This is a genomic window from Phyllobacterium sp. LjRoot231 (assembly GCF_964253365.1).
Classification (GTDB): domain Bacteria; phylum Pseudomonadota; class Alphaproteobacteria; order Rhizobiales; family Rhizobiaceae; genus Phyllobacterium.
Genome location: NZ_CAXUQT020000001.1, coordinates 1134100 through 1487500, shown reverse-complemented (window position 1 = coordinate 1487500; position 353401 = coordinate 1134100). Strand labels below are relative to the sequence as shown.

Here is a 353401-nt window from a genome sequence, read left to right as displayed (position 1 = left end):
AGCGGTGTAACCCCTGGAGCGAAGGTGCGGCAGGGCCAAGTTATCGGTTACCTCGGATCAACCGGGCTTTCGACGGGTCCACACCTGCATTACGAAGTGATCGTCAACGGCTCGAAGGTCGATCCGATGCGTATCCGCCTGCCGAGCGGCGGTGAACTCGGCGGTGATGATCTGGTGGCATTCAGGCGCGAGCGTGAGCGTATAGACCAGCTCCTTAAAGAGGATGAGGCGAAAGGAACCAAGGTCGCCGCCAGCGGCTAATCCTATTCCTGGAATTCGACCGTCACGCCCTTCTGGACGAGCTTCGACAGTTCCGTCGCGTCCCAATTGGTCAGTCGCACACAACCATGACTGTTGGTCTTGCCGATCTTTGACGGTTCAGGTGTGCCGTGAATCCCATAGGTCGGCTTCGACAAGGCGATCCACACGGTCCCGACCGGGCCATTCGGTCCCGGCGGGATGGTCAGAACTGAATTGTTCTCGCCCTGCTTGAAGTTGATTTTTGGGTTGTAGGTATAATTCGGATTGAGAGCGACCCGCTCAACTTGCACCGTACCCGAGGGTGATGGCGTATCGGTCGATCCAATCGTCGCCGGATAGGCGACCACCAGCCTTCCTTCCGCATTGTAACCGCGTACCTGTTTGCGTCCCTTGTCGGCGATGATGCGCGTGACGGCGCCGCCTGCGTCCTGGCCTGTACTGGCAACCTGTATAGCGACACCCGGCGTGTTGAAATCCACGCCCGGATTGATTTCCTTCAGGTAGTTTTCGTCCATATGAAAACGCTCGGCCAGCATTTCCGTCACCGACGTGAAAGCCATCCGTTCGAGTTGCGCCTTGTGGCTGTAATCTTCGGGGATGGACGCAACAAATGGATAGGCGGCATCCTCGGATGTGATCGTATAGGACACGAACGCCGGACCGCCGGTCTGTTCCAGCGAGGCGTTAATGCCTTCTTCGTTGAGAGGATCGAACTTTTGCCCTGTCATTTCCTCGAAGGCGGCCACGGCCTTGTCGACGTTGCCGCCCTTATGGCCATCGATAACGCCCGGCGATACGCCAATCCGGTCGAGCAAAACCTGGATGGCAGCGATCTTGGCTTTCGCTCCCTGCCCTTTCGGTAATTCGATGGTCGGAGCCGGATTCGGGTGAACCGGAATCTGTTCCTGCTGCAGAGCGTCAGTCAGGCCATCGCTGGGTGATCCGGGCTCTATGAGATTCGGATCGGCCGGCTGCACGTTGGATTCGCCGTTGGCAGGTGGCAGAGCTTCGCGATCGATGCTGCCATAATCTCGTTCCGAAGGCAGCGCCGTACCGTAAGGATCATTCGAAATGGCGCCCGTGTCATAAGGATCCTGCGGCGCATCCGGAAAATAATCCGTTCCTTCGCTCGATTGACTGTTTTGCGGCTCCTCGACGGAAACGATGCGGCCACGCCGGTCTACGGTAATTTTCCGGCCATATTCGTCGAAATACGACCTATAGGCTTGTCGGCGCTCGCGTGGTTCGAACCATTGCGCAACGGTATATGAACTCTTGTCGTTGACGAGGGGCGCGACGATTTCATCTGCCTGCGCGGCGCGCGGAGCGACAGTGCCAACGGCAGCAAGGAGCAAAACCCCAAACAGTGAATAGTGATAAGACGCCATGCTCGTCGCTTCCGGTTTTTCGCTAGTAACTCGCCATTAAGCATAAATGACCGATTTTCCTGTCTTTATGGTTAATGCCGACAGGCTTTTATCGTTGCATTTATCCAATGAACGAGACGTGAAAATGGCCGCCATATGGCGGCCATTTCTTTTGTTTGATTTTTGCGGCCGAGGCAATTACGCCGCCTCGCTCTTTTCCCTTTCGGGAACGGACTTGACCGACTTGAAATTCAGCCTGTCCGACCCAGCGGTGATCTTGACCGTAGAGCCATCCAGTATCTCGCCAAGCAGGATTTTTTCCGCCAGCGGGTCTTGCACCTCCTTCTGGATCACGCGCTTCAACGGCCGCGCACCATAAGCAGGATCGTAACCTTTCGCGGCCAGCCAATTCGTTGCATCTTCATCGATCTTCAAAACGATCTTGCGATCGGTGAGGAGCGACTGCAGGTGCTGGAGCTGGATCGTCACGATCTTGCCCATCTCCTTGCGCTGCAACCGATGGAACAGGATGATTTCGTCCACACGGTTCAGGAATTCCGGCCGGAACGAGGCCTTGACCACATTCATCACCTCTTCACGAACCTCTTCGACATCCTGACCCTCTGCCAGTCCGACAAGATATTCGGCCCCGAGGTTTGAAGTCATGATGATCAGCGTGTTGCGGAAATCAATGGTGCGTCCCTGACCATCAGTCAAGCGTCCATCATCGAGAACCTGCAGAAGCACATTGAACACGTCCGGATGGGCCTTCTCGATCTCGTCGAAGAGAACCACCTGATAGGGCCGGCGCCGGACTGCTTCGGTCAGAGCACCACCCTCTTCATAACCGACATAGCCTGGAGGCGCGCCGATCAGACGCGAGACCGAATGCTTCTCCATATATTCAGACATGTCGAGCCGAACCATGGCCGTCTCATCGGAGAACAGGAAGGAAGCCAGCGTTTTCGTCAACTCCGTCTTGCCGACACCTGTTGGCCCGAGGAATATGAACGAGCCGATGGGCCGGTTCGGATCCTGCAATCCTGCACGCGCACGGCGAATCGCTTTCGATACAGCCTGAACCGCTTCGCCCTGTCCGACGACCCGCTTGGCGAGTTCATCTTCCATGCGCAGCAGCTTTTCACGCTCGCCTTCCAGCATCCGGTCCACCGGAATGCCAGTCCAGCGCGAAACCACCTGAGCGATATGATCCGGTGTGACGATTTCTTCGACCATCGAGGTCGAACCGTCATGCTGTTCGGCCTCAGCGAGCTGCTTTTCCAGCTGAGGGATCGTGCCATAGGCAAGCTCGCCCGCCTTCTGGAATTCGCCATTGCGCTGAGCAGAGGCAAGCGCATTGCGTGCATCGTCAAGCTGACGCTTCAGATCGGCCGCATGGCCGAGCTTCTGCTTTTCGGCCTGCCAGGTATTGGTTATTACCGTTGACTGCTCTTCCAGATCGGCGAGTTCCTTTTCCAGCCGTTCAAGACGATCGCGGGATGCGTCGTCTTTCTCGACCTTCAGCGCTTCACGCTCGATCTTCAGCTGCATGATGCGGCGATCGATTTCGTCGAGTTCTTCCGGCTTGGAATCCACCTGCATACGAAGGCGCGCTGCGCCTTCGTCAATCAGGTCAATCGCTTTGTCCGGCAGGAAGCGGTCGGTGATGTAGCGGTTGGACAATGTCGCTGCCGCAACAAGCGCCGAATCGGAGATACGGACCTTGTGGTGCTGCTCGTACTTTTCCTTCAAACCGCGCAGGATCGAGATCGTATCCTCGACCGTCGGTTCATCGACAAACACCGGTTGGAACCGACGGGCAAGCGCGGCGTCCTTTTCCACGTGCTTGCGGTATTCATCGAGCGTTGTGGCACCCACGCAATGCAGTTCGCCCCGGGCCAAAGCCGGCTTCAATAGGTTCGAAGCATCCATGGCACCTTCACCCTTGCCGGCGCCAACGAGCGTATGCATCTCGTCGATGAACAGAATAATATTGCCATTCGCCGAGGTGACTTCGGACAGCACAGCTTTCAGCCGCTCCTCGAATTCGCCGCGATATTTCGCACCGGCAATGAGAGCACCCATGTCGAGCGCCATCAACTGCTTGTCTTTCAGCGATTCTGGCACATCCCCATTGACGATGCGTAGCGCAAGGCCTTCGGCAATTGCGGTCTTGCCCACGCCCGGCTCGCCGATCAGCACCGGATTGTTCTTGGTGCGCCTCGACAGAACCTGGATGGTGCGGCGGATTTCATCATCGCGTCCGATAACAGGATCAAGCTTGCCCGACCGCGCATCGGCGGTGAGGTCACGCGCATATTTCTTCAAGGCATCGTAGCTGTTCTCGGCGGAAGCCGAGTCTGCCGTCCGGCCCTTGCGGATATCGTTGATGACCGCGTTGAGCCCGGCAGCGGTGACACCGGCGCGGCTCAAAATTTCGGAAGTCTTTGCTGATTTTTCGATCGCCAGGGCTGTCAGAAGACGCTCGACAGTGACGAAACTGTCACCCGCTTTCTGCGCCAGTTCCTCCGCAGTCGTGAAAACCTTGGCCAGGGGCTGGGCAAGATAAAGCTGGCCGTTACCGCCCGTCACTTTCGGTAAGGCGTCAAGCGCAGCCTGCAAGCCGAGGCGCACATCCGCTATGCGCCCACCTGCCCGCTCGATCAGGGACGCGGCAAGACCCTCCTCGTCATCAACGAGAACCTTGAGCAAATGCTCCGGTGCAAACTGCTGATGATTGGAGGAGAGGGCAAAAGTCTGTGCGGACTGGATGAAACCGCGAACGCGCTCGGTGTATTTTTCTATATTCATGTCTTGTCTCCTTTTACCGAGCAACCCTTGAAAGGCATTGCGCGGTGTGTTGGTGACGGGTCCCCTGCAAGAGGCAGACCCATTCGCTCGATGCAAATATGGGAATATTATCCGCAGCCTGCAAGATCGGAATTCTGACTTTTATGACGCCTCTCCCTGTCGAATTTTATCACGATAAGCCCCCTCTTTGCCACACCCGCTTTCGCGTCTGGCCATTGAATGGTGGTGGGAAAGACGGGCGGTCGTCGAAGCGCGTCTTGGTAGATAGATAATGCGATCCGAAGACCGCCCGTCCGGCGTTTTTTGATCCCGTCCGTTCCGCGTCGGAAACGCCAGCGGCCAGGACTGCGCCCAGCCAATCTGCCGCCCTCACAGTGCTCGTCCAGCACGCACCGGCCTTAGTACCGGCAGGGGAACCCTTGGACAGAACTTCCCCGGACGACGGGCCCGTTACCCGCCATCGGAGGCGCCGATCCTCTCCCCACTTCGAACGGCTCCGGAAGCAGTTCCCCATGGAAAGGACCAGATTAGAATAACCGAGGTTTGGAGGTGTTGGATAAACAGCCATGAATTATTTTTGATTTAAGGGTGCTGATTTGCCGGATGGCAATGCTGCTGTGCGTGGTTCGACAGGCTCACCATGAGGGAAATTGAGGATTGCATGGATAGTCGCCAACCTCGCAAATCTGGGATCGTTGTCGTAACTCTTGACTCTTTGCCATGCAAATCTTGGCTCCTTGCCATCAACCCACCTCCCTCATGGTGAGCTTGTCGAACCACCCACAGCAGCATTGCCATCCGGCAAATTTTGTACCTCAGCGGATCTTTGACACTTCTCAACAACCTATCGGAATCAAAACGCCATCCGCGGTTACCCACGGATGGCGCAAAGCTAGATCAAACTCGGATCAAACGTCGGATTCGACCGCTGCCCGACGCTTCTTCACCTCGGCGACAATACCAGCCGGCGAAAGATCGTTGGCGGTGTCCGGAGCACTTGCTTCAGCACTGCTTTCCTCCGCCACACGCGGTTCGCGCGGGCGAGCCGGCCTGCGGCCACGCGGTGCGCGGCGTGCTGGCTTTGCCTCAGCAACCTCTTCCTCAGGTGCCGCAGCGCCGTTTTCAACCGGCTGAATCTGTGGTTGAGGTTGCGGCTGGCGCTGGCTGACCGTGTCGTCGTCATAAACGACTTCGGCGGGGGTACCCTGAATGATCGGCTGTGGTCCGCTGCCGTTGATCGGCTGATGCATCACGCGTTCTTGCCGGTCTTGCCGGTCGCGGCGATCCTGACGTTCCGGACGGTCCTGACGTTCTTGACGCTCGGGCCGATCCCGATGGTCTTGCCGCTGCGGACGATCCTGGCGTTGCGAGAACTCCTGGCGTTCCGGAACCTCCTGACCATCGGTATCGTTGCCGTTACCGTTACCATTGGCATCATCGTCATAGCCGTTCTCATCGTCCTGATCCTGGTCCTGATCATCGCGCTGATACTGGACAGGTGCCTGAGCCTGAGCCGCAAGAATGATTCGATTGTAATGTTCGGCGTGCTGGAGATAGTTTTCAGCCATCACGCGGTCGCCGGCGCTCTGTGCATCCCGTGCAAGAGTGGTATATTTTTCGGCGACGTGCTGAGCGTTCCCCCGGATTTTGACATCGGGCCCGTTGCTCTCGTAGTTACGGGATAGTGGGTTGGGGCCTTTGCTGCGGTTATTGTTGTTACCGCGTCCGCGCATGCGCCTATTCTGCTGTACTGGCCTCATACTTATCTCTTTTCAGAAAATCAGGGGCGCTAATTTGCTCACCATTTGAGTCAAAAAGCTTCGCTTCTCAAGTGCCGACCTGAAGCGCGCCCCGCGCTTCAATCGCATCCAAAGTTCATAAAACTTTTGTGCTGCCGCAAAAACCATTTCTCCAGCTATTTCCGAAGAGAAATCAAACACCCGGAAATTTCCGTATCAATCTCTTGATAGGCAGAACCAGATTTGTTTCGGTTTAGAGCGGTAACCGGAAACTAGCCGTCTTCACGGCAAATTCCAAGCCTTTTTTCAATCTTTTTACATCGGTGCGAACAAAAGTGCCCTTTCGTGGCCACCAATATCCTTTTGAACGCCGCTCAGCGCGAAATTTTGTCGCGCAAAGATCGCTTCGATATCACGGCGTTGTCCAAAACCGATTTCCAATGCGACTGCACCGCCTTGCCTGAGATGTTGCCGGGAATGCCCGGCAATGATTCGGTAGGGGGTGAGCCCGTCCTGCCCGCCATCCAGAGCCTTGACCGGATCGTGCAGCGCTACCTCGCGTTGCAAGCCTTTTATATCGGCGGACGGTATATACGGCGGATTGGAAATAATCATGTCGAATGAGCCACTTACCTCGGAAAACCAGTCCGAATGGAGGCCTGCGAAACGATCTGATACTCCTGAGAGATGGGCATTGTCGCGCGCCGTATCAAGGGCCCCCTGAGAAATATCGACGCCGACCGCGCGCAATTGGTGGAATTGGTCGAGCAGCGCCAGGGCTATGGCGCCTGTCCCGGTTCCGAGGTCGATCAGGTCCGCAACACCCTGCGCCTCGATACGCTGGCGCAGGAAGGGCATCGCCAGTTCCACCAGTGCCTCGGTGTCGGGGCGGGGCTCGAGCGTGTCGGCGGAAAGCCCAAGTTCGATACCGAAGAAAGCACGCTTGCCGATGATGCGATGCACCGATTCGCCATTGATTCGCCGGTTAAGAACTGTGTGAAGCTGCGCAACGATCGTCTTGTCGATGGCGCGATTCGGATTGCGAATCGCCTCGAGCTGATCGCATCCGGTTATCCATTCGACCAGCAGCCGCGCATCGAGATCGGCGGTTTCGATTCCAGTTTTCGCAAGAAGAACGCGCGCCTCTCTGTGCATATCGGCGAGGCGCGTCCAGTGCTCTGCCATGGCGCTCAAAAGCTTTCGTTCATCTGGGCGAGCAACGCCGTCTGGTAGTCGGAAATTAGTGCGGTGATGAGTTCATCGAGATCGCCTTCCATGATGCGATCGAGCTTATACAGCGTCAGATTGATGCGATGATCGGTCACACGCCCCTGCGGGAAATTATAGGTGCGGATGCGCTCGGAGCGATCACCCGAACCCACCTGGCTGCGCCGGGCTTCGGAGCGCTCGCTATCGGCCTTCTGGCGCTGCATGTCGAACAAGCGCGAACGCAGAACCTGCATGGCGCGGGCGCGGTTCTGGTGCTGCGACTTCTCCGCCTGCACGACGACGATGCCTGAGGGAATATGGGTGATGCGCACGGCGGAGTCGGTGGTGTTGACGTGCTGGCCGCCCGAACCCGACGCACGCATCGTATCGATGCGAATATCGTCTGGCCGGATATCGATGTCGATTTCCTCAGCCTCTGGAAGGACGGCAACCGTCGCGGCGGACGTATGGATGCGGCCGCTCGCTTCGGTATCCGGAACGCGCTGCACCCGGTGCACTCCCGATTCAAACTTCAGCTTGGCGAAAACGCCCCTGCCCGAAACCATGGCGATCACTTCCTTGTAACCGCCGGCCTCGCCATCGCTGGCCGATATCAGCTCGACACGCCAGCCATTGGCCGCGGCATAGCGCTCATACATGCGGAACAGATCGCCGGCGAACAGCGCCGCTTCCGAACCGCCTGTGCCAGCGCGAATTTCAAGGATCGCGTTACGCTCATCGGCGACATCCTTCGGCAGCAGCAGGACCTGGATATCCTTCTCAAGTTCCTCGATGCGCTCATCGATCTCCGGCAGTTCAGCCTCGGCAAGTTCGTGCATATCCTTGTCGGTGGCGCTGTCGTCGAGCATGGCCTGCAATCCATCCGCTTCGCTGCGCGCAGCGAGCAGATCGCGGATCTTGGCGACGACAGGCTCAAGCTCGGAATATTCCGAGGCAAGCTTCACATAGGTCTCGGAATCAGGATTGCTCGCCATCTGCGTCTCCATCATGGAAAAACGCTTCAGCAGTTGATCCATACGATCCTGCGGAATAGACATTGTTTAAGCCTCTAGAGTGGGACGCCTGCTCGCTCTGCAAACTTGGTCAGGACATGGCGCAACGAACCCGTTTCGCCGTGATTGTCGATAGCATCCGCGAGTTGCGCGCTGAGCTCGGCCACATCAAGAGTACCAAGCATGGCCTTGATCGGGCCGATCGAAGCAGGTGACATCGAGATCGAGCGATATCCGAGACCGATAAGCGCCATGGCAGACAGCGGCTTTCCGGCCATTTCGCCGCAGAGCGTCACGTCCGTATTGTTGCGGTTTCCGGCATCGGCGATCTGGCGCAGCACGCGCAGGAACGGCACCGACAGATTGTCGAAGCGGTTGGCGATGATCGAATTGCCGCGATCGACGGCCATAACGAACTGGAACAGATCGTTCGAGCCGACCGAGACAAAGTCCACAACCGACATCAATTCGTCGAGCTGCCAAAGCAGCGACGGCACCTCGACCATCGCGCCGATCTTGACGCGTGTCGGCAGGTTATACGCGAAGCGCGACAGGTGCTGCACCTCGCGGTTGATCAGTTCGCTCGCCTTGCGCACTTCTGCAACTTCCGTGACCATCGGCAGCATCAACCGGAGTTCGCGCCCGCCGGCCGCTTTCAATAGGGCGCGGACCTGTGTGCGCAGCAATCCCGGACGGTCCAGAGTCAGGCGGATCGCCCGCCAGCCCATGGCCGGGTTCTCCTCATTGGCATCACTGCGGAAATAGGGCAGTACTTTGTCACCACCTATATCGAGCGTCCGGAATGTCACGGGCTTATCACCAGCAGCATCCAATACCGAACGATAGAGCCGCTCCTGCTGTTCGGCCCGCGGGAAAGTCGAAGCAACCATGAATTGCAATTCGGTGCGGAAGAGGCCTATACCTGCGGCGCCGGCTTCCGCCAATTGCGGCAGATCAACCAAAAGGCCAGCATTCATCAGCAGCGAAATGTGCAGGCCGTCCTTCGTGACCGAAGGCTTGTCACGCAATTCCCTGTAGAGCGCCTGCCGCTTGGCGCGGAACTTGACCTTTTCCGAGTAAGCAGCTTCCACGTCTGCCTGCGGACGCAAATGAACGCGGCCGTCATCGCCATCGACGATCACCGCATCGTTGTTTTCCGCCATGGAAACAACGCCCTTGACCTGACCGGCGACGGGAATACCCATCGCGCGGGCAACGATCACCACATGGCTCGTCGCAGCACCGTCTTCGAGTACCAGGCCGCGCAGGCGCTCGCGCGGATAATCCAGCAGCTCTGCAGCACCCATCGAACGCGCGATGATGATGGCGTCCTTGGCTAGCGAACCCGCCATGGTCTTGACGTCACGCCCCATCAGCTGGCGAAGCAAACGGTTCGCCAGATCGTCGAAATCGCTCAAGCGTTCGCGCATATAGGGATCAGACAGGTGCATCATGCGGGCGCGGGTGTCGCTCTGCACCTTTTCCACTGCGGCTTCTGCCGTCAATCCGTTGCGAATCGCCTCTTCGAGACGCCGCACCCATCCCGTATCGTGCGCGAACATCCGGTAGGCTTCGAGCACTTCGCGATGTTCGCCCTCGAATGCCACGTCCCGGCGCGACAGCATGTCGTCGATCGATATGCGCAACGAACCGAGCGAATTTTCGAGCCGGTCGATTTCCGTGTCGATGTTTTCGTTGAAGAGGTTGGTGACGACAATGCGCGGTTCATGCAGCACGACATGACCGAGACCAACGCCGTCATTGAAGGCGCTGCCGCTGAAACTCATGGGCTTGCCCATATCAAGCTCGACACCCGGCCGCGCAAGACGCGTAAGGCTGCCGGCAGCAACCATTTCGGCCAGCACCATGGCCGTCGTTTCCAGGGCCTCGACCTCATCCTCACGATAGACACGCTTGGTCCGGTTCTGCACGACGAGAACACCGAGCGTGCGCCCTGCCCTGAGGATGGGCACACCGAGGAACGAATTGTAGATCTCTTCGCCCGTCTCCGGCAGATAGGCGAAGGCCGGGTGCGTTTGTGCGTCCGTGAGATTGAGCGGACGCGCGCTCGCGGCGATGGTGCCGACAAGGCCTTGTCCGAGACGCAATTGCGCCAGATGCACGGCTGACGGGTTCAAACCTTCGGTCGCATAGAGCTCGAGAACGCCATCGGAGCGCAGCACATAAAACGAGCACACTTCCGCGACCATGTTCTGCGCGATCTCGCGAACAATCCGGTCAAGCCTCTCCTGTGGCTCAAGAGCCTCCGCCATCAATTCGCGAAGACGCTTCAGCATGACACGAGGCCCTGTTGTCTGCTCGCGCGTTGGCACTTGGAGCCTTTCTCCATAACGAACCAGGCAAGACTCAAATGGTCTCACCTGTAAGTAGGTTGATCATGTCAGCCGACAATGCGGCCGACAAACGGAATCTTGATTCTAATGCTTATCCAGACCGTACACAGAATGCAAAGTGCGCACGGCAAGTTCCGCATAGGGACCATCAATTAGAATGGAAATCTTGATCTCCGAGGTCGTAATGGCCCGGATGTTGATGCCTTTGTCCGCAAGCGCGCGGAACGCCGTCGCGGCAACACCCGCATGACTGCGCATGCCGATACCGATGACCGAAACTTTTACCATGCCGGCTTCCGACTGGATGATGTCGCAACCGATCTCCGCCTTGACCTTCTCCAGGACAACCAACGCCTTGTCGAGATCCCCGGAAGGCACGGTGAAAGTCATGTCGGTCTTCGTGCCATCTTCGGAAACGTTCTGGACGATCATATCGACGTTGATATGCGCTTCAGCGAGCGGACCGAAAATACCTGCCGATATTCCGGGACGGTCCGCAACGCGGCGCAGTGAAATCTGGGCTTCGTCCTTGGCGTAGGCAATTCCTGTGACAACCTGCTGTTCCACGATTTCTTCCTCGTCGCAAATAAGTGTTCCGGGCGGATTGATGAGGTCACCCATGCCCGGCGCATCGGGGTCTTCGAAACTGGACCTGACAAATGTGCGCACTTTGTGCACCATGGCAAGCTCAACGGACCGTACCTGTAGAACTTTGGCGCCAAGCGAGGCCATTTCAAGCATTTCTTCGAACGATATCCGCGACAGCCGGCGTGCCTTCGGTTCAACACGCGGATCAGTCGTATAGACGCCGTCAACGTCCGTATAAATATCGCATCGATCGGCTTTGACCGAAGCGGCAATTGCGACCGCACTGGTATCGGAACCGCCGCGTCCCAATGTGGAAATGCGATTGTCCGGCCCAATGCCCTGGAATCCGGAGATCACAGCCACCTGCCCCTCCTCGAACCGCTCGATAAGGAATGAACCGTCAATCTCCAGGATCCGCGCCGCGCCATGCGCATTGTCGGTCTTGATCGGGATTTGCCAGCCTTGCCACGAACGGGCATGTACACCCATCGCCTGCAGGGCGATGGCAAGCAGACCAGCAGTGACCTGCTCACCGGAGGCAACGATGGCATCATATTCCCGTGCGTCGTGCATCGGCGATGTTTGACGGGTCCAGGCCACGAGTTCATTGGTTTTCCCGGCCATGGCGGAAACAACAACGGCGACCTCATGTCCGGCATCAACCTCGCGTTTGACATGCCTGGCCACATTACGGATGCGGTCAATATCGGCCACCGAAGTGCCGCCGAATTTCATCACAATGCGTGCCATGGGAAGGTACCGTTCTGGGATGCCTGAAATAAATTGGTAAGGAGCTGCTTGAATCGAAACAGCCACCCGCCAAATGAATGCGGCCTCCCATATCGAAAATATGGCCAGACTGCAAGAACACCCGAGGACTGTTTGACCTTGAATTCCAATGGATGATAGAGTATATACTGATGCATATACTATTCATGGAGACTCAACGATGGGTGCGACTCGCGTTGCAAAACTCTTCAAAAACGGCGCCAGCCAAGCTGTGCGTCTCCCGGCCGATTTTCGTTTTGACGGAAATGAAGTCTATATCTCGCGCGATGAACGGACAGGAGACGTCATCTTGTCTGCTCGACCGGGAGCTAGTGCTTGGGCCGATTTTTTTGAATTCCGGAAAACAGTTGACGTTCCCGACGATTTTATGCGTGAACGTCCCATGAATACTCTGCCCGTCGAGCGTAATCTGTTCGACGAGCAAGACTGAACATGCTGCATATGCTTGATACCGATATTGCAAGTTATATTATTAATGGCCGCGCACCTGCAATCGACGAAAAGCTTTTGGCCGTGCCTCCATCGGACATATGTATATCCGCCATAACCAAGGCTGAACTATTCTACGGCTTGAAGAGAGTTCCGGCCAACCGCCGCCTACACGATGAAATTATGCAATTCCTCAAAATAGTGCGTGTTCTAGCTTGGGATGCAGAAGTGGCCGACCACTACGCCAATATCCGCCACCAACTTGTTTCGACTGGCCAGCCAATCGGCGAACTGGATATGATGATCGCCGCACACTCGATATCCACAGCTGCAACTCTTGTGACAAACAATACGCGCCACTATCAGCGCATCAATGGAGTAGTGCTTGCCAACTGGGCACTACCCGAAAGCTGAATGTACAGTATGCCTTGACATTTTTTGCCGGAAGGGGCCACTCGAAGGCAGCAATAAGGACAGAACCGATGGCGACAGCAGAGCGCACAACAATCGATGCCGCCGAAGTCGAGCGTTTCTCACGCATGGCAGCCGAGTGGTGGAACCCGCAGGGCAAGTTCAGGCCCCTGCACAAGTTCAATCCAACACGCCTGGCCTATATCAAGGAAAAGGTCTGCGCCCACTACGGCATCGATCCGAACGGCCCCGCGCCATTTGCCGGCCTGCGCATTCTCGACATCGGTTGCGGCGGCGGGCTGCTTTGCGAACCCATGGCGCGCCTCGGTGCGACGGTGGTTGGGGCAGACGCCGGCGAAACCAACATCGAAGTAGCGAAAATCCACGCTGCGCAGAGCGGCCTCTCCATAGACTATCGCGCCACGACAGCTGAGGCTTTGGCGGAAGCCGGTGAACAATTCGACATCGTCCTCAATATGGAGGTTGTCGAACACGTCGCCGACGTCGAGCTTTACATGTCGGCCTGCTCTCAAATGGTGAAACCCGGCGGCCTCACCTTCGTTGCGACAATCAACCGGACATTGAAGGCGCTCGGCCTTGCCATTTTCGGTGCCGAATACGTCCTGCGCTGGCTGCCGCGCGGCACGCATCAATATGAAAAGCTGGTCCGGCCCGAAGAACTCGAAACCGCCTTGTCGCGGGCGGGGCTGGAAGTCATGGAAAAAGTCGGAGTGACCTATAATCCATTGGCAGACAGCTGGAATCGTTCACGCGATACCAGTGTCAATTATATGGTCCTGGCTACGCGACCTTCGTAGCTTTCTGCTGCATCTGCTGGGCCTTTGTGGTCATCAGCACACCGATGGTGATGATTGCCGCTCCTAGCCAGGTTGCGAGCTGGTACACTTCGCCGAGAAACAACGTGCCTGCGAGCAATGCCACTGCTGCGCCCACATAGCCGATCTGGCTCAGATAGACCGGCCCGCCGACCGCCTGAAGCCGGAAATACAGCGCAAACATGCAGGCGGATGCCAGCACCTGCACGAATACCAGCCATGGAACATTGCCGAGTGGTGCAATCGGAAATGTACCCGTCATAACGAAAATGAACGGAACAAGCAGAATCGCAGTGGTCAAATGACTACCGGCCGCAAGCTCGGTCGGATCGGCGCCTATCGGCCAGTCGATGGTGCGGTAGACATTACCGAGCGCAAGCAATACGGGGATCAGGAGGCCAATCGCCACCCAAAGAGGTTCAGCCGGTTGACCGACCTGACCCCGTGTAAATCCAACGAGGACAGCCCCGGCAAAACCGACGAAAATGCCGAGAAGTCCAAGGAGATTGGGGCTGCGCATCTTGAAAAGGATGGAAAGCAAAAGGGTGAACACTGGCGATAGTGTGTACATGATCCCGGTAAAGCCGGACCCGAGGTGAGGAATGGCCGAGAGGGTCATGAGATTGGGAATGGCATAGGAGATCAGCGCGGCAACAATGTAGTAACGCGCCATATGCGCATCGATACGCGGACGTTTTCCCATGATGAGAAATGCCGTCAGAAGCACACTGCCCGCCCCGATCGAAATAACGAATGCCCATAGCGATGGCGCTATGCCTGCGGCGAATGCCAATTTGCCGAATGGAAGCGTCAACCCGAGAAAAGCGCCGGTCAGGACGAGCAGCGCGGGGGCAGAATTCAGAAATGACATGAAAATCATCCGGTGAGGCAGAATCGGCTACCGCACCATAGCCATCGGCGTTAGACGAGCAAGATCAATTGTGATCGTCGGGAAAGACCGGAAGCGGCATCACATCGACGCCGTCATCGACGAGTGCTTCGACTTCGTCGCGCGTTGCCTCGCCATAAATGCCGCGCTTTTCAGCCTCGCCAAAATGGATCTTGCGGGCTTCTTCCGCAAAATCACTGCCGACATAATCGGAATTTTCCCGGACCTTCTTGGCCATCTCACGCAATTCATTGGCCATCTTGCTCATGGCAATAGCAATCTTTTCCTTCTGACGGCCAGTCGCAACCGAAGGCGCCATCAGGGCTTTCTCGACTTTGTGCGAACCGCAGACCGGGCAGGAAACGAGGTGCTTCTTCGCCTGTGCATCGAAATCGTCATTGCTGCGAAACCATCCTTCGAAGTCATGGTCTTGGTCACAATGGAGGGAAAAACGGATCATGACGCGACGCCGAGCCTCGTCGTCTGGCCATCGTTTTCCACGATAACGCCAAACGGGCGGGCGTTCTTGAGATTGGGGACCTTGGATCGCGCGGCTGCGCTTAGTGCCACATCGATATCAGCGACAACGACCGCGGGTTCCGCATGATCGGCTTCCGCCAGGATTTCGCCCCACGGCGCGACGATCATGGAATGACCATAGGTTTCGCGGCCATCCTCATGCACACCGCCCTGAGCGGCCGAAATCATGAATGCGCCATTTTCGATGGCGCGCGCACGTTGGAGCACGTGCCAATGCGCTTCGCCGGTCTGGCGAGTGAAGGCGGCAGGTGCCGAGATCACCGATGCGCCAGCCAAAGCCTGGGCGCGGAACAATTGCGGGAAGCGCACATCGTAGCAGATGGCAAGCCCGAGCCGGGCAAAAGGCAGATCGATCACGACCGTATCGGCGCCCGGCGCATAGACGGCAGACTCGCGCCAGCTCTCGCCGTTGTCGAGGTCGACATCGAACATGTGGATCTTGTCATAGCGGGTGAGGATATCGCCATCGGGACCGAAGAGAAACGCGCGGTTGGCGATCTTGCCATCGTCGCGGGCAATCGCAGTTGAACCGATATGCAGATGAATTCCGTGCTTGGCCGCAAGTTCCGAAGCGGTGCGGACAATGATATCGTCGCTTTCGCTTTTCAAAACGCTCGCAAGTGCCTTGCGATCACGCTGCAGCGAACCGGTCATTTCCGGTGTCTGGACGTAGACCGCGCCTTTGCCGACTGCGTCGGCAACATAGCCTGCGAGATCCGCGGCATTGCGCTGCGGGTCTACGCCCGAACGCATCTGGATGGCAGCAGCGCGAAATGAACTCATATCATCGTCCTCAAGCGAGTTCGCCGGTCTTCAACAACGTGTCGAGACGGCCCTGATTTTCGAGCGCATACAGATCGTCGCAACCACCGACGTGGGTTTCGCCGATGAAGACTTGCGGAAATGTCGTCCGGCCATTGGCGCGCGCCAGCATTTCCTGGCGGGCGGCAGGCTGTGTCGACGCGTTATGCTCGACGAATTCCACGCCTTTTTCTGACAAAAGACCCTTGGCCGCCGTGCAATAGCCGCAGCCGTTACGCGTATAGATTGTTACACCAACCATTCGAAAGCTCCATTTAGACTTTCTATATAGGCATCAAAACTTCAGGCGAAAAGACCCGATTTTTGCGCAGAAGCATTGTTAAATAGACAATTCTTTCGTCAGGACCCGGCCAAAAGTCAGCACATCGACGCTTGCCGCTCCGCCTCGGAGCAAAGCCCGCGACGCGGCCCTCACAGTCGCACCGGTTGTATAGACATCATCGATCAGAAGCACATTGCGGCCGCGTACCTTGATTTCCTGCGTCACAGGCACTTTGAACGCACCGCGGACATTGACGACACGCTCATTCAAACCGAGCCCTACCTGTTGTTTGGTTTGCTTGACGCGTTTCAACGCGTCCGGATCAAATGGTTTGCCACTCGACCGCGCCAGATGGCGGGCGAGTTCGGCCGACTGGTTAAATCTTCGAAACCAGAAACGCCGCGCATGCAGCGGAACAGGTACGATAATATCGCAATCGCCAAGCAACTCGCTGCCGGCACGCAGCATCCAGCGGGCCATCCACGGGCCGAGATCGGTGCGATCATTATATTTGAGCCGGTGCACCATGTCGCGGATGACGCCCTCATGCACCGCCACCGACCGGGCACGCCGGAACGGCGGCGGGTCGGCAATCGCTTCTGCGGAGAGAATTTCAGCGCCGAGATCATGGCTGAACGGGATGCCGAGCACCGGGCAATACGGTTTCTCGATAAAACGCACCTTCGACCAGCACGCACCGCACAGTGAACCGGGCTCCGCGACGTGCTTGTCGCATCCAGCACAAACCGGCGGAAACAACAGTCCGAACAACGGCTGTGTCATGCTTCGTGTGAGAAGACGTGCAGTTTCCCCGACAGTTTTCATTGCAATTCGCTCCAAGGCGACGCATCTACGGCTCAACTATACAGGCATCAGAGAAATCCGGAATGGATCGTCATCAGGTCTTCGATCGAAATTTATTGCTGACAAGGCGTTTGCGCGCATTGCAACAGCATGGAAGTTCTGCGGATTTCCTGCTGGCCCGTGCCGCCGACGATCTTGAAGAGCGCCTGTCCGCCGTCGAGCGTAAATTCGACGTTGCGGTTGATCTGGCGAGCCATACCGGCCTCGCCGCGCGCGCGTTGCAACGCTCCGGCAAGGCCACGACGATCGTGCGCGTTGAACAGGACGCACGTTTTCTCGTTGGCGCTTTTCCTGCAGTCGTCGCGGACGAGGAAATCCTGCCGCTAAAGCCAGCAAGCATCGACCTCATAGTTTCACTGCTATCCTTGCACCTTACCAACGATACGCCGGGTACACTTTTGCAAATCCGCCGCGCGCTGAAACCCGATGGTCTGTTCCTCGGTGCGATGGCCGGCGACAATACATTGACGGAATTGCGCGAATGCCTGCTGGCGGCGGAGAGCGAGATTTATGGCGGCGCATCGCCGCGCGTCGCGCCCTTTGCCGATGTCCGCGATGTCGGCGGCCTGCTGCAGCGCGCCGGTTTTACCTTGCCCGTCACCGATATCGAGACCTATACGGTGCGCTATGATTCGGCCTTCGCCCTGATGCGGGACCTGCGCGCCATGGGCATGCAGAACGCTCTGCTGGGACGATCGCGCAAACCATTGTCGCGGCATTTCTTCATGCGGGTTGCTGAGATTTATGCGGAACGCTTCAGCGATCCCGATGGCCGGATCAGGGCGACTTTCTCGTTCATCTGGATGTCCGGCTGGGCCGCGCATGAATCGCAACAGAAGCCGCTGAAGCCCGGCTCGGCCAAAGCCTCCCTCGCCGATTTCCTCAAGGATGTGGAAGCTCTCGAAAAGAAGCAGACTTAGCAGTCGCCTATCTTTGAGCCGTCGCTATTCAAAATACAGACCGCCGTGGGTGACCGCTGCAGCACGCTGCGGCGAATGGTATAGGTGGACGTGGTTGTCGGGTCGGGCTTCTTGATCGAGCCGGTCTGGATTTCGTCGATCGAACGGCTGGTTGAATAGTCGACGACAGCTTGGGAACCGCGGTCCGCCAGCGGCGCGATGATCAGCGCCAGCGCGACGGCTGCCGATCCAAATAGCAATGTGATCCGCAAGACTCCCCCGGCTGCACCCGAGAGAGCACTCGGTTGCAACAGTTCATCATCGAGATAATCGTTCTTACGCCCCATGCCCCACCTGAAAATATGCGTCAAGATTAACTAAAAGTCGCTCAATCAGGTGAAGGATCAATTAAGCATCAGAGTTAATGCGGTGAGAATACAGTTTATGGTTGTAAAAACTTACAGAAGATCGATCAGAAACGGGATAAGCGGAATATCCGCAGGCGGCATCGGATAGTCGCGCATGTCTTTCGGTCGCACCCATTTGAGAACCTGTCCCTCCATCCCGCGCGGAATGCCTTCATAGCGCCGGCAGATGAACAGCGGCATCAGCAAATGGAAGGTTTCATAGGTGTGGCTGGCAAAAGTCAGCGGCGCAAGGCAGGCCGGTTTGACAATGATGCCAAGTTCTTCGTGCAATTCGCGGATCAGGCTCTCTTCCGGCGTTTCGCCTGGATCGACCTTGCCGCCCGGAAATTCCCAGAGTCCCGCGAGTGACTTGCCTTCCGGTCGCTGTGTCAGCAACACCCGCCCGTCAGCGTCGACCAGCGCGCATGCAGTCACCAACAGGATCGGATGCTCGCTCATTTGTCGGGCGCCTGTCTGTACGCATAGCGATAAGCTTCCTTGAAACCCATCTGCTCGTACAGAGCGATAGCACCGGTGTTCGCCACTTCGACCTGCAACCATGCTTTCTTCGCACCGTGCTGCAGGGCCCATTTCAATGCTGATTTGATGATCGTGCGGCCGAGCCCCACACGGCGCCGGCTTGCTGCCGTTCCGATATTGAACAGCCCTGCCAGAGTACCATCCTGCACGCAGATCGCCGTTGATACCGGGACCGCACCCTCCTCAATGACAAACAGACCCTTCGATGGCTGGATCGCATTGATAACCTCGAACAACCCCGGCTTCATAGCGGAATTCTCGTCCTGCACCTGCAAGGCGGCATCGATGAACCGGCCAATATCCTTGAGCGGGATCTGATCGATCGCATCCGAAAGATCGACATTGGCCAGATCGACGATCATGACCACGGATTCGTCGAAACGTGCCCATCCCAGCTCTTCCAGATATCTATCGAGCGCTTCAGGCGCGAGCGGTGACTGCCGGAAAATCGGCGGCCTGCCATAGGCGCGAAACCGCTGCGCAGCCCGTGCCACCCGCTGTTCCAGATTATCGGTGTCACCGGGATCGAGTGGATTGACCGAGTTCAGGCGCTTGGACGGGTGGCTCGCCGTCATCCGGATGGCCCAGCTTCCGTCATAATGGACGGACGATGCCGGCCACGACCGGAAGCCGACCGCCTCAAACTGCCTGATTTGGGCTAACTGCATGCGTGATCCTTATCAGCTGCGATAATCGCCGTTGATCGCCACATATTCCTTCGTCAGATCACAGGTCCAGACAGTCGCCTTGCCTTTGCCGAGACCGATATCGACGCGGATCTTGATGTCGTCATTCTTCATATAGGCTGACGTCGCCTCTTCGGAATAGTCCGGATCACGCTCTCCTTCGCGGGCGACGCGAATATCCCCGAACCAGATCGCCAGCCGGTCGCGGTCCGCGGGTTCGCCGGCCTTGCCGACGGCCATGACGATGCGGCCCCAGTTGGCGTCTTCGCCAGCGGCAGCGGTCTTGACCAGCGGCGAATTGGCAATCGACAACGCAATCCGCTTGGCGGACCGCGGCGACGTCGCACCGGTTACGCTGATTTCGAGCATCTTGCGCGCGCCCTCACCGTCACGCACCACCTGCAGCGCGAGATCCTTGAGAACACGGTCAAGTGCTTTGATGAAAGGCTTGAGACGTTTGTCCTTGACCTTCGTCACAGGTGCAGCACCACGTTCGGCAGCCGATCCCGTGGCAAAAAGCAGCAATGTGTCGGACGTCGATGTATCGCTATCGACGGTCACGGAATTGAAGCTCTTGCCGACGGATTTCGACAGAAGTTTTTGCAGGACATCTGCCGCGATCGGCGCGTCGGTGGCAACGAAAGACAGCATCGTCGCCATGTCCGGTGCGATCATGCCGGCGCCCTTGGCGATGCCATTGATCGTCACCGGCACGCCGCCCAGCAGCACGGTTTCGGTTGCGACCTTGGGAAACGTATCGGTCGTCATGATGGCGCTGGCGGCATCCTGCCAGCGCTCGGCAACGGCGTTATTCGTCATGTCTGTCAGAAGATGGCTGAACTTGCCGGCATCGAGCGGCTCGCCGATCACGCCCGTTGAAGCGAGAAAAATCTGGTGTGACTTGCAACCAACGGCCTTTGCTGCCGCCGCAGCGGTCAGTTTGGCCGACTCGCGGCCCTTTTTCCCGGTGAAGGCATTGGCATTACCGGAATTGACGACGACGGCCCGCGCCGTGCCACCTTCAAGGCTTGTCCGGCAAAAATCCACCGCTGCCGATGGGCATTTCGACCGAGTGAATACGCCAGCAACTGCTGCCGGTCTGTCGAATACGATGAGCAGCACATCCGTCCGGTCCTTGTATTTGATACCGGCTTCTGCGGTGGCGATCTTTACCCCGCGAATTTCCGGCATGGCGGGATAGTGTTTTGGTGCCAGGGGCGAGACAGATGTGGACATCGGCTACCTCGAAAAGCGCTTTTAACAGGTCACAAATTATCGAAGAAAGGCCCGGCGACTTGCACCGGGCCTCATATTGTTATTGCTGGGCTTCCGTTGCGGCCTTGATCGCCGCTTCCGTTGCCGGATCGGTATATTCGATCTTCAGGTCGCCGCGTTCCTTCTTCACCAGTTCCATGTAGCGCTCACGAATGAGGATGGACTTCACCTGGTCCTTGACCTGGTCGAACGCTGGCGGCTGCTGGACGCGCTTGTCTTCGAGCTTGATCACATGGAAGCCGAATTGGGTCTGGACCGGTTCCTTGGTGTACTGGCCGACTTCCAGCGCATTGGCTGCCTTGTCAAATTCCGGCACCATCTGGCCAGGTCCAAAGTAACCGAGATCGCCACCCTGCGCAGCCGAACCGTCCGTGGATTTCTCCTTGGCAACGTCCTCGAACTTCGCTCCGCCATCGAGCTGCTTGATGATGGCTTCGGCTTCTTCCTTGGTCTTCACCAGAATGTGACGGGCCCGGAACTCATTTTGTGGAGGCATCGCCGCGATTTCCTTATCGTAGCGGGCACGAATGTCAGCATCGGTGATCTTGTCGACAACCTGCTGTTTGAAGTAATCATTGTGCAGGGCGCGGTCCTTCAGGAATTCTATACGGGCCTTGAATTCCGGAGTCTGATCCAGCTTTTCGGCTTCAGCCTTGGCTGCGAGCGACTTGATATCGATGATCGCGGCCAGAGCGGCCAAACGCCGCTGGTCATCCGGCAGCTTGGCGAATTGCGGATCGAGGTCTGCAGAAATCTGGTCTACATCCTTGTTTGTGATCTTGCTGCCATTGATCGTTGCAAGCACTTTGTCGGGATCTGCCTTGGCCGTGGCCGCTTGGGCTGCATCTGGCTTGACAGGTTCCGCTTTACCGGCGTCTTGGGCTATTGCCACTGAGGTAATACCGGTCAAAAGTGCAGCGGCAGTCATTAATGAAAGGGTTTTACGCAATTGGTTCATGGGTCAATTTCTCCTTGGGAGGACCGGTACGGGCTATGAATACGGCAGAATTTTGCCATGAAGCTGTGATCGATCGCTTGTTGCTTCAACATTGACATAATTCGTGCCCCCTCTTATCTGTCCATCGGCTTTGCGTCCAGATAGCTTGGCAACAGATAGACTTATACCTTGGGCTTGGTGTCCGTATTGTATCAGGCGTTTTAAATGTCAGGCCTCTGACACCTCAAATGCCAGTAGAACCTGGTAGAACGTATTATAGAGAGGACCAGGGATGGTCAGTTTCGGCGGCCTCGCCCGCAAGATTTTCGGCTCTTCAAACGAACGCCGCGTCCGGAGTTTCAAGCCCCGCGTTGACGAAACCAACGCGCTTGAGGCGGAAATTTCATCACTCACCGACGAGCAGCTGAAGGCAAAGACGGCGGAATTCCGCGCAAGCCTTGCCAATGGAACGAAGCTCGACGATCTGCTTGTTCCGGCCTTTGCAGTGGTGCGTGAGGCAGCCAAGCGTGTTCTTGGCATGAGGCCTTTCGACGTCCAGCTGATCGGCGGCATGGTCCTGCACAATGGCGGCATTTCCGAAATGCGCACCGGTGAGGGCAAAACCCTCGTCGCGACCCTGCCGGTTTATCTGAATGCGCTTGAAAGCAAGGGCGTGCATGTCGTCACGGTGAATGACTACCTCGCCACCCGCGATGCGCACTGGATGGGCCAGATCTATAATTTCCTCGGCTTGACCTACGGCATCATCGTGCACGGCCTCGATGACGATGAACGCGCCAAGGCCTATAATGCCGACATCACCTACGCCACCAACAACGAACTCGGCTTCGACTACCTGCGCGACAATATGAAATATGAGCGCGCCCAGATGGTGCAGCGCCCGCATCATTACGCGATTGTCGATGAAGTGGATTCGATCCTCGTTGACGAAGCGCGGACTCCCCTGATCATTTCCGGCCCGCTGGATGATCGCTCCGACTTCTACAATCTCATCGATACGTTCATAAAGCCACTGAACCCCGAAGATTACGAGATTGATGAAAAGCAAAAGACTGCGATCTTCACGGAGGAAGGCACCGAGAAGCTCGAAAACCTCCTGAAGGAAGCCGGGCACCTCAAGGGCGAAGGCCTTTACGACATCGAGAACGTTGCTGTCGTGCACCACGTCAACAATGCTTTGCGCGCGCACAGGCTGTTCCAGAAGGACAAGGACTACATCGTTCGCAACGACGAAATCGTTATCATCGATGAGTTCACCGGCCGCATGATGCCGGGCCGCCGCTTCTCGGAAGGCCTGCACCAGGCGCTTGAAGCCAAGGAACATGTGACGATCCAGCCGGAAAACCAGACGCTGGCGTCGATCACTTTCCAGAACTATTTCCGCATGTACAAGAAGCTTGCCGGCATGACCGGTACGGCTTCGACCGAAGCGGAAGAATTCGGCAATATTTACGGTCTCGAAGTGACGGAGATCCCGACCAATCTTCCCGTTCAGCGTCTCGACGAGGACGATGAAGTCTACCGGACCGTCGAAGAAAAATACAAAGCCATCGTTCGCGATGTTCGTGAAGCCACGGCCAAGGGCCAGCCGATTCTCGTCGGCACCACCTCCATCGAAAAGTCCGAGCAGCTGGCTGAGCGCCTGCGCAAGGAAGGCTTTAAGGACTTCCAGGTCTTGAATGCCCGCTATCACGAGCAGGAAGCCTATATCGTCGCGCAGGCCGGGGTTCCAGGTGCCATCACCATCGCCACGAACATGGCTGGCCGCGGTACCGACATTCAGCTCGGCGGCAATCTCGAAATGCGCATCGCGCGCGAACTCGATGACATGCCCGAGGGCGAAGAGCGCAAGGCCAAGGAAGCCGCGATTCGCGCGGACATCGCCAAGCTCAAGGAAAAGGCGCTTGCGGCCGGCGGGCTTTACGTTCTTGCGACTGAACGCCATGAAAGCCGCCGCATCGACAACCAGTTGCGCGGCCGTTCAGGCCGTCAGGGCGATCCCGGCCGGTCGAAGTTCTTCCTGTCGCTGCAGGACGATCTGATGCGGATTTTCGGTTCCGAACGCATGGACGGCATGTTGCAGAAGCTCGGTCTCAAGGAAGACGAAGCCATCGTCCATCCCTGGATCAACAAGGCGCTGGAAAAGGCGCAGAAGAAGGTCGAGGCCCGTAACTTCGATATCCGCAAGAACCTTCTGAAATATGATGACGTCATGAATGATCAGCGCAAGGTGATCTTCGAGCAGCGCATCGAATTGATGGACAGCACTGATCTCAGCGAGACCACCAAGGAAATGCGCGAGGATGTGGTCGAGGATATGCTCGCGCGCCATACGCCCGAAGGGGCTTACGCCGAGCAGTGGAATATCAAGCAGCTCGACGAGGATGTGCGCAACATTCTCAATCTCAACCTGCCGATCACCGAATGGGCGCTCGAAGATGGCATAACGCCGGATGATATCAGGGAGCGCCTGATGGAGACCGTCGAGAAGGCAGCTGCTGATCGTGCCGAGCGGTTTGGCCCGGAAATCATGGCCTATGTCGAGAAGTCGGTTATTCTGCAGACACTCGATGCGCTGTGGCGTGAACATCTGGTCAATCTCGATCATCTTCGCTCCGTCGTCGGCTTCCGCGGTTACGCCCAGCGCGACCCGTTGAACGAGTACAAGAGCGAAGGTTTCGAACTCTTCCAGACGCTGCTGGCCAATCTGCGCCAGAACGTGACGAGCCAGTTGATGCGCGTGGAACTCGTGCGCGAAGCGGCAAGTGCCCCCGAACCGGCATTGCCGGTGATGGAAGCCCATCACGTCGATGGCTTCACCGGTGAGGACGACTTTGGCGGCGGTGTTCTGGCGGTACAGCAGGATCTGCGTGTCGTCGATCCCAAGGATCGCGATCCGAATAATCCGCAGACCTGGGGCAAGGTTGGCCGCAACGAGGCCTGCCCCTGCGGTTCCGGCAAGAAATACAAGCATTGTCACGGCGCTTTCGTCTGATAACAATCACCCAAAGGCCGCGTTCACAACGCGGCCTTTTCTCTTGTTCCCGCAACAGGACCCGTTGACTTTCCCAACCGTTTCTAAACGTTTACGGATTAATAGGTCGGGTGTTGGAAACGAGTGGAGCTGCCCTTGCGAATTTCTGCGGTCAAAGCTGCAGACCGGTACTTGCCGGAGAAACTGTCACAGCAGCTTGGTCCGTGGCTCTTGCGCCTCGATCAGCTGTTTGATGGGTCAATGGAGCACGCCGCCGCGCAGCGTGTATCGCTGATCGCCTTTTCCATCCGCATCATCAGCGCCGCGATCGCGCTCGTCTCGCAGGTCATTTTCGCGCGCTGGATGGGCCAGTTCGAATACGGCATTTTCGTCCTTGTCTGGGTGACGGTCGTTATTCTCGGCAATCTCTCCTGCCTCGGCTTCCAGACCAGCGTCATCCGCTTTGTACCGGAATATCTGGAACGCCGGGAGCTTGATCACCTGCGCGGTATTCTGTTCACCAGCAAGATATTCGCGCTTGGCCTGACGACCTGCATTGCCATCGTGGGCGCAGCCGGGGTCTATTATTTCCGCTATGCGATCGAATCCTATTACGCAGCGCCCTTCATCATCGGCTTCATCTGCCTGCCGATGATTGCGCTCGGCGATACGCTTGATGGAACCGCGCGATCGCGTTCCTGGGCGCTCGTCGCGCTCACGCCCACTTATATTGTCCGTCCAATTCTGACCCTTGTCGTTATGACCATCGCCCATATAACCGGCTTCGCGCCGACGGCAATGACGGCAGTGATATCGGCGATTATCGCAACGTATATGACCTCGCTGGTGCAATTGTCAGTCGTCAATCACAGGTTCAGTGAGGTTGTGGCGCCTGGGCCCAGGACAATCCGCTTTGGCGAATGGTTCGCCGTCTCGTTGCCAATCTTCCTCGTCGAAGGGTTCTTCTTCCTGTTGACCAATGCCGACGTTCTGATGGTCGGCCGTTTCCTGGAGCCTGACAAGGTCGCGACTTACTTCGCAACGGTCAAGCTGCTGGCGCTGGTGCATTTCGTCTATTTCTCGGTCAAGGCTGGCGCAGCCCAGCGCTATTCCGAACTGATGCACACCCATGACCACGCGCAGCTTTCGCAATTCGCCCGCGATACGGCGCGCTGGACTTTCTGGCCGTCATTGGCGATGGCGATCATCCTTCTCGTTCTCGGCAAGCCGCTGCTCCTGCTCTTCGGCGCGCAGTTTACCGACGGTTATCCGCTGTTGTTCATCCTGGTGGTCGGCGTCGTCGCCCGCGCTTCGGTCGGTCCGGCGGAGAGCCTCCTCAACATGGCCGGCAAGCAGAAAATCTGCGCCATGGTTTATGCGGTCACACTGATTGTTAATATCTGTCTCAGCATTGTACTGATACCGGTCTACGGTCTCGCTGGTGCCGCTTTTGCGACAGCATTCTCGATGGTGTTCGAAGCGGTGACGCTGGCGCTGACTGTTTACAATCGTCTGAACATTACGATGTTCGTTTTTGCGGGCAGAACAGACGCTGCCAAGGAAGAAGTCTGATGGCAGCAATACCGCTTCTCGAAGAACTCGCCGGAGGCGCGTCCTCGCAGATCCTGTCCCAGCTCTCGGGTTTCGAATCCCACGAGGCGACCAAGCAGCTCGAGGAAACCCTTGGCACGCGTGCGGTTCCGCGCAAGCTTTCCGTCTATTCGGCCTCCGCCGGTTTCGAATTGCTCGATGAACTCGAATATCTGACCTACCGCACGATCGAGCCGAACATCTTCTTCAATCCGCGCTTCCTCGCCCCGGCCATGCCACGCCTCGACGACCGGCAGGTTCGCTTCATGGTCATGCGCGACGAGAACGACGTGAAGAGCCGCCTGCGCTTTCTCATGCCCTATACGATCGAGCGGCCGGGCTTCAATGTGACGGCGTCCATCATCCGCGCCTGGGCCACCCCTTTCGGGCCGCAGGGCACGCCGCTGATCGACCGCGACGATCCCGTCGGCGTGCTCAACGACCTCTTCGACATGCTGGCGCGCAAGCACCTGAAATTCCCGGAAATTCTGGTCCTGCCCGACATGCTGCTGAACCGCGCTGTGGCACAGTTGATCCGCTCCGTCGCACTGGACCGCAATCTTCCGCTGCTGACCGTCAACCAGGTCGAGCGCCCTTTCCTCGAAAGCACCAAGGAAGGCGACGAATATCTGCGTGATGCAATCGGCGCCAAGCACGCCAAGGAATATCGTAGGCTGTGGCGCCGCCTCGCCGACAAGGGCAAGCTGACCTATACGGTCAGCCGCAGTGAGGAGGACATCCGCGTGCGGCTGGAGGATTTCCTCGTGCTCGAAGCAAGCGGCTGGAAGGGCCAGCGCGGCTCGGCCATGGCCGTTGACCGTTTCCGTGCCGCCTTTGCTCGCGAGGCGGTCAACAACCTTGCGACCCGCGACCTTGCACGCATCCATACGCTCGAGCTCGACGGCAAGACCATCGCCGTTCTCGTGGTCTTTGTCGAAGCCGGTGAAGCATGGACCTGGAAAACCGCCTATGACGAAAGCCTTGCGGCCTATTCGCCTGGCGTTCTCCTGATGATCGAGATGCTGAAGAACCATCTGGACGATCCAAACATCGATCGGACCGACTCCTGCGCCGTCCCGGACCACCCCGTCGCTTCCCGCCTGTTCATGGAACGCGAGCCAGTCGGCACACTTGTTATCGGGCTGACACCAGCCGCCGACCGTGCAGCACGGCAGGCCGCTTCACAGCTTCACCTCTACCGGCGCACACAGAATATCGCGCGTCTGGTCCGCGAGCGCCTGCGCGATCTGACTCGGCGGAAGTGAACGAGTGGGAATAGGTTGGAAGGTGGTGCCCCCTGCCGGAATCGAACCAGCACTCCTTTCGGAACCTGATTTTGAGTCAGGCGCGTCTACCAATTCCGCCAAGGGGGCCGCAAAAAGCGTCGGACATGGGTGAACCCGTGGCCGTGAAAAGCCAAATACATGCAGAGCCACCCTTCGGTCAACAGCAATAAGATGTTTTCTTAAATGTAACACAGTCGTGTGTTGCCCTGCCGGTGCGAGACAATTAGAGGCGAACTGGCCATGAGACAACGTTGGCAAAAATTGAGCGAAACGATTCCATTTGGCCGCGGTTTGCTCTAAAGATCACCCGACTTTTCCGAATAGCCTCCCCTACAGGAACCGGCCAATGCTGCGTAAACTATATGACTGGACGATGTCTCTGGCTGCGCGCAAATCGGCGGAAGTCTGGCTCGCCGTCATTGCATTCGTTGAAAGTTCGGTGTTCCTCGTCCCGGCCGATGTGCTGTTCCTGCCGATGGCGCTCGCACGCCCGCAGCGCGCCTATCGCTATGCGCTCGTAGCAACCGTAGCGTCTGTGCTCGGTGGCATCGCCGGCTGGCTACTCGGCTACTACGCCTATGAAACCCTGGCAAAACCGATCCTTGAAATGTACGGCAAGCTCGACGCCTTCGAACAATTGCGCGGTTCGACCAGCGCCGATGCGATCCTGCTCCTGCTCGTCACATCGGGTTTGGCCCACCTGCCGCCGATCAAGGTCGTGACGATTCTTTCCGGAGCGGCAGGGGTCAATATCTGGCTGTTCATCGTTTCGGCAGTCGTTGCGCGCGGGGCGCGCTTTTTCTTCCTTGCCTGGCTTCTGCGGCGCTACGGCGAACCGATTCGTCACTTTATCGAGAAGCGGCTTGGCCTGATTGCGGGCGCGGCGGCGGCCGTCCTGATTTTGCTCTATGCAGTGTTCCACTATTATCAGATGTAAACGATCGCCATGAACGAGGACGTCAATATATTATGACTGCAACGAATTCCCCCATCCATTTCAAGACGGCTGTATTTCTCCTCCTCGCCATGATCTTCACGGTCGGATCTGCGCTCGGTTTTCAATATATCGGCGGCTATCTCCCCTGCAAATTGTGCCTGGAACAGCGCTTTCCCTATTATGCAGGTATTCCATTGATGGTACTGGCTGTTGCCTCGTCCAGCCTGAAATGGCCCTCAGGTCTTACGCGTCTGCTGCTGGCACTTGGCGGGCTGCTGATGCTCATCGGCCTCGGCCTCGCCGTCTTCCATGCAGGGGTTGAATGGAAATTCTGGGCCGGGCCGACGGATTGTACAGCCGTTTCCATGTCGATCACCACCGATGCAGGTAATCTCCTGAAGGATATGAACGCCATTCACCCGCCTGCATGCGATACCGCAGCGCTGCGTGTGCTCGGCCTGTCCTTTGCCGGCTGGAACGCGATCGCAAGCTTTATTCTGATCATCGTGGCATTCTACGGCGCAAGAAAAGCTGCATAAACGCGCTGAATTGGCGCAAGGAAAGCCCAAACACTTCTTCCCTTGATCTAGGCCGCCACGCAAAAACCTTCTGAGAATTCAGCCTGATGAGTCAGCTGGTGTGATTTTCGAGAACCGTAGCGCAGCGAACTTTTGGGTTCGTGAGCAACGGAAGCGCAGAAAACCGCATCAGATTGCCATCGGGGTGGATTGGCAAAGGTTTTTATGGTTCGAGTTCGACATCCCAGTAGAGATAATCCATCCAGCTGTCGTGCAGGTGGTTTGGCGGGAACAGGCGGCCATTGTTGTGGAGGTCATGCACTGTCGGTTGGTAGGGCCTTTGCCGCGGCCACATTTTGGCGCGGTTGGGCATCAGCCCCCCTTTGCGAAGATTGCAGGGTGAACAGGCCGCCACGACATTTTCCCAGATCGTCTCGCCGCCAGCGCAACGGGGAATGACATGATCGAAAGTCAGATCTTCCTCTGAGCCGCAATACTGGCATTCGAACCGGTCGCGCAGGAACACGTTGAACCGCGTGAAGGCGGGGTTTCGTGATGGCTTGATGTAGGTTTTGAGCGACACCACGCTCGGCAGCCGCATGGCGAAGGAGGGCGACGAAACCTCGTGCTCATATTCGGCGACGATATTCACACGGTCGAGAAAAACCGCCTTGATCGCGTCCTGCCAGGACCAGAGCGACAAGGGATAATAACTGAGCGGACGGTAGTCCGCATTGAGTACCAGAGCCGGTAACCCGTCCGGCGAGACGGCTATTGTCAAGGAATCAACTCCCAATCCAACCATCAGGCCCCATTATTGTAAGCTGGACGTGACAGGAATGTGAAGCGAATTGCTGTGATTGCTGCGGAAAAACCCCGTTATTTCAACTTCATGTAATTGGTGTGCCATCGCGGCCACGCGTTGCGGCATAGTAAGCCCAGAAAAGTCGGGCGGCAACACCGCGCCACGGCGACCAGCGCTCGGCAAAAAGCCGCAGCGCCTTGGAGTCCGGCCGCACTGATTCGCCATAGGCATGGGCATAGGCATGCTGGAGCGCGACATCGCCCGATGGGAAGACATCCGCATGGCCTGCGGAAAACAGCAGATAGACTTCCGCGGTCCATGGGCCGATGCCTTTCACATTTGTCATCACCTGCATGGCTTCGTCGATCGGACGATCGCACAGGTCGAAGAGATCGAGTTCTCCGGCGATGATCGCTTCGCTGATTCGGGCAAGCGTAGCCTGCTTGGCACGAGACAGGCCGGCAAGGCGCCACGCCTCCTCGCCGGCTGCAAGATAATTTTCCGGAGTGAGCGGATCGATAATGCTGACAAGCCGCTTCCAGATCGAAGCGGCGCTGGCCTTCGAGACCTGCTGCGACACGATCACGGAAGCAAGGCTCTCGAACCCCGGTGCCGAACGGCGCAGCGGCAGCGGCCCTGCCCGCTCGGCGATCTCGCCAAGCTCAGGATGGGTTTGCAGCAGGGCATCCAGGCCTTCGGCAATATCGTCGAGCGTATCTATTCTGCGCATGTCATTTCAACCGTTGGCTTTGCATCATTTTGTAAACACCGTATCAATTGGTTCGATACCCACGCAAGAACGCCACTCATCACTCATGACAGTTCCGGTATTCCGTTTTGCTCCCAGTCCCAATGGCCATCTGCATCTCGGCCATGCCTATTCGGCGTTGCTGAACCGGCAGATGGCGAGCGAGACAGGCGGCAGATTGCTCCTGCGTATGGAAGATATCGACCGCGAGCGCTGCACGCCCGAACTGGAACGGTCCATGCTGGAGGATCTCTACTGGATCGGTTTCGAGTGGGAGCAACCGGTGCGACGCCAGTCCGAACACTTTGCTGTTTACCGGCAAGCACTTGATCGGCTGATCGGCATGGACCTTGTCTATCCGGCGTTTCTTAGCCGCGGCGGTATCAAGCACCAGATTGAAAAGCTTGGCGGAAACCAGAGCAGCTGGCCTCGCGATCCGGATGGCGCACTGCTCTATCCGCCGACGGACCGGCAGCTTTCAACGCGCGAGCGCGAACGGCGGATCGGCGAAGGTGAGCCATTTTCATGGCGCCTGAATATGGACCGCGTGCTTGAACAAATCGGCGAGGCGCTTTTCTGGAGCGAGACCGCACCTGAAAAACATATCGTTGAAGCGCGGCCGCGCGATTGGGGCGACGTGATCATCGCCCGGAAGGATATGCCGACGAGCTATCACCTCTCCGTTGTCATTGACGATGCCTTGCAGGGAATCACCCACGTCGTCCGCGGCAAGGACCTTTTTCACGCCACCAGTGTCCATCGCCTGCTGCAGCGGATCTTCGACATCGAGCCGCCGGTCTATCACCACCATGCACTTATCCTGGATTACGACGGCGAGAAACTCTCGAAAAGCCGCAAGGACACATCGTTGCGTTCACTGCGGCAAGAAGGTGTCACCCGTCAGGAGATACACGCGCTGGTCGGGTTGTGATCTATCGCTGATGCTCGTTCCGGTATAGATCAGCACCACGATCCATTCCTGATCCGGTCTCCCGACTATGCCCGTCCGCTATTTTCCCGCTCTGTTCGTCGTTCTTTGGGCCACCGGTTTCATCGGCGCGCGCTATGCCATGCCCTACATGGAGCCGTTCCTGTTTCTAACGGTGCGGTTCGCTATCGCCGGAGCGATACTTGGCCTGTGGGTCGTTATCGACGGCAATCACTGGCCGAGCAAACGCGGCGCGATGCATGCGATCATCGCGGGGTGCCTTATACACGGGGCCTATCTCGGAGCCGCTTTCTGGGCCATTCACAATGGATTGCCCGCAGGCATGTCGGCGCTCGTCGTCGGACTGCAGCCGTTGATCACAGCGCTGATCGCGGGAATCGTACTCGGCGAAACCATCCAGCCGCGCCATTGGGCCGGTCTGGCCGTCGGCTGCGTCGGTGTTGCCATGGTCCTGTGGCCAAAGCTCCTCATTTCCGCCGGCGGCATCACCCCGGCAACGGTTTCGGCAGCGATCTTTTCGGTTGTTGCCATCAGCATCGGCACCGTCTGGCAAAAGCGCTTTGTCGGCAACATCGATCTGAAGGCGGGCACGACGTTGCAGTATCTTGGCGCCGCCGTTCTCACCGGCATCTTCTCGCTGTTATTGGAGACGCACACCATAATCTGGTCGGGCGAATTGATATTCGCGATGTTCTGGCTGGTATTCGTCCTGTCGATCGGCGCCGTGCTCCTCCTCATGTTGCTCATCAATCAGGGCGCGGTGTCGAAAGTCGCATCGCTGTTCTATCTGGTCCCGGGCGTCACGGCGTTGATGGCCTATGCGCTGTTCGGCGAGACACTGACATCGTTTCAGCTTGTGGGCATGGTCATTGCGACGCTCGGCGTTGCCCTGTCCACCGGTCAGAGACGTGTCGCTTCCTCGCTTTCCCAATAGCGGATGATCGCGGCGTTGATTTCCGCGCCGATGATGAAGATCGCCGCCACGATATAGAGGAAAACGATGGCGGCCATGATTGACGCGAGGCCCGCATAGGTCGACACATAGGTTGCAAAGGTTTCGAGATAACTTGCAAAGATCGTCGCGCCAACGGTCCAGGCGAGCAGCGTCAACAGGACGCCTGGCAAGATCTCGACAAAACGGCGGTGACCGGCCGGGAGCCAGAGATGCGAGACCAGAAGGCCGATAATCAGCACCGCCGAAGCAATGCAGTAGCGCCAAAAACTGATCGTTCCTGACAAGAGAACAAGTTCCGGGATATAGATGGTCGCGATACGCATGGCGAGCGGTGCCAGGATCAGCAGGAAGCTGATAGCCATGATACCGATCGTGGCGACAATGACGTAACCGAGGCTTTGCAGGCGGCAATAGATGATCGAACGCGTATCGATCACGCGATAAGCACGGTTGAGCGCGACCCGTAGCGCCTCGATGCCATTGGAGGCGAAATAGGCGGCCGCGATCACGCTGATCGTCAAAAGGCCCCCACGCTGGATATTGAGAACGTTGCGCACTTCCTGCGCGATCGGCTTGGCGATCACCTCCGGCCATGTATCGAAAATGACGTGAACGGCCGTATCGGTGAAGGCGCTCGCCCCAAGAAAACTGGCCAGCGACGTCGCGAAGATCAGGAACGGGAAAAGCGCGAGAATTCCCGAAAGAGCAACGTGGCTCGCCAGCGCCCAGCCATCATCCGTGCTGAAATGCCGCCACGTATCAGCGACAACGCGCCGGAGAAAGACATATACCTTACGCATCAATGATTATTCGTCCCTTAGAGCGAGATGAGGTCATATGGAACCAGTTCTGTTTCTCGGATGGCGAGACAATCCACTAGGAAGGTGGCGAGGCCGATGTGGTTCCATCGGACGACGCCGCCTGACAAAGTGGTTGTCCGCCAGCCGGAAACCCGAAGGGCCGGGTGAATTGGGACCAAATCCATCGGGCTTTAGCATCGTCCAATGGAAAGGCATCGGCCTCGCCAAACCCCTTGACCTTGTCCACGAATTCCCTCCGGCAGAACGGTACCATATGATCTCATCTCGCTCTAACAGCAGATTGCAAGGCAACGGCGAATATGTGAAGTCTTTCAATCACTTTATTTGAAACATCCGGTAAACATGACCCGTTCCAGAACGATTTTGATCACAGGATGTTCCAGCGGGATAGGTGCCCATTGTTCCCGGGCGCTGAAGGCCGATGGCTGGACTGTGTTTGCCACAGCCCGGCAAGCGTCGGATATCGCAGCACTCAGGGCGGATGGGCTGTCGGCACATTATCTCGATTATCGCGAACCGGAATCGATTTCCGCCCTCGTCAGGACCGTGCTCGATGAAACCGGCGGCATGCTCGACGCGCTGTATAACAATGGCGCCTACTCCTTGCCCGGTGCCGTGGAGGACCTGCCAATCGGCGGATTACGGGAACAGTTCGACACCAATTTCTTCGGCTGGCATGAACTGACCCAGCATCTTGTACCGGTGATGCGCAAGCAAGGTCACGGCCGGATTGTCCATTGTTCGTCGATCCTTGGTCTTGTACCGATGAAATGGCGCGGCGCTTATGTTGCGTCCAAATTCGCGCTGGAAGGCCTGATGCTGGTGCAGCGCATGGAACTGGAAGGCTCGGGCATTCATGTGTCGCTGATCGAGCCGGGGCCGATCGCGACCCGGTTCACCTACAACGCCCTCAAGCAGTTCGAAAAGCACATCGATGTCGAGAATTCCGTGCATCGCGACGAATACCGCAGGCTGATAGCCCGGCTTTCGGGCGGCGGTACAAAGTCGAGATTCAAACTCGGTCCCGATGCGGTCTATGCGGTGCTCAAGGACGCATTGGAAAATCCCCGTCCGCGACCCCATTATCTGGTGACACGCCCGGCAAAAATTACAAATTTCGCCCGCAGATTTCTATCTGCACGTGCGCTATATCGCATGCTTGCGAGCCAATCATGATAAGATCGGTCCGGGAAGACGGCCTGATCGATAAGGAAGTACCATGGATATCATCTTCAAATTTCTGGCGCTTGTGGCGATTGCGGCTGTCACGATTGTGCTGATTATCGGGCTGCGCAACATGATGAAGGGCGGCGACGCCAACTTCTCCAACAAGATGATGCAATTGCGCATCTTCCTGCAGTTGATCGCCATCATCCTGATCGTCGGCGCGATCTACTTCCACCGCGCGGCAGGCTAGAAGGACCAATCGTATGGTCAAGCTCAACAAGATCTACACGCGCACGGGCGATGACGGCACGACCGGCCTTGGCAGCGGCGAACGGCGGCTGAAACATGATCTGCGCGTTGAAGCGTATGGGACCGTGGACGAAGCCAATTCTTTTGTCGGCCTTGCGCGGCTGCATACGGAAAAAGACTTTCCCGAACTCGACGCCATGCTCATGCGCATCCAGAACGATCTCTTCGATCTTGGCGCCGATCTTGCGACGCCCGATACGGGCCAAACGCTCCCCTACGAGCCCTTGCGCATCATCGACAGCCAGGTCCTGCGGATTGAAGCGGAGATTGACCAGCTGAACGCAAACCTTGCGCCACTGCGCTCGTTCGTTTTGCCGGGTGGCTCGCCTGCCTCCGCCGCGCTTCATCTCGCGCGCACGGTCGCCCGTCGTGCGGAACGGCAAATGGTCGAACTCGCACAAAAGCCGGATGAAGCGGTCACCCCTGCCGCGCTGAAATACATCAACCGCGTCTCGGATTTTCTGTTTGTCGCGGCCCGCGTCGTCAATGACAATGGCGCGAGGGACGTGTTATGGGTGCCCGGTCACAATCGCTAAATGTCATAATCGCTAAATGTCATAATCGCTGAGACAGGGAACGGCGCCGATGTTCATTCCATTGCATGACGCCAACAGTCTCAAATACATCAAGCTGCAATATGTGACTCTGTCACTGATCGCCATCAACGTGCTTGTCTTCGCACTAATGAGCGTCTCGGGCGACTCCGCACAAGCCGCCGCGATTGGCCTCGGTTACATACCCGCCGTCATTCATGACATGGCGGTTCTACCCAGCAATTATTATTTCGTCCCGTCCGATTTCACCTACATCACCTACGCGTTTCTCCACGCCGATATCTTCCATCTCGGCGGCAACATGCTGTTTCTCTGGGTTTTCGGCGACAATGTCGAAGATGCACTCGGCCACATCAAGTTTCTGATCTTCTATCTCCTGTGCGCCGCGGCCGGAGCGTTTCTGCATGGCGTGATCCTGCCCGATTCAGAAGCGCCGCTGATTGGCGCATCAGGCGCCATCGCCGGCATTGTCTCCGCCTATCTGCTGCTGCATCCGCGCGTAAAAGTCTGGGTGCTGGCGTTTGGCCGTATCCCCCTGCGCATCCCCGCCATCTATCCCCTGGTGCTGTGGGTTTTGACACAATTCGGAATGCTGTTTCTGGGCGGCCAGGAACAGGTTTCATGGCCGGCGCATGTCGGCGGTATAATCGCTGGTGCCCTGCTTATCGTTATCATGAAGCGCCGCAGCGTGCCCCTGTTCGACCGTGCCATCGTCTCGCCGCGGGCCGTTGTCGTGGAGAAGCAGCCCGAGCCTGTGGCTCCAGAAGCCGAGCCGATCAAGTGGGGGCGCTAGGCTGGCGCAATTCAATCGGTTGAACTGCCGTTAAGTCGCACGCCGAAGATTGACCTTTCCGTCACCCATAACTACGGTCCCGCGCAATTCCGGCACAGACGTGTCGTTTTTCTCACCTCCATGTCGGCATTCGGCAAGCAGGTGCCTCCACCGGACAGGTAAATCTGTCCTTCGTTTATTTGAGAGGGAATCCCCATGAAAGTCCTCGTACCGGTAAAGCGGGTAGTCGATTACAACGTTAAGATCAGGGTAAAAGGCGACGGCTCCGGCGTTGAACTCGCCAATGTGAAGATGTCGATGAACCCGTTCGACGAAATCGCGGTCGAGGAAGCCCTGCGTCTGAAGGAAGCCGGCAAGGTCGAGGAAGTGATCGTCGTGTCGATCGGCCCGGCGCAGTCGCAGGAAACCATCCGCACCGCCCTCGCCATGGGTGCCGACCGCGGCATTCTGGTCAAGGTCGATGATATCGTCGAGCCGCTGGCCGTTGCCAAGATCCTGAAAGGCGTCGTCGATGCCGAACAGCCGCAGCTTGTCATTCTCGGCAAGCAGGCGATCGATGACGATGCCAACCAGACCGGCCAGATGCTATCGGCCCTGCTTGGCTGGAGCCAGGGCACTTTCGCCTCGAAAGTCGAACTTGGGGAAGGCAATGCCAAGGTAACACGCGAAGTCGATGGCGGTCTCCAGACCATCGAGATCACGCTGCCGGCGATCGTCACCACCGATCTGCGCCTCAACCAGCCGCGCTATGCCTCGCTGCCGAACATCATGAAGGCCAAGAAGAAGCCGCTGGATGAAAAGTCCGCAGCCGATTACGGCGTTGACACCAAGCCGCGTCTCAAGGTTTTGAAGACCGAAGAGCCGGGTGGCCGCAAGGCAGGCGTCAAGGTCAAGGATGTCGCCGAACTCATCAGCAAATTGAAGAACGAAGCCGGCGTTCTCTGATACAAGGAAAGGAATTCACCATGGCTATTCTTCTTTTTGCCGAACATGACAACGAGACCCTTTCCGACCAGACCGCCAAGGCGCTGACGGCAGCGCTTGCCATCGGTTCCGACGTGCATGTTCTGGTGGCAGGTAAGGGCGCCAAGGGCGTTGCCGATCAGGCTGCAAAGCTTGCCGGTGTCAAAAAGGTTCTGCTCGCCGACAGTCCGGATCTGGAAAACCGTCTCGCCGAGGCAAGTGCAGCGCTGATCGTTTCGCTAGCCGGCAATTACGACACGATCATCGCCGCGGCCACCACCAACGGCAAGAACATCCTGCCGCGCGTTGCCGCATTGCTCGATGTCATGCAGGTTTCGGACATCATCGAGGTGATCTCGCCCGATACGTTCAAGCGTCCGATCTATGCCGGCAATGCATTGCAGACCGTGCAGGCAACCGACGCCAAGAAGGTCATCACCGTACGCACGGCAACCTTTGCGGCGGCGGGCGAAGGTGGTTCGGCACCGGTCGAGAACGTCTCCGCTGCTGCCAACCCCGGCCTCTCCAAATTCGTCGAGGCAAAACTTTCCGGCGGCGACCGTCCGGAGCTGACATCGGCCAGGATCATCATTTCTGGCGGCCGTGCACTCGGCTCGAACGAGAAGTTCAAGGAAGTGATCCTTCCGGTTGCCGACAAGCTCGGCGCTGCGGTCGGTGCCTCGCGCGCTGCGGTCGATGCCGGCTACGCACCGAACGACTGGCAGGTCGGCCAGACCGGCAAGGTGGTGGCACCCGACCTTTACATCGCTGTCGGTATTTCCGGCGCGATCCAGCATCTCGCAGGCATGAAGGACTCGAAGGTGATCGTCGCCATCAACAAGGACGAGGAAGCTCCGATCTTCCAGGTGGCCGACTATGGTCTCGTCGGCGACCTCTTCGTAATCCTGCCGGAGCTTGAAAAGGCGCTCTGATTATTTAATTCGAACTTTAAAATGAAATTGCTTGGCCGGGGTAGACGAACGCTACTCCGGCCATTTAGTTTATATGCTACAATAAGAAAACGGATGGAAACATGGCTGGCACGATCAAGACTGTAGGCATTATCGGCGCAGGGCAAATGGGCAGCGGCATTGCACACGTCTGCGCTTTGGCCGGATACGATGTTTTGATCCATGACCAGTCCGCCGAGCAGATCGAAAAGGCGCTCGCCACCGTCAATGGCAACATGGCCCGCCAGGTATCGCATGGCAAACTTGAGGAAGCGGATCGCGTCAAGGGAATGGCGCGTATCCGCCCTGCTATGCGAATGGAGGATCTCTCCGGCGTCGATCTTGCCATCGAAGCAGCCACGGAAGACGAAACGGTCAAGCGCAAGATTTTTGCGCAGCTTTGTCCAAATCTCAATCCGGAAGCGATTCTCGCAACCAATACCTCGTCCATATCGATCACGCGGCTTGCTGCGACCACCGACCGGCCGGAACGCTTCATCGGCATTCATTTCATGAATCCGGTTCCAGTGATGCATCTGGTTGAACTCATTCGAGGTATTGCAACCGAAAACGTCACGTTCGAGAGCGCCCGGAATTTTGTCGCCAGCCTCGACAAGACCATTACCGTATCCGAGGATTTTCCGGCATTCATCGTCAACCGCATTCTTTTGCCGATGATCAACGAAGCGATCTATGTGCTCTATGAAGGCGTGGGCTCGGTCGATGCCATCGACACCGCGATGAAGCTGGGCGCCAACCACCCTATGGGGCCATTGCAGCTGGCTGACTTCATCGGTCTCGACACCTGCCTGTCCATCATGCAGGTCCTTTACGACGGTTTGGCGGATTCCAAATATCGCCCGTGCCCGCTCCTTGTCAAATACGTCGAAGCCGGCTGGCTTGGACGCAAGGCGGGCCGTGGTTTCTATGATTATCGCGGCGAACATCCAGTTCCGACGCGCTGAGTACAAGCCCATGGAAATGTTCGATGAGCGGTGACGATAGCGCGCCGTACAACCCCGATACACGGCGCTTGTCCAGAGTTCTCGTTGAGATTGGTTCGGGCCCAGCCCAGAGAGTATCTTTGGACGACATCCTCTCTACCCTATCTGAACGCAGTTTCGGCGCGCTGATGATCCTTTTCGCCGCTCTCAATCTTGTGCCGCTGCCTCCAGGCACTTCCACAATATTCGGGATTCCGCTGGTCCTTCTCTCCATCCAGCTGCTGCTGGGTTTTGAAAAGCCGTGGTTTCCGGCGTTTATGCGACGAAAGTCAATGCGTGCCGAAACCTATCGCTCGTTCATTACCAGGCTCGAGCCCATGCTCATTCGTTTCGAAAAGCTGGCGCGCCCGCGCTACTGGTTCGTGCCGCAAATAATTGTCGAGCGTGTCGTCAGCATTGTCGCGCTGTCAATGTCCTTGATTGTCATCCTGCCAGTTCCGCTCATTAATCAGCTTCCGGCACTCAGTATTGTCCTGCTGGCCATCGGACTTGGCGAACAGGATGGCATCTGGCTTGGTACTGGTCTTCTGGTAGCCGCGCTGGCCGCAGGCATCGCCATCGGGCTCGGCGCCTCGGTTGGCCTTGCCGCCTTGCATATTTTCGGTTGAGTTGATGGAAGATAAGAAGATCACGATATACGTCGACGCCGATGCCTGCCCGGTGAAGGCCGAAATCTACCGCGTGGCCGAGCGCTACGGCGTCAAGGTCTTCGTCGTCTCCAATTCCATGATGGCGATCCCGCGCGATCCGATGATCGAGCGCGTCATAGTCAGCGATGGGTTCGATGCCGCCGATGACTGGATTGCCGAGCGCGTCTCACGCGGCGATGTCGTGGTGACGGCGGACATTCCGCTCGCCAGCCGCTGCGTCAAAGCCGGAGCCGATGCCATTTCACCGACGGGAAGAGCATTCACCGAAGCCTCCATCGGCAACACTCTGGCGACGCGCAATCTCATGGATGAGCTGCGTTCAGCCGGGCAAATCACTGGCGGTCCGCGGCCATTTTCACCAAAGGATCGCTCCGCCTTTCTTTCTGCGCTTGACCTCGCTATTGTGCGTTTGAAACGTGCGGGCTTCGCCTCCTAGAGGGAATGCGGATGGGAGCTATGCGTTTCTTGGCATTGACGGAACGCGTCGCAGGCTCTACGAGAGCGCAACAAAGCTACATGCGTGCCGCTCGTGCTCCCATTGACGCCGAGCCGAATACACGCCCAAACCAGCACTGAAAGTTCATTGATGACTATTTTCGATTCTATCGCTCCGGCGTTGTCCGGTGCATTGGCAGCCCGTGGCTACGAGACCCTGACGCCGGTGCAGACCGCTGTTCTGGCGCCGGAAGCCGAGGGCGCCGACCTTCTGGTCTCCGCCCAGACCGGTTCCGGCAAGACTGTTGCCTTCGGTATCGCCATTGCGCCGACGCTCCTCGATGGAGCTGACCGCTTCACCTCGATTGGCGCACCTTACGCACTGGTAATCGCCCCGACCCGCGAACTTGCGCTGCAGGTACGGCGCGAGCTTGAGTGGCTCTACGAGCCAACCGGAGCGCGCATTGCCTCCTGCGTTGGCGGCATGGACATGACCAAGGAGCGCCGTGCGCTGCAACAGGGCGCCCATATCGTCGTTGGCACCCCCGGCCGTTTGCGCGACCATATCACTCGCGGTTCGCTCGACATGAAGGAACTGCGCGCAGTCGTGCTCGATGAAGCCGACGAGATGCTTGATCTGGGTTTCCGCGAAGACCTCGAATTCATTCTCGGCGAAGCGCCGAAAGACCGCCGCACCCTGATGTTCTCGGCAACGGTACCAAAACCCATCGCCCTGCTCGCCAAGCAGTTCCAGAAAGATGCCTTGCGCATTTCCGCCACGAGCGACCGCGAGCAGCATAGCGACATCGAATATCACATCATGCCGGTCGCACCGCGTGAGCGTGAAAACGCCATCATCAATTCCCTGCTCTTCTACGACGCACAGAACACGATAGTGTTCGGCTCAACCCGTGAGGCCGTGAAACATCTGACGAGCCGGCTGTCCAATCGCGGCTTTTCCGTTGTTTCGCTTTCCGGCGAACTGAGCCAAGCCGAACGCACCAACGCCCTGCAGGCGATGCGCGATGGCCGGGCCCGCGTCTGCGTCGCGACCGACGTTGCCGCACGCGGCATCGACCTGCCAAATCTCGACCTCGTCATCCACGCCGACCTGCCGAACAATTCCGAGACGCTTCTGCACCGCAGCGGCCGTACCGGTCGCGCCGGCCGCAAGGGCATCTGCGTGCTGATCGTGCCGCCATCACGCCGCCGTACCGCCGAGCGCCTGCTGCAGGGCGCGAAGCTTGCAACGACCATGGTGCCGCCACCGGATGCCGATGCGATCAACAAGCGCAATCACGACCGGATCCTCAACGATCCTTCTTTGACCGAGGTCATGAGCGAGGAAGAGGCTGGCTATGTAACGGAGTTGCTCGGCCTGCATTCCGCCGAGCAGATCGCCGCCGCCTATCTGCGCCAGCAGATGGCTGCCCGCCCTGCACCGGAAGAACTCTCCAACACGCCGTCGCATGTGCTCGAGCCTATTCGCAAGGGCAGCTTCGAGGATCGTCCGGGCCGTGGTGAACGTGCACCACGTTCGGATCGTTTTGAACAGTTCGAGAGCGGCGCATGGTTTTCCTTGAGTGTTGGCCGCAAGCAGCGCGCTGAGCCACGCTGGCTCCTGCCGCTGATCTGCAAGGCCGGCGATATCACCAAGACCGATGTCGGCTCGATCAAGATCCTCGAGACGGAAACCCGTTTTGAAATCACCGCCAGCAAGGCCGACGCCTTCATGGCGCGGATCAAACAATACGGCTCCGGCGAAAAGGGCGTGAACATTACACGCAGCGAGGGCGCCGGTCCTTCGTCGCCGCGCCGCAGCGAGGGTGGTGATTTCAAGCCGAAGAAGAACTTCGGCGAGAAGCGCGAATATGATGACCGCAAGCCGCGCTCATATGATGACAAGCCGAAATCCGATTGGGCGGCCAAGCCGGCCAAGGCTAAGCCGGAAGGCTGGACCACGGAAAAGCCGAAGAAAGCACCAAAGGAACGCAAACCCGGCGAGCTGCATGGTTTTGACAAGTACAAAGCCAAGAAGGCGAAGAAAGCCGCCGCGGGTGGCACCGAGTAAGCCGCTGCGTTAATCGCTTACACCGAGCTCTTTCAAACGCTGGATCGCAGAAGGCGGCATAGGCGGCGGATTGTCCGACTTCGCCGCCTCGATCAGCAATTCGTCGCACGCCGCTTCGGTTACCTCTTCGAGCTTCTTCAGGAAGGCGTCATTGTCGAGCCCTGGCTGTATCGGCGGAAGAACCCGGCAGCGAATGACCCCGGGATAACGCATGAACTTGCGGCGCGGCCAATAGAGCCCGGCATTGTGTGCAATCGGAACGACGGGCACACCAAGTTCGCCATAGATGTGCGCGACGCCGTATTTGTAGTGAGGCGGCGCGCCCGGTGCCGTGCGTGTACCTTCGGGATAGATCATCAGCTGCCTGCCTTCGGCAACGGCTTCGCGCGCACCCCTGACCGCCATTTTCATCGCCGCAGAACGTTTACCGCGATCGATCGGCACCATTTTCATCTTCTGGATGTACCAGCCGAACAGCGGAATCCAGGTCAGTTCCCGCTTGAGGATATAGACCGGGTCGGCGATGTGCGGCAGGAACGCATAGGTGTCCCAGAAGGACTGATGCTTCGGCGCACAGATATACGGACCGTCCGGAATGTTCTCCAGCCCATCGATGTGGAGGTCGGCACCGGCGATCACCTTCTGCAGCCAGAGATTTGATCTCGCCCAGTTTTTCGGAACGCTCCACGCCTGCTTGCGTGGGCTCAGGAAATAATAGGGCGTGAAGATGACCATCTGGACGATCAAATTCATATAGAAGAGCGTGTTGAAGGCGAGTGATCGAATGATCGTCATCTGGGACTCGGATGGGGGTTGGCCTGCGGCCTTCGTATACTAATGCGGCGCTGCCGTGAACTCTCAAAAAGACTTTGCGCCAACCTTGAACCCGAACAGGCTATCGGGGAGATGCGAGCGGATTTCAGCTCCAAGATATTTGACATATTCGACCAGGAGCACCCGCACCACCAAGCCGCGGGAGATCCAGTCGCCGTCCCGCAGGTTGGTGTTGATAATCGGATAGGGGATGAATTCGATGTCCTGCGAGACGCGCCGGAGCTCTACCATCGTGCGAGGGATATGGTAGTTGTTCGTGACCACGATCACCCGCTTGTACTGGTTCGAATGAGCCCATTTGACGCTCTCGGCCGCATTGCCGACCGTATCCAGAGCCGAACGGTCGATATCGACGCAGCATTCGAACAAGGTGGCGTCGCCGCCTGTCACACGCTGCAATTCGCTGCGATTGGTCGTTGGATGCACGCCGCTGATGAACAGCCGTTCGCCGCGCTTGTTCTTGAGGAGATCGAGAGCGCCTTCGATGCGGGAATAGCCCCCGGTCAGCACGATGATTCCATCGGCAGGCTGGGAGAGATCGGGTGCCTCCAGAGTGGTGACGCGATCGGCGAAGACGATGAAACCACCAATGAACAGCACGAGCGCAAGGACGCAGAAGAGGAACAGCGGCAGCACGATCCGCCTGCGAACGAACGCGAGCAGCCGTCCGCCGCGGGTTATAGCGCCTGTATCCGGTTGGTTGCTATCGTCTGCGCCGCCCATGGTGGATTGAAAATTGCCTTGCTCGAGGTTCGTCTTTTTTGTTTTGGTTAAACAGCAGCTGTGCTGAGTTCTTTGTAAAATACAGATATTAAAATGAATGAAATGGCATCAAGATTCGTGGCTCTCGCCGCTGCGTCCGTCAACCCGTCTTAAATGCGCTATGACCGTCATTCTTGTTGTTATCATGGTCAGGACACTGACCGCCAATATGATAAGAACCACGCCGGTATAGCCGCCTGATCCAATGGAAAAATTGCCGAAGAGCGCCGTTGCCTGATCTGCCTCCGGCGTTGCCAGATTATGCGATGACCACCACCCGATTGCGAGGAAAATGATGATGGCAAGCGCGCCGCCGAAAGCTGCGCCCTTCAGTGCCGTCCAGAAGAAATGCCGCTCGAACTGTCGGGCGACGAAGTTCTGGTCGGCGCCGATAAAATGCAGCACCTCGATGATGTGTCCATTGCCGGCCATGGCCCCGCGCGTCGCGAAGATGACGGTCAGCACCGTCGCCGCGATGACAAGCGCCAAAACTGCCATACCGATGAGAACCGTCGAGCGCGCCATGGAGACCAGCCGGTCGACCCAGTTGCGGTGATCGTCGAAACTCGCGCCCGGAACGTCTTTGACCAGCGCAGCACGAATGGCGGCGAAATCCGGTGGGGAGGCTTCGTCGAGCGTGACGATCACCAGCCGCGGTACGGGCAGTTCGTCGATATCGAGGCCGGTTCCGAGCCATGGTTCCAGCAGACGCTCGGTGGCGGCACGGTCAATGATGCGCGTGGATTTCACCCCGGCAAAACCCTGCGCAATGGTGCTGGCCTGATTGAGCAGCGCCTCCATGTCCTGGCCCTCGACCGGGCGGATCTGGATGGTGGCTTCCGTCGAAATCTGGCTCTGCCACGTCGCTGCCGTCGATTGGACGAGACTGACGGCACCGATGGTGAGGCAGGCGAGGAAAGTCATGATGGCGATGACGATCATCAGAGCGTGGCCAACCACATTGCCGGCCGGGACGATCGGCGCCTGGCCGCTTTTGGCGCGAAACCGTTCCATGCCCCGGCCAAACAGGTCGAGCGCCAGATATTTGATACGGGTGGCATCAATCATAGATGTCGAGCCTCCCCTGATCGAGGATCATGCGCCGCGCATTGATCTGGTCCATCAACGTCAGATCGTGCGTTGCAATGACAACCGCCGTGCCGGAGCGGTTCAACTCGCCGAAAAGCCGGAGCAATCGCCTTGCCAGCGGCGGATCGACATTGCCGGTCGGCTCATCGGCAAGCAGAATTTCAGGCTGGTCGATCAGGGCCCGGGCGATGGCGGCACGCTGCTTTTCGCCGCCGGAGAGAACAGGCGGCAGTACATGCATGCGCTCGCCAAGGCCAACCCAGTCCAGCAGTTCCTCGACCTCGGCACGATAGGTCGCCTCCTCCTTGCCGCGCACGCGCAGAGGCAGCGCGACGTTCTGATAGGTGGTCATGTGGTCGAGCAGGCGGAAATCCTGGAAAACCACGCCAATACGACGGCGCAGCAGCGGCATCTCCTTCGATGAGATCGTGGCGATATCCTTGCCAAAGACGTTGATCAGACCGCGTGTCGGCTTCAGCGTCATGAATAGCAAGCGCAGCAGCGACGTCTTGCCGGCGCCCGACGGGCCAGTCAGGAACTGGAACGACCGCGGTGAAATATGGAGGCTGACATCACGCAGAACCTCCGGACCCATTCCATATCGCAAACCGACATTCTCAAAGCGAATCAAGCGTAACTTTCCAGAATTTACATCCACGGGTGTTTTATTCAGCGCGGACGGATTTGACCACCCATCAAACGCGGCTGGACACCAGCCGAAACATTAATTTTTGTGGGGTAGGTTTCACCATGATTCGGAAAAAAGTCTGCAAGAGGGCAGACGATCCCAAAACCGTATTTTGTAAAGATTGATACAATGGAATCCAAAGAAAATCTGAGTTCGAACGCTGTACCTTCCATCGACAAGGATGGTGCGGAAGATGTCAGTTTCGAGACCCTGACGCCTGACCCTGCCGGCAAGGAGGCCGGTGCCGATACATGGCAGCGGCTGTTGCCAAACGATGAAGCGATGACGATACTGCACGCGCCGGGAAGCGCAGACGGCAGGACACCGGGTTTCGGTTACTGGCTTGTGGTCGCACTGGTTGCTGGATCGGTGTTCTGGATAACCGGCGGCCATACACTGTTCACACGCGCATCGCCCGAAACCTCGCCCATTATCGATCCGATGCTGACCACAGGTTCGATTGCGCATAAGAACGATCTGCCGCGCTAGATTTGATAGTCGCGATCGGGCTATAGCAGTCTCACATCCTTATCGGTCAATCAGGAAGAACTGCATGCCAAAAGTCGGCGGAAAAAATATCGAGGTACTTTTCAGCGCCGAGACGATCGCGGAGCGGAACCTCGAACTTGCCAAGGCGATCGTCGCACGCAACTTCGAAAACCTGCTGGTGATCTCGATCCTCAAAGGGTCATTCATTTTCGCCGCTGATCTCATCCGCGCCATGCATGATGCGGGAGCGGAGCCGGACGTCGAATTCATCACGGTATCGAGCTATGGCAAGGGCACGGAGAGCACCGAGGTGCGCCTGCTCCGGGATATAGACAGCGATGTGCATGGGCGCGACGTACTGCTGATCGACGATATCCTTGAATCGGGAAAGACGTTGAAATTCACCCGCGAACTCATGCTGGAACGCGGCGCACGCAGCGTTTCCATTGCGGTGCTGCTCGACAAGAGCGTCAAACGCAAAACCGATATCGAAGCCGATTTCAAAGGTTTCGAATGCCCGGATTATTTTGTTGTGGGATACGGCATGGACGTCGGCCACTCGTTCCGGCAACTGCCTTACGTGGGTGTGGTGACGGATTAGCTCGACCTCTTACCCTCCCCCTTGTGGGGAGGGTCGCTGCAACGCAGCGGGGTGGGGGGGCAAATAAAGTTTATCTGCAAACGATGAGGATGTGACTGGATATTGAAAAGCATGAGGAGTGGGGTCCCCCCACCCCGGACCTGAGGTCCGACCCTCCCCACGTTGGGGGAGGGTAAGAACGGCATGTGCCGTTGATACCTTTCCGGACATGTATCCACAGCTCAATCGAACTTCAGCAATCTTTCGAGATAGTCCTTTTCCATCTGAGGGCTCAGCGCATTCCCCAAGCGCTTGCGGATTTGGTCAAGGATTTCCCGCGCCCGCTGGATATCGATCTCACCAGGCAGCATATCCTTCGGGTCCTGGAAAAAATCCCGGGTAGCGCGCTGGCGCCCAAGCGGATCCAGCCCGCCGTTTTGCTGCTGCTGTCCATTGGGCCCGCCTGTCTGGCCTTCCTGACCCATGGCCTGCTGCATCTGTTTCATCATGTCCTGGCCGCCACGGCGCAAGGCATCGAGCGCATTGCTCTGCTGATCAAGCGCCTGGCCGCCATCGGCTTCGCCCAATGCTTTCCCGGCCTTGCCCATTGACTTGTTTGCATCGCCGAAACCTTCGCCGGGATTGATGCCGAGCCCCTTCAGATCCTTCATCATCTGATCGAGATCCGACTGCAGCTTGCCCTGGCCTTCCTGCAGGCCGCGCAGAGCCTTGGCGATATCCTCTTCGGACATCTGGCCCTGCTGACCCTCCTGGCCATTCTGACCTTGTTCGCCCTGGTCCTGCTGCATGCCATTCTGACGCTGCTGCTCAAGCCGGTGTGTCTGGTTCATCATGTCCTGCTGGCGCCGCATCAATTCGCCCAGCTTGTCCATCTGCTGCCTCATCTGGCCTTGCTGGCCTTGCTGATTTTGCTGCTGGCCCATCTGCAGATTGTTCATCATGTTTTCGAGTTCGGAAAGCAGTTGCTGCGCCTGATCCTTCGACCCCTGCTTGGCCAGATCCTCGATGCGGTCAAGCATGCGATCTATGTCTTCCTGCCGCAGCTCCTTCATATTCGGATTTGGCATTTGAGCCATATTCGGGTTCTTCTGAGCTTTCTGGGCAAATTCACGCAGATACTCGTTCATGGCGCTGCGCAGTTCTTTCATGCGCTTTTCGATTTCCTCCGGGCTTGCGCCCTGTTCGATCGCTTGCTTCAAGGCTTCCTGTGCCTGACGCAAGCGCCGCTCGGCGTCCGAAAGAGCGCCGTCCTCGATGCCGCGGGCGACTTGCCACATATAGGCGACGACATCGCGTAGCTGGTCGTCGCTGCGCGCGAGATTAAGCCGCGAGCGCACGCTACGCAGAGCGAGGTAATGAGACGCGTTCTTGATGGTCTCTTCCGGCCAGATGGTGATCGCATCCAGCATGTCGAGCACTTGCGGCTTGGCATTGGCGTTGAGCGCCAGAATGCGCCGCTGTTCCACGACAGCCTTGGCCAGCGGGTTGGCGAAGGGGCGCTCAGGCATAACGAACGTCTTGGTCTCGCTTCTGGCCTCCTGTTTCGCATCGTCAGTCGCAATCAGGGTCATACGAATTTCGGAACCCGCCCACGGATGCTCGGTGAGGTCCTTGGTGGTCTTGGTTTCCTTGGGCTGATCACCACGCCGCGGCAGGGCCAGAGGCAGGTCGGGCGCTTTGTAGAGCGGGCGTGCATCCTCGTCGGCAGGCAATGCCTGCTCGATTTGCGCCACTGCGCTTGACGCGCCATAGTCATCCTTGATCTCGTAGGAAACCTCCATCGTGCCATTGGCGGCGCTGGAAGGGTCCTTGGTGAAACGGATGGAAGGCGGCTGGTCGGGCGTTACCGAAAACGCCCAGTCAGACAGGATGTTGCCATCATCTGAGAGACTGACCGTGCTATTGGCCTTGATTGCCACTTCAAAATTACGGGGTCTCGCCTTGGTTGTCGGCGGTTCCTCCGGCTTGCCTTGATCCTTTGCCGCTATATCGGTTGCATCGCCATCGATCGACGTCTGCGTGACCTTTTCTGATCCGCTGCCGCCAATGATGCGAATGACAAGTGTGCTGTCCTGCGGAATGGTGAACTGCTTTTCTTCGTTGTTGGCTGCAGAGGTCAGAAACAGCGGTGCGCGTCCGGTATAGCGCGGAGGCGTCACCCAGGCATCGATGCGGGGCGGAATGGCTTCGCTTTTGCTGTGGCTGCGGAACGCATCGTTGACGCGGCCGCCAAGCGGCCCGCCGGAAAAGGCAAAGGCGACAACGAGAAGCAGGCCGACAACGCCGCGCAATGCCCAAGGGTCGCGTTCCGGAATACGGGTTTGCGGCAAGCCGCTCCTCAAATCCCTGATGCGTTCTGCCATGCGCTTGCGGTGTTCATCCCACAGCGCCTGTGCAAACGGATCGTTGGTGGTGTTGACGAGTTCTTCCGTCTGGACACTGATCGGCTGGTGATCGAGCGCATTGACGCTTTCCAGACGCCGGCTGATTTCCGCGTGATCGGGCAAACGGAATTTCAACAGGAGATAGAGGCAGACGAGCAGCGAAAGAATGAAAAGTCCGAGCAGGCCTAGTCGCAACGCATCCGGGATCATCCGGAAAATACCAAACCAGGACAAGCACAGGAAAACTGACACGACGAGCAGCAGCGGCAGCACCAGCGGCCACAGGCGTTCGAATGAAACGGTCAACCAAGTGGACAAACGGAGGCGATCGATACTCCTGAAAATATCGAACCTGAACCTTTCAGCGTCCCGTTTGTCGGGGTGTTGATCGGTCATACGCGCTCCATCTCGCCGGCATCGACGGTGTCGACATCATAGAACAATACCATTCATCATGGCAAAGGCGAGGCCTTGGGGTAAAAATGCGATCATAGTTTTGTGTAGAGGTGCGCGCGGATCATATTAAGATAGACCCCTCCCTGCTGCTACGCGCAGCCTCCCTCCCCACAAGGGGGAGGGTCAGGCGCGAGATCTTATATCCTTGAGATTTGCATCTGCGTGCGTCAAAGGGTGCAACGGTCTTACCCTCCCCCTTGTGGGGAGGGAGGCTGCGCGTAGCAGCAGGGAGGGGACTCTTGTCACGCCTTCCCAATCGCCATAAACTCTAAAGCCACTCCGGAATGGAATCCAACCCGATCAACTCGTCATAGGTCGTACGCGGGCGCACCACATGGAACCGGTCGCCATTGACCAGCACCTCAGGCACGAGCAGGCGCGTGTTGTAGGTGCCGGCCTGCACGGCGCCGTAAGCGCCTGCTGTTCCGATAGCGATGAGCTCACCGGGAGCAAGGCGGGGCAGGTCGCGATCCAAGCCCAGATAATCGCCTGTTTCGCAAACAGGACCAACAACATCGCCGCGAATACGCGGATCGTTGGCCGTAGGCTCCTTGACCGGACGAATGATATGAAAGGCGTCGTAGAGCGTCGGCCGAATCAGATCGTTCATCGCCGCATCGACGATGATGAAATTGCGGGCGTCGCCTTCCTTGAGATAAATGACTTCGCTAACCAGAATTCCGGCATTGCCGACGATGAGACGGCCCGGCTCGAAAATGGTCTTCAGGCCCAAAGGCTTGATATGCTTTTGCACGATTTGCGCGTAGGCGTCGGGTAGCGGCGGTGGATTATTGTCGAAATGATAGGGAATGCCGAGCCCGCCGCCGAGATCCACATGCTTGATATCGTGGCCGTCAGCCTGCAGCTGCGCCACCAGCTCGGCCAGCAGCCTGAAGGCATTGTCGAACGGCTCGAGATCGGTGATCTGGCTGCCGATATGCATATCGATGCCAGTGACCTTGAGGCCGGGCAGCTTTGCGGCATGCGCATAGATCGTGCTGGCCTTCGCCAGCGGAATACCGAATTTGTTCTCGGATTTGCCGGTCGAAATCTTCTTGTGGGTCTTGGCGTCGACGTCCGGATTGATGCGCAGCGATACCGGCGCAATCTTCCCCGCAGCAGCCGCGCGCGCGGAGAGTATTTCAAGCTCAGGCTCGGACTCGACATTGAAACAATGAATGCCTGCGGCGAGCGCGTAGTCCATTTCACCAGGCTTCTTGCCGACGCCGGAAAAGACGATCTTGTTAGCGGGGATACCCGCTGCGAGAGCGCGGCGCATTTCACCCTCGGAGACCACGTCAGCACCGGAACCGAGACGAGCCAGCGTTTTCAGCACGGCCTGATTGGAATTGGCCTTGAGCGCGTAAGCGACGAGCGTCTCCATATCGGCGAAGGCTGCCGAGAAGACCTTGAAATGCCGCTCGATCGTCGCGGTCGAATAGCAATAGAAGGGTGTTCCGACCGCCTTGCCGATGTCGGGAATGCTCACGTCCTCAGCATGAAGGACGCCGTCTTTATAGTCGAAATGGTTCACGTACGTGCCTAGATCAACGGGTCAAGGATGAAACGCTTGTCCTGAACGGGCGGTTTTTGCGTTTTGGGTTCACCCGGCATTGTCGTTACCGAAGCCGGCGGCAATTCAGGATCGCCCTTCCGGCCACAAGCCGAAACAGCGCTTACAATTGCGATCGACATCAGAATTGTCGTTAAGAAGGAACGGCTTGTCATGCGGTAATCCTGTCGAAGAGGGTATCCATCTCTAGCGCATGCAAGGACAGTTTGCATCCCCCATTGCCAGTCAATGTTATTTTAGAGTTTGGCGATGCGCTTTTGCCAGAATTTGATCTGCCGGCGCACTTGTTCTGGTGCTGTGCCACCATAGGATTTGCGGCTGCGCACGGATTTGTCGACCGTGAGATAGCCGAACACGGCATCGGTGATCCCCGGATGTATCGCCTGCAGATCTTCGAGCGACAGCTTGCCGAGATCAACCTTCTTCTGCTCGGCCAGCGCCACCGCACGCCCGGTGACGTGATGTGCCTCGCGGAAGGGCAGGCCGAGTTCGCGCACAAGCCAGTCGGCAAGGTCGGTAGCGGTCGAGTACCCGGAACCTGCGGCCTTTTTCATCGCGGCGGTGTTGATGGTCATGTCGCCAACCATGCCGGTCATCGCTGCAATGGCGAGTTCCAGCGTTTCCGCCGCATCGAAGACCGCTTCCTTGTCTTCCTGCATATCCTTGGAATAGGTCAGCGGCAGGCCTTTCATCACGGTCAGTAGCCCCACCAGCGAGCCGGTTATGCGCCCGGTCTTGGCACGCACGAGTTCGGCGGCGTCGGGGTTCTTCTTCTGCGGCATGATGGATGAGCCGGTGGAGAAACTGTCGGACAGGCGCACGAAACCGAATTGCGGGGTCGACCAGATGACGATCTCTTCCGCAAGCCGCGACAGATGCGTCGCTGTGATCGCTGCGGTCGAGAGGAATTCAAGCGCATAATCGCGATCGGAGACGCTATCGAGCGAGTTGCGGGTCGGTTCGCGGAAGCCCAGCGCCTTGGCTGTCATGTGCCGGTCGATCGGAAAGCCCGTACCGGCAAGTGCTGCGGCACCAAGCGGCGATTCGTCCATGCGCTGAATAGCGTCTCTGACGCGGCTCAAATCCCGGCCGAACATCTCGACATAGGCCATGCAGTGGTGGCCGAAGGTAACGGGCTGCGCGGTTTGAAGATGCGTGAAGCCCGGCATCAGCGTCGCGGCATGCTCTTCGGCGCGCTTCAAAAAGGCTTCGATGAGCTTCTTCAACGCAATGGCGGTCTTCTCGAATTCCGCCTTTACCCAAAGACGGAAATCGACGGCGACCTGGTCGTTGCGCGAACGCGCCGTATGCAACCGGCCAGCAGACGCGCCGATCAGTTCGGCCAACCTTGACTCGATATTCATGTGAATGTCTTCGAGTTTGCGCGAAAACGTGAACTTTCCCGTCTCTATCTCTGACAATATCGTGTTCAGGCCCTTTGCGATCTTGTCGTGATCGTCCGCCGCTATTATGCCGGTTTTCGCAAGCATGGCTGCATGGGCAAGCGAACCCTGAATGTCCTGGGCGTAGAGTTTCTGGTCGAAGCCGATGGAAGCGTTGATTTCTTCCATGATCGCGGCGGGACCCGAAGCAAAACGGCCTCCCCACATTTCATTGCTGTTCTTCTTGTCGGACATGGATAGCGCCTTGGGTGAGAAGCGAGAAGAATAAAAAATGACGGACGGCAACGAAACGCAGAAAACGCCACGAAACAGCAGCACAAAGATCATCCTGTCTGCTGCGCTCGCGGGCATTGTTGCCGGTGCGGTTGCGGTATACGTGATGGAGCGGCCTTCTGGCAATATTGTTGGCCAGTCAAATCCGTCCGATCAATGCGCGTTGAAAGCCGATGCCGCCAAGAAGATCGACGGCGCAGCCGTTGGGGCCGTGGCGGCCATGCGCGGCGCCGATACGCCCCAATCCATGTCGGCGCTGTCGTTCACCGCGCCTGACGGTAAGCCTGCCCGGCTCAGCGATTTCAAGGGCAAGACTCTGCTAGTCAACTTGTGGGCAACATGGTGTGTGCCGTGCCGCGAGGAAATGCCGGCGCTGGACGCACTGGAGACGAAAAAGGGCGGCGACGATTTTAAGGTTGTGGCGATCAATATCGATACGGGTGACGACACAAAGCCCAAGGCGTTCCTGAGCGAGATCGGTGTCAAGTCCCTGGAACTTTACCGCGATCCGTCGATGGGTGTGTTCAATGATTTGAAACGCAAGAACCTCGCCTTCGGCCTGCCTGTCACAATGCTTGTCGACAAGGAAGGCTGCCAGATTGCGGCGATGAATGGTCCGGCGGACTGGTCGAGCGATGACGCCGCGCGTTTTGTCGATGCCGCGAGGGGTTTGTAAGCAACGCCTGCCTAGCCCCTGTCAACCGCCGCGACCACCGCTTCCATCCAGTGATCGCGGATATTCATCTTGTGCATGTGCTCCAGAGTGCTGTGCACGTAGTCTTCGTTGCGGCCCGATTGGCCCACTGAGCCACGTACAGCCGTTGCAGCCGCGCTCACTGAAAGCGCGCCCGCATATTGCACATGGCTGCGGTCGACGATGTAGGTAAGCGCCTCTACCTTTCGCCCATCCTCCAGCCGTATGCCTAGCCGCCGCTCGAGATAAACATGCGTGACCAGTTCGCGCGCCCGCAAATAGGCGACCACCTCGTCCTCGAAGTCACCTGGCACGCGAAACGCCATCCCGAGGCAGGATCCCCCACGATCGAGGCCAAGCACCAGACCGGGGCGTTCCGGCGTTCCGCGGTGCACATAAGAGCGGACACACAGCGCCCGTCGATAGCCATGCAGCCGGGCGTGCATGGTCTCCACATGTGCAAAGCCCGGCTTCCACATCAGAGAGCCGTAGCCAAAGACCCAAAAATCGCCCATATCCGTCCTGATAGATTTGCCTGAGAGACTGTATGAGAATTCAGCCTGGCTAGTCAGCTGATGTGGTTTTCGAGACCCGGAGCGCAGTGGACGTTTGGTCCATGAGCACCGGAAGCGCAGAAAATCACATCAGATGGCCGTCGGGGTGGATTGTCAACGGTCTCTCCCTGACCGATAGCGAGAGCCGGACCATGCCGTCAAGCACTGCCGAGAAAAGCCGCAAGCCTGCAAGACTTCCGATCATCATCGGCGTACTGGTTATCCTTGCCGGCGTGATCTACACCGGCGGCTGGTACTATCTGGCCAATCAGCTGGAAAGCCGGGTCGCGACGAATATCGCAGCGTTCAAGCAACAGGGTATCGATGCCACCTGCGAAAACGCCAAGGCGAGCGGCTACCCTTTGCGCGTTGGTCTCGACTGCACGAAGGTAGGCTGGGTCGATCAAGCCAAGAATATTTCGATCACCGCCGGCAGCTTTCGTTCTGCGGCACAGATCTACGACCCGCTGCAGATTGTCAGCAGTATCGAGGGTCCTGCCGCGGTCGACGTGCCCGGTGTCGCGCCGCTCGACGTGAAATGGCAGAATCTCGCAACAAGCGTGCGGCTCGACAAACCGCTTCCCAGACATCTCACGATCGAAGGCAGCAATGTCATGGTCGATGAGCGCGGGAACGTTGGCAATCCAGTTCCACTCGCGACCATGCAGGCTGGAAAACTGCAATTCAGTACCAGCGAACCGCAGATGGATGTCGCTCTCTCCTTCGACAAGCTGAAGATCGCGGACAATATTGTCTATGACAGACCATTGCCGGAATTGACCGGCGCTGCCGACGTGCAGCTTGCCAATGGGTTCGCGCTTCTGGGAAAACCCGAGCAAGATCTGTCAGTTCTTCGCGGCCAGACGGGAACGCTGCGAAAAGTCGAACTGGCCTTCGAGGATGGCAGTGGGATTGCGATTTCCGGCCCGTTTTCCGTCGCCGATGACGGGCGCATCAGCGGTGATTTCAAGGTAACGATGCGCAATCCGGAGGGTGTCGCCAAGGTCATGCAGGGCATTTTCCCTGAAGCAGGCAATACGATTTCGACAGTGGTTCAAGCCATGGCTTTCGTGCCAAAGGATGAGACCGGCGCACCGACACTGCCCATCACAGTCAAGAATGGCAAAATGTCGGTGGGATTTATCAATATCGGGCGGTTGCCTGCGTTATAATCGGCCTCGAAAGATACTTTAGCTGTCTCCAAACAGTATCCATTCATAATCCATGGAACTGTTGAGGACACGGAGGATTTCGATTGCTTCGGTTCCTACCATGTAGAAAATGCCATAGTTGCCGTACACCGCTCGCCTGATATTTGATTGTTCGTGATGAGGAAGGAGCGGGTTGGACCGTGGAAATTCTCCGATTGCCTTACAGCGCATTTCCAGTTCTTCCACAAAAGTGAGCGCCCTCCACGGATTGTCCGCGGCGATGTAATCGCCGATCAACAGCAGATCAGTGCGCGCTTCGTCCGTGAATGCTACTTTCACAAGCCACGATCTTTGGCCATGTTGGTGTAACGTGCTTTCAACTCATCAAAGACGTCTTTTGCCGGTCGCACGCGACCTGCTTCTACATCCGCAAGCCCGCGGGCCAAGGCGGCATCGAGCGCCTCCAGGCGTTTCTCACGTTCATCCAGGAGGCGAATGCCCTCGCGCAAAACCTCGCTCTTGGAATTATAGCGTCCGCTTTCAACCAAACGGGTGACAACAGATTCCAGATTACCAAGTTCGACGCTGTGAGCCATTTGCTTCACCTCCATACCGAATATGCGTGAACCGATAACAGTTATCAAGTCTGCTTGGGCAGCAATTTCTATCATATCGATATTATTGCGTTAGACTCTGTCCAGCCTTCTGCCGTCCGAAGTCCGGAGCGTCAACTTCCTGACCGGCATCGATGATACCGCGGCGTACCGCACGCGTCCGGGTGAACAGGTCGAAAAGTGCATCGCCATCGCCCCAGCGGACCGACCGCTGCAACGACGCGAGATCCTCGGAAAACCGCGACAGCATCTCAAGGATGGCATCCTTGTTGTGCAGGCAAACGTCACGCCACATGGTGGGGTCCGATGCCGCCAGGCGGGTGAAGTCGCGGAAACCGGAAGCCGAATATTTGATGACTTCCGAATTCGTAACCTCTTCCAGGTCACTGGCCGTGCCGACGATATTGTAGGCAATGAGATGCGGCAGGTGCGAGACAATGGCAAGCACGCGGTCGTGATGCACCGGGTCCATTGTGTCGAGCCGCGAACCGCAGGCTTCCCAGAATTTGGTCAGCTTCTTGATAGCGTCAGGGTCGGTGCCTTCCAGTGGCGTCAAAATGCACCAGCGGTTGATGAACAGATCGGCAAAACCTGCATCGGGACCGGAATATTCCGTACCGGCCAGCGGGTGCCCCGGAATGAAATGCACATTGGCAGGGAGTTCCGGTTGCATCTGCGCAATGACAGAGCCCTTGGTCGAACCGACATCGGTAACGATCGCCCCAGGCTTCAACGAACCGGCGATCTGCCGGGCCACGTCGCCCGATGACCCAACGGGCACCGAAACGATGACGAGATCGGCGTTCTTCACCGCCTCGGCGCTGTCGAGCGTATAGCCATCACCAAGGCCAAGCTCCTTCGCCCGCGCCAGCGTGCCTTCGCTGCGGGTGGATATGACGATCTTGTCGGCAAGGCCCTCGCGTTTGATGACGCGCGCCAGCGACGAACCGATAAGGCCGATGCCGATCAGTGCGATTGTATCAAAATGAACGTCGGACATGTTTCTATGACCTGTAACTGCGCTGAGATTCGCGCTATGAAGCGGCGAAAATGGCGGTTTTCGAGCACCGGAGCGCAGCGTACTTTAAGGTACGTGAGCACCGGAGCACAGGAAAACGCCATTTGCAGCCCGTCATGGTGTGAATCTACTTCAGGAATTCGGAGAGCGCAGCGACTACGCCCAGATTGGCTTCTTCGGATCCAATGGAAAGGCGCAACGCGTTCGGAAATCCGTATCCCGTAACGCGGCGCAAAATATAGCCCTTGCTCGTAAGGTACGCATCGGCCTTCTCGGCCGACTTCGCCGCATCTTCGGGGAAATGTACGAGCAGGAAATTTCCGACTGACGGCGTGACCCGAAGCCCGAGGCCCATCAATTGTTCCGTCATCCAGGGCAGCCACTTTTCATTGAAGGCAACTGCCTGATCCACATGCGCACGATCGCGTATGGCCTCAGCACCCGCAACGATGGCTGCAGAATTCAAATTGAACGGGCCACGGATACGGTTCGTCGCGTCGATGACATGGGCGGGCGCAAACATCCAGCCGATGCGCAAAGCGGCGAGGCCATAAATCTTCGAAAAGGTCCGGGTCATCACGACGTTTTCGGACGACGACACCAGTTCGACGCCTGACTCGTAATCATTGCGGCGGACATATTCCGCATAGGCGGCATCGAGCACCAGCAATACGTTCTTCGGCAGTTCGGCATGCAGGCGGCGAACCTCTTCGAATGGCAGATAGGTGCCGGTCGGATTGTTTGGATTTGCCAGAAAGACGATCTTGGTGCGCCGCGTGACGACACGCAAAATCGCATCGACGTCTGCCTGCTCGTTCTTTTCACTGGCAACGACCGGTGTGCCGCCCGCGGCCATGGTGGCGATCTTGTAAATGCCGAAACCATGCTCGGTGTAGACAGCCTCATCGCCGGCAGCGAGATAGGCTTGGCATAACAGGCCGAGCAGCTCGTCCGAACCATTACCGCACATGATATTATCGACGTTCAGACCGTGTATATCGGCGATCGCCCTCTTCAGCAGGGTCGCCTGACCGTCGGGATACATCTCCAGGTGCTCGACTGCAGCGCGGTAAGCCTCCATGGCATGCTTGCTCGCACCGAGCGGCGTTTCGTTCGACGACAGCTTATGCACCTTCTCAACGCCAGGAGCGCTGTGCTTGCCAGGCACATAGGCTGCAATATCGAGCACACCGGCTTTCGGAGTTGGGCGCATGTCTTGTCGTGTTGTTGTCATAATTGTTCGGGTCCGTAACGGGCAAAAAGCGACCTTGCGGACATAGCTGCCAATGGGGCCGATGTCGAGAACAACTTGGCGAGCTTCAATGGTGCGATGATGTAACTGTGAGCCTCAGTCCCAAGGCGGCTAGCATCTTCGTAACGGTTTCGAGTTGAGGCTTACCTTTCCTGGAAAGCGCGCGGTATAGGTTTTCTCTGTTTAAATCGGCTTGCTTGGCCACGGCGCGCACGCCGCCGTCCTGGGCTCTGGCAACATTGCGCAAAGCTTCTTGGAAAAGCTCAATATCTCCATCCTCCAGACATTCCGCCAGATAGATAGAAGCTTGTTCAGGGTCACGGAGAAGAAGATCTCGGCCCTGAAAATCAAATGGCTTGCTGGGTGCGGTCATGGTTTTGCCCTCCGTTTGTAATCGGCCAGATAGTGCGATGCCTTCGCGATCGCTCTATTCTGATCCTGCTTGCTGGAACCCGCCAATAACAACACAATAGTCTGCCCGACAATAGTGTAATATAAGCGGTATCCTTGGCCGTAGTGCTCACGCATCTCGAAGATTTCCTTGACATCCTTGAGCTTTTTCCAATCACCAAAATTCCCATAACTTGCGCGATCAAGGCGGGTGTAGATTTTGGTCTGAGCGGTCCTGTCCTTCAACTGTTCAAGCCGGAGCTGAATAGGCGCCTCGCCGTCCTCTGTCACATAACTCTCAACTTGGTACAGTTTCATCTATGTTGTGTAGCTTACAAGCAACACCTTTAACAAGGTGAAAATGTGACCACACTATTAATTGGAACCGAGGTATGGCGGGACCTGCCGCTGCCCCGCGAATCCAACGCAAAGAAAATATTGACTTTGTGCGAACTGCGACCATACCTACGCGCGATCACGCCCTCAATTGCGCAAAAATGACCAAAGCCAGCCGACCATCCGCTAAAAAAGCCCAGCAGAGCCAGGAAGCGACAAACCCCCACAGTCCGGTGGTGGATTTTGGCGCCGACAAGCCGTTGCCTATGGATAGCGGTGTTTCGCTCTCGCCGTTTCGTATCGCCTATCAATCCTATGGCGAACTCAATGCGGACAAGTCCAATGCAATCCTTGTCTGCCATGCGCTGACCGGCGACCAGCATGTTGCCAATGTCCATCCCGTAACTGGCAAGCCTGGCTGGTGGGAGCTGCTCATCGGTCCGGGAAAGCCCATCGATACCGATCGCTACTTCGTGCTCTGCTCGAACGTACTGGGTGGGTGTCTCGGCTCGACCGGCCCGGCCTCGATTAATCCGGAAACCGGCAAGGCCTATGCGCTGGACCTTCCGATCATCACGATTGCCGACATGGTGCGTGCCCAGGCGATGCTCGTGGAGCACCTCGGCATCAAACAGCTTTTTGCCGTGATCGGCGGTTCCATGGGCGGCATGCAGGTTCTGGAATGGGCGTCCAGCCATTCCGACAAGGTGTTTGCGGCCGTGGCGATCGCGACCGGTGCGCGCCACTCGTCGCAGAATATCGCCTTTCATGAAGTAGGGCGTCAGGCGGTCATGGCTGACCCGGAGTGGAAGGAAGGCCGCTATCTCGAGGCGGGCACTGTCCCGCGCAAAGGCCTTTCGGTGGCGCGCATGGCGGCGCATATCACCTATTTGTCCGAGACTGCCCTGCACAACAAGTTCGGGCGCAATCTGCAGGACCGGCAGAACGTGACGTTCGGTTTCGACGCGGACTTCCAGATTGAAAGTTATCTGCGCCATCAGGGCACGACCTTCGTCGAGCGCTTCGATCCCAATTCCTATCTCTACATGACCCGGGCGATGGACTATTTCGATCTGGCGGCAGAACATGGCGGCCGCCTTGCCGATGCCTTTGCTGGATCGAAAACCCGGTTCTGCATTGTGTCCTTCACCAGCGACTGGCTGTTCCCCACCAGCGAAAGCCGCATGGTCGCCCACGCTTTGAACGCTGCAGGTGCATCGGTTTCTTTCGTCGAGATCGAGTCGGATCGCGGCCACGACTCGTTCCTGCTCGACGAGCCGGAAATGTTCTCCACAATCACCGGTTTCATACGCTCGGCGGCACGAGCCAAGGGGCTCTTGCCGTCATGAGTGTGAACGTCCATCCCCGCGTCGATTTTGCCGTGATCGCCTCGCTGGTCGAGCCGGGCTCTCGCGTGCTTGATGTCGGTTGCGGCGACGGTGAACTGCTGGAGCTTTTGCAGACCACCAAGGATGTGGATGGACGCGGCGTCGAGCTCTCGCAGAAGGGTGTCAACGAATCGGTCGCACGGGGCCTGTCCGTCATTCAGGGCGATGCCGACAGCGATCTCAAATATTATCCGGATGGCGGTTTCGATTACGTGATCCTGTCCCAGACATTGCAGGCGACGCGCAACCCGAAAAACGTTTTGACCGAACTTCTGCGCATCGGCGAAAAGGCCATCGTGTCATTCCCGAATTTTGGCCACTGGCGGGTTCGCGCATCGCTCGCGATCAACGGGCGTATGCCCGTGACCAAGGACCTGCCCTATAGCTGGTACGACACGCCGAATATCCACTTCTGCACGATCAATGATTTTGTCGACATGACCAAGGAAGTCGGCGCGCAGGTGGAGTCGGCCGTCGCGCTGAATGCCTTGGGAGAGCGCCTCGGATTCAACATGCCATGGGGGTTCTGGAACCTCTTCGGCCAGCAGGCTGTGTTTTTACTCAAACGCTAGCGAAACCTGAACACGATTTGCGCAAGAATACTCGAATCTTGCGTGAAGAGTCGTGATTCTGGCGCAAGAATCGTCGATTCTGGCGCAAGAATTTAAACCAATACGGGTAATTTGGTTGTGCTAACGCGAACTGGCGCTCGCTGTACCTTGCGGTGACAGGACCGGCACAAACACACGCCGCGACGCACGCTTTGCCACCGGCAGGCCCTGGTAGATGCGTTTTTGCGCCTCAACGATCAGCACGCCCGAGAACATTGGCCAGAAACGCCGGCCTACACGTTCAAACAATGAAGCTGGCCGCATCATCCATTTTCGCGAGGATGGCGGGAAGAACAGCGCCTCGCTCCAGGGTCCGGGCGTGAAGTTTGCTTCCCTTAAAATACGCGTCAGCTGACCTCGGCTATAGGGCCGGCCGCTGCCAAAAGGCGTATGCTCGAACCGCGCCCATAGCCCGCGCCGGTTGGGGACGACGATGACAAGCCGACCATTGGGGGCCAGAACACGCCACATTTCCTTCAATGTTTCGCGCGGATCCTCCGCATGTTCCAGCGCGTGCACCATCAATATTCTGTCCACCGCAGAGTCGGGCAGAGGCAAATCCTCCTCAAATATCAACGCTGTAGAGGAAGGCTCGACGGGCGGCCAGCTGGCGGCGCCCTGCCCTGCCGGCATGAAAGCAAAGGTGCGCTCGGTATCGCCGCGAAACCGGTCGAGGTACGGAACGGCATAACCAAGACCAACGAGGCGCTCGCCTGGCAGCTTCGGCCAGATCGGCACCAATGCCATGGTGATCGAGCGCTCGGTCAGATGGCCGAGGGTGGAAGCGTAAAAAGCACGGAGATCGATGATGTCGAGATGCATGGCCGCAACGTAACATGGAAGATGAGAACATCAAGAAATGGCTGAGACATGGGTTGCGGGCCTATGTTTGGGAGGACTATTCTGCGCCCAGCAAGAATGAAGAGAACGACCATGCCCAATCTGCAGATAGAACAATTCACCGCCCGCAGCGATAATTTCTGCGTCCTGATCCATGATCCGGAAGCCAATCTGACCGCGTCCATCGATGCGCCGCAAGAGCAGCCGATTCTTGACGCGCTCAAGCGCCGCGGCTGGAAACTGACGCATATTTTCACCACGCACCACCACGGCGACCATGTTGAAGCCAATTTGGCGCTCAAAAAGCGCTTTGGCGTGGAAATTATCGGCCCAGAAGACGAAAAACCCAAAATACCGGGCATAGACCGCGGCGTCCGTCACGGCGAGCGGTTCAAGTTCGGTAATTTCGATGTAGACGTCATCTCGACGCCCGGGCACACGGCGGGTGAAATCTCGTTTCATATCCCGGCGGCGAAGGTCGCGTTCACCGGCGATACATTGTTTTCGCTTGGGTGCGGACGGCTTTTCGAAGGAACACCGGCGACTATGTTCAGATCGCTGCAGAGGCTGATCGCACTGCCGGGCGAAACGGAGATCTATTGCGGACACGAATATAGCGAGAGCAATGCACGTTTTGCCCTGACTATCGACCCGGAAAACTCGGCGCTCAAGGAACGCGCCAAGGAAATCAAGGTCTTGCGTGAAGCGGACTTGCCCACCTTGCCGACGACGCTGCTGCGCGAGATGGCGACCAACCCGTTTCTTCGCTGGCACGATCCGTCGATCCGCAAGAACCTCAAGATGGAAAGCGCGAGCGATGAGGCGGTTTTTGCCGAAATCCGCAAGCGCAAGGACAATTTCTGATGCCGCTGACTGCAGACGAGATTCGCCGGCATCTCGGGCTTGAACCGCACCCGGAAGGCGGCTCCTATGTCCAGACCTTCCGTGACAATCAAAGTGAGTGGCCAGAAGGGGGGCGTGGCCATTCCACGGCCATCTATTTTCTTCTCGAGGAGGGCCAAATCTCGGCGTGGCATCGCGTCAAGGATGCTGCCGAAGTCTGGCATTGGTATGGCGGTGCGCCACTTCTGTTGACAATCGCGTCTGAAGGCTCGCCGCATGAAACGCATAGGCTTGGTCTCGACCTTGCCGCGGGCGAGCGTCCCCAAGCCATTGTTCCCGCAGGACAATGGCAGATGGCGAAAAGCTTGGGCGAGTGGACGCTTGTCGGCTGCACAGTAGCGCCCGGATTTGATTTCGCTCAGTTCGAAATGGCCGAACCTGACTGGAAGCCCTAGCGGCGTTTGAGCAGCATTTCCTTGGCTGCAAGTACAGCACCGAGCGTGATCAACAGGCAGGCCAGCATCACGCGTGTGGTTGGTTCCGTCACGCCTGCTATGATCAACACAAGCGTCGATAGGAGCGGCGCAGCATAGCTCGATGCACCCAGTACCTGGATATTGCCGTGCTTGACGCCGTAGTCCCAGACATAGAAAGCCGCACCAACCGGGAAAAGCCCCAAGCCCAATACCGCGAGCCACTGGATGATTCCATCCGGCCAGACGGTCTGCTCCAGCAGCAGGTGCGAGATCAGCGAAAGGATCGAAGTTGCTATGCAAAAGCCTGTGACAGCATCCGTTGGCACATTGGCGAAACGCCGTGATAACAGCGAATACGCGGCCCACGTCAGCGCGCAGAGACCCGCCATTGCGTAACCAAAGCTGTACTGGGCATCAAAGCCCCCGCTGCCGCCCTTGGTAATGATCAGCACTGTTCCGGATAATCCCAACAGCGTGCCGAGAACGTGAAACCAGCGCAGCTTCTCGCCAGGCATCAGCGCCGAACCAACCACTATAAACAATGGCCACAGATAGGCGATCAGACTGGCGTCAACCGCTGGTGCGTTGCGTAGTGCCGTAAAATAGAGGAAGTGGTAGCCGAAGAGCCCGACAACGCCGAGCAGCCAGATCTTTGCAGGCTGGCGCAGATGCTGGGCGGCGCCCGGTCGCCATATCCACGAGATCAGTCCAAGGCTGGCGCCGATAGCGAATGTCATGGCTGTCAACTGAAATGGTGGAACCTTACCCGACACATCAGTGAAAAGCGCGAGCATCGCCCACATGATGATCGCAAGAAATCCGACAAACGTAGCCACGACGCCCCCAATATTCGAAAGCGGCCGCCCAGCCGCGCCTATTGTGTTTTTTCGAAACGGGTCGCGTAGACAGTTACCGTACCGATCTGCGTGCCGATCTTCGCCTGCACGGGCGAATAGATAGCGGACTTGCCCAGCGATGCAAAGGTGAGACTGATCTTGCTCGAGTTCTTCAGATATTCGATAGCTTTTCGCCCTGACTGATAGCCGGCGATCGGAACGAATTTGGCCGAACAGGTGATGGCGTCACCCTTGAAACCCTCGGTCGCAAAGGGCTGTGCCCTGCCCGATGGAGAAAGTTTCAGATCCACACGCGTCTGGCCGTCGTAGAGATGCAACGTCTGCGTACAGACCTGATCAAGGCTGCTTGCTGACACCATCACGCCGGAAATCGGATCCGCAACAGAGTGAAGGTCGGCCGGTTTCAGATCCACCCAGTTCTTCTTCTTGTTGATCGGCGGATCATTGGTGGTATTCGTTACATTGCCGTCGGTAAAGGCGATCGACGTGCTTTTGTCGCGGTTACCATGCCGGTATTTGACCAAATAGGAATTTGGTACGGGGCCGGTCTTGGCGAACTGGCCAGTGACGTCGAGTTTACCGTTGGTATCATCGAACAGGCTCCCCAGCCCTGAGCTGGCAAGAGTGCCGACGACCCTATAGGCACGATCATCCGTTACACTTGTCGAAAAGCTGGCCTTGGCAATCGACAGCCCAAAGAGTGAAACGCGGTAATCTACCTGATAGGACTGAGCCCCTTGCGCGGGGTGTGCGCCCATGAGCGCAAGTGCAGCGAGGGGCACCAGCATAACTGTTCGGCTGGCATATTGCCTGTTGGCTTTCATTTTCGTCATTCTCGTCCGACGCATCCCTGCGGTGATTGTTCGAGCGTATAAAGCAGGCGAAGTTGTGATAAACATTCCAAAGCTGGCCTGCATTATGTAAAAGCCGCGCTAAACATGGCACAAGTGCACTTGACGCGCGCGACCCATATCACTATAGAAACGCGACTTCCCAATAGGCCGCCTGTCCGATAAGCGAGCCGCTGCACGGCGACGTGCGATGGTAGCAGGAAATATTCGGACAAAGGCGAATGAAAAATTTGAAGGTGAGACCAGATGTCCCGCACATGTGAATTGACCGCTAAGTCGGTACAGTATGGTAACAATGTGAGCCACGCGAACAACAGAACGCGCCGCCGCTTCTTGCCGAATCTTTGCCACGTAACGCTGATCTCCGAGGCCCTCGGTCAGAGCTATCGTCTGCGCGTTTCGGCCCATGCCCTGCGCAGCGTCGAGCATCGCGGTGGCCTGGATGCATTCCTGGTCAAGGCCGACGAGAAGGAGTTGTCGCAGCGCGCGCGTCTTCTGAAGCGCCAGATTGCCAAGAAGCTTCTCGAAGCTCCGGTCGCTGCTTAATTAGCCATCGTTGCAATTTCTTAGTCGTAGAGGCCAGCAAATGCTGGCCTTATTGCTGGTTCCATTACCCAGGATAAAAAAATGCCGCTAAAACGCGCCTATACCCTTTCGGACTTTATCCTTCCCGTTTTTGCCATGTGCGCGATCGTTGCCGCGTCGAATATCCTGGTTCAGTATCCTTTCAATCACTTTGGATTGGGGGAAATACTCACTTACGGCGCTTTCACCTATCCGATAGCCTTCCTGGTCAATGATTTGGCCAATCGCAGTTTTGGCCCGGCATTTGCGCGCGGGGTCGTCTACGCCGGTTTCACCATTGCCGTTATCCTGTCTGTATGGCTTGCGACGCCGCGCATCGCGATTGCTTCCGGGACGGCATTCCTGACCGCCCAGCTTCTCGACATCACCGTATTCAACAGACTGCGCCAGCTAACCTGGTGGAAAGCCCCTTTTGCTTCCGCGATTTTTGGTTCTCTGCTCGACACACTGCTGTTCTTCTCGATCGCCTTTGCCGCCCGCTTTGCCCGGATCGATGCAATGACTGGCCACGCCGATTCGTCGCTTGCCATGCTTGTGCCGTACTTTGGCAGGGAAATCCCGCTGTGGATGTCTCTCGGCTTTGGTGACGTGATGGTCAAAATGTTCATGGCGGTTGTGATGTTGGTCCCATATGGGGCAATCCTCGCCATATTCGCTCCGACCATTTATTTGGCCAACCGGAATTCCAGATAAAGATTCCGCTGCACAATCGAGTGGTTGTCGTCTGAAATCAGTGAAAGGCGGGTAGAGCCGTCTTCTGCCTGCCAGACATCGAGCCCTTCCATATTGTCAATTTGGTTGCGCATGTCCGCCTGCAGAATGAATGCTCCATCGACCGTAGCATTGGGCTTGATACTGTCTGCAGGTATCTGCCGTATTCTCATTACTACGCCGCTGGCCATACTGAAGCGCCGCTCGAGTAGCAGCAAATCGCCATTTGGCAGGAAGTCGCCATCGCTGACGTCGAAGTCATCCAGCCGTTTAACATAGAAAATGCCCTTCCGGGGCCCCTCGAGCACGGCGGCGAACATGTCGCCAGCTCTGTTGATGCTCTTTTCAGTCACGGCAACGCGGGCGCCCTGCAGGGGACTTGAGGCGGGTGCATAGGCAATTGTCTCAATGCCACGATTGTTGCGCAGCTCTTCCCTCGGTATAGGCAGAGGAATGTCCTTCGGCGTCGATGCAAAGTTTTCAGGGTCCAGTGCATACTCTACAATCCGGTGTATCCGCTCGAATGAGACTGTGACCGTCTGGCCGGAAACGCTCATGCCTTCCGCATCGGAGTTCCATTTGCCCTCGACCGGCGTACCTTCTTCACTCTGAATCGGTGCCAAGCGAAAATCGCCGATCGATGCAGGTCTGCCGTCTTTGTCGCGCTGCATCCTGCCGGCGTACCAGAAGCCCGTATCGGTGACGCCGAGAAATTCTTTTCCTGAATCCAGATAGCGCAACGCGGAAAGGCCGCCGAAATCCACATTGGTAGAGGTCATTTCCAGACCGCCAACGAATTCCAGTTCTCCGAATCGCTTCTCCGACGAGCCGATGCGAAAATTCGAGATAATGCGGGAATTGATGACAGCAGGCGATACGCCGCCCTCCTCCGCTGAAACTGGCATTGCAAAAAGGATCGCAAGCCAAAGCGAAGCGCGCCGAAAAGTCAGCGCGGTTCGATTCATATTATCGCCGCGCAGACTTTTTTGCGCTCTGTCGTTCCGGCTCCTCGAATAGCGAAGCCAGCTGTTCGGTCATGGCGCCCGCAAGCTCCTCGGCATCAACGATGGTAACGGCGCGGCGATAGTAACGCGTCACATCATGACCGATCCCGATGGCGATCAGTTCAACCGGCGAACGCGTTTCAATCTCTTCGATCACAGCGCGCAGATGTCGTTCGAGATAATTGCCTGGGTTGACCGACAGGGTGGAATCATCGACTGGCGCACCATCCGAGATCATCATCAGGATCCGACGCTGCTCGGGACGGCCAAGCAGGCGCTGATGTGCCCATATCAGGGCCTCACCGTCGATGTTCTCCTTCAGGAGGCCTTCACGCATCATCAGGCCAAGATTGCGCCGTGAACGCCGCCATGGAGCGTCAGCGCGCTTGTAGACGATGTGGCGCAAATCGTTGAGACGGCCGGGATTGGCTGGCTTGCCACGCTCCAGCCAAGCCTCGCGCGCCTGACCGCCCTTCCACGCCTTGGTAGTAAACCCAAGGATTTCCACCTTTACGCCGCAGCGCTCCAATGTCCGCGCTAGAATATCGGCGCAGGTAGCGGCGACAGTGATCGGCCGTCCGCGCATAGAACCGGAATTATCGATCAATAGCGTCACGACTGTATCGCGGAAATCCGTATCCCGCTCCATCTTGTAGGAAAGCGGCTGCGTCGGGTCGATCACAATACGCACGAGACGGGCCGAATCAAGGTAGCCTTCTTCCAGGTCGAAGTCCCATGAGCGGTTCTGCTGCGCCATCAAACGGCGTTGCAGCCTGTTTGCCAGCCTGCCGACGACGCCGGAAAGATTAGCGAGCTGCTTGTCGAGGAAAGCGCGCAAGCGTTCCAGCTCCGCCTCGTCGCAAAGTTCTTCCGCGTCGGTCGTCTCGTCGAACTCCTGGGTGAAGATCTTGTAGCCACTTTCACTGCCGAGATTCGAGAAAGGCTGGTTCGGACGTCGCGCCTCTCCCGGAATCTCCGCATCGGCATCCGAATCCTCATCCATATCATCAGACGACGCGTCGGCAGCCTCGGTCTCGCCAGACTGGCTGTCATCGCTGGAGGTGTCGGAATCGTCATTCTCAGACGAATCGCTGCCCTCGTTCTCGTCCGAACCACCTTCGTTGTTCTCTTCGGGTTCAGGAGAGTCTTCGTTATTGTCCTGGCTGTCGTCTTCCTGGCTTTCCTGGGCAAGCTCTTCGGCCATCTCCATGGAAGCCAGCATTTCGCGTACCACGCGGGCGAAAGCATTCTGATCATTGATCTTGGCGCCGAGATGATCGAGATCTGCTGAGGCTTTTTCCTCGATCCAATCACGCCAGAGATCAAGCACATTGCCAGCCGATTCGGGTGCTTTGCGTCCCGTCAGCTTTTCACGAACCAACAGCGCTACCGCCTCCTCTAGCGGTGCCTCCGCCTTGTCGGTGATCGCCGGAAAATTGGCCCGGGCATATTTGTCCGAGAGCATCGAAGTCAGGTTCTCAGCAACGCCATCCATGCGTAGCGCGCCGATCGCCTCAACGCGTGCCTGTTCGACCGCATCGAATATAGCCCTTGCCTGTTTGCCGTCCGGGGCAAGCGTCGCGTGAATCCGGTCATTGTGGCATGCTTTGCGCAAGGCCATCGAATCACCAAGGCCGCGGGTGACGGCAACGTCATTGGCGGTCGGGCGTTTGGGCAGATCGGGAAGGCGGGCACGATGACCCGTTAATGCCGGCTTGTCATTGCCAAAGCCGACTTCCATTTCATGGTCGCCGGCGATCGCACGCATGCATCCCGTAAGCGCACGCTTGAAAGGTTCGGAATCAACCGGACCTTTCGGATTTGCACGTGAATTGTCTCCCGGACCTGCCATTTTACCCGTGACGCTCAGCCGATGACCACGTTGGCCGTGGACTCAGGCAGTTCCTTGCCAAAGGCCCGCTGATAGAACTCAGCAACGAGCGGACGTTCGAGTTCATCGCACTTGTTGAGGAAGGTCAGCCGGAAAGCAAAGCCCACATCTTTGAAGATATCAGCATTTTCAGCCCATGTGATCACAGTACGTGGGCTCATGACCGTGGACAGATCGCCATTCACGAAGGCAGCGCGGGTCATATCAGCAACACGCACCATCTTGGAGACGATCTCCTTGCCTTCCTTGTTCTGATAGTGCTTGGCCTTCGCCAAAACGATAGCCGCCTCATTGTCATGCGGCAGATAGTTGAGTGTTGTCACGATCGACCAGCGGTCCATCTGCGCCTGGTTGATCTGCTGCGTGCCATGATAGAGACCGGTCGTATCGCCGAGGCCAACTGTGTTCGCGGTTGCGAACAGGCGGAAAGCAGGGTGCGGACGAATGACACGGCTCTGATCAAGCAGCGTCAGGCGGCCGGAAGACTCGAGCACACGCTGGATGACAAACATAACGTCCGGACGACCGGCATCGTACTCGTCGAATACGAGCGCGACATTGTGCTGGTAGGCCCAAGGAAGAATACCGTCGCGGAATTCAGTGATTTGCATGCCTTCCTTGACGACAATCGCGTCCTTGCCGACGAGATCGATACGGCTGACGTGGCTGTCGAGATTGACGCGCACGCATGGCCAGTTGAGGCGCGCGGCCACTTGTTCGATGTGAGTCGATTTGCCCGTTCCGTGATAACCGGAAACCATAACGCGGCGGTTGAAGGCAAAACCTGCAAGGATGGCCAGCGTCGTCTGTTTGTCGAAAAGATAGTCCGTATCGATTTCCGGGACATAGGCGTCACCGGCCTTGTAGGCAGGAACCATCATATCTGTGTCAAAACCAAACAGCTTTGCAGCAGAAACCGTTGTATCCGGCAAATTCGCAATATCGCGATCAACCTTATTCATCATGCCTCCAGCGCGACTGCACGCGCAGACGCATAAAGATAGTTTGAAACCTCGCTGTGAGGTCCCCGAATTCGGCTCAATCGTGGGTTAGCAGAAACCAGCCGCTTTGAGCAATTGATAGGCCTGGATTACGTCACGGAAACGATCCTCGGAAGCCCTATCACCGCCATTAGCATCAGGGTGATGGATCTTCACAAGTTCTTTATAGCGCGACTTTATGTCTTCGCCAGTGGCTTTTGCGCCAAGCCCAAGCGTATCCAGTGCTTTCGACTCCAGTGGCTTGAGCTTGCGGATGTGCACCCGCGCCTCGTTGAAAACGCTGTTGGGGTCACGGAATCTGTTCTGATATGCCGCGCGCCCCGAACGCAACTTTGAAAAGTCAGGGGATGTCTTGGCACTGGCGCTCGCTTGGGCGCGCGTACTGGCGCTTGCGCCGGCTCCGCTTCCAGGCAGTCCGGCAACGGTCCAGGTGGGACGATCGCCGGTCAGCGCTTCCTTCTGATAGCGCGCCACTTCGGCGTCAGAGAGGCCGGAGAAATAATTATAGCCCTTGTTATACTCGCGCACATGGTCGATGCAGAAATGGAAGAACTCGCCTTCCTTCTCACGCCCCACCGGCGCACGATGCGGACCGGGCTTGTCGCAACCATCCCATTGGCAGATGGGCGTGCGCGATTTCTCCTCGTCCGCCTTTTTTGGGCGGATGCGGATGCTGTCAAAATATTTCGAACTTGAGGTCATCGAATCAGAATCATCAACGGATCGGTTAGCGGAACAAGAATTGACATTTACCCATGGATCGACCTAACGCCTGAAATGGCGGTAAATTTGTGATCATGAATGGATTTGCCAAGTGAAACTACCATATGGGCGCAGGAGAACGAAATGTCCACTCAGTCAGCGATCGAAAACAAACTGATGCAGGCTTTTCATCCCGTTTCGTTGGCAGTCATCAATGAAAGCCATCTGCACGCCGGCCACCATCATTCTAACAGCGAGCATCATGGCACATTTGACGGTTCAGGCGAAACGCATTTTCGTGTGCGGATTGTCGCGGAGGCATTCGCCGGCATGTCGCGCGTTGCGCGTCACCGTGCCATCAATGAGGTGCTTCAGGACGAACTGAAAGGCAGTGTCCACGCTCTGGCGCTTGAACCAGCAGCGCCGGGCGAAGCAACACCCCGATAGATCGTCTCAGCTAGATTTCGCCTTGTCGTCATCCTCGATCGGTCGAATGCGCAGTCGCGTGATCCGGTTTTTTTCCCGCTTGAGGATTGTGAAACGTTTACCATGGAAAGTGAACGCCTGCTTTTCTTTTGGAATGCTCTGGGTTTCATGGATCACAAGGCCGGCAATGGTCGTCGCTTCGGCGTCGGGCAAGTGCCAGTCGAGTGCGCGATTAAGATCGCGAATCGGCACCGAGCCATCCACCAGCACCGAACCGTCCGGTTGCGGACGGCAACCCTGAACATCGATGTCATGCTCATCGGCGATATCACCAACAATCTCTTCGAGAATGTCCTCCAGCGTGATCAGACCCTGTACGTCACCATATTCATCGACCACGATGGCGATATGCGCCTTGCGCCTCAGGAATGCATTGAGCTGGTCCTGAAGGGTTGTGGTGTCAGGCACGAACCACGGCTTCGTCGCCACTTTCATGATGTTGATCTTGGAAAAGTCCCGGTTCGCATCGCGAATCGCCCGCACCAGATCTTTGGCGTGGACAACGCCGACAATATTGTCATTCGCATCCTTCCAGACAGGAATGCGGGTATGATGGCTCGCCAGGATTTCTGTAATAATGGTTTCGATAGGATCATCCGCATTCACCGAATCCATATCGGTCCGGTGAATCATCACGTCGTAGACTTCCAGCTCGCGCAGATCGAGAAGTCCGCCGATCTGGTCGCGATCACCTTTAACGACTGAGCCTTCCTTGTGCAGCAGATCAACCGTGCCGCGCAGTTCTTCCTGGGCCGACAACATTGACGTGCCGGCCGCTAGATTGATCCCAAACAACCCCAAAATCTTGCGGACGATCCAATTGACGAGATCAGAAAGGGGGCCGAACAGAAAGACTACAATCTGGGCAAACCGAACAAGAGCGAGCGAATTTCGGTCGGGGCTTGAGATTGCCCAGGATTTGGGAAGCACCTCTGCGAAAATGACCAGTAGCACCGTCATTATCGCTGTCGCGTAGGCAACGCCGGCTTGGCCGAACAACGTTAACAGCATACTCGTCGTCAGCGACGACGCTAGAATATTAATGAGGTTATTGCCGATAAGCATGACACCAATAAGCCGGTCGCGCTTTTCTATCAGGTTTTCCACCACAGCCGCGCGTTCGTCGCCGCGTTTGGACAGGCGGTGCATACGGGCACGCGATACGGCAGTCAGAGCGGTTTCGGACCCTGAAAACAGGGCAGACATCAGGATCAAAAGGAATATGACTCCGCAAAAGATCCAGATTTCCAGCGTCATATCGGGTGTTTCTCCTGCAAAAAGCTCAGCACAGCAGATGACGGCACGTCTTTTGCTATAAATGATTGGCCAATGCCGCGAGTCAAAATGAATGTCAGCGCCCCACGCGCTACCTTCTTATCCTGCGCGATATAGTCCATTAGTTTTCCTGCGGGAGGTAAATCGCCGGGTATGTCGTCTATGGAAACCGGAAGCCCCACGTGGCGTAGATGCGCTTCAACCCGAGCCGCATCATCCGGGCTGGCCAGATTCATCTTTGCGGAAAACTGGTGGGCGAGAACCATCCCGATAGAGACGCCTTCGCCATGCACCAACCGCGCGGAATCGTAGTTCGTCGCGGTTTCCAGCGCATGGCCGAATGTGTGGCCTAGGTTGAGCAACGCTCGATCTCCCATTTCTCGTTCGTCCCGAGCGACCACATCGGCCTTGGATTGGCATGATATGGCAATGGCCTCACTCCGCTCGGGCCCGCCATCGAAAATCCCGCGCCAGTTCTTTTCCAGCCAGGCGAAAAAGTCGGGCCGGTCGATCAGTCCATATTTGGCGACTTCCGCATAGCCGGCACGAAATTCGCGCGGCGACAATGTGTCGAGCACATCCGTATCGGCCAGAACGAGTTGCGGCTGATAAAAAACGCCGACGAGATTCTTGCCATGCGCCGTGTTGATGCCGGTCTTGCCACCAACGGACGAATCGACCTGCGCCAGCAACGATGTCGGCATCTGGATGAATCCCATGCCGCGGCGGGCAATGCCGGCCGCGAAACCAGCGAGATCTCCGATGACGCCGCCGCCAAAGGCAATCACGATATCGCCGCGCTCCAGGCGCGCAGAAAGGATCGCATTGGATACGGTTTCGAGTGTCGCGAAACTTTTTGATTTTTCGCCGGGAGCAACCAAAATTGGGGTTGAATCAATGCCGGCAGCTGCAAGGCTTCGCGTGAGCCGATCGAGATGCAGGCGTGCGACCGTTTCGTCGCTGACAATGGCTACACGCACGGATTTAGCCCGGCTTGCGATCTCGTATCCAGCCCGGTCGATCAGTCCAGCCCCGATGAGAATATCATAAGAACGATCCCCAAGCTTGACGGGTACAGTGGTGATCGCGATCGCGTCGGTCATGAACCGGATTCCTCATTGCTCGGGGCATTACCGTTCAGAAGGCCGGCAATTGCCTGCATCGCTTCGAAGGCGATAATTTCCTTCTTTTCTTCGCGGGAGTTCACGGTCAGGTCAGCTAGCGAATAGACCGGGTCGCGCTCGGTCATAAGCCGTTCCATCACGCCTCGCGGATTGTCGTTTTTCAAAAGGGGCCGGTTCTGTTTACGCGCAACACGCGTCATCAACACATCAAGTTCGGCTTTCAGCCAGAGCGAGACACCCTCCGAAGCGATGGCTCTCCGCGTAAGCTCATTCATATAGGCGCCGCCGCCCGTCGCCAGTACGATCGGCCCATTCTCAAGCATGCGTACAATGACACGCCGCTCCAGATCACGAAATTCAGCTTCGCCATAGGCTTCGAAGAGTTCCGGAATGGTCATGGTCGAAACTTTTTCGATCTCGTTGTCGGCATCGAAGAATGGCAGTTCGACCAATGTCGCCAGCTTTTTGCCGACTGTGGATTTGCCTGCGCCCATCAACCCGACAAGCACGATGGACTTGTGTCCAAGGCGCTCTCGGATGGATTTGGCAAGTTCCGGTATCTGGGCTGCCCCAACTATGTCTTCAGTCATATTCATAATTGCGTTTCGACAGGAAAACCATGCTGTCGTCAAGCAAACTATAGCGTTAGAAGGGGCTAAGCCAGCTTCATCAAATCATAAGGGTTTTGACTGCAGGATTATGGAACCCAATGTCAAAGCCGACGAAGACGATTCGAATAGAAAATGCCGACGCTTACACGATTGATCATCATTCTCGCGATCCTCGCGGGGCTCGTCTATGCCGGCATGATTGCGCTGGTGACTTTCGTGCATCCCACGCAGACGGAAATGACCATTCGTATTCCCTCCGAAAAGCTCAATCCCAAACCAGATACGCCGAAATAAGCCAATGCGTGCCGCAGCAGCCATAGAGACTTTTCTCGAAATGATGAGCGCGGAACGCGGCGCGGCGCAAAACACATTGGACTCCTATCGGCGCGATCTGGAAGATGCGGCGGGCTTCAGCGCGGCAACTGGTGTGCAGCTGACGTTAGCAGAACCCGGAACGATCCGCTCCTATCTCGACGACATTGCCGGACGGGGCTATGCGGCAACGTCACAGGCACGGCGACTTTCCGCTTTGCGCCAGTTCTTCCGCTTTCTCTATATGGAAAACATTCGCACTGATGATCCCACCAGCACGCTGGACACCCCGAAAAAAGATCGCTCGTTGCCAAAAATCCTCAGCGAATCGGATGTAGAAAAGCTGCTTTCCCGCGCTGAGGAGGAAACCCACGACGCGAAAGTGTCGAACACGGTTTACCTTCAGGCCTTGCGGCTGCATGCGCTCCTTGAAATTCTTTACGCAACAGGCCTGCGCGTCTCCGAACTCGTTGGCCTCCCGGTGACGGTTGCACGCTCCGACAATCGATTTCTCATGGTGCGTGGCAAGGGGTCGAAAGACCGTGTGGTCCCTTTATCAGGCAAGGCGCGCGACGCGATGGCAAAATATTTGACGGCGCGCGACGCACTACCTAGTCTATCCGGCAGTGTCTGGCTGTTCCCTGCCATATCCGAAAGCGGCTTTCTGGCACGACAGGTGTTCGCACGGGAATTGAAAGGGCTTGCCGCGCGAGCGGGCCTCAAAACGTCGGCGATATCGCCCCATGTTTTGCGCCATGCCTTTGCCAGCCATCTCTTGCAAAACGGCGCGGATTTGCGTGCCGTGCAGCAATTACTCGGCCATTCGGACATTTCGACCACGCAAATTTACACACATGTGATGGAAGAGCGGCTGCATCAGCTTGTCACGGAGCATCACCCTCTGGCAGACTAAACGCTGGCGCACCGTTGGAGTGAGCCAGTAAACTGGCGGAACGGCCATGTGGCGGCTGTTGAAGAGATTATTTTCCGGGCCAGAGTCATCGTCTGTCGAACCTGACAGCGAAGTGATCCGCTTTGACGAAACGGGATTTAACCGCTCCAGCCATTTGATCCGCACGATGAATTGGCGGCAGAGCTGGCGCTGGGATGAAATCACCGCGTTCGGATTTGACTTCTCGCCTTCGATGTTTCCTGATCCCTGGTTCGGCGACATAATGGAAAGCCAGTGGTTCTTTACTGTAACCAGCGAAAGCGGTCCGCAGCATATCTACTTTGACAAGAATTGGCTCGACATCAATCATTTGCCGCCAGTTCTCCTGCAGAATATGCCTGGGCTCGATTTTGACGAGCTGCGGCAGGGCCTCAGCGCAGCAGCAGGCGGCTTTCACAATTATGCAGGTGAAGGCAGATGGATCGGCTGGCAGCGCACCAAGCTACCAAAGCGCGCGAGACGCTCAAATTCCCCGAAGCCCGCAAAACGCAAGAGTGCCGCCAAATAACCATCACACCTTTGCCGGAATTACCTTTATAACGTGCGCCGCCAACGCATGATCTCAGCCTTGCTTCCTTGACATGCGCCTCGGCAACAGCCAGTTAGGTCGTGAAAAATCCACCGTTTTGCAGGCAGACCCCTCGTCCATGTACAACTACCTTGACTTTGAAAAGCCGGTTGCTGATCTCGACGGCAAGATTCTCGAATTGAAAAAGCTCGCCGAAGAGGGCGACGCTCTCGACACCAATGACGAGATCGTACGGTTGGAGAAGAGGTCCGCCGAGGCGTTGCGCGATCTTTACCGCAAGCTGACCCCCTGGCAGAAGGCGCAGATCGCCCGCCATCCGGATCGCCCGCATTGCGTGGATTATATCTCCAAGCTCTTCACCGATTTCACGCCGCTTGCCGGTGACCGCAATTACGCTGACGATGATGCGGTCCAGGCCGGTCTCGCACGCTTCAATGGCCAGGCCGTTGCCGTTATCGGACAGGAAAAGGGCAACGACACCAAGACACGCCTCAAGCACAATTTCGGCATGGCCATGCCCGAGGGCTATCGCAAGGCCGTGCGCATCATGGATCTGGCCGACCGTTTCAACCTGCCGGTGATTACACTCGTCGATACAGCGGGCGCCTTTCCGGGGATTGCGGCCGAAGAGCGCGGGCAGGCAGAAGCCATTGCCCGCTCGACTGCCGCTTGTCTCAACGTGAAAGTGCCGATCGTCTCCGTTATCATCGGCGAAGGCGGCTCAGGCGGCGCCATTGCGATTGCCACGGCCAACCGCGTCTACATGCTCGAACATTCCATCTACTCGGTGATTTCACCGGAGGGCGCAGCCTCTATCCTCTGGCACGATTCCACCCGGGCCAGAGATGCCGCGACTTCGATGCGTATCACTGCGCAGGATCTTTACGAATTGAAGATCATCGATGGCATCATTCCTGAACCAATGGGCGGCGCGCACCGCGGCAAGGACGCAGCTATCGAGGCAACGGGCAACATCATCAATGTCGCGCTCAAATCCATGGGCAATATGGATCGCGATATGTTGAGACAGGACCGCCGCGATAAGTACCTCGCCATCGGCCGTAATCTTTAGCTATTCGACATTCAGCCCGTGAAAGCCGGGCCTTTGCCTTTCAGGTGCATGAGCGAAGTAGCAAATGCCAATTCAACATCTAAGCCGCCAAAGAACTCGCGGTCTGTGACCCGGAACAAAATAGTTGCTGTTTTTTCAACGAAGCTGCTTGCAATTCACGGCCCAACCCATTACGAACCGCGCTGCGCAGACTAACGCGCATGTGTGGCACGCGCCCGTAGCTCAGCTGGATAGAGCACCAGACTACGAATCTGGGGGTCAGAGGTTCGAATCCTTTCGGGCGCGCCATTTACTTTCAAGCACTTAGCTCCCTCTCTTCTCGCCACCAACTCCTTAGATTTTGCCTTTCGGTAACGTAGGAGGTAATAGCGGCTGAACCTCGTTATCGCTTTCCTATCCTTGAAATGCGTTCTTCCCGAATCTCATAGTCGGTTCGAATCATCATTTTTGCGCGGAACTCGGCGGTAGCCAGAGGTGAAGAGCATTGCTGTCTGTTCGAGGTCATTTCGTCTGGTTTGCTGTCGGAGTTGGCACGTCGACGCGGATGAGGCGGGCAAAGTCCGGTGACAATCCAGCTGCTTTTGCCCGCTCGTCGATATGAGCCCGTTCCCGCAAATCCGCGAGCGGCAGACTGGTATCTAGCGCGCCGCGGTCATACGCGTATTCGGGAAGGTAGCCATTGACGATCAGCCGCCAGTCGAAGGGGACCACATCACCGACAGCGCGCATCATCTTGACGATGGTCGTCGTGCAGTTCGTTGTAATGGAATTGTAGAATTCAGGTGACGTTGAAAGTGCGTTGGCATCGAGAACATATTCGAGCAGCAGCGCCCGGGCAGCTTCCGGCGAGGCCCTGAGGCGATAGATCTGGACATCCTCTCCGCGAAAATTCGATCTGACACCAACCACATCCCGTTCATCGGCTGCGATGATCACCAGAGGATCGCTCTTGAAGAGATCGGCAATCGGCGAGAACTGACCTCCGGCATGCCGCCGCACCTCGATCGACCAGGCGATATAGTCGCCGCCCTCAAAACCGAAGCTTAGAATGACGTGGGCGATGTGCGGATTTCCCCATTGGGATAAGAAGAGGTCAGCTGTCTGGAGCTTGCTGAGGTCATACGTGCGGATTGTCCAACGCTCGGTGACGTCGGTTTTGCTGCGCCATTCAAAGTCACGGACATTCGTCAGCGTCAACAGATCCCCGCCAATCGTCCCCGTGACCTGTCGTGCGACCTCTGGTGCCCAGTCGGCCTGTTCAAGCGGCCTTATCGTGCTCCACCAAGTCAGCAGCAATCCGAAGGACACCAGAAACACAACAAGGCCCCATGCCCGTAGGCGCGTGAAGAGGGCAACGACCGTTGCAAGGCCCAGCAAGCCAAAAAAACCGGCAGCCGTAATCCTCGCAGGCTGCGGCACGGGAAGCCGGTACCAAAGTGCCGTTACGGCCCATGCCGTCGCAATCATGACGACCAGTGCGAGAATGATGGCGAGCAGCAAACGCCCAATACGATACAATCAAATCTCCTCATCAGCTGCTGTTTTTACCGGGCCGGAACTAATTGGAATTCTGCCCGCAATAGCGAGCCGATGCGGTCCCGATTGTCTGATAACGTCCCTTGACAGTGACCGTGGTTGCGCAAATTGTTGTCTTGGGGTTCCACCAAAAAATGGTCTGGCCCTGTTCGACACCAATTCTATAGCCTCGAGCCTGCATTTGGCTTTTTCCGGCGGCAACAGGGACATTTACCAAATCAGCGATGTCGATCGGCGCGCCGTTCGAGGCTGTAGCCGTTGCATCCATACTCTGCGGAACGGCGGACGCCGGCACTGCATCGGAGTCGTCGCCAGTTGATTGGCAGCCGGCAAGCATCAGCACTAAAAAGATTGTCATTGCCACGGCAAAGCGCATTCGGATTACTCCCCCCTTCAGAACGTCGCTGCGATGGTCTGGGCGAACAGCAGGTGGCAACCAGAACAACCCGGGAACGCCCGGCCGATCTTTCGCTATAGATTTACCGCTTCAACCAATCGGTCGAGATCATTGTCATGCGTTCACATGAACCATCTTACCTGAGGCGCATGTGGGCAAAGAACAACAATAGTTCGACCTAACCGCTATCGAAGCAAGTACGTTACAGTTACAACAACCGCCGATCCGGCGTTACCATACGAATGACCAGCGCCAGGATCAGCCCATGCAGGGCGGAAATGCGGAAGATGACCGAACTCGCCAGATCTTTTTCATGAACGTCAGCCTCACTGCCGGTGAACCACCGCATCAGGAGATAGGATGCGAGCATCAGGGCGATCGTTCCGCCGACGAAAATGGCACCGGTAAGCAGCTCGAAAAGCAAGCGCATCTCCCCCCGACGATTTTGCCATCGCCCCAGACAAAAGAGACGCATCACGGAACTAACACGGCAAGTCGCTTTTCCACATCTTGATCAGTTGGCAAAGGTCTCCGCATATTCAGTTCGTTCAAGGCATTGACGCAAATATCAAAGATTTTTTGAGCGGATTCAGATAAATCACCTTTGCTATTTTCAATCACGGCTTTCGTTGGTGTAGTCAACCAACGTTCTTCCTTCTCGAAAACAGAAACGTGTTTGCTAACTTCGTTCTCGAGACGAAATATCCATAGGCGTAAGTTTTAATATGGAATGTCGCTGATATCCATATTTCGCGCGAACAGCTCGAAGCCTTCTTCAAGACGATCTATCTGTAGCATGAGTTGGTGAGCATAACTTTTAGGTTCTCCAATTTCCTCGCGGGAAGTGAGAGACACTAATAAATGGGCCTCGTCGCGTATGGCCCCTATAGATTCAGCTATCAGTTGCGTAAAAGCAGTTGCTCGTTGGTTGCTCTGATAGCGAGCAACCCAAACCGTGCCGCTTACTGTAATCGTTGCACCGAGTGCAGCGCCCATTAAACTTGCTATTTCCTTATTAAAGTTATCTCTGCCAAGCATCCCAAAAGATGCAACGCCAAAGAGGAAGGCGGTCAAACCAATGATTAAGAAACCAGCCCAGTTGAGCGCTTTCAATATATTCATAATTTGTACGACTCAGCAGCTAAGAAGAAGTCGAAGATATAAATACGCATGATCGTAAAGAAACACTCTTCACGGCAATAGTTTTCTAATTTTTGTGGCTATCCAGAAAAACAACATTATCGTTTTTATCCAGCGTCGACTCCGGTGGGAGTGGTCGATCGGTGAGTATTTCAAACATACTATAGGAGAGTGCCATATCGTTTGCTAGTTTACGGAGACCGTTGGGGGTATTTTGAGATAAAGCATTCATTGCCGCAGCAAGTAACTCTGGTTCATCGAGTCGCATTTGATCGTCGTAACGCTCGATCTTAGCTTGTCCTGTCTTGACCAATTGGATGTTAGCCGATCGATATTGAGCAGCATCAATAATACGGAGGTCAAATGCTCTCCGAACAATTGCACGTACAGATATTTTCCAACGTAATTTTAACTGGAAAAGGGCAGACCAATTCAATGAACGTCCACGGGGATACTCGCGGACAAAAGCGCTTCTCGGGAAAAGAAATGCGCCCGCAAAACGGTGTGCTTGATCTTCGGTTTCCTTATCGCCCGTTTCCACACCTCGATGCATAATCAAATGGCCGCATTCGTGGGCAAGATCAAAGCGTTGTCGACTGAGGCTGGCTTTGGCGTCGCTACGCACGATGATTGGCCTAGGGCGGTCCATAGAAAGCGCATCCACACGTTCCGATAAACCCGGGAAGTAAGTAACAATCGCTCCCGCGTTTTCGACCACTCTCGTCAAACGCCAAAAACGGGCAAATACATAAGAATGTCAACTGTGTTTGGAAAAGTAAGCCGTGGATTATTTTGTCAGCTCCCTTATCAGTGCAATAGACGTCAGCCCTTCGCTGGAATCTTCCGCAATCGTGACACAGTAGTTCCTAGGTTCCCACAACTCCACCCCGCACCAACTCCGCCATCGCCCGTGCTTCCGCTGTATCCCGCTCGGCTTCGAGCCCGTCCGCCACGCCCGTGCGGTCGTTTTCCGGGCGGTTCTGGTTGACCTTCCATTTGCCTGCGATCCCACCCATTTCGATGCCGACAATGCCCTTCAGCTGTGCGTCGATATGGGTTTCCGGGGCGTCATCCACCGCCCATGAGGCGGCGCGGGGCGCTTCGTTGCGGGCTGTGAGCTGCGGGACATGGTGTTTCAGCCAGTCGCGATCAGGGTCACCTTCCAAGGATCGTCGGCAATCGTCACGACTGCTGCAAATTAACAGTTACGTACTTGTTGTTTTCTCTCGACATGAGTTCACTGGAGCATTGTTGAAGGGTCAGGCACCTGGATTGTTATTTTTATTTCCGCATCCCAGTTGAACCGGTGAGGACAAGGGCGGTCACTTCGCGGCGTGGGAACAGCCTGAGCTTTTCAGCGCAGAGCTTCGAGCCGCGTTCCGGTCGCTGCGTCAAACACACGGCGCGGGGCGGCGCGCCACCCTTTCAACAGGTATCAAGGAGGACCATGCCATGACAACTGCAGAGACACCCAAAGCGCGAACGGCCGACATGAAGCTCGAGATCGTCGTTATCCCTGTTTCAGACGCCGACCGCTCGAAGGAATTCTACGCGAACCTCGGGTGGAGGCTGGATGCCGATTTCGCCAGCGCCGACTTCCGCGTGATGCAGTTTACGCCGCCCGGTTCCGGCTGCTCCATCATCTTCGGCAAGAATGTTACCGCCGCGGCCCCGGGCTCCGCTCAGGGACTTTACCTGATTGTCTCCGACATCGAGGCCGCCCGCAAGGAACTGATCGGACGGGGCGTCAAGGTCAGCGACGTGTTCCACCATACCGGTGATGATTATACAGGCCCGGACGAGCCCTATCTGTTTGGACGGATCCGGACCGGTGGTCTCGATCCCGAGCGCGGCACCTATCGCTCATTCGCGTCGTTCAGCGATCCCGATGGCAACGGCTGGCTGTTCCAGGAGGTTACGGCGCGATTGCCCGGACGGATCGATGCGAGCGAAACGACCTTCACCTCGTCGACAGCGCTCGCGGCCGCGCTACGCCGTGCAGGGGCTGCGCATGGCGAGCACGAGAAACGGACTGGTGGTCAGTACGATGAGAATTGGCCTGACTGGTACGCGGAGTACATGGTCAAGGAGCAGTCCGGCGAGCCTCTGCCAACATGAGCAGCGGCCAGGACATCATCGTCATTGGCGGCGGCTCACTGCGCATGGCTTTCCGCAAGACAAGCGAGCTGATTGCGGCGCTGTCTTCACCGTAAATCGCCAAAACGTCACAGCAAGTTTCTGCGATCGGGACGTTCGGTCTTGATCCTAACCCGCTGACGATCCGCTTCGGCACCAGCAGCAATCCGTCACGCGCCTCGAGGAGTTCGCTGCCCATTCTGCAAGCTTGCTCGATCTGGCCTGCCGTCACTTCAATGAATCAGCTTCCGCAGATAGCCGAGCGAACTCTGCACGCAGACGTGGGGCGGCAAAGTCTACGAAAGCGCGCACCTTCGGCACTGACATTCTGCCGTGCGGTGTTACGAGGTGAACCGGCAAAGGAGCGGACTCAGCATTGCGCAGTAAAATCTTGAGCGATCCGTCCTGCACACTCTCGGCCACATGGTAGGTATAGAGCCTAGTAACGCCGTGCCCGTCGATTGCTGACGCGAGAGCAGCTCGAACACTGTTGACGACGAGCCGGGGCTTGAAATGGACCGATCGCGCAATCGAGCTGCCAGCTGCAGGCGGGAAGACCCAGGCATCTTGGCCAAAGTGCGTGGTGGTAACAATCTGGTGTTTGGCCAGATCTCCCGGCTCGATGATGCGGGGATGTTTAGCCAGGTACCGCGGCGACGCAACGATAACCCGCCTTACATCGCCGCCAACCCGGACAGCGACCATCGAGGAATCTGGGAGTTGAGCGACACGAAGCGCAACATCGATCCCTTCATCGACAAGGTTGGCGTGGCGGTCGAGCAGCACCAGATTCACTGAGACAGCGGGGAAAGCGTCAAGATAGGCGTCTACAATTGGGCGCAGAATTTCTTCGCCGCTGATGGGTGGCGCTGTTAACGTTAGGGTTCCTCGCGGAGCCGTGCGCTCACCTGCCACGGCCATGTCGGCTTCCTCCAGATCGACCAAAACCCGTCGGCAGCCCGAAGCATACCGCTCGCCTGCCTCACTAAGCCTGATCGAGCGGGTGGTGCGATGCAGGAGTTCAGCTCCCACATGATGCTCCAAAAAGGCTATGGCTCGGCTAACGGCGGCTGGTGACCGCCCGAGCCGGCGTCCCGCACCAGCAAGGCTACCCTCGTCGATAGCCGCCACGAAGACCTTCATCGCATCGATACGATCCATACGTATTCTTTCGCAAACCGTTGCACTGAATGCTAATAGTCGAACATTGCGTTGATTTCAGCAAGAATTAGCCGTTGTGACGCAACGAAGTCAGCATCACCGAACTCGCCAATGCCTTTGCCCGGAAGCCCATTATTCCACTTATAGGAAGAATGCCTGCCGATAGAAAGGTATTCATTCGAAAGATGGAAGGTCATAGATAGCGCCTAGTCCCCAAATGGACCGCCGGCAGCAATTCCGTTCGCCGGATGCATCTATGGAGCCCGTCATGAGTATTCAACGGAAGGTAGCGATCATCACCGGCGGATCGCAAGGAATTGGTGCCGGATTGGTAAAAGCTTATCGCGACCGCAATTATCGGGTAGTGGCAACGTCCCGCTCGATTAAACAGAGTGAAGACCAGGATATTCTCGCTATAAGTGGCGATATTGGCGATCCCGACACCGCCGAGCGTGTGGTGAGGGAAACGCTCTCGCGCTTTGGCCGGATCGATACGCTTGTCAACAACGCCGGCATCTTCATTGCGAAGCCCTTCACCGAATACACAGCCGAGGACTTTACGTCAAAAATCGCGACGAATGTTGCAGGCTTCTTCCATATGACGCAGCGTGTTGTTGCAGAGATGTTGAAGCAGGGGTCCGGCCACATCGTCAGTATCACGACGAGTCTGACCGACAACCCGGTTGCTGGCGTTCCTTCGGTGCTCGCCAACCTTACCAAGGGCGGTATCAACTCAGCCACCAAGTCACTCGCCATTGAATATGCCACAAGGGGCATACGGGTGAATGCGGTCTCGCCTGGTATTGTTAGTACCCCGATGCATCCTGCCGAGACCCACGAGTTTCTCGCGGGTCTCCATCCAGTCAAACGCATGGGTGAAATTCGCGATATCGTCGAGGCCGTTCTCTATCTCGAGTCCGCCGGCTTCGTAACGGGCGAAATCCTCCATGTGGACGGCGGCCAGAGCGCTGGCCATTAGAGGAGGTTTCCATGCCAATCGTCACTATCCAAGTAACTCGGGAAGGGTCCGGTCCTGGCCGCGATTCTGTGACACCCGAGGAGAAAGCAACGCTCATCTCCGGCGTCAGCCAGCTCTTGCTCGACGTACTTCACAAGCCACTAGAGGCAACCTTCGTCGTCATCGAGGAGGTTGAAATGGAGAACTGGGGCTGGGGCGGCTTGCAGGTGCTCGAATACCGCAAGCGGCTTGCCGAGGGCGGCGACTAAGCCAGCACAGTCCGGCGCTGGTACGCGCCGACGTGACAGGCAGCCTCCGGATAATCCCTGAAGGTCACCGGAAATGCACCCACGACGGGTTGGGACGCCATGAGTATTCCTGCCCGTCCGATATCAGCCAGTCGTAGTATGTGTTCAACGTAATGTCCGCGCGCTTATAGGGGTCTGCCCGCAGATTGAACAATTTGGGGACACGCAGGGGCGTGAATGGCTCGGAACAAGTACGCCAGGACATCGCAAATGCGCGGTCGATAGCGTGGAGTGTCCTTCTGATCTTTAGGTACAGCGAATTCCTTTTTTTGTTGAAGCCTTTTCTTTCCTCAAGGGCCTCTTTCCTTTTCTCGACAATTCGCGTTTCAGACGCGCAAGTTCTGATGCGACCACTCTGGTTGCCGCGTTCGCTGGGCGAACCGTAGCTTTGCCGAGCCGCAATGGCATCGGCAGGTGACCTGCTGTAAGATATTAACGGGAGTGCATTGCACTCCAAGAGGGCCGGACATGGAGCGCCGTCTTGCAGCCGTCCTGATCGCCGATGTCGTCGGTTATAGCCGCTTAAGCCGGATCGACGAGGAGGGTACGCGTGCGCGTTTCCAGACCGACCTAAAGAATGTCTTTGAGCCGAAGATCAACAAACACCACGGTCGACTGATCAAGACCATGGGTGATGGCCTGTTGGTCGAGTTCCACAGCGTCGTGGATGCGTTGCGCTGTGCGATGGAGGTGCAACAGCTGAAGGCAAAACGGAAAGTGAAGCGGAAAGTGAAGCGGAACGCCGCTCCCCCTTCCGAACAGCGGCTCGACTTTCGCATTGGCGTCAATCTCGGCGACATCATTGTCGAGGATGAGGATATTCACGGCGACGGCGTCAATATCGCGCACCGGATACAGGCACTGGCCGAGCCCGGCGGCATCGCCATATCCGGGACGGCCTACGATCAAGTGATATCGAAGCTTGCGGTCGGCTATGCCTCGCTTGGCGAGCAGACGGTCAAGAATATCGCAGATCCAATTCGGGTCTACCGTGTCGTGCTCGGTCGCGCCGCGGCGGACAAGACGATCGTGACGGAGAGAACGCTCCGCCCCTGGCGCGTTCGGGCGGCGGTAGCGACAGTCGCTATCTTCCTGTTGGCAGGCGCGGGGGCGTGGTGGCAACCTTGGCGGAGAGCGGGTGAATCGTCTGATGCATGGAATGTTGTCGCATCCGAGACGAGGCCATCGCTGGTCGTGCTGCCGTTTGATAATCTGAGCGACGACAAGCAACAGGGCTACCTCGCCGATGGCCTCACCGAGGACCTGACGACGGAGCTGGCGCGCCTTCCCGGACTCTTTGTCATCTCCCGCAACGCTGCTGTCACCTACAAGGGCAAGGCAACCCAGCCGACTCAGGTCGCAGCTGAACTGGGCGTTCGCTACATCCTCGAAGGCAGCATTCGCCGGGCCGGTGATGTGATGCGCATCAACGCGCAGCTTGTCGACGCGACGACAGGTGGCCATATATGGGCCGAGCGTTTCGACGGGGCGTGGAGCGGGGTGTTCGAGCTTCAGGACAAGATGGTCGGCGAGATTGCTACGGCGCTGAAGCTGCGCCTGATCATGGGCCAGCGTGCTGCCCAGATCGCCGGCGGAACCAGCAACCCCACCGCCTACGAAGCCTATCTGCGCGGCCGCGAGCTCCTGCGCAGGGAGAAGCCCGAGGATTGGGGTGAAGCCATAAAGAACTATGAGCAAGCTCTGGCACTGGATCCGAAGTTCGGTAATGCAGCGGCGGAACTCGCTTGGATCTATAGGGAAGCCCAGTGGACCAAGTCACGATCGAACGAGTTAGGGCTTACGCCAGACGAGGCCCGCAGCAAGGCCGAAGCCTATTTTGAGGAAGCCGGCAGGCATCCCTCTCCGACTTACTACCCAATCCTCGCTGCAAGGCTGATCATGCAGCAAAGATCCGACGAGGCGATCGCCGCCTCGGAGCGGGCTATAGCGCTCGATTCCAGTGACCCCGCCGGCTACGAAGCCATGAGCACGGCTCTGATCTTCAACGGCAGGGCTGCGGACGGTCTAGGCTACCTAAACGGCGCGATGCGCGTTGATCCTGGATGGTCACGCTGGCGACAATTCGTGGTCGGGATGGCCTACTTCTCGATGGACCGTTTCGAGGAGGCCGCTGTCACCCTCGAAAAGATCGGCCCGCAGTCAAAGGAAACCACCTATTGGGACTTTTGGGCCACCTACAATGGGCTCAAGCTGATCATTTCCACTTACGGGCATCTTGGGCGCATTGCTGATGCTGTTACTGCCGGGGAGAGGATCAAGCCCTATCTCGCCAAGGCAGATGAGCGCGAAAACACGGGTCTGCTGGCAGCCACCGAATTTCCTTTCAAGAATTATGCCGATCTCGAAAGGGTGCTCGTGGGTTTGCGCAAAGCAGGCGTGCCTGAACTGCCTTTCGGTTTTGATCCCAACTCGAAAGACCGCCTTGGCGGAGCTGCGATAAAGACTCTGCTGTTCGGTCACGAAATCCAGGGACGCAATCTCGATACGGACGAAGCGTATCGGCGGGTGACGGCAGAAAGCGGCACAACCGTCGCCACAGTTGGCGAATGGTCCGACACGGGCAGCAGTCAGATCGAAGGAGATACGCTCTGTTTTTACTACCCGTCACGGTGGCGGTTCTGTGCTGCCGTTTTCCGCAATCCTGGCGGCAATTTCGACCAGAAGAACGAGTACCTGCTGTTTCACCAGTGGAACAGGTTTGAGTTCTCAGTCGTGAAGTAAGACGCAGTGGGTGCGATGCGTCTCCGGACCTGGGACGCTGCTTCGCGAGCAAAACCCTGTTGAGGAGCTCTACCTCACTGCAACTGTGGCTTCCTGAGAAAGCTGTCGCGATCGGCTGACTTCACTCGCAGCCATGCTTCGCGGCCGTTGCGCAAGACTCTTATGGGGATCTCCGCGCCAGCAGGACCGCTGGTCCACATCTTCCGGTAAAAGTCGGCCAACCCGTCAACCTCCTCACCCCGGATCTCCGAGATGATGTCGCCCTGACGCAAGCCCGCTTGAGCCGCCGGGCCCCCTTTGGTGACGCTCATAACCACGACCTTGCCGTCGCTCTCGGCGGAGAAAGCCCCGAGCCAGGGCCGCGGCGGCTTGTTGACCTTTCCGCGACTGAGAAGATCATCAAGGATCGGTGGCAACAAATTGATTGGCACGACCATATTTACGTCCGCAATCTCTCCATTTCTGCTCATTTGCAGGCGAAGCGAGCCAATGCCCAAGAGTTTGCCGTCCGAGCCAACCAATGCGGCGCCTCCCCAGGAAGGATGGGCAGGCGCAATGAAGATCGCCTCATCCAGTACGTACTCCCAATAGCCAGCAAATTCCTGCTTGGCGACAATGCTTGCGCGGACGGATTGACCGATCCCGTCGGCAAGCAAAACGATATCTCCTACCTTGGCGTCGGCCGCGTCGCCGAAGTCCATCGCAGGCGTGCCGAGCGGCCCAAGCGCCTGAACGAGGCCAAACCCGGTTTCTTGATCGTAGGCGAGTGCATGACCAGGAACGACTTGCCCGTCGTGGCGCGTCAACCAAACCTCTTGGGCTTCGGTAATCAGATATCCGATCGTGAGCACCAGCCCGTCTTCCCGAATGATCACGCCGCTGCCCTCCCTCAGGGTACCCAGCGTCGTCGCCGTGAAGGCGTCATCGGGAATTGAGGAGCGCACAGCTACAATTGACGGCAAAATCGTATTGATACTCATGGTTTCAATCCTGGCTAGTGCGGCACGGGCTGCGATGGCGAGCAGAGGGCAGAGCACTTCGTCCCATACAGGTATGAAGACGCATGGCCGGGCACAAGGCCTGGGTGGCTGGTTTGACGGGAGGCCGTTCCGTTTGGCGCTTTCAGGTTCCCATACAACATCAAGGACGTCGACCTGATAGGAGCCTTGAGCGCACAGGGAGGATGGTTACTTGTGTCGGGGGATCGCAGAATAACCCGTAACGGGGCTGAAACTGAGTTCTCCAATTACAAGTTCTCTTGACTCTCCTCATTCTCCGGAACAAAACTAGAACACGAAACTATTGGTGGCGGTTTCAAGTAGATTAAATAAGGGCGGAGGTCTTGCTGGGAGGCCCATATGAACGAAGCTCATGAACAACTGCCGGGCAGCGACACCGCGGCCAGATGGTCAGTCCCGCCGTTTCCAGCCACATCAACTGAGTACATCACGGTATTGGCGCATTATCATCGCGCCGAGATGGGCCGCATGGCAGGGTGGCGCGACAGGATCGACCGGACAACCAACTGGGCCATCACCGGCGTTGCAGCTATGCTGTCACTGTCGTTGTCATCGCCAACGTCGCATCACGGCGTGCTTTTGTTCGCCATGGTGCTGGTGCAATTGCTGCTGATCATCGAGGCGCGGCGCTATCGGTTCTTCGACGTTTATCGCGGACGGGTGCGCCGGCTGGAGAAAAACTATTTTGCTCAGGTCTTTGCGCCCCTGACGGAGTCAGACAGCGACTGGGCGCGCCTGCTCGGCCAAGATTTGCGCAAGCCGCAATTCTTGATCTCCATCCGAGCGGCGATGTCGCGGCGGCTGCGGCGTAACTACATGTGGATGTTCCTCATCCTGCTTTTGGCCTGGGTGTTGAAAATCTCGACGCCCAAATTGCAGGATGACAGGGTGGGGCTCGATGTTGTGCGATCTCTCCATGAAATCGTCGCAAACGCCGCATTCGGGCCGATACCTGGCTGGGCCATATTGCTCGGGGTAATCGCTTTCTACTGCTGGCTCGCCTACGCTGCTCTGCTGACCGGTGACTCTGACAAGAAGGAGAATGGCGAGGTTCATGTCTGATGGATGACGAAAGCCGGGCGCACTCGACGTTTGCGAAGACTGATCTCGCTTCAGTCGATCATCTTGCGCGCACCCGAGCAAACAGAAATGTGGATGAATGCGCCGGCTGAGGGAGCGTTACATTTTCAACGGTCCCTGCCCAACGCCATTTGCTTGTTTTGCTACAGCCGAAGGCAGGGATGAGAGCCGCTACTGCTCTATTGCGAGCCATGGTTCACCGAACGCTAAATTCACGTTTCATGTCGGCTTCGTGCCAGAAGCAGCCGCTTGTTAGACCCGGCAAGCATCACACACGGTAGCGAAGTGCATTCACCACCAGCGCGAATGCAGGTGAGGCCTGACGCCTACTCGGATAGTAGAGATGATAACCCGGAAACGGCGGACACCAGTCGGAGAGGACGCAGACCAGGCGTCCTTCCGCGATATGCGCCCGCACCAAATCTTCGGGCATAAACGCCAACCCCATCCCCGCTAACACCGCGTTCAGCCTGAGCGCGATGTTGTTGAATACCAGCTGGCCTTCCACCCGCACTTTCAATTCACGCCCGTCTCTCTCGAACTCCCAGGCGTAGATACCGCCATGGGTCGGTAGCCGCATGTTGATGCAGGTGTGATCAGTCAAATCCTGAGGGGTCAGTGGTTTCGGGCGGCGGGCGAAGTAGGCTGGAGCACCGACGACCGCCATACGCATGTCAGGGCCAATTCGCACGGCGATCATATCCTTTGCCACCTGCTCGCCGAGACGCACGCCAGCATCGTAGCGCTCGGCGACGATGTCGGTCAGGCCATAGTCAACGATCACTTCGACATGGATGTCGGGGTACTCGGGCAGAAGTTTCTCGAGCGCGGGCCAGAGGACGGCTTCGGCCGGGTGCTCCGCGGTGGTGATGCGAATGGTACCTGCCGGCCTGTCGCGGAACTCGCTGAGGGCCGCGAGTTCGCCCTCAATCTCGTCGAACCGAGGGCCGATCGAAACCAGCAATCGTTCCCCCGCTTCAGTCGGCGAGACACTACGCGTCGTGCGCGTCAGGAGTCGAAGTCCGAGACGCTCCTCCAGACCCCGTATGGTGTGGCTGAGCGCCGATTGCGAAACCCCGAGCTTGGCCGCCGCCTTAGTGAAGCTTTGCTCTCGCGCGACGGCCAGGAAAACGATCAGGTCGTTGACAGACTGGCGGGCCATTCATGAATCTTTCTCATAAGCTCTAGCGATTTATACCATCTAATCGGGGGCAATCGCACGCATTAATGTCATTCATCAAAATGGGCCACGAAAATACTGCCGTTCCGATACGAAAAAGGATGACATCCATGAACATCAAGCGATCCGGATCCGAGCCATCGGCCAAAGGTCCCGCCGATTACTTCACCGGCACCGTTCGCATCGACTCCCCCTTTCAGGGAAGCACACCAGCGCGGGTTGGCGGCGCGACCGTCACGTTCGAACCGGGAGCACGGACGGCCTGGCACACGCATCCCTTGGGGCAAATCCTCCTTGTCATTTCGGGATTGGGACGCGTCCAGCGAGAGGGCGGTTCGATTGAGGAGATACGGCCGGGCGACATGGTCCGGTTTGAACCGGGCGAGAAGCACTGGCATGGCGCGTCGCCGACAACGGCCGTGACGCACGTTGCTATCGCCGAATCCCTCGACGGCAAGGTCGTCGACTGGATGGAACACGTCACCGATGAGCAGTACCAGGCTTGATCGCTCGGCGAACCGAAAGAACCAACATGTCTGCTGCAACACCGACGACCGGAGCAAGCAAAACAGCGATCCTGGCGATCATCCTTGTTAGCTATGTGATGATCGTGCTCGACATCTCCATCGTCCTGACAGGACTTCCCAAGATTCACCAAGACCTCGGCTTCACCGCCTCCGGCCTGGCATGGGTGCAGAGCGCCTACACCCTGACCTTCGGCGGCTTCCTGCTCCTGGGTGCTCGAGCCGGCGATATCCTCGGCCGACGCCGCATGTTCATTGCCGGCTTGGCGGCGTTCACGTTGGCGTCGCTGGTGATCGGTCTCGCTCCATCACCTTCCTGGTTGTTGACGGCACGCGCGGTTCAGGGCCTCGGCGCGGCCATTCTTGCACCGTCTACCCTCGCCCTACTGCAGACCAACTTCGCTGAGGGCCATGAGCGCACACGGGCTGTCGCCTATTACAGCGCGGTCGCAGGCGTCGCCGCCAGCGTGGGTCTCGTCCTCGGCGGCGTGCTGGCTGACTGGCTCTCATGGCGGGTCGGATTTTTCATCAACCTGCCGATCGGGATCGCCATGATTTGGGCGGCGCGGCGGTACATCGCCGAGACAGAGCGTCACACAGGCAAGTTCGACCTCATAGGCGCGTTCACTTCTACAGTTGGCATGAGCACGCTCGTCTATGGGCTGATCCGTTCGGCAAGCGCAGGCTGGAGCGATGCCGTGACGATCGTTGCGCTTGTCGCCGCCGTAGTGCTGCTCGTCGTGTTCGTCCTGAACGAATGGCAGGCGGAACAACCGATCATGCCCCTGCGCCTCTTCGCCAACCGCGAGCGCGTAGGTGCTTATGCAGCTCGTTTGCTGTTTCTCGGAGCGATGATCGGATTTTTCTTCTTCACGACCCAGTTTCTGCAGAGCGTGCTTAACTACAGGCCGTCGCTTACGGGGGTTGCATTCCTTCCGGCAACCCTCGTCAACTTCGCGGTGGCTATGGCGGTTCCAAAGCTCTCGCGCCGCTACGGGAACCCGCGCCTTCTGGCTGTTGGTCTCACGTGCAGTGTTGTCGGCATGGCATGGCTTAGCCGCGCATCGATCGACACATCCTATCTGATCAGCATTGCCCTGCCGATGATACTGGTCGGCGCAGGTCAGGGCCTGGCGCTCAGCCCGTTGACGGCCTTCGGCGTGAGCGGTGTCACTCCCCGGGACGCGGGAGCCGCCTCCGGCGTCGTCAACGTCGCACACCAGATGGGCAACTCTTTGGGCCTCGCCGTGCTCATCGCGGTGGCCGAGATCGGCAGCGCCGGTCTTGGTGGCCGGGAGTTGCTGGCACATCGCGTTTCGATCTCGCTGACCGCTGGAACCGCCATGCTGGCGCTGGCACTTCTGCTTGTGCTCGCGCTGATCGTCCGGCCGCGCAAGATTGTTGAGGTCAGCGACAGCACCGAGGCAGAGGTTCTGCCGGGAGTAGTGCAACAATGCCGTGTGAGTGGTGAAGTGGCTCGCACGGCCTAACCTGATGGAGAACAACATGCAGAAACGTAAACTTGGAAAGAGCGGTCTGGAAGTCTCGGCTATCGGTCTCGGATGCATGGGACTGAGCTATGGCTATGGTCCGGCGACGGAAAACCAGGAGGCAATCAAGCTTATACGCGCTGCCTTCGACCGTGGCGTAACCTTCTTCGATACCGCTGAAGCCTATGGCCCTTACAAGAACGAAGAGCTCCTGGGCGAGGCTCTGGCACCTGTCCGTGACAAGGTCGTTATCGCGACGAAGTTCGGTTTCGAATTCAATGCCGAGGGCGGACAGAGTGGCATGAACAGTCGACCGGAACATATCCGGGAAGTCGCCGAGGCTGCCCTCAAGCGTCTCAAGACCGACGTCATCGACCTCTTCTATCAGCACCGCGTCGATCCAAACGTACCGATTGAAGACGTCGCAGGAACGGTTAAAAAGTTGATTCAGGAGGGTAAGGTCAAGCACTTCGGTTTGTCCGAAGCAGGGGCACAGACGATCCGTCGTGCTCACGCGGTCCAGCCGGTAACCGCACTCCAGAGCGAATATTCTCTATGGTGGCGCGAGCCAGAGGCGGAAATCATTCCGACGCTTGACGAACTTGGGATCGGCTTCGTTCCGTTCAGCCCGCTCGGCAAAGGCTTCCTCACAGGCGCGATCAGCGAGACCACGACCTTCGACAGCACGGACTTCCGCAACATCGTGCCACGTTTCACACGCGAGGCCCGCAAGGCCAACCAGGCTCTCGTTGATCTGCTTGGCAAGATCGCAGTTGAGAAGAACGCGACGCCGGCCCAGACCGCGCTCGCCTGGTTGCTTGCCCAGCGACCGTGGATCGTTCCCATTCCTGGAACCACCAAACTGCACCGACTGGAGGAGAACATCGGGGCGGCCGATGTTGAACTGACCTCCGACGATCTTCGTGACATCGAGAATGCCGTTTCGAAGATCACCGTGAAAGGCGATCGCTATCCCCCGCACCTGCAGGCCAGGGTCGACCGTTAGCGGTCGGGAGCCACTCAAACAACCGATAAGGACACGTAATGACAGAAGGTATCAAAGACAAAGTCGTCGTCATCACGGGCGCGAGCAGCGGGCTGGGAGAGGCAGCTGCCCGCCGCCTCGCCCGGGATGGAGCCAAGCTTGTCCTCGGAGCTCGCCGCCTTGAGCGGCTCCAGGCACTCGCCGAGGAACTGGCGCTCGGCGGCGACGCTGCCCTACAAACCGACGTAACGCAAATCGCACAGGTCAAGCATCTGGTGGACCATGCCGTGAAACTCCACGGCCGCGTCGACGTCATCATCAACAACGCGGGGCTGATGCCGCACTCACCCCTGGAACGAGGCAAGGTGGATGACTGGGACCGCACGATCGACGTGAACCTCAAGGGCGTGCTCTATGGCATCGCGGCTGTACTGCCTTACATGAAGGAACAGAAGAGCGGCCATGTCATCAATGTCTCGTCGGTCGCGGGGGCATAAGGTCGGTCCGGGCGGTGCCGTCTATTCCGCCACCAAACATGGAGTTCGGGTGATCTCCGAGGGACTTAGACAGGAGGTCAAGCCTTACAACATCCGCACCACCATCATCTCCCCGGGTGCGGTCGCGACCGAACTACCGGACAGCATCACTGAAGCCGACGTCGCCGAGAATGTTCGAGCGCTGTACGAACGTGTCGCCATTTCCCCGGATTCCTTCGCTAGCGCGGTCGCTTTCGCCATGAGCCAGCCCGAGGATGTGGATATCAACGAAATCCTGTTCAGGCCGACCAGCCAGGAATACTAAACACGAGGGCGGTCGGGCGCCGCCTTCGCCCTCCGCTCACCTCATCGCGGTGTGCGACGCGACTCTCATAGCAATCAGTCGAGCGGCTAGCACGCGATGTCCTTCATTGTATCGAGTGCTGTGGCCGCGGAACAGTCGCTTCGGGCCAAAAGCAGTCCTTCGTTGACGTTAGACTAAACCTTAGAAACCTCGATCTCGCCATGCCAGAACGCCGGGAGCCGAGTCATTCAAACAAGGGAGCTGCATTTCTCTGGAGGACCATAAAGTTACCAATAATTATGCAGAAACCGGTTAAGCTGCCTTTCGGCAAACAATGCAGTTCTGGTAGACAAGTGATGAGCGCCAACCAACCTCCAGAAGCGAGTACGCTGCCGTTGCAATACTTGATCCTTGCCGACCAACTTATGGCAGTGCGGCGCAGCATGCTTATTTCCATTCCGGTGAGTTTTATTCTCGGTTTAACCAGCCTGCTCGTCGCTTTTCACTACGGGTACGGACTGGCGGGATTGTTGTGGTTTTTCGCCTCAAGCCTTGTCAATGTGGCTCGGATAATTCTGTGCCGTTTTCCTATAGGACTTCTTCGTCCCGATGATCCGGTTGAGCCAAAGAATCTGGATCCGGCATCGGTAAGGCAGCATCTCTTCTTGCAGTCGGCCACGGCGGCGATATCTGGCGTCGTCTGGGCCTTTATTGCAGTGCTGTGCGAGGGTTACACCGCCCCGCAAACGGTATTCTACCTGATCGTCCTATGCGGAATTACAGCAGGCGCAATAACCGCCGGGTTTGCTTATGCACGCATGCCGATTTGCTACATTGTTCCGGTTCTTTTGTCAGTTTCCGGATGCCTCGTCTATGCGGGCGGGTTTGACCGCTACTGCCTGGCGGCAACGACAATACTTTACCTTGCAGCCTTGATACGTGGAGCGTGGGAAAGCGAAGCATTATTCCGGCAGTCCAGCAGGCTAAAGAATGAGGCTACCGCCATGGCGAAATCCCTTGAAGCAGCCAGGGATCAGGCAACGGAAGCCGCTGTTGAATTGGGACATCGCGCCGCCCATGACGAGTTGACCGGACTTCTCAACCGTAGTGGGTTCATGCAAGAAGTCGCATCTTTGCCATCCTCGAGCACAACGGGGTTCGCGCTAATGCTCCTCGATCTCGACGGCTTCAAATCGATCAACGACGCTTTCGGTCATAAAGCGGGCGACAGGGTGCTTGTTGAAGTCGGACGGAGGCTTCGTCAAAGTCTTCAAAGCGGCGTCCTTGTGGCACGTTTGGGGGGAGACGAGTTTGCTGTTTTGCTCGACTGCGCACTTTGTAAGGACAAACCTTCAATTGTGGCGACCAAGTTAATCGCAGCAATATCCATTCCGTTCGCCACCTTCGATGCCGGCCGCATTGGCGTCAGCATCGGCGTTTGTGGATCTGACGAACTCGATGTCGACGAGATGTTGGTTCGTGCAGACGCGGCTCTCTACAGGGCGAAATCGCAGGGTCGCAATCGATATTATGTGTTCGACGACGACTTGCGCGCTCACCTTGCGATGAGGCGCGACATAGAGCGGGACCTCGCGAAAGCGTTGAGCAATGATGCACTGGAGGTCTGGTTTCAGCCCATTTTTGGTGACGGCGGACGCACCCTTACTGACCTGGAAGCTCTCGTACGCTGGAACCATCCAGGACACGGCTGGATTCCCCCGACCGATTTGGTGGCGGTCGCATCGTTTGCCGGACTTGCAGAACCGCTTTTTCGATACATCCTGAAGGATGTCTGCGCCATGATGCAGACCTTGCGCGCCATGAATCTCGGTCACTTGAGGGTGGCGATGAACATGTCTCCGCGCGAAATGTCTCAACTCGCTGTGGACGACCTGATCATCGCAAAACTGCGTAAACTCGATCTGCCGGCTTCGATGCTGGAGATCGAAATCACCGAGGACACAGCTAAGGATATCCGATCGGTACAGGGCAAACTCGCCGTGTTGACCGGTAAGGGAGTGCGGATTGCCATCGACGATTTTGGTGTCGGTTATTCATCGATGTCATCACTTCGACAACTCCATGTCGATCGGATCAAAATTGACCGCTCATTTATCTATGGTATCGCCGCGTCGACGGACGATCGCAATGTAGTGCAATCAATCCTCAGCCTCGGCAAGTCACTCGGAATAGAGGTCGTAGCTGAGGGTGTTGAGACAGAGGCGGATCTACGCGTGTTGCGGCGACTCGGGTGCTCGACGATGCAAGGTCATTATTTTGCAAAACCAATGCCGCAACACGAAGCTATCGAATGGATCAACCAATCCAGATCGCTCGTGCAGTAGGATGGACGCTACGCGATCGGGTTTTTGGATACAACTATTTGTTATTCATCAATAGGCATTGTGGGTCGGAGACTGAAGTCCATCCTGTCGTGGATACCCTTGGCTGAGGTAATATTGTACTCATTCAGCGATTCAATAGTTGCGCCATCCAAATGCTTTCCAGCCTACGAAATGAGGGTTTCCGCCTTTTTCAAGAATTCCGATTGAACGCGATCGAAAGGCCAGGTCTTATCGCCTTTGATCCTTATGACGATCGGCATCTCATGGGTCGACATCTGCCGCATCAACGGGACACGCCCATCCGAAAACTGAAAAACCACCTCCCCGACAAACAGGTCATCTTCGACGAGGTGAGTTATCTCTCCAATTATACAATTTCTGACCGTCACTCGCGCCTCCGAGTGGAAAAAGGCCAGACGCTGTTCCGACTGCGTCGGATGCGGTGTCTGGTCGTTAGCACCGATCCTCCGAGCATAGTTCCCACAAGCCGCCCCTCAAATAACTAATCTGACCTAAGCAATAGAGATCTTGCCCACATCCACCCCACTGACAAACGCCGCCGCCCCGTGCTACGTTCGCACGTTACTCCGCAATTTCCTGGTTCAGGTCTTCGCCCGCCTGCAGATGAATAAATATCTAATTTGTTTCAATTGTACCTATTTGCTTAAATGCCCTGAAATTTATTTTGCAGTAAAACCCTAACATATCGAATACGGGGAGTTGCATAACATGAGAAATACTAATACAACTCTATATACTTACCTATTTAAAGAGCGCAGCGGCACTAAACATAGTGCAACACACGCATCGAATTTGACAAAGGTGATGTTAATGGCTGCTTTAGTTGCCGTCGTCTCTATGGCTACGCCAGTAAGAAGGGCTGAAGCACAATCAGCCTCGCTCGATCTGGGATATCCAAGCGACTTGAAGGCCGGTGGCACAAAAAAGAAAATCACTAAAGGCAGAAGCACGATTTCTACAAAAATTATTAAAGCGTCTTATCTCGGACGTGCGCCATATATTTGTACGCCAAGCGGATTTGGACGTACGTCGCGGTGCTTCGCGAGATGAATATCTTCGCGTGAAAATTCATTTGATCGGAGAAAGCCGAACAAAATATCTGTTCGGCTTTCAGAGAACCACGCCTGTGAATTGCCGGGATTACCAGCTCTTTGCACCCACGGCGTTACTTGATTTGCACTAATTTCGATTGCATCCGATTCAACCGTGCAGTGGCATAATCACCGGGTTGCACCTTGCGATATTCATCACTTGTGCTTGCCGGATTTGTTTTGAATGGATACCAATCGCCATCCGGTTCCCGCTTCTGGAATATGATACTGCCCTTCTTGCGATGACTAAAACAGGTCAATGCGGAGGCCTTTCCTGTTTTTGCGTACCAGACGGCCTTGAAGCAGAGCTTTCCGGGATCTGTAACAAACCAATGGCCTACACCATACGAGCCTGCTCCTTCCCCAGTCCACGCTTTGAACTCGCGTTGTTTCACTGCAAAATAGCCGGCACCGTCTTTCCAGATCCAAGAACGATTCCCATAAAGTTTAACGAGTTCCTCGCTGGTCAGCGGCTCTGACATTGCGGGAGGCTTCGCCATTTTGCTCTGCGCAGCATCAGCGTCAAAGGCACTTGCGCCCATAGCAGCAATGATCGTGCACAGAAGCGATAGTGTTCGAATTTTGCTCATTTCTTCCTCCTGAACGGGGTCATTGATAATCTGCCTAGTTTACGACGTCATCGCCAACGACCCGCCAATTGGGAAGTCCGTAAGGCCGAGGCCAAGGGTAAACTTCCTTATCGTTGAAGTAGACGACGGCCGTGAGTTGCGGAAATTCCGGATATTGTTTGGCGGCATTTTCAGCCCAGTTGCGAACATAGGCAGAATCTCCTTCGTAGCCAAGTTCAGCCACGACGACAGGCTTCCCGAAGCCTGCAACCAGGCGGTATCCAGGCGCGAGCGTCTCCGCGAAGGTTCTTTCCTTACCAAACTTATCCTTGTCGTATTGCTGCAGACCGAACACCGACAGGCCAATAATATCGACGACATCATTTCCGGGATAGAATGCAGCAAGACCCGGCTCCCCTTTGGGTGACCACATATATTTTGCCGACTTATTATGTTCTCGGCATACGGTCACCATGCGCCGATAGGCAGCTGCATATTCGGCGGGCTTCCAGTGCGACCAGGTGAACTGGTTGTCGGTAGCGTCCATTTCCTGTGCCCAGCGGATGGTCACATCACTCTTCAGTGTGGCTGCCGTCGAGCAAACCGCGGCCATATTGGCATCGTACGTGCCTGCTAGAATGCCGCTGAGGAGTTGATCCGGTGAGGATCGCCAGTCAATGGACCACGACCACGGCTCCACTGTTATAAAAAGCTTTCGTCCGCGCTTCTGGGCATAATCATCGGCTATCGACAGCGATGACAGATCGACGTCTTCCCATGGAAGGAAGAGGTGTTCGATCTTCGAGTTCGGATCAGTACTAAAGTCGCTATGCGGATCATACGCGCCGAAAGTAACAGAATCCGGCCCAATGATTGGCCGTTTATCGGAAACGTGACCCGTAGTGGGTTTCACGTTGGTTGGTATGCCTCGAGGAACGCTTGCCGCCAGGACCGTTCCAGTTAACAGCAAAGTTGCAAATGAAACTGCAATCGCTGTGCGTGTTTTGTTATTGTTCATTGGGTTTTCCTCCTGCTAGCATTCGTCAATGTATTGCCTGCTAGTCTTTTTTGATTTTGAAGATCGGATTTTATAGTGGCTATATCCGGGGAGACGAGATTTTCTGCGACGAGCTTCTTGAACTCGTCACTTTCGGCCGGCGATGCGTGTTTGAAGATATACCAGGACCCGGACGGTTCCTTCTTTTGATAGATAGTTTCACCGGCGCGCTTGTGACTGAAACAGCTCGTATTGGGATAGACGCCTGACACCGTGTGCCATTCTGCGTTGAGGCAGAGACGGCCATCGTCGGTCACGATCCAACGGCCTTGTGCCCATGCAGTTGTATCTCCGGCTCCGGTTCTTGCCGTGAACCGGCGCTCCGCGTCGTCAAAACGTCCTGCGCCATCGGACCAAATCCAGGATTTGTCGCGGTAAAGCAAATAGAGTTCCACAGCCGTCATTAACCGCGCATCTGCGGAGGGAGCGACAATCCCATCGGCATGGGCGATGTCCGCGAATGTGACAGCCGACAGACAACATGAAATGAGCATCGACCAGCGAAATGACCTGTTGGCACTGACCTCCTTTCGCTCAATCCTCGACCGTGTCATCGCTTCGCCCTGCCCAAGGTGTCGCATTAGAGTTCTTGTCAAATTCATTTTGTTTCGCCCTCCCTGAGCCCTTCTTCTTCCGAGAAGTTGTTATTCGGCGCTGCGGACAGCCACCGTGGCTTGAATGTCAACTTGCGGAGCTCACCGCCCCCAAGCCCGGCACCGGACACTGCGTACGTCGTTTCGTAAAGTCTCAACCGGCCGGCACCCCACGCAAGTGACGCCAGTCCTTCCTTACCGCGTTCAAAAGTCGCGAAGCCTGGAAGCACAATGAGCGTGAGGAGACTGGCGGCCATGGCAGGACGATACGTTCTTGTCCGAATCCTGACGGTATTTTCTCGGGCATGCTGGACGACGATCGTCAGAAACAGAAGCGTGTAGAGCACGGCATTGATAATTGCGAAGACATAGAACCCCCGCGTTTCGCCTGCGTCCTGCACCAAAAGAACGGGCAACACGGAAACGATCGAAAGAATACCGTAGGGCATGAGAACCCGTGAAGGCAGCGGATCTACTTCCGATGTACCTTTGGGGGTGATCCGAAAATCGACATACGAGCCGGTAATCCAGTCGCGGACAGCAGCAACGGTTCCCACCAAGGCCCATGGCCAACGTGCAAAGAGGAAAAACATCGTCTCCCAGCTTAAAATTTTTGCATCGAACGGCCGAAACGAGCCGCTTGCACGCCAACGATAGACCAACACCATCAACGTGATGTAGAGCGGCGTGAAGTGAGCAAGAAAATCTAGATAGGTTACAGCGACAAAGTTCTGTTGACTAACGAGAGCCAGAATCGGCATCGCGAACATCAAGGCCATGAAAAGGGCAAAAAGCGGGTACCACAGCTGAGCAAATAGAAACGAGAATTTCAGTTTCAACGACAAGCGCGGGACGTAGATTGGCGAATACTGCAGGAGCAGCATGACAAGACTGCGAGACCATTGAAATTCCTGTGTGACAAGATCTGCAAACGTGCTGGGGCCGTCGCCATGTGCGATGGCATCAAGCGCATGCACACCACGCCAGCCATGAGCGTTCATCATCAATGTTGTTGAATGATCTTCGGCAAGTTCCGGTCCGAGGCCGCCTATTTCCTGAAGCGCAAGAGTGCGTACGGCATAGTGCGATCCGATGCAAAGCGGGGCGAGACCACCGGTGTAGCCGGCCTGAAGCGAGCCGTGCATGTTCGCTTCTGCATAAAGCCGCCCACGTGCAGACCAGCTTTTCGAGGCATTTTGATCACAAATGCTCGGCGCTGATACATAACCAACAGTCGGGTCGGCAAACGGACGCAACATTTCAACGAGATAGCCGGGCTCGGGAACATGATCGGCATCAAGTTGCACGACGAAATCATAGCGGTCATAGCCGAAATGATCGTAGAAGAAGGCAAGATTACCTTCCTTGCAGCGTGTACGGCGCGGCCAAGTCGTGCGGTGGTAGTCCGGCCTGTTTTTTCGCGTTGACACGAAAACACCATGTTGCCTGCACCAGTTCAAAGCTTCGAGAGTTGGGTCTTCATCCGCAAGCCACGTGTCATGGGGGAACTCTTGGGCAAGCATGGCTTTCAGAGTCGTGGCCACTATCGAAACCGGCTCGGAGGGTGCTTTTGTTACAACCATGGCAACGCGGCTACCGGCAGGCAATCGAAGCGATCCATTCGGCTTCTGCGCCCGATAGAATATGGCCATGAAGTAGGCTGGCAAAAGGGTTACCCACGCCAGAATGGCACTGACTGAGAAGAAGCCCCAAAAGCCGATATAATGCTCTGGCTGCAACCACCAGCCCCAAAAATAGATAAGCAATGCCAACCAGATGGCTGCGCCAACAAGATATTCTCTCTTGCGATATCCTGTGAGGACCGGAACCAGGAACGGCTCGGCCAGGTCCACTGCAATTTTCCCCGCATCGGTCATGCCCGCGACTCCAGGCCAAAGAAAGGAGCCGCAGTCCGGACGATGGTCTCCAGATCGGAATATTTGGGGGAAAATCCGAGCGCGCTACGAGCGAAAGCCGGGTCCGCATAAAGAGCCGGCGGGTCGCCGGCGCGTCTTGGATGCATTTCGACCGGCACCTCCCGTTTGGTAATACGGCCGATGGTCTCGATAATTTCCCCTATCGACGAACCACGTCCGGTTCCAAGGTTGACAGAGAGGTTTTGGCCGCCTTCGATAAGATGATCAAGCGCCTGCACGTGAGCACGCGCCAGATCCGTCACATGGATATAGTCGCGAACACAGGTCCCATCTTCAGTCGCGTAATCGTCACCGTAGACGGCAAGGTGTGGAATTGCTCCTCCTGCCGCAAGCAGCGCTCTGGGAATTAAATGTGTCTCTGGATCATGCCACTCACCGAGTTCGCCGTCGGGATCGGCACCGCAAGCATTGAAATATCGCAGCGCCACATATCTCAACTCATAGGCAGCCGCATAGTCTTGCAAAATTTGCTCCGCAACGAGCTTTGTCCTGCCGTAGGGATTGATCGGCCGTTGCGGGGTTGTTTCAGTGATGGGAAGTACTTCTGGAATACCGTAGGTTGCGCAACTCGATGAAAAAATGACCTTGTCGATTTCCGCATGGCGGCAGGCGTCCAGAAGGGACAATGTCCCGACGACATTATTGCGATAATATTTGGAAGGATCTTCGACGGACTCTCCGACATAAGCGGATGCCGCGAAATGCACGACCGCATCCGGTTTATATTGCTTGAGGGTCCGAGTCAGGCTGCTTGTGTCGAGGATATCGCCGTGCACGAATTGCCCCCAGCGTACTGAAGAGCGATTTCCTGTGACGAGATTGTCAAACACAATCGGTTCGATATCATTCGAATGCAACAGCTTCGCTGTATGACTACCGATGTACCCGGCGCCGCCAGCTACCAGAACTCTTCGCGGGGACATTATGCGATCTCCGCAAGTTCGTGTGCTTCCTCGGCCAGGAGGCGATCGAAGTAGTGAACCGTCTTTTCCAGACCAACGGCGAGCGGCACCATTGGCTGCCATCCCAATTCACGCTGAGCCAGTGAGATATCGGGGCGACGCTGGCGCGGATCGTCTGTCGGGAGCGGGTTCTGAATAGTTTTCGAACGCGAGCCGGTCAGTTCAATCACCTTCTCGGCGAGCTCCCGAATGGTGAATTCAACAGGATTTCCCAGATTGACAGGACCGGTGAAGAACGATTCCGTTGCCATCAATTGCTGAAAGCCATCAATGAGATCATTGACGAAACAAAACGAACGAGTCTGGGACCCGTCACCATAGATTGTTATGTCCTGCCCCCTCAGTGCCTGCACGATGAAGTTCGATACGACACGGCCATCGTCGGGGCGCATATTTGGACCATACGTATTGAATATTCGCGCAACCTTGATCTCGACATGGTATTTCTTGTGAAAATCAAAGAAGAGCGTTTCGGCACTACGCTTGCCTTCGTCATAGCAGGATCGAGGGCCAAATGAATTGACGTTGCCCCAGTAACCTTCGACCTGCGGATGAACCAGCGGATCGCCATATATTTCCGAGGTGGAAGCCTGGAAAATGCGGGCTCCGGTGCGCGCAGCCAGCTCCAGCAGATTGAGCGCGCCAAGGACGCAGGTCTTCATCGTATGCACAGGATCAGCCTGATAGTGAGGCGGTGATGCCGGGCAGGCGAGATTGTAGATCTCATCGACCTCGATATCGATCGGATCAACAACGTCGTGCCGCAACACACTGAAACGCTCGAATTTCCGCAGATGGCGGATATTGCGTTCGAGCCCTGTCGAAAAATTGTCGACGCAGATGACAGTGTGTCCTGCCTTGAGCAAACGCTCGCAAAGATGCGACCCAAGGAAGCCAGCGCCGCCGGTGACAAGGATGTGCCGAGGCCGTTGCTTCGAGCGAACCACACGCACATCGCCGAAGAGAGCGTTGACATTTGGACGAGAGGATAGCGGACGCATTGTTTTCATTGTTCTGCCCCAAAAACTTGTTTTTCTTTTCTGATCAACGCCCCTTGTCTTTCTTCCTTCCAAGCGGTGGAAGGTACTTTGAGAGGCGTTGTCGTCTTGTTTTTGGTATAGTTTCTTCTCTCTGGACTGTCGTTAGATGCGAATCCGGGAACTTGCCGCTGCGTCCATATTTGCGACCCTACCCCGCATTTGCGGGATAAAAGGTAAGCCGGGAGACTATTGAAGGACGAGATGTGACGCTACGGGAGTAGGCTGGATTATCGCTGCCCGGAACATGTTCTCGATACGTGCCCTAATATCGATCAGGGCAGCGTTGGTATCAATGACCGAGGGATTTAAGCCATTCGTCAAATGAATGCGCGGTGTCAACAACTTCCGTCGGTGCAACGGCGTGGGCGAAATAGGGTGGAACAGCTACGTTCCGGGCTTCGCGCGGGCTATAGCCGAACTCCTTGCTGAACGCCCGGCTGAAATGGGCAGCTGAGGTGAACCCGACAGCGGCCGCAATCTCGATGATTTGCTGACGGTTGGCGGAGTTGCTCAGTGCAGCGTGCGCCGATAAGAGGCGTCGCTTCTGTATGTAGTGGAGAACGCCGCCGCTCGGTTCGAACAATTGATAGAGCCGGGTTCGCGAAATACCGAGTTCCCGGCATAATGTGTCCGGTGTGAGATCGGATGAATTCAAATTTCGCTGCACGAAGCGGCGCACACGCTCCATCAAGGCTAAATGACCTTGTGACTCTGTTGTACCAGAGTATTCTGCGGATGACGAAATGCACGTCACGATCATATCCCGGATCGTCTGCACCACCTGGGGAAGGTCCCTCACCGTCAAGCTGGCAAGTTTTGCCTCGATGCTATCAAGATATTCGATCAATAGATTGGTATAGTTACCGGACAACGTCGTGTTGTTCTTTATGTCGTTACCCGCAGCTGTGTCAGAGAATAATTCGCGAGGTAAGTAAAATGAGAGACTTTGTGAGCCGGTCGTTCGGCCCCGAAATGGATAACCCAACGATCTCAATTCCACTTTTCCCGGCTCGCCTTCGCAAACGTGCCCGTCAACTTCCGTCCACGTCCGGCCGGTGCGCAGTACCACGACATGCCAATGGTCGATCGTGTTTGATCGCAGCTTGGCCGGCGAGCGCAAGTAGCTGTGAGAAGGTGCGTGCTGCTGAACGACAAGCATACTGCCGAGATTCCACGCTGTGTGGTCGGCCGGGAAACCTGCCTCCTGCGATGAACCATCCGGCAATTTGACATCAACCAGAGGCGACAAGTACGCCTGCCAAGCAGCAAACTGATCATTCAAGCCTAGATCACGCGTGGAAAACTGTAGTGGCTCCAGGGCTGGCGGCGAAGGCGAACTGGCTTCCTGCGTGGTCTTTGACTGTCGCGGCCAGCGGCGGCGTTCAGCTTGTGCTGGCAAGCCATTGTTGCCTTGCACGTCATCTTGTCTTTCGACTGGACTCGGCGGCGGTTGTCCCATCCGTGGAGCGTCCGGCAATTTATCCTCCTGAAAACCGAAAATGGTCCCCCATCGCTCTATGAGTGCCCCCTAACTGAAACCATCGCACGGCAAGGTTAACGACCTCTTGAAAGCCTGAGATTGGTTCGAGCTGCCAGGTCGCTGATCTGCGAGAGTTTATAGATTATCACAAGCGAAATTGTTTATCTTGCGCCCTTCCCCCGCTGGTATCCCAAAACCCGAGATCGAATTTGGGCGAGGCGCCAAGAAGCATGCCCCGTCCCTCCGTTGGGTTTCAGCCCAGTAAAGATAAGACTTATGGCGATCCTCAATCAGACCAAAGTCTGATTACGGTGCGGTAAATGTTTGGTATGCAGGGATTTGGGTGGCGATGTTGACAGACGAGCACCTTGCTCTTTCTGCCACGTGCCAAATTCGAAGCAGCCTCGATTTTCTGCGCCGAACGAGGCGGCGCTACGCCCGCCGGTTGAATCTCAGCGAGGTGATCACGCGGTCTGAGAGACATGCTCAACCCCTATCGAAGGAGGCTACAACAGGCAACGTAGTTTCAATAAACTGCGCCAAGCCGCTGCCGGAAGGTCAATTGAATGGCAAGTGCATCCAAATTGAGCAAGCATCCTCGGCAAAAACCCGTGGCCGATTGGAGAATTGACGCAGTCCAGGAGCTTGCCGGCAAAGCTGAACGCTGAGGGGTCCCTATGTCGAATGTGCGTTATGGGCAGTTGGACGGTCTGAGAGCCGTTGCTGTCACAATGGTACTCTATGCGCATTTTTTTGCTACCGATGGCTCCCATTGGGGCCATATCGGAGTGCGCCTGTTCTTCGTGCTAAGCGGCTTCCTGATTACGCGACTCCTTCTGGATGCGCGCTCGGCAGCAGAATTCGAACCGATGGCGGCACTCAAATCGTTTTACATTCGCCGGGCATTACGCATTTTCCCAGCATATTTCGGTATGTTGGGTTTCGTCTGGCTGGCTAACCTGGAGCAATCCAAAAGGGTGCTGGCCTGGCACGCGCTTTACCTTGCGAACTTCTGGTATGCCCTTCGCGATGAGTGGACGCCGTGGATCTTGTGTCATACGTGGAGTCTGAGCATCGAAGAGCAATTCTACGTTATCTGGCCGTTGATTATTCTGTTGGCACCGCGTCGTTCGATCGAACGGATTTGCATCGGCGTCATCCTTTTTTCGATAGCATTTCGTTTCTGTTGGCCTGTTACGGGAACACCTTCTCTCGCTCGTGACCTGCTTCCTCCAGCATCGATGGACGCACTGGCATCCGGTGCGTTGCTCGCTGCGTGGCGATCGAGGACCGAGGTCTCGCCCCGGTGGATGAGGATAAGCTGGGCACCGCTCTCCGCCGCCTTCCTCACCCTGATGTGGCTCAGACCGATGCCGGTGCCAGTAACGCTGGATTGGGCACGCTGGATCGGGCTGGAGGTCCTTCCTCTCGTCCCGCTCGTGATGATTGTAGGCTACTGTTCGGCAGGATTGGGCGGTTATCTCGGTCGGCTTGCTGAATTCCCGCCACTAACTGCCTTGGGTCGCATCAGCTACGGCGTTTACCTTTTTCATGCGATCGTCCTTGCATTGGTCGTCAAGGCTCAGCCCTGGATACCTATCAATGTCTCGGAGCAAGGTCCCGGTCGGTTCCTCATCGCAGGTGCGGGCACACTGATGCTTGCTTCCATTTCGTGGCTGGTCCTGGAAAAGCGGATCAACGCGCTGAAAGATTTCTTCCCTTACGTCGTTCCAAAAGATCGCAGCACTGCTCAAGGGTTTCACGGGACAAAAGACCCGGGGATTCCCGCTTACCTGCGCGATACAATCGATGACAGCAATGCTCTCCCGAACCCTCAATCGTCAATGAACTGATCGAGCTGAACCATGTCCACTCCACTGGTTTCCGTCCTGCTGCCTGTCTACAACGGTGAACCGTATCTGGACGCAGCGTTGGCAAGCATTCTACGTCAAGACTATGAGCGTCTGGAGGTCATCGCGATCGATGACGGCTCGACCGACGGCTCCTTGCAGGTTCTTGAGCGATACCAGAAGGCTGACGGTCGTATATCCATTGTCTCACGAGAAAACCGCGGCCTCATCGCGACGTTGAACGAGGGCTTGGCCCTGGCCAAGGGCGAACTGGTCGCCAGAATGGATGCAGATGACGTCTGCTACACGGCTCGCCTGTCGCGCCAGGTCTCGGTATTTAAGCAGCAACCCCACCTCGCAATCTGCGGGACGGCTATCGATACACTCATCGGCGACCGTATTGTGCGGGGCTCGCTCGATCCGCTCTACCAGTGGGCAAGTTTAGGGATATTGTCGAAGTTCTTTACCATCTTCATGCACTCGACCGTGGTCTACAACAGGAAAGTCATCCCGGATGAGATGCTTTTCTATGACGCGCGCTATGTCCACGCAGAAGATTTCGATCTTTTCAGGCGGATTACCGATCGCTTTTCAGCGGCAATGATCGGTGAGAGTTTGGTCGCCTACCGTATCCACGACGAAAGCGTCACAAACAGGCACAAGCGACAAATGCGCAAGACGCATCTGAAGATCGTTGCTGAGAATCTCGAGCGAGAAGGTTTGGTCGACAATCCTGATGTCTTCGAGGACATCGCCGACGCCGTGACGACGGACAGTGTCCAGCGGGTTGCTGACTGTATCCTGACGCTCGAAAAGAATATCTCGGCACAGCCCGCGGCGATACGGCCGAGCTATGAAGAAGGCACCTTGAACCTCTTCTACTTTATCTACCAGCTCATCGGTGATGAACAGCGACCGGAGTTAACGCATGAGTTCTTAACTCGCACGCAAAAATGGGGGCTAATTCGGCGCCGCGAACGATATAGTCTTCTCCTCGGTGCTTACATGCCGTGGTTCAGTGGCATTTCAATTGCGGCCAATAGGCAGGTCGACGCACTGTCCCGGTACTTGCAATCCGTGCCCGCTGCGACCGTCCTTCCCCGTTATGATCTAATCGGCTGAGCCAGAATGGATACCGAACTCCACCAGACCGCCCAAAACAGTTTCAAAATGGCGTGTGCGCTGTCAACAATTGCTCCATCGGTGTCAGAAGAACCGGTGCATGCAAGTTTCATTGTGTGTACGCGAAACCGCGCCGCGGCTCTTGCGGCCTGCATTAGATCGATTGAGGCAGCCTGCCGGTTCCATACTTCCTTCACGAGCGAACTCGTAGTTGTCGACAATGGCTCGACGGATAGCACGCCAGAATACGTGACCAGCGTGGCTGCGGACTCGGATGTTGCGATTACACTGCTTGTGGAAGCACGTCCCGGCTTGGCCGCCGCACGCAATGCCGGGCTGGAGCGCGCGCGGGGCGGCATTGTCATTTTCATTGACGACGATTGCGAAGTTCATCGCGGCTATCTCCGTGATTTGGAGCGTCATTATGCGACCGGCGAGCGGTTAGTCATCCGCGGCGGCCGAGTTGACCTCGGCAATCCCAATGATTTGCCATTCACGGTCAAGCGGTCGACTGCGCGGGCGCAGCTTACACGCGACGTCCATCCCGGCGGCTTCGTACTGGGCTGTAACATGACGATGCATCGCGAGGTCGCGGCCCGCATCGGCCATTTCGACGAGCGGCTCGGTGCGGGCGCGCCGCTGCGAGCCGCGGAAGACACCGACTACCTGATACGCGCATTTCAGCTCAGCGTCCCGGTTGAGTATGTGCCCGACATGACTGTCTTCCACCACCACGGCCGAAGCTCTCGTCAGGATGTCGAGAGGCTTCACCGAAATTACAGCTTGGGTAATGGGGGGCTTTACGTGAAGCATATCCGATGCGCGCCGTGGCTGCTTCGCCATTTCTGTTGGACCGTGAGATCGGCTTGCAAGGAGCTTTTCGGCGGGCCCCGGTTCGATCCTGAGCTACATCTGTCGCATTGGCCTATTGTATTCATGAATTTACTGGGCGCTGTCGCGTTCGTGGGTCTTCTTTTAACAAAACGGCTGCGTCGCCGAGAGGTGCGTCAAGACAAACAGGCAACTCTTCAGCTAAGGTGACATCATGTTGCAATTCGTATTGCCAGGCACGCAGATGCTGCGAGACGCGCTGGGGCGGCAATTGCCCCTGCTTTCGGCTGTGGTCGTCCTCGGTCTGAGCAGCGCTGCGCTTGAAGGCGCCGGTATCGGTCTCGTCATCCCCATGCTGAGCATCATTGCCGGTCATGAGAATGACGCGGGAATGGGCGGCCTCTCTGCTGTCTTCCAACAAGTTGGATCGGGGTTGGATGATGGAGAACGACTCGTTATGATCGCGGTCATTGTCCTTGCCTTGATCACGCTGAAGAACGTTTTGGCATTTTCAAACACCGTGCTCACCACATACATCTATGGGAAAGCGAGCCACTCCATTCGAAGCGCGCTCTCACAGCAGCTCCTGAGCATAGGATACCCGTTCTTCCTGCAACAGAGTCCCGGCCGGCTGCTGAATATCATCTCCAACGAGTCGTGGCGGGCTTCGGATGCCATACAGACCGTCCTCGCATCGATTGTGAGCGCGTCGGCCGCGATCATTCTGCTGGGTTTCCTTCTGCTTCTGTCCTGGCCGATGACATTGTTCGTCGCGCTGGGTCTGGCGCTGGTCCAACTGGCGCACGCCATTCTCTCGGCCAGCCTGAAAGACCCGAGCCGTAGTGTCACAACGCTCAATGGCGAACTTGCATCCAGAATGCTCCATCTAGTGCATGCCGGACGGCTGATCCGTATCTTTGGGCAGGAGCAGCGTGAAAAGGTAGTTTTCGACAAAGCATCGGACGCCGTTCGCCGGGCTGGCTTCGTCCTCCAAACCCGGCAGGGGGCACTACCGCCGCTGACCGAGGTGCTGCATGCGATGCTTTTCTTGGCAGTGGTTGTGGGCGCATGGGTCGTGAACGTGAGTTTTCCGGTTATCGTCGCATTCATCGTTCTGCTCTACCGGCTGCAGCCGCATATGCGCGCCCTGCAATTGTCCTGGAGCCAGATCCAGGGTTGGAGCGGGTCACTGGAAGAAGTGAGATGGTTGCTGGATTCGTCGGACAAGCCGAAGCCTCCAGCGGGCACACAGCCGGCCCATGGCTTACATCAACGGATGCATTTCGACGGCGTGACCTTTAAATACCCTGGTTCAGGTTCCCGCGCCGCGGTGTTGCATTCCGCGACCTTCGAAATCCGCAGCGGTTGCTCGACAGCAATCATCGGTCGATCAGGTGCCGGCAAAACCACTGTGGTGAACCTTCTCTGCAGATTTGTGGATCCCGATGAGGGGCAGATCATCGTTGATGGCGTGCCCTTGAGCCAGATCGACCCCATCCAATGGCGAAGCCAGATCGCCCTGGCCAGCCAGGACCTGGAACTGGTGGATGGTACGATTCTGGAGAACATCACCTACGGGCAAGACCTGGCGACGGCCGCCGAAGCGGAGCGCGCGGCAAAATTAGCCGAGGCACACGAGTTTATAGAAAACCTGCCTTATGGGTATCAAACGATCGTTGGCTATAGGGGTGTCAATCTGTCGGCCGGACAGCGGCAGCGCATTGCACTGGCAAGAGCAATGGTGCGTGATCCCGACATTCTGATTCTGGACGAAGCCACAAACGCTGTAGACGGTCTCTCGGAAGCGGCGATCGTCGAGACGCTGAAAGCGAGGGCAGGACGGCGTACAACGATCGTGATCAGCCATCATCGGAGCACAATTGCATTCTGCGATGATGTTGTGGTCCTCAGTGGCGGTCGCGTGAAGAGCCAGGCTCCATTTGCCGAAGTAGCCTCACTGAGCATGGATCAACTCTATGAGCATGAAACGTCTGACGAGCATTTGGCCTCGGGCTGAAACGGTCTGAATTCCTCCAATGGCAATCTTTCCTCGTCGGCCAGCGGATCGCCAACCATAGCGGGCAGGTTGACGTCCTGGAAGGACGAGAGGACGGCGCTGCGACCTTCGTGTTCGACACGGTTTTGCAGATAGCACGTTTCGGCTTTCTGAGCCCCATCATGAGGCAGCATTGAAGGTCGAGTGAAGCCATTCTGGCAGAAACAGCAATCTTTACAAAGCGCCTGTGTGAGGCGCTTTGTAAGCCACCAAGCGGCCTGGTGATAGGCGGTGAACCGGGCAAGACTTGGTTTCGCAAAATCCAGACCTCGGATCAATATGTGTTGAGTTTCCTCTTCCCGGCAAATCGCAATACACTCTTTCGTCGTTTCCGGGTCCGCCTTGAAGGAAAGAAAGAGCTTGTATTTTCATCGCATCATTCCGTCTCTTGTCGTCGCCTTTGCACTTGTGGCCTCACCCGCCTTTGCGCAAGGTGAAGTACGGCAGGATACTGGCACGAACAAGCAAAATGCGACGGCCACGCAATCTCAGCCATCTTCCAGCGGTGACGAACAGGCAAACCCTCCCAGGACGGAAGGGGACACTTCCACGGACATTTTTAGCCTCCTGCCCACGGATTCGGTGACCGATCACGTCTTAAAGACCAGAACGCAGGAACTTACCTACACCGCGACCGCGGGCACACTCAGCCTCTTCGGCCAAGATGGGGCTCGGACCGCCAAGATTTTCTATACCGCCTACGTCGCGCGGAACAGACAACCCGGCCGCCCGCTCACCTTTGCCTTCAACGGCGGACCGGGAGCCGCCTCAGCCTATCTCCACCTTGGGCTGGTTGGGCCGCGCATTCTCGATTTCGGCCCAAACGGACAGGGTGGCACCAGCCCAACGCTCGTGGACAATCCGGATAGTTGGCTGGAGTTCACTGACCTTGTGCTGATCGATCCTGTCAGTACGGGTTGGAGCCGTGCGGCGAGCGTTAGCGTTGCTTCGAATTTCTATGGGGTTGGCCAAGATGCGGAGAGCATTGCCAAGACGATCGCACTCTACGTCAATCACAATGAGCGCATGGCCTCTCCGAAGTATCTGCTTGGCGAGAGTTATGGTGGTTTTCGCGCTGCAAAAGTCGCCTCTGCGCTCAAGGATGACCAGGGCATTCTTGTCTCGGGAATTATCATGCTGTCGCCGCTGATTGAGGGGCAGCTTTTGTTCGGGGCGAGCCAATATCCATTGGGGGCTGCCCTCCAACTTCCTTCGCTTGCGGCTGCGGAACTGGAACGCCGAAAAGCCTTCAGCCTGAACGAAATCCGGGAAGCGGAACAATTCGCCATGACGGACTACCTTGTGACACTTGCGGGACCTGAACCGTCGGGGAACAAGGCAAAAGCCTTCTATGCACGGGTTTCACAATTAACCGGCATACCCGAAGCGGTGGTGAGCCGGACGCGCGGCTTTCTCACGGACGCTTATGTCAAACACTCGAAGAGCGATGAATTTGAGGTTGTCAGTCCCTATGACGCATCCTTTGCCGTTTCAGACCCCTATCCCGAATCCGATGCCGACCGCAGCAACGATCCCGTCCTTGACGGATTCACACGTGCATACGGCGCGGCTTTCGCCAGCTACGCCCGTAATGAACTTGGTTTCCGCACGGAATTGACTTACACGCTGCTCGCGGAGAATGTGAACGATCGGTGGAAATGGAGCCGTCGCGGCGAGAACGGCGGTACGCGAGCTCAGGCTAGCGCGACCGACGATATTCGCGACTTGCTCTCGGTCATACCGTCTTTCCACTTGCTGGTAGCGCAGGGTTATAGCGATGCAATAACGCCGTATGGGATCAGCAAATATGTCATCGACCATCTGCCCTCGTCGCTTGCAGCGGGCCGGGTCGGCCTCAAGCTTTATCGTGGCGGCCATATGTTCTACACGCGGCCAAGCTCCCGGCATGACCTGAGTACGGATGCAAGGGGCTTCTTTTCCGGGCAGATGGGAAAGGCCCAAGGGGAATAATGGAGGACACGGTTTTCGGCGCTGGTTAGTCGTCGGAATGTTGAGAGGGCCCGATCGATCACTCCCACTCACCGCCAGACATGTGACGGTAGATATATATATATATATCTATTCGTCGAAGGGCCCTTAGCGGTCGCGCGATATCGCAGAGCGGCATTCCCGCCAGTTTTAGTGTGATCGGATGGATGGCTTTTCCAGATAGGCGACTATAGCAATGTGATCAGGCTCGAATATTGATTTAGAGAAACCCGATCCACCGACCGGCAATTATGGCGCTGACCCAAAGGGCCAAAGATAGGAATGCTGACGGCTGCACTCTCCTGTGCGGCCCACTGTTCATAAGTGCGAGCCGCCAATAGCGATTGTGATTGAGCAGCAAAGCGTTGGCGATACCTAAACCGACTAGCCCAACCTTGATGAGGAAAGCGGCATTGTGAATGTATGCGATGGGCCTCTAAGATCAAGCGTCATGATAGCGCCCAAGACAAGACCGACCGAAATGATGTGCGCAGCGTTGACAAGCAGATAGGCGATCTGGAACCGCCGGAGCATAACCGCTCCAGGCCATTCGGAAAGCACTTGCAAAAACTCCATCAGAGCGCTGATCAGTTCGTCTTTATGCGCTCGGGGTAGATATCAAATGTCTTTCCGCCCACCGCGATCCGCACTGCCTTCATCCGCTTTTCGCCTGGATCGGTGGACCGATTGCCGAGTGCGACGACTTCATCGCCGATCTTTGCCGAGTCGTGGACAAAACCTGAGCGTTCAGTCTGACGCGGGTTGCCGAGTTCCACACGCCAAAGACCATCATTCGCGGTTTCCACATCGAGCGTTGGATGCGGTGGGCCGATACAGAGTTCACGGATCACGCCCTTGAGCTCTGATCGGCCTCGGCCCGGGACCAGCCGTGATGCGCCCCAGCACCCGAGATAATCACCGTCGTCAGTATGACGCCGCCGAGAAACCTTCCGTACAAATTCGTCATCATATCTGCCTCCCTCCGGCTTCGCATGAGATACAGGGTTCCGAATGGGGAAAGTCTCGCACCAACTGCGTACCAGTTCAAATAATTCTGACATAATGCTAGTGGGAAAGCAGGCCCGGCTTGAGCGCGAGGACTGAGGCCCAGTGTTTCGAGTCCCGCTCGACATCGTAGCCGAGTGCCTCGAGGTCGGCGGCGGCTTGCGCAACCGTATAGGGTGAGTGGCATTCAACCTTGAGGCAGCCGACCTTGCCTGCCCATTCTGTATTCTGCTTGAGCACCAGCGCTTCTGCCCCCTCGATATCCATCTTGATGAAGTCGACACGCTCATCGTCCTTGAGCAGGGTATCGAGCGACCAAGCTGGCGCCGACCGTGTCTGAGAGCCAACAGGATCCCCGGTCACGTGCGCTCCGTGTTCCATGCCCTCGACGAGGACATACTGAATCGCACCATCCTCGACCCAGACAGCGCCGGTGATGACTTCGCAGCGCGAAGCGAAGGCGATGACATTGCGGCGGGCGAGATCGGCATTGGCCGCATCCAACTCCACCGCACTGATCCTGGCCCGCGGAAACGCTACGGCGTAGCGAGCCACGGTTAGGCCGATATTGGCGCCAAGATCCCAGATGCGTGTCGTGTTTTCCGGCGAAAGGACTTTTGGTGGCATATCGTAAGCGGCGCCGAACGTCTCATAGAGCACGACGAGATCGCTCGTGCCCGGCCGCACCCATATCGGTTGGCGGCCCAGCGATCGCAAGTAGAACGACATCTGCCGATCTTCGGACTTACCGTTGGCTAGGGCCCAAAGGAACCTCAGAGGCTGCATCCCAGGGCCAAACTCGCAGAACAGGCGGACCATGTCCCTAGTCCGATCAAAGACCGTCCGCTCCGGCATGGCTCACCTCCCCGCCCCCGTCTCCACTAGAGTAGCAGGGCATGAAAGTCTGTCCAGTTGACCGAAAGACTTACCGAATTCCACGGCTGTGGGAGCGTCGGCCTGCGGTGCTGGCATCTATTTCCGCTATCTAAGCTCAGAGGTGGAGCTGCGCTGGAGGATAGGCTGTGGCGGAAATGATGAATCTGGTTCCTGCATCATTCAGGACATATACCTATGTGGCGGCGATCCACTTACAAATGGAAAATCGTTATAGCAGCGGGCGCTATATCTAGGGCGACAGCACTTCATCACGCCCCAGTGCGGCAGCTCCGGGATCAATCGAACTCAATTCTCATATTAGAGCGCGACGAACTGGGAAATCGAACGATCACAGCATCTCAAGAGACGGTCGACCCAATATCAAAGAGATTAGGTGGTACCCACAATTGCCGACTCTCAATCCGCGTCAATGTTGATAAACTATTCTGTTGTTCATACTCGCTGGAATATCGGATGACGACCTTTCACCATCCTGAATTTGAGTGCGACCGTTGCAATCGCATCATTGTCGTATCGCCCCGGCTGCTAACGGCTGAGACCATCATTCGATGCCCGCAATGTCAAAATATCTTCGGAACATGGGGGAATTCGCTGCCGAGATTTGCTACTGAAAAAGATAATAAAGGCGTATTGCACCTGGCCAAACCGAAGTTGGCCCATGGAAGCAAAGTACGCTAGTACGAAAATGTGCCGCTTTCCGTGGAAACGGAAGCAATTTATGAGGAAGAAAGATGTCTGGGACTCCGTCTCAGCCACCCTGAGGCGTCTTCAATAGCAACGGGCGCTATCCTCGTGACAGGAGCTTCGGGTTTCATCGGTGTGGAACTTGTCGCGCAATTGAAGGCGAATGGATATTGGGTGATCGTCGCCACGCGAAACCCGGATAAATTTGGCCGCAATGGCATGGAATGGGTCCGTCTGCCGTCACCGGACGAACCTGTCGAGGCTTTCGAGCACATTCTCGGTCGAGTCAACCATATTGTGCATCTGGCGGCCATCCACACCCCGCAGTTTGCCGTGTCTGCTGACACTTACCATTCCGTGAATTGCGTCCTGACGGCCAAACTGGCAAGGGCTGCGCATAAAACCATATCGGGCAAATTCGTCTTCGTCTCAACGGTACGTGCCCAATGCGGAAGCCTCCATGAGGGTATCGCGCTGGAAAGCGATCCTCCGCAACCGACCGATGACTATGGACGCGCCAAGCTCGCTGCCGAGGCCGAAGTTGCCGCGGCGCTGATCCGTGGAAATTATACGATTCTACGACCGGTTCTCGTCTATGGCGCCGGTATGAAGAGCAACATGGCCATGCTCCTGAGGCTCGCAGCCTTGCCGTTGCCGCTGCCGCTGAATTCACTGACCGGTAAACGGTCCCTGCTTGATCGCGGGGCGCTTTGCCGGGCGATCATTCATTGCCTGAACGAGGCCAGCACAGATGGCGGCACGTTCATCGTTTCGGACAGGATTCCGGTAACCATACCGGAGATAGTCGCCGCCATGCGTCGCGGTCTGGGCCGGAATCACAGTTTGTTTTCCTGCCCGCCTTGGATATTGAACATTGCGGCACGAATGACAGGCCAGAACGATCGTCGGAGAAGACTGAATAGCGACCTCGTAGCAAGCTCGGCGAAGTTGCAATCGACGGGTTGGGACGCTGTTGAAAATCCCGCACGACGAATTGAAGAATTGTCCGACACACTCGCGGCAAGCGGGCGGCCACTGAACCGTTCCAAGCTCCTCGATATCCGAAAAGTGTGGTCTGCATCGACCACAAAGCTGCGTCAGGGGCTGGCTTCAATAAGCCGGCACGAGCGCCGACCATGATGATCATGTCGAACTCAACGACGCCCTGCCCACTCGGCCATGTCGGAAGCAGCGAGGCTCCTCGGATCGAGCATCGAACCCTGCCATAATTTCAAGAATCTATTTAGAACAAAAGGGGGCAAGGCGGACTTCTGGGCAACCGCTATTGAGTCCTTTCGCCGGTTGCTTCCCAAATCCGGCGTCATGACTGAGCAGGAGACGGATGTCTGGGCCGAAAGCCTCCGGAAAGATTCTGTGGAGGGCATCTTCTTCGGTGCCAGCAACTTCTACGGTTACGTCGCTCGGCGGCCATAGGCGAGCGCATGTATCGTTGCGTTCGTGGTCATCGAGAAGAGCGATCCGGATGCGGCACCGCCGCCTTCAGGCACGCATCTTCGTTTGGCGCAGTATCAGGGGCAGACCGCCGGGCTCGACGACGAGGAGGGGCGTTCAATTAATTACCTGCGGCGAGGACGCAACGACAATGCTCGTCGACGTAGGGATAAACTCGTGGCGCTACAATCGTTTGCGCTTCCAAACGATGTCGCCAAGTCACACTCGGGTCACATGGCCGAATTGGCGGAACTGCCACGGCCAACGGGATAACAGCGATCGGTGGTGGCCCACTGCATCAATTGGTTCTGTTATCCGTCATGGTTTCCAGCCTGGATGGCCGGTGCTGGCGCTTCTCGATATCGCTCTATGCGGCGCGCGGCCCTCTCACATGCGAAACATCATCACGCTCGAATATTTTGAACGTATTCCGGCCAGCGGCCTTAGCTGCGTAAAGAGCAGTGTCCGCTTTCTTGAAGAGCTCTGATTGTGCGCACCCATCGACAAGTGCAATTCCGACGGAGGCACCGAGCTTGATCTGTTGACCGCAATGAAGAACAGGCCTGCTTAGAGCTTCGACGATCTCATGGGCAAGGTTTGCAGTTGCAGTCGGACTAAAATGAAGTCCCAATAGAATTCCGAATTCATCGCCCCCGATTCTTGCGACAATCTCTGCCTCGCCGCAAACACTCTTGAGACGATCAGCAATCTCTTTCAAGCAATCGTCCCCAACAGCATGACCCAATGTGTCATTGACATTCTTGAAACCGTCGAGATCGACAAGGAGCAGCGCTCCGCAGGAATTCCCATCGCCGTCACGTTCGCAAATATCCGAAAGCTTTGACTGAAACTGGCTTCGATTTGCCAGCCCAGTCATGAGATCGTATTCTGCCAGGTACTTCGTCCGATCCAAAAGAATTTTTTGCTCGGTGATATCTTGTTTCATGCCAAAAATGCGGACAGGAACACCCTCTTCACACTCGACTGTTGCGGTCAACCGTATCCATCGATGATTGCCCTTCGTTGTGATGATCTCCGCATCCATACTGAAACCACTGCGATCCTCGATTGCTCTGGTTCGCCGTCTGTGAAGCTCTTTTGCCGTCTGTTCCGGGTAACATTTAACGATTTCAGTCCGATCAAGGATTGACCCACGTGGAAGATCAAAAATGTCGTAGACCACGTCGGTCCACTGCAATGTCTCGTCAGGAAGGCTGCATTCCCATACACCAATCCTGGCCGCTACAGACGCTCTCGCGAATATCTTACGAATGTGCGTGAGTGCGGCGGCTTGCTCGCGGATTAGAGACTCCTTTGCCCCTAGTTCCGCCGTCAAGCGAACGACGGTATCGGCATCGCTCAGTTCGGTACTTGGGATATCGGACATATTGAGCTCTGTTGTCTTTCATGGCGCGACGCACATATTGATGCTGAAGCAATTAACGCTTTCTGTACAGCGCTTCATCTCGCCAGGCGCGCCATTTCTCTATGGTCTTCTCCATTTTTCATATCCCTCGGCGGATCGCAGCCCCTCGTGGAACATTTCAAGCTGCGCCAAGTTATCTCTTCGCTGCTTGCTGCCGGGAGGACATCATGTTTGACAAATTGTTCACACAGATTGCGAATTAGGTTGCGCTGGTGGCAGGCAAACCCCTTACCTTCATACTTTGTTGCCTCATCATATTGGTATGGGGCGTGGGCGGCCCTATTTTCGGCTTCTCCGACACCTGGCAGCTCCTAATCAATACCGCACGACTATTATTACCTTCCTGATGGTCTTTCTTATCCAGAACACGCAAAACCGCGATGGCGTAGCGATCCAGGCAAAACTCGATGAGTTGCTGCGTGTAGGCAAAGCCAGAAATGCCTTCATCGGCATTGAGCATCTGCCGGAAGAAGAAGTCGAAAAATTTCGCAAGCAATGCGAAGCTGCTGCCAAAAGAGCCGACAAGGTGTTGGCGGAACGGGCGGCAGACAAGTCGACGGAACGCCGTTCATCGTTGAAAACGTCAAAGGCAAAAGCACAGACCTGATTTTTAAAGAGAAACCTCCCGGTTTTCAGGCGTCGAGTGCATCAGATCTCGCGGAACCGATCCCTCATTTCGTTGCAATGCAGCTATGCAAACTTGTCACTGCAAGTTCCAGAGGCTGTCTACTATATGAGCAGCATGATCGAAAAATGATCAAACAAACAAAAGATTATAAGGTGAGTGAAATGAACCTGATCCGCTCTTACAATAACTGGCGCCGCTATCGTGACACGGTCACAGAACTGAACCGCTTGTCCGCACGTGAACTGAATGACCTCGGCATTTCCCGCGGCGATATCTCCTTCGTCGCCAAGAAGGCCGCTTCGGCTCAGTAATAGAATTCGATTAACCTCCGGGGCACTCCTCCTCCCAAGCCGCGGATGGTCTGAAGACCGGGACTCTCCTCCCAGCCGGTCTTTACAAATAGCACCCACCGCTCCTCCCGCGGTGGGTGTTGTTTTTTGGAAATGCTCTTCTCAGCGTTGCGTCGCTGCTTCCTAGCCCGTAACAGTGGTGTATCGACAGGCGGGGATTCATGACGGGCGGTATCCATCACATCACCCTGATCACGCGTAATGTTCAGGCAAATGTCGACTTCTATGTCGGCTTTCTCGGTCTACGCCTCGTCAAGCGTACGGGCGGTTATGAAGACGCGACGCAGCTCCATCTCTTGTATGGAGATGCCTCGGCAACGCCGGGATCGCTCGTTACTTTTCTTGTGTGGGAAGATGGCTCCCCGGGTCGTGTCGGATACGGGCAACCGAGTGAAATCTCGCTCGCTATTGCCCCCGAAAGTATCGGCTTCTGGCTGACGCGTGCCCTGCAATTCAACATTGCAACATCAGGACCCGTACAGGAATTTGGCGAACCGGTTCTGCGCTTGCATGATCCCGACGGTGTGATTGTGAAGCTCGTCGGAACACAGGCTGTAAAGGCCGGCGATCTTTGGGTAAATGACGAAATTCCTCGAGCCGATGCGATACGCCGCATCCGCGGTGCAACGATTCTCACTGAAAACCCGCAAGAGACGCGCGCCTTCCTCGCCGATTATTTTTCATTCATTGCAAATGACCATACCGAAACGATCACAAGAATGGTTTCAACGTCCGGCGATTGTATCGACGTTCGCGACGCTACAGGTCTCTGGAGCTCTGCGCCCGGAACCGGAACAATTGATCATATCGCGTTTCGAGCTGCGGACATTTCCGAGATAGCTGCAACCTATGATCGCTTGACCGCGAGCGGAGCCGCCGCAACGGCGTTACACGATCGCAAATATTTCCATTCGATCTATGTGCGCGAGCCCGGTGGTAGCCTGTTCGAAATGGCAACTGACGGACCGGGGATGCTCGTAGACGAACACCCCAGACGCTTGGCACAGAACTGTTCATCCCACCACATTTCGCTGAGGAAGCCGAAAACCTGAAAGTAACGCTGCCGCAATTCGGCTTGCCGAAAGAGGAACGTTTCATCTATCGCGAGCTTCCGTTTATTCACCGGGTCTACACGCCGGACCATCCGAACGGACAAACGCTGATCCTCCTCCATGGCACTGGCGGTAGTGAAACCAGCCTCATGCCTCTCGCTGCAAAGGCCTCACCCAATACAACATTGATCGGTCTGCGTGGCCGCAGCAACGAAGAAGGCTCGTCCCGCTGGTTCCGGCGCTACGGACCGCTCAGCTTTGATCAGAAGGACATTCGGTCGGAGGCGGAAGCGCTCGCCGCCTTCATCGAAGGAGCGGTTGAAGCCTATGGGTTAGATCTGCAAAAGACCACCTTTCTAGGCTTTTCCAACGGCGCGAACATGCTTGCCGCAATGATGCAGCTGCATCCGGGCCTTGTCCGCAATGCGGTGTTGTTGCGCGCAACGAAAGTATTGGAGAATACACCGGAAGCCGATCTCAGCGGAGCAAGGATTCTCGCAGTTACCGGCGACCACGATCTGTTTGGATCACATGCGCCCGCGCTTGAAGCGGAATTGCAGCAGTCTGGCGCTGATATCGCCATCAAAGCTGTGTCCGCCGGTCACGAGACCGGCCCTCATGACATCGAAGCCATCCAGCAATGGCTGAGGTTGTAGAAAAGCAGGCCGGAGTTTATCAGGCCTGTTTCGTTAGTCTCACACCAAAGGCTTGAGTCCGGCTTCGATAGAAGCACGCTTGCCTTCGAGGAACGGCGGCAGCGACAGGCGCTCGCCAAGAGTTTCCAAAGGCTCGTCGACCGTGAAGCCCGGACCATCCGTGGCGATTTCGAACAGAATGCCGTTCGGCTCGCGGAAATACAGCGAGCGGAAGTAGTAACGCTCAACCTCGCCGCTGGACGGCATGCGGAAACCCTTCAGCCGTTCCGTCCATTCATGCAATTGCTGCACGTCCGGCGCGCGAAATGCGACGTGATGCACAGCACCAGCACCCTGCCTTGCAGCAGGTAGATCCGGTTGAACAGCCACGTGCAGTTCAGCAGAGGGACCGCCCTCGCCCATTGCAAACACATGAACATGGCCCGCACCATCCGGAGATGGGTAGGTATTGACCTGACGCATGTTCATTACATGAAGAAGGATCGCTTCCGTGTTGGTAATGTCGGGCACGCTGAGGGTGATTGGGCCGAGCCCGCGGATCTGATGCTCAGCGGGAACAGGGCTTTTGTCCCACGGGTGCGACGCTCCGGCGCCGCCATCATTGATCAGCCGGAACCGTTGTCCTTCGCCATCTTCGAAATCGAGCGAGCCGTAGCCACCGATTTCAGCGATATCACCGGATTTCACGCCGAGTTCGGTGAAGCGAGCTTTCCACCATTCCAGACTGGCTTTGCTGCCAACACGCAAACCTGTACGCGAAATGCTGTGCGTACCGCGACGTTCAGGACCGACTGGCCAGTCGAAGAAGGTCAGATCCGTGCCAGGGGTTGCCTCTCCATCTGCATAGAATAGATGGTAGGCGCTTGTATCGTCCTGGTTGACAGTCTTCTTGACCAGCCGCAGCCCAAGCGTTTGGGTGTAGAACCGCAGATTTTCCGGCGCGTTCGCCGTTACGGCAGTCAGATGGTGAATGCCTGTCAGTTGTAAGCTCATCGAAGCCTCCTGAAATTGGTTCGTTCGGGCACTATCGCCGTTGGAGTGAATATCTGCGTTGCCAGTCCACCAATAAAGAGCGAATATCTGCAACCTATGTTCGACCAAAACGAACAAAGCGCTCGCGCTAGTCTTTAAAACCGACCTAACGTCCACTATAACAAAACCATGAAGTGGCGCTTCGATGATCTTCTCACTTTTCTCGACGTAATGGAAACCGGCAGCGTCACGGCGACGGCCGCGCGCCTCAACCTTTCGAAATCTGTAGTAAGCAAGCGTATTTCCGATCTTGAGGGCGCACTGGGCATAGAACTGTTCCAGCGCTCACCACGTAAGTTGCTGGCATCCGACAACGCCCGCGACTTTGTCGAGCGCATCAGGCCCCTCATTCGAGAAATTATCGAGGCCGCCGACACAGTTGGCGAGAGGCACAGCGCTATTCGCGGTAGTTTACGGATTGCCGCTCCAATGTCATTCGGTACGCTTTATCTTGGACGAATGATCGCTGACTTCGCCCGGCAATATCCTGAGTTGGAGGTCGCCGTGGAATTCGAAGATCGGATGGTCGATCTGGTGCGAGGCGGTTACGATGTCGGCATACGCATCGGCATACTCAAGGATTCAAGCCTCATTGCTCGCAAGCTTTGCACCGATGCTCGCGTTATTTGCTGCAGCCCGGATTTCGCAGCGGCCAACGGTTTGCCAAGTAAACTCGAAGAACTGAGTTCTTTCGCGTGCATCGACTATTCGAACGTCAATACCAGCCAATTGTGGCAGTTCGAGAATCCGGCTTCTCCCGGTGAACCAATCGCAGTAGCCATGCATGGCCGCATCGTCGCCAACAATGGCGAGGCGATGCGCGATATGGCAATCGCCGGGCTCGGGCTGGTACTGCTCCCTATGTTCATCGCCGCCGACGCCCTGCGCGCGGGTACACTCATTCCAGTGCTGCCTGAGGCTGCGCCACTTCCCTACAGAATATATGCGGTGTATCCGCCGACACGGCAAGTCTCGGCCAAGGTCCGATCCTTCATAGACCATCTCGTACGTCATATTGGTGACCCGCCCATCTGGCAAATGACCGATGCGTTCCATGCTGAACGACCTTAATTTGGCCCTGCACCACCCGAATCACCTAATGCGGTTTGCAAGCCTCTTCAGAGCGCAATCTCGAATTTCATAGCCGGTTTTGAAAAAAACCCTGTAAACACTGGGTATAAACCCGCATTTTGGGCGTTCTTGCTGATGACAGGGCGGGAATCGCGTGCCATACAGACGCCTCCGATCAACGAATATACTGAGGAAACCGCCAAAATGAATACGTCCGATCTCATTGAAAAGCTCGTCGCTGATCAGGGTCTTACAAAGGTTCAGTCCAAGGCGATTGTTGATAGCGTTCTTAAGGGTATCACCGATTCCGTCGTCGCCGGCGATGAAGTTTCGCTGCCAGGCTTCGGCAAGTTCAAGGTACAGTCGCGCGCAGCTCGCGAAGGCCGCAACCCTGCTACGGGCGCAACGATCAAAATCGCAGCTTCCAAGAAGGTCGCCTTCCAGCCTGCAAAGGCCTTGAAAGATGCGCTGAACGGCTGATTCCGTTCGCTGTGAAATTCAAAAAGGGCGGTGCGGGTGCGCCGCCTTTTTTGTTGGTTCGGGCCAAAGGCGCCACCGCCGCATTAAGAAACAGAGGACTTTGCCATAAATCCGCCCTGTCTTCGTTGCAGGTGACGTTTGCGCGATTGAGCAATTTGCGTAATTGAAGTAAGGCTTTATCAACTATAACGGATGCATTTATGATGTGGCGGATCAGATATCCGCGCGTTTTGGGGCCCTTGCGAACACAATCGGCGAACTGGTAACAGCTGCAATAATGAAGACACTGGCACATATCCTTGCGGCACTGATGCTCACTCTGCTTGTGGCGAGTTGCCAAAACTCATCGGTCGATGATTTATCCCCGAATGGTGCAGGCACGCAGCTACCGGAGAAGCTCGTCCAGAGCATGAAGGCGAAGGGCATGAGCCTCACATCGCCTGTCATGTTTCGCATATTCAAGGAAGAAAGCGTCCTTGAAGTATGGAAACGCAAGGACAATGGCCGTTACGACATGGTCACCAACTACCAGATCTGCAAATGGTCCGGCAAGCTTGGCCCGAAGTTCATCGAGGGTGACCGCCAGGCACCTGAAGGGTTCTATGCAGTGCGCCCGGCGCAGATGAATCCGAAATCGAGCTATTACCTCTCGTTCAACACCGGCTTTCCCAATGCATTGGACCGCGCCCTTGGCCGTACCGGTGCCAATTTGATGGTACATGGCGCGTGCTCGTCCTCGGGCTGCTATTCGATGACTGATGCACAAGTTGCACAGATTTATGCCTTCGCCCGGGATGCTTTCAAGGGCGGCCAAGAATCGATCCAGCTCGAGGCGTTTCCATTCCGTATGACCGCGGCCAACATGGCGAGATATCGCGACGATCCGAACTATGGCTTTTGGAAGAACCTGAAGGAAGGCTACGATCATTTCGAGATCACCAAGGTGCCGCCGAAAGTGGACGTTTGCGAGAAGAAATATGTCTTCAACCACACTTCCGATCCAAATGCGCCAATTGCCGCCACCGCCACATGCCCGCCTTCGGATCAGCCTGAATCGCTGAAGATGGCCTATCAGTCGTATCAGACCAGCTATGAAACGGCATTCTCGTCCATGGTCGGCAAGGGTAAGATTACACCGCCTAGCCGCTCTATTCAGGGCATCGCAGAAGCGAAAATCATCGCTGACTGGAGCGCTCGTCGTGCTCGCGGTGAACGCGTGACACAGGAGCCGCCGTCCCTTTCACCGCAGGACAAGGACGCGGCAACGAAGCCGCAGGTCATGGTTCGCCTTGCCTCCGCGGTAGCAGCCGACAAAGCCAAGGAAGAGCGCGAAGCCTCCAAGAGAACACGCATGGGAAAGAGCATCGCCTCGGCTGCACCTGCGCCCATCACACTGGCACCGTCGCCGGTTCCATCAGCTACCGCGGTAACACAGCAGCCCGTAGCCGTGCCGCAAACCACTGCCGCGCTGACGCCGGAAGGCGCCGCACCTGCCGCTGAACAGCCGGCTCCGGCCAAGAAGCCCTGGTGGAAGATTATCGGCAACTAGCCAGCAGAGAGAACATTATGAACGCCGAGATATACGATCTTCGGGGTTTAAATTGCCCCTTGCCGGTGCTCAAGACACGCAGGAAACTTGCCGATATGGTTGCTGGCAACCGCATATGGGTTGAAACAAGTGACCCTCTGGCTGTCATCGACATGCCGAATTTTTGCCTGACCGAGGGTCACAGGCTGATCGAAACACTCAGCATCGACGGCGGCCACCGATTTCACATTGAATGCGGCTGATTCAGCCTAATTTAACACCGGAAATCGCCAATGGATTATCGAAGAGCGCAGCGCGATCCGGCATGTCGATCTGAGGTTGGCCCAGAAATGCATTAAACAGTTGGGTGACGTAGCTCTCCGGCAAATCCTTGACGATCATGACGAGACGCGTTTCGCGAACACCATTCGGCCACGACGCCAGCCGTGCCGGCGGATGAAAAATCTGCTGTACACCATGTATGACAAGAGGCCGCTCCGGATCATCTGCCAATTGTACGATGCCCTTCACGCGCAGCAATTTTTCGCCATGCGCCGAACGCAACAGATCAAGGAACATATCTAGGCTGGACAGCGGTATCGGTGTATCGTGTTTGAGCGAGAATGATCGGATCGCCGCGTCGTGCCTGTTGACGTCGTGATGATGGTGATGGTGCTCGTGGTGGCCATGATCGTGACTATGATCAATCCCACCGCGATCACGCTCACGATCACGATAAGCCTCCGTTTTCAGCCAGCGCTGCACATCGATCGTTTTGGTCTCGGGATTGTAGACACCGCACTCGAACAACGCGGCATATCCCGTGCGCTGGTCGCCTGCATCGATCAGGTCAGCGCCCGGATTTAACGCAGCAAGCCTTGCACGCAATGCCGGCAGGTTTTTTTCGGCGCCCGGCAAATCCGTCTTGGTTATGACGATGCGATCAGCGACAGCAGCCTGTTTCACGGCTTCCTCGTGCGCATCAAGTGTCGCCATGCCATTGATTGCGTCGACGGTGGTAATCACCCCATCGACACGGAAAGCCTGCAACAGGACCGGATGTCCCATGATAGCATGCAGAACCGGTGCGGGATCAGCAAGGCCGGTCGTCTCGATGATCACCCGCTTCAACCGCTGCAATTTTCCCGTCTGCAATCGGTCGATCAAATCCGAGAGCGTATCGACCAACTCGCCCCGTACAGTGCAGCACAGACAGCCGTCGGAAAGCTCTATGATCCCCTCACTAGCCTTCTCGACAAGCAGATGATCTATGCCGACATCGCCGAACTCGTTGATAATCACCGCCGTATCGGCAAGAGCCGGATCCTTCAACAGTCGGTTGAGCAACGTCGTCTTTCCCGACCCCAGAAAGCCGGTTAGTACCGAGACCGGTATGGGGGCGTCGGCCATTAATTCACTGCCTTCAAGGCGTCGCTTGCATCCGTCAGCGACGAGCGCTCAGGCCGCGGCATCGGAACCGGGATCCGGTTCAACTCCATCCCCATTGAATTGATTTTCGCCGGCAGCAGCGCAACCTTTTCCACGGCCGGTTCATGATCCATCCTGTTCATGTATGGCGATCCCTGAACGATGTGCCCTTCCAGGTCTTTGCCATCCCACGTATCGGATCCGGCTTCTTTCGAGCAAACACTCGGGCGCATGTTGACGGCCACGTCGCGAGTCGGCGCACCATAAGGCTGCAACGTCTCGATCGTCGTGCCACTGCCTTGGGTCTCGAAGCCCTTGGCAAGCAGTTCCGCTGCTTTCGTCGCCCGCGTTGTCAGTTTCAATTCGCCCAAGACGACGGTGATGATTGTCCGGCCGTTGCGAGTTGCAGAACCGATCAGATTATAACCGGAGGGGCAAACAAAGCCGGTCTTCATGCCATCGGCACCCTGAAACCGGCCAATAAGCGCATTCAGATTGGGCTGAAGCTTCTTGCCGCCATAGTCGATGGCTTCGATGTCGAAATAGTGCGCATATTGCGGAAATTCACGGCGCAGTTGCAGCGTCAGAATCGCGAGATCACGCGCGGTCGTATAATGGTCGTCCGAATGAAGCCCATTGGGATTGACGAAATGCGAGCCTGTCATGCCCAGACGTTTGGCCTCGTCATTCATGAGCACGGCAAACTTGTCTGAAGAACCGCCCAGCGTCTCGCCGACCGCCATGGCAATATCATTGGCGGACTTGACCATCATAATCTTGAGCGCATTGTCCAACGTCAGTTCGGAGCCGACCTTGTACCCCATCTTGCTTGGCGGCTGTTTTGCAGCAAGCGCCGTAATCCTGATTGGGGTATCCAAAGTAATCTGGCCGGACGCGACCATCCGGAATGCCACATAGACTGTCATCAATTTGGTCAGTGATGCCGGGTACCAGCGCTGGAAAGCATCTTCCTGGGAGAGGATTTCGCCATTACCGGCATCGACGGTAATGTTCGCACCAGCGAGCGCCGTGGATTCAGCGGCCATCCCGGCGATCATCACACAACCCGAGAGAAAGAGCGCTACAGTTTTCCGCATTCCTGAAATCCGACCTGTCTGTACTGAGTTCTAGGCATTAAGTCGTGCTTCACGCCGAGCGGCAATGGCCTTATCTATCTTATGTGGCAGGCTAAAGGCAAAGCACGTTTCTTCTGTGCACGAAATTGTCAACGCATAACCGCAAAAATCGCTTTTGATTTTTGGAAGGGATTATGCGCCATTAAAGTGTTACTGCGTCTTTTACCCGTCCGAAAGGACGCGCGGCACATTACGGTGAAGTTGGAGTTATTTATGCCATTGCTTAATCGCGCGATCGAAATGCAGGGTGAGGTTTCCGGGTGGCGCCGTCACCTGCATGAGAATCCGGAACTGATGTTCGATGTACACCAAACCGCGCAATTCGTCGCAGAAAAGCTACGCCAGTTCGGTTGCGACGAAGTGCAGACCGGCATTGGGCGCACCGGTGTTGTCGGCATCATTCGCGGGCGTCATGGCGAAGGTCCGACTGTGGGCTTGCGCTCAGATATGGATGCGCTGCCGCTCACTGAAATTACCGGCAAGCCCTGGGCATCCCATACGGACGGCAAGATGCACGCCTGCGGCCATGATGGCCACACCGCAATGCTTTTGGGTGCCGCGCAATATCTGGCCGAAACCCGCAACTTTAGCGGTTCAATCGCGGTTATCTTCCAGCCCGCGGAAGAAGGCGGTGGCGGTGGCCGTGAAATGGTCAAGGACGGCATGATGGAGCGCTTCTCCATATCGGAAGTCTATGGCATGCACAATATTCCCGGACTTCCCATCGGTCAGTTTGCCATTCGCAAAGGCCCGATCATGGCTGCAACGGACGAGTTCACCATCACCATCGAAGGTCGCGGCGGGCATGCCGCACAGCCACATCGGACCCTTGATCCGGTTGTCATCGGGGCGCAACTGGTCAATGCGCTGCAAACCATCGTCTCGCGCGGTACCGATCCGCTCGATTCGGTAGTCCTGTCGGTCACCAAGTTCCACGCCGGCGATGCCCATAACATTATTCCGCAAAGGGCCGAGCTCGCCGGCACGGTCCGCACGCTCCGTCCGGAAATGCGCGACTTTGCCGAAAAGCGCCTGATCGAGGTCGCTGAGGGCATTGCCGGTGCCTTGGGCGCAAGCGCAAGTGTCCATTATGCCCGCAACTATCCAGTAACGTTCAATCATGCTCGCGAGACGGATTTCGCGGCAAAGACTGCCCGGAATGTGGCCGGAGATGGCGCAGTCAACGAAGAAGTCGCGCCCATGATGGCGGGGGAGGATTTCTCTTATATGCTGGAAGCGCGGCCAGGCGCCTTTATTTTCATAGGCAATGGTGAAAGCGCCTCGCTGCACAATCCCTCCTATGATTTCAACGACGATGCGATCCCGCACGGTATCAGTTACTGGGTGCAACTGGCTGAAAGCGCTCTCCCGCCGTCATCCTGATTGTCATTAAAACGCAAAAATTTCTGCGTATCTTCAGACTTGGCGTCCGCGCCAAAAAACAGTATGTCAGGGCAAATGGTCCCGTAGCTCAGTAGGATAGAGCAGCTTTAAGAGCGCTAAACTTTACCACTATGATCTGAAACACTGATCAGGCGCGGCTTTGAGCTAGCGGTAATGTTACCGATCTGTGTTGGATGAAGGCTGTTGATCCCTGCTCAATGCTGCGCTAAGGAGGTTGGGCCAAAAGTGTCCACGTAGCTCAGTAGGATAGAGCACAAGATTCCTTTTGAAAATTGGGCGTTATGACGGGAAACCTCATAACGGATCTGCTCAAAGTCGGGGAAAGCTTCGCTGTCTGCAGCATGCCAATCCCGAGCCAAGCCCGAAAGAAATTCCGGGAAGGTGTAGAGACTGGACGGGCAGCGCCTAAGGGTTTCGACCTACGGTGGAGGGACAGTCCAGACCACGAACGTCCGATGGACGGCGACGAAAGTCGAAGTGGGATGAATCTTGGGGTCGGAGGTTCGAATCCTCTCGTGGACACCATAGCGCTTTGGCAAGCCGTAAGAAAAGTAACGTATCGCTCAGTCGCAGGCTCGGGTCCAAGAATGACTCGATTTCCTCCTAACTCGGACCAACTGCCAAAGCCAGTTCGGCGTCGGTTTGGTCATCGCGCAGGATCGGATGTATCTACTGAAGATCGACACCCAAGCAAACTGCTCTAACGGTGTCTTGAAAATCCACTCGGATACCGCGTCGCCATCGTCGGTAGTTGGAGATAGCCCTGTATCGCCGTTCCAGTTTTCGCCGTCACGAGCGAGGATTACTTTGCACCCGTTACCATTCAAGGATTGTCCGACAGTGCTGCCGGCGCAACATATTCTCTGGTGCCAGAGACTGGAACTATAGAAGCAGCTAAATTGAGCTTCCGATGTAGTTACAGTTACGTACTTCTCTTCGTGAGAGAGACGAGCAACAATCTGGGTGCCGGAACGCGCGGGGAGCACAAACTATCGCCAAACCAACTTGAAGCCGTTCAGAAAGAGCGCGGCCCTTATTCTGGACGGGATTCCTGTTTGCCTGATTGCGCCGTATCTTTGGCCGCGTGCAAGTGAGTTCGGACGAAATGGGCATGCACTTTTTAGCCGTGCCCGCCCACCAACGTACCCGTTGCGGGCCAACTGCGAAGGCGGCCGAACGACGGGCGCATGCCGTCAATGCTCAGTTCATCTCTCTGATCACATCCAATGATAACTGAGGAGGTGCAGACGATGTTCGGGGACTTGGCGCGGCTCCTTAGTTTCTAGATGACGGGAAAGTTCTGTCGATTTTAAACCCATAAGTACCATCAACAGGGGAACAATCATGACATCGATCCGAAGCAAGGTCTCATTGCTGGCAATCCTGATTGCGGCAGCCAATCTCAACAGCGGAAATATAGCATTTGCCCAATCCGGAGGCGAAATTCCAGCGATCCTCGTAACGCCCGACAAAGTCGAGTCCCGTATTGGCACGCTGGAATTCAAAGACGGTGCTCCAAGCGCGGCAACTGTCGAGAAAGTTCGCGACACGCTGGATTTCACCCGCGGCCTCGACGTCTTCCTCAACAGTTACGGCGGTGCATCCGCCTATGCGATCCGCAAAGGGCTCCTTAGCATCGGCGCGGAGGACAATGCCGTCACCATCTATCCCGAACTGATGGATGCCAAGTCGCTGTTTCTTACGGCAAACGCCGACACCATCTACTACTTCAGCGCCGTCGACCTGAGCAAGGGCCCCATGGTGGTCGAACAGCCTCCGAAGGGACTTGGGACCATCAACGACATGTGGTTCCAGTGGATCGTCGACGTCGGATTTCCGGGCCCCGACCGTGGCGAAGGCGGAAAATATCTTCTGCTTCCCCCAGGCTATGACGGTCCCGTTCCGGACGGTGGATTTTACGTAGCGCGGTCAAAGACGAACCGTGTGTTGTATGCCGCTCGCTCCTTCCTCACCGACAATGATCCGAAGCCAATGGTCGAGGTGATCAAGAAGACGATCAAGATTTATCCTTACACCCCCGGTGCAGTTGGCACGAGCATTGCAACGGCGCTTGAAGGCAAGCTAAAACTTGAAACCACTCCGCCAATTCCTGAGACCAAGATCATTGAGGCCAGCGGGAAATCATACAATACGATTCCGCCAAGCGATTATTCGTTTTTTGAGATGATCAACGCCAACATTCAGGATGAGCCAGCCGATTCCTATAATCCGGAACTTGCCGGCCAATTGGCGGCAATCGGCATCGTGAAGGGTAAGGAATTCAAGCCGGACGATCGGATGAAGAAGATACTCACCGATGCCGCCGCGGTCGGAAATGCTGCCGGACGAATGCTGAATTGGCGCTCTAGCGTGTCTCATCCTGATTGGGCGTACTACCCAAACTCAATGTGGGGCAACATGCTGTGGGAAGGTGGGGCCAATTTCGAAACGCCGCCGCCGATGATCACCAAGGAGGGGCTCTTCGAGCCGTTGCCGCCGACTGGTGCGCGGACACTCGATTCCAAGACGGCCTTTTATTACGGCTACACCCTCGACTCCCCGGGCATGATCATGCGGCTTCCCCGCGTTGGCTCGCAATATCTCATGGGCTTTATTGACGCGGACAAGAACGACCTCGACGGAGGCAAAACCTACAAGGTGACGCTTCCGCCGAATATTCCAGCGGCCGCGTTCTGGTCATTTACGCTTTACGACAACCAAACACGCTCGATGCTCGACACGCCGCAACGCTATCCGCGGGCTGGAAGCCAGTCCTATCCTTCGCCCGCTGCCGAAGCCGATGCGGACGGCTCCACGACAATCTTTTTCGGCCCGAAGCAACCGGAGGGCGTGAAGCGTGGCAACTGGATTCAGACCATGCCCGACAAAGGCTGGTTCACGCTGCTTCGTCTCTATAGCCCGCTTGAGCCTTTCTTCACCAAGGAATGGCGTTTGAGTGAAATTGAACTTGTCGAATAATCGGGCGAAAGGGGCTCTGCGGCCAATTTGGACAGAGTGGTCAGGAAACGATCTGTAGATCGCTAAAGGCGTTGAAGATTTCCATATTGTCTTCAACGCCTTAGAGCCAATCTGGTGGTTTTTGCTACATAATTCCGCATTTTAAGGAAACAACACTTAAGCCAGATGTAGAATGCAGGCGTCTTGCGTCGGGGGGATTTAGATGGCCAAACTAAAAAATTTCATCAGACGTTACACCTCAATTTCGGCAGTGATCGACATCCTACGTCGGGAGGAATTGCCGTTGTTGGACCCCCAAACGTGGGATGACCGTAACGACCGATACTTCATGAACCTCTATAAAAGTCAAAAAAATATATCGGGCCTATATGGGCTATGTGCTGCGCAGTGTTCGGAAACTTATCACCACTGGCGCGTTTTTACCGGAACTGCCGATGGCGCTTGTATTGAGATTAAACGCCGACCCCTTGAAGAAAGCCTCAAGGGGGAGCCAAACATACGTTTTGAAGAGGTTCGATTATCTTCGTTTAGAGCAGGTCGAGACGCTCAGCACAAAGGATGTGGAGCGATTACCGTTTATAAAGAGAGTGGGTTTTACGGCTGAAGAAGAGTACCGAATTATCGCACAGTCGGATGAACCCCAGCGCACAGCATTCTCCATCGACATGCCGCTCACTTGGATCAACAAAATCTATCTTAATCCATGGCTCCCCGATACAATTTCGGAAAGCGTAAAAGCAACGCTCAGATCATTTCCGGGTTGTAGCAAACTCCCGGTACAAAAATCGCGTCTCATTGACAGTGGGCGCTGGAAAAAGGCGGGTGATAAAGTTGTTGGAAGGTCGGTACCAAGCACGCCGTTGAGAAAAAAACAAATCTTTGACAAAGTCAAAATAAAAACTGGTGTGAAACGTGAAAAAAATACGAGCTCTCTATTTGCGCACTTACGAGTATTAGGTTTACTACTTAAAGCGACAAAGTCGGGGAGCGTGTGCATGTCTAGATCAGGAATTCTTCAAATGGTGGCCGTTGAGGATGTCGAACTCGACCGCTCAAACCCACGTATCCGAAAGTTTTTGGAAATGTATGGCGAAGAACCGACTGTTGATTTCCACTGAGAACTGACCCGGTATTTCCACCGAGATTTGACCCGCCTTTATGTATGTTTCGGATCGGGTGTTGTGGTCAAGTTCCTGTTTTTCTCCTTCGTGTTTTTCGGTTTATGGGCTGAACTGTTCTTGAAGCGGAAACTGTCGTTCCCCGTTTCGAGTATGTGGCAGTGATGTGTGAGCCGATCGAGCAGTGCCGTGGTCATCTTGGCATCGCCAAACACGCTGGCCCACTCGCTGAAGCTGAGATTGGTGGTAATGATGATGCTGGTGCGCTCATAGAGCTTGCTCAACAGATGGAAGAGTAAAGCCCCGCCTGATGCACTGAACGGCAGGTATCCAAGCTCATCGAGAATGACGAGATCGGAGTGGACGAGCCGATTGGCGATCTGCCCGGAACGCCCCTGTGCTTTCTCTTGCTCAAGCGCATTGACCAGCTCGACCGTTGAGAAGAAACGGACCCGCTTGTGATGATGCTCGATGGCCTGGATGCCGATCGCCGTTGCGATGTGCGTCTTGCCTGTGCCGGGTCCACCGATGAGGACAATATTGTTGGCCTCATTGAGGAATTCGCAGCGATGGAGCTGGCGCACGAGGGCTTCATTGATCTCGCTGCTTGAGAAGTCGAAGCCGTTCAGATCGCGATAGGCTGGAAAGCGTGCCGTCTTGAGCTGATAAGCTGTCGATCTAACCTCCCTTTCCGCCGTCTCGGCCTTGAGGAGTTGCGACAGGATCGGAATGGCGGTCTCGAAGGCCGGCGATCCCTGTTCGGTCAGTTCACCGACTGCTTGCGCCATGCCGTGCATCTTCAATTGCCTCAACATGATCACGATAGCACCGCTGGCAGGATTATGACGCATGGCGCACCTCCGTCTTCCTCAGGGCGTCGTAGCGTTCGACATTGGCCTTGGGCTCGTTGGTGAGCATCAGGGCCTGCGGCGCATCGATAGTTGGCGGCGTGAAGGATTTGCCATCGACCAAGCGATGAAGCAGGTTCAGCACATGCGTCTTCGTTGGAACGCTGGACTTCAATGCCATGTCGACGGCCGAGAGCACGGCTTGTTCATCGTGCTGAAGGACAAGCGCCAGGATGTCGACCATCTCGCGATCACCTCCCGGCTTCTTGAGCAGGTGTTGCTGCAGCGTCCTGAAGGCGTCTGGGAGTTCGGTGAACGGTGCACCGTTGCGAAGAGCGCCCGGTTTGCGCTGCACGACCGCCAGATAATGCCGCCAGTCGTAAACCGTCTGTCCCGGTCCATCATGCGAGCGGCTGATGATGCGGCGGTGTTCGCAGATGATCAGGCCCTCTGCAGCGACAACGATGCGATCCGGGTAAACCCGAACGCTGACGGGCCGATTGGCGAAGGATGCTGGAACGCTGTAGCGATTACGATCCAGGTGCACGAGGCAGGTCGGGGAAACCCGCTTGGTGTATTCAACAAAGCCGTCGAAGAGACGGGATGTTGGCATCAGAGCCTGTGCTTCCTCGGCCCAGAGATCGGCAATAGTCCCGCGCATCTTCCCATGCGAGGTCTGCTGCCAAAACTCCTTGCAGCGAAGCTCCAACCAATCGTTCAGGGCTTCCAGTGATGGAAAGCGCGGGATCGGTTGAAAGAAGCGATGACGCGCATCCTGAACATTCTTCTCGACCTGGCCCTTCTCCCAGCCAGATGCCGGATTGCAGAACTCGGGTTCATAGAGATAGTGGCTGGCCATCGCCATGAAGCGGACGTTGACGTCACGATCTTTTCCGCGGCCGACCTTGTCGATGGCAGTCCTCATGTTGTCGTAAATGCCGCGCCGGGGAACGCCGCCAAACACACGGAACGCATGGTTATGAGCATCGAACAGCATCTCGTGCGTCTGCAGCAGATAAGCCCGCACAATGAACGCGCGGCTATAGCTCAGCTTCGTATGCGCTACCTGCAGCTTGGTTCGCTCATTGCCGATGATCGCCCAGTCCTCGGACCAGTCGAACTGGAACGCCTCGCCAGGCTCGAATGTGAGCGGCACGAATGTCCCACGACCTGAGGTCTGCAACTCCCTTTGCAGGTCGGCTTTCCATTCCCGAGCAAATGCCGCCACACGATTGTAAGAGCCGCTATAGCCGAGGCTCAACAGATCGGCGTGCAACTGCTTGAGGGTGCGCTTTTGCTTGCGGTGTTTATTGGCCTCCGACCTCAGCCACGCTGACAACCGATCAGCGAAAGGATCAAGCTTGCTCGGCCGATCCGGCACCGCGAACGTCGGTTCCACGCCGTCTGATCGCAGATATTTGCGGATGGTGTTCCGGGATAAGCCAGTCCTGCGGCAAATCTCCCGGATCGATAAATGCTCTCGAAAATGCCAGCGTCGGATCACGCTCAGTAATGCCATGTCGATCACTCCGTAGCCCCCGCTGAAAACACGCAGGGCAAGGTTCAAACATGGGTCAATTCTCGATGGAAATATCCTTTGTTGCCGGGTCAGTTCTCAGTGGCAATCAACAACCACTGCCTCCAACGCCAGGAGTGATATCCTTCGAGCATGGCGTGATCTGGAGTTTCTAGGAAAAACCGTCGATGAGATAGCGGAACAAATGCATCTCACTGTGGATGAGCTTCGCGCTATTGCGACGCATACGGACACGATTTCTGATGACCGCATCGAGGCGGCTCGATCCGCGATAACGTCACAGTGAATTCATTCTTTCGGCGAGTTATCGCTAACGTAACAGACCGCCCCACAGTAGGCACTATCGGCCGTATTGATCATCCCGATATTGTCAGGGTGAAATCAACTTCGGTGCAAGGATTGGCACAGACGTCGTTCAATCCCATGTCGATGTAAGATATCAAACTCAAGACTTCTACTTCTTCCCCTGAGTCCTGCGAACGGCGACCGTTGGCAGCCATGCGAAAAGGCAAGGAACTGAAGGTTACGTGGTTGGACCCGTCCGGCTCAGAGGCCATGGATCACGTACACAGACTAAACTCAAATCGAAGAAAGACGCCGATTCGCTGTTGGTCCATCTTCATTTCGCTCACAGATTTCTTCAGCCGATCACATGCGAATAGTCACCTTGATCCCATTGTACAAGCCCACCTTCGGTGGGTCCAAGGGGCACGAAACCTTCAATCTCATGGCACCGAGAAGGGGTCGGCTACGGCCGCTTTTATAGAGCGCCGCCCCCTTCTCTACGGCACCGCTGCATAATTAATGGTAACCTATGGTAACAAACTGACCGCTCTTAAAAGAGCGACAGATTCCTAATCTGTAGGCCACTGGTTCGAATCCAGTCGGGATCACCACATTCACTGTATCGTAGAATTAGCCTTCAGCGTGTTCCGCACGCTCTTGTTAAGATCGACTTTGGCAGATTGAAAATCACTGACAGAGGTCCAGTAGCGCAATGTTATCGCTACGGTGCTGTCACCCAATTCAGCCACGAAAGCTGACGGGGCCGGGTCTTTCTTGACCCGCTTGTCGCCCTCCGCCAGCCCAAGCAGAGATTTCTGGACCCAATCGATATCATGCTCATTGGAAGCTGTAATCGTGATGTCATTACGTCGCACACCATTGCGCGTAAAATTCTTGACCGGTTGAGTCCAGAGCGTCGAATTGGGCGCGAGCACATAGACGCCATCGGCTGCCCGCAAACGAGTTGCAAAGAGCCCGATTTCCTCGACTGTCCCGCTAATACTGCCGACCTGCACATATTCTCCTATACGAAGAGGGCGCAGCGCCAAAAGCATAATCCCCGCTGCGATATTCTGCAGCGTTCCCTGAAGAGCCAATCCGATCGCCAGACCTACAGCACCGATGGCCGCAATAACCGAAGCCGTCTGGATGCCGAATTGACCTAGCACCATGACCACGACAAGGCCAAGCACGACATAGCGCGCGATCTTCGAAAAAAAACGACGTAATGTCAGGTCGAAACCGCCGACTTGCCCAAGCCCGGCATAGACCCACCGTTCGACAAGACCAGCGACGACAAACCCGATGATCAGCAGCAGAACTGCACCGACAACTGAGAACGAATAAGTAACGACGAGTGCGCTTGCTTGGCGAATACCCGTCTGGATTGCGGAAAACGCGTTCTGGGGATCAATCTCCATGAGATTCCTTTCCGGCAAGAAAAGACCAACCGTTAAACAGTGATGTTGGTTCCCCTATATTTCCTATGTGCTCACGGTCTGCACTTCGGGGTTGCGGCGGCGATAGATGATCGACGACCAGAGTGAAAAGAAAATCAACGCCGCGCCGATAAGTCCCGTTATCACTTCTGGAATATGGAACAACGTTTGGCAGAACATGATCACCGCCAGTACAAGTATGGCGTAAAAAGCGCCATGCTCGAGGTAACGATATTGGCCAAGGGTCTCCTTTTCCACCAACATGATTGTTAGCGAACGCACATAAAAGGCGCCGATACCGAGGCCGATAGCGATAACGAAGAGATTTGTTGAAAGCGCGAACGCACCGACGACACCGTCGAACGAAAAACTCGCGTCCAGCACTTCAAGATAAAGAAACGCGCCGAGACCACCTCTCTGCACCGCGTCCATTTGTTCCTGTGTAGCGTCCAGAATCTCGCCAAGCCCCTCGACGAACAGGAAGGTAAGGAGACCATAGACCGCAGAAGTCAGGAAAGTCACCGATTCTTCGCCTTCCAACTGTCGTGAGAAAAAGATGATCAGTACAAGCACAACGCCAACCTCGATGCCTTGAATAGAGGCAAAACGTGATGCGCGGCGTTCAATAACCTTGATCCAGTGCACATCCTTCTCGCGGTCAAAAAAGAATTTGAGTCCCACCATCATCAGGAAAGTTCCGCCGAACGCAGCAATCCCGATATGGGCGTCCTGCATGATCCGGGCGTACTCTATGGGATCTGATATGGCGAGCTTGAGAGCGGATAAAGGATCAATCCAGGCCGCAACCGCTACAATGGCCAATGGAAAAACGATCCGCATGCCAAATACTGCAATAACAATCCCCCACGTTAGAAACCGCCGCTGCCAAACCGGTGTCATGTCGCGCAATACCTTGGCGTTGACGATGGCGTTATCAAATGACAGGGATATTTCCAGAACACTGAGCACTGCACAAATAAACAATACGGCCAGTGCGCCTTCTATCGAGCCTGAATAGACAAATCCTATCCATGTGCCGAGGGCGAGCCCAATAATTGTAAAGGCAAACGGCCAGGTAAAATATTTATAAGTTGCCATACGTGCTTCCTACTCCCGATTCGAAATCGTTGTGCGGAATGCGGCCGCCTCCATTAGACGTCACATCCTGTCTCTATCGTTTCGCCTTATCGGGTGATCGGACGATCACGCCGGCTTGCGAACCGCGTAGATAGTGACTGGCAAGGCCGAACGCCAGGTATCGAAGCCACCCAAAGGTTGTGCGTGCGAAACAGCCAGCTTCGTAAGTTCGCCGCCATGAGCTGCTCGCCAACTTACGAGCGCCGTTTCACTCTGGATTGTCACGGCGTTGGCAACCAGTCGCCCACCGGGTTTGAGGCTTTTCCAGCAGGTTTCCATTACCCCCGCACTGGTTAAGCCGCCACCTATGAAAATCGCATCCGGTGTTGGGAGATCGCGAAGCGCGCCCGGCGCTTCGCCTCGTATCACCTGCAAATCAGGTACCCCGAGCGCGCGGCTGTTGCGCAGGATCAAATCTTGACGTTTTTCATTGGCTTCAATTGCCACGACCCGGCAGGAGGAATGTGTGCGCATCCATTCGATACCGATCGAGCCGCATCCCGCACCGACATCCCAGAGAAGTTCGCCCGGTAGTGGCGCCAGATGCGCCAGCGTAACAGCGCGGACGTCCCGCTTGGTCAATTGGCCGTCGTGCTCGAACGCTTCGTCGGGCAGTCCGGCTACGGTAGAATAGGCGCGAGAGGACGGTTCAGGTACGAGGCAATCGACGGCCACCACGTTCAGATCGGCACAGCGAGGATGATCCCACACATCTGCAGTGCCCTCGATCCGCCGCTCTGCCGCGCCACCCATATGCTCCAGCACAGTCAATTGCGCCGACGTGAACCCGGTCTTGCTCAGCATTCGCGCAACCTGTGCAGGCGTATCGCCATCATTGCTGAGAATTAGCAACTTTGCTCCAGGGGCGAACGCCTTGAACAGCGTCTCAACCGGCCTGCCATGAACACTCAGCAGCTGCGTTTCTTGTATAGGCCAGCCGATAGTCGCCGCCGCGAGTGAGAACGATGATGGCGCTGGAATTATCCGCATCTCATCGTGTTCGATAAATCGCGTCAGGGTCGCGCCCATGCCGAAATGCATCGGATCGCCACTGGCCAGCACAGCGACGGGCTGCCCACGAAGGGCAAGGAGCATGGGGTAAGCGTCCGAGAACGGGCTGGGCCAAGCAGTGCGTTTAGCCGTCAGCCCTTCCGGCAGCATATCCAGATGCCGCTTGCCGCCGAAAACGGTCCCGGCATGCGCCAGCACATCCCGGGCATTCTGACCGAGACCGCCATATCCATCCTCACCAATCCCGATAATTGTCAGCCATTGCGTCATTATACATTCCAATAAATTGCAGCCACCATGCATGCCCGAAACCATTTGATGGGTCAACGAAACGCGAGCTACGAGAAAGGTTGGCACGCCCCGAGGCATCCTGTAAAACCGTGAACGCCATGAGCCAGTTAACAACTAATACCCAACAATCAACGGTCGAGGAGCGGCGTTCGGCCTGTCCGGGGCTATTTCGCATGGCAAAAGCTCGCGACGGTGCTATCTGCCGTGTTAAGCTGACCTTTGGCGATCTGAGCGCGGATCAGGCGCGTCAGATCGCAGATGCGGCCCATCGCTTCGGCAACGGCGCAATCGAAATCACCAATCGCGCCAATCTGCAAGTTCGCGGTGTTCGTCCGGAAACTGAGAATGCGTTAATCGCGACATTGTTAAAAGCAGGGCTCGGGCCCTTAACGGACAGAGGCGACGATGTTCGCAATGTTATGGTCAGCCCAGTTGCCGGTGCGGATAGCGACAGAGTCGATGTGAGGCCACTAGCGACGCGTCTGCTGGAAGCCCTGCAGACCAATTTCCCATATCAGTCTTTATCGCCGAAATTCTCGATACTCATCGATGGCGGCGAGAGCGTTGCGACTGTCGATCATCCGCATGATCTGTGGCTCAGCCCCATCGATCCGCAAAACTCTGCACCGCGCTTTGCGTTCGGAATTGCGGGCGTCCCGCCGACAAGGGCCGACGATCAATCGGGCCTCGGGACCGTTACCCCCGGAGAGGCGCTTAATCTTATTACCGCCATTCTCGATGTCTTCATCGAATGGAACCAGCGACACCCAGAGGCTTCACGACTGCGTCACATGATAGCCGATACGGGGGCTGAGTATCTTGTAGAACAACTCGAACAGCGAATTGGATTTCCGGTTCGAAGCGACGGGCTTGTGAACTGGCGCAGGGCAATGCCGCGATCGAACGGCCATCTCGGCATTTCGCCGGAAGGAAATGGTTCAAATTGCTTCGTGGGCGCCATGCCTCCACTGGGCCGTCTTGATCCGGTCCTGTTGCGATTACTTGCTGAACTTGCCGACAAGCATAGCAACGGGAAATTTCGCTTGACGCCGTGGCAAAGCGTGCTTTTGCCGGAAGTCTCAATCGACAACGCCCCAAGCACCCTAGCCGATCTCGAAGCGCTGGGTCTCAGCGCCAATCCGCCGCACCCTCTTGCGACGATGATCAGCTGTGCGGGTTCGGCGGGATGCGGTTCGGCGCTTGCAGCTACTCAAGCAGACGGGTTGAAACTAGCGGCATTGTTGCACGGGAAGCCTATAGTTCCACAGATTCATATGAGCGGTTGCAGCAAATCCTGCGCCTCGCCATCGGCAAAGCCGGTAACACTGGTCGCAATTGCACCGGGGCATTATGACATCTTTCTGCAGGCGACCAATGGACCGTCGCGTTTTGGCAAGCTATTGGCTGCCAATGTCACTATCGAGGAAGCTGCCGAGTTGATTGGCTTGAAATCCGGCTCTGGGGGGCCACTGTATGCTTGACTATATTCGCGACGGTCAGGCGATCTATGATCGCTCCTTCGCTATCATCCGTTCCGAAGCCGATCTGAGCCGTATTCCGGCCGATCTCGAAAAGCTTGCCGTTCGCGTCGCTCACGCCTGCGGCATGGTCGATGTCATTCAGGATTTGGCTTTTTCTGAAGGTGCTGCAACGGCTGGTCGCAATGCATTATTATACGGTGCGCCGATCTTGTGTGACGCGCGCATGGTTGCAGAGGGCGTCACGCGTGCCCGCTTGCCTGCCAACAACCAAGTGATTTGCACGCTTGGTGATCCCTCAGTCGCCGCGTTAGCTCGCGGTATGGGCAACACCCGCTCCGCCGCAGCACTGGAACTGTGGCGCCCGCATTTGCAAGGCGCAGTGGTCGCGTTCGGCAATGCGCCCACTGCCCTCTTCCGTTTGCTTGAGATGATCGACGAGGGGGTTCCGAAACCGGCACTTATTCTCGGCTTTCCTGTGGGCTTTGTCGGCGCGATGGAATCCAAGGCGGCGCTCGCTGAAGACAGTCGCGGCATTCCCTATGTCGTCGTGCATGGACGGCGTGGCGGCAGCGCCATGGCCGCAGCTGCGATCAACGCCCTCGCTTCGGAGAAAGAATAATGCCACAGCCGGGCCGGCTTTTCGGGCTGGGCGTTGGCCCCGGCGACCCCGAACTCATTACATTGAAGGCACTTCGGCTGCTGCAGTCCGCACCTGTCGTTGCTTATCATGCAGCCAAGGGCAAGAAAGGCAATGCGTTGACTATTGTCGAGCGCTATCTGGATGAGAAGCAGCTTCTCGTCCCGCTGATCTATCCGGTGACCACTGAGACGCTACCCGCTCACATGAACTATGAGGCTATCGTTAGCGACTTCTACAGCGAGATAACCACGGTCCTGCGCGCCCACCTCGACGCAGGCAAGGATGTGGCGGTCATCGCCGAAGGCGACCCGTTGTTCTATGGCTCCTTCATGTATATTCATGACCGGTTGGCCGAACACTATGAAACCGAAGTCGTGCCCGGCGTCTGTTCCATACTTGGTGGGGCGGCCGTGCTCGGGGCCCCTCTGGTCTATCGTAACCAGACGCTTACGGTTTTGTCAGGAGTTCTTCCAGCACATGAATTAAAGGCGCGATTGGCTTACACCGAAGCCGCGGCGATCATGAAGCTTGGCAAAAACCTCGCGAAAGTTCGAGGGGTAATCGAGGAGCTTGGCCAGCTGGATCGGGCGCTTTACGTTGAGCGGGCGACGATGGATACGCAGCGGATCATTCCGCTCGCTGAGGTCGATCCCGATTCCTCTCCCTATTTCTCGCTCATTCTGATACCGGGCGAAAAATGGCAAGGCGGCAGCGAATGACCTCATCACCAGTCATTCTGGTGCTCTCGGCGCTCGGTATGGAAACAGCGCTTCGCATCAAGGCAGATTTACCGGACGCGACCATCCATGGACTCGAAACTCGCGTCGAAGGTGCTGACGTGAACTTCAACAATTTTGGCGAAACCATCCGCCAGCACTACCAAAGCGGGCACGCCGTCATTGCCCTTTGTGCTGCTGGTATTACCATTCGTTCGCTGGCTTCTGTGCTAGGCAACAAGGGCGCGGAACCGCCGGTTCTTGCCGTTGCCGATGACGGCAGCGCTGTCGTTCCGCTTCTGGGCGGCACGACAGGTGTCAATGTTCTGGCCCGGAGGATCGCTGCAATACTCGAAACCGTGCCCGCCATCACGACGTCGGGCGAACTCCGTTTCGGCACCTGCCTGCTCAATCCACCTCCGGAATTCCAATTGCAAAATCCCGAGGACGCCAAAACTTTCATTGCTGATCTGCTTGCGGGTAAGACTGTCAGAATCGAGGGAGAAGCGCCTTGGCTGGAGGAGGCGCGATTGCCTCTGGATGACAATGGTGAACTGCGAATCCTTGTAACATCTTCCAACGTCACGCCCCAAAAAGGAGAACTGGTTTTTCAGCTGAAGACAGCGGCAATCGAAATCACTGCCTCCCCGAAGCACAAACGTGGCCGGCTCGCTGTGGTTGGCCTCGGACCGGGTGATCCAGATTTCATGATCCCCGCTGTCAAACGGGAATTGCAGCGCGCTGAGGACATTCTCGGTTATGAAACATACGTGCGCATGGCGGGGCATTTCCGCCCTGACCAGACAGTGCACATGACCGACAACCGTGAGGAAATGCGCCGCGCCCGTCATGCCTTCGAGCTTGCCGCAACGGGCCGGTCCGTAGTGATGATTTCTTCCGGTGATCCAGGCGTTTTCGCTATGGCTGCTGCAGTGGTCGAGACATTGCATGAATCCGACAACCCCTCCTGGCATGCTGTGGAGCTTGAAATCTTGCCCGGCGTTTCCGCTGCATTCGCCGCAGCCAGCCGAAGCGGCGCGCTACTTGGCCATGATTTCTGCGTTCTTTCGCTTTCCGATAATCTGAAACCTTGGGACATCGTCGAAAAGCGCATTGCGTTGGCGGCCGAAGCGGACCTCGCCATGGCTTTCTACAATCCGATTTCGAAGCCTCGTCCGTGGCAATTGCCACGCGCCATCGAGATTCTGCGCAAATATCGCAACGCAGATACGCCGATCGTCCTTGGCCGCAATATAGGCCGCACAGCGGAAACCATACGCGTCATCACGCTTGCCGAACTGACCCCGGAACAGGTGGACATGCGAACGGTGATCCTCGTCGGCTCATCGCTCACGCGCAGTTTTGACCGGACCGACGGGGGCAAATGGGTCTATACGCCGCGCTGGTACGGGACAAAACCCGAGGGTTGACCCGAAAACTCATCGTTCATTGAAAAAAGATCATTTGACGCGACCTGCCTATGCCGGAAAAAGAACTGAGCGCTTCGTTTTTGTATCGACGCCTTTCGACACTGCTCACTATGATCTCGCAAAGATAGATCGACTGCATCCGGAGTTCCTATGCCAGACAAGAATTACGTTCTTACCCTTTCCTGCGAAGATCGGCCGGGTATCGTCGCCTCGGTGACGACCGAGCTTGCCGGCATGGATGCCAACATCGCCGAAAGCAATCAGTTCTGGGACAGGCAGACCAACCGCTTCTTCATGCGTATCGCATTCACCGCTGCGGAGGGCACCACCAAGGACGATGTCGAACGGGCGCTCAAGCCTGCCATCCAGCGTTTCGATATGAAGACGAGCTTGGTGGACCAATCGAAAAAGCCGAAGATCATCATCATGGTATCCAAGTTCGACCACGCGCTATTGCATCTGTTCTACCAGATCAAGGTCGGCTGGCTCGATGCCGATGTCGCGGCGATCGTCTCCAACCACGAGGACAGCCGTCGCTTTGCCGAGCATGAAGGCATTCCCTATCACGTCTTGCCGGTTTCCAAGGACAACAAGACGGAGCAGGAAGAAGCGCTGCTGCAGATCGTCAAGGAAACGGGCGCGGATCTCGTCGTTCTGGCCCGCTACATGCAAGTTCTATCCGACAACCTGTCAAAGCGGCTGTTTGGCAAGGTCATCAATATCCACCACTCCTTCCTCCCGAGCTTCAAGGGTGCAAAGCCGTATCACCAGGCCTTCGAGCGCGGGGTGAAGCTGATCGGCGCGACAGCACATTATGTGACACCTGATCTCGACGAAGGACCAATCATCGAGCAGGAGACGGAGCGCGTCACCCATACCATGAGCGCCGAGGATTTCGTTGCCACGGGTCGCGATATCGAGAGCCGCGTGCTGGCGCGGGCGGTAAAGAAACACCTCGAATCTCGTGTCATGCTTAATGGTCACAAGACCGTGGTATTTGGATAATCGCCAATCATTTCACTTAGCCGCGAAATAGTTCTCCAGATTGGAAACGACACGGTCGGCCATCGCTTTGCGAGTTTCGACCGTGGCGCTGCCCATATGCGGCTGTAGGACGACGTTTTCCAATGCAAATAAGGCCTCCGGCACATTCGGTTCGTCGACGAAAACGTCGAGTCCAGCACGCCCAAGCTCTCCCGATTGCAGAAGCTCGACCAATGCGGTCTCATCCACCACGGTGCCCCGCGCGACATTGACAAAAGTTCCTTCGGGACCAAGGGCTTGCAGCACTTCACGCGAAATGACGCCCCGCGTCGCATCACCGCCGGGCAAAATGGCAATGAGGACTGCGCAATCGCGGGCCATTTCGACCAGATTGTCATAATATTTATATGAGACATCCGGCTTTTTGTTCCGGGTGTGGTAGACGACGTCGCAGCCGAAAGCCAATAATTTTCCCGCAACGACGCTACCGATACGGCCCAGCCCGACCAGGCCGACCCTCTTACCTTCGATCCCCTGAGCCAAGGGTGGTGTCTCGCCCTTGGCCCACCGCCCTTTCCGCACGAAACGATCGTTGGCGACGATGTCGCGGGTAGCAGCCAACAGCAGTGTAATCGCCATATTTGCCGTATCTTCATTGAGAACGTCCGGCGTATTGGCAACCCTGATGCCCTTTTTTGCTGCATAGGTGACATCAAGCGAATCGGTGCCGACACCAAACGAAGAAACGATCTCGAGCGCGGGCAACAGATCGATCATATCTGCCTTGAGGCCGGTGAATGTGCTCGTTGCCGCTGCTTTGAACCGCAACGCGTGCTCCTTGAGGAAGCCGAGGGCGTCCTTCTCCTCATAAAGTTTCTCAACCGCATACCGCTTTTCCAACTCTTCAAGCAGGTAGGGCATGACTGGACCAAGCAGGAGAAGCGGTTGTTTTTGCATCGAATCGTATCCCGTTGAGTTCTGTTCGGATTGAGTTTGACCATAGCGAAACTCTACCGACAACGACAAACTATTTACTCGTGAAATATCCCCTCGCATGTGGTGGAATTTACCGACAGCACTTGCCTTTTCAAATGCATTAGTATGAAAACCGACAAACCAAATGCTGCGGGACGGAAATATGGCAAAGACAGTTGAAATCGCCGATCTGAAAAAAATCGCTAAGCGCCGCGTACCTAAAATGTTTTTCGACTACGCCGATTCCGGCGCATGGACCGAGAGCACCTACCGCGCCAACGAGGACGATTTTCGCAAGATTCAATTGCGCCAGCGTGTTGCGGTCGACATAAGCGACCGGACACTGGAAAGCACGATGGTCGGACAGAAAGTTTCGATGCCGGTCGCTCTTGCACCCACCGGCCTGACAGGTATGCAGCATGCGGACGGCGAGATGCTGGCGGCCCAAGCGGCTGAAGAATTCGGCGTACCTTTCACCCTGTCGACGATGAGCATTTGTTCTATCGAAGATGTCGCTTCGGTTACGACCAAGCCCTTCTGGTTCCAGCTTTATGTGATGCGCGATCGCGATTTCGTCTACAACTTGATTGACCGTGCCAAAGCTGCCAAGTGCTCGGCTCTGGTTCTGACACTTGACCTGCAAATTCTTGGTCAGCGCCATAAGGATATTCGCAACGGCCTTTCGGCTCCCCCAAAGTTCACACCAAAACACATCTGGCAGATGGCCACGCGCCCTCAATGGTGTATGGGCATGCTGAGGACCCAGCGACGTACATTCGGGAATATTGTTGGGCACGCCAAGGGTGTTGCCGATCTGTCGTCATTGTCAGTCTGGACAGCAGAGCAGTTCGATCCGCGACTGTCGTGGAATGATGTCGCCTGGATCAAGGAGCGTTGGGGCGGCAAGCTTATCATCAAGGGCATCCTTGACGTGGAGGACGCGAAAATGGCGGCGGCAACAGGTGCCGACGCGATCATCGTATCCAATCATGGCGGCCGCCAGCTTGACGGCGCCCCATCGTCCATTTCGGTTCTTGCCGACATTGTCGATGCCGTTGGTGACAAGATCGAAGTGCATTTTGATGGAGGCATACGGTCGGGACAGGACGTGTTGAAGGCGCTCGCCATGGGCGCCAAGGGAACATATATTGGTCGGGCGTTCCTTTACGGTCTGGGTGCAGGTGGTAAGGAGGGCGTCGCCGAGGCATTGGACATCATCCGCAAGGAACTCGATATTACAATGGCTCTGTGCGGCGAACGGGACGTCAAGAACCTCGATCGTAACAATCTCTACAAGAGCGGCCTCGAAACAAAGCCGCGAATGGCGGAAGTCAAGAAGAAACGTGGCCGATCCGCTGAGGTTTAATCGCAGAACGCGCTCTTGAAGAAGCCTAAATCCAATAACTGGTTGGAGTTTTCAAACTTTGCTGAGACGTCGGAGTTGAGATTGTCGAGTTTTCCGGCGACAATAGCTTCCAGCATCGTCTTATAAGCACGGGAACCTTTAAAGTATTGACCACCTTCTATTGCCTTTTTGACAAAATCTTCCGTTTCGCTGAAAAACTTGAAATGTAAAAGCGAACCATAAATTGGCGAAAAATTTCGATTAAAAGGCCATGGCTTATGAATGCTGATAGTAAAGGCAATGTCATACTCAACGTAAAGAAGCGGATACTTCATCAATTCGTCGTAATGCTCGGGGTAATCCAGCAATCTGTCTCTGGGTCCACCCATCATCGACATCGTTGAATTGGTCCGGAACAGGCGATAACCACGCATGTCGAATGTATTGGCGACCTGCCAGGGCATGATATCTGTTGAGCCGTCGAAAACCGCTGATTTGATGGAATCCGACGGGTAGCAGTCGATCATCGGCGCCGGGCAATGCAGAACACCCTTGGCCTCCAATCCTGCAATCAGCTCGGGTAATTTTCGCGTCTCATACTGGTCATAGATAAAATACTCGTCGCAATCGACATTCATGTACCAGCGTTTTGTTCCGAAAATCCGGACCAAAGCCTCGCGCCATAGGTTGCCACCATTTGCCTGACGGTATCGAACATCCGAACCAAAGATATCGACATCGTTCTCGTTGAGAAGTTTTTCTCGCGTGCCATCTGCCGACTGATCGTCGACGCATAAAAACCGTGTAATTCCGAGCTTGCGGTAATGCGCAAGAAACGACGGCAAGAACTGGATGCTGTTATGCGTAAGAAAAATGAGAGGGATGTCTGCCGGTATAAGTGGACGGATATCACCCATCCGAAGAGGGGATATCCGAACAGGCTCATGCCGCTTCTTGACGTTAACGTTACGCCAACGAGTGAGTAATGAATGGCTTTTGCTTTTGGGGAAAGCGTCTGGACTGTCAGAACGGTATGGAAACGGGATTTCCATTTTCGGGAACAAGAAAGATTTTTGTCGTTTCAATAGGTTGTCCCGCCTTGAGAGAGAGCCCGTTCTTGGTCAGCATGACCCCACGAAATCGACCGAATTAAACTTGCAGACACAGAACGTCAAGTGTCGCCCGATGGCCACTTCCACACCCTTTGCTGGGCAATTTGGCGGTAATGAGGGGTTTTTCTTTTCCGCATTTCGTTTAAAACCCTACCCTGACTCTCAGAATATGAAGCGAGGCATTATGCAGAATGATCTTGATATCTACGTCGGATGGGACTCACGCGAACCGATCGCTTATGAGGTCGCCAAGAACACCGTATTGAAACATGCGACCATCCCCGTGCGGGTAATTCCGATCAAGTTGGATGAACTTGTAGAAAAAGGCGCCTATACGCGTGATATCGATCCGCTGGCCTCGACCGAATTCACCTATTCACGTTTTTTCACGCCCTGGCTCGCCGGATATAAGGGTTGGGCGCTCTTTTGCGATTGCGATTTCCTGTTTTTCGGCGACGTGGCAAAGCTGCTCGAATATCGGGATGAATCGAAAGCTGTAATCTGCGTCAAGCACGATTACACGCCGAAGGAAGGCACGAAGATGGACGGCAAGGTCCAAACCAGTTACCCGCGCAAGAACTGGTCGTCTTTCATGCTGTTCAATTGCGATCACCCATCAACCCGCAAGCTCACACCGGAACTGATCAACCGGGAGACCGGGGCATTTCTTCACCGGATGCAATGGGCGCAAGACGACGAAATCGGCGAGGTTCCAGTTGAATGGAACTGGTTGGAAGGCTGGAACGAAAAACCGGCAAGCGGTTATCCAAATGCTGTGCACTTCACCAATGGTGGACCTTGGTTCAAGGACTGGCAGAATGTGGACTACGCCGACGAATGGCGCGCTGCGGCAAGCGCGGTCGATCCTGATTGGAAAACCATTTGATCGTCCAGTAGTCTGTATCTGAAATCATAGCCCCTTTGCGACTTCCAGGTTGCTAGGGGCCTTTGTTATCAACTCTGTTTGCTGGATACCGCGTTCGTGCTTTTTTCGGTAAATCCTTTGAAACTACCTTCCGTCCAGAGCGGCAGGCCGGAAGCTCGAGCGACTTCGATGTCTGCAGTGAAGAGCGGATAACCTCGATCGATGAGAGCCTGCAGGATCTGTTTGTCGGTCCCCGCATGCAGACGCTTCAGATTGGCATCGTTATAAACGTGTCCCGAAGAATCAGGATTGATCCCAGTGATGATCACAGCTTTGGCGCCGCTGAGGATGGCATAGAAGACTGCGGTAATGCCATTGGAGAATTTCATGTTGTCGTCGATTTCAACATTGAGACCTCCCATTACGGCCTCATACATCGCCATGCGTTTAAAGCGGCTGATCACTTTCACGTCGTCATAAGTATAGTTGAAAGCGGCGAGTCCTTTTTGCAGCAGAGCCAGACTTTTGGACCAGCGCACAACGTAGAGCAGCCCGGTGCGTTTTCCGCTCAGTACCTTGCGCACGTACAAAGCATTGGTGGTTTGCCCCTCGACCTGATTGAATTGCATGATGGTCGCATCTGGAGCGTCGACGCCCCATTTATCGAGGACGCTTTGCGATCCGTTGACGGTGATAACGTGGAAATGTTTGCTGAAACCGGCGGGTATTGTTGAAATCGGTGCTGACCCGACGACGACGACTGGTCCGGTGAATTCAAACGGATGCTGGGGCGCGCGCGGCCTCAAAATTCGATAAATAACGGAACGGCGAATTTTTGTTATAATTTCAAATCGAGGCAACCTCATAAAGCGCAGCCTTCCGAAACGTCGTTTTGAATATTTTGGCGCAGGGCGATTATCATGTGCGGGTAGATTGGTACGCCCAAGGGGAATCGAACCCCTGTTTGCGCCGTGAGAGGGCGCCGTCCTGACCGCTAGACGATGGGCGCGTCGCGGATAGCAATGGGGCGGGTATAATCAAGCAAATGACAAAGTGCAATGATGATTTGTCGCCGGTACCATAACAAATTCGACTCTTCATCGGCTTTAATTGCCGGCGGCTTCCGAAATTCGGGCCGTCACGCGCTTTGTAGCAACATCATAGATAAGGATTTGCCGTGTCCCATCGGCCAGTCTCGTCTCCAGAGAAAGCGTGTTATCTGAGAGATTATGCGAGAGAATGCGTGTGCCGGGATCAAGCGTTATGGATTCGCCTGCCAGGGCCGCGCCTAGTGGTTGCCCCGGGAGCTCAGAACGGATCGGCGTAGCCGCTTCCTGGACGGGTTGGTTAATCTTGTAGACAATGGCCGCCAGCACCGCCATAAGACCGATCACCATAATGCCGATGGAAACAGCCAAAAGCCGGATCATCTTGCGGCGAACCCGCTCCATTGCCGGATCTAGGGGCTGTTCTTCCCTGTCAAGGTCCGGATTGACATTGGCCATATATGGTACATCTCCGAGGTTTCGAACCAAGCCTCCTGTAACGAAGGGACTGAGGTTTTGAAAGAGCTAATTACCGATATCGATTCCATTGGCAAGAGGCTGGATGCTTGGCTTTCTGTGCATCTGGCACCAGAACTGTCACGGAATCGTATTCAGTCGCTCATTAGCGAAGGACAGGTGAGTTTAGATGGCAAGATCGTCCGCGAAACCAAACACAAACTGCGCGACGGGGTCAGCATCACCATCGAGATTCCCGAGCCTGAAGATGCGACGCCCAAGGGCGAAGACATCCCCCTCGATATTCTTTACGAGGACGCGGATCTTATCGTCATCAACAAGCCTGCTGGCTTGGTGGTGCATCCCGGAAACGGAAATTGGACCGGTACGCTCGTCAATGCGCTAATCTACCATTGCGGTGATACGCTGTCGGGCATAGGCGGTGTCAGGCGGCCTGGCATCGTCCATCGCCTCGATAAGGAGACGAGCGGCGTCATGGTTGTCGCCAAAAACGATCACGCCCATCGTCATCTGAGCGCACAGTTCGCTGATCATGGCCGCACAAATGATCTGGAGCGCGCATATCTCGCCGTCGTCTGGGGAACACCAGACCGGAAGGTTGGCACGATCGATGCGCCCCTCGGTCGATCGCATCGTGATCGCACAAAACAGGCCATAGTCCACGAAGAGCGCGAGGATGCCCGTCACGCGGTTACCCATTTCGAAGTTCAGGAACGATTTGGCGCGAAAGAAGATGCAACTGCCCTTGCCTCGTTGGTCGAATGCCGATTGGAAACCGGCAGAACGCATCAAATCCGCGTCCACATGGCTCACATCGGGCATCCACTGGTCGGTGATCTGGAATATGGCGGTGCTTACAAGACTAAGGCCAATAAACTTGACGAACCGCTGCAAAGCATCGTCAAAGGGTTCACCCGCCAGGCACTGCACGCGAAACTTCTCGCCTTCGAGCACCCGTCAACCGGTGAAATCGTGCGTTTCGAAGCCCCAGCTCCGGACGATATGGCAAAGTTGCTCGACGCGTTTCGTCAGAATAATATCCGCGACGTTCATAAACTCCGGAACCTCCCGTAGAGGTTTGACGGTTTTTGTAAAGAGAGAGCGTAAATCCTGAGTGGATTGTTCACATTTATGTGACAGATTGTATCCTTGCTTAATGCACCGTGTTTTTGACAAAATGATACCTATATATTGATAGCACCAGTCTGTTCGCGCCAAGCTATTGGGCGAGCAGTCGATGCGGGCCTGCCGATAATGGGGGCCTATTCCAAAATGAGGAGGGGTGCTCAGTGGCCCAAAATCTTCCAAGTATTCTCGGCGGTGACGGTGGGTTGACGCGTTACCTCGAAGAAATTCGTCGCTTTCCGATGCTCGAACCGCAGGAGGAGTATATGCTCGCCAAGCGGTACCTCGAGCATGCAGATCCGAAAGCGGCACACAAGCTCGTTACAAGCCATCTTCGTCTCGTTGCCAAGATTGCGATGGGTTATCGGGGATATGGCCTGCCGATCGGCGAAGTCATATCCGAAGGAAACGTCGGCCTGATGCAGGCTGTCAAACGCTTCGAGCCAGAGCGCGGCTTCCGCCTGGCCACCTACGCCATGTGGTGGATCAAGGCCTCAATCCAGGAATATGTCCTGCGCTCGTGGAGCCTTGTCAAGATGGGTACGACCGCCAATCAGAAACGCCTTTTCTTCAACCTGCGCAAGGTGAAGAGCAAGATTCAAGCGCTTGACGATGGTGATCTCAATCCTGAACAGGTTAAGGAGATCGCCACACGTCTCAGCGTTTCCGAAGAAGAAGTGGTTTCGATGAACCGCCGCCTATCGGGTGATGCTTCACTGAACGCACCGATCCGCTCTTCCGATGGCGAAGCCGGAGGAGACTGGCAGGATTGGCTAGTCGATGATCACGACAGCGCTGAAACAATGTTGATCGAGCAGGATGAACTGGAAAATCGCCGCGAGATGTTAACTGGAGCTATGTCTTCGTTGAATGATCGCGAACGTCGCATTTTTCAGGCGCGACGTCTTGCCGACGATCCCGTAACGCTGGAAGATCTTTCGACCGAGTTCGGCATCAGCCGCGAACGTGTTCGCCAGATTGAAGTCCGGGCGTTCGAAAAAGTGCAGGACGCTGTTAAAGCAGCAGCTGTCAGACAGCAAAAGGCACTTGTTTCGACGGGTTCCGACGCTCGCTGATTGAGTTATTATCTCGAAAGAAAAGGCCGCTAAGCGCGGCCTTTTTTGTGTTTCCGTTAGCCGCCAGTCTTGGCGGCCCAAGACTTCAGCACTTCGTCAAACGCCTTCTCGCCGGGCAGGCCTTTTTCAAGTGTAATCAGAGCCCGTCGGCCTGTCTTATAGGCGATCGGTATGTCGATCCATGATTGGCGCCGTATCAGGGACATATTGGTGTCGACAGCTGTCTTGGCGTCATTCATCGCAATGATGAAGAAGTTGTCGGCGATCTTCGCAGGAATGGCGACAAGCGGACTGCCCGGAGCCTGTTCGGTATCCTTGAACGTCATACGCGATACATTGTCGATCGAACCGCCTGGAAAGCCCTCCGGTACGGTAAAGATCATCTCGACCAGATGGCTGGCGGGAAGGGACTTGTCGCCGTTGCGGCGGATGATCATGCGCAGATTGATGCCCCGGTCGGGAATAGTGACCTCTGCCTTTATAGCAGGTTCGGGCGGAAGGTCGTTACCAGGTGATTCCTGCACGACCGACCAGACCACGCCACCGGCATCGGCAGTTCCTGCATCCTGTCCGGACCGTTCTTCATAGAAGAATGCCTTCTGGCCGATCGGCAAGGCTGCAGGTGGCTGTGTCTGCCCTGCGGCTTGCTGTTGACCTGGAGCTGCGGGCGGCTGTGCAGGCTGATCCGGCGTCGAGGTGGCTAACGAGGTGCCCTCTCCCAGGGAAGGTGTGTCATTGGCAGGACCTGGATTGACCTCCTGGCCATCGGGGAGAAGCCTCTGCGTCAGCTTCGGTTCAGGCTTTGGTTCTGAACTTTCAGGAGTTGCCGCAGGGGCAGGCGATGGCTGGGCCAGCTTCGTGGGTGCAGGCGGAGTAGCTGGCTGGTTCGTTGCCGTTTCAGCTGGCTTTGCCGCATCCTTGCTGGTCAGGCTGGCCAGATAGGTTTTTACCGCATTCGCCTCTTGGGCAATCCGGTCGCGATAGGTCCAGCCCGCGTAACCAGCACCTGCAATAACCAGGAGCAAGGCCAGAACGCTGAGCAAAGGTATCAATGAGCGTCTTTGTACAGGCTGCTTCAGCGGGCCTCGCGTATAGACCCCATAGTCGCTCGAACGGCGATCCTCGGTTGAGATGTCCAGATCATCATCTTGTTCCTCAGGACCCCGGCCTGACCTGACGGACGATCTGGATGTTGGCGGCGCGGCCTGAAAACCCTGATCCAGGGCTTCGATCGAAGTTGCGCCGCCTGCACTTTGGCTGGTCAGGAAATCTTCCAGTGCATCAGGTTGAGCATCGATCTTCGTGAAGGACGGCGCAGCAGATTTTGCTGCTGCGGGCACTGAAGATACGGGCGGCGCTACGGGTCTTGGTGTTGGTATGGGTGGAGGCGGTGGAACCGGCGCAGGCTCCGGTATGATGTCTTTAACTGCGGGCGTAAAATCGGACTCGACCTCTGCAATCGCATCTTCCAAGGCCTTTATCTGACGCGTGGCCACGGCTTCGGGCGCATTCAGCGTCGCAAGCTTCTGCTCGATCGTTGCGCGAGCTTTTGCATATACACGTTGACGGAGCGCAGGCGTTGGGTCCGCCAGCCCGTCAATTGTCTTTCTCAATACTGCAACGAAATCTGCCATTCACCCAAACCCATGGTTTTGTTGTGAGATTAACTCCAAGATGCGTTCGCGACTCTAATCATGAAACGGATCAGTAACAAGTATCGTATCGTCACGTTCGGGGCTGGTGGACAGAAGTGCGATCGGTGCTCCGATCAGCTCTTCCACATAACGGACATACTTGACCGCCTGTGCGGGAAGTTCGCTCCAACTGCGCGCACCCGCAGTTGTCCCCTTCCATCCCTCGAGGGTTTCGTAGATGGGCGTTACCCTCGCCTGTTGACCCTGACCGGCTGGTAGATAATCGATCACTTCACCATCGAGCTCGTAGCCGGTGCAGACCTTGATCTCATCGAGCCCATCCAGCACGTCAAGCTTGGTCAGCGCGATGCCGCTGATGCCATTATTGGCGACCGCCTGACGTACGAGAACCGCATCGAACCAGCCGCAGCGGCGCTTGCGCCCCGTAACAGTTCCAAATTCATGGCCACGCTCGCCGAGAAATTGTCCAACTTCATTCTGCTGTTCTGTCGGGAAAGGACCTTCGCCAACGCGCGTTGTATAAGCCTTGGTGATACCAAGAACATAGTGCAGCGATCCTGGGCCAATGCCAGAGCCGGCTGAGGCCTGTCCCGCAACCGTGTTCGATGAGGTCACGAATGGGTAGGTGCCGTGGTCGATGTCGAGGAGTGTTCCCTGCGCGCCTTCAAAAAGAATACGCTCACCGGCCCGTTTCTTCTGGTCGAGCACATACCAGACCCTATCCATGAACGGCAAGATGTGCGGTGCGGCATCGTTGAGTTCAGCAAGCAATCTTGCGCCATCGACTTCCTCGATGCCAAGACCGCGTCGCAGGGGATTGTGATGCGCCAGCAATCGTTCGATCTTTGCGGGCAGTGTATCCGGATCGGCAAGATCGAGGACGTGGATTGCGCGGCGGCCTACCTTGTCTTCATAGGCTGGGCCGATGCCACGTCCGGTCGTTCCTATCTTTGTACCCGAGTTGGAAGCTTCGCGTCTGCGATCCAGTTCTCCATGGATCGAAAGAATAAGTGTCGTGTTTTCGGCGATTTTCAGTGTTTCGGGGGTGATAACAACACCCTGGGCTTCAAGTTTCTTTTTTTCGGCGATGAATGCGTGTGGATCGAATACGACGCCATTTCCGATGATGGAAAGCTTGCCCTGGCGCACGACGCCCGATGGCAGCAGTGACAACTTGTAGGTCACGCCATCCACGACCAGAGTATGACCTGCATTATGACCGCCCTGAAAGCGAACGATGACATCAGCACGTTCTGAAAGCCAATCGACAATCTTACCCTTGCCCTCATCGCCCCACTGGGAACCGATCACAACAACATTTGCCATTCAAAACTCCTCAAGTCACAATCTCGTCGCGTATTTTGTTACTGCGCCGTGCCTCCTTTTGAGCGTGCAAAGGGCGTAGTAACACTCTAATGACGCGCATAACCTTTCCAAAAAACGATTCTAGTTTTCGAGGCTATGCGCTAAATGCGGTGCTTCTATACAGGCTGGTTCATAAAAGCGCGACAATTCTTTCGGCTATCGGCCGACCAATTTGGCTTTATCGCTCGAATAAACATAATCGTTGCCACCGCTGAGACTGTATGCCATGAACCGCACCGCTTATGTTTTTCTTTTGACCACCGCCGTGTTATGGGGCGGCAATGCAGCCGCGGGCAAATTTGCCGTGGGTCACATCTCACCCATGCTTCTAACGATGCTGCGCTGGCTTCTGGCTTTTCTTCTCAACGCCACCGTAAGCATCAAACGTGTCCGCCGGGATTGGAAAGAATTGCAGGCGCATCTGCCATTGCTGGCGGCGCTCGGCGCTTTCGGCTTTACGTTTTTCAATATGGCCCTCTACAGCGCGCTCAATTACACCTCGGCAATCAATGTCACGATCGAACAGGCGGGCATACCAATGGTGATTTTCCTGGCAAATTTGCTGCTTTTTGGAACACGTGTCCGGGCAGGACAGCTTTTTGGCTTCAGTCTTTCACTTCTGGGCGTCGCACTGACGGCCGGCCACGGCAGTTTGGGACAAATCGCCAGCCTCGATGTGAATTTTGGAGACATTCTGATGCTTCTCGCGGTGCTTCTCTATAGCGGCTATACCGTTGCCTTGCGCTTTCGCCCGACTATACACTGGCAAAGCCTTATGACCCTAATGACCTTTTTCGCATTCGTTACTGCCATTCCATTCACGATCTGGGAATGGCAAAGCGGGACAATCAACCCGCCCGACCTGACCGGAACGATGGTTGTTCTATACACCGCCGTATTTCCTTCACTCGCGGCACAAGTACTCTTCATCAAAGGCGTCGAATATATCGGTGCGAATCGCGCCGGTTTGTTCATCAACGCTGTGCCGATTTTCGGTACATTGCTTGCCGTGGCCTTACTGGGCGAGGATTTCCGACCCTATCATGCCGTAGCGCTTGTTCTCGTTCTGGGTGGAATCTGGATTGCGGAACTCAGCGGACGCAAACAGGCCAACGTTACCGAAGCTGGCGCAGCATGAAGCAGGCATCATCAGAATAGGTTTTAAGTTTGGTCCTCAACTCAGGCCGATCAGCAGTTTCAAATCCATGTTTTTGCCAGAAACCCGATGAGCCTTTGACCGCTACAAGTGAAATCGTTTTGCAGCCGAGCGCCATCGCATGGTCTGTCAGAACCGACACGATTTCACTCGCAGCACCACTGCCTCGCGCAGCATCCATCAAGGCTATGTCATGGATATAATAGTTACGCCGATCCGGCGAAGCCTCGAGAACAGTATTGAGAGCCGGGATGTCGAAGCTCTTCCAAGGATGGGTAATCGCATAACCAAGAATTGTTGTCCCGTTCTCAAGGACATACGCACCCTGCCCATGCATCGAAAGCCGGTTTAGAAAAACCGCATCGTCCTCGGGAAAGTCTGGATGAATCTCGGCGGCAACTGCGCTGACAGAAGCAAGGTCGCTTGCTTTCATCAAACGCCAGCGCAGTGCATTTTCAATTGGTTTCATCAGCAGACATCCATACGATCACCCGATGTCGAATTCCAGCGGTTTGGCCGAAACGATCGCCTTGTTGACACGCAGTTCTTCCAGGACGTGGTCCGGAATCTGCTCGTCTAGATAGAGCATGGCAATTGCATTCCCGCCCGGGTGATCCCGACCAAGGGAAAAATTCGCGATGTTGACGTTGTTCTTGCCGCAGATGGTACCAAGCATGCCGATCATGCCGGGGGTATCATTGTTGGTCGTGTAAAGCATGTGCTGACCGACTTCGGCATCGAGATTGATGCCCTTGATCTGAATGAACCGTGGCTTGCCATCCGAGAAACAGGTGCCGGCGATCGAACGCGTCAACGATGCAGTCTTCACGGTCAGCTTGATATAACCATCGAATACGCCCGATTTATCGCGCCTCACTTCGGAAAGAACAATCCCGCGTTCCTTCACCATGACCGGCGCCGAAACCATATTCACATCTGCTACCTGCGGACGGATAAGGCCTGCAAGAGCTGCACTGACGAGCGCACGCGTATTCATTGCAGCAGTGGAGCCATCGAACAGAACCTCCACTTCCTGGATGGGATCGTCAGTGACCTGCCCAACGAAAGCTCCAAGCACTTCCGCAAGCTTGACGAAGGGCTTCAGGCGCGGTGCTTCCTCTGCCGTAATGGACGGCATGTTGATCGCATTCGAAACAGCGCCCTTGATCAGATAATCCGACATCTGCTCGGCTACCTGCAACGCGACATTCTCCTGTGCTTCGCTCGTGGATGCACCGAGATGCGGCGTGCAGACGACGTTGGGAAGATGGAACAGTTCGTTGTCGGTGGCGGGCTCCACCTCGAACACATCAATCCCGGCACCCGCTACCTTGCCGGACTTCAGCGCTGCAACTAGGTCTTTTTCGATGATCAGACCGCCGCGCGCGCAATTGATAATACGCACGCCATCCTTCATTTTGGCGATGTTTTCTGCGTTGATGATACCACGCGTCTTGTCTGTCATCGGCGTGTGCAGGGTGATAAAGTCGGCGCGAGCCAACAGCTCGTCAAGTTCTACTTTTTCAACGCCAAGTTCTTCAGCGCGGCCTTCCGAAAGGAACGGATCGAAGGCGATCACGTGCATTTTAAGGCCCACACCACGCGTGGCGACGATCGAACCGATATTACCGCAGCCGATGATCCCGAGTGTCTTACCGGTGATCTCGATACCCATGAAACGGTTCTTCTCCCACTTGCCTGCGCGTGTGGAAGCGTCCGCCTCAGGCAGTTCGCGGGCGACCGCAAACATCAAGGCGACCGCGTGTTCAGCCGTGGTGATCGAATTGCCAAAAGGTGTGTTCATCACGATGATGCCGCGCCGCGAGGCGGCGGGAATGTCGACATTGTCGACGCCAATACCTGCGCGCCCGACCACCTTCAGGTTCTTTGCGGCATTGATCAGTTTCTCCGTGACCTTGGTCGCCGAGCGAATAGCAAGGCCATCGTACTGGCCGATCACCTCGAGGAGTTGTTCCTTGTCTGAGCCGAGGTCCGGCAGATAGTCGACTTCCACGCCGCGATCCTTGAAAATTTGAACGGCTGTTGGGGAAAGTTTGTCGGATACGAGTACGCGCGGTGCCATCATGGCCTCCATCTTTCAATAAGAATTGGCGTTGAATCGGAATAAATGCGATTGACGGTGGCCGCAACACTGCGGCCACGTTGGCCCGAAATCAGGCCGCCTGTTTCAGAGCTGCTTTTTGCGACTGGAAAGCCCAGTCGAGCCAGAGCGTCAACGCTTCGAGATCGGCTGTCTCGACGGTAGCGCCCGCCCAGATGCGCAGACCCGACGGTGCATCGCGATAAGCGCCAATATCGTAGGCGACGCCCTCCTTCTCCAGCACCGCGACAAGATTTTTGGCGAAATTCGCCTGGGCATCCGTGTCGAGAGCGATGATATCACGATCGACGATAGTCAGGCATACAGAGGTGTTGGATCGCGTTGCCGGAACCCTCGCGAGATTGGCAATCCATGGCGTGCGCTCGACAAAAGCATCGAGAACAGCAAAATTCTTGTCGGCACGGCCAACCAGTCCGTCAAGCCCGCCGATGGACTTCGCCCAGGTCAATGCATCAAGATAATCCTCGACGCAGAGCATCGATGGCGTATTGATTGTCTCGCCGGCGAAAATACCTTCGATCAGCTTGCCGCCTGATGTAAGGCGGAAAATCTTTGGCAAGGGCCAAGCAGGCTTGTAAGTGAGGAGCCGCTCTACGGCGCGCGGGCTGAGAATTAGCATGCCATGCGCACCCTCGCCGCCAAGCACTTTCTGCCAGGAGAAGGTCACGACATCGAGTTTGTCGAAATCCAGCCGCTGCGCAAAGGCCGCAGAGGTCGCATCGCAGATGGTGAGGCCCTTGCGATCAGCGGGGATGAAATCGCCATTTGGTACCCGCACGCCAGAAGTCGTGCCGTTCCATGTGAAGACAACGTCACGGTCGAAATCTACCTTGGAAAGGTCGGGCAGTTCGCCATAGCCTGCTTCGATAGTGCGGGCGTCGGCGAGTTTCAGTTGCTTGATGACATCTGTTACCCAGCCGGAGCCAAAGCTTTCCCATGCGACCATATCGACGCCGCGCTCGCCAAGAAGCGACCAGAGCGCCATTTCGACGGCGCCGGTGTCCGATGCTGGAACGATACCGATACGATAGTCGGCGGGGACCTGCAGAATTTCGCGGGTTAGATCGATCGCCTGTTTCAGCTTCGTCTTGCCGACCTTGGCGCGATGGGAGCGGCCAAGTGGCGCATCGGAAAGCGCGTCGAGCGACCATCCGGGACGTTTTGCACAGGGACCTGATGAAAAATTGGGGTTAGCCGGGCGCTGTGCCGGCTTCGAAAGCGTCGTCATGTTTTCTCCTATCCTTACAGATAGCTCGCCTCTCGTTGGGGAGAGGTGGCCCACTCCGGGAAGTAGGAGAAATGTCGTTGACAGTCAAGAAATATGTTCCTGCGCGACATCAAAATTGCGCACTACACAGGATGGGCATTGAACAGGGCACAAACGAAGACGGCAGGAGAAGCCTCCTGCCGTTCGAATTTCCGTTGGATAATCAATCAGAATGCGTAGCGCACACCAACCTTGAAGTCATGCGACGTAATGTCCTTGAATTTGAACGGTTCTGGATTGGGCCGCGTTTGGGATGGAATGAAATTGGATGCGTCAGCCGTCTGTCCATCCCCAAGATCCACGTAGCTGTAACCGATGTCGATCGTCATGCGGTCTGTCGCCTTGATGCCGACACCTGCATGCAACGCCCATGCGAGTTCCCACTGGGAGTCAGAACCCGCAAAGCCGCCGCCGCCGGTGATAGCGTTATTATCCGTAAAATTCGAAATCGTATTACGCGATGCACCGATACCAGCACCAACGTAAGGTGTAAGGCCGGCATAGGTACCAAGATCGGCATAGGCATTGGCCAAGAACAGCCATTCTGACTTCTTTGCGTGGTATTCGTTCGTCGCCTCGTCGCCGTTATCCGGAATGCCATCCGTATCATAAAAGTCCAAGGCGCTGAACTCGGTTTTACCACGGTACTGGCCGGTGACATCCGCGCGGAACCAATCGTTGAATTGATAGCCAACACCTATCTGGCCGGTTATGCCGGCGTCGAAATCTCCCTCATCATGCCAGCCGTGAACGGCGGGATCTGCGAAGCCAACATAATCCAGCCCGTCGAATTGCTGGTTGCTCATGCCGATATCACCGCGCAAATACCATCCGCCAAACTGTTGGACCTCCACTACTGGCGGATCCTGCATATCGGCCGAATATGCCGGGACAGCACCCAGGCACAGAAGTGCTGCGCTCATGGCAGCATGTTTGGTGAAAGTGCTCATTTTCGTTTCCCTCACGAAGCCCAAGGATTGAAGTGCAGCGAATGCTACTAAGGTGTTAGAAACCAATATGAGGGGGAAAAGTTAAATCTCGCTTAACCGTATTTCTTCACCATATCTATTAACCTTAATGAACTGGAAACAATGTTATTGGACGCAAATACAAATGGGCCCACGCGGGCCCATTTGTATTTGAACGAAATAGTTCTGTTCTACGCAGCTGAAGAGATCACCGAAATAATATCATTGACGACGGTCTCAACAAGCTTGCGATCGTCGCCTTCCGCCATGACACGGATCAAAGGCTCTGTACCAGACGGACGGATAACCAGCCGCCCGGTTGTGCCCAGACGACCTCGCGCCTCATCGATCGCACTCTTTACTTTCTTGTTCTCCAGCGGCTTTCCGCCGGTTGTACGGACATTCTTCAACAGTTGCGGCACCGGATCGAATTTACGGCAAACTTCGCTCACCGGCCTGTTCTGTTCCTGGACCACCGCAAGTATCTGCAAGGCCGAGACCAGACCATCGCCGGTCGTGGAGAAATCCGACAGAACGATATGACCGGACTGCTCACCACCGATATTGAACCCATGATTGCGCATGTGCTCGACCACGTAACGGTCGCCAACCTGCGTGCGCGCCAGCGTCAATCCACGATCGACAAGAAAGCGCTCAAAACCGAGATTGGACATGATGGTCGCAACGACTCCACCCCCGACCAGCCGGTTTGACTCTTGCCAGGATTGCGCAATGACGGCCATGAGCTGGTCGCCGTCGATGATCGCACCATTTTCATCCACGATCAGCACCCGGTCGGCGTCACCATCGAGTGCAATACCTATATCAGCACGGACCTCATGCACTTTTTTGATCAGACCCAAAGGATGGGTTGAGCCACAATCTTCGTTGATGTTGGTACCATTAGGCTCGTTGTTGATCGTGACAACTTCTGCTCCGAGCTCCCACAGTGCTGCGGGTGCAACCTTGTATGCTGCTCCGTTGGCGCAATCGACAACAATCCGCAAGCCGGCCAATGAGATGTTCTTGGGCATCGTCCTTTTGGCGAACTCGATATAGCGATAAATATCGCCATCAACGCGCTTCGCGCGGCCAAGTGCATCAAAACTTGACAGACGGTCTGTCAAATTCTCTTCCATCAATTGTTCGATTTCGTGCTCGATTTCATCCGATAGTTTGAAACCATCCGGACCAAATAGCTTGATACCATTGTCATGATAAGGGTTGTGCGATGCTGAAATCATTACGCCGATATCCGCGCGCAGCGACCTGCAAAGCATGGCGACAGCCGGGGTTGGAATCGGGCCGAGAAGGAACACATCCATCCCTGTCGATGTGAATCCGGCAACAAGCGCCGTCTCGATCATATAGCCGGAAAGCCGTGTGTCTTTGCCGATCACCACGCGATTGCGGTGTTGGCCGCGTTTGAAAGCGAGCCCGACGGCCATGCCAACCTTCATCGCGATATCGGGCGTCATTGGATAGGCGTTTGCCTGCCCGCGAATACCATCAGTACCAAAATATTTGCGAACCATATTGATTATCCAACCTTTGCGGCTGTCGGGGCTTTCGGTTAAGCCCAGAAGCAGCCTTGCTTGTTCATGCCGATCTTCGCTTATTGCAGAAGACCATCAATTTCGCATCTCACAATTTATGTGGGGATTATACTTGACGCAAATGCGTGAACAATTCGTACAAACGGCCGGTTTTCACCGGCCGTTTGTATAGGTTGGATACCACATTCAGGACTGTGGCTGCGGTTCAAAACCCTTATCAGGTTCATCGCCCTTGCGTGGTTTCTTGGCCGATCCAGCCTTTGGAACTGCCGAGCCGCGCGACGGCGGTGTGTCGTCGCCAAGATCGCGAGCAGGCTTGTTGCCAGCCATCAGCGCCTTGATTTCCTCGCCAGTCAGCGTCTCATATTCGAGCAGTCCTTCGGCAATGGCTATCCATTCCTTCTTCTTCTTGGTCAGAATAGTGCGGGCATGGGTATAGGCGTCGTCGATCAGTTTGCGCACTTCTGCGTCAATCAGTTGCGCAGTCTCTTCCGAAACGTTCTGCGTGCGTGCAACGGAGTGACCGAGGAAAACCTCTTCCTGGTTCTCGCCATAAGCAACCTGGCCGAGCTTGTCGGAGAAGCCCCAACGGGTCACCATTGCCCGCGCAAGCTTGGTTGCCTGCTCGATATCCGATGATGCGCCGGAGGTGATGTTCTCCTTGCCGAACTTCAGTTCCTCGGCAATACGGCCGCCCATCATGATAGCGAGACGCGAGATCATCCACTTGTAGCTCATCGAGTAGCGATCACCTTCGGGCAACTGCATAACCATGCCAAGCGCACGACCACGCGGAATGATGGTCGCCTTGTGCAGCGGATCAGCCACTTCGACGTTGAGGGCAACGATAGCGTGACCAGCTTCGTGATAGGCAGTCAGTTCCTTTTCCGCCTGGGTCATGGCAGTTGAGCGGCGCTCTGCACCCATCATAATCTTGTCTTTGGCGTCTTCGAACTCGAGCATAGTGACAAGGCGCTTGTTACGGCGCGCAGCCATCAAGGCTGCTTCGTTGACAAGATTCATAAGATCGGCACCGGAGAACCCGGGAGTACCACGAGCCAGAACCTTCAAATCGACATTCGGTGCCAGCGGGACATTGCGCGCATGCACTTTCAGGATCTTTTCACGACCCGTAACATCCGGATTTGGCACGACAACCTGACGGTCGAAACGGCCCGGACGTAGTAGTGCAGGATCGAGTACATCAGGCCGGTTGGTTGCCGCAATGAGGATCACGCCCTCATTGGCTTCAAAACCATCCATCTCCACCAGCAACTGGTTGAGGGTCTGTTCGCGCTCGTCATTGCCACCGCCAAGGCCAGCGCCACGATGACGGCCAACCGCGTCGATTTCGTCGATGAAGATAATGCAAGGTGCGTTCTTCTTCGCCTGTTCAAACATGTCGCGAACACGCGATGCACCAACACCGACGAACATTTCAACGAAATCAGAACCGGAAATGGTGAAAAACGGCACATTGGCCTCGCCGGCGATAGCACGCGCGAGCAACGTCTTGCCTGTACCGGGAGGGCCAACGAGGAGAACGCCGCGCGGGATACGACCGCCCAAACGCTGGAATTTCTGCGCATCACGCAGAAATTCGACGATTTCCTCAAGATCTTCCTTGGCTTCGTCAACGCCGGCAACATCCTGGAACGTTACGCGTCCATGCGCCTCGGTTAGCAGCTTGGCTTTGGACTTGCCAAAACCCATGGCGCCGCGTGAGCCTCCTTGCATCTGTCGCATGAAGAATATCCACACGCCGAGAATGAGGATCATCGGAAGCCAGGAAATCAGCATGCCAACGAGGGACGTCGACCCATCGGATTCAGGCCGAGCCGCAATCTGTACGTTCTTGCTTTCAAGACGGCCAACGAGACCGGCGTCGCCAGGTGAATAAGTCTGGAAGCTGGCGCCATTGTCGGAATAGGTGCCAGTAATACGGTTGCCCGCGATCGTCACCGATTTTACACGGCCGCTGTTCACATCGCTGATGAACTGCGAATAGGGAACATCGCTCGACGCCGAACGAGAGCTTGGACTTTGGAAAAGGTTGAACAACGCAATCAGAAGCAAGGCGATAATCGCCCACAGTGCGAAGTTCCTGTAGTTAGGATTCATATCGGGTCCCATCAATCATAACCGCAAGGACGCGGAATTCATACGTAACATAGGTTCGAAGCATGTCCTTGCCAAGGCTGGCGTTCAAACTCATGTCAATTCTTATTAATCTGGTTTACAGGGGAGCGCTTGTACCCCTGTAGTTGAAAGGTTTCTGCAACGGATTGAGCAAGGATTTCATCATAGCCCGAAAGAATATGATCGAACAGGGCAAGGTGCCGCGTCACAGAAATCCCATCAGGCAATTTCACGTGATCACTGACAGCCGGAACATCAACGATCTCGCCATCGAGAAATAAAGCAGGACTCGACAAAGTCGATGGCCGGTGAAAATCAGTCGGGCGGGCATCGCCTAGAAATTCCACCCCCCGAGCACCAGTCGCGGTGACCTTGATTGATCTGTTGGTATGATTGCTGATCCGGTAGCGCCCATCCCAGATAGCAATCGTGCCTGGATCGACGTTGACTTCCTGCAGCGAGCGCATTTCACGATAGATAAGCGCCTTGTCGTTCTTGAGTTGAAGAACACAACGGTTCATTGTGATACGCCCCGATGAATGTTGCGAACAAATATACTGCACGGCTTTGTCGCAATTCTCCGCGGGAGGCAGGAACGATTGCCCGCCGATCGTCGCCATGAGCACGGCAATGGCAAGGTGCTGGGCATCCTGCTCTTGCAGGACCCAGTTTTCACGACTGATTTCAGCGCGGATTCCATCGTAAATTGTCACACAATGCGGTAGAAACTGCGCAACCATGTTGCTCAGCAATCGTCTTTTGTTTGCTTTTTCAGCAATCTCGCACGCAATTTCTTGCCGGTCCGCATTCCGTAGCGCCTTGCGAATTCGGACGCGCTCGTATTTCGGATTATCATTGGAAGGATCGTCTCGCCAGACAATCCCTCTCCTACGCAGATAGTCGCGCAACTGTTCGCGCGAGACATCGAGCAAGGGTCGCACAAGCCAGATTTCGCGGTCAAGCAGAGTCGCCAGCGCCATGCCGGCCAATCCGCGTTCGCTCCCTCCTTCACCCGTTCGTGCCGAGCGCATGACAAAGGTCTCGATCTGGTCGTCAAGCGTATGACCTGTAAGAACCATTTCGGCGGCGGCATCGCGCGCAGCAAGACACAGCAGATTATAGCGAACATCGCGCGCCTTGGCAGATAGGCCTGTAACCGGTTTTGGTCCGTCCCAGCTCAATATCCGGTGCGCAATTCCAAGCTTTTCGCAAAGTCTCGCGACAAAATGCGCTTCATCCGCCGATTCCCGTCGAAGTCCATGATCAATCGTGACCGCGATTATCTCTGGAAAGGTGGTACGTCCCGCGCGATAATCGATCAAAAGATGCAACAGTGCCAAGGAGTCACTGCCACCGGATACCGCGACAACGACCGATTTCAGTCCCTTGAAATCAATCCCATTGAAAATGCCGGCAAGATCAAGACCCGGTTCAGCATTTGTTGGCGGCACGTTCATTCTTCACGCGCTCTTTGATCGCTGTAGAGATATTGGGATAGCGGGAGGTCACTGAGGCAAACGTCGCGCAGGCAACCTCATGATCCTGCATCCTGGCCAGCGTCATGCCGAGCTTCAAAAGGTTTTCGGGGCTCTTTTTGGCGTCAGGAAATTGCTTGTGATTGTCAAGGAAGACCGAGGCGGCCTCCTGGAAACGCCCCTGACTATAAAGCGATTCACCGAGCCAGTATCGCGCATCAGGATCCGCCGGGTCTTTCGGGAAACGATCCACATGGCTACGAAACGCCGCTTCTGCGCTTTTATAATCTCCCGACAGGAACAACTGATACGCCTGACTGTAAAGCACCTTCGGATCATCGGTATCCGGCAGCGATGCTACGGTTGTATTATCTGCCGACGGCACAGGAGGGGTATCATTTCTTGAACCACCAATTACGTTGCCATTGGCATCAAACTCGATTTGTCCAAGCGGGCGCGGCGGCTCGCCAAGCTGAGGTGAGCTGGAAGAATCGGTTTGTGGGTCAATAGCAACGGAATCAGTAGTGCCGGCTGACGAGTCCCGAGTGGAAGCCGTTGAACCGGGGGAGGCATCAGTCGATGCCTCCCCGGTTTTCCGCGACGGCGTTACAGAAGCGACGCTGCGGTCGCTCTTGCCGCCGGCATCCGAGCGCTTGCCCTTTTCCAGTTCCTGGAACCGGAATTCATTGTCTTCTTGCACCTTCCGCATCTGCTCCTGCATCTGAAGGATTTGGAAGTTCAGTTCCTCGATCTTGCCGGTAAGCTGCCTGATCTGTTCCTCCAGCTGGCTGACACGCGGATCGCCTGCCTGCGCCATCAAGACAGGCGCATCGCTCGTCGCGATGTCCGTCTTCGGCACTGGCGGGAAAAACCCGCCATCAATGTTGGAGGCATGGCCCACGCCGGTCGCCAGAAATGGCAGCACCGTCATCGCCAGTACCATTCTCTTTAGTCGTTTGTTCATTCCTTTTACCGCCCCTGATATGGGAATAGAAACACCGCTGGGATTTGCGGCAGCTTATCTAACACGAGCAACGTGACTTCGGCCAAATTTTGTTTTGACCGGAGTTGAAACAGAAAAAGCGGCCCGAAAGCCGCTTTTTCCTGGGTAGAATCAGGTCGGCTTAGCTGCCTGCGCCACCAAGAACGGTGATTGCACGGCGGTTTTGTGACCAGCAGGATTCGCTGTCGCAAACGGCGACCGGACGCTCATTACCGTAGGAAAGGGTCTTGATGCGTGCTGCGGGTACGCCCTGCGATGCAAGGTAATTGCGTGTCGCGGCTGCACGCCGTTGGCCAAGGGCAAGATTGTATTCACGCGTGCCGCGTTCGTCAGCATGACCTTCGACCGTGATTGCGTAGTTCGGATAGCGCTGGAGCCACTGAGCCTGCTTGGCCAATGTCTGCTGCGCATCGGCGCGAATAACGGACGAGTCAACGTCGAAGAAAATACGGTCACCGACATTGACCGTGAAATCCTGAGTGGAGCCAGGTTTTGCGCTGCCAGCAAGGCCGAGGTCACCGGCACTGTTAGGCAAGTTTTTCTTCGAAGCACAACCCGCAATAGCGAGAGACAGGAAGAGTGCAACGAAAACTGGACTGCGGGCGATCATTTCGAAGCGGCGCATAGCCTGGACTCCTTAAGAATTGAATTGTTTCGGTGAACAAGCAGTAACCATATCGAGGTTAAGGCCTGTTCAAGAAACAGGGTTAATCCACTCTTAACACCAGGATTAACGGCGAAATTGACAGTGTGTCGTGCACCCTTAAGGCACAAATTAAGGCGGAAAGACGACAATTCGCGGCGATGTTCTGCAACACCGCCGCGAATGTCCGTTATTACTGGTTTGTCCACCAAATCATTCAAGCAAGGGCGACCAGGCTGGGTCGGATGCCAAGTTCGGGGTCTGAATTTGGCGCAGATTCCGGCCGGTCAGATCGACGGTCGAAAGTTTGGGGCTGTTGGAGCCGGGCGGCAAGCGGAAGAACATCAGCACACGGCCGTTCGGTGCCCAGGTCGGACCCTCGTCGTGATAGCCGCTGGTCAGAATTCTCTCACCCGATCCATCGGTCTTCATCACGCCGATAGAGAATTCACCACCAGACTGCTTGGTGAAGGCGATAAGATCACCGCGCGGCGACCATACCGGCGTCGAATAGGATCCATCGCCGAAAGAGATGCGCTGTGGATTGGATCCGTCGGCGCCCATCTTGTAGATCTGTGGCCGGCCACCGCGATCCGACTCGAACACCACTTGAGTGCCATCGGGAGAATAGGATGCGCCTGTGTCGATGGCTGACGTACTCGTCAGACGCGTCGTGGTCCGGCTACGCAGATCCATCGTATAGACATTGGCGCTGCCGTCATCCTGCAAAAGGCTCATAACGACCTTCTGACCATCGGGCGAGAAGCGCGGCGCAATAGTCATACCCGGAAAATTTCCGACAAGCTCGCGCTGACCAGTTTCGAGCTGCAGAAGATAGATCTGCGGCTTTCCGCCCTCGAAAGACATGTAAGTGATTTCCTGACGGCTTGGCGAAAACCGCGGCGTCAGAACAAGGTCCTTGCCATTGGTCAGATAGCGCACATTGGCGCCGTCCTGATCCATGATAGCGAGGCGCTTGATGCGCTTTTCTTTCGTACCGGATTCGTCGACGAAGACAACACGGGTGTCGAAATAGCCTTTTTCACCCGTGAGCTTCTCATAAATCGCATCGGCGATAATGTGCGCGACGCGGCGCCAGCTTTCAGGTGAGGTAAAAAACTGTTGCCCATCGAGTTGTTGCCCGGCAAATGTATCCCAAAGGCGAAACTCAGCCTTCAACCGGCCGTCGCCTTGCTTGGTAACCCGGCCCGTTACGAGTGCCTGAGCATTGATGACCTTCCAATCCTCAAAGCGAGGAGCGGCGTCCGGATTGGATATCTTTTCGATGAAGGCGCCTTTATCGACGGGCGCAAACAATCCCGATCGCTCCAGATCTGCAGCAATCACATTGGAAATATTCGTGCCGAGTTGATCGCCCGAAAGAAAATCTGTGATCGCTATGGGCATCGGCTCGACAACACCCTTGGTGATATCAAGTTTCAATTGGGCTTTCGCTGGTAGCGTCGCCACGATCAATGTCACCACGACCATCGCGAAAGCTGCACATAAAGTCCGGAATATTTTTAGCATTAGTTCAGGGCCCTCTTTTGGCTGGCCTATTATCGACATCAGGTAGCACCGGGATGGAACGTCAATTCGACGCTCGACCAGGTGTCGTATTTATCTTGGGGTAGGTTAAACGGTGCTGACTTCATCACCGCCCGCAAGGCGCTACTCTTTACCGCATTCAACAACGCTGAATCGCCACCGCTGCCGGTAACCTCGGGTCGGCCGTCAATCTCTCCATTCTGCGTTAGCCTGAATTTCACAATGATGATCATTTCAGGGGTCTCTTCGGCTCCGACTGGCTTGTTCCAGTTCCCTTCGATGAGTCCTCGCAACGCATCCATCTCGCTCTGGCTAAGTTTGGATCCGCCGGTAGCCTTGTTCGCGCCAAGGGAGGCCTGATCACTCGATCGCTTGGCTCCTCCCGCCGATGGCTTCTGTTTGTTCAGAAGCTCTGCGACTTGATCAGCGATGCCGTCTTTATCCTTTGAAGGCGTCGACGCAGTTTGAGTGGGCTTTGGCTTTTCCGGTACTTCCTTGCGATCTGGCGTCTTCGCCGTCTGCGCTGGCGGTGTCGGTTTGGCTTCAGGCTTCGCTACCGTATCGGGCAGCTTGAACGCCTCCTCGGCGGGCTTATCTACCGGGGGTGTCGGCGTCGGCTTGGCTTCCTCTTTCGGCACCGGATCGGATTTAATCTCATTGATCGCTTCGGCTACAGGATCAGGCTTTACCTCTTCCTTCGGAGCAGGCTCTGGCTTTACTTCTGTAGCAGGTACTGGAACCGGTTTCGGTTCAGGCTTCACTTCCGGCTTGGGTTCCGGCTGCGGGTCAGGTTTGGCAACGGGCGTCTCCGAGGGCTTCGGTGCTTGAGCAGCTTCGACCGGTTTTGGTTTCGTCTCGGGAGTGGGTTTGGTTTCCACATCCGTTTCGCTGTCGCCTATATTCTGTGCGTCCGGAATCGTCTGGGGTTTTTGTGTCGGCTTGGGCGCTGGCTTTTCAGCCTTTGGCGCTTTCTTGTCACCCTTCTGCAATTGGCTCGTATCAGAAACGATATCTATCGGCATCGACTCCGAATTCGCCATATCCATTGGCGTCGGCGTGGAAAACGACAAGAGCCCCCAGCCGATGACCACAGCATGGATGATTGCGGAGGATGTGACGCTGGCCCGCATGGTTGATCAGTTAGCCTCCGGGAGACTGACGAGACCTATGTTCTTGAAACCCGAACCGGAAATCTGCGCCATGACCTTCATGATCGTTCCGTAGTCGGCGGATTTATCACCCTTGACGAAAATGCGTTCGCTGTAGCCAGTCTTGGCGATGGCTTGCAGTTTCGGCACGATTTCTTCGAGCGGAATTTCGGTTTCCTGCAGATAGATCTGCCCCTGCTGATTAATGGTAACGTAGATCGGGTCGGCTTCGCTGTTCAGGGTCTGCGCCGATGTTTCGGGCATATCGATTGGAACGCCCACCGTCATCATTGGTGCTGTGACCATGAAAATGATCAGCAGCACCAGCATCACGTCAACGAGGGGCGTGACGTTGATCTCGCTCATCAACGCTTTGCTGGCCCGTCCGCGACGCCGGCGTCCGCCTGAAGAACCGTTGTTACCTATCGACATGCCCATGGCATCAAATCCTGCAATTAACGTATCGGTTTCTCAAACGTGTCCTCAAGCCCGTGGCAGCTTCTCATCGATTTGCCGCGAGAGTATGGCGGAGAATTCATCGGCGAAGCCTTCCATGCGCGCAGTCAGTTTTCCCGCATCACTCGAAAGCTTGTTGTAGGCGATAACCGCCGGAATGGCGGCGACAAGGCCAATGGCTGTTGCCAGCAGTGCTTCAGCAATACCCGGTGCAACAACAGCAAGGCTGGTGGATTTTGAACCCGCAATGCCCATGAACGAGGTCATGATACCAATGACCGTGCCGAACAGACCGATGAACGGTCCGGCCGAGCCGATGGTTGCGAGGAAAGTCAGTCGCGCGGCGAGGTAGTCGCTCTCCCGTGCCAGCGCCACATCCATCGCCTTGTCGATACGCATTTGCAGTGCGATCGGCGAGCGGGCGCCTTTTTCGAACGATTTCTTCCATTCCCGCATCGCGGCAATGAAAATGGAGCCCATGCCGGTGGTGCGTTTGTCGCCGAGGTTGCGGTAGAGTTCTTCAAGGGATTGTCCCGACCAGAAGATTTGCTCGAAACGGTCGAAGGCGCGCTTGGCGCGGCCAAATCCGAGAACCTTGTCGATGATGATCGCCCAGGTCCAGATGGACGCGCCGAGCAGACCCACCATCACAAGTTTGACCACAAATCCGGCCTGCCAGAACAGGCCCCACAAGGACACGTCCGATGTCTGAACGGCAACCGCTAAATTTTCCATATCCACAATCCTCGAATCCGAAAACCCGGCATGTTGACCGGGTCGCAATCGTCTCAATCCAGATGAGCCACGCTTGAAACCGGAATTTTCCAGTAACCATACCGCGGCTTCTTGACGTTAAATTTGGTAAAACGAAGGCGTTAACGCAAAACGCCCCCGTTTGATCGTCCTATTCATGATTTGTTATGGTTAAGGATCAGTTATGATTCAGCGGAACTGGCTATTATAAACGCTTATTCCTGCGATTGTGGCTGAAAGAGCTTGATCCATTCGGCCGGAAACCGTCGCGGACGGCCGGCACCGTTAATCATCGCTGCTTCCACGGTCGCGGAGATAAGAAGATCGTCTCCCCGCTTAATGGCCTGCGCCATCCTCACCCTTGCGCCGGATATTTCTGCCGTTCGCGTCTCGATCGTCAATACGTCATCGATCCTTGCTGCCGATTTGAAGTCGATCTCCATGCGCCGTACCACCCAAACGATGCTTTCACCAAGTTTTCCGTCAACAAGCTCCGAATGATGCACGCCGAGCAGACGCAGATAATCCGTACGCCCACGTTCCAGAAATTCGAGGTAACGGGCGTGATAGACAAGTCCGGAAAAATCCGTATCGGCATAGTACACCCGCACCAGCAGACGGTGTCCGGCATCTGTCAATTCACCGGCCAACCCGGTGGCAATTGATGATGAAGAATTGTTTTCGATCATGGTCCTTCCCTTTTGCAGGCTTGGCGGGCATTTTGTCCAGAGCCCTCCTGAATAGGATGCGAAAGAATTGTTCCTGCCATTGCTACGCACCCTTCTTTGCCTCTCTTGCCTAGTTGCTGGCTCGGTGACCACTTCAGCCACGACATTCACCATGAAGCATGGTCTCAATCTCGATCTATGGACCACGTGGCCGCGACCTGAGCGCTGGGATGAGGAAGCCGTCCTCGCAAATTTTCCTGAGTGGCGACGAGGCATCAGCATCGGTACTCTGGAAGATATAAGGAAGGCGGGCTTTGATTTCGTCCGCATGCCGATCGATCCCGCCATCTTCCTGGAGGACGCGTCCGAGAAACGTGTGACGACGCTCATTGCCGAAACGCTCAAGACGGTAGACATGCTGCATAAGGCGGGGCTCAAGGTAATCGTCGATTTTCATTCCATCCCAAGCGATACGCGAAAGGTCGACACCAACCATGTGATCGCCGATGAAGCGCTATTCACGCGATACGTACAAATGGTCGGACGGCTTGGCAGAGCATTGTCCGACACGGACCCAGCTACCACTGCGTTTGAACCATTCAACGAGCCGGTGATCGATTGCGATCCCACACTTTTCCCTAAATGGCCGGCAATGTTGTTGCAGTTGCATAAGGCTGCTCGCGATGCAGCCCCGAACCATACATTGGTTTTGTCCGGGGGGTGTTGGTCTAGCGCCTATGGATTGGAGAAGGTTGACCCCACTCCCATCGCCGACGACAATGTCATCTGGACCTTTCATTCCTATGAACCCTACGTCTTGACCCATCAAGGTGCCGACTGGACAGGCGATTCCATGAGTTATGTCGAAGGCTTGCCCTATCCGCCGGATCTGATGGGCGAAAAAGCCTTCCAAGAACGTCTAGCCGCCATCCGGCAAACAATCGAGGCCAAAGCGCCCAAGGAGAGGCGTGAAGAGCTTCTGATCGGCTTCAACGAAATGGTGGGCGGCATAACAAATTATAAGGAGGTTCTTGCCGCATTGAACGAACCGTTCGACAAGGCGGAGGCGTGGGGAAAGAACAACAATATCCCCCCGGAGCGCATATTTCTGGGCGAATTTGGTATGATACGGAAGGAATATCAAAAGAAATTTCGCATGCCGTCAGACTGGCGCGCTTCTTATTTGAAGGACGTGACCGAAGCCGCACAGAAACGCGGGTTTCCCTGGTCGGTTTGGTCGTGGGGCGGCGCTTTCGGCATCACACTCGATGACAAACAGCGTGTGCTCGACCCGGTAATTCTGAAAGGTCTCGGGCTAAAAACCGAGTAATCAATTGTCTTCCTGGAAGAGGTTGATCTGTTGCTGGATGATATCGGCCGGTGCGTTCAAGCCAAGATGCTTCCACGCATTTGCGGTTAGAACCCGCCCGCGCGGGGTACGCTGGATAAAGCCCTGCTGTATCAAATAGGGTTCGATAATATCTTCGATCGCATCGCGAGGTTCCGAAAGTCCCGCAGCGATCGTTTCGATACCAACCGGCCCACCACCAAAATTATGAGCAATCATCGCAAGATAGCGCCGGTCGAGCTGGTCAAGACCGAGCGTATCAACTTCAAGGCGCAACAGCGCGGAATCCGCCGTCTCGCGGTCGATCTTGTCCTTGCCATCGACAATGGCGAAATCCCGCACGCGGCGCAGAAGACGTCCGGCTATACGCGGTGTACCCCGCGCACGACGAGCGACTTCCAACGCTCCGTCATCGGTAACGCCAATGCCCATGATCCGTGCCCCGCGCCGCACGATATGTTCCAGTTCCTCGACCGTGTAGAAATTGAGCCGGATAGGAATACCGAAGCGATCCCGCAACGGTGTGGTCAAAAGTCCCAGCCTTGTTGTCGCGGCAACCAGAGTAAACTTGGCGAGATCAATTTTGACCGAACGGGCCGCAGGTCCCTCTCCGATAATCAGGTCAAGCTGATAGTCTTCCATTGCCGGGTAGAGAATCTCTTCGATCGCTGGATTGAGGCGGTGGATTTCATCGATAAAGAGAACATCGTTCTCTTCGAGATTAGTCAGCAGCGCCGCAAGATCGCCGGCCTTGGCGATCACCGGTCCGGAGGTCGAGCGAAAATTGACACCGAGTTCCTTGGCCATGATCTGCGCCAGGGTGGTCTTGCCAAGACCGGGCGGCCCGACGAACAGGACATGGTCGAGTGCTTCGCCGCGCGACTTCGCCGCCTCGATGAACACTTTCAGATTAGCGCGCGCCGCCGCCTGACCGACAAAATCGGCAAGAGTCTGCGGGCGCAGAGAGGTATCGAGATCCTCACCACGCTTGTCGGGCGAAATCAGACGGCTTGCATCACTCATGCGCCTGTCCTCGCATAACCCGCGCGTTCAAACAACAGCATCAGCGCGACAGTTCCTTCAAGCCAAGCCGGATCAGCTTGGCTGAGTCGGCGTTCTCACCCGCATCCTTCATGGCAGCGGCGATAGCGTTAGCCGCCTGATCGCGCGAATAGCCGAGATTTGTCAGAGCCGACACTGCGTCGGTAACCGAAGCGGGTGCGACGCCCTCGCCCAACTCCTGCTTGAGCCCGATGGTACCTAGTGCCTCGCCAGCAAAGGCTGGCGCCTTGTTCTTCAGTTCCGTAACGATGCGCTCAGCCACACGCTTGCCGACCCCCGGCGCGCGACTGACCATGGCGATATCGCGCAGGGCTATGGCATTAGCGAGATCGGATGGTGTCAATGTCCCAAGCACGCTCAACGCAACCTTGGCGCCAATGCCCTGGACGCTTTGCAACAGGCGGAACCATTCACGCTCAAGCGCGGTGCCGAAACCGAACAAACGGAGCAAATCTTCACGCACATAAGTCTCTATGAGTAAGACAACCGCCTCGCCCGGGTCGGGCATGTTGGAAAGTGTCCGCGCCGAACAGAAGACAACGTAACCCACCCCATGCACATCGACGATGACGTGATCCTCGCCAATTTCATCGACTGTACCCTTGAGCTTTCCGATCATCCGAGTGACGCCAGTTTCTGCTCGATAGCGAAGCGCCCGATTGCGCTTTGGCGATGATGAGCGTGGCAAATAGCAATGGCCAGAGCATCGGCAGCGTCATCCGTGTCGAATACCGCCTTCGGCATCAGCACCTTAACCATCATGTGGATCTGTTTTTTTTCGCCGTGCCCGACACCGATCACCGCCTTCTTGACGGCGTTCGGTGCATACTCGGCAACGTGCAGCCCAGCAAGCGCGGGCACCAGCAAGGCGATACCCCGAGCCTGGCCAAGCTTGAGCGTCGCAGTGGCATCCTTGTTGACGAAGGTATGTTCGACAGCCGATTCGTGCGGCATCATCTCGTGGATCACCCTGGCGAGTCCATCATGCAATTGACAAAGGCGCGAGGCGAGATCGAGTTTGGCGTCTGAAAGAACGGTACCAGCCGCAATAAAGCGCAGTGAGTTACCAAGCGTTTCGATGATACCCCAGCCCGTCCGCCGAAGACCGGGATCAATGCCGATGATACGAATCGCTTCTTTCATGTCGAGACCTTATCCATGTGTCATCGATCTTGACAGCAAAAAGGTGAACAAAAGAGAAACAAACTTGTGAGTCGTCAGCGATGGCTGAATGCAGTTGCCAACAAACTGAGCTGATCGGAGACCGGATTGGTCGAGAGGAGCCGCTTTTGCTCAACGCCAGCGCCTTCATTGTAGATTTCATCATCCATCTGGCGGACGCGAGCCTGCAAGCGCAATGAGCGGTGCACGATATCGCAATAGGATAGCGGAATTTCATCCCAACCGACAACTGTTTCAGGCGCCGAGTCCGTATCGAGCCGAACCTTGGCTTTTTCGGAAAGCACCTGTTCAAGTGTCATTTCACCGCTGCGGGATGCACGCTGAAGAAGCAGCCAGGATGCGACCTGCATCAGGCGCGTTGTCAGCCGCATTGATTCGGCGGCATAAAGCGTCGCCGCTATGCGCGACAAGCGCTTGGCCTCCTCACGGCCTTCACCGTCGAGATAGAAAGCGGCTTCTTCCACAAGACTCATGCCCTCGTCATAGAGATGATTGAAGCTCTCCGAGCGAACCATACGCTCTGCTAGTCTTATTGTGTTGTCTACGTGGAATTCCTGTTCGGTCATCATATGCCCTGTTACCTAAAATGCGCTGCCACGATCCGCAATTTACCAAAGCAGTGCTCCCTTACTGGAACAGCAAGCGAGGTATCACAACGGTCGGCGAGCAGTAGTCCCCAGCAACCTGCCTGCATCCTCACAGGAGCGCAAGTTTATCCTTAATAAAGGGTTAACGGCAGGGTTAAACATTGGATATGAACATAAAAAAAGAGCCGCAAAAAACGAGGCGGCTCTCAGGAGTCTAACAGGGAGGCGTCAAACAAAGTGGCCAAACCACTTGGTAAGAATCCAGAAAACTGGATGATCAATTTATAGATTCTAATGCTTAACGACTGGTTAACGGTAACAAGAAAGTTGAGTTCATCGCGAGGCCACCGCTCTCGTTGCCGGCTTCATTGCCCCGTTCATCGGCTTGCCGGCAACCACGGTTTGGGGCTTGACCGGCTTTTGTACCGGACGCCCGCCCCAACCGATGCGCGGCAGCCATTCGAGATAGTAGGCCAGGGCAAATTGCGCCATGATCCCACTCGCGATAAGAAGCGTATCGTCGAGCAACCCACCTGGATTCAGAACCTTGACGACCTGCGCAACCATGGCAAGGATCGTACCGGCAACAAAAACCGGCAGCGAATGCTTGCCGAGAATGGCCAGCGGATGCTCTGGAGCCGTTCGAGCAAGATTGGAAACCGCCGGCACCGAAACAATCACGTAGGCAAGCGCCAGAACATGGGCCAGTCGGGTCAGCGACAGGAACGTTTTGTCGAAGCCCGTTACGACCGTCGGCAGGCCCAATGACGTATCGACACCCCATAATGGCCAACGCACCCAAGCTAGTGCAATCAGGATATAGGCTACGGAAAGGCCGAACAAATATTTGTTGAACGCAATGGTCCCGCCACGGCGCACATGCATAACCCCTGCTATCCCAATGACAAAGAGGAACTGCCACGACAGCGGGTTGAGAAACCAGACGCCATTGGTCGGATAGTTTGGCGGCGCGATTTGGTACACTCCTGCAACCAGCCATAGAAGGCCGGAAATTGCCAGCATGACCGTGAGGCTAATGCTTCCGATCATCAGGAATAATGGCAGCATCAGCAACAGCACGCCATACATCGACAGGATGTTGTTATAGCCAATCTGATGACCCATCGTCGCAAGGCCGATAAGTGCCTTTGCAGGCTGATCCATAAGCGGACCGATATTGATGAACGACATGAATTCCGGGCGCTTCAGGTAGATACCTGCAGCACAGAAAATCGCAAGTGTCGCGATCGTCGTGAGGATATGAGCGCAGTAGAGGGTTGTAGCCCGCCGCCAGGCCTTGAGCGTCACCAGAAGACGACTCCCGGGTTCGAACTTGGAACCGTAGGCGAGACCGACGGCAATGCCGGAGATCAATACGAACGCCTCGGCGGAGTCAGAAAATCCAAAGTTTTTATGGGTCAGGTTTTCATAGACCGTTCCCGGAATGTGATTGATGAAGATCGTGAGAAGAGCCAAAGCCCTGAATACGTCGATACGGGTGTCCCGCTGTTTGAGCTGGTTCTGTGTCATAGCGTTCACCAATATCCTGTCATGCGCGGTCAATTGCGCTTCCGGCCTCGATGGGAAGCGACTCGCTTGGGCGGGTGTGATTGATAATGTTGACATAGGGCAAAAGTTGCGATTGCGCCGATCAACTTTCGTTCAAAATTATGACAAGCTCGCAAGTCCGTCGTAGGTGAGCTTCAGACCCATCAGCAGAATCATCACATACATGAACGGGTAAAATACCTCGGGGCGCATCCGCTTGACGATCCACGCGCCGGCAAAAGTCGCGAGTGGCGCAAGCGGCATGAGCACGGCGGATGCTTTCAGATTCGTCGCGTCGAACTGACCGAGCGCAAAATATGGAATGACCTTGATCGCGTTGATGATCGCGAAGAAAATAACGCTGGTTCCGTTATAAACTTTTGGATCCTGCCGTAGCGGCAGAGTATAGACCTGATAGGGTGGACCGCCCGCGTGGGCGACGAAACTTGTAAACCCGGCGATCATCGACCAGAGCGTGGCCGACCCGGCATTGTGGGGTTGTGCGGCTGCACGCCTTTCTGCACTTGCAAAGATATAGCGCGCGAAAAAAATGATCGCGACCAATCCGACGATCAGCTTCACCATGTCATCGGTAACGATCGAGGCGGTTAGCCAGCCAATACCAACGCCAAGCAAACCACCAGGTAGCATCAGTTTCAGTGTCATGGGGTCGCGATAACCACGCCATGACCAAAGACTTGCAACATCCATGATGATCAGAGTGGGCAACATGATAGCTGCGGCCTGTACCGGCGGCATGACGAGCGCCATCAATGGCACACCGACCTGCCCCATCGCACCGCCAAGCCCCCCTTTGGAGAGGCCTATGAGAATGGTGGCCGGGACGGCGGCGGCATAGAACCATGGGTTCATCAGAAGATCTGGCATGGCGGGAAAATCCGGCAGGAGAGACCTCTCCCTTTAACCCTGCTCGACACAATTGAAAATGCTTTTTGGAAATATGCCCCGATTTGATACATAAGATATTGAATTCGCAAGAATTCGAGAGAGACCTATTGAGAACTCAGCCTGACGAGGCACGTGGTGCGGTTCTGGAGAACTGAAACGCGGTGGACTTTCGGGTCCTTGAGCACTGGAAGCACAGAAAATCGCATCAGATGCCTGTCAGACTGAAGTTATCAAAAGTTTGTCAGGACTGTTCAAAGCAACTCTCATCCTCTATGCCCGAATTCTATCACGATTGCCCGGTCTATGAAGAACGATTGTAAGGTCGCAACCCATGAACATCGAACCGACACCTCAACGCTGCCGTATCGTTTTGATTGCGCCTCCTGCTGCGAGCGCAGCTGAACTTGCCAAGCTGCTTGGCGATGCGCTTTCGGGCGGTGACGTCGCTTCGGTATTATTGCCCGCATATGAAGCGGACGAGACTCTGTTCCAGACCATCGCCGAAACAGCCGTTCCGATTATCCAGAATGCCGGTGCAGCAGCAATCATCGTCGGCAACACACAGATCGCTGGTCGCGTCAAAGCAGACGGTCTGCATATCGAGGGAGCGGTCGCTGATATTGCAGCCAATGTGGTACGCTTTTCGCCCAAAATGATCGTTGGTACCGGCAATATCAAGAACCGCCATACCGCACTGGAAATTGGCGAGGCCCAACCGGATTATGTGCTGTTTGGCAAGATTGGTGCCGATAACAAGCCGGAAGCCCATCCGCGCAACATTGATCTTGCGGATTGGTGGGCTTCCATGGTCGAGATTCCTTGCATCATTCAGGCAGGCAATACTCTCGAAAGCATCCCCGATGCCGTAGCAACGGGTGCTGAATTCGTCGCCCTTGGTTCGGCCATCTTTGATCGAGCAGATCCGGCAGGGGCTGTCCGGGAGGCCAACCGGCTTCTTGACGAGCACGCGCCTAGATTTGAGGAATAATTCTATGGGAGCAAGACTAGGAAAACTCGTCTGTTTTGTTGCGGTTGCACTAATGGCCATGCCGGTTTTCACAGTAGGAGGCCTTGCCCAGACCGCTCAAAAACCACCCGCGGCGGAACCGGCAACGACTCTTGCGCCCGCAACGCCCGCATCGCCGGAAACGACTCCCAAGCAGGATAAGCCCAAATCACCCAATGATCCCGCCCTTGAGACGGTCAACCCAACGCGGTTTGGCAAAGGTCCGGAAGACGACGCTTTCGGCGCCTATCAACGCGGTCTCTACAAAACGGCTTACAACCTGGCTTTGCCGCGTGCTGAGGGAGGTGATCCCGCCGCCCAGGTTTTGCTGGCTGAAATACTGGCGCGCGGGCTGGGTGTCCCCACGAATATGCAGGAATCGGCAAAATGGTACGGCAAGGCTGCAGAGCAGGGATTGCCTGAGGCACAATTCCGCTATGCAGTGATCCTACTTCAGGGCAAATATGCCCCGAAGGACCCCAAGAAAGCGAAGGAGTTGATGAAAGCTGCAGCAGACGCTGGAAATGCCCCGGCACAGTTCAATTTTGGTCAAATCCTGCTGCAAGAACGGCCCGGTGCCACAGGCATCGAGAACGCTTATCCCTGGTTCCAGAAGGCTGCGGACAAGGGTCTTCCCGATGGAGAATATGCGCTCAGCCAGGTTCTCGCCAACGGCACACTGACTATTCCGCGCGATGATGCCAAGGCACGGCAATATTTGGCGAAAGCCGCTGTCAAGGGATACGACACAGCTCAGCTCGATCTAGGGAGCTGGCTTGTTACGGGCCGTGGCGGGGCAAAAAACTATAAAGCCGGCTTCGGCTGGATGTTGCGCGCGGCAACGGGCGGCAACGTCGCAGCGCAGGCGCGTCTCGCCAAGCTCTACCGTGACGGCCTCGGCGTCGAGGGCGATTTCATCAAGGCGGCTGCGTGGTACATTGTCGCCAAGCGTGCAGGTTTGAATGATCCAGAACTCGAATCGTTCATGGATGGCCTCGACGATACCCAGAAACAGGCCGCAATCGCAGAAGCAAACAAGTTGCAGTGAGCCGCCTTCGATCTGATATGTTGACGCGCTGATCATCACAGCAATAGGTTCACGACGACCAGCACTTCAATTCAACTGATGGGAATAGAAAATGCCGTTGATCAACCGCGCTCATGATATGCAGCAACATGTCGCCGAATGGCGCCGGCATCTGCATGAGAATCCAGAGATCATGTATGACGTGCATGAAACATCGCGATTCGCTGCAGAAAAATTGCGAGAATTTGGCTGCGACAGTGTCGAGACCGGCATCGGCAGGACCGGCGTTGTCGGCATTATTCGTGGTCGTCATGGGGACGGACCGGTTATCGGTTTTCGCGCCGACATGGACGCATTGCCGATAGCTGAAACCAGCGGCAAACCCTGGGCTTCGAAAACACCAGGCAAGATGCATGCATGCGGCCACGACGGTCACACCGCGATGCTTCTTGGCGCAGCACAATATCTTGCGGAAACTCGCAACTTCAAAGGCACGATTGTTGTTATTTTCCAGCCTGCTGAAGAAGGTGGCGCCGGGGCTCTCGCAATGATCGACGACGGTTTGATGGACCGTTTCAGGATCAGCGAAGTCTATGGCATGCACAATGCGCCAGGCCTGCCCGTTGGTCAATTCGCCACCCGAAAGGGTTCGATCATGGCGGCGACTAACGAGTTCGAGATTACGGTTGCGGGACGTGGTGGCCATGCCGCAAAACCGCAAACGACCGTCGATCCGGTGGTGATTTCGGCCCACATCATTCTCGCCCTGCAGTCAATCGTCTCGCGCGAGACCGATCCTCTGAACGCTCTAGTTGTTTCGGTAACGCAGCTCAACGGTGGCGACGCGTCCAATGTCATTCCCGATGTCGTCAAGCTTGGCGGTACAGTTCGCACCCTCGTGCCGGAGGTGCGCGAATTCGCACAAAAGCGGCTCATTGAAATCGTCGAGTCGACTGCGGCCGTCTTTGGCGGCAAGGCGGAAGTCATCTATCATCAGGGCTATCCGGTGACATTCAATCATGAGCGTGAAACGGAGTTCGCTGTCAGCGTTGCCCAAACGATCGTTGGCAACACCGCTGTGACGACAGATATGCCGCCAGTGATGGGCGCCGAGGACTTCTCCTATATGCTGGAACAGCGGCCCGGCGCCTTCGTTTTTATCGGCAACGGCGATTCAGCAGGCCTCCACAATTCAGCTTATGATTTCAACGACGACGCCATTCCCTACGGCATCAGCTATTGGGTCTCACTAGCGGAAACAGCGTTAGCCGCCTGAGTCACTGATGGCGAACATCGAGAAGAGGCATTGAGGCTGTTTTTGCGCCCTCTCTTGCCTATTTCGTGAATTTGTGGTCTTGGAAGCGCCATTCTTGACCGCCGCCGTGAAGACTGGCGCGGGTATTCAACACAAATCCGAGTACACAAATGAAAATCAACGGTAATGAAATCCGCACCGGCAATGTGATCGAACATGATGGCGGCCTCTGGGTTGCTGTCAGGACCAATCATGTCAAACCCGGCAAGGGCGGTGCTTATAACCAGGTGGAATTGAAAAACCTCATCAATGGTACGAAGCTGAATGAGCGTTTCCGCTCTGCCGAGACTGTCGAGAAGGTCCGCCTCGAGCAGAAGGATTTCTCCTTCCTCTACGAACAGGGCGAAGCGCTGATTTTCATGGATACCGATAGTTATGAACAACTCGAGCTGCAAAAGGATTTCGTTGGCGATCGCGCCGCGTTCCTTCAGGACGGTATGATGGTCACGGTCGAACTCTATGACGAGCGTCCGATCGGCATTTCGCTTCCTGATTATGTAACGCTGGCAATCACCGAGGCAGATCCTGTCGTCAAGGGTCAGACGGCAGCGTCTTCCTACAAGCCCGCAGTTCTGGAAAACGGCATCCGCGTTCTCGTTCCGCCGTTCATTTCGTCAGGCGAGCGTATCGTCGTCGATACGAACGAACTGACATATGTCCGCCGCGCTGACTAAGCGGGTCCAAAGCGCCAGTTCCTCGCTTGGCGGAATTGGCGCTTTATAATTTTTGATTTGACGGAGAAATAACCCGAAATGGCGCGTTCAGCGATCCTCAATGTAATGGTGCAGGCTGCTATGAAAGCCGGCCGCTCGCTCGCTCGCGATTTTGGCGAAGTTCAGAACCTTCAGGTCTCGCTAAAAGGACCGGGTGATTATGTCAGCCAGGCGGACAAGAAGGCCGAAGAAATCATTTACGCGGAATTGCGCCGTGCCCGTCCCGATTACAGCTTCCTGATGGAAGAATCAGGTGTAGTCGAAGGCATAGACAGCCAGCACCGTTGGCTGGTCGATCCGCTGGATGGCACCACCAATTTCCTGCATGGCATCCCGATTTTCGCCGTCTCCATAGCACTGGAGCGCCAGGGGCAGATCGTGGCCGGCGTCATCTTCAATCCAGCCATGGATGAGCTCTACACAGCGGAACGCGGCGGTGGAGCATTTCTCAACGACCGCCGCCTGCGCGTTTCCGGACGGAGCAAGCTGGTGGATTCCGTTATCGGGACCGGTGTTCCCCATCTCGGTCGCGGCGATCACGGCAACTACCTCCTGCAAATGCGCAACGTCATGGCCGAAGTGTCCGGTATCCGCCGCATGGGCGCGGCGGCTCTCGATCTGGCCTATGTCGCAGCAGGCCGCCTCGACGGTTTCTGGGAGGATGGTCTTTCACCGTGGGATATCGGCGCGGGTATCATCATGATCCGTGAAGCCGGTGGCTTCGTCACCAATCTCGATGGAGGGCAGGACGTAATCGAAAGCAAGGCTATCATCGCTGGTAATGAGGCCATCCAGCGCGCCCTTCTGAAGACGTTGAAAAAGCCCATTTAAGTCGACGTAATTGTTGCATGTCCGGAACAACGACTGAGTTTTGCTCAAACGAGAGCAAATTCAGCCATCCGAGCACCTTTCAATTTCACCATAATTTCGGTTAGGGTCGCAGAAATCGATTTGACTTGCACGGAAAGCGTGCAGGCCAAGGGATTGTGTGTTCATTGTGCACCTGTAATGTGCACCGATTGCGATGCGGAGACGACACGATGGCTGATTTCAGTTCGACCCGCCAGGGTGTGGACGGCGATGATTTTGATCCTTACCGGCTCTCCAGCCCGCGGTTCGTGCTTCTATCGATGGCGATCTTTCTGGCAATCGTTGCTTTCCTTGCCGCCATTCTCTTTCGTCAGATCTCGGTCTTCTTCACCACCAATCCGGGCCTCAATGGCTTGATTATCGGCGTCCTGATTGTCGGTATCCTCCTTGGTTTCGGCCAGGTCATCCGGTTGTTTCCCGAGGTTCGCTGGGTCAATTCTTTCCGGCAGGGCAACAATGATCCGAATGCCAAACCAATCATGCTCGCGCCGATGCGTGCGCTGATTGGACGGCGTCAATCCATGGCGCTTTCAACCAGCGCGATGCGCTCCATGCTTGATTCCATTGCTGCGCGGCTTGATGAAACCCGTGATATCTCGCGCTATCTCATCGGCCTTCTGGTGTTTCTCGGCCTTCTGGGAACCTTTTGGGGACTTCTCGAAACGATCGGCTCCATCGGCCAGACAATCCAATCACTCGACCCTCGTGCTGGCGATGCCAATAGCGTCCTCGACTCGCTGAAAGCTGGTCTGCAATCACCGCTCCGCGGCATGGGCACGGCCTTCTCCTCTTCGCTCTTTGGCCTTTCCGGATCGCTCATATTGGGTTTTCTCGATTTGCAGGCGGGTCGGGCTCAAAACCGCTTCTATACCGAGTTGGAAAACTGGCTATCAAGCGTCACGGATCTTGGCTCCGACCTGCACGCGTTCGATGCCGCGAGCAGTGGTGCCTCCGACGAACTCCGCGCATTGTCGGAACGCCTGCAAAACATTCAGGAGACTGGCGGATCGAGCCAGCGCACAACGGCTGCTCTGGCAAGCCTTGCCGAAGGCATCCAGGGGCTTGTGAAGAACATGCGGTCCGAGCAGCAGATGATGCGGGACTGGGTCGAAAAACAGTCTGACGAACAAAAAGCCATTCGCCAAACGCTAGCCAAACTGGGCGATGCCATCGCCCGCGACAAGGCAAACTGATGGCTCTCGTTCGCAACCGCAAAGCCATTCGCCATGTTGATTACTGGCCGGGGTTTGTCGACGCGCTGTCGACGCTGCTCCTGTCGATCATGTTTCTGCTCTCGGTCTTCGTTCTGGCGCAGTTTCTCTTGAGCCAGGAAATTACCGGCAAGGACGCGGTGCTCAACAGGCTCAACTCCCAGATCAACGAACTCACACAACTATTGTCGCTCGAACAGGGCAACAAACAGGATCTGGAAGATACGATCGCCAATTTGCAGGCATCGCTCACCAGTGCGCAGAACGAGCAGTCACGGCTTCAGTCCCTGCTCTCTCAAGGTGCAGGTGCCGGCGCCGCAGCCGAAGGCAAGATCAACGAGCTCTCCACGGGTTTTGAGAATGAAAAACAAATCAGCGCACGTGCACTGTCGCAGGTCGAAATTCTCAACCAGCAGATCATGGCCCTGCGCAAACAGATCGGCGCCCTGGAAGACGCTCTCAATGCCTCTGAATCGCGTGACAAGGAATCGAACGCCAAGATTGCCGATCTCGGCAAGCGGCTCAACGTTGCTCTCGCACAACGCGTGCAGGAGCTTAACCGCTACCGCTCGGACTTCTTCGGCCGCCTGCGCGAAATTCTCTCCGACCGGGAGAACATCCGCATAGTCGGCGATCGTTTCGTCTTCCAGTCCGAAGTGCTGTTTCCATCAGGAACAGCAATCCTCAATCCGGCCGGTTCCGAGGAAATGAAAAAACTCGCCGCCGCCTTGATCGATCTGCAGAAGGAAATCCCTGACGACATCAACTGGGTTCTGCGTGTCGATGGCCACACGGACGATGTCGCTCTTTCCGGGACCGGTCAGTTCAAAGACAATTGGGAGCTCTCGTCGGCACGCGCCATTTCCGTGGTCAAATTCTTGATTGCCAATGGTGTTCCGGCAAACCGCCTTGTAGCAGCAGGGTTCGGCGAATTTCAACCGCTCGAACCCGGCGACGCGCCGGAAGTGCGTGCCCGAAACCGCCGTATTGAGCTGAAATTGACTGAACGCTAAGGGGAGCGCTCACTACGGGCACCTTCTTTCCCGTAAATCTGTGTCCATCATATCAAAGAACCGGGTATGCTTCCCCCTTGCCACGCCCGCTTTCGCGTCTGGTCATTGAATGGTGGTGGGAAGACGGGCGGTCGTCGAAGCGCGCCTTGGTAGATAGATAATGCGATCCGAAGACCGCCCGCTAACGTTGTCCCCCTGCCGGCCAGCTTCTGCCTGTTCCGCGGGGCGAGTGGATGAACGCCTGGAGTCCGGGCCCATCGTCGCCGTCGGTGCAGTGTCCGCACGATTGGCGTTTGGCGTCAACAATCGGAGGCAATATCTGCCTGTATGCACAGATTGACCTCCGAAGACGAACAGGTCGGCCAGCGCTTGGGTCCGTTGCCCGCCCACTGACACGCCGTCCTTCCCCACTTTCGAACGGCTCCGGAAGCAGCTCCCCGTGGAAAGGACGCCGTTAGAATAAGCGATGTTTGGAGGTCGTGGATAAACAGCCACGATTATTTTTTGAATAACCGGGATTTTTGTACCAAAACTTATCCCACTTACAGTACCCGTCAGGAGTTCTGAGTTATATTTATCCACGAAACGGCGTCACGCCGTTACTCCGCAGCGCCCTTGAAGGCATCCGCGCCCGCTTCGAACTGCAGCTTGGCGAGGCTGGCATAGATGCCGTTCTTCTTGACCAGCGTCTGATGCGTACCTTCCTCGACAATGCGTCCATTCTCCATGACCAGAATGCGGTCGGCCTTCAGCACAGTTGCGAGGCGATGAGCAATCACCAATGTTGTGCGGCCGTGCATCAAATGGTCGAGCGCCTTCTGCACCAGCATTTCGCTTTCAGCATCAAGGGCAGAGGTTGCCTCGTCTAGCAGAAGAATAGGCGCGGCGCGCAGGATGGCGCGCGCGATGGCAATGCGCTGACGCTGGCCGCCAGACAGTGTCACGCCGCGTTCGCCGACTTGCGTATCATAGCCATGGTCGAGCGCTCCGATAAAATCATGCGCCAATGCGGCCTTGGCTGCAGCTTCGATCTCGCCATTTGTAGCCCCAAGCCTGCCAAAGCGGATATTTTCACGTGCGGTCGTGGCAAAAATCGTCGTGTCCTGTGGAACGATGGCAAGGCGCGAACGGATGGCTGATGGGTCAGCCTTGCGGAGATCGACACCATCGATGCGGATGCTACCAGAGACAGGGTCATAATAACGCAGCAGCAGCGAAAACACGGTGCTCTTGCCGGCGCCGGACGGGCCAACGATGGCGACGGTCTCGCCCGATTGGATGTTGAAATCAAGGCCCTTCAGGGCCGGAGCATCCGGGCGCGATGGATAATTAAAGTGGACATCGTCGAAGCTTACAGAGCCGATCGGTGGCAGCGGCAATGCAACAGGATTGGTGGGTGTTTCGATTGCCGGCTTCTCCGCCAGGATTTCCATCAATCTTTCGGCAGCGCCGGATGCCTGCGACAGTTCACCCCAAACCTCGGAAAGCGCACCCAGCGCACCTGCCGCGAACACCGCATAAAGCAGGAACTGGCCAAGTGTTCCCGGCGTCATCGCACCTGAAAGGACATCGCGCGAGCCAAACCAAAGCACGGCGACAACGCTGGAAAAGATCATGAAAATAGCGAAGGCGGTCAAGATCGCCCTGGCCTTCACCGACGATCGCGCCGCAGCAAACGCATCTTCGACCGATGCGCCAAAGCGCGCTGTTGCCAGTTTTTCGTTCGTAAACGCCTGCAACGCACGCACGGAAATGATGGATTCGCTGGCATAGGCGGTGGCATTGGCCAACGTATCCTGGGCGGCACGCGAACGGCGGCGCACCGATCGCCCGAAAGCCACCAGCGGAATGATGATTAGAGGGATCGCCGCGATAACCAGCCCCGAAAGCTTGGCACTGGTGATCACCATCATGACGATAGCGCCCAAGGCAAGAATGAGGTTGCGCAGCGCAACCGAAGCAGTCGCGCCGACGGCTGATTTGATCTGTGTCGTATCCGCCGTAAGGCGCGACACGATCTCGCCCGATTGCGTGCTATCGAAAAATGCCGGGGAAAGCCTGGTCAGATGGTCGAACACATCGCGGCGCAAATCGGAAACAATGCGCTCGCCGAGCGTAATCACGAAATAGTAACGGCCGCCCGAAGCGAGGGCGAGAAGCGCGGCAAGCACCACCAGCATGCCGAAATAATTGTTCATGAAAGCGCCATTGGCGCCGGTAAATCCATGGTCGATCATGCGCCGGACAGCCAGCGGAAGCGTCAGCGTCGTCACCGCCGCGAGGACCAATGAAACCAGCGCACCAGCTATCATGCCCCGATAGCGTGACATATAAGGGAAGATACGTCTCAACGGTTTCAATGAGCGGCGCTTTCTTTCCGCTTCGTCAGAGCGAGATGGGGTCATATTGGAGCCGTTCTGTTTCTCGGATGGCAAGACAATCCACTAGGAAGGTGGCGAGGCCGATGCCTTTCCATCGGCCTCACCAAACCCCTCGACCTTGTCCCAAATTTCCTCCGGCAGAACGATTCAATATGATCCCATCTCGCTCTGCAAGCCATATCGGCCATGTCTTAGGTCTTCCTCACATCGCTTTGCGACTTTGCGGCCAGACGGCCTTGTTATTGCTTAAAGGCTGATGTATAGGCTCGCCAACAGTTTTGGAAGCCCACGCCCCTGTGACGTTTGGCTTCATCTCTACCAATCGGCTCCGACCGGAACCCCACTTAGGCAGTGGCTCTGGTTTTGTGCCCTCTAGTTTAGGACGATACAGATGCAAGCCAAGATTCACCCAGATTACCACACCATCAAGGTCGTCATGACCGATGGCACAGAATACCTGACCCGCTCCACCTGGGGCAAGGAAGGCGATACGATGAACCTCGATATCGATCCGTCCACGCATCCGGCGTGGACCGGCGGTTCGCAGCAGCTGACAGATCGTGGCGGTCGCGTATCGAAGTTCAAGAGCCGCTTCGCCAATCTCGGTATATAAGACCTTCCGGCATACCGGATTTGAAAACGGCTCCGTTTGTTCGGGGCCGTTTTTGTTTTTCGCACCACGTTGCTGGCATTCGCGGTGATCCTGTTCGTCGGCAAGGTTCCGGCGCTTGGCGGCACGACGGCGCTGTTACTCCTGTTCGTCTTCACCATCGTCAATATTGCAGTGCTCATTCTACGGCGCGAAAGCGTCGATCGTGAACATTTCCGCACACCGACATTCCTGCCGGTTCTGGGCACGATTTCCTGCGCCTTCTTTGCCGGGCCATGGACCGGACGCGATCCGGTGCAGTACAGGATTGCCGGTATCCTGATTGGTATCGGAATTGTCTTGTGGGGAATAACTGTTCTGGTCAACCGCGCCACCGGGGTAAAGCCAACTGACGCAGACATGGAAGCGCTTGGCGGCGACGGTCCGGTCAGCTGAGTTCAAACAAAAAACCCGCCAGACTTTTGTGTGGCGGGTTTAATTTCAAAGTGCGATGGATCAGGCCGCGCTGAGCTTGGCCAGAACCTCGTCACTTACTTCGAAGTTGGCATAGACGTTCTGGACGTCGTCATCATCGTCCAGCGTCGAAATCAATCGAAGCACTGACTGGGCCTTTTCTTCGTCGACCGGAGCCGTCGTAGCGGGCTTCCAGATTGCTTTGATGGATTCGGCTTCACCAAGTGCGCCTTCGAGAGCCTTCGAAACGTCGCCAATATCTTCGAAGGCACACAGGATCACATGACCGTCTTCATCAGTCGAAACATCATCGGCTCCAGCCTCGATCGCGGCTTCCATGACCTTGTCGGCACCGCCGGCTTCCGGTTTATAAGTAATCTCGCCAACGCGGTTGAACATGAAGCCAACAGAGCCGGTTTCCCCGAGGGCGCCACCAGCCTTGGTGAAAGCTGCGCGCACGTTGGAGGCGGTGCGGTTGCGGTTGTCGGTCAGTGCCTCCACAATAACAGCAACGCCGCCCGGGCCGTAACCTTCGTAGCGCACCTCATCATAATTATCGCCATCGCCGCCGGCGGCCTTCTTGATGGCGCGTTCGATATTGTCTTTCGGCATCGACTGCGCTCGGGCGTTCTGTACAGCCAGACGCAAGCGCGGGTTCATCAGCGGGTCGGGCAGACCCTGCTTGGCAGCGACGGTGATTTCACGCCCGAGCTTGGAGAAGATTTTCGACCGAACGGCATCCTGGCGCCCTTTGCGGTGCATGATGTTCTTGAATTGTGAATGGCCTGCCATGGCACCCCTGCGTGCTTTCTTGCGGTTGTTGATGTTTCGCGTCAGGGGCCCTGCAAGTCAGGTTGCGGGCTGCTCCGGACGGAACCATGCTTCTGGAATGGCGCCCTTATAGGTAAAAACCGGCGTCTCGTCCAGCACCAGCGGAAATACATTCAGGCGCGACGAAGTTTCGTCTCGGCATAGCCGGCTTTCGATATCGTGGAGCAAAGATCAAACCATTCGCACCCGGTGCAGGCGGATCGTGTCGTGCCTTGTAGAAAGGCATTACGGAATTGCTCGATCATCGCGCTGTCGAGATTGATGACGTCCCCGGCTTGCAGTGAGCGGCCAAGCAATTCGCCAACATGCTGCGCCGCCGTGGCATCACGCTCGATAACGCTGTCGCGCAAGCAATGCGGTTCGCTGGTGGTGAGAAGGGGCTGGCAGATATCGTCCGGCCCCTCCTGGATCAGGATATCCTCGCCCGCCACCAATCTTGCAATGACCTTGTCGTAGTTGTCGGTAAAGGCAGGACTATAGCCTTTACCGACATAGGTCAGCATGCAGAGCAGATGGTGCGCGCGAAGCTTTACGGTCAAGACAGGCGGATACCTGAACGGCGAAGCATTTCGATCGTTGCGGCTGCAAGCGCCGATTTAAGGACGCCGCCGATGATGAAAGGCGCAACGCCAAAATCCCAGGCTTGCTCAAGACCGATAATGCTTGCCAGCCATGCTGCGCCAAGAACAAGGCAAAGGGCATTGCCTAGCAACATGACACCAAAGGCTGTGAACGGATTGCGGGTGAAACCGCGTTCAGCAAGCAATCCGACAAATGCGGCGACAATCGGAAAAGAGACAAGGTATCCAGCCGTTGGTCCGGCAAAAGCCACCGGACCTGGGACGCCTTGAGCCAGAACAGGTAGCCCGATAAAAGATTCAAGCAGCCACAAAACAACAGTCAAACCACCAAGACGCCAGCCGTAAAGCGCGCCGACCAATGTTACGGCGAAGGTCTGCATGGTTACCGGTACCGGAAACATCGGCACCGAAATCCACGAGCTCACAGCAAGAAATGCCGTACCGATCAGGACGGCAAGGGCCTTGTACGCAAGCGATCGGTTGGCGAGTTTAAGCGGAACGAAAGCCTCGGCAAAAGTGGTCTGGGTCATCGAATGCAAATCCTTTAGCACGCGTTAAGATGGTCGAATGTAGTTAGTGTTTCTTTTTCCTGCGGCGCGTCAGCATGTTGAGCGCCTCGACGAGTGCTGAAAAGCCCATCGCCGCATAGATGTAACCTTTGGGTACATGAAAGCCAAATCCATCGGCGATCAGCGTCATACCAATCATCAAAAGGAAGCCAAGGGCAAGCATGATTATCGTCGGATTGGCCGCGATGAATTTCGACAATGGTTCGGCTGCAAGCAGCATAACCGTCACGGCCGCAAGCACGGCGATCACCATGATGGCGATTTCGTCGGTCATGCCGACGGCTGTGATGATCGAGTCCACCGAAAACACCAGATCGAGCACTAGGATTTGTGCAATCGCGGCGCCCATCGTCAGCGTAACGGCCTTGCCGATAACATCTTCCTTGGCGTCCTCATGATCGACCGTATGGTGGATTTCCTTCGTGGCCTTCCATACCAGGAACAGGCCACCGGCGATCAGGATGAGATCACGCCAGGAGAAGCCATGTCCAAAGGCTTCGAACAATGGCTCCGTTAACTGCACGATGATTGAGATGGTGAACAGCAGAACAAGGCGCAGAACAAGAGCGGCGCTGATGCCGAGGCGGCGGGCCCGGGCCTGCTTTTCCTGCGGCAGCTTGTTGGTAAGGATCGAAATAAAAATGAGATTGTCGATGCCGAGCACGACTTCCATCACGACAAGTGTGACGAGGGCTATGAGACCGGATGGTTGATAGATGAAATCGAAATGGGAGAGTAGCGCTTCCATGGGGGTCGTTCCTGTGTTGCTATGGCCCGGATGGTGCAAACCGATGGCACGACTTAGGTGAGCGCGCGCCCTTCGGTCAACTCATTTCCAGAAGGATGGGATAGTTTCTTCCAGCCTCGGACCAAGCCGCAAGGGCGCGATCTTTTCAGCGAGGCCAGTGCGATCGGAAATCTCGACACCGACGCCGCAGATGGTCGCCTTGCCATTGGCCGCCTCAAACCGTCCTTTCGGCACTTTGGACAGGAACCGGTTGAGCGGTTCTTCCTTGTCCATGCCGAGCGATGAATCATAGTCGCCACACATTCCGGCATCGGACATATAGGCGGTGCCGCCATTCAGGATCTGCGCGTCCGCTGTAGGCACGTGGGTATGAGTGCCCACAACGAAGCTGGCGCGGCCATCGACAAAATGACCGAAACACTGTTTTTCGCTGGTTGCTTCCGCATGAAAATCAAAGACCACCGCATCCGCCTGTTCGCCAAGCGGGCACGCAGCCAGTATTTCCTCGGCTATCGTGAAGGGGTCGTGCAAATCCGGGTGCATGAAAACCCGGCCCATGATGTTGGAGACGAGCACGCGAGCGCCATTCTTGGCAAGGAAGACACCAGAGCCTTTCCCCGCTGTACCGAGCGGGAAATTGGCAGGCCGCAGGAAGCGTTGTTCGCGCGCCGCAAAGACGAGTGCCTCGCGCTGATCCCAGACATGATTGCCAGTGGTGACAACATCGGCACCGGCATTGATCGTATCGTGGAAGATTTCCTCGGTGATACCAAAGCCGCCGGCTGCATTCTCACCATTGACGATGGTAAAATCGAGCTTCAGATCGGCTATCAACCCGGGCAATTGCTCATAGACAGCCGTCCGGCCCGAGCGGCCCACCATGTCACCAAGAAAAAGTAATCTCACGCGCATATCCCGACAGAAAGCTCCACGTCTTGTGGAGCCTGTAATTGTTAATTGGCTTTATCGGTCTAGCCAAAGCTGCGCAAGCCGGTTTCCGTGAGGATGGCCTCCAGTGGCATGTCATGCGGTTCGTCCGGCACAATTTCGACCTGCTGGCAGTCAAACGCCACCCCGATCAGTCGTGGATTGACGCCGATCTCCTGTAAACGTGCGATCGCCCGGTCATAATAACCAGCGCCGTAGCCAATACGGTGACCACGCTCATCGAAAGCGGCCAGTGGAACCAGCATGAAGGAAGGATCGAGAACCGCGGCGTCCTCTGGCGGCCCTGCCGTACCGAAGCCCGTCTCGACCATCGGCGCTCCCCGCACGAGCTCACGAAAAAGGATCGTCCGCTTGTCGATGATGACCGGAAGGCAAAGCCGTGCGCCGCTCTCGCGCAGACCGAAAAGCAGCGGGCGCACATCCACTTCCGAACGGATCGGCCAGAAGCCGGAAACATTGATACCCGGATCGACGGAAAGAGATGCCAAGCCAAGGTCAGCGATCCGCATGGACGCTTCGATCCGATATTCCGTGGTGAGTGCATCGCGCCGGCCCAGGGCTTCGAGCCTGAGATTCTTTTTCAGTTCTTTAATGGGGGAAAGGTGCTGCACGCGGGTGACTTCATGAGGCGCCGACGACGGGGTCAGCTCGGGATGAGCACAAAAACAAAAGCGGCGTCCACACAACCGATGGAGAAGTCGATCCCGGGAACCTACAAAGTAGGTGGGTGCCGTGTGAAGAAGCCCACGGGCCTCCTCAGGGACAGCTCCCTAAGGGATCATTAAGGCCCCGGGGAATATGTCTCTCCTGTCGAGAAGCGCAGAGCGCCGATCCGAATATAGGACGGTTGATTGGATTGCACCAGTAGCGTTGTCGGCTAATTTCAGCCTCTTGCTGTCATAAAGTCTCGACCCTAATCTCACCGCGCCGTAACAGTGCAGAAAGACGCGAATAATGAACGTTCAAATCCGCCCTTTGCAAAAATCCGACGAACCCGAATGGCGTCGGCTTTGGACAGGTTACCTGACCTTTTATGAGACGACCGTGCCAGAAGAGGTTTATCAAACGACATTCGCGCGGCTAACTTCAGGTGCCGATCATGAGTATCGCGGTTTCATAGCTGAGTTTGAGGGCAAACCTGTCGGTCTCACGCATTATTTGTTTCACCGCCATTGCTGGAGCATCGAGAATGTCTGCTATTTGCAGGACCTCTTTGCCGATCCGGAGGTGCGCGGCAAAGGCATCGGCCGCGCACTTATCGAGGCCGTCCATGCCGAGGCGACCAAGGCTGGTGCACATTCTGTCTATTGGACAACCAATCAGGACAATGCAACGGCTCGCCAGCTCTACGACCGGATCGCGAACGTCACGCCTTTCATCAAATATGTGAAGATGGTACAAAACTAACGGCGGGGACCTCCAGGGAACAAATATTACTCAGTCGCATTTCTCATTTCGAGCCATGGGAGTTGAGCGTTGGCGCCAAGAGCGAATTGGAAAGGTTATCTGAAGGTTGCGGAGCTATCCTGCCCCGTTGCGCTGTATACCGCTGCCTCAACGTCCGACCGCATTGCCTTCCACACACTCAACCGTGCGACTGGTCATAGGGTGCAGCGGCAATTCATCGATACCGACAGCGGTAAGCCAGTTGAAAAGGAAGATCAGGTCAAGGGTTACGAGGTCGGCGCCAATGATTACATCGTGCTCGAACCCGATGAAGTGGCCTCCGCAGTTCCTGAAAGTGACAAAACGCTCTCCGTCGAGGCGTTCGTCGCCTGCGATGATCTGGACGACATCTATTTCGACAAACCCTACTATCTCGCGCCGAGTGACAAGCATGGCGAGGAGGCTTTCGCACTGATCCGCGAGGCCCTCAAAGCCAAGGAGGTCGCCGCGCTTGCCCAGACAGTGTTATTTCGTCGGGCACGCACGCTTCTGATCCGCGCCGCAGGGAATGGACTGGTCGCCAACACGTTGCACTTCGATTATGAGGTACGCTCCGCCAAGGACGCATTCAGCGACGTTCCCGAGATGAAGATCAAGGGCGAGATGCTGGATCTCGCCAGGCATATTATCGAAACGAAGCGCGGCACCTTCGACCCTTCTCAATATAAAGACCGCTACGAAGCCGCCCTCGCCGAACTGGTGAAGGCGAAGCTCGAAGGCAAGCCGATCCCGGCAAAGAAAGCGGCCAAATCCGAAAAAGTTGTCGATCTCATGGAGGCTTTGCGCGAAAGCGCGGGCGTTGGAAAGAAGCAGGCCAGCACCAAGAAGAGTTCGGCCCGCAAGACCAAAGCGGAGCCAGCACGGCGGAAAGCGAGCTGATTTATGGTTGCGCTTGAAACATACCGGAAGAAACGGGATTTCAAGACAACCACTGAGCCACGAGGCCGCAAGGCGTGCAAAGCCGGGAATAGCTTCGTCATCCAGAAGCACGACGCGACGCGGCTGCATTATGATCTTCGGCTGGAAATGGACGGCGTTTTAAAGAGTTGGGCCGTCACCCGCGGGCCAAGCCTCGTTCCCAGCGAGAAGCGGCTGGCGGTTCATGTGGAAGACCACCCGCTCGAATATGGCGAATTTGAAGGCACGATACCCAAGGGCGAATATGGTGGTGGTACTGTCATTGTCTGGGATCATGGCACCTGGACCCCCGTCTTTGACCAGAAGTACGGTTATGCCAAGGGGCACCTGGAGTTCGAGCTTTACGGCGAAAAGCTTTCAGGGCGTTGGCATCTGGTGCGTATGCATGGCAGGCCCCGGGAAAAGCGTGAAAACTGGTTGCTCATAAAGGCAGAAGATGATGCCGCGCGCACCGAGAGCGATCCCGACATTCTTGAAGAGCGACCTGAATCCGTGAAGACCGGCCGCGAGATTGCCGATGTCGCCGGTGAGGAACCCGGCTGGTCGTCAAAAACTGGCAAGATAAGCAAGAAGAAGAGTGCAAACGGCAAGGCAACAAAGGCAGCCCAGGAATCAGCGCGTGATACCGCTCCGGACATTCCCGATCCATCCAGTATCAAAGCCGCCAGAAAGGCGCCACTTCCCCCTTTTGTCGAGCCTACGCTGGCGACACTCGCACCAAAACCGCCAATGGGCGAGCGCTGGATTCATGAGATAAAGTTCGACGGCTATCGACTGCAGGCGCGCCTTGAGGCTGGGCGGGTCAAGCTTTTCACCCGCAACGGCCTCGACTGGACCAAGAAGTTCGGCAAGGAAATCGTCGCCGCTTTTCAGGATTTGCCGATAGGCACGGCGCTGATTGACGGGGAGTTGGTGGTCGAAACCGCAGGAGGCGCCTCGAACTTTTCCGCCCTGCAGGCTGATCTCAGCGATAACAGGACAGATCGTTTCGTTTTCTACGTTTTCGACCTCCTCTATCTTGATGGCTTTGATCTGCGAAATTTACCTTTGATCGGGCGCAAAGCCATTCTTGAAAAAGTCGTGGCTGATACGACGGCGCGGATCCGCTATAGCGGACACTTCGAAGAAAACGGCCCGCTCATCCTCGAGCACGCCTGCCGGCTAAGCCTCGAAGGTATCGTGTCAAAGCGGCGCGATGCGCCATACCGATCCGGCCGCGTCAAGGATTGGATCAAGGCCAAATGCTCGCAGCGGCAGGAATTCGTTATCGCCGGCTATGTGCCCTCGACTACATCGCGAAAGGCGATCGGTTCGCTGGTCATGGGCGTTTATAATGGCAAGAAACTTGAGCATGTCGGGCGCGTCGGAACAGGATATAGCACGTCGGTGGCCGAAGATTTGTTTCGCAGGCTTGAACGCATTCGTGTGCCGGAGAGCCCCTTCGCCGAACGGCTCAGCGCCGATGCGGCAAGACAGGTTCGCTACGTGAAGCCGCAGCTCGTCGCCGAGGTAGAGTTTCGCGCGTGGACTGCCGACAACAATCTGCGGCATGCTGCCTTCCGCGGGCTGCGCGAAGACAAGGACCCACGCGAAGTCATGCGCGAGACGCCGAAATCGAAGGCTTCGTCACAACCCGAGAGGCCCAAAGTGAAACTCACTCATCCCGATCGCATCTATTGGCCCGAAGAAGGCGTTACCAAGCAAGGCCTCGCTGACTATTACACCGAGGTCTGGAAGTATATCGCTCCTTTCGTCGTTGCGCGCCCCTTGGCACTGCTCCGAGGTCCAGAAGGCATCACCGGCCAGAGCTTTTTCCAGAAGCACTCCTGGAAGGGTCTCAATTCCAATATCGTCCTGGTAGAGGATCCCAAGGACAAGGACGACGAGCCCTTGATCAGTATCAATGATCTCGATGGACTTATCGGTCTGGTGCAGTCGGCAGTCCTAGAAATCCACCCCTGGGGCTCAACGATTGCGGATTGGGAACGCCCGGACATGATCATCATGGACCTCGATCCGGGCGAAGGCGTTCCCTGGGAACAGGTCATCGCGGGCGCGCAGGAGACGCGTCAGCGGCTTGAACAGGCTGGTCTCAGCGCCTTCATAAAGACGTCGGGTGGCAAGGGTCTGCATGTGGTGGCGCCGCTCAAACCCAAAGCTGCGTGGCCGGAAGTCAAGGCGTTCACCAAGGCACTTGCTGATTCCATGGCCTCCGACAGTCCTGACCGCTACGTCTCGACCATCACCAAGTCGAGACGCACTGGCAAGATCCTCATCGATTATCTGCGCAACCAGCGCGGCATGACAGCCGTTGCGCCCTATTCAACCCGGGCGCGTCCCGGCGCAGCTGTCTCGATGCCTCTCGAATGGGATGAACTGACCCCCGGCATTGGTCCGGCCTATTTCACGATTTTGAACACACCGACACGTCTTGCATCGATTAAGTGTGATCCTTGGGCCGATTTCCGCGCCGCCGCCGTACCGATCGAGAAGCAGACGAAGAAACGCGCCTAGCTCTTCTTCGATTTGCTCTCGCTTGCAATACTTTTTTTCAAAGCATCCATGATGTTTACGACATTGCTTGGATGCTCCGGTGCGGTTTCCTTTGATTTTGCCGGGCGCTTCTTGCCCTTCTTCTTCGCCGCAATGATTTCCAGCAGGCGATCCTGAACCGGATCATCGACCATCTTCGGGTCCCACGGCTTCATCCGCTCATCGATCAGCGTCTTCACCAGAGGCATCAGTTGGCTGTCGACCTTGTCGTTCTTGATATTGCCGAAATATTCATCGCGATCGCGCACCTCGTCACCATAGCGCAGGGTCCACAGGACAATGCCGCGGTCTCGAGGCTCCAGCATCACTGCACGCTCGCGCCGGTACATGACCAGCCGGGAAATCCCGACTTGGCCGGTTGCCTCCATCGCGTCGCGGATAACCGAGAAAGCTTCCTCACCCACGGGATCGTCCGGCGTCAAGTAATGCGGCTTGTCGTACCAGATCCAATCGATGCTATCGCGCGGTACGAACATCTCGATATCGATCGTGCGCGTACTCTCAAGCCCCACCGCCTCGATCTCATCATCCTCGAGCATGACATATTCGTCTTCGCTGCGCTGATAGCCTTTGACCTCGTCGTCTTCGTCCACAGGCTTCCCGCTGACGGAATCGACATATTGGCTGACAACGCGGTTTCCGGTTTTCCTGTTGAGGGTATGGAACTTGATCTTCTCATTGTCCGTGGTGGCAGGGGTCATCGCTACGGGGCAGGTGACGAGCGAAAGCTTCAAATAGCCTTTCCAGAATGAACGCGGCGCCATGACTCACACTCCCCCGATACGTTCGGCAAGAACGGGTTGGCAGAGAATTCGTTCCATGCAACCGATCATATCGCCATTCATGATAGCTTCGAGGCCAGGACATCGAGCTTGTTGATCTGCGGCGGGCTGGCGAAAAGTTCGCCCGCCCGCGCCATCAATGCCGCAGCGACCTTCCCCGAAAGATGTGCATCGCGTCCATTCTCGTCTGCAAACGCATCGAAGATTGCAAAGGAGCTTTTACCCAACCGAACAGCGAACCATGCGATCGTTCCGGATTCCTCGTTTACGAGAGGCAAAGCAGACTGCAGAAACGCAGCAACATCTTCCTCTTTTCCGGGTTTTGCTTCGAGGGGCACGTAAAGAGCGAGCTTGACCATGATCCTTCCTTCTCGAAATTGTTTCCACCACCTTGCGCCTTTTTAACGCTTCAGGGAACAGTCCCGCCCCAACAGGCGTTCTTGAACCGCAATAACAGGGTGAAGTAATGCAGCCGGATTATGCGTATTATGCAGAGGTGCTTGGACTGAAACTGGTCGATCCGGAAACATTCATCTTAAGGCGCGAACCGTGTAAAGACGCGTTCGATTATATCCGGACCAATGGACGTCCTATCTCAAAGAAACACATCTAACGCATTGCCGCTCTGGTTATACCGCCGGCCTGGACCGAGGCCTATTGCTGCGATGATTGCGACGGCCACATTCAGGCTGTCGGCCTGGATGCGCTTGGGCGGCACCAATATATCTACCACCCAAAGTAGGTTTCGGCGGACAGGAAACTGGCCTGATGCGCTGCTGGAAAGAGCAAATCCATGGATGTTTCAACGGTACGTATGAACCGGCTAATTGGATCTTGGCGGGGACAGCCAAATGGAGGATAGGACCTTGTTCAATTTGATGATGCGGAGGCGGATTCCGCAGTGCGGTAAGTGGTGCTGAACACTGCACAATTAAATTCGATTTGCGACTATTCGCAAAATGCGCTTAGCTTTTTTCATATCGTCGCATTCGTTACCCCCGCGGAATGGCGACCCGCAATCGAGATGTGTTCTCGCTGAACAGATGGGAGCGTGTCATGGCATTCATAGATAGAGACCGACGGATATTCGCAACTACGGATTGGGAAATCATGCAGCGGGCTCACAACAGAGCATCGCAACTATTGGATCGATGCCCCAAGACTCATGAACGCTGTAACGACCTCGCGCGCGTCATCATGGCCATCTACGAGAGCGGCGTTCGCGATGAGGACGAATTGGCGGCAATGGCAGCAAATCGCGAGCTCAACTTCATGGCGGGACGCGGGCATTTCCAAAAGCCGTTCCTGTTCAAAAGTGCGGCGACTTCGACCCATGAGTCGGTAACCGAGCACTAGCGCGACAAAGCGAGAAGCCGAGCGGCAATGAGCGGCTTCTCATGATTTGACCCGGTCCTTTTGCTGCGCCAACAACTGAGCGTGGATATCTGCGCCCGGAACCGGGTAAGCGATCGCATAGCCCTGCAATGTATTGCAGCCGAGACGGCGTAGAAGCTTTGCGTGGTCCGGTGTTTGCACACCTTCGGCAATGACGCCGATACCAAGCGCCTTGGCTATATCCACGATTGACCTGATGAGGCTTCTCTGTTCGCGGGATGTCGTGATCGGCATGACCAGCCGCTGGTCGATTTTCAGCCTTTGCGGCTTGAGTTTCAGCAATCCGATGATCGACGCATGGCCGGAACCGAAATCATCTACCTCGATGTCGACCTCCATTTGCTTCAGCGCGGCGATGTTGGTCAGGACATCATCCTCGATCTCATCGAGAAAAACCGTCTCCAGAAGCTCGAACGAAAGCGTATTCGGTTGGATATTCAACGGCCTGAGCTGCTCGATCAAGGTGGGATCGGACAATCGCGCAGCCGAAGTATTGACTGCGATCCGCGGAACATCGAGGCCTTGCTCTTCCCATACCTGCCGATCGTACAGAACCGTTTTAAGGATTGCGGCATCAAGTTCCGCCAACAGCCCAAGCGTCGCAGTCACCTTCAGGAAGGTTTCAGGCAGGAGCATTCCCCGCTGTGGGTGTTTCCAGCGAGCCAGCGCTTCTATTCCCACAATCCGCCCTGACCGAGCGTCCACCTGTATCTGGTAGTATGGTATGAACTCTTCCCTTTCAAGACCGAGTTTGACGTGCTCCGCGGTATGACGGTCGCGTGACAATTCCGTTTTCAGATGCGGCGCAAAGAATTCAACCCTGTTTCGTCCGAGTTTTTTGGCGCGGTAGAGCGCAATGTCGGATTCAGCGAGCAGATTCGCTGCATTTCCGCCGCTCATCCACGCCACGCCAATCGATGCGCCCGCCTGCAAGAGCGAGCCGCCATAGGAAACACCCTGCTTGAGCAACCTGACAATATGCTGCGCCACGACGCGAAGCTCGTCCACAGCATCGAAATCCGGCAGCAATATCACGAACTCGTCGCCGCCCGTGCGCGCCACAAAACCGCTCACCGGAACCACGGAAGCAATCATGAGGGCTGCCGACTTCAAAACCGCATCACCTGCGGCATGGCCCGCCGTATCGTTGACTTGCTTGAAATAATCGAGGTCGACATGAAGGATCGCCAAGCGGCTTCGATCGGGATCATTGGAAAGTTCAGAAAAGCGCTTGTCGAAAAAACGTCTATTGGGCAATCCCGTCAGATAATCATGTTCGGCGGCGTATTCGATCTGCGCGGTACTCGCCTCAAGCGCTACTGCTCTGGCTTCTGCTATAGACTTCTGGTGTGAAAGCTCGCGATTAAGCATCACATCTGCCGTTATGTCCCATTCGGCGCCGATGAATGTGGCGGTCAGACCATCCTCGTAATAATGGGCTCTTGATCTGATGTAACGGATATCTCCGTTCGGCAGGATTATCCTGAAATCGGAAGAGTAGTCGCCCTTGCGCCGGATGGCTTCGTCAAACTCCTCTTCGGCTCTCGCGCGGTCATCGGGATGAATAGCGTCGATCCATTGGTCGGAGGTCATTTTTCTTTGCGTATTGCCTGTCGCATAGAGCCGGTGCATCTGCAGGTCCCACAGCACCTCATTTTCGGCATTGTGTTCCCACACGCCGATTTGCGAAGCTTCGAGGGCAAGTTCCAGCCGCCGGAGAACGCTTTGAAATTCCCGCTCTGATCTGGCTAATTTCATTTCGACTTCTGTAATGTCTCCACCCCTATCAAGATATCTATCCTGAACAGACTCTCTTAAAAATATATTGTCGCAATATTCGAGGTCATCTCGCCCTTCCAGATGGCATCGCGCTGGAATTAAATCGAACTACTTAGTTTCGACGCAGAAATCCGGAGAAATCAGAGAAATATTAAGAGTCGTAGTGTCATTGATACGCCGGCGCTCAAGTCAGCAAACTGGCGTGCCGACCCGTGGTGGAAAGCTTGGTGGATTTTCCGAATGTCGCGCTATTTTGACCAGCTGTGGTTCAGGGCAATATTAATTGCCGCGCTGATTGCTGCCGGCACTCTGTGCGGGATGTGGATAAGCAGGCTTGTTGTCATCTCAAGTGACCGCGGGCAGATGCGAATTTTTTCTGAACGACTTCTTGATCGCGCGGTCGATGTGTTTACCGAAGCCGACATGATGCTGACCGTCATCAATACATCGCCCTATCCATTCTGTTCCGACAAAGAAATAACATATCTGCGGGACGTGTTGTTTGGCACGAGGTATCTCAAGGATATGGGCCGGGTCAGGGACGGCTTTTTTCATTGTTCGGCCGTTTTCGGCAACGGAAAAAAGCCAATGCCACTGGTCGCGCATAACCTTGAAACGCCCGGAGGCAAGCTGGTCTATGCAAATTCGCGTCTGGCCATATCCAATTCCACCGCGCCCATTATCGGCATTGGCAACGCCAATGTCGTGCTGGACCCTGCTTCCTTCGAAACGCTGAAAAATTCGGCCTATGCCTACAGCGTGATGTACAATCCGCAAGGCATATCGTCGACAGTCGGGATGTTCGGCTCATTGAATATCGGCAAGGTCGACGTGAAATCGCCCGATGGCGTTGGCCGGACCGGGGATATTGTTTACCACAATGTGTGCCGGGACATGGCATGCGTGACAGTGAACGCCACAGTGAGCCAGCTTGAGGCGTCAGCGCAGCCGATTACGGCAATAATTTCCATTTTCGGCGCTACACTCGGTGGCGCTCTCGCCACGATCGTCATCTTGCTCCAGCGTAACAATTTGAGCATGAAAACAAGGCTGCAGCAGGCACTTGGGCAGGATAGGCTAACCATCGAGTACCAGCCTATCGTCGATGTAACAACAGGTCGCACGGTTGCGGCCGAGGCGCTTGTCCGCTGGAGGGAGAACGGCGAATTCATACCACCGGACGTCTTCATTCCTGTTGCCGAAAACGCCGGGCTGATTAACCGCCTCACCATCTGCGTCATCGACAACGTGCTTGACGATATGGCGGCTATTCTCGATGCCAATCCTGGTTTCCACGTCAGTATCAACATCTCGGCTGCAGATCTGTTCAATCGCGATTTCAGCACCCAGCTCGCGTCGCGTCTCGAGGACGCAAATGTCGCCAGTGACCAGATCGTGCTCGAAATCACCGAGCGTTCCACCGCCAATGCCGCCGATGCCATAGAGGCAATCAAGCGTCTGCGATCCAGCGGACACAGGATATTCATCGATGATTTCGGTACAGGATATTCAAGTCTGGCCTATCTCGGAGAGTTGAATGTCGACGGGATAAAGATCGACCGGTCCTTTACGCAAACCATAGGGACCGGTTCCGTCTCCGTTTCCATCGTGCCCCAGATCATCGGCATGGCCCATGTTCATCATCTGGATATTGTCGTCGAAGGCATCGAGACTCCTGCCCAGCGTGACTATTTTGCGGCTCTCGTGCCCAAGGTGGACGGCCAGGGATGGCTGTTCGGCCGCCCGACAAGTGCGGCAGTGATCAAGGAAATGTTGAATTCCGCCGCTTGAGCGTCGCACCAGACGAACTGATTTGAAATCCATCCTCCCCAGGCGCATATGTAAAAAATAGTCTTACGGCACAATCATATGGGATGATTTTTCTATGGAGGAAGACGCCGCCGCATTCGCCGCCCGACTGAAACACCGGGCGCACACCTATGGATTCCTGACATGCCTGCTGCTCGTCGCATCCTCGATCGTCGGCGACGCGGGCGGACCGCTGTTCAGCTGGCTCTGGCCGCTGATGATCATCGGCGGTCTGATCACGCTGTTCCTCGCCGTCTATCTTCGTTTCGACGCAGCGCTTTTCCGTTTCATTGCGTCGCATGAGGACGAGACGGAGGGCTGCCGCGCGGTGGATGACATTCTCGCGCGCATGCATTTGCGCAAGCGGCCGCACGTAACGCGACCTCTTCATATGCGCATGACGCGAACAAACAGCCTGCTGACGAAACTGCACCTTGCTTTTGCAGCTTTTCTTGCTTTATTCGCTGCTTTGGCAACCTATGGGTTGTGGACCGGTTAAAAACAACCGGAGGGGGAATATGATCAACGTGAAACCAGTGCTGCGGCGAGCGGCTGCCATGGTGCTTGCCGGAATTGCGCGAGCTATCACCGGCGTGCGGCCCATTTGGCAGGGCTGTGCACCATCGGAGCGACAGAGGATCTACTTCGCCAACCACGCCAGCCATGGCGACTTCATTCTGCTTTCCACATGCCTGCACCCGGAAGAGCGCGAGCGCACCCGTGCCGTCGCCGGAGCCGACTACTGGCAAAAAAACAAGATCCGGCATGTGTTGGCTCGCGACCTGCTTAACACGGTGCTTGTCGAACGCAACTGGGTGGAGCGTGAGCAAGACCCGATGGTCATCATGCTGGACGCACTTAAGGAGGGCCACTCACTGATCATCTTCCCTGAAGGCACGCGCAACATGACCGAGGAGCCGTTGCTGCGTTTCCGTTCGGGTATCTACAATCTGGCTTTCGCCCGACCCGATGTCGAACTCGTTCCGTGCTGGATCGAGAACATGTCGCGCGTTCTTCCCAAGGGCGCATTCCTGCCGGTGCCATTGCTTTGCCGCGTTATCTTCGGTGCGCCTGTCCAGCTCGAACCCGAAGAAGATCGTCACGCCTTTTTGCACAGGGCGCAGCAGGCGCTGCTTGAACTCAACCCGGAACACCAGAGGTCGCTCAATCATGGCTGAAACGATCTGGCTGTTCCTTGGCCTCCTCGGCATACTGACGGCCGCCAGCGCCGTTGCGACCGTGCTGAGCTGGAAGAGCACACGCAAGGGCGATGCCCTGCCTTCGACACTCGCCAATCTGAATTCGCGCATCAAGGCGTGGTGGATCATGATTGCCGCCATCTCCGTTGCCTTCCTGTTCGGCAAGGGCGGCGTGGTCCTCCTGTTCGCCTTTGTTTCCTTCGCCGCCTTGCGCGAATATGTGACGCTGACGCACACGCGGCGCGGTGATCACTGGATCCTGCTTGGCATGTTCCTGGTCATCATTCCGGTGCAATATTACCTACTGTGGATCGAATGGTACGGAATGTTTTCAATCTTCGTCCCGGTCTATTGCTTCCTCGCCATGCCGGCATTGACGGCGATCTCCGGCGATACGGAACGTTTTCTGGAACGTGTCAGCGAACAGCAATGGGGCATCATGCTCTCGGTCTATTGCCTTAGCCATGTACCGGCCTTGCTAACGCTCTCCATACCGGGTTTCGAAGGCAAAGGCCTGCTGCTCATCGCCTTTCTCATCGCCACAGTCCAGGGCAGCGACGTGCTGCAATACGTGTTCGGCAAACTCTTCGGCAAGAACAAGGTCGCGCCGAAAATATCGCCCTCCAAGACCTGGGAGGGCCTGATCGGCGGTGTCATCAGCGCATCGCTGCTCGGAGCGGCGCTTTCCTGGCTGACGCCTTTCACACCGCTGCAGGCCGGATTGATGGCCGGACTAGCCTGTATCATGGGGTTCTTCGGCGGATTGGTGGCCTCGGCGATCAAGCGCGATCGCGGCGTCAAGGATTGGGGTCATATGATAGAGGGCCATGGCGGTATGCTTGACCGGGCCGACAGTCTGGTCTTTGCCGCCCCGATCTTCTTTCATGTGGTCCGCTATTTCTGGACCTAGGGTCAGGACCTAGAGCAGGCCTGCTTTTGCCAGATCACGCAACAGATGGCTCGCCCCATAAGTCCATGGGGCGCACTCGGTAGACAGACGCACGCGGTTCGACAATGTTCCCAACGACGGCGTCGAGATGGAAACAACATCATTCATCTTGTGGGTGAAGCCTTTGCCCGGCCCATCGCGATCCTTGACCGGCGCGAACATGGTGCCAAGGTAAAGCACGAAGCCATCGGGATACTGGTGATGCCGCCCGATCGTGGCTTCAACGAGCGATTCCGGCGTGCGCGAGATCTTCGCCATGCTGGAATGACCGTCGAGCACAAACCCATCCTCGCCCTCGACACGCAAGCTGAGTTCGGCCGCCTTGACGGTCTCGATAGTGAAATCACCATCGAACAGCCGAACAAATGGTCCGACCGACCCTGAAGCATTGTTGTCCTTCGCCTTACCCAGCAGCAGCGCCGAGCGTCCTTCCACATCACGCAGATTGACGTCATTGCCGAGCGTCGCACCGACGATGCGTCCGGCCGCAGATACCACCAGCACGATTTCCGGCTCCGGATTGTTCCAGCTGGAAATCGGGTGCAGCCCGACATCTGCGCCAAAACCGACAGTCGACATGGGCTGGCCCTTGGTGAAGATTTCCGCGTCGGGGCCAATACCGACCTCGAGATACTGGCTCCAGACACCGCGAGCGATCAGCGCCTCCTTGACCTGCATCGCAGCTGGCGAGCCAGGCACGATCTTGGATAGATCGGCGCCAATAAGCTTGAGAACATCCTCCCGAAGCGAGTCCGCCTTGGCCTTGTCGCCCTTCGCCTGCTCCTCGATGACCCGCTCCAGCAGCGAGGCGACGAAGGTCACGCCTGACGCCTTCACCGCCTGCAGATCAATCGGCGAAAGCAACGCTGGAATAGCCGGATCGTATTTATCCGTCCAGCTGTTCTCAATGATTGCATTCACGTCACCAAGCTTCGTTCCCGTCGCACTCGAAACATAGGTAGCCGGGTTATCAAGTTCGGCAATATCCCGCACGGTCGGCGCAGCTTTGCCCGTGATATCGAAGACCGCACCATCACGAACCGTAACGATCCGCGGGGTGGCATGCCCGGGAATTTTGGCGCGCCCGACGAGAACACCGGAGGTGGGGACGATGGCATTTGGCATGATCTGGTTCCTGATATCTGTGGCGCGATGCGCTTCAAGCCAGGCGATGAACGCCAGCTTCGGCGGGGGGTGCGACACAGTTATGCGGCAGGGCATCCCGCCAATCAAGACCGCAAGTTGCAATCTCTTGGAGCGCGCAGCGCAGTCCGATGACGGAGAGGGCTTGATCAGACTCCCAGTGTTGCTTTCACCCGCGCCGGTGAGAAAGGCAGATCGTAGAGGCGCTTGCCCGTTGCATTGGCGATGGCATTGGCAAGTGCTGCAGATGTTGGCCCTTGTGCTGCCTCGGCCACGCCGAGATAGGGTGAACCCGGGTTATCGACGATATGAACATCCAGACTCTCCGGGACTGCACTGAAGCGCAGGATCGGATAGGTCGACCAATCCGAACTCGTGATCCGCGTGTTGTCGAAATTGACCTGTTCGTACATCGTCCAGCTCAGCGACTGGATGATGCCGCCCTCCGTCTGATTGCGGATGCTGTCGGGAGCCACCGCCTCACCGCAATCGACAGCCGAGACAATACGCGGTATCCGGATCTTGCCAGTTTCCTTGTCGACGTCGATCTCCATCGCCAGTGCCAGATAGGCAGCATGGTTCTTGTATTTGGCAAAGGCAAAGCCGCGGCCTCGTCCTTCCGGCATGGGTTCGTTGGACCAGTTGAAAGCCTCGGCCGCTGTCGTAATCACCTTGCGCGCCCTTGGATCATCCATGTGCTTCAGGCGGAACTCGACGGGATCAGTTCCCGCCTCCTTCGCCAGTTGGTCCATGAAACTCTCGATCGAGAACACATTGGCATAGGCGCCAAGCCCGCGCAGCGACGAGACTCGGACCGGCATATCCGCGACGAAGTGCCAAAGCACCCGCATGTTGGGGATCGAATAAAGCGGTATTGCATTGCGATCGCCATTACCGAGCGGCGTGATGCTCATTACCGGCTTATCCGGCGGATACCCCGAAGCCATAAGTTGTCCCGGCAGCAGTGCGCCCGCACTGCCCGGCCTTGCCGAGTGGGTGTTGCTCCAGAGGTCATATTTCCAATTGACGATCTTGCCGGAAGCATCGAGCGATGCACTGACCTTGGTCAGCATCGCCGGACCATAGGGCTCCCAAAGATGCTCCTGATCGCGCATCCATTGCACTTTGACCGGACGGCCCGGCAGCGCCCGGGCGATCAGCGCCGCATCGCCGGCGGCGTCATCAGCGCCATTGTGCCCGTAACAGCCAGAGCCTTCCGTATGAATGCAACGGACCTTGTCCAGCGGCATGCCAAGCATTTGCGCAATGGCTTTGCGGTCCGGGTAAACGCCTTGCGTATGTGTCCATACCGTCATCGTGCCGTTGTCGAGATGAGCCACCGAGCAGGAAGGTCCGATCGACGCATGCATCTGGTAAGGCCGCATGAACTGGGCGCTGAATGTCTTGACGCCGGTCGTAAAGTCGCCGCCAGCCTCGGCCACCACGCCCTGCTCGCTTTCGCTTTTCTGCAGAACGGCAGGTAGATCCTTCTCGTTCGGCAGGCGTGGCTTCTCTTCCCACTCAGCGAGTGTCGTCAGAGCGCGCATGGCTTGTACGGCCTGGAACTCTTTCTCAGCCGCCACCGCGAGAAAATCACCATCGCGAATAACAGCAACCACGCCCGGCATCGCTTTGATGGAGGCCGTGTCGATATCCTTCAGCGTTGCGAACCAGCTTGGAGGACGAACGACCCGGGCGTGCACCATGCCTGGCAGACGCATGTCCTGTACATAAGCCTGACCACCAGTGACCTTCGCCGGGATATCGACGCGCGCGAACGGCTTGCCGATATATTCATAGGCATCAGGCGATTTCAGCTTCGACTTCGGCTGCGCATCCACATGCAGCATATCCGTCATGACCACCTCGCCATATCCAATGGACTTGCCATCCGGCCCGACGATGCGGCCGCTTTCCGCTTTGAGCTGATCGACAGGCACCTGCAGTTTGCTGCTCGCCTGCTGGATCAGGATTTCGCGAACCTGCGCCGCGGCATTGCGGATCGCCGTGCCGCTGTTCTGGACCGTCTGGCTGCCGGCGGTGAATCCCTCATTGGGGGTAATCGCCGTATCAGCTGTGATCAGATTGATCGACGCAGGCGGAACCTCAAGTTCTTCCGCCGCTATCTGACGAAGGGAGGTCTTCGTGCCTTGCCCGAGTTCCGCCTTGCCGGTGTAGACTGTGACCGAGCTATCCGCATCGACGCGAATCCAGGCATCCAGCGAAGGCGTATCGGCCAGACTGCCGGGCAGTTTGGGACCGGCCGCAACTGGTTCTGGAGGTTTTGCAGGCACATTGAGTTCGCCTTCCTGAGCGAAAACTTGATCTCTCAACGAGAAACTTACGACCAGTGCGCCAGTCCCCAACAATAGATTGCGGCGGGTTACATTCGGAAAGCGAGGAGCGTTCATCAGACTTTCCTTCCGCCGCTTGCAGGTGTCGCCGCTGCTGTTTTCATCAATTCACGTGCGCGTCTCACGGCTTTGAGGATACGCATATGCGTTCCGCACCGGCACAGATTGGGCTCAAGGGTCGTCTGGATTTCTGCGTCGCTCGCGTCCGGCTTCGATTGCAGCAGCGCTTGCGCGCGCATCATCATGCCGGGGATGCAGTAGCCGCATTGCGCAGCCTGCTCTTCGATAAATGCCTGTTGCATCGGGCCAGGATTATCGATGGTACCGAGGCCCTCCACAGTCTTGATCTCCCGGCCTTCGAGCAAAAGGATCGGCGTCAGGCAGGAGAAAATTGCCTTGCCATCGACCATCACCGTGCAGGCCCCGCATTGCCCAAGACCACAGCCGAATTTGGCGGCATTGAGTTCAAGATCGTTGCGCAGGACATAGAGCAGCGGTGTCGCGGGATCGGCATCGACCTCATGCGTGCTGCCATTGACGTTGAGTTTCATCACTGATCCTCCGCTCCTATGTTGCTGGGGCCACGTTCGATCCCGTCAGAGGGCCGGATACTGACGTGGTATTTACCGGTTCTGGTATCGGCTACACGCTGGACCACATCGACCCAGGCTGGCTCGTCGGTAAAGTGCTGGCGCAGATAGCCAAGCAGATCGTTCAACTGATCATTGGTCAGCACATCGGCGAAACCCGGCATGATAGCACTCGTCCGGCCACTTGCTGCTGGAAGACCATAAAGCACCATATTGATGGCGTTTTGCGGGTCTGGTGCATGCACTGTCGAACTGAGTCGGAGATCAAGCCCGCCGAAAGGCTGCGGCCGGCCGTTTTCATGGCAAACAGCACAGGCGGCCTGATAGATTGCAGCACCTTGTCCGCCTGACGACGCCGATTGGTCATTGCTTATCGCAGAAGTGATCGGGCCCGATTTCACTTCCTGCAGCAGCTTTTCCGATTTAGCGCGGCGATCCGCCGAAGGCTCGCCCATGACCGATGCGACGTAGGTCGCCATGGCACGGATATCGCTATCGGACAGCAGCCCGAGATTGCCAGTGACTTCGCCCATCGGGCCATTGGCGACACCGTGATCCGGATGCCAGCCCTGCCGCAGATAGGTGAAGAGACTATCCTTGTCCCAAACCACAGGAGCAGGCGACAATCCGTCAAGCGCGAAAGCGCTCCAACCCTCGGCTTCACCGCCGGCTAAATGCAATGATGCCTTTTCGGCACCGAGGGAGTTGCGTGGTGTGTGACATGCGCCGCAATGACCTAGTCCATTGACCAGATAGGCGCCGCGATTCCATTCCTCGCTTTGGCTCGCGTCCGCCTGATACGCGCCATCCTTGAAGAACAGCATTTTCCAGCCTGCTAGAACCAGACGCACGTTCAACGGGAATGGAAGTTCGTTGGGTGGCGGCGTTGCCTTCACCGGCTGGCGTGTCATCAGGAAGGCATACAGGGCGCGGTTATCATCGTCCGAAACAATGGTGAAATGATCGTACGGAAATGCCGGGTAGAGATGTTCACCCCTGCGCCCGATCCCGTCCCGCATTGCTCGCTGAAATGCCGCCTCTGACCATGTTCCTATGCCAGTTTCCGGATCGGGCGTGATGTTGCTGGAATATATCGTCCCGAAAGGCGTCGGAAGGGTCAGCCCGCCGGCAAACGATTTTCCACCGGGGTTCGTGTGGCATGCGGTGCAATTGCCGACGGCAGCCAGTTTCGCCCCATGCTCGATCAAGGCCTGATCGAAGGATGCACGTTCGGGCGGGTTGATCGGAGCAATCTCCGGCTTCCACGCATAGGCAAAAGCGCCTGCAGCACCGGCAATAATCAATGCTCCGAGACCGATAAGAACACGACCAAATTTCACAGGTTATCCTTGGAATCGATTGGGAACTCCTGAAGCCGGCGAGGCGTCAGTAAATACAAGAGTTGACGAGAAAACTCCGAATTTAGAACGTGTCCAATGTTAGATATATCAGCAAGTTGGGTCAATCGAAGCCAACACCCATCCAATCAAGATTGTGTGATCGTTATACAAACTCGGTAAGTTTTTTCTTACGCATCTGCTGACACCGGATTGTCAGCAGATGTCCGATTTTCGTTACTGAAGCCTTGTTATCCTGAACAACACCGGCGCTAGATCATGCAACGCATTACCCGCAGAATTGTTCAGGAAAATTATGAAGCCATCCGCTTATCAACTGGGGCTGATTTTCGTGACAGCCTCTGCCATTGCATGGAGCCTTGCCGGGCTGTTCACGCGGGTTATCCCGCTGGATAGCTGGACCATCCTGGCATGGCGTGGCATTTTCGGATCTCTCGGAATTGCAGCGGTGATGGCCTTTACGGAGCATGGCCGGATCTGGGCGAGCTTCCGCAACATGGGCTGGGCCGGCTGGCTCTTCGTCGCGGTTTCCGCGCTCGGCATGGTGTTTTTCATAAGCTCACTGAAAGAAACCACCGTCGCTCATGTGGCCGTCATCTACGCCACCATCCCCTTCGTCGCTGGGGTGCTTGGCTGGCTCGTCATGGGAGAAAGACCGACGCCCGGTGCCATTCTTGCCAGTATCGCGGCGTTGATCGGCGTTGCACTCATGGTTGGATTCGGCGTTGAGGGCACTCTCTTCGGCGATGTTCTCGCCTTTGGCATGACGCTGTGCATGGCGGTGCTGATGGTGATTGTGCGGCGCTCGCCCGATGTTTCCGTCATGCCTGCCGCCTGCTTGTCGGCTCTGGTCAGTTCCCTTGTCTGCTGGCCACTCGGCAATCCGCTCGTGGTGTCCGCCGACGACCTCCTGCTCATTGCGCTTTTCGGCATATTGGTTTCCGCGGTGGGCCTTGCCCTCTTCACACTCGGCGCCAAGCTCTTGCCGCCGATCGAAACCGCGCTGATCGGTTCACTCGATGCGCCACTGGCGCCTTTCTGGGTCTGGCTGGTGTTTAATGAAGTGCCAAGCAAAAGCACGGTGTTCGGGGGATCGATCGTCTTCACCGCGGTTATTGTGCATGTGATCGCAGGCGCGTCGAAAAAGGCCAAGGCGCAACGCCTGGTCCAACCGAACAATGTATCGTGAACCGCTAAATCTTTACGCTAATTGACAAGCTGAACCAAAAGCGGGGAGAATCGCGAAGAACTCGAGGTCGGGGGGACGCGCGAAATGTTGGAAGTCGCTATAAAGCCGGACGTTCATGCATTCTTCGACAAGCGAACGAGCTCCGTGCAATATGTCGTCGCGGATCCGGTAACCAGACATTGCGCTATTATCGATTCGGTCCTGGATTTCGACGAAAAGTCAGGAGCGACCGCAACCGTCAACGCCGACCGGATTCTACAGTTCGTTGAAGCGAATGGCTTGAAGGTCGAGTGGATTTTGGAGACCCACCCTCACGCCGACCACTTTTCGGCGGCACACTACCTGCGATCTAAGACTGGCGCTTCGACCGCCATCGGCAGCCATATCGTTGAGGTTCAGGCCTTGTGGAAGCAATTCTATAATTGGCCGGATTTTCCCGCTGATGGATCGCAGTGGGATCGGCTATATAGCGCCGGAGATCGTTTCAATATCGGGAAGCTAACCGGTATGGTGATGTTCTCTCCCGGTCATACACTTGCATCGATCACCTATGTCATCGGCGATGCTGCTTTTGTGCACGACACGATGTTCATGCCGGACAGCGGGACCGCCCGTTGTGACTTTCCCGGAGGAAGCGCCGAGCATCTATGGCAATCCATTGCATCGATCCTCGCGCTACCGGACGAGACCAGGATCTTTGTCGGCCATGACTACCAGCCCGGCGGCCGCGAGCCCTTATGGGAAAGCACGGTCGGCGAGCAAAAGTCCCGCAATATCCATTTTTCACGCTGCAATTCCGAAGCAGAGTTCGTGGCGATGAGAAAAGCCCGCGACAAGACCCTGCCCATGCCCCGACTCATTCTGGCTGCCCTGCAGATCAACATGAATGGTGGGCGGCTGCCCGAACCCGAAGCGAACGGAGAGCGGTTTTTGAAGATACCGTTGAATGCGCTCGGCGACACGAAGTGGGATTGAAGGTTACACGCCGCGATTGCAAAAACCTTGCATTGTCAGGCCATGAGCGACAAGGTATGCCAATGACCAGAATGACAGGTCGCGGCAAGGCATGAACAAGATTGAACTCGACAAACAGCCCAACGGTATTACTGAGACCAATCCGGCTCGGCTTGGTACCCGGCTGAAACTGGCACGGCAGACACGCGGCCTCACACTGAAGGCCCTCTCCGAAGCCGCCAATTGCTCGGAAAGCCTCCTGTCCAAGATCGAGAACGGCAAGGCATCGCCTTCCCTGCCCATGCTGCACCGGTTGGTCCAGGTTCTCGAAACCAATATAGGCTGGATGTTCGAAGAGTCGGACGGCGAGGAAGGCATCGTCTTTCGTGCCGGAGCAAGGCCGCTGATCGCGCTTGATCCTTTGCGGCGTGGCGAAGGCATCTCGCTGGAACGCATCATTCCATATTCGCCTGGACACCTTCTTCAGTGCAACATCCATCATATCGAGAAGGATGGTGCCAGCGCCGGACCTATCCAGCATGCGGGCGAAGAAGTGGGCTACATTCTCTCGGGTGAAGTGGAACTCACCGTCGGGGAGAAGCACTTCCAGTTGGCCGTGGGCGATTCCTTCGTTTTCAACTCCGATTTGCCCCATTCCTATCGGAACATCGGAATGGAACGGGCGAGCATCTTCTGGGTCAACACACCGCCAACATTCTGAGGCCGGAAACGAGACTCCTTTTAGATCGAAAACTGATTTTTCTCACGTTTTACGATAATTGAATTACGGACTTTCAAATTACTTGACATACATTCAAGTCTCTTGAATGATGCCCTTGCGTTCAGTTTTACGTGGGCCCGCACATGGGCCATTCCATCAGAAAAAAGGGGAATCGGGATGCGTCTTACCAAAATACTCTCAGGCTGTGCTGCAGCCCTCGCCATGACACTTGTTGTCGGCTCGTCCGCCTGGGCTGATACCTTCGCCCTCGTGACGATCAACCAGCAGGCACTTTTCTTCAATCAAATCAATGAAGGCGCGCAAAAAGCGGCCGATGCTGCCGGCGCCAAGCTGGTCATTTTCAACGCCAACAATGTTCCAAGCGCCCAGAACGACGCGATGGAAAACTACATCACCCAGAAGGTCGATGGCATCATTCTTGTCGCCATCGATGTGAATGGCGTTAAGCCTGCGATCACGGCCGCAAAGGCTGCCGGCATTCCGGTCATCGCCATCGATGCGCAGATTCCAGACGGCGACAACATCGCCTTCGTCGGTGTCGACAACACCAAGGCCGGCGAAGACATCGGCAAGTTTTATGCCGACTACGTCAAAGCCAGCATGTCGGGAACCGCCAAGATCGGTGTTATCGGCGCGCTGAATTCCTTCATCCAGAACCAGCGTCTGGACGGCTTCAAGAAGGCCGTTGCAGATAGCGGTCAGAAGATCACTTTCCTCGACACAGTCGATGGCCAAAATGTACAGGATGTGGCCCTGACCGCCGCCGAAAATCTGATGACTGCCAATCCGGACATGACGACGCTATACGCGACTGGTGAACCGGCTCTGGTCGGCGCCGTCTCGGCCGTAACGAGCCAAGGCCGTACCGGTGACGTCAAGGTCTTCGGATGGGATCTGACCAAGCAGGCCGTCGAAGGCATCGATGCCGGTTGGGTCACAGCGGTCGTGCAGCAGGATCCTGCCGGTGAAGGCAAGGCCGCCATTGAGGCGCTGACCAAGTTGAAGAAGGGCGAAAAAGTCGAACCCATCATCAACGTACCGGTAACAATTGTTACCAAGGAAAATGTCGATCAGTTCCGCGGCATGTTCAAATAGAACATAGGCTGCGCCGTGCGTCCTGTAGGACGCATGAATATTGCAGTAAAATGGCGCGGCCGCACATGCCGCGCCCCACGAACTGCGTCACCGGACGCGAGGTCCATCTGAGGCGATTTTAACCCAATGGTATTGCAATGAACGATATTGGCAGTGAAACCTACCGGGTCCGCATGACCGGCATATCCAAGCGGTACAATACGATCCAGACGCTCGACAACGTGTCGTTGAGCCTGAAGCCCGGTGAAGTGCTTGGTCTCGTCGGCGATAATGGCGCAGGTAAATCGACCTTGAGTAAAGTGCTTTCCGGCGCGGTGATCCCGGACGCGGGCACTATCGAGATCGACGGCAAGACCGTATCCTTTTCCTCTCCCGCAGACGCCCGATCGGAACACGTCGAGATGGTCTATCAGGACCTTTCCCTGTGCGACACCGTAGATGTGGCGGGCAATATATTTCTCGGGCGCGAGCCAAGACGCCGGATTCTGGGCGTGCCGTTTCTCGACAAGAAGCGGATGCATGACGAGGCTCGAACGATGCTCGACCGGCTTGGCATCGTCATTGCCGATACGGGCCTGAAGGTTGAAAACCTCTCCGGTGGCCAGCGTCAGTCCATCGCCATTGGCCGTGCTGCGTCATTCGAGCCATCCGTCCTGATCATGGACGAACCAACCGCAGCGCTGGCCGTCGCCGAGGTGGAGGCGGTTCTTGATCTTATTCGCACTGTCAGCGCGCGCGGCGTCAGTGTCATTCTCATCACGCATCGCCTGCAGGATCTCTTCCTTGTCTGCGACCGTATTCAGGTCATGTATGAGGGCCGCGGTGTCGCCGAACGGCGCATCGAGGACACCAGCATCGAAGACGTTGTCAATCTCATTGTTGGACGCAAATTCCAGGCACGTTCAGCTCGCCGCGGCGAAGAAAATGGAGCACGCACATGAGCAATCCATCGACTTCAAGCGACAATGCGACGCTTCATCCCGCCGCCGCGCAATCCCGCGTCCGCAAGAGTACACTGCATGACCGTTTTATGGCCAATGGCAGCGTTGTTTCCATCGCCATCTTCTTCCTGATTGTCTGTCTGCTTTTCTCCGGCATAACCGATGCCTTCCTGACCGCACCCAATCTGCTCAACATTGTCCGCCAATCAGCTCCGCTGTTGATCGTGGCCGCCGCCATGACCTTTGTAATTACTACCGGTGGCATCGATCTCTCGGTCGGTTCGGTACTGGCGCTTGTTGCCACTCTGTCGGCTGTTACATTGCAAGCCGGTCTGCCTTGGCCATTGGTTATCATCGCCATGCTGCTGCTGGGCGCTGCCGTCGGTGCAATCCAGGGTTTCTTTATCGCCTATGAACGCATCCCGGCCTTCATCGTTACGCTGGCTGGGCTGTCTGTCATCCGCGGCATCGCCCTCCTGATTACCGGCGGTTATTCCATCCCGGTCGAAGCGACGAGCCCGTTCACGGTCATTGGCCGCGCCTGGTTCCTCGGCGTGCCGGTCCCCGCGCTCATTGCGCTTGTCGTGCTTGTCGTCGCCTATCTTGCCTTCAACGAAACCCGGTTCGGCCGTTACGTCACCGGTATCGGCGCCAATGCTGAGGCAGTACGCCGGGCCGGTGTCGATACGCGGCTGACAACGCTGATGGTCTACGTTCTGTCCAGTACAGCCGCCGCTGCTGCCGGCATCATCCTTGCCGCCCGCCTCGGCTCTGGTTCGTCCAATGCCGGACAAGGCTTCGAACTCGAGGTGATCGCCGCTGTCGTGCTTGGCGGCACCAGCCTTTTTGGCGGCCGTGGAACACTTATCGGCACCGTGCTTGGAGCCTTGACCGTAGCCGTTATCGGCAACGGTCTGATCCTCGCGCATATGTCGCCGTTCCTGACGCCAATCGTCACCGGCACGATCATTCTGGTTGCGATCTGGCTGAACTTCCGGCTGTTTCGCGGCGCGATCCGGAGCAGATGAATGATCGGACTCGACTTTCAGACCACTGAACGCGACCGGGCGCCGATCGGAGTTAAATCCGGGACGGTCATGACCGTTCAGGGTCCTCTGCCTGTCGGTGAAATGGGCGTCACGCTCATGCATGAGCACATCCTGCTGGACGGTGCGACCTCCTGGAAATGCCCCTGTCATCCCGATGGGATGGCAATCGCGGAACAGCCCGTCTCGATCGAGATCATCGGCGAGCTGCGCATGAATCCGTACGTGAATCGTGACAACGTTTCTTTGGACGATACCGACCTTGCTCTTTCGGAGCTCAAGCGCTTTCAGGCTCTCGGCGGGCACACCATTGTCGATCCCACCAATATCGGTATCGGCCGTGATCCGGTAAAGCTGCGGCGCATCTCCCGCACGGCCAATCTGAAGATCGTCATGGGCTCCGGCTTCTATCTGCAGCACACTCATCCCGACTGGCTGAAGGATATGGACGTCAGTGCGGTCACCGAATTTCTTGTCAATGATGTCGGTGGTGGCGACACCCAACCCGAGATCATGGCGGGCATCATCGGCGAAGTTGGCGTCAGCAAGGACTTCACCGCGGAAGAGCGCAAGTCGCTGCGCGCCTCCGCTCGCGCTTCGCGTATCACCGGGGTTCCGCTGTCGATCCATTTGCCTGGCTGGGAACGGCTCGCCAACGAAGTGCTGGACATCGTCGAGCAGGAAGGCGCTGACCTTCGGCATACAATCCTCTGCCACATGAACCCCAGCCACGAGGATCTGCCCTACCAGGCGAGCCTCGCCAAACGCGGCGCTTTCCTCGAATACGACATGATCGGCATGGACTATTATTATGCCGACCAGGACGCCCAATCGCCTTCCGACGAACAGAATGCGCGCGCCATCCGTTCGCTGGTGGATATGGGCTTTGCAGACCGCGTGCTGCTGTCGCAAGACGTCTTCTTGAAGATGATGCTGACGCGCTATGGCGGCTTCGGCTACGGTTATATCCTCAAGCACTTCGTGCCGCGCCTGAAGCGCCACGGCGTCGATGCCGAGTCCATCGACCGCATGCTCACCGACAACCCGAAATCCGTATTTTCTGCAGCGGCCTGATCGCTGCTTTTTGGTACTCAAGGAGTTTTCATGTCCAAACACAAGGTTCTTCTCGCCGGCGAGTCGTGGGTTTCCACTGCCACCCATATCAAGGGCTTCGACCAGTTTCCCACCGTCACCTATCACACCGGCGCCGATGAGCTGCTGAAGGCGCTGAAGGACAGCGACTTCGACGTGAAATTCATGCCGGCACACGAAGCGCAGCGCGATTTCCCCCAGACGATCGAAGCCTTGTCGGAATTTGACGCGATTATCCTCTCCGATATCGGCGCCAATACACTGCTCCTGCATCCGGATACCTGGATCCATTCGAAGACAACGCCAAACCGCCTGCGCTTGTTACGCGACTATGTTCGCAACGGCGGTGCGCTGCTGATGTTTGGCGGCTATTACAGTTTTCAGGGCATCAATGGCGGCGCTCGCTATCACAAGACGGCGGTTGAAGAAGTGTTGCCGGTTACCTGCCTTTCCGTCGATGACCGCATCGAGGTTCCGGAAGGGTTCACCCCGGTCGTGACAGGCGCCGGCGACCATCCGATCCTGCAGGGCCTCGGCAAGGACTGGCCGATCCTGCTCGGCTACAACGAGGTCACGGTCAAGGACGGTGCGGAAGTTCTTGCGACTGTATCCACTGACTATGGCTTACAGCCGCTTCTCGTCACCGGAACCTATGGCAAGGGCCGTACGCTCGCCTGGACCTCCGATGTCGGGCCGCATTGGCTGCCTTCGGATTTCATCGCCTGGAAGGGTTATAAGACATTATTCGAACAGATGCTTGCCTGGGCGATTGCAAAAGATTGACCCAAACCGCAATGAACACCGGTGCCAAGATCAACGGCGAACGTCTCCTTCAAAGGCTAGACGAATTCGCCTTGATTGGTGCGACACCGGCAGGCGGCGTCAATCGGCAAGCGCTGTCCCCCGAGGATCGCGCTGCTCGGGCAAAACTGGCAAGTCTGGCGGAGCACCGCGGTTTTGGCGTGTTCCAGGATTCAATGGCCAATCTGTTCATCCGCCGACGCGGTCTTTCTGCCGATCTTCCACCTTTTTTGATTGGCAGCCATCTCGATAGTCAGCCCATGGGCGGGCGGTTTGACGGCGCGCTTGGCACGCTTTCCGCCTTTGAGGTTCTGGAATCTCTGGAGGATGCCAATGTCCAGACTCCCACGGCCGTGGAAGTGGTCGCCTGGACCAATGAGGAAGGCAGCCAGTACTCACCCGGCTGCATGGGCTCGATGGCATTTGCCTCGGGTGCTATCCCCAGCGACTGGTATTCCACCCGCTCTCCGGACGGAAAGGTGCTGGGTGAAGAACTCGCAGCAACCCTCGACGCGCTTCCGGATGCGATCCAGCGCCCGCTTGGCGTGCCGGTCTCCGGCTATCTTGAGGTCCATATCGAGCAGGGGCCATCACTTGAACGCGAGAACATCCCGATCGGTATCGTCCATGCGATTCAGGGCACGCGCTGGCTCGAGGTTGTGGTTACCGGACAGACCGCCCACGCCGGGACCACGCAATTATCGTTCCGTCGCGATCCCCTCGTGGCGGTCACCGAAGCGCTTCAGGAGCTTTACAATTCCGTCATGCCAAAGGATGAGCGGGCGCGATTGACCATCGGCCGCATTTCCGTAGAGCCCGCTTCCATCAATGCCATTCCCGGCAAGGTTTCCTTCAGCGTCGACCTGCGCCACCCGGACGCACGAGAATTGGCGCGGCTTGAAAACCATGTTCGCGCGATCTGCGAAGAAAAGGCTTTGGCTCTCGGTTGCGAAGCAACGATCCGCCGTACCTTTGATATGCCGCCGGCGCAATTTTCGCCGTTGCTGTTGCAAGCTGTCGAACAGGCGGCAACGCGTCTCGGTGTCGCTTTCAAGCCGATGCTGTCCGGTGCCTTCCACGATGCTCTTTTTCTTGCACGTGTCACTGATGCAGCAATGATCTTCGTGCCATGCCGCGATGGCCTAAGCCACAATGAGGCGGAATTCGTCAAGCCCGAGCACTCCGTGCTTGGCGCAGAGGTTTTGCTGGAATCGACCCTGACTGCTCTCCGTATGGCGTAATCTAGATGGTGGCTTCGGTTTTTGCGAGCCGCTGCATGAACCGCGGGGGCTGTCCGAAAGCCCGCAGGAATGCGCGGCGCATACGCTCACGGTCGCCGAATCCGACATCGCGGGCGATCGTATCGATCGGGATGCGCCCATTTTCGATCATCAACCGCGCGGCTTCTACGCGCAGGTTCTCGATGGCCTTGGCGGGCGATTGTCCGGTCTCGGCCTGAAAAGCTCGGCTGAACTGACGTGGGCTGAGATGCGCGACTTCCGCCAGTTGCTCTACCGATAGTTCCTTGTGCAGGTTTTCCCTTGCGTAGACGAGACTTTTCTGGATCCGGTCAGACTTCGGATCAAGTTCGAGCAGCGCCGAGTACTGCGATTGCCCGCCCGCGCGGCGATGATAGACGACGAGTTTTCGGGCAACTGACTTGGCGATATCGGTCCCCAGATCCTTTTCGACCAGCGCCAAAGCCAGATCGATACAGGAGGTCATGCCGGCGGATGTCCAGACCGGCCCGTCGATGATGAAGATGCGGTCTTCCTCCATCTTCACGTTAGGAAAAGCCCGCTGGAAATCTCGGGCATGGAACCAGTGGGTGGTCGCGCGCCGCCCGTCTAGCAGCCCAGCCTCGGCAAGGATGAAAGCGCCGGTGCAGGTCGAGCCGATGCGGCGTGATCGCGGTGCGACGTCGCGCAAGAAATTGATCAGGCCTGACGACACCGGCTCGACGTAATTATTACCGACGACCAGCACCGTATCAAATGAAGCATCGCTGAAAGGGTCAGTACTGATAGAAAATCCTGCGGACGAGGCGATCAGCCCGCCCCCTTCCGACAGCAGGCTGATTTCATAATAGGGCTCATCGAGAGCCAGATTGGCAAACTCGAACACTGTCGTAGCAGCGAGATTGAGAACCTGAAATCCCGGAAAAAGGATGATTCCAATGTGATGCATCGGGCTTCCTAGCGAATGTCTCAAAAGGTGGTATCTATGACATTTATGCCATAGCAATACGCCTGTAATGTGCTCCTCGTCAACAGGGAGTTAATCCCGAATCACGGAGCAGACAAATGACCAATAAATCTTCCAAGGGTACAGCCCTCATTACCGGCGCTTCGTCCGGCATCGGCGCCGTCTACGCGGACCGGCTTGCCGGACGCGGCTATGACCTCATTCTCGTCGCACGCAATCGTGAAAGGCTCGACAGCCTGGCAGCACGCCTTAGCATGGAGACCGGCCAGACAATCGAAGTTGTCGCAGCGGATCTCGGCAACGGTGAAGGCATTGCGCGCGTCGAAGAAATACTGCGTACGGACGCCAGCATCACCATGCTCGTGAACAATGCAGGCGTCGGTGCCACTGCACCGCTCCTCCAGTCCGATCCGGCCAAGATGGATGCGATGATCACACTGAACGTTGTGGCGCTTAGCCGGCTTGCCAAGGCCGTTGGGCCCAAGTTTGTTGAGCGTGGTGCGGGCACGATCATCAATATCTCGTCCATCGCTGCCATTTCCCCTGAAATCCTGAACGGCGTCTATGGTGGCACCAAGGCTTTCGTTCTCACCTTCAGCCAATCATTGCATCATGAACTTGCCGACAAAGGCGTTCGCATCCAGGTCGTACTACCCGGCGCCACCAGCACCGAGTTCTGGGATATTGCAGGCGTGCCTGTCAGCAACCTGCCGGAGAGCATTGTGATGTCCGCAGCCGACATGGTCGATGCGGCTCTTGCAGGTCTCGATCAGGGTGAATTAGTGACAATCCCGGCTCTTCCCGATGTTGCAGACTGGAACACATTCGAGACAGCGCGCCAGGCACTCGGCCCTAACCTGTCACACCGGCAACCTGCGGAACGTCTGTCGAGGCTCTGACGAACATGCAGCGCGCAGGACTTGTGCGCGCTGCCACCCAAAACGGAAAATGCTTACAATCGTGCCAACGCATTGACACAATAGCCGTATATTCGGCTGTCGATCTGTCCACCTTGACCCTGCTAAAACCTGTAGAGGTCATCAAACGAACTCTCTCCAGGCCGACAATGTCTCGCAAACTGGTACTGCGTCGATTGGGCGTATTCTCTATATTTCTTGCACCAAGCCGTCTGCGGGCTTCCGCCCGCAGCACCGAACTCGGCCTCATCCTTGCTGCGGCGGCTGTCGGCATTGTGTCGGGCTTCGTCGTCACCGCCATGAGCTTCGTCGCGCAGGAGATGCACGAACTGATTTTCCAGTTGAACGAAGGCGAACGGCTGTCGTCAATTATGACGAGGGATCATATCCTCGTGCTCGTCGCACCTGTAACGGGCGGTGCCATTCTGGGATTGTTGCTGCTTATTCTCACTCGCTACCGTAAGAGACCCATGGTCGACCCCATTGAGGCCAACGCGTTGCACGGCGGACGTCTTTCGCTCAATGACAGTCTCATCATTGCCGCTCAAAACCTTATCTCCAATGGGTTCGGAGCATCGGTGGGTCTCGAAGCAGGCTATACCCAGCTCGCATCGGGCCTTGCATCAAAGCTTGGCCTCTCCCTTCAGTTGCGCCGTTCGGACCTGCGCATCCTCGTTGGCTGTGGTGCAGCCGGTGCAATTGCGGCTGCATTCAACGCTCCTCTAACCGGTTCCTTTTATGCTTTCGAGCTGATCATCGGCTCCTATACGATCCTCAGTCTGGCACCGGTGGTCGTTTCAGCGCTTCTTGCGACAATCATTGCCAGAATGCTTGCCGGCGATAACTTTCTCATTGAGATTGGCAGTTTCGGCACGGTTGTCCCTGCAGACTATATTCCGGCTTTGCTTCTCGGCGTTTTCTGCGCGCTGGCCGGCATCCTACTCATGAAGGGCGTAGCGTTTGTCGAGCAGATTGCGCGAAAGAGTTTCATTCCCTCCCCGGTACGGCCGTTGCTTGGCGGCGTGGTGATCGGCTTGCTGGCGCTGATATCACCGCAGGTTCTTTCGGGTGGTCACGGCGCGCTGCACCTCAATCTCGACAACACAACGACGATTGCAGCCCTGATCGGCGTACTCCTGCTCAAATCGTTTGCCTCTGCGATCTCCATCGGCTCCGGTTTCCGCGGCGGCCTCTTCTTCGGCTCGCTGTTCATGGGCGCGTTGCTCGGCAAGCTTTTCGCCTATTCGGCACCCTATATCTTTGCTCACGCTACGTTGACGCCGGTGATCTACGCTGTTGTCGGTATGAGTGCACTCGCGGTCTCGGTTATCGGTGGCCCGCTGACCATGACGTTCCTCGCACTCGAAATAACCGGCGATTTCCCGATAACTGTACTTGTACTCGCCGCAGTCATCACCGCCTCATTCACCGTGCGCAATATGTTCGGTTATTCCTTCGCCACATGGCGTTTTCACCTAAGGGGCGAAAGCATCCGGAGCGCGCACGATGTCGGCTGGATCCGTAATTTGACAGTCGCCAAGCTCATGCGTGTCGATGTCCGAACCGCCCCGGCCAACCTGAGCATCAGTGATTTTCGTCGCGATTTCCCACTGGGTTCGACCCAGCGGGTGATCATTGTCGATGACAACAACAAATATGCAGGCATGGTTCTGGTGCCAGAGGCCCATTCGGGCGTGACCGAAAATTCCGACGAAGGCCAATCGATCAGCGACCTGATCAAATACAAGAACGATTTCCTGCAACCGCAGATGAACGCCAAGCAGGCTGCCGCCATATTCGACAAAGCGGAAAGTGAAGAACTGGCTGTCGTCAATGATCTTGTCGAGCGCCGCGTCATCGGTCTGCTCACCGAAAGCCATACACTCCGCCGCTACAGCGAAGAGTTGGACAGACAGCGGCGCAGTGTTTCCGGCGAGATTTAGAGCATCTCAAGCGGTCGTTTGCGGCGCGGTGGCGGAAAGGCTTCGTCCAGGACGGCAAGTTGATCCGCTGTCAACTTCAGATCGAGGCTACGGCGATTTTCCCGTATATGCTTTGGTGTGCTGGACTTTGGTATGGCAATGACCCCGTCATGGCTAAGGACAAAGGCCAACGCCACCGCGGCCGGCGTTGCGCCGCATTCCTTCGCAATGCGCGCCAGCACCGGGTGTCCCAGCATTCGCCCCTGCTCGATTGGTGAATAGGCCATGATCGGGATTTTGCGGATCTGACACCATGGCAACAACTCGAATTCGACACCGCGGCGGGTGAGATTATAGAGAACCTGATTGGTTGCAGCAGTTTTCCCGCCATCGATACGTTGAAGCTCTTCGAGATCCTCCGTATCGAAATTACTGACGCCCCAGTGCCGGATTTTCCCAGAGTTGATGAGATCCTCAAACCCGGCCACCGTTTCCTCAAGCGGGTAGCCACCGCGCCAGTGCAGGAGATAGAGATCAATCGTCTCGCATTTCAGCCGCTTCAGGCTGCGTTCACAGGCAAGCACAGTACCCCTGCGCGAGGCGTTTGATGGCAAGACCTTGCTTACCAGAAACACCTCGTCACGCCTGTGCTCGATCGCTTCAGCGACCACTTCCTCTGCACCGCCATTGCCATACATTTCCGCCGTATCTATCAGGCTCATGCCAAGATCAAGGCCGAGCCGCAGTGCGTCCGCTTCCTGATAGAACTGCCGTCGGTCCTCGCCCATGAACCATGTCCCCTGACCGAGCACCGGAAGCATCTCACCTGAGGGAAGAGCCGTCTGCTTCATCATGCTTCACCTTGCATCGCCGTTGTGAAACGCGCTTTGGCTTCAGCGCTCCAGACCTGTTCCGCATGGTAGTTTCCTTCGAAGGCCGGAACACCCGCCGGTAACGTAATCCATGGATGCTTGGTTGCAGTGAAACAATGAATGTCGGGAGATAGCTGGGCAGCGTCGTCCAGTGTGCCCACATAGACCAGCGCGAAAGTCTCGCCAAGCTGGGAATGAATGGCCCATAGCGGCACGGCACAGCGCGGGCACCTGTGGACGAGTTGACCCTCCGGCAAGGCGGATGCCGTGTGGATCACATCCGGTTTCCCCTCACCGGTAAGCGTGACGCGGTCTGCCTCGATCATCGCGTTGACCGCGAAAGCCGAACCCGACATCCGCTGGCAATAACGGCAGTGACAGCCATGGACGATGATCGGCGCAGTTTCCATGCGGTAGCGCACATGGCCGCAGACGCAACCACCGGTCAGCCCGCCCGAACCATCAGAATCTTTCGCCATTGATATCCCTCCTCAGCGCTCTATGGCCGGTGCAGGCAATGATTGCGCAATTGCGCCGGGAAGTGAAGGCTCCGGATTGCCGGCACCTGCTCCCGCCCCATGAAATTGACGAAAGCTGCGCCATTGCAACGGGCGAATCCTTGAGTTAACTCTGTCAGCCCACGAGGCCGGCTGAAAACTCAACAAGAGGATGCCGTCCTTGATTGAAAGGTAAAATGGGAGGGGACCCGGAATGTCACGGTGGCTGGTCGTCACAGGGTGGATCGATGAATTCAATCGTCGCATAGCGATTGTTGCAATCTATTTTGTCTTGTTTGCATCATTGGTTTGCGCCTTCAATGCGTTGCTGCGCTACAGCATCGGCACGATGATCTGGCTGGACCACAATCTCGGTGCTGCCGGCCTGTTTCGCGGTATCCTCGCGGTCTATGGCCGCAACTCGAATTCCCTCTCCGAACTGCAATGGTACCTCTTCGCCGGCATGGTGATGCTCGGTGGCGCCTGGACATTGAAATTGAACGAACATGTGCGGGTCGATCTTGTTTATGGCTCGGTCAGCGAAAGAACCAGGACTTGGATCGATCTGCTCGGCGGGCTGTTTTTTCTTCTGCCGATATGTTGCCTGATGATTTATTTCACATGGCCGTGGTTCGTCCTGTCGTGGGTAACCAATGAAGGATCGTCAAATTCCGGCGGTCTTCCGCTCTGGCCCGTCAAGCTGAGTCTTCCCGTCGGCTTCGCGCTGGTCGGACTTCAGGGCATTTCAGAACTCATCAAATGCTATCTCGCCCTCACCACTGATTATGTTCGTGAATTTGCCTACGAGAAACCCGTTCAATGATGACATTTTTCGCTGACAATCTTGCCCCGTTGATGTTCTTCGGGCTGATCATCTTTATGGTGATCGGCTATCCGGCGGCGTTTTCCCTCGCTGCCGTCGGACTTTTCTTCGGCTTCATCGGCATCGAAATGGGAGAGATCAGCCCGGATTTCCTAGGCAATCTCACCTACCAGATGTTTTCAGTGCTCGCGAACGAATTGCTACTAGCCATTCCGTTCTTCACCTTCATGGGCGTCATCCTTGAACGATGCGGACTGGCCGAGGATCTGCTCGAGGGGTTCGGACAGCTGTTTGGCGGCGTTCGCGGCGGGCTTTCCTATGCGGTGATCCTGGTCGGCGCTATTTTGGGTGCAATCACCGGTACCGTCGCAGCCTCTGTCATCGCAATGGGGCTCATCTCGCTGCCGGTGATGGCGAAATACGGCTACAATATCCGCCACGCCACCGGCGTCATCGCAGCTTCCGGCACGATCACCCAGCTCATTCCCCCGTCGCTGGTGCTCATCGTTCTCGCCGACCAGCTCGGCAAGTCGCCGGGCGATATGTATATCGGCGCGACCGGAGCAAGCATCGTTCAGGTGCTGCTGTTTGCAGGCTGGGTATTCATCCTCAGCATCATCAGGCCGGATCACATTCCCGCACTTCCACCCGAGGCGCGGACCCTTCGCGGCTGGCCGCTTCTCGCACGCTGTGCACGCGGCATGATCCCGTCTCTTGCCCTCATCTTCATCGTGCTCGGAACGATCTTCATGGGCCTTGCCACTCCGACGGAAGCCGGCGCGATGGGCGTTGTCGGTGCCATGTTCATAGCATGGTTGAACGGGCGTTTGACATGGAAGCTCGTCTATCAGGCAATGGACATGACCATGCGCCTGACTGCCATGGTTGTCTTCATCCTCCTCGGCGCGCGCGTCTTCAGTCTGGTGTTTCAGGGCGTTGGCGGCGGTCACTGGATCGAGACCATGCTGACTTCGCTGCCGGGCGGCGTTGTCGGCTTTCTGATCTTCGTCAACATCTTCATTTTCATCCTTGCCTTCTTCCTCGACTTCTTCGAAATCGCCTTCATCGTCATTCCACTGCTCGCGCCGGCGGCAAGCGCACTCGGTATCGATCTCATCTGGTTCGGCGTCATGATCTGCGCCAATATGCAGACGAGTTTCATGCACCCGCCCTTCGGCTTTGCGCTGTTCTATCTCCGGGGCATCGCGCCGAAATCGATCAAGACCAGCGATATCTATATGGGTGCAATTCCGTGGCTGGTTTTGCAGTTGATCCTGGTAGGTCTGCTGATCGCCTTTCCGGGGATGGTCACCTATTTCCTCGATCCCACCGCCGCCGTCGATATGCAAAATATCCAGCTGAATTTGCCGACCGCCCCGGGCAATGATCTTGGCAATCCGCCATCGTTCGATCTTGGACAACCACCGTCGTTCAAGTGAACGCGAAAAGGTCAGCCGCTTGTGCCGGTTGACCCTCCAAAAGTGTCCTTATGACTTCTTGATATCTTTACTCTGAACCCGCAATGGAATTCATATCGGCGGGCATGGTATTTCTTCTGCGTACCCAAATCATTGGAGTGCAAGGAAATGACCATAACAACGAATACTGTAGAATCGAACCAGACAAAACACACGAGTTTCACCGCGAAGCACGGCCAGAGGCTAATAATGCTGCTGGTGCTTACCGCCCTATTGGCGGGAGCCGTTGGTTTGAGAACTGCCGCAGCACTCGGTGACTTCATCTGAATTGCGCCAGAGAGACCATGCCGATTGCCGTCAATTGACGGCACTCCCGGCGGGTCCACAGACAGATCGTAATAAGAGGAAATCCATGACTACGAACAGCAAAGACGAACCCTCACGATTGAGGGGCGTGATGACTGCGCTCATCACGCCCTTCCAGAATGGCGTCGTCGATTATGATGCCCTCGCCACCCTATCGGAGTGGCACATACAATCCGGCATCGATGCCCTTGTCCCCTGCGGGACCACCGGTGAAGCCCCTACCCTTGCATGGGATGAGCGGCTGAAAATCATCAGAACCTGTGTGAGAACTTCACATGGACGCGTGCCGGTTGTTGCCGGTACAGGCACCAACAGCACCGAACTGACCATTGCCCATACGTCTGCGGCCCAGTCATGCGGCGCCGACGCAGCCCTGATCGTTACTCCCTATTATAACAAGCCGAGCCAGGAGGGCATTGTGCGCCACTTCGAGGCGATTGCACACAGCACTAACTTGCCGATCATCGTCTATAATGTGCCGTCAAGGACGGGTGTTGATCTCACCATGCATACGCTAGACAGACTTGCCCAAATTCCTTCGATTGTTGGCATCAAGGACGCGACGGGAGAGGTCAAACGTGTGGAATATGTTCGCACGATATTTCATGACCGCTTCATACTGCTGTCCGGTCACGATGAGACGGCTTACGCATTTAACCTGCTGGGCGGCGACGGGATGATCTCGGTCATCGCCAATGTGCTGCCGCACGTTTTTGTCGCCCTGCACAATGCCTGCAAAGCCGGGGATTGGTCTACAGCCAGATACATTCAGCAAAGAATGCAGCCGGTCTTCAAGGCTTTCGACCTCGATACAAATCCATGCCCGGTGAAGTATGCGCTCAAGCATCGTCGTGGCATGAGTGACGAGGTTCGCCTGCCGCTCGTGCCTGTTTCCGTGGAAACAGCCGGCGAGATCAGATCGGCTTTGGACCATCTGGGTGGGGCCGGCAGTCATGGCCAGACTGATCGCGCCAGCGCGATCTTCAATCCAGTGGAAACCCTTTCCGAGTCTCGGACCGCGCCGCTCGTCTGGCGGGTCTAGTACGAACACCGCAACCCAACAAAAACAGTCGTTTCACGCCTGCAAGCCTGAAGCTGAAAGTGAGAAATCATGCCATACGCTGCAAAAAACCACGCCAATTCGAATAATTGTTGCCGCTTCCTCGTCGGCCGGAATATAGATGGCTGCTGGATCGTCTGTGACCGGAAGCGGCTGGTCGGAGGCCTCTTTGCCGACAAGGAATCAGCCGTACACTTTGCCGTTGCGCAAAGCGAGCACCAGCCAGGTGCAGTCTGGTGTGCAGAAGACGATGATTGTCTGCTCGCCGATCCCTGGCAGGACCTGTCCGATCGGTCTCACCGGAAACGCGCCTAAGCCTCGGGTCCTCCGACAAAACACGAATAGAGCGACGCTACGCTTTTCGCCGCTCTCATTTGCTCAAGTACGCCGGGCGTCCGCAGCTTCCTGGAAAAACACGCAAGGACATTGAGATGCTTGTTGGGCTCCTCGTCCGGCGTCAGCAACAGGAAGACAATATCCACCGGCTTTCCATCGATCGATTCGAAGTCGATAGACTCCTTCAATCGCGCAACCATTGCGACGGGCCTGCCAATGCCGGCGATACGTGTGTGCGGAATGGCAACGCCCTGGCCTATGCCGGTCGACCCCAGCTTTTCCCGCTTTTGCAGCGCATTCAGAATGGTGTCGGCTGGAACTACCACAAATTCGCTTGCGCTGGCAGACATTGCCTGCAGCGCCTGCGCCTTGGATGACACATCAAGTTCCAGGATGACGTTTTCCGGCTTTATATAGTCGGCTAATTTCATTGCTATTCTCATTCAATCTTCAACTGCGCAATCCGTACGGGACATGCATACGCGTGTTCATTCTACTTCTCTGAGGCGGTAACCGACGCCGGTCTCGGTCGTGATATATTGCGGCTGGTCGGGCAGCCGCTCGATCTTCTGCCGGAGCTGCCGCACGTAAACGCGCAGATATTGTACGTCCGTCGAGCCGCCCCACACCTGCGCCAGCAGGAACCGGTGCGTCAGGGCCTTGCCCGCGTGCTGCACGAGGACACGCAGGATTTCATACTCCTTCGGCGACAGCTTGACCTCTTTGCCGTCGACCTTGACGATACGCTTGACCAGATCGACCGAAAGCCCGCCTGTCTCGAAGATCGGCCTCTCGCCTTGCTGTTGCAATCTGTGCCGCAAGGCGACGCGAATGCGCGCAACAAGTTCATTCATGCCGAACGGCTTGGTGATGTAATCGTCTGCACCAAGCTCCAGCGCCTGCACGATCCCGCTTTCGTCCGTCCGGCTCGAAAGAATGACCACTGGCAGATCCGAACCCTCATCGCGCCAGCGGCGCAGCAGTTCATGACCAGACAGGTCCGGCAATCCTAGATCAAGCAGGATGAGATCCGGTTGTATCAGCGCTATTTGTTCGACCGCGGACGAGGCGTTCGCAGCCTCGAAAACACTGTAACCCTGCGAGTTGAGGCCAACCCGGAGCAACTTGCGAATGGGTGACTCGTCATCCACAACCAGGATCTTGACGCTCGAATTTGTCATATGAGTTCTTCCAGGTTTGGGGTTTCCTTCGGGACAGGCATCTTGATCGTGAAGATTGCACCGGACCGGTCGGTTCGCCTTTCCGCTGTAATTGTGCCCCCCATGGCCTCTATAAAGCCGCGTGATATCGAGAGACCAAGCCCCGTGCCGGCAGTCACCTGGTCGCCCTTGCGAACGCGATAGAACGTATCGAATATCCGCTCCAGATCTTCAGCGGGAATGCCAGGTCCCTCGTCCATAATCTGCAGGATCACCCAGTCATCATCGGTCCAGGCCTGAATGCGCAGCGAGGAACCTTCCGGTGCATATTTGGAGGCATTGTCCAAGAGGTTGAACAGCACTTGTTCGAACAGTACGGGATCTACTCTCAACATCGGCAGGTCGGGGGGAATATTGACCTCCGTCTTGTGCTGCCCAATGATCTTTCTTGCCCGGCTCAGCGCGGTGCCAACAATGTCTCCGACATAGTGAAACGCGAAGTTCGGCTCCATTGCTCCGGCCTCGATCCTGGTCATGTCGAGCAGATTGGCGATGAAGCGGTTGAGCCGCTCGGATTCGTCGATGACTGTCCCAAGCAGTTCCACCCGCGCCTCAATTGGCAGAGCGGGAGCGAACTCCTTCAAGGTACCTGCCGCGCCCATGATGGCCGCAAGCGGCGTCTTCAGATCGTGCGAGATCGAGGTCAGGAGCGCCGAGCGAAGGCGATCGGCCTCGGCTGCCAGCTTCGCCCGGTCGACGTCAGCGGCAAGTTGCGTTCGCTCGATGGCGACAGCCGCTTGATCCGCCAGCGCATCCAGCAGGCGCTGCTGTTCCGGTGTAAGTAGGGGGCCCTGCTTGTCACTGTCCAGACCAATGACACCGACCGCCATCCGTCCCGTTCGCAACGGCAGATAGAGCCGCTTCGCACCCGGCAGCGTGTCTGCTCCCCGCCCTGCGGCACGATTGTTTTCCCAGGCCCAGCGCGCCGCGGCGATGTCCGCATCGGCCAGCGTATCGTCAGGCGGGTAACCGGCCTTCACCTCGATTGTGCCATGATCCGGCAGGAGCAGGACCACCCGCACCTTCAGCATGGATGCGATCTGGAACGCCGTCGCCCACAACACATCGTCGAGCGTGCCGGTTCCAGCGAGCTTCTTGCTGAACAGATACAGATCTTCGGTCGTTCTTGCGCGCTGACGTGCCGCCGCTGCCTGACGCTGGACCCGCGCGGTCAGATTGCTGGCAATAACCGCAACGCCAAAGAAAAATCCTAGCGCAATTACGCTTTCCGGGTCGCTGATGACCAGCGTGTAAAGCGGTTCGAGGAAGAAGAAATTGAGGAGACCCGCACTCAACACCGAGGCAAACAAGGCAGGCCAAAGCCCGACAGAGACAGCGGAGGCAAGCACAGCCATAAGAAAGACGAGAGCGATGTTGCGCACATCGACCACGCTGGAGAGTAATAGGCCGAATGCCAGTGCGCCGATCACATAGCCTGTGCTTAGAATATAGGGCCTGAGTTGGAAACTCGCCCTTGGCGCCTGCTCTGCGGTCCGCACCGTAGCACCCGCATGCTCTTCGCTTCCCGAGATGACATGCACGCTGATATTACCGGCCCGGCGGATCAGATCATGGGATACCGACCCTTCGAAGATCTCGCGCCATTGCGCCTTGTGCGGTTTGCCGGTGACAATGTGGGTAACGTTGTGTTCCCGCGCGTGACGCGCAATTTCCTCGGCCGCATCCCGTCCCGGCAGCGTGATGGCATCACCGCCCAACTGGCTGGCCAGGCGTAAGGTCGATGCTATCCGGTTCCGGTCCGCTTCTGAAAAACGCGTCGAGCCAGGCGTCTCCACGTTCACCGCCATCCACGGCGCACGAAGCCGGTCCGCGAGGCGGCGGGCATATCTGACAAGCGAAGCGCCGCCCGGATGTTCATCGATACAAACCAGAACCCGGTCGCCGGCTGCCCACGGCCCGGATATCGCATTCGCCTGCATATGGGTCAGAAGCTGATCGTCGACGCGCTGCGCAGTGCGGCGTAACGCAAGTTCGCGCAGGGCAGTCAGGTTACCCGGCGAAAAATAGTTCTCGACGGCACGCTTGGCAGTAACCGGAACGTAGACCTTTCCTTCCTGCAAGCGCTTGATCAGATCGGCGGGAGTGAGATCGATGATCTCGACTTCATCGGCCTGATCGATGACGGAATCTGGCACCGTTTCGCGCACTCGCACTTTGGTGATCTGCGCCACGACGTCATTCAGGCTTTCGACATGCTGGATGTTCATCGTCGAATAAACATCGATGTCGTGCGCCAGAATCTCCTGAACATCCATGTAGCGCTTCGGATGGCGCGTGCCGGGCGCATTTGTGTGTGCGAGTTCATCAACCAGAACGAGGCTTGGCCGGCGCGCCAGGATCGCGTCGAGGTCCATCTCCTCCAGGTGATGATCCTTGTAGTCGATCTGCGTGCGAGCGATCACTTCGAACCCGTCGACCAGAGCCTGCGTTTCTTTCCGGCCATGCGTCTCGACGACGCCGATCACCACATCCTTGCCGTCGGCGAGTGCCGCCCGGCCTGACATAAGCATTTCATAGGTCTTGCCGACACCGGGCGCAGCTCCGAGAAAAATCTTCAGCCGCCCGCGCGTCTCCCGCTCCGCATTTTCGAGGAGTGCATCGGGCGATGGCCTCCTGTCGGTGTCGCGGCTGTCGTCAGGCATTGGTAAGGCCTCTCTGCATGCAAGAACCGGGGGTTTGCTGCTGCAGATCCCCGGCACCTATTCAACTACTGTGCCTTCAGGTCATCAAGTGCCTGGTTCAGCGCCAGCACATTCACCACCGGCTCACCCATGAAACCGAGCTCGCGGCCCTGGACGTGCTGATCGACGAGTTCGCGTACACGGGTTTCATCGATGCCGCGGGCCTTGGCGACGCGCGCTACCTGGAAATAGGCACCTTCCGGCGAAATATGCGGATCGAGACCGCTGCCGGACGTGGTGACGAGATCCATGGGGACAGGAACATTCGGGTTGGTTGCCTTCAATGCTGCCAAATCCGTCTTGATACGGTCGATCAGTCTCGGATTTGTCGGACCGAGATTGGAACCACTGGAGGCAGCGGCATTATACCCGTCACCCGCGGCGGACGGCCTGCCATGGAAGTACTTGTCAGCGGCGAAGGCCTGCCCGATCAGTTCGGAACCGATGACGGTGCCGTTCTTCTCGATGAGGCTGCCATTGGCCTGCCGCGGGAACAGTACCTGGGCAATCCCGGTCATACCCAACGGATAGATAAGGCCGGTTATGACCGTGAAAGCGATGATCATGATAATCGCGGGTTTGAGTTGTTTTAACATTGGAATAATCCTTTACGCCAAGCCGAGGCTTGTAATGACCATATCGATGGCTTTGATACCGACGAAGGGGACGATGACGCCGCCGAGGCCATAGATCAGAAGGTTGCGGCGCAGGAGAGCGCCAGCACCGACAGCCCGGTATTTGACGCCTTTCAGCGACAGCGGGATAAGCGCGACGATGATGAGCGCGTTGAAGATGATTGCCGACAGGATGGCGCTCTGGGGTGTCTGGAGCCCCATGATGTTGAGCGCGCCAAGCTGGGGATAGAACGCCAGGAACATCGCCGGGATAATGGCAAAGTATTTGGCGATATCATTGGCAATCGAGAAGGTTGTCAACGCACCGCGGGTCATCAGCAACTGCTTGCCGATACCGACGATCTCGATCAGCTTGGTAGGATCGCTATCAAGATCGACCATGTTGCCGGCTTCGCGGGCCGCCACAGTGCCGGTGTTCATCGCCACGCCGACATCCGCTTGGGCAAGTGCCGGTGCATCGTTGGTACCATCACCGCACATGGCGACAAGCTTGCCCTTCGACTGTTCGTCGCGGATCAGCGTGAGCTTGTTTTCCGGGGTTGCCTGCGCGAGGAAATCGTCAACGCCGGCTTCCGCTGCAATGGCGGCCGCGGTGAGCGGATTGTCACCTGTGATCATCACCGTGCGGATGCCCATACGGCGCAGCTCGGCGAAACGTTCGCGAATGCCGCCCTTGACGATATCCTTCAGGTAGATGATGCCGAGCAGCTTGCCGTCGCGCGCTACTGCCAGCGGTGTACCACCGCCCTTGGCGATCTGATCGGCGATGGCCTGCAGGTCACGAACGGTTTCGCCGGTGGCGCGTGTCGCAACGACCGTTCCACCAGTTGCAACGGCCGCAAGCGTCGTCTGATTGACATAGGCAAGGACGGCATCAACAGCGCCCTTGCGGATCGATGATCCATCGATATCGACACCGCTCATGCGGCTCTGTGCGGTGAAAGGCACAAAGGTCGCATGCAGTGTCTGCATGTCGCGGGCGCGTATGCCATATTTTTCCTTGGCAAGCACGACGATCGAACGGCCTTCGGGAGTTTCGTCCGCCAGCGAAGCGAGCTGGGCGGCATCTGCCAGTTCCTGTTCGGTTACGCCTTTGACCGGGAGGAACTCGGTCGCCTGACGGTTACCGAAAGTGATCGTGCCGGTCTTGTCGAGGAGCAATGTATCGACGTCACCCGCAGCTTCAACTGCGCGTCCAGACATTGCCAGCACATTGAACTGGATAAGCCGGTCCATGCCCGCAATACCGATCGCCGAAAGCAATGCACCGATCGTGGTTGGGATCAGCGTCACGAAGAGGGCGACAAGGACGACCACCGGAACCGCACCGCCTGCATAGGAGGCAAAGCTTGGAATTGTCGCGGTCGCCAGGACGAAGATCAGCGTCATGCCTGCGAGCAGGATGTTGAGTGCGATTTCGTTCGGCGTCTTCTGGCGTTCCGCACCTTCAACGAGTGCGATCATCCGGTCGATGAAGGTCGAACCTGCGGCCGCGGTAATGCGGACGCGCAGCCAGTCGGACAGAACCTGCGTTCCGCCAGTCACGGCAGAACGGTCGCCGCCGGATTCACGGATGACAGGAGCCGATTCGCCGGTGATCGCCGATTCATTGACCGAAGCGATGCCTTCGACAACCTCGCCGTCTGACGGGATGATGTCGCCGGCATCGACGAGGACAATATCGCCAACCTTCAGGCTTGCACCGGGCACCAGTTTGAAATTGGTGCGATCATCGCCGGAAAGAAGCTTTGCCTGGGTTTCAGTCCGGGCCTTACGCAACGAATCGGCCTGCGCCTTGCCACGTCCCTCGGCCACGGCTTCGGCGAAGTTGGCAAAGAGCACGGTGAACCACAACCAGATGATAATCTGGAAGGAGAAGCCGAGGCTCTGTCCGCCGGTTGCAATGTCCTTGACGAAAAGCACCGTGGTCAGGGCTGAAACCACGGCGACAACGAACATCACCGGATTTCGGATGAGGCTGCGCGGGTTGAGCTTTTTGAAAGCACCCCCGATAGCGGGTATTAAGATGGAGGAGTCCATAAGACTCGCGGATTTGGACTGGCTCATTTGAGACTCCAGTTGTGAATGTGAATAAACCCGTATGCGGCTAGCCAGGCGAACAACATTATCAGCGTCATGCCGAGGATGATGTCGGAAGCGCGCACACGCTTTTCTGCTCCCCGCGCCAATTTGCCAGCGCGGGGCTTGAGGTTGAATTGCAGGTAACTGTGACGCATGGCGGGGCCCTTCAGAATGTCTGGCCGAGGCCGATGGCGAGGTGCTCGACGATCGGTCCGACGGCGAGGGCCGGGAAGAAGGTAAGACCACCAACGATCAGGATGACACCAACGAGCAGTCCAACGAACAGGCCCCCGTGGGTCGGGAACGTACCCGCGGATTCCGGAACGGTTTTCTTCATCACAAGGGATCCTGCGATCGCCAAGGCTGGTATGATGACAAAGAACCGTCCCATCCACATCCCGACCCCAAGAGTAATGTTGTACCAGGGCGTGTTACCCGTAAGACCACCGAAAGCCGAGCCGTTATTCGCCGCAGCCGATGTATAGGCGTAGAGTATCTCCGAGAAGCCGTGCGGACCGGAGTTCGCAATAGACGCCACAGCAGAAGGCAGAACGCTAGCTATGGCGGTGAAGCCCAGCATCGCTAAAGGCAGAACCAGAACAGCCAGCATGGCCATCTTGACTTCCTTGGCCTCGATCTTCTTGCCGAGATATTCTGGTGTGCGACCTACCATCAGGCCTGCAACGAAGACGGCAATGATCACGTAAAGGAGGATACCGTAAAGGCCCGAACCGACGCCGCCAAAGATCACTTCGCCCAGCATCATGTTGATGAGGGGTATCATGCCGCCGATCGCCATGAAGCTGTCATGCATCGCATTGACGGCACCGCAGGACGCGGTTGTGGTGATCACCGCAAATAGCGCCGACAGCGCTATGCCAAAGCGTGTTTCCTTGCCTTCCATGTTGCCGCCGTCAAGCCCGAGAGCGTGGACCAGCGGATTGCCGGCAGCCTCGGCCCAGTAGCAGACGACCACACCCGCCATAAACAGAATGCCCATGACGGCGAAGATTGCCCAGCCCTGACGCTGGTTACCGACCATGCGGCCGAACACATTGGTCAAAGCCGCACTGATCGCAAGGATCGTAACCATCTGGATGAGGTTCGAGATGGCATCGGGATTTTCGAATGGATGCGCAGAGTTGGCGTTGAAGAAGCCGCCGCCATTGGTGCCGAACATTTTGATCGCAAGTTGCGAAGCGACTGGACCGACGGCGATCGTCTGCTTGGCACCTTCCAGCGTCGTCGCATCGACATAGGTTCCGAGCGTCTGCGGAACGCCGAGATAGACGTAGACAAGCGTCAGGACGATGCAGATTGGCAGCAGGATATAAAGCGTGCACCGGGTCAGATCGACCCAGAAATTACCGATGGACTTGCCGGACGCTCGTGCAAAACCGCGGATCAGTGCAATCGCAATGGCAATGCCGGTTGCCGCCGAAACGAAGTTCTGCACGGTAAACCCGGCCATCTGCACGAGATAGGACATCGTGCTCTCGCCGCCGTAATTCTGCCAATTCGTGTTTGTCACGAAGCTGACAGCCGTATTGAATGCGAGCCCAGGCTCGGTTGCGCTCATTCCGGCGGGATTATAAGGAAGGGCTCCCTGGAACCGCTGCAGGAAATAAAGAACGACGAAGCCGACCACACTGAAGAACAGTAATGCCGCCGTGTAGGTGGTCCAATGCTGTTCTTCCCGTTCATTTGTTCCGGCTATGCGGTAGAGGCCTCGCTCCACAGGAACGAGAATGGGCGAAAGGAATGTGCGATCGCCGTTGAAAACGCGCGTCATGTAGCCGCCGAGCGGTTTCACGAGCAAAATAATGATCCCGCAGAAGACGAGGATCTGTATCCAACCGTTGAGAGTCATAGGTTTAGCTTTCCGAGCCTTGGCCGCGTGCTGCAGAACCCTTTTGAGAATTCAGCCTGATGAGGCAGCTGCTGCGGTTTTCGACAACTGGAGCCCAGTGGACTTTTTCGTCCGTGAGCACCGGAAGCGCAGAAAGCCACAGCAGATGTCCATCAGGATGGATTGGCAAAGGGTTCTTAGAAGCGCTCCGGACGAACGAGGGCGTAGGTGAGATAGACGAGAAGGAACAAGGTCACAGCCCCGCCGAGAATATAGTCAATAGTCATTTGCTGATCCTCGCCATCACAGATTATCGCAGGCTTTGGTGTAAGCCAGCGAGAGGACGAAGAACAAAATGCCTATCGCGAGAACAAGAATGTCCATCGATAGAACTCCTTTTATTGATTGCATAAATGGCGAACCTGCTAGGCGATAGGGCGGTACTGTCAGGCTCGATGATCGCGTGGAATATGGCTCGGAACACCATAAAAGTTCGAGACGGGACACACGGAAAAGAAATAAAAAAACTATAAGGATTTGAAATTCGCTAACGCCGGCCCGGTAAAGCTCTTTGCGCAGGAAATGCGCCGCATATTACAGCCCTTGCTTGAGATAGTTCGATACGAGACTACCCTGTCATGCCTCAATGAAATGCCGGAAGAGGTTACTCTGCTGCCTCGATAATATTTGCATTGATGATGTCTCTGATTTCCGCACGGCATGAACCGCAATTGGTTCCAGCCTTGAGCGCAATTCCGATCGCTTCTACGGTCCGGCAACCATTCATGGCAGCCGTTGCAATCTCGTTCCGACCCACGACAAAACATGCGCAAACTGTTGCACCCTTGTCCGGCATGTCCTTGCCCGGTCGCCCCGCAAGAAGCTGGAAGCGCTGATGTGCTCCTGAAAATTGCTGCATCAGCTGTTCGCTGGCCCAGCTGCGCGAAACCATGACGGGGTCGCGTGCCACATAGAGGGCGCCGACGAGCCGATCATCGTCGAACGCGGCAATCCGATGTTGACCCTCCCGTTCGTCGTGGTAAGCGAGTAACGGCATATCGGAACTGATCCCGAACAGGTGCTGGGCGAATAAGCTCCAATCGCTTGGTTTCTCTCGACCAGCCAGTTCCAGCCGGTAGCCACCCCCTGTTTTGGCCAGCGCCCAATAGTCCTCCCGCGGATCAGGTTTTCGCCGCAGCACTGCAAAACCATACCAGCCAGCGTGAAAGGGTTTGACGGCAATCCGCGCCATTTTGAGCGCTGGTTGACCGGAAACCGGGTCGACATTTGCCGTTACAAGCGTATCCACCCGCGCCTTGCTTGCGAACTGCCCGGTCCAATGCATGGGCACGAAGATGTTGCCCAGCACCTGCCGGTCTGTCAGCAGCGCCCGGACGATGATTACGCCGTGGTCGTTTTGCAGCTTGACCAGAGTGGCATCACCGATACCCTGATCAGCAGCATCCAGCGGATTTATCTCGGCGAATGGTTCTGCAAAATGAGCAGACAAACGGGCGCTCTTTCCCGTACGCGTCATCGTATGCCAATGATCGCGGACACGGCCGGTGTTCAGCGTAAAGGCGAAGCGCGGATCGGCGGCTTCATCGTCCGCCGGACGCACCGCGATAAAGCGGGCACGCCGGTCCTGCGTGTAGAACTCACCTTGCGCAAAGAAGCGCTTTTCGGTCGCGGTCTCACCGCTGCCCTGCGGCCATTGAAATGGCGAAAGGGCGTCGTAGTCCGTGTCGGTTACGGCGGAATGTGCGCTGATGTCGAAATCGCGGCTGCCGCGATTCTTGTGTCCGGACAGGGCGGCATGTTCAGCAAAGATTTGCGCCGGGGTTTCATAGGAGAAACCATCGGCAAAACCCATGCGTCTGGCCACCTGACCAATGATCCACCAGTCCGGTTTTGCCTTGCCCGGCAAAGGCAAAAAAGGGCGCTGCCTGCTGATCCGCCGCTCGGAGTTGGTGACCGTGCCATCCTTTTCGCCCCAACCCGCAGCAGGGAGAAGTACATGCGCATGGCGTGTCGTGTCGGTTACCGCATTGATGTCGGAAACCACAACGAAGGGGCAGGTTTTCAGCGCTTTCACTATCAGGTCCGCTTCCGGCATTGAATCGACCGGGTTGGTCGCCATGATCCACAGTGACTTTACCTTTCCGGCTCGCACAGCATTGAAAAGGTCGACGGCTTTCAGTCCCGGTCTGGACGCGATGGTTGGTGAAGCCCAGAAATCCTGGACCAGCTGACGATGCTCTTCATCTTCAAGATGCATATGGCTCGCCAGCATGTTGGCGAGCCCACCCACCTCGCGCCCGCCCATTGCATTGGGCTGGCCAGTTACGGAAAACGGTCCCATACCGGGACGGCCGACGCGACCCGTCGCCAGATGGCAATTGATAATTGCATTGACCTTATCGGTACCGCTGGCCGACTGGTTAACGCCCTGACTATAGACCGTCACGACCCGTTCGGTTTGCGTGAAGAGGGTGAAGAATTCGCGCAATTGTTCGGGCGAAATGCCGGTCCGGGCAGAGATACTGCGCAGGTCATGGCTGCTGGCGATTGCGAGAGCCTGCTCTAACCCCGAAGTGTATCGATCGACATAAGGGCGATCCACCGCTCCCTGCGCGGCGAGATAGCCAAGAAGGCCGATGAACAGAGCCGTGTCACCGTCAGGCCGAATTGCCAAATGGAGGTCGGCGATATCTGCCGTCATGGTGCGGCGCGGATCGATAAGCACAACGCGCATTTGCGGGCGCTTGGCCTTGGCGGCGGCGATGCGTTGATAAAGAACCGGGTGGCACCAGGCAAGATTGGAGCCGGTAAGAAGGATGAGATCGGCGCGCTCCAGATCCTCATAATTCCCGGGAACCGTGTCAGAGCCAAAGGCACGGCGATGCCCGGCTACCGAAGAAGACATACACAGACGCGAATTGGTATCGATATTGGCCGAGCCGATGAACCCCTTCATCAGCTTGTTGGCGACATAATAGTCCTCAGTCAAAAGCTGGCCGGACACGTAGAATGCTACACTGTCAGGTCCATGCTGCTTGATCGTTTCAGAAAAACGGTGAGCAACCAGATCGAGCGCCGTATCCCAGCTTGCAGGCTCACCGTCGATCTGCGGCTCAAGCAATCTTCCTTCCAAATCGACGGTCTCGCCAAGAGCGGAGCCTTTCGAGCAAAGACGCCCGAAATTGGCGGGGTGATGGGGGTCACCCGCGATGCCGATGGCTCCGCTCTCCTCCCTTGTGGCGAGCACGCCGCAGCCCACTCCGCAATAGGGGCAGGTGGTGCGAACGGTTTTGGGAGATTCATGCATGCAGCTATTCCGCTGCCAATGGGACGCGTTCAAGCAAGGCAAATATCCGGTCGCCATCGAGCTTGATCGCAAAGGTCTTCACGCTGCCTTCATCGGCTCCCTGTGCCTTGCCGGTTTCGAACGAAATCACCCAGTTGTGCAGCGGACAGGTCACCGACGCCCCATGCACGATGCCTTGGCTCAACGGACCACCTTTGTGCGGACATTGGTCATCGATGGCAAAAATCTGGTCTTCCATGGTTCGGAAGACGGCGATCTTGCCCTGGGGTGTTTTCACACAGCGTGCGCCACGGCGCGGAATATCGTTGATCGTTCCGATCTCGATCCAATCGTTCATGGTTTCACTCCGCTGCCTGTGGATAGCCAGCGCATAACCCCAAAAATCGCCTTTGATTTTTGGAAAGGATTATGCGCCGATTCATAATGTTACTGCGTCCTTTGCGCGTCCCAAAGGGGCGCGCGGCGCAGTAATAGTCGCCATCGGCTGGAATTCGTGTTTATCGACGCCCGATACACGCTCCGACCAGGGATCTACCTGCGCGAACTTCTGGCTGAAAACGAACCGGTCGAAGTAGGCTTTGCGTTTGTCCGCATCGCCCATGATCTGGCGGCGAATCTCATCGAGACCGACGCGTTTCGCCCATTTGTAGATGCGTTCGAGATAACGGCCCTGCTCGCGGTACATCTGCGCCAGCGCCACCACGTGTTCGAGCGCCTCATCTTCTGTCTTGACCAGACCGAGGACTTCCGTGCCCTTGATATCCAGACCTGCAGCTCCGGCAAAATGGATCTCAAAGCCGGAATCCACGCAAATTATGCCGATGTCCTTGCAGGTGGCTTCCGCACAATTGCGCGGACAACCGGATACCGCCATTTTGAGCTTGGCGGGGGTCCACGAGCCCCACATGAACTTCTCGATGCGGATGCCGAGGCCCGTGGAATCCTGCGTACCGAACCGGCACCAGTCTGTCCCTACGCACGTCTTCACCGTGCGCAGGCCTTTGGCATAGGCCTGTCCTGAGACAAACCCGGCTTTGCCAAGGTCAGCCCAGACGGCAGGAAGGTCTTCCTTCTTGATACCGAGCATGTCGATGCGCTGACCGCCCGTGACCTTTACGGCAGGAATGTCGAATTTGTCGACCACGTCGGCGATGGCGCGCAGTTCCTTTGAGTTGGTCACCCCGCCCCACATGCGCGGCACCACCGAATAGGTTCCGTCCTTCTGGATATTGGCGTGGACCCGTTCATTGATGAAGCGCGACTGATAATCATCCGCATATTCATCCGGCCAGTCAGCCACGAGATAATAGTTGAGTGCAGGTCGGCACTTGGCGCAGCCGCAGGAGGTTTTCCACTGAAGCTCCTGCATGACCGCCGGGATAGACTTCAACTTCTTCGCGACGATCAGGCGGCGTACGTCATCATGCCCGAGATCCGTGCAACTGCACATGGGCGTAACGGCCGAAGGGTTGTATGCGTCGCCGAGCGTCAACGAGAGAAGCTGTTCTACAAGGCCGGTGCAACTTCCGCAGGAGGCGGACGCCTTCGTATGTGCACGCACATCGTCGAGCGACGTCAGCCCTTTGGCGCTGATCGCGCCTGTGATCTTGCCCTTACAAACGCCGTTGCAACCGCAGATTTCTGCATCATCTGGCAAGGCTGCAACGGCCGCCATAGGGTCCAGTGGGGACCCTCCCTGATAGGATTGGCCGAAAATCAAGGTGTCGCGCATCTCCGAAATATCGGTGCGCTTCTTGGTGAGATCATGGAACCAGGCGCCATCGGAGGTTTCGCCGTAGAGAACTGTTCCGATGATGCGGTCATCCTTGAGGACAAGACGCTTGTAGACGCCCGCAGCCGCATCGCGCAGCACGATTTCCTGCCGGTCGTCCCCCTCCCCGAGATCGCCGACGGAAAACAGGTTGATGCCGGTAACTTTAAGCTTGGTCGGTGTCTCGCTGTGCACAAAAACGGCATTGGCATCACCCGCAAGCTGCGCCGCCACCACCCGCGCCATTTCATAAAGCGGAGCAACGAGCCCGTAGCATTGGCCGCCCACTTCCGCGCATTCGCCGATAGAGAAAATATCGGGATCCGACGTGCGCATCCCGGCGTCCGTGACGATACCGCGATTGATCTCCACCCCTGCTTCTTTGGCGAGAGTGGCATTTGGCCGGATACCGACCGCCATCACCACAAGATCAGCGGGCAGCACAGTGCCATCGGCGAGAAGAACGCCTTCAACCTTCTTGTCTCCTATAATTTCCTTGGTATTGGCTTTTGTAATGACCTTGATACCGCGCCCCTCAACCGCCTTTTCCAGAAGGTAACCGGCTGCCGGATCAAGCTGGCGCTCCATCAGTGTCGGCATGACATGCAGCACCGTCACCTCCATGCCGCGCGATTTGAGCCCAGCAGCAGCTTCGAGACCAAGCAAGCCTCCACCGATAACAACAGCCCTTGCCCGCGCTTGCGCAGCGAGCAACATGGCATTGACATCGTCGAGATCGCGATAGGTCAGAACACCAGGAAGATCCTTGCCGGGCAGAGGCAGTATGAATGGCACCGAGCCGGTAGCGATCAGGAGCTTGTCGTAAGGCTCGGTCGTGCCAGCATCGGAGGTAACGGTCTTGGCGTCACGGTCGATGTTGATGACCTTATGGCCCTTATAAAGCGTGATGCCATGCTTGATGTACCAGCCATCGCCATGGATGATGATTTCCTCGAATTCCTTCTCACCCGAAAGTACCGGTGACAGCATGATGCGGTCATAGTTGACGCGCGGTTCCGCGTTGAAAATCGTGACGTCGTAAGCGTCGGGAGCGAGTTCAAGCAGATGTTCGAGCGCACGCCCTGGCGCCATGCCATTGCCGATGACAACGAGTTTTTGCTTCTGCATGATTGCCCCCATTTTATGCCGCCTCCACAAGACGATGACGCTCGTAGAGGAACTTCATCACTGCCGAGCGGCCGCGGATATAGGTGGCATCGGACGCGAGCTCGATGCGACGGCGCGGGCGAAGGAGCGGCACATTCAGAATTTCGCCAATCCTGGCCGACGGTCCGTTGGTCATCATGACGATGCGGTCTGAAAGCAGCACCGCCTCATCCACGTCATGCGTGATCATCAGCACCGTATTGGCGAGTTCCGTATGAATCTGCATGACCTGATCCTGCAGATGCGCACGCGTCAGTGCGTCGAGCGCACCGAACGGTTCATCGAGCAGCAGGACTTTCGGCTCCATCGCCAGTGCCCGGGCGATGCCGACGCGCTGTTTCATACCGCCGGACACTTCCGACGGGCGCTTGTCCTTGGCGTGAACCATCTGCACCAGTTCAAGATTGCGCATGGTCCATTCATGCCGTTCGGACCGGCTCTTTGTAGCCGAGAACACCTTGTCGACGGCCAGTTTGACGTTTTCATAGACGGTCAGCCAAGGCAGTAGCGAATGGTTCTGAAACACTACAGCGCGGTCAGGTCCCGGTGTGTCCACAACAGAGCCTTCCAGGAAAACCACGCCTCGCGTTGCTTTCGTTAGTCCGGCCACGATATTGAGCAGGGTCGACTTTCCGCAGCCGGAATGGCCGATGATCGAAATGAACTCGCCTTTTTCGACGGTCATCGAAACCTGATTCAACACCTGCGTGCTCGTGCCACCACGGCTGAACACCATGTCGATCTGTTCAAGCGAGAGATAGGATTTTGACATGATCGTCTCCTTATGTGCTTGCGGTGTTGCGGGTGACGGATTTGGCGATGAAGGCAATCGCGCGATCGAGGAGATAGCCAACGACGCCGACATAGATGAGGGCGAGGATGATGTCGCTGATGCGCGATGAGTTCCAGGCGTCCCAGATGAAGAAGCCGATCCCGACACCGCCGATGAGCATTTCGGCCGCAACGATTGCGAGCCAGGACAGGCCAATGCCAATACGCAAGCCCGTGAAGATATAGGGTGCCGCAGCGGGGATCATGATCTTGGTGAAGTATTCGAACTGGTTGAGGCGCAGGACCTTCGCGACGTTCTGGTAGTCCTGCGGAATATTGCGGATACCAACGGCCGTGTTGATGATGATCGGCCAGATGGCGGTGATGAAGATCACGAAGATCGCAGATGGGTTGCCGTCCTTGAAAGCGGCCAAGGATAGCGGCAGCCATGCGAGCGGCGGCACAGTACGCAGGACCTGGAAGATCGGATCGAGACCGCGCATGGCCCATTCGCTCTGCCCGACCAAGGTACCAAGTGCGATACCAGCAAAGGCTGCCAGACAATAGCCGAGCGCCACCCGCTTGAGGCTGGCAAAGATGTGCCAGAACAGGCCTTGGTCGACGCCTTGCCCGACATAGAACGGATGAGCGATCAGCTCCCACGTTTCGGAGACGACGCGGGACGGCGGCGGAACGCTCGCCGTTGGCGAGGAGCAAAGAATTTCCCAAAGTACGAGCAGGAACACGAGCGTTACCAGCGGCGGCACCACATGCCCTGCCAGAGAGGAAAGCCATTTCGGAAGAGCCCGCCGGGCGGCAGGTTTATGGGGCGCGGCAAACGCCACGAGCTTTGCCGGTATTTGTGGCTCTTTTAAAGGTATGCGAACAGGGTTGGCTGGCATGCCGGTTTCCTTCAAGCGAAGCGTTTGATGTCGAGGCTGGCGAGATAGGTCTGCGGGTTGTCCGGGTCGAAGATCTTGCCGTCGAAGAAAGTTTCGGGACCTCGCGACGTCGATGCAGGAATATCGGCAGCAGCGACGCCAAGCTCCTTTGCGGCCTCGCGCCAGAGATCCTCGCGATTGACCTTGCTTACCAGCGCGGCGATGTCCGTATCCGGCGCAAACCTGCCCCAGCGGATATTCTCGGTCAGGAACCATTTTTCATGGCTCTGGAAGGGATATGAAGCGTGGTCGCGCCAGAACTTCATCAGATGCGGGCTGGCTGTTTCGACACGTCCCGAACCGTAATCGTAGTCGCCCTTGAGCCGTCCGGCGATATCCGTAGCCGGAACATTGAACCAAGCCCGCTTGCCGACGATTGCTGCGAGCTCATCCTTGTTCGCCATGTCATCGGCCCATTGCTGGGCTTCCATCACTGCCATGAGCAAAGCCTTGGTGGCGTTAGGATTTTTCTCGACCCAGTCAGCACGCATGGCGAAGGATTTTTCCGGATGCTTGGCCCAGATTTCTGCTGTGTTGACCGCCGTGTAGCCAATGCCCTGATTGACGAGCTGTGCATTCCACGGTTCTCCAACGCAGAAGCAATCCATCGTGCCGACCTTCATGTTGGCAACCATCTGCGGCGGCGGGACAACGATGGTTTCGACATCCTTGTCCGGATCGATGCCGCCTGCGGCAAGCCAGTAGCGTATCCACAGATCATGCGTGCCGCCGGGGAACGTCATTGCGGCCTTTGCCGCAGTGCCTTCCGCCTTCTTCTTGGCAAATGCCTCCTTCAGAACACCGGAATTGGCTCCGACTTTCAGGTCGGCATAGGCGGACCCGATGGAAATCGCCTGGGCGTCGAGATTTAGGCGCGAGAGGATGACCATGGGCAAGGGCTGATTGTTCTGCGTCACCTTGCCTGTGCTGATGAGGTAAGGCATCGGCGTCAGAATATGCGCCCCATCGATGCCGTTGCCCGCAGAGCCAAGCACGAGATTGTCACGCGTCGTGCCCCACGAAGCCTGTTTGACAACCTCCACGTCGGGCATGCCATGCTTGGCGAAGAAGCCCTTCTCCTTCGCAACGATCAACGGCGAGGAATCGGTGAGCGCTATGAAACCAAGGGTTGCCTTAGTGGTTTCAGGACCCGCAGCAGCTGCGTAAGCGCCAGCGGGAAAGGCCGATTTCGCAGCGGCCAGCAGCGCCAGCGCTCCGCCTGCTTTGAGAAGTTTCCGTCTTGGCATGCTCGTCGACAAAATCTGTTTCATGATATTTTCCCCTGAAACGCTTCGGCGTGTTTAGCCGTTGAGTAATAAAAAACGCCGCTGGATGGAGCTCATTCCCGGAATGGACCGGTTGAATGAACTCGCCGAGCGACGTCTGTGTCTTTGATAGCACCCTATGTCGGTGCTTATGGTTCCTGTCGTCATTGACGGAACAGAATTATTCATGCAAGCGGCGTGCCAGTTTTGTATAAAAAGAATAACTGGTTGAAATATCAGAGATGTTTTAATTGGTTTGCCAAAGGCACAACACCAAGCACCAGGGATCAAAGCGTTAGATTTATGCAATTGCATGAACAGGATGCGAATTTATTGTGCAGAGCACAAAATAGTTGCATCCTTATATTTCGCTATGATCGTCCAACCCTGGACCCGTATTTCGAATTTCAAACCCCGCTACATATGTCGAAATATTCCGTGGATCGAAGACGGCGCCATCGATAAACCCGTCATTCTTGGTGTTCCCCTCAATACGCATATCATCCACGGGGATATCGGCACGGCTTCCAAGCGCCTTGCGATAAAGATCCGGGCGGAAGGCTGCAGTGACCTGCCGATGGGCTTCCGGCGAATAGGCGACCTGTCCCCATCGCACCATCTGGCTGAAAATCCATTGCGCGTGACTGATCCACGGGAAATTGGCCCCGTCCCGATGGAAGGTGAAATACTCGGGAACAGTCCGCTCTGTTCCATCGGGATCGGTGGTAAATCTACCCATGAGGACGCGGTGAACGATATCGAACGGCACATCGAGATACCGCTGTTCGGCAAGGACTTGCGCCAGATCATGTCTGTTATCCGGGAAGTCGCACCAGGCGGCAGCGCGGTCCAGCGCGACTATCAGTCGGGACAATGTTTCAGGGTTCTGCTCCGCCCATTCCGGCCGTGTGCCGATGACCTTTTCGGGGCTTGAAGGCCAGATATCTTCCTTGACAGCAACGATGCGCCCGACTTCGCGCGACACAGCCACCATGTTCCACGGCGCGCCGACGCAGAACCCATCGATCAACCCCGCCGACAGTGCATCCGATGTCATGGGCGGCGGTACGACGACGAGTTTCACGTCCTGGTCGGGATGGATGCCGCCGGCCGCCAGCCAGTAACGCAATTCGTAGTTATGCGACGAGAATGGATAGGTCATGCCCAGAACCGGGAGTGCTTCACCCTGTTGCCGCATGTCCTCGATCACCAGCTTGAGAGCTTTCGCATTGGCCAGGGAATTTTCCTGCCCCGTTAGCTCAGCCTTGAACTGCATCCGACGATAAAGATTTAGCGAAAGGGTGATGGCATTGCCGCCTCGCCCAAGTGTGAAGGGCGTGATCGTTGGAGATGGATTGGAACCGAGACCAAGCGCCGAAGCGACTGGCATCGGCGCAAGCATATGGGCGACATCGAATTGACGGAATGCCAGCCGGTCACGAATGTTGGCCCAAGAGACATCCTTGACCAGATCAAGCTGGATGCCTTCACGCGCCGCAAAACCGAACTCCGCGGCAGCAATCAGTACACAAGCATCAACCAGCGGAATAAACCCGGCACGAACCAGTTTGGCGCCTTCGCTTCGTATCGCCGCAGGCCCGGACAATCCACTGCCGCGCGCGTCGCTGTTGCCTTGATCAATCCCGGTCCGGATGAAACTCATGGTCTTTCCTAACTTCCCAGAATTGCTGCCGCCATGACGACGCTTTGCGCGATATCGGCGAGTTTCTTCTTCTCGTTCATGGCTGTCTGTCGCAAAAGCGCATAGGCCTCGTCTTCCGATATTTTGCGGGATTTCATCAAAATACCCTTGGCGCGATCAATGATTTTCCGTTCTTCAAGCGCGCTCCTGGCGTCTGCCAGTTCCTGTTGCAGCCGGCTGAACGCCCTGAAGCGGCTGACCGCCATGTCAAGGATGGGCTTCACACGTTCTTTTTTCAGGCCGTCGACCACATAGGCCGAGACACCCGCCTCCACCGCCGCCTCTATCGATGACGTGTCGGACCGGTCGACGAACATGGCAATCGGTTTGCGGACAGAACGCGTCAGCTGAAACAAATGCTCCAGCATGTCACGGTTTGGCGTTTCGATGTCGATGACAATGACGTCCGGGCTAATGATTTCAATCTGGCGCGCCAGTCCGACAATATCATGCAGCACCACCACCCGATCATGCCCAGCCTCCCGCAGGCCCTCTTCGATGATAGAGGCGCGGATACGGTTTTCGTCGAAGATCATGATAGAGAGGGCTGTCTTCATGCCTTAATTTTGCGCATGCACGAATATTGTGCAATGCTACATTAGGCCACACCGACGAAACAACGGCCGGATAACACCGCTCCTAAGAGCGGCGGAGAAGCTGCGTTTGGCCTCAGTGAGAAGAGCGTCGCTTTAAACGTCTATGCTATGTCCTTGATAGCGTCGAGAGGTCCATTGAGCGCGGTTCGTGGCGGTACAAGCTCCGGTTGAATGAGATAAGTCTGCACTGCGGGGTGGCTCTCGGACATAATTTCAAAAGCCTTCGTGATCATCCCATCGATATCCTGCCGGATCATGATAACCGGAAACGGCAGGAACGACCCGAAAGGATCGTAATCGTAACAGCCGACGACGATATCCAGAAACGCTTCGTTCGGGTGCTGGGCCATGAAACGCAAAAGTCCTTCGAAATTGATGGACGAATTGATGAATAGCCCTCGCGGCAGCTTCCCTTCCCGCTCGTAGAAACGTTCGAACGCTATCTGCGCCATATTGGGCGAGTAGCCGGTCGGTTCTATGCATTTGTCAGAGTCGCTCTTCATGAGCTCGCGCTTGATGGCGCGAAATCCGCGAATACGTTCCCGGCTCGCATGGTCATCACGCCCGCCGAACAGATAGAGTTCATCGGGCCCGAGCTTAAGATCGTCGGTGAAATGACGGATTATGGCCTCCGTCAGCATACGCGCACCCTGATAGTTATCACTGATCACGGACGGAGCCTTGGTGCCCGGCAGATCGATGTTGACGTGCCTGAGGCCTGACGCGATGCAGACGGCATGAACGCCGTCGGGATCAGTAGCGCCAGCCACGATCAGCTCGTCGACAGAATAGGAAATCAGCGTTTCCACTGTTCGCCTTTCTTCCTCAGGATCGCGACAGGCGCTGACAACGATAGGGCATTGCCCGCGGCTGCGAACATGAGCCTCGAACGTCTGCGCCATCGATGAAAAATAGCGGTTGTCGTGAACGGGGAGGAGAAGGCCGACAAGGCCGGATCTGGAGCTGCGCAGGCCCCGCGCCTGAAGGTTGGCGGTGTATTGATGTTCTTCCGCCAGATCGCGGATCAGATTCGCAGTACTTTCCTTGATACGCCGCTTGCGCCAAGTACCGTTGAGAACCGCGCTGACCGTCGATGGCGAACTTCCGGAAAGAACCGACAGGTCGTAGATCGTCGCCTTTTTCTTCGGTTGATGTTCCATCCCGTTCTCCTGCGGTTGTCTTAGTGCCAAACTCCGCTTGACGAAAGATTAAAACTGACTGATATTCATTGCACCATCGATTGTGCAAATATGCAACCGTGATGGTGCATTTAGATGCCGCGAGGAGGCGGTGACTGAGAAAGCGGGAAGTTCCGGGCCATTTTAGTTCTCTATGTGCCCGCTCGCCAGTTGGATGATAAGCTCCCGTGGGGAGCAAAATGGAGGAGGAATTCATATGAGAAAGTTTTTAATCGCTGCATTTGCAGCGTCACTGTCCTTGGCAGCCACATTTGCGGCAACTGCCGCCGACAGCGGCAAAGTCGGTGTCGTCGTCAAGATCGGTGGCATTCCGTGGTTCAACGCCATGGATGCCGGCATTAAGGAACAAGGTAAAAAGATCGGTGTCGATGCTTTCATGGTAGGTCCGACGAGCGCCGATCCTGCACTTCAGGTACGCGCCATCGAGGATCTGATTGCGCAAGGTGTGAAGGTTATCGGCGTCGTTCCGAACGATGCCAAGGTGCTTGAGCCAGTGCTCAGCAAGGCAAAGGAAAAGGGCATCATCGTCATTACCCACGAGTCGCCAAGCCAGAAAGGCGCGGACTGGGACTTCGAGCTCGCCTCCTCCACCGGGTTTGGTGAAGCGCATGCCAAGCTTCTCGCGGAAAAGATGGGCGGCAAGGGCGAATATGCCGTTTTCGTCGGATCGCTGACCGTTCCGCTGCACAATGCATGGGCTGACGCGGCCAATGCATATATCAAGAAAAACTATCCGGACATGAAGCTGGTCGGTGATCGCTATGGCGTTGCCGAAGATGTGGACAAGAGCCGCTCGACCGCGCTTGACCTTATTTCGGCCCATCCCAACCTCAAGGGCTTCCTCGCCTTCGGCAGCCAGGGTCCGATCGGCGCCGGACGTGCTGTCGAGGAGCGCCGCAAGACCGGCCAGATCTTCGTGCTTGGACCGTTCTCGCCGGGCCAGGGACAGAAACTCATCAAGTCCGATGCCATTTCCGGCGGCTTCATGTGGAATCCGAAGCAGGCCGGCGAAGTGTTCGTCACCTTGGCCGACAAGCTCATGAAGGGTGAGAAAATCAAGGATGGCGATAATATCGAGGGTCTGGGTGTGATCCACCCCGATTTCGAGAACCACAACATCATCGTCGACCAGTTGGTACCCATCAACAAGGAAACCGTCGGCGACCTGGCAAAAATGGGCCTCTGATCCGTAGCGGATCCTTCCTGCTGCCGGAGCGGCCAAGGCTGGTCCGGCAGCTTCAAATTTCAGTTTTGACGGGCATATCACAATGGTTGAAGCTATAAGCACGGGTGGCGCCAAGCCGCTCCTGTCGTTGCATAACATCAACATGACCTTCGGTGGTATCAAGGCGCTCAAGAATGTGAGCTTCGAGGTGCTGCCCGGCGAGGTGCATTGCCTCGCCGGCGAAAATGGTTCCGGCAAGAGTACGCTCATCAAAATCATAACCGGCGTCTATCGCCCGGAGGCCGGTGCCGTCATTGAATATGACGGGCAGACCTATTCTCATATGTCTCCGGTCACCGCACAGGCGGGCGGTATTCAGGTGATCTGGCAGGATCTGGCGCTGTTTCCAGAGATGACGGTTGCCGAGAACATTGCTTTTCATACCGTGATCGGCCGCTGGCCGCGGTTTGTGAATTATCGCCATATGCGTGAAATCGCCGTCAAGGCCCTGAACCGCCTTGGCGTTGCCCTTGATGTCGACGCGCCACTGAAGGAATATTCGATCGCCCAGCGTCAGATCGTGGCCATCGCCCGTGCGCTTGTTGGCGAAGCCAAGCTCGTTTTCATGGATGAACCGACTGCTTCGCTGACGCAGTCCGAGACGGATCATCTGGTCAAGATTGTCCGTTCCCTTTCAGCTTCCGGCGTGGCTGTGGTTTTCGTTAGTCACCGTTTGGCGGAAGTGCTGGAAATCTCCAATCGTCTCACCGTGCTGCGCGATGGTGCGCTGGTCGGCGTCTATCCGGTGGAGGGCATGACCCAGTCGCGCATTACCGAGCTGATGACCGGCAAATCGTTCGACCAGCAGGTGCGGGCTAAGGTTGTGGAAAACAAATCGGTCGTGCTTGAGGTCAAACACCTATCGCGCCCTGGCCAGTTCGAAGACATCTCATTCACCGTCAGTCGCGGCGAAACACTCGGTATCACCGGGCTCTTGGGTGCAGGCAGGACAGAGCTCGCGCTGTCGATCTTCGGCATGCTGAAGCCCCGGTCTGGTACCGTCGCGCTGGACGGGAAGCCAGTCCGCTTTTCGTCGAATCGCAAAGCCATCGAGGCGGGAGTCGCCTATCTTTCAGAGGACCGGCTGTCTCTTGGGCTGATCCAGCCGCAGTCAATTGCTGACAACCTGGCGATCGCGTCTCTCGATCGCATCAAGTCCGGCGGGCTACTATCTGACGAACGAAAACGGCAATTGGTCGGCCGCTGGATTGCTGATCTCGGCGTCAAGATCGGCAGGCAAAGCGACGCGGTCTCGACCTTGTCCGGTGGCAACCAGCAGCGGATCGCCATCGCCAAATGGCTGGCCACGGATCCGAAGCTGCTCATTCTTGATGCGCCAACCGTCGGCGTCGATGTCGGGGCTCGCGCAGGTATCTTTGAAATTGTCGCCAAACTCGCCGAGAGCGGCCTCGCCATCATCCTGATCTCGGACGAGGTACCGGAAGTCTACTTCAACGCTGACCGGGTGCTTCACATGGCACAGGGCAAGATAGCGGGATGGTTCGATCCGCGGTCCTCTACCCTTGAAGAAATCGAGGCAGCCGTCTATGCGTAAGCTCGTTCAATCCCACGCGACGGAATTCGCGCTGCTCGCCGTCATCGCTGCCATCTGCCTGGTTCTTTCGCTCGCCACAGACAGCTTCTTTTCTTTGGGCAATGCGTTCGACCTGCTTAACACGAGCTCGGTCAATATCATTTTCGCTGTTGGGCTCCTCGTCGTTCTCATTGCTGGCGGCATCGACATCTCGTTCGCGGTTGCCGCATCCGTTGTCCAATACGTCACTGCCCTGATCCTCGGCCACATTGGCGGAGGCGGCTGGATAAGCGGGCTTCTGATCGCCGGCAGCTTGGGCATATTGCTTGGAGCGCTCAACGCCTTCCTGATCCATCGATTCCGGATCATCTCCATCGTCGCCACCATCGCCACCTTCAACATCTATTTCGGACTGTTGATGTTCTTCACGCAGGGTGTATCGATCTACGATCTGCCGGATTGGCTGACAGACAGGGTGGTTTTGTTCGAGCACGAGATGGCCGACGGCACATGGGCGGAAATAACCTTGCCCGTACTTGTCATGGCGATCTGCGTCATTGCGACATGGCTGCTCATTACCCGCACCACGACTGGTCGGCAGCTCTATGCCTTTGGTGACAATCCGGAAGGGGCGCGCCGCTTCGGTATCAATATCGGTGCCATGCAATTCATCGCTTTCGGTTGGCTCGGAATGATGGCAGGGATCGGCGGCCTGATCCAGGCGCATTATGCCCAGGAGGTCGTGCCCAACGCCCTTTACGGACGCGAGCTCGACGTGTTGGCGGCGGTCGTCCTTGGCGGCGCAAGGCTTGGCGGCGGCAAGGGATCGGTTCTCGGCTGCGTCCTTGGCGTCCTCCTCATTGCCATAACCCAGAATGGATTGAACCTGCTCGGCGTATCGCCATTCGCCTTCAAGATGATCGTCGGCGCCATCATCCTCGTCGCTATAACGCTCTCGAATACCAGCCTGGAAAAACTGCTGCCGTTCATGCAAGGAGCTCGCCGATGAATGCCGCCGCGGTTCGCATCAAAGAGTTTTTTGGGCCCGAGATGGCGGGGCCGGGCTTTGCCTTCGTAGCAGTAATGCTGTTTTTCAGTCTCGCCTCCCCGCAATTCCTCAGTACTGCGACATTCGGATCTGTAGCGTTCCAGCTTCCTGAACTCGGCCTGCTGACGCTTGCGATGTTGCTTCCGGTGCTGACCGGTGGCCTCAATCTGGCAATCACCTTTACGGCGAACCTGGCCGGTCTGACAGTCGCCTGGGTGCTTCAAGCCAATGGCGGCGTGGACGCGAGCACGGCCTCATTCGCCTTGGGTTGCGTCCTAGCCACGGCAGTCGGCGCTGCGACCGGTGTCGTAATGGGCCTCGTGATCGCCTATACGCGCGCTCATCCGATCCTCGTCTCACTATCGATGATGATCTTTGTTCGCGGTCTCGGCGAATTCCTGACCCGCGGCGGCGACATCTCCGGTTTCCCTGCCTTCCTGCAGCCGATCGGCCATGGCAGCATTCTCGGAATACCCATACCGCTCCTGATCTTTGTCGCCTGCGTACTCGTTTGGCACGTGCTTTTGACGCGGATGAAACTTGGCTTCAACACCTACATGATCGGCTCCAACATCGAGGCGGCGCGCTATTCCGGCGTCAACACGCGCAAGGTGATCGTGCTGGTGTACACGCTGTCCGGTGCCATGTGCGCAGTGGCTGGCATCATCATGCTGGCACGCTTCAATTCCGTGCGCGTTGGGCACGGTGAGTCCTACCTGTTGATCACTGTGCTCGCCTGCTTCCTCGGCGGCGTCAATCCGTTCGGCGGCTTCGGGCGCGTGATCCCGGTGTTCGTGGCACTGGTCGTTCTTCAGCTTCTCTCGTCGGGGCTGAACCTCATGGGGGCCAATCAGCATCTGGCAACTGCGGTCTGGGGCATTCTCCTGATCGCCGTCATGATCCTGCGTTGGCTCGCCGCTCAATTCATCACTTTTAATCGTAGCAAGGGATAGGAAAATGTCTGTTCAGGGATTTGGCGTCCACACCAGCATGTGGACCATGAACTGGGATCGCGCCGGGGCCGAGAAAGCCGTAGCGGCGGCGGTCAAATACAAGATGGATTTCATCGAGATCGCACTTCTCAACGCCCCCGCCGTCGACGCGGCGCATACGCGCGCGCTTCTGGACAAGCATGAGCTGCCGGCAGTCTGCTCGCTCGGTCTGCCAGAATCGGCATGGGCTTCAGTTCGTCCGGACGCGGCAATCGAGCACCTTAGGGTTGCTATCGACAAGACCGCTGAGATGGGCGCAGTAGCACTTTCAGGCGTTATCTTTGGCGGCATCGGTGAACGCACCGGCGTACCCCCGACGGAAGGCGAATATGAGAATATCGCCCGGGTGCTCACTGCGGCCTCCAAACATGCCAAGACCCGCGGTATCGAGCTCGGAGTCGAGGCGGTTAACCGCTATGAGAACCATCTCATCAATACCGGCTGGCAAGCAGTGCAGATGATCGAGCGCGTCGGCGCCGACAATATCTTCGTTCATCTCGACACATACCACATGAACATCGAGGAAAAGGGCGCGGCCAACGGCATTCTGGATGCGCGCGAACATCTGAAATATATCCATCTTTCCGAGAGTGACCGGGGAACGCCGGGTTACGGTAATTGTCCCTGGGACGAGATATATGCGGCGCTCGCTGCCATCGGCTTCAAGGGCGGACTGGCGATGGAAAGTTTCATCAATATGCCGCCGGAAGTCGCCTACGGTCTTGCCGTGTGGCGTCCCGTCGCCAAGGACGAGGAAGAAGTCATGGGCAACGGCCTGCCCTTCTTGCGCAACAAGGCGAAGCAATACGGACTCATCTGACATAAAAAGTCCCGGCCGGTTAACCAAGCCGGCCGGGAGCTTGTCCCGCTGCGGAAGGATACATATCGATGTAGCGTGCTCGCCGTTCGTTGAACAGAGCCGCGTCATCCTGGTGAGGTTCGAAACGGGCACGAATAGCCGGTTTCCGGCAGATCGCCTCGACTGTTCCTGCGCCTGCGGCCACCATTCCCAGGCGGGCAGCACCGAACGCCGCGCCAATCTCGGCGCCCTCAGGCAAATCCAGCGACAATCCCAGGACATCGGCAAGCAGGCCGTTCCAGTAGGCGCTGCGCGAACCACCGCCAACAAGCATGCAGGAAGCGGGCGCGGCATTGGCCGCTCTCAACACGTCGAGTCCATCTGCAAGAGCAAAAGCGACACCTTCGAGAACCGCATAGGCCAGCGCCCCTACATCGTGCTCCGCGCGCAAGCCGTCGAATTTGGCAGTTGCATTCGGATCGTTATGCGGCGTCCGCTCGCCCGTCAGATAAGGAAGAAAGACCGGCGCGGCCTCGCGGCGTGCCGGCTCCGATGCAAACGTCTTCGCTTTTTCGATGAGGCCGACGACATCATTTCCGTGGCCGGTGAGTGCTCCGAGCCATGACAGTGCCGAAGCGGCCGAGAGCGCGACGACCATGCCATGCCAGCGTTGCGGCAAGGCATGGCAAAAACCATGCAGTGTGCGCTCCGGCAGAGAGACCAGGCGGTCCGCCGATACGAAGAGGACACCGGAGGTTCCAAGTGACAAAAAGCCGTCACCCGCGCCAACAGCACCAATCCCGACCGCGGAGGATGCGTTGTCTCCACCGCCACCTGCAATCGGGATTTTCCGCCCCGTGAGGCCCCATAAGGCGGCCACCTCGGCAGAGAGATGGGTGGACACCTCGGACCCTTCGACGAGATCCGGCATCTGGGATCGTTTCATGCCGCCGCCCTGCAGCAGAACGTCGTCCCAGGCACGCCGTCCGATATCGAGCCACAACGTTCCCGCCGAATCCGACATGTCAGACACGTAATGTCCTGAGAGGCGGTATCGAAGGTAATCCTTGGGCAACAGCACCTTAGCGATCTTCGCGAATATCTCGGGCTCGTGCCGCGCTACCCAGAGCAGCTTGGGTGCGGTGAAGCCCGGCATTGTGGTGTTGGAGGCGCGGGCAAAGAAATCCGGAACCCGCTCCAGGAGTTCAGCGCATTCGCGCTCGCAGCGGCCATCATTCCAAAGAATTGCGGGGCGCAGAACCGAGCCCTGCCCATCGAGCAATGTCGCACTGTGTTGCTGGCCCGACAGGCCGATTGATTGAAGCTGAAGGAAACCGGTGGCGGCTATTTCACGGACATGCCCGACAGCTTTCTGAGCAGCGTTCCACCAATCATCCGGGTTCTGTTCCGACCACATGGGTCGCGGCCGCAAGACTTCAATGGGAGCGGATCCCTCTGCGATCAGTCTCTGATTTTCATCGACAAGAACCGCTTTGACAGAGGACGTGCCAACGTCAATGCCCAGAAAAGTTGCCATCAGATTCCGAGGCCCTGGCTGTCGAACAGATAGATGTGCTGCGGGGCAATTCCAATCGGCAGGGTCTCGTTCCTTGCGATTGTGGGGCGGCCCGGGACAACGATCGTCATTAGCGGCGCACCTTCAGGCTGGGCGTATATCTGGCTGGCGCCGCCAAGGTACTCGGCAAAATCAGCCTTCAAAGTCAGCACCGGGCTGGCGGATCGCAATTCAAGATGCTCGGGTCTCATTCCAACGGTCACCGTGTCACCGGATTTCACCTGATGCTGGCGCTTGGTGGCAATCGTCAGCGCGCCACCGGCAAAGGCCGGACTGGAAACAGTCAGCTGACGGTCCGTGGTAGTGGTAACAACGGCCGGCAGGAAGTTCATCTTCGGCGAGCCGATAAATCCCGCCACAAAAATATTGGCTGGATTGTCATAGAGGTCGGTAGGCGTCCCGACCTGTTCGACCAGCCCTGCCCGCAGGACAACGATGCGGTCCGCCAGCGTCATAGCCTCTATCTGGTCGTGCGTGACATAGACCATGGTAACGCCGAGAGCACGGTGAAGCTTGGCGATCTCGACACGCATCTGCGTACGCAGCTCTGCATCGAGGTTTGAAAGCGGCTCGTCGAACAGGAAGAGTTTGGGGTTGCGGACAATTGCCCGGCCAATCGCCACGCGCTGGCGCTGCCCACCGGAAAGCTGGCGCGGTTTGCGCTCGAGCAGCATCTCGATCTGGAGAATTCGCGCCGCTTCAGCGACGCGCCGCTTGATCTCGTCCTCTTTGGTCTTGACCATCCTGAGCCCGAAAGCGAGGTTTTCGAAGACGCTCATATGCGGATAGAGGGCATAGGACTGGAACACCATCGCCACTTCGCGGCGTGCGGGCTCCACATGCGTAACAATCTTTTCGTCGATGAGAACATCGCCGTCGCTGATTTCCTCAAGACCGGCAATCATTCGCAAAAGCGTTGACTTTCCGCATCCGGAAGGCCCGACGAAAACAACGAATTCGCCTTTCTCTGCAGAGAAGCTCACACCCTGGACGGCAGAATGCTCGCCATAGCGCTTGACCACATTGTCGAGACGAAGAAAAGACATATCAGGAAACTCCGGATTCTTTGACAGGCAATAAGGTTGCAAGCGCGCGGCCGGCGGTCTCAACCTCGTTCCTGATATCGAAAAGCTTGAGATAGATGCGATAGGCAGCGTCATGCGCCTGTTGCCATCGCGGATCGGCTTGAAGGGTTTTTTGCCTGGGAGCCATGGCGTCCAGACTGGCAAACAAATCCGGATGAAACCCGGCAGCGACAGCGGCTACCATTGCCGTGCCAAGAAGCACGGGTTCCCTGGTGTCACTGATCACGAGCTTCGCGCCGGTCGCATCACGGTAGAGCTGGACAAGAAGCGGGTTGTGCAGATGACCACCGGCCAGGGCCACGCTATCGATTGCATAGCGTCCATGGGCATTCAGATGCTCGATGATCTGCCGCGTCTGCAAGGCCAGCGCACGCGCCGTCGCGTAATAGGCTTCAAGAAAGGAACTCTCCCCTGTCTCCGGCCCGAGGCCCGTTACCAGCGCGCGGACGCGGCCGTCACCAAGGGGCGCCCGGTTACCGAGCCAGTCGGGGACAATATGACGTGAGGCAGCGAAGGCAGCGCCCTCTTTGTCCAGAATTTGCAAAATCCGGTTGGCGGTTTGGAGATGAAGCGCGCTGGACGGTTTTCCCGGACTTGCCGGATGATGCTCAAGCACGGCGTCGAGTGCGGTGCCGGAAAGGCTTTGGCCCGCTTCGTGCATCCAGTAGCCCGGAAACATCGCATCCTTGAACGGGCCCCACACTCCTGGAATATGGCGCTCGTCTTGAGCAAACGGCATGTAACAGGTGGACGTACCGGCGATCATCGGCAGCAAATTGTTCATCCGCGCCAGATAATCTTTACCAAGAACACCGAGCGCTCCGGCCTCCGCATCGATCAGACCAACAGCCACGGGTATGCCTTGTGGAACGCCCAGCGATGTAGCGGCCAAAGCTGATACTGTGCCGTGAACCTCACCCACCTTGCCCGGCTTTTTGCCAAGGTTTCCAAGCTTGGTCAGATCACCGATACCCAATTCGTCCAGCAAATCCTGGCACCACGGCGCGGCGTCATTAGGCAAATAAGGCCATTTGCACGCGAGCCCGCAGACAGAGTGACGATCCGCGCCCGTTGCACGGCGCGCAAGCTCATCGCAGAGGTCGCGCGCGCCTTTGATCCGCGCCCAAGCCTCCGGACGATGCCGCTTCATCCACAGCAGTTTGGGCAAATTGGTTTCAGGCGAGAGCGACCCGCCGACATAGCCGAGAAAACGATGGCCCGTCGCATCGACCTCCGCCGCTTCAGCCTCACCCCGGTGATCCATCCAGCAGATCACATCGCCGCCGCCATCGAGAGGTGGCTCGCCTTCCGCTTCGATATAAATGGATGAGGTCGCATCGAAAGCCATACCGGCGATGGACGATGCGAGTTCCGGTCGCTGCGACAAGCACTCATTGGCCGCGCGGCAAGCCGCTTGCCAGATATCGTCCATCCGGTAGACGGCATGATGTTCTGCCGGCGCGATCAGTTTGAATGACGCCGACGCGACTGCCAGAAGCTGACCCTCGCGATCGAAAAGGCCAGCCCGGGCGGACAGCGTCCCCACATCGATTGCCAGCAAATGGCTCATCGCTCCCTCTCCGTTGTCGCCATCGTCACGCCTCGTCTTTCAAAATAGCTTCCGCTACGTCTTCATCCGTCACGAGACGATTGACATAGCCAGCCCGCAACACAGCCCTGATGATCAGGGTCTTGTGCAGGCCGCCCGATGCAAGGATCGACGACGGTATGAGTTTCAAGTCCGACGGACGCATGGCCATCACGCGCTGGTTCAACGGATGATCGACCGGCTCACCGTTTTCATTGAGGAACACCCCGAGAATATCGCCCACCGCACCAGTCTCTCTAAGGGTGGGCAAATTCTCTGTCACAACCTGCGTCTTCACCAGCAGCGAATGGTCGGAGAGATCACCACAGGCGATCAAGGCAACAGCCGTATTGCGGCCGCGCTGCATGGCTTCTGCCAGACCGTAGTGCGTCAGCAAGGCTGTGCGGCTCTCACTCGACGGGCAGTAGATGGGAGCCGCAACATAGTAGCATTCGGCACCGAGAATGCGGGCAAACTCCGTCGAGACCTCGAAGGTATTCGTGCCGGATCCACGTGTCAGACCACCCATCAGTGCCGCAACCCAGGCGTTGCTCAGACGGCGCGGTGTCAGATGTCTGCGCGCGGCCGAAAGCGTCTGCCCCCAGCCGATACCGAAGCCTTTACCATCGACGAGGAGCGGATCGAGCATCGCGGCAGTCGCGCGGCCCAGAACCCGGTGCAGGTCTTCCATGTGGGACACCGACGGCACAACCGAGCAGTCGATGAGACCGAAACGCTCTTTCAGCTTTTCTTCCAAGGCCACACAATGGGTCAGCGGCATCTTGATATCGACACTGACCAGACCATCGCTTCGGGCCTGGACGACGATCTTGTTTACCCGCAGCCGGGTGATGGACAGCTTGTCGGCAATCTCCTGCTGGGTCAGCCCGCCGACATAGTAATACCAGGCGACACGCGCACGGATCTGCTCGGTATCGGCGGCGGGATTTGATTGTACGTCGTCTGGATTGAATTCGCTCAATGGTGTTCTCAGGCAAAAGCCGGTTTGAGGATCGTTATCGTACGGCTCAGCGCTTTGAGGATCGACGCGTCATCCCGTTCGAACGGATAGAACACTTCAAGGAAAACCGGCCTGTCGGCAAGGCCAAATTCCCGGTGCAGGCGCGCCGCCTCTTGTGGAAGCACGGCTCCAGCTTCAGTGAAATCCCAGTGACGATCATATTGGAAATCGGTCTGCTGCAAATGGATCATGCCGATATGCGGCGCCAGGGCGCCAAACCATTGCCCCATCGTTGCATGGTTTTTCCCGTACAGTGGTTCGAAGGTGGCATGCCCCCAGTCAATGCAATACTTCCAGGGAACCGGCGTATCTGCAACGTCCGCCGCCATGCGCTGCGCCTGTGCGACGGTCCAGGGCCATTCCCGACGCATGGGCGTGGGCTCGACATAAAGCTCGACGATCCCGCATTCTTTCGCGGCTTCGGAAAGACGTCGCATCCGCAGGATAAGATCCTCGTAATCGCGTTCCGGAATGCTATCGGCTTCAACACCATCGACCCTCGACGCGATAGCACCTAGCGGCCCGCCCACCCTGTCAATCCCGGCGCTCGCAGCGAAGCGATAAGCCTTCTTCATCCACTCTTCCGCCACGTCGCGAACGCGCGGATCGGGATGAAGGAGTTGATTAAACGTGTAGTGGGCGAGCCCGATGAAAGCGCTGTGGATTGTGAGACCGTAACGATCGGCAGTCGTGCGGATATCCTCTGCACAACTGGTCAGAATATCATCTGGCCATGTCGGATCGACAAGATCGAATGAGAATTGCACGAGATCGAGGCCAAGCTGTTGTACGATCGGTGCCCAAAGCTCGGGTATTATCCACCGCTTCACGCAGAACGAAAGGTTGATCCCGAGTGGAATGGGCGGGGACTGAACCTCCATCATTTCGTTGCGCCCATGGTGAGCCCGCGAACCATGTGCTTGGAGACGAGAAGCGCAAAGATCGTGACCGGTAGCACGATCACTGTTCCCGTCGCCATGATCTTGCCCCACGGCAACTCGTAGCCAGACATGAAGCTCGTCGCGATGACGGGAGCCGTCTGCACGCTTCGCCGTGTGAGCACCAACGCGTAGAGCAGCTCATTCCATGAGAAGATGAAACTGAAAATGGCCGAGACCGCGATGCCCGGCAGCCCAAGTGGAATGTAAATCTTCCGGAAGATCGTGAACTGGTCCGCTCCGTCGAGACGCGCTGCCTGCTCCAGCTCGATCGGTATGGAGCGAAATTGATCGGTACAAATCCAGACGACAATCGGCAGGTTGAATGTCAGGTAGATGAGGATGAGCACGATATGCGTGTCGAGCAGGTTCAACTGCAGCGCCAGCAGGTAGACCGGCAGCGCCAGAACGATCGGACTGATCATGCGATTGGAGATGAACCAGAACCACAGATCGGATTTGCCGCGAAAGTTGAAGCGCGCAAGCGCATAGGCCGCCGGTGCGCCCAGAAGTACCGATAATGCTGTTGTCAGGGTCGCAACGATCAGCGAATTGACGATCGCGCCGAACACCTTTTCGTCAGCGAAAATATCAGCGTAGTTGGACAATGTGGGCGTAAACAGCCAGACCGGCGGGGACGCCAGCAGATCGGTCTGATCCTTGAAGCTGGATGAAACCATCCAGTAGAAAGGAAACAACGTGAAACAAAGGACAACGATCAAGCCCAGTCCGTGCAAGATGCGGCGAAGCGTCGTGGACATCATTCGATCTCCTTGTAGATGAGCTTGATATAGAGCCGGCTGAGCACGATGGTGACGATCAGGAGAAGGATCGCCTGAGCCGAGGCCGTGCCCATGTCGAAGATACGGAATCCTACGCGCTGGATGTAAATGGATACGAGGTCTGTAGCTGAGCCCGGTCCGCCGCGTGTCATCACGAAAACCATGTCGAACAGTTTCAGGATATCGGCCGACCGCAGGATCAGCATCGCGGTCAGGCCCGGCAGCAGATATGGCAGTTGCACATGGCGCAGCATCGCGGTTTTGGAACTGGTTTCGAGCCGGGCGGCTTCTTCGATCTCAACCGGCACCATGGATAGGCCAGCGAGGAAGATAAGTGCACAGAAGGGCGTCCACTGCCAGATGTCCATCACCGCAATGGCAATGAACGCTCCCGTCGTCGAACCCAGCCAATCGAGACCACCTATGCCAATCGCGTCGAGAAACTGGTTTGCGATGCCAAAATCGCGGTTGAAGACCAGTCGCCCGATCAACCCGACGACCGCATAGGTCGTGGCCAGCGGCACCACCAGCGATACACGGGCCAATGCCCGCAACATGCCCAGGCCCGGCCGGTGCAAGAGCAGAGCGATGCAAATTCCAAAGAAGAGTTCGAACGGCAGAACTGTCAAAAAGAAACGCGCCGTCAGACCCAGCGATTGCCAGAAGGTCTGATCGGAAAGCACATTGATGTAATTATCCAGCCCGACAAAGGGAAATCCGTCGCGCGGACGGGTGATATTGTAGCGCCTGAATGACGTTATGAGGGCCGAAATCGTCGGATAGATACCGATGATGAGCAGCGCAAATACAGCCGGTGCGAGAAACCAGAAGGGCGTCCAGCGTCCGTATCCCGGATTGAGCCTGGTCTGTGTCTGCGTCACGAAATGTCCTCCCTTCCTCGCCTGCATGCCGTTCGATACGCCGTTCACTCCAGGTTCGTATGGTTGGCCCGCATGGCTTCGGTCGATGTTCCAAGCCGCTCCCGCAGTTTCAGGACCATTATCTCGAAAAGCACATACTGCGCGCCCTCGAACAGCGATCCCATCGGCAGAACGGAAACTTTTGTCCCCTGATCATCGGCCATGGTTTGCGCCGGAATGGTCAGGACATGATCCGCGCGTTGGGCTGCATCGCCATTGGGTTGTGCAGTCACGACGAGCGTTTTGGCACCCGCGGCGGTTGCTACGCCCATCAGCCCAAGCACCGTTGAAAAACCACCCGGGCCGGCAGAGACGATCAGCAAGTCGCCACTGCCCAGAGGCGGCGTCGTCATGTCACCGACGACGGCGACCTTAAGCCCCAGATGGTAGAGCCGCATGGCGAGGCCCTTGATCTGCAGCCCCTCACGGCCGACACCATAGAGCGCGATCCGTCCGGCACCGGCGATCACGCCGACAGCAGCATCGACAGCTTGTTCATCAATGCGATCGAAAACACCGGCTAGTTCCTGCAGCGCTTGGTTGTACAGTTTGGGCAAGGCACTCTCCCGGTATAAGATATGCTATGTGGAACGAAGGGCGGGTGGAGTTTCCGCCACCCGCCATTGCTGTTGGTACACTTACCTACTGCAGCAATTCCTTCTTGCCATCATAGTAACCTTCCTTGGCCAGGATACCCTCCATACGCGTTCCAATCTCCTTGGCGCCAGCTTCGGTCGTAACCTCACCCAGCATCATCTTGGAGCCCCATTCGGCTACAACTTCCGAGATCGCCGGCCATGCGGGGAAACGCGGGCGGAACTCAGGCACGCCTTTCTGCCAGGAGGCGACCATCGGTTCGACGAACTTGTACTTCGCCTTTATATCCGGCTGCTCGTATATGGATGTACGACCGGAAACGCCGCCGGCCTCGACGTAGGGACGAGCGATCTCTTCCGAGGTTGCCCACTGGATAAAGAGCCAGGAAGCCTTCTTCAGATCGTCAGGAGCCTGCTGGGCGACGGCCAGTGAAAAGCCGCCAAGCGCCGGCAAACGTCCCGCTGGACCAGCAGGTTCCGGAGCGACAGCCAGGCAATCGCCCAGCTTAGACGTCGCCGGATCGGTCAATGTGCCATAGAAGGCCGACCATTCCGTGATCATCGAGACCTGACCCTGCGCCAGCGCATTGACAGCCTCGGCATGGTCGAAGCTGACGATCCCCGGAGGCATGTACTTCATCAAATCCTGGCGGAATGTCAGACCTTTCTGGCTCTCCGGGCTGAGCAGGTTCGACTTGAATTCCTTGTTCAGCAATGAGCCGCCGAAGGGCCATAGCACCCGCATGAAGCTGTCGGCAGACTGCGTCTCACCGCGCAGCGACTGCAGGGCGAAGGCATAGTGATTCTTGGACGCGTCCGTCAGCTTCGGCGCATAATCCTTCATTAGCTCGTCCCACGTTGCAGGTGGCTTCTCGAAGCCCGCTTCCTTCAACTGGCAGGAATTATAGAACAGGAGACCCGAATAATTGTCGAAGGGCAGGCCATAGGTCTTGCCGCCCCACGATCCGAATGCGTCGATCAGCAACGGGAAGAAACCTTCGAGCTGCAAATTGGGATCGGTGATGGATTTATCGGCGGTGAATTCGTCAATCGGCGTGATCCAGCCGTTCTCCGCAAATTCCCCGATCCAGACGAGATCGACCAGTGCGATCGTCAGGTCGCCATTGGATGTGAAGTTGAGCACCTGTTTCTCGCGGGTGTTCTCATATGGCACGATCTCGTAATTGACCTTGATACCGGTTTTCTTCTCGAACTCCGGCAGCAGCTTGATGATTGCGCGATAGCCCGGACGATCCAGGAAAATCACATTGATCTCTTTGCCCTTGAAGGGCTGCGCAGCCGTTTCCAGCCAATCGGCGAGAGCCACCGACGGCAACGACACTGCGCCGGCCAGAAGCGCCACGGCACTTAGCGATGCATATAAAAGTTTCCTCACGTCATCCTCCCAGTTTTGATAATCCATTCGGATATATCAGGCTCTTGATGTAACCCGGCACATTGTCCGCGTGGTTGCGGAATGTTTCGGGCGCCTCGTCCAGGCCGACCTGATGCGTCACGAGTGACGTGACATCGACCTTTCCTCCAGCGACGAGTTCGATTGCACGGGGATAGACCTCCCCCATCCGGCGCGCGAATTTGATTTTCAGCCCGCGGCGGCGCGCTTCGGCGGCCGGCAGCGTATAGACGTCACCATCCGGAATGCCGACCAAAACGATGCGTCCGCCGATTTTCGCAGCGAGGACGGCATCGCGAAAACCGAGCGGGGAGTTGGTCGCCTCGATGACCAGAGGCGTTCCCTCCCGTCCGGTCCAGTCGCGAATATCCTCGACGGACGTGCCAGTGCGGGATGCGCCAAGTGTGGCGGCCATGTCCCGGCGATGCTGCAGCGGATCGACGGCCAGAATCTCGCCTGCCCCGGCGGCCTTAAGAACCTGAAGAATAAGAAGCCCGATGGGACCGCAACCGATCAGAGCCACCTGCTCGAGCAGCCTTGGCTTGGCGAGATCGACAGCATGGATCGCAACGCCCAACGGTTCCAGCATCACCGCCTGAAGTGGGGTGAAGTCCGTTGGCAGCGGCACGATCTGCGAGGTTGGAACCCAGATACGCTCGGTCATCGCCCCGTCAAAAGGCGGCGCGCCAATGAATTCCACATTCGGGCAAAGGTTGGGATGACCGCGCTCGCAAAATTCGCAATGTCCGCAGGCCTTGTTCGGATCGACGGCAACGAGCGCGCCGCGCGCGAGTGCAAGCTCGTCGAGGTCCTCGCAGAGATACCCCCCGAACTCGTGCCCAGGCACGAACGGCTCCTTGACCACGGCGGAACCGATACCTCCATCCTTGTAATAATGAAGATCCGAACCGCAGAGGCCGACTGAAGCAACGTCGATGAGAACTTCGCCCGGACGCCCTTCGCGAAGATTGAATGGCGCTACATACGCGTCATGGGCTCCACGGATGAAAAGGGCACGGCTCATGGGATTTCCGGACTAGCATTTCAGACAGTTTCATCGCCACCATACAAATGTAAAATTGGTTTTTCAAGTGTATAGTTCTGAGCCTGGACCTGCCGGCAGCCAGGCACACTGTGAACGGATCAACTCACAGGCTCGACGAATGACGTCGATCCTGCGGGCGACTTTTGATGTGGAGTAATCTAGCGCGGTGGCTTGAGGCGGTCCTCAAGCATCGTCACAGAGGACAATCAAGCCAGTTCTGAACGGGCCGAGAGCGTTACTTTCGGCTCGAACGAAAAATGCTTGTCGAAGGGATAGGTCGGCTTCCCCTTGCGCGTGCGCGGCAAACGCTCGACGAATTGATCCACGACACCCGGCGAAAGCGCCATCAGATTGGGATTGGCCAGTGGCGCGAGTTCGGGTGAAAGATAGCCGGATTTAACAACGATGATTTTCGCGCTATGAGGGTGGAGCCCGAGCCGGGTGAAATCGGCGATATTGTGATAGGGGCGACGTTTGGCGCTCAATACCACATCGATACCACCCGTCGAGACCACCGCTTCACGACTTGCCGGGTCGGTCGTTTCCAACAGAAATTTAACCTCGACATTTGCGGATACGGGCTTGCTCCCCTTGGTATCCAGCGATGCGCCGATGGTAAGATCGAGCCTTGCGCCAACCCCTGCCGCGTAGCAGGCTTCTGCCGCGGCGTTGTCGGCAATACCGGCAAAAATGGTCCCTGTCGCGCCTTTGACTAAAAGCTCCGCCAGCACATCGGCCCGGTCGCCGACGCCACCTCCGGTAGGATTGTCACCTGAGTCGGCGAGTATGACGGGTGCTGTCGGGCTCACGACTGCTTTTGCGACGCATTCTTCGATTGAGCCGGTCTCGCAGCCAAAGACAAACGCTTCTCGCGCGTCCCAGTAGGCTTGCGCCACACGTTTGGCTTCGCGCTCGAGGACGGTGCGGTCGGTGCCCGTCAAGATCGCCGCAGCGGTGGCACGCGGTTCGTCAGCCCAGACATAGCCGACCATGAGCGATGCATCCCAAACACCCTCGATGGCATCGATCTCCGGCAGCATTTCATAAAGGCCCTTTGCCGGCTGATCGACGGTGCTTGTCCGCTCTCCCGGAAGAACCACGGGGATAGGCGCCCACAGCAATAGCGGCTTCACTCCGGACTTCAGGCTCTTTACCAGCATCGAAACCGATCGCCGCATTGTCGCCTCAACGTCGATGTGAGGTGCCGTGCGATAGGTCGAGTACATATCAAGCGCATCGAGAATACGTTGCGAGACATTCCCATGCAGGTCATAACTTGCAGAGAGGACGCAATCATCGCCAACGAGGGTGCGAGCTGCATTGATCCAGTCGCCTTCGGCATCTTCCATGCCCTCGACATACATCGCGCCATGCATTGCGAGATAAAGCCCATCAAGCGGCAAAAGTGTTTTTAGCCGGTTTAAAAACTCGGTTTTGAAGGACTCATAGGTACTGCGGCTGACGGGACCACCCGCAATGGCACGGGCGTGAACAGTCGGCAGGAATTCAGCCTCATAGTCCTTGAGGAAGGCAAAATACGGATCTGAAAGCAAGCCCTCACCCCGCACGACGCGGAAATCCTTTTCCTCGTTCAAAACCGGATTATACGTGCTGCATTCGATATGAATGCCACCGACGGCAATGCGCATGGAAGACCTCAATTCGTGTTTGGACCGATCAGAAAATTATTGGCTGCGATGCTGGCAGCGCCCCGCGCCCAGATATCGCTGTCGACACGTCGCGTGCGGATTGGCGTCTGTCCTGCATAGCGTGGCAGGACGTTGGCTTCGATCGCCTGTTGCATAACCGTCCCGAACAAACCGTCGAATGACCCCTCGACATGCGTAATCAGGATCATGCCAGGATCGTTCATCTGGATGATATGGGCGATTGCCAGCCCGAGAGCAGCCCCAGCCTTGTGCAGAACGCTGATAGCTGCAGCCGTGCCGCCTGCTGCCTCCTGTTCCAGATCGGAAAGCGACGTGCATTTCAATCCCTGCGCCAGCGCCATCTCCCTGATCGCCTTCATCGAGGCTACCGTATCGAGACAGCCACGTTTGCCGCAGCGGCAAGGAGAGCCGCCAGGCTCGATCGTGCAATGAGCGATTTCCCCGGCACCTCCATGGTTGCCGCGATAAAGCTTGCCATCGATAACGTGAGCGCAACCAATCCCGTCGCCAAGGGAGACGACGCTGAAATTCGGCACATCGCGGGCGCTGCCGAACAGCTTCTCGCTCACCGCAACCGCCTTGGCATCGTTTTCGATGTACGTTACGACGCCGGTCTTGCGCTGGACCATTTCGGCGAGCGGCACATCCTGCCATCCGAGAAGGGTCGACTGCACGCAGGTTGCCTGCTTTTCGTCGACGAACCCCGAGAGCGCAATCCCAAGTCCTGACAATTTATCGGCCGCTTGGGCTCGCTGGCCGAGCAGCTTCGGCAGCTCATTCGCAATCAGTTCCGCGATAATTTCCGGATCGCGGGAAAGCGTCATGGATTGCCGGGCAATAATGTTGCCATTGAGATCGCTGAGGACCATCGGCGCGGGATCTTGCAAAAGCGATATGCCGACGAAAAAAGCGCAGTCCGGCTGCAGATCCAGCCTTATGGACGGGCGGCCCTGTTTCGTTGACGAGCGGCGTTTGCTGGGCGCTGTCCCTGTCTCGCGCAGCATGCCGAGATCGATAAGATCGCGCGCAATTCCACTCATCGCGCCCTTGCTCAGTCCCATCAGTGCCGCAAGTTCGGTTCGGCTGAGCGGACCGGATTCGCTGATAGCCCGCAAGAGCTGACGTTGGGAAGTAGTGAGCATCCAAGGTTCCGGTTTGTCGGCAGGAAGCCGTCATTTTGGCTTGACATTAAGTTTACTAAATGAACAAATCAACCAAAATTAGCGGCAAATAATGATCTAAGTCTACCTCGCTAGACCGAAGAAATCAGCTAAAAAGGGTGAACAAAGATGACGACTTCGCAGTTGAGTTTTGTGAAAAGCCGGCAACTGGCCTTGATGTGCGCGGTTGTTGGCACACTATGTCTTCCGGCCTCGGCAATGGCTGCAACATTGACGGTCATGCAGACAGAAGCACCGCGGTCGATGGACCCCGGCGACCAGACTGCGACCTTCACTGCCGATGTGCTCGACCCGATGTACGAGGGTCTCCTGGTGCGTACGCCCGATCTTTCCTTGCAGCCGGCGCTCGCCACGGAATGGAATAGCGACGAGGCCGGCCTGGTCTGGACATTCAAGCTGCGCGAAAACGTTTCCTTCCATGACGGCACTCCCTTCAATGCCGATGCGGTTGTCAAGAATTTCGCACGGCACCTCGATCCCAAGCGCGGCCTCGCTGCCAGCGGCCGCCTGCGCGCCTTTATCGACAGCGTCACGGCGACCGATCCCATGACCGTTCAGTTCAAACTGAAAAAGCCCTACCCTGCCTTCCTTGCTCTCCTGACCACAGGCCCCTGCCTGATGGTCAGCCCGACGGCGGATGCAGCCGGCACGATCGGCAGCAAGGCCGTCGGCACTGGCCCTTACAAACTGGCCGAATACAAGTCCGGCGACTACGTGCTGGAGCAGAAAAACCCGGCGTATTGGGGCGGTGCTCCGAAGGGCGTCGATGAGATCAAGTGGACCTGGACATCCGAGCCTTCGGTCATGAACATGGCGCTGCAGACCGGCGACGCGGATATTGTCAATCCATTGCCGCCGGCCTTTGCTGCACAGATCGAAGCCAATCCGGAGATGAAGCTCAACAAGAGCGATGGCTCAGCGGTTTTCTGGGTTTCGCTCAACACCAAGCTGAAGCCTCTGGACGATGTGCGGGTCCGTCAGGCCTTGAACTATGCCACCGACCAGGCAGGCCTCGTCAAGGCGATCATGCAAGGCTATGCGGTGCCCGCCAATTCCCCGCTGGCGCCGGTAACGCCCGGCTACGATGCTACGCTTGCACCCTATGGTTACAACATCGAGAAGGCCAAGAAACTTTTGGCAGATGCGGGCTATCCCGAAGGTTTCGAGATGTCGACGATCGTGCAGGAGCCGGAGGCCCGCATCGGCCAATTACTCCAAGGTATGTGGTCGAAGATCGGCGTAAAACTGGATGTGCGCCGTATGGAAAGCGGCGTCTGGGCCAAGGCAGCCTTTGCCGATCCGGCAGGAAAGCAAGCCGATGGAACAGGATCGGTCATCGCATCGTGGTCCTCCGGCGTAAACGGTGCGGACCTTCAATTCCGCCCGCTCTACCATTCGGCAAGCGCTTCGCCGGCGGGCGCCAATCTTGGCTTCTTCAACGATCCGGCGCTGGATGGCCTGGTCGACAAGGCAGCCTCCACGCTTGACGAAAAGGCACGCAACGACATTTATGTTGAGGCGCAAAAGCTTATCAACGATCAGGCTCCGCATGTGCTCCTTTACACGACTCAGGACCTCTATGCGACACGTGCAAACGTCAAAGGCGTCTGGCTCGTGCCGGGAGGACAGGTCGAAGTCGAGGGCGCGACCAAGGATTGAACTTGTCGTTGACGGCGGCCATCGTCTTGGCCGCCGCATCATTGAGATGAAATGACGGCCCGATGAACGTCTATATCGCCAGAAAACTGCTTGCTTTGCCGCTGATCCTTATCGGTGTTTCGATGCTGATTTTCATCGCGATCCGGATATTGCCTGGAGATCCCGCACGCATGATGGCGGGGCCCGAGGCAACGCAAGCAGCTGTGGACGACATGCGCGTGCGTCTGGGTCTCGATAGATCTGTCATCGAACAATATGGGCACTTCGCTATTGCGGCATCCAAAGGCGATCTCGGGGTTTCGATCCGCTCGAAACTACCTGTCGTGGCCGAGATAATGCAGCGGCTGCCCTATACGATAGCGCTCGCGGTCACCTCTTACCTCCTTGCCATCCTTATCGGCGTGCCGGCGGGCATGGCGGGCGCTATTTTCCGTCACGGCTGGCCGGATCAACTCGTCATGCTGCTTGCGATAGCCGGCGCTTCGATAGCCAATTTCTGGCTCGCACTTATGGCGATGAATACGTTCTCGGTGAGCCTCGGTTGGCTTCCGCTTCTCGGCGCAACGTCCTGGAAGAGCTATGTCCTGCCCTCGATCACGCTGGCGGTCCTGCCAATGGCGGTGATTGCCCGCATGACACGCTCGAGCATGATCGAAGTCCTCAGCCAGGATTACATCCGCACAGCCCGCGCCAAAGGTGTACACGCCTCGTCTATTTATTGGAGCCATGCGCTGAGGAATGCGCTGATCCCGATCGTGACGATCATCGGGCTCAATTTTGGCAGCTTGATCGGCGGTGCGGTTGTTACCGAATCCGTTTTCAATTGGCCCGGTATCGGCCGTCTTCTGGTCGATTCGGTGCGTTACCGGGATTACCCCGTCATCCAGGGTGTAACGCTCGTTGCCGTAACAGGCGTGGTCGTCATGAACTTTCTGGCTGAAATGACGATAGCCGTGATGAACCCCCGGATAAGGTTGGGCTGATGGCATCCGTGGCAACCAGCACTAACACCGGAACACGCCTTGGCCGCAATGCGCTCCGCCGGATGCTTGCACATCCGGGGCTGATTATTGGCGGCGGGCTAATCGCTCTGATCGTGTTGCTGGCAGTGATTGCGCCGCTGATTACCTCGTACGATCCCTATCAGCAGGATCTTATGCAAACCATGCTGCCGCCAGCGTTCGATCATCTGTTTGGAACGGACGACAATGGGCGCGATATTTTCGCCCGCGTCATCTACGGCGCGCGAATTTCGCTGGTCGAAGTCACCTTGAGCGTGGGTCTCGCCATGATCATCGGTGTGCCACTTGGAATTCTGTCCGGCATGACCGGTGGCTATATCGATCAAGCGATCATGTGGTGCATGGATATTCTTTTTGCATTTCCCGGCGTGGTTCTGGCAATTCTGATTGTCAGCGTCCTCGGTTCCAATCTGGTGAACCTGTTGATCGCCATCGCGATATTCTCGGTCCCCGTCTATGCCCGGTTGAGCCGTAACCTGACACTGGGCCTGAAAGATATGGAATATGTCGAAGCTGCCACATCACTGGGGATTTCGCGGCGCCGGATCATGACCCACTATATCCTTTTGAATGCGATCGGCCCCATCATCGTGCAATCGACATTGACCGCGGGCACCGTGATTCTTTCGGCCGCGAGCCTTTCATTTCTCGGCCTTGGGGCACAACCGCCTTTGCCCGAATGGGGCGCGATGATGAGCGATGGCCGGAACTATCTCGGCTTGAACATCTATATGTCGCTGTTTCCCGGCCTTGCGATCATGATCACAGTCCTCGGGTTCAATATCCTGGGCGATGCGCTGCGCGATCTCCTTGATCCGCGGAAATGACTGTCCTTACGTGGGTTTTACATACCCTCCAGAGCGGTAGCGTGCGTAAATATTATGCAAAAAAAGAAAATGCCGAAAAAGTAGGTTGACGTAGGCCAAAAAATATCTTGGACTAAACCAATCTACTAATTGGTCCGGACCATTGAGTGAATGGCAACTCGTCAATCCCAGGAAAATTCAAACTATGCGCTTGAGAGACTGCGCAGTCTCTTGGCGTCTGATCAACTCGATAGCGATGGAAAATTGCCCACAGAACGGGCGCTGGCACTCATGTTCAGGGTGAGCCGCCGTTCTGTAAGGCGTGCGCTTGAGGTTTTGGAAGCCGAAGGCCAGGTGTGGCGGCGCCAAGGATCCGGTACCTACGCCGGACGCCAGCCAGATGGCTGGAGCGATCACGTCGGTACGATCATCGCCGGCACCAATTTCATGGAGATCATGGAGGTCCGCCTCAGGATAGAGCCGCAGCTGGCACAGCTTGCAGCAATGCGCGCAAAGAAGGATGAGATAACCCGCATGCGGGAACTCGCGCTGAAGATACGCGAAAGCGACGACTCCGATTCGCGTGAGCTGTGGGACGGCGCCCTGCATCGGCAAATCGCCCAGAGTGCCGGTAACCAGTTCTTTCTGACGATCTTCGATGTGATCAACAGAGTTCGCCAGGACGAGGCTTGGCAGCTTATTCGCGAAAAGGCGCGCAGCGCCAACGATACCCTGTCGGTTTCTCATGCCCAACACATGGCGCTCATCGATGCAATAGCTGCCCGCGATCCAGCGAAAGCAGGTGAAGCCATGCGGCAGCACCTGCTGATGCTGCAAGAACGGCTGATCCGCCAAACTTCGATGGATAGTCTGGAAAAGGACATCCTGAGCGACGCATCGTGAGGCAACGCTCCCTTCAACAGCATTACGACCAAAGACCGAGAAAATAATCGGCGCATTCAATGTGGAACAAACGAGCGAACGCAAAGCGCTCACAATGAGGAGTTAAATTTATGAAGACAGCAGGATTTATCACGACACTGCTGGTGGGAGCGATGTTGTCGTTTCCCGCCGTTGCCACTGAACTGAAAATCGGCCTCCAGGACGATGCCGATGTCCTCGACCCTGCTCAGTCACGGACCTTCGTTGGCCGCATCGTTTATACGGCGCTCTGCGACAAGCTCGTCGATGTGAACCAGAAGCTCGATATCGTGCCGCAGCTTGCGACCGACTGGAAATGGTCGGAAGACGGTACGGAACTTGTCATGAATCTCCGCCAGGGCGTGACATTCCATGACGGCACGCCGTTCAACGCAGCCGCTGTCGTTGCCAATATCGAACGCTCGAAAACTCTGCCGGAATCCCGCCGCAAGAGCGAACTCACCTCCGTCAAGACGGTCGAGGCGATCGGTGACTATCAGGTCAGGTTCACGCTGAACAGTCCGGATGTGACGCTGCTGGCCCAGCTTTCCGACCGCGCCGGCATGATGATTTCGCCAAAAGCCGCCGCGGAAATGGGTGCGAACTTCGGCAGCAAGCCGATATGTTCCGGGCCGTTCAAGTTCGTCGAACGCGTTCAGCAGGACCGCATCGTCCTTGAGAAGTTCCCGCAATACTGGAATGCCGCCAACATCTTCATCGACAAGGTGACCTTCCTGCCAATTCCCGATACGACAGTTCGTCTCGCCAACCTGCAGTCGGGTGATCTCGACATGCTGGAACGGCTGGCCGCAAGTGATGCCGCAGCGGTCAAGAGCGATTCCAACCTGACCTATGCCGATACGGTCGGCATCGGCTACATGGCTCTTTACGCCAATATTGCCAACGGCCCGCGCGCCGATAATCCTTTCGGCAAGGATAAACGGCTGCGGCAGGCATTTTCGCTCGCCATCGACCGCGAGGCTGTCAACCAGGTCGTCTATGAAGGGACGTCCGTCGCCGGTAACCAGCCCTATGCTCCAAACAGCCCCTGGTTCGACAAGGATATTCCGGTTCCGGCGCGCGATGTCGAAAAAGCCAAGGCATTGATGAAAGAAGCCGGGCACGAGAAACTCGACATCGAGCTTCAGGTGCCGAACAACCCGGTTGCGATGCAGATGATGCAGATCATCCAGTCGATGGTCGCGGAAGCCGGCTTCAATGTCACGCTGAAGGCAACGGAATTCGCAACGCTATTGTCGGAGCAGACAGCTGGCAATTATCAGTTGAGCCGTTCCGACTGGTCCGGCCGTGTCGATCCCGATGGCAATCTTCACCAGTTCGTCACTTGCAAAGGCGGTATCAACGATGTGAAATACTGCAATCCAGAGGTAGACGCTCTTCTCAACGATGCCCGCAAATCCACTGACAATGCAGTACGCAAGCAAAAGTATGACGCAGCTGCCAAGATCCTGAACGACGATCTGCCGGTCATCTATCTCGGCCATCAGTCCTACATCTGGGCACTCAAGAAGGATGTGACCGGCTTTGTGCCCTATCCGGACGGAATGATCCGCCTGCAGGGTGTAAAGAAGAACGGTTAGCCAGATAGGTACCGCGAGGCTGCAGTGTCTTGCAGCCTCGCTTGAATGCCGATCAACACGTCAGGATTGCAAGCCATGTACACTTACATCGGAAAGCGGCTGTTGCTCGCCATACCGACCTTGATCATCATATCGATCTTCGCGTTTTCCCTGCAAAAGCTTCTGCCGGGCGATCCAATTCTGGCAATGGCAGGTGAGGAACGGGATCCGCAGGTGATCGAATTCCTGCGCGACAAATATCGTCTGAACGATCCCGTGGTCTACCAGTACTTTTATTGGGTCGGCGCCGTGGTCCAGGGTGATTTCGGTATTTCCCTGCGGACCAACCAGCCGGTGCTTTCCCTGATTGCGGAGAAACTTCCGGTCACGATCCAGCTTGCGATCATGGCAATGATATTCGCTCTCGCCATTGGTGTTCCCATAGGCATCCTGGCAGCTGTCAAGAAGAACACCTGGGTCGACTATGTCGCCAATATCGTCGCGCTGTCAGGTCTGTCGGTACCGAATTTCTGGATGGGAATCATGCTCATTCTGCTTGTGTCCGTCAAATTGGGCTGGCTCCCCGCTTCGGGCTATGAGCCCTTTTTCAGCGATCCGGTACGCTCCCTGCAAACGATGATCATGCCGGCATTCGTTCTCGGCCTGGCGCTGGCCGCCACCCTGATGCGGCACACGCGATCATCCATGCTCAGTGTGTTGCGCTCCGACTACATTCGCACGGCAAGAGCCAAGGGCGTTTCTGAAAAAGCAGTCATCCTGCAACACAGTTTTCGCAATGCACTGCTGCCGATCGTGACGCTCACCGCCCTTCTCTTCGGAGAGCTGCTGGCAGGCGCGGTCCTGACGGAGCAAATCTTCACCATTCCCGGCTTTGGCAAGCTCATCGTCGATGCTGTTTTCAACCGCGACTATGCGGTGGTTCAAGGCGTTGTTCTGTGTACGGCGATCGGCTTCATCCTGATGAATCTCGTCGCGGATGTGCTCTACGTCCTGCTCAATCCGCGGATGAGGGCTGCGCTATGACGATGCTCCAGCAGACCATGCAAATTGCCCCGCAATCCGTGCGTTCCAGCCGCGCGTGGAGAAAACTGAAGGCGAACAAAAGCGCCGTCGTTGGGCTTGTCATCATTGCCTTTTTCGTCACCCTTGCCGTCGTCGCTCCCTTGCTGCCAATCGCCGATCCCATGGCTACCAGCTGGTCGGCGATCCGCAAGGCGCCCTCGGCAGCACATTGGCTGGGAACCGACGATATCGGCCGCGATATTCTCTCCCGCATGATCTGGGGTGCCCGGGCATCGCTGATGGCAGGCGTCTTCTCGGTCGGCATCGCAGTCGCCATTGGCGTTCCACTAGGCCTGATATCCGGCTATTTTGGCGGATGGATCGACATGATCATTTCCCGCGTTACCGAGGCCTTCCTGGCTATGCCATTTCTCATCATGGCGATCGCGCTCGCTGCCTTTCTCGGGCCAAGCCTGTTCAATGCGATGATTGCAATCGGTCTGTCGGCCATGCCGCTTTTCGTGCGTTTGACACGCGGCCAGGTTCTCAGTGTCAAAACGGAAGACTATGTGGAGGGCGCCCGGTCCATCGGTCTCGGTCACTACCAGATCATCACACGTTACATCCTGCCGAATGTCTTCTCGCCGCTTCTGGTCCAGGCAAGTCTGACAATCGCGACCGCGATCATCGCCGAGGCCAGCCTGTCGTTTCTCGGCCTCGGCCAGCAGCCTCCTGCTCCCAGCTGGGGCTCGATGCTCAACGTAGCCAAGAACTTCCTGTCGCAAGCCCCATGGATGGCGATGTGGCCGGGCGCGGCGATCTTCCTGGTCGTTATCGGCTTCAATCTTCTTGGTGACGGTTTGCGCGACGCCCTCGATCCGCGCGAAGCATGAATATTCAAAAAGGAAACGTCCTATGACTGCATTTACGACTCGGCCCGAAATCCTGGGGACATTCGGCGTCGTCACTTCAACGCACTGGATCGCTTCCGCCGTCGGGATGAGCATCTTGGAAAAAGGCGGCAACGCATTCGACGCGGCTGTTGCTACCGGTTTCACACTCCAGATCGTCGAACCGCATTTGAATGGTCCCGGTGGCGACATGCCGGCCATCATCTATTCGAAGAAAAAGGACAAGGTCGAGGTCATCTGCGCGCAGGGACCGGCCCCCGCGGGTGCTACGATCGACCACTACAAGAGCGAAGGACTTGACCTCATCCCCGGTGACGGCCTGCTGGCCACTGTCATTCCCGGATCCTTCGACGGCTGGATGCTCATGCTCCGCGACTACGGCACGCTTTCCGTCCGCGATGTTCTTGAGCCGGCTATCTACTATGCCGCAAACGGTCACCCCATGCTTCCGCGTGTGGCGGCCACCATCAAGGGATTGAGCGAGTTCTTTCGCAAGGAATGGCCGACATCCTTTAAAACCTGGCTGCCGGACGGCAGTGCACCCGAGCCCCATTCCAATTTCAAGAATCCGGTTCTTGCCGAAACCTGGAAGCGCATCATTGCCGAAGCCGAAACCAGGAAAAATCGCGAAGACCAGATCGACGCAGCACGGGACGCCTTCTATCGCGGTTTCGTTGCTGAAAAGATTGCCGATTACCTGAAGAACGCCGAGGTCATGGATGCAAGCGGCAACCGGCACAAGGCCGTGCTCACGGCCGATGACATGGCGAACTGGGAAGCGACCGTCGAACAGCCTCAAACTTACGATTATCACGGCTGGACCATCGCCAAGACAGGCCCATGGGGTCAAGGACCGGTGCTCCTGCAATCGCTCGCCCTTCTGAAGGGTTTCGATCTCGCGTCCATGGATCCGAACGGCGCCGACTTCATCCATACGGTGACGGAAGCCATGAAGCTCGGATACGCCGACCGCGAAGTCTATTACGGCGATCCGGCCTTCTGCGATGTTCCGATGCGGCATCTCCTGTCTGACACCTACAACGATGAACGTCGCGAGCTGATATCCGCAGAAGCCTCGATGGAGCTTCGGCCTGGCAGGATCGCGGGCTTCGAAACGCAATATGATCTGACGATGGCCATGCTGGGTGGCAGGGGTTCGGCGAAAGGACCACCAGTCTACGAGCCGACGATGGCGCATCTATCGGAAAAGCGGGGCGATACGGTCCATATCGATGTCATCGACCGTGAGGGGAACATGGTGTCCGTCACGCCGTCCGGCGGCTGGTTGCAATCGTCTCCCGTCATCCCGGGGTTGGGCTTTTGCCTCAACTCCCGCGCCCAGATGTTTTGGCTGAGCGAGGGTCTGCCAACGTCGCTTGCTCCCGGCAAACGGCCGCGCACCACCCTCACCCCGTCACTTGCTCTCTTCGAAGGCCGCCCGGCCATGGCATTTGGCACGCCCGGCGGCGACCAGCAGGATCAATGGCAGCTTCCATTCTTCCTTCGCCATGTCCACCACGGTATGAACCTTCAGGCGGCGATCGACCAGCCGCTGTTCCACACAACGCATTTTCCCAGCAGCTTCTATCCACGCACCAGTCAACCGGGCAACATTACCGTCGAGGCCGGCGTCGGCACGGACGTACTGAAAGCACTGCGCCAGAAAGGCCATGAAATCACGGTTGCCGATCCCTGGACGGTGGGACGCATGACGGGCGCCAAGCGCGATGCCGACGGGTTATTGCGGGCGGCGGCAACACCGAGGTTGATGCAAGCCTATGCGGTAGGAAGGTAAGTAAACGATGACGAACACTTTAACTGCCACTGCTCCGGAAAACGCTGCCAACGTCGCCACCTCCAGGCCTGTCCTGTCAGTCGAAGGACTGACCACATCATTCAGCGTGGATGGTGACTGGAAAAGCGTGGTCCGCGACGTCTCATTTGATGTCATGCCCGGCGAGACCGTTGCCATCGTCGGCGAATCCGGTTCCGGCAAGAGCGTGACCTCTCTCTCCATCATGCGCCTTCTCGCCAAGGGTACGAGCCGCATTAATGGCAAGATCATCCTGAACGGCAAGGATCTCCTGTCGCTCACGGACAGGCAGATGCGCGATGTGCGCGGCAATGACGCTTCGATGATCTTTCAGGAGCCGATGACCAGCCTCAACCCGATCTTCACCATGGGCCGGCAGATATCGGAAGCTTTGACCTGCCACAGCAATCTGTCGCAGGCCGACGCACGGGCGGAGACCATACGGCTCCTTGAAAAAGTGCGCATCCCCAACGCATCATCACGTTTCGACGAATATCCGCACCAGTTTTCCGGCGGTATGCGCCAGCGTGTGATGATCGCCATGGCCCTCGCCAGCCGGCCAAAACTTCTCATTGCCGATGAGCCTACAACTGCACTGGATGTGACAATTCAGGGCCAGATTCTCGATCTGATCAAGGTTTTGCAGGAAGAGGAAGGCATGGCCGTTCTCTTCATCACCCATGATATGGGCGTGGTCGCGGAGATTTCCGACCGCACAATAGTTATGTATCGCGGTGAGGCAGTCGAGAGCGGCCCGACCGACGATATCTTCCATCGCGGCAAACACCCGTATACGCGCGCCCTGCTTTCCGCTGTGCCGCGATTGGGTTCGATGAAGGACAGGCACTGGCCGCTGCGGTTTCCGATCGTCGATGTTACCACCGGTGAATCCACCGTCCCGGCCGAAGTCGCCGACACAGTCGACAAGCGCAAGACACCAATCCTCGAAGTCAAGAACCTCACCACGCGCTTCGATATCCGCTCCGGCTTGTTTGGACGCAAGTCCGGCGCCATCCACGCGGTGGAAAACGTCTCCTTCGATCTGTTTCAGGGCGAAACGCTGTCACTCGTCGGCGAGTCCGGCTGCGGAAAATCCACCACCGGCCGCTCGATCACCCGGCTTGTGCAACCCGACAGTGGCGAGGTTTACCTCGACGGCTACAATGTTCTCACTCTGGACCCGGCGAGCCTGCGCAATATGCGCAAGAGCATCCAGATGATCTTCCAGGACCCTTTCGCCAGTCTCAATCCACGCATGAGTGTCGGCGCAACGATCGCCGAACCCTTCATTGCCCACAAGCTTGGATCGAAGAAGCAAGCACAGGACAAAACGGTGGATCTGCTTGAACGTGTCGGTCTGACCGCGGATATGATGAAACGCTATCCGCACGAGTTCTCCGGCGGCCAGCGTCAGCGTATCGCCATCGCCCGTGCGCTCGCTCTTGACCCAAAGGTCATCGTTGCGGACGAGTCCGTCTCGGCGCTTGACGTTTCTATCAAGGCGCAGGTGGTCAATCTGCTGCTCGATCTGCAACAGAGCTTCAATTTGGCATTCCTGTTCATTTCCCACGATATGGCCGTGGTCGAACGAGTGAGCCATCGGGTCGCCGTCATGTACCTTGGCGAAATCGTCGAGATTGGTCCGCGCGCCGCGGTGTTCGAGAATCCCCAGCACGACTACACGAAAAAGTTGATGGCTGCGGTACCGGTTCCCGATCCCGCGCGCCGTCAGATCAAGCGCAATGTGGCTATCGACGAATTGAAAAGCCCGGTTCGCCCGGCCAGCTACATTCCGCCGATCCGGACATACAGTGAGGTGACCACGGGTCACTTCGTCCAGCTAGCATGATTTACTTGAGTATTGTGACGAGCGCTGGCAGTGCCAGCGAAAGGCCTGATCCACACAAAAGCACGAACACCATCCATCGCATCGCCACAGGAGAAAGCGGCGGTGGCAGCCGCCGGGCCAATTGGGTGCCTGCCATGACACTGAACACCGCCAAAAGCGATGGCCAGTAGGATGGCGCCGGGAATGTGCCGTCGCCGATGACCACCGCAAGGCGGATCAGTGCATTCAGCGCGAAAACCGATACCAGCGTTTCGCGGATCGCGACATACGAAAAGGATGAGCGGTGGAAATGATAGACGAGCGGCGGCCCGCTGGCCGAAAACAAACCGCTCATGATGCCGGAGAGTGCGCCAAAGAACAGGTATGATCTCTTGCTCTGCGGCGCGGTGTCCCTGGAAGGCGGTTTGATCAGCGGCAGGCTTGAAACAACGATCACTACGCCAAGCACGATGCGCAGCATCAGCAGACTGTTGCTCGCCAGATGATCGAGAAGGAAATAGCCGACCACCAACATCGGCAGGCTGCTCCAAAGGACGAGGACCAGTCGCGGCAGCAGTACGTCGCGCCAGCCCTTGGTCAACATGATACCTGCGTTGAAGAGTGTCAGAACGCCGACGATGACGGCAGCGTCGCGCAGTGGCATGACAGAACTGATGCCGACGGCTCCCATGAGCAGCAAGCCAAAGGCAAAGCCGGTGAGCGTCTGTACATACGCTGCGGCACCGGCCATGAGCACGAAGCCAATTATTTCAGTGAGGTTCATTGTCCGTGCATTGTCACTGGCTGCCGTCGAGTGTCAGCAGAAGATTGGCCAGCAGTGCCGTACGCGGCGCGATGCTGTCCCACAGGATATGCTCGTCAAACGTATGCGCACCGGCACCATCGGCACCGAGCCCATCGAGGGTGGGCACGCCGAGAGAGGCGCTGAAATTTCCATCGGAGCCACCGCCGGTGCTAACCCCAACAAGAGTAATACCCAGCGGCGCCGCAAGACTTGAGGCGTGAGCGAACAGCGATTTCGCTGCTGGCGTCTGGCTGAACGGCGGACGGTTGAGGCCGCCGGTGATCTCGACGGAAATATCCGGATCGCTCGATTCCAGGTTTTCAATAATTCCAGTAATTTCCTTGGCAGCGGCAGCGTCTGGCAGCCGCACATCGACGAGCATGTTGCATTCGGCTGGAACGGTATTGCGCCCTGTGCCGCCATGGATGGTGCCGACAGTCACGGTAATGCCCCGTGCGGGATCATTGAGCGCTTCCAGCGCCAGAACGATCTTTGCCGCCTCGCGGATAGCGCTGCGGCCAATGTGGGGATGGGTTCCGGCATGGGACGCGCGTCCGCGCACCTTGATGTCATACATGCCGACCCCCTTGCGAGCCACGACGATCTTGCCGCCGTCCCTGGCTGGTTCAACCACCAGCGCATAGCACGCATTGCCGGAATGCTGCTCGATGAGCGCACGCGAACTCGTGCTGCCCATTTCCTCGTCCGGAACATACATGATGGTGACCGGCAGCTTCGGACCATTGCCGCGATCAAGCGCAAGCTTGAGGGCTTCCAGCGCTATCAGCGCACCGGATTTCATGTCATAAATGCCGGGCCCATAGATGCGGTTGCCGTCCTCGCGCCATGGCAGCTGGTTCAAAATCGTTCCCGCAGCATGAACGGTATCGAGATGCGCCAGGATCAGAATGCCCTTTTTGGCAGGCTCGATCCGATGCCCCGAACTGACGATCAGGGTATCGCCAAAACCCAGCGTTCCGGCGACGCGTTGGGTTTTCAGCTCCAGGCTCGCCGCCAGCATTTGAACCCGATCTGCCAATCCGTTGACCGCACCCGCGTCGGGCGTGTGCGTTTCGATCTCTACCCACTGCCGCAATTCAGCGAGCAACCGAGAAACATCGATATCATCGGCTGAAATTTCCTGGTTCAACGTCATGGTCGTCCTCTTTCCATGCAATGCAAATCTTAAGCCGGCACCAGCCGGATATGATGAACCGTCTCTTCAGCGACCCGGCGTTCGCTATAGAGGAGCGGCACATATTGGCCGCTCGCCCAGGTTTCTGCCAAACTCGCGTAAAAGGGCGAACGGGGATCGCCGGACTGACCCGGAGTATTGATGCAGACGCAGTTGTCCCAATCACCTATATCCATGACCAACCGGACCGAGGCGCCGGAGATCACGTGGAAATCGCTCATGCGATAGCCAGCATTCATCGGTGTCGAACGGCTACCGCCGATGGGCAGCGGTCCCACATCCCAGATACCGGCATCCTCCCTCATCACACCGCTTGCCGCATGTTCGAAAACCATCTGATGCAACTTGCCCCAAGCCCATTGCACAGGATCGCCGCCAAGACGTTTCTTGCAGTCGGTAAAAGCCGCCACCAGCGTATCGAATAGCATGGCATCGCGTGCTTCCATTGGATCGTCGCCCATGCGGGCATCCGGCGCTTCCAGAATACCCAGCAACACGTCCACGTCACCCGGAACGAGCAGAGCCCTGACGGCTGGGTCAGGAGCAAAACGCGCAAAGATTGCCGGCCGCAAGTGCTTCATCCACCACACCTCGAAGAGCGCTGCAGCAGCGCTCCCGGCCTCGAGACGGTGATCCCAACCGGCAAATACGTCGAGTGCAGATTGCAGGGCGTCAACGGGTTTCGATCGCTGTGCGGCTGCCCTGTCAAGGAGCGCACAAATGCGCATTGCCGGACGCGAGGTCACATCGGTCTGCAGGGCAATGGCAGCTTGCAGGGAATGTGCCCGATCATCTGCCAGCACGGATTTGATGCGCATGGCGCGGCTGCCTTCGACCCATTCATGGCCGATTGTCAGTGCATCCGGCGTACGATCAGCGGGCAGGTTCATCTCGTTCGCTGTGGCAACGAATCCGGCTTCAGGATTGACGCTGTGTGGAAGCTCGTCGGCGGCCAGAAAACCCTTCCACTCGTAACGGCCGTCGCCTGGGACTGGCAGTAGTCCATTCCAGTTCGGCCGCACCGGCGTGAAGCCAGCGGCAAACCAACCGACATTGCCGGCAGTATCGGCACAGACATGATTGACCGAGGGGGTTCCCCAAGCGGACAGAGACGTCCCGAAATCCGCCACGGACATCGCGCGCATGGCTGACAGGCTGCCGAGATAAGCAGCGGAACCTGGCGATAGCCAGACGGAGCGCAAAGCAATCGCCAGATGTTTTTCCGGATTCTCGTAAAGCACGGGACCATGCCGCGTAAAGGAAAGTGTCAGCGTTTGTTCGGCTTCGCCCTTGACGCTGAATTTTTCACTGACGCGTTCGATCTTTTCCCAATCATCGCGATAGCGGTAGAAATCCGGGTTCTCCGGTTTCGTCTCGTAAACATAGACGTCTTCCTGGTCGGCACCGAAAATCGTCAGGCCGAAGGCGGTTGTGCCATTGTGGCCGAGCGAGATCCCGGGCGCAGTGGGTTCGCCCGTGCCGATGGCGTTGAAGCCCGGCGCCTGAAGATGCACCAGATAGCGCAGCGACGGCACCGCGTGGGTGCGATGCGGATCACTGGCAAGAATTGGCCGCCCGGTATCGGTACGCGATCCATGTACGACCCAGTTGTTGGACCCCTCCTCGGTGGTGGCGCGGATGACATCCCCGAGGTCCGTCACTTCCACCCACTTCCATACGTCTTCCAGCCCAGCTTGAAGCCGCGCAGGTTCGAAGGTCACCGGCGCCGTTGCCAGCTTGAAAAGCTGAAGCGCCACGATCGGGATATCGGCAAGGTTGAGCCCGGAAGCGACCTTGAGTTCCGTTGGCGGTTCGATATTGGCGCGTAGGAGATCCGTTTCCGCGTTGCTCAAGGCGAGTACATTGGCGCGAAGGATTTCCGAAGCGCCGTTACGGGTGAGCGCATGGGTGCGGACGCGGACCACATCTTCCGGCTGCCAGCGTGAGGGCCGTGTGCCAAACAGCGCGAATTCCGGCGGCAGGCGCGCAGGTTCCTGCAGTGCGAGGCCTATATAGGCATTGATGCCAGCGGTGAACGCTTCACAGATTTCTCGGGTGTCCGGCGCATAGGATGTCCACTCGACTGACATGTGGCCGCGATAGAGAAAATGCCGGGCCGCATGATCCTGCGCCAGATAGCCGGGACCGAAATCCGCCGCCAGCAGGCCAAGGCCGCGCTTGCGCCAGAGATCGAGCTGCCACAGACGGTCGCGCGCCGCGTTGAACCCTTGCACGAAAAACAGATCTGCTTCGCTTTCCGCTTTGATGTGCGGGATACCCCAGCGATCAATGCGAATTTCGGCGGGCCTTTGCAATCCGGCGAGCGTGTGGCTTTCAGTGTTCATATCGGTTTTTACCTCAGGCGTTGTGGCAGGCGACAAGGGCGCCATCCACCCTTGGAGTCAGTTCGGGCCGCTCGCGCGAGCAGATCTCCGTCGCGAGCGGGCAGCGCGTGTGGAAAGCACACCCCGAGGGAATATTGGAAGGGCTTGGCAATTCACCGCTGAGAATGTGACGCTCCTTGTTGCGCTGCACTTCCGGATCGGCTTCAGGCACCGCCGACATCAGCGCCTTGGTATAGGGATGTTTGGGATCGGCGAAGAACGTATCCCGGTCGGCCATCTCGACAAAGCGGCCGAGATACATGACGACGACGCGGTCGCAGATATGCCGAACGACGGCCAGATCATGCGAGACGAAGAGATAGGAAACGCCGGTGCGCTTCTGCAGCGCCACGAGCAGATTGAGGATTTGGGCGCGCACCGATACGTCGAGCGCCGATACCGGCTCATCGCAAACGACAAGTGCAGGCTCCAGCGCCAGTGCCCGGGCGATGACAACGCGCTGGCGCTGGCCGCCGGAAAGCTGGTGCGGATAGCGATCCGCATGTTCGGAGCGCAGACCGACCTGAACCAATAGCTCGCTGACACGTTGTTTCAATGCGTTGCCGCGAGCGATACCGCGAACCTGCAGCGGCTCGGCAATGGCTGCGCCGATCTTGAAGCGCGGATCAAGCGACAGCGCCGGATCCTGAAAGATCATCTGCACCTTGCGGCGAATATCATTGAGCGCGCGACCGGTGGCCCCGACGACCTCGTCCTCGCCGATACGGATACTTCCGGTGGTCGGCTGCTGCAGCCCGACGATGGCGTTTGACAGCGTCGATTTCCCACAGCCGGACTCGCCGACCAGAGCCACCGTCTCACCCTTGAGAATATCGAGACTGACGCCGTTGACGGCTTTCACCGTATGGGCCGAACGGCCGAACAGTCCGGCTCGGCCCTGGAAATGCACCGCGACATCACGGATTTCGAGAACATTTTCCGGCGCGCTCATGCGGCAATTTCCTTGAGTTCGTGCATGCGGTCGATATGCCAGCAGGCAGAGCGATGCCCCCCGCCTTGTTCGAAAAGCGGCGGCTGCTCGGCTCGGCAGCGGTCCGTCGCCAAAGGGCAGCGACCGGCGAAACGGCAGCCATCGCCGAACTCGTTCGGGAACGGCACGGAGCCTTCAATCGTGGCGAGATTGGCTTTGGGCGTTACGTCGAGACGCGGCACGCTGGCAAGAAGCAGCGCCGTATAAGGATGTGCCGGGCGGGCAAAGAGGTCGCGCACCGGAGCTATCTCCGCGATGCGGCCGGCATACATGACAGCCACGTGATCGGCGATATCGGCAACGACGCCCATGTCGTGGGTGATGAACACGATGGAGGTGCCGCTCGTCGCCACGAGTTGCTTCATCAGGTCGAGGATTTGCGCCTGGATCGTCACGTCGAGTGCCGTCGTCGGCTCGTCGGCGACAAGAACGCGCGGGCCGCAAATCAGCGCGATGGCGATCATGATGCGCTGGCACATACCGCCTGAAAGCTCGAACGGATACTGGTGCAGCCGGTGGTCGGGATCGGGAATGCCCACCGCCACCAGCATATTGCGTGCCTTGGCTAGAGCCTCAGCCCCTGAAACGGCGTGATGCTGGCGAAACGCGGAGGCGATCTGCGAACCGACTGTTGTCAGCGGATCGAGCGAAGCGCTCGGCTCCTGAAAGATAATCGAGATATCTTTGCCGCGCGCCTTGCGCAGCTGCCGTTCCGACATGGCGGCGAGGTCCGTGCCCTCGAGAAGGATACGCCCTGCGATGCGCCGCGCGGCTGGTGGCAGCAGTCCCAGCATGGCATAGGAGGTCAGCGACTTGCCGCAGCCGGATTCGCCGACCAGCGCCAGAACCTTGCCGGGCGCCACGGTGAAGGAAACGCCATCGACCACATTCGCACCAGCGATTTCGATGGTGAGATTGTCTACGGTCAGGAGTGGCCTTGTTTCCTCACGCATTGCGATCTGTCCCCTTACCCGCGCACGGCTGTGCCAGGCGTCTTGCCGAGTTCGCCGGTCTCGAATGTGCCGATGGAATTGCCGCCATCGACACTGAGCACAGCGCCGGTGATGAACGATGCCTTCTCCGAACAGAGATAGGCGATTGCCGACGGTGCATCGTTCGGCCCACTGGAGCGGCCGAGCGGAATGCGCTTCAGCATGTTCGCGACATACTCGTCCGAGAGCTCGCTAACGCTGCTGCCCGGAGCGAAGCCCGGTTCGACGACATTGACGCGGATGCCATGGACGGCGAGTTCCAGCGCGAGGCCTTTCGACAGGCGCTCAAGCGCGGTCTTCGATGTGCAGTACGGCACCGAGCCATTGCGCATCTGCCGCGACGCGCCAGAGGATATATTTATGATCGAGCCCTTGCGCCTGCCGGCGATCATCAGCTTGGCCATCTCGCGGCTGATGATGAAGGGTGCGCGCAGATTGACACCGAACACCCGGTCCCAATCGGCGATATCCATGTCGAGCAGGCCAAACTTGGTGTAGATGCCCGCATTGTTGATGACAATATCCGGCGCGCCCCAGCGTTCCTTGACCAGCGCGACCAATTCGAGGATCGAGGTTTCGTCGGTCAGCTGCGTTGTGTGCAGCAGGGTTTTGACCGGATCGAGCCCAAGGTCGGTAACGACAGCATTTAGCGCGTCCTTGCGCATGTCGGCGAGGCAAAGCTGCGCACCTTCCACAGCAAAATGCGCGGCGATCCAACGGCCGAAAATACCGGCAGCTCCAGTGATGACGACGGTCTTGTTCTCAAATTCCATAGTATACCTCAACGGGTGCGGGAACGGGGATCGAGCTGGTCGCGCAGCCAGTCGCCAAGGACGTTGACCGAGAATACCAGCAGGAAAAGGCAGATGCCGGGAAAGGCGACGATCCACCAGGCATGTTCGACATATTGCCGTCCCACGCTCATGATCGAGCCCCAGCTTGGCGTGGGCGGCTGGATACCGAGCCCCAGAAACGACAATCCTGCTTCCATCAGAATCATCAGGCCGAACTCGGAGGTAGCAACGATCAGGATTGGCCCGGCGATATTCGGCAGGATATGGTGGAACAAGATGCGGACAGCGCCAGCACCGGCAAGCTCAGACGCTTTGATGAACGGCAGATTGGCGACCTGCAGCGTCTGGGCATAGGCAACGCGGGTGTAGCGTGGCCAGCGGGTAAGACCCAGCACCAGCACGAGCTTGAGAAAACCCGGACCAAGAACGGCAACAGTCAAAACCGCCAGCAGGACGGCGGGGATCGACATCACGATATCGACCATACGCATGATGAGGACTTCCGCCCAACCCCGAAACCAGCCGGCCAGCATGCCAAGCGATACACCGACCAATGTCGACACGATCACCGAGAGAACTGCGACGCTGAGCGAAACGCCTGCTCCGTAGAGAATACGGGTGAGGAGATCGCGGCCGAGATCATCGGTGCCGAGCCAGTAGGTAATGCCGCCGCGCTCGAAGCCCGGGGCCTTGAGACGCCCGAGCAGATTCTGCCGCGTCGGATCGGCGGGCGATATCCACGGCGCCAGGATCGCCATGGCGACGATGAACAGGAGAATGATCGATACGATGATGATCGGCAACGGAACGCGGGAAATACGGCTTCGGGCGGACTGAACGAATGCAACCATCTGCTTCTCCTACCGTACCATGCGGATGCGCGGATCGACGGCCGCATAGACGAAATCGGCGAGCAAACTGGTCAGGACGTAGACACAGGAGATCAAAAGGACGATCACCTGCACCACAAGAAAGTCGCGCGACTGGATGGACTGGATCGCCAACTGGCCAATGCCGGGCCAGGCGAAAACCGTCTCGACGATCACGGCACCGGCAAGAAGATTGCCGATCTCGAGCGCGGCTATGGTGATGACCGGGATCGAGGCGTTGCGCAAAACGTGACGGAAGACCACGGCACCGAGCGATAGCCCACGCGCGCGCCCTGCCCGCACGTAATCCTTGCTGAGTTCATCGAGAACGGCGATACGGGTCATACGGGCAAAGGTCGACATCGAGATGGCGCCCAGCGCGATGGAGGGCATGATCAACGCGCGGATGTCGCCGACACCGGAAGTCGGCAGCCAGCGCAACGTGACCGCAAAGACCGAGATCAGGAGAATGCCGGGCAGGAACGTCGGTACGCTCTGCCCGGTGAGGACGATCGCCGCCAGTATTTTCTCCAGCCAGCCGCCGCGGCGCATGGCCATGATGATACCGACGGGAATGCCAATGCCGATGGCGACGACCAAGGCTCCGGCGGCGAGCATGACCGTGTAGGGCAAGCGCGAGGCAACGATATCAATCGCCGGAACGCGCTGCACCACCGACATGCCGAAGTCGAAGCGGGCAAGATCACTGAGGTAATTGAGATATTGTACCCATAAAGGCCGATCGAAACCGAGTTGGTGGCGCAACTCGTTGATCTGCTCGGTCGAAGCACCTTGCGGCACGAGCAGAAGCGTCGGGTCGCCGGAGAGGTGCATCACGATGAAGACGATCGTGAGCACCCCGAAGATCGCAATAGCTGCCTGAATCAGCCGGCTTCCGGCATATCTGAACATGACAACCTTGCCCTGCTTCTCTCTACTGCTGCCAGCTCATGTCGGTGACGAACATGGCTTCATTGGCTGTCGGCTGCCACTTCAAATGCGAGCTCGCACCATAGACCGAGTAGGCCTGATAGAGGCCGATGCCCGGCACATCCGTGCGCAGAATTTCGTAAGCCTTCTCGTAATCGGCGAGACGCCTGTCTTTGTCCAGTGTCGAGCGCGCACTGTCAACGAGCTTGTCGAATTCCGGATTGCTGTACTTGGCCCAGCTGCTTCCCGTGCGGAACAACGGGAAGATGATACCATCAGCATCCTGGCAGGCGCAGGACCAGCGTCCAAGCGCGACGCTACCCGCATTCGCGGCGTCGCCTTGACGGCGCTTGAGGAACGTTGCCTGATCGAGCGAGACGATCTCCGTATTGAGGCCAACATCATTCAGCATCTGCTGGATGGCCTCGACCAGCGCCCGGTCATAGGCGGGCGACGTCAGGAATTCGATCTTGGCACCTTCGGCCCCGGCCTCCTTGATCAGGTCCTTGGCCTTGTCCGGATCGTATTTGTAACCCACGACCTTGTCCGTATATCCGAAGACTGGCTGTGCACCGAGAACATTGACCGGTGCGCCATAGCCTTGCAGCAGGGCTTCGATCAAACCGGGCGTATCGATGGCGTAGGCAATGGCCTGGCGTACCCGTACATCCTTGGTCGCTCCGGCTTCAGCATTGATATACATGTAACCGACCCGTTCCGTCGGCACGGACAGTATCTGTACACCGGTTTCGCTCTTGAGGCTGATCGCCTGATCGGCTGGCAATTCGCGGATGAGGTCTGCTTTACCGGTGCGCAAATCAGCGATACGCGTCGAGACGTCGGGAACCGCCCGAAAGATCACATGCTGGATTGCCGGCTTTACCCGCCAATAGTGATCATTGGCCTGAAGTTCGGTCTGAACACCCTTTTGCCACTGAACCAGCTTGTACGGGCCGCTGCCCATCGGCTTCTGGTTGAATTCCTGCGCGCCAACCTTTTCCACATAGGCCTTGGGCACGATAGACAGCTTTACCAGCTGCGCAAGGAGCGCTGGATAAGGCGACTTCGTAGTTACCTTGACCGAGGTCGGGCTTGTCGCCTCAGCTTTGACGATCTGGTCGAACTGCGACAGCTGCGCGCTCTTGAGCTTGGGATCGATGATGCGGTTGATGCTGTAAGCAACATCGTCAGCGGTGAGCTTGCTGCCATCCTGGAAGGTCACGTCATCGCGAATATCGAACTCGATAACCGTATCGCTCGTATATTTCCACGCCTTGGCAATCTGCGGCACGATCGCGCCGGAGGTGTCGCGTGTGATCAGATTGTCGAAGATATTGCGATAAACCGAATAGCTGTCCGTATCCCATTGCAGATGCGGGTCGAGCGTCGCCGCATCATTGGGAAGATCTATGGTCAGCGTGTCCTTGGCTGCCTGCGCGTAGGCGGCGGACGTCAGAAGACTGGCGGTAAGCGCTGCGGCCGTTACGAATGTTTTCAGCATGGTTCCCTCTCGTTATAAGTTGCCAAAATCGTCGGATCTGATTGCAAATTCCCTTTCCAGCGCCTCAGCGCGACAGACCTGCCTCCGCGGCGCAATAGGCAGCGAGCTCGGCATGCGTGCAGAACCACACATCGCCTTTGGCCTGGGCCTGGCGAATAATCTCCTCGAGGAGGAAAATGCGCGAACGATGACCGGAATGATGCGGATGCAGCGTCAGCTGGAATACGCCGCGTTCCTCGTACGCCACATCGAGCTCGCGCTGAAGAATGTCGAGCACCATCGCCGGGCCACCGTAGGGTCTTGCCCCTCCCATACGGTCCATATTGAAATAGGGCGCATCGTCGCGAATCCATTCGACGGGAATTTCGACGATACCGGTGGGCTCGCCATCCTCGGTGAGTTCATAAGGTTCGTCGTCGGCCATCAGGGACGAGTCATAGAGCAGGCCCATCTCGCGGATGATTTTAAGTGTCGAAGGGGTAAAATCCCATGAGGCAGTTCGCATGCCAACAGGCCGCTGACCGGAAATGCGCTCCAGCATGTCAGCAGCACGTAAAGACAACGAACGTTCGGTTTCTTCATCGAGCTTCGAGTTGAACTCATGGATCCAGCTGTGAATGCCAAGCTCATGGCCGGACGCGACGACGGCGCGGGCCTCGTCAGCATTGATCATGGCGGAGACCGCCGGCATGAAGATCGAAGCCGGAACCGCATATTTCTCCAGCAGCTTCAAGATACGCGGCATGCCCGCCCTGGCGCCATACTGACCCTGGCTGAGACGGCATATGGAACCACCGCCGTTTCGAAGTTCGACAGTCTCATGATCGGCATCGAAAGACAGAGCAACGGCCATGCGAGCCCCGTCTTTCCACACCTTTGGCTTGAGCGAAATACCAGCGCGAACCTTGGCTGTTTTCTGGCGCCAGACGTCTTCGGGCCATGCCCATGGTTCATGTGACGCATTTTCTTTCGCCGGATTTGTCATATGGTGCTCATCTTCACGGGCAGTTGTACCAACACCCCGCGATGATCTCGGCGGACCACCTGGATGTCGGTTTTCTGAGCAGGAGTTTAGTAAGCCTTTGCAATAGTCAGCAACGGGGGTTTCGTTCATATATATGAACTCTGAAGTAAAAAGCGCCGGTCGAATCCTCGACATTTTGGAATATATGTCCGATTGCCGCGAACCCATTCCGCTGGCGCGGATTATCCGTGACCTTTCCTTACCGAAAAGCAGCGCGCATGGTCTCGTGCAGACGCTTGCCGCGCGCGGCCATGTGAGTCGCAACAGCGCGGGGCATTACATGCTGGTCGAATCCAGCCGGCATGGCTTTCCGTTCCGTCGGCACGAAGAGCCGCTTGTCGTCATCGCCATGCCCTTCATGGAGCGGCTGCGCGATGAGTCCGGCGAAACAGTTCTCTTAAGCACCATGAACGCGCGTTGCGATATGAGACGGCTGGCCAAATGCGTCAGTCGTCACCCGGTGCGTTACGACGTGAACATGGATGCGGCCATCACCGCCTATTGTACGGCGACCGGCCGCGTACTTTTGGCGCATGCACCGGCCGAAGTGCTCGAAAGCTATCTCGCCCGCGTCCAGTTGCTGTCCTATACTGGCTTCACGATCACCGACATCGGCAAGATTCGCGACATACTGGTGAAGGTGCGCCGCGATGGCTATGCCATCAACGACCAGGAGTTCATAACGGGTTCCACCGGCATTGCCACCCCGCTCTACGATGCGGAAGGCAATGTCGTTGCGGCGCTGAATCTTGGCACATTGACAAGCCGCTACGTGCAAAGGCGCGAGGAACTCCTCCTGCTGCTGCGAAGCGCGGCCGATCAGATCAGCCGCGCTTCTGGCTACAGAAACTGACCAGGCGGAACAGCGCGCCAGAAAGAGGAACGGATCGAGCTGTTCACCCGGTCAGCCGATGAGAATATCTCACTGCCCGTAATAGCTGCCCAACATAATGACAGCCACACCCGCAAGGATCACGAGCCACAGCCGCAGGAAAACACCCAGCTCTTCGCGGTAGCCAGCAGGGGTGATTTCCGCCTCGCTGGTCCTCTTAGGGGGCAATGTAACCCGCTGTGCATGGTGTATATGCTGGGCCGCATAGTAGATTCCGGAACGCGGAAGCATCGTATTCATCCTTCTTGTTGTCGTGGCTTGTTTTGGTGCGATGAACGCACTCCCGGCGGCCGGGCAAGCACACAACTTCAGGATAGAAAGGGACGAATATTTTTTCGATTGGACCAAAATCGCAAAGATATAAAAATGTTATGGTGAGAACCGCGAGAATATATCAACGCGCAAGTTTGCCACATCACTCACGGCAACTTTGTTCATCTTCGCGCGTTGGGCAACTTGTACAGGGTCTCCATTCACGGGGTCAGCCATGAAAACCGCCTTTGTCATTATCGTGGTGCTGCTGGTGCTCGCGTTGCTCGCAGCGGCCGGCGTTTATTTCTATTCGCAGGAGTCCGCGACTGTTCCTGTTGAACAAGGATATGGCCCCAATCCGACCCTGCCTCCGCCCAATCCCAAACCAATCGCGACAGTCAATATCGCCGAGGCCTCGTCCTGGGCTGAAGGCAAAACCCCGACAGTTGCCGCGGGGATGAAAGTCAACGCCTTCGCCAAGGACCTTGACCACCCACGCTGGCTGCATGTCCTGCCCAACGGCGATGTGCTTGTAGCCGAAACCGACGCACCTCCCAGACAAAACCAGTCCTTCAGCGTTCGCGGCTGGATTGAGGGTTTCATCATGAGCAGAGCCGGTGCAAGGGTTAAAAGCGCTAACCGCATCACGCTGTTGCGGGACGCCGACAATGACGGCGTGGCCGAGATGAAAGAGACCTTTCTTGAGAACCTGAATTCGCCCTTCGGAATGACCCTTTCGAATGGCAAGCTCTACGTCGCCAATACCGATGCGATCGTTGCCTTCCCATACGCCGACGGTGAGACAAAGATCACGGCCTCGCCCGAAAAGATCGCGAACCTCCCCAGCGGTCCGATCAATCACCACTGGACGAAAGACGTGATCGCCAGCCCCGATGGCTCCAGGCTCTACGCAACAGTTGGATCGAACAGCAATGTCGGCGAGAACGGCATCGATGCGGAAAACAACCGCGCAGCGGTCCTGGAGATCGACCTGAACACGAAGAAAACAAGGCTCTTCGCCTGGGGTCTCAGAAACCCGAACGGCCTATCCTGGAATCCCGATAGTGGCGCGCTCTGGGTAGCGGTCAATGAACGGGATGAGATCGGCAGCGATCTTGTCCCGGACTATATGACATCCGTCAAGGACGGCGGATTTTACGGCTGGCCATACAGCTATTACGGTCAGAATGTCGACGTGCGCGTCAGCCCGCAAAATCCCGAGCTTGTCGCTTCGGCCATCAAGCCGGACTATGCGCTTGGTCCGCACACCGCTTCGCTGGGTTTGACATTCTATGTCGATTCACTGTTTGGCCCTGAATACAAAAACGGCGCCTTTGTGGGCCAGCACGGCTCCTGGAACCGCAAGCCGCGCAGCGGGTACAAGGTCATCTTTGTTCCGTTCAGCAATGGCAAGCCGAATGGGCCGCCGAAGGATATTCTGACGGGCTTCGTCGAAGGCGATAAGGCCTTGGGCCGGCCTGTGGGCGTGGCCGTCGACAAGGCCGGTGCTCTTCTGGTGGCGGATGATGTTGGCAACACCATATGGCGGGTCACCCCCTCCGCACCGTGAATCGGGAACCTATTGCACCCTGGTCGGTTAGTGTCGAGAACGGGAGTGCAATCATGGCTGAGTATTCATGGCTTCTGATACTGATTGGCGGGCCCTTCATATTGGGTCTATTGCTGGCGCTCGGAATGAGACAGCGCCGTTTGAGCCGTTATGAACGGGAAGCTCGCGATCAGGCGACCGACCGGATCTATCGCGAAGAGCAGTAATGGTTAGTGCGTCAAGAAGAGCGTCTTGACCTCCGCCAGTAGCGTCTGGGGGCTTCGCCTCGAAAGGTAAGGGCTTTTGTCCATGACCTATCTGCGAACGATTTCGTGAAATTCGTCGCGTTGGCCGGGAACGTCCTCGCCCACCACAAGACCGAGCCCTTCCCGATCGAACAGCGCGAACCATTCATCCCATTCGACCAGACGCGGCCTGCCGAAATCGTCGGGACGATCCGCGCCCTGATCATCATCATCCTCGTAGGCATGCTGGCCGAACTGGATGGAGAGCACCGGTTCGTCATTGCCGATCAAATCTGCCGGATCGCGGATGGCAGGTATGCCCGATCGCCCCGCAGCCCAGTCCCGAATCTCCTGATGGTCCGTAAGCAATCTGGTCTCAGTCATTGGATCTTTCTCCTGTACATTTTCTAACGCGTCAAAAGTACCGGGGTTCCCCGTGTGTAGTAGGCTGGGCACGCGTGCGTTCACAATTTTCTGTCCGCCGGGAACATTTTGCTTCCTCGCGGCTTGAAACTCAACGAAGCCCCGACCAGTCAATTGCGACAAGGAACAGACCATGGATAGCGGCATCACGATCAAACCATATTCCCACCCCGTGACCGTACGATTTCACGATGTCGTTATTGCTTCGACGGAGCGGGCATTGGAACTGCTGGAGCCCGGGCACCATTCCGTTCTCTATATCCCCTTCGATGACATCTATTTCGTCCATCTGGAAAAAACCGATACCAGCACGAAATGCCCTTGGAAGGGAACCGCATCCTATTGGCGGGTCAGAGGCCAAGGAGAGTCGGCGAAGGATGCCATGTGGGCCTATGAAGAGCCGATATCGGATGTCGCAGCGATCCAGGATCATGGGGCGTTCGATCCGAAGAAAGTAACGTTCGAATGAACGATCATTGGAGGTTTCAAAATGGCCGACAAGCCAAAAGAAAAATGGTCCCAGGAGGTCACCGAGCACAGTGACGCGCTAGACCTTGAGGCTCATGTCTTCGAACAGCACGACCCGCACAAGATTGCCGTCTCGCTGAAGCGGTCCGCGGAACACTCCGACCGGCGCAAATCCAGTCCATTCCGGTCCGCCATGTCGATGCTGACTTTCTATATCAACCGCGCAGGTCGCAACCTGCCGGAAAAACAAAAGAGAGTATTGGACGAATTGAGGAAGGAATTTGGCCGCTCCTGACGGCGTGTCCGCTGATAGACATACAATTGCGCTTATCCGTAAACGGCGTACTGTTCTTGCTTGAATAATGCAGAAGGGTACTCGGATGGGCCAAAGGCTGGACCACAAATTGGAATGCGCAAACTGTGGTACAATCTATCTGGACATACCTGCAGACGTAAAATCGAGTTCACCGATACATTGCAGTTCCTGCGGCAATTTTCTTGGCTCGTGGGGCGATCTCGAAACCGATTTCGCCCGGCAAGGTGGACATCACGGCGTCTTCCGCATGGAAAAAGGTGTGATTACCCGGCTTGACGAGCCTGGCCAAGTTCTTCGCGATCCGGCCAACGAGAACACGCCCAAGCCTTCCGACGAGGTCGTCTAGGACAAATTTTGTCTAAGTCGAAGATTTTCCATCGCTTTTCAACGTGCCATTAAGGGCGAGCGCCTTGAGTTTCATGCCGCTCGTCCTCAATAGCCGCCCTGACAGGCCCTGGCGAATTCGTTGCGGGCTTCCGATGAGAATATTCGCCTTCGGCACACTGAAGAAAGGTTTCCCGCTTCATGCCCACGGCCTGAGCGATGCAGCGTTTCTTGGAAATTACCGCAGATCAAAATCTGCCAACAGGACGGCAGTCAGGCAGGCTGGGCATTTGTATTCCTCAAATCGGCGGACCTCGCGATCCCTGTTTATTCGGGTTGCCTGGATGAATATCTTGATGGAAGGTTCATCCCGCCATGGGAACGGCAAAGAGAGTGAAGAAGAGCCCGCCACGAAGTGACGGGCTTTTTTGGATCATTTGTTCTTGTGGCTCTGCTGACCAGCTTTTGCAGGCTGCTCGCTTGTTCCGCCACGCGTCGAACCGGACCCTTGCTGAGTCCTTTTCATCCCTTCCTGCTGTTGCTGGCCGGGCATGTTCTTGTGGCTCTGCTGATCCGCTTTCGATTGCTTTTCCGATGAACCACCACGTGTTTTTTCATTGCTGGGCATATTTTCCTCCTTCGGGTTTTTCCCTCTCCATGCCCTTTCAACCCACGACTCTTCCAATTGTTCCAACGAAAATCATACCGGCGAGGATCAAAAGGCGGATGCTCGGGCGTTCGGCCAACCTGGTGGCAAATGAACGCAATCCTGAAAGTCGGCGCTCTTGCTTGCCATGATCGTCAAATCCTCCAACTCTCGAGAACCATATCGGTCGTCGCTGTTTCCACTTGCTGAGAGTGTCGCTGATGATAATGCGTCAGCATGGCATCATGATGCCATCGAAGTGTTACTGCGCCCTCTGTGCGTCCAATCGGACGTTATACGCAGTAACCGATCGCGGGAGGTGTCACTTCCGTCGTGCCTCAAATAAATTAGCCGAATGAATATCCTGCGCCGCGCACGGTGCGGATCGGATCGATGGAGCGGCCGATATTGATGGCCTTGCGCAACCGTCCGACATGAACGTCGACAGTGCGGTCATCGACATAGATATCCGCGCCCCAGACATTGTCGAGCAATTGCCCGCGCGAGAAGACACGGCCCGGTGACTGCATCAGGAATTCCAGGAGGCGAAATTCCGTCGGTCCAAGCTTCAGCTCGCGTTCCTTGCGGTAGACACGGTGTTGCTCGCGGTCGAGCTTGAGGTCGCCAAAGCTTAGCACGTGCGACAGCAGGCTCGGGTTGACCCGGCGCAACATGGATTTGATGCGTGCAAGCAGCTCCGGTGTCGAGAACGGCTTGACCATGTAATCATCCGCGCCGGTTGCCAGACCGCGCACCCGCTCGCTTTCCTCGCCGCGTGCCGTCAGCATGATGATCGGCAGGATTTCCGTTTCGCGCCTGGCTCTCAGCCGCCGGCACAATTCGATGCCGGAAAGGCCTGGCAGCATCCAGTCCAGGATCAACAGATCCGGCACCTTCTCGCGCAAGGCTATTTCCGCTTCGTCACCGCGTGCGATGGTCTCGACTGCATAGCCTTCAGCTTCAAGATTGTACCTGAGGAGGACGCTCAAGGCTTCCTCGTCTTCCACAACAGTGATTTTGGGAGCTATAGCCATTTTCTACCTTTGAAAACTTAGGATGCGAGATGTTCATCCACCACGATCGTGTGGGATTGATCTTCCTTCGGGCGCTCTGCCGGAAGCTGCGTTCCCGTCACGATATAATAGACTGTCTCTGCTATGTTCGTCGCATGGTCGCCGATGCGTTCGATGTTCTTTGCACAGAAAAGAAGATGCGTGCAGGCCGAAATGTTGCGCGGATCTTCCATCATGTAGGTCAGGAGTTCGCGGAACAATGACGTATAGAGCGCGTCGATCTCGTCATCGCGCTCGCGTACGATATTGACCTGAGCGACCGAACGTGTGGCGTAGGCATCGAGAACATCCTTGAGTTGCGTCAGCGCCAGTTCAGCGATGGTTTGCAATCCGCGATAGACCGAGAGCGTCTGCCTTGTATCGGTAACCGCAACGACGCGTTTTGCGATGTTCTTGCCAAGGTCGCCGATGCGTTCGAGATCCGATGAAATGCGGATTGTGCCGATGACTTCACGCAGATCGATCGCCATAGGCTGGCGCTTGCCGATGATGGTAATCGCCTTTTCGTCAATCTCGCGCTGACCGGCATCGAGGATCAAATCGTCCGAGATCACCCGCTGTGCCAGGGCGTTGTCGGAATTGACCATGGCAGCGACAGCCTGCTCGACCATGCGCTCCGCATGCCCGCCCATCTCGGCGATCTTGTGCGTCAGGAATTTCAGTTCGTCGTCGTAGGAACGGACGGTGTGCTGTGCTGTCTGTTCGGTCATGGTATCAACCTCTTTCCCGGGATCAGCCGAAGCGTCCGGTGATGTAGTCTTGTGTGCGCTTTTCCGTCGGGCTGGTGAACATCATTTCCGTATCACCAACTTCAACGAGATTGCCGAGATGGAACATGGCCGTACGCTGCGATACGCGCGCCGCCTGCTGCATCGAGTGCGTAACGATGACGATCGTATAATTCTCGCGCAATTCGTCGATCAGCTCCTCCACCTTGGCGGTGGCGATCGGATCGAGTGCCGAGCACGGCTCATCCATCAGGATGACTTCCGGGCTGACAGCGATGGCGCGCGCAATGCACAGGCGCTGCTGCTGGCCGCCAGAGAGACCGGTACCCGCTTCGTGCAGGCGATCCTTCACCTCTTCGAACAGACTGGCGCGGCGCAGGCTCTTCTCGACGATTTCCTCGAGTTGCTGGCGGTTCTTGGCAAGACCGTGAATACGCGGTCCGTACGCCACGTTTTCGAAAATCGACTTCGGGAAGGGATTGGGCTTCTGGAATACCATGCCGACACGGGCACGCAGTTCCACCACATCGATCTTCGGATTGTAGATATCCTCATCGTCGAGCGTGATCATGCCGCCGATCTTGCAGCCTTCGATCGTGTCATTCATGCGGTTGAGGCTGCGCAGGAAAGTGGACTTGCCGCAGCCCGAGGGACCGATCAAAGCCGTTACCATCTTCTCCGGCACATCGAGGCTGACACCGAACAGCGCCTGCTTGTCACCATAGTGCACGGTGACGTCCTTGCCCTGCATCTTGATCGCGTTTCCCTGAGCGCTCATTTTGTCATTTACCGCTTTTTCGAGATTTCGTTCCGTCATCAGGTTCATAATTAGAGCCTTTCCCGACCCGTTACCACCGCCGCTCGAAGCGGCGACGCAGAATGATGGCTGTGATGTTCATGACCGCGAGGAAAATCAACAACACGATGATAGCGCCAGACGTCCGCTCGACAAAGGCGCGTTCCGCCTCATTCGCCCACATATAGATCTGCACCGGCAGTGCCGTGGACGGATCGAGCGGCGTAACCGGACTGTTGGCGACGAACGCGACCATGCCGATCAGAAGCAGTGGAGCCGTTTCACCAAGGGCATGCGCAAGACCGATGATCGTGCCTGTCAGGATGCCAGGTGCGGCAAGCGGCAGGACATGGTGGAAAACCATCTGCGTCTTCGACGCTCCGATGCCAAGAGCTGCCGCGCGGATCGATGGCGGAACGGCCCGCAGCGCTGCACGTGTCGCGATGATGATCGTCGGCAATGTCATCAGCGTCAGCACCATACCGCCGACCAGCGAAGCCGACCGCGGCATGTGGAAGAAGTTGATGAAGACAGCCAACCCGAGAAGCCCGAACACGATCGATGGAACAGCCGCGAGATTGTTGATGTTGACTTCGATGATATCCGTCAGCCGGCTCTTCTTGGCATATTCCTCGAGATAGATCGAAGCGGCAACGCCGATCGGCAGGGAAAGACACAGGACGATCAGCATCATATAGAGCGACCCGATGAGCGCGACGCCAAGACCCGATGTCTCGGGGCGGCTCGACGCGCCATAGGTAAAGAGGCCCGTATTGAAGCGCTGGGCCATGACGCCCTCGCCCTTCAGCTTGTTCATCCACTCGACCTGCTGGTCGGAAACCTTGCGGCGGGTCTGATCGACGCTGAGATCGATCTGGCCCTTGAAGGCGGAATCGATATCGGCACCGGTCAGTACCCAGATGTTCTGCGTGGTTCCTATCAGCGAAGGATTGCCGGCAACGAGTTCGCGCAATTGTCCACGGACGCCCTCAGAAAAGAGCTTGCCCAGTTCACGCATTGCCGGCTTGTTCGTCGAGGGAACGCCCAGTTTTTCGGCCAGCGCATTGCGTGCCAGGATCGGATAGTTGGCCGTCAGCAGGACGTTCGGATCGGTCGCACGCTTGTTGTCCGGATCGATGATCTTCGGGTCGAGATTGATCGCGAGATTGACCTCGGTTTGCCAAAAAGCGGTGTAGCCGTTGGAAAACACCGAATACATCAAGGCGATCAGGAAGAAGAGACCGATAGCGATCGCGGCGATGCCATAAAGCTTGAAACGGCGCTCGGCGGCATAACGGCGCTTCAGGCCGATATCACGGCGCGCCGGCCGTGCAGATGCACCAGCAGCAGGATTGAGGGCTATGTCGGTCATTCGTACTGCTCCCGATACTTACGCACGATGTAGAGCGCAAAGATGTTCATCGCCAGAGTGATGAAAAAGAGGGTAAGGCCCAAGGCGAACGCCACCAGCGTTTGCGGTGAGTTGAACTCGAGATCGCCCGTCAGCTGATTGACGATCTTGACTGTGATCGTTGTCATCGCCTCGAACGGGTTGATATTGAGGTTGGCAGCAACACCGGCTGCGAGCACCACGATCATGGTTTCGCCGATAGCGCGCGACGCGGTCAGAAGCAGCGCACCGACAATGCCCGGCAAGGCGGCAGGCAATACGACGCGGCGGATTGTTTCGGACTTGGTCGAACCGAGGCCGAGCGAACCGTCGCGCAGCGATCCCGGAACCGCTGTGATGATGTCGTCGGAAAGCGAGGAAACGAAGGGGATCAGCATGACGCCCATGACGATGCCGGCGGTCAGGACGCTCTGCGCCTGGATAAAGGCATAGCCGCCGGAAAGCGCAGCGCTGAGATCGCGCAGGAATGGACCGACGGTGACGAGCGCGAAGAAGCCGTAGACGATTGTCGGGATACCGGCGAGCACTTCAAGCAGCGGCTTGACGACGGAACGCACGTTGCGGCTGGCATATTCCGCCATATAGATGGCGGCGAACAGGCCGACCGGCACCGCGAACAGCATGGCGACGAACGCGATATAAAGCGTGCCGGCAAGCAGCGGAATCAGGCCGAACTGCCCTTGTGAACCACCGGAACCCGCAGCTGCAAAGCGTGGATCCCAGACTGTGCCGAAGAAGAAAGTCGAAGGTGAAACCGACTGGAAGAAGGTTAGCGTCTGGAACAGCATCGACAGGATGATGCCGACGGTTGTGAGAATGGCGATACCGGACGCCGCAATCAGCGCGCCGAGGATGACGCGCTCGACATTGTTGCGCGCACGCGCCCTGACATGAACACCTGAAAGGCCAAAGGCCGCGCCAGCCAGTGCGAGCGCCAAGGCGATGATTCCACCGATATTGCTTGCCCAGGCCGTGTTCTTGTTCCACTCGACGGCGATGGGGATCATATAATCCTGACCCTCTGTCGCAAGCGCTACGCCCTTGCTCGCGAGGAGCGGCCGCAGCTCTGCAAAGGTTTGCGGAAGATGGGCACGTTCTTCATCGCTGAGCTTGTCGAGGCCGCGAGCGATCCCGCTTACCATGCCCAGCTCGAGACTCTGACTGGCAATGACAGTATCGGCTGTGCGGGCCGGGAGTTCGGCAATGGCCGAGCGTTCCAGATATACTCCGGTTCCAGCGGCCCACACGGCGATAAAAAGGATGGCTGGCAGCGTCGAAGCGAGGAAAACCCACCATCCATGATAATGCGGCAGGGAGTGCGGCTTGACGTTTCCGTCTTCTTTGCGGATAGCGCGCTGGCGACCGATGAAATATCCGGCTGCGCCGATCGCTATGACAATCACAAGCACCATTAAAGTGGACATCTAGAGTTCTTCCCTGTCCCGCAAATTCTCGTCACCCATATAGGCAAACGGGCAGCCGAAGCCGCCCGTTTACGTAAGCCTGAGCTTACTTCTTCATTGTCGCGCCGGCAGCGAATGCATCGCGCTGGGCTTTGCGTTCCGCATCCGGTGCAGCAACCAGACCATACTCGACGAGTGGGCTGTCCGGGCCGATCATCTGATCGTTGAGGAAGAAGTCGACATATTCCTTCAGGCCAGGAATGACACCGAGATGGGCCTTCTTGACGTAGAAGAACAGCGGACGCGAAACCGGATACTTGCCGGAAGAGATGGTTTCCGTGCTCGGAACAACGCCTTCGACAGTCGCAACCTTCAGCTTGTCCGCATTGTTTTCATAGAAAGCCAGGCCGAATATGCCAACACCGGTCTTGTTGGCATCGATACGAGCCAGCGTTTCCGGATAGTCGCCATCGATATCGATTGCCTTGCCATCCTTGCGGATCTTGACGCAGGCAGCAGCGGCAGCCTTGTCATCGAGGCCGAGCTTCTTGATCGCGTCGGCCGCACCAGTAGCTTTGCAGCCACCGGTCATCAGCTTTTCTTCGAAGACTTCACGTGTGCCGTGCTTTTCGCCAGGAATGTAGGCGGCGATATCCCAGTCCGGGAGAGCCGGGTTCACCTGGTTCCACTTGGTGTTTGGATTGTCAACGAGCTTGCCGTCAACAACGAGCTGTGCGGCGAGCGCCGTATAGACGTCCTTCGGTGTCAGAGCCCAATCCGGACCTTTGATATCGGTGGCGAATACGATGCCATCATAGCCGATGCGGATTTCTTCGACGTCCTTGACGCCAGCATCAACGCAGGACTTCAGCTCGCCTTCCTTGATCGGACGCGAGGAATTGGCAATGTCAATCGTGTCTTCGCCGACACCCTTGCAGAATTCCTTGATGCCTGCGCCGGAACCACCGGATTCAACGACTGGCGTCTTGAAATTAGGAAATGTTTCGCCAAAAGATTCGGCAACGATCTTGGCGTATGGCAGAACCGTCGAAGAGCCCGATACCTGGACCTGGTCGCGGGCAGACGCTGCAACCGTCGACGCGCCAACGGCGATCGCAAGCAGTGCGGCTGTAGTTAGAAGCTTGTTCATCGTTTTACTCCCGTTAGAAAACTGTTGAAGTAAGCGCTGTCTACAGAAGGTTTATAACAGTCATGTGACACTTATATTACGGTTTGGTCACAACGTTCGGCCCGCAGAAATGCGCGGCGGAACTAGTTGAAATTGTTCAATTAAATGAATTGTAAGCCGGCTGTGCCAATCGATCGCCAGATAGAGGATCGTCAAAGATTCAACGATTTCAATAACATCCTTCGGGAGAATTGCGACAGCTTTTGCAACCGGAAGCGGGAAAAGCAGTTTTGCACACCTGCGTCAACGCTGCATTGAGGCTGATGCGGGGCTCGGGTTGTAAATTTACGCATGTTGGAGTGGCGCGAGACCGGAATGTCTGCGCATGCTCTCCAGGATTTCTCACGCCACTTCAGTTCACTTCAACGTGGGTTTGCCTATCAGCACACCGGCGCGCTGCGCCGCAATGACGAATGCTTGCCGCGCCTTTGCCGGCGACATCCAGCCCTCGAGTGCATCCCGGCACATTCGCGTGGCACGCCTGTATTCGATCCCTTCCTGCTGCGGCCATTGGTTCTTCAGGCACTCCAACGCCTCCCACACGGAAGACACGAGGCGAAGCCCCATGGCACCGAGACTGATCAATACTGGAGATGAGAAAGATTTATCGTTCATGACCCGCTGCCTCCCGCTTTGTACGGAACAGCGATACTTGCGTAACTCGAATTTGAAATCATAGTTGCACCTCATCAAGAGAATTACGAACTATGTTTCCTCCTGTTCCCCCGGTCTTTTTATTTGGACTTCTGGGATGGATCATGATCTCAGATTTGCATTTTCGTCGCAATACCCCAATTTGGCGGATACACCTATTTCAATCGTCTGTACTATTGTTCGGTTGTCAGTGCGCGCGAGCCGGAGTGGGAGACTGCTGCAACCCCAGATCGATACCGGCTCCAATTGAACCGATCGGCTCTATGTTGGGGAACCAGACCCGTGGCAAAGAAAAGCGCCGGCATTCTCATGTACCGCAAGACCGGCGACGATCTTCAGGTCTTGCTTGTGCATCCCGGTGGCCCTTTCTGGCGCAACAAGGATCTGTCGGCTTGGTCGATTCCGAAAGGCGAGTACAGCGAAGACGAGGATCCAGAAGCAACCGCGCGACGCGAATTCACCGAGGAAACGGGGTTGGTCCCTGACGGAAAACTTCGATCGCTGGGGACCATACGCCAGGCAGGCGGCAAGCTTGTAACCGGCTTTGCCATCGAAGGAAATTTCGACGTCGCAACGCTGGTCAGTAATGTATTCGAGATCGAATGGCCGCCCCGCAGCGGACATCTTCAATCCTTTCCGGAAGTGGACCGGGCGGAATGGTTTTCACTGGCTGACGCGCACCGGAAAATCATAGCGGGTCAGCGCCCGCTTCTCGATCGCCTCGAGCAATTGCTTGCGTGAGGCGTCGCGTAGCCAGCGCGGGCTGGCGATCAACGCGGTTTCCACGCCTTGCCTTCCGCATCGAGCGCCGCGAATTCCTCATCGGAAAGTTCGATTGCGGCAGCTTCAATATTCTGTTCGAGATGCGTAACCTTGGAGGTGCCCGGTATCGGCAGCATCACCGGACTGCGCTTCAAGACCCAGGCAAGCGCAATCTGGCTCGGGCCAGCACCATGAGCCGAGGCCATCTTGTCGAGGAGCGAACCGGGTTTGGCCAGATCGCCTGCCGCAAGCGGGAACCATGGAATGAAACCGATATTGTTGTCGGTGCAATAATCGAGAACGTCTTCGCTGGTTCGATCGACGAGATTGTAGCGGTTCTGAACCGTCGCCACTTTGAAGTGCTTCGATGCGGCCTTGATATCGGCGACCGACACGTTGCTCAGACCAGCATGGCGGATGACCCCGTCATCAAGCAGCTTCCTTACTGCCGAAAACTGCTCGTCGCTCGGCACTTTCGGATCGATCCGGTGCAGTTGCCACAGGCCGATCTGGTCGACGCCAAGCCGGCGGCAGCTCGCATAGGCCTGCTGGATCAGATACTCCGGTCTTCCGAGCGGCGTCCACACATTGGGACCGGTTCGTGTGAGACCTGCTTTCGTTGCGACCAGCATACCGGCGAAAGGATGGAGCGCTTCCCTGATCAGTTCTTCCGAGACGTTGGGACCGTAGGAATCGGCCGTATCGATGAAATTGACGCCGAGTTCAGGAAGACGTTTTAGCGTCCGGATGGCTTCGGCCCGGTCAGCCGGCTCGCCCCATATTCCCGCGCCTGTGATGCGCATGGCGCCGAAGCCGAGGCGATTGATCTCGATATCTCCGCCAATCCTGAATCGACCGGAAAGAGCAGCGTTGGATTTCGACATGGTCTCATCCCTCTTGCCAGAGCCCTTTCCGACCATATTTGCCAAAAAGGGCTCTAGGTTGATTGTCAGATAACTGTGCTACATTAAACTACTGGATCGTCCGTTCAACCAAATCACTGAAGATTTAACTTCGTAACCCTCGATCTGGTTTTACCGGAGCATTAATTCAGGCTGGCTGGAACAAAATCTCTGACGGTTCATTTTTCTTCTCGCCTGATAGGCAGCATCGCGCAGTCAAATCGGGCCAAGTTGGTCCAAATGGAGAATTTTCATGCACCTCACCTATCATGTCCATGCTCATGACGGCGGTTGGGCCTACAGGCTCGGAGACGTCTGGTCCGAGAAGTTTCCCTCCCACGACGCGGCGTTGAGAGCTGCCAGGGAGGCAGCCAAACGGCAGCAGATCGGTGGCGACGATGCCCAGATCAGCTATGAAACCGCAGATGGCACGTGGCATCAGGAATCGGTCAGGGGAAGCGACCGGCCTGAAGTCGATGTCGAGGATGACGCCAACACCTGATGCAGCGGGGAAATCGCAATGAGCAAATACGTTCTTATCGGATCGGAAGGTTGCGGATCGGTTATCGTCGAATTGGCCTTGCTCAAAGCTGGAGCTGAATTCGAACTCGAAGAGATACCCTATCTCGAACCTGGACCGGACCGTGACCGTTTGCTGGAATTGAACCCTCTCGGGCAGGTTCCGACCCTTATCATGCCGGGCGGCGATATCATGACGGAAAGCGCAGCGATGATCCTTCATCTCGCTGACGCATTTCCTGACGCACAGCTGGCCCCCGCTACCAACGACCGGCAACGGCCAGCGTTTCTGAGATGGCTCATTTACATCGTCAGCGAGATCTATCCTACGTCGACATTCAGCGATGATCCGGCCCGCTGGCAATTGCCGAAAGAGGCCCAGAAGGCATACAAGCAGACTGTCGATCAATACCGCAAGACATTGTGGGGTCACGTCGAGGATGTTGCCGATACACCGTGTTTCCTCGGCAATGATTTCAGTGCGATCGATCTCTATATCGCTGTCATGTGTAACTGGCGCCCGGGCAGGAAAGAATTCACGCAATCATTTCCGAAGCTGACCGAAATCGCTGAAAACATGGCCAAGGACCCTATATTCTCAGGCGTTCTGAAGCGCAATTTCGATGCCTGGGGATGAGCTACGGCTTCCTTGTCGAATAATCGACAAAGATGCGCGCCTCCTTTGCCGCTTCGATAAAGGCGGACCTGCACTCGGTTATCGTTACCTTGCCGTCCAGCGCGTCCAGGCACTTCTGCCTTGCTACCTTGAGTTTGACCCCGTCATGGATCGGCCAGTTCATCAACAAAACCTCGGCGGCTTCGGGAACCGAACCGATGTTCCGAGGCTTTCCGGCGTGCTGGGTTTCAATGGTCACAGAGGGAAACGGAGTGGTCATAGCGCAACCTAACGTTTCAATATGACAGTTGTTCCATGAAGATTTTCGCCCGCTGAAAATTTCCTGAGACGCAATCCTGTTGCAACAAAATCGGCGCAGATTACCCCACGCTTCTCAATTCATCACCGGTTCTCGGTTTTCAGGAAATCGACGAACGCACGCATTGCGGTCGGAAGTTGCCTGCGGCTCGTATAATAAAGGAAGAAGCCGGGGTAATAAGGGCACCATTCATCCAGAACCCGCCGCAAGCGGCCTTCAGATATATGCGTCTGGACTTGCTCCTCAAAAAGGTATGCAAGCCCGGCGCCGTTCAAGGCAGCTTCAAGCATCAGATCCTGATCGCCGAGCGTAAGCGATCCTTGGACCTCGATCTCGAGTTCGATCCCGCCTTTCTCGAACTCCCAGCGATAAAAAGCCCCACTCGCGAAGCGGTAGCGAATACAGGGGTGATGGTTCAGATCCTGCGGCGAAACCGGCGCTGGATGGCGCTCGAAGTGCTCGGGTGAACCGACCACGGCAAACCTGTGTCGCGGTCCGACCGGCACTGCAATCATGTCGGCGGCGATCATTTCGCCGAAACGCACACCGGCATCGAAGCCCGCAGACACCATATCGACCAAAGCATCGTCGACCACCAGTTCGACTTCCACCTCGGAATAGACCTTCAGGAACCGTGATATGATCGGCAGGAGCACCAGCTTTGCAGCTGCGCGCGACGCATTGATGCGAAGCTTGCCGGATGGCTGACCGCGGAAAGCGTTCAGGTCTTCGAGCGCATCCTCGATATCGAGGAAGGCAGGATTGATGCGGGTGAAAAGCTGTTCACCTGCCTCCGTCAGCGCTACACTTCGCGTGGTCCGGTTTATCAGTCGTATGTCGAGGCGTTCCTCGATTGACCGCAAAGAGTGACTGAGCGCTGACGGTGTAACCCCCAGCTCGACGGCAGCTTTTCTAAAGCTTCGGTGGTGGGAAATGGCCAGGAATGTCGCGAGATCCGATGGGCTAATCTTCCGCATTGATGAACTTCCCTCACTACCTCATGGAGAATAAAGGCGATTATTTCATCTTAGTCCATGCGGTAACGTTCAAACGGCATTCAACAGGGAAAGGAGAACATCATGCGTGTCTGGTTTATCACAGGTGCTTCGCGCGGCTTTGGCGCACTGATCACAGAGCAGGCTCTGGACGCGGGAGATGCGGTTGTCGCAACTGCACGTAATCCGCAGACAGTCACCGACAGGTTCGGAAATCACCCGAATTTGCTCGCCGTGGCTCTCGACGTCACCAACGAAGCGCAAGCAAACGCCGCAGCCGAACAGGCCGTCAAGCGCTTCGGAAAGATCGACATCCTGTTGAACAATGCCGGATTCGGTCTCCTTGGCGCCGTCGAGGAGGCAACCGCTGCGGAAATCGAGAAGCTCTATGCAACGAATGTCTTCGGCTTGCTCAAGGTGACCCGCGCGGTCCTTCCGCACATGCGCCGGCAGCGTTCCGGGCTCGTCATCAACATATCCTCGATCGGCGGCTATGTGAGCTATCCGGGCTGGGGCGTATATTGCTCGACGAAATTTGCAGTCGAGGGACTTAGCGAGGCCCTCGCCGCTGAGCTGGAGCCGCTTGGCATAAAAGTCACGGTGGTCGAACCGGGGTTCTTCCGCACGGATTTTCTCGACGAAAGTTCCCTTACGGTCAGCCACAGCGCAATCTCCGACTATAATGAGACGCCAGCGGGTGCAATGCGAACCATGGCGGCCGGTGCCAATCATGCACAGCCCGGCGATCCTGCCCGGCTCGCCAAAGCGATGATCAAGCTGGTCAACGATCCCAATCCGCCGCTTCGCATGCCATTCGGCTCGGACACGGTGGCTGCGATCGAGACGAAGAACGACAGCGTTGCGAAGGAACTTGGCGCATGGCGGGATCTTGCGATTTCGACAGACTTCCCCAAGGATACTGTCACGTCCGCGTAGGGCAGTGATCAATAATTAGCCGGCGTCTGCCCTACACCAGGCGCCGGCTATTTCGATGAGTGATCTCGCGGACGCCCGCCAGCGCTCCAAACTCAAGAATTGCTCACGCTGGTTCATACCTTCTGGGTTATCCAGACTGCCGGTGTCCCGACCACTCCCCCGCTGTGTATCGCCTTTCCCAGCTCTTCGAGCCTGGTGAAGGATTGTGCCGCCTCCAGGGTCGCGAATTCGTGGGTCACGGTGACGTCGTTGGGGTTATCGGCGGCTTGATACACCGCCTCCGCTTTAACACCGTTTGCCTTCTGCACCGCAGCAAAGGCGTCATAGGCCTTTCGCCAGATCTTGTAGTCGGAGACCATATGCCTCACGAACAATGTCGTCATGTCACCCTCCCAGGTTGCGTTTCCAATTTAGTCTGACGTTTTTTTTCGTTGTTTTAGATATGGATCTTGCCGATGACGGCACCCGGCGCCAAGTGATCGATCACCCGCCGGATGCGAGCCGAAGCTCTTGGGTCGAATGCCGGTCGTCGGATTTGTCTGTGTGGAGTTCCCCGCTCAACCTCCGACGACTATATCACCGATGGCCCGTGGGGGCATGATGAATTGCGTGTTGCAGGTCACACGCCAAGCCAAACGAACCGGCCCGGCATGCGGATCGCACCATTCACCGTCACTGCAACAGGCTAGCTTGATAGCGTCGCGCGTTGCACAAGGTTTGTCTCGCGCAGCTGCGCAAAGATAATCCCATGAACGATCAGGTAAAACGGCACGAGAACCGTCGGTATCATCGACCAAGGCAAGGTCTGAATAGCGTCCGATCCCACACCACTTTCGATGAGTTGCAGAATGAAGCCATTAAAGGAGATGGTGCCCAAACCAACCGCCAGCAACAGGTCGACGAGGCCAAAAACGTTCCACGCATAGATGCTGCTGCTCATACCGGTGCCACGACGGGCAACGGCAATGGACAGGGGCAGCGCGACGACACCAGTGATAACGTCTCCCCATCCCGCCGAGATTGGAAATGGTCCGTCAAGCCGTCCGGCCGCCGCCAGAAACAGGAAGAACGCGCCAAAAACCCGGCTGATGTTAAGGCCAATCAGCAGCGGCAGCGGCACGGCAAGCAGCGCTGAGCGCACGGCTGGCAAAACCTGCCAGGCAATCGCCACCACGACAACGGGAAGCACAACCATGACACCGATAAGCGGCACCTGCAGACCGAGCGCCCCGCCGAATGCACCGGCGGCTGCAAGGGACACCTGTGCTCCGATCCAGAGTCCCGCGACGCCCGCGATCATCAGCTTGGCGGCCAAAGAAATCCGCAAGACATTTACGAGCGCATTCAGGTTCAAAATTGCGACTGCCGTGAGCAGTACGCCACCAACAAAATCCAAAGTCATGCCGATCTCCTATAAGTGTATATACACGTTTACGGATAGCTTCGGACTGCGTCCGACATGTGAATTCAGCTTGCCGATGCTTCCGCCTGCGCTGCCTTCCAGGCCGGTAATGCCGCTTCAGCGACAGCCCACCCTTTGGACGTCAAAGTGACGACTCTCTCGCGTCCGTCCTCGCCCGGGTTGACGGTAATGAGACGACGATTGCTGACCAACGCCAGGTTGCGAGTCAGCGTCGTGCGGTCTATCCCCAGGCGTTCTGCTATATCGCTTATTGTCGTCGGGCCGCCAAGGATCAGCGCCGTCAAAAGTGAGTACTGGTTTATTGTCAGCTCGAATGGGCGAAGCTTCTCATCGAACAACCGTGTCAACCTCTGTGCGCGGTTTCGGGCAGCAAGGCAGAGACAGTCTCTACAATCGGCAAAATCAAGCGCATCAACCATCATATACGTGTAACTACACGCAACTTGGAAGTCAAGTAAAAACCTTGCATCCGCTTTATAGGTCTGAGGTCCTGACCGTCATCACGCTTCAACGTGGGCGGGATACCCGTTATGTAGCTATGGCTATCAAGCTCGCCGACAACGCGATAGAGCCGGATCGGCTCGGAAATATTCTTGAGGGGTCTCTCGCCCCAGTCTTCGAATCGAAGTTTCGCCGTGCGCTTTACCTGATCAAACACGGTTTGCGTGATCAGGATTGAACCCGGTTCGGCAAGTCCCTCCACCCTGGCTGCGATGTTGACCCCGTCACCGAGAAGATCCTCCCCATCGACAATAGCGTCAGCCAAATGAATGCCCATGCGAAGCTGGAAGTGGTTGCTGCCTTCCTGAGATGACGCAAGAAGGATGCGCTGGATTTCAAAACCGGATTGGACAGGCATAACCGGACTTGGAAATTCCGACAGGAAACCGTCACCTGCCCGGGAAAACACGCGGCCATTGTGCCCGACGACCTGTTCGCCGATCATGTGCGTGAGCGCGGAAAGTTGTCGGATCGTTTCGCTTTCCGACAGCTCCATCCGGGCAGAATAGCCAACCACGTCGGCGGCCATGATGGTAACGAGACGTCGTTCCATGCGGGTTTCCCCAAAGCCGGAATGCTATCACGTTGGCACTTGGGAAGCTATGCTGGCAGCGCGACGAGAGAGTTGCCGAACGTCGCACTGCGCCAAAGCGGACGGCAATCACGTTTACGAGAATTGTCTTCCACGATTGACGTTGATATCAACCTCCTGGAGCCGATCATCACGACTCAAGCAGTCTTGGAGAACTTATATGGCAACACAGCACGTCAAGGAAATTGATTTGGCGATCAAGGAACTGATATCTTCGCGTCGTCAGGAAATCCTGCAGATTGCACAGAACGGTGCAAACCCTGGACCGCTCAAGAACCTCGTGGAGATTCAGACTGCTATCGATGCCCTCTACCGTGCTCGGGAACAGGAGATGCACGCTCCTGAAAAGCAGGGCTCCTGAGAAGGGTGGACCAATACAGATCCAGCGGTCCCCGGTGGGCGGCGAGCCAGCACCTGTCACGCATTCTAAGACTAGAATATCACCGTATATAAACCAACGTATTATACTGTGACCGCCTTGCCGTTCCTAAATTAGGTGGATGGCTTTCAGCAAATCTGGAAGCTTCCAAATTTAGGAGTGAATTATGAGAAAATCAGCAACAGCGATAGCGATAGTAGCTTTAGGCGCAATGCTGGCGGCCGGTTCGGCGACTGAATCGATGGCGCACGGCGGTGGCGGCGGCGGTGGTGGTGGTCATGGCGGTGGCGGCGATCACGGCGGTGGCGGTCATAGCTTTGGCGGTAGTCGTGGCGACTTCGGCGGCGGCGATCATGGCTCACACGGCGGTGGTATCTTCGGCCGTGGCATCTTTGGAAGTGATCGCGGGTTCGCGACGAGCCATGATCGGATTGCAGACCGCAGGGATCACTTTAGGGATTTCCGGCGCGACGATAACTACGGATATTATTTTTGCGAATATCCGTACCGTTGGGATTACTCAGTCGATTACTGCGATTGACTGACCGCATGATGTTCGAACCCGCGCTCCCCAGATCGATTGGGGACCGGATTCGAATGCAAAGCGGATGGGATACTTGATGGCAGCATGGCAAATGGCCAGGAATATCCTTAGGCAGGACGAGTTTGGATGAAGTTATTTGCACACGCCCGATAATGGCTCTTGGAGTGCTCTCCAAATTCCGGCTCTGTAAGCTATCTAAAGAATGCCTTTCAATGGAGGCCCGGGTGTCCAAGTTTAGTAATCGCCCTCATCACAACCACATGCCGCACATGGACCAGGCGGTGCTCATTCTTCTGGTCGTTTTCGTCGCCTCGGTCGCTCTCGTGATTGGCGCCGGCTGGGTTTACCGTGCGTTGCTCAGTTGAGTTGAATCTTCGCCTGCGGCACAGCCTTTTCTTCGCCTAAGCGTGAAGCTAAAGCCTGTTAATCTTGCGGCTCTATTGTCGCCAGGTCGATCTGCCAAGCAGGCTCTCGTCGGTAAGCGAGCGAACCGGTCCATGACTGCCGCAGACATTCGTGGTTCGCCTCCCGAGAGGGCCAAAAACATAAAAAAACCGACGTGAATTCTCAGCAGTCGGGTGTTCCGGCTACAGTCGATGGGTTCAAGACGTTGGAACTTGACGAGCAACTCCTTCGATTGAAACGCCGCGTGAAGGCGTCAAAGAAGAAAACGACTCGCCCCGCATCCAGACGGGACGAAGTTAAAATTCTTCGAGCAAAATTCAGTAACTTGTGCAGCTGCCTGCAGATACGGACCTGCATGCTCCGACCGAAAAATTGCGAAACCCAAACATTCAAAAACGTTGATCAAACCATTCCAAGCGCGTTCATATAAAGCTCCAAAATGGCTTCTTCTTCCTTGCGCTCGTTGGCGTCCTTCTTGCGCAGGCGAACGATTGTCCGGATAATTTTCGTGTCGTAACCTCGGCCCTTGGCCTCGGCCATCACTTCCTTGATATCGTCCTTTTCACACATTCTATCAATTCAAGAATATGTCTCCCGATAGAACCTTCAGCCCAAGCGGCTTCTGATAAAAGGGGTTGGCACCTTGGAGCCGACCCCATGGTCGGGCTCGTAGTGTGTCAGGGAAGAGCAACGAGATATCCGGGGCATCAACGATAAGGTGCTTGTGTTCCTAGTGTTGGATAGCGATGGGGGCGATGTTTTATAAATCAGGCGTCGACCCCATCGCGGTTTACAATGTTCACTAGGTTTGGCTCCTTGGACCCGACCGCACGGTCGGGCTCGTAGTGTGTCAGGAAATAGCAATGAGATCTCCGGGACATCTACACGAATGTGCTGTTGACTTATGGATCGACCTTAGAAGTCATCGTCCATACCTCCGGTGCCTGTCCTGGCGCGCTGCCTCGATGCCGAAGCTTCAAGCGCGTTACCCACCCTGTCGTTCAGCGGATTGGCGATCGATACTAGGTCCGGCAGCAGCCCGTAAACCCACAAGGCCGTAATAACCACTCCTACCGAGACTGTCGGATCCCCCTTTTCGAGGCGCGATACTGTAACTCGGTGAACGCCAATGCGTGAAGCGACGTCTTCCAACTTCAAGTTGCGGCGCAGTCTCGCCGTGCGGAGCTGCCGGCCCATTGTCACTGCAGCATCATTAACTTCTCCAGGCATAATAAGGGCGTTTTTGCTCATTTTGTCACCTATAGACGACGCAAGGTCTCATTGGGTCATTTATAAGTGACGTAACCTAAACTCGCGTGACTGCCAACAGCTGTCATTTAAAAGTAACGTTATGGATTATAATGTCATCTATATGCGACAAGAGACGATGCCACGGTATCGCTAGGTTGCACCACTGTGATGCTGCGCAAAAGGGCCGCCGAGAGAGGCGAAGGTCCGTCATTTCGAGGTTTTTAGTGCATTGTGTTGTGGCGACCCTATGTGGGTTTCAAATGGGGAGGTTATACTCGTCACAAGTTCGGGCACTTGAGCTCCCAGAGGAACGCAATGACGAAAAAACAGAGGATCCGTGGCTCGTTGAAAGCATCTTGAGCGCGAAATGGTATGAAAAAGCTGGCTGGATAATCTGATAGGAGGTCGACATGTCCATCGCTGACTTGCATGCGCCACCCTACTACATGGTGAGTTTCTCCTCGCAACGAACGGAGGGCGACAACGGCTATGGTGAAATGGGCTATACAATGGTGGAACTGGCAAAACAGCAGCCGGGCTATCTCGGTTTCGAAAGCGCCCGTGGTGCGGATGGCTTCGGTATACTCCATTCCTATTGGAAGGACGAAGAGAGCATCCGCGCCTGGAAAGCGGTCGTCGATCACGTTGAGGCGCAGCGACGCGGCCGGGCAGACTGGTACGCGCGCTACGAAGTCCGCGTCGCCCTCGTACAACGCGCCTATGGGTTCGACAACGAAGGAATATAATTGGCTTGTTGCCAATTTTCTGATTGTTTTCGGTGGATTCCAGGCAGTGCGATAAGCAAGCTCCGCTAACAGCATTTGGGAAACGGCTTGCGTTCAACGGTTTTCTCGCGTCGCCTGCTGCAGCAGAAGTCGATCAGTCAAATATGTGCCGTTAATCAATGAACCTCGCACAACATTCGGACGGAGATCGGCATCCGCAAGTTCTGAAAACGATAGCCAGTGCTGTTTCAGATGTGGCTCGCGGCTCGACACATCATGCCGATCTAATTTTACCAGAAAGAAATGTTCCGCCTGCTGGATAGTGTTGCCTTAATGTCGGAAGTGGTTCTCGACGCAGAAAAGGTACAAGGTATCTACATTCGATGATGCGGGAATTGGTCTCTTCCTCAAACTCTTTCCGCAATCGAGATTCGAATGTGTCACCAATTTCGTATTCGCCACCGATGAATGCATAGCATGAATGTGGATCATCTGTCGGCTGCTGAACGAGAACACTGTCTCCATCTACAACGATGCCAGCAATGCGGATTCGCGGAATCTGGTGCGAAGCTACCGTGTGAAAAAACTGATCTGGATTGAGAACCATTGTTCTTAAACCCTGCGCACAAGTGTGATAGCAAAATCTCTAAACTGCTGACTTCAGATTGACCCGTTGGTCCAGTGCAGCTGCATTCTCTTTCCTCTCGCTGTATCGGTCGGTAGCTAGCCCGACACGTCGCGGGTCAGAAGCGTAAATTTGACCAGCTCTTCCATGACATCAACGACGCGGTCGTAATAGGCCGAAGGCTTCATGCGGCCGTGCTCGTCAAACTCCTGATAGGCCTTTGCCACTGAAGACTGATTTGGGATGGTGATCATACGCATCCAGCGTCCGAGCACCCGCATCTGGTTAACCGCGTTGAACGATTGAGAACCACCGGAAACTTGCATGACCGCGAGCGTGCGTCCTTGGGTTGGGCGGATCGCCCCCATTGCTAATGGAATCCAGTCGATCTGTGACTTCATAACGCCAGTCATCGCGCCGTGCCGCTCAGGACTCGTCCAGACTTGGCCCTCTGACCAGAGAGACAGTTCGCGCAGCTCCTGCACCTTTGGATGATCCATCGGTGCATCGTCGGGAAGCCCCGTGCCGCGCTTGTCGAAAAGGATCAATCGGGCAAACCCACTCAGTCGCTCGAATACGTGCGCCATACGCGGAAACGTCCAAGCATAGTCGAGATTGGAGACAAAGCCAGGAACGTAGATTATGTCGAGAGGACCATCACCAATCACCTGATAGGCAATGTTCAGACCGCCACTTCGTGCATATCGAGTGCTCGGATGCATGACGCCAGCATATCACGCCCGTCGCCGTTGTGAATTGGCCCAATTCTCCACAGGTGGAACGCGTTCATTTATCCGCGAAGGACCCAATACGAAAACTGTTTCAACAGTATCGGCGCGAAGCGGACGTTTAAAAATCCCAAGATTGCTTGCAATCGTCCACCGCCAGACACGTAAGCGAGCCAATATTAAGCCTTTGGTTGCATCGACTGCGTGGCTGCGCGAACGTTTAGATGTCACGTCATGCGCTATCAGGACCATGGCAGGCCCGCTGCACAGAGGTGCAACCATAGTCCGTCTTTGAACAATGAGCTGCGCGCATGGAGCAGTTGCTGGAGATATTGACCTGTCAGCATCAGCGCGTTCTGTCGGACGTATGAAACATCCTCCTTGGCTGCTTGCGCGTTCCCTAAGGCTTCGTGCGCTGCTCCGCGCAGGAGACGGCCCCAGTGATATTCCGGAAGCACGACAAGAAATCGGTTCAGGCATGAGATTGCGTTTTCATAGTTTCCCGAGGTGAAGTGCGCATCGCCGCGGAACAGGAAGATTGGATGATAATCTGGGCTGACCTGGTCGGCCTCGTCAAAGGCTGCATGCGCCTCGTCAAACCTGCCGACCAAGGTCAGCCCGATGCCGAGCCACGTATGAAACTCCGCATCGTTCGGGTTGAGATCGACAGCACGTTGCAGTCCCTCCAGCCCCGATTTCGTATTACCGAGATACATTTCGGCCAGACTATAGGCGCTGAGCAGATAGGGCTCGCGGTCGTCGAGTCCCATTCCGGTCATGGCCAGGTCGCGAGCGTCGCGAAACCCGCGCAGAGGATCGTTCAGCCAACCGTTGAAACAAGAATGGAAGTTTATCCAAGCCAGGCTCTCACGAACCAAGACATGGCCGGGATCCATGATGAGAAGTCGGTTGCACAGCCGCCGTGCCCGGATCATTCCCTTCAAGGTCGGCCGTTCGACATGATAAAACACCTGCAGATAGAGCTGCTCGCTATTGGCCCCTTCCTCAGATGTCATAGCCAAATTGCTCGCGGCATGTTTCATGAGAAATTGATAGAGATTGCCGCTGATCCTGTGAACGAGTTTTTCTTGCCCGGCGGGGAACCTGACATCTGCATCCAGGTATTTCCTGCTCCAGATCTGCGTCCCGCTTTGCACGGAAACAAGCTGGGCGAGCGACGATCCGTTGGATAGGATGGCAACTTCCAGAATGTAGTTGGCATCCAAACGCCTGCCGATCTCGTCCACTGCAAGATTTTTTCCGCTGAGGGTGAACATGGTCGCCGCCGCGACGACCGAGATCGGCGAGAACCGAGCGAGTTCGCCGATCAGATCGCGGGTCAAAGCATCTGTAAGTGTCTGCTCGTCAATGTGCCCGGATCGGCTTTTGATTGGCAGGATGGCCAGTCTTGGCCTCGTGTCCGTCAACGCGATGAAAGGCTGTTCGGGTGGGCTATGTATCCTATCCATGAGATTGAGAGTTTCGGCATCTGGTGAAACTGCAAGATCGGACTGCAGCAGTGCCCTCATCGTGTCGTAGTGGCCGATCGCCCGACCTCGTTCGCCCCGTTCGAGATGATTGCGGAGAATGACTCTATGGGAGGGCTCGTGATACGGATCGTGCCGTAAGAGGCATCGGGCAATTTGCAACGATTGCTGGGTATCGCCCGCATTTTCCACGCAATCAGCGACAGATGTTAAAAAATCGATCAGCAATGTGCGGTGTCGATCCCGCTCGATCCGAAGCCATTCATCCAATGTTTCATCGTTGAATTTCAGCCCTTCGAGGAACTCTCCCTCGAGTTTGTCGAGCACGAAGGGCAATTGGTCAGTTGCCGCTCCAACGAGAATTTGCACGTCACTGACAATTTCATCGCGCTCTATCCAGGCTGAATCAGCGTCCATAAGGAATGGCGCAGGACCATGGCCTTCAACGGCGCGCCTGACCGAGAAAAAGCCTTGACGCAGACTGTTGCGAGCATGATCTTCGGTCTGTTCTGCCCACAACAGTCCCGCAAGTTTCGACCTTGAAATAGGTCGTCCATTTGCCAGCGCCAGTCTCGCAATCAGCACTTGATGCTTGCGAGACGCGACCGCAATGTCTTCGCCTGTTGCTGAAAGCAACCGAAACCTTCCAAGCAGGTGCAAAGAGAACGCCAACAATCCCTCCTCGGGAGAGAAATAGTGTGTCTTATAACGCCACTATAACACCAAGAAAGCGGTCAGCTGTCATAGTCACTTCGGCTAAGACGGTTGGAAACCAGATCGGGGGGATCGGGGATGCGCAAGAATTTGCTTTGCATTGTGTCGGCATTGTTCCTGGTCACAATCTGGCCTGCCGGATCGAACGCTTGTGTCGATATTGCGCTCGTTCTCGCCGTTGACGGATCAGGCAGCATAAATGACGAAGAATATGCCTTCCAAAAATCGGCGATAGCGGCTGCATTCCGCGACAGAGAGGTTCTGGCCGCGCTTAGAAGCGCTAGAACGGTTGCAGTCTCCGCTGTCTTCTGGGGGGACGGTGAATTCGCCTCGCAGAAGCTCGACTGGTTCATTATTAAAGGCGGAAAGGGTGCCGAGCCGTTCGCGCAGGAAGTCGAAAGCAGTCATCGGATCGTCTTTGGCAATACCGACATAGGGAGCGGCATCTGGACCGCGCTGGACCTGCTTTCGAACCCGAAATTGTGCGCGACCAGATCGATCGTCAACGTTTCAGGAGACGGCAAAGAGACAATGGCACCAAAACGGCGGCAAGTGGCATCTTTGTATCAGGCACGGCTCCGGGCAAAGGAGATGGGCGTGACCGTCAATGCATTGGTCATATCCAATGAGGTAGCTGACCTTGCGAGCTACTATTCGACGGATGTGCTCGTCGGAGCCAACGCTTTCGTGATGGGGATCGGTCAGTATTCCGACTATTCGGCGGCGATCAGACGGAAACTCATAAGGGAACTGTCTTCCCAGGCCGTGGCCAGTTTGATGCTAAACACCCGATGAATATTACGGGTCGGACGACCGTGTTCATGCTGGATGCATGCTGCTGTTGAACAATATTCGTCGCGGGCGAAACCATGGGGGGTGGGGGAAATGCGCAAGGCGTTGCTTTTCGTGGCCGCGATTTTGGCCGTTATGACTGCGGTCTCGCGGTCGCAAGCCTGCGTCGACACAGCGCTGGTGTTGGCGGTGGACGGCTCTGGCAGCATAACCGACGAAGAATACGAGTTTCAAAAATCTGCGATCGTCTCTGCCTTCCGCGACACGGCGGTGCTATTGGCCATACGATCTGCGGGGAGTGTGGCAGTCGCAGCGGTCTTCTGGGGAGACGGCGAAATTCCTTCCCAAAAACTCGGCTGGTTCGTCATGGACGGAATGAAGCCATCGGAACAGTTCGCGCGCGAAATCGAACGCAATCAGCGCACGGCGTTCGGGAATACTAACATAGGTGGCGGCCTCTGGGCCGCGCTTGACCTGCTTTCCAACCCGCAGTTGTGCGCCCGAAGGCTAATTGTGGACATCTCCGGTGACGGGATGGAGACGTCAGCACCCAGGCGAGGACACTGGACACCTCTCCTTCAGGCCCGCCGCCGTGCGGATGAGATGGGAGTTACCATCAATGGGTTGGTGATATCAGACGAAGAGACTGATCTCGCAGACTATTACAACAAGAGCGTCATCATGGGTCCCAACAGGTTCGTCATGGATATCACCAAAATCGAGGATTTTGCGAGGGCAATCAGGCTGAAGCTCATCCGGGAGTTGTCATGAGGCGCTTAAGCGTAAAGGGCTGAGTGGACATTAGAGGATTTACCACCGTTCTGAAACGCTACCACGTATGGACTGGGTCCGTTCTTGCCCCTTTGCGGACATCAGCCCGTTTGTAACAGTAACGTACTTTATCCTCAGTTGAACTGATAGTCTTGGGCGGTGGCCGAGGTACGTCATGCTGGATTCCAGATCTGGTGGTTTTTGCTATTCTATTCCGCCTAAGTGTGTACCAAAGCAGCCACGACGCTGATCCAGTGGTGTGAAAGCGTTGCAATCAGCGCCCCATTGGAGGCGGTATGGTAGACGAAGCCACTACGGTCATTTTGGGCATCCCGATACCGTCCACTGATCCGGTCTTTCTCGCCATCGTCGGCGTACATGTCCTGTTCGGACTTGCAACCGCGACCACCGGAGCGGTCGCGATGTTGAGCCAAAAGGGTCGTGGCCGGCACTCTAATTGGGGAACGCTCTACTTTTGGTGCCTGTTTGGCCTATTCACCACCATGAGCTCCCTGTCATTCATACGTTGGGCACAGAACTACCACTTGTTCATTCTAGGGACCCTTTCATTCGGATCCGCGTATATCGGACGTACAGCCGCCCGGCGGCGCTGGTATCAATGGCCCAGGCTACATCTCACGGGTATGGGTGCGTCCTACATCTTCATGCTAACCGCGTTCTACGTGGATAACGGCAAGAACTTGCCTCTATGGAAGGAGCTTCCAGACATTGCTTTCTGGTTCCTGCCTGGCGTGCTCGGAGTGCCGTTGATCATCTACGCACTGGTTCGACATCCTCTGGCTCTGGCCTTCGATCGCTCACCAACGGAATTCGAGCGGTCCGCAAATTTGGACAGAGACACTATCAGCAAGTAATGGGATTAAAGATTGATGGCGATGCTATCGAATGTCGGAACGATCTTTCGGAACCATTCCAAAGCGTGCCATTTTTTCCCACAACGTCGTTCTCGAAATGGCAAGAAGGCCCGCGGCTTTTGAAATCTGGCCGCCCGTTTGCTCGAGCGCTCGCTCGATCTGCCGCTTTTCGGCCGCATCGCGCACGTCAGCCAAGGGAGTGAAACCCGTGGATGTCTTTGTGTCACTGCCCTCCGGGAATAGATCGGCCGGCATAATCCATTCACCGCGGGCCAAAGCGGCGGCGCGCTCAACCCTATTGCGGAGTTCGCGCACGTTTCCAGGCCACGGGTGAGCGATGGCAGCGTCTTCAGCCAAGGAGCTAAAACCTCGGATGTCGGTGTCACTTCTCTGGGTTACGTCATCAAGGAAGTGATCCATCAATCCGATGATGTCGTCCGTACGTTCACGCAATGGCGGAATCTCCACCGGAAGGACGGAAATCCTGAAATAGAGATCTTCGCGGAAATTGTTGCCCGGGGATTTAGCGTTCAAGGTCCGGTGCGTCGCAGACACAATTCGGGCGTTGAAGTTCACCGTTGACTCGCCTCCGACACGCGTGAACGTCTTCTGTTCGATCAACCGCAGCAGCTTGGCTTGAAGCGCCGTTGACATATCGCCAACTTCGTCGAGGAACAACGTCCCCTTTCCCGCCCGCTCGGCGTAGCCCAGATGCCTCTGGGTCGCTCCCGTAAAAGCACCCTTCTCATGGCCAAAGAGTTCGCTTTCCATTAGGTCGGCCGGAATGGCTGCGCAATTGACTGCCACGAATGGCTCATGTGCCCGTGAGGAAACTTCGTGAAGGAATCGTGCAGCCACCTCCTTGCCGACACCTGTTTCTCCTGTGATGAGGACGGGAAGATCGTTGTTGGCATAGCGGCTCAGGATACTGGCCACACTTTGCATGGCTGGGCTGACACCCAGCACGGTTGGGTCCGCCGCCGACGAAAGGTGCGGACGGCATCCGCTGTTGATGCGATGTCGCGCATTGAGCGTAAACCATAAAGAATTTGATGGAGTGGAATCCCGTAAGTCATTGTGCTGCAATGACCCGATGGAAGACTACAGAGCATTTGCACCCGTCACAGTCTTGGGCAGGCAGCCTGGCAAAATGATAGGCGTCAACTCTGCCTATGACGCTGCAGCATTCATATTGGATCAATGGCCACCGGAGAGAAGTGGGCCGAAGCTTGAAACGTGCAAAGAGATTCTTTTGAAATGTCTGGCTCAAGAATGTTCAGCGGCGATTGCGCGTGTGGCGTTCACTGAGGCTGCGAGAGAGGCAAACATCTACGTTCCACCACCAGAGAATGAGCCCGTGAGAGGCAAGCCGACGCGATGGCGTAAGGCTAAGGCGTGGCGGCGTGCCTAACGTTATTGTCACTGGCAGACAAACTATTGACGCCAGCCCAAGTGAGTATTTTAATCTTTAGGTCGCTTGGTCTGTCAACGGCGCACTAGGGACTGAGAGCCGTACGCGCTCCAGCCATTGATGTTGGAGGATTTGCCATGTCTCTGCATCTTTTTGAAAAACTCACTTACAGCGAAGACGATTGGTACATTATGCAGGATGCCCACGTTAAGGCGTGTGAGCTTCTCGGCGAAGACCCGGTGTCCTATAAAAATGCGGACCGCTTGGCACGCACCATAATGAACCTCTTCGATGGGGGCGCGCGCGATTTTCAGATCATTGCGTCGATTGCGGCCGATCGCGAAGCCGTGTTGGACCGTCAATCGGCCACGTATCATTGAACGATACCGTTTCGCTAACCACAGGCTTTGGCTCTAAGGTTGGCATCAAAAATGTAACTTCCAGACGTCGGATCATCACACTTGTCGATATGATTATTAAGTGAGTTGGCAGCGACAGCTAGCACTACGACAGATACTACAAAAATGCCCAATGCCGACCATGCGATGTATCGAAGCATGCGTGTCTCCAGATTGGTTCCCGCTCATGGACTCGAACCACGATTCGCGCCGTCAAAGGGCGGTGTCCTACCATTAGACGAAGCGGGATTGTTGCCTGACTGGTAACAACACCTCGTTATAGTCGTAAAGGCATAAAGAAAGCCTGGCCACCCAGAGAAACTGCGGCGGGCAGATGGTTTGATCGGGCCGGCGGGCTTGATAGGAGACTGCAGTTGAGGCATCAATTCGCCATGGACAATCAGATTCTCGCCGATGACCTTGAGCTGTTAGCCCTACAAGAAGCTGCCGTTTCGTTCGGAGCTAGCCATCTACTTGTAATTGCCGCAGCCGCCATTCGGGCCCAATCGGAGGAAATTAAGACTCTGAGGCGTGAACGAGATCAGTTACGTGCCGAACGTCAGCGCTAGCACAGTAGCATTGGGAATATCAGGTTTGCATCAATTGGGGCCTTGCTCGGCGCTGATTTGATTGTTTTGCTGCAGCGAAAAATGCCGAAGAGGAACCAGCGTTACTGTGAGCCATATCCAGCGAACTACCATGCGGTTGGTCGGTATCTTGTTAGCCTCGATTTCGCTTGGCTACGCTGCCCACGGCCAGGATCGTATGAGCGAGCGAGGCGAGTATTTAATTGAGGTTGGAGTGGTAACAGACGACAATGCCCCCTTTTATGGCTCATCTACCTGCCATAGACACGAAAACTGTTTGATAGGCCTGAACACGCATTTGTCAGTCATAGTCTCGTTTCGGGCGGGGCACTACGATGTCCAACTGCTGGACTTTACACCTAGCCGAGAACGCTGTTGCCTTTTCGAAAATGGCAGCGACCATCTCACTATTGAAGCCAATGTTAAACACACCGAGTCAACGCTTCGAATCCGAAAAACTGACGATTTCGTTTTTCCCGCGCGTAAGGACATTCCCTGGGGCAACTACGGTAAAATCTTTATCAAACTGGAAGGCGCAGACTAAAGAAACGAGATGTCTGAAACACCCGAAAAACCCGCCTACCCCTTCCCACGTGGAGAAAGCTCCGGCCGCCTTCCAAGTCCATAAACACCCATTGCCAAACGGCTGTAACAATTGAATAAATCTATACTTGGAAACGATGGGGGCAGATTTGGCATTTGACTTCTTTAAATCTCTTAAGCTTGACCTTGGCACAGGGCGACTCGTGAAACAAATAGACATCGATCTCAGCTTGCTCACGCGCGTGATAATCAAGCTGAAGAAAGAAGATGCAACGAACCTTAACTATGTATCTGTTCACGTCACGGGTGGCCGCATCGTTGGTCCCACTAGGCATCTTGAAGTCGAGGAGTTTCTTCAATTCGCCGAGGGAGCGGCCGCGCAGTTCACACAAGCAGCGAAAGAAATACGCGAAGCGATAAAGTAGCGAAACCTAAGCCAAACGTCGATACCTCTACCCAACATAAAAATCGTCTCGGGTCCTGCGCACGGCAAACTTGTTCTCTCTCGGGAACAGCTTAACCCGAAATTCAACTCGGGCGACGAGAGACACAAATGCAATTCACGAAAACTGCCGATGACAGTGCTTCTTTATACGTCCGACACAGGTTTTAGCGGTGTGGATAAGATAAGGGTCGTTGCCAAAGGCGTGATTGATGACAATTATCAATTCCTCGATTTGCGCTTGAAAGTTACGAAATAAGGCGACGCTGACGACTGACACAAGGGAAATGGGTTGCGGATATGCATCAAGTGGAAACCGCATGAAAACAGAGTCCGAAGGTCGATCCAACGTGCTGGCGCTTGCTATCCTGCTGGCATTGATTCCATCTGATAGTCGGGCGCAAACCAGCTCGGTGGAAGTAGTCCCAATCACAAACATGTTGGAACAATGCGTGGCGATTAAGTCGCTTTCGCAAGCATATTGCCGGTGTGCCATCGCAGTCTCTGAATCTCTCACTGATAATCGCCAAATATTTCTCGCTTATGTCGCGGCGACGGCGAACAACACTGAGCAAGCGAAAACGCTCTTCAATGAAATCGTTGACAGCCCCACTCTCGACAAACGCAATTTCTCGTCCAGACAAGTGGCCTGCTGCCGGTTTTTCGGACACGAGGTTAAGCTAATCCCACCTTGGTTTCAAAATCGTTCGGGCTGAGATAGCCCAATGTCGAGTGGCGACGCCTTGGGTTGTAGAAGCGCTCGATGTAATCGAACACGTCCGCCCTTGCATCATTTCTTGTCCGATAAACCTTTCGTGCCGTTCTCTCCGTTTTCAGTGATGAGAAGAAGCTTTCCATCGCTGCGTTGTCCCAGACATTCCCCGATCTGCTCATGGAGCAGGTGATGCCGTGATCGCCCATCAGGCGCTGGAACTGTTCGCTGGTGTATTGGCTGCCCTGATCGGAATGATGCAACAGCGCATCCGGCTTTCCTCTGCGCCATATCGCCATGATGAGGGCATCGGTGACGAGCTGCGCCGTCATGTTCGCATTCATCGACCAGCCGACGACACGGCGTGAGAACAGGTCGATGACGGCGGCAACATAAAGCCAACCCTCGGCCGTCCAGATATAGGTGAAGTCGGCCACCCATTTCTGGTTCGGTCTGTCGGCTTCGAACTGGCGATCCAGGACATTGGGCATGATGATAGATCGGTCGCCAGCATCTTTCGGCAGACCGCGCCGACGCGGCCTCGCTCTGAGCGCATTCTGACGCATCAGCCGCTCTATGCGATGAAGACCGCACGACAACCCTTCAGCCAGCACATCATGCCAGACACGCCGGGCACCATAGGTTCTGTCGCTGGACTTGAAACTCTGCCCAATCTTGTCCAACAGAACCTCGTCGTAGAGGGCATGGTCGCTCGGCGAGCGGTTGAGCCAGGCATGAAAGCCGGAACGGGAAACCCCCAGCGCTTCGCAGAGCCATGCCACCGGCCAGATCGAACGGTGCTTTGCAATGAATGCGAACTTCATATCGCGTCCCTTGCAAAGTAGGCCGCGGTGGGTTCAACCGGTCAACGCAACATCTTCGGCGAGTTTATCAGCGGGCGATCGAAAGCCAAGTGTCTTGCGAGGTCGAGTATTCAGTCGCATCGCGACCGCGTCCAGATCAGCCTGGCTATAACCTAACAAGCTGGTCCCCTTCGGAAAATATTGTCGCAGCAATCTGTTTGTATTCTCGTTGGTGCCGCGCTGCCACGGACTTTGAGGGTCGCAGAAGTAGACCTTCACATTCGTTGCCAGGCTAAATCGCTTGTGCTGCGCCAATTCGCTACCACGATCCCAAGTCAGACTCATCATCAAGTTCTCGGGAAGCTTTAACGCCTCTCTGGTCAAAGCGCCGACGACGCTGTCGGTGTCCTTTCCAGCCACATGCACAAGAACAATGTACCGGGATTTCCGCTCGACGAGAGTCGCAATATGGCTGTTGGCACTTCCAGAAAGAAGGTCTCCCTCCCAGTGGCCAGGAACTGCACGATCTTCAACGTCAGCAGGTCGCTCCCGGATCGAAACGGCGTCAATAATCTGACCGCGTGGCTGACCTTGTGTCGTCGATTTCCTGCTACGTCGCATCATGCGGTTCGTTCGCAAGTGCGCGAGCAGTTCTTTCTTCAGGACACCGCGAGCCTGAATGAAAAGGCTTTTATAGATCGTCTCATGAGACACGAGCATCGTCTCGTCGCAGTGGGAGAATTTTACTTTTAGCCATCCAGCGATCTGTTCAGGGGACCACTGGCACGCCAGTTTCCCGGCCACGATAGCACACAATGCCTGGTTCCGGGTCAGCAGGCAGGGTTTGGGACGGCAAGCCCGTTGCCAGGCGCGTTCGTCAGCTCTTACCGCTCGATAGTGCCTTCGTCCGTCATTACGGTTGATCTCACGGCTTACCGTGGATGCTGACCGTCGTAACCCTGCAGCTATGCTGCGAACGGACATGCCCGCAGCCAGCCCCCTGGAAATCTCTTCGCGTTCATATAAACGAAGTGACCGCGAGGATCGTTTACGATCCGTCGGCTGAATTCCACCTGTCGCGGACAAGACGCCGTGAACAGAGCCTGCATGTTTGCCGAGCGCACGCCCGATATCACTGAGAGACTGGCCATCTTTCCAGCGTTGCCAAAGCTCTTTCTTCTGTTGTTGCGTTAAACCTGGTCGACCTGTTCTCGCCATCGTGAGCCTCCGGATGCTTCATGAAATCAATCATGTTGCGTTGACCGGTTGAACCCACCGCGGCCTTTTTTAGGATATCGCGCTCCGCCTTCAGCTTCGCGACCTCACGACGTAGCCGCTCGATCTCAAGCTGTTCCGGCTTCATCTGTCCATGCCCTGGAAAGGACTGGACCGGATCGGAGCCGTGCTCCCTGATCCATTTGCGCAGCATATTCTCGTGAACTTCAAGGTCGCGGGCAGCCTGCGCAACAGCCACGCCACGCTCCTTCACCAACTTCACCGCTTCAAGCTTGTATTCGCGGCTGAACTTCCGTCTTTGCATTCATACTCTCCGGTTTCATGCAGAACACCTTAACTCAGTGTCTATGAAACCGGCAGCAGGCCACCTGAAGAAAGCTCCGTGCGGAACCGATTGGACTCGTTCTGTAGAACAATCAATGTTCCATTGGATGAGGACGGATATCAATGGCTTGTAAATCCCCACGAATTGCGTCGCTTCTTTACCACTGCATGGGTGTGGTACTATGAATTGGGAGAGGGTCTTGACGCACTTCGGCAATACTTGCGACACGCCGACATCAACACGACGTTGTTGTATGGAATGAAAGTGAAGGCCGGAGACAATCTAAGCGTCGAGCAGCGCACCCTTACTTTGTCTATCTTAGAGAAAGCCGCTTTCGATGGTTTGGAGCGTAGCGGTGCTGCGGCCAAGCCATTTCTGAGACTATTATCGAAGATTCGCGTCAGCGTAGTGCCAAAAGAACAAATCTTCTCTCGCATCGAAAAGCTAGTCGATTTGCGAGAACTGCGGCTGTTCCCGTTGCCCTGGGGATATTGCGCGTGGTGGAGAAAAAGCGCCGCGAGTGCAAAATGCATTACATCAGAATCTCGAAGAGCATCTTCTCAACGGCCGGACGAACGCAAGCATGCAGTGGTCTGTGGAGATGGCTGTATCAATTTTTTGCTGACCGAAAACCCGCTCTTTTTTGCGTTCTGGCGACACGCTCGGGAGAGGCATCAACGAATACTTGATAATCCGCGAGCCCCCGAAATCCTGCGAGAAGCGGCAGCGCGCGGCAAGGATATCGCCGACCGCTTCTATAATGAGGCGAACAATGCATGATATTCCTGCCATCATATTTAGGCGAAGAGCTCAGGCGAAAAAAACTAACGCGCCAGTGGTGGCTATACGAAAATCAGCAGCTGCAAAAGCTAGGATCTTGGAAGGCCTCACGCGTCTTAAAAAAATTACTAATAGCCAAGATGTTCAAGAAGCGATCTCGGAAGGAGTGGCCTTAAATGCTGCCGCATTCCTGAAATGGAAACGCGTTGGAAGCGCAACACTGTATAGAACGAACATAGATCTTTCTAAACGGCTCAAAACTGAGTTTATCAGGATAGGGAGAATTCCTTCTGGTGAGAGACTGACAACGAAGAAGCCGAAACCTAAGAAGCGGGATGAAATCAAGATCCTCAGGAAGAAATTGAACGAACTTGAAAAGCTCTTGGAAGCTCGGGATGCTGATGTGCTTGACCTCCTCTCACTTCTAGAAGTCAAACAAAACGACCTTGATCAACTAAGGAGCTCCGCGGGAATTTTAGAATAAACAACACGTTTCACCCCCCGCGGACTCTAAACGTTAATCGGCATTTACTCCATACCGAGCGCGTTCATGTAAAGCTCAAGGATCGCCTCTTCTTCCTTGCGTTCATTAGCGTCCTTCTTCCGCAAACGGACAATTGTACGAATGATTTTCGTATCGTAACCGCGCCCCTTTGCCTCTGCCATGACCTCCTTTATATCGTCTTGCAAAGTAGTCTTCTCTTCCTCGAGCCGTTCTATCCGTTCAATAAACTGTCTCAGTTCGGCGGCCGCGACACCTTCGGTCGCTGATATTTCGTCCATCTCAGGTTCTCCATACTGGTTAAATTTGTAGTCCAATCTATTCACACTTGCTTAACTCTTGGTAGTTTTAGCAGCCTCAAACCAGGCATGCCTATCGGAACACTTCCGATAGAAACTTTCGACCTAAGCCTCTGATTAGAATAATTTTTTTGCGTTATCGAAAGGGGATAAAAGTGTGAAAGTCGTTGTGAAGCGTGGTCTTCTCTTCTTCAAGGCGCTCGATACGTTCGATGAACTGCCTCAGTTCCGCAGCCGCAACACCTTCGACACCACCCTGCGCCGCCAAATCATCCATGCTCATCTCTCGCTCCGTGAAAATTCATTCTGCGACTCAAGACCGGTCGCGCGAAGGGTTCCGATGCCCGACCAGTGCATGATGAGTCAAGACAATAGAGTCAGGATGGTGGTTGTTCGGGGTTTTCACCGTAGTCAGCGACGGCGGTTAAACGGGCAACTTGTCGAAGGGATTCTGATATCTTATGCCCAATGGTTTGAAATCTTTTTCGTTGATCGTAAGCAGAATCAGGTCATTCTTCTGTGCCGTCGCAGCGATGGCGATATCCTCAAAACCCGGATTGATCCCCGCAGCCCTGGCGATCGTCATGAGCTGTCCGGTTACCCTCGCCGTCTCAAGATCAAGCGGTAAAAAACGGTTCGAGTAGTAATGACGAATTTCGCTCCACCATTCGCCAAGGTCGCGCGACTTGCGGGTCGCTCCAGCGCGGGCAGCGTTGGATATCCCGTCTTCGATTTCAGCGGCGGTGATAACTGAAAGCCACAGATCCGCGGACCGGTTTACAATCCAATCCGCTACGGCCTCGTGGGCTTTGGTTTTGCGTTTCGTCGGCGCAATCAGACTGACAATATTAGTGTCCAAAAGATACACGGTTAGGGTCAGGACCTATTAATATGATCGAAATGGCGCCTGAAACGGCAATGAGATGCAGCGCATGTTCCGATCCGGCTCTTCGCCGGGTCGAAAGATACATGCGCCGCTTTTTTCTTTGGAGCATGGTCTTGCCCGAAAAGTCGAACAACTTTTCGGGACCATGCTCTGAGAGACGGTAAGGGCGGGGTCTTTCCCCCGGCCGAGCGGTTCGACATTGCAGCTTGCAGCCGTTTCGGCGTCCGGAGGATATGGTCCATCTGTCCGGCAACATCGTCGCAAAGGACTTGAAAATGGATAAACATTTCCATCGCCTTTGCTCCTTGTATCCGAACAGATGGCCTCATACCATTTCCATCATATTAACAGGTCCTGACCCTAGAATACCGGCTTGCGCAGAGCCTTTGAAGGTTGCCGCTTCCGAAGATCGCCTTCCTCCAACGGCGAGTTGGTCAGAAGCCAACCGAGAGAAGGAACCCGGCTCAAACGCTCATATTCGCTATAGCTTATAATCACTGCTTCTTTTCTGCCATGACGTGTGATGACAGCGGCTTCCCCTGCTACTGCCTCATCAACAACATGCGAAAATTTGGCTTTCGCTTCCTTGAGCTGGATTTCCTTCATGACGGCGATCTCCTGTGACCTCTGTAGTCATATAAGATGTATCGCTTTTTAACAACGAGCAATCAATCAATGCGCAGGCTTGTTCGTCTCAAAAGCCGCCTTCTGGGCATCGCTTGCCTCGCGCTGGTGCTTTGCCTGCCACTCCGCATAGGGCTCGCCATAGATGATTTCACGCGATTCATCCTTGGAAAGCTCTATGCCGGATCCTTCGGCAGCCTCGCGATACCAGTTCGACAGGCAGTTGCGGCAAAAACCAGCCAGATTCATCAGGTCGATGTTCTGCACATCGCTGCGCTCACGCAAATGCTCCACAAGCCGGCGAAAAGCAGCAGCTTCAAGCGCAATGCGCTGATCATCGGTGAGATTACTCATGATAATTCCTCAATCATCTGGTTCAGATCGATAGTTTCTGGCTTCATACATATTGGGATCGCGTGCCATCGCTTCAAGAAAAGCCACCCTATGATGATCGCGTTGGGGACAGCGAGACAATGACACGCAAGGAAGCTCTTTCAAACTGAACAAGGGTTGTTTTTTGTCTTTCACAGCATTGCTCTCACCACAGGCATCATTCTTTTGTCTTAGTGTTGCAGGAACTCTACGCGGTTGCGTTGACAATGCTCGCGAAACTACCGAAAAGGGTGACCACGACGTACGGAGGCAATATTGCGCAGGTGCTCTATATTCCACGCTGAAAACAGTCAGCGGACGCGATTGGGCAGCTTTCTAGCGGCTTTTTTATTCATTTTCATTATGGGCAGTTTTTTTGCACCTGAGAAGGCCCATGCCGATTTTCGCGTCTGCAACACAACGCAGAATCTGGTCGGCGTCGCGCTTGGTTACCGCGCCAAATCCGGCTGGGTCACCGAAGGCTGGTGGCATGTCAATGCATCCTCCTGCACGACACTAGTGGTCGGCCCGCTGACATCGCGCTATTATTATCTCTATGCCGAAGACGCTCAAAGCGGTGGACGTTGGGATGGTAAGGTGAACATGTGTGTAGCCGAAAACCAATTCAAGATTACCGGTATCAATGATTGTTTCGCGCGCGGTTTCCAGCGCTCCGGATTCCAGGAATACGATACCGGCGAGCAGACGAGCTGGATGGTCCAGCTTACTGAAGAAAATCCTCCTTCCTCTCCAATTGTAACGGATACCCCTTCTCCATGAGACGCCGTCGTAAGGTCAAAATTCTAGCCACACTGGGTCCCGCTTCCTCCGACGAAGCCATGATCCGCAAGTTGTTCGAAGCGGGCGCGGACGTGTTCCGCATCAATATGAGCCACGCCAGTCACGATCTGATGCGCGAACTGGTACGCCGCCTGCGCAATGTCGAAAAGGAAGTGGGCCGTCCGATCGGCATCCTCGCCGACCTGCAGGGACCGAAGCTGCGCGTCGGAAAGTTCAAGGATGGCAAGGCGGACCTCGTCGCCGGCCAGACCTTCACGCTCGACGACACTAACACGCTGGGCGACAATACCCGCGTATTCCTGCCACATCCGGAAATTCTCGAAGCCGTCGAGCCAGGCCATCGCCTTCTGATCGATGATGGGAAGCTCGCGCTGGTGGCGGAAGCCTCCGACGGCAAGCACATTCGCTGCCGTGTCGTTTCCGGCTCCAAGATTTCCGACAAGAAGGGCGTCAGCCTGCCTGATACGACGCTCGGGGTCAGCGCCCTGACCGAAAAGGACCGGCGCGACCTCGATGCCGTCCTGCAGGAAGAAGTCGACTGGGTTGCCCTGTCCTTTATCCAGCGGCCGGAGGATCTTGCCGAGGTGCGCAAGATCTCGCGCGGCCGCGTTGCCCTTCTGTCGAAGATCGAGAAGCCCCAGGCGGTCACCCGCCTCGACGAGATCATCGAGCTCTCCGACGCGCTCATGGTCGCCCGCGGCGATCTCGGTGTGGAAATGCCGCTCGAGACTGTTCCCGGCATCCAGAAGCAGATTATCCGCGCCTGCCGCAGAGCCGGCAAGCCTGTCGTCGTCGCCACGCAGATGCTTGAGTCGATGATCACCGCGGCGGTCCCGACGCGCGCCGAGGTTTCCGACGTTGCGACGGCCGTATTTGAAGGCGCCGATGCGGTCATGCTCTCGGCCGAATCCGCCGCCGGCGCCTATCCGGTCGAAGCCGTATCGACCATGGCGCGCATTGCCGAAGAGGTCGAGCGCGATCCGAACTATCCGGGCATCATCCACGCCCAGCGTCCCGAGCCGAACGCGACCGGAGCCGATGCGATTTCGCTGGCCGCCCGCCAGATCGCCGAAACGCTCAACCTCTCGGCTATCGTTACCTACACGGCATCCGGCACAACCGGACTGCGCGCGGCACGCGAGAGGCCCTTGTTGCCGATCATCGCGCTTTCGCCTGTGGTCGAAACGGCGCGCAAGCTCTCTCTCGTCTGGGGATTGCACTGCGTTGTAACTGAAGACGCCACCGACCTTGACGACATGGTCGATCGCGCCTGTCACATCGCCTATCAGGAAGAGTTCGGCAATCCGGGTGATCGCATCATCATCTCGGCCGGCGTACCACTGCGTACGCCTGGTTCGACCAATATGCTGCGCATCGCCTATATCGGATCGGACGGGCTGACGGGCATCTAGGCGTTTCTAAAGAGGGTCATTGCGTTCCGACGGACAAATGCAACGGAATGACCCGATTCCTGCACAAGAACTATCGATTCCTATGCAAGAATCATCGATTCTGGCGCAAGTTTTTCTACCTATGCGGGAAAATTGGTTGTGGCGACGTGCGTTACGTGCGCTGGCCGGTCAGTTCGTCGGCCAGTTCACCCGCCTGCTTCTGCGCCTCGCGCATCATTGGATAGACCGTCAGCACACGCTCGAAAGCCTGTAATGCGGCCTCCTTGCGACCGGTATCCTTCAGGATCGCTGCCATGCCGGCCATAGCCCCGAAATGCCGTGGTTCAAGCGCCAATGTCTTCTGGATATCGGCCATCGAACGCCCGTAGTCATTCACAAGAAAGTTCAAGGTCGCGCGTCTGTTCCAGCCTTCGGCATAGTCCGGCTTCATCACGACGACCTGGTCCAGAAAATCCAGCGCGACGGAATACTTCTTGTCGTCCATCGCCTTGGCGGCCCAGCCCATCATCAGGTCGATAGTGGGACTACCGGAATTCTGCCATTGCGCCTGTATCTGCGAGGCGATGCGTGCCGCCTTGATTTCGTTGCTTTCGCGCTTGAGCGAGGCAAACAGATCATCCAGTCTGGCCGCGCGCTTCTCAGCCAATGTCTGGTTGGGCAAGGCGGCCTGCTGCTCCATAGGCGGCTGTTCCTGCGCCATGGCAACTACCAGCAAGGCAAGTAAAGAAGCAATTGAAAATACAACAACGTTCCGCATGACACGAATGGTAATCCGTATCAGCGAAACGTCAAATGCAAAAAACCGTGAGACGGGTAAGATCAGCCCTGACGCGCTTTGAAACGCGGAGCAGTCTTGTTGATGATGTACATGCGGCCCTTGCGACGGACCAGCTGATTGTCACGATGACGGCCCTTCAAGGCTTTGAGCGAGTTCTTGATCTTCATTTCAGCACCGGTATCTTTCGCCCGAAACCGGGCACCAATAAAAAGCGCGCCTGAAAAGCGCGCCGGAAACACGTTGCGGGGAAATAGCCAAGGAATACCCGTATTGTCAACACCCGGCTCGCGATTCATCGCGTGATTCAGAGCGAAATCACGCATTTTTCGCACTAAAGACCTTTGAGAATTCAGCCTGATCAGTCAACTGGTGGGATTTTCGAGAACCGGAGCGCAGTGGACTTTAGGTCCATGAGCACCGGACGCGGAGAAATTCGCATCAGGTGGCCATCAGGGTGGATTGGCAAGGTCTTTAAAGTCTCTTTGTTATCCGCGTGACGTGCCCCATCTTGCGGCCGGGACGTGCTTCAGCCTTACCGTAGAGATGCACGACAGCTCCGGTCTCCTTCAGGATTTCCGGAACTTTTGCGATATCGTCTCCGATCAGGTTTTCCATGACGCAGTCGGAATGACGCCTGGTATCGCCGAGCGGCAGACCTGTAATCGCCCTGATATGCTGCTCGAATTGCGATACGGCACAGGCCGCCTCGGTCCAGTGACCGGAATTGTGCACGCGCGGCGCAAATTCATTCGCAAGCACCGTCCCATTGGCAAGCACGAAGAATTCCATGCCGACAACGCCAACATATTTTAAGCCTTCGAGCAGCTTGCGCGCCGAATCGGCGGCAAGGCCAGCAATGGTCGAGGAAACCGAGACCGGTACGGTCGACGTCGCAAGAATGCCGCTCTTGTGGACATTTTCGGCGATGTCATAGACCTTGATATTGCCGGCTTCATCGCGTGCAGCGATAACGGAAATCTCGCGGGTGAAATCGACCAGCGCCTCAAGGATGGAGGGAACACTGCCAATGGCGGCAAAGCCCGCTCTCGCGTCTTCGCCTTTTTTACCCGAAAATTTGACCTGGCCCTTGCCGTCATAGCCGAAACGGCGCGTCTTCAGTATCCCCTTGCCGCCAAACGCCAGCAATGCCGCTTCAAGATCGCCCTCATTCTCGACACTGAGCCATTGCGTCGTCTGGATCCCTGCATTGTTGAGAAAGCGCTTTTCGCTGACGCGGTCCTGTGAGACTTTCAAGGCTCCCGATGGCGGAAACACCGGTTTGATTTCATTGAGTATTTCGGCCGAATCGACAGGAACATTCTCGAATTCATAGGTGATGACGGCGCACAGCTCGGCAAGCTGCTCAAGCCCGTTCGGATCGTCATAGGCCGCAACGATGTGCTCGTTTGCGACCTGCGCCGCCGGACAACTTCCGTGCGGCTCAAGAATGACGGTCCTGTAGCCGAGCCGAGCCGCCGCCATGGCAAGCATACGGCCAAGCTGACCACCACCGATAATACCAATCGTCGATCCTGGAGAAATCATCTTCATGCCTCGTCAGAAGGTCTCATTGCGACTTTGTCGCTTTGCGCCTGCCGGAAACCATCGAGCCGCTTTGCCAACGCGGCATCATGCAAGGCAAGAACCGCAGCTGCCAGCAGAGCGGCATTGACTGCACCGGCACGCCCGATCGCCAACGTGCCAACAGGGATACCGGCTGGCATCTGCACGATCGATAACAGCGAGTCCTGCCCGGAAAGCGCTTTCGATTCCACCGGCACGCCGAAGACTGGCAAAGGCGTCATCGATGCGGCCATGCCCGGCAAGTGAGCAGCCCCACCCGCACCTGCGATAATCACCTTGAAACCCGCTTCGCGGGCGCCTTTGGCGAAACTTACAAGCCTGTCAGGTGTCCTGTGTGCGGAAACGATACGGTCATCGTGAGAAATGCCGAGACTGTCCAGCGTTTCGGCGGCGTGACGCATGGTCGCCCAATCTGACTGGCTTCCCATGATGATTGCGACATCGGCGCGTTTGTCAGCCATTGAGCATCCTGTAAATCTGTCGGGAGCAATTAACGGAAAAGACGAGGCGCCGCAAGTTAACTACGGAGCCGCAAAATTCCAGGTTGAAGGTCAGGCGATTATGTCAGGAGTGATCTTGTCTTCAAGCTCAATAAGCTTGTCTTTGATGATCAGCTTTTTCTTCTTCATTCGCTGAATACGAAGCTGGTCACATCCAACCTGGATCATTGCTTGTATGGCGGCATCGAAATCCAGATGCTCTTGTTTCAATCTTGCGACTGCCAATCGAATGTCAGCCTGATCCTGGTCGGACATGCAGTGATTCCCGGTATTTGCTGTAGAAGAATCCAGTTTCTGGTTGTGGACAACCCTGCCCTTGCCAGCACGTCGCCATATCATATTTCAAAGAACAAGAAAATCCTACGAAACAAATTCGACAATTGCTTAAAGTGGTGGCAGAGTGTCACGGCTCTGTCATAAACTTGCCGCTTGGCAAGCAGAGCATGCATACGTGACGAAACCAACCAAGGGAGAAGCCGGATGGCCATTGAGTCTCATCTTGAAACGCTTGAACGTAAGCATGGAGCGCTCGAAAAGGAAATTTCCGACGCGCTGTTAAGTCCCGCCTCCGACGACCTGAAGATCAGTAATATGAAACGGCGCAAGCTTATGCTCAAAGAGCAGATTGAGAAGATCAAATCAGTCGTCACTCACCATTAAATCACCAGAAGGACGATACCCACAGAATTCCACTCGATAGCTTGAAAAAGCGTCGCGCTGGCAGTTAGAAAAAAACCCGGCTCTCGCAAAGACGATGGGCCGGGTTTTTTATTTTCGACGCATCAAGACCTTTTGAGAAGCCAGCCTGATGAGTCAGCTGGTGTGATTTTCGATAACCGGAGCGCAGTGGACATTTGGGTCCATGAGCACCGGAAGCACAGAGAATCGCATCAGACGCCCATCAGGGTGGAATTATCGAAAGGTCTTACTCGCTCCAGAACTGGTCCAGCCACAGGTTCAGATGAAAGAACCCGCTGTCATCGACGGCATAGATACGTCGGGTGCCCTCGGATTTGACTGACACCAGCCGTGCATCGAGAAGCGCCTTAAGGTGTTGCGATACGGCGGGGCGGGAAATCGGCAGGCCTGTCGCCAACTCGTTCACAGTTTTTGGTCCGCGTCTCAGCTCCTCGAGCAGATAGCGGCGGTTCGGATCAGAAATTGCTGCGAATGCATCCGTTTCGACCATGTACGATAGTCATTTTAAACCAGCGGCAATGTCAACGAATTTCGTATCGGACCCGAATCGAAGAACTATTCAGGTAACGTCTCCGCACGCGGGTCGAGCCTGACGCCTTCCGGCGTGACCCGTTCGGAATGAACGGTCTGAAAATTGTCACGCAGCTCGATGGGTATGGGCGCCCGCATGCGCGAGCGGATGATCGCGTGAGCCATGATGGAAATATGTGCCAGCGCCGTTATCGCAAACAGGCCTTCAGGCGCAATGCTTTCCATCGCCCAGGCTCCGAGTATCGGTCCAATCATGGTGCCAAAGCCGTAGAGCAGCAGAAGGCCACTCGTGACCTTGACGAAGCTTTCCGAGTCCGAAAAATCATTCGCATGGGCGACAGCCACCGGATAGAGCGTATAGGCGAGGCCGCCGTAGATCGCGGTCATGATCAGAATGACAGTGGCATGCCGTGGTGCGATGAGGAATATCAACAGGCCGATGATTGCTGCCGCGCCGCCGACGAAAGCCAGCACATAACGCCGGTCGGTGCGGTCCGACATGCGGCCGACCGGGATCTGCATCAGCGCGCCGCCCATAACGGAAGCGCTCATCATCAGGGCGATTTCCGTGGTCGATATGCCTGTCGCCGCGCCATAGACAGCGCCGAGCGTTCCGAACGCACCATTGGCAATGCCAATCAGAATACAGCCGAGGAACGCCACCGGCGAATTGCGATAAAGTGCCTTCAGATCGAGCTGCACTTCGGTCAATGGCTTCGGACTGCTGGCGGTGGAAATCGCGGTCGGGATCAGTGCCAGGCAGAAGAGAATGCCCGACATCATGAAGAATGTGCCGGTATGCACGTCGCCGAAGCCGATCATCATCTGCCCGACAGTGATCGAACCGAAATTCACCACCATGTAGAGGCCGAAAATCTGCCCGCGATTGGCATTGGTAGCGCGCTCGTTCAGCCAGCTTTCGATCACCATGTAGGAGCCCGCCATGGCAAAGCCGGTCAGCGCACGCAGCACGATCCAGGCGGTCGATTCCACGAGGATACCGGTCATCAGCGCGACGATCGCCGCGATCGAGGCGAAGGCGCTGAACGCGCGCACATGCCCGACGCGGCGCACGAGCCGCGGCGCAAGCAGGCAGGATGTGATGAAGCCTCCCGCCCAGGCTGTTCCCAATAGACCAAGAGAAGTTGTCGAAAAGCCTTCTGCCCCGCCGCGCAATGGCAAAAGCAAACCGTGCAAACCGGATGCCATGACAAGAAAGGAGGTGCCGCAAAGCAATGCGAAGACCTGAATGAACGAACGGAACACGGCAAACCCTTCAAGCGAATCGGGAATAGATCAGCCCGGAACAGGGACTGGCGATAGCTTCGTCTCAATCAGCAATGCGGAGACTTGATGGCACCCGCATAGCTTTATTGTCTTCAGCGGAACAGCGCTTCGGCAGCGACCTTGCTGTCACCCTTGCGAGACCGCTCTTCCTCAAGGCGCGTAATCTCGGAACGCAACAGGGCAATCCGCTCGTCAAGCTCCGCGACGGATAACAGCGACAGATCCTGCCCGATATCATGGACGATCTTGCGCCTTGGTTCCTCATCGAAAAGTGACATCATTTCCTCCACTTGTCGCTCTAGTATGCGAGAATACAGTCCAACTGCTTGGAATTGCAAACCATTCCGGCGAATCAATTCAAGGGAAGATCACCATGGCCGAAAAGATTCCGACGACGATGACCGCGATCGAGATCACTGAGCCAGGCGGCCCGCTGGTCCTCAAGCCGGGCAAGCGCGGCGTTCCGGAACCGAAACCCGGCGAGCTTCTGGTCCAGGTCCGCGCCGCCGGCGTCAACCGGCCGGATGTATTGCAGCGGCAAGGTCATTATCCACCGCCAGCCGGCGCGTCCGATATTCCAGGGCTGGAAATCGCCGGAGATGTCATCGCTGTTGGCGAAGGCGTAACCCGTTTTCGCATCGGCGAGCGCGTGACAGCGCTGGTTGCCGGCGGGGGATATGCGCAATATTGCGTGGTGCACGAGACCAACGCACTACCGATCCCCGCGGGCTACGGTTTCATCGAAGCGGCGGCAATTCCCGAAACCTATTTTACCGTCTGGCACAATGTGTTCGAACGCGGCGGCTTGCAGAGCGGCGAGACCTTTCTCGTACATGGCGGCTCGTCCGGAATAGGCACCACAGCGATCCAGCTCGCCAAGGCCTTCGGCGCCACTGTGATCACCACGGCAGGGTCGGACGAGAAATGCCAAGCCTGCCTCAAACTCGGCGCTGACCACGCGATCAATTACCGCAATGAGGATTTCGTCGAGGCGGTGAAAGAGGCGACTGGCGGCAAGGGCGTGAACCTCATTCTCGATATGGTGGGCGGAGATTATACAGGACGCAATTATGAGGCGGCGGCGCTTGATGGCCGCATCGTCCAGATTGCATTCCTGAATGGCGCCAAGGCGACTGCGGACATATCCAAACTGATGGTCAAGCGCCTGACCCATACGGGATCGACCCTTCGCAACCGGCTGGTCGAGTTCAAGGCGGGAATCGCACGCGAGCTCGAGCTCAAGGTCTGGCCATTGCTGGTCGAGCGCCGCGTCGCCCCGGTCATCGATATGGTCTATCCGCTGCACGAAGCCTGGCGGGCACACGAACGCATCGAAGACGGCCACCATATCGGCAAGATCGTGCTCGATGTGAGCTGATTAGAACTATGAGCGGACGCGCCGGGCGCGTCCGCTCATATCAATCCTGTGTTGTTACTTGCCGGCAAGGCCGGGAAGCGTCACCTGAAACACCTGGAACATGGTATCGACATCGGCACCACCATCTCCCTTGTAGCTTGCTCCGACCTGAAAGCCGTCCTGCGTCAGGAAGTCATTGTCATTGGCAACGAACAGGAAATAGTCGTTCGGCAATTTTGGGTCGAGCACACTGGCAATCGACATCGCTTCCCACTTTTCCGAGAGGTTGTTGCGATCGTTCGGGGCGCCATTATGAAGACCGAAACGGGCGAGTTCCGCGCCGTCATTAATGTCAATGAGGGACGAAAGCGTCGCTGGCTTCACAGACGCATCGAGAACGCCTTTGGGCGCAACCGGTTTGTCGCCATCAAATGCGCTGCCTGCTATATCTGTCGCCGCTGAAACATCAACCGCACTGATGCTGCGGTAAAGCGATGTCGCGTCCTTCAGTCCAAAGCCATTCCCGCTGTCACGGGCCAGCATCAGGAACGTCTTATCCGACAGAGCGACGATTTCGCTCTGCGCGGCGACTTTCTTCTTGCCCTTGGCATCGGTGAACATCGGTAGCGGCACGACATATTCATGAACCAGCTTCAGCTGTGCCGGATCGGCGGCATCGTAGACCAGTGCCCTTGTATTCTGGCGGGTCGAACCTGAATCGCCACCATCCTGGCGGGTTGCCGACTGCAGCACGGCGATCAGGAATTTGCCGTCTGGCGTCATGGCCATTCCTTCGAGGCCCTGATTATTCTGCCGGCCGGTATCCGGATCTTCCGGCTCAGGTGCTTCAGCGCCGGGTCCAGGATTGTTCGAGGCAAAACTGGGGCTTCCCTTGCGCATAGGTATCAAGGCTGCCGGGGGCTGTGTTGCGGAAAGAAGATGGCCATCGGCGGAGAACCTGTAGATGTTCGGCCCATATTCGTCGCTGATGAACATCGAGCCGTCAGGAAGGCGGACGATCGCTTCATCGTCGAGCGATATCTTGCCGTTTGTGGCCTGCGGCAGCATCGGGGTGTTGCCGGTTGCAGCGCGGACGCCGGATTCGGGATCAAGTCCCGTCATGTCGCCACCCTTGTCATCGACCAGAAGCATCGAATCGGTGAGCTTGGCGTCTACACCAGACTGCTGCTTGTCGGCCGGCGGCGTGGCTCCGGGAGCTACCGGCGTAAATTGGATGGCGAGCGTATTGAGGCGCGGGCGATAATCGGTAGTCCCCACGACATTGTAACCACGGTCCGGCAATAGCCATAAGGTGCCTTTGTAGACATCCCCGTCGCGCGTCCAGCTCGATGGATCGATAGATATGCCCGAGCCCGAGCCAAATGTCTCGCCGAACTTGTCACGCTGATTGGCGGGAATTCGTCCGACGCCGACCAAACCCTTGTTGACGAAGGTGGTGCCGCCGGCAGTTACAGCGTTATCGGCCAATGCGGCGACAGGCAACGTAGCGGCCGATGCCGCCAGCGCTGCCAAGGCAGCAGTCCAGAGACCGAGATAGAGCGATTTGCGTGACATGTTTGGTAAACCTCCTGTTTTTTGTTGGAGGATGGTTCTCCCAGCCGCATTGCAGTAGAATGACGATTTCGTGACAGTTTGATGAAACGCCTGGTTGTACCGGGTTGCGTTCGAAAAACCGATTCTTGCTCATCGAATAAAATAACGCTATATAGGCCCCGAATTCCCGGAAATTGTGGTTGAACCCACGTCCCGCGCCCCCGGAGCGGACGAACGAGAGGACTATATCTATGGCCACCCAGCTTCTAATGCCAAAGGCAACGGCCGTCTGGCTTGTCGACAACACCGCCCTGTCTTTCGATCAGATCGCTGCATTCTGCAAGCTGCATCCGCTCGAAGTGAAGGCGATCGCCGATGGTGAATCCGCACAGGGCATCAAGGGTCTCGACCCGTTGATCACCGGCCAGTTGTCACGCGAAGAAATTGCCAAAGGCGAAGCTGATATCAACTACAAGCTGAAAATCCTGGAACCGAAGGTTCGCGTTCCGGAAACCAAGCGCAAGGGCCCGCGCTATACCCCGCTGTCGAAGCGCCAGGATCGTCCGAATGCCATCCTCTGGCTCGTGCGCAACCATCCGGAATTGAAGGATGCGCAGATTTCGCGCCTGATCGGCACGACGAAATCCACCATTGAACAGATCCGCAATCGTACGCACTGGAATTCCAACAATCTCCAGCCGATGGATCCGGTCACGCTCGGCCTGTCCTCGCAGATCGATCTCGATATCGAGGTGGAACGTTCATCTCGCGGCCGGCCGGTACAGCAGCCGGGCGAAGGCGGCGATACGCTGCTTCCAGCTTCTGCAACCGAAAACCTCGACATTCAGCCAACGGTCCGCGAAGAGGACCAGGAGCTCGACGCCGACAAGGTTTTTGCCAAGCTGTCGTCCCTCAAGGGCCGCCAGGAGGACGAAGACGAAGAATAATCTTCAAAACGACCATGAAAAAGCCCGGCACTGCCGGGCTTTTTTATGACGCCCGCGCCTTTGTATCAGGCGTTTCACTCAGTTCCACCCGGCGGTAGAAATCCGCAAGGGTCTTGCCGCGCTCCTGCCGGAAAATCCGGTCGATCTTCTCGACCTTGGCAATCCGGTCAATGCGGAACGTGCGAAAATCATTGCGCAGCTCGCACCAGCTGATCAACGTCCACACTTTGCCCCAGAACCACAAACCGAGCGGGCGGATGTCACGGGCACTCTCGTTGCCGTCGAGGTCTGTATACGTGATCGACAGAATACGGCACTGTTCCGCAGCGTTTTCTGCAAGATCGATCAGTGCCCGGTCGTTGTCACTGATGTTATAACTCGTCGAATGAATATGCGTGTTTGTAATGCGCGGGCGGTCTTCCTTGGGCAGAACGGCGCCGATCTTGATGATGGCCTCTTCCGCTGCGCGGGCCATGGATGCGCCGCCCCAGGCGGTGATAAGCCGCGCGCCCGCCACGAGCGCCACGACCTCATCGCGCGTGAACATCAGCGGCGGCAGGTCAAAGCCTTCGCGCAGGATGTAGCCGACACCCGCCTCGCCATCGATCGGCACGCCTGTCGACTGCAGATCGGCGATATCACGATAGATCGTGCGCTCGGAGACTTCGAGCTTTTCGGCAAGCTGGCGCGCGGTTACAAGACGTCCACCTCGCAGCTTTTGCACAATCTGGAAAAGGCGATCCGCTCTGCGCATTGTCAGTCCTTATACTCACGGGCGATGAATTCCCGCATCTCCGCAACCTGCCCGGCCTTTTCAGGGAAAAGCGCTTCGAGGAAATTGGTCGTAAATGTGCCGGGCGCAGACCCCGGAGCGCTGACAATGTGCGCATCCCGCACCGCGTGCGGAACGTCCTGGTAGAGCGACGATCCCGGGTAGTCGTTGATCTTCGATTCGATCCATCCGGCGCCATTGCTCGTATGTCGGCGACCTTCAAAAAGTCCTGCGCGGGCTAATGCCAGCGTTCCGCCGCAGATGCCACCGACGATGCCGCCGCGTGCCAGAGTGGCATTCAATAAAGGTGCAATGTCAGGAGCATCTTCGCTCGGCCAGGTCTCCGCGCCAATGACTGCAACCGCATCGAGGTCGGCATTTTCTTCCGGCGTGACACCACGATCAGGTACCAGCTTGAAACCGCCAATGGACTTGACCGGACCGGTCGACGGCGACAGCGCTACAGTACGTGCGCCAAACCAGTCGACCGCCGATCCCGAAAGCAGGCCGAATTCCCAATCGGCGAATTTGTCGATGAAAACGAACCCGATCGTCTTTTTCTGCTCCATGCCTTTCGCTCCCATTTTGCCAATTATCTCAGCATTCTAGCCCGAAATAACCCGATTTGCTGACTTTTCTCGGCTGGCGAGCCTTGGGCCATCCAAGTTGCCATGGAGCGAGGTCGGAGCTGGCACTTTCCGTGCCAGCATCCGTTTCTTTCATGGAGCCTCGGCGTGCGAGGCGTTCGGCATAGGCATCCGGCCAGCCGATATCCTTCAGGACATGCTCGGGAAGCGTATTGATATGACGCTCCGCGCGCATTTCTTCACGGTACGCTGTGAAATCCGAAAGCAGACGCCTTACTGTACGAACAATGCCAAAATCAACGTAAGTCATATCCCTGTCTCCTTTTGACTACGGAGACACTATTGCATACCCCTCCTGACAACCTTCTGTCAGGAGCATGTCATGAGTGCGGATTAATTTTTGACACCGATTCCGCGTGCATTGAGCACAATCTTGATCTCGTCGAGGATCGCGGGATCATCGATCGTGGCCGGCATATTCCACGGCTCCTGATCGGCAATCTTCTGCATCGTCCCGCGCAGGATCTTGCCGGAGCGGGTCTTCGGCAGGCGTTTCGCCGTCAGTGCCGTCTTGAACGCCGCTATGGGACCGATCCTCTCGCGGATCAGCGCGACGCAGTCCTGTTCGATCTCGGTCTCGTCCCGCGTTACGCCGGATTTGAGCACGATGAAGCCGCAAGGCACCTGCCCTTTCAGATGGTCGGCAATGCCAATCACGGCACATTCCGCCACATCGGGATGGCTCGACAGCACCTCTTCCATCGCACCGGTCGACAGGCGATGCCCGGCGACGTTGATGATGTCGTCGGTGCGGCTCATGATGTAGACATAACCGTCATCGTCGATGATCCCCGCATCGGCAGTCTTGTAGTAGCCGGGAAATTCAGTGGTGTAAGCCTCACGGAAGCGCTGGTCGGCATTCCACAGCGTCGGCAGGCAAGCGGGTGGCAACGGCAGCTTGACGACGATATTGCCGAGCTCTCCGCGCTTCACCGGATGCCCTGCATCGTCGAGCACCTGCACGTCGTAGCCCGGCATCGGCACAGTCGGCGAACCATATTTGACCGGCAGCATGCCGAGGCCCGCCGGATTGGCCGCCATTGGCCAGCCGCTTTCGGTCTGCCACCAATGATCGATAACCGGAACGCCGAGCTTTTCCTCCGCCCATTTGATCGTGTCGGTATCGGCACGCTCGCCGGCAAGGAACAGGTATTTCAGCGACGACAGATCATATTTGCCGATGAATTCGCCTTTCGGGTCTTCCTTCTTGATGGCCCGGAATGCCGTCGGCGCCGTGAACAGCACCTTGACCTTGTGCTCGGCGATGACCCGCCAGAAAGTGCCGGCATCCGGCGTTCCGACCGGCTTACCCTCATAGAGAATGCTCGTCGCGCCAATGAACAGCGGTGCATAGGCAATATAGGAATGGCCCACGGCCCAGCCGATGTCCGAAGCTGCCCAGAACACGTCGCCGGGCTTTGTGTCGTAGATCGCGCCCATCGACCAGGCAAGCGCCACCAGATGCCCGCCATTGTCGCGTACGACGCCCTTGGGCTGGCCGGTTGTACCGGAAGTATAGAGTATGTACAGCGGGTCCGTCGCCTTCACCGCAGCGCACTCAACCTTGCGTCCTGCCGCAGCGGCAACCGCCTTCGCATAATCGAAATCACGTCCCTCGACCAGCTCGTGCGGTTGTTGTGGACGAACCAGGACCAGACAGGCGCTGACCTTGTGCGCGGCTTGTTCGATCGCCTTGTCAAGCATCGGCTTATAGGCGACGACACGCCCCGGTTCGAGACCGCAGGAGGTTGCAATGATCATCACCGGCCTGGCGTCATTGATGCGGGTTGCGAGTTCATGAGCGGCGAAACCGCCGAAAACCACGGAATGCACCGCGCCAATGCGGGCGCAGGCCAGCATCGCGACAACCGCTTCCGGCACCATGGCCATATAAATGATGACGCGATCGCCCTTTTTGACGCCCCTGTCCGTCAGGACAGCAGCCAGCGCATTGATATCGTGCAGGAGTTCCGCATAGGTGATCTTGCGCTGCGTGCCGGTCACTGCGCTATCGTGGATGAGTGCGACCTGATCGGCCCGCCCGTGCTCTACATGGCGATCCACGGCGTTGTAGCAGGTATTGCACTCCGCACCCGTATACCACCGGCCATAGGGCCCCTCATCGGGATCGAAGACCTTTTCCCACGGCTGGATCCAGTCGATCGCCACGGCGGCATGAGCCCAGAAGGCCAGCGGGTCGGATTGCCAATCCTGATAGACCTCTTTGTATCGTGATGTCATGCGTATCCTCCCGGCCCAGAGCATCCCTAATGTGCTAAGCAGAGTCAAAGGCGGAATTGACAATCCCACATGGATCGAGCACTGCTCGAGCGTCCGATCATCCCGCGCAGGCAAACAAACAAAATGACCAAGATCCTGCCGTTCGTGCTGATTTTGATGATGGCGTTACACATCATCAAGCCGCTTGGATGGCCGGGCCTCAAGAAGCGCGGCGATTTCTGGAAGATCGCCGCAGGCGCACTCCTGGCGATGTTCATCGTCGGCGTCATGCGGCATGCGGGCTAGGGTAGCACCCGACCGTTTTCCGCATCCGGCAGGTTGAGTACATAGGGCACGAGATGCTTCGCCCAGGCATCATAGCCGAGCGCCGAGGCATGGAAGCCGTCGCTGGAAAAGCCTTCTGGCCCCTCTATCGGCAGACGCGTCGCAGGTATCGCCATGCGTTCGCGACAAAGCCGTTCTCCCAGCTTGTTGATGGCGCCGGCACGTCCTTCCAGAATGCGGCCGAGCAAAGACGACATGGCCGGCACATCGCGAAAGTCGATGACCTTCGACCAGACGATATGCGCTTCGGGCCACTTGGCCTTGAGCGCATAAAGCAAACCGCCAAATTCGCGCTTGAAGCGTGGCAGTGAGTGAAAGTTCTTGGTGTCGTTCGTGCCAATGGCGAGGACGATATGGGTCCACATACCGCGCTCGAGATTGGGCACGACGTGATCGCGCAGTTGCCCAGACGTCGCAGAATTGAAACCCGCCGCCCGCCAGATGATCTTGCGCCCGGTTCGCCCCTGCAGATGCACGGCGAGCCGCACGCACAAACCCTGCCACGCATCTGTGGTCCCGACCCCGACAGCCGAAGAATCCCCGAGCACCAGCAACCGGATCGCCGGGTCCTTGCCTGCTATCTCACCCGTAGGCAGGCCACTTGGCGGCAGCATACGCTCTGTTTTCCGCCGCACGCTGATGCCCTGCCATGCGTAGACGGGATAGAGCAGCCAGCTGACCAACGGATGGAACGGCGAAGGTTTCATTAGCAGGCAAATACCTCCCTTGCTGCTATGCATCCGGTTGGACGCACGACCGACACAATAACACTTTGAATTTGCGGACATAATCCCTTCCAAAAATCGATCCCGATTTTTGGTTTATGCGCGCAAAAAACCCGGACTGAATTCCAGCCCGGGCTCCATGAGATACGCTTTTGGATAAAAAACGCTTAAGCTGCCTTTTCGAGGTCCTTTTTCCAACCGCCGGTTGCGGCGAGACCATTCATCTTGGCACGATGCGTGAAGGCGCGCTGGCCCGCTGCAACATTCTCCGGCTTGCCATTCCAGGCGTTCAGGGCAGCAGCCTGAAGCGCACGGCCATAGGAGAATGAGAGCTTCCATGGTGTCGTAAAATTGGCATTCATCGCCGAAAGATGCGCCGTCGCTTCCTCATCGTTCTGGCCGCCGGACAGGAATGTGATACCCGGAACCGCTGCCGGTACGGTTGATTTCAACAGCCGTACAGTCTGCTCCGCCACCTGCTCGACCGAAGCCTTGCGGGCATTCTTGCCATCAATGACCATATTTGGCTTGAGGATCATGCCTTCCAGCACGACGCGGGCATCATAGAGCTCATCGAAAACCGTCTTCAGAACCCATTCCGTGACTTCATAGCAGCGCTCGATCGAATGCGTAGCAGGCTTGCCGTCCATGAGCACTTCCGGCTCGACGATCGGCACGATACCGGCCTCCTGGCAAAGCGCGGCGTAGCGTGCCAGCGCCTGCGCGTTCTGCTTGACTGCACCCCAGGTCGGGATGCCGTCTGCAATGCCGATCACGCCGCGCCATTTGGCGAAGCGCGCGCCAAGCTTGTAATATTCGGTAAGTCGTTCGCGCAGACCATCCAGACCTTCGGTGATCGTCTCATCTGGAAAACCTGCAAGCGGTTTCGCACCAGCATCGACCTTGATGCCCGGAATGCAACCGGCGGTTTTCAATATCTGAACAAACGGCGTTCCATCCTTGGCGTTCTGACGGATTGTCTCGTCGTAAAGAATGACACCGGAAATGTAATCCCTCATCGCCTCGTCGGAGCGAAACAACATTTCGCGATAGTCCCGACGGCTGTCTGCGGTCGATTCCAGTCCGATCGTGTCGAACCGCTTCTTGATCGTTGCAGTGCTTTCGTCCGCAGCAAGCAGACCCTTGCCGTTGGCAACCATTGCAATCGCGATGTCTTCCAGGCGTTCACTCATAGAATATCTCACTCCGTTTTCCAGCTTCGGGCCATACCAGAAGCCTATGACAAACAAAATGGCGATCCAAGGTATTGAAACGATTGAAATTTTTTCAACCGATTTAGGAAGATAACATTTTCTGTTGTTCGTTAATCGGCGTGGGCAAACGACCCGGTTCGCATACGATACAAACTTTACCGTTTCTTCAAAACGTCGACGCCAGGCAAGGGCTTGCCTTCCATCCATTCGAGAAAAGCGCCGCCCGCCGTCGAGACATAGGTGAAATCATCAGCAACGCCGGCATGGTTGAGTGCGGCAACCGTATCGCCGCCGCCGGCAACCGAAACGAGCTGACCCGCCTTGGTCCGTTCCGCCACATGGCGGGCAGCAGCGACTGTCGCATGGTCGAAGGGATGCAACTCGAAGGCGCCAAGCGGACCGTTCCAGACCAGCGTCGAGGCATCGTCGATCGCGCCCTTGATGCGCTCGATCGATTGCGGTCCCACATCGAGAATCATGCCGTCGTCCGGAATGGCATCGAGACCATACGCATGGAAAGGCGCATTGGCTTCGAAGTGCCAGGCAACGATGGCATCGACCGGCAGAATGATGGTGCAATTGGCAGCATTTGCCTTGGCCATGATTTCGCGCGCTGTCGCAGCGAGATCATGTTCGCACAGCGATTTTCCGACATTCACGCCTTGAGCGGCAAGAAATGTGTTGGCCATACCGCCGCCGATAACCAGCGCATCGACTTTTTGGACCAGATTGCCAAGGAGATCGAGCTTGGACGAAACCTTGGCACCGCCGACAATGGCAACGACAGGACGTTTCGGATTGCCAAGGCCCTTTTCCAGCGCCTGGAGTTCTGCCTCCATCGTACGCCCGGCATAGGCGGGAAGAAGCCGCGCGAGCCCTTCAGTGGAGGCATGGGCACGGTGGGCTGCCGAGAATGCGTCATTGACGTAGATATCGCCAAGAGCTGCAAGAGCCTTCACATAGGCCTGATCGTTCTTTTCCTCGCCCTTGTGAAAGCGCGTATTTTCCAGAAGCAGGATGTCGCCATTTCTCAGCTTGGCAACCGCTTCCACAGCCTTGTCGCCGATGCTGTCTTCGGCAAACTGGACACTGTGATCGATGACTTTGGATACCGCCTGTGCAATCGGCTTCAGCGAGAATTCCGGCGTCGGACCATCCTTGGGTCGGCCGAAATGCGCCAGCAGAATAACCTTGGCGCCCTTCTTCGACAGTTCAAGAATGGTCGGTGCAACCCTTTCGATACGCGTTGCATCCGTTACCTCGCCATTTGCAACCGGGACATTCAGATCAACGCGCACAAGCACGCGTTTTCCGGAGACATCGGCATCATCTAGCGTCTTGAAAGCAGTCATGGTCCTACCTCGTCTGAAACACGGCCATCATTCAGCTGAAACCGAACGATCCGGGTAAACCTGATCAAATACAAATTTGGCCGGTGTTGTCGACCCGCCATCGAAATTGGATCGCTGGAGATCTTCCGAGAAATTCGGCCCGATGAGTCAGTTGATGTGGTTTTCGAGAACCGGAGCGCAATGGACTTTTTCGTCCATAGCACCGGAAGCGGAGAAAATCGCATCAAATGGCCATCAGGCCGGATTTATCGAAGGTCTCAAATCACCCTGCCAAACGCGACAGCAGTATCAGCCATCCGGTTCGAGAAGCCCCACTCATTATCATACCAGGACAGGATACGTACGAATGTGCCGTCCATGACCTTGGTTTGGTCGATGTGGAAGATCGACGAATGTGAATCGTGGTTGAAATCGATCGAGACGTTCGGCGCATCCGTATACCCGAGGATGCCCTTCAGCTTGCCGTTGGCGGCCGACTTGATGGCGTCGTTGATCTCGGCAACTGTGGTCGACCGCTTGGCGATGAACTTGAAATCCACGACCGAGACGTTCGGGGTGGGAACGCGGATCGCGGTACCATCGAGCTTGCCGTTGAGTTCAGGCAGCACGAGACCGACGGCCTTGGCGGCACCCGTCGATGTCGGGATCATCGACAGCGCAGCGGCGCGACCGCGATAGAGATCCTTGTGCATCGTATCCAGCGTCGGCTGATCGCCGGTGTAGCTGTGGATGGTGGTCATGAAGCCCTTTTCGATGCCGACGGCTTCGTTGAGGATGTAGGCGACCGGCGCAAGGCAGTTCGTCGTGCAGGAAGCG

At 56.5% G+C, this 353401-nt stretch carries 346 protein-coding genes, 4 tRNA genes, 1 other RNA gene and 9 pseudogenes (2 of these 360 running past the window's edge); 153 read left to right on the top strand and 207 right to left on the bottom strand.

Going from position 1 to position 353401, the window contains the following annotated elements; genetic code table 11:
• Positions 1-261: the 3' end of a M23 family metallopeptidase gene (locus tag ACSQ3H_RS07235; RefSeq protein ID WP_436116422.1), read on the top strand. Its footprint begins 1695 nt before the window's first position; only the last 261 of its 1956 coding nucleotides appear in the window; its start codon lies off the left edge, out of view; its stop codon occupies positions 259-261.
• A 2-nt stretch (positions 262-263) separates the two neighbouring features.
• Here the strand turns inward: ACSQ3H_RS07235 and ACSQ3H_RS07230 are convergent, their stop codons facing one another.
• The 7 genes from ACSQ3H_RS07230 to ACSQ3H_RS07200 all read right to left on the bottom strand — a co-directional run bounded on the left by ACSQ3H_RS07230 (position 264) and on the right by ACSQ3H_RS07200 (position 12092).
• A complete protein-coding gene (locus ACSQ3H_RS07230) occupies positions 264-1649 on the bottom strand; it encodes a L,D-transpeptidase (protein ID WP_436116421.1) in 1386 nt (461 codons plus the stop codon).
• Between the two features lie 177 nt (positions 1650-1826).
• Positions 1827-4439, bottom strand: coding sequence for an ATP-dependent chaperone ClpB (gene clpB, locus ACSQ3H_RS07225; protein WP_436116420.1), 2613 nt, complete (start codon positions 4437-4439; stop codon positions 1827-1829).
• 908 nt (positions 4440-5347) lie between these two features.
• Positions 5348-6199 (bottom strand): DUF4167 domain-containing protein, encoded by an 852-nt coding sequence (locus ACSQ3H_RS07220; protein WP_436116419.1) that lies wholly within the window; start codon positions 6197-6199, stop codon positions 5348-5350.
• A 294-nt stretch (positions 6200-6493) separates the two neighbouring features.
• On the bottom strand, positions 6494-7363 hold the full coding sequence (prmC, locus tag ACSQ3H_RS07215; RefSeq protein ID WP_436116418.1) for a peptide chain release factor N(5)-glutamine methyltransferase: 870 nt from the start codon (positions 7361-7363) through the stop codon (positions 6494-6496).
• Positions 7364-7368: 5 nt separating this feature from the next.
• On the bottom strand, positions 7369-8445 hold the full coding sequence (gene prfA, locus ACSQ3H_RS07210; RefSeq protein WP_436116417.1) for a peptide chain release factor 1: 1077 nt from the start codon (positions 8443-8445) through the stop codon (positions 7369-7371).
• Between the two features lie 11 nt (positions 8446-8456).
• Positions 8457-10697, bottom strand: a complete 2241-nt coding sequence (ptsP, locus tag ACSQ3H_RS07205) for a phosphoenolpyruvate--protein phosphotransferase (RefSeq protein WP_436116416.1) — start codon at positions 10695-10697, stop codon at positions 8457-8459.
• Between the two features lie 141 nt (positions 10698-10838).
• Complete coding sequence (locus ACSQ3H_RS07200) at positions 10839-12092, bottom strand: aspartate kinase (protein WP_436116415.1); 1254 nt, start codon at positions 12090-12092, stop codon at positions 10839-10841.
• Between the two features lie 199 nt (positions 12093-12291).
• On the opposite strand from ACSQ3H_RS07200, the gene ACSQ3H_RS07195 reads away from it, so the two are divergent.
• The 3 genes from ACSQ3H_RS07195 to ubiG all read left to right on the top strand — a co-directional run bounded on the left by ACSQ3H_RS07195 (position 12292) and on the right by ubiG (position 13789).
• Positions 12292-12561 carry an antitoxin gene (locus ACSQ3H_RS07195; RefSeq protein WP_436116414.1) on the top strand — a complete coding sequence of 90 codons (270 nt, stop codon included), beginning with the start codon at positions 12292-12294 and terminating at the stop codon, positions 12559-12561.
• Between the two features lie 2 nt (positions 12562-12563).
• Positions 12564-12974 carry a type II toxin-antitoxin system VapC family toxin gene (locus ACSQ3H_RS07190; protein WP_436116413.1) on the top strand — a complete coding sequence of 137 codons (411 nt, stop codon included), beginning with the start codon at positions 12564-12566 and terminating at the stop codon, positions 12972-12974.
• 68 nt (positions 12975-13042) lie between these two features.
• A complete protein-coding gene (gene ubiG, locus ACSQ3H_RS07185) occupies positions 13043-13789 on the top strand; it encodes a bifunctional 2-polyprenyl-6-hydroxyphenol methylase/3-demethylubiquinol 3-O-methyltransferase UbiG (RefSeq protein WP_436116412.1) in 747 nt (248 codons plus the stop codon).
• Here the strand turns inward: ubiG and ACSQ3H_RS07180 are convergent.
• The 5 genes from ACSQ3H_RS07180 to ACSQ3H_RS07160 all read right to left on the bottom strand — a co-directional run bounded on the left by ACSQ3H_RS07180 (position 13773) and on the right by ACSQ3H_RS07160 (position 17103).
• A complete protein-coding gene (locus ACSQ3H_RS07180; RefSeq protein ID WP_436116411.1) occupies positions 13773-14678 on the bottom strand; it encodes a DMT family transporter in 906 nt (301 codons plus the stop codon). The genes ubiG and ACSQ3H_RS07180 overlap by 17 nt on opposite strands.
• Positions 14679-14742: 64 nt before the next feature.
• Positions 14743-15156 (bottom strand): DUF1178 family protein, encoded by a 414-nt coding sequence (locus tag ACSQ3H_RS07175; protein WP_436116410.1) that lies wholly within the window; start codon positions 15154-15156, stop codon positions 14743-14745.
• Complete coding sequence (locus tag ACSQ3H_RS07170; RefSeq protein WP_436116409.1) at positions 15153-16019, bottom strand: carbon-nitrogen hydrolase family protein; 867 nt, start codon at positions 16017-16019, stop codon at positions 15153-15155. Before ACSQ3H_RS07170 ends, ACSQ3H_RS07175 begins: the two co-directional genes overlap by 4 nt.
• A 10-nt stretch (positions 16020-16029) precedes the next feature.
• Positions 16030-16299, bottom strand: coding sequence for a glutaredoxin 3 (grxC, locus tag ACSQ3H_RS07165; protein WP_436116408.1), 270 nt, complete (start codon positions 16297-16299; stop codon positions 16030-16032).
• A 78-nt stretch (positions 16300-16377) separates the two neighbouring features.
• Positions 16378-17103, bottom strand: coding sequence for a ComF family protein (locus ACSQ3H_RS07160; protein ID WP_436119377.1), 726 nt, complete (start codon positions 17101-17103; stop codon positions 16378-16380).
• A 104-nt stretch (positions 17104-17207) separates the two neighbouring features.
• On the opposite strand from ACSQ3H_RS07160, the gene ACSQ3H_RS07155 reads away from it, so the two are divergent.
• Complete coding sequence (locus tag ACSQ3H_RS07155) at positions 17208-18104, top strand: methyltransferase domain-containing protein (RefSeq protein ID WP_436116407.1); 897 nt, start codon at positions 17208-17210, stop codon at positions 18102-18104.
• Here ACSQ3H_RS07155 and ACSQ3H_RS07150 read toward each other — a convergent pair.
• The 5 genes from ACSQ3H_RS07150 to ACSQ3H_RS07130 form a co-directional block, all read right to left on the bottom strand.
• Entirely contained in the window at positions 18101-18430 is a 330-nt protein-coding gene (locus tag ACSQ3H_RS07150) for a hypothetical protein (protein ID WP_436116406.1), read from the bottom strand. The two genes, ACSQ3H_RS07155 and ACSQ3H_RS07150, sit on opposite strands and share 4 nt — an antisense overlap.
• A gap of 111 nt (positions 18431-18541) precedes the next feature.
• Positions 18542-18949, bottom strand: coding sequence for a (deoxy)nucleoside triphosphate pyrophosphohydrolase (locus ACSQ3H_RS07145; protein ID WP_436116405.1), 408 nt, complete (start codon positions 18947-18949; stop codon positions 18542-18544).
• A complete protein-coding gene (locus ACSQ3H_RS07140; protein WP_436116404.1) occupies positions 18946-19698 on the bottom strand; it encodes a GNAT family N-acetyltransferase in 753 nt (250 codons plus the stop codon). The genes ACSQ3H_RS07145 and ACSQ3H_RS07140 overlap by 4 nt, the downstream gene beginning before the upstream one ends.
• Before the next feature lie 12 nt (positions 19699-19710).
• Positions 19711-20952, bottom strand: coding sequence for a bifunctional glutamate N-acetyltransferase/amino-acid acetyltransferase ArgJ (gene argJ, locus ACSQ3H_RS07135; protein ID WP_436116403.1), 1242 nt, complete (start codon positions 20950-20952; stop codon positions 19711-19713).
• Between the two features lie 79 nt (positions 20953-21031).
• Positions 21032-21949 carry a peptidylprolyl isomerase gene (locus ACSQ3H_RS07130; RefSeq protein ID WP_436116402.1) on the bottom strand — a complete coding sequence of 306 codons (918 nt, stop codon included), beginning with the start codon at positions 21947-21949 and terminating at the stop codon, positions 21032-21034.
• Between the two features lie 271 nt (positions 21950-22220).
• Here ACSQ3H_RS07130 and secA point away from each other — a divergent pair, with 271 nt between their 5' ends.
• The 3 genes from secA (at position 22221) to bspF (ending at position 27778) form a co-directional block, all read left to right on the top strand.
• A complete protein-coding gene (gene secA, locus ACSQ3H_RS07125) occupies positions 22221-24944 on the top strand; it encodes a preprotein translocase subunit SecA (RefSeq protein ID WP_436116401.1) in 2724 nt (907 codons plus the stop codon).
• Positions 24945-25079: 135 nt separating this feature from the next.
• Positions 25080-26495 carry a lipopolysaccharide biosynthesis protein gene (locus ACSQ3H_RS07120; RefSeq protein WP_436116400.1) on the top strand — a complete coding sequence of 472 codons (1416 nt, stop codon included), beginning with the start codon at positions 25080-25082 and terminating at the stop codon, positions 26493-26495.
• On the top strand, positions 26495-27778 hold the full coding sequence (bspF, locus tag ACSQ3H_RS07115) for a type IV secretion system effector crotonyl transferase BspF (RefSeq protein ID WP_436116399.1): 1284 nt from the start codon (positions 26495-26497) through the stop codon (positions 27776-27778). The genes ACSQ3H_RS07120 and bspF overlap by 1 nt, the downstream gene beginning before the upstream one ends.
• A gap of 23 nt (positions 27779-27801) precedes the next feature.
• Here bspF and ACSQ3H_RS07110 read toward each other — a convergent pair.
• Positions 27802-27886 (bottom strand) — tRNA-Leu (locus ACSQ3H_RS07110).
• Positions 27887-28145: 259 nt separating this feature from the next.
• On the opposite strand from ACSQ3H_RS07110, the gene ACSQ3H_RS07105 reads away from it, so the two are divergent.
• Together ACSQ3H_RS07105 and ACSQ3H_RS07100 are read left to right on the top strand one after the other, a co-directional pair.
• Positions 28146-28736 (top strand): YqaA family protein, encoded by a 591-nt coding sequence (locus ACSQ3H_RS07105; protein ID WP_436116398.1) that lies wholly within the window; start codon positions 28146-28148, stop codon positions 28734-28736.
• 32 nt (positions 28737-28768) lie between these two features.
• A complete protein-coding gene (locus ACSQ3H_RS07100) occupies positions 28769-29275 on the top strand; it encodes a disulfide bond formation protein B (RefSeq protein ID WP_436116397.1) in 507 nt (168 codons plus the stop codon).
• Between the two features lie 202 nt (positions 29276-29477).
• Here the strand turns inward: ACSQ3H_RS07100 and ACSQ3H_RS07095 are convergent, their stop codons facing one another.
• The gene (locus tag ACSQ3H_RS07095) at positions 29478-30035 is read right to left on the bottom strand and encodes an HNH endonuclease (protein WP_436116396.1); all 558 of its coding nucleotides are present in this window, start codon (positions 30033-30035) and stop codon (positions 29478-29480) included.
• A 109-nt stretch (positions 30036-30144) separates the two neighbouring features.
• Positions 30145-30789 (bottom strand): DNA-3-methyladenine glycosylase family protein, encoded by a 645-nt coding sequence (locus ACSQ3H_RS07090; protein WP_436116395.1) that lies wholly within the window; start codon positions 30787-30789, stop codon positions 30145-30147.
• Between the two features lie 85 nt (positions 30790-30874).
• Here ACSQ3H_RS07090 and gluQRS point away from each other — a divergent pair, with 85 nt between their 5' ends.
• On the top strand, positions 30875-31738 hold the full coding sequence (gene gluQRS / locus ACSQ3H_RS07085; RefSeq protein WP_436116394.1) for a tRNA glutamyl-Q(34) synthetase GluQRS: 864 nt from the start codon (positions 30875-30877) through the stop codon (positions 31736-31738).
• A gap of 67 nt (positions 31739-31805) precedes the next feature.
• Positions 31806-32690 carry a DMT family transporter gene (locus tag ACSQ3H_RS07080; protein WP_436116393.1) on the top strand — a complete coding sequence of 295 codons (885 nt, stop codon included), beginning with the start codon at positions 31806-31808 and terminating at the stop codon, positions 32688-32690.
• Here the strand turns inward: ACSQ3H_RS07080 and ACSQ3H_RS07075 are convergent.
• Positions 32657-33511, bottom strand: coding sequence for a YihY/virulence factor BrkB family protein (locus tag ACSQ3H_RS07075; RefSeq protein ID WP_436116392.1), 855 nt, complete (start codon positions 33509-33511; stop codon positions 32657-32659). The two genes, ACSQ3H_RS07080 and ACSQ3H_RS07075, sit on opposite strands and share 34 nt — an antisense overlap.
• 363 nt (positions 33512-33874) lie before the next feature.
• Between ACSQ3H_RS07075 and ACSQ3H_RS07070 the strand changes: the two genes are divergently transcribed.
• The 10 genes from ACSQ3H_RS07070 to ACSQ3H_RS07025 all read left to right on the top strand — a co-directional run bounded on the left by ACSQ3H_RS07070 (position 33875) and on the right by ACSQ3H_RS07025 (position 42428).
• Positions 33875-34708: an SDR family oxidoreductase gene (locus ACSQ3H_RS07070; RefSeq protein WP_436116391.1), complete on the top strand. Its 834-nt coding sequence runs from the start codon at positions 33875-33877 to the stop codon at positions 34706-34708.
• A gap of 43 nt (positions 34709-34751) precedes the next feature.
• Positions 34752-34949, top strand: coding sequence for a twin transmembrane helix small protein (locus tag ACSQ3H_RS07065; RefSeq protein WP_436116390.1), 198 nt, complete (start codon positions 34752-34754; stop codon positions 34947-34949).
• 13 nt (positions 34950-34962) lie between these two features.
• Positions 34963-35544: a cob(I)yrinic acid a,c-diamide adenosyltransferase gene (locus tag ACSQ3H_RS07060; protein ID WP_436116389.1), complete on the top strand. Its 582-nt coding sequence runs from the start codon at positions 34963-34965 to the stop codon at positions 35542-35544.
• A 49-nt stretch (positions 35545-35593) separates the two neighbouring features.
• A complete protein-coding gene (locus ACSQ3H_RS07055; RefSeq protein ID WP_436116388.1) occupies positions 35594-36355 on the top strand; it encodes a rhomboid family intramembrane serine protease in 762 nt (253 codons plus the stop codon).
• Between the two features lie 195 nt (positions 36356-36550).
• Positions 36551-37300, top strand: a complete 750-nt coding sequence (locus tag ACSQ3H_RS07050) for an electron transfer flavoprotein subunit beta/FixA family protein (protein WP_436116387.1) — start codon at positions 36551-36553, stop codon at positions 37298-37300.
• 20 nt (positions 37301-37320) lie between these two features.
• Positions 37321-38250, top strand: coding sequence for an electron transfer flavoprotein subunit alpha/FixB family protein (locus ACSQ3H_RS07045; protein WP_436116386.1), 930 nt, complete (start codon positions 37321-37323; stop codon positions 38248-38250).
• A gap of 101 nt (positions 38251-38351) precedes the next feature.
• A complete protein-coding gene (locus tag ACSQ3H_RS07040) occupies positions 38352-39233 on the top strand; it encodes a 3-hydroxybutyryl-CoA dehydrogenase (RefSeq protein ID WP_436116385.1) in 882 nt (293 codons plus the stop codon).
• A gap of 23 nt (positions 39234-39256) precedes the next feature.
• Positions 39257-39880: an exopolysaccharide biosynthesis protein gene (locus ACSQ3H_RS07035; RefSeq protein ID WP_436116384.1), complete on the top strand. Its 624-nt coding sequence runs from the start codon at positions 39257-39259 to the stop codon at positions 39878-39880.
• A 4-nt stretch (positions 39881-39884) separates the two neighbouring features.
• Positions 39885-40358: a YaiI/YqxD family protein gene (locus ACSQ3H_RS07030; RefSeq protein WP_436116383.1), complete on the top strand. Its 474-nt coding sequence runs from the start codon at positions 39885-39887 to the stop codon at positions 40356-40358.
• Between the two features lie 150 nt (positions 40359-40508).
• Entirely contained in the window at positions 40509-42428 is a 1920-nt protein-coding gene (locus ACSQ3H_RS07025) for a DEAD/DEAH box helicase (protein WP_436116382.1), read from the top strand.
• Positions 42429-42437: 9 nt separating this feature from the next.
• Here ACSQ3H_RS07025 and ACSQ3H_RS07020 read toward each other — a convergent pair whose 3' ends face one another.
• The 4 genes from ACSQ3H_RS07020 to ftsE all read right to left on the bottom strand — a co-directional run bounded on the left by ACSQ3H_RS07020 (position 42438) and on the right by ftsE (position 45744).
• Positions 42438-43223: a lysophospholipid acyltransferase family protein gene (locus tag ACSQ3H_RS07020; protein ID WP_436116381.1), complete on the bottom strand. Its 786-nt coding sequence runs from the start codon at positions 43221-43223 to the stop codon at positions 42438-42440.
• A gap of 63 nt (positions 43224-43286) precedes the next feature.
• Positions 43287-43985 (bottom strand): YdcF family protein, encoded by a 699-nt coding sequence (locus tag ACSQ3H_RS07015; RefSeq protein ID WP_436116380.1) that lies wholly within the window; start codon positions 43983-43985, stop codon positions 43287-43289.
• A 108-nt stretch (positions 43986-44093) separates the two neighbouring features.
• A complete protein-coding gene (locus ACSQ3H_RS07010) occupies positions 44094-45038 on the bottom strand; it encodes a cell division protein FtsX (RefSeq protein WP_436119376.1) in 945 nt (314 codons plus the stop codon).
• Between the two features lie 46 nt (positions 45039-45084).
• Positions 45085-45744, bottom strand: a complete 660-nt coding sequence (gene ftsE / locus ACSQ3H_RS07005; RefSeq protein WP_112523496.1) for a cell division ATP-binding protein FtsE — start codon at positions 45742-45744, stop codon at positions 45085-45087.
• A gap of 186 nt (positions 45745-45930) precedes the next feature.
• Between ftsE and ACSQ3H_RS07000 the strand changes: the two genes are divergently transcribed.
• Both ACSQ3H_RS07000 and hpt read left to right on the top strand, forming a co-directional pair.
• On the top strand, positions 45931-46290 hold the full coding sequence (locus ACSQ3H_RS07000) for a hypothetical protein (RefSeq protein ID WP_436116379.1): 360 nt from the start codon (positions 45931-45933) through the stop codon (positions 46288-46290).
• Positions 46291-46354: 64 nt separating this feature from the next.
• The gene (hpt, locus tag ACSQ3H_RS06995; protein WP_436116378.1) at positions 46355-46891 is read left to right on the top strand and encodes a hypoxanthine phosphoribosyltransferase; all 537 of its coding nucleotides are present in this window, start codon (positions 46355-46357) and stop codon (positions 46889-46891) included.
• A gap of 221 nt (positions 46892-47112) precedes the next feature.
• Here hpt and ACSQ3H_RS06990 read toward each other — a convergent pair whose 3' ends face one another.
• From ACSQ3H_RS06990 to argH, 4 genes are all read right to left on the bottom strand, one after another.
• Complete coding sequence (locus tag ACSQ3H_RS06990; protein WP_436116377.1) at positions 47113-49671, bottom strand: TIGR02302 family protein; 2559 nt, start codon at positions 49669-49671, stop codon at positions 47113-47115.
• A gap of 328 nt (positions 49672-49999) precedes the next feature.
• Positions 50000-51265 carry a diaminopimelate decarboxylase gene (gene lysA / locus ACSQ3H_RS06985; protein WP_436116376.1) on the bottom strand — a complete coding sequence of 422 codons (1266 nt, stop codon included), beginning with the start codon at positions 51263-51265 and terminating at the stop codon, positions 50000-50002.
• Between the two features lie 8 nt (positions 51266-51273).
• A complete protein-coding gene (gene lptM / locus ACSQ3H_RS06980; protein ID WP_436116375.1) occupies positions 51274-51459 on the bottom strand; it encodes an LPS translocon maturation chaperone LptM in 186 nt (61 codons plus the stop codon).
• Between the two features lie 81 nt (positions 51460-51540).
• Positions 51541-52941: an argininosuccinate lyase gene (gene argH, locus ACSQ3H_RS06975; protein ID WP_436116374.1), complete on the bottom strand. Its 1401-nt coding sequence runs from the start codon at positions 52939-52941 to the stop codon at positions 51541-51543.
• A gap of 37 nt (positions 52942-52978) precedes the next feature.
• Here argH and tlpA point away from each other — a divergent pair, with 37 nt between their 5' ends.
• On the top strand, positions 52979-53656 hold the full coding sequence (tlpA, locus tag ACSQ3H_RS06970; RefSeq protein ID WP_436116373.1) for a thiol:disulfide interchange protein TlpA: 678 nt from the start codon (positions 52979-52981) through the stop codon (positions 53654-53656).
• Between the two features lie 11 nt (positions 53657-53667).
• On the opposite strand, the gene ACSQ3H_RS06965 is transcribed toward tlpA, so the two are convergent.
• A complete protein-coding gene (locus ACSQ3H_RS06965) occupies positions 53668-54189 on the bottom strand; it encodes a gamma-glutamylcyclotransferase (protein ID WP_436116372.1) in 522 nt (173 codons plus the stop codon).
• Positions 54190-54290: 101 nt separating this feature from the next.
• Here ACSQ3H_RS06965 and ACSQ3H_RS06960 point away from each other — a divergent pair, with 101 nt between their 5' ends.
• Positions 54291-55400 carry a DUF2125 domain-containing protein gene (locus tag ACSQ3H_RS06960; protein ID WP_436116371.1) on the top strand — a complete coding sequence of 370 codons (1110 nt, stop codon included), beginning with the start codon at positions 54291-54293 and terminating at the stop codon, positions 55398-55400.
• Between the two features lie 18 nt (positions 55401-55418).
• On the opposite strand, the gene ACSQ3H_RS06955 is transcribed toward ACSQ3H_RS06960, so the two are convergent.
• From ACSQ3H_RS06955 to ACSQ3H_RS06930, 6 genes are all read right to left on the bottom strand, one after another.
• On the bottom strand, positions 55419-55718 hold the full coding sequence (locus ACSQ3H_RS06955; protein WP_436116370.1) for a type II toxin-antitoxin system RelE/ParE family toxin: 300 nt from the start codon (positions 55716-55718) through the stop codon (positions 55419-55421).
• A complete protein-coding gene (locus ACSQ3H_RS06950) occupies positions 55715-55975 on the bottom strand; it encodes a type II toxin-antitoxin system ParD family antitoxin (protein WP_436119375.1) in 261 nt (86 codons plus the stop codon). Before ACSQ3H_RS06950 ends, ACSQ3H_RS06955 begins: the two co-directional genes overlap by 4 nt.
• Before the next feature lie 82 nt (positions 55976-56057).
• Entirely contained in the window at positions 56058-56993 is a 936-nt protein-coding gene (locus tag ACSQ3H_RS06945; RefSeq protein ID WP_436116369.1) for a prephenate/arogenate dehydrogenase family protein, read from the bottom strand.
• Between the two features lie 145 nt (positions 56994-57138).
• A complete protein-coding gene (gene hisC / locus ACSQ3H_RS06940) occupies positions 57139-58245 on the bottom strand; it encodes a histidinol-phosphate transaminase (protein WP_436116368.1) in 1107 nt (368 codons plus the stop codon).
• A gap of 85 nt (positions 58246-58330) precedes the next feature.
• Positions 58331-58636 (bottom strand): addiction module antidote protein, encoded by a 306-nt coding sequence (locus ACSQ3H_RS06935; protein WP_436116367.1) that lies wholly within the window; start codon positions 58634-58636, stop codon positions 58331-58333.
• Complete coding sequence (locus ACSQ3H_RS06930) at positions 58633-58944, bottom strand: type II toxin-antitoxin system RelE/ParE family toxin (RefSeq protein ID WP_436116366.1); 312 nt, start codon at positions 58942-58944, stop codon at positions 58633-58635. The genes ACSQ3H_RS06935 and ACSQ3H_RS06930 overlap by 4 nt, the downstream gene beginning before the upstream one ends.
• A 206-nt stretch (positions 58945-59150) precedes the next feature.
• Between ACSQ3H_RS06930 and metX the strand changes: the two genes are divergently transcribed.
• Both metX and metW read left to right on the top strand, forming a co-directional pair.
• Positions 59151-60338: a homoserine O-acetyltransferase MetX gene (gene metX, locus ACSQ3H_RS06925; RefSeq protein WP_436116365.1), complete on the top strand. Its 1188-nt coding sequence runs from the start codon at positions 59151-59153 to the stop codon at positions 60336-60338.
• Positions 60335-60949, top strand: coding sequence for a methionine biosynthesis protein MetW (metW, locus tag ACSQ3H_RS06920; protein ID WP_436116364.1), 615 nt, complete (start codon positions 60335-60337; stop codon positions 60947-60949). Before metX ends, metW begins: the two co-directional genes overlap by 4 nt.
• Positions 60950-61069: 120 nt before the next feature.
• Here metW and ACSQ3H_RS06915 read toward each other — a convergent pair whose 3' ends face one another.
• Positions 61070-61810, bottom strand: a complete 741-nt coding sequence (locus ACSQ3H_RS06915) for a class I SAM-dependent methyltransferase (protein WP_436116363.1) — start codon at positions 61808-61810, stop codon at positions 61070-61072.
• A 111-nt stretch (positions 61811-61921) separates the two neighbouring features.
• On the opposite strand from ACSQ3H_RS06915, the gene gloB reads away from it, so the two are divergent.
• Together gloB and ACSQ3H_RS06905 are read left to right on the top strand one after the other, a co-directional pair.
• Positions 61922-62692 (top strand): hydroxyacylglutathione hydrolase, encoded by a 771-nt coding sequence (gene gloB, locus ACSQ3H_RS06910; RefSeq protein ID WP_436116362.1) that lies wholly within the window; start codon positions 61922-61924, stop codon positions 62690-62692.
• Complete coding sequence (locus tag ACSQ3H_RS06905) at positions 62692-63126, top strand: cupin domain-containing protein (RefSeq protein WP_436116361.1); 435 nt, start codon at positions 62692-62694, stop codon at positions 63124-63126. The genes gloB and ACSQ3H_RS06905 overlap by 1 nt, the downstream gene beginning before the upstream one ends.
• On the opposite strand, the gene yddG is transcribed toward ACSQ3H_RS06905, so the two are convergent.
• Positions 63123-63950, bottom strand: a complete 828-nt coding sequence (gene yddG, locus ACSQ3H_RS06900; RefSeq protein WP_436119374.1) for an aromatic amino acid exporter YddG — start codon at positions 63948-63950, stop codon at positions 63123-63125. The genes ACSQ3H_RS06905 and yddG overlap by 4 nt on opposite strands.
• A 71-nt stretch (positions 63951-64021) precedes the next feature.
• Positions 64022-64837 carry a DUF3108 domain-containing protein gene (locus tag ACSQ3H_RS06895; protein WP_436116360.1) on the bottom strand — a complete coding sequence of 272 codons (816 nt, stop codon included), beginning with the start codon at positions 64835-64837 and terminating at the stop codon, positions 64022-64024.
• Positions 64838-65101: 264 nt separating this feature from the next.
• On the opposite strand from ACSQ3H_RS06895, the gene rpmB reads away from it, so the two are divergent.
• Complete coding sequence (gene rpmB, locus ACSQ3H_RS06890) at positions 65102-65401, top strand: 50S ribosomal protein L28 (protein WP_112523551.1); 300 nt, start codon at positions 65102-65104, stop codon at positions 65399-65401.
• 81 nt (positions 65402-65482) lie between these two features.
• Positions 65483-66133 carry a queuosine precursor transporter gene (locus ACSQ3H_RS06885; protein WP_436116359.1) on the top strand — a complete coding sequence of 217 codons (651 nt, stop codon included), beginning with the start codon at positions 65483-65485 and terminating at the stop codon, positions 66131-66133.
• Here ACSQ3H_RS06885 and ACSQ3H_RS06880 read toward each other — a convergent pair.
• The 4 genes from ACSQ3H_RS06880 to ACSQ3H_RS06865 all read right to left on the bottom strand — a co-directional run bounded on the left by ACSQ3H_RS06880 (position 66106) and on the right by ACSQ3H_RS06865 (position 70749).
• Positions 66106-67056, bottom strand: coding sequence for an esterase-like activity of phytase family protein (locus tag ACSQ3H_RS06880; RefSeq protein ID WP_436116358.1), 951 nt, complete (start codon positions 67054-67056; stop codon positions 66106-66108). The genes ACSQ3H_RS06885 and ACSQ3H_RS06880 overlap by 28 nt on opposite strands.
• Positions 67057-67117: 61 nt before the next feature.
• Positions 67118-69007 (bottom strand): cobaltochelatase subunit CobT, encoded by a 1890-nt coding sequence (cobT, locus tag ACSQ3H_RS06875; protein WP_436116357.1) that lies wholly within the window; start codon positions 69005-69007, stop codon positions 67118-67120.
• A gap of 14 nt (positions 69008-69021) precedes the next feature.
• Positions 69022-70008, bottom strand: a complete 987-nt coding sequence (gene cobS / locus ACSQ3H_RS06870) for a cobaltochelatase subunit CobS (protein ID WP_436119373.1) — start codon at positions 70006-70008, stop codon at positions 69022-69024.
• An 87-nt stretch (positions 70009-70095) separates the two neighbouring features.
• Entirely contained in the window at positions 70096-70749 is a 654-nt protein-coding gene (locus ACSQ3H_RS06865; protein WP_436116356.1) for a J domain-containing protein, read from the bottom strand.
• A 144-nt stretch (positions 70750-70893) separates the two neighbouring features.
• Between ACSQ3H_RS06865 and ACSQ3H_RS06860 the strand changes: the two genes are divergently transcribed.
• Entirely contained in the window at positions 70894-71196 is a 303-nt protein-coding gene (locus ACSQ3H_RS06860) for a BolA family protein (RefSeq protein ID WP_436116355.1), read from the top strand.
• 6 nt (positions 71197-71202) lie between these two features.
• Here ACSQ3H_RS06860 and ACSQ3H_RS06855 read toward each other — a convergent pair whose 3' ends face one another.
• The 3 genes from ACSQ3H_RS06855 to ACSQ3H_RS06845 are packed head-to-tail and all read right to left on the bottom strand — an operon-like array spanning position 71203 to position 74224.
• Positions 71203-72492 (bottom strand): HlyC/CorC family transporter, encoded by a 1290-nt coding sequence (locus ACSQ3H_RS06855; protein ID WP_436116354.1) that lies wholly within the window; start codon positions 72490-72492, stop codon positions 71203-71205.
• Positions 72489-73613, bottom strand: a complete 1125-nt coding sequence (aroB, locus tag ACSQ3H_RS06850; RefSeq protein WP_436116353.1) for a 3-dehydroquinate synthase — start codon at positions 73611-73613, stop codon at positions 72489-72491. The genes ACSQ3H_RS06855 and aroB overlap by 4 nt, the downstream gene beginning before the upstream one ends.
• On the bottom strand, positions 73610-74224 hold the full coding sequence (locus ACSQ3H_RS06845) for a shikimate kinase (RefSeq protein ID WP_436116352.1): 615 nt from the start codon (positions 74222-74224) through the stop codon (positions 73610-73612). The genes aroB and ACSQ3H_RS06845 overlap by 4 nt, the downstream gene beginning before the upstream one ends.
• 153 nt (positions 74225-74377) lie before the next feature.
• Here ACSQ3H_RS06845 and ACSQ3H_RS06840 point away from each other — a divergent pair, with 153 nt between their 5' ends.
• The 5 genes from ACSQ3H_RS06840 (at position 74378) to ACSQ3H_RS06820 (ending at position 77398) form a co-directional block, all read left to right on the top strand.
• Positions 74378-74539, top strand: coding sequence for a histidine kinase (locus ACSQ3H_RS06840; protein ID WP_436116351.1), 162 nt, complete (start codon positions 74378-74380; stop codon positions 74537-74539).
• Between the two features lie 4 nt (positions 74540-74543).
• Complete coding sequence (xerD, locus tag ACSQ3H_RS06835) at positions 74544-75470, top strand: site-specific tyrosine recombinase XerD (RefSeq protein ID WP_436116350.1); 927 nt, start codon at positions 74544-74546, stop codon at positions 75468-75470.
• A gap of 58 nt (positions 75471-75528) precedes the next feature.
• Positions 75529-76017 carry a hypothetical protein gene (locus tag ACSQ3H_RS06830; protein ID WP_436116349.1) on the top strand — a complete coding sequence of 163 codons (489 nt, stop codon included), beginning with the start codon at positions 75529-75531 and terminating at the stop codon, positions 76015-76017.
• Between the two features lie 139 nt (positions 76018-76156).
• Entirely contained in the window at positions 76157-77110 is a 954-nt protein-coding gene (locus ACSQ3H_RS06825; protein WP_436116348.1) for an acetyl-CoA carboxylase carboxyltransferase subunit alpha, read from the top strand.
• Between the two features lie 211 nt (positions 77111-77321).
• A tRNA-Arg gene (locus ACSQ3H_RS06820) sits at positions 77322-77398 on the top strand.
• A gap of 213 nt (positions 77399-77611) precedes the next feature.
• On the opposite strand, the gene ACSQ3H_RS06815 is transcribed toward ACSQ3H_RS06820, so the two are convergent.
• From ACSQ3H_RS06815 to ACSQ3H_RS06785, 7 genes are all read right to left on the bottom strand, one after another.
• Positions 77612-78577, bottom strand: a complete 966-nt coding sequence (locus tag ACSQ3H_RS06815) for an Lnb N-terminal periplasmic domain-containing protein (RefSeq protein WP_436119372.1) — start codon at positions 78575-78577, stop codon at positions 77612-77614.
• A 91-nt stretch (positions 78578-78668) separates the two neighbouring features.
• On the bottom strand, positions 78669-79022 hold the full coding sequence (locus tag ACSQ3H_RS06810; RefSeq protein ID WP_436116347.1) for a hypothetical protein: 354 nt from the start codon (positions 79020-79022) through the stop codon (positions 78669-78671).
• Between the two features lie 229 nt (positions 79023-79251).
• On the bottom strand, positions 79252-79467 hold the full coding sequence (locus ACSQ3H_RS06805) for a hypothetical protein (protein ID WP_436116346.1): 216 nt from the start codon (positions 79465-79467) through the stop codon (positions 79252-79254).
• Positions 79468-79517: 50 nt separating this feature from the next.
• Positions 79518-79685, bottom strand: coding sequence for a hypothetical protein (locus tag ACSQ3H_RS06800; protein WP_436116345.1), 168 nt, complete (start codon positions 79683-79685; stop codon positions 79518-79520).
• 78 nt (positions 79686-79763) lie between these two features.
• On the bottom strand, positions 79764-80165 hold the full coding sequence (locus tag ACSQ3H_RS06795; protein ID WP_436116344.1) for a hypothetical protein: 402 nt from the start codon (positions 80163-80165) through the stop codon (positions 79764-79766).
• Positions 80166-80250: 85 nt separating this feature from the next.
• Positions 80251-80901: an ImmA/IrrE family metallo-endopeptidase gene (locus ACSQ3H_RS06790; RefSeq protein ID WP_436116343.1), complete on the bottom strand. Its 651-nt coding sequence runs from the start codon at positions 80899-80901 to the stop codon at positions 80251-80253.
• 148 nt (positions 80902-81049) lie between these two features.
• On the bottom strand, positions 81050-81349 hold the full coding sequence (locus ACSQ3H_RS06785; RefSeq protein ID WP_436116342.1) for an FMN-binding negative transcriptional regulator: 300 nt from the start codon (positions 81347-81349) through the stop codon (positions 81050-81052).
• A 286-nt stretch (positions 81350-81635) separates the two neighbouring features.
• Between ACSQ3H_RS06785 and ACSQ3H_RS06780 the strand changes: the two genes are divergently transcribed.
• Complete coding sequence (locus tag ACSQ3H_RS06780) at positions 81636-82301, top strand: VOC family protein (protein ID WP_436116341.1); 666 nt, start codon at positions 81636-81638, stop codon at positions 82299-82301.
• A 246-nt stretch (positions 82302-82547) separates the two neighbouring features.
• Here the strand turns inward: ACSQ3H_RS06780 and ACSQ3H_RS06775 are convergent, their stop codons facing one another.
• Together ACSQ3H_RS06775 and ACSQ3H_RS06770 are read right to left on the bottom strand one after the other, a co-directional pair.
• Positions 82548-83480 carry a LysR family transcriptional regulator gene (locus tag ACSQ3H_RS06775; RefSeq protein WP_436116340.1) on the bottom strand — a complete coding sequence of 311 codons (933 nt, stop codon included), beginning with the start codon at positions 83478-83480 and terminating at the stop codon, positions 82548-82550.
• Between the two features lie 32 nt (positions 83481-83512).
• A complete protein-coding gene (locus ACSQ3H_RS06770) occupies positions 83513-83677 on the bottom strand; it encodes a hypothetical protein (protein ID WP_436116339.1) in 165 nt (54 codons plus the stop codon).
• A gap of 71 nt (positions 83678-83748) precedes the next feature.
• Here ACSQ3H_RS06770 and ACSQ3H_RS06765 point away from each other — a divergent pair, with 71 nt between their 5' ends.
• The 3 genes from ACSQ3H_RS06765 (at position 83749) to ACSQ3H_RS06755 (ending at position 87488) form a co-directional block, all read left to right on the top strand.
• Complete coding sequence (locus tag ACSQ3H_RS06765; protein ID WP_436116338.1) at positions 83749-84459, top strand: SDR family NAD(P)-dependent oxidoreductase; 711 nt, start codon at positions 83749-83751, stop codon at positions 84457-84459.
• Positions 84460-84470: 11 nt separating this feature from the next.
• Positions 84471-84707, top strand: a complete 237-nt coding sequence (locus ACSQ3H_RS06760; RefSeq protein WP_436116337.1) for a tautomerase family protein — start codon at positions 84471-84473, stop codon at positions 84705-84707.
• A gap of 507 nt (positions 84708-85214) precedes the next feature.
• Positions 85215-87488, top strand: coding sequence for an adenylate/guanylate cyclase domain-containing protein (locus ACSQ3H_RS06755; protein WP_436116336.1), 2274 nt, complete (start codon positions 85215-85217; stop codon positions 87486-87488).
• 74 nt (positions 87489-87562) lie between these two features.
• On the opposite strand, the gene ACSQ3H_RS06750 is transcribed toward ACSQ3H_RS06755, so the two are convergent.
• Positions 87563-88468 carry a S1C family serine protease gene (locus ACSQ3H_RS06750; protein ID WP_436116335.1) on the bottom strand — a complete coding sequence of 302 codons (906 nt, stop codon included), beginning with the start codon at positions 88466-88468 and terminating at the stop codon, positions 87563-87565.
• A 156-nt stretch (positions 88469-88624) separates the two neighbouring features.
• Between ACSQ3H_RS06750 and ACSQ3H_RS06745 the strand changes: the two are divergent.
• Both ACSQ3H_RS06745 and ACSQ3H_RS06740 read left to right on the top strand, forming a co-directional pair.
• A pseudogene (locus ACSQ3H_RS06745) lies at positions 88625-88750 on the top strand (hypothetical protein); the annotation flags it as partial.
• Positions 88751-88846: 96 nt separating this feature from the next.
• Complete coding sequence (locus ACSQ3H_RS06740; protein ID WP_436116334.1) at positions 88847-89569, top strand: DUF2270 domain-containing protein; 723 nt, start codon at positions 88847-88849, stop codon at positions 89567-89569.
• A gap of 286 nt (positions 89570-89855) precedes the next feature.
• On the opposite strand, the gene ACSQ3H_RS06735 is transcribed toward ACSQ3H_RS06740, so the two are convergent.
• The gene (locus ACSQ3H_RS06735) at positions 89856-90749 is read right to left on the bottom strand and encodes a LysR family transcriptional regulator (protein ID WP_436116333.1); all 894 of its coding nucleotides are present in this window, start codon (positions 90747-90749) and stop codon (positions 89856-89858) included.
• 128 nt (positions 90750-90877) lie between these two features.
• Here ACSQ3H_RS06735 and ACSQ3H_RS06730 point away from each other — a divergent pair, with 128 nt between their 5' ends.
• The 6 genes and pseudogenes from ACSQ3H_RS06730 (at position 90878) to ACSQ3H_RS06705 (ending at position 97962) form a co-directional block, all read left to right on the top strand.
• On the top strand, positions 90878-91273 hold the full coding sequence (locus tag ACSQ3H_RS06730; protein WP_436116332.1) for a (R)-mandelonitrile lyase: 396 nt from the start codon (positions 90878-90880) through the stop codon (positions 91271-91273).
• Positions 91274-91299: 26 nt separating this feature from the next.
• Complete coding sequence (locus ACSQ3H_RS06725) at positions 91300-92781, top strand: MFS transporter (RefSeq protein WP_436116331.1); 1482 nt, start codon at positions 91300-91302, stop codon at positions 92779-92781.
• 16 nt (positions 92782-92797) lie between these two features.
• Positions 92798-93787, top strand: a complete 990-nt coding sequence (locus ACSQ3H_RS06720; RefSeq protein ID WP_436116330.1) for an aldo/keto reductase — start codon at positions 92798-92800, stop codon at positions 93785-93787.
• A 38-nt stretch (positions 93788-93825) separates the two neighbouring features.
• Positions 93826-94567, top strand: a pseudogene (locus ACSQ3H_RS06715) (SDR family oxidoreductase).
• Positions 94568-94902: 335 nt separating this feature from the next.
• Positions 94903-96891 (top strand): putative bifunctional diguanylate cyclase/phosphodiesterase, encoded by a 1989-nt coding sequence (locus ACSQ3H_RS06710; RefSeq protein WP_436116329.1) that lies wholly within the window; start codon positions 94903-94905, stop codon positions 96889-96891.
• Between the two features lie 729 nt (positions 96892-97620).
• Entirely contained in the window at positions 97621-97962 is a 342-nt protein-coding gene (locus ACSQ3H_RS06705) for a hypothetical protein (protein WP_436116328.1), read from the top strand.
• Positions 97963-98077: 115 nt separating this feature from the next.
• On the opposite strand, the gene ACSQ3H_RS06700 is transcribed toward ACSQ3H_RS06705, so the two are convergent.
• From ACSQ3H_RS06700 to ACSQ3H_RS06670, 7 genes are all read right to left on the bottom strand, one after another.
• Entirely contained in the window at positions 98078-98593 is a 516-nt protein-coding gene (locus ACSQ3H_RS06700) for a DUF995 domain-containing protein (RefSeq protein WP_436116327.1), read from the bottom strand.
• Between the two features lie 34 nt (positions 98594-98627).
• Complete coding sequence (locus tag ACSQ3H_RS06695; protein ID WP_436116326.1) at positions 98628-99590, bottom strand: glycoside hydrolase family 26 protein; 963 nt, start codon at positions 99588-99590, stop codon at positions 98628-98630.
• Positions 99587-100183: a DUF995 domain-containing protein gene (locus ACSQ3H_RS06690; protein WP_436116325.1), complete on the bottom strand. Its 597-nt coding sequence runs from the start codon at positions 100181-100183 to the stop codon at positions 99587-99589. Before ACSQ3H_RS06690 ends, ACSQ3H_RS06695 begins: the two co-directional genes overlap by 4 nt.
• A gap of 44 nt (positions 100184-100227) precedes the next feature.
• Complete coding sequence (locus ACSQ3H_RS06685) at positions 100228-102099, bottom strand: glycosyltransferase family 2 protein (protein ID WP_436116324.1); 1872 nt, start codon at positions 102097-102099, stop codon at positions 100228-100230.
• Complete coding sequence (galE, locus tag ACSQ3H_RS06680) at positions 102096-103082, bottom strand: UDP-glucose 4-epimerase GalE (RefSeq protein WP_436116323.1); 987 nt, start codon at positions 103080-103082, stop codon at positions 102096-102098. Before galE ends, ACSQ3H_RS06685 begins: the two co-directional genes overlap by 4 nt.
• Positions 103082-104131, bottom strand: coding sequence for a UDP-glucuronic acid decarboxylase family protein (locus tag ACSQ3H_RS06675; RefSeq protein WP_436116322.1), 1050 nt, complete (start codon positions 104129-104131; stop codon positions 103082-103084). Before ACSQ3H_RS06675 ends, galE begins: the two co-directional genes overlap by 1 nt.
• 319 nt (positions 104132-104450) lie before the next feature.
• Positions 104451-105620, bottom strand: a complete 1170-nt coding sequence (locus tag ACSQ3H_RS06670; RefSeq protein WP_436119371.1) for a helix-turn-helix domain-containing protein — start codon at positions 105618-105620, stop codon at positions 104451-104453.
• Positions 105621-106318: 698 nt separating this feature from the next.
• On the opposite strand from ACSQ3H_RS06670, the gene ACSQ3H_RS06665 reads away from it, so the two are divergent.
• The 5 genes from ACSQ3H_RS06665 to ACSQ3H_RS06645 all read left to right on the top strand — a co-directional run bounded on the left by ACSQ3H_RS06665 (position 106319) and on the right by ACSQ3H_RS06645 (position 113471).
• On the top strand, positions 106319-107494 hold the full coding sequence (locus tag ACSQ3H_RS06665) for an acyltransferase family protein (RefSeq protein ID WP_436116321.1): 1176 nt from the start codon (positions 106319-106321) through the stop codon (positions 107492-107494).
• A 12-nt stretch (positions 107495-107506) separates the two neighbouring features.
• Entirely contained in the window at positions 107507-108613 is a 1107-nt protein-coding gene (locus ACSQ3H_RS06660; RefSeq protein ID WP_436116320.1) for a glycosyltransferase family 2 protein, read from the top strand.
• A 48-nt stretch (positions 108614-108661) separates the two neighbouring features.
• The gene (locus ACSQ3H_RS06655) at positions 108662-109654 is read left to right on the top strand and encodes a glycosyltransferase family 2 protein (protein WP_436119370.1); all 993 of its coding nucleotides are present in this window, start codon (positions 108662-108664) and stop codon (positions 109652-109654) included.
• Positions 109655-109658: 4 nt separating this feature from the next.
• The gene (locus ACSQ3H_RS06650; RefSeq protein ID WP_436116319.1) at positions 109659-111461 is read left to right on the top strand and encodes an ABC transporter ATP-binding protein; all 1803 of its coding nucleotides are present in this window, start codon (positions 109659-109661) and stop codon (positions 111459-111461) included.
• Between the two features lie 399 nt (positions 111462-111860).
• Positions 111861-113471 (top strand): S10 family peptidase, encoded by a 1611-nt coding sequence (locus tag ACSQ3H_RS06645; protein ID WP_436116318.1) that lies wholly within the window; start codon positions 111861-111863, stop codon positions 113469-113471.
• 605 nt (positions 113472-114076) lie between these two features.
• Here the strand turns inward: ACSQ3H_RS06645 and ACSQ3H_RS06640 are convergent.
• Together ACSQ3H_RS06640 and ACSQ3H_RS06635 are read right to left on the bottom strand one after the other, a co-directional pair.
• Positions 114077-114456, bottom strand: a pseudogene (locus ACSQ3H_RS06640) (DUF6152 family protein).
• 98 nt (positions 114457-114554) lie between these two features.
• Positions 114555-115223, bottom strand: coding sequence for an FkbM family methyltransferase (locus ACSQ3H_RS06635; RefSeq protein WP_436116317.1), 669 nt, complete (start codon positions 115221-115223; stop codon positions 114555-114557).
• 960 nt (positions 115224-116183) lie between these two features.
• Between ACSQ3H_RS06635 and ACSQ3H_RS06630 the strand changes: the two genes are divergently transcribed.
• Positions 116184-117215 carry an NAD-dependent epimerase/dehydratase family protein gene (locus tag ACSQ3H_RS06630; RefSeq protein WP_436116316.1) on the top strand — a complete coding sequence of 344 codons (1032 nt, stop codon included), beginning with the start codon at positions 116184-116186 and terminating at the stop codon, positions 117213-117215.
• Positions 117216-117894: 679 nt separating this feature from the next.
• Here ACSQ3H_RS06630 and ACSQ3H_RS06625 read toward each other — a convergent pair.
• Positions 117895-118914 carry a diguanylate cyclase domain-containing protein gene (locus ACSQ3H_RS06625; protein WP_436116315.1) on the bottom strand — a complete coding sequence of 340 codons (1020 nt, stop codon included), beginning with the start codon at positions 118912-118914 and terminating at the stop codon, positions 117895-117897.
• A 248-nt stretch (positions 118915-119162) separates the two neighbouring features.
• On the opposite strand from ACSQ3H_RS06625, the pseudogene ACSQ3H_RS06620 reads away from it, so the two are divergent.
• The 3 genes and pseudogenes from ACSQ3H_RS06620 (at position 119163) to ACSQ3H_RS06610 (ending at position 121639) form a co-directional block, all read left to right on the top strand.
• Positions 119163-119560 (top strand): annotated as a pseudogene (locus tag ACSQ3H_RS06620) (low affinity iron permease family protein).
• Between the two features lie 182 nt (positions 119561-119742).
• A complete protein-coding gene (locus ACSQ3H_RS06615; protein WP_106666964.1) occupies positions 119743-119892 on the top strand; it encodes a DUF1127 domain-containing protein in 150 nt (49 codons plus the stop codon).
• A 200-nt stretch (positions 119893-120092) separates the two neighbouring features.
• A pseudogene (locus tag ACSQ3H_RS06610) lies at positions 120093-121639 on the top strand (VOC family protein).
• Positions 121640-121678: 39 nt separating this feature from the next.
• Here ACSQ3H_RS06610 and ACSQ3H_RS06605 read toward each other — a convergent pair.
• Entirely contained in the window at positions 121679-122632 is a 954-nt protein-coding gene (locus ACSQ3H_RS06605; RefSeq protein ID WP_436116314.1) for a ring-cleaving dioxygenase, read from the bottom strand.
• Positions 122633-122800: 168 nt separating this feature from the next.
• Here ACSQ3H_RS06605 and ACSQ3H_RS06600 point away from each other — a divergent pair, with 168 nt between their 5' ends.
• The 4 genes from ACSQ3H_RS06600 to ACSQ3H_RS06585 all read left to right on the top strand — a co-directional run bounded on the left by ACSQ3H_RS06600 (position 122801) and on the right by ACSQ3H_RS06585 (position 126013).
• Positions 122801-123742 carry a LysR family transcriptional regulator gene (locus tag ACSQ3H_RS06600; protein WP_436116313.1) on the top strand — a complete coding sequence of 314 codons (942 nt, stop codon included), beginning with the start codon at positions 122801-122803 and terminating at the stop codon, positions 123740-123742.
• 204 nt (positions 123743-123946) lie between these two features.
• Positions 123947-124222 (top strand): HU family DNA-binding protein, encoded by a 276-nt coding sequence (locus ACSQ3H_RS06595; RefSeq protein WP_099997835.1) that lies wholly within the window; start codon positions 123947-123949, stop codon positions 124220-124222.
• Positions 124223-124499: 277 nt separating this feature from the next.
• Positions 124500-125771: a hypothetical protein gene (locus ACSQ3H_RS06590; RefSeq protein ID WP_436116312.1), complete on the top strand. Its 1272-nt coding sequence runs from the start codon at positions 124500-124502 to the stop codon at positions 125769-125771.
• Positions 125772-125788: 17 nt separating this feature from the next.
• Positions 125789-126013 (top strand): sulfurtransferase TusA family protein, encoded by a 225-nt coding sequence (locus ACSQ3H_RS06585; protein ID WP_436116311.1) that lies wholly within the window; start codon positions 125789-125791, stop codon positions 126011-126013.
• Between the two features lies 1 nt (position 126014).
• On the opposite strand, the gene ACSQ3H_RS06580 is transcribed toward ACSQ3H_RS06585, so the two are convergent.
• Positions 126015-127160: a CobW family GTP-binding protein gene (locus tag ACSQ3H_RS06580; RefSeq protein ID WP_436116310.1), complete on the bottom strand. Its 1146-nt coding sequence runs from the start codon at positions 127158-127160 to the stop codon at positions 126015-126017.
• Entirely contained in the window at positions 127160-128275 is a 1116-nt protein-coding gene (locus ACSQ3H_RS06575) for a D-alanyl-D-alanine carboxypeptidase family protein (RefSeq protein WP_436116309.1), read from the bottom strand. Before ACSQ3H_RS06575 ends, ACSQ3H_RS06580 begins: the two co-directional genes overlap by 1 nt.
• 252 nt (positions 128276-128527) lie before the next feature.
• Here ACSQ3H_RS06575 and ACSQ3H_RS06570 point away from each other — a divergent pair, with 252 nt between their 5' ends.
• The 3 genes from ACSQ3H_RS06570 to ACSQ3H_RS06560 all read left to right on the top strand — a co-directional run bounded on the left by ACSQ3H_RS06570 (position 128528) and on the right by ACSQ3H_RS06560 (position 133815).
• On the top strand, positions 128528-129697 hold the full coding sequence (locus tag ACSQ3H_RS06570) for a M20 aminoacylase family protein (RefSeq protein ID WP_436116308.1): 1170 nt from the start codon (positions 128528-128530) through the stop codon (positions 129695-129697).
• 1365 nt (positions 129698-131062) lie between these two features.
• Complete coding sequence (locus ACSQ3H_RS06565) at positions 131063-132697, top strand: DUF1254 domain-containing protein (protein ID WP_436116307.1); 1635 nt, start codon at positions 131063-131065, stop codon at positions 132695-132697.
• A 368-nt stretch (positions 132698-133065) separates the two neighbouring features.
• Entirely contained in the window at positions 133066-133815 is a 750-nt protein-coding gene (locus ACSQ3H_RS06560) for a hypothetical protein (protein ID WP_436116306.1), read from the top strand.
• 38 nt (positions 133816-133853) lie between these two features.
• Here the strand turns inward: ACSQ3H_RS06560 and istB are convergent, their stop codons facing one another.
• The 5 genes from istB to cbiE all read right to left on the bottom strand — a co-directional run bounded on the left by istB (position 133854) and on the right by cbiE (position 140342).
• Positions 133854-134666, bottom strand: a complete 813-nt coding sequence (gene istB, locus ACSQ3H_RS06555; protein ID WP_436115734.1) for an IS21-like element helper ATPase IstB — start codon at positions 134664-134666, stop codon at positions 133854-133856.
• Positions 134656-136182, bottom strand: a complete 1527-nt coding sequence (istA, locus tag ACSQ3H_RS06550; RefSeq protein ID WP_436115735.1) for an IS21 family transposase — start codon at positions 136180-136182, stop codon at positions 134656-134658. Before istA ends, istB begins: the two co-directional genes overlap by 11 nt.
• Before the next feature lie 917 nt (positions 136183-137099).
• Complete coding sequence (locus ACSQ3H_RS06545; RefSeq protein ID WP_436116305.1) at positions 137100-137906, bottom strand: mechanosensitive ion channel family protein; 807 nt, start codon at positions 137904-137906, stop codon at positions 137100-137102.
• Positions 137907-137969: 63 nt separating this feature from the next.
• Positions 137970-139022 (bottom strand): DUF475 domain-containing protein, encoded by a 1053-nt coding sequence (locus ACSQ3H_RS06540; RefSeq protein ID WP_436116304.1) that lies wholly within the window; start codon positions 139020-139022, stop codon positions 137970-137972.
• Positions 139023-139127: 105 nt separating this feature from the next.
• The gene (gene cbiE / locus ACSQ3H_RS06535; protein WP_436116303.1) at positions 139128-140342 is read right to left on the bottom strand and encodes a precorrin-6y C5,15-methyltransferase (decarboxylating) subunit CbiE; all 1215 of its coding nucleotides are present in this window, start codon (positions 140340-140342) and stop codon (positions 139128-139130) included.
• Between the two features lie 119 nt (positions 140343-140461).
• On the opposite strand from cbiE, the gene cobG reads away from it, so the two are divergent.
• The 5 genes from cobG (at position 140462) to purU (ending at position 145635) form a co-directional block, all read left to right on the top strand.
• Positions 140462-141844 (top strand): precorrin-3B synthase, encoded by a 1383-nt coding sequence (gene cobG, locus ACSQ3H_RS06530; protein WP_436116302.1) that lies wholly within the window; start codon positions 140462-140464, stop codon positions 141842-141844.
• A complete protein-coding gene (locus ACSQ3H_RS06525) occupies positions 141837-142463 on the top strand; it encodes a precorrin-8X methylmutase (RefSeq protein ID WP_436116301.1) in 627 nt (208 codons plus the stop codon). The genes cobG and ACSQ3H_RS06525 overlap by 8 nt, the downstream gene beginning before the upstream one ends.
• Positions 142463-143203, top strand: coding sequence for a precorrin-2 C(20)-methyltransferase (locus tag ACSQ3H_RS06520; RefSeq protein WP_436116300.1), 741 nt, complete (start codon positions 142463-142465; stop codon positions 143201-143203). The genes ACSQ3H_RS06525 and ACSQ3H_RS06520 overlap by 1 nt, the downstream gene beginning before the upstream one ends.
• Positions 143200-144630, top strand: coding sequence for a precorrin-3B C(17)-methyltransferase (gene cobJ, locus ACSQ3H_RS06515; RefSeq protein WP_436116299.1), 1431 nt, complete (start codon positions 143200-143202; stop codon positions 144628-144630). The genes ACSQ3H_RS06520 and cobJ overlap by 4 nt, the downstream gene beginning before the upstream one ends.
• A 150-nt stretch (positions 144631-144780) precedes the next feature.
• Positions 144781-145635: a formyltetrahydrofolate deformylase gene (gene purU / locus ACSQ3H_RS06510; protein ID WP_436116298.1), complete on the top strand. Its 855-nt coding sequence runs from the start codon at positions 144781-144783 to the stop codon at positions 145633-145635.
• Positions 145636-145647: 12 nt separating this feature from the next.
• On the opposite strand, the gene ACSQ3H_RS06505 is transcribed toward purU, so the two are convergent.
• Complete coding sequence (locus ACSQ3H_RS06505) at positions 145648-146571, bottom strand: 2-hydroxyacid dehydrogenase (RefSeq protein WP_436116297.1); 924 nt, start codon at positions 146569-146571, stop codon at positions 145648-145650.
• A 181-nt stretch (positions 146572-146752) separates the two neighbouring features.
• Between ACSQ3H_RS06505 and ACSQ3H_RS06500 the strand changes: the two genes are divergently transcribed.
• Positions 146753-147955 carry an alpha-hydroxy acid oxidase gene (locus ACSQ3H_RS06500; RefSeq protein ID WP_436116296.1) on the top strand — a complete coding sequence of 401 codons (1203 nt, stop codon included), beginning with the start codon at positions 146753-146755 and terminating at the stop codon, positions 147953-147955.
• On the opposite strand, the gene ACSQ3H_RS06495 is transcribed toward ACSQ3H_RS06500, so the two are convergent.
• Positions 147952-149019, bottom strand: coding sequence for a glycosyltransferase family 2 protein (locus tag ACSQ3H_RS06495; RefSeq protein ID WP_436116295.1), 1068 nt, complete (start codon positions 149017-149019; stop codon positions 147952-147954). The genes ACSQ3H_RS06500 and ACSQ3H_RS06495 overlap by 4 nt on opposite strands.
• Positions 149020-149230: 211 nt before the next feature.
• Between ACSQ3H_RS06495 and ACSQ3H_RS06490 the strand changes: the two genes are divergently transcribed.
• Complete coding sequence (locus ACSQ3H_RS06490; protein ID WP_436116294.1) at positions 149231-149932, top strand: glycosyltransferase; 702 nt, start codon at positions 149231-149233, stop codon at positions 149930-149932.
• 68 nt (positions 149933-150000) lie between these two features.
• Here ACSQ3H_RS06490 and ACSQ3H_RS06485 read toward each other — a convergent pair whose 3' ends face one another.
• The 3 genes from ACSQ3H_RS06485 to ACSQ3H_RS06475 all read right to left on the bottom strand — a co-directional run bounded on the left by ACSQ3H_RS06485 (position 150001) and on the right by ACSQ3H_RS06475 (position 151416).
• Positions 150001-150540: a membrane-anchored protein gene (locus ACSQ3H_RS06485; RefSeq protein ID WP_436116293.1), complete on the bottom strand. Its 540-nt coding sequence runs from the start codon at positions 150538-150540 to the stop codon at positions 150001-150003.
• 305 nt (positions 150541-150845) lie between these two features.
• Positions 150846-150920 (bottom strand) — tRNA-Glu (locus ACSQ3H_RS06480).
• A gap of 97 nt (positions 150921-151017) precedes the next feature.
• Positions 151018-151416 carry a fimbrial protein gene (locus ACSQ3H_RS06475; protein ID WP_436116292.1) on the bottom strand — a complete coding sequence of 133 codons (399 nt, stop codon included), beginning with the start codon at positions 151414-151416 and terminating at the stop codon, positions 151018-151020.
• A 57-nt stretch (positions 151417-151473) separates the two neighbouring features.
• Between ACSQ3H_RS06475 and ACSQ3H_RS06470 the strand changes: the two genes are divergently transcribed.
• A complete protein-coding gene (locus ACSQ3H_RS06470) occupies positions 151474-152508 on the top strand; it encodes an RluA family pseudouridine synthase (protein ID WP_436116291.1) in 1035 nt (344 codons plus the stop codon).
• A 215-nt stretch (positions 152509-152723) separates the two neighbouring features.
• Positions 152724-153635: an RNA polymerase sigma factor RpoH gene (gene rpoH, locus ACSQ3H_RS06465; protein WP_112523703.1), complete on the top strand. Its 912-nt coding sequence runs from the start codon at positions 152724-152726 to the stop codon at positions 153633-153635.
• A 56-nt stretch (positions 153636-153691) separates the two neighbouring features.
• Here the strand turns inward: rpoH and ACSQ3H_RS06460 are convergent, their stop codons facing one another.
• Complete coding sequence (locus ACSQ3H_RS06460) at positions 153692-155269, bottom strand: transcriptional regulator (protein WP_436116290.1); 1578 nt, start codon at positions 155267-155269, stop codon at positions 153692-153694.
• Between the two features lie 54 nt (positions 155270-155323).
• Positions 155324-156616, bottom strand: coding sequence for an adenylosuccinate synthase (locus ACSQ3H_RS06455; protein ID WP_436116289.1), 1293 nt, complete (start codon positions 156614-156616; stop codon positions 155324-155326).
• A gap of 265 nt (positions 156617-156881) precedes the next feature.
• Here ACSQ3H_RS06455 and ACSQ3H_RS06450 point away from each other — a divergent pair, with 265 nt between their 5' ends.
• A complete protein-coding gene (locus ACSQ3H_RS06450; RefSeq protein ID WP_436116288.1) occupies positions 156882-157793 on the top strand; it encodes a DMT family transporter in 912 nt (303 codons plus the stop codon).
• Here ACSQ3H_RS06450 and ACSQ3H_RS06445 read toward each other — a convergent pair.
• From ACSQ3H_RS06445 to ybgC, 14 genes are all read right to left on the bottom strand, one after another.
• The gene (locus tag ACSQ3H_RS06445) at positions 157771-158280 is read right to left on the bottom strand and encodes a GNAT family N-acetyltransferase (RefSeq protein ID WP_436116287.1); all 510 of its coding nucleotides are present in this window, start codon (positions 158278-158280) and stop codon (positions 157771-157773) included. The two genes, ACSQ3H_RS06450 and ACSQ3H_RS06445, sit on opposite strands and share 23 nt — an antisense overlap.
• An 18-nt stretch (positions 158281-158298) precedes the next feature.
• On the bottom strand, positions 158299-159894 hold the full coding sequence (serA, locus tag ACSQ3H_RS06440) for a phosphoglycerate dehydrogenase (protein ID WP_436119369.1): 1596 nt from the start codon (positions 159892-159894) through the stop codon (positions 158299-158301).
• Positions 159895-159985: 91 nt separating this feature from the next.
• Entirely contained in the window at positions 159986-161161 is a 1176-nt protein-coding gene (locus ACSQ3H_RS06435) for a phosphoserine transaminase (protein ID WP_436116286.1), read from the bottom strand.
• Between the two features lie 206 nt (positions 161162-161367).
• Positions 161368-162150 carry an outer membrane protein gene (locus ACSQ3H_RS06430; protein ID WP_436116285.1) on the bottom strand — a complete coding sequence of 261 codons (783 nt, stop codon included), beginning with the start codon at positions 162148-162150 and terminating at the stop codon, positions 161368-161370.
• A gap of 209 nt (positions 162151-162359) precedes the next feature.
• Positions 162360-163703 (bottom strand): phosphoglucosamine mutase, encoded by a 1344-nt coding sequence (glmM, locus tag ACSQ3H_RS06425; RefSeq protein WP_436116284.1) that lies wholly within the window; start codon positions 163701-163703, stop codon positions 162360-162362.
• A gap of 207 nt (positions 163704-163910) precedes the next feature.
• Complete coding sequence (gene ftsH / locus ACSQ3H_RS06420) at positions 163911-165845, bottom strand: ATP-dependent zinc metalloprotease FtsH (RefSeq protein WP_436119368.1); 1935 nt, start codon at positions 165843-165845, stop codon at positions 163911-163913.
• 95 nt (positions 165846-165940) lie between these two features.
• On the bottom strand, positions 165941-167320 hold the full coding sequence (gene tilS, locus ACSQ3H_RS06415; RefSeq protein WP_436116283.1) for a tRNA lysidine(34) synthetase TilS: 1380 nt from the start codon (positions 167318-167320) through the stop codon (positions 165941-165943).
• Complete coding sequence (gene ybgF, locus ACSQ3H_RS06410) at positions 167295-168155, bottom strand: tol-pal system protein YbgF (protein WP_436119367.1); 861 nt, start codon at positions 168153-168155, stop codon at positions 167295-167297. The genes tilS and ybgF overlap by 26 nt, the downstream gene beginning before the upstream one ends.
• A gap of 307 nt (positions 168156-168462) precedes the next feature.
• The gene (pal, locus tag ACSQ3H_RS06405; protein WP_436116282.1) at positions 168463-168966 is read right to left on the bottom strand and encodes a peptidoglycan-associated lipoprotein Pal; all 504 of its coding nucleotides are present in this window, start codon (positions 168964-168966) and stop codon (positions 168463-168465) included.
• A gap of 231 nt (positions 168967-169197) precedes the next feature.
• A complete protein-coding gene (gene tolB / locus ACSQ3H_RS06400) occupies positions 169198-170514 on the bottom strand; it encodes a Tol-Pal system beta propeller repeat protein TolB (RefSeq protein ID WP_436116281.1) in 1317 nt (438 codons plus the stop codon).
• A 38-nt stretch (positions 170515-170552) separates the two neighbouring features.
• Positions 170553-171662 carry a cell envelope integrity protein TolA gene (locus ACSQ3H_RS06395; protein ID WP_436116280.1) on the bottom strand — a complete coding sequence of 370 codons (1110 nt, stop codon included), beginning with the start codon at positions 171660-171662 and terminating at the stop codon, positions 170553-170555.
• Positions 171663-171668: 6 nt separating this feature from the next.
• Entirely contained in the window at positions 171669-172118 is a 450-nt protein-coding gene (gene tolR, locus ACSQ3H_RS06390) for a protein TolR (RefSeq protein ID WP_436116279.1), read from the bottom strand.
• Between the two features lie 45 nt (positions 172119-172163).
• Entirely contained in the window at positions 172164-172871 is a 708-nt protein-coding gene (tolQ, locus tag ACSQ3H_RS06385) for a protein TolQ (RefSeq protein ID WP_436116278.1), read from the bottom strand.
• A 233-nt stretch (positions 172872-173104) separates the two neighbouring features.
• Positions 173105-173578: a tol-pal system-associated acyl-CoA thioesterase gene (ybgC, locus tag ACSQ3H_RS06380; protein ID WP_436116277.1), complete on the bottom strand. Its 474-nt coding sequence runs from the start codon at positions 173576-173578 to the stop codon at positions 173105-173107.
• A 151-nt stretch (positions 173579-173729) separates the two neighbouring features.
• Here ybgC and ACSQ3H_RS06375 point away from each other — a divergent pair, with 151 nt between their 5' ends.
• Positions 173730-174887: a glycoside hydrolase family 5 protein gene (locus ACSQ3H_RS06375; protein WP_436116276.1), complete on the top strand. Its 1158-nt coding sequence runs from the start codon at positions 173730-173732 to the stop codon at positions 174885-174887.
• On the opposite strand, the gene ruvB is transcribed toward ACSQ3H_RS06375, so the two are convergent.
• From ruvB to ACSQ3H_RS06345, 6 genes are all read right to left on the bottom strand, one after another.
• Entirely contained in the window at positions 174888-175928 is a 1041-nt protein-coding gene (gene ruvB / locus ACSQ3H_RS06370; protein WP_436116275.1) for a Holliday junction branch migration DNA helicase RuvB, read from the bottom strand. It abuts the gene before it with no gap.
• A gap of 40 nt (positions 175929-175968) precedes the next feature.
• Positions 175969-176586 carry a Holliday junction branch migration protein RuvA gene (gene ruvA, locus ACSQ3H_RS06365; protein WP_436116274.1) on the bottom strand — a complete coding sequence of 206 codons (618 nt, stop codon included), beginning with the start codon at positions 176584-176586 and terminating at the stop codon, positions 175969-175971.
• The gene (ruvC, locus tag ACSQ3H_RS06360) at positions 176583-177110 is read right to left on the bottom strand and encodes a crossover junction endodeoxyribonuclease RuvC (RefSeq protein WP_436116273.1); all 528 of its coding nucleotides are present in this window, start codon (positions 177108-177110) and stop codon (positions 176583-176585) included. The genes ruvA and ruvC overlap by 4 nt, the downstream gene beginning before the upstream one ends.
• A 74-nt stretch (positions 177111-177184) precedes the next feature.
• The gene (gene rcdA / locus ACSQ3H_RS06355) at positions 177185-177718 is read right to left on the bottom strand and encodes a protease adaptor protein RcdA (protein WP_436116272.1); all 534 of its coding nucleotides are present in this window, start codon (positions 177716-177718) and stop codon (positions 177185-177187) included.
• Between the two features lie 351 nt (positions 177719-178069).
• Entirely contained in the window at positions 178070-179266 is a 1197-nt protein-coding gene (locus ACSQ3H_RS06350; RefSeq protein WP_436116271.1) for an OpgC family protein, read from the bottom strand.
• A 138-nt stretch (positions 179267-179404) separates the two neighbouring features.
• Positions 179405-180172 (bottom strand): sulfite exporter TauE/SafE family protein, encoded by a 768-nt coding sequence (locus ACSQ3H_RS06345; RefSeq protein ID WP_436116270.1) that lies wholly within the window; start codon positions 180170-180172, stop codon positions 179405-179407.
• 352 nt (positions 180173-180524) lie between these two features.
• Here ACSQ3H_RS06345 and ACSQ3H_RS06340 point away from each other — a divergent pair, with 352 nt between their 5' ends.
• The 7 genes from ACSQ3H_RS06340 (at position 180525) to ACSQ3H_RS06310 (ending at position 187348) form a co-directional block, all read left to right on the top strand.
• Complete coding sequence (locus ACSQ3H_RS06340) at positions 180525-181181, top strand: thiamine phosphate synthase (protein ID WP_436116269.1); 657 nt, start codon at positions 180525-180527, stop codon at positions 181179-181181.
• Between the two features lie 4 nt (positions 181182-181185).
• Positions 181186-182247, top strand: a complete 1062-nt coding sequence (locus ACSQ3H_RS06335; RefSeq protein WP_436116268.1) for a tetratricopeptide repeat protein — start codon at positions 181186-181188, stop codon at positions 182245-182247.
• Positions 182248-182338: 91 nt separating this feature from the next.
• Complete coding sequence (locus tag ACSQ3H_RS06330) at positions 182339-183502, top strand: M20 aminoacylase family protein (RefSeq protein ID WP_436116267.1); 1164 nt, start codon at positions 182339-182341, stop codon at positions 183500-183502.
• Between the two features lie 149 nt (positions 183503-183651).
• Positions 183652-184215 carry an elongation factor P gene (efp, locus tag ACSQ3H_RS06325; RefSeq protein WP_106719145.1) on the top strand — a complete coding sequence of 188 codons (564 nt, stop codon included), beginning with the start codon at positions 183652-183654 and terminating at the stop codon, positions 184213-184215.
• 78 nt (positions 184216-184293) lie between these two features.
• Positions 184294-185085: an inositol monophosphatase family protein gene (locus ACSQ3H_RS06320; RefSeq protein WP_436116266.1), complete on the top strand. Its 792-nt coding sequence runs from the start codon at positions 184294-184296 to the stop codon at positions 185083-185085.
• Between the two features lie 209 nt (positions 185086-185294).
• Complete coding sequence (locus ACSQ3H_RS06315) at positions 185295-186317, top strand: MotA/TolQ/ExbB proton channel family protein (RefSeq protein WP_436116265.1); 1023 nt, start codon at positions 185295-185297, stop codon at positions 186315-186317.
• Positions 186317-187348: a peptidoglycan -binding protein gene (locus ACSQ3H_RS06310; RefSeq protein ID WP_436116264.1), complete on the top strand. Its 1032-nt coding sequence runs from the start codon at positions 186317-186319 to the stop codon at positions 187346-187348. Before ACSQ3H_RS06315 ends, ACSQ3H_RS06310 begins: the two co-directional genes overlap by 1 nt.
• Positions 187349-187947: 599 nt before the next feature.
• Here the strand turns inward: ACSQ3H_RS06310 and ACSQ3H_RS06305 are convergent.
• On the bottom strand, positions 187948-189753 hold the full coding sequence (locus ACSQ3H_RS06305) for an ABC transporter transmembrane domain-containing protein (RefSeq protein ID WP_436116263.1): 1806 nt from the start codon (positions 189751-189753) through the stop codon (positions 187948-187950).
• A 367-nt stretch (positions 189754-190120) separates the two neighbouring features.
• Between ACSQ3H_RS06305 and rpmE the strand changes: the two genes are divergently transcribed.
• Positions 190121-190342: a 50S ribosomal protein L31 gene (gene rpmE / locus ACSQ3H_RS06300; protein WP_112523777.1), complete on the top strand. Its 222-nt coding sequence runs from the start codon at positions 190121-190123 to the stop codon at positions 190340-190342.
• 36 nt (positions 190343-190378) lie between these two features.
• The gene (locus ACSQ3H_RS06295; RefSeq protein WP_436116262.1) at positions 190379-190774 is read left to right on the top strand and encodes a hypothetical protein; all 396 of its coding nucleotides are present in this window, start codon (positions 190379-190381) and stop codon (positions 190772-190774) included.
• Positions 190775-190834: 60 nt separating this feature from the next.
• Here ACSQ3H_RS06295 and ACSQ3H_RS06290 read toward each other — a convergent pair whose 3' ends face one another.
• The 7 genes from ACSQ3H_RS06290 to ssrS form a co-directional block, all read right to left on the bottom strand.
• Positions 190835-191584, bottom strand: a complete 750-nt coding sequence (locus ACSQ3H_RS06290) for a YebC/PmpR family DNA-binding transcriptional regulator (protein ID WP_436116261.1) — start codon at positions 191582-191584, stop codon at positions 190835-190837.
• A gap of 152 nt (positions 191585-191736) precedes the next feature.
• Complete coding sequence (locus ACSQ3H_RS06285; protein ID WP_436116260.1) at positions 191737-192162, bottom strand: DUF1284 domain-containing protein; 426 nt, start codon at positions 192160-192162, stop codon at positions 191737-191739.
• Positions 192159-192734 (bottom strand): biotin transporter BioY, encoded by a 576-nt coding sequence (locus tag ACSQ3H_RS06280; RefSeq protein ID WP_436116259.1) that lies wholly within the window; start codon positions 192732-192734, stop codon positions 192159-192161. Before ACSQ3H_RS06280 ends, ACSQ3H_RS06285 begins: the two co-directional genes overlap by 4 nt.
• 43 nt (positions 192735-192777) lie before the next feature.
• Positions 192778-193521, bottom strand: coding sequence for a TerC family protein (locus ACSQ3H_RS06275; protein ID WP_436116258.1), 744 nt, complete (start codon positions 193519-193521; stop codon positions 192778-192780).
• A gap of 81 nt (positions 193522-193602) precedes the next feature.
• On the bottom strand, positions 193603-194427 hold the full coding sequence (locus ACSQ3H_RS06270; RefSeq protein WP_436116257.1) for a TIGR00282 family metallophosphoesterase: 825 nt from the start codon (positions 194425-194427) through the stop codon (positions 193603-193605).
• Between the two features lie 65 nt (positions 194428-194492).
• Positions 194493-195080: a 5-formyltetrahydrofolate cyclo-ligase gene (locus ACSQ3H_RS06265; protein WP_436116256.1), complete on the bottom strand. Its 588-nt coding sequence runs from the start codon at positions 195078-195080 to the stop codon at positions 194493-194495.
• A 61-nt stretch (positions 195081-195141) separates the two neighbouring features.
• Positions 195142-195298, bottom strand: a non-coding RNA gene (ssrS, locus tag ACSQ3H_RS06260) — 6S RNA.
• Between the two features lie 125 nt (positions 195299-195423).
• On the opposite strand from ssrS, the gene ACSQ3H_RS06255 reads away from it, so the two are divergent.
• The 3 genes from ACSQ3H_RS06255 to ligD all read left to right on the top strand — a co-directional run bounded on the left by ACSQ3H_RS06255 (position 195424) and on the right by ligD (position 199347).
• On the top strand, positions 195424-195876 hold the full coding sequence (locus ACSQ3H_RS06255) for an N-acetyltransferase family protein (RefSeq protein ID WP_436116255.1): 453 nt from the start codon (positions 195424-195426) through the stop codon (positions 195874-195876).
• A gap of 69 nt (positions 195877-195945) precedes the next feature.
• On the top strand, positions 195946-196794 hold the full coding sequence (locus ACSQ3H_RS06250) for a Ku protein (protein ID WP_436116254.1): 849 nt from the start codon (positions 195946-195948) through the stop codon (positions 196792-196794).
• A gap of 3 nt (positions 196795-196797) precedes the next feature.
• The gene (gene ligD, locus ACSQ3H_RS06245) at positions 196798-199347 is read left to right on the top strand and encodes a DNA ligase D (protein ID WP_436116253.1); all 2550 of its coding nucleotides are present in this window, start codon (positions 196798-196800) and stop codon (positions 199345-199347) included.
• On the opposite strand, the gene ACSQ3H_RS06240 is transcribed toward ligD, so the two are convergent.
• A complete protein-coding gene (locus tag ACSQ3H_RS06240) occupies positions 199344-200150 on the bottom strand; it encodes a Ku protein (protein WP_436116252.1) in 807 nt (268 codons plus the stop codon). The two genes, ligD and ACSQ3H_RS06240, sit on opposite strands and share 4 nt — an antisense overlap.
• Positions 200151-200227: 77 nt before the next feature.
• Positions 200228-200527: a putative quinol monooxygenase gene (locus tag ACSQ3H_RS06235; protein WP_436116251.1), complete on the bottom strand. Its 300-nt coding sequence runs from the start codon at positions 200525-200527 to the stop codon at positions 200228-200230.
• Between the two features lie 257 nt (positions 200528-200784).
• Between ACSQ3H_RS06235 and ACSQ3H_RS06230 the strand changes: the two genes are divergently transcribed.
• Both ACSQ3H_RS06230 and ACSQ3H_RS06225 read left to right on the top strand, forming a co-directional pair.
• The gene (locus tag ACSQ3H_RS06230) at positions 200785-200910 is read left to right on the top strand and encodes a hypothetical protein (RefSeq protein WP_436119366.1); all 126 of its coding nucleotides are present in this window, start codon (positions 200785-200787) and stop codon (positions 200908-200910) included.
• A gap of 314 nt (positions 200911-201224) precedes the next feature.
• Positions 201225-201524 carry a hypothetical protein gene (locus tag ACSQ3H_RS06225; RefSeq protein WP_436116250.1) on the top strand — a complete coding sequence of 100 codons (300 nt, stop codon included), beginning with the start codon at positions 201225-201227 and terminating at the stop codon, positions 201522-201524.
• A 39-nt stretch (positions 201525-201563) separates the two neighbouring features.
• Here the strand turns inward: ACSQ3H_RS06225 and ACSQ3H_RS06220 are convergent, their stop codons facing one another.
• Entirely contained in the window at positions 201564-203321 is a 1758-nt protein-coding gene (locus ACSQ3H_RS06220) for a putative bifunctional diguanylate cyclase/phosphodiesterase (protein WP_436116249.1), read from the bottom strand.
• 261 nt (positions 203322-203582) lie between these two features.
• Between ACSQ3H_RS06220 and ACSQ3H_RS06215 the strand changes: the two genes are divergently transcribed.
• The 4 genes from ACSQ3H_RS06215 to ACSQ3H_RS06200 all read left to right on the top strand — a co-directional run bounded on the left by ACSQ3H_RS06215 (position 203583) and on the right by ACSQ3H_RS06200 (position 207260).
• Positions 203583-205133: an EAL domain-containing protein gene (locus ACSQ3H_RS06215; protein ID WP_436116248.1), complete on the top strand. Its 1551-nt coding sequence runs from the start codon at positions 203583-203585 to the stop codon at positions 205131-205133.
• A gap of 94 nt (positions 205134-205227) precedes the next feature.
• Positions 205228-205650: a hypothetical protein gene (locus ACSQ3H_RS06210; protein WP_436116247.1), complete on the top strand. Its 423-nt coding sequence runs from the start codon at positions 205228-205230 to the stop codon at positions 205648-205650.
• Between the two features lie 19 nt (positions 205651-205669).
• Entirely contained in the window at positions 205670-206329 is a 660-nt protein-coding gene (locus ACSQ3H_RS06205; protein WP_436116246.1) for a lysophospholipid acyltransferase family protein, read from the top strand.
• Positions 206322-207260, top strand: a complete 939-nt coding sequence (locus ACSQ3H_RS06200) for a phosphatidate cytidylyltransferase (protein WP_436116245.1) — start codon at positions 206322-206324, stop codon at positions 207258-207260. Before ACSQ3H_RS06205 ends, ACSQ3H_RS06200 begins: the two co-directional genes overlap by 8 nt.
• Positions 207261-207269: 9 nt before the next feature.
• Here the strand turns inward: ACSQ3H_RS06200 and ACSQ3H_RS06195 are convergent, their stop codons facing one another.
• The 4 genes from ACSQ3H_RS06195 to ACSQ3H_RS06180 form a co-directional block, all read right to left on the bottom strand.
• Positions 207270-208424, bottom strand: a complete 1155-nt coding sequence (locus ACSQ3H_RS06195) for a fumarylacetoacetate hydrolase family protein (protein WP_436116244.1) — start codon at positions 208422-208424, stop codon at positions 207270-207272.
• A 167-nt stretch (positions 208425-208591) separates the two neighbouring features.
• Positions 208592-210853, bottom strand: a complete 2262-nt coding sequence (locus ACSQ3H_RS06190) for a molybdopterin cofactor-binding domain-containing protein (protein WP_436116243.1) — start codon at positions 210851-210853, stop codon at positions 208592-208594.
• Positions 210853-211350 (bottom strand): (2Fe-2S)-binding protein, encoded by a 498-nt coding sequence (locus ACSQ3H_RS06185; protein ID WP_436116242.1) that lies wholly within the window; start codon positions 211348-211350, stop codon positions 210853-210855. The genes ACSQ3H_RS06190 and ACSQ3H_RS06185 overlap by 1 nt, the downstream gene beginning before the upstream one ends.
• Entirely contained in the window at positions 211347-212726 is a 1380-nt protein-coding gene (locus tag ACSQ3H_RS06180; RefSeq protein ID WP_436116241.1) for a c-type cytochrome, read from the bottom strand. The genes ACSQ3H_RS06185 and ACSQ3H_RS06180 overlap by 4 nt, the downstream gene beginning before the upstream one ends.
• A gap of 313 nt (positions 212727-213039) precedes the next feature.
• Between ACSQ3H_RS06180 and ACSQ3H_RS06175 the strand changes: the two genes are divergently transcribed.
• The 9 genes from ACSQ3H_RS06175 (at position 213040) to ACSQ3H_RS06135 (ending at position 221845) form a co-directional block, all read left to right on the top strand.
• Positions 213040-213933: a DMT family transporter gene (locus ACSQ3H_RS06175; RefSeq protein ID WP_436116240.1), complete on the top strand. Its 894-nt coding sequence runs from the start codon at positions 213040-213042 to the stop codon at positions 213931-213933.
• 84 nt (positions 213934-214017) lie between these two features.
• Positions 214018-214908: an MBL fold metallo-hydrolase gene (locus tag ACSQ3H_RS06170; RefSeq protein ID WP_436116239.1), complete on the top strand. Its 891-nt coding sequence runs from the start codon at positions 214018-214020 to the stop codon at positions 214906-214908.
• A gap of 91 nt (positions 214909-214999) precedes the next feature.
• A complete protein-coding gene (locus ACSQ3H_RS06165) occupies positions 215000-215608 on the top strand; it encodes a cupin domain-containing protein (RefSeq protein ID WP_436116238.1) in 609 nt (202 codons plus the stop codon).
• Between the two features lie 177 nt (positions 215609-215785).
• The gene (locus ACSQ3H_RS06160) at positions 215786-216724 is read left to right on the top strand and encodes an ABC transporter substrate-binding protein (protein ID WP_436116237.1); all 939 of its coding nucleotides are present in this window, start codon (positions 215786-215788) and stop codon (positions 216722-216724) included.
• Between the two features lie 137 nt (positions 216725-216861).
• The gene (locus ACSQ3H_RS06155; RefSeq protein ID WP_436116236.1) at positions 216862-217665 is read left to right on the top strand and encodes an ATP-binding cassette domain-containing protein; all 804 of its coding nucleotides are present in this window, start codon (positions 216862-216864) and stop codon (positions 217663-217665) included.
• Positions 217662-218693: an ABC transporter permease gene (locus tag ACSQ3H_RS06150; RefSeq protein ID WP_436116235.1), complete on the top strand. Its 1032-nt coding sequence runs from the start codon at positions 217662-217664 to the stop codon at positions 218691-218693. Before ACSQ3H_RS06155 ends, ACSQ3H_RS06150 begins: the two co-directional genes overlap by 4 nt.
• Complete coding sequence (locus ACSQ3H_RS06145; RefSeq protein WP_436116234.1) at positions 218694-219785, top strand: phosphotriesterase family protein; 1092 nt, start codon at positions 218694-218696, stop codon at positions 219783-219785.
• Between the two features lie 30 nt (positions 219786-219815).
• A complete protein-coding gene (locus ACSQ3H_RS06140) occupies positions 219816-220586 on the top strand; it encodes a glutamine amidotransferase (protein ID WP_436116233.1) in 771 nt (256 codons plus the stop codon).
• An 11-nt stretch (positions 220587-220597) separates the two neighbouring features.
• Positions 220598-221845: a Zn-dependent hydrolase gene (locus ACSQ3H_RS06135; RefSeq protein WP_436119365.1), complete on the top strand. Its 1248-nt coding sequence runs from the start codon at positions 220598-220600 to the stop codon at positions 221843-221845.
• A 1-nt stretch (position 221846) separates the two neighbouring features.
• Here the strand turns inward: ACSQ3H_RS06135 and ACSQ3H_RS06130 are convergent, their stop codons facing one another.
• Positions 221847-222791 carry a GlxA family transcriptional regulator gene (locus ACSQ3H_RS06130; protein ID WP_436116232.1) on the bottom strand — a complete coding sequence of 315 codons (945 nt, stop codon included), beginning with the start codon at positions 222789-222791 and terminating at the stop codon, positions 221847-221849.
• A 116-nt stretch (positions 222792-222907) separates the two neighbouring features.
• Between ACSQ3H_RS06130 and ACSQ3H_RS06125 the strand changes: the two genes are divergently transcribed.
• Complete coding sequence (locus ACSQ3H_RS06125; RefSeq protein ID WP_436116231.1) at positions 222908-223708, top strand: SDR family NAD(P)-dependent oxidoreductase; 801 nt, start codon at positions 222908-222910, stop codon at positions 223706-223708.
• A gap of 167 nt (positions 223709-223875) precedes the next feature.
• Positions 223876-225669: a chloride channel protein gene (locus tag ACSQ3H_RS06120; protein ID WP_436116230.1), complete on the top strand. Its 1794-nt coding sequence runs from the start codon at positions 223876-223878 to the stop codon at positions 225667-225669.
• On the opposite strand, the gene ACSQ3H_RS06115 is transcribed toward ACSQ3H_RS06120, so the two are convergent.
• Both ACSQ3H_RS06115 and ACSQ3H_RS06110 read right to left on the bottom strand, forming a co-directional pair.
• Positions 225666-226502 carry an aldo/keto reductase gene (locus tag ACSQ3H_RS06115; protein WP_436116229.1) on the bottom strand — a complete coding sequence of 279 codons (837 nt, stop codon included), beginning with the start codon at positions 226500-226502 and terminating at the stop codon, positions 225666-225668. The genes ACSQ3H_RS06120 and ACSQ3H_RS06115 overlap by 4 nt on opposite strands.
• Positions 226499-226999: a GFA family protein gene (locus ACSQ3H_RS06110; RefSeq protein WP_436116228.1), complete on the bottom strand. Its 501-nt coding sequence runs from the start codon at positions 226997-226999 to the stop codon at positions 226499-226501. The genes ACSQ3H_RS06115 and ACSQ3H_RS06110 overlap by 4 nt, the downstream gene beginning before the upstream one ends.
• Positions 227000-227231: 232 nt before the next feature.
• Here ACSQ3H_RS06110 and ACSQ3H_RS06105 point away from each other — a divergent pair, with 232 nt between their 5' ends.
• The 4 genes from ACSQ3H_RS06105 to ACSQ3H_RS06090 all read left to right on the top strand — a co-directional run bounded on the left by ACSQ3H_RS06105 (position 227232) and on the right by ACSQ3H_RS06090 (position 230999).
• Positions 227232-227840, top strand: a complete 609-nt coding sequence (locus tag ACSQ3H_RS06105; RefSeq protein ID WP_436116227.1) for a TRAP transporter small permease subunit — start codon at positions 227232-227234, stop codon at positions 227838-227840.
• Complete coding sequence (locus ACSQ3H_RS06100; protein WP_436116226.1) at positions 227837-229279, top strand: TRAP transporter large permease; 1443 nt, start codon at positions 227837-227839, stop codon at positions 229277-229279. The genes ACSQ3H_RS06105 and ACSQ3H_RS06100 overlap by 4 nt, the downstream gene beginning before the upstream one ends.
• A gap of 391 nt (positions 229280-229670) precedes the next feature.
• Positions 229671-230666, top strand: a complete 996-nt coding sequence (gene dapA, locus ACSQ3H_RS06095) for a 4-hydroxy-tetrahydrodipicolinate synthase (RefSeq protein ID WP_436116225.1) — start codon at positions 229671-229673, stop codon at positions 230664-230666.
• A gap of 69 nt (positions 230667-230735) precedes the next feature.
• Entirely contained in the window at positions 230736-230999 is a 264-nt protein-coding gene (locus tag ACSQ3H_RS06090) for a hypothetical protein (RefSeq protein WP_436116224.1), read from the top strand.
• Here ACSQ3H_RS06090 and ACSQ3H_RS06085 read toward each other — a convergent pair.
• The 17 genes from ACSQ3H_RS06085 to ACSQ3H_RS06005 all read right to left on the bottom strand — a co-directional run bounded on the left by ACSQ3H_RS06085 (position 230996) and on the right by ACSQ3H_RS06005 (position 252209).
• On the bottom strand, positions 230996-231451 hold the full coding sequence (locus ACSQ3H_RS06085; RefSeq protein ID WP_436116223.1) for a PTS sugar transporter subunit IIA: 456 nt from the start codon (positions 231449-231451) through the stop codon (positions 230996-230998). The genes ACSQ3H_RS06090 and ACSQ3H_RS06085 overlap by 4 nt on opposite strands.
• Positions 231452-231508: 57 nt before the next feature.
• On the bottom strand, positions 231509-232201 hold the full coding sequence (locus tag ACSQ3H_RS06080) for a response regulator transcription factor (RefSeq protein WP_436116222.1): 693 nt from the start codon (positions 232199-232201) through the stop codon (positions 231509-231511).
• A complete protein-coding gene (locus ACSQ3H_RS06075; RefSeq protein ID WP_436116221.1) occupies positions 232198-234903 on the bottom strand; it encodes a DUF4118 domain-containing protein in 2706 nt (901 codons plus the stop codon). The genes ACSQ3H_RS06080 and ACSQ3H_RS06075 overlap by 4 nt, the downstream gene beginning before the upstream one ends.
• Positions 234904-234968: 65 nt before the next feature.
• Positions 234969-235538: a potassium-transporting ATPase subunit KdpC gene (gene kdpC, locus ACSQ3H_RS06070; RefSeq protein ID WP_436116220.1), complete on the bottom strand. Its 570-nt coding sequence runs from the start codon at positions 235536-235538 to the stop codon at positions 234969-234971.
• Between the two features lie 12 nt (positions 235539-235550).
• Positions 235551-237644 (bottom strand): potassium-transporting ATPase subunit KdpB, encoded by a 2094-nt coding sequence (gene kdpB, locus ACSQ3H_RS06065; RefSeq protein ID WP_436116219.1) that lies wholly within the window; start codon positions 237642-237644, stop codon positions 235551-235553.
• The gene (locus ACSQ3H_RS06060) at positions 237641-237814 is read right to left on the bottom strand and encodes a hypothetical protein (RefSeq protein ID WP_436116218.1); all 174 of its coding nucleotides are present in this window, start codon (positions 237812-237814) and stop codon (positions 237641-237643) included. Before ACSQ3H_RS06060 ends, kdpB begins: the two co-directional genes overlap by 4 nt.
• An 11-nt stretch (positions 237815-237825) precedes the next feature.
• Complete coding sequence (kdpA, locus tag ACSQ3H_RS06055; RefSeq protein ID WP_436116217.1) at positions 237826-239529, bottom strand: potassium-transporting ATPase subunit KdpA; 1704 nt, start codon at positions 239527-239529, stop codon at positions 237826-237828.
• Positions 239530-239705: 176 nt separating this feature from the next.
• Entirely contained in the window at positions 239706-239795 is a 90-nt protein-coding gene (locus ACSQ3H_RS06050; RefSeq protein ID WP_224510771.1) for a K(+)-transporting ATPase subunit F, read from the bottom strand.
• Positions 239796-240172: 377 nt separating this feature from the next.
• On the bottom strand, positions 240173-242836 hold the full coding sequence (locus ACSQ3H_RS06045; RefSeq protein WP_436116216.1) for a molybdopterin-dependent oxidoreductase: 2664 nt from the start codon (positions 242834-242836) through the stop codon (positions 240173-240175).
• Between the two features lie 4 nt (positions 242837-242840).
• Entirely contained in the window at positions 242841-243173 is a 333-nt protein-coding gene (gene nirD, locus ACSQ3H_RS06040; protein ID WP_436116215.1) for a nitrite reductase small subunit NirD, read from the bottom strand.
• Positions 243174-243254: 81 nt separating this feature from the next.
• Positions 243255-245735 carry a nitrite reductase large subunit NirB gene (gene nirB / locus ACSQ3H_RS06035; RefSeq protein WP_436116214.1) on the bottom strand — a complete coding sequence of 827 codons (2481 nt, stop codon included), beginning with the start codon at positions 245733-245735 and terminating at the stop codon, positions 243255-243257.
• Positions 245736-245748: 13 nt separating this feature from the next.
• Positions 245749-246546 (bottom strand): ABC transporter ATP-binding protein, encoded by a 798-nt coding sequence (locus ACSQ3H_RS06030; RefSeq protein ID WP_436116213.1) that lies wholly within the window; start codon positions 246544-246546, stop codon positions 245749-245751.
• A gap of 10 nt (positions 246547-246556) precedes the next feature.
• On the bottom strand, positions 246557-247447 hold the full coding sequence (gene ntrB, locus ACSQ3H_RS06025; RefSeq protein WP_436116212.1) for a nitrate ABC transporter permease: 891 nt from the start codon (positions 247445-247447) through the stop codon (positions 246557-246559).
• Between the two features lie 11 nt (positions 247448-247458).
• Positions 247459-248757 carry a CmpA/NrtA family ABC transporter substrate-binding protein gene (locus ACSQ3H_RS06020; protein WP_436116211.1) on the bottom strand — a complete coding sequence of 433 codons (1299 nt, stop codon included), beginning with the start codon at positions 248755-248757 and terminating at the stop codon, positions 247459-247461.
• A gap of 355 nt (positions 248758-249112) precedes the next feature.
• A complete protein-coding gene (locus tag ACSQ3H_RS06015) occupies positions 249113-250414 on the bottom strand; it encodes a CmpA/NrtA family ABC transporter substrate-binding protein (protein WP_436116210.1) in 1302 nt (433 codons plus the stop codon).
• A gap of 8 nt (positions 250415-250422) precedes the next feature.
• Complete coding sequence (locus ACSQ3H_RS06010) at positions 250423-251010, bottom strand: ANTAR domain-containing response regulator (protein WP_436116209.1); 588 nt, start codon at positions 251008-251010, stop codon at positions 250423-250425.
• A 140-nt stretch (positions 251011-251150) separates the two neighbouring features.
• A complete protein-coding gene (locus tag ACSQ3H_RS06005) occupies positions 251151-252209 on the bottom strand; it encodes a LacI family DNA-binding transcriptional regulator (protein ID WP_436116208.1) in 1059 nt (352 codons plus the stop codon).
• 235 nt (positions 252210-252444) lie between these two features.
• Here ACSQ3H_RS06005 and ACSQ3H_RS06000 point away from each other — a divergent pair, with 235 nt between their 5' ends.
• From ACSQ3H_RS06000 to ACSQ3H_RS05980, 5 genes are all read left to right on the top strand, one after another.
• Positions 252445-253434 carry an autoinducer 2 ABC transporter substrate-binding protein gene (locus ACSQ3H_RS06000; protein WP_436116207.1) on the top strand — a complete coding sequence of 330 codons (990 nt, stop codon included), beginning with the start codon at positions 252445-252447 and terminating at the stop codon, positions 253432-253434.
• Positions 253435-253516: 82 nt separating this feature from the next.
• Positions 253517-255028: a sugar ABC transporter ATP-binding protein gene (locus tag ACSQ3H_RS05995; protein WP_436116206.1), complete on the top strand. Its 1512-nt coding sequence runs from the start codon at positions 253517-253519 to the stop codon at positions 255026-255028.
• Positions 255021-256016 carry an ABC transporter permease gene (locus ACSQ3H_RS05990; RefSeq protein WP_436116205.1) on the top strand — a complete coding sequence of 332 codons (996 nt, stop codon included), beginning with the start codon at positions 255021-255023 and terminating at the stop codon, positions 256014-256016. Before ACSQ3H_RS05995 ends, ACSQ3H_RS05990 begins: the two co-directional genes overlap by 8 nt.
• Complete coding sequence (locus ACSQ3H_RS05985; protein WP_436116204.1) at positions 256013-257008, top strand: ABC transporter permease; 996 nt, start codon at positions 256013-256015, stop codon at positions 257006-257008. Before ACSQ3H_RS05990 ends, ACSQ3H_RS05985 begins: the two co-directional genes overlap by 4 nt.
• Positions 257009-257012: 4 nt before the next feature.
• Positions 257013-257867 carry a sugar phosphate isomerase/epimerase family protein gene (locus ACSQ3H_RS05980; protein ID WP_436116203.1) on the top strand — a complete coding sequence of 285 codons (855 nt, stop codon included), beginning with the start codon at positions 257013-257015 and terminating at the stop codon, positions 257865-257867.
• A 19-nt stretch (positions 257868-257886) separates the two neighbouring features.
• Here ACSQ3H_RS05980 and xylB read toward each other — a convergent pair whose 3' ends face one another.
• The 12 genes from xylB to ACSQ3H_RS05920 form a co-directional block, all read right to left on the bottom strand.
• Positions 257887-259383, bottom strand: a complete 1497-nt coding sequence (xylB, locus tag ACSQ3H_RS05975; protein ID WP_436116202.1) for a xylulokinase — start codon at positions 259381-259383, stop codon at positions 257887-257889.
• The gene (locus ACSQ3H_RS05970) at positions 259383-260468 is read right to left on the bottom strand and encodes an ABC transporter ATP-binding protein (RefSeq protein ID WP_436116201.1); all 1086 of its coding nucleotides are present in this window, start codon (positions 260466-260468) and stop codon (positions 259383-259385) included. The genes xylB and ACSQ3H_RS05970 overlap by 1 nt, the downstream gene beginning before the upstream one ends.
• Before the next feature lies 1 nt (position 260469).
• A complete protein-coding gene (locus tag ACSQ3H_RS05965; RefSeq protein WP_436116200.1) occupies positions 260470-262077 on the bottom strand; it encodes an FGGY-family carbohydrate kinase in 1608 nt (535 codons plus the stop codon).
• Positions 262078-262102: 25 nt separating this feature from the next.
• Entirely contained in the window at positions 262103-263077 is a 975-nt protein-coding gene (locus ACSQ3H_RS05960; RefSeq protein WP_436116199.1) for a sugar-binding transcriptional regulator, read from the bottom strand.
• Between the two features lie 8 nt (positions 263078-263085).
• Complete coding sequence (locus ACSQ3H_RS05955) at positions 263086-264000, bottom strand: sugar phosphate isomerase/epimerase family protein (RefSeq protein WP_436116198.1); 915 nt, start codon at positions 263998-264000, stop codon at positions 263086-263088.
• Positions 263997-264818 carry a carbohydrate ABC transporter permease gene (locus ACSQ3H_RS05950; RefSeq protein ID WP_436116197.1) on the bottom strand — a complete coding sequence of 274 codons (822 nt, stop codon included), beginning with the start codon at positions 264816-264818 and terminating at the stop codon, positions 263997-263999. The genes ACSQ3H_RS05955 and ACSQ3H_RS05950 overlap by 4 nt, the downstream gene beginning before the upstream one ends.
• The gene (locus tag ACSQ3H_RS05945; protein WP_436116196.1) at positions 264815-265717 is read right to left on the bottom strand and encodes a carbohydrate ABC transporter permease; all 903 of its coding nucleotides are present in this window, start codon (positions 265715-265717) and stop codon (positions 264815-264817) included. The genes ACSQ3H_RS05950 and ACSQ3H_RS05945 overlap by 4 nt, the downstream gene beginning before the upstream one ends.
• A gap of 44 nt (positions 265718-265761) precedes the next feature.
• Positions 265762-266313 (bottom strand): SIS domain-containing protein, encoded by a 552-nt coding sequence (locus ACSQ3H_RS05940; RefSeq protein WP_436116195.1) that lies wholly within the window; start codon positions 266311-266313, stop codon positions 265762-265764.
• An 85-nt stretch (positions 266314-266398) separates the two neighbouring features.
• Positions 266399-267748, bottom strand: a complete 1350-nt coding sequence (locus ACSQ3H_RS05935; RefSeq protein ID WP_436116194.1) for an ABC transporter substrate-binding protein — start codon at positions 267746-267748, stop codon at positions 266399-266401.
• Position 267749: 1 nt separating this feature from the next.
• A complete protein-coding gene (locus ACSQ3H_RS05930; RefSeq protein ID WP_436116193.1) occupies positions 267750-268790 on the bottom strand; it encodes a zinc-dependent alcohol dehydrogenase in 1041 nt (346 codons plus the stop codon).
• A 227-nt stretch (positions 268791-269017) separates the two neighbouring features.
• Positions 269018-270460: a M81 family metallopeptidase gene (locus tag ACSQ3H_RS05925; RefSeq protein ID WP_436116192.1), complete on the bottom strand. Its 1443-nt coding sequence runs from the start codon at positions 270458-270460 to the stop codon at positions 269018-269020.
• Between the two features lie 8 nt (positions 270461-270468).
• Positions 270469-271623 (bottom strand): ROK family protein, encoded by a 1155-nt coding sequence (locus tag ACSQ3H_RS05920; RefSeq protein ID WP_436116191.1) that lies wholly within the window; start codon positions 271621-271623, stop codon positions 270469-270471.
• A 147-nt stretch (positions 271624-271770) separates the two neighbouring features.
• Between ACSQ3H_RS05920 and ACSQ3H_RS05915 the strand changes: the two genes are divergently transcribed.
• The 9 genes from ACSQ3H_RS05915 to ACSQ3H_RS05875 all read left to right on the top strand — a co-directional run bounded on the left by ACSQ3H_RS05915 (position 271771) and on the right by ACSQ3H_RS05875 (position 283246).
• Positions 271771-273321 carry an ABC transporter substrate-binding protein gene (locus ACSQ3H_RS05915; RefSeq protein WP_436116190.1) on the top strand — a complete coding sequence of 517 codons (1551 nt, stop codon included), beginning with the start codon at positions 271771-271773 and terminating at the stop codon, positions 273319-273321.
• Between the two features lie 62 nt (positions 273322-273383).
• A complete protein-coding gene (locus ACSQ3H_RS05910) occupies positions 273384-274304 on the top strand; it encodes an ABC transporter permease (protein WP_436116189.1) in 921 nt (306 codons plus the stop codon).
• Positions 274304-275170, top strand: coding sequence for an ABC transporter permease (locus tag ACSQ3H_RS05905; protein WP_436116188.1), 867 nt, complete (start codon positions 274304-274306; stop codon positions 275168-275170). Before ACSQ3H_RS05910 ends, ACSQ3H_RS05905 begins: the two co-directional genes overlap by 1 nt.
• Positions 275171-275320: 150 nt before the next feature.
• Positions 275321-276052, top strand: a complete 732-nt coding sequence (locus tag ACSQ3H_RS05900) for a FadR/GntR family transcriptional regulator (RefSeq protein WP_436116187.1) — start codon at positions 275321-275323, stop codon at positions 276050-276052.
• A gap of 110 nt (positions 276053-276162) precedes the next feature.
• The gene (locus ACSQ3H_RS05895) at positions 276163-277671 is read left to right on the top strand and encodes an ABC transporter substrate-binding protein (protein WP_436116186.1); all 1509 of its coding nucleotides are present in this window, start codon (positions 276163-276165) and stop codon (positions 277669-277671) included.
• Between the two features lie 75 nt (positions 277672-277746).
• On the top strand, positions 277747-278694 hold the full coding sequence (locus ACSQ3H_RS05890) for an ABC transporter permease (protein WP_436116185.1): 948 nt from the start codon (positions 277747-277749) through the stop codon (positions 278692-278694).
• Entirely contained in the window at positions 278691-279566 is an 876-nt protein-coding gene (locus ACSQ3H_RS05885) for an ABC transporter permease (protein ID WP_436116184.1), read from the top strand. The genes ACSQ3H_RS05890 and ACSQ3H_RS05885 overlap by 4 nt, the downstream gene beginning before the upstream one ends.
• 22 nt (positions 279567-279588) lie before the next feature.
• The gene (locus ACSQ3H_RS05880; RefSeq protein ID WP_436116183.1) at positions 279589-281379 is read left to right on the top strand and encodes a gamma-glutamyltransferase family protein; all 1791 of its coding nucleotides are present in this window, start codon (positions 279589-279591) and stop codon (positions 281377-281379) included.
• Between the two features lie 7 nt (positions 281380-281386).
• On the top strand, positions 281387-283246 hold the full coding sequence (locus tag ACSQ3H_RS05875) for an ABC transporter ATP-binding protein (protein WP_436116182.1): 1860 nt from the start codon (positions 281387-281389) through the stop codon (positions 283244-283246).
• A 1-nt stretch (position 283247) separates the two neighbouring features.
• On the opposite strand, the gene ACSQ3H_RS05870 is transcribed toward ACSQ3H_RS05875, so the two are convergent.
• The 10 genes from ACSQ3H_RS05870 to ACSQ3H_RS05825 all read right to left on the bottom strand — a co-directional run bounded on the left by ACSQ3H_RS05870 (position 283248) and on the right by ACSQ3H_RS05825 (position 294671).
• Entirely contained in the window at positions 283248-284009 is a 762-nt protein-coding gene (locus ACSQ3H_RS05870; protein WP_436116181.1) for a TSUP family transporter, read from the bottom strand.
• A gap of 13 nt (positions 284010-284022) precedes the next feature.
• Positions 284023-285186, bottom strand: a complete 1164-nt coding sequence (locus ACSQ3H_RS05865; RefSeq protein WP_436116180.1) for a M20 family metallopeptidase — start codon at positions 285184-285186, stop codon at positions 284023-284025.
• A 29-nt stretch (positions 285187-285215) separates the two neighbouring features.
• Positions 285216-287570 carry a penicillin acylase family protein gene (locus ACSQ3H_RS05860; RefSeq protein ID WP_436116179.1) on the bottom strand — a complete coding sequence of 785 codons (2355 nt, stop codon included), beginning with the start codon at positions 287568-287570 and terminating at the stop codon, positions 285216-285218.
• A gap of 13 nt (positions 287571-287583) precedes the next feature.
• Positions 287584-288561: an ABC transporter ATP-binding protein gene (locus ACSQ3H_RS05855; RefSeq protein ID WP_436116178.1), complete on the bottom strand. Its 978-nt coding sequence runs from the start codon at positions 288559-288561 to the stop codon at positions 287584-287586.
• Positions 288558-289553, bottom strand: coding sequence for an ABC transporter ATP-binding protein (locus tag ACSQ3H_RS05850; protein WP_436116177.1), 996 nt, complete (start codon positions 289551-289553; stop codon positions 288558-288560). Before ACSQ3H_RS05850 ends, ACSQ3H_RS05855 begins: the two co-directional genes overlap by 4 nt.
• Before the next feature lie 14 nt (positions 289554-289567).
• Positions 289568-290365: an SDR family NAD(P)-dependent oxidoreductase gene (locus ACSQ3H_RS05845; protein ID WP_436116176.1), complete on the bottom strand. Its 798-nt coding sequence runs from the start codon at positions 290363-290365 to the stop codon at positions 289568-289570.
• A gap of 8 nt (positions 290366-290373) precedes the next feature.
• Positions 290374-291237, bottom strand: a complete 864-nt coding sequence (locus ACSQ3H_RS05840; RefSeq protein ID WP_436116175.1) for an ABC transporter permease — start codon at positions 291235-291237, stop codon at positions 290374-290376.
• Between the two features lie 9 nt (positions 291238-291246).
• A complete protein-coding gene (locus ACSQ3H_RS05835) occupies positions 291247-292167 on the bottom strand; it encodes an ABC transporter permease (RefSeq protein ID WP_436116174.1) in 921 nt (306 codons plus the stop codon).
• Positions 292168-292189: 22 nt separating this feature from the next.
• The gene (locus ACSQ3H_RS05830; RefSeq protein ID WP_436116173.1) at positions 292190-293686 is read right to left on the bottom strand and encodes an ABC transporter substrate-binding protein; all 1497 of its coding nucleotides are present in this window, start codon (positions 293684-293686) and stop codon (positions 292190-292192) included.
• Positions 293687-293750: 64 nt separating this feature from the next.
• Positions 293751-294671: a polysaccharide deacetylase family protein gene (locus ACSQ3H_RS05825; RefSeq protein WP_436116172.1), complete on the bottom strand. Its 921-nt coding sequence runs from the start codon at positions 294669-294671 to the stop codon at positions 293751-293753.
• A gap of 133 nt (positions 294672-294804) precedes the next feature.
• On the opposite strand from ACSQ3H_RS05825, the gene ACSQ3H_RS05820 reads away from it, so the two are divergent.
• The 3 genes from ACSQ3H_RS05820 to ACSQ3H_RS05810 all read left to right on the top strand — a co-directional run bounded on the left by ACSQ3H_RS05820 (position 294805) and on the right by ACSQ3H_RS05810 (position 297630).
• Positions 294805-295563, top strand: a complete 759-nt coding sequence (locus ACSQ3H_RS05820) for an IclR family transcriptional regulator (RefSeq protein WP_436116171.1) — start codon at positions 294805-294807, stop codon at positions 295561-295563.
• Between the two features lie 526 nt (positions 295564-296089).
• Positions 296090-297424, top strand: coding sequence for a PQQ-dependent sugar dehydrogenase (locus ACSQ3H_RS05815; protein WP_436116170.1), 1335 nt, complete (start codon positions 296090-296092; stop codon positions 297422-297424).
• A gap of 53 nt (positions 297425-297477) precedes the next feature.
• The gene (locus tag ACSQ3H_RS05810; protein WP_436116169.1) at positions 297478-297630 is read left to right on the top strand and encodes a hypothetical protein; all 153 of its coding nucleotides are present in this window, start codon (positions 297478-297480) and stop codon (positions 297628-297630) included.
• Positions 297631-297717: 87 nt separating this feature from the next.
• Here ACSQ3H_RS05810 and ACSQ3H_RS05805 read toward each other — a convergent pair whose 3' ends face one another.
• A complete protein-coding gene (locus tag ACSQ3H_RS05805; RefSeq protein WP_436116168.1) occupies positions 297718-298032 on the bottom strand; it encodes a hypothetical protein in 315 nt (104 codons plus the stop codon).
• 172 nt (positions 298033-298204) lie between these two features.
• Here ACSQ3H_RS05805 and ACSQ3H_RS05800 point away from each other — a divergent pair, with 172 nt between their 5' ends.
• From ACSQ3H_RS05800 to ACSQ3H_RS05790, 3 genes are all read left to right on the top strand, one after another.
• Entirely contained in the window at positions 298205-298540 is a 336-nt protein-coding gene (locus tag ACSQ3H_RS05800; RefSeq protein WP_436116167.1) for a DUF427 domain-containing protein, read from the top strand.
• 21 nt (positions 298541-298561) lie between these two features.
• A complete protein-coding gene (locus tag ACSQ3H_RS05795; protein ID WP_436116166.1) occupies positions 298562-298834 on the top strand; it encodes a DUF3175 domain-containing protein in 273 nt (90 codons plus the stop codon).
• 85 nt (positions 298835-298919) lie between these two features.
• Positions 298920-299201 carry a hypothetical protein gene (locus ACSQ3H_RS05790; protein ID WP_436116165.1) on the top strand — a complete coding sequence of 94 codons (282 nt, stop codon included), beginning with the start codon at positions 298920-298922 and terminating at the stop codon, positions 299199-299201.
• A gap of 411 nt (positions 299202-299612) precedes the next feature.
• Here the strand turns inward: ACSQ3H_RS05790 and ACSQ3H_RS05785 are convergent, their stop codons facing one another.
• The 8 genes from ACSQ3H_RS05785 to ACSQ3H_RS05750 form a co-directional block, all read right to left on the bottom strand.
• Positions 299613-299873, bottom strand: a complete 261-nt coding sequence (locus ACSQ3H_RS05785; protein ID WP_436116164.1) for a hypothetical protein — start codon at positions 299871-299873, stop codon at positions 299613-299615.
• A gap of 299 nt (positions 299874-300172) precedes the next feature.
• Positions 300173-300859, bottom strand: coding sequence for a phosphate regulon transcriptional regulator PhoB (gene phoB, locus ACSQ3H_RS05780; protein ID WP_162701772.1), 687 nt, complete (start codon positions 300857-300859; stop codon positions 300173-300175).
• Positions 300860-300876: 17 nt separating this feature from the next.
• Positions 300877-301608: a phosphate signaling complex protein PhoU gene (phoU, locus tag ACSQ3H_RS05775; RefSeq protein ID WP_436116163.1), complete on the bottom strand. Its 732-nt coding sequence runs from the start codon at positions 301606-301608 to the stop codon at positions 300877-300879.
• Positions 301609-301630: 22 nt separating this feature from the next.
• Positions 301631-302404: a phosphate ABC transporter ATP-binding protein PstB gene (gene pstB / locus ACSQ3H_RS05770; RefSeq protein WP_436119364.1), complete on the bottom strand. Its 774-nt coding sequence runs from the start codon at positions 302402-302404 to the stop codon at positions 301631-301633.
• Between the two features lie 70 nt (positions 302405-302474).
• Positions 302475-303794, bottom strand: coding sequence for a phosphate ABC transporter permease PstA (gene pstA, locus ACSQ3H_RS05765; protein ID WP_436116162.1), 1320 nt, complete (start codon positions 303792-303794; stop codon positions 302475-302477).
• A complete protein-coding gene (pstC, locus tag ACSQ3H_RS05760) occupies positions 303791-305257 on the bottom strand; it encodes a phosphate ABC transporter permease subunit PstC (RefSeq protein WP_436116161.1) in 1467 nt (488 codons plus the stop codon). Before pstC ends, pstA begins: the two co-directional genes overlap by 4 nt.
• 85 nt (positions 305258-305342) lie before the next feature.
• The gene (locus ACSQ3H_RS05755) at positions 305343-306386 is read right to left on the bottom strand and encodes a substrate-binding domain-containing protein (RefSeq protein WP_436116160.1); all 1044 of its coding nucleotides are present in this window, start codon (positions 306384-306386) and stop codon (positions 305343-305345) included.
• A gap of 396 nt (positions 306387-306782) precedes the next feature.
• Complete coding sequence (locus ACSQ3H_RS05750; protein ID WP_436116159.1) at positions 306783-307040, bottom strand: DUF982 domain-containing protein; 258 nt, start codon at positions 307038-307040, stop codon at positions 306783-306785.
• Positions 307041-307361: 321 nt separating this feature from the next.
• On the opposite strand from ACSQ3H_RS05750, the gene ACSQ3H_RS05745 reads away from it, so the two are divergent.
• Positions 307362-307820 (top strand): NUDIX domain-containing protein, encoded by a 459-nt coding sequence (locus ACSQ3H_RS05745; RefSeq protein ID WP_436116158.1) that lies wholly within the window; start codon positions 307362-307364, stop codon positions 307818-307820.
• A gap of 29 nt (positions 307821-307849) precedes the next feature.
• Here the strand turns inward: ACSQ3H_RS05745 and ACSQ3H_RS05740 are convergent, their stop codons facing one another.
• On the bottom strand, positions 307850-308725 hold the full coding sequence (locus tag ACSQ3H_RS05740; protein ID WP_436116157.1) for an aldo/keto reductase: 876 nt from the start codon (positions 308723-308725) through the stop codon (positions 307850-307852).
• A 271-nt stretch (positions 308726-308996) separates the two neighbouring features.
• Here ACSQ3H_RS05740 and ACSQ3H_RS05735 point away from each other — a divergent pair, with 271 nt between their 5' ends.
• Together ACSQ3H_RS05735 and ACSQ3H_RS05730 are read left to right on the top strand one after the other, a co-directional pair.
• Positions 308997-309245 (top strand): DUF2188 domain-containing protein, encoded by a 249-nt coding sequence (locus ACSQ3H_RS05735; protein WP_436116156.1) that lies wholly within the window; start codon positions 308997-308999, stop codon positions 309243-309245.
• Positions 309246-309263: 18 nt separating this feature from the next.
• Positions 309264-309899 carry a glutathione S-transferase family protein gene (locus tag ACSQ3H_RS05730; RefSeq protein WP_436116155.1) on the top strand — a complete coding sequence of 212 codons (636 nt, stop codon included), beginning with the start codon at positions 309264-309266 and terminating at the stop codon, positions 309897-309899.
• A 1-nt stretch (position 309900) separates the two neighbouring features.
• Here ACSQ3H_RS05730 and ACSQ3H_RS05725 read toward each other — a convergent pair whose 3' ends face one another.
• Both ACSQ3H_RS05725 and ACSQ3H_RS05720 read right to left on the bottom strand, forming a co-directional pair.
• Entirely contained in the window at positions 309901-310158 is a 258-nt protein-coding gene (locus ACSQ3H_RS05725; protein WP_436116154.1) for a DUF982 domain-containing protein, read from the bottom strand.
• Positions 310159-310280: 122 nt separating this feature from the next.
• Positions 310281-311174 (bottom strand): LysR family transcriptional regulator, encoded by an 894-nt coding sequence (locus ACSQ3H_RS05720; RefSeq protein WP_436116153.1) that lies wholly within the window; start codon positions 311172-311174, stop codon positions 310281-310283.
• A 102-nt stretch (positions 311175-311276) separates the two neighbouring features.
• On the opposite strand from ACSQ3H_RS05720, the gene ACSQ3H_RS05715 reads away from it, so the two are divergent.
• The gene (locus ACSQ3H_RS05715; RefSeq protein WP_436116152.1) at positions 311277-312128 is read left to right on the top strand and encodes an oxidoreductase; all 852 of its coding nucleotides are present in this window, start codon (positions 311277-311279) and stop codon (positions 312126-312128) included.
• Between the two features lie 113 nt (positions 312129-312241).
• Here ACSQ3H_RS05715 and ACSQ3H_RS05710 read toward each other — a convergent pair whose 3' ends face one another.
• The 4 genes from ACSQ3H_RS05710 to ACSQ3H_RS05695 all read right to left on the bottom strand — a co-directional run bounded on the left by ACSQ3H_RS05710 (position 312242) and on the right by ACSQ3H_RS05695 (position 314605).
• Positions 312242-312511: a cyclase gene (locus tag ACSQ3H_RS05710; RefSeq protein WP_436116151.1), complete on the bottom strand. Its 270-nt coding sequence runs from the start codon at positions 312509-312511 to the stop codon at positions 312242-312244.
• A gap of 302 nt (positions 312512-312813) precedes the next feature.
• Positions 312814-313530, bottom strand: coding sequence for a hypothetical protein (locus ACSQ3H_RS05705; RefSeq protein WP_436116150.1), 717 nt, complete (start codon positions 313528-313530; stop codon positions 312814-312816).
• Between the two features lie 65 nt (positions 313531-313595).
• Entirely contained in the window at positions 313596-313889 is a 294-nt protein-coding gene (locus ACSQ3H_RS05700) for a MarR family winged helix-turn-helix transcriptional regulator (protein ID WP_436116149.1), read from the bottom strand.
• An 80-nt stretch (positions 313890-313969) separates the two neighbouring features.
• Positions 313970-314605 carry an adenylate/guanylate cyclase domain-containing protein gene (locus tag ACSQ3H_RS05695; RefSeq protein ID WP_436116148.1) on the bottom strand — a complete coding sequence of 212 codons (636 nt, stop codon included), beginning with the start codon at positions 314603-314605 and terminating at the stop codon, positions 313970-313972.
• 199 nt (positions 314606-314804) lie between these two features.
• Here ACSQ3H_RS05695 and ACSQ3H_RS05690 point away from each other — a divergent pair, with 199 nt between their 5' ends.
• From ACSQ3H_RS05690 to ACSQ3H_RS05680, 3 genes are all read left to right on the top strand, one after another.
• Positions 314805-315005 (top strand): hypothetical protein, encoded by a 201-nt coding sequence (locus tag ACSQ3H_RS05690; RefSeq protein ID WP_436116147.1) that lies wholly within the window; start codon positions 314805-314807, stop codon positions 315003-315005.
• 184 nt (positions 315006-315189) lie between these two features.
• A complete protein-coding gene (locus ACSQ3H_RS05685; RefSeq protein ID WP_436116146.1) occupies positions 315190-315564 on the top strand; it encodes a hypothetical protein in 375 nt (124 codons plus the stop codon).
• A 227-nt stretch (positions 315565-315791) separates the two neighbouring features.
• Complete coding sequence (locus tag ACSQ3H_RS05680; protein ID WP_436116145.1) at positions 315792-315932, top strand: hypothetical protein; 141 nt, start codon at positions 315792-315794, stop codon at positions 315930-315932.
• A 442-nt stretch (positions 315933-316374) separates the two neighbouring features.
• On the opposite strand, the pseudogene ACSQ3H_RS05675 reads toward ACSQ3H_RS05680, so the two are convergent.
• Together ACSQ3H_RS05675 and ACSQ3H_RS05670 are read right to left on the bottom strand one after the other, a co-directional pair.
• Positions 316375-316527 (bottom strand): annotated as a pseudogene (locus ACSQ3H_RS05675) (DUF2312 domain-containing protein); the annotation flags it as partial.
• 360 nt (positions 316528-316887) lie between these two features.
• The gene (locus ACSQ3H_RS05670; RefSeq protein WP_436116144.1) at positions 316888-317223 is read right to left on the bottom strand and encodes a helix-turn-helix domain-containing protein; all 336 of its coding nucleotides are present in this window, start codon (positions 317221-317223) and stop codon (positions 316888-316890) included.
• Between the two features lie 410 nt (positions 317224-317633).
• On the opposite strand from ACSQ3H_RS05670, the gene ACSQ3H_RS05665 reads away from it, so the two are divergent.
• Entirely contained in the window at positions 317634-317969 is a 336-nt protein-coding gene (locus ACSQ3H_RS05665) for an antibiotic biosynthesis monooxygenase family protein (RefSeq protein ID WP_436116143.1), read from the top strand.
• A gap of 253 nt (positions 317970-318222) precedes the next feature.
• Here the strand turns inward: ACSQ3H_RS05665 and ACSQ3H_RS05660 are convergent, their stop codons facing one another.
• The 3 genes and pseudogenes from ACSQ3H_RS05660 to ACSQ3H_RS05650 form a co-directional block, all read right to left on the bottom strand.
• A complete protein-coding gene (locus tag ACSQ3H_RS05660) occupies positions 318223-318555 on the bottom strand; it encodes an NUDIX domain-containing protein (protein ID WP_436116142.1) in 333 nt (110 codons plus the stop codon).
• Between the two features lie 39 nt (positions 318556-318594).
• Positions 318595-319112, bottom strand: a pseudogene (gene arsH / locus ACSQ3H_RS05655) (arsenical resistance protein ArsH); the annotation flags it as partial.
• Between the two features lie 431 nt (positions 319113-319543).
• A complete protein-coding gene (locus tag ACSQ3H_RS05650; RefSeq protein ID WP_436116141.1) occupies positions 319544-321424 on the bottom strand; it encodes a BTAD domain-containing putative transcriptional regulator in 1881 nt (626 codons plus the stop codon).
• Positions 321425-321580: 156 nt separating this feature from the next.
• Between ACSQ3H_RS05650 and ACSQ3H_RS05645 the strand changes: the two genes are divergently transcribed.
• The 3 genes from ACSQ3H_RS05645 to ACSQ3H_RS05635 all read left to right on the top strand — a co-directional run bounded on the left by ACSQ3H_RS05645 (position 321581) and on the right by ACSQ3H_RS05635 (position 323940).
• Complete coding sequence (locus ACSQ3H_RS05645; RefSeq protein WP_436116140.1) at positions 321581-322297, top strand: DUF1194 domain-containing protein; 717 nt, start codon at positions 321581-321583, stop codon at positions 322295-322297.
• 90 nt (positions 322298-322387) lie between these two features.
• Positions 322388-323065, top strand: coding sequence for a DUF1194 domain-containing protein (locus ACSQ3H_RS05640; protein ID WP_436116139.1), 678 nt, complete (start codon positions 322388-322390; stop codon positions 323063-323065).
• A gap of 296 nt (positions 323066-323361) precedes the next feature.
• The gene (locus ACSQ3H_RS05635; RefSeq protein WP_436116138.1) at positions 323362-323940 is read left to right on the top strand and encodes a hypothetical protein; all 579 of its coding nucleotides are present in this window, start codon (positions 323362-323364) and stop codon (positions 323938-323940) included.
• A gap of 24 nt (positions 323941-323964) precedes the next feature.
• Here ACSQ3H_RS05635 and ACSQ3H_RS05630 read toward each other — a convergent pair whose 3' ends face one another.
• Positions 323965-324906, bottom strand: a complete 942-nt coding sequence (locus tag ACSQ3H_RS05630; RefSeq protein WP_436116137.1) for a sigma-54 interaction domain-containing protein — start codon at positions 324904-324906, stop codon at positions 323965-323967.
• On the opposite strand from ACSQ3H_RS05630, the gene ACSQ3H_RS05625 reads away from it, so the two are divergent.
• Together ACSQ3H_RS05625 and ACSQ3H_RS05620 are read left to right on the top strand one after the other, a co-directional pair.
• The gene (locus ACSQ3H_RS05625; protein WP_436116136.1) at positions 324884-325351 is read left to right on the top strand and encodes a DUF982 domain-containing protein; all 468 of its coding nucleotides are present in this window, start codon (positions 324884-324886) and stop codon (positions 325349-325351) included. The genes ACSQ3H_RS05630 and ACSQ3H_RS05625 overlap by 23 nt on opposite strands.
• A 137-nt stretch (positions 325352-325488) precedes the next feature.
• Positions 325489-325731, top strand: coding sequence for a hypothetical protein (locus ACSQ3H_RS05620; protein ID WP_436116135.1), 243 nt, complete (start codon positions 325489-325491; stop codon positions 325729-325731).
• Between the two features lie 193 nt (positions 325732-325924).
• Here ACSQ3H_RS05620 and ACSQ3H_RS05615 read toward each other — a convergent pair.
• Positions 325925-325998 (bottom strand) — tRNA-Gln (locus ACSQ3H_RS05615).
• 1030 nt (positions 325999-327028) lie between these two features.
• On the opposite strand from ACSQ3H_RS05615, the gene ACSQ3H_RS05610 reads away from it, so the two are divergent.
• Both ACSQ3H_RS05610 and ACSQ3H_RS05605 read left to right on the top strand, forming a co-directional pair.
• Positions 327029-327304 carry a hypothetical protein gene (locus ACSQ3H_RS05610; protein WP_436116134.1) on the top strand — a complete coding sequence of 92 codons (276 nt, stop codon included), beginning with the start codon at positions 327029-327031 and terminating at the stop codon, positions 327302-327304.
• 337 nt (positions 327305-327641) lie between these two features.
• Positions 327642-328037: a hypothetical protein gene (locus ACSQ3H_RS05605; RefSeq protein WP_436116133.1), complete on the top strand. Its 396-nt coding sequence runs from the start codon at positions 327642-327644 to the stop codon at positions 328035-328037.
• Here the strand turns inward: ACSQ3H_RS05605 and ACSQ3H_RS05600 are convergent.
• From ACSQ3H_RS05600 to ACSQ3H_RS05590, 3 genes and pseudogenes are all read right to left on the bottom strand, one after another.
• Positions 327997-328884 (bottom strand): annotated as a pseudogene (locus ACSQ3H_RS05600) (IS3 family transposase); the annotation flags it as partial. The gene ACSQ3H_RS05605 and the pseudogene ACSQ3H_RS05600 sit on opposite strands and share 41 nt — an antisense overlap.
• Positions 328885-328890: 6 nt before the next feature.
• Positions 328891-330054, bottom strand: a complete 1164-nt coding sequence (locus tag ACSQ3H_RS05595) for an IS30 family transposase (RefSeq protein WP_436116132.1) — start codon at positions 330052-330054, stop codon at positions 328891-328893.
• A gap of 64 nt (positions 330055-330118) precedes the next feature.
• Positions 330119-330376, bottom strand: a pseudogene (locus ACSQ3H_RS05590) (transposase); the annotation flags it as partial.
• Between the two features lie 123 nt (positions 330377-330499).
• On the opposite strand from ACSQ3H_RS05590, the gene ACSQ3H_RS05585 reads away from it, so the two are divergent.
• Both ACSQ3H_RS05585 and ACSQ3H_RS05580 read left to right on the top strand, forming a co-directional pair.
• A complete protein-coding gene (locus ACSQ3H_RS05585; RefSeq protein WP_436116131.1) occupies positions 330500-331177 on the top strand; it encodes a hypothetical protein in 678 nt (225 codons plus the stop codon).
• A complete protein-coding gene (locus ACSQ3H_RS05580) occupies positions 331170-331661 on the top strand; it encodes a hypothetical protein (RefSeq protein WP_436116130.1) in 492 nt (163 codons plus the stop codon). The genes ACSQ3H_RS05585 and ACSQ3H_RS05580 overlap by 8 nt, the downstream gene beginning before the upstream one ends.
• A gap of 44 nt (positions 331662-331705) precedes the next feature.
• On the opposite strand, the gene ACSQ3H_RS05575 is transcribed toward ACSQ3H_RS05580, so the two are convergent.
• The 5 genes from ACSQ3H_RS05575 to ACSQ3H_RS05555 form a co-directional block, all read right to left on the bottom strand.
• Positions 331706-331960: a DUF2312 domain-containing protein gene (locus ACSQ3H_RS05575; RefSeq protein WP_436116129.1), complete on the bottom strand. Its 255-nt coding sequence runs from the start codon at positions 331958-331960 to the stop codon at positions 331706-331708.
• Positions 331961-332114: 154 nt separating this feature from the next.
• The gene (locus ACSQ3H_RS05570) at positions 332115-332261 is read right to left on the bottom strand and encodes a GapR family DNA-binding domain-containing protein (RefSeq protein ID WP_436116128.1); all 147 of its coding nucleotides are present in this window, start codon (positions 332259-332261) and stop codon (positions 332115-332117) included.
• Between the two features lie 141 nt (positions 332262-332402).
• Positions 332403-332846, bottom strand: coding sequence for a type II toxin-antitoxin system VapC family toxin (locus ACSQ3H_RS05565; protein ID WP_436116127.1), 444 nt, complete (start codon positions 332844-332846; stop codon positions 332403-332405).
• Positions 332847-333224: 378 nt separating this feature from the next.
• Positions 333225-333470, bottom strand: coding sequence for a type II toxin-antitoxin system Phd/YefM family antitoxin (locus tag ACSQ3H_RS05560; RefSeq protein ID WP_436116126.1), 246 nt, complete (start codon positions 333468-333470; stop codon positions 333225-333227).
• A 66-nt stretch (positions 333471-333536) separates the two neighbouring features.
• A complete protein-coding gene (locus tag ACSQ3H_RS05555; RefSeq protein ID WP_436116125.1) occupies positions 333537-333842 on the bottom strand; it encodes a DUF1244 domain-containing protein in 306 nt (101 codons plus the stop codon).
• 381 nt (positions 333843-334223) lie between these two features.
• Between ACSQ3H_RS05555 and ACSQ3H_RS05550 the strand changes: the two genes are divergently transcribed.
• Both ACSQ3H_RS05550 and pyk read left to right on the top strand, forming a co-directional pair.
• Positions 334224-334640 (top strand): DUF1036 domain-containing protein, encoded by a 417-nt coding sequence (locus ACSQ3H_RS05550; RefSeq protein WP_436116124.1) that lies wholly within the window; start codon positions 334224-334226, stop codon positions 334638-334640.
• Entirely contained in the window at positions 334637-336073 is a 1437-nt protein-coding gene (pyk, locus tag ACSQ3H_RS05545) for a pyruvate kinase (protein ID WP_436116123.1), read from the top strand. The genes ACSQ3H_RS05550 and pyk overlap by 4 nt, the downstream gene beginning before the upstream one ends.
• 151 nt (positions 336074-336224) lie before the next feature.
• Here pyk and ACSQ3H_RS05540 read toward each other — a convergent pair whose 3' ends face one another.
• The 5 genes from ACSQ3H_RS05540 to ACSQ3H_RS05520 all read right to left on the bottom strand — a co-directional run bounded on the left by ACSQ3H_RS05540 (position 336225) and on the right by ACSQ3H_RS05520 (position 339190).
• Positions 336225-336773: a hypothetical protein gene (locus ACSQ3H_RS05540; protein ID WP_436116122.1), complete on the bottom strand. Its 549-nt coding sequence runs from the start codon at positions 336771-336773 to the stop codon at positions 336225-336227.
• A 119-nt stretch (positions 336774-336892) separates the two neighbouring features.
• Complete coding sequence (ykgO, locus tag ACSQ3H_RS05535; RefSeq protein ID WP_100000962.1) at positions 336893-337018, bottom strand: type B 50S ribosomal protein L36; 126 nt, start codon at positions 337016-337018, stop codon at positions 336893-336895.
• Positions 337019-337322: 304 nt separating this feature from the next.
• Positions 337323-338396, bottom strand: a complete 1074-nt coding sequence (locus tag ACSQ3H_RS05530; RefSeq protein ID WP_436119363.1) for a 5-(carboxyamino)imidazole ribonucleotide synthase — start codon at positions 338394-338396, stop codon at positions 337323-337325.
• A gap of 2 nt (positions 338397-338398) precedes the next feature.
• Positions 338399-338896: a 5-(carboxyamino)imidazole ribonucleotide mutase gene (purE, locus tag ACSQ3H_RS05525; RefSeq protein ID WP_436116121.1), complete on the bottom strand. Its 498-nt coding sequence runs from the start codon at positions 338894-338896 to the stop codon at positions 338399-338401.
• Between the two features lie 90 nt (positions 338897-338986).
• Positions 338987-339190 (bottom strand): YdcH family protein, encoded by a 204-nt coding sequence (locus ACSQ3H_RS05520; RefSeq protein WP_099997693.1) that lies wholly within the window; start codon positions 339188-339190, stop codon positions 338987-338989.
• 225 nt (positions 339191-339415) lie between these two features.
• On the opposite strand from ACSQ3H_RS05520, the gene ACSQ3H_RS05515 reads away from it, so the two are divergent.
• Positions 339416-339595 carry a YdcH family protein gene (locus ACSQ3H_RS05515; protein ID WP_436116120.1) on the top strand — a complete coding sequence of 60 codons (180 nt, stop codon included), beginning with the start codon at positions 339416-339418 and terminating at the stop codon, positions 339593-339595.
• A gap of 265 nt (positions 339596-339860) precedes the next feature.
• Here ACSQ3H_RS05515 and ACSQ3H_RS05510 read toward each other — a convergent pair whose 3' ends face one another.
• The 3 genes from ACSQ3H_RS05510 to ACSQ3H_RS05500 form a co-directional block, all read right to left on the bottom strand.
• Positions 339861-340124 (bottom strand): ArsR/SmtB family transcription factor, encoded by a 264-nt coding sequence (locus ACSQ3H_RS05510; protein ID WP_436116119.1) that lies wholly within the window; start codon positions 340122-340124, stop codon positions 339861-339863.
• 65 nt (positions 340125-340189) lie between these two features.
• Positions 340190-341431, bottom strand: coding sequence for an MFS transporter (locus ACSQ3H_RS05505; protein WP_436116118.1), 1242 nt, complete (start codon positions 341429-341431; stop codon positions 340190-340192).
• A gap of 113 nt (positions 341432-341544) precedes the next feature.
• The gene (locus ACSQ3H_RS05500) at positions 341545-341730 is read right to left on the bottom strand and encodes a DUF1192 domain-containing protein (protein ID WP_436119362.1); all 186 of its coding nucleotides are present in this window, start codon (positions 341728-341730) and stop codon (positions 341545-341547) included.
• A gap of 95 nt (positions 341731-341825) precedes the next feature.
• On the opposite strand from ACSQ3H_RS05500, the gene ACSQ3H_RS05495 reads away from it, so the two are divergent.
• Positions 341826-342830, top strand: coding sequence for an NAD(P)H-quinone oxidoreductase (locus ACSQ3H_RS05495; RefSeq protein ID WP_436116117.1), 1005 nt, complete (start codon positions 341826-341828; stop codon positions 342828-342830).
• Between the two features lie 54 nt (positions 342831-342884).
• On the opposite strand, the gene ACSQ3H_RS05490 is transcribed toward ACSQ3H_RS05495, so the two are convergent.
• A complete protein-coding gene (locus ACSQ3H_RS05490; protein WP_436116116.1) occupies positions 342885-344384 on the bottom strand; it encodes an esterase-like activity of phytase family protein in 1500 nt (499 codons plus the stop codon).
• A 230-nt stretch (positions 344385-344614) separates the two neighbouring features.
• On the opposite strand from ACSQ3H_RS05490, the gene ACSQ3H_RS05485 reads away from it, so the two are divergent.
• Positions 344615-345310, top strand: coding sequence for a DUF1013 domain-containing protein (locus ACSQ3H_RS05485; RefSeq protein ID WP_436116115.1), 696 nt, complete (start codon positions 344615-344617; stop codon positions 345308-345310).
• Between the two features lie 43 nt (positions 345311-345353).
• Here ACSQ3H_RS05485 and ACSQ3H_RS05480 read toward each other — a convergent pair whose 3' ends face one another.
• From ACSQ3H_RS05480 to ACSQ3H_RS05465, 4 genes are all read right to left on the bottom strand, one after another.
• Positions 345354-346064: a helix-turn-helix transcriptional regulator gene (locus ACSQ3H_RS05480; RefSeq protein ID WP_436116114.1), complete on the bottom strand. Its 711-nt coding sequence runs from the start codon at positions 346062-346064 to the stop codon at positions 345354-345356.
• A gap of 2 nt (positions 346065-346066) precedes the next feature.
• The gene (locus tag ACSQ3H_RS05475; protein ID WP_436116113.1) at positions 346067-346651 is read right to left on the bottom strand and encodes a DJ-1/PfpI family protein; all 585 of its coding nucleotides are present in this window, start codon (positions 346649-346651) and stop codon (positions 346067-346069) included.
• 28 nt (positions 346652-346679) lie between these two features.
• Complete coding sequence (locus ACSQ3H_RS05470; protein WP_436116112.1) at positions 346680-346979, bottom strand: DUF1127 domain-containing protein; 300 nt, start codon at positions 346977-346979, stop codon at positions 346680-346682.
• An 83-nt stretch (positions 346980-347062) separates the two neighbouring features.
• Positions 347063-348970, bottom strand: a complete 1908-nt coding sequence (locus ACSQ3H_RS05465; RefSeq protein ID WP_436116111.1) for a propionyl-CoA synthetase — start codon at positions 348968-348970, stop codon at positions 347063-347065.
• A 123-nt stretch (positions 348971-349093) separates the two neighbouring features.
• On the opposite strand from ACSQ3H_RS05465, the gene ACSQ3H_RS05460 reads away from it, so the two are divergent.
• A complete protein-coding gene (locus ACSQ3H_RS05460) occupies positions 349094-349255 on the top strand; it encodes a hypothetical protein (RefSeq protein ID WP_436116110.1) in 162 nt (53 codons plus the stop codon).
• Here the strand turns inward: ACSQ3H_RS05460 and ACSQ3H_RS05455 are convergent.
• From ACSQ3H_RS05455 to gap, 4 genes are all read right to left on the bottom strand, one after another.
• On the bottom strand, positions 349252-350001 hold the full coding sequence (locus ACSQ3H_RS05455; protein ID WP_436116109.1) for an SGNH/GDSL hydrolase family protein: 750 nt from the start codon (positions 349999-350001) through the stop codon (positions 349252-349254). The two genes, ACSQ3H_RS05460 and ACSQ3H_RS05455, sit on opposite strands and share 4 nt — an antisense overlap.
• A gap of 185 nt (positions 350002-350186) precedes the next feature.
• Positions 350187-351212, bottom strand: coding sequence for a class I fructose-bisphosphate aldolase (locus ACSQ3H_RS05450; RefSeq protein ID WP_436116108.1), 1026 nt, complete (start codon positions 351210-351212; stop codon positions 350187-350189).
• A 176-nt stretch (positions 351213-351388) separates the two neighbouring features.
• Positions 351389-352585 (bottom strand): phosphoglycerate kinase, encoded by a 1197-nt coding sequence (locus ACSQ3H_RS05445; protein WP_436116107.1) that lies wholly within the window; start codon positions 352583-352585, stop codon positions 351389-351391.
• A 257-nt stretch (positions 352586-352842) separates the two neighbouring features.
• Positions 352843-353401, bottom strand: the 3' portion of a protein-coding gene (gap, locus tag ACSQ3H_RS05440) for a type I glyceraldehyde-3-phosphate dehydrogenase (RefSeq protein ID WP_436116106.1). Its footprint extends 449 nt past the window's final position; only the last 559 of its 1008 coding nucleotides appear in the window; the start codon falls outside the window, past its right edge; it ends in the stop codon at positions 352843-352845.

Excerpts from the sequence above, each read along its gene's own strand:
- ligD (WP_436116253.1), top strand. The coding sequence starts at position 196,798 with ATGGTTGCGCTTGAAACATACCGGAAGAAACGGGATTTCAAGACAACC.
- ACSQ3H_RS05790 (WP_436116165.1), top strand. The coding sequence starts at position 298,920 with ATGGGCCAAAGGCTGGACCACAAATTGGAATGCGCAAACTGTGGTACA.
- ACSQ3H_RS06540 (WP_436116304.1), bottom strand. The coding sequence starts at position 139,022 with ATGGCAACTTATAAATATTTTACCTGGCCGTTTGCCTTTACAATTATT.
- ACSQ3H_RS06375 (WP_436116276.1), top strand. The coding sequence starts at position 173,730 with ATGAAGCATGGTCTCAATCTCGATCTATGGACCACGTGGCCGCGACCT.
- ACSQ3H_RS05670 (WP_436116144.1), bottom strand. The coding sequence starts at position 317,223 with ATGAGCAAAAACGCCCTTATTATGCCTGGAGAAGTTAATGATGCTGCA.
- phoU (WP_436116163.1), bottom strand. The coding sequence starts at position 301,608 with ATGACCGAACAGACAGCACAGCACACCGTCCGTTCCTACGACGACGAA.
- ACSQ3H_RS05835 (WP_436116174.1), bottom strand. The coding sequence starts at position 292,167 with ATGTTCAGATATGCCGGAAGCCGGCTGATTCAGGCAGCTATTGCGATC.
- ACSQ3H_RS06755 (WP_436116336.1), top strand. The coding sequence starts at position 85,215 with ATGGAGCGCCGTCTTGCAGCCGTCCTGATCGCCGATGTCGTCGGTTAT.
- ACSQ3H_RS07190 (WP_436116413.1), top strand. The coding sequence starts at position 12,564 with ATGCTGCATATGCTTGATACCGATATTGCAAGTTATATTATTAATGGC.
- ACSQ3H_RS06840 (WP_436116351.1), top strand. The coding sequence starts at position 74,378 with ATGCCGACGCTTACACGATTGATCATCATTCTCGCGATCCTCGCGGGG.
- ACSQ3H_RS06950 (WP_436119375.1), bottom strand. The coding sequence starts at position 55,975 with ATGGCTCACAGCGTCGAACTTGGTAATCTGGAATCTGTTGTCACCCGT.
- ACSQ3H_RS05870 (WP_436116181.1), bottom strand. The coding sequence starts at position 284,009 with ATGAACCTCACTGAAATAATTGGCTTCGTGCTCATGGCCGGTGCCGCA.
- ACSQ3H_RS06545 (WP_436116305.1), bottom strand. The coding sequence starts at position 137,906 with ATGGAGATTGATCCCCAGAACGCGTTTTCCGCAATCCAGACGGGTATT.
- ACSQ3H_RS06750 (WP_436116335.1), bottom strand. The coding sequence starts at position 88,468 with ATGAGTATCAATACGATTTTGCCGTCAATTGTAGCTGTGCGCTCCTCA.
- ACSQ3H_RS07025 (WP_436116382.1), top strand. The coding sequence starts at position 40,509 with ATGACTATTTTCGATTCTATCGCTCCGGCGTTGTCCGGTGCATTGGCA.
- ACSQ3H_RS06310 (WP_436116264.1), top strand. The coding sequence starts at position 186,317 with ATGGCTCTCGTTCGCAACCGCAAAGCCATTCGCCATGTTGATTACTGG.
- ACSQ3H_RS06000 (WP_436116207.1), top strand. The coding sequence starts at position 252,445 with ATGAGAAAGTTTTTAATCGCTGCATTTGCAGCGTCACTGTCCTTGGCA.
- ACSQ3H_RS06700 (WP_436116327.1), bottom strand. The coding sequence starts at position 98,593 with ATGAGCAAAATTCGAACACTATCGCTTCTGTGCACGATCATTGCTGCT.
- tolR (WP_436116279.1), bottom strand. The coding sequence starts at position 172,118 with ATGGGCATGTCGATAGGTAACAACGGTTCTTCAGGCGGACGCCGGCGT.
- ACSQ3H_RS05560 (WP_436116126.1), bottom strand. The coding sequence starts at position 333,470 with ATGAAGGAAATCCAGCTCAAGGAAGCGAAAGCCAAATTTTCGCATGTT.
- ACSQ3H_RS05890 (WP_436116185.1), top strand. The coding sequence starts at position 277,747 with ATGTACACTTACATCGGAAAGCGGCTGTTGCTCGCCATACCGACCTTG.
- ACSQ3H_RS07060 (WP_436116389.1), top strand. The coding sequence starts at position 34,963 with ATGGTCAAGCTCAACAAGATCTACACGCGCACGGGCGATGACGGCACG.
- ACSQ3H_RS07015 (WP_436116380.1), bottom strand. The coding sequence starts at position 43,985 with ATGGGCGGCGCAGACGATAGCAACCAACCGGATACAGGCGCTATAACC.
- ACSQ3H_RS07195 (WP_436116414.1), top strand. The coding sequence starts at position 12,292 with ATGGGTGCGACTCGCGTTGCAAAACTCTTCAAAAACGGCGCCAGCCAA.
- ACSQ3H_RS06760 (WP_436116337.1), top strand. The coding sequence starts at position 84,471 with ATGCCAATCGTCACTATCCAAGTAACTCGGGAAGGGTCCGGTCCTGGC.
- cbiE (WP_436116303.1), bottom strand. The coding sequence starts at position 140,342 with ATGACGCAATGGCTGACAATTATCGGGATTGGTGAGGATGGATATGGC.
- ACSQ3H_RS06020 (WP_436116211.1), bottom strand. The coding sequence starts at position 248,757 with ATGAAACAGATTTTGTCGACGAGCATGCCAAGACGGAAACTTCTCAAA.
- ACSQ3H_RS07220 (WP_436116419.1), bottom strand. The coding sequence starts at position 6,199 with ATGAGGCCAGTACAGCAGAATAGGCGCATGCGCGGACGCGGTAACAAC.
- ACSQ3H_RS05850 (WP_436116177.1), bottom strand. The coding sequence starts at position 289,553 with ATGCGTGAGGAAACAAGGCCACTCCTGACCGTAGACAATCTCACCATC.
- ACSQ3H_RS05465 (WP_436116111.1), bottom strand. The coding sequence starts at position 348,970 with ATGACATCACGATACAAAGAGGTCTATCAGGATTGGCAATCCGACCCG.
- ACSQ3H_RS05920 (WP_436116191.1), bottom strand. The coding sequence starts at position 271,623 with ATGCTCACTACTTCCCAACGTCAGCTCTTGCGGGCTATCAGCGAATCC.
- ACSQ3H_RS05715 (WP_436116152.1), top strand. The coding sequence starts at position 311,277 with ATGCGTGTCTGGTTTATCACAGGTGCTTCGCGCGGCTTTGGCGCACTG.
- ACSQ3H_RS06085 (WP_436116223.1), bottom strand. The coding sequence starts at position 231,451 with ATGAAATTAGCCGACTATATAAAGCCGGAAAACGTCATCCTGGAACTT.
- ACSQ3H_RS06190 (WP_436116243.1), bottom strand. The coding sequence starts at position 210,853 with ATGAACGCTCCTCGCTTTCCGAATGTAACCCGCCGCAATCTATTGTTG.
- nirB (WP_436116214.1), bottom strand. The coding sequence starts at position 245,735 with ATGCAGAAGCAAAAACTCGTTGTCATCGGCAATGGCATGGCGCCAGGG.
- ACSQ3H_RS07065 (WP_436116390.1), top strand. The coding sequence starts at position 34,752 with ATGGATATCATCTTCAAATTTCTGGCGCTTGTGGCGATTGCGGCTGTC.
- ybgF (WP_436119367.1), bottom strand. The coding sequence starts at position 168,155 with ATGGCGCAGGCAGGCGATCCGCGTGTCAGCCAGCTGGAGGAACAGATC.
- ACSQ3H_RS06120 (WP_436116230.1), top strand. The coding sequence starts at position 223,876 with ATGTCTCGCAAACTGGTACTGCGTCGATTGGGCGTATTCTCTATATTT.
- ACSQ3H_RS06845 (WP_436116352.1), bottom strand. The coding sequence starts at position 74,224 with ATGACTGAAGACATAGTTGGGGCAGCCCAGATACCGGAACTTGCCAAA.
- ACSQ3H_RS07010 (WP_436119376.1), bottom strand. The coding sequence starts at position 45,038 with ATGGAACGGTTTCGCGCCAAAAGCGGCCAGGCGCCGATCGTCCCGGCC.
- ACSQ3H_RS05950 (WP_436116197.1), bottom strand. The coding sequence starts at position 264,818 with ATGATGTCCACGACGCTTCGCCGCATCTTGCACGGACTGGGCTTGATC.
- ACSQ3H_RS06965 (WP_436116372.1), bottom strand. The coding sequence starts at position 54,189 with ATGGGCGATTTTTGGGTCTTTGGCTACGGCTCTCTGATGTGGAAGCCG.
- ACSQ3H_RS05555 (WP_436116125.1), bottom strand. The coding sequence starts at position 333,842 with ATGAGTAATCTCACCGATGATCAGCGCATTGCGCTTGAAGCTGCTGCT.
- ACSQ3H_RS07030 (WP_436116383.1), top strand. The coding sequence starts at position 39,885 with ATGGAAGATAAGAAGATCACGATATACGTCGACGCCGATGCCTGCCCG.
- ACSQ3H_RS06395 (WP_436116280.1), bottom strand. The coding sequence starts at position 171,662 with ATGCGGGCCAGCGTCACATCCTCCGCAATCATCCATGCTGTGGTCATC.
- ACSQ3H_RS05815 (WP_436116170.1), top strand. The coding sequence starts at position 296,090 with ATGAAAACCGCCTTTGTCATTATCGTGGTGCTGCTGGTGCTCGCGTTG.
- ACSQ3H_RS05485 (WP_436116115.1), top strand. The coding sequence starts at position 344,615 with ATGGCCACCCAGCTTCTAATGCCAAAGGCAACGGCCGTCTGGCTTGTC.
- ACSQ3H_RS05625 (WP_436116136.1), top strand. The coding sequence starts at position 324,884 with ATGGCTGGGCTGACACCCAGCACGGTTGGGTCCGCCGCCGACGAAAGG.
- ACSQ3H_RS06150 (WP_436116235.1), top strand. The coding sequence starts at position 217,662 with ATGAGCAATCCATCGACTTCAAGCGACAATGCGACGCTTCATCCCGCC.
- ACSQ3H_RS06235 (WP_436116251.1), bottom strand. The coding sequence starts at position 200,527 with ATGGTCAAGCTCGCTCTTTACGTGCCCCTCGAAGCAAAACCCGGAAAA.
- ACSQ3H_RS06350 (WP_436116271.1), bottom strand. The coding sequence starts at position 179,266 with ATGACACAGAACCAGCTCAAACAGCGGGACACCCGTATCGACGTATTC.
- ACSQ3H_RS05830 (WP_436116173.1), bottom strand. The coding sequence starts at position 293,686 with ATGCTGAAAACATTCGTAACGGCCGCAGCGCTTACCGCCAGTCTTCTG.
- ACSQ3H_RS06675 (WP_436116322.1), bottom strand. The coding sequence starts at position 104,131 with ATGAAAACAATGCGTCCGCTATCCTCTCGTCCAAATGTCAACGCTCTC.
- ACSQ3H_RS06605 (WP_436116314.1), bottom strand. The coding sequence starts at position 122,632 with ATGAGCTTACAACTGACAGGCATTCACCATCTGACTGCCGTAACGGCG.
- metW (WP_436116364.1), top strand. The coding sequence starts at position 60,335 with ATGAGTGTGAACGTCCATCCCCGCGTCGATTTTGCCGTGATCGCCTCG.
- ACSQ3H_RS05695 (WP_436116148.1), bottom strand. The coding sequence starts at position 314,605 with ATGGAACGACGTCTCGTTACCATCATGGCCGCCGACGTGGTTGGCTAT.
- ACSQ3H_RS05955 (WP_436116198.1), bottom strand. The coding sequence starts at position 264,000 with ATGATGGAGGTTCAGTCCCCGCCCATTCCACTCGGGATCAACCTTTCG.
- tolQ (WP_436116278.1), bottom strand. The coding sequence starts at position 172,871 with ATGGAAAATTTAGCGGTTGCCGTTCAGACATCGGACGTGTCCTTGTGG.
- hisC (WP_436116368.1), bottom strand. The coding sequence starts at position 58,245 with ATGACAACAACACGACAAGACATGCGCCCAACTCCGAAAGCCGGTGTG.
- ACSQ3H_RS06665 (WP_436116321.1), top strand. The coding sequence starts at position 106,319 with ATGTCGAATGTGCGTTATGGGCAGTTGGACGGTCTGAGAGCCGTTGCT.
- ACSQ3H_RS06115 (WP_436116229.1), bottom strand. The coding sequence starts at position 226,502 with ATGATGAAGCAGACGGCTCTTCCCTCAGGTGAGATGCTTCCGGTGCTC.
- ACSQ3H_RS05540 (WP_436116122.1), bottom strand. The coding sequence starts at position 336,773 with ATGGCGCAGGAACAGCCGCCTATGGAGCAGCAGGCCGCCTTGCCCAAC.
- ACSQ3H_RS06320 (WP_436116266.1), top strand. The coding sequence starts at position 184,294 with ATGGCGCGTTCAGCGATCCTCAATGTAATGGTGCAGGCTGCTATGAAA.
- xerD (WP_436116350.1), top strand. The coding sequence starts at position 74,544 with ATGCGTGCCGCAGCAGCCATAGAGACTTTTCTCGAAATGATGAGCGCG.
- ACSQ3H_RS07155 (WP_436116407.1), top strand. The coding sequence starts at position 17,208 with ATGGATCGTCATCAGGTCTTCGATCGAAATTTATTGCTGACAAGGCGT.
- ruvC (WP_436116273.1), bottom strand. The coding sequence starts at position 177,110 with ATGAAAGAAGCGATTCGTATCATCGGCATTGATCCCGGTCTTCGGCGG.
- ACSQ3H_RS05860 (WP_436116179.1), bottom strand. The coding sequence starts at position 287,570 with ATGAACACTGAAAGCCACACGCTCGCCGGATTGCAAAGGCCCGCCGAA.
- ACSQ3H_RS06305 (WP_436116263.1), bottom strand. The coding sequence starts at position 189,753 with ATGACCCCATCTCGCTCTGACGAAGCGGAAAGAAAGCGCCGCTCATTG.
- ACSQ3H_RS05905 (WP_436116188.1), top strand. The coding sequence starts at position 274,304 with ATGGCATCCGTGGCAACCAGCACTAACACCGGAACACGCCTTGGCCGC.
- ACSQ3H_RS06560 (WP_436116306.1), top strand. The coding sequence starts at position 133,066 with ATGGGCTATGTGCTGCGCAGTGTTCGGAAACTTATCACCACTGGCGCG.
- ACSQ3H_RS06960 (WP_436116371.1), top strand. The coding sequence starts at position 54,291 with ATGAGCACCGGAAGCGCAGAAAATCACATCAGATGGCCGTCGGGGTGG.
- ACSQ3H_RS05595 (WP_436116132.1), bottom strand. The coding sequence starts at position 330,054 with ATGGCGAGAACAGGTCGACCAGGTTTAACGCAACAACAGAAGAAAGAG.
- ACSQ3H_RS07200 (WP_436116415.1), bottom strand. The coding sequence starts at position 12,092 with ATGGCACGCATTGTGATGAAATTCGGCGGCACTTCGGTGGCCGATATT.
- ntrB (WP_436116212.1), bottom strand. The coding sequence starts at position 247,447 with ATGCCAGCCAACCCTGTTCGCATACCTTTAAAAGAGCCACAAATACCG.
- ACSQ3H_RS05925 (WP_436116192.1), bottom strand. The coding sequence starts at position 270,460 with ATGCGCATTGCCGTCGGTGGCATTCATATCGAATGCAGCACGTATAAT.
- ACSQ3H_RS06525 (WP_436116301.1), top strand. The coding sequence starts at position 141,837 with ATGCTTGACTATATTCGCGACGGTCAGGCGATCTATGATCGCTCCTTC.
- ACSQ3H_RS05455 (WP_436116109.1), bottom strand. The coding sequence starts at position 350,001 with ATGAAACCTTCGCCGTTCCATCCGTTGGTCAGCTGGCTGCTCTATCCC.
- ACSQ3H_RS06010 (WP_436116209.1), bottom strand. The coding sequence starts at position 251,010 with ATGAAGACAGCCCTCTCTATCATGATCTTCGACGAAAACCGTATCCGC.
- ACSQ3H_RS05805 (WP_436116168.1), bottom strand. The coding sequence starts at position 298,032 with ATGACTGAGACCAGATTGCTTACGGACCATCAGGAGATTCGGGACTGG.
- ptsP (WP_436116416.1), bottom strand. The coding sequence starts at position 10,697 with ATGCTGAAGCGTCTTCGCGAATTGATGGCGGAGGCTCTTGAGCCACAG.
- ACSQ3H_RS06685 (WP_436116324.1), bottom strand. The coding sequence starts at position 102,099 with ATGACCGATGCGGGGAAAATTGCAGTGGACCTGGCCGAGCCGTTCCTG.
- ACSQ3H_RS05550 (WP_436116124.1), top strand. The coding sequence starts at position 334,224 with ATGGGCAGTTTTTTTGCACCTGAGAAGGCCCATGCCGATTTTCGCGTC.
- argJ (WP_436116403.1), bottom strand. The coding sequence starts at position 20,952 with ATGTCCACATCTGTCTCGCCCCTGGCACCAAAACACTATCCCGCCATG.
- ACSQ3H_RS05710 (WP_436116151.1), bottom strand. The coding sequence starts at position 312,511 with ATGACGACATTGTTCGTGAGGCATATGGTCTCCGACTACAAGATCTGG.
- ACSQ3H_RS05450 (WP_436116108.1), bottom strand. The coding sequence starts at position 351,212 with ATGAGTGAACGCCTGGAAGACATCGCGATTGCAATGGTTGCCAACGGC.
- ACSQ3H_RS05800 (WP_436116167.1), top strand. The coding sequence starts at position 298,205 with ATGGATAGCGGCATCACGATCAAACCATATTCCCACCCCGTGACCGTA.
- ACSQ3H_RS06660 (WP_436116320.1), top strand. The coding sequence starts at position 107,507 with ATGTCCACTCCACTGGTTTCCGTCCTGCTGCCTGTCTACAACGGTGAA.
- ACSQ3H_RS05620 (WP_436116135.1), top strand. The coding sequence starts at position 325,489 with ATGTCTCTGCATCTTTTTGAAAAACTCACTTACAGCGAAGACGATTGG.
- rpmE (WP_112523777.1), top strand. The coding sequence starts at position 190,121 with ATGCAAGCCAAGATTCACCCAGATTACCACACCATCAAGGTCGTCATG.
- ACSQ3H_RS07105 (WP_436116398.1), top strand. The coding sequence starts at position 28,146 with ATGCTGCGTAAACTATATGACTGGACGATGTCTCTGGCTGCGCGCAAA.
- ACSQ3H_RS06330 (WP_436116267.1), top strand. The coding sequence starts at position 182,339 with ATGCCGTTGATCAACCGCGCTCATGATATGCAGCAACATGTCGCCGAA.
- ACSQ3H_RS06825 (WP_436116348.1), top strand. The coding sequence starts at position 76,157 with ATGTACAACTACCTTGACTTTGAAAAGCCGGTTGCTGATCTCGACGGC.
- ACSQ3H_RS05515 (WP_436116120.1), top strand. The coding sequence starts at position 339,416 with ATGGCCATTGAGTCTCATCTTGAAACGCTTGAACGTAAGCATGGAGCG.
- prfA (WP_436116417.1), bottom strand. The coding sequence starts at position 8,445 with ATGTCTATTCCGCAGGATCGTATGGATCAACTGCTGAAGCGTTTTTCC.
- ACSQ3H_RS05520 (WP_099997693.1), bottom strand. The coding sequence starts at position 339,190 with ATGTCCGACCAGGATCAGGCTGACATTCGATTGGCAGTCGCAAGATTG.
- pyk (WP_436116123.1), top strand. The coding sequence starts at position 334,637 with ATGAGACGCCGTCGTAAGGTCAAAATTCTAGCCACACTGGGTCCCGCT.
- ACSQ3H_RS06445 (WP_436116287.1), bottom strand. The coding sequence starts at position 158,280 with ATGAAACCAATTGAAAATGCACTGCGCTGGCGTTTGATGAAAGCAAGC.
- ACSQ3H_RS06815 (WP_436119372.1), bottom strand. The coding sequence starts at position 78,577 with ATGATTGCGACGGCATGGGCCGTAACGGCACTTTGGTACCGGCTTCCC.
- ACSQ3H_RS06145 (WP_436116234.1), top strand. The coding sequence starts at position 218,694 with ATGATCGGACTCGACTTTCAGACCACTGAACGCGACCGGGCGCCGATC.
- ACSQ3H_RS06045 (WP_436116216.1), bottom strand. The coding sequence starts at position 242,836 with ATGCATGAATCTCCCAAAACCGTTCGCACCACCTGCCCCTATTGCGGA.
- ACSQ3H_RS06770 (WP_436116339.1), bottom strand. The coding sequence starts at position 83,677 with ATGACCTTCCATCTTTCGAATGAATACCTTTCTATCGGCAGGCATTCT.
- ACSQ3H_RS05855 (WP_436116178.1), bottom strand. The coding sequence starts at position 288,561 with ATGAGCGCGCCGGAAAATGTTCTCGAAATCCGTGATGTCGCGGTGCAT.
- ACSQ3H_RS06220 (WP_436116249.1), bottom strand. The coding sequence starts at position 203,321 with ATGAAATTAGCCAGATCAGAGCGGGAATTTCAAAGCGTTCTCCGGCGG.
- ACSQ3H_RS06935 (WP_436116367.1), bottom strand. The coding sequence starts at position 58,636 with ATGACCGCACCCAGCAAGCCATTTGATTTTCAGGGCCGAGATCTTCTT.
- ACSQ3H_RS06455 (WP_436116289.1), bottom strand. The coding sequence starts at position 156,616 with ATGGCAAATGTTGTTGTGATCGGTTCCCAGTGGGGCGATGAGGGCAAG.
- ACSQ3H_RS06695 (WP_436116326.1), bottom strand. The coding sequence starts at position 99,590 with ATGAACAATAACAAAACACGCACAGCGATTGCAGTTTCATTTGCAACT.
- ACSQ3H_RS07230 (WP_436116421.1), bottom strand. The coding sequence starts at position 1,649 with ATGGCGTCTTATCACTATTCACTGTTTGGGGTTTTGCTCCTTGCTGCC.
- ruvB (WP_436116275.1), bottom strand. The coding sequence starts at position 175,928 with ATGAGTGATGCAAGCCGTCTGATTTCGCCCGACAAGCGTGGTGAGGAT.
- ACSQ3H_RS06175 (WP_436116240.1), top strand. The coding sequence starts at position 213,040 with ATGAAGCCATCCGCTTATCAACTGGGGCTGATTTTCGTGACAGCCTCT.
- ACSQ3H_RS05915 (WP_436116190.1), top strand. The coding sequence starts at position 271,771 with ATGACGACTTCGCAGTTGAGTTTTGTGAAAAGCCGGCAACTGGCCTTG.
- ACSQ3H_RS05885 (WP_436116184.1), top strand. The coding sequence starts at position 278,691 with ATGACGATGCTCCAGCAGACCATGCAAATTGCCCCGCAATCCGTGCGT.
- ACSQ3H_RS06030 (WP_436116213.1), bottom strand. The coding sequence starts at position 246,546 with ATGTCAAAATCCTATCTCTCGCTTGAACAGATCGACATGGTGTTCAGC.
- ACSQ3H_RS05995 (WP_436116206.1), top strand. The coding sequence starts at position 253,517 with ATGGTTGAAGCTATAAGCACGGGTGGCGCCAAGCCGCTCCTGTCGTTG.
- ACSQ3H_RS05720 (WP_436116153.1), bottom strand. The coding sequence starts at position 311,174 with ATGCGGAAGATTAGCCCATCGGATCTCGCGACATTCCTGGCCATTTCC.
- ACSQ3H_RS05635 (WP_436116138.1), top strand. The coding sequence starts at position 323,362 with ATGGTAGACGAAGCCACTACGGTCATTTTGGGCATCCCGATACCGTCC.
- aroB (WP_436116353.1), bottom strand. The coding sequence starts at position 73,613 with ATGACCGACGCGATCGCGATCACCACTGTACCCGTCAAGCTTGGGGAT.
- ACSQ3H_RS05985 (WP_436116204.1), top strand. The coding sequence starts at position 256,013 with ATGAATGCCGCCGCGGTTCGCATCAAAGAGTTTTTTGGGCCCGAGATG.
- ACSQ3H_RS05690 (WP_436116147.1), top strand. The coding sequence starts at position 314,805 with ATGGCAACACAGCACGTCAAGGAAATTGATTTGGCGATCAAGGAACTG.
- ACSQ3H_RS07020 (WP_436116381.1), bottom strand. The coding sequence starts at position 43,223 with ATGACGATCATTCGATCACTCGCCTTCAACACGCTCTTCTATATGAAT.
- pstA (WP_436116162.1), bottom strand. The coding sequence starts at position 303,794 with ATGACCGACATAGCCCTCAATCCTGCTGCTGGTGCATCTGCACGGCCG.
- ACSQ3H_RS05895 (WP_436116186.1), top strand. The coding sequence starts at position 276,163 with ATGAAGACAGCAGGATTTATCACGACACTGCTGGTGGGAGCGATGTTG.
- rpmB (WP_112523551.1), top strand. The coding sequence starts at position 65,102 with ATGTCCCGCACATGTGAATTGACCGCTAAGTCGGTACAGTATGGTAAC.
- ACSQ3H_RS06860 (WP_436116355.1), top strand. The coding sequence starts at position 70,894 with ATGTCCACTCAGTCAGCGATCGAAAACAAACTGATGCAGGCTTTTCAT.
- ACSQ3H_RS05480 (WP_436116114.1), bottom strand. The coding sequence starts at position 346,064 with ATGCGCAGAGCGGATCGCCTTTTCCAGATTGTGCAAAAGCTGCGAGGT.
- ACSQ3H_RS06475 (WP_436116292.1), bottom strand. The coding sequence starts at position 151,416 with ATGGCCAATGTCAATCCGGACCTTGACAGGGAAGAACAGCCCCTAGAT.
- ACSQ3H_RS06275 (WP_436116258.1), bottom strand. The coding sequence starts at position 193,521 with ATGGAAGCGCTACTCTCCCATTTCGATTTCATCTATCAACCATCCGGT.
- ACSQ3H_RS05755 (WP_436116160.1), bottom strand. The coding sequence starts at position 306,386 with ATGAACAAGCTTCTAACTACAGCCGCACTGCTTGCGATCGCCGTTGGC.
- ACSQ3H_RS05725 (WP_436116154.1), bottom strand. The coding sequence starts at position 310,158 with ATGACCACTCCGTTTCCCTCTGTGACCATTGAAACCCAGCACGCCGGA.
- ACSQ3H_RS07175 (WP_436116410.1), bottom strand. The coding sequence starts at position 15,156 with ATGATCCGTTTTTCCCTCCATTGTGACCAAGACCATGACTTCGAAGGA.
- bspF (WP_436116399.1), top strand. The coding sequence starts at position 26,495 with ATGGCAGCAATACCGCTTCTCGAAGAACTCGCCGGAGGCGCGTCCTCG.
- ACSQ3H_RS07080 (WP_436116393.1), top strand. The coding sequence starts at position 31,806 with ATGCCCGTCCGCTATTTTCCCGCTCTGTTCGTCGTTCTTTGGGCCACC.
- serA (WP_436119369.1), bottom strand. The coding sequence starts at position 159,894 with ATGGCACCGCGCGTACTCGTATCCGACAAACTTTCCCCAACAGCCGTT.
- ACSQ3H_RS05645 (WP_436116140.1), top strand. The coding sequence starts at position 321,581 with ATGCGCAAGAATTTGCTTTGCATTGTGTCGGCATTGTTCCTGGTCACA.
- kdpC (WP_436116220.1), bottom strand. The coding sequence starts at position 235,538 with ATGTTAAAACAACTCAAACCCGCGATTATCATGATCATCGCTTTCACG.
- ACSQ3H_RS06090 (WP_436116224.1), top strand. The coding sequence starts at position 230,736 with ATGCCATACGCTGCAAAAAACCACGCCAATTCGAATAATTGTTGCCGC.
- ACSQ3H_RS05980 (WP_436116203.1), top strand. The coding sequence starts at position 257,013 with ATGTCTGTTCAGGGATTTGGCGTCCACACCAGCATGTGGACCATGAAC.
- ACSQ3H_RS07140 (WP_436116404.1), bottom strand. The coding sequence starts at position 19,698 with ATGCAGTTAGCCCAAATCAGGCAGTTTGAGGCGGTCGGCTTCCGGTCG.
- ACSQ3H_RS06795 (WP_436116344.1), bottom strand. The coding sequence starts at position 80,165 with ATGAATATATTGAAAGCGCTCAACTGGGCTGGTTTCTTAATCATTGGT.
- ACSQ3H_RS06905 (WP_436116361.1), top strand. The coding sequence starts at position 62,692 with ATGCCGCTGACTGCAGACGAGATTCGCCGGCATCTCGGGCTTGAACCG.
- ACSQ3H_RS06670 (WP_436119371.1), bottom strand. The coding sequence starts at position 105,620 with ATGGGACAACCGCCGCCGAGTCCAGTCGAAAGACAAGATGACGTGCAA.
- pstC (WP_436116161.1), bottom strand. The coding sequence starts at position 305,257 with ATGTCCACTTTAATGGTGCTTGTGATTGTCATAGCGATCGGCGCAGCC.
- ACSQ3H_RS07050 (WP_436116387.1), top strand. The coding sequence starts at position 36,551 with ATGAAAGTCCTCGTACCGGTAAAGCGGGTAGTCGATTACAACGTTAAG.
- ACSQ3H_RS05495 (WP_436116117.1), top strand. The coding sequence starts at position 341,826 with ATGGCCGAAAAGATTCCGACGACGATGACCGCGATCGAGATCACTGAG.
- ACSQ3H_RS06140 (WP_436116233.1), top strand. The coding sequence starts at position 219,816 with ATGTCCAAACACAAGGTTCTTCTCGCCGGCGAGTCGTGGGTTTCCACT.
- ACSQ3H_RS06780 (WP_436116341.1), top strand. The coding sequence starts at position 81,636 with ATGACAACTGCAGAGACACCCAAAGCGCGAACGGCCGACATGAAGCTC.
- ACSQ3H_RS05500 (WP_436119362.1), bottom strand. The coding sequence starts at position 341,730 with ATGTCACTTTTCGATGAGGAACCAAGGCGCAAGATCGTCCATGATATC.
- ACSQ3H_RS06205 (WP_436116246.1), top strand. The coding sequence starts at position 205,670 with ATGATCAACGTGAAACCAGTGCTGCGGCGAGCGGCTGCCATGGTGCTT.
- ACSQ3H_RS06500 (WP_436116296.1), top strand. The coding sequence starts at position 146,753 with ATGGCAAAGACAGTTGAAATCGCCGATCTGAAAAAAATCGCTAAGCGC.
- ACSQ3H_RS06490 (WP_436116294.1), top strand. The coding sequence starts at position 149,231 with ATGCAGAATGATCTTGATATCTACGTCGGATGGGACTCACGCGAACCG.
- ACSQ3H_RS05910 (WP_436116189.1), top strand. The coding sequence starts at position 273,384 with ATGAACGTCTATATCGCCAGAAAACTGCTTGCTTTGCCGCTGATCCTT.
- cobG (WP_436116302.1), top strand. The coding sequence starts at position 140,462 with ATGAGCCAGTTAACAACTAATACCCAACAATCAACGGTCGAGGAGCGG.
- argH (WP_436116374.1), bottom strand. The coding sequence starts at position 52,941 with ATGTCCGACAAGAAGAACAGCAATGAAATGTGGGGAGGCCGTTTTGCT.
- ACSQ3H_RS05530 (WP_436119363.1), bottom strand. The coding sequence starts at position 338,396 with ATGATTTCTCCAGGATCGACGATTGGTATTATCGGTGGTGGTCAGCTT.
- ACSQ3H_RS06170 (WP_436116239.1), top strand. The coding sequence starts at position 214,018 with ATGTTGGAAGTCGCTATAAAGCCGGACGTTCATGCATTCTTCGACAAG.
- ACSQ3H_RS05750 (WP_436116159.1), bottom strand. The coding sequence starts at position 307,040 with ATGAACGATAAATCTTTCTCATCTCCAGTATTGATCAGTCTCGGTGCC.
- istA (WP_436115735.1), bottom strand. The coding sequence starts at position 136,182 with ATGGCATTACTGAGCGTGATCCGACGCTGGCATTTTCGAGAGCATTTA.
- ACSQ3H_RS06885 (WP_436116359.1), top strand. The coding sequence starts at position 65,483 with ATGCCGCTAAAACGCGCCTATACCCTTTCGGACTTTATCCTTCCCGTT.
- ACSQ3H_RS06200 (WP_436116245.1), top strand. The coding sequence starts at position 206,322 with ATGGCTGAAACGATCTGGCTGTTCCTTGGCCTCCTCGGCATACTGACG.
- ACSQ3H_RS07170 (WP_436116409.1), bottom strand. The coding sequence starts at position 16,019 with ATGAGTTCATTTCGCGCTGCTGCCATCCAGATGCGTTCGGGCGTAGAC.
- ACSQ3H_RS06575 (WP_436116309.1), bottom strand. The coding sequence starts at position 128,275 with ATGCGGAAAACTGTAGCGCTCTTTCTCTCGGGTTGTGTGATGATCGCC.
- purE (WP_436116121.1), bottom strand. The coding sequence starts at position 338,896 with ATGGCTGACAAACGCGCCGATGTCGCAATCATCATGGGAAGCCAGTCA.
- ACSQ3H_RS07035 (WP_436116384.1), top strand. The coding sequence starts at position 39,257 with ATGAGCGGTGACGATAGCGCGCCGTACAACCCCGATACACGGCGCTTG.
- ykgO (WP_100000962.1), bottom strand. The coding sequence starts at position 337,018 with ATGAAGATCAAGAACTCGCTCAAAGCCTTGAAGGGCCGTCATCGTGAC.
- ACSQ3H_RS06075 (WP_436116221.1), bottom strand. The coding sequence starts at position 234,903 with ATGCCTGACGACAGCCGCGACACCGACAGGAGGCCATCGCCCGATGCA.
- ACSQ3H_RS05735 (WP_436116156.1), top strand. The coding sequence starts at position 308,997 with ATGCACCTCACCTATCATGTCCATGCTCATGACGGCGGTTGGGCCTAC.
- ACSQ3H_RS06725 (WP_436116331.1), top strand. The coding sequence starts at position 91,300 with ATGTCTGCTGCAACACCGACGACCGGAGCAAGCAAAACAGCGATCCTG.
- galE (WP_436116323.1), bottom strand. The coding sequence starts at position 103,082 with ATGTCCCCGCGAAGAGTTCTGGTAGCTGGCGGCGCCGGGTACATCGGT.
- ACSQ3H_RS06570 (WP_436116308.1), top strand. The coding sequence starts at position 128,528 with ATGCCATTGCTTAATCGCGCGATCGAAATGCAGGGTGAGGTTTCCGGG.
- gloB (WP_436116362.1), top strand. The coding sequence starts at position 61,922 with ATGCCCAATCTGCAGATAGAACAATTCACCGCCCGCAGCGATAATTTC.
- ACSQ3H_RS05475 (WP_436116113.1), bottom strand. The coding sequence starts at position 346,651 with ATGGAGCAGAAAAAGACGATCGGGTTCGTTTTCATCGACAAATTCGCC.
- ACSQ3H_RS06705 (WP_436116328.1), top strand. The coding sequence starts at position 97,621 with ATGAGAAATACTAATACAACTCTATATACTTACCTATTTAAAGAGCGC.
- ACSQ3H_RS06165 (WP_436116238.1), top strand. The coding sequence starts at position 215,000 with ATGAACAAGATTGAACTCGACAAACAGCCCAACGGTATTACTGAGACC.
- ubiG (WP_436116412.1), top strand. The coding sequence starts at position 13,043 with ATGGCGACAGCAGAGCGCACAACAATCGATGCCGCCGAAGTCGAGCGT.
- tilS (WP_436116283.1), bottom strand. The coding sequence starts at position 167,320 with ATGAACGTGCCGCCAACAAATGCTGAACCGGGTCTTGATCTTGCCGGC.
- ACSQ3H_RS05730 (WP_436116155.1), top strand. The coding sequence starts at position 309,264 with ATGAGCAAATACGTTCTTATCGGATCGGAAGGTTGCGGATCGGTTATC.
- ACSQ3H_RS05605 (WP_436116133.1), top strand. The coding sequence starts at position 327,642 with ATGAAAACAGAGTCCGAAGGTCGATCCAACGTGCTGGCGCTTGCTATC.
- ACSQ3H_RS07075 (WP_436116392.1), bottom strand. The coding sequence starts at position 33,511 with ATGCGTAAGGTATATGTCTTTCTCCGGCGCGTTGTCGCTGATACGTGG.
- ACSQ3H_RS06135 (WP_436119365.1), top strand. The coding sequence starts at position 220,598 with ATGAACACCGGTGCCAAGATCAACGGCGAACGTCTCCTTCAAAGGCTA.
- ACSQ3H_RS05570 (WP_436116128.1), bottom strand. The coding sequence starts at position 332,261 with ATGAGCATGGATGATTTGGCGGCGCAGGGTGGTGTCGAAGGTGTTGCG.
- ACSQ3H_RS06865 (WP_436116356.1), bottom strand. The coding sequence starts at position 70,749 with ATGACCTCAAGTTCGAAATATTTTGACAGCATCCGCATCCGCCCAAAA.
- nirD (WP_436116215.1), bottom strand. The coding sequence starts at position 243,173 with ATGAACGATTGGATCGAGATCGGAACGATCAACGATATTCCGCGCCGT.
- hpt (WP_436116378.1), top strand. The coding sequence starts at position 46,355 with ATGCCAAAAGTCGGCGGAAAAAATATCGAGGTACTTTTCAGCGCCGAG.
- ACSQ3H_RS07180 (WP_436116411.1), bottom strand. The coding sequence starts at position 14,678 with ATGTCATTTCTGAATTCTGCCCCCGCGCTGCTCGTCCTGACCGGCGCT.
- gluQRS (WP_436116394.1), top strand. The coding sequence starts at position 30,875 with ATGACAGTTCCGGTATTCCGTTTTGCTCCCAGTCCCAATGGCCATCTG.
- ACSQ3H_RS05445 (WP_436116107.1), bottom strand. The coding sequence starts at position 352,585 with ATGACTGCTTTCAAGACGCTAGATGATGCCGATGTCTCCGGAAAACGC.
- ftsH (WP_436119368.1), bottom strand. The coding sequence starts at position 165,845 with ATGAATCCTAACTACAGGAACTTCGCACTGTGGGCGATTATCGCCTTG.
- cobT (WP_436116357.1), bottom strand. The coding sequence starts at position 69,007 with ATGGCAGGTCCGGGAGACAATTCACGTGCAAATCCGAAAGGTCCGGTT.
- ACSQ3H_RS05705 (WP_436116150.1), bottom strand. The coding sequence starts at position 313,530 with ATGACTTTGGATTTTGTTGGTGGCGTACTGCTCACGGCAGTCGCAATT.
- ACSQ3H_RS06585 (WP_436116311.1), top strand. The coding sequence starts at position 125,789 with ATGAACGCCGAGATATACGATCTTCGGGGTTTAAATTGCCCCTTGCCG.
- dapA (WP_436116225.1), top strand. The coding sequence starts at position 229,671 with ATGACTACGAACAGCAAAGACGAACCCTCACGATTGAGGGGCGTGATG.
- ACSQ3H_RS06240 (WP_436116252.1), bottom strand. The coding sequence starts at position 200,150 with ATGGCGCCGCGTTCATTCTGGAAAGGCTATTTGAAGCTTTCGCTCGTC.
- phoB (WP_162701772.1), bottom strand. The coding sequence starts at position 300,859 with ATGGCTATAGCTCCCAAAATCACTGTTGTGGAAGACGAGGAAGCCTTG.
- ACSQ3H_RS06595 (WP_099997835.1), top strand. The coding sequence starts at position 123,947 with ATGAATACGTCCGATCTCATTGAAAAGCTCGTCGCTGATCAGGGTCTT.
- ACSQ3H_RS06005 (WP_436116208.1), bottom strand. The coding sequence starts at position 252,209 with ATGGAACATCAACCGAAGAAAAAGGCGACGATCTACGACCTGTCGGTT.
- ACSQ3H_RS05970 (WP_436116201.1), bottom strand. The coding sequence starts at position 260,468 with ATGTCTTTTCTTCGTCTCGACAATGTGGTCAAGCGCTATGGCGAGCAT.
- tolB (WP_436116281.1), bottom strand. The coding sequence starts at position 170,514 with ATGCTAAAAATATTCCGGACTTTATGTGCAGCTTTCGCGATGGTCGTG.
- ACSQ3H_RS06565 (WP_436116307.1), top strand. The coding sequence starts at position 131,063 with ATGACATCGATCCGAAGCAAGGTCTCATTGCTGGCAATCCTGATTGCG.
- pstB (WP_436119364.1), bottom strand. The coding sequence starts at position 302,404 with ATGAGCGCTCAGGGAAACGCGATCAAGATGCAGGGCAAGGACGTCACC.
- ACSQ3H_RS06280 (WP_436116259.1), bottom strand. The coding sequence starts at position 192,734 with ATGACCCAGACCACTTTTGCCGAGGCTTTCGTTCCGCTTAAACTCGCC.
- xylB (WP_436116202.1), bottom strand. The coding sequence starts at position 259,383 with ATGGCAACTTTTCTGGGCATTGACGTTGGCACGTCCTCTGTCAAAGCG.
- ACSQ3H_RS06100 (WP_436116226.1), top strand. The coding sequence starts at position 227,837 with ATGATGACATTTTTCGCTGACAATCTTGCCCCGTTGATGTTCTTCGGG.
- ACSQ3H_RS06460 (WP_436116290.1), bottom strand. The coding sequence starts at position 155,269 with ATGGCAGATTTCGTTGCAGTATTGAGAAAGACAATTGACGGGCTGGCG.
- kdpB (WP_436116219.1), bottom strand. The coding sequence starts at position 237,644 with ATGAGCCAGTCCAAATCCGCGAGTCTTATGGACTCCTCCATCTTAATA.
- prmC (WP_436116418.1), bottom strand. The coding sequence starts at position 7,363 with ATGGCAGAGCACTGGACGCGCCTCGCCGATATGCACAGAGAGGCGCGC.
- ACSQ3H_RS05880 (WP_436116183.1), top strand. The coding sequence starts at position 279,589 with ATGACTGCATTTACGACTCGGCCCGAAATCCTGGGGACATTCGGCGTC.
- ACSQ3H_RS06450 (WP_436116288.1), top strand. The coding sequence starts at position 156,882 with ATGAACCGCACCGCTTATGTTTTTCTTTTGACCACCGCCGTGTTATGG.
- ACSQ3H_RS05460 (WP_436116110.1), top strand. The coding sequence starts at position 349,094 with ATGACCAAGATCCTGCCGTTCGTGCTGATTTTGATGATGGCGTTACAC.
- ACSQ3H_RS06255 (WP_436116255.1), top strand. The coding sequence starts at position 195,424 with ATGAACGTTCAAATCCGCCCTTTGCAAAAATCCGACGAACCCGAATGG.
- ACSQ3H_RS06740 (WP_436116334.1), top strand. The coding sequence starts at position 88,847 with ATGAACGAAGCTCATGAACAACTGCCGGGCAGCGACACCGCGGCCAGA.
- ACSQ3H_RS06855 (WP_436116354.1), bottom strand. The coding sequence starts at position 72,492 with ATGACGCTGGAAATCTGGATCTTTTGCGGAGTCATATTCCTTTTGATC.
- ACSQ3H_RS06615 (WP_106666964.1), top strand. The coding sequence starts at position 119,743 with ATGAACCTGATCCGCTCTTACAATAACTGGCGCCGCTATCGTGACACG.
- ACSQ3H_RS06215 (WP_436116248.1), top strand. The coding sequence starts at position 203,583 with ATGTCGCGCTATTTTGACCAGCTGTGGTTCAGGGCAATATTAATTGCC.
- ACSQ3H_RS07100 (WP_436116397.1), top strand. The coding sequence starts at position 28,769 with ATGACTGCAACGAATTCCCCCATCCATTTCAAGACGGCTGTATTTCTC.
- ACSQ3H_RS06430 (WP_436116285.1), bottom strand. The coding sequence starts at position 162,150 with ATGAGCACTTTCACCAAACATGCTGCCATGAGCGCAGCACTTCTGTGC.
- pal (WP_436116282.1), bottom strand. The coding sequence starts at position 168,966 with ATGCGCCGCTTCGAAATGATCGCCCGCAGTCCAGTTTTCGTTGCACTC.
- ACSQ3H_RS06485 (WP_436116293.1), bottom strand. The coding sequence starts at position 150,540 with ATGCAATTCAATCAGGTCGAGGGGCAAACCACCAATGCTTTGTACGTG.
- ACSQ3H_RS06125 (WP_436116231.1), top strand. The coding sequence starts at position 222,908 with ATGACCAATAAATCTTCCAAGGGTACAGCCCTCATTACCGGCGCTTCG.
- ACSQ3H_RS06730 (WP_436116332.1), top strand. The coding sequence starts at position 90,878 with ATGAACATCAAGCGATCCGGATCCGAGCCATCGGCCAAAGGTCCCGCC.
- ACSQ3H_RS06520 (WP_436116300.1), top strand. The coding sequence starts at position 142,463 with ATGCCACAGCCGGGCCGGCTTTTCGGGCTGGGCGTTGGCCCCGGCGAC.
- ACSQ3H_RS06160 (WP_436116237.1), top strand. The coding sequence starts at position 215,786 with ATGCGTCTTACCAAAATACTCTCAGGCTGTGCTGCAGCCCTCGCCATG.
- ACSQ3H_RS07130 (WP_436116402.1), bottom strand. The coding sequence starts at position 21,949 with ATGAACCAATTGCGTAAAACCCTTTCATTAATGACTGCCGCTGCACTT.
- ACSQ3H_RS06080 (WP_436116222.1), bottom strand. The coding sequence starts at position 232,201 with ATGACAAATTCGAGCGTCAAGATCCTGGTTGTGGATGACGAGTCACCC.
- clpB (WP_436116420.1), bottom strand. The coding sequence starts at position 4,439 with ATGAATATAGAAAAATACACCGAGCGCGTTCGCGGTTTCATCCAGTCC.
- efp (WP_106719145.1), top strand. The coding sequence starts at position 183,652 with ATGAAAATCAACGGTAATGAAATCCGCACCGGCAATGTGATCGAACAT.
- rcdA (WP_436116272.1), bottom strand. The coding sequence starts at position 177,718 with ATGATGACCGAACAGGAATTCCACGTAGACAACACAATAAGACTAGCA.
- cobJ (WP_436116299.1), top strand. The coding sequence starts at position 143,200 with ATGACCTCATCACCAGTCATTCTGGTGCTCTCGGCGCTCGGTATGGAA.
- ACSQ3H_RS05470 (WP_436116112.1), bottom strand. The coding sequence starts at position 346,979 with ATGACTTACGTTGATTTTGGCATTGTTCGTACAGTAAGGCGTCTGCTT.
- glmM (WP_436116284.1), bottom strand. The coding sequence starts at position 163,703 with ATGGTTCGCAAATATTTTGGTACTGATGGTATTCGCGGGCAGGCAAAC.
- ACSQ3H_RS05665 (WP_436116143.1), top strand. The coding sequence starts at position 317,634 with ATGTCCATCGCTGACTTGCATGCGCCACCCTACTACATGGTGAGTTTC.
- ACSQ3H_RS06775 (WP_436116340.1), bottom strand. The coding sequence starts at position 83,480 with ATGGATCGTATCGATGCGATGAAGGTCTTCGTGGCGGCTATCGACGAG.
- ACSQ3H_RS06225 (WP_436116250.1), top strand. The coding sequence starts at position 201,225 with ATGGCATTCATAGATAGAGACCGACGGATATTCGCAACTACGGATTGG.
- ACSQ3H_RS05990 (WP_436116205.1), top strand. The coding sequence starts at position 255,021 with ATGCGTAAGCTCGTTCAATCCCACGCGACGGAATTCGCGCTGCTCGCC.
- ACSQ3H_RS05640 (WP_436116139.1), top strand. The coding sequence starts at position 322,388 with ATGCGCAAGGCGTTGCTTTTCGTGGCCGCGATTTTGGCCGTTATGACT.
- ACSQ3H_RS06720 (WP_436116330.1), top strand. The coding sequence starts at position 92,798 with ATGCAGAAACGTAAACTTGGAAAGAGCGGTCTGGAAGTCTCGGCTATC.
- grxC (WP_436116408.1), bottom strand. The coding sequence starts at position 16,299 with ATGGTTGGTGTAACAATCTATACGCGTAACGGCTGCGGCTATTGCACG.
- ACSQ3H_RS06210 (WP_436116247.1), top strand. The coding sequence starts at position 205,228 with ATGGAGGAAGACGCCGCCGCATTCGCCGCCCGACTGAAACACCGGGCG.
- cobS (WP_436119373.1), bottom strand. The coding sequence starts at position 70,008 with ATGAATAAGGTTGATCGCGATATTGCGAATTTGCCGGATACAACGGTT.
- ACSQ3H_RS06600 (WP_436116313.1), top strand. The coding sequence starts at position 122,801 with ATGAAGTGGCGCTTCGATGATCTTCTCACTTTTCTCGACGTAATGGAA.
- ACSQ3H_RS06290 (WP_436116261.1), bottom strand. The coding sequence starts at position 191,584 with ATGGCAGGCCATTCACAATTCAAGAACATCATGCACCGCAAAGGGCGC.
- ACSQ3H_RS05820 (WP_436116171.1), top strand. The coding sequence starts at position 294,805 with ATGAACTCTGAAGTAAAAAGCGCCGGTCGAATCCTCGACATTTTGGAA.
- ACSQ3H_RS07145 (WP_436116405.1), bottom strand. The coding sequence starts at position 18,949 with ATGAGCGAGCATCCGATCCTGTTGGTGACTGCATGCGCGCTGGTCGAC.
- ACSQ3H_RS06060 (WP_436116218.1), bottom strand. The coding sequence starts at position 237,814 with ATGCGTCACAGTTACCTGCAATTCAACCTCAAGCCCCGCGCTGGCAAA.
- ACSQ3H_RS06435 (WP_436116286.1), bottom strand. The coding sequence starts at position 161,161 with ATGACGACGCTTTCGAAGCCGGCACAGCGCCCGGCTAACCCCAATTTT.
- ACSQ3H_RS06015 (WP_436116210.1), bottom strand. The coding sequence starts at position 250,414 with ATGAGTTTCATCCGGACCGGGATTGATCAAGGCAACAGCGACGCGCGC.
- ACSQ3H_RS05840 (WP_436116175.1), bottom strand. The coding sequence starts at position 291,237 with ATGGTTGCATTCGTTCAGTCCGCCCGAAGCCGTATTTCCCGCGTTCCG.
- ACSQ3H_RS05825 (WP_436116172.1), bottom strand. The coding sequence starts at position 294,671 with ATGACAAATCCGGCGAAAGAAAATGCGTCACATGAACCATGGGCATGG.
- ACSQ3H_RS06945 (WP_436116369.1), bottom strand. The coding sequence starts at position 56,993 with ATGTCCGACGTTCATTTTGATACAATCGCACTGATCGGCATCGGCCTT.
- ACSQ3H_RS07150 (WP_436116406.1), bottom strand. The coding sequence starts at position 18,430 with ATGGGGCGTAAGAACGATTATCTCGATGATGAACTGTTGCAACCGAGT.
- ACSQ3H_RS05510 (WP_436116119.1), bottom strand. The coding sequence starts at position 340,124 with ATGGTCGAAACGGATGCATTCGCAGCAATTTCTGATCCGAACCGCCGC.
- ACSQ3H_RS05685 (WP_436116146.1), top strand. The coding sequence starts at position 315,190 with ATGAGAAAATCAGCAACAGCGATAGCGATAGTAGCTTTAGGCGCAATG.
- ACSQ3H_RS06655 (WP_436119370.1), top strand. The coding sequence starts at position 108,662 with ATGGCGTGTGCGCTGTCAACAATTGCTCCATCGGTGTCAGAAGAACCG.
- ACSQ3H_RS07045 (WP_436116386.1), top strand. The coding sequence starts at position 37,321 with ATGGCTATTCTTCTTTTTGCCGAACATGACAACGAGACCCTTTCCGAC.
- ACSQ3H_RS06710 (WP_436116329.1), top strand. The coding sequence starts at position 94,903 with ATGAGCGCCAACCAACCTCCAGAAGCGAGTACGCTGCCGTTGCAATAC.
- ACSQ3H_RS06105 (WP_436116227.1), top strand. The coding sequence starts at position 227,232 with ATGTCACGGTGGCTGGTCGTCACAGGGTGGATCGATGAATTCAATCGT.
- ACSQ3H_RS05930 (WP_436116193.1), bottom strand. The coding sequence starts at position 268,790 with ATGAGCCGTGCCCTTTTCATCCGTGGAGCCCATGACGCGTATGTAGCG.
- ACSQ3H_RS06810 (WP_436116347.1), bottom strand. The coding sequence starts at position 79,022 with ATGCGCTTTGCCGTGGCAATGACAATCTTTTTAGTGCTGATGCTTGCC.
- ACSQ3H_RS05740 (WP_436116157.1), bottom strand. The coding sequence starts at position 308,725 with ATGTCGAAATCCAACGCTGCTCTTTCCGGTCGATTCAGGATTGGCGGA.
- ACSQ3H_RS06895 (WP_436116360.1), bottom strand. The coding sequence starts at position 64,837 with ATGACGAAAATGAAAGCCAACAGGCAATATGCCAGCCGAACAGTTATG.
- ACSQ3H_RS06505 (WP_436116297.1), bottom strand. The coding sequence starts at position 146,571 with ATGCAAAAACAACCGCTTCTCCTGCTTGGTCCAGTCATGCCCTACCTG.
- ACSQ3H_RS05575 (WP_436116129.1), bottom strand. The coding sequence starts at position 331,960 with ATGGACGAAATATCAGCGACCGAAGGTGTCGCGGCCGCCGAACTGAGA.
- ACSQ3H_RS06155 (WP_436116236.1), top strand. The coding sequence starts at position 216,862 with ATGAACGATATTGGCAGTGAAACCTACCGGGTCCGCATGACCGGCATA.
- ACSQ3H_RS05810 (WP_436116169.1), top strand. The coding sequence starts at position 297,478 with ATGGCTGAGTATTCATGGCTTCTGATACTGATTGGCGGGCCCTTCATA.
- ACSQ3H_RS06110 (WP_436116228.1), bottom strand. The coding sequence starts at position 226,999 with ATGGCGAAAGATTCTGATGGTTCGGGCGGGCTGACCGGTGGTTGCGTC.
- istB (WP_436115734.1), bottom strand. The coding sequence starts at position 134,666 with ATGCGTCATAATCCTGCCAGCGGTGCTATCGTGATCATGTTGAGGCAA.
- purU (WP_436116298.1), top strand. The coding sequence starts at position 144,781 with ATGCCAGACAAGAATTACGTTCTTACCCTTTCCTGCGAAGATCGGCCG.
- ruvA (WP_436116274.1), bottom strand. The coding sequence starts at position 176,586 with ATGATCGGAAAGCTCAAGGGTACAGTCGATGAAATTGGCGAGGATCAC.
- ACSQ3H_RS06690 (WP_436116325.1), bottom strand. The coding sequence starts at position 100,183 with ATGACACGGTCGAGGATTGAGCGAAAGGAGGTCAGTGCCAACAGGTCA.
- ACSQ3H_RS07070 (WP_436116391.1), top strand. The coding sequence starts at position 33,875 with ATGACCCGTTCCAGAACGATTTTGATCACAGGATGTTCCAGCGGGATA.
- tlpA (WP_436116373.1), top strand. The coding sequence starts at position 52,979 with ATGACGGACGGCAACGAAACGCAGAAAACGCCACGAAACAGCAGCACA.
- ACSQ3H_RS06345 (WP_436116270.1), bottom strand. The coding sequence starts at position 180,172 with ATGCCAGATCTTCTGATGAACCCATGGTTCTATGCCGCCGCCGTCCCG.
- ACSQ3H_RS06625 (WP_436116315.1), bottom strand. The coding sequence starts at position 118,914 with ATGTCCGATATCCCAAGTACCGAACTGAGCGATGCCGATACCGTCGTT.
- ACSQ3H_RS05875 (WP_436116182.1), top strand. The coding sequence starts at position 281,387 with ATGACGAACACTTTAACTGCCACTGCTCCGGAAAACGCTGCCAACGTC.
- ACSQ3H_RS07090 (WP_436116395.1), bottom strand. The coding sequence starts at position 30,789 with ATGCGCAGAATAGATACGCTCGACGATATTGCCGAAGGCCTGGATGCC.
- ACSQ3H_RS07000 (WP_436116379.1), top strand. The coding sequence starts at position 45,931 with ATGGAATCCAAAGAAAATCTGAGTTCGAACGCTGTACCTTCCATCGAC.
- ACSQ3H_RS06130 (WP_436116232.1), bottom strand. The coding sequence starts at position 222,791 with ATGCATCACATTGGAATCATCCTTTTTCCGGGATTTCAGGTTCTCAAT.
- ACSQ3H_RS05965 (WP_436116200.1), bottom strand. The coding sequence starts at position 262,077 with ATGAGCCATTTGCTGGCAATCGATGTGGGGACGCTGTCCGCCCGGGCT.
- ACSQ3H_RS07040 (WP_436116385.1), top strand. The coding sequence starts at position 38,352 with ATGGCTGGCACGATCAAGACTGTAGGCATTATCGGCGCAGGGCAAATG.
- ACSQ3H_RS06915 (WP_436116363.1), bottom strand. The coding sequence starts at position 61,810 with ATGCATCTCGACATCATCGATCTCCGTGCTTTTTACGCTTCCACCCTC.
- ACSQ3H_RS06990 (WP_436116377.1), bottom strand. The coding sequence starts at position 49,671 with ATGACCGATCAACACCCCGACAAACGGGACGCTGAAAGGTTCAGGTTC.
- secA (WP_436116401.1), top strand. The coding sequence starts at position 22,221 with ATGGTCAGTTTCGGCGGCCTCGCCCGCAAGATTTTCGGCTCTTCAAAC.
- ACSQ3H_RS07160 (WP_436119377.1), bottom strand. The coding sequence starts at position 17,103 with ATGACACAGCCGTTGTTCGGACTGTTGTTTCCGCCGGTTTGTGCTGGA.
- ACSQ3H_RS06650 (WP_436116319.1), top strand. The coding sequence starts at position 109,659 with ATGTTGCAATTCGTATTGCCAGGCACGCAGATGCTGCGAGACGCGCTG.
- kdpA (WP_436116217.1), bottom strand. The coding sequence starts at position 239,529 with ATGACTCTCAACGGTTGGATACAGATCCTCGTCTTCTGCGGGATCATT.
- ACSQ3H_RS06880 (WP_436116358.1), bottom strand. The coding sequence starts at position 67,056 with ATGCCAGTTTCAGCGGAGGAGGGCGGCGTATCGCCTGCTGTCATCAAT.
- ACSQ3H_RS06635 (WP_436116317.1), bottom strand. The coding sequence starts at position 115,223 with ATGTCGTTCTACTTGCGATCGCTGGGCCGCCAACCGATATGGGTGCGG.
- ACSQ3H_RS05660 (WP_436116142.1), bottom strand. The coding sequence starts at position 318,555 with ATGGTTCTCAATCCAGATCAGTTTTTTCACACGGTAGCTTCGCACCAG.
- ACSQ3H_RS05795 (WP_436116166.1), top strand. The coding sequence starts at position 298,562 with ATGGCCGACAAGCCAAAAGAAAAATGGTCCCAGGAGGTCACCGAGCAC.
- ACSQ3H_RS06195 (WP_436116244.1), bottom strand. The coding sequence starts at position 208,424 with ATGCCAAATGCCATCGTCCCCACCTCCGGTGTTCTCGTCGGGCGCGCC.
- ACSQ3H_RS05490 (WP_436116116.1), bottom strand. The coding sequence starts at position 344,384 with ATGTCACGCAAATCGCTCTATCTCGGTCTCTGGACTGCTGCCTTGGCA.
- yddG (WP_436119374.1), bottom strand. The coding sequence starts at position 63,950 with ATGTGGGCGATGCTCGCGCTTTTCACTGATGTGTCGGGTAAGGTTCCA.
- ACSQ3H_RS05845 (WP_436116176.1), bottom strand. The coding sequence starts at position 290,365 with ATGGAATTTGAGAACAAGACCGTCGTCATCACTGGAGCTGCCGGTATT.
- ACSQ3H_RS07055 (WP_436116388.1), top strand. The coding sequence starts at position 35,594 with ATGTTCATTCCATTGCATGACGCCAACAGTCTCAAATACATCAAGCTG.
- ACSQ3H_RS06335 (WP_436116268.1), top strand. The coding sequence starts at position 181,186 with ATGGGAGCAAGACTAGGAAAACTCGTCTGTTTTGTTGCGGTTGCACTA.
- lptM (WP_436116375.1), bottom strand. The coding sequence starts at position 51,459 with ATGACAAGCCGTTCCTTCTTAACGACAATTCTGATGTCGATCGCAATT.
- ACSQ3H_RS06050 (WP_224510771.1), bottom strand. The coding sequence starts at position 239,795 with ATGACTATTGACTATATTCTCGGCGGGGCTGTGACCTTGTTCCTTCTC.
- ACSQ3H_RS05865 (WP_436116180.1), bottom strand. The coding sequence starts at position 285,186 with ATGACGTTGAACCAGGAAATTTCAGCCGATGATATCGATGTTTCTCGG.
- ACSQ3H_RS06765 (WP_436116338.1), top strand. The coding sequence starts at position 83,749 with ATGAGTATTCAACGGAAGGTAGCGATCATCACCGGCGGATCGCAAGGA.
- ACSQ3H_RS06735 (WP_436116333.1), bottom strand. The coding sequence starts at position 90,749 with ATGGCCCGCCAGTCTGTCAACGACCTGATCGTTTTCCTGGCCGTCGCG.
- ACSQ3H_RS06340 (WP_436116269.1), top strand. The coding sequence starts at position 180,525 with ATGAACATCGAACCGACACCTCAACGCTGCCGTATCGTTTTGATTGCG.
- ybgC (WP_436116277.1), bottom strand. The coding sequence starts at position 173,578 with ATGATCGAAAACAATTCTTCATCATCAATTGCCACCGGGTTGGCCGGT.
- ACSQ3H_RS05580 (WP_436116130.1), top strand. The coding sequence starts at position 331,170 with ATGCATGATATTCCTGCCATCATATTTAGGCGAAGAGCTCAGGCGAAA.
- ACSQ3H_RS06590 (WP_436116312.1), top strand. The coding sequence starts at position 124,500 with ATGAAGACACTGGCACATATCCTTGCGGCACTGATGCTCACTCTGCTT.
- metX (WP_436116365.1), top strand. The coding sequence starts at position 59,151 with ATGACCAAAGCCAGCCGACCATCCGCTAAAAAAGCCCAGCAGAGCCAG.
- ACSQ3H_RS06580 (WP_436116310.1), bottom strand. The coding sequence starts at position 127,160 with ATGGCCGACGCCCCCATACCGGTCTCGGTACTAACCGGCTTTCTGGGG.
- ACSQ3H_RS05900 (WP_436116187.1), top strand. The coding sequence starts at position 275,321 with ATGGCAACTCGTCAATCCCAGGAAAATTCAAACTATGCGCTTGAGAGA.
- ACSQ3H_RS06315 (WP_436116265.1), top strand. The coding sequence starts at position 185,295 with ATGGCTGATTTCAGTTCGACCCGCCAGGGTGTGGACGGCGATGATTTT.